Origin of the sequence: Micromonospora sp. MA102 (assembly GCF_025460765.1) — a bacterium.
Lineage (GTDB): Bacteria > Actinomycetota > Actinomycetes > Mycobacteriales > Micromonosporaceae > Micromonospora > Micromonospora halotolerans.
Map to the genome: position 1 here is coordinate 1 of NZ_JAMWEG010000007.1, position 365,988 is coordinate 365,988.

Genomic DNA, 365,988 nt, shown 5'->3' on the forward strand with positions numbered 1-365,988 from the left:
CCCCGCGGCCGGGTTCAGTTGACGGTCACCGAGACGGTCCGCGGCGGCTGCTGGAGCTGCCCGTACGTGTCGACACCCCGGATCGAGACCGTGTAGGTGCCCGCCGGGATCGCCGGCGAGGTGTACGCGAAGTTCGACCCCGGGGAGCCCGGGCTGGTGAGGAAGGACGCGATCCACGGGAAGTTGCCCGGGGTGCCCGGCGTGCTGAACGTGCCGGCCGAGTTCATCCCCTGACCCGCGCTGTTGGAGATCTGGATCTCGACACGGAGCATCCCGACGTCGTCGACCGCCCGCCCGCTGACCACGATCCGGCCGCCGGTGTAGGCCTGGCCCTCCGCCGGGGTGACGCTCGGCTCCAGCCGCGGATCGAGATCTCCCGGGTAGACCAGGTACCGCGCCGTGGCGCCGGAGGTCGAGCCGTCCTGCTGGCCCGCCGTGTCGACGGCCCACGCCTCGACGCTGTACTCGCCCTTGGTCGGCAGGTCGATCGACAGGGTGAACGCGGTGCTCGTCGCGCCCGGCGCGGCCAGCGTGGCGTTCACCGTGGCGAAGGCGGCGGCCATGGTGCCGTTCGGCTGGACGTACCGGCCGGTGTCCAGGTCACGTAGCGCCACCCGGACGCTCTGCACGCCCTTGTCGTCGGTCGCCGTGCCGGCCAGGTTGAGGTGCAACTGGTCGACGTTCTGGTCGACACCGGTGAAGCTGAGCCGGCCGTCCGGGAACGCGTCGCCGGGCACCTGCGCCGTGACGGTGAGCCGGCCCATGCTGGTGCCGGACGTGGTCAGGCCCAGGCTGTCGGTGGCCCGTACCCGGAAGTCGTAGACGCCCGGTGTGAGCGGCACGGTGGTGTACGACCAGGCGTACGACGCGGCGTTGAGGTTGGTCGGGGAGATCCGGTAGTAGGCCGCCACCGAGTCGGCGCCCCACGTGCCGTCGGCGGCCAGCGCCTCCCGCGTGGTGTTGTTGCGCAGGTAGATCTCAACCGACTTCAGGGCGCTGTCGTCCTGGGCGGTGCCGGCGAAGGTGACGGTGGCGCCCGGTCCGACGGTGACCGGTGCGGCCGCGGTCGGTGGGGTCATCGGCACGGGCGCCGTGATGGCCACCGTCGGCGGGACACCGGTCGACGAGACGGTCCAGTCCCGGGTGTCGCCGCGCAGGTCGCTCTGGCCGGCGGTGTCGACCGCGGTGGCGGTCATCCTCCACTGGCCCTCGATCGGCAGGGCCACCTCGAACTGCCAGGTGGTCGACAGCGCGCCGATCACGTCCGGCTCGCCGCGGAAGGTGTTGTAGACCGCGGCCACCGTCCCGTCGTCCTGGAGGTACCGGTTGTCGGCGGTCCGGAACGAGTAGGTCAGCGCGCTGACGCCCTTGTCGTCGGTGGCGACGCCGGTGGCGACGAAGCTCTTCGCGGCGACCAGGCCGCCGGGCGGCGAGTCGATCCGCGTCGACGGCGGCAGGTCGTCGAAGCGGAACGTCTCGATCTTCTTGACCGCCTTCGTGGGGTCGCTGGTGCTGTTGCGGCCGAAGGTCTTCGCCTGGATCTGGTAGGCGCCGGAGGGCAGCGACACCGGCAACGTCCACGTGGTCGAGGTGGCGTTCACCGCCGCGACCGTGGAGTTGATGGTGTTGGCGGCGCCCCAGGTCGTCAGGTCGTCCTGGAGGTACTTCTTGGTGTTCCGGTTCTGGATCTCGATCTGGACCCGGGTGACGCCGGCCGGGGCGAGCGCCTGGCCACCGAGCGTGAACGACTCGTTGGCCGGCTTCACCGCGCCCTCGATGGGCGTGACGATGGTGGTGTCGACCGCCGCCGGCGCCGGCACCGTGTTCAGGTCGAAGAAGCCGACCCGGCCGACGGTCTTGCCGCCCTTGGTGTTGCCGTCGCCGCCCACGAGGAGACCGCGCGCGGTGGCCAGCATGGCCTTCTCGCCCTCGTACGAGCTGGAGCCGGGGTTCCACTCCAGCGCGGTGCCGGTGGCCGGGTCGAGCGCGCCGAGGTGATCGCGGCGGACCACCTGGTCGCCGAGGCCGTAGCCGCTCAGGCCCTGGCCGGTGCCGTAGCCGACGTTGTCCAGGCCCGGCCAGGGGACGTTCGACGTCGGCGACTCCTGCCAGCTGAAGTGGCCGCCGACGTACACGGCGGTGGCGGTGATGGCGACCGAGTAGACGCTGTCGAAGTGCCGCGACACCCAGAGCGGCTGGACGTTGTCGGCGCCGGTGAGCGGGTACGCGATGGCGGTGTCGTTGATCGGCGGGCGGTCGCCGCCCGAGCCGCTGGTGACGACGAAGTAGGAGTCGTCCGGCGCGATGTCGCCCGCGAACACCCGCTGGATGCCCCCGACGAAGGAGAGGTTGTCCTCCCAGAGCCGCGTACGCCACGGCAGCAGGGCCTTGGTGGCGGTGTTGATCAGCGCGACGCCGTAGCGGTCCTGGCCGGCGATCTGCCGGCCGGTGTGGACGACGAGGAGCTTGCTCCGGTCGTGGGTCAGCTTGAGCTGCTGCACGGTGAGCATGCCGCCGACGCCGATGCCCCCGGTGAGCGGCAGGTTGAAGCCGGTGTCGACCGCCCCGGTGGTCGGGTTGAGCGCGACCAGGCCGGGACGGCTCACCCCGTTGACCGTGGTGAACTGGCCGCCCACGTAGACGGCCGTGCTGCTCACGGCCAGCGCGGTCGCGCGGGCGTTCGCGGTCGCGGTGAACGCCGCGACCGGCGCGCCGGTGGTCGGGTTGAGCTTCACGATCTTCCGCTTGGTGACGCCGCCGACGGTGTTGAAGGATCCCGCGACGTAGAGCGCCGACCCGTCCGGCGAGGCCTCGACGGCCTCGACGGACCCGTCGAACGTCGGCTTGAAGCCGGTGTCGACCTTCCCGGTGTCCAGGTTGTACGAGGCCAGCGACTTCTGCGCGATGGTCGTCCCGCCGACGTTGGCGATCGAGGTGAAGGTGCCGGCAATGAACACCCGGTTGCCGATCACCTCCAGGTCGTTGATCTCGCCGTTGGTGATCCGCGGCGTGTCGGTGCGCGGCGCCGTCGGCACCAGCCGGGTGTCCCCCGGCACCACCTGCGCCGCGGTGGCGACCGTGCGCGCCGCGCCGAGCGCGGCGCCGCCGCTCGTCGCCGCCGCGCCGGTCTGCGCGGTGGTTCCGGCGCCCGTGGCGGTGAGCTTGGTCGCCACGGTGCCCGCGACCGCCGGTACGCCCATCACCACGACGGCCCCGGCGACCAGACCCGCGACGGTGCGACTCCAGACCTGCATCCAGTCAACTCCCTGTGAACGCCCGAGACGGCACCGCCGGGTCGGTCCCCGGCAACGTCCACCCGCCCGCGTGCCGGACGTCACCGTAGAAGGCAAGGTCCTCTCGCGGTACCGCGCCGCACCCGGATTCCACCGCTCGGCCTCAATTCCGGCCACACCGGCGGGCCACCCCACCTTCCGATACCGACCCGCTCCCCCGATCGGATGGCGGGGCCCTGCTCACCGGAGCCCTCGCCGCCTTATCGGCGGATCAACCGGCGGGATCGACGTGGTCGCGCCAGGAGTGCCGCGGCTCGTAGCCCAGCACCCGGCGGGCCTTGTCGATGCTCAGCAGCGTCTCGTGTTCGCCGAGTGCCCCCCGGATCTCGACGTCCGGGTAGACCTCGGCCATCAGGGCGGCACTGGACCTGGTCATCACGGTGTCGGAGTTGGCGATGATGAAGACGTCGGCGCCGGGGCGGTCGTGGGCAAGAGCCCGCTCGACCGCCTGGGCGCCGTCGCGGGCGTCGATGTAGCCCCAGAGGTTCCAGCGGCGCAACCGCGGGTCGGCCTGGAAGGCGGGGAATCCCGCGTAGTCCTCGACATCCATCACGTTGGAGAACCGCAGGCCGACCATGACCAGCTCGGGGTCCCAACGGCAGAAGTGCCGCGCCATCTCCTCCTCGAGGGCCTTGTTCAGCGAGTAGGTCGACTCCGGGCGCGGCGGGTACTCCTCGTCCACCGGCGCGTACGGCGGCGGGGTGTCGAACGGCAGGCCCAGCACGGTCTCACTCGACGCCCACACGACCCGCTTGATCCCGGCCGCCCGGGCGGCGGCGAAGACGTTGTACGTCGCGGCCGAGTTGTTCGCGAAGGTGACCGCGTTGGGCAGCAGCCCGGGTGCCGGGACCGCCGCCAGGTGCACCACCGCCCCCACACCGCCGGCGTGCTCGTCGGCGCCGCCGGTGAACGCCTCCAGCACCTGCCCGTAGTCGGTGAGGTCGACCTGGAGGAACTCGCCGTCGACGGCACGCGGGTCGCGCCCGCCGACGCGGTCGACCGCGAGCACGTCGACGCCTGCCGCGCGCAGGTGCGCGACCACGGCGCGACCGAGCTTTCCGGCCGCGCCGGTGACGACGACACGCCGGGGAACCACTGCTTCGAGACCATCCATGGTCACATCCTCCCCCGCGTCGAGGACCGGTCGGGCGCTGCCTCCCACGACCATGTGACGGCGCCTCCGTGCCTCGCCCGCCACTGCCTCAATTCATCACCGAACTGCCGGAAGTACTCATTGCGAGCCCGTGCCGTGAAATCGCCCTCGGCCGCCCCGTTCACCGCAACCGGAGCCTGCCTCAAGTCGACATAGGAGAGGAACAGCCGCATAGAGTGGATATGGCCGGGTGCATCCGACCAAAATGCGCCGACAGGACACCCGCGACCCGGAGTCGGATTGTCAACAGTGGCGCCCGCAAGCCGCGACAGGGCCGGTGGCACCACCCTCCGAGCCGGCCCAGGGAGGTCAAATCCCCTGGTGCGGGGCGGTGCGGCGGCGTCGCGGAGGCGACGTCCGCAGGCCCGTGCAGTCGCCTAGGTTACCCGCGCCGAAAAAATAGACGAACGTGCAAGGCCGTCGGCCGAACGCATCGACGGCCGTCCGATCCGGGGATCCCGCCGATGATCACAGCTGCCGATGATGTGGACAGGAAATTCCTATCGAGGGATCTACACCTGTCTTATGAAAACACTGATCACAAGGGTCGAGGCCGGCAATTTTCTGGCCGATGCGACCCCTGCTCCGGCCTCCGCCGCGCAACGCCAGATGTGGCAGCTGAGCCGCCTCGACCCGGGGACGACCACCTACCTCGTGCCGCTGGCGTACCGGCTGCACGGCCCGCTGGACGTGCCGGCCCTGTCCGCCACACTCGACGACCTGGTCGCCCGGCACGCCGCCCTGCGCACCACCCTCGCCCCGACCGCGGACGGTGCGCCCGGCGACGACGACGCGACGGTACGCCTGGCCCAGGTGGTCCACGAGGCGCGCCCGGGGCTCCTGCGGGTGCACGACCTGAGCGGGCTGCCCACCTGGCAACGCGACCAGGAGCTGCGGGCCCGGACGCACACCGAGGCGCACACCCCGATGGACCTGGAACGCGGCCCCGTGGTGCGCGCCCTCCTGCTGCGCTGCGCCCCGCAGGAGCACGTCCTGCTGCTGACGTTCCACCACGTCGCGGTCGACGAGTGGTCGCTCGGCATCCTCCACGACGAGTGGGAGCGGCTCTACGCCGCGCACCGCGCGGGACGGCCGGCGCACCTCGACCCGGTCGACACCGACTGCCGCGACCACGCGGCCCGGCAACGGGACTGGCTGGACGGTCCGGAGGCGGCCGCCCAGCTCGACCACTGGCGCGAGCAGCTCACCGGCGCACCGGCCGTGCTGGAGCTGCCCACCCGCGGGCCGCGCCCCGCCGTGCCGTCCAGCGCGGGCGCCACCCTGTCCGTCCCGCTGGACCTCCCCGGCGAGACGCTCGCGGCGCTCTGCCGGCGGATGCGGGTCTCCCCGTACATGGTCATGCTGGCCGCGCTGCACGTGCTGCTGGCCCGCTGGACAGGGCAGCGCGACATCGTGGTGGGCACGCCCGTGGCCAACCGGCGGCGGTCCGACACGCAACGGCTCGTCGGCCTGCTGCTGAACACCGTGGCCGTCCGGGCCCGGCTGGACGACAACCCGTCGTTCGAGACGCTGCTCGGGCGCGTGCGCACCGCCGCCCTGGACGGCCTGAGCCGGGAGGAGCTGCCCTTCGGGACCGTGCTGGAGGCACTGCGCCCGCCCCGCCGGCCCGGCTTCACCCCGCTGTTCCAGGTGATGTTCGTCTACGGCCGCGAGGCGGCGCCCCCGCGCCTGGACGACCTCGAGGTCACCCCGGTCGAGGTGCCGATCGACACCGCCAAGTTCGACCTCACCGTCTCGGTCCGGGAGAACGCCGACGGCCTGCGCACGGCGCTGGAGTACCGCACCGAGCTGTTCGACCGCGACGCCATGGCCCGCCTCGCCGGGCACTTCCAGACACTGCTGCGGTCGCTGCTGGCCGACCCGGGAGCGCCGGTCGGCGCGGCCACCATGCTCACCCCCGACGAGCACCGGCAGCTCGTCGGCGAGTGGAACCGCACCGCCACCCCCGGCGAGCCCGACGAGCTGGTCCACCTGCTGATCGAGCGGCAGGCGCGGGAGACCCCGACCGCCGTGGCGGTGACCGACGGCGACGCCGCGCTGAGCTACCAGGAGCTGCACGCCCGGGCCGAGGCGCTGGCGGAGACGTTGCGCGGGCGGGGCGTCGGCATCGGCAGCCTGGTGGGGGTGCTCCTGCCCCGCGCCGTCCCGTTCGCGGTGGCGGTCCTCGCCGTGCTGCGGACCGGCGCGGCCTACGTACCCATGGACCCGGCCAACCCGCCGGCCCGGCTGCGGCACCTCATCGCGGACGCCGCCGCCCCGGTCGTGCTCACCTGCGCCGAGCTGGCGCACCTGGTGCCCGACGGCACGGCGCTGCCGGTGCCGGGTCCCGACACGCCGGTCCCGGCCACCGAACCGGCTCGGGGTGCCGGCCCGCGGCGGCGTGCCCGCCGCCCGCGGCAGCCGTCGGCCGACGACCTGGCGTACGTCATCCACACCTCCGGCTCCACCGGCCGCCCCAAGGGCGTCATGGTCACCCACCGCGGCGTCGGCAACTACGTGCGCTGGGCGGCCCAGGCCTACCGGCTGCGGCCCGGCGACGTGGTCCCGCTGCACTCGTCGATCGGGTTCGACCTGACCGTGACGAGCCTGCTGGTCCCGCTGGTCAGCGGGGCCACCGTGCGGATGATCGGCGAGCACCTCGGCCCCGAGGCGCTGGGCGAGGCGCTGCGCGAGCAGCGGACACCGTTCGGGCTTGTCAAGATCACTCCGGCGCAGCTCGACCTGGTCCGTCACCAGCTCCGCCCCGCCGAGCTGGCCGGCCGCACCCGGTGCTTCGTGATCGGCGGCGAGAACCTGCGCGCCGACCAGGTGGCGCCCTGGCGGGCCCACGCGCCCGGCACCGCGCTGGTCAACGAGTACGGGCCGACGGAGACCGTGGTCGGCTGCGCCGCGTACGAGGTCGACCCGACCTCGCCGGACGACGGCTCGGTCCCCATCGGCCGGCCGATCGCCAACACGCAGTTGTACGTGCTCGACGGGTGGCAGAACCCGGTCCCGGCGGGCGCGGTCGGCGAGCTGTACGTCGGCGGGACCGGCGTGGCCCGGGGGTACCTGCACCAGCCGGGGTTGACGGCCGAGCGGTTCGTCCCGGACCCGTTCTCCGGCGTTCCCGGCGCGCGGCTGTACCGCACCGGCGACCTCGTCCGCCTGCGCCCCGACGGGCACCTCGAATACCGCGGCCGCACCGACCGCCAGGTCAAGCTGCGCGGCTACCGGATCGAGTGCGGCGAGGTCGAGGCGGCCGTCCGGCGCTTCCGGCCGGACCTCGACGTGACGGTGCAGCTGCGCCGGGACGACCCCGACGACCCGCGGCTCGTCGCGTACCTCGCGGGCGCGGCGGAGGCCGACCTCGCGGACCTCCGGGCGGCGCTCGCCGCCGACCTGCCGTCCTACCTGGTGCCCTCCGCGTTCGTCCGGCTCGACGCGTTGCCGCTGACCGGCAACGGCAAGGTGGACGTCGACGCGCTGCCCGCGCCCGGCCGCCCGGCGGACGTGCCCCGGCCGCGGACCGCGCCCGAGCCCGTGGCCCCGGAACCGCCGGCGTCGGCGTCCGCGCCCGGTCCGGTCCGGTGGGACGCGACCCGGGTACGCCTGGAGCGGCTGGTCGTGGACGTGTGGCGCGACGTCCTCGGCGTCGACCGGGTCGGGCCGCGGGACAACTTCTTCGACCTCGGCGGCCACTCGATGCGGCTGCTGGCCGTCCTCGAACGGCTGCGTGACCGGCTCGGCGACGTCGTCACGGTCACCGACCTGTTCCGGCATTCCACGGTCGACGACCTGGCCGCGTTCCTCACCACCGCCACCACCGGGACGACCGCGCCGGCCGTCGCGCCGGCCCGGACCGTCCGGCCCCGCGCCGGCGCGACCGGGGACACCGGGCAGCCGACCGGCCTGATCGCGGTCGTCGGCATGGCCTGCCGCTTCCCCGGCGCCCGGACCGTCGACGAGTACTGGCACAACATCCGCACCGGGGTGGAGTCGGTCCGGGAGTTCACCGTCGAGGAGATGCTCGCCGACGGGGCCGACCCCGACCGGCTGGACGACCCGGCGTACGTGCGGGCCGGGAGCTGGCTGCCCGGGATCGACGAGTTCGACGCGGCCTTCTTCGGGATCACGCCCCGGGAGGCGCAGACCCTGGACCCGCAGCACCGGCTGCTGCTGGAGTGCGCCTGGCACGCGCTGGAGCACGCCGGTCACGACCCGGCCGGCCATCCGGGCCGGATCGGCCTCTTCGCCGGGTCGGGCCGCAGCAGCTACCTGCTCGACCACCTGAGCAGCCATCCCGAGCTGGCCGGCGCCATCGGCGAGCACCAGCTCTCCATCGGCAACGACAAGGACTTCCTGCTCAGCCGGGTCGCCTACAAGCTCGACCTCACCGGCCCGGCCGTCACGGTCGCCACCGCCTGCTCGACCTCGCTGGTGGCCGTGCACCTCGGCCGGCAGAGCCTGCTGACCGGGGAGTCCGACCTGGTCCTGGCCGGCGGGGTCAGCATCTTCCCGGCGCAGCGCCGGGGCTACCTCTACCACGACGGCGGGATCTACTCCCCCGACGGGCACTGCCGCCCGTTCAGCGCCGACGCCCGCGGCAGCATCGAGTCCAGCGGGGTCGGCATCGTCGCGCTGAAGCGGCTGGAGGACGCGGTCGCGGACGGCGACACGGTCTACGCGGTGATCCGCGGTTCCGCGATCAACAACGACGGGGCGCGCCGCACCGGCTACACGGCGCCGGGCGTGGCGGGCCAGGTCGAGGTGGTCAGCAGCGCGCTGGCCACGGCCGGCGTGGATCCCCGCTCGGTGAGCTACGTCGAGGCACACGGGACGGGCACCAGCCTCGGCGACCCCATCGAGGTGGCCGCGCTCACCGAGGCGTTCCGGCGCGGCACCGAGGAGCGCGCCTTCTGCGCCCTCGGCTCGGTCAAGGCCAACATCGGGCACACCGACGCCGCCGCCGGGGTGGCCGGTCTCATCAAGACGGTCATGGCCCTGTGGAGCCGTACGCTGCCGCCGACGATCAACGTGAGCCGGCCCAACCCGGCGATCGACTTCGCGGGCAGCCCGTTCTACCTCACCGACAGCGCCCGCCCCTGGGTCGCCGACGGCCCGCGCCGGGCCGGGGTCAGCTCGTTCGGCATGGGCGGCACCAACGCGCACGTGGTGCTGGAGGAGCCGCCGGCCACACCGGTGCGGGCGACGGCCGGGGCGGCCGCGGGGCCGCACCTGCTGGTCGTGTCGGCGCGTACCGGCGAGGCGCTGGACCGGCAGGCCCGCCAGCTCCGCGACTGGCTCGCCGGGCGTCCCGACGTGGACCTCGCCGACGTCGCGGCCAACCTGGGCCGTCGCCAGTCGATGACCCACCGGCGGTTCCTCGTCGCGGCGGACCGCGCCGACGCGCTGGCCGCCCTCGACGCGCCGGAGCGCCAGTTCAGCGGCGTCCACCCCGGCGGCCGGCGCCCGCTGGTGTTCGCGTTCCCCGGGCACGGCGCGCAGCACGTGGCGATGGGCGCGGGCCTCCACCGCGCCGAGCCGACCTACCGGGCCGTGGTGGACGAGTGCGCCGAGCTGGTCCGCGACGACCTGGGGCTGGACCTGCGTACGCTGCTCTGCCCGGCGCCGGACGGCCACGCGGAGGCCGAGCGGCTGCTCGCCCGGCCCCGGCTCGTCCAGCCCGCGCTGTTCGTGAGCGAGTACGCGCTCGCCCGGTCGCTGCTCGCCCGGGGCGTGACCCCGGACCTCATGGTGGGGCACAGCCTCGGCGAGTACGTCGCCGCCTGCCTGGCCGGCGTCTTCTCGCTGCCCGACGCCCTGCGCCTGGTCTGCGCCCGCGGCGCGCTGGTCGAGCGGACCCCGGCCGGGGCGATGCTCGCCGTGAGCCTGCCCGAGGCCGCGGTGGCCGAACTGCTGGACGACCGGGTGTCGCTGGCCGCCGTCAACGCCCCGGAGCTGTGCGTGCTCTCCGGCGACCCCGAGGCCGTCGGGGCGCTGCGGGAGCGGCTGACCGGCGAGGGGGTCGACTGCCGGCCGCTCCGGGTCGCCCGCGGCTACCACTCCGCCCTGCTCGACCCGGTGCTTGACGAGTTCGCCGAGCACGCCGGCCGGGTCACCCTCCACGAGCCCGAGCGCCCCTACCTGAGCAACCTGACCGGCGCCCCGGTCAGCCCGGGGCAGGTCACCGACCCGGCGTACTGGGTGCGGCACATGCGCGAGCCGGTGCGGTTCGCCGAGTCGGCCGCGCTCCTCGCCGAGCAGGACGTGGTCCTCGCGGAGCTGGGCCCCGGGCACGCCCTCGGCGGCCTGGCCCGGCTGGCCGGCCTGCGACCGGGCCAGGCCGTCGCGGCGATGCGGCATCCACGCTCCGACGCCGACGACCTCAGCACGCTGCTCGACGCCGTGGGCCGGCTGTGGCTGGCCGGCGCGCCGGTCGACTGGGCCCGCTTCCACGGGAACGGACGCCGCCGGCTGGCCCTGCCCGGCTACCCGTTCGAGCGGCAGCGGTACTGGGTGGACGCCGCCCCGCGCACCGGCGCGGTGGCCCTCTCCGCTGCCGCCGCACCGGAGGCGCCGGCCGCGTCCGAGCCCGTCGACGCCGGGAACCGGCCGGTCCTGAGCACCGCCTACGTGGCGCCGGGCACGCCGACGCAGGAGCGCGTGGCGGAGATCTGGTCCGAGCTGCTCGGCATCCGGCCGATCGGGGCGCACGACAACTTCTTCGAGCTGGGCGGGCACTCGCTGCTCGCCACCCAGGTGGTGGTGCGGCTGCGGTCCCGGCTCGGCGTGACGCTGCCGCTGGAGACGGTCTTCGCGCAGCCGACCGTCGCCGGGATCGCGGCGGCGCTGCCGGCGACCGTCGACGCACCAGCCGCACCGGCCGCGCCGGCCGTGGTCGAGCCGGCCCCCGCGGCGCCGGCCGAGCCGACCATCCCCCGCGCCGACCCCGGCGCCGGCCCGGCACCGCTCTCCTCCGGGCAGCACCGGCTCTGGTTCCTCGACCAGGCGTACGCGCAGAACGCCTACACCGTCAGCACGGCGCTGCTGCTCGACGGCGACCTCGACCTCGACGCGCTGCGCGGGGCGCTGGCCGGCCTGGTCCGGCGGCACGAGTCGCTGCGTACCGTCTTCCCGGTCGGCCCCGACGGCGACCCGGTCCAGGAGGTACGGCCGGCCGGGCCGGTCGACCTGCCGGTGGTGACCGCGCCCGACGACGCGGACGACGCGGCACCCCGCAGCATCGTGGAGCCGGCGGTCGCCGACGCGGTGCCCGGATGGGTGCACGCGGCCCTCGCCGCCGACGTCCGGCGCCCGTTCGACCTGGCCGGCGGGCCACTGTTCCGGGCCGTGCTGCTGCGGGTCGCCGCCGACCGGCACGTGCTCTCGCTGACCATGCACCACAACGTCTCCGACGGCTGGTCGCTCGGCATCATCGCCGGTGAGCTCGCCACGCTCTACGACGCCGCCCGCGCGGGCCGCCCCGCGCCGCTGCCCGACCTGGCCGTCCAGTACGGCGACTACGCGCGCTGGCAGCGCGGCCGGCTGGCCGACCCCGACAGCGACGACCTGCGCTGGTGGCGCCGGCAACTCGACGGGGTGGCGAACGTGCTGGAGGTGCCCACCGACCGGCCCCGGCCGCCGGTGCAGACCTTCGACGGCGGGGTCAGCACCCGGGTCCTGCCGCCGGACGCCGCCGACGAGCTGCGCCGGTTCAGCCAGGCCCGGGGCGCCACCCTGGCCATGACCGTGCTGGCCGCGCTGAAGGCCCTGCTCTGGCGCTACACCGGCCAGCGGGACATCTGCGTCGGTACGCCGGTCGCCGGCCGGGTCCGCGCCGAGCTCGAACCGATGGTCGGCTTCTTCGTCAACATGCTGCCGCTGCGCACGGTGCTCGACGGTGACTGGACCTTCGCGGAACTGCTCGGCGAGGTGCGGCGCACCGCCCTGGGCGCGTACGACCACCAGGAGGTGCCGTTCGAGCGGCTCGTGGACCTCGTCGATGCGCCCCGCGACCTCAGCCGGAACCCGCTGTTCCAGGTGATGTTCAACCTGCTCAACGTGCCCGAACAGCGGGACCTGGGCACGGCCGGCCTGCGGATGGTGCCGTTCGCCGTCGAGCCAGGCATCGCCCAGCAGGACCTGGCGCTGTACGCGTACGAGGTGGACGAGGGGCTGCGGTTCCGGCTGGAGTACAACACCGCGCTGTACGACGCCGAGACCGCCGAACGGATGATGGGGCACCTGGAGACGCTGCTCGCCGCGGCCGTCGCCGACCCCGGTGTCCGGCTGGCGGACCTGGCCGTGCTCACCCCCGCCGAGCGGGACCGGGTCGCCGCGTGGAACGACACCGCCACCGAGCCGGGCTGGGCCGTACCGGGCCGGCCGACCCTGGTCGAGCTGATCGCCCACCAGGTCGCGACGCGGCCCGACCGGCCCGCCGTCACCTTCGGGTCCACCACGCTCCGCTACGCCGAGCTGAACGCCCGGGCCAACCGGCTCGCGCACCGGCTCCGCCGGGCCGGCGTCGGCCCGGACGTGACGGTGGCCATCTGCCTGCACCGCTCGGCCGACCTGCCGGTCACCCTGCTCGGCGTGCTCAAGGCCGGCGGCGCGTACGTCCCGGTGGACCCGGACTACCCGGTCGAGCGGCAGCGGTACGTGCTGGCCCACAGCGACGCCCGGGTGCTGGTCACCGAGGCGGGCCTGGCCGACCGGTTCGCCGGCTTCGCGGGCGAGGTGGTGTGCGGCGGCGCGGCGCTGGACGCCGAGCCGGACACCGACCCCGAGCCGTCGGCCGGGCCGGACGACCTCGCGTACGTCATCTACACGTCCGGCTCGACGGGCCGCCCCAAGGGTGTCCGGGTGAGCCACGCCGCCGTGGTGAACACCCTGGCCACCATGCGTGAACGGCCGGGCCTGACCGCCGACGGCACCATGCTCGCGATGGCGAGCTTCGCCTTCGACATGTCGGTGCCGGAGCTGTTCCTGCCCCTCGTGGTCGGCGCCCGGATGCTGCTGGTGGGCCGCGACGTCGCCTACGACGCGCCGCGGCTGGCCGAGCTGCTGCGGGCGGAGCGGGTCACCCTGGCCCAGGGCACGCCGGCGACCTGGCGGCTGCTCGTCGAGTCCGGCTGGACGGGCACCCCCGGCCTGACCGCCGTGTGCGGCGGCGAGGCGGTGTCCGCGCCGCTGGCCCGGCAGCTCGCCGAGCGGGTGGACGCGTTGTGGAACCTCTACGGCCCGACCGAGGCCGCCGTCTGGTGCGCCATGGACCGGATCGAGCCGGGCTTCACGCACCTGACCGTCGGCCGGCCGATCGGCAACATGCGCGTCCACGTGCTCGACGCGCGACTCTCCCCCACCCCGGTGGGCGTGCTCGGTGAGCTGTACCTCGGCGGCGCCGGGCTGGCCCGCGACTACCACGGCGACCCGGCGCTGACCGCGCAGCGGTTCGTGCCGGACCCGGGCGGCGGCGGCCGGCTCTACCGCACGGGCGACCTCGGCCGGCGCCTGCCCGACGGCCGCATCGAGTTCGCCGGCCGCAGCGACTCGCAGGTGAAGGTGCGCGGGTTCCGCATCGAGCTGGGCGAGATCGAGGCGGTGCTGCGCCGCCACGAGTCGGTCCGCGACACCGCCGTGGTGGTCCGCGAGGACGGCGCCGAGAAGTCGATCGTGGCGTACCTGACGCTGGCCGGGCCCGGCGGGGACGCCGACCCGGAGCAGGCGGAGGTCACCGCCGACTTCGACGTCGACCCGGCGCCGTGGCGGGCCTTCGCCCGCACCTACCTGCCGGACTACATGGTGCCGTCGGCGTTCGTGGTGCTCGACCGGATGCCGCTCAACGCCAACCGCAAGGTCGACCGGGCCGCGCTGCCCGCACCCCGCCGCGGCGGCGGCGCCGTCGGCGCCACCCCGCCGGACACCCCGCTGCGCAAGGCGCTGGCGCAGCGGTGGGCGGCGGTGCTCGGGTACGACAGCGTCGGCATCGACGACGACTTCTTCGACCTCGGCGGCGACTCCTTCAAGGCCATCAAGGCCCTGGCCGGCAGCGACCCGGCGATCAGCGTCCTCGACCTGTTCCGCCACCCCACGATCCGCGGCCTGACCGAGCACCTGGAGGCGACCGGAGGCTCCGTCGGCCGCCTGCTGCACGAGCTGACCCCGGCGCGGCCGGGCACGCCGACGACGCTGACGCTGGTCTGCGTACCGTTCGGCGGCGGCAGCGCCATCACCTTCCAGCCCCTCGCCGACGCACTCCCGCCGGGCGTCGCGCTGTACGCGCTGGAACGCCCCGGCCACGATGTGAACCGCCCGGACGAGCCCCTGCTCGACCTGAACGAACTGGTGGACGGCTGCGTGGCCGAGGTCGTCGAGGGGATCACCGGCCCGGTGGCCGTGTACGGGCACTGCGTGGGCGGCGCCGAGGCGGTCGAGCTGGCCCGCCGGCTGGAGGCGGCCGGCGTCGAGGTGACCGGCGTGGTGATCGGCGCCCACTTCCCCGCCCCTCGGCTGCCCGGCCGGCTGTTCGGCTGGCTGCGGCGGTGGTTCCCGGTGGAGCGCTGGACGTCGAAGCGGCGCACGCTGGAGTCGCTGCGCGCCATGGGCTTCTTCACCGAGGTCTTCGACGAGAACGAGAAGGACTTCGTGATGCGCGTGGTCCTGGCCGACTCGGCGCGGGGCGAGGACTACTACACCGACGTCTACGCCGAGGGCCTGCCCCGGAAGCTGTCCGCGCCGCTGGTCAGCGTCGTGGGCGGCGGCGACCGCGCCACGGAGTTGTACCAGGAGCGGTACCTGGAGTGGGGGTTCTTCGCCGACCGGGTGTCGCTGGAGGTCATCGAGGGCGCCGGGCACTACTTCGCCAAGCACCAGCCCGCCGAGCTGGCCGACCTCATCCTGGCGCACTGCGCCGCGCCTCCCGCGGAGCCGGCGACCGAGCGCGAGCGCGAGCCCGCGCCGCCCCGCGAGGAGCCGGCGGCCCCGCGCCGCGCCATGCCCAGCCTGGCGGTGTTCTACCTGATCGCGATCGGGCAGCTCGTCTCGCTCGTCGGCAGCGGGCTGACCGGCTTCGGCATGAGTCTCTGGGTCTACCAGCGGACCGGTTCGGTGTCGCTGTTCGCCACGGCCACCGTGCTGGCGCTGCTGCCCGCCGTGGTCCTCTCCCCCGTCGCCGGCGCGCTCGCCGACCGGTGGGACCGAAGACGGATCATGATCCTCGCGGACTGCCTGGCCGCCACCGGCACGGTGAGTCTCGCGCTGCTGCTCTGGCTGGGGCAGCTCCAGCTCTGGCACGTGTTCACGGCGATCACCGTCACGGCGGTGGCCACCGCCTTCCAGCAACCCGCCTACCTGGCGGCCGTCACACAACTGGTGCCCAAGCGGTACTACGGGCGGGCCAACGGCATCGTCTCCCTCGCCACGGCGACCAGCACGGTGCTCGCGCCGCTGGTCGGTGGCGCGCTGGTGATCGCGGTCGGGCTGCGGGGGATCGTCGTCATCGACCTGCTCACCTTCGCCGTCGCGGTGCTCGTCACCCTGTCGGTCCGCTTCCCGGACACGCTGTTCGTCAAGCGGGAGGAGCCGTTCCGGCGGGAGGTCCTGGGCGGCTGGCGGTTCATCGTCCGCCGGCACGGCCTGGTCGCCCTGGTCGTGCTGGTCGCGTCGCTGAACTACTTCTTCGCCATGGTCGAGGTCCTGGTCACCCCGCTGACCCTGTCCTTCGGCGACCCGGCGGTCCTCGGCCGGGTGCTCGCCGCCAGCGGCGTGGGCATGCTGGTCGGCTCGGTGCTCATGGGCGTGTGGGGCGGCACGGCCCGGCGGACCACCGGCATCCTGGCCAGCGTCGTGCTGCTGGGCGCCTCGCTGCTCACGGTCGGCCTGCGCCCCAGCCCGCTGTTCCCGGCGGTCGGCCTGTTCGGGATGGGCCTGGCCACGGCGCTCGTGAACACGCACTGGCTGGCCATCGTGCAGGCCAAGGTGGGGCTCGAACTCCAGGGCCGGGTGCTGTCCATGGGACAGATGCTGTCCTGGCTGATGGTGCCGGCCGGCTTCCTGAGCGCCGGCCCGCTCGCCGAGCACGTCTTCGCCCCGATGGTCTCCCCCGGCGGGCCGCTGTCCGGCCTCGTGGGCACCGGACCGGGGCGGGGCATGGCCCTCGCGGCGATCGTGGCCGGGCTCTGCGCCCTCGGCCTGGCCGCCGCCGGCATCGCGTACCGGCCGATCCGCGACGTGGAGGACGAGCTGCCCGACAACGACCCCGGCACGATCATCCTCGCCGACAAGGACCGGCTCCAGGAGGAGGCCGACCGGCGGCTCGCGCTGCTTCGCAGCGGGGGGTCGCGCCGGTGAGCGCCCCCACCCGACCCGGCCCGACCCGCCGGAGCGCCGGCCGGCGCGCGGCCGGCGGCCCGACCACCGTCGACTGTCTGCACCGGATGGTGGCCGCGCAGGCCGCCCGCACCCCGGACGCCGAGGCGGTCCGGCACGGCGACCAGGCGCTGTCCTACCGGGATCTGGACGAGGCGGCCAACCGGCTGGCCCGGGTGCTGCTGCGGCGCGGGGTGAACCGGGAGGACCGGGTCGGCGTCTGCCTGCCGCGCACCCCCGAGCTGGTGGTCGCCCTGCTGGCCGTGCTCAAGGCCGGCGCCGCCTACGTGCCGCTGGACCCGGCGTACCCGCCGGCCCGGGTGGCGTTCATGACCGCCGACTCCGGGGTGCGGCTGGTGCTTACCCGCGCCGACCTCGCCGGCCGGTTCCCCGACACGGCGGTCCCGGTCGACCGGCTCGACCCGGTGGCGGACGGCACCGACCCGGTGGTGCCGGCCACGCCGGCGGACCTGGCCTACGTCATCTACACCTCCGGCTCGACCGGGCGCCCCAAGGGCGTGGCCATCGAGCACCGTTCCGCCTCGGTGCTCATGCACTGGGTCCGGCAGACCTTCGACGACACCGAACTGGGCGGCCTGCTCGCCGCCACCTCGGTCTGCTTCGACCTGTCCGTCTTCGAGATCTTCGGTCCGCTCTGCTGGGGCGGCCGGGTGCTGCTGGTCGACGACGTGTTGGCGCTCGCCGCCCCCGGCGCGGACCGGCTGCCGGTGACCCTGGTCAACACCGTGCCCTCCGCGATGGGAGAACTGCTCACCGCGTCGGCCCTGCCGGCGAGCGTGCGCACCGTCTGCCTGGCCGGCGAGCCGCTGACCGCCGCGCTGGCCGCCCGGGTCTGGGCCCGGCCGCACGTCCGCCGCCTCTGCAACCTCTACGGCCCGTCGGAGGACACCACCTACTCGACCTGGGCGGAGGTGCCACCGGACAGCGGGGACCCGCCGATCGGCCGGCCGCTGCCGCAGACCCGCGCCTACGTCCTCGACCCGGACGGCCGGCCGGTCCCGCCGGGCGAGCCGGGCGAGCTGCACCTGGCCGGGGCGGGCCTGGCCCGGGGTTATCTCGATCGGCCCGAGGAGACCTCCGCCCGATTCCGGCCCGACCCGTTCCGGCCCGGCGAGCGGATGTACCGCACCGGCGACCGGGTCCGGTTGCGGCCGGACGGGCAGCTCGCGTACCTGGGCCGGCTCGACGACCAGGTGAAGCTGCGGGGCTACCGGATCGAGCTGGGCGAGGTGGCGGGCCGCCTCGCCGCCCTGCCCGGCGTACGCGAGGCGACCGCCGCCGTGCGCCCCGGGCCGAGCGGGGACCCGCTGCTGGTCGGCTACCTGGTGGGCGAGCGGCGCGACGACGTCCGGGCCCGGCTCGCCGAGGCGCTGCCCGCCCCGCTGGTCCCCAGGACCGTGGTCTGGCTGGACCGGCTGCCCACGCTGCCCAACGGCAAGGTGGATCGCGCGTCCCTCCCCGCGCCCGTCCTGGGCGGCGGCACCGGAGCGCACGCCACGCTCGACGGCACGGCCGGGACGGTCGCCGGGGTCTGGCGCGAGCTGCTCGGGGTGCCGGTGACCGGCGCCGACGCCGACTTCCTCGCCCTCGGCGGCGACTCCCTGCTCGCGGTCCGCTGCGCCACCCGACTGGCCGCCGCCACCGGGCGGCCGGTCCGGCCGGGTGACCTCTTCGCCCACCCGACCGTGGCCGCGCTGGCCGCCCACCTCGACGGGCTGACCCCCGACCCGGCCCCTGTCCACCTCGACGGGCCGGCTCCCGACGCCGAACCGGCCGGTCCCGCCCCGCTCTCCGCCGCGCAGGCCCGACTCTGGTTCCTGCACCGGCTCGACCCGGCCGACACCTCGTACCTGCTGGCGTTCGCGGTCCGGTTCGCCACGCCGCTGGACCCGGACCGGCTGGCCCGGGCGCTACGCCGCGTTGTGGACCGGCACCCGGCCCTGCGCACGGTCTTCCCGTCCGGCCCCGACGGGCCGGTGCAGCACGCCGGCGCCGCAGCCGATGGCACGCCGGTCGTCGCGCCGGCCGATCCGGGCACACCGCTCGACGCCCGGCTGCGCCGGCTCGCCGCCGAGGCCACCCGGGCGCCCATGGACCTGGCCGCCGGCCCGCTGCTCCGCACCCACCTGGTGCCGGACGGCACCGGCCGCGCGCTGGCGCTGCTGCTGGTCGTGCACCACATCGTCTGCGACGACTGGTCGTTCGGCGTGCTGGTGCGGGACCTCGCACGGGCGTACGACACCGAGGGCGACCCGTCGGCGGCGCCCGCACCGCCGGCGGCCGGCCCGGCGACGTTCGCCCTGGCCCAGCGGGACTGGCTGGCCGGGCCGGCGGGGCGGCGGGCGGTCACCGAGGTGCTGGACGAGCTGCGCGGCGCCCCGGACCTGCTCGACCTGCCCGCCGCCCCACCCCCGCGCGGCTGGACCGCTCCGGCCCGGCCGGGCCCGCCGCCCGGTGACGGCCGGCCCTCCGGCGCCGCGCTGCGGACCACCGTGGACGCCGCCACCGCCGAAGCGGCACGCGAGCTGGCCCGGGCCGGGCGGGCCAGCCTGCACATGGTCGGGCTGGCCGCGTTCGCCACCCTGCTCGGGGCCGCCACCGGCCGGCGTGACCTGCTCGTCGGCGTCGCGTTCGCCGGCCGGACCAGCGTGGCCGCCGAGCAGAGCGTCGGCTGCCACGTCAACACGCTGCCGCTGCGGCTGCGGCCGGCGCCCGACCGCGGCTTCGCCGACCTGCTCGCCGAGACCCGCCGGGTCACCCTGTTCGCCGCCGCCCACCAGGACGTCCCCTTCGACCTGCTGGTGGAACGGCTGCGGCCCACCCGCCGGCCGCGCCGCAACCCGCTGGTCCAGGTCGCCTTCGGGGTGCAGAACGCCCCGCCGGCCCGGCACCGCGGCGCGGCCGGCGTCGAGTTCACCGGCATGGAACTCACCCCGGACAGCGCCCGGCTCGACCTGACCCTCTGGCTCGACGAGCGGCGGGACGGGCTGGCGGCGCTCTGGACCTACCGCACCGACCTGTTCGACCACGACGGCGTGGTCGCGTGGCACCGCCGGTTCGGCGCGGTGCTGCGTACCGCCGCCGCCGACCCCCGGCGCAGTCTCGCCGACTGCGCCGACACCGCTGGAGAGTGAGAGATGACTGAGCAGAACCGGGTCGCGCGGACCATCCCCCGCCGCGGCCGCGAGCGGAACCTGGTGGACGTGCGCCCCGACTGGCCCGGCGGGCCGCTGCCGGCGCTGGTGCGCGCCAACGTGCCCGACGTCGACCTGACCGGCTGGCTGGCCGGCCACCGCGACGAGGTCGACGAGCTGGCCCGGCGCGCCGGGGCGGTGCTGTTCCGCGGCTTCGCCGTGGCCGGCGCCGACGACTTCCGCGCCGTCATGGGGGCCCTGTCCGGCGACGTGCTCTCCTACGGCGAACGTTCCTCACCGCGCAGCCAGGTCACCGAGGGGGTGTACACCTCCACCGAGCACCCGGCCGACCAGCCGATCGTGCTGCACAACGAGCAGTCGTACACGGTGAACTGGCCACTGCGGATCGTCTTCCACTGCGAGGTCGAGCCGGCCGCCGGCGGGCGCACCCCCCTCGCGGACAGCCGCCGGGTGCTGGCCCGCCTCCAGCCGGAGACGGTCGCCGGGTTCGAGCGGCGCGGGGTGCTCTACCGGCGCAACTACCTGCCCGGCATCAGCCTCTCCTGGCAGACCGCGTTCCAGACCGAACGGCGCGAGGAGGTCGAGGCGTACTGCGCCCGGGCGCTCATCGACGTGGAGTGGGTGGGCGACCGGCAGCTGCGGACCCGGCAGGTCCGCCCGGCGGTGCGCCGCCACCCGGTCACCGGGGAGCGGACCTGGTTCAACCACGCCCTGTTCTTCCACGTCACCTCGCTGCCCGACGACGTCAGCGCCGGCCTGCGGGCCGCCCTCGGCGAGGAGGACCTGCCCTACCAGACCGCGTACGGGGACGGCACTCCCATCCCCGACGACGTGCTGGCGGAGCTGCGCGCCGCGTACGCCGCGGAGACCCGCTCCTTCGCCTGGCAGCGCGGTGACGTGCTGCTGGTGGAGAACATGCTGGCCGCACACGCCCGGGAGCCGTTCACCCCGCCCCGGCGCATCCTCACCGCGATGTCCGACCCGGTCGCCGCGCCCGAGCTGACCGAGACGCTGCGGGCGGGCGCCGTGGCGACCGCGACGGGAGGCCGGGCGTGAGCGCGAGGAGTGAGCCGGGCCTGCGAGCCCCGCAGTCGCGAACGAAGGACGGCGCAGCGAGCGGGCCGGCGCCCCGGCGGCGCGCCACCGGCACGGTCACCGCACCGGTGGCCCGGCGGGTGCTCGTGGACGAGGAGTTCGTGCTGCTCGTCGAGGCCGCCGTGCCCGACCTCGACCTGGCCGGCTGGCTCGCCGGCCGCCGCGACGAACTGCTGGCCGACCTGGACCGCCACGGCGCGGTGTTCTTCCGCGGCTTCGAGGTGCGCACCCCCGACGACTTCAGCCTGGCCGCCCGGGCGGTCAGCCCGGACCTGCTCGGCTACCTGGAGCGGGCCGCACCCCGGCACGAGGTCGCCGACCGGGTGTTCACCTCCACCGAGTTCAACGCCGAGCAGTGGATCCCGCTGCACCACGAGATGTCGTACTCGCACAACTGGCCGACGCACCTCTACTTCTGGTGCGCGCAGCCGGCCACCGGCAGCGGCGGGGCCACCCCGCTGGCCAGCGAGCGGGTCATCACGCCGCTGATCCCGGCCGACGTGCGGAAGCGGTTCCTCCGCGCCGGTGTCAGCTACGTGCGCAACTACGGCCCGCACCTGGACCTGCCCTGGCAGGAGGCGTTCCAGACCAGCGACCGGGCGGAGGTGGAGGCGTACTGCGCCGCCTCGGCGACCGAGTTCACCTGGCTGGGCGGGGACGGGCTGCGGACCCGCGCCCGCCGGCAGGCGGTGGCCACGCACCCGCGGACCGGGGAGACGGTCTGGTTCAACCACGCCCACCTGTTCCACGTCTCCAACATGCCGGCCGAGGTGTCCGGCGCGCTGCTGCGCGAGTACGGCCCGGACGGGCTGCCGCGCAACGCCTACTACGGCGACGGTGAGCCGATCCCCGACGAGGTGGTCACCGGCATCCGCGAGCTGTACCGGCAGCACGCCGTCTCCGTGCCCTGGCAGCGCGGCGACGTGCTGGTGGTGGACAACTTCCTGGCCACCCACGGCCGGGAACCCTTCAGCGGCGACCGGCAGATCCTGGTCGCCATGTCCGACCTCTACGTGAACCGGAGTGTGGTGTGAACGGATACCGTCTGTCGCCGATGCAGCGCCTGGCCTGGGCCGGCAAGCAGGACCTGGTCCGGGCGCGGGTCGGGCTCGACCGGCCGCTGGACCGGGCCCGGTTGCAGGCCGCCGTCGACACGGTGGTGGCCCGGCACGAGGCGCTGCGGCTCGCGCTGGTGCACCACCCCGGGTTGCGGGTGCCGCTGCAGGACGTGGACGACGCCCGCACCGTGACGGTCGGGGCGCAGGGCGACCTGTCGGTCGCGCTGACCGACGACGCGCTGGAGGTGGCCGCCACCCCGCTGATCGCCGATCCGGCCAGCCTGCGGCTGCTCCTCGCCGACCTGGCCAGGGCGTACGCCGGCGAGGCGCGGCCGGAGGAACCGGAGGCGTTGCAGTTCCTCGACGTGGCCGAGTGGCAACTGGAGGAGCGGGAGCAGGCCCCGGCCGCCGAGCCGGCCGCACCGGCGGCGCGGCTGGTCACCCCGCACGGCGACGACCCGAGCGCGGTCGTCACCGCCACGGTGCCCGCCGCCGCGCTGGCCGACGCCGCGCGGGACGCGGGCGTCGGGCCCGGCACCGTGCTGCTGGCCGCCTGGGCCGTCGCCGTGTCCCGCCGGGCCGAGGCGCCGGACGGCGCCGACGAGGCGGACCTGGTGCTGGCCCGGTGGAGCGACGGCCGGCAGGCCGACGGCACCGCCGGGGTGGTGGGTCCGCTGGGGGGTTACGGGCCGCTCCGGCTGCCCCTGCCGCTACCGGCCTCCGCCGCCGACCTGCTGACGCTGGTCGGCGCCGCCGAGGCCACCGCCGACGAGACGTTCCACCTGGTCGATCCGGTGGACGAGCAGTCCGGTGCGGTCGCCGGCTTCGCGCTGCGCCCGGCCGTGGACCCGTCCACGGTGGCCGGTCTCGGCGGGACCACGGTGACGGTCGTCGACCCGGCGCCGGCCACCGGCCCGCAGCTCACCGCGCTGACCGACGGCGACCTCGTCACCCTGCGGGTGGTCGGCGGGCAGTGGCTGCTCGACGCGCTGCTGGCGGTCCTGCGCACCCTGCCCGCCGCGCTCGCCGGGGACGCGCCGCTGTCCCTGTTCGGCGACGCGGAGGCCGGCTGGCTGGCCGACGCTGCCGGGACCGCGTCCGGGGCGACCGGCCGTACCCTCGTGGAACTGCTGGACGCGGGCCTGGCCGGGATGGCCGGGGACGCCCCGGCGCTGGTCGCCGCCGACGGCGCGTACACCGCCGGTGAGCTGCGCGACCGGGCCGCCCGGGTGGCCGGCGCCCTCGCGGCGCGCGGTCTGGCCGGCGCACCGGTCGGGGTGCTGGCCGCCCGCTCCCGGGACACCGTGGTGGCCTTCCTCGGCGTGCTGCGGGCCGGGGCGGTGTTCGTGCCGCTGGACCCGGACGCCCCGCCGGCGCGCCTCGCCGCCCAGCTCCGGGCGGTCGGCGCGGAGGTCGTGGTCGGCGCCGGCGGCCCGGGGACCGTGAGCGTCGCGGACCTGGTCGCGGCCGGCGGCCCGCCGCCCGCCGCGGCGCCGGTCCCGGCCGACCCGGCGTACGTGATCTTCACGTCCGGCTCCACGGGAACGCCCCGCCCGGTGCGGGTGTCGCACGGCGCCGCGGCGCACCTCGCCGGCGCGCTGGAACAGACGGTGTACGCGGGCAGCAGCCCCGGCCTGCGGGTGGCCGTGAACGCCCCGCTCACCTTCGACGCCTCGGTCAAGCAGCTCGTGCAGCTCGGCCACGGGCGCGGCCTCTACCTGGTGCCCGAGGAGGTCCGCCGGGACGGTGCTGCGCTGGCCGCCGCACTGGCCGACCAGCACGTCGACGTGCTCGACCTGACCCCCGCCCAGCTGCGCATCCTGCTCGCCGGCGCCGGCGACACCCCGCTGCCCGGCCTGCTGCTGCTCGGCGGCGAGGCGGTCCCGCCGGACCTGTGGGAGACGGTGGCGGCGCTGCCCGGCGTCCGCGCGGTCAACCTGTACGGCCCGACCGAGTGCACGGTGGACACCAGCGTCGCGGAGATCCGCGCCGGGGACGCCCCGAGCATCGGCCGGCCGCTGCCCGGCGTCGCGGTCTGGGTGCTGGACGAGCGGCTGCGGCCGGTGCCGCCGGGCGTGGCCGGGGAGCTCTGCGTCAGCGGCCCGCAGCTCGCCGACGGGTACCTCGGCGATCCGGAGACCACGGCCCGGCGGTTCGTGGAGGTGGCCCTGCCGTCCGGGCGCACCGCGCGGGTGTACCGGACCGGCGACCGGGTCCGCTTCGACGCCGACCGGCGGCTGCGCTACCTGGGCCGCCTGGACGACCAGGTGAAGATCCACGGGTTCCGGGTGGAGCCGGGCGAGGTGGCGGCCGTCCTGCGCGGGCACCCCGAGGTCGCCGACGCCGCCGTGGTGGCCCGCGACGACGACGGGTACGGCGACCGCCTCGTCGCCTATGTCCGGCCCGGCACCGGCCCGGCCCCGACCGTGGACGTCGACCGGATCGCCGGGGTCAACCCGCACGAGACCCGCTACCTGTACGACGAGATCTTCGTCCAGCAGGTCTACCTGCGCGACGGCATCGTGCTGCGGCCCGGAGCGATTGTGCTCGACGTGGGCGCGAACATCGGCATGTTCTCGCTGTTCGTCCACACCGTCTGTCCGGACGCGACGATCCACGCGTTCGAGCCGGTGCCGTCGGTGGTCGACGTGCTGCGGCGCAACGTCGCCGAGTTCGGGGTGCCGGCCACGGTGCACGGGTTCGGGCTGTCCCAGGCGGCCGGGGAGGTCTCCTTCACCTACTACCCGGGCTACTCGATGATGTCCGGCCACGCCGCCTACGCCGACCCGGACGCCGAGGTGGCGGTGATCAAGCGGTACCTGACCAACGAGCGGGACGCGGGCGCGGGCGAGCGGGACGTCCTGCTCGGCCGGGTCGACGAGCTGCTCGCCGAGCGCTTCGCCGGCCGGCGGCTCACCGTGCCGGTCCGGCCGCTCTCGGCCGTCCTGGACGAACTCGCCCCGGAGCGGATCGACCTGCTGAAGATCGACGTGCAGCGGGCCGAGGCGGACGTGCTGGCCGGCATCGAGGACCGGCACTGGCCGCTGATCGCACAGGTCGCCATGGAGGTGCACGACGCTCCCGGCACCGACACCGGTGGCCGGCTGGCCGAGCTGGTCGCGATCTTCGAGGCGCGCGGCTTCACCGTGGTCACCCGGCAGGACGACCTGCTGGCCGGCACCGACCGGCACACCCTGCACGCGGTGCGCCCCGAGTACGCCGCCGACCCGCGCCCGGCCGTGGTCACGCCGGCCGCGCCGGCGGCCGGACCGCTGTCCGAGCGGCTGCCCGGCTGGCTGGCCGACCGGCTCCCCGCCCACCTGCTCCCGGCCGCCGTGGTGCTCCTCGACGAGCTGCCGCTGACCCGCAACGGCAAGCTCGACCGGGCGGCGTTGCCCGCGCCCCGCCTCGGCCGGCCCGGCGCCGGCGGGGGCGTCCCGCCCGCCAACCGGGCCGAGGAGATCCTGGTCGAGGCGTGGCGCGAGGTGCTCGGGGTGGCGGACTTCGGGGTGACCGACAGCTTCTTCGCCCTCGGCGGTGACTCGATCCGCAGCATCCAGATGCAGGTGGCGGCGCAGAAGCGCGGGCTGTCCTTCCAGCTCAACGACATCTTCACCCACCAGACGATCCGGGAGCTGGTCGCGCACGGGCAGCTCACCCTCGGCGGCGTCGAGACCGCGCCCGGCGGGGCGGAGACCGGGCGCTTCGCCCTGGTGGCCGCCGCCGACCGGGAGCGGCTGCCGGACGGGCTCGCGGACGCGTACCCGATGACCGCCCTCCAGCAGGGCATGGTCTACCACGGCGAGCTGACCGGCGACCCGGCCATGTACCACAACGTCACGGCGCACCGGGTCGCCGCGCCGCTGGACGCGGCGGCGCTGCGCCGCGCGCTGGCCGGGCTGGTGGCCGCCCACCCGGTGCTGCGGACCGGGTTCGCGCTGGGCGCGTACTCGGAGCCGTTGCAGCTCGTGCACGCGGACGTGCCGGTCGAGGTGCCGGTGACCGACCTGGCCGCCGCCGACCCGCAGGCCCGCCGGGAGCGGATCGACGACCTGATGGCCGAGGAGCGGGTACGCCCCTTCGACTGGGCCCGCCCACCGCTGCTGCGGCTGCACGCCGTGCGGGAGGACGCCGACGCGTTCACCCTGGTCGTCGCCGAGTACCACGGCATCCTCGACGGCTGGAGCCTGCACCGGTTCCTCACCGACCTGCTGGCCGCGTACGACGCCGAACGGGCCGGCCGGGCGCGCCCGGCCGACCCCGGCCTGCCGTTCCGGGAGTACGTGGCGGCCGAGCGGCGCGCCCTGGCCGACCCGGTCACCCGCCGGTTCTGGCTGGACGGCGCCGGCGCGGCGCGGCCGCTGCTGCTCGGCGGGGCGCAGCCCCGGACCACCACCACCCAGCGGGTGCCGCTGAGGGCGGGCAGCACCGAGGTCGTCGCCGAGGCGGCCCGGGCCGCCGGGGTGCCGGTCAAGTCCTGGCTGCTCGCCGCTCACCTGCGACTGATCGGCGAGCTGGCCGGCCGGGACGACGTGGTCAGCGGCCTGGTGGTCGGTGGCCGGCCGGAGGGCGAGGGCAGCGACGCCACCCTCGGGCTGTTCCTCAACACCCTGCCGGTGAGCGTGACGCTGGGCACCCGGTCGCCGGCCGAACTGGCCGCCGAGGTGTGGCGCGCCGAGCGGGAGCTGATGGGGTACCACCGCTTCCCGCTGGCCGAGATCGTCCGCGCCGGCGGGGGCGGCCCCCGCTTCGACCACTTCTTCAACTGGACCCACTTCCCGCCCGGTCCGGCCGGCGGCGGGAGCCGCGTCGTGGACAGCCGGGGCATCACCGTCGACGTGGCGTTCAGCCTCGCCGTCGACGCCGAACTGGACGCCGGGACCCGCCGACTGGCCCTCACCGTCCAGTACGACCACCGGCACGTGCCCGCGGAGCGGGTGGACGCGCTCGCCGACGGCTTCCGCCGGCTGCTCGCCGCCGACCCGGCCGCGCCGCTGCCGCCCGTCGCCGCCGCCGGGCCGGCGGCCGGCGACGGGCGCGGCGAGTGGGCCGCCCGGGTGGCGGGGGCCTGGCAGGAGGTGCTCGGGACCGCGCCGCGCGACCCGGCCACGGACTTCCTGGCCGCCGGTGGGGACTCGCTGCGCGCCCTGCGGCTGGTCACCGTGCTGCGGCAGCGCCACGGCAGCGACCTCACGCTGCCCGAGTTCACGGCGCTCGGCAGCTACGGCGCGCTGGTGGACCGGGTGGCGCGCTCGTGACCGGTTTCAGCACGGCCGCCGTGCACGGCGACGACGGTCTGGTCCCCGGTGGGGCGGTGGCGCCGCCGATCGTGCAGAGCGCGACGTTCAGCGCCGAATCCGACGAGCGGTTCACCGAGATCGCCACCGAGGCCCGGGGCAGCGCCTTCTACACCCGCTACGGCAACCCCAACCACGCGCAGGTGGCCGCCGTGGTGGCCGAGCTGGAGGGGGCGGAGACGGGGCTGGTCACCGCCTCCGGCATGGGCGCGATCAGCACGGTCGCCCTGGCCCTGCTCTCGGCCGGCGACCACGTGGTGGTGCAGCGCAGCGCGTACGGGGGCACCACCTCGCTCGCCACCGGCCTGCTGGCGCGCTTCGGCGTGTCCTGCACCCAGGTCGACCAGACCGACAGCGGGGCCTTCGACCGGGCGCTGCGCCCGGAAACCCGCCTGGTGCTCGTCGAGACGCCGAGCAATCCGCTGCTGGAGCTGACCGACCTGGCGGCCGTGGTCGCCTCGGCCCACGCCGCCGGCGCGCTGGTGGTGGTCGACAACACCTTCGCCACGCCGGTCAACCAGCGCCCGCTGGGCGCCGGGGCGGACCTGGTCTGGCACAGCGGCACCAAGTTCCTCGGCGGTCACTCGGACGTGTCCGCCGGGGTGGTCGTCGGCCCGGCCGGGCTGGTCGAGCGGGTGTGGCGGACGGCGATCGTCACGGGCAGCACGCTCGGCCCGGTGGACGCCTGGCTGCTGCTGCGCGGCATCCGTACGCTGCCGCTGCGGGTGCAGCGGCACAACGACAACGCCCTCGCCCTGGCCCGGGCCCTGGAGGGGCATCCGGCGGTCGCCCGGGTCCGCTATCCGGGGCTGCCGTCGCACCCCCAGCACGATCTCGCGCGCCGGCAGATGACCGGCTTCGGCGGGGTGCTCGGCGTCGACCTGGCGGCGGGCCGGGCGGGGGCGGCCGCCCTGCTGGGCGGGCTGGGGCTGGCGAAGCGCGCGGCCAGCCTGGGCAGCGTCAGCACGCTCGTGGTGCACCCCCGGTCGATGTGGGCGGGGATCGTGGACGCCGCACAGCTCGCGGCCACCGGCATCGGCGAGGGGCTGGTCCGCGTCTCCACCGGCATCGAGGACACGGCCGACGTCGTGGCCGACTTCCTGGCGGCGCTGGACGGGGTGCCGACCTGACGCGGGGCGGACGTCGGCGCATGGTCCGGGCCGCAACGGGAATCGGAGTGCCGCCAGCAGCACCGACGGACGCCAGGAGCCACGCCATGACGGACCTCTCGCCCACCGGGTCGCCGCCGCGGGCCGGCGACGGCGGCTTCGCCGTCGTGGAGATGTTCACCTCGCAGGGCTGCGAGAGCTGCCCACCCGCCGAGGAGGTGCTCACCGAGATCGAGCAGGACGCCCGCAAGCGGGGCGAGCCGGTCTTCGCCCTGGGATTCCACGTCGACTACTGGGACCATCTGGGCTGGCCGGACCCGTACGCCGCCGCGGCGTACACCGCCCGGCAGGAGGCGTACGCCCGGGCCTTCGGCACCGGACACCTCTACACCCCGCAGATGGTCGTCAACGGCACGGCCGAGTTCGTCGGCTCCGACCGGCGGCGGGCCGCCGAGGCCATCACGTCCGCGCTGTCGGCGGCGGCCATCACGCCGCTCGCCCTGTCGGTCGGGGACGCGGGCGGCGGGCACGTGGTGGTGGACTACCGGGCCGAGCGGCCGCCGGCGCGGGGCATGCTGCACGTGGCGGTCGTCGAGCGGGGCCTGGAGAACGACGTCCCCCGGGGCGAGAACGCCGGCCGCCGGCTGCGGCAGGACAACGTCGTACGGGCCTTCACCTCGGTCGGCCTCGGCGCCGAGGAGGGCCGGGTGGACCTGGCGGTGCCACCGGATCTCGACCCCGCGCAGGCGTCGGTGGTCGGTTACGTGCAGCAGGAGGGTGAGCGGGCCGTCGTCGGCGCCGCGGCCGTCGACGTGTCCACCTGAGCCCGCCCGCGCGCCGCTCACCCGAGGAGCACGCCCGATGAGCATCGCCCAGCAGCAGAAGCGCCTCACGCCGAACGTCACCCTGGTCCTGCTCGCCTCGATCATCGTGTCGTTCGTCGCCGCGTCGACGGCCCCGAGCCCGCTGTACGGGATCTACCAGGCGCGCTGGCACTTCTCGCCGATCACCACCACCGTGGTGTTCGCCGTCTACGCGGTCGCGGTGCTGGCCTCGCTGCTCACCGTCGGCAAGCTCTCCGACCATGTCGGGCGGCGCCCCGTCCTGCTCGCCGCGATCGCGGTCCAGATCATCTCGCTGGTCATCTTCGCCCTCGCCGGCGGCGTACCGGCGCTGGTGGCCGCCCGCGTCGTGCAGGGCCTGGCGGCCGGCACCGCCACCGGCGCGGCGGCCGCCGCCATGCTCGACATCGACCGTGCCCGCGGCACGCTCGCCAACTCGATCGCCCCGGGCATCGGGACCGGGGTCGGTGCCCTGCTCTCCGCGCTGCTCGTCCAGTACCTGCCCGCGCCGACCCGCCTGGTGTACGTCGTCCTGCTCGTGGTCCTGATCATCCAGGGCGTCGGGGTCGTGCTGATGCCGGAGACGGTCACGCCCATGTCGGGGGCGCTGCGGAGCCTGCGGCCGGAGATCCGGCTGCCCCGCGCGGTACGCGGGCCGCTGCTGGTCGTCGCGCCGGTCGCCTTCGCCGTCTGGGCCCTCGCGGGGTTCTTCGCCGCGCTCGGCCCGGCGCTCGTGCGCGCGCTCATGAACTCCTCGATCGTGGCCGGGGGCCTGAGCATCTTCGTCTTCGCCGTCTTCGGGTCGGCCGCCATCCTCGTGCTGCGCGACCGGCCCGCGCGGACCGTCATGCTCACCGGCATCACCGCGCTCGTGATCGGCATGATCATCACGCTGGTGTCGGTCTCCGCCGACTCGATCGCCGGCTTCTTCGTCGGCCTCGCGTTCGGGGGCGTCGGCTTCGGGGGCGGCTTCCAGGGCAGCCTCAAGACCGTCACGCCGCTGGTCGAGGCGCACGAGCGCGCCAGCGTGCTCTCCCTGCTCTACATCGTGTCCTACGTCGGTTTCGGCCTGCCCACGGTGATCGCCGGCTTCCTGGTGGTCCACGGCGGCGGCCTGCGCCGGACCGCCGAGGAGTACGCCGTCGCCGTCGTCGTGCTCGCCGCGGTCGCCCTGCTCGGGCTGCGCGGGACGACCCGGACGGCACCGCGATAGCGTCGAGGGCGATGCTCAACCCGTCCGGACCAGCCGCCCTGACCACGGCCGAACGCGCCATCGACACCCGCTCGCGGGCGATCCTCGCCCGGCTGCCCCGGCACGGGCCGGCGGGCTGGCTCACCGAGTTCGCGGTCTTCGGGCTCAAACAGGCCTGGGCCTGCGTGTTCGGTGGGGCGCTGCTGGCGGTGATCTTCGCGGCGCATCTCTGGTATCCGGGGGATGCGGCGTTCGCCCGCAACGACTTCCTGACGCTCGCGGCGGTCGCCATCCAGGTCGCGATGGTGGCCGGCCGCCTGGAGACCCTGCGCGAGCTGCGGGTGGTGGTGCTGTTCCACCTCGTCGGCACGGCCATGGAGCTGTTCAAAACCGAGGTCGGCTCCTGGTCCTACGCGTCCGACGGCCTACTGAGGGTCGGCGCGGTGCCCCTGTTCAGCGGCTTCATGTACGCCGCGGTCGGCTCCTACCTCGTCCGGGTGAACCGGCTGTTCGACCTGCGTTTCACCCGCTACCCGAGGCGCTGGGTGACGGCGGTGCTGGCCGCGGCGATCTACGCCAACTTCTTCACCAACCACTACGTCGTCGACGTGCGGTGGCTGCTCATCGCCGCCGTCGCGCTCGTGTTCGGCCGCTGCGTCATGCAGTTCCGGATCTTCCGGTTCCGGTGGCGCATGCCGCTGCTGCTGGCCTTCCTCCTCGTCGCCTTCTTCATCTGGCTCGCCGAGAACATCGCCACCTGGTCGAACGCCTGGCTCTACCCCAGCCAGCTGGGCGGTTGGCACCTGGTCTCGCCGGCGAAGCTCGCCTCGTGGTTCCTCCTCATGATCATCTCGGTGGTGCTGGTCACCTGGATCTCACCGCCCCAGCCGCCCGACCCGCCGCGGCCGCCCGACGACCCGGGGCCGGACACGGCGGCGGACCCCGACGCGGCCGGCGTGCCGGGCGGGACGCCTCCGGCCACCGTCACGCGACGGACGCCGGCGCGCTGAGCCCGCCCTCGTTGCCGCTGCGGTCCAGCCCGGAGACGCAGTAGGTGAGGGTTCCGCCGGCCGGGGCGGCCGGGTCCACCCAGTCCCGACCACGGGTGGTGCCGACGAGCCGGGCCGTGCCGCCGTCCACCCGGTAGACGGCGAAGCCCACGGCGTCGTCGCCGCGCCAGGTCAGCGCCACACCGCCGGTGTCCTGACGCCGCGCGCCGGTGAGGGCGGGCGCGGGCGGCGGCGCCGCCGGCAGCTGGGCCATCGTCGGCAGCAGCGCGGGGGCGGCGTAGTGCGCCCGGCTGTACCGGCTGACCGCCCCGAGCCGGTCCGCGCGCACCTGGCGGGCGCTGAAGTGCACGCTCCCGCTCACCCCGTGCCGCCGGTTCAACGCGAGCTGCCGGTCCAGCTCGGCCGGATCCCGCCAGGCGCCGCGCTCGCCGACCCGGTAGTCGGCCTGGCCGATGTAGAGCTGCACCCGGGTGCCGCGCACCGTGGCCGCCCACCAGGGCAGCAGCTTGGCGTAGTCGGCCTTGCCGAATCCGATGTTCCAGTAGAGCTGCGGCACGACGTAGTCCAGCCACTGCCGCCGTACCCAGAGCCGGGTGTCGGCGTAGATGTCGTCGTAGCTCTGCAGGCCGGCGGTGGGCGAGCCGGCCGGGTCGGTGCGCTTGTTGCGCCAGATGCCGAACGGGCTGATGCCGAACTTCACCCACGGCTTGATCGCCTTGATCCGCTCGCTCATCTCCCGGACCAGGGTGTTCACGTTGTCCCGGCGCCAGGCGTGCCGGTCGCCGAACCGCCCGCCGTAGCGGGCGAACGCCGCGTCGTCCGGGAAGTCCTGCCCGGCCTCGGGATAGGGGTAGAAGAAGTCGTCGAAGTGCACCCCGTCGACGTCGTACCGCTGGACCGCCTCCAGCATCGCGTCCTCGACGAACCGGCGCGCCTCGGGAATGCCGGGGTTGAAGTAGAGGCGGCTGCCGGGCTTGTCGGCGCTGGGATAGGTCACCACCCAGTCGCGGTGCCGCCGCAGCGGGTGGGTCGGCGCGAGCTGGTCCAGGTGAGGGCCCGGTCCCCCCACGGTGGCCGGTTGGCCGCCGCGGTAGGGGTTGAACCAGGCGTGGAACTCCAGGTTGCGGGCGTGCGCTTCGGCGACCATGAACTCAATCGGGTCCCAGCCCGGGTCGCGGCCGTCGCGGCGCCCGGTCAGCCACTCCGACCAGGGCGCGTAGTCCGACGGCCAGAGCGCGTCCCCGCTCGGCCGCACGTGCACGAAGACCGCGTTGTGGTTGCGCCGCACCGCCAGGTCCAGCCAGCCGCGGAACTCGGCCCGGGCGGCGTCGGCCGGCAGCCCCCGCCGGCTCGGCCAGTCGATGTTGTTCACCGTCGTGATCCACATGCCGCGCAGCTCGCGGGTCGCCCGGGCCGGCCGGCCCGCGCAGTCCCGGCCACCCCCCGCCGGGCCGGCGGTGGTGGCCACGCCACCCGGATCCGCCGCGCCACCGTCGCCGGCGACCCGGTCGCGCAGCGACCAGGCGCCGACCCCGCCCACCACGGCGAGCGCGACGACCACCGCGACGAGCGCCCGGGTGTGGCGGCGGGGTACGGGCGACGGGGGCGTCTCGGCGGAGGGCATCGCCCCAGTCTGCCAGCGCCGCCCGCCGGGTGAACCGGCCGGAACCGCTTCTTGACGGCCAGCCAAAGGCGCCGGCGTGGGCCGGTCCGGGATGGACCGGCCCACGCTGTTCGGTTCCGCGGTACGCCGGCCGTCGCCGGCGTCGGAACCTCAGCCCTGGATGAGCGAGGCGCCGTAGTAGGTGAGCGACCCGATCTGGGCGTCACCCACCGGCCGCAGCAGCGGGGCGTACCAGACGGTCCGGGAGCCGTTGGGGCTCACGCCGGGGCAGGTCGCCGTGCCGAGCACGCCGGCGGAGACGGTGCCGCGCGCGTCGACCCGGCCGTCCGACCGGTACGAGTACACCGGCCCGCCGCTGTCGCCCGGCGCCGCGGCGCAGCCCCCGGCGACGATGTGGTTGGCCTGCGTGACCGGCCCGATCACGTACCCGATGTTGACGAACTGGCTGACCACGTCGACCCGCAGGCTGCAGTGCTCACCGCTGGACGACCCGCCGGTGCAGACGTAGTTGCCGACGTAGTCGGAGGCGGCGCCGCCGACCCCGACGCTGGTGGCCGCGTTGTACGGCCCGGTGTAGATCCGGCCCCCGGCCGCGACCCTGATCATCAAAGTGTCCCGCGGGTTCCAGTCGTTGATGATCGGGCCCATGGTGTTGGTGGGGCCACCACCGTCGTACGCGACCTGACCGTTGATGCCGCAGTGCCCGGCGCTGAGGATCTGCCGGGCGTCGTTCCAGTACACCCCGAAGCCGGTGCTGCAGCCGCCGCCGGCGTAGTAGCGCGCCCCACCCCAGTAGGGGGCGAAGTCGTTCTGGCGGTTGAGCGGCGTGGCGCTCGGCGTGGTGCTCACGCTGAGCGGCAGCTTCGCGGTACGCAGGACGTCCCGCTTGCCCGACGCCAGCGCCCTGCCGGAGACGGTCACCGCGAGCCCGCTGCCGTCGACCTTGGCGGCCACCGAGACGGCCCGCGGGTCGGCGGCGAGCCGCTGCGCCTCGGCGACCATCTCGCGCTGGTGGAACCGGGCCGGCTTGAACTTGACCGGCACGGAGAGCCGCCGGGCCAGGTCACGGACCGACCCGGGAACCCGACCCTTCCAGTAGACGGTGAGCCTGCGGGCCTCGGGCGCGGCGACCACGCCGGCGAAGCCCTCGCCGCGGGCGGCCGTGATCTCACCGGCCGCCGCGTTGAGCCGGTCCTGCTCGGCGAACAGCGCACGCCAACTGGCGAACCCACCCGGCACGGCCTCGGCCGGCTGGGTCGACGGTGTGACGGGTTTGCCGTCGGCCATGGCCGGCGTCCCGAGGGCGCCGGTGGCGACGATCGCGGCGGCCAACGCGAAAAGGGCACGGCGCATGACCGTTCCCCCGCGTCCGCCCGATGTCATTGGACTCATGCGGTGTTACCTCCTGAAGATGAGAGCCGCCGGGGCGACAATTCCCCCGGTCGCTCTCGAATTCTGCGGCGATGAATTTCATTCACCAGGCTCCTGCTGCCATACGGACTCAGCCATTTACCCGGACGGTGTCGGCGTGCGACCATTGCCGGTTCCCGCCAGAACATGGGCCTGAGCAGGGCAGATGTGTTCCCGTTGCCGCTGTTCGGCAATTCCGGACACTGTCGGAAAAGCGCTTCAAGAAGGCACCCCGGCTCACCTTCACCGGGTGCCGTCGCACGCCTGTCACCGACTTTTCACAAAGCTCTTTCCTGCCCTTTTTTCGAGCCGGGTTCGCCATGTCGTGAGGCCGACGTCGGACCCTGACCCCGACACTTCCACCGGGGGTCGGCCGGTTCGATTTCTGCCCTGGGGCGATTTCGTTGTGGAGCGCGGCCCCGGTCGTGTCGGGTGGCCACATGCCCCCGGACACCGCGCCGCCCCGCTTTCCGCGATCCTCGCCCTACTGGCCGGTGGTGAGTCATCCGCTGCTGCGCCGGGTCCTGCCCGGGCTGGCGGTGTCCGCCCTGGGTGACGGCATGGCCCTGGTCGCGGTTACCTGGCTGGCGTTGCAGCTCGCGCCCCAGGGCCAGCGGGGCACGTGGACGGCCGTCGCGGTGGCGGCGTACACCCTGCCCAGCGCCGCCGGCACCCTCGTCTTCGGCCGGCTCCTGGCCGGCCGGAGCGGGGCGCAGCTCGCCGGCTGGGACGCCGTCCTGCGCGCCGGCGCCCTCGCCGCCATCCCCGCCGCCCACCTCGCCGGGGCGCTCACCATCGGCGTGTACGTGGCCCTGCTCGCCGCCTCCTCGCTGCTGCACTCGTGGGGTTCCGCCGGACGCTTCACGCTGATCGCCGAGCTCCTGCCCGAACGGGATCACCTGCCGGCCAACGCGGTGCTCGCCATCATGGGCCAGGCCGCCACCATCGCCGGCCCGCCGCTGGCGGGCATCCTCATCGGCGCGGCCGGGCCGGTGTGGGTCCTCGCGCTCGACGCGCTCAGCTTCGCCGTGCTGGCCCTCACCTACCGCCTCGCCGTTCCCGTCGGCAGGCGCGCGGCGCCGACGGAGGCGACCCCGTCGCGCACGGCCGGCTTCGGCGTCATCCGCGACCACCGGGCCCTGCGCGGCCTGCTGGCCGTGACCTTCGGGTTCTTCCTGCTCTTCGGCCCGTTCTACGTGGCCATGCCCGTCCTGGTCACCGAGGAACTGGGCGGCTCCGCGACGACCCTCGGGCTGTACTACACGGCGTTCGGCGCCGGTAGCCTCCTCGGCGGCCTCGCCACCGGCCACCTGCGCCGCTGGCCGCTGTGGCCCACCGTCATCGGCATCGTGGTCGGGTTCGGCGCCGCCATGCTGCCGCTCGGCCTGGGCGTGCCCGTCGGCCTCTCGCTGCCGGCCTTCGCCCTGGCCGGCCTCCTCTGGGCCCCCTACACGTCCACGTCGATGGCGCTGTTCCAGCGCAGCGTCACCGGCGCGAGGCTCCCGCAGGCCCTGGCCGCTCACGGCGCGGTGGTCGTGCTGGCGGTGCCACTCGGCACCATGCTCGGCGGCCCCCTGACGGCCGCGCTCGGCGCCCGGCACACCCTGCTGCTGTGCGCCGCGTTGACGATCGCCCTCGGCACGGTCGCCGCCGGGCTCGCCCGCCCGCGCCGCCGACCGCTCCCGACCGGCGACGAGCCGGCCGGGTCCGGCCCGGCGCCCGAGCGGCGGCTCCGCCCGGACGACGCCGTAGGCTCGGGCACCCCCTGAGCCCAGCGCCCCACCGGGGTGTGGGGGTGGGGCTATGGTCGGGCGGTGGATGAGCTGTTCGAGCCGGCAGGGACGCTGCGCTCGGCGTATCGCGAGGTGGACTGGGCGTCCACGTCACTGGGCCCGGTACGCGACTGGAGTCCGACGTTGCGTGCGGCCGTCGACCTCACCCTGCACTCCCGGTTCCCGGTGACGTTGTTCTGGGGCCCGGAGTTCGTCATGGTCTACAACCAGGCCTACGTCGAGTTGATCGGGCAGAAGCATCCGGCCGCGCTCGGCGCCCCCGCGGCGCGGGTGTTCGCCGAGATCTGGGACGTCATCGGGCCGATGCTCCGCTCGGTATGGTCGACCGGGCGCGCGACCTGGACGCGGGACATGCGGCTGCTCATGGACCGGCACGGCTTTCCCGAGGAGTGCTTCTTCACGTTCTCCTACTCCGCGGTCCGCGACCCGGACGGCCGGGCCGAGGGCGTGATCGACATCGCGACGGAGACCACCACGCAGGTGCTGTCCCAGCGGCGGCTGATCATGCTGGTCGGGCTCAGCGACGCCCTCAGCGGCCTCGAGGACCCGGCGGAGATCCTCGACCGGGCGCTGCGGGTGCTGCGCACCGATCCGCAGGACCTGCCGGACGTCGACATGCTCGTCCCGGACGCCGCCGGCGACGCCGGGCGGCCACCGCTGCCCGCGCTGCCGTCGACGATCCTCCGCGACGGGGACTTCGCGCTGGAGACGACGGCCGACGTCCCCGTGATGCGGATGCGCCTGCCGGGCCTGGCACCGTCCGCGGAGACGGTCCTGGTGGCACGGCTGAGCCAGCACCTGCCCCTCGACGACGGCTACGTGGGGTTCGTGCGGCTGCTGGGCGCGACGGTGGCGCAGGCGCTGCAGCGGGCCCAGGCGCGCCAGGCCGAGCGGCGGGTCGCGATCCTGGAACGGGACCTGTCCGAGCGGCTGCAGCGCAGCCTGCTGACCCCACCCGCCCAGCCGCCCGGGACCGAGGTGGCGGTCCGCTACCAGCCGGCGGCGGAACGCGCGCGGATCGGCGGCGACTGGTACGACGCGTTCCTGCTGCCCGACGGCGCCCTCACCCTGGTGATCGGGGACGTGGCGGGCCACGACCAGCAGGCCGCCGCGGCCATGGCGCAGATCCGCAACGTGCTCCGCGGGGTCGCGTACACGGCGGGGAAGCCGCCGGGCGGGGTGCTGGAGGGCCTGGAGGCGACGACGCGGGGCCTGGGCGTGAACGCGTTGGCGACCGCGGTCCTGGCCCGGCTGGAGCAGGACGAGGAGCAGGCCCGCACCGGCGTACACACCCTGTCGTGGTCCAACGCCGGGCACCCGCCGCCGGTCCTGGTCACCCCCGACGGGACCGCGACCCTGCTGCGCACGCCGCCGGAGATGCTGCTCGGCGTCCAGGCCGGTGTCGCGCGCGGCGACCACCGGGTCACCCTCGCGCCCGGTAGTGCCGTCGTCCTGTACACCGACGGCCTGGTCGACCGGCGCGACGCGATCATCGACGACGGGTTGGCGGAGCTGGTGCGGAGCCTCACCGGCCGGCAGGGGTCGACCGCCGAGCAGCTCTGCGACGAGTTGCTGGCCCGCTTCGCCGCCAGCAGCGACGACGACATCGCCCTGCTCGTGCTGCGGATTCCGCCGGCGCCCGCCGGCCCACCGGGGTAGGCCGGGGCGACGCTGGCGGATAATCGGAATGCAGGTAGCCTCTTTTCCCATGGGCGGTTCCGGACCGCCGGCCGACATCAATTCCACGGGGGCCGGGCACGCGCGACGTGAGACGTCGTCGCTGCTCTCCCGGGCCTTCACCGCGGCCAGCATCACCGAGCTGCGGCATGCCGTCGCCGCGGCCGTCGCGGCGGCGGGGCTGACCGGGGAGCCCGCCGAGGACTTCGTCCTGGCGGTCCACGAGCTGGCCACCAACGCCGTACGCCACGGCGGCGGCACGGGCCACCTGCACCTGCGGCGGCAGGGCGACCTCCTGCTCTGCGACGTCGTCGATCACGGCCCGGGCATCGGCGCGCCGCCGATCCGGCAGGTCCCCGGGGACGCGGCGGGCGGCCGGGGCCTCTGGCTGGCGGACCACCTGGCCGACTCGCTGAGTCTTCGCCGCCGCGTCGACGGCCTGACCGCCACCGTCACCATCACGCTGCGCTGACCGGACCGGCACCCTCAGTCGACGTCGACCCAGTCGAGGGTGCGGCCGACCGCCTTCTTCCACCGGGCGTAGCCGGTCTCGCGCTGCTCCGGCGACCAGGTCGGCTGCCAGCGCCGGCTCTCGTTCCAGTTCTCGCGCAGTTCGTCGGTGCTCTTCCAGAACCCGACGGCGAGCCCGGCCGCGTAGGCGGCGCCCAGGGCGGTGGTCTCGGCGACCACCGGGCGGCTGACCGGCACACCGAGGATGTCCGCCTGGAGCTGCATGCAGAGGTCGTTGACGGTGACGCCACCGTCGACCTTCAGGCACTCCAGGGGCACCCCGCAGTCCTGCTCCATGGCCTCGGCCACGTCGCGGCTCTGGTAGCAGATCGACTCCAGGGTGGCCCGGGCGATGTGCGCGTCGGTGTTGAACCGGGACAGGCCGACGATCGCGCCGCGGGCGTCGGAGCGCCAGTACGGGGCGAACAGCCCGGAGAACGCCGGCACGAAGTACACGCCGCCGTTGTCCTCGACCTGGCGGGCCAGGATCTCGCTCTGGGCGGCGCTGCTAATGATCTTGAGCTGGTCGCGCAGCCACTGCACGGCCGAGCCGGTGACCGCGATCGAGCCCTCCAGCGCGTAGACCGGCGCCTCGTCGCCGAACTGGTAGCAGACCGTGGTGAGCAGCCCCGCCGTGGACCGCACGATGTCGGTGCCGGTGTTGAGCAGCATGAAGTTGCCCGTGCCGTACGTGTTCTTCGCCTCGCCCGGCGCGAAGCAGACCTGCCCGACCGTGGCGGCCTGCTGGTCGCCCAGGTCGCCGGTGATCCGGACGGGGCTGCTGAACGGCCCGTGCGGAACCGTGCTGCCGTACGCGCGCGGGTCGGAGGACGGCCGGATCTCAGGCAGCATGGCCCGCGGGATGCCGAAGAACGACAGCAGCTCGTCGTCCCAGTCGAGCGTCTCCAGGTTCATGAGCATCGTGCGGCTGGCGTTGGTGGGGTCGGTGACGTGCACGCCGCCCTCGGTGCCGCCGGTCAGGTTCCACAGCAGCCAGGTGTCGGTGTTGCCGAAGACGGCCTCGCCGCGCTCGGCCGCCTCCCGGACCCCGTCGACGTTCTCCAGGATCCACTGGATCTTCCCGCCGGAGAAGTACGTCGCCGGCGGCAGCCCCGCCCGGCGCCGGATGACGTCGCCCCGGCCCTCGCGTTCCAGCGCCGAGGCGATCCGGTCGGTGCGGGTGTCCTGCCAGACGATCGCGTTGTAGTAGGGCCGGCCGGTCCGGCGGTTCCACACCATCGTGGTCTCGCGCTGGTTGGTGATGCCGAGCGCGGCGAGGTCGGAGCCGGCCAGGCCGTGCTCGTTCATCGCGGTCTGGACCACCGTCTGGGTCCGTTCCCAGATCTCCAGGGGATTGTGCTCGACCCAGCCCGCGCGCGGCAGGATCTGCTGGTGTTCGAGCTGGTGGCGGCCGACCTCGTTGCCGCCGTGGTCGAAGATCATGAAACGGGTGCTGGTGGTGCCCTGGTCCACGGCGCCGACGAAGTCAGCCATGCGGGGGTCTCCTCACTGCGGGCGGCGCGGGCGTCATCGTGAACCGTAGGAAACGTCCCGAGGCCGGGTCAACGAGAGTCGGCCGGCAGGAGTGGGCGCATGAAGGTGCGTTCGTAGCGCAGGACGCAGCCCGACTCGTCGCGGATCCGGTCGGCCGCCACGAACTCCGGGTCGTCGCCGAACCGTGCGCGGTAGCGCTCGTACGCCGCCAGGCTCTCGAAGCTGAACAAGGCCTCGGCCCGGTCGCTGGCTCCCTCGGCGGGCAGGAAGTAGCCGTGGTGCACGCCACCGTGCTTGGCCACCAGCCGCATCCACTCGCGGGCGAAGCGTTCGAACGCCTCGATCTGCGCGGGGTCGACGGTGTAGTGCACGACGCAGGTGATCACGACATCCACCCTACGGGCGGGGGGGGGGGGGCGGCCCCCCCCCCACGGCCGGGACAGGGAGTGTCAGTCGCAGCCCAACGCCTGATCGTAGCCGCGCGGCACGTCCCCGGCGGCGACCTTGTCCGCGGTCTCCCAGAACACCTCCGGCCAGTCGCCCTCGTCGTTCATCTGGTGCAGAACCTGCCAGTTGTGGCTGCTGCGCAGCGCGTCGGCGGCCCGCCGGAGGGCGGCGTCGTCGCCGGCTCGTTTCGCCCGCTGCCATTCGGCGATCCAGGCGCAGCCGATCCGGGACGTCACCTGGGCGCCGAACTGGTAGGCGTCGTTGGTCCCGAGGCCGGCCAGCGCGGCCTTGTCGAAGTCCGGCGGCAGGGGAATGTCGGCGAGCACGACGGTGGCCCGCTCGTCCACCCGCGCCGGCGTGACGATCTCCGGCGGGAGCGCGGCCAGCCAGGTCCGCACGTCGACGCGGACGACGTGGGTGAGGGTCCGGTCGAACTCCGTCCGGTTCGCGCCGCTGGCGCGGAGTTCGACGAAGACGCCGTCGCGGGGGCGGAGCATGACGGCGAAGTCGTCCGAGCGGTAGCGGAACAGGTCACCGGACCACCCGTCGACCTTCACCGCCTCCGGTGCGCTGACCTGGCGCCGGTCCGCGTGGTAGCCGGCGTACTGGTCGGCCGGGTACCAGTTCATGTCGAGCTGCCGTCCGCCCTTGCGGAACGCGATGGTGCCCTGCTTCTCGGCGAACCCGTAGACGGTTGTCACCTTCCACCCGGGCTCGTCGATGAGCAACCGCGGGTTCCGCTCGGCGGCCTGCAACGCCACCGGCGAGAAGGCGACCGAGGTGGTCGGTCCGGCGGTGGTGGGGCCGACCGTGTCCGTGGGAGCCGCCTGGCGGTCGTCCGGAGGCTGGCCGTGGACGGTGACCACGGCGAGCACGCCGACGAGCGCGGCGGCGGCGGTCAGCGGGCCGGCGAGGCGGCGGACCAGGCCGCGACGCGGCCGGGAGCGGGGCTGCGGTGCTTCGGCGACGCGGTCGGGCGTCGGCTCGGACATGATTTCCTCCAGGAGGGCCTGCTTCGCCCCGTCGAGGCCTCCGATGAAACCGGGCCGGTAGGGGTCGGCGTCGCGGACCAGCCGGTCGACGTGCTCCTCGGTCATCTGCCCTCCTTCGGGGCGGGTGCGGTCAGGACGTCGAGTACATGTCCGGGTGGGCCGAGGTCGTCACCGACGAGTTCACGGAGCCTGGCCCGCGCCCGCGAGAGGCGGGTACGCACGGCGGCCGGGCTCACCCCGAGGACCTCGGCCGCCTCGCGCGGTTCGAGTCCCTCCCAGACGGTGAGCAGCAGCACCTCCCGGTCCAGCTCCCCCAGCCGGTCCAGCGCGGCGCGGACGGCGAGCCGTTCCGGCACCTCGCTGCCCGGGTCGCCGACGAGCACCGCGGTGATCCGCTGGCGTAGCCGCTCCCCCAGCCGCTGCCGGCGTAGGCCGCCGCGGTGGTGGTTGGCGAGCACGCGGCGGGCGACGCCGTAGAGCCAGAGCCGGGCCTCGCCGTCGGCCGGCAGGTCCCGTCTTCGGCGCCAGGCGACCAGGAAGGTCTCGGCGACGACGTCGGCCGCGTCCTCGGGCTGCGCGACGCGGCGCAGGGCGTACGCCAGCAGCGGCCCGAAGTCGGCCGCGTAGACGCGTCGGAAGCGTTCCTCGTGCTCGGTCCCGGAGCTCACGTCCGTCCCATGTCCGGTCGGGCCCCCATCGTGACAGGGAATCCGTCAACCGGGACGGAGGTGGGTGCGCCGGGTCTTGCGTCCCGCCTCGTACGCCGCCCGGGCGGCCCGCCCCTCCACGGTGGTCGAGACCTCGGCGACCGGCACGTCCCACCAGGCGCCGCCGTCCGGTCCGGCCTCGAACCGGTCGGTCCGCACGTGCACCACGGTGGTCCGGGTGGCCGCGGTCGCCGTCGCCAGCGCCGCGCGGAGCTGCGCCATGGTGGACACCCGGATCAGGTCGGCGCCGAGGCTCGCCGCGTTGGCGCCGAGGTCGATCGGCAGCGGCTCCCCGGCCCGGTCGGCGTAGGCGGTGCCGAGGCGATGCGCGCCGACGCTCTCCGACAGCCGGCCGATCGACGCGAAGCCGGAGTTGTCGACCAGCACCACGACCAGCTTGACGCCCTCGGCGACCGCGGTGGCCAGCTCGCTGGGCAGCATGAGGTAGGACCCGTCGCCGACCAGCACGTACACCTCGCGCTCCGGCGCGGCCAGCTTCACCCCGATCCCGCCGGCGATCTCGTAGCCCATGCAGGAGTAGCCGTACTCGACGTGGTAGCTCTTGGGGTCCTCGCTGCGCCACAGCCGGTGCAGGTCGCCGGGCATCGACCCGGCGGCGCACACCACCACGCCGCGCGGGCCGGCGGCGTCGTTGACCGCGCCGATCACCGCGGTCTGGGTGGGCGGACCGTCCGGGTCGGCGTGCCGGGCGCGGTCCGCGACGGCCGCCCACCGCTCGCGCAGCCGGGTTACCGACTCCCGGTACGCCGGCTCGGTGGCCCAGCCGGCGCAGGCCTCGCCGAGGGCCGTGAGGCTCTCCCGCGCGTCGCCGGCGACCTGCGTGCCGGACAGTTTCGCGGCGTCGAAGCGGGTGACGTTGAGGTTGACGAACCGCGCGCCGTCGCCGAACAGGGTGCCGGAGGCGGTGGTGAAGTCGCTGTAGCGGGTGCCCACCCCGATGACCACGTCCGCGCCGGCCGCGATCTCGTTGGCGGCGCTGGTGCCGGTGACGCCGACGGCGCCGAGGGCGAGCGGGTGGTCGTGCCGCAGCGCGCCGGTGCCGGCCTGGGACTCGGCGACCGGCACGCCGTGCTCCTCGGCGAACCGGCGCAGCGCCTCCGTCGCCCCGCTGTAGATCACCCCACCGCCGGCCACCAGCAGCGGCCGGCGTGCCGCCCGCACGATCCCGGCCGCGTGGGCCAGCGCCGCCTCGTCGGCGCGGGGTCGCGGCACGTGCCAGACCCGTTCGGCGAACAGCTCGTCCGGCCAGTCGTACGCCTCGGCCTGCACATCCTGCGGCAGGGCGAGGGTGACCGCGCCGGTCTCCGCCGGGTCGGTGAGCACCCGCATGGCGGCGAGCAGCGCCGCGGGCAGCTGCTCGGGCCGGTTGATCCGGTCCCAGTAGCGGGAGACCGGCCGCAGCGCGTCGGTGACGCTCACGTCGTAGGAGCGCGGGTCCTCCAGTTCCTGGAGCACGGGGTTGGCGACCCGGGTGGCGAAGATGTCGCCGGGCAGGAGCAGCACCGGCAGCCGGTTGATGGTGGCGCCGGCGGCGCCGGTGACCAGGTTCGTCGCGCCGGGCCCGATCGAGGTGGTGCAGGCCAGGGTGCTGAGCCGGTCGGTCATCCGGGCGTACGCGGCGGCCGTGTGCACCATGCCCTGCTCGGTGCGGCAGAGGTGGTACGGCAGGTCGGCGCCGGCGGTGGCCAGGGCCTCGCCGAGCCCGGCGACGTTGCCGTGGCCGAAGATGCCGAAGCAGGCCGGGATGAGCCGCTGCCGCCGCCCGTCGCGCTCGGAGAACTGCCGTGCCAGGAACGTCACGACCGCCTGCGCCACCGTCAACCTGGGCATCACGCCTCCTTCGTCGCGGGCCGGGTCAGCGGCAGCCGCGGGTCCACCGGCTGGCCGGCCCAGCTGCCCCGGATCCACCCGTGCCGGGGATCGTCCACACAGGCCATGGTCCGGGCGGCCCCGGGTCCGGCCAGCACGTTCAGGTAGTAGAGGTCGTAGCCCGGGGCGGCCATCGACGGCCCGTGGTAGCCGTACGGGACGAGCACCACGTCGCCGGTGCGCACCTCGGTCAGCACGTCGACGGGCCGGTCGGCGTGGCCGTAGACCCGCTGGTAGCCCACCGGACCCTCGCCGGGCGCGCCGCCGGCCACCTCGAAGTAGTAGACCTCCTCCAGCGCGGCCTCGACCCGCCCGTCGTCGTACGCCCGGTCCTGCTCGTGCTTGTGCGGCGGGTACGACGACCAGTTGCCGCCGGGCGTGAGCACCTCCACGGCGACCAGCCGGTCGCAGTCGAAGGCGTCCGGGGCGCAGAAGTTGTTGACCTGCCGGCTGGCCGGGCCGGCGCCGCGCAGTTCGACCGGCACGTCCCGGGCCGCGCCGTAGCGGGGCGACAGCCGGCGGGTGGCCCGGGCCGACGGCAGCGCGAAGCGTCCCGCGCCGCGGATCGTCACGTCGGCGTCGCGGGGCAGGTAGGCGAAGTCGGTGACCGCGGCGAACACCGACGTCCGGCCGGTCAGGGCGATTCGCAACCCGTCGCAGTGCACGGTGGCGGCGCCGGCCAGCGGCAGGACCAGCATCTCCTCGTCGCCGGTGGTGAAGCTGACCTCGCCGCCGGAGGGCAGCGTGAGCACCCGCAGCCCGGCGTAGGTCCAGCCGGCCCGTTCGGGGGTGACCTCCAGCGCCCACGGCGTGCGGGCGGTGCCGCCCCAGGGCAGGTGGGCGTCGGGGGTCCTCACGCGTCCTGCCCGGTGGGCAGCAGCGACCCGGCCAGGTCCACGGCGGCGGCCACGTCGTCGTCGGGCGGGTAGAGCAGCGCCCGGCCGACCACCAGGCCGCGCACGCCGGGTAGCCGCAACGCCCGCGACCACCGCGCGTACACGACGTCCGGCGCCTCCACCGGGTCGCCGCCGAGGAGCAGGACCGGCAGCGTGGTCGCGGCCATCACCCGCTCCATCTCGTCGACGGCCGGCAGCTTCAACCAGGTGTACGCGCTGGTCGCGCCGAGCGCCTGCCCGACGCTGACGCCCTTGATGACCGCCTCCGGGCGCAGGTCGGCGCTGACCCGGCCGCCGTCGCGGGCCACCCAGAGCGGTTCGACGAGGGCCACGGTGCGGTGCGCGGCGAGGGCGGTGACCGCCTGGGCGCAGGCCTGGAGGGTGGAGGCGGTGGCCGGGTCGTCCGGGTCGATCCGGCAGAGCATCTTGCCGCCGTCGTAGCGCATCGCGGCGATGCTGTCGGCGTCGTAGGCGGTGAACCGGTCGTCGAGTTCGAAGGTGGCGCCGGAGAGGCCGCCGCGGTTCATCGAGCCGATGGCCAGGCGGTTCTCCAGCGCCCCGAGGAGCAGCAGGTCCTCCAGGATGTCCGGGGTGCCGAGCACGCCGTCGACGCCGGGCCGGGACAGCGCCACGCGCAGCCGGTCGAGCAGGTCCACCCGCCCGGCCATGGCCATCGGCCGGTCGCGTACGCCGAGGGCGCCGCGGGCCGGGTGGTCGGCGGCGATGACGAACAGCGGCCGGCCGGGTTCGGGCCAGGGCCGGCGGGTACGGCGGGCGGCGGCTTCGGCGATCGCCTGCGGCCGGTGCGCGCGGGTGCGGGTCAGCGCGTCGTACTCGGTGCTCACCGGTCTTCTCCTGTCAGGGCGGCGGTCGACGGCGCCGGACGCGACGCGGCGTCCCCGGCCAGCGCCGCCGTCTCGGCGTAGTCGGGCATGGCGGCGGAGCAGGCCAGTCGGGAGGCGACGATCGCGCCGGCGGCGTTGGCGAAGCGCATGGTCCGCTCCAGCGGCCAGTCGCGCAGCAGCCCCAGGCAGAGCGCGCCGCCGAAGGCGTCGCCGGCGCCCAGCCCGTTGACCACGTCCACCGGCACCGGCGGCACCCGTACGCTCTGCCCGGCGGTGCGGGCCAGCACGCCCTCCGGGCCGAGCTTGACCACGGCGAGCCGGGGCCCGCGTTCGAGCAGCAGCTCGGCGGCCCGGTCCGGGTCGCGGGTGCCGACCGCGATCTCCACCTCGTCGAGGTTGCCGACGGCGACGGTGACCCGGGGCAGCGCCTCGGCGACGGCCGCGGTCGCGGCCGCCGGGTCGGGCCAGAACATCGGCCGGTAGTCGAGGTCCAGCACGGTGTGCGGGCGGCCGGCCCGGGCGGCGAGCGCGGCGGTGTGCGCGTCCCGGCTCGGCTGCTGGCACAGGCCGGTGCCGGTGAGCCAGAAGACGCGGGCCGCGGTGACGGCGTCGAGGTCCAGCTCCTCGGGCCGGATCTGCAGGTCGGGGGCCGTGGGCGTGCGGTAGAACCACAGCGGGAAGTGGTCCGGCGGGAAGATCTCGCAGAAGGTGATGGGGGTGGGCAGCCCGTCGACCGGGCGGACCTGGCTGTCGTCCACACCGAACTCGCGCAGCGCCCGGTGCACGTAGCCGGCGAAGGCGTCGGCGCCGGTGCGGGTGATCAGGCCGGCGCGCAGGCCCTGCCGGCTGGCCGCGACCGCCACGTTGGTGGGGCTGCCGCCGAGGAACCTGCCGAACGTCTCGACCTCGGCCAGCGGCGTGGCGACCTGCAACGGATAGATGTCCACCCCGACCCGGCCGATGGTGAGCACATCGAGCATGCGGCGCCCTCCGTCCCGGCCGGCGTCGGCGTGTCCGCCAGCTCGATTCCGTCCCTGATTGGTAACAGTGCCTACGAGTTGTGTCAATGTGTTGTCATGACAACCGTGCTCTGCGCTCCGTGATCACTTCGGTACAGTGGCGCGCATCAGCACTCCCCGATCCCGCGCAGCCGCAGCGAGGAGGATTCCGTGACCGGCCCCGAGATCGCGGTCGACCGCAGCAGCCCGGTCCCGCTCTACTTCCAGGTCGCGCAGCAGTTCGCCGCGGCGATCCAGCGCGGTGAGCTGGCCCCGGGTGACCGCCTGGACAGTGAGTTGCAGCTGGCCGACCGGCTGGGGCTGTCCCGGCCCACCGTGCGGCAGGCCATCCAGCACCTGGTCGACAAGGGACTGATCGTCCGCCGGCGGGGCGTGGGCACCCAGGTGGTGCGGGGCGAGGTCCGCCGTGCCGTCGAGCTGACCAGCCTGCACGACGACCTGGTCCGCGCCGGCCAGCGGCCGTCCACCTCGGTGCTGGAGCTGGCCACCGTGGCCTGCCCGCCGGCGGTCGCCGCCGCCCTCGGCGTGCCACCCGGCGGCGAGGTGCAGCACCTGCGCCGGCTGCGGTTCTCCGACGGGGAACCGCTCGCGCTCATGGAGAACTGGCTCCCGGTCGACCAGCCGCGGCTCACCATGGCGGCCCTGCAGGCCGACGGCCTCTACGCGATCCTGCGTGCCGGCGGGCGGCGGGTCCGCGGCGCCCAGCAGCGGATCGGGGCGCGGGCCGCCACCGCCGCCGAGGCGCAGATGCTGGGCGAGCGGCGCGGCGCGCCCGTGCTCACCATGACCCGCACCGCCTACGACGACCAGGGCCGATACGTCGAGCACGGCGCGCACATCTACCGGGCCAGCCGCTACTCCCTCGAGGTGACCGTCGCGGAGCGGTGACGGTGGATGTTTCGCGCTCATTTCAGTGACAGGTATTTACGTCGTCAGGCTGTCATGACATTGTGGCCGCAAGCACCGCCGGCGGCGGACGTGCGGCCGGCGGGGCGACCCCACGAGTCTCTTCGAAGTTCCTCCTTGCGAAGGGAAACAGCCCATGTCAGCCAATCCGAGACGCGCCGCCGGCGTGCTCGCCGCCTTCACCGCCGTCGCCCTCGCCGCCACGGCCTGCGGCGGCTCGGACGAGCCCGCCGGTAAGGACGCCAAGAACATCACCCTCACGATCTCCGCCAACTCCATCGTCGGCGGCAAGAACTCCGCCGGCGCGGAGTGGATCGAGAAGTGGGTCATCCCCAAGTTCGTCGAGGCGCAGAAGGCCAAGGGCGTCACCGCCAAGGTGACGTTCGTGCCCAGCGGCGTCGACGACGAGGTGTACAAGACCAAGCTGGCCCTGGACCTGCGCTCCAAGGGCGGCGCCGACGTGATCGCCGTGGACGGCATCTGGGTCGGCGAGTTCGCCCAGGCCGGCTACCTCAAGCCGCTGTCCGAGGTGGCCGGGAACCAGGTCGACTCCTGGGAGGGCTGGTCCCAGATCCCGGAGACCGTGCAGGGCCTCGGCTCGTTCGAGGACAAGCGCTACGGCATCCCGCTGGGCACCGACGGCCGGGTCCTCTACTACAACAAGAAGCTCTTCGCCCGGGCCGGCCTGCCCGCCGACTGGCAGCCGAAGAGCTGGCAGGAGATCCTCGACGCCGGCGCCAAGCTCAAGGCGCTGCCCGGGGTGACCCCGATCCAGATCAACGCCGGCACCGCGATGGGCGAGGCCACCTCCATGCAGGGCGCGCTGCCGCTGCTGGTCGGCGCGGGCGGCGAGATCTACAAGGACGGCAAGTGGGCCGGGGCCACCCAACCGGTCAAGGACATGCTCGACTTCTACACCAAGGTCTACGGTGGCGGCCTGGGCGACCCCAAGCTCCAGCAGGAGGCCAAGGGGCGCGACAAGTCGTTCGCCGAGTTCGCCGCCGGCAAGATCGGCATCCTCGGCGAGGGTGACTACTTCTGGCGCAGCGTCATCAACCCGAAGGACGGCATCGCCAAGATGGCCGACCGGGACACCACCGTCGGCTTCGCGATGATCCCCGCCAAGCAGCCCGGCGCGGGCATCCGCGGCCAGGACTTCGTCAGCATGTCCGGTGGTGGCGTCCGGGTGCTCAACCCCAACTCCAAGTTCCCCTCGCAGGCGTGGGAACTGCTGTCCTTCATGCACTCGGCGGAGGGCGTCAAGGCCGAACTCGCGGGCGAGAAGCGGATCACCGCGCGCAGCGACGTCAACAAGGAGGTCCTCGCGGGCGACCCGATGCTCAGCTTCATCACCGAGAAGGTGCTGCCGGTGACCGCGTACCGGCCGCCGCTGGCGGTGTACCCGCAGGTGTCGGTCGCGCTCCAGGAGGCGACCGCCGCGGCCGCCTCGGGCAAGAGCGCCGACGAGGCGGCCACCGCGTACCAGAAGAAGGTCGAAGGGATTGTCGGTGGCCCAGGTAACGTCACCTCCTGACCAGGTGGTGGAGGGGAGGCGCCCGGACACGGGCGCCTCCCCGGCCCCCGACGCCGCCGGCCTCGGCCGGGCCCGGGCCACCGGGTTCCTCGTCCCGGCCATGGTCCTCATCCTGGTCTTCCTTGTGGTACCGGCCGCCTGGACGATCTACCTGGGCGTGACGAACTACCGGCTGACCGGCCTGGCCGCCGCCCATCCCGAGGTCGTCGGCCTGGACAACTACACCCAGGCCCTGGGCGACGAGCGGTTCACCAACTCGCTGCTGCTCACCCTGCAGTTCGTCCTCGGCTCGGCGGTCATCGGCCAGGCCGGGCTCGGGTTCGCCATCGCGTTCGCGCTGCGCGACCGCCGCGGCCCGCTGCGCCGGGTGGTCGAGGGGTTCGTCCTGCTCTCCTGGATCCTGCCCAGCTCGGTGGTCGCCTTCCTCTGGATCGCCCTGCTCGACCGGGACGCCGGCACGCTCAACGCGCTGCTCGGCATCCCCGGGACGGCCTGGCTGCTGGACCACCCGATGCTGTCGATCATCCTTTTCAACACCTGGCGCGGCACCGCGTTCTCGATGATGCTCTACGCCGCCGCGCTGGAGAACGTCCCCCGCTCGCACCTGGAGACCGCCCGGCTGGCCGGCGCCTCGACCTGGCAGCAGCTGCGCGACGTGGTCTTCCCCCGCATCCGCGGGCACGTGCTGACCAACCTGCTGCTGATCAGCCTCTGGACGTTCAACGACTTCGCGCCGTTCCTGATCACCGCCGGCGGCCCCGAGCAGCGCTCGGAGATCCTGCCGGTCTACGTCTACAAGGTGGCGCTGTCCGGCGGCGAACTCGGCTTCGGCGCCGCCATCTCGTTCATCATGCTGCTGATCAACCTGGTCATCGCGCTGGTCTACCTGCGCATGCTGGGCCGGCGGAAGGAGGCGGCGTGACCACCGACACGGCGACCGCGCCCACCACCGGGTCGACCCGGCCCACGGTCGCGGTACGCCACCTGCTCGCCCAGGTCGGCCGCTACACGTTCCTCTGCGCCGTGCTGGGCTTCTTCGCACTGCCGCTGCTGTGGCTGGCCACCGCCCCGTTCGACGACACTCCGACGGTCACCGCCTCGCTGCCGCGGTTCACCCTGGACAACTTCCGCGCCCTGCTGGACAACCCGTACGCGCTGAGCTCGCTGCTCAACTCGGTCTACCTGGCCGCCGGCACCGCGGCGCTGGTGGTGATCTTCGCGGCCCTCGCCGCGTACGCGCTGAGCCGCGTGCGGGTGCCCGGCCGCGACGCGCTGCTGTACGGGTTGCTGCTGCTGTCCTCGATCGTCACCGGCACCGCCACCATGGTGCCGCTGTTCGAGCTGGCCTTCCGCCTCAACCTGATCGACTCCCGGCTCGGCGTCATCCTGATCCTCAGCGGCGGGCTGCTGCCGGCGGCCATCTTCATCCTCAAGGACTTCATGGACTCCACCCCGACGTCCTACGAGGAGTCGGCCCGGGTCTTCGGCGCCAGCCCGTTGCAGATCATGCGGCACATCGTGGTGCCGCTGGTCCGTCCCGGCCTGGCCACCGTCGGGGTCTGGGCGGTGGCCAACGTCTGGGGCAACTTCCTGGTGCCGTTCCTGCTGCTGCGCGGGCCGGACAAGGCGCCCGCCGCGGTGATCATGTACACCCTCTACACCGAGGGCGGGCAGGCCGACCTGCGGCTGCTCTCCACCTTCTCGCTGCTCTACTCGCTGCCGGTGGCGCTCATGTTCGTCTTCGTCAGCAGCCGATACGGGTTCCGCTTCCACGGAGGGATCAAGCGCTGATGTCCGCCATCACCATGCGCGAGCTGACCAAGGTCTACCCCGGCGGGGTACGTGCCCTGGACGCCCTCGACCTGGAGATCGCCGACGGGGAGTTCTTCGCCCTGCTCGGCCCGTCCGGCTGCGGCAAGACCACCCTGCTGCGCACGATCGCCGGCCTGGAGGTCGCATCCGGCGGCAGCGTGCGGATCGGCGAGCGGGACGTCACGAACCTGCCGCCGGGCAAGCGCGACGTGGCCATGGTCTTCCAGGACTACGCCCTGTTCCCGCACATGACCGTGCGGGACAACATCGCCTACCCGCTGCGGATCAAGAAGGTCGACCGGCGCAGCCGGGCCGGCAAGGCCGCCGACACCGCCGACGAACTCGGCCTGTCCGGGCTGCTGGAACGCCGCCCGGGGCAGCTCTCCGGCGGCCAGCAGCAACGCGTCGCCCTGGCCCGGGCGATGGCCTGCCACCCGCAGGTGTTCCTGCTCGACGAGCCGCTGTCCAACCTCGACGCCCGGCTGCGGCTGGAGGCCCGGACCTTCCTCAAGCGCCTGCAGCGGGAGCTGGGCGTCACCACCGTCTTCGTCACCCACGACCAGGCCGAGGCGCTCGCGCTGGCCGACCGGATCGCGGTGATGGAGGGCGGCCGGATCCGCCAGGTCGGCACCCCCACCGAGGTGTTCCGCCGCCCCGCCAACACCTTCGTCGCCGGCTTCATCGGCTCCACCCCCATGAACCTGATCGACGCGCGGGTGCGGGGCGACGAGCTGGCCGTGGCCCGGGCCCGGCTGCCGCTGCCCGACGACGCCCGCGACCGGGTCTCCGACGGCGAGCGGCTGGTCTACGGCATCCGCCCCGAATACCTCGACTACTCCCCCACGGCGGTCCCCTGCGCGCTGACCGGCGAGGTCGTCGTCGTGGAGAATCTCGGCAGCGTCTCCCTGGTCTCGCTGGACGTACCCACCGACGACGCCGAGGCGGGCGACGGGGCCGGCGACCCGGGCCGGACCAGTGTGCAGGTCGTGGTGCCCGAGGGCGGCGAACCGGAACCGGGCGACACCGGCTGGGCGGTGCCCCGCCCCGGCCGGTCACTGCTCTACCGGGACGGGAACCTGGTCACCGCCGCCGCCGGCGTACCGGCTCCCCGGGCCGACGCGGCCGTCCGGAGCTGACCGTGGTCGTGCACCGCGGCAGGTGGACCCTGCAGGACCGGGCCGACGACGTGCTGCGCGCCCTGCCGGTCACCGTCGCACCCGGCACCGCCGCGCTCACCGTCCGGCTGGACTACCCCCGCGAGGCCGGGGTGCTCGACCTGGGCTGCGTCGGTCCGGACGGCTTCCGCGGCTGGTCCGGCGGCGCCCGCGACGGCTACACCGTGGCCGCCGACTGGGCCACCCCCGGCTACCTGCCGGGTGAGCTGGAACCCGGCGAGTGGCAGGTGCTGCTGCGGTTGCACCGCATCCCACCGGATGGGCTGGACTACGAGGTCACCGCCACCACCAGCGGCACGCCGCCGCCCGCGCCACCCGCACCGGCGGCGCCACCCCGCCCCGACCGCCCGCCCCGCCGCGACCTGCCCACCGTCGACGGCTGGCGGTGGCTCGCCGGTGACCTGCACGCGCACACCGTGCACAGCGACGGCAGCTCGACCATCGACGAGCTGGCCGCGCTCGCCGCCGGCCGCGGCCTGGACTTCCTCGCCGTCACCGACCACAACACCGTCAGCCACCACCCGTGGCTGCCGGCCGCCTCCGCCCGCTACGGCATCACGCTGCTCCCCGGCCAGGAGGTGACCACCGACCGGGGGCACGCCAACGTGTTCGGGCCGGTGGGCTGGGTCGACTTCCGCCGCCCGCCGGACGAGTGGCTCGCCGCCGCCCGGCGCGACGGCGGGCTCATGTCGGTCAACCACCCCCTGGGCGGCGACTGCGCCTGGCGACAGCCGCTGGCCGACCGCACCCAGCTGGTCGAGGTGTGGCACTCCGGCTGGTGGGACCGCACCTGGGGCGCCCCCCTCGCCTGGGCGCGGGCCTGGCGGCCGGACGTCGTGGCGGTGGGCGGCAGCGACTTCCACCGCCCCGGCGACGACGCGCCGCCCGGCTCCCCCACCACCTGGGTGCTCGCCGACCCCGACCGCGCACCCGGCGACGCCGTGCTGGACGCGCTGCGCGGCGGCCGTACCGCCGTCTCCGCCGACCCCGGCGGGCCGCTGCTGCTGCGCGTCGGTGACGAGCTGCTGGCGCTCGACGCCGACGGCGCGCTGCTGGCCGACCCGGACGGGCGGCACCGGGTGGTCCGCGGCGACCGGTGCCTGCTGCCGGCCGGCGACGGGCTGCACGTCCTGGAGTCCCACCGCATGGAGGTGATCGCACTGTGCAGCTGACCGCACGCACGCGGGTGGCCGGCGCCCCCGTCAACTACGGCATCTACCAGCCCACCGGCGCGCCCGTCGGCCCCGAGGACCTGCTCGCGGCACTGGCCCGCGACGGCTACACCGGGGTGGACTCCGGTCCGATCGGCTACCTCGGCACCGGCGAGACCCTGGCGCGCCGGCTGGCCGCGGCCGGCATCGGCCTGGCCGGCGGCTGGGTCGACCTGCGGTTCGCCGACCCGGCCGGCTTCGCCGAGGATCTGACCCAGCTCGACGCCGCGCTCGACGTGTTCACCGCCGCGCCGGTCGACGACCCCCGGTTCGCGCCCCGGCCGACCCTGGCCTGCCCCGGCAACCCCGGCCGGATGGCCCGTCCGGGCGTCCCGACCGACCTGGCGTCGGCGCTGCCCGCCGCCGCCTGGCCGGACTTCGCCGCGCGGGTGCAGCAGGCCGCCGACCGGTGCCGTGATCGCGGCCTGGAGCCGGTGTTCCACTACCACCTCGGCACCGACGTGGAGACCGAGGCGGAGGCCGACCGGCTGCTCGAACTGACCGACATCGCCATCTGCCTGGACACCGGGCACCTGGCGCTGGCCGGCGGCGACCCGGTGGCCGCCGCGCGCCGGTGGGCCGGCCGGATCGGCCAGGTGCACCTGAAGGACGCGGACCTCGCCGCCCACGCCCGGACCCGGGCGGCCGGCGGCGGCCTGATGGACATGGTCGCGGCCGGCGGCTTCTGCGCCCTGGGCCGCGGCGACGTCGACCTCGCCGGGGTGTTCGCCGCGCTCGACGACACCGGCTACACCGGCTGGCTGGTGATCGAGCAGGACGCCCCCGAGGGCGGAGACCTCGACCGGATCCGCGCCGACCAGCACGCCAACCGGCGGTGGCTCGAGGAGGCGCTGCGATGACCGAGCCCGGCAAGCGGATCCGGATCGCGGTGGCCGGGCTGGGCATCATCGCCCGCACGGTGCACCTGCCGCTGCTGCAACGCCGCGCCGACCTGTTCGAGATCGTCGCGCTGGCCGACCTGTCCCCGTCCCGGCTGACCGAGCTGGGTGAGCGGTACGGCGTCGAGCCCGCCCGCCGCTACACCGACGCCGCCCGGATGGTCACCGACGGCGGCTGCGACGCCGTCCTGCTGGCCACCTCCGGCTCGCACGGCGACCTGGCCGCGCTGGCGCTGCGCGCCGGCCTGCCCGTGCTGTGCGAGAAGCCGCTGGCCTACACCCTCGCCGAGACGGCCCGGCTGGCCGAGCTGGGCGCCGGCAGCCCCGCGCTGATGGTCGGTTACATGAAGCAGTACGACCCGGCGGTGGCCGAGGCCGCGCGGCTGCTGGCGGACCTCGGCGGCGCGGAGCGGGTGCACGCCGTGGAGGTGACCGTGCTGCACGCCGGCGGCGACCGGCAGCTGCGCTTCGCCAACCTGCCGCCGGCCGCCGACGACGTGCCGGCCGAGGAGGTGGCCCGGCTGTCCGCCGCCGACCGGGCGCTGCTCGACACCGCCGTCGGCGCCGACCCGGGCGCCCGCTTCCTCTACCAGATCCTGATCAACAGCATCTCGCACGACCTGTCCCTGCTGCGGCTGTTCACCGGGGCGCCGGCCACGGTGGAGCAGGTCGCCACCTGGCCGCTGCGCCCCGACGGCCCGGCGGAGCCGTCGGTGGAGATCAGCGGGCGGCTGCCGGGCGGGGCGCGCTACGGCATCCGGTGGCTCAACCTGCCGGACTACCCCGCCTACCGGGAGACGGTCACCCTGCACCACGCCCGCGGCTCGCTGGAGCTGGTGTTCCCCTCGCCGTACCTGCTCAACGCGCCGACCACGCTCACGGTGGTGGACGAGCACGGCGGCGGCGAGCGGCGGGCCGCGTACCGGTCGGTGACCGAGGCGTTCGAGCAGGAACTGGTCGCGTTCCACGCGATGGTCACGGCGGGTGCCGCGCCGCTGACCGGCATCGCCGAGGGCGCGGCCGACGTACGGACCAGCCAGCAGGTGGTACGCCGCTACGGGGAGCTGACCGGGGCGGCGATCGGCGGAGAGGCGGCGAGCTGATGACGCGACCGACCGAGATCATCGTGGTCCCGCACACCCACTGGGACCGGGAGTGGTACGAGCCGTTCCAGCGGTTCCGGCTGCGGCTGGTGGCGCTGCTGGACGACGTGTTCGACCGGATGGAGCGCGACCCGCGGCAGCGGTTCACCCTCGACGGGCAGCTCGCCGCGGTCGACGACTACCTGGAGGTCCGCCCCGAGCGGCGGGAGCAGGTGATCGACCTGGTCCGGGCCGGCCGGCTGTCGGTGGGCCCCTGGCAGATCCTGCTGGACGAGTTCCTCTGCTCCGGGGAGAACATCGTCCGCAACCTGGACCGCGGGTTGGCGCGCAGCGCCGACCTGGGCGGCGCCATGCCGGTCGGCTACCTGCCCGACATGTTCGGCCACATCGCCCAGATGCCGCAGATCCTGGCCGGCGCCGGACTGGCCCACGCCTGCGTGTTCCGGGGCGTGCCCGAGCGGGTGCACACTCACGCGTTCGCCTGGCAGGCGCCCGACGGCACCACCGTCCGCACCCAGTACCTGCCCGGCGGCTACGGCAACGCGGCGGGCCTCATGGACGACGCCGCGCAGGTCACCCGCCGGGCCGGCGACCTGGCCGACCGGCTCGCCGGGTGGCGCCCGGCCGGTGACGACACCCCGGTGCTGGGCATGTACGGCACCGACCACGCGGCGCCGGCGCCGGACGCCCCCGACCTGCTGGCCACCGCCGACGTCGCGGGCACCCGGCTGCGGCTGGGCACCCTCGCCGAGTACTTCGCCACCCAACCGGCCACTGTCGACGGCCTGCCCGTGGTGCGTGGCGAGCTGCGCTCGCACGCCCGGGCCAACATCCTGCCCGGCGTGATCTCCGTGCGGGCGCACCTGAAGCAGGCGATGAACCGGGCCGAGCGGCGCGTCGAACGGTACGCCGAACCGCTCGCCGCGCTCACCCACGACGGATCCGTGCAGCGCTTCCTCGACATGGCCTGGACCCGGCTGATCGACGCGAGCTGCCACGACTCGGTGACCGGCTGCGGCTGCGACGAGACCGCCGAGCAGGTCGCCGCCCGGCTCGCCGAGGCCGACCAGCTCGGCCGGGCGGTCTGCGACCTGGTCGGCACGCGGCTGTCGACCGCCGTGCCCCGGGACGGCTACCTGCTGTTCAATCCCACCCCGGCGGCGCGTACCGCGCTGGTGTGCCTGGACGTGGAGACGCCGGCCGACGGCGCCGTGGCGCTCACCGACGCCGCCGGCCGCCGCGTGGCCACCCAGGTCCTCGACCGCAGCCGCACGCTGCTCGCCGACGACGTCGTGCCGGCGGCCGACCTGCCGGCCGTGCTCACCCGGGTGCACGGCCGGGAGCTGTACGGCCAGGAGGTCACCGCCTGGTCGGTGTCACCCGACGACGCCACCGTCACCTTCCAGGTGGCCCGCCACGGCGACCCGGCCTTCGACGTGGAGGACGTCCGCCTGGCGCTCGCCGCCGCCGCACAGGCCGACCAGTGGCGGGTACGCATCCTCGCCGCTCCCCGGGCCACCGTGGCCGCCCTGGTGGACGTGCCCCCGCTGGGACGCGCCGCGGTCCGGCCGGCACCGCTCCCGGCGACCGCGACGCCCACGTCCGACCCGGTCACGGTGACCGGCCGCAGCCTCGACAACGGCCTGCTCCGGGTCGACGTCGCCGAGGACGGCACCCTGGCGCTGTCCACCCCGGACGGGGTGACCGTGGACGGGGTCGGCCGGATCGTCGACGGCGGCGACGTGGGCGACAGCTACAACTACGCCCCGCCGGCCGCCGACGAACTGGTCGACAAGCCGCGGGCGGTGCGGACCGTCGTGCGCCACGACGGCCCGCTGGTGGCCGTCCTCGACGTGGTACGCGAGTACCGCTGGCCGGTGGCCGCGGACGTCGACGCCGGCTCCCGCGCCGTGGACCGGGAACCCGTCACCGTGACCACCCGGGTCGAGCTGCGCCGCGGCGAGGGCTTCGTCCGGCTGCGCGTCGAGTTCGACAACCGCTGCGACGACCATCGGGTGCGGCTGCACCTGCCGCTGCCGTCGCCGGCCGACACCTCGTACGCCGAGGGTCAGTTCGCCGTCGTGGCGCGCGGCCTGACGGCCGAGGGCGGTGGCGGCGAGGTGCCGCTGCCCACCTTCCCGGCCAACGGGTTCGTCGCGGCCGGCGGGCCGGACGGCGCGCTCGCCGTGCTGCTGACCCAGCCCACCGAGTACGAGCTGACCGACGCCGGCCGCGAGCTGGCGGTCACCGTGCTGCGGTCGATCGGGATGCTGTCGCGCAACCGGCACGCGCTGCGCGACGAGCCCGCCGGTCCGCAGCTGCCCACGCCCCAGGCGCAGTGCCGGGGTACCCGCACGGTCGAGCTGGCGGTGCTGCCGTACCGGGGCGCGTGGCACGAGGCGGGGGTGCTGGCGGCGGCCGAGGCGTACCGGCACGAGGTGCTGGCGTTCCCGGGCACCGCCGACCCGGCCACCGCGCTCCCCGCGCCGACGGTCGGGCTCTCCGTCGACGGCCCGGGCGTCGTGGTGACCAGCGTCCGGGACCGGGCGGGCCGCACCGAGGTGCGGCTGGTGGCGCAGACCCCGGTGGACACCACGGCCGTGCTCGGCGGCGCGACGGTTCGCGGGGCGTGGCGGGCCGACCTGCTCGGCCGGGCCGGCGAGCCGCTCGACGTCGTTGACGGGCTGGTCCGGCTGCCGCTGCGCGCCTGGGAGATCGCCACGGTACAGCTCGATCTGACCTGACGGGCGTGGCCGAGCCCGGCTCAGGGCCGGCGGGGCGGCGGCACGGCGTTGTCGACGTCGAGCAGCCCGGCGGCGACCACGGCCCGGCTCAGCGGCCGGGTCAGCTCGGCGAGGCGGGCGCACCCGTCGGCGCCGAGCACGGCGTACGCGGGCGTGGCGAGCCGGTCGGTGGCCGCCTCGATCCACGCGCGCTGCGCCCGCCCGCTGTCGGTCAGCGCGGGCTCGTCGCCCTCGACCAGCCCGCGCCCGCGCAGCCGGTCGATGGCGTCCGCCCACTGCTCGCCGGTCCAGCCCCGCGTGCGGCGCAGGAAGCGGACCGACACCTCGCCGGAGGCGGCGTGCAGCACCAGCGCCTCCAGCCCGGTCAGGCCGGCGAGCACCAGGGCGGCCACGTGCCCGTCGCCACGGAACTCCCGCAGGAGCGTCTGGGCCTGCCAGAGGATCAGGTGCGGCTGGTCCGGCCAGGGCAGCGCGGCGTGGGCGGCGAACAGCGGCCGCCCCTCGGGGTGGGCGGTGGCAGATTCGGCGGCGCGCCGGGCCAGCTCGGCGGCCTCGACCAGTTCCGGGGACCGCACGGCGTCGCCGAGCGCCCGGGTCAGGGCCGCGTCGGCGGCGTCCCGCCGGGCGGCCAGCACGGCGGCCGGTGCCGCCCGCTCCCAGGCGGCCGGCAGCACCCGGGCCACGAGGTCCGGGTTGAAGTTGAAGAAGCTGGCCACCACCGGGCCGGGCCCGACCGGCCCCAGGGCGGCCGCGCGGGAGGCGAAGTAGCCGGCCGGCGCGGGCAGGCCGAGGGCGGCGTACCGCTCGTGCGCCTCCGGCACGAAGTAGATCATCGCGTGCAGGGGCTCGGTCACCCGCCAGGCGCGGCGCACGGCGGCCGGATCGAGGGCCGCCGGCTGCTGCCCGCCCGGGTCCGCCAACGATGTCAGGTCCGCCATGTCACTGCCTTCCGCCGGGAACGTTACCGACCGGTAGGCTCCCATGCCGGCGGCGGCCTGTCACCCGCCGGGTGCGCGGGCGGCCCGATCGGGCCTTTTGCTCAGGTCAGCGGCGTGTTCTCATACCGGAACGGCGCCGACTTGCTGGCGGCCCGCGTCCGTCCATCCAGGTCGGTGACATCATCCCGGCGAAAGGTGCAACGATGCACAGAAGACCAACCTTCCAACTGGCGGTCCTGACCGCCACCGCGGCGACGTTCCTGGGGGCCGGCGGAGCATCCGCGGCGGCGGTCACGGCGGCACCCGCGACCGCCTCCGCCGGCGTGGCGGCGTGCGCGCCGGGCGCCGAGGGGCACGGCGCGGCGCGCGTGGCCGAGGGCGCCACCGCCCAGGAACCCGAGCTGTATTCCAAGAACGAGGCGAACGCCTACGGCGTGATCAAGGATTCGCCGCGCCTGCCCAACGGCAGCGTGACCGTGCCCACGGTCTTCCACATGGTCTCCGACCACGCCCTCAGCGCGGCCGAGACCACCCGGTGGAAGACCCTGATCGCGGCGCAGATGACCGTGCTCAACGACTCGTACGCCGGCCGCACCGCGGCGGACGCCTCCGACACCCCGTTCCGGTTCTCGCTGGTCGGGACGACGTGGACGGTGAACAGCGACTGGTACACGGTCGTGCCCGGCAAGAACGAGCGGGACATGAAGAAGGCGCTGTACACGGGCGACGCCCGCACGTTGAACGTGTACGCGGCGAACATCGGCGGCGGCCTGCTCGGCTGGGCGTACTTCCCCAAGGGCTACAACAACGGCCGGGACTACATCGACGGCGTGGTGATGCTCGACGAGTCGATGCCGGGCGGAACGGCCGGCAAGTACGCCCTGGGTGACACGCTGACGCACGAGGTGGGGCACTGGCTGATGCTGGAGCACACCTTCGCGCACGGATGCTCGGCCTCGGGCGACTTCGTGGCCGACACCCCGCGGGAGGCGGCGCCGCAGTTCAACTGCCCGGTCGGCGCGGACACCTGCACCGCACCCGGGCTGGACCCGATCCACAACTTCATGGACTACACGCAGGACTCCTGCATGAACATGTTCACCGCCGGACAGGCGGACCGGATGAGTGACGCCTGGGTGGCGTTCCGGTCCGGCGGCGTCAAGTAACACCAGGTATCCCCGGGGGGGTCGGCGGTCCGCGACCGGCGGTCCGCCGACCCCTTCCTGGTACGAACGCCGCGAATTGCCGCCCGGCGTACGTGCCCCGGCGGGGTCGGTGCCGGATGCTGGGACCGTGCCAGCACCCGCCCGGAGGCCGGGAGGCTCGTCACCGTTCGGCATCGAGCGGGATCCTTCCCGGGTCGTCGCGTTCACCGACGCGGTCATCGCCATCGCCGTCACCCTGCTCGTCCTGGAGATCCGCCCGCCGCAGGACAGCCGGCACCTGCTGTCCGGCCTCGTCACGCTCTGGCCGTCCTACCTGGCCTACGCCGTGACGTTCATGTTGATCGGGCAGGTGTGGGCCAATCACCACGTCATGTTCGACCAGATCCGCACCGCCGACCGGACGGTGCTGTTCCTCAACACCGTGCTGCTGATGGACATCGCTTTCCTGCCCTTCGCCGCCTCGGTGCTGGCCCAGGCGTTCCGCGAGGGGCACGGTGAGCGGGTCGCCGTCGTCCTCCACGGCCTCACGTTCGAACTGGCAGCGGTCCTGTTCAACGCCATCTGGGCGTACGCGCGCCGCCGTCCCCAGCTGCTCGTGGCCACCCTCGACGCCGCCGGCGCCAGGGCCATCGGCCGGCGCTTCCGGCTCGCCCTCACCTGGATCGCCGCCGGCACCCTGCTGGGCGCCCTGGTTCCCGCCCTCGGCGTCACGGTGATCGCCGCGTTCATTCCCTTCTACTGGCTGCCGATCCGGGGCGAGACCCGCCCGGCGGGGCCCCGCCGTGGCCGGACCGATCCGGTGTGACCGTGGGAGTCGGACCGGCAACCGGACGGACTCACCCGGGCGGTGGCGAAGTTCCCGAAACGTCCCGATCGGCCGGTCTGACGCCCCCATCATGACAACGAGACAGAATGCGAGAGCGCCAGGAGGCAAGGACATGAAGCGTCGACGGAGCAGGCGGCGGTCACTGCTGCAGGCAGCGATGATCACGGCGACGGCGGTGGTGGCGGCGGCCGCGGTGGTCCGCGCCGGGCGCCGGCGCGCAGCGGAAGACAACCCGGCGGGCATCCTTCCCGTCCGCGGTGGTGACGGCACGGAAGCGAAGATCCCCGCGGCGCCGCTGGGCGCGTCGCCGCTCCTCACCCGCTCAGCGGACTGAGGGCGCCGCTACTTCACCTTGCGGGTCGAGCGGGCCACGATGTCGTCGTACTCGGGGTGCTTCTCCAGCCAGCCGGCCAGGAAGGGGCAGATGGGCACCACGGTCCGCCCGTTGGCCCGCGCGTCGTCCATGACCGCCCGGGCCAGGAGCGAGCCGACGCCGTGCCCCTCGAACTCGGGGGCGACCTCGGTGTGAGTGTAGGCGATGATGTTGCCGGTCAGCTGGTAGGTGACCAACCCCGCCGTCGTGCCCGTCTCGTCCCGCGCCTCGAACCGGTCCCGCTCGGGCACGTCCGTCACCGTGAAACCCATCCCGCCATCCAACCACGGTGTGCCGGGATCCACCGCCGGAAGTGACCGCCACGACACAGCGGTCCTGGACAGTTACAGTTAACAAACCTAATAATTGTGCATCCGTCGATGTCTCAGACGGCCCACCCCGTACCGGGAGGACCGGATGCACCGCACCGCCCGTACCCCCTTCCTGGCCGCTCTCGCGGCGCTCGCCACCGCCGCCGCGACCGTGGTGCTCGCCGCCCCGGCGCTGGCCGCCGGGCCCACCGCCGCCTTCGCCAAGACCTCCGACTGGGGCACCGGTTGGGAGGGCAGGTACACGATCACCAACGGCGGCGCCAGCACCATCACCGGCTGGCAGGTCGCCTTCACCCTGCCGGCGGGCACCACCCTCGGCTCGTACTGGGACGCCACGGTCAGCAGCGTCGGCCAGCGGCACACGTTCACGAACCGGTCCTGGAACGGCACGATCGCCCCCGGCGCCTCGGTGTCGTTCGGCTTCCTCGCCACCGGATCCGGCTCGCCCACCGACTGCACCCTCAACGGCGCCCCGTGCGGCGGCGGCACCCCGACCAGCCCGCCGACGACCACCGCGCCGCCGACGACCAGCCCGCCGCCCACCACGACTCCGCCGACCACCACGCCACCGACCACCACACCACCGCCGACGAGCCCCCCGCCGGCCGGCGGGCTGCCGAAGCACGCGTTGATCGGCTACCTGCACGCCAGCTTCGCCAACGGCTCCGGCTACCTGCGGATGGCCGACGTCCCCGCCGACTGGGACATCGTGAACCTGGCCTTCGGCGAGCCCACCTCGGTGACCTCCGGCGACATCCGCTTTGAGCTCTGCCCCGTCGCCGAGTGCCCCAGTGTCGAGACCGAGGCGGAGTTCACCGCCGCCGTCCGGGCCAAGCAGCAGCAGGGCAAGAAGGTGCTGCTGTCCATCGGCGGCCAGAACGGGCAGGTCCAGCTCACCACGCCCGCCGCCCGGGACACCTTCGTCCGGTCGGTGTCCGCGATCATCGACCGGTACGGCCTCGACGGCCTGGACATCGACTTCGAGGGCCACTCCCTCTACCTGAACCCGGGCGACACCGACTTCCGCAACCCCACCACGCCCGTGGTCGTGAACCTGATCGCGGCGATCCGGGCCCTGAAGCAGCGCTACGGCGCCGGGTTCGTCCTCACGATGGCTCCGGAGACGTTCTTCGTCCAGCTCGGCTACCAGTTCTACGGACCGGGCCCGTGGGGCGGTCAGGACCCCCGCGCCGGCTCGTACCTGCCCGTGATCCACGCCCTGCGCGACATCCTCACGGTGCTGCACGTGCAGGACTACAACTCCGGCCCGATCGTCGGGCTGGACAACCAGTACCACACGATGGGCGGAGCGGACTTCCACATCGCGATGACCGACATGCTGCTCGCCGGCTTCCCGGTCGCCGGGAACGCCAGCGCCGTCTTCCCGGCGCTACGGGAGGACCAGGTGGCCTTCGGCGCGCCGTCGTCGACCAGCGCCGGCAACGGCTACGTCGCCCCGGCGGGCGTGCAGCAGGCGGTCACCTGCCTGGTCAAGGGCCAGAGCTGCGGCGGCTACACGCCGCGCAGCGGTACCAACCCGGGCTTCCGCGGCCTGATGACGTGGTCGATCAACTGGGACCGGTACTACGGCTGGGAATTCCGGCTCCAGCACGGCCCGTTCCTGAAGGCGCTGCCCTGACCCCGCGCCGGCGCCCCGGGTCGCCCCAACCGGGCCCGGGGCGTCCGGCCGGCGGTCGTCCGTGGACAGGAAAAAAGGGAGCATCCGCTCCCTGCCACCTCCAACGTATATCGCACCGGGGGGCTTGCGGCAAGACCCCGGTGGTGCCGCAGAATCACCGGCCGAAGCCAGCTACCTGCGGAAACGGGGTGGCGGAACGGCGCCGGCGACCGGCGGCGCCGCCGCGGCCCCAGATCGGAAACGGTGCGTTGAATCCCCGAACCAGCAGCGTGTTCGACCTTCCCGACCGTCTCTCACCCAAGGCCGACCCGGCCCTGATCGCCCGCGACGAGGAGCACTTCGCGGCCATGGCGGAGAGCCTCGAGCGGCTGTCCGCCGACCTGTCCGACCGCCTCGACGCCGCCCGCCGGGCGCCCGGCGGCAAGGGCCGGCAGGCGTCGGACCGGGACGAGGAGGTCCGCCGCCTGACCGCCCGGCTGCGCACCCTGCACCGGTACGGCGTGGACCTGTGCCTCGGCCGCATGGTCGGCGCCGACGGCAGCGAGCCCGTGTACGTCGGTCGGCGTGGCCTCACGGACAGCGCGGGCTGCCGGCTGCTGCTCGACTGGCGCTCCCCCGCGGCCGAGCCGTTCTTCGGCGCGACCCACGCCAACCCCATGGGCCTGGCGAGCCGCCGCCGGTACCGCTGGACGCAGGGCCGGATCACCGACTACTGGGACGAGGTGTTCACCTCCGACGGCTGGGACGGGCACGCCGCGCTCGACGACCAGTCCGCCTTCATCGCCAGCCTGGGCGGCAGCCGGTCGAACCGGATGCGGGACGTGCTCGGCACCATCCAGGCCGACCAGGACGCCATCATCCGGGCGGGATCGCGCGGCGCTCTCGTCGTGGACGGCGGTCCGGGCACCGGGAAGACCGTCGTGGCCCTGCACCGCACCGCGTACCTCCTCTACGCCGACCCGCACCTCGGTCACCGCCGGGGCGGCGTGCTGTTCGTCGGTCCGCACCAGCCCTACCTCGCATACGTGGGCGACGTCCTTCCCAGCCTCGGCGAGGAGGAGGTGCAGACCTGCACCCTGCGCGACCTCGTCCCCGAGGGCGCCACGGCGACGGTCGAGGCCGACCCGGACGTGGCGCTGCTGAAGTCGTCCGCGCGGCTCGTCACGGCGATCGACGCGGCCGTCCGGTTCTACGAGGAGCCGCCGGTCAGGGGGATGACGGTCACGACAGACGAGTCCGAGATCCGGCTGAGCGCCGACGACTGGGCCGCCGCGTTCGACGCGCCGGATCCCGGCACCCCGCACAACGAGGCACGCGACCAGGTCTGGGAGGAGCTGCTCACGATCCTCACCGACAAGCACGACGGCGAGGAGCCGGCCGACCAGCTCCGCCGGTCCCTGCTGCGCAACCGGGAGCTGCGGACGGCCTTCCACCGCGCGTGGCCGCTGCTCGAAGCGACCGACCTCGTCGGGGACCTGTGGTCGGTCCCCGCCTACCTGCGCAGGTGCGCCCCCTGGCTCACACCCGACGAGGTCCGGCGGTTGCAGCGTGTCGACGCCCGGGCCTGGACGGTGTCCGACCTGCCGCTCCTGGACGCGGCACGGCAGCGGCTCGGCGACCCCGAGGCGTCCGGACGCCGGAGCCGGCACGACGCCACGGTGGCGGCCGAACGCGCGCGCATGGCCACGGTCGTCGACGAACTGATCGAGGCCCACGCCTATGACGACGGTGAGGGTGTGCTGTCGAGCCTGCGTCAACTCGATCTCCAGGACGCCCTGGTCGACGAGGCCGGCCTGCCCGGCGCCGACCCGGATCTGCTCGCCGGCCCGTTCGCGCACATCGTCGTGGACGAGGCCCAGGAACTGACCGACGCGGAGTGGCAGATGCTCCTGCTCCGCTGCCCGTCCCGGAGCTTCACCATCGTCGGGGACCGCGCCCAGGCCCGGCACGGGTTCACCGAGTCGTGGCAGGAACGGCTCGAACGGATCGGACTCGACAAGATCCGCCTGGCCACTCTGAGCATCAACTACCGGACGCCGAAGGAGGTCATGGCGGAAGCCGAGCCGGTCATCCGGGCCGTGCTCCCGGACGCCAACGTGCCGACCTCCATCCGCGGCGGCGGCGTTCCCGTCGTACACGGATCCGCTTCCGATCTCGGCTCGATCCTCGACACCTGGCTCACCGCGCACGCCGAGGGGGTCGCCTGCGTCATCGGCGACCCCACGTTCCGGGAGACGCCCCGGGTCCGGTCGCTGACCCCGGAGCTGTCGAAGGGGCTCGAGTTCGACCTGGTCGTCCTCGTCGACCCCGAGGCGTTCGGCGACGGCATCGAGGGCGCGGTGGACCACTACGTCGCGATGACCCGGGCGACCCAGCAGCTCGTCATCCTCACCAGCACCGGACCGGCGGTCGCCACACGCCGATCCTGAGCGCCGCGGAAGATGTCACCGCGCGGCCCGCTCGCCGGTCGTACCGGGTGAGTGATGACACGGGAGGGGACGATGTGGACCCACAGCAACAGATCAGACAGGTGTACGCCACCTCGGCGGCCCGCCTCGTCGCGCAGGCGTACGCCATGACGGGCGACTACGCCGAGGCGCAGGACGTGGTGCAGGAGGCGTTCGTCCGGGCGCTGGCCCGGCCGGGGCGGTTCCGCGAGGTGACCAACCCGGAGGCCTGGTTGCGGACGGTGGCGTTGAACGTCGCCCGGTCCCGGCACCGCCGCCGGGTGCTGCTGCACGGGCTGGTCCGCTCCGGTCGCCTCGACCCGGCGCGGCCCAGCGCGCCGGCGCTGTCCCCGGATCACGTCGCGCTGGTGGCGGCGTTGCAGAAGCTGCCGCGGACGGCCCGGGAGACCGTCGTGCTGCATCACCTCGCGGACCTGCCCGTCACCGAGGTGGCGTCCGCCATGGGCTGCTCGGTGGAGGCGGTGAAGACCCGGCTGGTCCGGGCTCGCCGCGCGCTGGCCGAGCATCTCGGCGACGACGACCCGGTCCCGTCGGCGCCGACCGCCGCCACAGCTGTCCGGAGCCGCGCCGACCGGGAGGCCCGCCATGCCTGAGCTGAACTTCGCCGGCCTCAACGCCGCCGCCCAGGCCGGGTTCAAGCCGCACTTCGAGCAGGTCGTCGCCGCGGCGCGCCGCCGCCGTCGCCAGCGCCGGATCCTGACCGTCGCCACCGCCGCCGTGCTGCTCGCCGGCTCGGGGGTCGCCGTGGCGGCCGGGTCCGGCGAGGACGTCCCGCCGGCGACCCGGTTCGGCACCGACCGTACGCCGGACTTCATCCCCACCCCGGGTGGCACGCCCACCCCGGGCACCGGCCCGCGGGCCAGCACGGGGCGACCCGCGGCCGGCGACCTGACCCACGTCTACCTGCGCTGGACCGAGTGTCGCGGCTGTCCCCCGCGGTGGGCCGGCACCGACGACGGCGGCCGGCACTGGCGCACCGGTCCGCTACCCGTGCCGGCCGACGCCATGGTGGACCTGCGGGCGGCCGGACCGCGCACCGTGGTGGCCCACTACATCCCCCGGTCGGCCCCGGACAGCAGGTCCGGCCGATGGATCGCCAGCGCCGACGGCGGGACCACCTGGCGCGAGGTGACCGTGCGGCCCGTGGCCGCCCTGCCGGCCGGCTGGCGGGTCCTCGGCCGCCAGCCCGGCCCCACGCAGGACCCGATCATCGCCGCCGACCCGGCCACCGGCGACCTGGCGCAGCTCACCCGGCCGTCGGCGCTGCGCAATGCGGTGGTGGTCGAGACCGTGCCCGCCGGGGCCGGGCTGTGGGTCAGCGGGTTCACCGGTGAGCGCATCGCGCGCGACAGCCGGATCATCGGCACCGGCGGTGCCGTGGAGGTGAGCCGCGACGGCGGTCGGACCTGGTCCCGGCACGAGTTCCCGGACGACCTCGCCGCCTCCGACGACGTCGGCGGCCCGGCGGTCGCCACGCGGGACGGCCGCACCGTCTACGCGCTCGGCCGGGTGCGCGGCGCCCTGGTGGTGTGGCGCAGCACGGACGGTGGTGCCACCTGGGCGCGGACCGCCGCGACGGCCCGGGTCGGCGACCGCACCATCCGCACGGCGGTGCGGCCCGACGGGGTGCTGGTGGTGCAGGCCGGCGTCTCCGCCCGGGAGAACCCGCTGATGTTCGCCAGCTCCGACGCCGGCGCGACGCTGCGCCCGGCGCCGCTGGGGCCCGGCGCCGACGCCCGCCCGGTGCCGGACGGGTACGTGCAGACCGGCTGGCCGGACAGCCCGGGCGCCTGGCTCTCCACCGACGGCGTCGCCTGGACGTGGCTCGACCCGCCCGAGCTGCCCTGAGCGGAGCGGGGTGCTCCCGGCGGTCCGGCCGCCGGGAGCATCCGCCGGGTGTACGCCGGCACAGAACGGGTAATCCCGGGCGCTCAACCGCCGTGTCGATGCGCCAGGGGGACTTGTGTTCGCCAATCCCGAGGAACTGCTGCGCTACCTCGCCAACGAGGACGTGAAGTTCGTCGACGTTCGTTTCTGTGACCTGCCCGGCGTGATGCAGCACTTCAACCTGCCGGTGGAGTCCGTCGACGACAGCCTGTTCACCGACGGCCTCGCCTTCGACGGCTCGTCCATCCGCGGCTTTCAGACGATCCATGAGTCGGACATGCTGCTGCTGCCCGACGTCGCGACCGCGTTCATCGACCCGTTCCGGGCGCAGAAGACGTTGGCGTTGAACTTCTTCATCCACGACCCGTTCACCCGCGAGGCCTACTCCCGGGACCCGCGCAACGTGGCGAAGAAGGCCGAGGCGTTCCTCGCCGCCAGCGGCATCGCCGACACCGCCTACTTCGGCGCCGAGGCCGAGTTCTACATCTTCGACTCCATCCGCCACGAAACCTCGGCCCACCAGTCGTTCTACTACATCGACTCGATCGAGGGCGCCTGGAACTCCGGCCGCGACGAGCCCGGCGGCAACCGGGGTTACAAGACCGCCTACAAGGGCGGCTACTTCCCCGTCCCACCGGTGGACCACTACGCCGACCTGCGCGACAGCATCGTGCGCCGCCTGGTCGACACCGGCTTCACCGTCGAACGCTCACACCACGAGGTCGGCACCGCCGGCCAATCGGAGATCAACTACAAGTTCTCCACCCTGCTGCACTCCGCCGACCAACTGCAACTGTTCAAGTACATCGTCAAGAACGAGACCTGGGCCAACGGCAAAACCGCCACGTTCATGCCCAAACCCCTGTTCGGCGACAACGGCTCCGGCATGCACACCCACCAGAGCCTGTGGCTCAACGGCGAGCCTCTGTTCTACGACGAAACCGGCTACGCCGGCCTCTCCGACACCGCCCGCTGGTACATCGGTGGCCTGCTGCACCACGCCCCGTCGCTGCTGGCCTTCACCAACCCGACGGTCAACTCCTACCGCCGGCTCGTGCCCGGCTTCGAAGCGCCGGTCAACCTGGTGTACTCGCAGCGCAACCGCTCCGCCTGCACCCGCATCCCCGTCACCGGCGCCAACCCCAAGGCCAAGCGGGTCGAGTTCCGCGTCCCCGACCCGTCCAGCAACCCCTACCTGGCGTTCTCCGCGATGATGATGGCCGGCCTCGACGGCATCAAGAACAAGACCGAACCCCCCGCGCCGATCGACAAGGACCTCTACGACCTGCCGCCGGAGGAATGGGGCGACGTCAAGCAGGTCCCCGGCTCCCTGCCGGAAGTCCTCGACGCCCTCGAAGCCGACCACGACTACCTCCTCGACGGCGGCGTGTTCACCCCCGACCTCATCTCCACCTGGGTGTCCTGGAAACGGGCCAACGAGGTCGACCCCGTGCGCCTGCGCCCCACCCCGCACGAGTTCGCCATGTACTTCGACTGCTGACGGCGCCCCGGCCGGGGTCAACGGACGCCGTGGGACTGGAGCCAGAGCTCCAGCAGGCCGAGCTGCCAGAGCTTGTTGCTGCCGGCGGCGGCCTGCGCCCGGTCCGGCTCGGCGAGCAGTTCGGCGACGTATTCCGGGCGGAACAGGCCGCGCTCACGCGCAGCCGGCGCGGCGAGGGCCTCCGTGACGAGGTGCCGCACCGGGCCGTCGACGTTGCGCAGGGCGGGCACCGGAAAGTAGCCCTTCGGCCGGTCGATCACCTCCGCGGGCAGCGTCTCCCGGGCCACCTCCTTGAGGACCCCCTTGCCGCCCTGCGCCACCTTGTGCTCCGGCGGGCAGGCGGCCGCGAGGGCGACGAGGTCCTGGTCCAGGAACGGGGTACGCACCTCCAGCCCCCACGCCATGCTCATGCTGTCCACCCGCTTCACCGGGTCGTCCGGCAGCATCAGGTGGGTGTCCAGGCGCAGCACCGCGTCGAGCGCGGTGTGCGCCCCGGGCGCGGCCAGGTGCGCGGCGAGCAGCTCGCGGCTGGCGTCGTGGTCGCAGGCGTACGCCGGGTCGACCACCAGGTCCAGCTCCGCGTGGCTCCGGTCGAAGAAGGCATCGGCGAACGCCTCGGCGGCGCCCTCCCGGGGCACCTCCGTGAGCGGCTGGTGGTAGCCGTAGCCGGCGAACACCTCGTCGGCGCCCTGGCCGGACTGCGCCACCTTGACGTGCCGGGCCACCTGCTCGGAGAGCAGGTGGAAGGCGACGACGTCGTGGCTGCCCATCGGCTCGGTCATCGCCACGATGGTCCGCCGGACCGCGGGCTCCAGGTCGTCGTCGCTGAGCTGGATGCGGTGGTGGTCGGTGCCGAAGGTGCGCGCGACCAGGTCCGAGTAGTGGAACTCGTCGCCGCTCTCGCCGCCCCGGCTGTCGAAGCCGATGCTGAACGTCTGCAGGTGGTGCTGCCCGGCCTCGGCGAGCAGGGCCACGATCATGCTGGAGTCGAGCCCGCCGGAGAGCAGCACTCCGACCGGCACGTCGGCCACCAGCCGCCGCCGCACCGCCGTGCGCAGCGCGTCGCCGATCGCGGCCCGCCAGTCCCGCGCCGCCATGCCGGCGTGTGCCGGGTCCCGCCGGTATTCGGGCCGCCAGTAGACACGCTCGCGGCTGCGCCCGTCGGCTTCCACCACCCGCACGGTGGCCGGCGGCAGCTTGCGTATCCCCCGCAGGACGGTCCGGGGCGCGGGCACGATCGAGTGCCAGGACAGGTAGTGGTGCAGGGCCACCGGGTCGACGGCCGTGTCGACGTCGCCGGCCGCCAGCAGCGCCGGCAGGGTGGAGGCGAACCGCAACCGCCCCGGGGACTCGGCGAGGTAGAGGGGCTTGATGCCGAGCCGGTCCCGTACGAGCACCAGCCGGCGCCGCTGCTGGTCGACCAGCACGACCGCGAACATCCCGACGAGGTGGTGGACGAAGTCCTCCCCCCACTGGGCGTACGCCACGAGGATGACCTCGGTGTCGCTGGTCGAGCGGAAGGTGTGCCCGGCCTGCCGCAGCTCGTCGCGCAGCTGCGGGTAGTTGTAGACGCAACCGTTGAACACCAGCGCCAGACCCAGGTCCTCCCGGACCATCGGCTGCGCTCCGGCGTCGGAGAGGTCGATGATGGTCAGCCGCCGGTGGCCGAGGGTGATCCATCCGTCGTTCCACAGGCCCTCCCCGTCGGGGCCCCGGGACCGCATCGCCTCGCTCATCCGGGTCACCGCGCGGCCGTCCGGCACGGATCCGTCGAACCGGGCCTCCCCGCTGATCCCGCACATGCTCGGGGCACCTCCTCTGGCCTGCCGGTAGACACGAACATCGTTTGCCCGTCACCGCCGGACCGGTGGCACGGCCCATGAGAGGCCGCGACTACCCGTTGCGCGGGTGGCGAAACCGGCCGACCGGCCTGACCGATTCCGCAGGCGGGATATCATCGCCCGGTGGCGATCGATTCCTGTGCGGCATCAGCCCCCGCCGTGGCGCTGTTCCGCTCCCTCGGTGACCCGACCCGGTTGGCCATCCTGCGCCGGATCGCGACCGGCGAGGCGCGCGTGGTGGACCTGACCGGCGAGTTGGGCCTGGCGCAGTCGAGCGTGTCGAAGCACCTGGCCTGCCTCCGGGACTGCGGCCTCGTCGACTACCGGGTCGACGGCCGCCAGTCGTTCTACTTCCTGACCCGGCCGGAGCTGCTCGACCTGCTGCGTTCCGCCGAGCAGCTCCTGGCCGCCACGGGCGAGGCCGTGGCGCTGTGCCCGGTCTACGGGTCGGCCGCCGACTCGCGGGCGGCGGTGACGCGGTGAGCGTGTCACTGCTGCCCCCGGAACGCCGGACGGCGCTGTCCCGGCGCAGCCTGTGGCTGGCCTACGCCACCGCCACGGCGGGAACTGCCCCCGATGCCCGCCCCGTCAGCGGGCACGGCGGTGCCGGCGCTGGAGAGGGCCGACGACGCGCGGAACTGGTTCGTGGCCCACCATTTCACGCTGCTCGCGGCGGTCCGCCTGGCCGAGGGGCACGGTCTCGCCACGGTGGCCTGGCAGCTCGCCTGGGTCCTGACCGCGTTCCTGTCCCGCGGTGGCCACTGGGCCGACCAGCTCACCGTCCACCGGCTCGCCCTGCGGGCCGCCACGGCGGGGGCCGACCTCCTCGGCATGTCCTACGCCTACCGGGGCCTGAGCCGCGCGTACCTGCGGCTCGGCCGGCCGGACGCGGCGGAGGCCGCGTTGCGCCGCGCCCTGCGCCTCGCCGCCGAACTCGGCGACCAGAGCGGCCGCGCCCGAGCCCACCACGGGCTGTCCGTGGCCGCCGAGAAGCGCGGGGACCTGCGCGCCGCCCTCGACCGCAGCCGGCGTTCCGCCGCGATCTTCCGCGCCGTGGGCAACACCAGCGCCCGCGCGGAGGTGTTGAACGGCGCGGGCTGGCTCAACCTGCTGGCCGGGCACGTACCCCGGGCCGTGCGGCAGATCCGGACGGCGCTCGTGCTGTTGCGGCGCTTCGGGGAGCGGCACGGCGAGGCGAGCGCCTGGGACAGTCTCGGGTGCGCCTACGCCGAACTCGGCCACCGGGAGGCCGCCGACCGCTGCTTCCGGCACGCGCTCGCCCTCTTCGTCGACCTCGGCGACCGCTACTTCCAGGCCGAGGCGCTGGTGCACCGGGGCGACAACCGGTGGGACATGGGCGACTGGGCCGCCGCCCGGAAGCACTGGCAGCGGGCGACCCGGATCATGACCGAGCTGCACCACCCGGAGACGGCGCGGGTCCGGCACCGGCTCGCCCGCACCGACGGCGACCGGCCCGCCCGGCCGGGCGGCACCCCGGGAGTGCTGGCGGACCCCGGCGCCCGCCGCCGGCGGCGCGCGGTCGCGCCCCGGCGGCCCCACGGCTACGTGCGCAAACCGCAGTTCTCGCAGGTGGTGGGACCTTAGGCGGCAATCGGGCGGGGGCGGGCCGCGCTGCCACCGCGCCCGCCTCAGGTGTCGCCGGGATTTCGGCGGTACCGACGCCGGTCGCGGTAGGTTGCTCAGTCATGGCCACGACCGCCGACGTCCGCCACGATCTCGCCGGCCTCGCCGACCCGCGGCGGGTGGCGGCACTGAGCCGGTTACTCCAGATCACCCCGGGTGGGTACGGCGAGGGCGACCGGGCCATCGGCGTGCCGGTGCCGGAGCAGCGCAGGGTGGCCGCCCGGTACTGGCGCGACCTCTCCCTGGCCGAGACGGCGGACCTGCTGGCCAGTGGCGTGCACGAGGAGCGGCTGACGTCGCTGTTCATCCTGGTGCGCAAGTTCGCCAGGGGGGACGAGGAGGAACGGGACCGGATCTTCCGTCTCGTCCTGGCCAACACGGCCCGCATCAACAACTGGGACCTCGTGGACTCGTGCGCTCCGTACATCGTCGGCCCCTGGTTGGTGGACAAGGACCGCAGCGTCCTGGACCGGCTGGCCGGGTCGAGCCTGGTGTGGGACCGGCGCATCGCCGTGATGGCGACCTTCGCGTTCATCCGGGCCGGCGACTTCCACTGGACCCTCCGGCTCAGCGATCGGCTCCTGGCCGACCCGCATGATCTGGTGCAGAAGGCGGTGGGCTGGATGCTGCGCGAGGTGGGCAACCGGGACCGGGCGGCGGAGGAGGAGTTCCTCGCCGGACGGTACCGGGTCATGCCCCGGGTCATGCTGCGGTACGCGATCGAGAAATTCGAACCGCAGCGACGCCGGGAGTACCTGTCCGGCAGGGCCTGACCTTCCACGGGCGCCGTGGGGTGGCCGTCAGCGGCACCGCCTCACCCCGGTTGCCCGGCCCGGATCGCCGGGTCGGGCCAGACCCAGGTCGGCGACCAGACCTCGGTGTCGGGTGTCTCCGCCCGCCTGGCGCCCAGGTGATCGCGAAGTGTGGTGAGCGCGGGATGTCGGTTGTCGTCGCGCCAGATCAGTGACATCGGGTATACCGGTGCGGGGTGCCGCACCGGTATACGCCGCAGGTCATAGCTGTCCGGCCACAGGTATCGCGTGCGTTCCCCGGCCAGCGTCGCCAGTTCCGGGGAGTCGGCGATCTCGGCCAGCAGCGCCTCGTTTCCGAAGACCGGCCCGGCCCGGTCGATGGTGAGGCCGAACGCGGCGGCGAGCTCGTCGTAGTAGTCGGCCCATTCGGTACCGGCGGCCATCCCCGGCATCCAGATGCGGTGTTCGGCGAGCTGTGCGGGCGTGACGGCGCGAGCGTCGGCGAGGGCGTGGCGTGGCCCGACGAGAAGCTCGTGGTGCTCGTCGATCACGCGGGCGGCCCTGATCGCGCCCGGGAGGTGGCGCGCGGGGACGGTGACGGCGTGGAAGGTGGCGTCGACCGTCCCCGCCTCGACCGCGGCGATCGCGGCGTGGACGTCGGCGTCGAGGGTCACGACATCCAGCTCGATCCGCGGATGCGTGCGATGGAAGTCCTGGAGCAGCACCGCCGGCGCGGTCCGCCGGCTGTGGACGTCGACGCGGAGGGCGCGCCGGCCGGGACGCACCGCCGCGTCGGCCCGGTCCGCCACCCGGAGGAGCTCCCGGGCGTGCGGCAGGAACGCCTGGCCGTCGACCGTGAGCCGCACCCCCCGGGGCGTACGGGTCAACAGGCGCACGGCCAGGTCCCGCTCCAACGCGGCGACCCGCTTGGAGACGGCCTGCTGGGTGATCGACAGCGCGGTGGCCGCCACCTGGAACTGGCCGGCGTCGGCGGCGGCGACGAAGGTGCGCACGGCGTCGAGATCCACCCGCCGACCCTAGTCGCACAACCAAGCGTTGTGGCTCGCCGCCGGCTCGGTTGTTTGATCCCGCCTCGCCGACCCTGCTGTGATCATGGCCGTCGACGGCACGGGGCCGAGGCGGGAGGTGCGCAGCGTGGTGGTCAGACGACCCCTCGGCCGGCAGTTCGGATGGCTCTGGGGGGCCTACGCCGTGAGCGCGTACGGCTCGGCGCTGGGTTTCGGTGCGATGCCGCTGATCGCCCTGCTGGTGCTGCACGCCAGCCCCGCCCAGGTGTCCGCGCTGTCCGCGGTGGGGCCGGCCGTCGGCGCCCTGATCGCCGTGCCGCTCGGACCCTGGGTGGAGTTCCGCCGCAAGCGACCCGTGATGATCGGGATGGACCTGGCCCGCTTCGCGGTCCTCATGACGATCCCGGTCGCCTACGCCGCCGGCCGGCTCAGTTTCGTCCAGTTGCTGATCGTCTCGGCCGTGGTCGCCGCCGCCAGGATCACCTTTCAGGCGGCCGGCGGCGCCTGCCTCAAGGCCCTCGTCCGGCCGGACGACCTGCTCGTGGCCAACGCGAGGTTCGAGTCGACCACGTGGAGCGCCATCGCCGTCGGGCCGCCGCTGGGCGGCGCGGCCGTCGGCCTCTTCGGGCCGGTGACCACCGTGGTGGCCGACGCGCTCAGCTACCTGTTGTCCGCGCTGGGCATCACGGCGATCCGCGGCCGGGAGGAACCCCCGCGGCGAGCCGACCGGCAGCCGGTCCGGGCCGGCGAGCTGCTCGACGGCTGGCGCCACCTCCTGACCCATCCGGGCCTGCGCGCGCTCTACCTCAACCAGCTGCTCGTCGGCGGGCTGATCATGGCCACCGAACCGCTGCTGGCCGTCCTCCTGCTCGGCCAGCTCGGGTTCCCGCCCTGGCAGTACGGCCTCGCCTTCGCCGCACCCTGCGTCGGCGGCCTCATCGGCTCACGCCTCGCTCGCCGGGTCGTGGCGCGGTACGGCCAGCACCGGGTGATCCGGACGGTCGGCACGCTGCGCGCCGTCTGGCTGATCGGCCTCGCGTTCGTCCAGCCCGGCATCGCCGGCCTCGCGACCGTGATCGCCGTCGAGCTGGCGATCATCATCAGCATGAGCCTGTACAACCCGGTGCTCGCCACCTACCGGCTCGACCACACACCCGGCGACCGCGTCGCCCGCACCCTGTCGGCCTGGTCGATCGGCAGCAGCGCCTCCATCGCCATCCTCAGCGCGCTCGGCGGGCTGCTCGCCGACGCCACCAGCCCCCGCGCGGCGATCGCGATCGCGGGCCTGCTGATCCTCGCCAGCCCGCTGCTGCTGCCCCGCCGCCAGGACCCCCCCGGTCGTGGCCGACCGTGAGCGGGGGACGGCCCACGCCGGATCATCGGCGGCGCCTTCGCGCGAGGCCGACTCCCCCGGTGCCCTCAGGCCAGGAGCGTCTCCCGCATCGTCGCCCCCGGGTTGATCCGGCCGACGACCCGCGGGCCGTCCGGGTCGTACACGTCCAGGATGTTGTTTCGGCGCATCAGCTCGCGAACGGCGGGTGGCAGCCGGGGCGGGTCGTCCATGGCCGCGAGGACCTGCCCGGCGGTCGAGATGAGTCGAGCGGCCAGGGCGGCGGAGTCGGCGTCGATCCGCACCCGGCCGTACTCCCAGCCGGCGGTGGTGAGGTCGAGCAGCTCGAACACGCGGGTCACGACCGGGGTCGGGTCGGTCACCCGGTCGAGCCGGGTCGCCCCGCCGCCGACCACCGCGACGGCGGCGGCCACCTGGGTGTACGGGTGGAAGCCGCACGGGAGTGCGAACAGCGGCCACCGCAACGCCCGGCCGGCCTCCTTCCACAGCGGCCGGTAGTTCCGGCGGTGCACCAGGAGCCGCCGGCCCGTCCGGCGGTGGACGTCGTGTGCCTGGGCCCGCAGGTCGTCGTGGGCCTCGTCGGCGACCTCGCTCACGATCCGGGCCGCCACCACGAGGCCGTCGTCACCGTCCAGCATCCGGGTGACGGCGTCCACCTGGTCGGCGAACCGGGTCCGCGCGTGTGCGCCGTACCGGTGCCGGACCTCGGCCAGCAGCGTCTGCTGCCGCTCCGGATCGAGCTGGACCCGCCCGCCACCCAGCAACCGCCGGAGCCACCGCATTTCGCCTCGTTTCAGCAGAGCCGTCCCGGACCGCGGCAATGCTATGCGTCGGACCGCCCTCGTATGGTGATGGGGTGGCAGACAGATCCCTGACCTTGATGGCGGTGCACGCGCACCCCGACGACGAGGCGACGAGCACCGGCGGCATCCTCGCGCGCTACGCGGCCGAGGGGGTCACGACGGTTCTCGTGACCTGTACCGACGGGGGGTGCGGCGACGGCCCCGGTGGCAGCAAGCCGGGTGACCCGGGGCACGACCCGGAGGCCGTGGCGGCGATGCGCCGGGCCGAGCTGGAGGCCAGCTGCGAGGCGTTGAAGGTCACGCACCTGGAGACGCTCGGCTACGCCGACTCCGGGATGATGGGCTGGGCGACCAACGACCTGCCCGGCGCGTTCTGGAACACGCCGGTGCCGGAGGCGGCCGACCGGCTGGCCGAGTTGATTCGGCGCTACCGGCCCGACGTCGTGGTCACCTACGACGAGAACGGCTTCTACGGCCACCCAGACCACATCCAGGCGCACCGCATCACCATGGCCGCCGTCGAGCGGACGGGCATCCCCGCGAAGGTCTACTGGACCACCGTGCCGCGCAGCGCCTTCCAGGAGTTCGGCCGCGTGATGAAGGAGATCGGCGTCGAGTTCCCCGAGCCGGACGGGCCGGCGGAGGAGATGCCGCAGCTCGGCCTGCCCGACGACGAGATCACCACGTGGGTGGACACGAGCGCCTACGGCGCGCAGAAGTTCGCGTCGTTGGCCGCGCACGCCAGCCAGGCCGAGAACATCTTCTTCCTGCAACTGGGGCAGGACCGGTTCACCGAGCTGATGGGCGTGGAGACGTTCGTCCGGGTTCACGACACCACCGGCGCGCCGGCACGCGAGGACGACCTGTTCGCCGGGCTGCGCTGAGCACCCTGGCGGACCTGACCGGTCGCAGCGGTGGCTCTCGCGGTGTCACAGTTCGCCGCGGGCCAGCCGGATCAGCCGGTCGAGGACCCGGCCGCCGCTGACCCGCAGACCGTCGTGCTCGTACTCGTTGGTGACCCAGGTGCGCAAGCCGGGCACCGCGCGGGCGGTGGCGACCGAGTCGTCGGCATCGACGTACATGTCGTCGTGGTAGACGGCCGCGGCCACCGGGACCTCGTTGCGCGCCAGTTGCCCGGGGTCGTAGAGGTCGGGCCAGTCCTCCCGCTGGGCGAGCAGGTCCGCCACCTCGTCCAGCGGGGCCAGCGCCGGGTCGGTGGCGAACATCCAGGGGTAGATCATCTCGCCGGTGAGCAGCACCGGGACGCCGTCGGCCAGGGCCCGGTCGACGTCGAACCGCGGGAACTCCGCGCGTACCGACTGGGCGGCCCACCCGGTGCCACCGGGGGACACCGAGCGCTGTCCGTAGATCGACTCGTGCAGGACGGCGTAGAGCGGCCGGCCGGCGAACGACAGGTGGCCCTCGACCTGGGCGAGGAACGAATCGGAGAGCCGGCGATCGAGTGGGACGGCGTCCTCGAGCAGGTAGTGCAGCGTGTGTGAGCCGCTGCCGGTGCCCAGCATGATGCCGAGCGCCTGGAACGCCTCCGCGGTCAGCAGCCCGCCACCGGGCAGCCGTACCTCCTGCTCCCGCAGGTGCCGCACGAGGGCGCGGACGGTTTCGGCGTCCTCCGGGTAGCGGGCGTAGTGCGCCTCGACCTTGCGCTGCACCCGGGGGTAGGCGGCCCGGTAGACGGCCTCGGGCGCGCTGCGCAGGCCCGGGAGACCTCCGGTCACGAAGGCCTCGCGGACGCCCTCCGGCGCGTACGACAGGTAGGTGAGGGTGCAGAAGCCGCCGTAGCTCTGGCCCAGCAGGCTCCACCGCCCGGCCTCGCCGAGGAGTTCCCGGCGGATCAGTTCGCAGTCCCGGACGATCGAGTCGGCCCGGAAGTGCGCCAGGTACCGGGCCTGGGCGGCCACGTCACCCCGCAGCGGAAGCGTGTGCCGGTCGGCGGGCGTCGAGCGGCCGGTGCCGCGCTGGTCCAGCAGCAGCACCCGGTAGTCGTCCAACGCCCGGTCCAGCCAGCTGTCGCGGCCGACCGGGCGCGGTGACCGGCCACCCGGCCCGCCCTGCAGGAACAGCAGCCAGGGCAGTGACTCCCGTTCCCGGCCGGCGGCGACGACCTCGCGGGCGTACACCTCGATCCGCTCGCCGGCCGGGTCCGCGTGGTCGAGCGGTACCCGGAAGGTGTGGTCGGTGATGACGGTGCCCGGCTGGCGGTAGGTCGGCACGCGGTTCTCCCTCCCCACGCCGGGCGGCGCACTCGTCGACCCTAGCGGCGGGACGTGCGTCGACGCGGTCCGAGTACGTCAGGAAGGGCCCCCTCAGCCCACGAGGGGTGGGGAGGGGGCCCTTCCTTCGCCCGAGACCTAGCGGCGCCGCATCTCCCCGGCGGCCTGCCGCGTCTCCTCCTGCATCTGGTGTGCGGCCGACCGGCCCTGGTCACGGACGGCCGACGCACCCTGCGCGGCGGTGGACCGCACGGACTGTGCCGCCTGCTGCGCGGGCTCGCGCAGGTCGTCCCGGAGCTGGTTACCGACCTGGCTCGCCTGCTGGCGCAGCCCGGCGGAGTGCTCCCCGACCATGCCCCGGGCCTGTCCGGCCCACTGCCGCTCGGGGCGGCTGGGCGGGATCAGGGAGGAGACCAGCAGCCCGGCGCCGAAGGCGATCAGGCCGGCCGCGAGCGGGTTGCCCTGCGTCTGCGCCCGGGACTGCTGCCCGAGCGACCGCGCCTCACCCCGCACCGAACCGGCGGCCTGCGACATCCGCTGGCCGGCGCCGTGCCCGTCCATCTCCGCGCCCATCACCTTCTCCTTGACTCGGGTCAGCGCGCCGCGAGCCTGCCCGACACGCTCACCGGCGATCCGACGCGGGTTCATCCTGTCGGTCAGAGCATCCACGTCGCTGCTCAACTCGCTCCGGGTGCTCTCGATCTCTGATCGGATCCGATCCGGATCGGTGGACATGATCCGCTCCCCTCCTGGCTCGGTCACCGGCCTCGCATGGCCTGCGGCATCTCCCGCGCGGTCTGTTTCGTCCGCGGCAGGACCGCACGGAGCTGCCGCACCTTGGTCCGGGCGTTGGCGAGCAGGATGGCAGCGACGACCGCCCAGACGACCGCCACGATCAGTGCGGCCCATCCCTCGTCCATCACGTTCGACAGGCCCCACCACACCGCGTACGACACGAACAGCACGGCCAGGAAACCGGCCAGCGCCGCCCCGCCGAACATGCCGCCGGCCTTTCCGGCCTGGCTCGCCTCCTCGCGCAGCTCGGCCTTGGCCAGCTCGACCTCCTTGCGGACCAGCGTGGAGAGATCCCGGGTCACGTCGCCCAGCAGCTCACCGACGGAGGCCTGCGTCCGCTCCTTCTCGGGGGCGCTCACGGTGCCACCCCGCCCGGGATGTCCGGCTCCGGCCGACCGGCCGGCGACACGTTCTGCACCCGGGCCATCCCGGTGTAGGGCTGCTCCCCGGTGTGCGGCGCCCCGACCGCCCGCTCGGACGACGGCGCCGCCGGCGCCACCGGCTGTGCGGGCTGGGCCGGCGCGGTGCCGGAGCCCGACCCGTCGGAGGCGGTCAGGTTCCGGGTGAGCCGGCCGACGAGCAGGCCCGCCACCACGGCACCGGCGAGGAACGTCCCGGGATGCTGCCGGGCGTACCCTCGCACCTCGTCCAGGACGTCGCCCGGCTCCCGCTGGTCGAGCCACCCGGCGGCGCGCTGCGCCGCGTCGGCCGCCCGGCGGACCGCCTCGCCGGCCATCCCCGACTCCCCGCTCTGCTCGGCCATCGAGCCGAGCCCACGGCCGAGGTCGCGCAGCCCTTCGGCGGCCCTGTGCTGCTGCGTCCGAGCCTGGTCCCGTAGTTGCGTGGTGGCCTGGCCGGTCAGGTTCCGTGCCTGCTGCATCGCCTCCGCGGCCACGTGCCCGCCCTGCTCGGTCGCGGCGTGCGCGACCTGTCCACCCGTCTGCTTGGCGTGTTGCCCGACGCGGGACGCCTCCTGCCGCGCCTGCTCCCCGGTACCGCCCGGGGGCCGGCTCTGGTTGGTTGCCGTCATGGCCCTACTTCCTCCCTCGCGACGTGCCGGCGAAGCTTCTGCTCCACCCGCCCGGTCACAGCAGATCGGCCGCCATTGCGGGAGCGCCATCCGGATGAACCGCGAGACCAGCTGCCTTTCGTCGAGACGCAGTGCGGCCGTGGATTACTGCACGCTTCGGCCTCTCCCGTATCCGACCGGTGAGTGCCCGCCGGACCTGCCGTTATGCCCGCCCGCTCGGTCGCGGATCCGGAGACGGCGAACGGCCGGGACGACTTCGGTCAGGCCCGCTGGGACGCCTCGAACGCGTCGACGCGGGACCGGCCGCGCACCCGCGGCGACGAGGGTCACCGGACCACCTCGTAGTGGAGGTGGGTCACGCCGGGGGCCGGGACGGCCTCGACGAGGCGGAGCCGCACGTGCTCGGGAAGCGACTGGAAGTAGGGCCGGCCGCCGCCGAGCAGGACCGGCACCTGGTGCAGGATCACCTCGTCGACCAGTCCCGCGGCGAGGGCCGCCGTCGCGACGCCGCCGCCCATGAGGGCGACGTCCTTGTCGCCGGCGGCGTCCCGCGCGGCCGCGACCGCGTCCTCGATGCCGGTGGTCACCAGCGTCTGACGGTCGTCGCTCATACCCGGCACCGGCCGGTGGCTGAGCACGATCAGCGGCGCCGTCGGGTGCGGCGTCCCGCCGTGGACCCACCCGGAGTAGTCGTACGTGTTGCGGCCGGCCAGGCTCGCGCCGACGCGCCCGGCCGCGGCGTCGAGCACCCGGGCACTGGGCTCACTCAGGTGGAACCCGTCGAACACCTGGCTGGGGGTGTCACCGTCGAACAACCAGTCGAACAGCACCGTTCCGTCACCCAGCCCCCGCCCGGCGCCGGGGTCGCGACCGGCGATGTATCCGTCGACCGAGACCGACAGCGCGATGAACACCTTGCTCATGCCGTAAACCCTCCTCAGTTCCTTCAAGAGACTCTGCGACCGTAACAGCTCAAGTTCCTTAAGGGAACCCAACTTGCTACACTGGGGTCATGCAGCGCACGAACTTCGGCGAGATGGCCTGCTCGATCGCCCGCACGCTCGACGTGATCGGCGAGCCCTGGTCACCGCTGGTCCTGCGTGACGTGTACGCCGGGTTCACCCGGTTCGAGCAGATCCAGGCGGACCTCGGCATCTCGCGCAAGGTCCTGACCGAGCGGCTGAACCACCTCGTCGACCAGGGGGTGCTCGAGCGCCGGCCCTACGACCAGCGACCCCGGTTCGAGTACGTCCTGACCGAGAAGGGCACCGAGCTGGTCGACCTGCTGATGGTCATGGTCCGCTGGGGCGACAAGTGGCTCGCCGGTCCGGCCGGCCCGCCGGTCCTGTACCGCCATCACGCCTGCGGCGAGGTCAGCAGCGTCGACCTGCGCTGCGCGCACTGCGGCGAGCCGATGCACGCCGGTGACGTCGACCTGCTTCCCGGCCCCGGTGCGGCGATCTGACGCGGTCCCGGTCACCGCCCCGCGTCACCGACCGGCGTACCGCGGGCCGCTCAGCGCCCCGGCACCGGGGCCGGTCGAGGCGCTGACGGCGCGCCGGCCGTGGCCCGCCACCAGCGCCGCGAGGCCAGCGCGGCCAGCCCGGCGCCGGCGGCGTTGAGCAGCACGTCGTCGACGGAGGACACCCGGTCCAGCCGCAGCACGTACTGCGCCGTCTCGACCAGGACCGAGCAGCCCGCCGCGAGCGCCAGGATCCGCGGCACCGACGCCAGCGCCGCGAACCGCAGCGGGGCGAGGAACCCGAGCGCCGCGAACACCAGCAGGTTGCCGACGATCTGGACCGTCATGGTCAGCGGCCCGCTCCCGAGGATCGTGAGCAGGTCCCGCAACGGCACGAGGCTCACCCGACCGGAAACGGCGCCGGCCCGGCCATTCGGCAACATGATCATCCATACCCACGGCACCGTCCCGTAGACGATGCCGACCTCGGCCAGCGACCTGCGCCACGCCGCCGCCGGCGCGGTGCCGGTGACAGTCCGGCGGCGTGCCAGAACCCACACCGCCAGCGCGGCCAACGGCAGTGCGGCAACCGTGATGAGTACGACGCCGTTGAACGTACCGATCCAGCCGTGCCAGCCCTTGACCATGCCACCTCAGCTCTCGTCCGACCGCCGAATCTACCGGGCCCGGGCCGGGCAGGAGGTGCGCGGATTCGCAGGTCGTCGCCCGTACCGTGGCCCGGGCGGCGGATCGACACCCGCCGGCTGTCCGGGCGGCGGATCGACACCCGCCGGCTGTCCGGCGCGTGCATCCAGGAGGGACCCCCGGGGGCGAACAAGGGGTCGTGACGACAGTCACCGCTTGGATCCCACCGACGAAGGGCTCACCAATGAGGCCAACTCCGCCGCGTCGCAGGGCGAGCGGCCGCCGGTGGCGGTGATCGACCGGCGACCGTCGCGGACCCGGGCCCACGGGCCACCGAACACGGGGCCGCGACCCGGGCACTAACCCGCGCCGGTGCGGCGCGTCGTGCTGAATCGGCGCTGGTAGGCGGCGGGGCTGATCGACAGTTTCCGGGCGAAGACCCGTCGCATGCTCTCGTAGCTGGGGAACCCGGCGAGGGTCGCGGCCTGCGTCGCGCTGTGCCCCTGGTCGAGCAGTGCCCTGGCCATGTCGAACCGGATGTTCTCCACGTAGCGGGCCGGTGTCGTGGACAGCTCGTCGTGGAAGAGCCGGGTGAGGTGCCGGGTGCTCACGTTGAGGTGTTTCGCGAGTTCACCGAGCGAGTGGTCCCCGCGCGGGTTCGCCGTCACCAGGTCGGTGATCGTGCGGAGAGCCGGCGACCGGGGCGGCGGTCCCTGCAGCGGTGCCGAGAACTGGGACTGGCCGCCCGCACGCTGCATGTACACGACCAGGGCGCGGGCGACGTCGCGCGCCACGTCGGGCCCGTGATCATCCTCGACGAGAGCGAGCGCCAGATCAATTCCGGCCGTGACCCCGGCCGAGGTGTACGTCGTGCCGTCGCGAACGTAGATCGCGTCGGGCTCGACGCGGGACGTCGGGTGCCGGGCGGCGAGTTCGTGCGCGACCTTCCAGTGCGTGGTCGCGCGCTTGCCGTCGAGGAGGCCGGCGGCGGCGAGGACGAACGCCCCGGTGCAGATCGACGCGACCCGACCGGCCGCGGCGGCCGGTGTCCGTACGGCGTCCGCCAGGTCGGCGGGAACACGGGCGCGCGGAAAGCGGTCGGACCCGGCCACCAGGAACGTGTCGAAGGCCGGCTCCGACGAGATGGCGCCGTCGACCGCGATCCGGACTCCGAGGTTCGTCGTGACGTCCGCACCGGTGGGCGACAGCAACACGATGCGGTAGTCGGCGCCGAACCGGTTCGCCTCCTTGAACACCTCCGCGGGGCCGGCGACGTCCAGCAACGTCACCCCGTCGTAGACGAGGATCGCGACGCGGTGGGTGCCGGCACTCACCGCCGCGGTCCCTTCGGAGCCGGATCCGCGTCGGGGCGGCCGGACGCCGGCGGTACCGACCGCCGTCGGGTCGGCGCAGCGGGAGGCTCGGACACCGGTCATTGGTAGCACGCCGCCACCGCAGGCGGCGGGCTCTTCGTGGTCAAGATCGCTCAAGGTACGACGTCCAGGTGACCGGGCTCTCCGTGATCCTGGGCCGAGCGCGCCCTGTCCGGATATGAGGGATTCCTGGCCGGACGAAGGCGGCGCCGTACGACGATCGGTGGGCAGCATGGGGGCCGGAGACAGCGAACGCGAACATTTCCGGGAAGGTCAAGGATCATGCCAGAGGTCATCGCGGGGTTGGAGATTCCGGAGACAGCGGCCGTCGCCGAGGCGACCAGGCGCATCCAGGAGACGACCAGCCCGCTCATCTACCACCACTCCCGGCGGGTCTTCTTCTTCGGCCTGATCCACGCGGAGCGGCTCGGCGTGAAACCGGACCCGGAGTTGCTCTACCTGGCGGCCATGTTCCACGACACCGGCCTCCTGACCCCCTTCTCCGACGTCGAGCAGCGCTTCGAGGTCGACGGGGCCGACCACGCGCGCACGTTCCTCCTGGAGCGGGGTTTCCCGGCGGCCGCCGCGGAGACCGTCTGGACGGCGATCGCGCTGCACACCACGCCGGGCATCCCCGACCGGATGGCCCCGGAGATCGCCACCATGTACCTCGGTGTCCTGACCGACGTCCTCGGCCTCGGCCTGGACGGACTGGACCGCGATCAGCTGGACGAGATCCTCGCCGTCCACCCGCGAGGCGACTTCAAGAACGAGTTCCTGCGGACCTACGTCGAGGGACTGAAGAACCGGCCCGAGACCACGAACGGCACCGTGAACTCCGACGTGCTCGAACACTTCATCCCCGGCTTCCGCCGGGTGACGACTGTCGAACGCATGCTCGGTTCGCCCTGGCCGAGCTGATCGGGCCCACGACAAACCCAACCGACGAACGCCCTGGAGAGGATTCGAGCATGCGAGCGATCACCGTACGCGACCGTGAGGCGGGTGTCGGCGGGCTCACCCTGACCGACATGCCCTACCCGCACGCCGCCGAGAACGACGTCATCGTGCGCGTACACGCCGCGGGCTTCACCCCCGGCGAGCTCGACTGGCCGGCGACGTGGACCGATCGCGCCGGTCGCGACCGGACACCCAGCATCCCCGGGCACGAACTGTCCGGAGTGGTGGTCGAACTCGGCTACGGGACCACCGGCCTCACCGTCGGCCAGCGGGTGTTCGGGCTGACCGACTGGGCCCGCGACGGATCCCTCGCCGAATACACCGCGGTGGAGGCTCGCAACCTCGCTCCCCTCGCGGCCGACATCGACCACACCGTGGCCGCCGCATTGCCCATCTCGGGGCTGACCGCGTGGCAGGGACTGTTCGACCACGGCCACCTCACGACCGGCCAGACCGTCCTCATCCACGGCGCCGCCGGCGGGGTCGGCTCGCTCGCCGTCCAGCTCGCGCGGGAGGTGGGCGCCCGCGTGATCGGGACCGGCCGGGCCGGCGACCGCGATGTTGCGCTCGGCCTCGGCGCGCACATCTTCCTCGACCTGGACGCCGACGAGCTGCAGCACGCCGGCGAGGTGGACCTGGTGCTCGACGTCATCGGCGGCGACATCCTCGCGCGATCGACCGAACTGGTACGGCCGGGCGGCACCGTCGTCACCATCGCCGTGCCGCCCACCGTGCAGCCGAAGGGCGGGCGAGCGGTCTTCTTCGTCGTCGAGCCTGATCGCGTCCGGCTGGCAGATCTCGCCCACCGGGTGCGGACCGGGCGGCTCAACCCCATCGTCGGCGCCGTGCGGCCGTTCTCCGAGGCGACCTCCGCGTTCGCCCGCGACCGCCGCACGCCGGGCAAGACGATCATCCAGGTCGCGGACGAGCAGGGAACGCCGCAGTCGTGATCGGTGGGCGGATGCCAGCGGCTTGCCGATCGCCGGCACGGCATTCCGGCGCGCCCGCCGTTCAGCAGGCGATTCAACCTCCGCGCAAGGTTTGTCCACACCTCCACCGGAAGCCTCTGACGCAGATGCCCCGGACGCACCGGGGCGACTCGCACAGGAGGTTCCCATGCAGTTTCGGCGAATCGCGACGGTGGGCGCCGTCGCCACCGGTGGGGTGCTGACGTTCGTCGCGCCGGCCTCGGCCGCCGCGCCGTCGATGCAGGCGGCGGCGAGCCCGCCGTCCGCCTGCTACGGCGACTACTCGTACGACGGCGGCGCGTTCGCCTGCTTCGCTCCCTACGGGGAGCACCTCTGGGTCTGCGACACGGGCTCGAACCACCACCCGGTGGTGAACTACGCGATCAACGGTGGCTCGTGGAGCGGCAACAAGCACTACTACCCCGGCTACGGCAACTGCGTCGACATCGACCTCGACATCGCCGAGACCGGCTACATCAGGTTCACCGTCGCGAACTACGAAGGGTCCACGTTCGTCAGCGGCAGCCGGCTCTTCGAGGTCTCCGCCGACGGCTGACGCCGCCTGCTCGGTGCTGCCACCACGGTCCCGAGCACCACACCACACGTCATGTCCGTGTCAGCGGGCCCCGCGATTCCTCGGAGTCGCGGGGCCTGTTTCGGTGTCCGTCCCAGAACGTAGGCGCGGGACCCGTGCTATTCGAGTCCGTGAATGTCTCCGAGTAGACTGGAGTGGTTTCTTGAGCAAATCTTGAATCGCCTGGTCAAGCCGGGAATGGACGACAGCGGGGGACGGTGTCGGTGGAGTTCAGGCTGCTGGGCGAGGTCGGGGCGGAGATCGACGGCGTCTGGGTCGACCTGGGTCACGCGCGGCAGCGCAGCGTCCTGGCTGTCCTGCTCATCGAGGCGAACCGCGTCGTCCACGTCGACCAGCTCCTCGACCGGGTCTGGGCCGACCATCGTCCGCAGCGCGCCGTGAACTCGCTGTACAGCTACCTGTCCCGGCTGCGGTCCTGCCTCGCCGGAGCCGAGGGCGTCGGGATCTCCCGCCGGTCGGGCGGCTATCTGCTCACCGTGGACCCGGCCGCGGTGGACCTGCACCGGTTCCGCGGGCTGGTCGCCGGGACCGGCGCTGTGAACGACGACGAGGCGGCACTGCGGCGCTTCGACGAGGCCCTCGGCCTCTGGCGGGGCGAGCCCTTCGCGCGGCTGGACACCCCGTGGCTCAACGAGACGCGGGAGGCCCTCACGCGGGAGAGGCGGGCCGCCGAGCGGGACCGGACGGATGTCGCGCTGCGGCTGGGCCTGCACGCGTCACTGCTGCCGGACCTGCTGCGGGAGGCACCGGCCCACCCGCTGGACGAGCGTCTCGCCGGGCAACTCATGCGTGCCCTCTACCGCTGCGGCCGGCAGGCCGAGGCGCTCGACCACTACGACCGGCTCCGGCGCGTCCTGGCCGACGAGACCGGCGTCGACCCCGGCCCCGATCTGCAGGCGCTGCACCTGGGCATCCTCAACGGCGAGCCGGCACTCGCCGCGCCGGCCGCCGCGACGACGGCGCCCCACCCGACGCCCCGCCAACTGCCGGCGCCACCGCCTCTGTTCACCGGCCGCGTCCGCGAACTGGCCACGCTGTCCAACCTTCTGGAGGGTCAGGCCGGTGACGCGGAGGCCGTCGCCGTCGCGGTGATCGGTGGGATCGGCGGCATCGGCAAGACGTGGCTGGCCCTGCGCTGGGCGTACGACAATCTGGACCGCTTCCCCGACGGTCAGCTCTACGTGAACCTCCGTGGCTTCGACCCCTCCGCCGACCCGGTACCCCCAGCGGTCGCGCTGCGCGGCTTCCTCGACGCCCTCGCCGTGGCACCCAGGGCGATCCCGACCGGCCTGGACGCACAGGCGGCCCTCTACCGCAGCCTGATCGCCGGGCGGCGGATGCTGATCGTGCTGGACAACGCCCAGGACACGGCGCAGGTCGTCCCGCTCCTGCCCGGCAGTCCCACCTGCACGGTGCTGGTGACCAGCCGCCGCCGTCTCGGCGGACTCGTCGCGCAGGGCGCGCAGGGATTCACTTTGAACGTCCTGACCGACGACGAGGCCCACCACCTGCTGTCCCGCCGGTTCGGGGCGCGCCGCGTCGCGGAGGAACCCGACAGCGTCGCGGCGCTGCTGGACCGGTGCCGTGGTCTGCCGCTGGCCCTGAGCATCGTCGCGGCCCGCGCGGCGATGCAGCGTGACCTCCCGCTCCGGGTGCTCGTCGAGGAGTTGTCCGAGGAGGCAACGCGGCTGGACGCCCTGACCACCGGCGAGTTGACCGCCGACCTGCGCGCGGTCTTCGCCGCCTCGACCCGGGCGTTGCAGCCCCGGGCGGCAGGGGTGTTCCGGCTGCTCGGGCTCACCCCGGGCCCCGACGTCAGCCTGGGAGCCGTGGCGAGTTTGAACGGCCTGCCCGCGCAGCAGACGCGCACGCTGCTGCACGAACTGCACGAGGCCCACCTGGTCCACCAGCAGACGCCGACGCGCTACCGCCTGCACGACCTGGTGCGCCTGTACGCGGCGGAGCAGGTCGAGCGCGACCTCCCCGAGACCGGGCGGGCCGCCCTGCGTCGCATGCTCGACCACTACCTGCACACCGCACACGCGGCGGCCTGCCTGCTCGACCCGCTCCGCGAGCCGATCACCCTGCCGCCCGCGGAGCACCAGCTCACCCTCGATCCGGTCGCCGACCAGGCTAAGGCGCTGGCCTGGTTCCACACCGAGCACGCCGTCCTGCTCAGCATCCTGGACCGGGCGGTCCGGGACGGCCTCGACGCGTACGTCTGGCGGTTGGCCTGGACGCTGGAGAGCTACCTCGACGAGCAGGGTCACTGGCGCGACTGGACGACGACCCAGCTCGCGGCGCTGCGTGCCGCCCGCCGCCTGGGCGACCGGCGCTGGCAGGCCTGCTCCCACCGCAGCCTGGGGGTGGCCCACACCCAGCTCGGGGAGCTCGACGAGGCCCACCGGCACCACGGGACGGCGCTCACGCTCTTCGAGGACCTGGGCGACCTGGTGAGCCAGGCACACACCCACCGGGGGATCGGCTGGGTCTACAACCAGCAGGACCGATGGTCCGACGCCCTCCACCACAACGAACTGGCCCTCGACCTCTATCGGCAGGCCGGGCACCGGCCCGGGCAGGCACGGGCCGTCAACAACGCCGGGTGGCTGCACGCGCAACTGGGCGACCATCATGCGGCGCTGGCGTACTGCGAGCGGGCCGTCGAGCTCAACCAGGAGCTCGGCGACCGGCACGCGGAGGCAGGCGCCTGGGACAGCCTGGGTTACACGTACCACCACCTGGGTCGCCACGCGGAGGCCAACGCCTGCTACCAGCGGGCCCTCGACCTGGTCCGCGGCTTCCGGGACCGGTACAACGAGGCGGAGATCCTGACGCATCTGGGGGCGAGCCACCGTGCCGCCGGCGAGGTGGATCTCGCGCGGGACTTCCTCCGGCAGGCGGTCACCATTCTCCGCGAACTCGACCATCCGCACGCCGACGAGGTGGCCGGCACGCTGCGCGAACTCGACCGCGCCGCCGCACGTTGAATTGCTCCAGCCATACCGGCCACATTCCTGCCGGATCCGTTCAAGACACGTTCAAGAATCGCCCAAGCACGCGCACCGAAGCTTTCTGACGACCCCATCAGTCAGAAATCGGAGGAGCAATGAAAAGCATCCGGATGGCGCTCGTCGCCGCGGTCGCGATCGCGGCGTCGGCCTTCGGCGTGGCCAGCCCCGCGTACGCCGCGGGCGACACCCAGCTCGGCATCGACGTCGGCAACATCGCCTGGGAGCAGTACACGTCCACCAATTCCGACGTCCAGGCACGGCTGTCCGAGACGTCGACCGAGGACTGCAACTTCTACAGCGGTTTCTGGGCCGACCCGGCCAACGACCGCTACGACGGCACCGCCTCCACGTACGCCAAGTGCGGCAAGACCACCGACGGCTACATGTACCGCGACGGCACCAAGTCCTGGGGCCCGGTGGCGTGGCGCAAGCGGCCCTGGTGCGCCGACTTCGCGAAGTTCGCCTTCTACTGGGGCGGCGCGAAGTACACCGGTCTCACCGCGGCCGCCGGCAGCTTCCGGACGTACGGCATCAACAACGGCACCTGGCACGGGCGAGGCAGCGGCTACGTCCCGCGCAAGGGTGACGCGGCGGTCTACGACTGGGACGGCAACGGCACCTACGACCACGTTGCCATCGTCACGTCGTACTACGACACCAGCACGGACGGCAACCACTACGTGGTCGGCGGCAACCAGTCGGACGGCGTGACCCACCCGCAGTACAGCAACTGGGCCTCGTCCATCGTCGGCTACGCCTCGCCGGCACCGAAGTAGGCCGCGCCCACCCACTGGAGACACGACACCGGCTCTGCGCCTGCGGCCAGGGCCGGTGTCGCGTCTCGTGCCCGTCGTCGGCCCGCGCCTCGCGGGCCGACGCGGCGGTCGCCGACGTTTCACGCTGTCTTGTGCCCATCGGTGCCCCGCCGTCACCGGGCATCTCCGTGCCGGCCTCCTCGTGGGCCGGGCAGGAAGGTGCCGCCCAGGGCCGCAGCGAGATAGGCGTTGCGACGTGCGATGAGTCGTTGCAGGTACGGCCGCAGGATGAGGCTGGCCACGAGGCCGCCGACGGGTCCCATCGGCGCGGTGAAGTCGATGACATCGCGCATGACGGTCGCCGACGAGTTGGCCGGGTTCGGCGTAAAGGTGTGCTCGTGGTGCCATCGGCCGAACGGGCCGCTGATCTGCTCATCCGTGAAGCCGTGCGGCCGCCGGTAGTCGGTGATCCGAACGGTCATCCGCCAGGGGAGGCCGAAATGTCTGGCTTCCCACGTGACGGCATCGCCGGCCTTCAGCTGGCCGGCCGTCACGCCGCCGACCGCCCGTTCGGCGCTGGTTCCCATCGACTCGGTGTGCACACCGACGTCGAGGCAGGCATCGAAGACGGCCTCCGGGGCCGCCTGGACGTCCGTGGTCAGCTCGATGCGTGGCATCCAGCCACCGTAGGCGCCTCGGCTGGATCCACATCCACCGCGCCGGACAAGTCCTGGCGGAAGCGGTTGCACCTCCAGGCCGTGGTGCTCTGGCACGCAACCCGCAAGTCAAGCTTTGGTCGGCCGGAGGCGCACCCACCGCGGGCGCCTGTCCAACGCCATTTCGATGTGTACGCCTCATCGCCCAGGGCCCGGTCAGGCCTCGTCCTCAGACGGCCAGCCGCACAGGCGGAACGCGGAATGCGGTCAGGGCCGAGATGAGCTGCGGACCGTCACTGCGCTCCCCCGACGGAGCGCTTCCCACGATAGATAAGTTAGCAGTGATCTTGCCTGCGCGGTATCCGACGGACGACCGACTGCGCAGGTCAGCGGGCATGGCTAGATTCGCCCGATGCCCATCAACATGATCACTGCCGGGTCCGCAGGCACCTGGACGCTCGGCGACCTGACCGTCAACCGGATCGGGTTCGGCGCGATGCGCCTGACGCACAACGGCTACGCGGCAAGCGACCGCGAGAGGGTCATCGGCGTGCTGCGCCGGGCGGTCGAGCTCGGCGTCAACCACATCGACACGGCGGCGTTCTACTTCTCGCCGCTCCGGTCGGCGAACGAACTGATCAACACGGCGTTGTCGCCGTACGCCGACGACCTGGTCATCACCACGAAGGTCGGGCCGGGCCGCGACCCCTCAGGGGAGTGGCTGCCGCTGGCCCGACCGGACCAACTGCGCGGGCAGGTCGAGGAAAACCTGCGCCAACTCGGCCGCGACCACCTCGACGTCGTGAACCTGCGCCAGCACGGGCTGGACTCGGTCGCGGAGCACTTCGGCGCGCTGGCCGATCTGCGCGACGCCGGGCTCATCCGGCATCTCGGCCTGTCGAACATCCGCCCGCACCACCTCGCGCAGGCACAGGCGATCGCCCCGGTGGTGTGCGTGCAGAACCCGTACGGCGTCGACACCCGACGCATGCACGACCAGTTCGTGCGCACCTGCGGCGAGCAGGGTGTCGCCTTCGTGCCGTTCTACGCGATCGCCGGCGACAAACGTGAGGCCGGCGGCGTGGCCACCAACGAGGCGGTGGAGGTGATCGCCCGCGCACACGGCGCGACACCGGCGCAGGTACGGATCGCGTGGACCCTCAGCCGCGGGCCACACCTACTGGCCATCCCCGGCACCGGCAACCCCAATCACCTGGTCGAGAACCTCGCCGCCGGGGCGCTGCGCCTGTCTCCCGAAGAGTTGGCCAGCCTCGAGTAACGGCGCCCGGCAGGGCCCAGCTCTGCCACAAGTCTACCATCGTCGACGAGAGGCCCCGTCACTTTGCCGGCAGCGACAACGTCCATTCCCATCCCGCCACCGAACAGCTCATGGCTCGTTGCCCGAGGACTCGTCCCCGCTCACGGCCCTCGGCGCGTCCTCGCCATCGCGACCTTCGTCAACATGCTCGGAAGTGCCAGGGATGGCTTCGACGGCATCCCCCAGTGCGATACGACCAGGGCGTTCGACTGTGGCCCACACGCCAAGGGTCATGTCGTGATGATCGGCGACAGTTCGCAGGAGATGCCCGTGCTCCGGGGCGTCCTCCTGAGCGAGGTCGATCATGACGCATCGAGTAAGCCGCTGGCGTGGTCTCAAGACGACCTCGGAACCGATGCGAACAGCTCTTCCGAGCCATCCGTCTTCAGGGAAGTCGCTTCCCGGCACATCGACAAGCAGGTTGGCGCGGAACCGCAACGGCTCGACGGGCTCCCCCAGGAGATCATGGAGTCGTCGCAGGGCGGCGGTACTGATCAGGCTTACCGGTCCCTCGTCGTGGTGCATGACCTCAGCCTGACGCTCGATCGTGACGCGACGGGCGAGCACCTTGCTGACAGCCTCATGCCCTGCTGCTGTATCGGCGGCGAACCGGCGTCCGTCGGGCAGCTCGACGAGCGGCACCGGATCACCGAAATGCCCGCGGAGCGTGAACAGGCCCGGCATCCGTCGGAAGCGACGGGTGTTCTTCCCGCTGCCCAGCTTCCCGTCTGCGTCCCGCACGGCCCACAAACGGTCACCAACCAGTCCCCGCTGGTCGACCTCGACGGCGGCCAGCTGCTCGCCGAGTAGCGACTTGATCGGATACCGGCGGATCTCGGCTAGCTCCATCGGCGTCACTGTAGATGGCCGGACGAAGCAAGGTCATCTAGCCGCCCCGTGTCACGCGGGTCCTGGGACCGATGCGTTCACGCAGGTCCTGAGACCCGACATCGCCGGCGGCCGGTTGTCGCACTCCGCTTGATGCGTTACACGGTGACTTCAGTTGATGGGTTACACGGGCCGTTGAGCGTTCCGCATACGGACCGTGGGATCAGACCGATGTGGCGACGGTTTACCCGATCTCCTGACCCCCGCTGGACAGCGACCAGAGGCCGTTGTCCGTGCGTTGGATGAGCAGCAGCATGACGGGCGCGTGCGGCTCGTCCCGGGGAAATCGCCGCCATGGTCCAGGTCGCCGTTGCCGGCGCCCGACTTGTCTACCTATCCGCCCCGCGATCGATGGGCGGAGACGACACCTGACAGTGCTGAGCGCGATCGGCGTGCCCTTTGCTGTAGGTGGGGAGACGCTGTTGGCGATTTCCGGCATGCTGTGGGCATGACCGAGGAACCGAGAGATCGTTCCGCCCTGTCCGGCGACACGGTGCTCGCCGCATCGCCAGTGATCTCTGTGATGTTGATCGTCTCCGATGCAGACGCCGCAGTCGCCTGGTACAGGACTGCGCTGGGCGCGACGGAGCTGTGGAACCTCGGTGGCGTGGCCGGCCTTGAGATCGGCGGCGCCCCCTTCTTCCTCCACCAGGTCAATCCCGAGAACCCCACAGAGACCAGCCCCGGCCAGGTGGGGGCCACGAGCACCCGCATCGAGGTGTTCATCGATGACCCTGACACCTTCATCGAGCGCGCCGTCGCGGCCGGCGCAGTCGCCGGAGCGGCAATCGAGGATCACCGCATGCCCTGGGGGACGCACCGTCAAGGTGGCTTCACGGACCCGTTCGGTCACAACTGGTCCGTGGGCGACAAGTCACCCCTGGGCTCGTTCCCACGCTGATCGGGCCCGGACTTCAAATGCAGGATTGCGTATCGCCTCATGACGCCGGGTCTGGCCCGGCTCGGACGCGAAATGTCACTGTCGTAGCTCGAGTCGACGCTGCGTCGTCCGGGTGGCCGGACACTAATCGGCGTCGGACAGGTAGCCGACCTGCGGTGACCCAGCCGCCGAGCGGACGTCGTACCCCCAGCGCCGCAACGCCTGCATGATCTTCTCAGCGCCGGCGGGATTCGCCGAGTGGACGTACACCACGCCGATGGTGAACGGGCGCTCCTCAAAGGCGGCCCGCTCCAACACCTCGACGACCGGCCAGATCGTGTCATCCCCGCCGAGGTCGTGATCCAGCCACAGCTCGTCCAACCGCGCTCCGCGGTGTCGCTCCAGCGCCTCAATGCCTGCCCCGCTGGTGCGCGCCACTTGTGCCACCCGGCCGTCAACGAACGAGCGCAGGTCGTCAACCAGCACGATCCTCGACAGCTTCTCCTTAACCACGCCACCATCCTTGGACCAGCACCCCGCCATCGCCAGCGCTATTGCGGCCTACATATGGCATCGGACTACGGCGGGTTGACGTGTCGGTACCCGGTGCTACTCTGACGCTCGTCGAGCACGCCAGCGCGGCCTTCCCGCCGGATCGCTGGACTCGACGTCGGAGATGTCGAGCGGCCTTCCTGCCGCTGATGCGGGCCACGTCTTGCCGGCTCTCGATCGCACCGGCCACCATGCCGGGTTTCCGAATCCCCTGAGCGGCCCAGCACGGTCTCTCCTGCGGTATCCACGATGGCCCGGACTCGTAGACCTTCCACCGGGGGGGGGATCAGCCTGCGGCAACCCGCCGGATGCCGACATCCCAGGCTCCCCACCCGTGCCCGGTCCATTCATCAGGTCCGTTGAAGTCAGCCACGGCTGTCAAGCCAGGTCCCTCAGGTCCCCGAAAACGGTCCCGGGCCTCCTGGTTGGCTGCCGGCCCAACCGATGCCCCCAGGCGGTTGCTTCCACTCGCCAGCACGCCTCTTCGACAGGCCAGGCCATCGCTTACGCGCGGCCTGCCGACTGGCGCCTACCGCTGCGCCAAGCTCGGGATAGCCGGCACCGTGCTCCACCGCTTCCTCGGCACTGGCGGACACGAGGTCAGCGAGAAGGCGACGCATCTGCTCACCTGCCGCCATCCGCGCGAGGTGAGCCCGCATCCGCTCCGCGGAGCTCGGCTCCTGGCCAGCGCCGCCCCGGTCACCCACATCGGAGTTGTGCAGCCGCTGCGCCCAGTCAGCGGCAACAGCGCAAAGTTCCCGCCGTAGTTCCACTCGCTCGTCCGACGTCAGCTCCCGCATGATCGGCTCCCTCATCATCGGCCTCCGACTTCAGAGTCCGCCCGACAACCGGGGTTGTCAATCGTTGCGCGTTTGTCAGGAATCCGCGCGCGGTGGCGAGGGGTGAGGACGGTGTCGCCGCTGCCTCGCTGCTGCCCGACGCCTCGAGTACAAGCTCTGCGGGTTGGCGTGAGGCGCCACGGCCCCCTGGCGGATGAAGCGGTCGCCCAAGGCCAGAGTGTGCAGCGCTGCATTCTCGCCGTCCTCCATGCAGCCCGATCCGGTGATCGCCCGGGGTTTCCCCTGCATGATCCGGTCGAGTGGGAACGCTGAACGGGTGGAGCAGCGATCGGGACGACGGGCGCTGGGACGCCTGCTGTCCGTCGGGCGCGCCCTGTGGTCGACAGCCGTCGGTGTTGTCGCCGGGTTGGCCACCGCGCTGGTCGGGGCGCCGGAGTTGACGCCGCTGGTGATCTGGACGTTCGCGGCGGGCACGATCCTCGTCTGGGTGTGGCGGGCTTGCTGGTCGGCGAGCCCGGAGCGCACCGAGGAGCTTGCCGAGGCGGAGCGGCACTCCCGTTCCACCGACTCGGCGATCCTGATCGCGTCCGTGATCAGCCTCGCCGCCGTGGCCGAGGCGCTTGTTCGCGCCTCGAACCAGCACGACATGGTGGCTGTCACGCTCGTGATCCTCAGCGTCGTCGCGGTGGTTCTGGCGTGGGCGCTGGTGAACACCGTCTTCGCGTTCAAGTACGCCCGGCTGTACTACCGCGAGGACGACGGCGGCTTTGACTTCAAGTGGGAAGAGCCACCCGCGTACGCCGACTTCGCGTACGTCGCCTTCACGGTTGGCATGTCCTTCTCCCCGGGCGAGAGCGAACCGAGCAGCAACCGCATGCGCCGGATCGCGCTCGGGCACGCGCTGCTCTCGTACGCCTTCGGAACCGGCGTCCTGGCCGTCGCCGTCAACCTGGTCACCAACCTGGGTCAGTCGTGACCCCCATCGAGCGTTAGATGCGCCCAATGGCGGAACGGATTCGCAAGGGCGAGAAGGAGCTTCATCATCACCCACACGACGAGCGCTAGGCGACGCCCCGTACGGCTACAACATCTTCGAGGAACATGCAGGACGACTGCGTAGAGGTGGTACTGAAGCCGTAGCTGCGGCGGATGGAAGCGCCGGTCGCACCCGGGAGGGACCGATGGCTCCGCGCGGATCGCCACGCCGACCGTCCCGGAGGCGCCACGTGGCTGCGAGCGGGACGTACGGGAGTGCAGGATGACGGCCGCCGCGGGCAGAGAGGTCCGTTGATGAGCACGAGAGTGATCGTGGTGGTCGCGGTGGGCGTGGCTATCGCGGCAGGCCTCCTGGCCGGCGTCTTGGTCGAGCGTCGGGCAGGTGGTCATCGCTATCGCTGGCTGCTCGCGCCGCTGTACCGCGCATCCCGGATCCCCGCCGTCGCGGTGCTGCTCCTCGTGGCGCTGTACGTGGGAATCCGCGCGTACCCCGGCGTCCGGCGAGTCGTCGTAGTGCTGTTGATCGCGAGCGTGGCATGGCTGGTGCTTCGCGCCCTGCACGTCGCCGAGAGGGTCGCGTTCAGCCGACTGCCCGGCGAGACGCGGGCCGATCGCCGGGTCCGGCGCGCCCGCACCCAGATCCGACCGGTACGGCGCCTCACCTCGGTCGTGGTGACGGTCGCGGCGATCGGCCTGATCCTCACCACGTTCCCTGCCCTGCGCACCATCGGGCTGTCCGTACTCACCTCGGCGGGTGTCGTCGGCGCGCTGCTCGGCCTGTCCGCGCGCACCGCGCTCAGCAACGCCTTCGCCGGCATCCAGGTCGCCTTCGCCGATGGCCTCCACGTGGGGGACGTCATCGTCGTCGACGGGCAGTGGGGACGCGTCGAGGAGGTGAAGCTGACCAACGTGGTCATCCGGCTCTGGGACGACCGGATGCTCATTCTGCCCACCACCTGGTTCACCGAACACCCCTTCCAGAACTGGACCCGCCACGAGACGCGGGTGATCGGCCAGATCCGGGTCCACGTCGATCACACCGCCGACCTGGACGACCTCCGTGCCGAGACGAGGCGGCTCGTCGAATCGTCACCGCTGTGGGATCGGCACCAGTGGGTGCTACAGATGGTCGACGCTACTCCCCAGACCGTCGTCGTCCAGGTCCAGGCATCGGCAGCCGACGGTCCGAGTGCGTGGGACCTACGCTGCGACTTACGCGAGGGCCTGGTCCGGTACCTGCGCGACCACCACCCCGAGTGGATGCCCCGCACCCGCAGCGAGTACCACCCGTGAGCCCGCATGACCGCCGGCCCTCTCCTCTTCCCGATGGTCGGTCAACGCGGCGCCGGTCAGCCGCCCGCCGTGCTGCCGTGCTGCCGCAGATGGACATCGTCGGCGGGATCATGCTCGCCGACGGCGCCGAGGCCCAGGTGGTCACCGGGGTGGATGACCATTCCCGCCACTGCGTCATCGCCCAGGTCGTCGGGCGGGCCACCGGCCGGGCCGTCTGCCTGGCCTTCGCCCGCGGGGTCGTCATGGCCAACAGGGCATTCGCCCGTTGCAACTCGGCGCGGGAATCCGCGAGTAATGCCCTATGGCGGTGAGCGCATGGTGGCGAACGACGGGATCAACCGCAGTCAGGTCGAACAACCAGAAGTAGTCGCCCCGCGGCTCCGCAACACAACAACAGACTGCCACCTGAGGCGGAGTGCGCATCCATCAGTTCTAGGGGCCGTGTCGAAGTGGCTGACCGGCCTGCGACGGTCCCGGAACACCCATCTGCGATGATGCTCCGCTATGGAACTATTCGGGCCGTTTCGCCGCGAGGCGATTGAGCGGGGCATTCCGGCGGATCAGGTTGACAGGTTCGCCGAGCAGTTGCGATTCGCGATCTGGGTAGGTGGCGGTGACCGCGGCGAGGATGTTGTCGGGCAGAGCGGCGGGCTGCCCCGTTTACCTGCCGGCACGGAGTGGCCGTCCGAGCGCGGGATTCCGTTGCCGTTCGTCGCGTCCCTCGACTGCGCGGCCCTTCCGAAGGTCGAGAAGCTTCCCCTGCCGGTGGACGGCTCGCTGCTCTTCTTCCTGGATCCTGAGCAAGCCTTTGACGCGTGTAGTCGCGGCTACGACGCGTACGCGCGGGTCCTGTACGTCCCCGCAGGCACTGAGACAGCGGTCCGGCAGCTGCCGTCCGACGGTGAGGTCCCGCGCCCTTACGCCGAGTACAGGCTTTATGCCGAGGTCGTGCCGGAGCTGCCACCCGGGCTCGAGCCCGACGACGAGGACATGGACGACCCCCTCATGTTCGCGTCGGACACCGTGAAGCAGCTGGTTGGTGAGCTGACGCACACCGATGAACTCATCGCACTGGTCCAGGATCTCTGGCCGACGGAGACGGGCCTGTCATCCCTACGCATCGGTGGATACACGAAAAGAATCGGAGGCTCGTACTCTCCGGAGGAACAGATGGCGCGTGCGAGCCTCCGGGCCCGACTGGAGACCGAACCTGACCTTCCGCGGTCCGAGAGGATCCGCTGGCGCCGCGAAGAGGAATCCCGACTGATTCGCGAATGGGTGCCGCTCGCCCAGTTCCCCACCGAATACTCTTTCCACTTCGGACGCTTTTTGATCAGATTCGACGATCTGGCCGCCGGCCGCTTCGACAATATGCGCTCATTCCCAGCGTTCACCGAGTAGGCCGAGAAGAGCTACCTCACCGGATTTCGATGCAGGCCCTGGTCGGACGTGTCACCCACGTCCCGAGACTGATCCGTCACGCAGGTCCTGAGACCCGGCAGCCGGCAGCCGGTCGGCTGCAGAGTCGTAGAGGAAGAGGCACCCGGACCGGCAAGATGGGGCCACCAGTCGTTCAGGTTCTTGAGGAGGTTCCGGTACCAGCAGCCTTGACCAGACGCGCTCGAAGCTTCGTCCACGCCCATGGGCACCGCGTGTACACCGAGATGAGCAGTGACATCCCGGGACCAGCTTGAGCCGTTCGCCGAAGTCGCTGGCCTTTCGGACACATGGTGGCGAGGTGGGGACACGGTGGTTGCCGTGTACCAGGGCGAAGCTCGCCTTGCCGCTGGTCCTCGTCACCGGCCTCCGTAAGGGCGAAGCCCTCGGACTCACCTGGGAGGACGTAGACCTCGACGCCGTAGAGCTGACCATCGGCCGCCAGCTCCATCGGGTGACCATGGAGATCTACACGCAGATCGAAGGCGACGCGGGAAGGACTCAAGCGCCTCGGCGATTCTCTCGGCCACTGACCGCTGCTGTATCGAAGCAAAGGCCACCTCCCAGAGCCGGGAAGTGGCCTTTGACCTGCGTGGGCGATACTGGGATCGAACCAGTGACCTCTTCGGTGTGAACGAAGCGCTCTCCCGCTGAGCTAATCGCCCTCAGCGCCGATGACTCTACCTGATCGAGACCCCGGACCAAAAACGGGGTCTCAGTGCGTCGCGAGGTAGTGCAGGGTCCTCGCCACGAGGTCGATCCCCAGGCTGTACTTGAGCGACAGCCACAGCACGACCGACACGAACACCAGCCCGGCGGCGCCCAGGGCGCACCGCACCGGCAGTGACCGGCTGGTCGCCCACCGCGTCCAGGCGTTGACGTGGCGGCGGGTGAAGGCGAGCAGCCGCCGCGCCCAGTGGAACTCGACGGCCCAGACGCCGAGGCCGGCGATCACCAGCAGCCAGCCGGGTCCGGGCAGCGGGATGAGAGCGATGCCGATGGTGACCACGATGGCGCCGAGCAGGCCGATGAAGATCTTGAGGGCGACCCGTCCGGTGGGGTTGGCCCGGATCAGTTCGAGGGTGGTGTGCAGGCGGGCGCGCCATCCGGTGTGGCGCCGCTCGGCGAGAGCGGTCCTCGGACCCCCTTCGACAGGCACCTCGTACCCCCGCCTTTTGGCTGCTCGGGCCGCACCTTTCGGTGGGCCGGCCGTGGTCCTCGCTTCCACCGAGGAACCCCTCGTGACCATTTCCACCCCCAGTGTCGCCCGGGACCGTCACCCCTGCTGAGGACTGGACGTTACCGGAGTAAGTCGACGACTGAACCACCCGTTGCCGGGCGGGATGACGGATCGGGCGGAAGCGGAAATCCTACAAGAACTTTCATGTTCTCGAAGGCTTTCCGACCCCCTTCCCACCACTGGGTGAAGTCAGCGTATGGCGGAGCGTAGCCAGGAGCAGCACCTGAGTATGGGAAAAGCGGGACACGCGCGTTCCGCAGCGGTGCCGGGGGGAGAACGTCCATGAGTGTCATCCGACCGACGACCGTAGAGGTCGAGACGTCGCTAAGGCTCGTCGCGCCTGACGCCACCGCCTTGCCGGTGCGTGCCAGTCTGCGTTACGACCCTGCTGACCCGTATGCGGTCCATGTCCTGTTCCACGCCGAATCCGCCGGCGGCGAGGCGGTGAGCTGGTCGTTCGCGCGCGAACTGCTGGTCACCGGTCTCGACGAGCCGGCCGGCATCGGCGATGTCCGGGTCTGGCCGTGGGCCACCCCGCGCGGCGACTTCGTCGCGCTCGCGCTGTCGTCGCCGGACGGCAACGCCCTCTTCGAGGTCCCGCGCAGCGTGCTCGTGCGCTTCCTGCGCCGGACCTACGTCGTCGTCCCGCGCGGCCGCGAGGCCGAGCACCTGGACGTCGACACGGCGGTGAACCGGCTGCTCGCCGGTCGCTGACACGGCACACCCGGGGCCGCGCGGATCTGCCGAGTCCGCGCGGCCCCGGGCCGTCGGTGCCGGGGTACGCCAGGAGCAGCTCAGCCGTGCGTGGTGATCCCACCGTCGACCGGGATCACCGCCCCGGTCAGGTACGCGCCGGCGCGCGACGACAGGTAGATCGCCGTGCCCGCCATGTCGTCGGGGCGGCCGATGCGGCCCAGCGGCACCTGCTGCTCGATGGCGGCCCGGGAGGCCGGGTCGTCCAGCGCGAAGGCCATCATCTTGCTCTCGAACGGCCCGGGCGCGATGGCGTTGACGGTGATCTGCTCGCCGGCGAGCTGGTGGGCGAGGCTGCGGGTGAGCATGTGCACGGCCGCCTTGGTCGCCGAGTAGGCGTACACCTCCATCCAGGGCACCCGGATGCCGTCGATCGAGCCGATGTTGATCACGCGGGCCGGGTCGTCGGGGGTCGCCGCGGCGCGCAGCGCGGGCAGCAGCGCGGTGGTGAGCCGGAAGACGGCCTTGACGTTGACCGCCCACAGCTTGTCGAACGCGGCCTCGGGGTAGGACTCCAGGGGCGCGCCCCAGGTGGCGCCGGCGTTGTTGACCAGCACGTCGAGCCGGTCGGTGCGGTCCCGCACGGCCTGTGCCAGCCCGAGCGCGCCGTCGTCGTGGCCGAGGTCGGCGGGGATGGCCTCGCAGTGCCCCTCGGCGGAGAGCTCCTTGGCCACGGTCTCGCAGACGTCGGCCTTGCGCGAGGAGATGATGACCTTGGCGCCGGCCCGTACGAAACCCCGGGCGATCATCAGGCCGATCCCCCGTGAGCCGCCGGTGACCAGCACCGTCTTGCCTTCGACCGAGAACAGATCCGTCATGCCCATCCCATCGCCGGTGTACGGGGCCGCGGGTCGGTCGGGCGACCCCGGCGCTACCGATCGGTAACCTAACCGTCGCCGGTCAGTGCCGACAAGACCGGCCGAAACCGTCGAGATGCAACGTGCGCGCCGGGCGGTTACCGTCGGGACGATGGTCACTACCGGTCAGCCCTCCCCGGCAATCCGCACCGACCTGTCCGCTCCCGTCGACGCCGACGAGATCGTCACCGGTGCGCTCGCCGACCTGGCGCCCGCGTCCGGCTGGTCCCGGCCGGTCCTGCTCGACGCCGACCTGCTGATCCTGGTCACCCATGGGCACGGCACCGCCGAGCTGGACTTCCGTGCGCTGCCCTGCCGCCCGGGCACGCTGCTGCGGGCCCGGCCCGGTCAGGTGCTGCGCTGCCTCGGCCCGCAGCTCGACGCGACGGTGGTGCGGTGGGGTCCGGCGACGCTGCGCGGCCTGGACGTCGATCCCGACGCGGTGCCGGCCTACCGGCAGCTCGCCGGCGAGGACGAGGACGCGGTGATCAGCGAGGTGACCCAGCTGGCGGTGGACGCCGACCGGCACGCCGGCGTCCCGGCCGCGGTGGCGCTGCTGCGCCACCAGCTCGCCGTGCTGCTGCTGCGGTTGAGCCTGCTGCCCGGCACCGGGGAGCGCGCGACGCCGCGGGCCGAGACGGAGACCTTCCGCCGGCTGTGCCGGGAGGTGGAGCGCGGCTACCGGCACACCCGGCGGGTGGAGGACTACGCCGCCCAGCTTGGCTGCTCGGTGCGTACCCTCACCCGGGCCTGCCTGGCGGTGACCGGCCGCAGCGCCAAGCAGGTGATCGACGAGCGGGTGGCGTTGCAGGCCAGCCGGCTGCTCGCCGCCACCGACGAGCCGATCGCCCGGATCGGCCGGCGGCTCGGCTTCCCCGAGCCGACCAACTTCGGTCGGTTCTTCACGCGGGAGATAGGGGTGAGCCCGGGCGGCTTCCGGGCCGCCCGGGAGCAACCACTGCCCGTCCGCATGGTGCGCCCTCGCCCGCCCGCCGACTCCCCCGCCCCCGCCGGGCGGGCATGATGGCAGGGTGCAGATCTCCGCGCGCGGCGACTACGCGGTCCGGGCCGCTCTGAGCCTGGCCACCGCGTACCCCACCCTGGTGTCCACCCAGGCCATCGCGGCCGAGCAGGACATGCCCCGCAAGTTCCTCGAGGCGGTCCTGGCCGACCTGCGCCGGGCCGGCATCGTCCGGGCCCAGCGCGGCGCCGAGGGCGGCTACACCCTGGCCCGCCCGCCGCGCGACATCACCATCGGGCAGATCCTGCGCGCCGTCGACGGTCCCCTCGCCGGGGTACGCGGGCTGCGTCCCGAGGAGACGCGGTACGAGGGCGCGGCGGAGAACCTGCCCCGGCTCTGGGTGGCCGTCCGGGCCGCCGTTCGGCAGGTGGTCGACGAGGTGAGCCTGGCCGAGATGGCCAGCGGGAAGCTCCCGGGCCACGTCCGCAAGCTGATCGCCCGCCCCGACGCCTGGGAGCCCCGCTGACGCCTCAGAGGGTGCTGGCCACCTCGGCGTAGTCGAGCCGGGGCAGCCGCTCCCGCCAGGCGGCCGGCGCCGGCCGGCCGATGTTCATGAGCAGCAGCACCCGCAGCGGCTGGGCGTTCATCGCGGTCGGGCCGTTGCGGACCAAGGTCGGTGACCGGTGTGCTCACCACGACTCCGGCCGGGCGGCGAGGGTGGTGGTGTACCCGCCGCGGTGGTGCACGAGCGGGTCGCCGTCCTCGCCGGCGCCGATTGCCAGGGGCTCGGCGAGCACGAGGGTGTGGTCGCCGGCCTCGACGCGGCGGACCACCCGGCAGAGCAGCACGGCCAGGGCGTCGCCGATCAGCGGCACCCCGAACGGTCCGGCCTCCCAGCCGGGGTGGGCGGCGAACCGGTCGATCCCGCTGGTGGCGAAGATCTTCGCGACCTCCTGCTGGCCGGAGGCGAGCAGGTGCACGGCCACGTGCTCGGCGTGGGCCACAGTCGGCCAGCTCGACGACTCGCGGCCGAGGCAGAACGAGAGCAGCGGCGGGTCCAGCGACACCGAGGTGAACGCGGTGGCCGTGAAGCCGGCCGGCGGCAGCGGCGGCAGGCGCCGGCCGGTGTGCAGGCCGGGGGTGGTCACCACGGTGACCGTGGACGCCTGCCGCCGCAGCAGGCCGCGGATCGTGTCGTTGTCGACCGGACGCAGCTCGACGGTGCGCGCCCCGGGCCGGTCCACGGTGGTCACGCGGTCACCAGCTCTCGGTCGGCGTAGGTGCTGGCCGGGCGGGACAGGCCGTAGTGCTCGCGCAGGGTGCGGCCGGTGTACTCGTGCCGGAACAGGCCGCGCCGGCGCAGCAGCGGTACGACGTGGTCCACGTAGGCCTCCAGTCCGTGTGGCAGCAGGGGTGGCAGGACGTTGAAGCCGTCGGCGGCGCGCTGGGTGCACCAGAGCTCGATCTGGTCGGCGGTCTGCTCGGAGGTGCCGGCGACGACGCGGTGCCCGCGACCGCCGCCGAGCCGGCCGATGAGCTGCCGGATGGTGAGCTTCTCCCGCCGGGCCAGGTCGACGACGAGCTGGTTGCGGCTCTGGTGCGACTGCACGGCGCTGACGTCGGGCAGGTCGGGCAGCGGCCCGTCCGGCGGCAGGCCGGTGAGATCGAGACCGGTCATGCCGGAGAGCTGGGCGAGGGCGTGCTCGGGCACGATCAGCGCCTCCAGTTCGTCGGCGAGGGCACGGGCCTCGACCTCGGTACCGCCGATCACCGGCGCGATGCCGGGGCCGCAGCCCGCGGCGGCGGTGAGGGCGAGCAGGGTGACGGCGGCGGCGAGGGTACGCCGCGGCGACTGACGGGTCGAGGGCATGGAGAGGTCTCCTGATCTGTCCACGATGCGGTGGCGAGGGCCCGCGAGGGGCGCGAGAGCACGGCGCTGCCGGCCGGGCCACGATGCGTCGGCGACGGGAGCGGAAGGGCGGAGGAGATGCGACGACCGAGAGCGGTCAGCTCAACAGAGCGCGCTCGCGTGCCGGACGAGGTCGACGTGCACGCGAGCGGTGAGGAGAAGCTCGTCCCGCTGCGACATGACCTCATGCTGCCGACCGTTCTCCGCGCCGGTCAATGCCCTTCCACAGATTGAGACTTGCGTCGCTGGCATTGTTACCACCCGTCACGACCAGCATTTACCGCCCCCTAACACCTACCCGTTGGATAGAGATTGTGGCGGGCCGGACAGGCACCGTCCAGACCGGAGCGAACGGGTTTCGCGAACCGTCGTTTCGGGCATGTTCGATCCCGCAGACGCAGGGAGACAAAGGAGGACCCCATGGGCATCCAGTTCCGCAAGCGCAAGAAGTACGGTCCGGTGATCCTCCACTTCACGGAGAACGGCTTCTCGTCCTGGAGCCTCAAGATCGGCCGGTGGTCGTGGAACTCCAACACCCGCGCCCACCGCGTGGACCTGCCGGGGCCGCTCTCCTGGAAGCAGGACAAGACCCGGGCGTGACGTCCCGAGGTCGCGCGGGGTGCCGGTGGTCCACCGGCACCCCGCTCGGCGTCGGGCGGGCTTCCCCGTTCCGCCGACGGGAACCCCGCCACGGCGGAGAATCGCGGAGTGGCGGACCAGTCCTTCCGGCGGGAGCGGCGGCGGGCCGCAGCGGCCGTCGCGCTGCTGCTGCTCGCCTACTTCGTGGTCCCGGTCGAGCCGGACCCGAACGGCCTGCGCCTCGCCCTGCGTTCCGCCGGCACCCTGACCCTCGTGCTCGTGGTCGCGTTCCTGGTCACCGGCCAGGTACGCCGCCAGCTCGCCGCCGCACCGCCGACGGGTGACGCGGAGATCCGGGCGCTGATCCGGCTCACCGTCGCCCTGATCGCCGGGCTGCTGGTCTTCGCCCTGGCCGACTACGTGGTGGCGAACAGCCGACCGGCCGAGTTCAGCGGCTTGCGCACCCGGATCGACGCGCTCTACTTCGCGCTCGCCACGCTCACCACCGTCGGCTACGGCGACGTCAACGCCGAGGGGCAGATCGCCCGGGTGGTGGTCTGCGCGCAGATGGTGTTCAGCATCGGGGTGATCGCCACCGGTGCGTCCATGGTGGTCAGGCAGATGACCCAGCGGCCGCGCCCGACACGGCGCTGATCAGCACGTCCCCGCCGAGCCGGCCGTGTTCGGGGTCGCGGGACACCGCGCCGGCGGTGAGCAGCGAGGCGAGCGCCCGGTTGGCGTCGGCGGCCCGGTAGACCGTCGAGGTGGCGGCGAAGCGGCGCAGCTCGGTCACCGTACGCGGGCCGGAGCGGGCGAGTTCGGCCAGCAGTTCGCGGCGCAGCGGGCCGGGTTCCGGGTCGAGGCTGATGTCGAGCAGCCGCCCCGCCGGGTCGGCCGGGTCGCGGTAGCGCACCCCCGCGTACTCGTCGACCGCCCAGAGCGCGTCCTTGACCGCCTCCAGACCCCGGTCGGAGCCGGTCGCGTAGCCGAACAGCCGGGCCGGCCCGCCGTCGGCCGGCACCAGCTCGACCTCGGTGACCAGCGGGAAGCCGGCCCCGGTCAGCGCCGCGCGCAGCGACCGGCCGGGCGCGGTGACCAGCAGCACCTCGGCCGGGCGGCCGGACGCGGCGGCGGCCAGCAGGGCCGGGTCGGGCTCGCCGCCGTCGACCACGGTGAACAGCGGGGCTCCCGCCGCGCCGGCCGCCTTGAGCGCCACCGGCAGCCGGTCCGGCCGGCCCGGCACCACGTGCACGGCGACGTCCGCCGGCAGGGCGGCCTCGGCCGCGCCCAGCCGGGCCGGCAGCTCCGCCCCGCCGTCGGCGACCACGAGCACGGTCAGCCGCCGGCCGCGCAGCCGGTCGGCGAACTCGGCCACCACCCGCAGCGCGGCCTCCGCGCCAGCGACGTCGCTCCCGGCGTACGCGAGAGCGAGGGTGGCCCGCCGCGAACGGTGCAGCGCGGCGGGCAACCAGTGGTCGAGTTGCCGGACGAGCAGCTCGCGCAGGACGGCGTCGGTCGACATGCTGCCGTTCTACCGCATGGACGGTCAGGCGGGAACGGAGATCCCCACGCCGCCGCGGGTCTGACCGCCGTAGCGCTGCCGCTCGCGGTCCAGGTCGAGCCGGCCGATCCGCTTGCGGGCGGCGAGGGCCGCGTCGTCGAGCAGGGCGGCCGGCACGATCCAGACGATCTCGAACTCCAGCCCGTCGGGGTCGCGGCCGTAGAGGCTCTTGGTGGTCCCGTGGTCCGAGGTGCCCACCAGGGCGCCGGCGGCGGCCAGCCGCTCGGCGGTGGCGGCCAGCTCATCCAGGGTGTCCAGCTCCCAGGCGAGGTGGTAGAGGCCGACGGTGGCCCGGCCGGCCGGGGAGGGTCCGGCGGCCGCGCCGATCTCGAACAACCCGAGGTCGTGGTCGTTGGTGGAGTCGGGCGCCTGGAGGAACGCGGCGCCCCGGAAGCCGTCCGGCGTCATCGGCACCGGCCGGAAGCCGAGCACGTCGCGGTAGAAGGCGACGCTGCGGTCGAGGTCACGGACGTAGAGGACGGCGTGGTTGAGGCGGTGGATTCCCATGACACCGACCGTAGCGCGGTTTTGTTGAGCGTTCAACAACTTGCGGTATGATGGCCGTCATGACCCGGTGGCTGGACCCCGACGAGCAGCGGACCTGGCGGGCGTTCCTCACCGCCTCCCGCGCGCTGATGGACACCCTCGACCGCGAGCTGCAACGCGACGCCGGGATGCCGCACGCCTACTACGAGATCCTGGTCCGGCTCTCCGAGGCCCCCGACCGGCGGCTGCGGATGAGCGACCTGGCCGACGCCACCGGCTCCTCGCGCAGCCGCCTCTCGCACGCCGCCGCCCGGCTGGAGGCCGCCGGGTGGATCCGCCGGGAGGAGTGCGCCACGGACCGGCGCGGCCAGCTCGCCGTCCTCACCGACGCCGGCTTCGCCACCCTGGCCGCCGCCGCACCCGGCCACGTCGCCGGGGTACGCCGGCACCTGTTCGACGCGCTCAGCCCGGCCCAGGTGGACCAGCTCCGGCGGATCAGCGAGACCCTCGCCGACCACCTGACCGGATCGCGACCAAACTGATCCACAGCGGGGGTTGTACTTACCGTCGTCGGATGAGCACGATGGGGCGTGTCCTCCGGCTTCGCTGACCTGACTGTCCAGGCGCACCACCTGGTGTCCGAAGGCGACCTCACCGGTGCCCAGCAACTGCTCGCCGACGCCCTGAGCGACGCCGACCCCCGCCCCGCCAACGCCTCCGCCGAGCTGGCCGAGGCCGCCGGCCTACAGGCCCGGGTGCTCGTGGCGCTCGGCGAACCGCACTCCGCACGCGGCTGGGCCGCGTTCGCGTACGCGGCCACCACCCGGCTGTTCGGGCGCTCCGACGAGCGCACGGTCACCGCCGCCGCGACCCTGGCCGCGGTGCTGCACAGGGTCGGCAGCGACGCCCGCGCCGCACGGCTCTACTCCGACGTCATCATCGAGCTGACCGCCCGCGACGGGCCGGAGTCGCAGCGGGTGCTGGCCGCGCACGCCGACCTGGCCACGGTGGAATACGCCCGCGGCCAGTGCGACCTGGCCCGCGACCGGCTGCAGGACGCCTGGGAGCTGCACCGCGAGGTCTACGGCGACGGCCATCCCAGCGGCATCAAGATGCTGGCCAAGCTCGGTGCCATGGAACGCGACTGCGGCCGCTACCCCGAGTCCCACGAGCACCTGACCCTCGCCGAGGAGCTGTGCCGGGAGCACCTGGCCGCCGACGACCCGCTGGCCACCCAGGTCGCCGGGCTGGTCCGGGCCGCCGCCGACCCGGACCATGTCTGCGCGGCGGAACCACCGGCCCGGGAGACCCCCGTGGTGCCGGCCGCCCGCGTCCCCCCGCCCGCCGAGGGGCCGCCCGACCTGCCGCCCTACCGGCCGCCGACGCTCGACGACCCGGTCGAGACGCCGCTCTACCGCCCGCCCGACCGGGCCGAGGCCCCGCACGTGCCGACGCCCCGCACCCCGCCCGAGGCGGACGACGAGGCGTTCGCCGACTACCCCTGGCCGCCGGACGAGCCGGCCGACGAGCCCTGGCGGCCCGGGGAGAGCGCGCTGCCGCCGACCGTGGTCGGCCTGACCGACGCCGAGCCGGCGGGCGTACGCCGGGTGCCCCCGGCCGCCGAGCCCGAGGCGCCGTCGCGCCACCTGCCCGTGCACGTGCCCCGGCCGGCCGCCGCCGAGCGCCGGAACACGCCGTGGCTGCCGCTGGTGGTGGCCGGGGTGGTGGTGGCGCTGCTGCTCGGCACCATCGCCGTGATCGCCGGGGTGTCCCGGGTGGACCGCGGGCGGGACACCCCGGCGCCCGCGCCGACCGGGCGGGCGTCCTCGGCCGGTCCCACCGCCGGCACGCCGACCGCCGCGCCGGCCGCCTCACCCGGCACGCCGCCCGGGCAGCTCACCCTGACCGACCGGCGGGACAGCATCCTGCTGAGCTGGACCTACCCGGCCGGGGCCGAGGGGCCCGTGGTGGTCGCCGGTGGCCGCTCCGGGCAGCCGCAGCGCACCTTCCTGACCCTGCCCGCCGGCTCCGCCGACTACATCGCCTACGGCCTCGACCGCACCACCGACTACTGCTTCACGGTCGCGCTGGTCTGGTCGACCGACAGCGTCGCGCGGACCGGCCCGGTCTGCACGAAACGGCGCCGCTGACCGTCGGTCCCCCGCGGGTTGTGCCGTATCGGCGGTGGGCGCGCCGTGGGTCTGTGACCCTGTCGTCGTGGACACCGCACCGGGGGGCGACACCGTCGAGCTGAGGGTGCACGGGGTGTCCGGCGGGACCGCGGAGAAGATCCTCGACCATCCGATCGTCGACCGGGTCGCCGGGGACGGCCACGCCGGGTTCTACCGGCCCCGGCCCGGGGCCGGTCCGGCGGGCGGGGCCACCGCCGGGATCGCCGTCGAGGCGTACCGCTGGGGTGCGCTGACGGCCGGCACCGCGGTGCGGACGGCCTCCATGCTGCTGCTCCTGCCGTTCATGCTGAGCAACCTCGCGATCCGGTTGCGCCCGGCATCGACCGACCGGTCCGCCCTGTTCGCGGTGCTGTGCCGGCTGCTGGCCGGAACCCTCACGGCCGCGTTCGTGCTCTCCGCCGTCGGGGTGACGCTGGACCTCGTCGGCTGGCAGTGCGTGCCCTACCACCGGTGCCGCGACGGCCGCCCCTACCTGTCCTGGCTGCACGCCCTGCCGATGGGCCCCCGGCTGGCCCTGCTCGCGCTCGTCCCGCTGTTCGGGCTGCGCGTCATCTGGCGCCTGGGCGCCCGCTCGGCGCGGGCGTTCGAGGGGTTCGGCGCGCCACCGTCCCGCCCCCAGCCCTTCCGCGTGAACGAGAGCCTCAGCCTGCCGGGATTCTGGGACGACGAGCGGACGCCGGCGTGGCTGCGGCGGATCCACGTGACGATCGGCGCCGGCACGCTGGATGTCAGCCTGCTCGCCGGGATCTCCTCCGCGGAGGGCGTGGCCGGCCGGATCCTGTTCGTCGCCGCCCTCGGCCTGCTCGCCTGCGGCGGGGTGCTGCTCTGCCTGCCCGTGCCGGCCACCCCGCGGACCGTCCGCCGCGTGCTGCGCCCGTTGTCGGGAGCGACCGCCGCGGTGACCCTCCTGAGCCTCGGGTACGCCGCCCTGGCCCGCGACATCCGTCTGCTGCCCGGGCAGTTGCCCGGCTACGAGGGGACGGTCGGTGGCCTGATCGCGGCGCAGGGCCTTCTCGTGATGGTGCTCGCCCTCGTCACGGTGGCGCCCCGGGCGGCCGGCACCCGGCCCTTCCTGGCCGGGCTCGGCATGCCGGTCGTGGCGGCGGCCTCGGTCACAGTCGCCGGCGCCCTCGCCGCCGCCCTGGTCTTCCGGGTCGCCGACTTCCTCGACCGTGGCTCCGTCCCCGGCCCGATCCGGCCGGACCCGTCGGACACCGCTCCCCTGGACCCGCCGGTCGCCTACTGGTGGGCCGCGCTGGCCGGCCTGGCCGCACTGGTGATCGCCACCGCCGCGGCCTCCCTCACGCTCCTGGTCACCCGCCGCAGGAGGCGGCGCCGCGCCGCGCGGATCGTGGAGCGGGACTACCCGGACGTCCCGGCCCGGGAGACGAACCGGCGCGAGGAGGTCCGGGAGGCCATCGCCAGATCCCGGGTGGCCGAGGAGCTGGGGCCCATCCTCATCACGTTCCTCGTGATGTCCTCGCTGGGCTTGGCCACCATCGCATTCGACGTGATCGGCATCGGGCCCACCCAGCTCGTCGGCAGGCTCACCGCGGAACCCGAGCACGCGACCCTGCTGACCGCGTACGTCACCGACGGCGGGGTCTGGCTCATCAGCCTGCTCGTCATCGGCCTCATGATCCTCGCCTTCCGCTCGTACCGGTCGGCGCAGACGCGGCGCACCGTGGCCGCCCTGTGGGACCTCGGCGACTTCTGGCCCCGTACCGTCCACCCCTTCGCGCCGCCCTGCTACGCCGCCCGGGCCGTGCCCGAACTCGCCAAGCGGGTCTCCGCGCTCGGCGCGCGCGGCAAGGTCGTCATCTCGGGACACAGCCACGGCTCCGTCCTGGCCGCGGCCACGATCCTGCAACTGCCGCCGGACGTCCTGCGCCGCGTGGCGCTGCTGACCCACGGGTCCCCGTTGAGCCGCCTCTACACGCGCCTCTACCCCGCCTACCTCGGCCCGCGGACGCTGTGCGACCTGGGCGACCGGCTCGACTGGCGGTGGCGCAACCTGTGGCGCGACACGGACCCGGTCGGCGGGCCCATCTTCGACCCGTCGGAGGGCGGGAACGTGGCCTGCGGGGCGCCGGAGACGCGGTCCGTCGACGTCCGGCTCCGCGATCCGAGCAGCCTCACCATCGATCCGGCGGACACCGTGCCACCACCGCTCGAACGGCACTGGCCGTACCACACGCGTACGGCGTACCAGACCGCCGTGCGTGACCTCGCCGCCCGGATCGGCTGACGCCGGGGAGTTCAGTCCACCTCCGGGTCGGCCAGCGCCGGCAGCCGTACCGTCACACGCAGCCCCGGGGTGGCCGCCGCCGGCTCGGCGTCGGCCAGCTCGACGGCGCCGCCGGCCCGGCGGACCAGCTCCCGCACGATGGCCAGGCCGAGGCCGGCGCCGCCGGCGTCACGCGCCCGGGCGTCGTCCAGGCGGGTGAAGCGGGCGAAGACCCGCTCCCGGTCCGCCGCCGGGATGCCCGGCCCGTCGTCGGTCACCGTGACCAGGTGGTACGCCGAACCGCCCCGCTGCCGGGGCACCGGCGGGTCGGTGTGCGGGCCGGTGACCGCGAGCCGCACCTCGCCGTGCGCGTGCCGCAGCGCGTTCTCCACGAGGTTGACCAGCACTCGGCGCAGTTCCCCCGGGTCCCCCTCGGTCCAGAGCGGCCCGGCCGGTGGGGTGTGGCGCAGCGGCGGGGACGGATAGCGATCCGCCACCCCGCGGAGCAGCTCCCCCAGCTCCACCGGGCCGACCGCGTGCGGCGCGGGACGGTCCGGCCGGGCGGCCTGTTCGTCGAGGCGGGCCAGCAGCAGCAGGTCGTCGACGAGCCGGCTGAGCCGCTCGGTGTCGGCGAGCAGGTTCTCCGCGACCGCCGGCCAGTCCGGGTCGCCCAGCCGCCGGGCCACCTCCAGCTCGGTGCGCATGTTCGTTAGGGGGCTGCGCAGCTCGTGCGCGGCGTCGGCGACGAACGCCCGCTGCCGGTCCCGGGACGCGGCCAGCCGGTCCAGCATGTCGTTGAGGGTGACCGCCAGCCGCTGGATCTCGTCCCGCCCGGCCGGCACGGGCAGCCGCTCCGCCCCGGCCCGGCCGGTGATCTCGGCGGCCCCGCTGCGCAGCGCCTCCACCGGGCGCAGGGTCGCCCCCACCACCCGCCAGGCCACCACGGCCAGCCCGGCCACCAGCAGCGGGAAACCGACCAGCAGCAGGTTCCGGACCACGTGCAGGCTGTGCCGGACGTCGGACATCGACTTCGCCACCAGCACGGTGCGCGGCTCGTCCGGGGTGCCCGCCGGCACGGTCACCACCCGCACCGGCCCGGTCAGGCCGACCCGCCGCCCGTCCACCACCAGCCGCTGGCGCTCCCCGGCGCGCAGCTGGTCGGCGCCGAGCATGGGCACCAGCCGGTCGGCGTCGATGGAGGCGGCCCGGATCCGGCCCTGGCCGTCGATCACCTGGACGCGGAGCTGCCCGCCGGCCACCGGCAGCGGATCGGGCAGCGCGTCCTCGGCGGTCAGCAGCGCGACGGCGTCCGCGGTGCGGAGCGCCTCGGCGTCGACGGAGCGCTGCAACGTCCAGCCGAGCGCGCCGAGCAGCAGCGCCCCGCCGAGCGCGAACCCGAGGACCAGCCCGAGCACCCCGAGCGCGAGCAGCCGGGACCGCAGCCCGAGGTCCGGCAGGAGCGCGCTGAGCCGGCGCCTCATGTGGCGAGCCGGTAGCCGGCGCCGCGGACCGTCTCCAGCCGGTCCCGGCCGATCTTCCGGCGCAGGTAGCCGACGTAGACCTCGACCGCGTTCGGCGCGGTCTCCACCGAGGCGTCCCAGACGTGGTCCAGCAGCTCGGTCTTGGAGACCACCTCGCCGGGGCGGCGCATCAGGTAGGCGAGCAGGGCGTACTCGCGGGCGGTCAGGGCCACCTCGGCGTCGGACCGGGTCACCCGCCGCCGCGCCGGATCCAACCGCAGGTCACCGACCGCGAGCACGGCGGGGCGCTCCGGGGCGCCGCGGCGCAGCAGCGCCCGCAGCCGGGCCAGCAGCACCACGTACGAGAACGGCTTGGTGAGGTAGTCGTCGGCCCCGCAGTCCAGACCGTCGGCCTGGTCGTACTCGCCGTCCTTGGCCGAGAGCATCAGCACCGGCAGCCAGCGCTCCTCGGCGCGCAGCCGGCGCACCACCTCGTAGCCGGACAGCCCGGGAAGCATCACGTCGAGGATCATCGCGTCGTAGTCGCCGTGCCGGGCGGCGTCCAGCCCGCCGGGCCCGGTGGGCTCGACGTCGACCACGAAGCCCTCCGCCTGCAGACCCCGCCGCAGCGACGCGGCCAGCCGCGTCTCGTCCTCCACCACCAGCAACCGCACGGGTCAAGGGTGCCACCAGGTGACACCCCCTAGGGAATCTCCTCAGCGCTCTCACAGCGGCCCTGGTGCACCATCTACCGTCAGGAGGTGCACATCATGTCCGTACTGAAGAACCGCGCCGTGCTGCGCTGGCTGGTCCCGGTGACCGCGGGGGTCGCCGTGATCGGGGGCGGCGCCGCCGTCGGCACGTTCGCGGCCGGCGCCGACCCGGCGCTGCCGCCGCGCACCGCCGCCCAGCTCCTGGAGGACCTGCGGACGTCCCGCCTCGACGGGCTCTCCGGCACCGTCGTGCAGCGCGCCGACCTCGGGCTGCCTCCGATCGCCGGGCTGGTCGGGCAGGCCGCCGGGAACGAACTGGCCAGCCTGGTCAGCGGCACGCACACGCTGCGGGTCTGGTACGCCGGCCCGGAGCGGCAGCGGCTCGCCCTGGTCGACACGCTGGGCGAGCGGGACGTGCTGCGCGACGGGCGCGACGTCTGGACCTGGGACAGCCGGGCCAACACGGCGTCCCACCGGAAGCTGCCGGCGGACGCCAAGGACCTCGAGTCGGCACCGGCCACCCCGGCCGACGCCGCCGACCGGGCGCTCGAGGCGATCGACCCGAGCACCGCGGTCACCGTCGGCCGCTCCGCCACCGTCGCCGGGCGCAGCGTGTACGAGCTGGTGCTGACCCCGCGCGACCGGGACTCGCTGGTGCACCAGGTGCGGGTCGCGCTGGACGCGAAGGAGCACGTGCCGCTGCGCTTCGAGGTGCTCGCCGACGGCGTGGACGAGCCGGCGTTCGAGGTGGCCTTCACGCAGGTCGACTTCCGCACGCCGGACGCCGACCAGTTCCGGTTCAACCCGCCGCCTGGTGTGACGGTCAAGGAGGAGCCGGCGGGTGACGAGCGCGGGCCGGCCGGCCGGCAGCACCGGGAGCGGGGCGAGGCCGACCCGGACGTGCGTACCGTGGGGACCGGCTGGACCACCGTGCTGGTGGCGAAGCTCGACGCGGCCGGCGCCGCGGGAGCGGCGGGCGGGAAGCCGGGCGCGAAGCCGGGCGAGGCGGCCGGACCGGACGCCGACATGATGGCGAAGGTGCTCGGCGGGCTGCAGCGGGTGAGCGGCGACTGGGGCAGCGGCCGGCTGCTCACCGGCAAGCTGTTCAGCGTGCTGCTCACCGACGACGGCCGCGTGCTGGCCGGTCTCGTGCGGCCCGAGCGGCTGTACCAGGCGGCGAAGGGCTGAGATCCCCGCAAGCGGACTCCTCGGGGTCCGGTCGGCGTGTGCCGGCCGGGCCCCGCTTTCGTGTGCGAGCCTGCGGTGTGGCGTGGTCGTGGACGCCGGCGAGGCTTGGTCCGGCGGCCCACCGCGCGGTATCTTTCTCAGTTCAAACACAAAAAGGAATGGCTTCAGAAAGCCATTCCTGCCGCAATTCTAGGCGATGAGGAGCCGGCTTGTCAACGCACTCCGCCGTGTCGGGTGAGCTGCACCAGAACGACGAGATCGGTCGCGAGCAGAAGTACGTCTCGATGCTCTACGACCGGCTGGACGGGCTGCGGGACCAGGCCGCCCGCCGGCTCACCGAGGAGCTGCGCGCCACCGGCGGCACGCAGCAGGCCCGGTCGCAGCGCGACTTCACCGTGCGGATGTACGCCGAACAGGTCGAGCAGTACGCCGCCGTGGAGGCCGGCCTCTGCTTCGGCCGCCTCGACGGCGACGACGACTCGTGCCACTACATCGGCCGGATCGGCATCTTCGACACGTCCGGCGACTACGACCCGCTGTTGATCGACTGGCGCGCCCCCGCCGCCCGTGCCTTCTACCTGGCGACCGCCGCCAACCCGCAGGGGGTCCGCCGGCGGCGGCACCTGCGCACCCGGGAGCGGAAGGTCACCGGGCTCAACGACGAGGTGCTGGACATCGCCGCCGCCTCCCCCACCGCCCACGAGGAGGTGACGGGCGAGGCGTCGCTGCTCGCCGCGCTGAACGCCGGGCGTACCGGGCGGATGCGCGACATCGTCGAGACCATCCAGGCCGAGCAGGACCGGATCATCCGGGCCGACCTGCCGGGCGTCATGGTGGTGCAGGGCGGGCCGGGCACCGGCAAGACCGCGGTGGCGCTGCACCGGGCCGCGTACCTGCTCTACACCCACCGCCAGCAGCTCTCCACCCGGGGTGTGCTGCTGGTCGGCCCGAACCCCACCTTCCTGCGCTACATCTCCCAGGTGCTGCCGGCGCTGGCCGAGACGGGCGTGCTGCTGCGTACCCAGGCCGACCTCTTCCCCGGCGTGCACGCTCGGCGCACCGAGCCGGCGGCCACCGCGGCGCTGAAGGGCCGTGCCGTGCTGGCCGAGGTGCTGGCCAACGCGGTGCGGGACCGGCAGTGGGTGCCGGACGAGCCGCTGGAGATCGAACTGCCCCAGCGGGAGATCCTCACCCTCGACCCGGAGACCGTGCGCCAGGCTCGGGAGCGGGTCCGCCGCACCGAGCGCCCGCACAACCTGGCCCGGGCGCTGTTCGACATCGAGATCGTGCACGCGCTCGCCGACCAGGTGGCCGAGCGGATCGGCGCCGACCCGCTCGGCGGGGAGAACCTGCTCTCCGAGGCCGACCGGGCGGAGATCCGCCGGGAGCTGCGCGACGAGCCGGGGATCCGGGCCGCGCTGGACGAGCTGTGGCCGGTGCTCACCCCGCAGCGGCTGCTCGCCGACCTGTTCGAGTCGCCGGAGCGGATCGCCGCCGCCGCGCCGATGCTCACCGACGCGGAGCGGGCCGCGCTGCACCGGGAGCCGGGCGGCTGGACGCCGGCCGACGTGCCGCTGCTGGACGAGGCGGCGGAACTGCTCGGCGAGGACGAGCGCGCCGCCGCCGCCCGCCGGGAGCGGATCCGCGCCCTGGAACGCGAGTACGCCGAGGGCGTGCTGGAGATCTGGCGGGGTTCGCGCTCGATCGACGTGGAGGACGAGGCGGACGGCGGCGAGATCCTCGGCGTCACCGACCTGATCGACGCCGACCGGCTCTCCGAGCGGCAGGAGGAGGCCGACCGGCTCACCACCGCGCAGCGTGCCGCCGCCGACCGTACGTGGGCGTTCGGACACGTGATCGTCGACGAGGCGCAGGAGCTGTCGCCGATGGCCTGGCGCCTGCTCATGCGCCGGTGCCCGAGCCGGTCGATGACGATCGTGGGCGACGTGGCACAGACCGGCGCGCTCGCCGGCACGCCGTCGTGGCAGGAGGCGCTGGCGCCGTACGTGGCGGACCGGTGGCGGCTGGAGGAGCTGACCGTCAGCTACCGCACCCCGGCCGAGATCATGGCGGTCGCCGCCGAGGTGCTGGCCGAAATCGACCCGGCGTTGCGCCCACCCCGCTCCGTACGCGCCAGCGGCGTGCCGCCGTGGGACCGTACGGTGCCGGCGGACCGGCTCGCCGCCGAGCTGGTCGAGGCGACCGCCCGGGAGGCGGCCGGGCTGGCCGACGGCCGGCTCGGGGTGATCGTGCCGGCCGGCCGGGTGGACGAGCTGGGGGCGGCGGTCGTCGCCGCGCTGCCCGAGGCGACCGTCGGCGAGCAGCCGGAGCTGGCGAACCGGGTGGTGGTCCTCACCACCGAGCAGGCCAAGGGCCTGGAGTTCGACTCGGTGCTGGTGGTGGACCCGGACCGGATCGTCGCCGAGTCCCCACGCGGCCACAGCGACCTCTACGTGGCCCTGACCCGAGCCACCCAACGCCTGGGCATCCTCCGCACCCCCTGACCACCCCCCGGGCCCACGCCCTACACCCCGTTGATCATGAGGTTGGCGGCGGAAATGGAGATCAACACCGCCGTCAACCTCATGATCGACGCGGGTGGGGAGGGGTGAGGCGGGAGCGGGAGGGGTCCGGCCCCAGGCGCGGGCGGAGGGGGCGGCCTTGGCCGCCCCCTCCGCCCTTTGTGCCCGGGTGTCAGCCGGGGTTGGCCTGGTCGTTGGTGAAGTTGCCGACCTGGCTGCCGCTCGACGAGGCGTCGCTGGTGGAGCCGCCGGCCGGGGTGCTCAGGCCGCCGGTGGTGGCGTCGCCCGTGGTGGTCGGGGCCACCCTGCCCCGGTGCTGCTCCGGCTGGCGGGCCACCCGGCGGACGCTGGCCGGACCGGCGGTGCCGCCGGTCGTGGTGACCGCGCCCTGGCCCCGGGTCGGGCCGCCGTCGCGCAACACGTTCGGGTCGACCGGGGCGTGCGCCGGGTCGTCCGGATCCTCCTCCTGGATGACCCGCAGCACGTCGGTCTGCGGCACGGTGACCTCGTCGAGCGCGCCCTCGCCGTAGACGCCGCCGGCGATCCGCTCCTCGGCCCGCCGGGCGGCCTGCTGCCGCATGTCGTCCTCACGCACGTGAACCACCTCGCAGATTTCTCGGGATCTTCCTTGCGTGCCCGACGACCGGAGGCTGAAACCGGCCGGCCCGTGCGGCCCCGGCTGCGCCCACTACCCGCCCGGATGTCCGTTTCCCGGCATCGTCCCGGGGTCCTGGCCGCCGGCGCTCCTATTCGGCCGCGAGGTGGCGTTACCTCACCGGGGCCAGGGGTAGACCGAGGGTGCCCCCGCCACAGAGCGCGAACCGCGCCGTGGCCGACCTGCGGCAGCGGGGCGGGTGGTGTGCAGAGAACGACTCATCAAATCCTGAGGAGGACCAGATGAGCACGCAGGCTGCATCCGCCAGGCCGATGAACCGGCCGGCACAGGACATGTCCAACCGGGCCGCCATGCAGGAGACGCCGACCCGCCCCATGCCGATGATGCACGACGGGCATCGGGAGCAGGCGATCCAGTCGCCCGGTACGGAGACCAAGCCGTCGTTCGCGACGACCGAATTCTGGGTCTACGTCGCGTCGGTCGCGGCCGTGCTGGTGGCGTCCTTCCTGGTCGGCAAGAACTCGGTCGGGGTGGACATCTTCCGCGCCCCGCAGGCCTGGTTCTTCATCACGCTGCTGACCATCGGTTACCTGGGTAGCCGCGGCCTGGCCAAGGCCGGAAGCAACTTCCGCAGCGGTGAGGAGCGCAAGGCCCGGCACTGACCGGAGCCGCTCCTGAGACGACGAGCCCCCGGGGAGTCCCCCCGGGGGCATCGTCGCGTGTGGTCACTCCCCGCCGAAGTCGCCGAAATCGCCCTCGAAGGCGTCCTCGATCAGCTCACCGGCGACCAGGCCGCCCGCTACACCCAGCGCGGCGCCGGCCACCATGCCGCCCATGCCCGCGCCGCGGTGCCCGTGGTGCCCGTGCGGCGCGCCGAAGCCGTGCGCGCGCAGGTTGCCGTAGCGCGAGGTGGTCTCCCGCAGCCAGCCGTCGACCACCTGGACCCAGTCGGTGCGGCCCGCGTCGCTGTGCGGGACGGCGTAGCGACCGAAGGCGTCGTGCCCGGGGGTGAGGAAGCCGCCGCGCTTGTCGCACTCCAGGATCACCTCGACGCCGTGCTGGCTGGTGACGAAGGTCAGCTCGACCTCGTTGGTCACCCGGGCGTACTGGGGCGCGGCGAAGAACTCGATCTCCTGGTAGAAGGGGAGCGTCTGCTGCACCCCACGGATGTGGCCGCGCTCCAGGTCGGCGTGCTTGAACCGGAAGCCGAGCGCCTGGAAGGCGTCGAGGATGCGCTCGTGGATCGGCAGCGGGTGCACCGCCACCTGGTCCAGGTCGGACTTGTCCACGGCCCGGGCGATCGCCAGCTCGGTGCGCAGGCCCATGGTCATGCCGTGCAGCCGCTGGCCGTACACGTCGGTGACCGGGGTCTCCCATGGCACCGGGAGCTGGAACGGGATGGACAGCTGCTGCTTCGGGGCCAGCTCCAGCGGCCCGCTCACCGGCATCCGGTGGAACTCCATGACGCCGGCGTACTCGGTGTCGCCGCTCTCGATCTCGACCCGGGTGACCAGGCCGACGGTGATCTGCTCGATGCTCGCCGGTGCGTCGCCGCCGACCAGGTTGACGTGCCCGTCCAGGGTCAGGCCCGGCCGGGTGTTGGGGTTGGTCAGCACGGTGTCGACGCTCGGGCCGCCCACGCCGAACGCGCTCAACATCTTCTTGAAGACCATCGCCACTCCGCTTCCACCGTGGGCGCGCTCCACCCTGGAGCGCACGGGGCCACGAAGGGGACCCTAACCTGGGCGCCTGTGAAGTGCCTGAAAGCCGGGCCGGTCAGTCGACGTCGACCACAATGAGCTCACCGACCTGCTCGCCGATCTGCTGGCGGCCCTCCGGGGGCAGCCCGCCGTCGGTGACGAGCACGTCGGCCGCTTCCAGCGGGGCGATGGTGGCGATGCCGATGGTCTCCCACTTGGTATGGTCGGCGAGCACCACGAGCCGCCGGGCCGCGCCGATCAGCCGCCGGTTGACGGCCGCCTCCAGCAGGTTCGGGGTGGTGAACCCGGTGCGCGGGCTCATCCCGTGCACGCCGAGGAAGAGCAGGTCGACGTTGAGCGCCGCGATGGCCGCCTCGGCCACCGGCCCGGTCAGCGCGTCCGAGGGGGTACGGATGCCGCCGGTGAGCACGACGGTCTGGTCGGCCCGCGGGTTCTGGTAGAGGGCGTCGGCGACCGGGATCGAGTTGGTGACGACGGTCAACCCCCGGACGTCGGCCAGCCGGGCGGCCAGGGCGGCGGTGGTGGTGCCGGCGGAGAGCGCGATGGCCATGCCGGGCTCGACCAGGCCGGCGGCCCGCTCGACGATGGCCCGCTTCTCGGCCTGCTGCCGGATCGACTTGGCCGCGAAGCCCGGCTCCTCGGCGGAGCCGGGGCCGGCCAGTGTCGCTCCCCCGTGGACCTTGTCGACCAGGCCCCGTTCGGCGAGCACCTCCAGGTCCCGCCGGATGGTCATGTCCGACACCCCGAAGCGGCTGACCAGGTGGCTGACCCGGACGCCGCCGCGCTGGCGGATCAGCTCCAGGATGGCGGTCTGCCGTTGCTGGGCGAGCATCGAACTCCCTTCGGGCGGCACGAGACGTCAGACCGCGTCGGTCATTCGTCGCACCGCGGGCGCGCCGGCGTCCGGCGGTCCGGACGGCAGGGCCCGGTCGCCTGCGCCGCCGGACGTCTCGCGGACGACGGCCACCTCCCCCGCCGGGACGACCAACTCGCCGTCGCACCAGACACCGGAGAGCAGTTCGGCGCCGGTGACCGACAACCGGGCCTCGGCGTCGGTGTGGTTGATGACGAACAGCCAGCTCCGGTCGGCCGTGCGACGACGGACCACCTCGACGCCCTCCGGCACGGTCGCCGCAGGGCGGACGCCCGCCTCGACGAGCAGCCGGGCCACCAGCCCGTCGGTGGCAGCCCCGTCGAGCCGGGTGCCGAGGTACCAGGCCGCGCCCGCGCCGACCGCGTGCCGGGTCAGCGCCGGCACGCCCGGCAACGGCCCGTCGGCGTACGCGGCGAGCACCTCGGCGCCCTCGGCGTGCAGCCATTCGGTCCACACGTCGGCGGTCGTGCCGTCGTCGAGGCGGACCGACTCACCGGCCCGGAGTGGGAAGAACTCTTCGGTGCGGACACCGAGCAGCTCGCGGAACGCGCCCGGGTAGCCGCCGAGCCGGATGTGGTCGTGCTCGTCGACGATGCCGCTGAAGTAGGTGACCAGCGCGGTCCCGCCGGCCTCGACGTACCGGCGCAGCGCGTCGGCGTCGGCGTCGCGGACCAGGTAGAGGGTGGGCGCCAGGACCAGCCGGTAGCGGGACAGGTCGGTGGACGGGTGCACCACGTCGGCGGTGACCCCGGCCCGCCAGAGCGCGTCGTGCAGCGCGGTGAGCCGGTCGACGTAGGTGACGTCGACGCTGGGGTGGGAGTCGAGTTCGGCACCCCACCAGGCCTCGTAGTCGAAAAGGATGGCCACGTCGGCGTCGACCCGGCTGCCGCGCAGCTCGGCCAGGGCCCGCAGGTCCGCGCCGAGCCGGCAGACCTCGCGGAACACCTTGGTCTCCGGACCGGCGTGCGGGACCAGCGCGGAGTGGAACTTCTCCGCGCCGGCCCGGGAGGCCCGCCACTGGAAGAACAGCACCCCGTCGGCGCCGCGCGCCACGTGGGCGAGGCTGTTGCGGCGCAACTGGCCGGGGGTCTTGGCGATGTTGCGCGGCTGCCAGTTCACCGCGCTGGTGGAGTGCTCCATGAGCAGCCACGGGTCGCCGCCGGCGACACCCCGGGTGTGGTCGGCGGCCAGCGCGAGGCCGACGTGCGGCTGCGGGTCGGCGGCGGTGAGGTAGTGGTCGTTGGCGACCAGGTCCACGTCGGCGGCCCAGGAGTGGTAGTCGAGGTACTTGATGCCGGTGCCGATCATGAAGTTCGTGGTGACCGGCTGGGTGGTGAGCCGGGTCAGCAGCTCCCGCTCGGCGCGCAGCTGGGCGCGCTGCTCGTCGGAGGAGAAGCGCAGGAAGTCCAGCTGCTGGGTGGGGTTGGCGAAGGTCGGGGCGGTCCGCGGCGGGTTGACCTCGGCCCAGTCGTGGTAGCGCTGGCTCCAGAACGCGGTGCCCCAGGCGGCGTTGAGCGCGTCGAGGTCGCCGTAGCGCCCGCGCAGCCAGGCGCGGAACGCCTCGGCGCTGACGTCGCAGTAGCAGTGCACGTTGTGGCAGCCCAGCTCGTTGGAGACGTGCCACATGACGACGGCCGGATGGTCGGCGTACCGGCCCGCGACGGCCTCGACCAGGGCGAGCGAGCGCTCGCGGAACACCGGCGAGCTGGGGCAGTACGCCTGCCGCCCGCCCGGCCAGAGGATCGTGCCGTCGGCGCGGCGGGGCAGCGTCTCCGGGTGCCTGTGGGCCAGCCAGGGCGGCGGGCTGGCCGTGGCGGTGGCGAGGTCGACGCTGATCCCGCCGTCGTGCAGCAGGTCGAGCGCCCGGTCCAGCCAGCCGAACTCGAAGCGGCCGGGAGCGGGTTCCAGCAGGGCCCAGGAGAAGATCCCGACCGAGACGAGGTTGACCCCGGCGCGGCGCATCAGCTCGACGTCCTCGGCCCAGGTCTCCTCGGGCCACTGCTCCGGGTTGTAGTCCGCGCCGTACCAGATCTGCTCGCCGTGCCAGTTCCGCATGACAGCAGAGCGTGCCGCCGAACGCCACCCAAGTCAACACTTTCCAACATCGACAGAAATTCCAACGTTTACCTTGTCTCGCCGTTGTCACAACTGGGTTATCGCTGTCCTTCTGCCCTCTTGACAGCGCCGAAGCAAGGGGTAGCTTCAACCGCCACCGGCTGTTTGTGTTCGGACGTGTGGATTCTCGGTGGATCTACGGCGGCCGGCATGAACACCTATCCCCGTCACCGATCACGGCCCTTGGGCGCAGCGCACCTCTTCCACGCAGGAGGCACAATGTCCCGTCCCCGCACCGAAGCCGAGTACCTCGCTCGACTCGTACCCCCGTCCGTCGCCGGCCTGAACCGCCGCTCGCTGCTCGCCGGCGCGGCCGGCACGGGCGCGCTGCTCGGCACGGGACTGCTCGCCGGCTGCGGCTCCGACTCCGACTCCGGCGCCGACTCGAAGACCGTGTCGGTCGGCTCGAACGCCTCGGACCCCACGCCGAAGGACGTCCTCGCCAAGATGGCGGCCGGCTTCCAGACCAAGTCCGGGGTCACCGCCAACATCAACACGGTCGACCACAACACGTTCCAGGAGAACATCAACAACTACCTGCAGGGCAAGCCGGACGACGTGTTCACCTGGTTCGCCGGCTACCGGATGCGGTTCTTCGCCGCCAAGGGCCTGGCCGGCGACGTCAGCGACGTCTGGGGCAAGCTCTCCGGATTCTCCGACGCGTTCAAGAAGGCGTCGACCGGGGACGACGGCAAGCAGTACTTCGTGCCGGCGTCCTACTACCCGTGGGCGGTCTTCTACCGCAAGTCGGTGTGGCAGCAGCGCGGCTACCAGGTGCCGAAGACGCTCGACGACTTCACCGCGCTCGGCACGCAGATGAAGAAGGACGGCTTGAACCCGATCGCCTTCGCCGACAAGGACGGCTGGCCGGCGATGGGCACCTTCGACATCCTCAACCTGCGCATCAACGGCTACCAGTTCCACGTCGACCTGATGGCCGGCAAGGAGGCGTGGACCTCCGACAAGGTCAAGAAGGTCTTCGACACCTGGGCGGGGCTGCTGCCGCTGCACCAGCCGGACGCCCTGGGCCGGACCTGGCAGGAGGCGGCCCAGTCGCTGCAGCAGAAGAAGAGCGGCATGTACCTGCTCGGCCTCTTCGTCGCCCAGCAGTTCAACGAGAACGAGCAGGACGACATCGACTTCTTCACCTTCCCGGAGATCGACTCCACCATCGGGGCCAAGGCCCTGGACGCGCCGATCGACGGCTACATGATGGCCCGCAAGCCGAAGTCCGAGGCCAACGCCAAGAAGCTGCTGGAGTACATCGGCGGCGTCGACGCCGCGAACATCATGGTGAAGGGCGACCCCGGCACTCTGGTCGCCAACACCGGCGGGGACACCAGCGGCTACACCGCGCTGAAGAAGAAGGCCGCCGAGCTGGTCGGCTCCGCCACCGAGATCGCCCAGTTCCTCGACCGGGACACCCGGCCGGACTTCGCCTCGACCGTGATGATCCCGGCGTTGCAGCAGTTCATCAAGGACCCGAAGGACATCAGCGGGCTGCTCACGAGCATCGAGAACCAGAAGAAGTCGATCTTCACCAGCTGAAGACGGAAGGGGGAGGACAGCCATGTCCGACCTGCCCCTGATCCAAGCGGATCGCGCCGTGCCGCCGCCGGCCGCGACCACCACCACGCGTGGTCGCGGCCGCCGGCTACGGCTCCTGTCCGGCACCGACCGCGTGGTGATCACGCTGATGGTGCTGGTGCCCCTGCTGCTCGTCGTCGGCCTGGTCTGGCTGCCGGCGGGAGCGACCGTGCTGCTCTCCGGCACCAACTGGGACGGCATCGGCCCGCTGGGTGAGATCGATTGGGTCGGTCTGAAGAACTACGACGACGTGGTGAACATCTACCCGCCGTTCGTGCCGGCCGTGCAGAACAACCTGCTCTGGCTGGCCGCGCTGTTCGTGGTGGCCACCCCGTTCGGGATGTTCCTCGCCGTGCTGCTGGACAAGGAGATCCGCGGCAGCCGGTTCTACCAGACCGCGCTCTACCTGCCGGTGGTGCTCTCGCTGGCGCTGATCGGCTTCGTCTGGCAGCTCATCTACAGCCGCGACCAGGGCCTGCTCAACGCGCTGCTCGGCACCCAGACCGACTGGTACGGCGACCCGAACGTCAACATCTGGGCGGTGCTCCTCGCCGCCGGCTGGCGGCACGTCGGCTACATCATGCTGCTCTACCTGGCCGGCCTGAAGGGCGTCGACCCGTCGTTGCGCGAGGCCGCCGCCGTGGACGGCTCCTCCGAGGCCAGCACGTTCTTCCGGGTCGTCTTCCCGGTGATGCGACCCATCAACATCATCGTGCTGGTGGTGACGGTGATCGAGTCGCTGCGCGCCTTCGACCTGGTCTGGGTCATCAACAAGGGCCGCAACGGCCTGGAGCTGATCTCCGCCTTGGTCACCCAGAACGTGGTGGGCGAGGCGAGCCGGATCGGCTTCGGCTCGGCGCTGGCGACCATCATGCTGGTCGTCTCCCTGGTCTTCATCACCCTCTACCTGTTCACCGTGATGCGGGAGGACCGGCGATGAGCAGCGCGACCCTGACCCGTGCGCCCGACGCCGCGCCACCGCCCGCCCGCCGCCGGCCACTGCGGCCGGCCCGCGTGGTCCTGCACGTCTTCCTCGCCGCGGTGGCGGTCGGCTGGCTCTTCCCGATCCTCTGGGCGGTGCTGACCTCGCTGCGCTCGTACGAGTACACCGCCACCCACGGCTACGTCTCGCTCGGCGGCTGGACCCTCGACAACTACCTCACCGCGTGGCGGACCGCCGAGTTCGGCAAGCACTTCCTGAACTCGGTCTACATCACGGTCCCGGCGGTGCTGCTGACCCTCTTCCTCGCCTCGTGCGTGGCGTTCGTGATCGCCCGGTTCAGCTGGAAGCTCAACATCGCGCTGCTCGGCCTCTTCACCGCGGCGAACCTCCTGCCACAGCAGGCCCTGCTCATCCCGCTGTTCCGGATGTTCACCGAGATCCCGCTGCCGGCCTGGATGAGTGACTCGGAGCTGCTCTACGACAGCTACTGGGGGCTGATCCTGGTCAACGTCGCCTTCCAGTGCGGCTTCTGCGTCTTCGTGCTGAGCAACTACATGAAGGCCCTGCCGCACGAGCTGTACGAGGCGGCCATGGTGGACGGGGCGAGCGTCTGGCGGCAGTACTGGCAGGTGACCATGCCGCTGTGCCGGCCGGCCCTGGCCGCGCTGGCGACGCTGGAGGTGACCTGGATCTACAACGAGTTCTTCTGGGCCACCGTGCTCATGCGTACCGGCGACAAGTTCCCGGTGACCAGCTCGCTGAACAACCTGCGCGGCGAGTTCTTCACCGACAACAACCTCGTCTCGGCCGGCTCGGTGCTGGTCGCCATCCCCACCCTGGTCATCTTCTTCCTGTTGCAGAAGCAGTTCGTCCGGGGCCTCACCCTGGGAGCCAGCAAGGGATGACCATCGTCCACCTGCGCCGCGCGCGGACCAGCCTGGTGCTCGACGCGCGCGGCCCCGGCCTGCCCCGGGTCGTGCACTGGGGCGCCGACCTCGGGCCGCTGCCGGCCGCCGACCTGCCCGCGCTGGTCGACGCCACCGTCCCGCCGGTGGTGCCGAGCAGCTTCGACGCGCCGACCGTGCTGTCGCTGCTGCCCGAACCGAGCGCCGGCTGGAGCGGCCGCCCCGGCCTGGCCGGGCACCGGGACGGCCGGGACTGGTCGACGGCCTTCCGGCTCACCGGGCTGGACGTCGCCGACGACGGCGACCTGCCCGGCGACCCGGAACCGAGCCGCGTGGCGGCGGGCGGGGACGCGGTGCGCGTATCCGGACCGGAGCGGGACCACGACGCGGCCGGGTCCGCACGGGTGACCGTGCGGGCCGCGGACCCGGGCGCCGGGCTGTCGCTGACCGTCGAGATCACCCTGACCACCGCGGGGCTGCTGACCGTGCGACACCGGCTGCGCAACGACGGCGACCGGCCCTACGAGGTACGCGAGCTGACGCCGGTGCTGCCGGTGCCGGCGGTCGCCACCGAACTGCTCGACCTGACGGGGCGCTGGTGCCGGGAGCGCGCGCCGCAGCGGCACCCGTGGTCGATGGGCGCCTGGGTACGCGAGGGACGGCACGGCCGGACCGGGCACGACGCCACCCTGCTGCTGGTCGCCGGCACGGCCGGGTTCGGCTTCGGGCACGGCGAGGTGTGGGCGGTGCACACCGCGTGGAGCGGCGACCACGTCACGGTCGCCGAGCGCCGGCCGACCGGGGAGGCCACCCTCGGCGGCGGTGAGCTGCTCGCGCCCGGGGAGATCCTGCTCGGGCCGGGCGAGGAGTACGCCACTCCCCTGCTCTACGCGGTGCACTCCGCCGACGGGCTGGACGGGCTCAGCGACGTGCTGCACACCCACCTGCGCGCCCGCCCGGAGCACCCGCGCGGCCCCCGCCCGGTGACCTTGAACGTCTGGGAGGCGGTCTACTTCGACCACGACCTGGATCGACTCCGGGGTCTCGCGGACCGGGCCGCCGAGGTGGGCGTGGAACGCTTCGTGCTGGACGACGGCTGGTTCCGCGGCCGGCGGCACGACCGGGCCGGCCTCGGCGACTGGTGGGTGGACGACGAGGTGTGGCCGGGCGGGCTGCAACCGCTCATCGACCACGTCCGGAAGCACGGCATGCAGTTCGGGCTCTGGGTCGAGCCGGAGATGGTCAACCCGGACTCGGACCTGTTCCGCGCCCACCCGGACTGGGTTCTCCAGGCCCCCGGCCGGCTCCCGCCGGAATGGCGGCACCAGCAGGTGCTCGACCTCGCGCACCCGGACGCGTACGCCCACCTGCTCGGCCGGCTGGACGCGGTGCTGAGCGAGCACGACGGGATCGCGTACCTGAAGTGGGACCACAACCGGGACCTCACCGAGGCCGGGCACGGCGGGCGGCCCGGCGTGCACGCGCAGACCGTGGCCGTCTACCGGCTCCTCGACGACCTGCGCGCCCGGCACCCCGGCCTGGAGATCGAGAGCTGCTCCTCCGGGGGCGCCCGGGTGGACCTGGAGATCCTGCGCCGCACCGACCGGGTCTGGGCCAGCGACTGCAACGACGCCCTGGAGCGGCTGTCCATCCAGCGCTGGACCGGCCTGCTGCTGCCGCCCGAGCTGATCGGCACCCACATCGGACCGGAGCGCTCGCACACCACCCACCGCGTGCACGACCTGGGCTTCCGGGCGGCCACCGCGCTCTTCGGCCACCACGGCATCGAGTGGGACATCAGCGGGATCGGCGCGGCCGAGCGGGCCGAACTCGCCGCCTGGGTGGCGCTGCACAAGCGGCTCCGCCCGCTGCTGCACGGCGGCCGGGTGGTCCGGGTCGACCACCCGGACCCGGCCGTCCAGGCCCACGGCGTGGTCGCCCACGACGGCTCCCACGCGGTGTACGCGGTCTCCCGGCTGGCCACGTCGGCGGCGCAGGTGCCCGGCATGGTGCGGCTGCCGGGCCTGGACCCGGCCCGGCGCTACCGGGTCCGGCCGCCCGCCGGAGTGCCGGAGCCGGCACTGCTGGAACTGGCGCCGCCGGCCTGGCTGGCCACGGACGGCGGGGTGACGCTGAGCGGGTCGGCGCTGGGTTCCGTGGGACTCCAGCTGCCCGCCCTGCACCCGGAGCAGGCGCTGCTGCTGGAGGTCGGCTCGGCCGAGTGAGGATCGGGTGCGGGTGTCGCCGCCGGGGGACGACCCCCCGCACCCGGAGCCCATCGTCAGGCGGGCGGGCGATCGGTCCACTCGGTGGTGAGGGTGAACATCCTGCCCTCCGGGGCCGAGATCCGGGCCCCGTCGGCCGTGACGAAGAAGTTGGTCCTGCGGATGCGGGCGGTGGCCGGGTCGACCACCAGCCGGGCCGCCCAGTCCGCGTCCAGGCGGATCAGCAGGCCCTCCCCGCCCTCGGTCGCCCCGGTGCTGGTCACCTCGGGGTACCCGCCGAAGGCCTGGAAGGCGGCGGCGCGGACCTTGGGAGGCGCGGGCAACTGCGCGATCAGGGACAGCAGTCCGTCGAAGACCATCTGCTCCCGCATGGCCGCGTCCGGCCGGCCGGCGCTCGTCCGGATGTCGCTGTCGCGCACGAGCTCGCCGATCCGCTCCTTCAGCGCCGCCGGCTCGGTCGGTAGCCGCTGAAGTTCGTCGAAGCTGACCTGGGGGCCACCCAGGCGGAACGGTACGGGTCCGGCCAGTTGGAGAACCTTGCCGCCGGTCTTGCCGCCGCGTACCCAGGTCCGGCCGTCACGCCGGGTCCAGCTCTCCGACCGCCAGTCGGCGGCCTCGGTCCGCAGGTACCAGTAGGCACCGGAACCGGCCGGGGTCCTTCCCGCCGTGGTGGCGGCGGCGAGCAGGATCTGGTGGCCGGCCGGGCCCGTCGCGACCGGGGCGGAACGGCCACCGGCGATCGGGGCCGCAGCCTCGGGGCCGGCGGCGCCGATCACCACGACGGCGGCGGTCGCCGCGGCCGCCGCCGTCAGCGCCGACGCCAGGATCAGCCGGCGCCGCGGTCGCTGCCGCGGAACCTGCTCAGCCGGGGATCGGTGCGGGTGTACCTGTGTCATCACGAACTCCTGGATCAACCGGTGGCGGTCGCCCGGGAGGTCCCGCTCCGCCGGGGCCGGCAGCAGGCCGGCCAGTTCGTTGCGTACGTCTCTCGCGTCGGCGTTCATCGGGCTCTCTCCTGAGCGAACCGGACCGCGATCGTGCGGTCGACCGGTATCTGTCCACCGCGCACGGGCGGTTCCCCGATCTCCCCGGCCGGCGGGAGCTTCCCGGCGTTCACGAGCTTCTGCAGCTTGCCGCGGGCCCGGGACAGCCGGGACCGCACCGTCCCGACCGGCACGCCGAGCGCGGCCGCCGCCTCGGCGTAGTCCAGCCCGGACCAGACGCAGAGCGCCAGCACCTCGCGTTCCGGCTGGCGCAGGGCGGCCAGAGCGGTACGGACCCGGGCGAGCCGTTCCCGGTCCCGAAGACGGCCGACCACCTCCTCGGCGAAGTCCGGCACCACCTCGGGCGGAGGCAGCCGGGCCAGCGCCCCGGCGTGCCGGCGGGCGGCGCGGCGCACGTTGCGCGCGACGTTGGTGGCGATGCCGAGCAGCCAGGGCCGCAGCGAACCGGCCTCGGCGTCGACGTCCACCCGCTCCCGCAGCCGCCAGGCCTCCAGGAAGGTCAACGACACCACGTCCTCGGCCGCCGACCAGGCCCCGGTCAACCGGAAACCGTGGTTGTAGACCGACCGGGCGTGGTCGTCGAACAGCTCCCGGAACGCCTCGGGGTCGCCGGCGCGGATCCGGGCGCGCACACTCATCTCCACGTGTCACACCTGTCCGCTCGGCCACCCGAGTTCCCGACCGGATCCGGTCGTCCGGCGGGCGATCGGAACAGGCTCGAAACTTCCGGGCTGAGGCTCCGGTTCGAGCCCGGGTCGGCCAACGCCTGTCGCGGCTCGGACGGCGCGTGGGACTTCCGGAAATTCTTGACTCCGCATCGGCGGCGGGCCAATACTTGCGCCGCCCGCCGGACCTCGACGGCTGTCGATGCGAGGGCCGGCAACCCGCCACCACGAGGAGGGCCCAGCCGCATGTGGAGCAGAACACCGTCGAAGCGATCCCTGGCCGCGGGAGTCGCCGCGGCCGCGCTGGTCGCGGCGAGCAGCCTGGCCGTCACGCTCACCGTGGCGGCCGCCCCGGCCCGGGCTGCCGCCTGCAACGGGTACGTCGGGCTCACGTTCGACGACGGCCCGTCCAACGACCACACCCCCGCCCTGCTCAACGCGCTGCGGCAGAACGGGCTGCGGGCCACGATGTTCAACGAGGGCCAGTACGCGGCCGCCTACCCCGCCCAGGTGCGGGCGCAGGTCAGCGCCGGCATGTGGGTCGGTAACCACAGCTACACGCATCCGCACCTGATCCAGCAGAGCCAGTCGCAGATCGACTCCGAGGTCTCCCGGACCCAGCAGGCCATCGCCAACGCCGGCGGCGGCACACCCCGGCTGTTCCGTCCACCGTACGGCGAGACCAACTCCACCCTGCAGTCGGTCCTGGCGAGGTACGGCTTGACGCAGATCATCTGGGATGTCGACTCGCAGGACTGGAACGGGGCGAGCGTCGACGCGATCGTGCAGGCCAACGCCCGGCTCACCAACGGCCAGATCATCCTCATGCACGAGTGGTCCGCCAACACGCTCGCGGCGATCCCCCGTATCGCGCAGGGGCTGGCCAGCCGTGGCCTGTGCGCCGGCATGATCTCCCCGCAGACCGGCCGCGCCGTGGCGCCCGACGGCGGCGGTGGCGGTGGCGGCGGTGGCGGTGGGGGCAGTTGCACCGCGACGCTCTCGGACGGGCAGCAGTGGAGCGACCGCTACAACCTCAACGTCTCGGTGTCCGGCTCCAACACCTGGACGGTCACCATGAACATCCCCACCCCCGCGAAGGTCATCGCCACCTGGAACGTCAACGCCACCTGGCCCAACGCCCAGACGATGGTCGGCCGGCCGAACGGCAGCGGCAACACCTTCGGGGTCACCATCCAGCACAACGGCAACCGGACCTGGCCGACCGTCTCCTGCGCGGCCGGCTGACGCCGGAAATTTCTTCCGGACGGATGTCGAGGAGCGGGGTGGCAGCTTCTACCGGAGGGTGGAAGCACCGACAATCGGTGCTCGGGCGTGAGGAGCCAACCGTGAAGTACATGCTGCTGATGCAGTTCAGCGCCGCCGGGACCGACTTCCCCTCGATCGACACGTGGACGCCGGAGGAGATCCGGGCGCACATCGGGTTCATGGGCGACGTCAACGCGAAGCTCGTCGCCGACGGGGAGTTCGTGCAGGCCGAGGGGTTGGGCGGGCCGCAGCAGGCGCGGATCGTCCGGGCCGGCGAGAACGGCGCGCCGGTGGTCACCGAGGGACCGTTCGCCGAGACCAAGGAGTTCCTGGCCGGCTGGTGGATCGTGGACTGCGAGACGCCGCAGCGGGCCGTGGAGATCGCCGCGCACATCTCCACCGCGCCCGGACCGGGCGGCCGTCCCCTCGGCATGCCCATCGAGGTGCACCCCGTCATGTCGGCGCCAACGCAGGAGCTGTGACCTCTGGGCGTCCCGGACCACACCGTCGAGGACCTGCTGCGCGAGCTGGCGCCGCAGGTCCTCGGCGTGCTCGCCCGCCGGTTCGGTGACTTCGCGACGGCCGAGGACGCCGTGCAGGAGGCGCTGCTGGCCGCGGCCACGCAGTGGCCCGTCGAGGGGCTGCCCGACCATCCGCGCGGCTGGCTGGTGCAGGTCGCGTACCGCCGGATGATCGAGCTGGTCCGTGGTGAGTCGGCCCGCCGGGACCGGGAGGACCGGGCCGCCCGGCGCGGCGGTGACGACCGGCGGACCGCGCCGGCCGCCGACGAGCCGCTGACCGGGGACCGGGACGACACCCTGGTGCTGCTCTTCCTCTGCTGCCACCCGACGCTCTCCACGGCGTCGGCCATCGCGCTGACCCTGCGCGCCGTCGGCGGGCTCAGCACCGCCGAGATCGCCCGCGCGTTCCTCGTCCCCGAGGCCACGATGGCGCAGCGGATCAGCCGGGCCAAGCAGCGCATCAGATCCTCCGGGCTGCCGTTCCGGATGCCGGCGGAGGAGGAGCGGCAGGCCCGACTCGCCGCCGTGCTGCACGTGCTCTACCTGATCTTCACCGAGGGGCACACCGCGAGCCTCGGCGACGACCTGCGCCGGGTCGACCTCTCCGAGGAGGCGATCCGGCTGACCCGGGCCATGCACGCGCTGCTGCCCGACGACAGCGAGGTGGCCGGGCTGCTCGCCCTGATGCTGCTCACCGAGGCCCGGGCCGCCGCCCGCACCGGCCCGTCCGGTGAGCTGATCTCCCTGGCCGAGCAGGACCGGTCCCGGTGGGACGCCGCGGCGATCGCCGAGGGGACCGCGCTGGTCACCCGCGCCATGGCCCGGGGACCGGTCGGGCCGTACCAGATCCAGGCCGCCATCGCGGCCCTGCACGACGAGGCGCCGACCGCCGAGCGGACCGACTGGCCGCAGATCCTCGCCCTCTACCAGGTGCTGGAAGGGCTGGCGGAGAGCCCGGTGGTGTCGCTCAACCGGGCGGTGGCGACCGCCATGGTGCACGGCCCGGCCGCCGGGCTGGCGGCCCTCGCCGCGCTGGCCGGCGATCCCCGGCTCACCGAGCACCACCGGCTCGACGCGGCCCGGGCCCACCTGCACGAGATGGCCGGGGACCGGGACGCGGCAGTCGCGCACTACCGGGCCGCCGCCGGCCGCACCACCAGCCGCCCCGAGCAGGAGTACCTCCGGATGCGGGCCGCCCGGCTGGCCACGAGCCGTCCATGTGGCGGCGAGCAGTCCGGCCCACTCCAGGACTCGACGTCACACCAGGGGGATTCGGGTACGACGAACGGTCCCTCTGGTGCAGAAGGACCGTAGGACGATGTGATCGGGCCGGCGTCCGCTTGCCGTTACCGCTGGTTGTTCCGGTTCTGCCGGAGGGCTTCTTCGAGCTGGTCCTCGAGAATGATGATCCGGCAGGCGGCTTCCAGGGCGGTGCCCTGGTCGACCAGCTCCCGGGCCCGCGCGGCAAGGCGGAGCTGGTAACGGGAGTATCGGCGATGGCCACCGGCCGACCGGACCGGGGTGATCAACTTTGCCTCGTCGAGGCGACGCAGAAAGTCCTGCGATGCGCCGGTGATTTCCGCGGCGCGACCCATCGTGTACGCGGGGTAGTCGTCGTCACCGAACATGTCGTCGGGTTGGGCCATACACGTACCTCTCCATGACGAGGGCCCCGGCGCTTTTCAGCGCCGGGGCCCGGGTTACGGGTCAAAACACCATCTACCGGCAAAATCGTCGGGTTTTCGTATCCGCACCTACCGCCGTCGGCGGCTCGGGGTGCGAGGATCGCATAAGCGTGACCGGAGACCACCTCTCGTTCGATGGAAACTGCGGTGTCCGGCCCCAGAGTTGAACTGCCTTCTGGAGACGGGCGATCCAACGGTGTTCGGGCCCTCCCTTTCCTCTGCTTCCGATTTCTGTGGTGCTTGTCGTGCTGCCCGCCGGCGCCGGAGCCCCACTCGACTTCATGGCCCCGTGCGCGTGCGGCGGACCGTCCTACCAGGCGAGCCCTGAACCAGCATCGGCCCACCTGTCCGCCCTGACCTGGAATGACGTCAGGGTCTTCACCGCTTCGTCCGCGTCTTCAACGATCTCTGCTGTCTACGACAGGAACACTAGCCCGGTGCGGCGAGAATGTCTAGCGCTTCGGACCTAGATTTGCTGGACCGCCGCGCCTGCTTTCGATGGATGGCACGACAGGCCGGTGGCCGGGTCCGCGCGGACCCGGCCACCGGTGGTGCCTCAGCTCGCGGCGCAGGTCACCGCGGGGATCGGGTTGCTGCCGTTCCAGCTGCCGATGAAGCCGAACGAGGTGCTGGCGCCGGCGCCGAGCCGGCCGTTCCAGTCCACGTTGCGGGCGGTGTACGCCGAGCCGCTGCCGCTGACCGTGGCGTTCCACGACTGGCTGACGGTCTGGCCGTTGGCGAACGTCCACTTCGCCGTCCAGCCGGTGATCGCCGCCGCGCCCGCGGTCACCTTGACCTCACCCTGGAAGCCGCCCTGCCAGGAGTTGACGATCGTGTAGCTGGCGGTGCAGCCACCGGGCGGCGGCGCGGTCGTCGGGCTGGTGGTCGGGCTCGGGCTGGTAGTCGGGCTCGTCGTGGGGCTCGTGGTCGGGCTCGGCGAGGTGCCCGCGTAGACCGAGGCCTCCCGGGCGGTGGCCCTGATGCCGTTCGCCCCGTTGAAGATCCGCTGGCCCCAGGTGGTGAGCTGGTTCGGGTCGAAGTTGGTGACCATGTCGAGGTACTCGACGCCGCCGCCGTTGCCGCTCCACGACCAGCCGAGGTAGCCGATCCCGTGGGCCTGGCTGTAGGCCAGGATGGTGTCCTCGTCGGGGTTGCCGTCGGAGTGGTTGAAGCCGAACTCGCCGACCACGACCGGCAGGCCGGCGGTGCGGAAGCGGCCCAGGTAGTCGGTGATCTCGGCGGCGGTGTCGAAGACGCCGTACATGTGGATCGAGAAGACGGTGTTCTTCTGCGGGTCGGCCGCGAAGACCGACGCGGCGTTGTCGCGCATGGTGAAGGACCAGTCCTGGCCCCAGTTCGGGGCGTCCACCATGATCGTGTGGGTCAGGCCGCCGGCCCGCAGCCGCTTCACGGCGTTGGCCGTGTCGGTGGCCCAGGTGGCGTAGCCCTGGTTGCCGTACGGCTCGTTGCCGATGTTGACGATGACGTACTTCTCCTGGCCCTGGAGTGCGCTCGCGATGCTGAGCCAGTAGTCCACCGCCCGGTCCAGGGTGATGGCGCCGCTCTGCTCGCCGTACCCGGTGGTGTCGTGCACCTCCAGGACGCAGATGAGCCGGTTGGCCTTGCAGAGCGAGATGACGTTGGTGACGTCGGCGGCGCTGTTCTTCGGCCAGCGGTCGCCACTGGCCAGCACCACCCGCACGGTGTTCGCGCCGAGCGCCTTGATGTTGGCGAAGGCGGTGGTCTGCTGCGGGTACCAGGTGTGCGCGTGGTTGACCCCGCGCATGACGAACTCGGTGCCGTTGGCGTCGTAGAGCCGGCCGTTCGCGACGGAGAAGCCGGCGGCGGCGTGGGCCGGCTGCCCGAAGGCGAAGACGGCGGCCAGGACCGTCAGCAGGGCGGCGCCCGCGACGGAAAGCAACTTCTTCATGGCTGTCCTCAGGGAGGTCTCCCCCGTGCCCAGGTGGGGGTGCGGTGATGGTGACGAGGGCGTGGCGGCTGAGCCCGGCAGCCGCCGCCCGACTCCGGCGGACGCACGCATCAGCGTAGGGCGATGGAACGGGGAAGGCAACCGGTTAAGCAGATCGGCCGTGCGGCCCACAAGCCTGCGGCGGCCCATGTCGCCACGGGCCGCCGCAGGGGCGGTCATCCCCACCACAGGATGTTGCGCCACCGGAGTCTGAACCGGTTAAGCCGGACTGTAGGCAGCATCCCCACCGGCGTCAAGACGCCCGGCCGCCGAAGTGGACACCAGGGTTGACCGTCGCCGCGCGGGGTATCCGGTGACGATCCGCCCGGAAGGAGAGGTGTCATGGTCAACGTCGGCTACACCCTCATGTGCGAGCAGGCCGGCCCCAAGCAGCTGGTCGACCACGCCGTACGCGCCGAGGCCGCCGGCTTCGACCACCTCGTCATGTCCGACCACTACTCCCCCTGGCTCGACTCGCAGGGCCACTCCCCGTACGCCTGGTCGGTCCTCGGCGCGGTCGCCCACGCCACCAGCCGGGCCGAGCTGCTCTCCTTCGTGACCTGCCCGATCCGGCGCTACCACCCGGCGGTGGTGGCGCAGAAGGCCAGCACGATCGGGGTCCTCTCCGACGGGCGGTTCACCCTCGGCCTCGGAGCCGGGGAGAACCTCAACGAGCACGTGGTCGGCGGGTGGCCGCACGTGCAGCAGCGGCACGAGATGTTCGAGGAGGCGCTGCAGATCATCCGGCCGCTGCTCAACGGCGAGACGCTGACCTTTTCCGGCAACCACTTCGACGTGCCCGACGCCTACGTCTGGGACCGGCCGGAACGGCCCGTGCCGATGGCCGTGGCCGCCTCGGGCCGGCAGTCCGCCACCCTCGCCGCCGACTACGCCGACGCCATGATCGCCACCGACCCGCTGCCGCACCTGGTCGAGATGTACGAGGAGGCCGGCGGCGCCGGCCGCCCCCGGTACGGGCAGGTGGCCATCTGCTACGGCCCGGACGAGGCCGAGTGCCGCAAGATCGTGCACGACCAGTTCCGCTGGTTCGGCATGGGGTGGAAGGTCAACGCCGACCTGCCCGGCCCGGACGCCTTCGCCGCGGCCACCCAGTTCGTCCGCGAGGAGGACGTGGCCGAGGGCATCTCCTGCGGGCCGGACGTGGACCGGCACGTCGAGGCGTTCAAGAAGTTCGTCGACGCGGGGTTCACCCACGTGGCGCTGGTCCAGGTCGGCGGGGACAGCCAGCCGATGTTCCTGGACTGGGCGCAGGAGGAGCTGCTGCCCCGGCTCCACGAGCTGTGACCGGTCCCGGGGTCCGGCTCACGCCGGCGGGACGCTTCGGGCCGGCGGAACTGCGGCTGGCCCTGGCGGCGCCCCAGCCGGCCGCGGGCCTGACGAGCGAGTTCCGGCTGGTCGACGGCCTGCGTACGCACACCCGCCGGTCGGCCGACCCGGGCGGCGACGGGCCGCCCGTCGTGCTGGTCCACGGCCTGGCCGTCTCGCACCGCTACCTCACCCCGCTGGCGGTGGCCCTGTCGGCCACCCATCCGGTGTACGTGCCGGACCTGCCCGGCTTCGGGCTGACCGAGCGCACCGGCACGGCGTACGACGTGCCCCGGCACGCCGCGTTCCTGGCGGACTGGCTGGCCGCGTACCGGCTGGGGCCGGTCTGCCTGCTCGGCCACTCGTTCGGCGCGGAGGTGGCCGCGGCGCTCGCCGCCCGCCGCCCCGACCTGGTGAGCGCGCTGGTGCTGGCCGGCCCGACCAGCGACCCGGCCGCCCGGTCCCGGCGCGGTCAGGTCGGGCGGTGGCTGCTCGACACCCTGCGGGAGGCGAAGTGGCAGGCCCCGATCCTGCTGCGCGACGTCCTCGACGCCCGCCCGTGGCGGGTGTTCGCCACCCTGTCCCACTCGGTGCGCAACTCCATCGAGGCCGACCTGGTGCGGGTCACCGCGCCGACCCTGGTGCTGACCGGCAGCCGGGACCCGGTCGTCCCGGCCGGCTGGCGCGTGGAGGCGGCCCGCCTGGTCCCGGGCGGCCGGACGGCGGCCGTGCCGGGAGCCGCGCACAACGTCGCCACCACCGCCCCCGGCCAGGTCGCCGACGCGATCCGCGACCTGCTGGCGCCCGTCCTGCGAAGGTGAGTCCATGCGCATCGGAAACACGGAGATCCGGCCCCTCGGCGGGGGTCTCGGCTGCCTGCTGATGATCCTCTTCTCGATCGTCGCCTCGATCGTGCTGACGGTGCTGCTGAACCTGCTCGTCTGAACCCGCCCGCACCGCGACGGCCCTGCACCGCCGGTCAGCCGGGCGCCAGGGCCAGGTCGGCGACGACCGGGTAGTGGTCGGAGGCGCGGTCCGCGTCGCCGCCGAGGACCACCCGGACCGCGCGCGCCGTCGCGGCCAGTGCCGGGGTGGCGAGCAGGTAGTCCAGCCGCATCCCGGCGAACTCGGCCCCGCCGTGCCGGGTCGGCACGGTCAGCCCGGCCGGCTCGCCGCCGCCGCTGTGCGGCCAGAGGTCGACCAGGCCCGCGTCGAGCAGCCGGGCCACCGCGCGGGTGTCGACGGTACGCCCGTCGCGGCGCAGGTGACGCCGCCGGTGCAGGGGATCCAGGCCGGCGAGCCGGGCGCTGTGGTCGGCGGCCGGCTCCAGGGTGTTCAGGTCACCGGCGAGCAGGGTCAGGGCTCCCCCGGCCCGCCGCACGGCCGCCGCCAGCCAGTCGGCCTCCATGCGCCGCCGCCCACCCGAGTACGGGTCCAGATGGACGCTGAACACGGTCAGCGGGCCGTCCGCCGTGGCCACCTCGACCCGGGCGGCGGCGTGGTGGAAGGGGCGGCGTACCCGGCCCGCTCGGAGCACCCGCAGCGGCGGGCGGACCAGCACCGCCACCGGCTGCCCGAAGCAGGACCGGGCGAGGTGCGGCACCATGCCCATCCGCTGCGCCAGCCCGGCCAGCCCGCCGTCGGAGTCCAGGCCGCGCAGCTCCTGGAGGGCCAGCAGGTCGGGGCGCTGGTCGGCGACCACGGCGACGATCCGGTCCCGGCGGTCGGTGCCGTCGCGGTCCCGCCCGCCGGTCCGGATGTTCCAGGTCATCGCCCGCAGCATCGGCGCCCGATCAGTCCTCCCGGCCGGCCTTGGCCAGCTCGTCGTCCAGCTCGTGCACCTGTTCGGACTCGATAGCCGGCCGGTTGCCCGCGCGCACGTCCGCGTTGGGGCGCACCACCCAGTACAGCAGCGAGAGCCAGAGCGCGCTGAGCAGGATCGCGCCCATGAAGTCGGTCGGGTGGTGCATGCCCCGGTACATCCGGGAGGTGGCCACCCCGACCGGCATGATCACGGCCAGCGCCACGAAAAGCCAGCGCCACCAGCGGTCGGTGCGCGGCAGCACGATGATCGCCATGGCGGTCCAGAGGCAGATGGTCGCCGCGATGTGCCCGGACGGGAACGACGAGGTGGGCATCTGCCCGTCCAGGTTCTCCACGGGCGGGCGGGGCCGCTCCACCACCCGGGCGCTGGCCAGGAAGAGGCTCAGCTCGCCGAACATCGCCAGCACCACGAACAGCACCGGCCGCCACCGCCGCCAGATCGCCAGCACGATCGGGCAGAACACCAGGGAGACCAGCAGGATGGCGTGGGTGTCGCCGAACTTGCTCCACCACCAGCTCAGGTCGGTGAGCCCGTCGGTGCGCCGGTCGGCGAACCAGCGCGGGACCTCGGTGTCGAGCGTGTCGAAGATCGTGCCCTTGGCGTGGTAGCTCACGTACATGCCGAAGGCGTAGAGCGCGCCGAAGACGAGCACCCAGCCGACCAGCAGCTCGGCCACCGACGAGCGGGGGTGCTCCAGCACGTGCTCCTCGGCCGGGGCGGGCGTGATCTCCTCCCCCGCCTCCGGCTCCAGGCCCTCGGTGATCGGGGGCACCGGCCGGCCGCGCTCGCGCCGCCACAGCCGGAAGGCGTACGCGGTGACGCCCAGCCAGGCCGCGCCGAGCAGCCAGCCGCCCAGCACGTCCGAGACGAAGTGCACGCCCAGCGCGATCCGGGTCAGCCCGACCAGGAAGACGAGCACGGCGGCGACCGCGATGGCCGGCTTGCGCCAGCGCGGGGCCACGGCCGGCAGGAACACCAGCAGCAGGGCCCCGTACGCGACGAACGAGCCGAGCGCGTGGCCGCTCGGGAAGCTGTTGCCGGGTGCGCTGGCCACCGGCACGTCCACCACCGGGCGCAGCCGCCCGACCAGCGCCTTCAGCGACGGGTCGAGGATCAGCCCGCCCACGCCCGTGATGATCAGGTAGACCGCGAGGCGGGACTGGCGGCGGATCAGCAGGCCGACCACCGCGATGGTGATCAGCCAGATGAGCACCGGCCGGCCACCCAGGTCGGTGACCGCCTGGAGCACGGTGACCAACGGGTGGTGCGGCGCCACCAGGCCGTTGAACCACTCCGCCGCCTCGTGGTCGGCGTGGTAGAGCGGCCCCCAGTGGAACCGGACGAGCATGAGCAGCACGCCGAACCCGACGCCCGCGCCGGCCACAACGAGCAGGCCCGCCAGGCTCCGCTCGGCGAAGTGGCCGAGCGGACGGCGTGTCGCCTCCTTGACCGCGGTCACCCCGCACCTCCCTTGTCCTCTGCGAGGCGCGCTGTACCCGATTCGCGCCCCGCGTACACGCCCGAGGGGTCGGCGCGGCGTCAGAGGGCGGTCATGTCCCCGGTGTCGACGAGCTCCTCGCGCTCGGCCTCCGGCTCCCAGAGGTCGGGCTGGGCGGGCTCCTCCACGCCGATCCGCATCGCCTCCAGCTGGGCGGCAAAGGCCAGCCCGCCGAAGAGCGCCACCCCGGTCAGGTTGGCCCAGAGCAGCAGGGCCATCATCCCGGTCAGCGCGCCGTAGGTCTGCCCGAACCCGCCGCTGTACTTCACGTAGGCGGCGAGCAGCAGGCTGGCCAGCCACCAGAGCGCGGTGGCGATGCCGGCGCCGAAGAAGAGCCAGGACAGGCCGGGCTGGTTGCGCCGGGGCGCGTGCCGGAACAGCACCGCCACGGCGAGCACGGTCAGGCCGAGGCTGAGCGGCCAGCGGACCACGTCCCAGGCCGCGTGGGCGAAGTCGCCCCACTCGTAGTGCCGGCGTACCGACTCGCCCATGGCCCGGCCGCCGACCAGGATCAGGAACCCGGCCAGCGCGGGCACGCCGGCGACCAGCGCGAGGACCGCGGCGCGCAGGTACTTGAACAACGCGGGGCGGTCCCGCTCGACGCCGTAGATCCGGTTCGCGCCCCGCTCGATCTGCGCCATGGTGGTGGTGAGCGCGACCAGGCCGGTCAGCAGGCCCAGGGTCAGCGCCAGCTCGCCGGCGTCCTCGGTGCGCTCGGTGTCGGCCAGCAGCTCCTGCACCATCGACTCGCTCTGGCCCGGGGTGATCGCCAGGACCGTGTCGGCGACGACCTTGCCGCCCTCGTCGACGCCCAGATCGGTGATCAGACCGGTGAGCGCGATGAGGAACGGCACCACGGCCAGGCAGAGCTGCAACGCGAAGGCCCGGGAGTGGCTGAAGCCGTCGCCGTAGCGGAACCGGATGAAGGCGTCCCGGAGCAGGCACCAGCCGCCGTGGCGGCGCAGCGTGTGCCAGGCGTCGTCGGCGGAGAGTTCCTCCTTCGCCATGAGCCGGGTCTCGGGGACGAGCTTGGTGCTACTCATGGCTGGCCTCCTCGACCAGCCGTTCGCCCCGCTGGGCGGCGGCGTCGGCGTCGACCGACAGGTCTGGGTGGCCCGCCGGCCGCGGCACGCAGAGCCAGAGCGCACCGGGCCGGATCTCGGCCTTGAGCGACCGGCCGGGCTCGATGAGGTCGCCGTCGAGCTGCCGCGGCTGGGCCCGGTTGCTGGCGATCTCGACCGTGCGGGCCCGGAACACCTCCATCCGGGGCACGCTGCCCCGCCGCCGCAGCACCGCCCAGCCGAGGGCGAGCCAGTGGCCGAGGGTCCGCGGGGTCAGCACCGCCACGTCGAGCCAGCCGTCGTCCGGCTCGGCGTCGGTGAGCAGGCGTACCCCGCCCTGGAGCCGGCCGACGTTGCCGATCAGGACCGAGCGGGCCCGCCGGCGCAGCGGCGGCCCGCCGTCGATCCGGATGGAGACGCGCATGGGCCGGTCCCGCAGGTGCTTGGCCGCCCCCACCACGTAGGCCGGCCAGCCGAACCGCTTCTTGGTCGTCTCGGAGGTGGAGTCGAGCATCTGCGCGTCGAAGCCCATCCCGGCCATCACGGCGAAGCACCGGTCGCCGACCGCGCCCACGTCGAGCCGGCGCACGCCCCGCTCGACGGCGACCTCCAGCCCGGCGGCGAGGTCGCCGGAGAGGCCGAGGTTGGCGGCCAGCAGGTTGCCGGTGCCCTGGGGCAGCACGGCGAGCGCCACGTCGGTGCCGGCCAGCGCGGTCACGCAGGCCATCACGGTGCCGTCCCCGCCGCAGGCGAAGACCACCTCGGCGCCGGCCTCGACGGCCGCCTCGGTCTGGCCCCGGCCCGGGTCCTCCACCGTCGTCTCGTACCAGGCGGGCTCGGGCCAGCCGGCGGCGGCGAGGGCGCCGTCCACCGTCCGGCGGAACTCGTCGAGATCGGTCACCTTGACCGGATTGACCACCACGGCTGAGCGTGGTGCCTGGTTGTCCGCGGTCAACGGGCGCTTCTCGTCTCCACCGTCCACGGCGCAAGTGTGCAGCAAGCGGGGCGGCTGGGCGACCCGACGGGGCCGGACGTCGCGAGGACCGCAATCAGGTTTGAACCCGGCCGGCCCCGTGACGGCGGCCGGCCGGCGCCGGTCAGGCCGCCGTGCGCAGCGCCGCCGCCACCCGCCGGCGCAGGTCGTCGAGGTCCGCACCGGCCTCGGTGAGCACCAGCGCGGCCAGCCCGTTGCCCTCCCGGAGTAGGCCGAGCAGGATGTGCTCGGTGCCGATGTGGTGGTGGCGCAGCCTCACCGCTTCCCGCAGGGACAGCTCCAGCACCTTCTTGGCCCGGGGCGAGAACCGGCCGTCGTCGGGGCGGCGGCCCCACCACCGGCGCGGGGCGGGGGCCGCCTCGCGCAGCGCGTCCGGGCCGAAGGACTCCTCGATCCGGGCGACGATCGCGGCGAGGTCGATGCCGATCTCGCGCAGCGCCGCCGCGTCCGCCTCGCCGAGGCCGTCGACGCCGTGCGCGGTGTGCCGGGCCACGGCGGCGCGCAGGTCCTCGGCCCGGATGCCGCCGGCCGAGAGGACCCGGACGGCCAGGTTGTCGCCGTCGGCGAGCACGCCGAGCAGCAGGTGCTCGGTGCCGACCGGGCGCCGGCCCTCGGTGCGCGCCTCGTCGACCGCGTGGTGCACCACCGCGCGGGCCCGGTCGGTGAATCGTTCGAACATCACGCCTCCCAGCTTCCGGGGACCGCCGGTCGCCCGGCGTGCTTCTTGTGGACCGCCTGCCGGCTGACCTCGAGGGCGTCGGCGATCTCCTGCCAGGACCAGCCCTGCCGTCGGGCGTTGTCCACCTGGACCACCTCCAGCCGTTCGAGCAGCCGGCGCAGGGCGAGCACCGCCCGCAGCCCGACCTTCGGGTCGGTGCTGCCGGCCGCCGCCGCGAGTTCCGTTGCCTGACTCATGCTGTCAACTTAGGTTGACGGGGCCCGTCTTGTCAACCCCGGTTGACAGGCCGACACGTCGCCGCGACCTGCCGATCCGCGGCCCGGACCGGTGCTACGGTCCGCAGGTGTTCCGCCGCCGCCCGCTGGACCAGCCGGTCCAGGCCACCCGCCGGCTGACCGTCGGCCGGCTCACCCTGGAGATCGCCGGGGGCAGCGTGGTCGGGCACCGCTACGCCGAGAACTTCGACGTGCTGCACGTCGACCCGGAGCTACCGCTGGCCGCGGTCGCCGACGGCATGGGCGACGGCGAGGGCAGCCGGGTCGCCGGCACCACCGCCATGACCACCTTCGTGGCGCAGGTCCGCTCCGGCTGGCCGGCCGTCGACGCCACCCGGCTGCGCGCCGCGACGGCCGAGGCCCAGCTCCGGGTACGCCGGGCCGGCGCGGGACTCGCCGGGCTGACCGGCTGCACACTCACCGCCCTGATCGCCGAACCCGACGGCGGGCAGGGCTGGCTGGTCCAGCTCGGCGACTCGCGGGCGTACCGGCTGCGCGACGGCCTGCTGGAACTGGTGACCGTCGACCACACCATGGCCTGGCTCGGCCTGCTGCACGGGTGGTGGCCGCCCGACTCGCCGGAGGCGGCCCGGGCCCGCTACCAGCTGCTGCGCTACGTCGGCCACCCGGACAAGCCCGAGCCGGACCTGCTCGCCGTGCCGCTGCGCAGCGGGGACACCTGGCTGCTCTGCACCGACGGGGTGAGCGACCAGCTCGGCTACCACCGGCTGCGCGACCTGCTGGCCGCGCGCCGCGACCCGGCCCGGACCGCGCAGGCCCTGCTCGCCGCCAGCCTGACCGAGGGCGGCGAGGACAACGCCACCGCCGTGATCGTCCGCGTGCATCCCGCCCTGCCCGGTCCCCGCTGACCGTTCCCGTCGGCGCCAGTTCCGCCGACCCGGTCCGGGCCGGCACCCGCACGACTACCGTGGGTGAGGAGATCGCGGTCGGGAGGTGAGCCGGGATGCCCGCACCCACCCACGGCGCGGTGGTGGTCGGCGTGGGCAACTCGGCGGAGGACCTCCAGCTGGTCCGTACGGCCGCCGGGGAGGCCGCCGCGCACGACCGGCCGCTGCACCTGCTGCACGCCTTCAACTGGGCGGCGGCCCTGGAGTCGTTCTCGGTGAGCGGCCCGCGCGCCGCCGCCGAGGAACTGCTGGAGCGGGCCGCGCGGGTCGCCGCCGAGGCCGCGCCGGCGGTGCCGGTGACCGACGAGATCGTCGAGGGCGACCCGGTCGAGGCGCTGGTCCGGGCCTCCGACTCGGCGTTCCTGCTGGCGGTCGGTGACGGCGGCGTGGCCGGCTGCCCGTCCTGCGTACCGGCCAACGCGCCGTCCGTGCAGCTCGCCGCCCGGGCCGGTTGCCCGGTGCTGGTCGGCCGGGCCGAGCCGCCCCCGCAGGGGCCGCTGCTCGTCGGTTTCGACGGGTCGGAGAGCTCCCACGCCACCCTGGCGTACGCCCTCGACTGCGCCGAGGGCCGGGCCGCCCGGCTGCTCGCCATCCGGGTGCTGGAGCCCGACGAGCACTCCGACGGCGACGACGGCCTGCTCGACGAGGCCGTCGCCCGGTACGGCAGCCGGCATCCCCGGGTGGCCGTCGAGTGCCACACGATCCGCGGCGACCCCGGCGACGTCCTCGTCGAACAGTCCCGCTCGGCGCAGGTGACGCTCGTCGGGGCGCGTGGCGACGAGCCGCTGCGGGGCATGCTGGGCGCGGTCAGCCAGACGCTGCTCTACCACTCACCGGCCCCGGTGATCGTCGTCCGTGGACTCGACCCGGACGAGGAGGACGGGTCATGACGCCCGCCCGGCCCGGGACCTACGGCCCTGCTCGACCCGCCGGCCCATGGACGAGGCTGGACGTGCCGGGGGCGGCCGATCCGCTCCCGGGTGGCAGAAGACCCCGAGCCGCGAGAGGCTAACGCAGCATGGACACCGCGCTGGACGTGCACAGCCCACTGACCGAGGACGAGCTGCGCCGACTCGACGCCTACTGGCGGGCGGCGAACTACCTCACCGTCGGGCAGATCTACCTGCTCGACAACCCGCTGCTGCGTGAGCCGCTGAAGCCCGAGCACATCAAGCCACGGCTGCTGGGGCACTGGGGCACGAGCCCCGGCCTCAACCTCCTCTACACGCACCTCAACCGGATCATCGTCGGCCGTGACCTGTCCGCCATCTTCATCACCGGCCCGGGCCACGGCGGCCCCGCCCTGGTGGCCAACACCTGGCTGGAGGGCACCTACAGCGAGCTCTACCACCACATCGCCCGCGACGAGACCGGCATGCAGCGGCTGTTCCGCCAGTTCTCCTTCCCCGGCGGCATCCCCAGCCACGTGGCGCCCGAGGTGCCGGGTTCGATCCACGAGGGCGGCGAGCTGGGATACTCGCTGAGCCACGCGTACGGTGCCGCGTTCGACAATCCGGACCTGCTGGTCGCCTGTGTCATCGGCGACGGCGAGGCGGAGACCGGGCCGCTGGCCGGGAGCTGGCTGTCCAACGTCTTCCTCAACCCGGCCCGGGACGGGGCGGTGCTGCCGATCCTGCACCTGAACGGCTACAAGATCGCCAACCCGACGGTGCTCGACCGGATCCCCGCCGAGGACCTGCTCGACCAGATGCGCGGCTTCGGCTACCAGCCGTACGTCGTCGAGGGCGACGACCCGGCCCGGGTGCACCAGGCCCTCGCCGCCACCCTGGACCGGGCGGTCGACGAGATCACCGAGATCCAGCGCCGGGCCCGCTCCGGCGGCGCGATCGAGCGCCCCCGCTGGCCCATGATCATCCTCCGTACGCCGAAGGGCTGGACCGGGCCGGCGGACGTCGACGGCAAGCAGGTCGAGGGCACGTTCCGCGCCCACCAGGTGCCGATCGACGGGGTTCGCGACAATCCGGCGCACCTGGCCGAGCTGGAGCGGTGGCTGCGCAGCTACCGGCCGGAGGAGCTGTTCGACGCCACCGGCGCGCCGGTCGCCGAGCTGGTCGACCTGCCGCCGCGGGGCGACCGGCGGATGAGCGCCAACCCGGTGGCCAACGGCGGGCTCCTGCTGCGCGACCTGGAGCTGCCGGACTTCCGCGACTACGCGGTCGACGTCAAGGAGCCGGGCTCGCCGATGGCCGGCGCCACCGGCACGCTGGGCCCGTGGATCCGGGACGTGATCACCCGCAACCCGCAGACCTTCCGCCTGTTCGGCCCCGACGAGGTCGCCTCGAACCGGCTGGGCGCCGCCTTCGAGGTCACCGACCGCGCGTTCGCCGGCAGCCGGCTCCCCGGCGACGACCACCTCTCCCCCGACGGCCGGGTCATGGAGGTGCTCTCCGAGCACCTGTGCCAGGGCTGGCTGGAGGGCTACCTGCTGACCGGGCGGCACGGCATCTTCACCAGCTACGAGGCGTTCATCCACATCGTCGACTCGATGGTCAACCAGCACGCCAAGTGGCTCAAGGTGACCCGGCAGATCCCGTGGCGGGCCCCGGTCGCCTCGCTGAACTACCTGCTCTCCAGCCACGTGTGGCGGCAGGACCACAACGGCTTCTCCCACCAGGACCCGGGCTTCATCGACCACGTGGTCAACAAGAAGGCCGAGGTGGTGCGGGTCTACCTGCCGGCGGACGGCAACACCCTGCTCTCCACCATGGACCACTGCCTGCGCAGCCGGCAGTACATCAACGTGGTGGTGGCCGGGAAGCAGCCCGCGCCCAACTGGCTGACCATGGAAGAGGCGATCCAGCACACCCGCCGCGGGCTGGGCATCTGGGACTGGGCCAGCACCGACGACGGCAGCGAGCCCGACGTGGTGCTCGCGTGCGCCGGCGACGTGCCGACCCTGGAGACCCTGGCCGCGGCCGACCTGCTGCGCCAGCACCTGCCCGACCTGAAGGTCCGAGTGGTCAACGTGGTCGACCTGATGCGTCTGCAGCCGCCCTCGGAACACCCGCACGGCCTGCCGGACAGCGAGTTCGACACGATCTTCACCCGCGACAAGCCGGTCATCTTCGCCTACCACGGCTACCCGTGGCTGATCCACCGGCTCACCTACCGCCGCACCAACCACGACAACCTGCACGTCCGCGGCTACAAGGAGGAGGGCACCACCACCACGCCGTTCGACATGGTGATGCTCAACGACCTGGACCGCTTCCACCTGGTCATCGACGTCATCGACCGGCTGCCCGGGCTGCGCTCACGCGCCGCCCACCTGCGCCAGGAGATGGTGGACGTCCGCCAGTCCTGCCGCGACTACACCCGGCAGCACGGCGAGGACGACCCCCGGGTCGCCGAGTGGCGCTGGATCCGCGAGACCGACCCGGGCGTGCGGGGTGGACAGTGAACGGCGACGAGATCCTGGTCGGCTACGACGGCTCCGCCGACGCGTCGGTGGCAATGGACTGGGCGCTGGACGAGGCGGGCCGCTCGGGCCGGCCGGTGCGGCTCGCGTACGTCTTCGAATGGTTGACGGTGGCCGGCTGGATCGGTCCCGGGGTGGCCCCCGGCGTCTGGCCCGACGAGACCGCCCGGCGGCAGGTCGAGGAACTGGTCCGGTCGGCGGCGGCGGACGCCGCCGCCCACCGGCCCGGGCTGACCGTGCGGGGCGAGGTCTTCGACGGCCCGCCCGCGCTGGTCCTCCAGGAGCGGTCCGCGGAGGCGGCCATGCTGGTGCTCGGCAGCCGGGGCCACGGCGGGTTCGGCGGGCTGCTCGCCGGCTCCACCGCCGTGTCCGTCAGCGCACACGCGCACTGCCCGGTCATCGTGGTCCGGGACGGCCGTCCCGTCACCTCCGGGCCCGTGGTGGTCGGCGCGGACGGCTCGCCGTCCTCGGTGCAGGCGCTCGGCTTCGCGGTCGAACGGGCCGCGCAGCGGGACGTGCCCGTGCGGGCGCTGCGGGTGTGGGAGCCACCCGCCGAGGGGCGGGTGCCGCCGGGCTTCGACCCGGAGGAGGCCGCCGCCACCGAACGGGCGGCCGTCGAGGCCGACCTGGCCCCCTGGCGGGAGTCCTTCCCGGACGTGCCGGTCGAGGTGCTGGCGAACCCGGGCAACCCGGCCGCGCTGCTGGTCGAGGAGAGCCGGACGGCGCAGCTCGTGGTGGTCGGCAGCCGGGGCCGGGGCGGGCTGCGCGGGATGCTGCTCGGCTCGGTCAGCCAGCAGCTCATCCACCACGCCGAGTGCCCGGTCGCCGTGGTCCGCGAACGCTGACCCGCCCGGCGGTCGGCGGCGCGTCAGCGGGTCGCGGGGCCGTCCTCGGTGGAGCTGAGCGAGAAGTAGTCCTCCTCTTCCTGCGCCAGGTGCAGGCGGAGCACGGCGTCCAGGCCGTAGAGCGCGGCGAGCAGGTCGGGCACCTCGTCGGGCCGCAGCCGGTCGTCCGGCCGGGCGGCCAGGTGACCGCCGATCCGGTCCACCAGCCGGCTGATCTCCACGTGCGCCCGGCTCATCGTGGCGGTGGCCTCCTCGCTGCCCAGCGGGCCGGCGAGGGCCGGGTAGAGCTGCCGCTCCTCGGCCGCCTCGTGCGGGAGCACCTCGTCGACCAGCCGGCGGTGCACCTCCCGCAACGCCGGCACGCACTCGGGAGCGGCAGGGCGGGTGGCCACCAGGTCGGCGGTGTCCCGCAGCCGGGCCAGGACGTCGCGAACCCGGCCGTGCTGGCCGGCGTACCGGTCGAGGAGTTCGCGGGTGTGTGGCGGCACGTCCTGGCGGCGCAGGCCGCCACCGAGGGCGCGCAGCGCGTTGAGGATCACCAGCACGTCGATGCCCTCCTGGAGGAAGGCCCCGGCGACCGGGGGCAGCTTTCCGGCGGCGGCGACCACCATGGCCACCACGGCCAGCGCCATCCCCACGGTGGCGCTCTGCACGGCGATGCGGCGGGCGTACCGGGCGATCTCGACGGCGTCGGCGAGCCGGTCCAGCCGGTCCACGGTGAGCACCGCGTCGGCCACGTCCGCGGAGGCGGTCGCGCCGGTGGCGCCCATGGCCACCCCGACGTGCGCCGCGGCCAGCGCCGGGGCGTCGTTCACCCCGTCGCCGACCATCACGGTCACCGCCCGGTCGGACTCCGCCCGCACGCGGGCGACCTTCTCCCCGGGCGAGCACTGCGCGATCACGTCGTCCACGCCGACGATCTGCGCGACCTGGTGAGCGGTGCGCGGCCGGTCGCCGGTCACCATGACGAGCCGGTCCAGGCCGGCTTCGCGCAGCCGCCGGACGGTGCGCCGCGCGTCCGGCCGGACCGGGTCCTCCAGGAGGATCGCGCCGAGCGGCCCGCGCTCGTCGCTGACCCACACCGTGGAGCGCCCGGCCAGCTCGGCCCGCTCCCGGACCCGGTGCGCCCACTCGGGCGGCTCACCGGCGAGCTGGCCCACCCGGACCAGCCGCCCGTCGACCCGGCCGGTCACCCCGCGTCCCGGCTCCTCGGTGACGCCGGTCGGCTCGGCCAGCCGCAGCCCCTGCTCGCGGGCCTGCCGGACGAGCGCGGCGGCCAGCACGTGCGGGGAGAGCTGCTCGACGGAGGCGGCCAGCCGCAGCAGCTCGTCCCGGTCACCGCCGGGGGCGACCACCGTCTCGGCCGCGCGCGGGCGGCCCGCGGTGAGCGTGCCGGTCTTGTCCAGCAGCAGGGTACGCGCGCGGCCGAGCAGCTCCAGCGACCCGCCGTCGCGGACCAGCACGCCCCGGCGGGCCACCCGGGACAGCCCGGACACGATGGCGATCGGGGTGGCCAGCAGCAGCGGGCACGGGGTGGCCACCACGAGCACCGCCACCGCCCGCGCGAACTGGCCGGACAGCAGCCAGGCCAGCCCGGCCAGGAGCAGGGTGAACGGCACGAACGCGGCGGCGTACCGGTCGGCCAGCCGGACCATCGGGGCCTTGTGCGCGGTGGCCTCCTCGGCCAGCCGGACGATCCCGGCGTAGGTGCTCTCCGCGGCGCCCTTCCCGGCGCGCAGCCCGAAGCCCGCGCCGGCGTTCACCACGCCGCTGGCCACCTGCTCGCCGGCCGCGCGGGTGACCAGCTGCGACTCGCCGGTGACCACCGACTCGTCCAGCGTGGCGGGCTCCTCGACGGTCCCGTCGACCGGCACGACGTCGCCGGGGCCGACCACCAGCCGGTCGCCGGCCGCGACCCGGTCCAGCGGCACCACCTCGATCCGGCCGTCCGGCGTGCGCCGCCGGGCCTGCCGGGGCGCCCGTTCGAGCAGCGCCCGCAGGTCGCGGCTGGCCCGGCGCTGGGCGTACTCCTCCAGTGCCCGGCCGGTGGCGACCATCACGGCGATCACCGCGCCGGCCAGGTACTCGCCGACCAGCAGCGCGCCGGCCAGGGCCAGCACCGCGATCACGTCCACCCCGAACTGCCGCCGCCAGAGCTGCCGCAGCGTGGTCCAGACGGCCGGCCCCAGCGCCACCACGGTCACCGCCGCCCAGGCCAGGTCGGCCGCGCCGCGCCGCCCGGCGAACCACAGCCCGGCGCCGGCGAGCACGGCCAGGGTGAGCAGGATCAGCGGGGCCCACTCCCGCGGGTCCACCCGGCGTCGCCGCACCGGCCGCTCCGGTACGCACTCCCGCGGTTCCCCTGCCACGTGCGGATCGTCTCAGCGCCGGCGCGGTCCGGGTAGGGCGAACGCGGGTAATGAGACGGGTCGAAAGGCCCGGGACCGCGGGACGTGCGACGCGTGCGACCACCGCGGACATGGCCGAGGATGGAGCGGGCAAGCCCACCCGGACGACCCGGGCGTGGGGCACGATGGGGGAAACAGGAAAGGTCGTGACGATGAGCCACGAGACGCCGGCTTCGGACCGTCCGCTGACCACCGCGCTCGCGGAGGCCGCCGGGATGGCCGGCCACGCTCCCTCGGTGCACAACACGCAGCCGTGGCACTGGACGGTGCTGCCCGACGCGCTGGAGCTGCGCGTGGTCCGGGAGCGTCACCTCAGCGCCCTGGACCCGGAGGGCCGGCTGCTGGTGTTGAGCTGCGGCGTCGCCCTGCATCACGCCCGGGTGGCGCTGGCCGCGGAGGGCTGGACGCCGGTGGTGGAGCGCCTGCCCGACCCCGGCCAGCCCGACCTGCTCGCCCGGCTGACCGGGTTCAAGCCCACCGGCGCCGATCCGGACGCCATGCGCACCGTCCAGTGCATGCAGGTCCGCCGCACCGACCGCCGGCCGGTCAGCGACGAGCCGATCCCGACGGCCGTGCTGAGCGAGATCGACCAGGCGGCCACCCGGGAGGGCGCCAACCTGCAGGTGCTGGACAACGACCAGAAGATCGAGCTGGCCGCGGCCGCCCAGCACGCGGCGGAGGTCGAGAAGGGCAGCCCGGACCTGCAGGAGGAGCTGGCCTACTGGACCAGCCGGGCCGCCGCCGGCACCGGGGTCCCGGCGGAGGTGCTGCCGGAACGCGCCCCCGAGACCACCGTTCCGGCCCGGGACTTCGGCCCCGGCACCCTGCCCGTGGGCGAGGGGCACGACCGGGCCGCCGTCTACGGGATCCTCTGGGGCGCCGAGGACGAGCCGGACAGCTGGCTGCGTGCCGGCGAGGCGCTCTCCGCCGCCTGGCTCACCGCCACCCGGCACGGCGTGTCCCTGGTGCCGCTGTCCGGCGTGGTGGAGGTCGAGAGCACCCGCCAGACGCTCCGGCAGATGCTCTCCGGCCTGGGCTTCCCGTACATCTCGATGCGCCTCGGCCTGGCCGACCCGACGCACGCGGGCCCCCCGCACACCCCGCGGTTGGAGATCGCGCAGACCGTCGACACGTCGGCGGTACGCGACCAGCTCTCCTGACGGATCTCGGCCCGGCGGCCACCGGGCGATAGCATCGCCCGGTGGCCAGCGCACCGAACCCCCGCAACGAGCACGGCACCCCGTCGCTGGGGCTGACCCCGCTGTCGCGGGTGCGGCTCGACGAGCTGCTCCAGGAGATGCTGGACCGGGTCGGCGAGGTGGTCACCAACCGGGAACGGCTCCGCGCCCTGCTCGACGCGGTGGTCGGCATCGGTTCCGACCTCGACCTGCGCAGCACCCTCCAGCGGATCGTGGCGTCGGCCTGCGAGCTGGTCGGCGCCCGCTACGGCGCGCTCGGCGTGATCGGCGCCGACCGGCTGCTGCACGACTTCATCGTCCACGGCATCAGCGCCGAGCTGCACGCCGAGATCGGTGACCTGCCGCACGGGCGGGGCGTGCTCGGCCTGCTCATCGACGACCCCCGCCCGCTGCGGATGCCGGACATCACCCGCCACCCGCAGTCCTACGGCTTCCCGCCGAACCACCCGCCGATGCACAGCTTCCTGGGCGTTCCGGTGCGCATCCGCGACCACGTCTTCGGCAACCTCTACCTCGCCGAGAAGCAGGGCGCCGCCGAGTTCACCGAGGACGACGAGGAGATCGTGGTCGCGCTCGCCGCGGCGGCCGGCGTGGCCATCGAGAACGCCCGGCTCTACGCCCTGGCCCACCGGCGGGAACGCTGGCTCGCCGCGACCGCCGAGATCACCTCGGTGCTGCTCGGCGAGGTACGCCGCACCGACGCGCTGACCCTGGTCGCCCGGCGGGCCCGGGAGGTCGCCGGGGCCGAGCTGGCCCTCGTGCTGCTCTACGACGAGGACGAGCGCCAGTTCACCGTCGAGGTGGTCGACGGCGCCGACGACGGCGTCGCCCGGAAGCTGGTCGGCGCGGTGCTCCCGGCCGACGACACCACCTTCGTCGGCTCGGTCACCGAACGCCGCCACGAGCTGCTGGAGAACCTCGCCGAGGCGGCCCCCTGGGCACACCCGGTCGTCGCCGGGCCGGCGGTGGTCTCCCCCCTCGCCGCGGCGGACACCCTGCACGGCGTGCTGGTCATCGCGCACGGACCCGACCACGGACCCGCGGCCGAGGACGACGTGGCCCTGCTGGGCAGCTTCGCCGGCCAGGCCGCGCTGGCCATGGAACGGGCCCGGGGCCAGGAGGAACGGGAGCTGCTCGTGGTCCTGGAGGACCGCGAACGGATCGCCCGCGACCTGCACGACGTGGTGATCCAGCGGCTGTTCGCCACCGGCCTGCAGTTGCAGAGCGGGGCCATGAACGCCCGCCCCGAGGTGGCCAAGCGGATCAACCAGGCGGTCGACGACCTGGACGCCACCATCCGCGACATCCGCCGCACCATCTTCGAGCTGCGCACGCCGATGAGCGCCGCGCTGCGCACGGAGATCCGCGAGGCGATCGAGGTGGCCGCCGAGTCGCTGGGTCACCGGCCCGACCTGGAGCTGGTCGGCCCGATCGACAGCGCCGTCCCCGATCAGCTCCGCCCCGAACTCACCGCCGTGCTCCGCGAGGCGCTGTCCAACGCGGTGCGCCACGCGCACGCCGACCGGGTGTCGGTGCTGGTGCGGGTCGACGGCGGCTCGGTGAGCGTCACGGTCACCGACGACGGGGTGGGCTGCGACCCGGAGCAGGCCCGCAGCGGCCTGGTGAACCTGCGCGAGCGGGCCGAACGGCTGGGCGGCGACTTCCAGCTCGGCCGGGTCACGCCGCACGGCACCGAGCTGCGCTGGAGCGTCCCGCTGCGCGACTGAGCGGGCCCGGTCGGCCCCCGCCTCAGTGGCTCTTGCCGAGCAGCCGGGTGGCCAGCACCGCGGCCTGCGTACGCCGTTCCAGGCCGAGCTTGGCCAGCACGCTGGAGACGTAGTTCTTCACCGTCTTCTCGGCGAGGAACATCTTGCCGGCGATCTCCCGGTTGGTGAGCCCCTCCGCCACGTACTCCAGGATCCGCCGTTCCTGCTCGGTCAGGGACTTCAGCTCGCGCGGCTGCTCGACGCCGCTGCGGATCCGCTCCAGCACCCGGGTGGTGATCGCCGGGTCGAGCAGGGACTGCCCGGCCGCCACCCGCCGGACCGCGTCCACCAGGTCGGTGCCGCGGATCTGCTTGAGCACGTAGCCGGCGGCGCCGGCCATGATCGCCGCGAAGAGCGCCTCGTCGTCCTCGTACGAGGTGAGGATCAACCCCTTGATCGACGAGTCCACGGCACGGATGTCCCGGCACACGTCGATGCCGTTGCCGTCGGGCAGCCGCGCGTCGAGGATCGCCACGTCGGGGCGGAGCGCCGGGATACGGCGCGACGCCTCCTGCGCGGAGCCGGACTCGCCGACCACCTCGATGTCGCCGCTGCTCTGCAGCAGGTCGGCCAAGCCACGACGGACGACCTCGTGGTCGTCGAGCAGGAACACCCGGATCATCCGTCCTTTCTACCCTCCCGCCCCGAGGTCCCGCACGGGCCGAAGGTCCCGACCGTCACGCGCCGGCGGCGGGCAGACGGACCCGCCCAGGTGGGGACCTCCGGCCCTGCTCACCGCCCCGCCCGCTGACGGACCGTGGGGGTGGACCGGCCGGCCGGGCGGCCCGCACGGAGGGAGCAACGCCATGACCACGGGCTACACCGTCGACCAGCTGCGGGCCGCCGCCTCGGACGCGGTACGCGCGCCGTCGCTGCACAACACCCAGCCGTGGCGGTTCCGGCTCGTCGACGGCGGGATCGAACTCGCCGTCGACCCGCTGCGCCGGCTGCCGGCCACCGACCCGAGCGGGTGGGGCGCCCGCATCGCCTGCGGGGCCGCCCTGTTCAACCTGCGGCTGGCCCTCGCCGTGGCGGGCACGCCCGCCACGGTCCGGCTCCGCCCGTACCCCGGTGACCCGGACGTGGTGGCCCGGCTCGTCCCCGACGTGCCGCGCCGCCCCACCCCGACCGAGCAGGGCCTGCACGGCGCCATCGCCCGCCGGTTCAGCAACCGGGCGCCCTTCTGGCCCGACCCGGTGCCCGCCGACGCGCGCTGGCGTCTCGGCGAGGCCGCGCGCGCCGAGCAGTGCTGGCTGGAGCTGGTCATCGGCACCACCGCGGTCAACGCCTTCGCCGAGATCGCCCGCAGCGCCCACCGGGTGCTGGAGCGCGACCCCGCGTACGTCACCGAGCGCACCCGCTGGATCCGCTCCGAGCCGTCCCCCGACGGCGTGCCGACCGCCGCCGGCGGGCCGCAGAGCGAACCGCAGGACCTGCTGCCGCAGCGCGGCTTCGGCGGCCGCGACCGCGCCCCCGGCCGCGACTTCGAACCCGAACCGCTGGTCGCCGTGCTCGGCTCGACCGGTAACACCGCCACCGACCAGGTCGTCGCCGGGCAGGCCCTGCAACGGGTGCTGCTCACCGCCACCGACGCCGGGCTGGCCGTGTCGCTGCTCTCCCAGCCGATCGAGGTGCCCGGGGCGCGGGAGGCCCTGCGGCTGTCCCTGGGCCGGTTCGGCACCCCGCAGATGGTGATGCGGATCGGGTTCGGCCAGCCCGGCCGCACCACCCCGCGCCGTTCCGTCGACGAGGTGCTCGACCTGCCGGTGGTGCACTGACGGCCGGCGGTCGCGCCGGCGGTCAGGCCGGCAGGGCGGCCAGGAGGGCGGCCTCCCGCTCGGGGGCCAGGCCGACCGGCGCCCGCGCGGGGCGTCCCGCCCGGGCCGGCACCCGGCCGACTTCGCGCAGCCAGCGCCAGGTGTCCGCGACCGTCTCGGCCGCCGGCCGGCAGGCCAGGCCCGCCGCGTGGGCGCGCTCGACGTCCCGCTCCTGCAACCAGCGGTACTCGTGCCCGAGCGGGACCCAGATCGGCAGGTCGTTCCACGGCTCGACGCCGGCCGCGAGGAGCGCGTCCGGCTCCGTCCAGCGCAGCGTCGCGTCCGCGCCGGTCACCGCCACGGCCGCGTCGAGCAGCTCGCCCATCGTCGTGTGCCCGGTCCGACTGACCACGTTGTACGCCCCACCGGCGCCCTCGACCCCCCGGTCCAGCAGCCAGATCGCCAGGTCCCGTGCGTCGACGTACTGCACCGGCAGGTCACGCGGGCCGGGCGCGAGCACCTCCCCGCCCCGGGCGACCCGGTGCAGCCACCAGGGCAGCCGCCCGATGTCCTCGCCCGGCCCGAGGATCAGCCCGGCCCGCACCAGCAGCGCCCGGTCGCCGAACACCTCCACGGCGGCCCGCTCACCGCCCGCCTTGTTCTGCGGGTAGTCCCCGTCGCCCGCGTCCGCCTCGGCCGCGACGACCGGCGCGTCCTCGCCCGTGCCCAGCCCGACCGGCGGCGCGTAGACCGAGCCGCTGGAGACGTAGACGTAGTGCGGCACGGCCCCGGTGAGGGCGCGCGCCGCGTCCCGGACCGCCCGGGGCGCGCCGTCCCAGGTGTCCACCACCAGGTCCCACTCGCCGCCCGCGAGGGCCGCCAGCCCGCCCGGCGCGGTGCGGTCACCCCGCAACCGGTGTACGCCCTCCGGCACGTCGCCGTGCAGCCCCCGGTTGAACACCGTCACCGACCAGCCGCGGCGGACCGCCTCGGACACCACGGCCCCGCCGACGAATCCGGTACCACCGAGCATCAGAAGTCTCATGCGTCCCACCCTGCCGCCTGACATCCGCTCCGGTGAACGCTGTTCACGGTGAGCGGATCTGCCCAGGGCAGAAGCGCGCCCGCCTGCCCCCTGACCTGCGGCGGATCTGGGCTGAATGTCCGGTTGCGGCGCCTGGCTGGCGCCGTGAGTGGAACGCTATGGGTGTCTCCGGAGCCGGGATGCACCCATGACGTTCCACCGACCGTTCCGGCATGGGCGTGGTGTCCGGTTCGCGGGGTGACCGGCGGCATCCCGGCGGCGGAATGGCCGGTGGGTGGGGGTCGTTATACCCGGTGAACGACCGAGGACCACGCCCCGCCTGGCGGGGTGACCGGCCCACCTACCCGCCCGTCGAGGCAGTGCCCAGCCGCCGGGAATGATGGTGGCCGGCCGGTCGTTGTACATGGTCCCGGCGCGACGAAGAGGCCCCCGCCCCGTCCGCCTGGATGATCCCCCCAAGACTTTCTTGAGCGCCTGACGGTGCTTGCGCACACCCCCTTTGCCGGCCCCCGTCGGTGCGTGTGCGCCAACCCCCGAATGGAGCTACCCCTGATGAACACGATGCTGCATAAGAGCGTGCTGGGTATTGCTGGTCTGGCCTTCACCGGTGGCGTCTTCGCCGGTCCCGTCGCCGCTCACGCCGACGCCCGTCCCGTCGAGGGCAAGCCGGCCGCGGTGGCGACCGTGCAGGGCGCCCAGTCGAAGATTGACCTGAACGACGAGCAGACCGCGAACGCGAAGGCGATCATCGCGGCGACGAAGAAGGCCGGCCTGCCCGAGCGGGCCGCGGTCATCTCCATCGCCACGAGCCTGCAGGAGTCGAAGCTGGAGAACCTGGGCCACCTGGGTGACCAGAACGACCATGACTCGCTGGGCCTGTTCCAGCAGCGCCCGTCCAGTGGTTGGGGTACGCCGGAGCAGATCACCAACCCCGAGTACGCGACCCTGGCGTTCGAGAAGGGCCTCAAGCAGGTCGACGGCTGGGAGACCATGCCGCTGACCGAGGCCGCGCAGACCGTGCAGGTGTCGGCCTACCCGGACGCCTACGCCCAGTGGGAGCAGCAGGCCACCGACATCGTCCACCAGCACTGGAACAGCTGACACCCAGCAAACGAACGCTGGCCGGCACCCCCGAACACGGGGTGCCGGCCAGCGGCGTATCCGGGTCAGGCCGGGCGCAGGACGAACGTCCAGGTCGTGGTCGTCGTGCTGGCCGCCGCGCCCACCGCGGCCAGGCCGCCGTAGGTGCCGGCCGGCACGCTGCTGCCCGAGTCGGCGAGGAGGCCGGTCACCCGTCCGCCGCCGGTCTGGGAGCTGTTGCTGCGCACCTCCACGCCGGCCGGCGGGGTCAGCGCCGTGGACGCCCCGTCGCCGTGCAGCCAGTACGACACGGCCCAGCTCTGCTCGGCGGTCACCGGTGCGTACGGGGTGATGCGGGTGGCGGTGCTGGCCGGGTCGGTGGCCCGGGCGAAGACCGGCGCGCTCGGGGCGGCGCCCCGGTACGCGGCGACCACCAGGTTGCCCTTGGCCTGGCTGTCGAGGGCGACGCGTACCGCCGTTCCGGCGTCCCCGGCGGCGGCGACCTTCCACCAGGCGGTGGTGGTGGCGAAGCCTCCGTCGAGCCGGTCGAGGCGGGTCCAGCCGGTGACGCCGGTGGGCTCGCCGGTGCCGGTGTGGGTGTTCTGGCTGAGCAGGAGCAGCAGGGTGTCGCCCGGCTGGACGGTCGGCGGCACGGTCACCGTGTGGCTGGTCCAGTTGGTGTTCGCGGTGGCCTGGCCGACGAAGGCGATCCGCTCGGGCACCGGCGCGACGGTGACGTCGACGGTCGCCGTGCCGGTGGCGCCCCGGTCGTCGGTGACCGTGAGGGTGACCGGGTAGGTGCCGGCCGCCGCGTACGTGTGCGAGGTGGTCGGGACGGAGACCGTGTCGGTGGTGGCCCCGTCGCCGAAGGCCCAGCGGTGGTCCTGGATCGCGCCGTCGGCGTCGGTGGAGCCGGCGGCGGAGAAGGTGCAGACCAGCCCGGAGCAGTTCGGGACGAGCCGCGCCACCGGCGGCTGGTTGGCGGTGCCGCCCGAGCCCTTGAGGATCTTCACGTAGTCGATGTCACCGGCGAAGTAGTCGCAGGTGACCTTCACGCCGTCGCACGCGCTCTTGCCGCCGATGGAGAGCTGCCAGTTGTTCGCGATGGTGCCGGTCGGCCCGGTCAGCCGGCTGGTCCGCACCCCGTCGACGTACATCTCGACATAGGTGGAGGTGCGGTTGCAGGTGACGGTGTGCCACTGGCCGTCGGCGATGGACACGTTGGTGTAGCCGGTCCGGGAGGCGCCGTCGCCGCCGCGGAACAGGCACTTCGGCGTGCCGGCCGGGGCCTCGAACTTCCAGTAGCCGCCGGCGGTCGAGCCCTGTCCCTTCTGGAGAATGTTGCCGAAGGAGCGGGTGGTCCGGTAGCGGATGGTGAACGAGAAGTCCCCGGCGTCGGGGTTGAAGTCGGTGCTGTGCGGCACCAGGCTCACGTGGTCCGGGACGTACTCCTGGTCGGGGGGCAGGTGGGTGGCGAACCGATGCCCGGTCGCGCCGGCGTAGAGGGCCCCGGTGACGACCTCCGCGCCGATGGTGCCGTTGCGGCCGTTGCCGCTGCTGTCCTTGAGCACGGTCGCCCCGGCGGGTTCGTCCATGCTCCAGAACGCGACGGTCCGGGTGGCGGTCGCCTGCGCGGGCGAGGCGCCCAGCGCCACCCCGGTGGCCACGAACAGGGCGGCCACGCCCAGCCGGGCGGCTGTGCGCCGCCACCGTCCCTGCCTGACTGACCGCATACGATCGCCTCCCAGCTCCACGGGCCACCACCCTGTCACGCTGCGGGCCAGCGGTTCCATAACCCGTTGGGCGGATCCGTACCAGTTCCTCCGTGTGGCGGGGCGACCGATGTGGCCAGTGGCCGGCGTCCCGGCGGACCGCGGGCGGCGGCGACCGGCGGCACGATCCGCCCGATGTCGGCGGTCGATGGCACGATGGCCACCACCGCCCGTACCCCTCGGAGCCGCTGTGATCCTCGTTCGACGTCCCGGTGCAGCGCCGGCCGCCGCGCGGGCGGCCGGAGCGTGACCGGGGATCCGGCCCGCCGCGCGGCCCTCGACCACGTGCTCGCCCTGGTCGCCGCCGCCCCCTGCGCGGACGAGCTGGTGCTGCGGGGCAGCATGGCGATGCTCGCGTGGGCCCCCGGGCAGGCCCGCGAGCCGGGCGACCTCGACTTCGTGGTCACTCCCTCGGCGGTCGTCGCCGACGAGCCGGCCTACCCCTACCTCGACCGCCTCGACCCGGTGCAGACCTGGGCGGAGGCCGTGCACGGCGCGGCGCGCAACGAGATGTGGACGTTCGAGGAGTTCGACACCGGCGGGCGGCGGCCGAGGCTGCCGCCGGAGGGATTGCGCTGGCTGCGCCCCGAGGAGGCCGAGCCGACGTCCCGCCCGCACCGGCTCGTCACCGACCTGGCCCGCGCCGACCCGGTGGCGGCCGGGGGTGTCACCCTGCTGCCCGACGCGGCCACCCAGGACACCGCCTGGGGATACGCCTACGACGCGGTGGACGGGGCGCGCCTGCACCTGCCCTGGCGGGCGGCCGACGGCCGCACCGGCTCCGTCCAGCTCGACTTCGCCTACGACGAGCCGCTGCCGGACCCGCCCTGCGCGGCGGCGGTGCCCCGACAGGACGGCGGCCCGCCGTCGGCGGTGTGGGCGGCCTCGCCCCGGCTGTCGCTGCTGTGGAAGCTCCAGTGGCTCTGCACCGACCTGCACGCCGACGGCGCGGGCCGGGGCAAGGACCTGGTGGACGCGGTGCTGCTGGCCGAGCGGGACGACGGGCGGCTGGCCGGCCGGTTGGCGGCGGAGCTGCGGCACCGGCTGCCCGAGCCCGGCCTGCTGCGTCCCGACTCGGTCTGCGGCTGGCGGGTGGACTGGTCCGCCGGCCCGGACCGCGCCCGCGCCGGCTGGCGGGAGCGGCTCGCGGTCGCGCTGGGCGGGATGCCGGAGCTGCTCACCCGGCTCGGCTGACCGGCGCCGATCAGAGCCAGCCGTCGTCCAGGGGCAGGCAGCTGTCGTGCACCACGTACTCGGCCTCGACCGAGGCGATCTCGTGGTGGGCGGCGCGCAGGTCGGCGACGAGCCGATCCAGGTGACCCGCCGCCCGCGACCGCCCGACCCGGTGGCAGCGCTGCGTGACGAAGCGTTCCTGTCGCCCGTCGGGTCGGCGGCGGCGGGCGTTGTGCGACAGCCGGGCGCCGTGCCGGGCGGCCACCTCGGCGACGGCGGCCAGCCGGGGCCCGGTCGCGTCGGGCAGCAGCAGCTTGACGTGGTGCTCGAAGTACCGCTCCGGCGCCTCGGCGGCGTCCGCGTCGTCCTCGGGCACGCCGGCGTTCCACGGCGCGGCTTCCACCTTGACCCGGGTGACCGCTGTGGACTCCGCGGCCAGCCGCCGCCCCCAGTGCCCGGCCACGGCCAGCGCCTCGGCCGCCGTCCCCCGGGTCCGCAGCGACAGCATCGGCTGCACGGGCTGCCGGCCCCGGTCCAGCACGATGTCGACGAACCCCAGCCGGTGCCGCGCGGCGAAGGCGGCGACCCGGTCCGCGTCGGCCGCGGCCACCGTCAGATGGATCTCGAAGTCCCCGGCGATCTCGGCCACGCGCCCACCCTGCCAGGACAGGCCCCGGCGGCCCACCCCCGGTGCGGAACGGAAAAGGCCCGCCACCGCGTGCGGTGACGAGCCTTCGTGCTGTTCGGACAGCTGGTGGGCGATACTGGGTTTGAACCAGTGACCTCTTCCGTGTCAAGGAAGCGCGCTCCCACTGCGCCAATCGCCCGGGCACCCGCCGGATCACCGGCGACGGTCGGCCCGCGAGGGGGCGGATCGCGAGCGGACGACGGGATTCGAACCCGCGACCCTCACCTTGGCAAGGTGATGCGCTACCAGCTGCGCTACGTCCGCGTTGTCACCGGCTCGCGCCGGCGACGGCTGCAACTGTACCCGATGGCAAGATCGCCGCGCGGCAGGGCCCCGGCGCGCCCCGGGCGGCGGTCGGGTGACCGCCGTCACTGCCTGGTGGTTGCGCCGCTCGTCGCGGGGGTACTGACTGCTGCGACAGCACAACGATCCCCTGAAGGAGGCTGTCGTGGGTATCGGAACGAGCATCTTCCTGATCGCGGTCGGCGCGATCCTCACGTTCGCGCTGAACGCCAGCGTCGGCGGCGTCGACCTGGACGTCGTCGGCTGGATCCTCATGGCGGCCGGCGTCCTGGGTCTGATCATGACGTCCCTGGTGTGGGGCCGCCGCCGCCGCGAGGTGGTCACCACGGCCGAGCCGGTCGAGTACCGCCGGGTCGAGGAGCGCCGGGACGTCGCCCCGCCGCTGTGACCCGCCGGGGCCGCCGGAGCTGATCGGTCCCTGATCGGGTGTGACGGGGGCGCCGCCGGGCGCCCCCGTTCCGCGTACCCGGTCAGCGCATCAGCTCGTTCAGCGTGCCGTAGTCGAGCGCGTCGGCCAGCGCGCCGTACGTCCCGGCGGTGAACGCCTCCTCGGCGGCCCGCCGGGCCACCGCGTACGCGGCCTCGGCGACCGCCGAGCCGAGGCTGACCCGGGCCACCCCGAGCTTCGCCAGCGCCGCCACCGGCGGGGCGCCCGGCCCGGCCAGCACGTTCAGCGGCGCCGGGATGGCGGCGACCAGGGCGGCAACCGTGTCCGGGTCGACCACCCCGGGCACGAAGATCCCGTCCGCGCCGGCGGCCAGGTACGCCCCGGCCCGCGCCACGGTCTCCTCGATCCCGCCGGCCCCGCGGAGGAAGGTGTCGATGCGGGCGTTGACGTACAGCGGGATGCCGGCCCGGTCGGCGGCGGACCGGACGGCGGCCAGCCGGGCGGACTGCTCCTCTACCGGGCGCAGTGGCGCGCCGCCGTCGTGGCGGGCGTCCTCGACGTTCACGCCGACGGCGCCGGCCGCCAGCACCGCGGTCACCGTGTCGGCGACCTCGTCGGCGCTGTCGCCGTACCCGGATTCGATGTCGGCGGTGACCGGCAGCGGCACCGCGGCGGCGACGCGGCGGACGACGTCGACGGCGGTCTCGCGGCCGAGGGCGTCGCCGTCGGGTACGCCGCGGCTCCAGGCGACGCCCGCGCTCGTGGTGGCCACGGCGCGGGCACCGGCCGCGGCGACGATCCGGGCGCTCGCCGCGTCCCAGGCGTTGACCAGGACCAGCGGCTCGCCGGGGACGTGCAGGGATCGGAGGTGCAGGGCTCGGGTGTGCTGTTCGTTCACCCGCCCAGTCTCGGGCGGCGGCGCCGGCCGTCGTAATGTTTCAGTCCTGGCTGAAACGACGGGGGGCGGCGTGGTCGCGATCGGGCTGTCGGCGGGTGGCGTGGCCCGGGTCCGCTTCGCGCTCTCCTGCCTCTGGGAGGTGATGGCCGGCGTCCGCGTGCTCCGCGACCCGGGCCGGCACGCGCTCCACCTGCCCTGGGCCAACCGGGTCCGGCCGCGGCTGGCCGAGGCGGGGCTGCTCGACCCGGGCACCGGCCTGCTCGGGCACCTGGTCCCGCCCGCGCCGGGTTATCTGCCCGACTTCCTCACCCCGCCGCCGGCCGGCCTCACGCCGGACCTGGATCAGGAGCTGGCCGTGCTCCGCGCCACCCCGCCGGACACGGTCCGCGCCCAGCTCGACCTCTGTCCCGGGCCGCGGCCCGCGGCGGTGGCCGCCCTGTACGCCGACCCGGAGGCGGGGCTGCGCCGGCTCGCCGACGAGATCGCGGCGTACTGGCGGGTGGCCGTGGCCCGCGACTGGCCCCGGATCCGGGCGGTCCTCGACGCCGAGGTGTTCCACCGGGCCCGCCGGCTGGCCGAGGACGGCGCGGCGGGGCTCCTCAACGACCTGCACGAACGGGTCCGCTGGGAGGGCGACGCGCTGCTGATCAGCCAGCGGCACTGCGACGCGCCGGACGTGCCGGACGGCCGCGGGCTGGTGCTGGTGCCCTCGGTGTTCGTCTGGCCGTCGGTGCTCAGCATCGCGGCCGGCGACGTCCCGCAGCTGGCCTACCCGGCGCGGGGGATCGGCGGGCTGTGGGAGTGCCCGGCGGAGGCGCCGGACGCGCTGGGCGCGGTGCTCGGGCGGGGCCGGGCGCGGCTGCTGGCCGCGCTGGACGCGCCGCGGTCGACCACGGACCTGGCCCGGCGCACCGGGCTGTCCCCGGCCGGGGTGTCGCAGCATCTCACCGCGTTGCGGGCGGCGGGCCTGGTGGTGACGCACCGGCAGGGGCGGTCGCTGCTGAGCCGCCGGACGGCCGTGGCCGAGGCGCTGCTGGGCGCGTCGGCGTGACCGAGAAACAGGAAAGGTCGTGTCGAATTGATCGACACGACCTTTTCCGCTGGTGGGCGATACTGGGTTTGAACCAGTGACCTCTTCCGTGTCAAGGAAGCGCGCTCCCACTGCGCCAATCGCCCTCGTCAACTGCCGAGGTGGAGACGGGATTTGAACCCGTGTACACGGCTTTGCAGGCCGTTGCCTCGCCTCTCGGCCACTCCACCGAGGTTGCCCCCGACATGCGTGGCGGCAGCTCCGAGCGGACGACGGGATTCGAACCCGCGACCCTCACCTTGGCAAGGTGATGCGCTACCAGCTGCGCTACGTCCGCGTGCCCCCGGTGTTATCCGGTGACGGATGAGAACTTTAGCCGAGCCCGGGAACGGTTGCCAAATCGGGTCCCGTTTCCGGGCGCGTCCGGGTGACGGGGTTCCCGTCGCACAAAGCTTCCTAGGAGCCTGGGCGGAAGGCGATCAAGGGCGCCGCAGGGCGAAGACCTGCGGATTGTCGCCCCGGACGCACTGTCCGGAAGCCGACTCTCGTGCGCTCGACCAGCCGCCTCGGTAACTCCTCGTGGTCACTCGGATGGGCTACGGTAACGGCGTGACGAGACGTGCCGCCGAGATCCGCCTGGACGCGCTGCTGCGCACGGCCTGTGAGGTGATCGCGGAACGGGGACTCGCCAACACCCGCACGGCCGACGTGGCCGAGGCCGCCGGGGTCAGCCAGGCCCTGGTCTTCTACCACTTCGCCACGAAGGACCGGCTGCTCGCGCAGGCGTTCGCCTACGCCGTCGAGCAGGATCTCCACCGGCTCGACACGGTGATCCGCTCCAGCGCACCGCCGCTGGCCAAGCTGCGCCGGATGCTCCGCCTCTACGCCCCGACCGGCCGGTCGACCTCCTGGTCCATGTGGATCGACGGGTGGGCCGAGTCGCTGCGCACGCCCGAGCTGGAGAAGCTGTCCCGCCGGCTGGACCTGCGGTGGCGGCGAGACCTGGCCGGGGTCATCGCCGACGGGGTGGCCGACGGCACCTTCGACTGCCCCGACCCGGCCGGCGCGGCGTGGCGGATCAGCGCCGTGATGGACGGCCTCGCCGTGCAGCTCGCGGTGCACGAGCGGGTGATCACCCGCCGGCAGATCGCCGAGTGGGTCCGTCTCGTCGCGGCGCGGGAGCTGGGCCTGGAGCCGGCTCAACTCGACTGAACGGGCCGGGCGCGGGCGGCACCGCGCCGCCGCAGCCGGTCCCGGGCCGGCGGGTGCACGTTGGCCAGCTCCAGGTCACCGCCGTAGTGGGCGAGCACCCGGTGGTCCATGACCCGCCGCCAGACCGGCGACAGCAGCGCGGCGACCACCATGGTGGCGTAGCCGGCCGGCAGCTGCGGGGAGGCGTCGAAGCTGCGCAGCGTCTGGTAGCGGCGCAGCGGGTTGGCGTGGTGGTCGCTGTGCCGCTGGAGCTGGAAGAGGAAGACGTTGGTGACCGTCCGGTCGCTGTTCCAGCTGTGCCGCGGGTCGACCTTCTCGTAGCGGCCGGCGGCGGTGCGCTGCCGGGCCAGCCCGTAGTGCTCCAGGTAGTTGACCACCTCCAGCAGCGAGAAGCCGACCACCGCCTGGAGCGCGAGGAAGACCAGCACCCCGGGGCCGAATGCGACCGCGAGCACGGCGTAGAGCAGCACGGTCATGGCCCAGGCGTTGAGGATGTCGTTGCGGTGCGTCCAGGGGTTGCGGCCCCGCAGCCGGAAGCGGCTGGTCTCCAGGCGCCAGGCCGAGCGCAGGCTGCCGACGACGGTACGCGGCCAGAACGCCCAGAAGCTCTCCCCCAGCCGGGAGCTGGCCGGGTCCTCCGGGGTGGCGACCCGGGTGTGGTGACCCCGGTTGTGCTCGACGTAGAAGTGCCCGTAGCCGGTGGGCGCCAGGGCGATCTTGGAGAGCCAGCGTTCCGCCGCCTCCCGCTTGTGACCCAGCTCGTGGGCCGTGTTGATGGCGATGCCGTCGACCACCCCGATGGTGGCGACCAGGCCGGCGGCGGCCGCCCAGGAGAGCCCGCCGTGGGTCCACACGGCACAGCAGAGCACGAGGGCCGCGTACTGGGCCGGCAGGTAGAGGTAGGTGAGCCAGCGGTAGTAGCCGTCGGCCTGGAGCGCCGGCACCAGCTCCTCCGGCGGGTTCTCCCGGTCGTCGCCGATGAGCAGGTCGACCACGGGGATGACGCCGAAGACGACGGCCGGGGTGAGCCACCAGGCCCAGCCGGCGCCGGTCGCGTGCCAGAGCCACCAGCCGAGGAAGGGCAGCGCGGGGACGAGCAGGGCGAGCGGCCAGAGCGGCTTGCGGGTGTCCCGCCAGGGGACGGTGTCGGTACCCATCGTCAACCTCCGATCCGATACTCCTGCCCAGACTGTGGCAGGCGGCACGGCGGTTTACAAGAGGCTAATTTTTGTAAAGTGCCGTCACCAGCGCGCCCGGACCGGCCGCCGGGCGAACGCCGCGGCCGGATCCTCGGGCACCTCGCGGGCGGGGCGCAGCAGGCGCCGCATCCGCAGCAGCAGGCCCGCGCCGAGGAAGACCAGCAGCCCGCCGAGGAGGAAGGCGACCTGGACCACGCCGAAGCCGCCGGAGGTGGACACCGGGCGGCCCGCCGCGCCGGGCGGCGGGGGCTCGACCACCGCCGCCTCGCTCGACGGCTCGTCGGCCACCGGCTCGTCGGTGGCCGGCTCGGTCGGCTCGGCACCGCGCTCCGTGGGCTCCGGCGTCGCCTCGGTCGGGGCGGTCGTCGCCTCCTCCCCCACCACCCGGCGGTCGGCGGTCCGCCGGGCCAGCAGGCGCAACCCCGGGTCGTACGCCTCGGCGGCGAAGCTCACCCGCCCCCGGCCCACGTCCTCGGCGAACGCCACCCGGTAGCGGGCCGTGACGGTGCGGCCCGGACAGAGCACACCCGGATCCAGGTCACGGTCGGTCAGCCGGGCCGTGTCCCCCTCGGTCCGGATCTCCAGCGGAAAGGAGCCGCTGTCCTCCACCCGGTCCACCTTGACCTGGTCCAGCCGCAGGCCCTGCACCCGCAGCAGCATCGACCAGCGCACCTTGACGCAGCCGCCCCCGTCGGTGCGGGACACCACGGCGGACAGCGTCTCCGCCCGGTCCCCGGCGGTGAACTCGTCCGGCAGCCCGCTCAGCTCGGTCGAGAAGGCCGCCGCCGCTCCGGCCGGCACGGCCGCGCCGAACCCGGCCCCCGCCAGGCAGCCCAGCACGACCCCGATCCGCAGCGCGTACCGCCACCCGCTCACCACCGTCTCCTCCCGTCGGCCGCGTCCACCCCGAAACGCTAGGAGCGCCACGAGCGGCCGGGTAGACGGGCGTGTTCGCACGGACCGGCAACACCGGGCCCCCTTCTCACCGAGCGTGGTGAACCGGTCACGCACCCGCGGCGACACGCCCGGGATCGCCCGCCGGCCGTCTCCGGGCGTACGACAGAATCACCCGGTGTCCGACCTGTCCGCGGCCTTCGTCCGGCTGCACGCCCGGCTCGCCCCGGTCGCCTTCGTCCCGGAGGTGCGGCTGCACCAGGCCGACGAGCCGATCGGTCTCTGGGAGCTGACCGAGGGCCAGTTCCACAGCGCCCAACCGCCACCGTTCTGGGCGTTCGCCTGGGCCGGCGGCCAGGCCCTCGCCCGCTACGTCACCGACCACCCCGACCTGGTCGCCGGCCGGCGGGTGCTCGACCTCGCCTCCGGCTCCGGCCTGGTGGCCATCGCCGCCGCCCGGTGCGGCGCGGCCGCCGTCCGGGCCGTCGAGGTGGACGAGCGGGCCGTCGCGGCCGTCGCGCTCAACGCCGAGGCCAACGGGGTACGCGTCGACGCCGAACTCGGGGACATCCTGGACGGCGACGCCGGGGGCGCCGACGTGGTGCTGGCCGGCGACGTGTTCTACAGCGAGGCGATGGCCCGGCGGGTGCTGCGCTTCCTGCTCCGGGCGGCCCGGTCCGGGGCCCGGGTGCTGGTCGGCGACCCCGGCCGCGCGTTCCTGCCCCGCGAGCGCTTCCACGAGCTGGCCGCCTACGAGGTGCCGGTGCCGGAGGCGCTGGAGAGCGTACGGGTGAAGCACACCACCGTGTGGGAGCTGGACCCGGCTCCGCCGGGAGCCGCCCGCTAGCGTGGCGCCGTGCTGTTCCGGGGCTGGGGCGAGTCCGTCGACGGACCGTGGCCCGACGCGGCCACCGTGGTCGACCACGTCGGCGTGCCGCACCTCGTGGTGACCCGGCACGCCCTGGTCCGGCGGCTGCTCACCGACCCGGCGACGTTCCGGCCGGACAACGCCCTCGACGCGGTGACCCCGATCCCGGTGGCCGCGCTGCGGGTGCTCGCCGGGCACCGGTTCCGGCTGCCCCCGACGCTCGCGAACAACGCGGCGGCCAGCCACCCGGAGATCCGCGCGATCGTCGCCGATGCGCTGCACCCGGACCGGGTGGCCGCCCAGCGGCCCTGGCTGACCGGCCTGGTGCGGGAGCGGGTCACCCGGCTGGCGGCCGCCCTCGCCGCGGGCGAGCCGGTCGACCTGTACGCGGAACTCGCCGCCGACCTGCCGCTGCTGGTGCTGGCCCGGCTGGTCGAGCTGCCGGACGCCCCGGTGGGCGCGGTCAAGGACTTCGCCCGGGCCGCCCTGGAGCTGTTCTGGGCGCCGCTCGACCCCGCGCGCCAGCTCGCCCTCGCCGCCGAGGTGGGCCGGTTCCACACCGTGCTCCGCGCGTTCGCCACCACCGGAGGCGGGCTGGCCGCCCGACTGCGCGACGCCGGCCACTCCCCCGACGTGGTGGTCGGCGCCCTCTTCTTCCTGCTGGTCGCCGGCCAGGAGACCACCTCCCAGTTCCTCACCCTGCTGCTGCACCGGCTGGCCGGCGAACCGGCGGTGCGGGCCGGCCTCCGCGCGGGCGAGATCGCGGTGGCCGACGTGGTCGAGGAGGGGCTACGGCTGGAACCGCCGATCGTCACCTGGCGGCGGGTGGCCGCGGTGGACACCACCCTGGGCGAGGTCGCCGTGCCGGCCGGCACCAGCATCGTGGCCTGGCTGGCCCGGGCCGGCCGGGACCCGGCCGTGGTGGCCGCCCCCGGCGAGTTCCGGCCCGGGCAGCGGGGCTCCCGCCGGCACCTGGCCTTCGGGGCCGGCCCGCACCGGTGCGTCGGGGCGCAGCTGGCCCGGATGGAGGCGGCCGTGGTGGTGGCCGAGGCGGCGCCGCTGCTCGACGGGGTGACCGTGGTCCGGCCGCCGTGGTGCCCGGACAACCTCACCTTCCGGATGCCCGACGCGTTCGTGGTCCGCCGAACCTGACGAAAGTCAGGGTGGGCCGGTGCCGTTCGGTGGCGGTGCGGCACCCCCTCCGCTGCCTACCGTCGGCGCATGATCACACTTCGTGCGTTGACGAAACGGTTCGGCGCGGCCACCGCGGTCGACGACCTGACCGTCGAGATAGGACCGGGGCAGGTGACCGGCTTCCTCGGCCCGAACGGCGCGGGCAAGTCCACCACCATGCGGATGGTGCTCGGGCTGGACCGGCCGACCGCCGGGCAGGCCCTGGTTAACGGCCGGCCCTACCGGCAGTTGCGCTACCCGCTGCACGAGGTCGGCGCGCTGCTCGACGCGACCGGCGTGCACCCGGCCCGCTCCGGGCGGGCGCACCTGCGGGCGATGGCCCGCAGCAACGGCATCCCGGCCCGCCGGGTCGACGAGGTGCTCGACCTGGTCGGGCTGGACGAGCGGGCCGCCGACAAGCCGGGACGCGCCCTGTCGCTGGGCATGGGCCAGCGGCTCGGCATCGCCGGGGCGCTGCTCGGCGACCCGCCGGTGCTGCTGCTCGACGAGCCGGTGAACGGACTCGACCCGGACGGGGTGCGGTGGATCCGCCGGTTCACCCGTGGCCTCGCCGACGAGGGGCGGACCGTGCTCATCTCCAGCCACCTCATGAGCGAGATGCAGCAGACCGCCGACCGGGTGGTGGTGCTCGGCCGGGGCCGGCTCGTCGCCGACGCGCCGCTCGCCGACCTGATCGCCGCCCGCCCGGCCAGCTCGGTCCGGGTACGCGGACCCGAGCCGGCCGGCCTGGCGACGCTCGGGGCGCGGCTCGCCGCCGAGGGTGCGACGGTCACCCCGGACGAGGGCGGGTTGACCGTCACCGGCGTCACGGCCGACCGCGTCGGTGACCTCGCGTACGAGCTGAGGGTGCGGCTGCACGAGCTGACCCCGGTGGCCGCCTCCCTGGAGGAGGCGTTCCTGGAACTGACCGCCGGCAGCGTGGAGTACGCGGCCGGCCCGACCGGAGGCGAGACCCGATGACCGCCCTGTCCACCGTCACCCCGACCCGGCCGTCGTCCCGGCCCGCCCCGACCAGCGGCCCGTTCACCGGGGCGGTGGCCGCCGAGTGGACCAAGCTCTGGTCGGTCCGCTCCACCTGGTGGACGCTGCTGGCCGCCGTGCTCACCATGGCGGCCACCGCCGGCCAGCTCGCCATCTACGCGGTGAACGCGAACACCGACGACGACCCGACCGTGAACCCCGGGATCGTCGAGGTCGGCGAGATCGTCACCGGCGCGCTGGAACTCACCCAGTACGTCGTGCTGGCCCTCGGCCTCTTCGCGATCACCAGCGAGTACGCCACCGGCACCATCCGGACGACGCTGCGCTGCACCCCGTCCCGGGGACGGGTGCTGGCGGCCAAGGCGGTCGTGGTCGGCGCCGTGACGTTCCTGACCGGGCTGCTCGTCGGCGCGGTCGGCGCCGCGGTCGCCTGGCCGGTGCTCGGCGACTGGGGCCGGGCCCCGCTGGGCGGCACCGTGGCCGACGTGGTCGCCTCGGCCGCGTACCTGGCGCTGCTGGGGGTGCTGGCGCTGGGCCTGGCGGCGGCGCTGCGCGGCGCGGTGCTCAGCCTGACCGTGCTGTTCGCGCTGCTGATGATCGTGCCGCTGTCGCTCCAGGAGCCGGGCATCACCGTGCTCACCCGCATCGCCGACGCGTTCCCCGGTGTGGCCGGCAACCACTTCCTCGCCGGTGACACCGAGCCGTACCCGGCGGCGGTCGGGCTGCTGGTGCTCGCCGGCTGGGCCGTCGCCGCGCTGGCGCTGGGCCGCTGGTCGCTGCGCCGCCGCGACGCCTGAGCGGGGCGGGGCGGGGCTGGTCAGCCGGCGGGCGGGACCAGCCCCGCCTCGTACGCGAGGATCGCCGCCTGCACCCGGTTGCGCACGTCCAGCCGGGTGAAGATGCTGGTCAGGTAGCTCTTCACGGTGCCCTCGACGAGGTGCAGCCGGCGGGCGATCTCGGCGTTGGACAGCCCCGCCCCGACCAGGGCGAGCACCTCCCGCTCCCGGTCGGTGAGCCCGGCCAGCCGGTCCCGCGCGTACGGGCCGCGGGCCAGCCGGCCGCCGCTGAGCGCGATGACCCGGCGTGCCACCCGCGGCGACAGGTACGCGCCGCCGTCGGCCACCGCCCGCAGGCCGGCGAGCAGTTCCCGCGGATCGCCGGACTTGAGCAGGAATCCGCTCGCACCGTGACCGAGCGCCCGGGCGATCAGGTCGTCGTCGCCGAACGTGGTGAGCATGACCGTGGCGGTCTCCGGCACCAGCCGCCGGATCTCCGCCGCCGCGGCCAGTCCGTCCTGCCGGGGCATCCGGATGTCCAGCAGCGCCACCCGGGGCCGGTGCGCCCGGACCAGTTCCACGGCCGCGTGGCCGTCCCCCGCCTCGCCGACCACCTCGATGCCCGGGTCGGCGGCCAGGATGGCCCGCACCCCGGCGCGCACCATCGCCTCGTCGTCGGCGAGCACCACCCGCAGGGGGCGCCCGTGGTCGTCGCTCACTGCGCGATCCGCTCCTTGCTGACCAGCCGGCCGTCGGTGAAGCAGAGCCGCCAGGTCGGCTCCGCGAACGGGAAGTTCCCGTCGGTGTAGTACTCGCAGCCCGCGGTCGCGCCCTCGGCCGGCGGGTCGGCCTGCCGGCGGGGCAGCCCGAGGGCGTCCCGCTCCTCGCCGAGGCGCAGCCGCTCGTAGCCGGACCGGTCGAGGACCGCGCCCGCCGTGGCGAGCGGGTAGTAGACGAGCGCGAGCACCAGGGCGAGGCCGGCCGGGGCGCCGAACGCCACCAGCAGGCTGCGGCGGGCCCGCCGCCGGGCCTCCCGCAGCCGCCGCGCCGCCTCCCCGGGCCGGCCGTCCGCGGTCCCGCCGGGCCGGGGACCGCCCGCGCCGCCGTCCTCGGGCCCGTCGGACCATGCCCCGCTCTGGGCCGGGTGATCCGCCGGCTCGTCCCCGAAAGGCATCCGGCTCGGCTCGTGATCGGCCGTGGCCCGGACCGGCTCGTTCCCGGCCGTCGCCCGGGTCGGCTCGTGATCGACCGGCGCCCGGCCCGGCTCGTTCCCGGCCGGCGCCGGCTCCGTGGTGACCGGCAGGCGTGCCGTGACGGCGAACCCGGCGTCCCGGGGGCCGGCGTCGAGCACGCCCCCGGCCAGGCGGACCCGCTCCCGCAGGGCGAGCAGCCCCGAGCCGTGCGACGCCGGCCCCGGCAATGGTCCGGCCGGCGGCCGCCCGTTGACGACCGACACCGCCACCTCCCCGCCGGCCCGGTCGACGGTGACGATCAGCGGGGCGCCCGGGGCGTAGCGGGCGGCGTTGGTCAGCGCCTCGCGGACCACCCGGTGCACGGCGTGCGCGACCAGCGGCGGCAGGTCCCCGCCGTCCGGGTCGGCGCGCAACTCCACCGCCATTCCGGCGTCGCGGGCACCGTCGACCAGCTCCGCCACCGTCTCACCGGCCGGCCGCAGCGACCCGGACCGCTCCTCCCGCAGCACACCGATGATGTCGTGCAGCCGTTCGGTGGCGGCGGACACGCTGGCCCGCAGCTCCCCGGCCGCGCTCCGGTGGGCGGGCGGCAGGTCGGCGGCCAGCTCCAGCGCGGCGGCGCGCAGCGCGATGAGGCTCAGGTCGTGACCCAGCGAGTCGTGCATGTCCTGCGCGATCCGGGCCCGCTCCCGCAGCCGTACCCGCTCCACGGCGGCCCACCGCTCCCGCTCCTCGGCCTCGGCGTGCCGCTCCCCGGCCTCGGCGAGCGCCCGCTGCTGCCGGCGCAGCCGCCCGAGCAGCCAGGGGAAGACCCCGGCGAACAGCAGCACCGAGGCGAGCAGGAACCAGGTGCCCGGGTTGGTGCCGAACAGCCCGAGGTTGAGCGCCGTGCCGGCCACCGCGATGGCGCCGAAGACGGCGGCCACCCGGCCGGCGCCGGCGCTGCGCCGGCCGGCCAGGTAGCTGAACACCGGGATGCCGAAGACGAAGTTGCCGTCGACCAGCGAGCCGAGCACCACGGCCAGCAGCGCCGCGAGGGGCCAGCGGCGGCCGAACGCCACCGCGAGGCCGAGCAGCGCCAGCGAGGCGGCCAGCAGCGGCGCGGCATGGCGTGGCCAGGGCGGGGTCAGCCCGGCGTACGCCACCGGGGCGGCGAGCACGGCCCAGAGCAGCAGGTCACCGGCCCGGCGCCGGCCGGGCGGCGGGGTTCGCGGCGCTTCCACGGCGGCCAGGCTACCCACGGCCGGCCGGACGGCACACCGACGAAAGTCAGGTGCTCAGCTGATCTCCTCGGCCCAGGCGCGCCAGTCGTCGAGCACGCCGTAGAGGGCCGGGGTGAGCCAGCCCGGCGCGGACCGGCGGAACACCCCCGGATCCATCCCGCCGGCGCCCATCGGCACCGCGCCCAGCAGGTTCGGCACCAGGTCGGACAGGTTGAGCCAGTGCACCAGCTCCGGTTCGCCCGGCCAGGCGCCGATCACCACGCCGGCCGGGACGGCCCGCCGTTCCAGCGCCTCCAGGGTGAGCGCCGTGTGGTTGAGGGTGCCCAACCCGGCGCGGACCACCACCACGGCCGGGGCGCCCAGCGACACCGCCAGGTCGGCCACCGTCCAGGGCTCGCCCGACGGGCGCAGCCCCATGGGTACGAGCAGCCCGCCGGCCCCCTCGACGAGCACCAGGTCGTGCTTGTCGGTCTCCTCGCGGATGGCGTCGACCGCGGCGTAGAGCTCCAGCGGCTCCAGCTCGGCGACCCGGGCCGCGGCGAGCGGGGCCAGCGGGTCCGGGTAGCTGGCCAGGGTGCGGCCGGTGAGCGGGGCGGCCAGCCGGGTCACCGAGTCGACGTCGCCGGGCTCGCCGGTGGCCGTACCCGTCTGGCCGGGCTTGACCACCGCGACCCGCAGCCCGGCGGCCTGCGCGGCGGCGGCGATCGCCGCGGTCACCACGGTCTTGCCCACCTCGGTGTCCGTGCCGGTCACCAGCACCGGCCCGGTCCAGCCGTTGCCGTTCGTCATGGTGCACACTCCACGATCACGTCCAGCGCCCGTTCGAAGTCGGCCCGGTCGACCCCCGCGCTGATGGTCAGCCGGAGCCGGGACCGGCTGTCCGGGGTGGACGGCGGCCGGAAGCAGCCCACCGCGACGCCCCGGTCCCGGCAGTCGGCCGCCCAGGCGGTCGCCGCCTCCGGGCCGGGGGCGGTCACCGAGACCACCGCCCCGTCGGGCGCGGAAACGTCCAGGCCCGCCCCGCCCAGCCGGCGCACCGCGAGGGCGGCCCGCTCGGCCAGCTCGGCGCGCAGGCCGTCGCCGGAGCGGGCCAGCCGCACCGCGGCGCGTACCCCGGCCACCACGGCGGGCGGCGGCGCGGTGTCGAAGATGAAGGTGCGACCGGTCTCCACCAGGTGCCGGACGAACTCGGCCGGCCCGGCCACCACCCCGCCGGCGCCGCCGAGCGCCTTGGACAGGGTGGCCGTCACCACCACGTCCGGCTCGCCGGCCAGCCCCGCCGCGGCCACCCCGCCGGCCCCGGCCGGCCCGGTGACGCCGAGCGCGTGCGCGTCGTCGACCAGCAGCAGCGCGCCGTGCCGGCGGGCCACGGCGTGCAGCGCGGCCAGCGGGGCGAGGTCGCCGTCGACGGAGAACACCGACTCGGTCACCACCACCGCCGGGCGGCCCGGAGCGGCGGCCAGCGCGGCGGCCACCGCCTCGACGTCGGCGTGCGGGGTGACGATCGTCTCGGCGCCGGAGATCCGGCAGCCGTCGATCAGCGAGGCGTGGTTGTGGGCGTCGGAGACGAGCAGCGTGCGGGGCTGCACCAGGCCTCGGACGGCGGCGAGGTTGGCCAGGTAGCCGGAGGAGAAGACCAGCGCCCGGTCGACGCCGAGCCAGCCGGCCAGGTCGTCCTCGAGGGCGTGGTGCAGGTCCGTCGAGCCGCGCACCAGCCGCGACCCGGTGGCGCCCAGCCCGTACGCCGACAGCGCCCGCCCGGCGGCGGCCGTGACCTCCGGGTGGGTGGCCAGGCCGAGGTAGTCGTTGCCGGCCAGGTCGACCACGGCGTCGGCGGCGGCGCGCGGGCGCAGGGTGCGGGTGAGCCCCGCCTTGGCCCGCAGCTCGGCGCGGCGGTCCAGGGCCGCCAGCCAGTCCGCCACCGTCACGTTCCTTCCCCAGACCCGCCGCCCGTCCGGGCGCTTCCGCGGGGCGAAGTTACCACCCGGCCGGAGAGCCCCGGCGTGGCGCTGTCCGGCTCGCCGGGCCTGCTGGCGGGGGCCCGACGCGGCCGTTTCCCGGGCTCCGGGCGGCCTTGTAGGGTACGAGCCATGCCAGAGATCCTCGACCAGGCCCGGACCCAGGTGCTGGAGAACGGCGTCGGCCTCGACGAGGCCGGTGTCCTCGCCGTGCTGAACCTGCCCGACGAGCACCTGCCCGCCGCCCTCCAGCTCGCCCACGAGGTGCGGATGCGCTGGTGCGGCCCGGAGGTCGAGGTCGAGGGCATCGTCTCGCTGAAGACCGGCGGCTGCCCGGAGGACTGCCACTTCTGCTCGCAGTCCGGCCTGTTCACCTCGCCGGTCCGCTCGGTCTGGCTGGACATCCCCGCGCTGGTCGAGGCGGCGAAGCAGACCGCGGCGACCGGGGCGACCGAGTTCTGCATCGTGGCCGCCGTGCGCGGCCCGGACGCGCGGCTCATGAAGCAGATGCGCGAGGGTGTCGCCGCCATCAGGGCGGAGGTCGACATCCAGGTCGCCGCCTCGCTCGGCATGCTCACCCAGGAGCAGGTCGACGAGCTGGTCGAGATGGGTGTGCACCGCTACAACCACAACCTGGAGACCTGCCGCTCCTACTTCCCGAACGTGGTCACCACGCACTCCTGGGAGGAGCGCTGGGGGACGTTGAAGATGGTCCGCGAGTCCGGCATGGAGGTCTGCTGCGGCGGCATCCTCGGCCTGGGCGAGACGGTGGAGCAGCGCGCCGAGTTCGCCGCGCAGCTCGCCGAGCTGGACCCGCACGAGGTGCCGCTGAACTTCTTGAACCCCCGCCCGGGCACCCCGCTCGCCGACCGCCCCGTGGTGGAGGGCAAGGACGCGCTGCGCGCCATCGCCGCGTTCCGGCTGGCCATGCCGCGCACCATCCTCCGCTACGCGGGCGGCCGGGAGCTGACCCTCGGCGACCTGGGCACCCGCGACGGTCTGCTCGGCGGCATCAACGCGGTGATCGTCGGCAACTACCTGACCACGCTGGGCCGGCCGGCGACCGCCGACCTGCAGCTGCTGGACGACCTGAAGATGCCGGTGAAGGCGCTCTCCGCCACCCTGTGAGGACGACGTGACCGAGCTTGTCGAGCCCGCCGCCGGCCCGCTTCGCCCCCGCGGTGGGGGACATGCGGACGACCAGCGCGAGCCCGCCGCGGCGCCACGCTGGTGCGACCGCTGCGGCGAGTCCGTGGCGGCGGGCCCGCACGAGGCGTGCGCGGCGGCCCGGGCGCTGGAGCCGCCGCGCTGGTGCGCGCACTGCCGGCGGCGGATGAAGGTGCAGGTCGTGCCGACCGGCTGGTCGGCGGTCTGCGTCGAGCACGGCGAGATCCGGGGTTGACCGTGCTGCGGGGGCGGGCGGTGACCTTGCGGCCGGCGACCGACACCGACGTGCCGGCCCTCGCGGCGATCCGCGCCGCCCCGGAGGTGCGCCACTGGTGGCGGGGCGGGGACGACCTGGCCGAGGCGGTGCGCGCCGACCTGGCCGACGGGGACCTCACCACCTACGTTATCGAGCACGACGGCCGGCTGATCGGCGCCATCCAGTGGTACGCGGAGACCGACCCCGACTACCGCCACGCCAGCCTCGACATCTTCCTCGACCCGGCGGCCCGCGGCGCCGGGCTCGGCGGGGACGCCATCCGCACCCTGGTCCGGCACCTCGTCGACGAGTACGGCCACCACCGGTTCACCATCGACCCGGCGGCGGCGAACACCGCGGCGATCCGGGCGTACGCGAAGGTGGGGTTCCGGCCGGTCGGCATCATGCGCCGCTACGAGCGGGGCGCGGACGGCCGCTGGCACGACGCCCTGCTCATGGACCTGCTCGCCGACGAACTGGCCGACTGAGCCGCCCGGACCGGCCCGCTCAGCGAGTCCCGATCCAGTAGCGCCGGAGCCGGCCCAGCTCGGTGTCCCGCACGTCCTCCAGCACGCCGCCGTGCCGTTCGATCGTGCGCGCCGAGGCGGTGTTGTCGACGTCGCAGGTGACCAGCACACGGTCGATGCCCTGTCGGGCTGCCTCGGCGAGCGCCTCCCCGAGCGCGAAGATCGCCAGCCCGCGCCGGCGGGCCGCCGGCCGCACCCCGTAGCCGATGTGGCCGCCGGCCTGGAGCAGGAAGTCGTTGAGGCGCAGCCGCAGGCTGACGGCGCCCAGCACCTCGTCACCCTCGACGATCCACCAGTAGAGCGCCGGGACCAGCCCTTCCGGCAGCCGGGACTCGTCCGCGGCGTCGTTGAGCTGGCGGACCCAGGTCGCGAAGCCCTCCGGCGAGTCGACGTCGTCGCTCGGCTTCAGCCCGCTGCCGTCCTGGTGGACGCCTCGCCCCCAGTCGTCCCGGGCGGCCAGCCAGGACCGGTGCAGACGGGCGGTCGGGGTGATCAGCTCCGGCATGCGGGCATGCTAGCGGCGTGATCCGTGGCTCGGCCACCGAGTTCCGGGCGGTCAGCCGTTCCAGAGCAGGTGGCCGTCGGGGAGGCGGCGGGCGCCCTCGGCGGGGCGGTGCGGGCTGAGCCGGCCGCCGGGCATGAGGTGCGCGACGGGCACCCCGCGACCGAGCACCGCCACGTCGGCGACGAGCCGCCGGTGGCAGCGCCACCAGACGCTCTCGCTGCACATCACGGCGGTGGTCCGGCGTTCCGCGTCGGCGAGCACCTCGTCCAGGGCCGCGTCGAACTCCGGCGTGCGGGTGTGGGCGGCGTACGCCCGGAACGCCGGCACGGTCCACCAGGTGTCCGGCTCCGGTTCCCCGGCCGGCACGTGCCGGCGGCCGCCGAGCCGGGGCTCCCACCGGTAGTCGATGCCCCGCTCCGGCAGCCAGCGTTCGAGCTCCTCCCGCCGCACGTCGGGGTTGGTCCGGCTGGCCGGGTAGCGCCGCACGTCCACGACGAGAGCCACCCCGGCGCCCGCCAGCAGGTCCCCCAACCGCTCCCGGTCGGCGGCCCCGTGCCCCACCGTCACCAACACACCCCCAGGATCCCCCGAATCCTGGACAGTTGCCGTTCACATCGAACGGCAACTGTCCAAGATCTGGAAGGGTCAGGAGGCGGTGCAGGGGGAGCCGTTGAGGGTGAAGGTGGTGGGTCGCGGGTTGGTGCCGGTGTGGGTGCCGTTGAACCCGAAGCTGGTCGACGCGCCCGGTGCCAGCGTCCCGTTGTAGGAGACGTTCGTCGCGGTCACCGCCGTCCCGCTCTGGGTGAAGGTGGCCGACCAGCCCTGGCCCACCTTCTGCCCGCTGCTCGGGAACGTGAAGGCGAGGCTCCACCCGTTGATGGTGCTGGTCCCGGTGTTGGTGATCGTGATGTTCGCGGTGAACCCGGTGTCCCAGCCGCTGGTCGTCCAGGTCACCGCGCAGCCACCCGTGGCCGGCGGGTCGGCGGTGGTGACGGTGAGCGACGGCGAGGCCGCCGAGACGTTGCCGGCCGCGTCCACCGCGACCACGGTGAAGGTGTACGCGGTGGCGGCGGTCAGCCCGGTGACGGCCAGCGTGGTCCCGGTGGCCGACGCGACGAGGACGTTCCCCGACCGGTAGACCCGGTAGCCGGTGACGCCCACGTTGTCGGTGGCCGGCCCCCAGGCGAGGGTGAGCCCGGTCGGGCCGACGGCCGACGCGGTGGGCGTGCCCGGGGCGGTGGGCGGGGTGGTGTCCGGCGCGGGTGCGGCCGGGGTGGTGACGGTCAGGGCCGGCGACGCCGCCGACCGGTTGCCGGCGCCGTCGCGGGCGCGCACCGTGAACTGGTACGTCCGCTCGGGCAGCAGCCCGGTCACCGCGAGGGTGTTGGTGGTGGCCTCGGTCAGCACGAGCGCGTCGCTGCCGGCCTGCGCCCGGGTGACCTCGTAGCCGGCCAGGCCGCTGCCGCCGGTGTCGGTGGAGGCGGGCCAGGTCAGGGTGAGGCCGGTGGCGGTGACGGTCGAGGCGACGGGGGTGCCGGGCACGGTCGGCGCCGTGGTGTCCGGGGTGGCCGGTCCGGGCTCCTCGCCCCAGACCCGCGTTCCGCCGGAGTAGAGCGGCACCTTCCGGTTCGGGCCGGCGGCGGCCTGGTACGACGGGTCGTTGGTCGGGTCCCAGGTGCCGCCCTCCGGCACGCCGACCTTGAACTGCACCTCCATCCGGTGCTGCGACTGGCCGGCGGGCGCGATCGTGTGTCCGGTGCAGTCGACCTCGACGTACCAGATGTCGGCGGAGAACTGCCTGGCCGTGGTGGGTGACGGGCAGCCCTGGGTGTAGCCGGGGGTCACCTGCACCGGGCCGGTGCCGTCGGGGCGGAAGTAGTAGCGGAACTTCCCGGTGGTCAGTGCCCGGGCCGGGAAGGCGGACTTGTTGTAGATGATCGCCTTGAGCCCGGTGGCCCGGGGCTCGGCCTGCATCACCGTGGTCTCGACGGTCAGCTCGTCGAGGTCGGGCTGCTCGGCGGTCGGGAAGCCGGCGAGGGGGCTGCCGCCGTATTCGCCGGTCAGCCGGGCGAGGGCGGAGGTGAAGCCGGCGTTGTAGTCGGTGGCGACCTCGTTCATGACGTAGTCGGAGCGGCTGTCGGTGTACGCGTCGTTGGCCGAGGACGGGCCGCCGACCAGCGCGCCGTAGAGCACGTGCCGGGTCTCGGTGGGCACGGTCTGGCTGTCCCACCAGGAGCCGTGGGCGGTGCGGTGGTGTGGGTTGCGCGGGGAGTTGGCCCCGAAGCCGATCAGGTAGCTGGAGTTGCGCGGGTTGTCACCGAGCGCGTAGTTGATCTGCCGGACGGCGAAGTCGTGGTACCGCGCCTTGCGGGTGCTGTCGCCGGTCCGGTCGCTGTAGACCAGCGCGGCGAAGGCGGTGTTGGCGGCGTAGCGCAGGGAGCCCCAGGAGTCGAGGACGGCCTCGCCGCCGGGCGAGTAGTTGACCCGGGAGCCGTTGACGCCGACGGTCCACCAGTCGAGCCAGCGGTTGGCGTCGTCGACGTACTTCTGCTTGCCGGTCAGGTTGGCCAGCAGCACGTACGCGCCGAACTGCTTGTTGTCCCAGGCGATGGTCCACTTGTAGGAGCGGGTGGTGGACTGCGGCTCGGTGCCGAGCTTGTCGTACTCGCTCTCGGCCTTGGCAAGGTAGGTGGCGTCGCCGGTGGCCCGGTAGAGCCAGATCGCCCCCCAGACCAGCTCGTCCTGGTAGCCGCTCCATGACTTGTAGAAGCTGGTCGCGTCGGTGATGCACTCGTGGTAGCTCTTCCGCACGGTGTCGGCGAAGGTGTAGAGCTGCTTCGCGTGGCCGAGCAGCTTGTCGGCGTAGGCGGCGTCGGTGGGGCGGAACACCATCGACGAGGCGGCCATGGCGGCCGCCGTCTCCCCCGCCAGGTCCGCCCCGCCACAGCTCGCATCGATCTTGTACGCGGGCCGCGCCATCGGCAGCACCTCAGCCGGTCCCCACCACTTGTGGTCGTCGTCGCCCTTGCCGACCTGTCCGTAGAGGACGTTCGGCGCGGGGTGCGCCTTCACGAAGTAGTCGTTCACCCAGCGCAGGTTGTTCAGCAGGTGCGGGAGCTGCCCGGAGGCGGCGTAGCCGTCGCGGTACTCGACCGCGCCCCAGGCCAGCATGGTGGCGCTGAACGCCATCGGGAAGCCGAACTTCACGTGGTCGCCGGCGTCGTACCAGCCGCCGGTGAGGTCGAGGCCGACGTCGGCGCCGTCGGTGAGCGCCGAGTCGCCCCGCCAGGAGACCCGGTTCCAGGCCGGCTTCTTCCCGGACTGCTGGGCCTCGTAGAAGAACAGCGACTTCTGCAACGCCTCCGCGTAGTTGAAGGCGGGGGCGGCGGTGGCGGGCGCGGGCGACGGGACGGTGACGGCCGTGGCCAGGCCGGCGGCCAGCGCGACGCCGGCCGCGAGCAGCCTGCGGAGCCGGGACGGGCCACGGGGCGGTGGGGTCGGAGGGGGCATGGCAAGCTCCTGCGGGTGGCGGTGGTGGGGAGAGCCGCGGAAGGAGCGCGGGAGCGCTCCCATGGATAGTCGACAATGTAATGCCGGCCTCGCCGGTTGTGAAGACGGCGCCCCACGCCGAGAACGACGCAGCGTCGAACGACCCTTGCGCGTTACGCCGACACGCCTGTGAAGTGGCTCCGATTCCGACGGACTGTAGCCATGTCTTCCCAGCTCAGGCCGTTCGTCCGATGTCGCCGGAAGGGTGCCGGCATGCGATCATGTGCCGTCCCCTCTCCCGAACTCGGAGGATTCCTCATGCCACAGCGTCGGCACGTGGCGCGCGCTGTCGTCACCGCGTCCGCGGCCGCGACCTGCCTCGCTCTCGCCACCCCGGCTTGGGCGTCGGCCGCCGTCACCAATCCCACCCTCCGTCAGGCCAACCAGCACATCCTGGCGAACGACAACGGCTTCAACGAGGGCTTCGGCAAGTGCGCCGGCGCGGACCAGCAGGCCGGCCAGGACATCTGGGTCTTCATCTGGCCTGGTAACAAGGTCGAGAGCGTCGACGCCGTGAAGATCGGCTGGGACACCGACAACAACGGCACGGCGGACACCTTCAAGACGCTCGCCGACGGCCACTTCACGACCGACAACGGCGCCAAGAAGGTCTGGTTCGCGACGCCGACGGGCTGGAAGCTGGAGAGCGGCGAGTCGACCATCCACGGGCAGGTACCGCAGGACCGCTTCAACCTGACCCACACCTGCGCCGGCACCTCGACGTCGACCGGGTCCCCGTCCCCGTCCGCGTCGTCGACCGGCAGCCCGACGCCGACCCCGACGACCCCGGGTGAGGAGACGCCGACCCCGACGCCGGGCGGCTCGGAGAACCCGTCCGAGAACCCGTCGGGCACCCCGGCGCCCGGCACCTCGGTCGGCGGCGGCCAGGGCGGCGGCAGCGGCACCGAGGGCGGCCTGCCGCTCACCGGCGTGGCCGCGACCAGCATCTCGCTCACCGGCCTCGCCCTGATCGGCGGCGGTGTCCTCCTGATGGTGCTGCGGCGCCGCCGGGACCGGATCACCTTCACGAGCTGAGCCGGCTCGGGAACCGGCCGTCGGACCCCGGTCCGGCGGCCGGTTCCGCCGTTCGGGACCACGGCGGCAACCCCGCGCCGATATGATCTTGGGGTGGACGCTCTCGACCCGACCCGCACCGCCGTCGTCCTGATCGACCTCCAGCGTCGCATCGTGGACCTGCCGACCGCCCCGCACACCGGCCCGGAGGTGGTCGCGCGCTGCCTCGCCCTCGCCGAGGCGGCCCGCGCCGCCGGCGCCACCGTGGTGGTGGTCCGCGTCGACCGGCCCGGCCCCGATCCGCAGCCGCCGGGCAGCGAACTGCTGCCCGAGGTGGCGCCCCGCGAGGGCGACGTGGCGGTGGTCAAGCACACCTGGGGCGCCTTCCACGACACCGGGCTGGACGCCGCGCTGCGGGCCCGCGGGGTGGACACCCTGGTGATCGGCGGGATCGCCACCAACTTCGGCGTGGAGCAGACCGCCCGCATCGGCGACGAGATCGGCTACCGGGTGGTGCTGCCGCACGACGCGATGTCCGGGTTGGACGCGTACGCCCACGAGTTCGCCGTCGACTACGTCTTCCGGCGGCTCGGCACGGTGTGCACGACCGCGGAGGCGATCGCGGCGCTGGGCGGTTGAACCGGTCGGGGCACCGATCCGTACTGACGGGTAACCCGGTCGACGCCGCCCGGAGCTGGATCACATAATCGACGGTCTTCTATATTCTTCCCGCGTACCCCCAGGTCACGCCGCCGGTGGTCGGGCCGCGACGCGTCGCGGTGACCGGCCGGGCGTCCTGGCATACGAGCGTACGGTTGCCCGCCGGCTCGGCCGCGCGGGACAGTACGCGACACCAGCGGTGCCATCGACGCCGCCGCTCCCCCGGACAACCCTGAGGAGAACGCGATGGCTCTCAGACTCGCCGACGGCACCTCCTGGTCCGACATCCTCGCCCGCGCGGTGGCCGCCACGCCGGAAGCCTTCGGCACCGCGCCCGACGGCACCGCCACCCTGCACAACCTGGTCGAGGGCGGGTGGCGGGCGGTCGGCGCGCCGACCCCGGTGCGCACCCCCGTCGACAACACCGTGCTGGTCAACCTGGCCCGCCTCGACGCCGAGGCGGCGCGCGCCGCGGTCGCACACGCCGCCGCCGCGCACCGCGAGTGGGCGCAGACCCCGCTGGTCGAGCGCAAGGCCCGGGTCGACGACGCCCTGGACGCGCTCACCGCCCACCGCGACCTGCTCGCCCTGCTGCTGGTGTGGGAGATCGGCAAGCCGTGGCGGCTGGCCTGCGCCGACGTCGACCGCGCGCTCGACGGCGTCCGCTGGTACGTGCAGGAGATCGACCGGATGCTCGCCGACGGCCGCGAGCCGCTGCCCGGCCCGGTCAGCAACATCGCCTCCTGGAACTACCCCATGAGCGTGCTCGTGCATGCCGAACTGGTGCAGTTGCTCGCCGGCAACGCGGTGATCGCCAAGACCCCGTCCCAGGGCGGGGCGGTCTGCCTCACCGTGGCGCACGCGCTGATGCGCCGCGCCGGGCTGCCCGCCACCCTGCTCTCCGGCAGCGGCGAGGAACTCTCCGAGGTGCTGGTCCGGGCCCCGGAGATCGGCGCGGTGGCATTCGTCGGCGGCCGCTCCAACGGCGGCAAGGTGGCCGCGGCGCTGCTCGACTCCGACAAGCGGCACTTCATCGAGCAGGAGGGCCTCAACGCCTGGGGCATCTGGAACTTCTCCCGGTGGGACCTGCTCGCCGCGCACCTCAAGAAGGGCTTCGAGTACGGCAAGCAGCGCTGCACGGCGTACCCGCGGTTCGTGGTCCAGCGCGACCTGGTCGACGAGTTCCTCGACATGTACCTGCCGGTGGTGCGCTCCGTCCGGTTCGGACACCCGCTCGCCGTGGGTGACGACTGGTCGGCCGGCGACCCGCTGCCCGAGCTGGACTTCGGTCCGCTCATCAGCGCGGCCAAGGCCGAGGAGCTGCGCCGCAAGGTCGACGAGGCGGTCCGCGGCGGCGCGGTGCCCCTGCACCGGGGCAAGCTGGACGGCGCGCCGTTCCTCGACGGGCAGGACACCTCGGCGTACGTGGCGCCGGCGGTGCTGCTCGCCCCGCCCGGCCGGTCCCGGCTCATGCACGCCGAGCCGTTCGGCCCGGTGGACACCATCGTCGTGGTGGACACCACCGACGAGCTGCTGGCCCAGATGAACGCGTCCAACGGCGCGCTGGTCGCCTCCCTGGCCTGCGACGACGAGGAGCTGGCCGGCAAGCTCGCGGTCGACCTCCAGGCGTTCAAGGTGGGCATCAACAAGCCCCGCTCCCGTGGCGACCGGGACGAGCCGTTCGGCGGCCGGGGCGCGTCCTGGAAGGGCGCGTTCGTCGGCGGCGACCTGCTGGTGCAGGCGGTCACCGTGGGCGGCGACGGCCGGCTCTACGGCAACTTCCCCGACTACAGCAGCTACCCGGCGACCTGACCGGGCCGGGAGCGGACACGGGCAGGGCCCCCTCACCGGGGGCCCTGCCGTGTCACCGTCCCCCGCATCGGAGGTCGGCCCGGTGGCGCCGGTGACCCGGCGCCGGTGCGCGGTCGCCCGCCGGCCCGCGTCCCGTACCGCGCCGTTGGGGCCCGGGACGCGTCGCGGCGCGCGACCGTGGAGTCAGGACGACCGGCGCGACCGCGCGACCGCGCCGGCCTGCCGGGGCGGCACGGCCGGGCGGGGCGCCAGCGGCACCGTCACGGTCACCACGGCGCCGTCCCGCTCGACCGTCGTGGGCCGGTCCAGGAGGCGTACGGCGCGCAGCATCGGGGTGTTCTCGGCCTGCACGTGCAGCAGCACGGCCGCGTACCCGGCCCGGTCGGCGTGCCCGAGCAGGCGCCGCAGCAGGGCCGAGCCGAGGCCCCGGCGCTGCCAGTCGTCCCGCACCAGCAGCGCCGCCTCCGCCTCGTCCCCCTCGCCGAGCAGGTTGGCCATGGCGACCACGGGCGCTTCGGCCCCACCGGCCGCGGCGACCAGGGTCAGCCCCCGGGCCGGTTCGAGGAGCCGCCGCAGCCGGGCCGGCGCCGGCTGCGCCCCGCTCAGGTAGCGCCGGCGGCGGCTCCGGTCCGAGCACCCCGCGTGCAGCTCCAGCACGCCCGGCAGGTCGTCGGCGGTGGCCGGCCGCACCGGCACCTCGGCCGTGTCCGGCAGCACGAGGGTGACCCGGTCGGCGTCCCGGCGGGCCACCGTGGCGGCCAGCTCGACCAGGGCCTGGGCGCGGGCGTACTCGGCCGGGGTGAAGGTGGGCTCCCGCCGGCGCAGCTCGTACGAGCCGCCGGCCGGGTCGGCCAGCAGCATCGTGGTGTCGTCCACCCCGCCCGGTGGGGCGGCCGCCGTCGGCCGCCAGGTCACCGCGTCCGCGCCGAGCAGGACGCGCAGTGTCTCGCCGGCCGCGTCCGGGTCCCGGACCAGCCGGCCGGCCAGGCCGAGCACCCGGGTCGGCTGGTCGGCCAGACCGCGCGCCTCGCTGCGCGCGACCCAGCAGTCCCGCCCGCGCCCCCGTTCGACGGCCGCCCGCAGGTCGGCCTCGGTGAGCCGGTCGGGCGCGTCGACCAGGAAGTCGTCGACCGCCCCCAGCTCGGTGGTGTGGACCTGCACGGTGAGGATGTTGACCCCACGCAACGCGAGGCTCGCCGTGAGCACCGACAGGTAGCCCGGCCGGTCGTCCACGGTGGCACGGATCCGCCACAGCGCCATGGTTCGCTCCCTTCCTCACCACCGACCCTGCCGGGTGCCTGTTGCGCCCCCGTTGCCCACCGGTGAAACGGTGGGACCGGTCAGGTGACGGTGGTCACGGGCGGGACGCCGACCAGGTCGAGCCGGTCACCGAGGATCACCGCGCCGGCCCGGACCAGCTGGGCGAGCCGGTCCACCTCGGTCGAGTGGAACCCGGCCGCGGCGAGCGGTTCGCTGCGCTCGCGGGCCACCACCAGCACCAGGCCGGCCCGGCCGAACGGCGCGACCGCGTAGTGGTGCCCGTCCGGCGTGGTCATGGCGCGGGCGCGCAGCGGGGTCACCTCGGGCAGCCGGGGCGGGACCGGGGCCCGCCAGCTCGCGTGCCCGACCGTCGCCCCGCCGGTGCCGCCGCCGCGCGCGGCCCAGTCCAGCGGGACCACCGCGGCCACCGCCCAGTCCGCGGCGAGCAGCCCGGGCACCGCGTCGACCAGGGTGGCCACGCCGTCGGTCGGGTTCGCCGCGACCTGGGCGAGCAGTTCGGCGTCCTGGCCCGTGGTGGTCGGCGCGCCGATCGCCCGCCACACCCCGTCCACGCGTACGCCGGGGATCGCGGCCAGGCCGGCGAGCAGGCGCTCCACCCGTGCCGCGCCGGGCCAGACCACGGTGAAGTCGTCGACCGCCCGGCCACCGAGCCGCTCCAGCACCACCACCTGGACGATGTCGGCGCCGGAGACGCCGAGCGTCCGGGCCACCTGGCCGAGGGTGCCCGGTCGGTCCGGCAGCGTCACCCGAACTCTCAGCAGCATGTCTGGTCCCTCCGCTCGGCGGGCCGGCCGTCACGGCCGGCAGGCTGGGCCCCAGCCTGCCGGTTGACCATTTCGCCCCCGTTGCAGCGGCATGTCCCGCCGGGAACATCCCACCTTGACAACAAAGCTGAGCTGCCATCAACTAACCGGATGACCGATCCGGCCGTCGACGCACCGCAGACCCCGTCCGGTTCGGCCCCGCGCGGGCTCGACCTCGACCGGCTCGCCGGTTACCTGGCCGCGCACCGGCCCGAGTTGGCCGGGCCGCTGTCGGCATGGTTGATCGCCGGGGGCAAGTCCAACCTGACCTACCTGCTGCGCGCCGGCGACCGCGAGGTGGTGCTGCGCCGGCCGCCGCTCGGGCACGTGCTGGCCACCGCCCACGACATGGCCCGCGAGTACCGGGTGATCTCCGCGCTCGCCCCCACCGCGGTGCCGGTCCCCGAGGCGCTGCTGCTCTGCCCCGACCCGGACGTGATCGGCGCGCCGTTCTACCTCATGGAGCGGGTCGACGGCGAGGTCTACCGGCGGCGGGAACAGACCGACGCGCTCACCGCCGGCCAGCGGCGCGACCTGGCCATGGCGATGATGGACACCCTCGCCGAGCTGCACATGGTCGAGCCGGCCGCGGTCGGGCTCGCCGACTTCGGCCGTCCTGAGGGCTACCTGGCCCGGCAGGTCCGCCGCTGGGCCGGTCAGCTCGACCGCTCCCGCAGCCGCCCGCTGCCCGGCATCGACGAGCTGCGCGACGCGCTCGCCGGCAGCGTGCCGGAGGGCGCGAACGCCGGGCGGATCGTGCACGGCGACTACCGGCTGGACAACCTGCTCGCCACGGTGGAGCCGGTGGCGGTGCGGGCGGTGCTCGACTGGGAGATGGCCACCCTCGGCGACCCGCTCGCCGACCTGGGGCTGCTGCTGACCTACTGGGACGTGCTGGGCGACAGCGACAGCGCCGAGGGCAACCCGGTCGCCGACGGCATCGGCCCGCGGGCCGGCTTCCCCACCGGCGCCGAGCTGATCGACCGGTACGCCGGCCGCAGCGACGTCGACGTGGGCCCGCTGCACTGGCACGTGGCGCTCGGCTGCTTCAAGCTCGCGGTGATCTGCGAGGGCATCCACTACCGGCACACCCTCGGGCAGACGCTCGGCGGGGGCTTCGACCGGATCGGCGACATGGTGGCGCCGCTGGTCGCGCACGGTCTGCACGCGGTGAGGGAGAAGTAGTGGACTTCGCGTACGACGCCCGGACGGTCGAGCTGCGCGAGCGGGTCGAGGCGTTCCTCACCGAGTGCGTCTACCCGGCCGAGCCGGTGCACCACGAGCAGGTGCTCGCGGCCGGCGACCCGTGGGCCCGCCCGCCGGTGCTGGACGAGCTGAAGGCCGAGGCCCGCGCCCGCGGCCTGTGGAACCTGTTCCTGCCCGACCCGCGTTACGGCGCCGGGCTGACCAACCTCCAGTACGCCCCGCTGGCCGAGCTGACCGGGCGCAGCCCGCACCTGGCCCCGGAGGCGCTGAACTGCGCCGCCCCGGACACCGGCAACATGGAGCTGCTGGCCGAGTTCGGCTCCGCCGCGCAGCGGGAGCGCTGGCTGGAGCCGCTGCTGGCCGGGGAGATCCGGTCGGCGTTCTGCATGACCGAGCCCGAGGTGGCCTCCTCCGACGCCACGAACATCGGCACCCGGATCGCGCGGGACGGCGACGCGTACGTGGTGAACGGCCGCAAGTGGTGGTCGTCCGGGGCCATGGACCCGCGCTGCGAGATCTTCATCGTGATGGGCAAGACCGACCCGGACGCCGACCGGCACCGCCAGCAGAGCATGATCCTGGTCCCCCGGGACACCCCGGGCGTGACGGTGCGCCGGGGGATGACGGTCTTCGGCTACAGCGACGCCCCGCACGGCGGGCACGCCGAGATCGACTTCACCGACGTACGGGTGCCGGCGGAGAACCTGGTCGGCGCCGAGGGGGCCGGCTTCGCCATCGCCCAGGCCCGGCTCGGCCCGGGGCGGATCCACCACTGCATGCGGCTGATCGGCATGGCCGAACGGGCCCTGGAGCTGCTCTGCCGGCGGGCCGCCAGCCGGGTGGCGTTCGGCCGCCCGCTGGCCGAGCAGGGCGTGATCCGGGAGTGGATCGCCGAGTCCCGGGTGCGCATCGAGCAGGCCCGGCTGCTGGTGCTCAAGACCGCCTGGCTCATGGACACGGTCGGCAACAAGGGCGCCCACACCGAGATCCAGGCCATCAAGATCGCCACACCGGCGATGGCCGAGTGGGTGATCGACAAGGCCATCCAGGGCCACGGCGCGGCCGGCGTCAGCCAGGACACCCCGCTCGCGGCCCTGTGGGCGCAGGCCCGCACCCTGCGTCTGGCCGACGGCCCCGACGAGGTGCACCGGGCGTCCCTGGCGAAGCGGGAACTGCGCCGCTGGGCCTGAGCGCGCCTCAGGCGGAGGCGCGGTGGATGAGCTTGGTGTCCAGCAGCACGTGCGGGCTGGGCAGCTCCTCGCCGCGGATCCGGGAGACCAGCAGCCGGGCCATCTGGCGGCCCATCTCCTCGACCGGCTGGAAGACCGTGGTCAGCGGCGGCTCGGCCTGCCGGGCGATGGGGGCGTCGTCGAAGCCGACCACCGCCACGTCCTCGGGCACCCGGCGGCCGGCCTCGCGCAGCGCGCGCAGGGCGCCGAAGGCCATCAGGTCGGAGGCCACGAAGACGGCGTCCAGCTCCGGGCAGACCTCCAGCAGCCGGCGCATGCAGGCCGTGCCGCTGCCCTCGCTGAAGTCCCCGTACGCGATGAGGTCCGGGTTGAGGTCGCCGCCCGCGGCCCGGACCGCCTCCTTGTAGCCGGACAACCGGGCCAGGCCGGCGCCCATGTCCTGGGTGCCGGCGATGGTCGCGACCCGCCGCCGGCCGCGGGCGAAGAGGTGCTCCACCGCCTGCCGGGCGCCGCCGACGTTGTCCACGTCGACGAACCAGGCCGGCTGGGCGTTCGGGTGCAGCATCCGCGCCGGCCGGCCGCCGAGCACGGTGGGCAGGCCGCGCTCCTCCAGCAGGGTGGGCAGCGGGTCCGCGTCGTGCAGCGAGAGCAGCAGCACGCCGTCCACGTGCTGGTTGGTCAGGTGGTGCTCGACCCGTTCCCGCTCGATCTGCGACTGCGCCATGGCCAGCCAGAGCTGCATGGGGGTCTCCAGCAGCGCGGAGCTGACGCCCCGCACGATCCCGGCGAAGAACGGCTCGGTGAACACCCGCTCCCCCGACTCGGAGACCACCAGCGCCACCGAGTCGGTCCGCTGGGTGACCAGCGCCCGGGCCGCTCGGTTGGGCACGTAGCCCAGCTCGGCGATGGCCGCCTGGACGGCGGCGCGGGCCTCGGGGCTGACCTGCGGCGAACCGTTGACCACGCGGGAGACCGTGCCGCGCCCCACGCCGGCGCGGGCCGCGACCGCGTCGAGGGTCGGGCGCCCGAGCGACCGTGTGCGCTGCGTTGTCATCGTCTGTGCTCCTCCGACATCGGGCGGGCCCGGCACCTGTTGAGGCGCCGGCGCCGGGCCGCCCGTCACTGGCTGGCTCAGCCTATTGTGCGGCCAGGCCGTTGCGTCGGATCACATCGGCGTACCACCTGGCGCTGGACTTCGGGATCCGGGCCTGGCTGTCGTAGTCGACGTAGACCATGCCGAAGCGCTTCGTGTAGCCCCACGCCCACTCGAAGTTGTCCATGAGCGACCAGGCGAAGTATCCCTTCAGGGGCACCCCGGCGCTGATCGCGGCGTGCGCGGCGCGCAGGTGCGCGTCGAAGTACGCCAGCCGGTCCGGGTCGTCGACCCGGCCGTCGACCACCGCGTCGACGAACGCGGAGCCGTTCTCGGTCACGTAGAGCGGCAGGTCGGTGTACTCCTTGTGCACCCGCTCCAGCGTCTCCACCAGGCCGGGGGCGTCGATCTCCCAGCCCATGTCGGTCACCGGGACACCGCGGGTGACGAACCGGACGTCCTCGCTGCCCGGCCAGCACGACGGGGCCCGCCAGTACGCCTCCCGCTCGACGCCCTCGACCGGCGCGGCGACCACGTGCCGGCTGTAGTAGTTGACGCCCACCATGTCCAGCGGGGTCGAGATGACCGCCAGGTCACCGTCCCGGACGTGCCCGAAGTCGGTGACCTTCCGCAGGTCGGCGGTCAGGTCCGCCGGGTACGCCCCGCGCAGCACCGGGTCGAGGAAGAACCGGTTGGCCAGCCCGTCGATGCGGCGGGCGGCGTCGGCGTCCTCGGGCGAGTCGGTGGCCGGGGTGACCGGGTAGAGGTTGACCGTGATGCCGAGTTGCGCCTCCGGCCGGGCGGCCCGCAGCGCCTGCACGGCCAGCCCGTGCCCGAGCATGAGGTGGTGTCCGGCCCGGACCGCGTCCGCCCCGTCGGAGCGGCCCGGCGCGTGCGCGCCGGAGCCGTAGCCGAGGAAGGCCGAGCACCACGGCTCGTTGAACGTGGTGAAGTACTTCACCCGGTCCCCGAGGGCGTCGGCGACCAGCTGGGCGTAGTCGGCGAACCGGCCGGCGGTGTCCCGGGCCGGCCACCCGCCCGCGTCCTCCAGCGGCTGCGGCAGATCCCAGTGGTAGAGGGTCAGCCAGGGCTCGATGCCGTGACCCAGCAGCTCGTCCACCAGGCGGCGGTAGAAGTCCATCCCCTCGGGGTTGACCGCCCCGGCGCCGCCGGGCTGCACGCGCGGCCAGGAGACGGAGAAGCGGTACGACTTCAGCCCCAGGTCGGCCATCAGCCGCACGTCGTCGGGCATGCGGTGGTAGTGGTCGCAGGCCACGTCGCCGGTGTGCCCGGCCACCGTCCGCCCCTCGGTGTGGCTGAAGGTGTCCCAGATCGACGGCGTGCGGCCGCCCTCGGTCGCCGCGCCCTCGATCTGGTACGCGGCGGTCGCCGCGCCCCAGAGGAAGCCGGGCGGGAAGGTGGCTGCCGCACCCTCGTCGAGGACGCCGACGGCGGGCGGGCTGGCTGGGTTGCTCACGACTTGACGGCGCCTTCCATGATGCCGCCGATGATCTGGCGGCCGAAGATGATGAACACGATCAACAGTGGCAGGGTCGCCAGCGCGGTACCAGCGAAGAGCGCCACGTAATCCGTCTGGTACAGCCCGGACGAGAGGATCTTCAGGGAGTACTGCACCGTCGGGGTGTCCGGGGTGAGCACGATGAACGGCCAGAGGAACTCGTTCCAGGTCTGCATGAAGGTCAGCAGGCCGAGCACCGCCGCCGCCGGCCGCAGCGCGGGCAGCACGACGTTCCAGTAGATCCGCCAGGTGGAGCAGCCGTCGAGCCGGGCCGCCTCGATCAGCTCGTCGCTGATCGCGGACATCGCGTACTGGCGCATCATGAACACGCCGAAGCCCTGCACCAGGAACGGCACGATGACCGCCTGCAGGGTGCCCGTCCAGCCGAGTTCCACCATCATCAGGTAGAGCGGGATGACACCGAGTTGGGTCGGCACCATCATGGTCATGATGATGATCAGCAGCAGCGCGTTGCTGCCCCGGAACTTGAGCTTGGCGAAGGCGAAGCCGGCCAGGCTGGAGAAGAAGATCACCGAGACGGTGACGACGGTCGACACGACGGCCGAGTTGACCAGGCCGTAGACGAACGCGGCGTCCTCGTTGGCGAGCATCCGGTTGACGTTGGTGAACAGCTGGTCGCCGGGCGTCGGCGGCATCTCGTAGACGGCGCTGTTGTCCCGCGAGGCGATGATGAACGACCAGATGATCGGGAAGATCGACAGTACGCCGCCGAGGATCAGCGCGAGGTAGGTCAGCGGGCTGGCCTGCCAGAGCTGGCCGCCGGGCAGCCGACCGCGGCGGCGGGACGGCACCGGAGGCGGGGTGACCGAGCGGGGCAGGGTCTGCGTGGTGGTCACTTCTTGTCCCCCTTCACCGACCGGCGTACCAGCGCGAAGTTGATCAGCGCGAAAATGATGATCATCATGAACAGCAACCAGGACATCGCGGAGCCGTACCCGTACTCGGAGTTCCCGGTGAAGGTCTTCTCGTAGATGTACATGGCCAGCGTCTGGAACTGGTGGTCCACCCCACCGCGGACCAGCCCGTTCCCGTACATCAGGGGCTCGGTGAAGATCTGGAAGCCACCGATGGTGGAGATGATGATCGTGAAGAGGATCGTCGGCCGGATCAGCGGCACGGTGATCGTCCAGAACTGCCGCCAGGTCGAGGCGCCGTCCAGCGACGCCGACTCGTACAGGTCTTTGGGGATGGCCTGCATGGCGCCGAGATAGATCAGCGCGTTGTAGCCGGTCCAGCGCCAGTCGACCATGAAGGCGATGGCGAACCAGGAGGCAAAGCGGTTGTCCCGCCAGGCGATGGGGTCGAATCCCACCGTGCCCAGCAACCAGTTGATGAGGCCGTACCGGTCCGCGAAGATCAGCGCGAAGATGATGCCGACCGCGGCCACCGAGGTGATGTTGGGGATGACCACACCCATCCGCAGCAGCGTGCGGGCCTTCATCTGCCGGTTCAGCAGGTTGGCGAGCATCAGCGCCACGATGAGCTGCGGCACGGTGCTGAGCAGGAAGATGCCGAGGGTGTTGTAGGCCGCGTTCCAGAACTGGGCGTCCTGCATCAGGAGGCGGTAGTTCTCCAGCCCCGCGAACTCCTTGGTTCCGCTCAGCAGCTCGTAGTCGAAGAGCGAGACGTAGACCGTGTAGAGGACCGGGAAGAGGCCGAAGACCCCGAAGAGGACGAAGAACGGGGCCACATACAGGTACGGGGAGTACTTGAGGTCCCAGCGGCCGAGCCGGTACGACCGGCGGCGGTGCAGCGGGGCGGACGGGGGCGGCGAAGCGGCGGGCGATGATGGCCTCGCGCCGACAGTAGAACTCATTGCAGGTCCTTCCGGGAGGTGGGACGGCGGCGACCTCGCCGCGGCGCCCACACCCTCGGGCGGGTGTGGGCGCCGCCGCCGAGCCCACGGGCAGCGGATCCCCGTGGGCTCGGCCGGTCACCGGCGACTCAGCTGGTCGCCTTCTTGGCCTCGTCCACCGCCTTCTTCCAGGCGGCATCCGAACTGACCCGGCCACGCTCGGCCGCCTGCATCTGCGGCTCGAAGATGGTCTCCCAGACCTGCTGGTGCTTGGCGCCCAGGAAGACGGGCTTCATGTTCTTGACGCTCTCACCGAAGATCTTGCCGGTGGGCGCGCCGCTGAAGTACTCGCTCGTCTTGTCCTTGAACGCCGGGTCGTCGAGGGCGGCGATGTCGGACGGCATCGCCCCCGCCTCCTTGAACGCCGCCAGGTGGCCCTCCTTGCTGGTCAGGTACTTGGCCAGCTCGTAGGCCTCCTTCGGGTGCTTGCTCTGCGCCGGGACGGCCAGGTAGGAACCACCCCAGTTGCCGCCGCCGCCGGGAACGTTGGCGATGTCCCACTTGCCGGAGTTCCCCGGGCCGGACTTCGGGGCGATGACACCCTCGGTCATCCAGGCCGGGCAGGGGAGAGTCGCGAACGCGGAGTTCTTGAAAGCCCCGTCCCAGTCGGCGCTCCACCGCTGCGTCTTGGCGGTCAGCCCGTCCTTGGCCATCTGCAGGCCCATGTCCCAGGTCTGCTTGATGACCGGGTTGGTGTCGCCGATGAACTTGTTGTCCTTGTCGAAGAAGAAGGTCTCCGAGTTCTGCATGACGTACGGCTGCATCAGGCTGGTCGCGCTGTCCAGCCAGGCGGCCTTGACCTTGCCGCTGGCCTTGAACTCTTTGCCCAGCGCGATGTAGTCCTGCCAGGTGCTCATCCGCTTCGAGACCTCGTCCCGGTCGGTGGGCAGACCGGCCTGCTGGAACAGGTCCTTGCGGTAGCACATGGCCAGGCCACCGACGTCGGTGCCGAGCCCGATCAGCTTCTTGCCGTCCGGGGTCATGGCGTTGTTCCACTTCCACTCGGGGAAGTTGGCCTTCACCTCACCGGCGCCCAGGTCGAGCAGGTTGGCGAACTTGTCGGGGTTCTGGACGTACCCGAGCAGGACGCCCTCCTCCAGACCGACCACGTCGCCGGCACCGCTGCCGGCGGCGAGCCACTGCACCAGCTTCGGCTGGAAGTCGCGCAGCTCGCCCATCTTCTGGTGCTCGACCTTGATGTTCGGGTGCGCCGCTTCGAAGTCCTTGATGGCCTGGTCGTAGCCGAAGTTCTGGAAGGTCTGCAGGACCAGCTTGACCTGGCCGCCCTCGCCGGTCGACCCCTCGTCGTCCTTCTTGCTGCACGCCGCGCTGCCGAGAGCAACGCCCGCGGCGAGCACGACGGCCGCAGCAGTGCGGAGCCGGCGCCTCATGACGCTCATCCCTGACCCCTCTCAGGTGGGTGATTCGTGTGGTGGTTTCTGACCGCGCCCGCCCGTCGGCCGGGCAGGTCACGTGGTGAGGCTTTGGTTCTGGGGCGCCGCCGCGACGAGCGATGTGGCTTGAGACACACGTCCGGGAGCGCTCCCATGAGATTGCCGGCACGTGTCAGGGGTGTCAATAGACCAGTGGGAGCGTTCCCAGATCGTTACCGCGCCGACCCCCGGGGCTGCCCCGAGGGCGCGGTCAGCAGAAGCGACGCAGCAGGGTGGTGGCCCGGTCGGCGGCGAAGAAGTCCGGCTCGAAGCCCGCGCCGGCCCATTCCCGCATCATCCGGTGCTCGGCGTGCCCGGGGTCGGCCAGCGCGGCCAGCAGGACCGCGTACCCGGCCGGGCCGCCCACGTCCTCCGGCGGGCAGGCACGCTCCCCCTCGACACAGGCCGGGTAGCGCTCGTCCGGGTCGGCCGTGCACACGTCCTCGACCACCAGGTCGTGCTCCCACCAGTCGCCGAAGTCGTAGGTGTAGCCGAACCGGTCGCCCTTGCCCACCACCGCGTCCAAACGGACGTCCAGCTCGTCGCGGAGCGCCAGCTCGCCGTCCGGATCCGGTTCACCGTACTGGCGGCCGTCGATGTCGAACGAGTGCAGGTGGCAGTCCCGCCAGCCCATCGCGTGCTGGACCACCCGGTGCAGCCGGTCGAGGGTGTAGCCGCCAGGCACCAGCACCCGCCGCCACACCGGCGGGCGGACCCCGGCGAGGGAGACCTTCAGCTGGAAGATCTGACGCGGCATGCTGTCCCATCCTTCCTCGGCATAGGCTGCCCACATGATCTGCCGAGCCTGCCGGGAGCGGCGGCACGACGAGTGTCCAGGCCGGAAGTGGTGCGACTGCCAGCACCGTACCCCCGAACCGACCCCGCCGGTCACCGGTCCGGCCGGCGAATGAGCGTCGGAATCCCGATCGAACGGGTCTGGCCGACGCCCGTCACCGGGCCGCTGACCGACCCGGAGCTGACCGCGCTCTACGGCCGCGCGCACCGTCCCCACCTGCGGGTGAACTTCGTGGCCAGCGCCGACGGCGCGGTCACCGTGGACGGCTACTCCGCCGGGCTCTCCGGCGAGCCGGACAAGCGGGTCTTCGGCCTGTTGCGGATGCTCTGCGACGGGCTCGTGGTGGCCGCCGGCACGCTGCGCCACGAGGGCTACCGGGCGGTCCGGCTCGGCGAGGCGCGCCGGGCCTGGCGCCGCGAGCAGGGCCTGGCCGAATACCCGACCCTCGTGGTGGTCTCCGGCTCGCTGGACCTCGACCCGGCCCAGGCGTGCTTCGCCGACGCGCCGGTCCGGCCGCTGGTGCTCACCCACGCGGCCGCCGAGCCGCCACCCGGGCTCACCGAGGTGGCCGACCTCGTCCGCTGCGGCGCGGAGCGGGTCGACCTGGCGGCCGGCCTGGCCGAGCTGCGCCGCCGCGGGCTGGGCCAGCTCCTCTGCGAGGGCGGGCCGCACCTGTTCGGCGCGCTCACCGCCGCCGACCTGGTGGACGAGCTCTGCCTGACCGTCGCGCCGCTGCTCGCCGGGGCCGGCCCCGGCCGGATCACCGCCGGGGACGGCAGCCCGCCGCGGCACCTGCCGCTGCGCCATGTGCTGGCCGCCGCCGACGGGGTGCTGATGCTGCGCTACGCCCGCGACGCGGGCGGGCCGCCGCCCGCGGGCGCCGCACCGGCCGCCTGACCGGAGGCCGCTGCGCCCGGTCCACGACCGGAGGGGTACGCGGACAGCCTGCGCCGGCCACGGCGGAGCGGACGGGCCCGCGCCGTGGCTCGACCGGCTCGGCCCGCACCGCGTCGCGGGCAGGGGTCAGCGGGCCGGTGGCAGGGAGTCCGGCAGCCCGAACGCCGCGAACGGCGCCGCGCCCAGGAACGAGGTGATGCCGGCGATCCGGCCACCCCGCAGCGTCAGCACGTCGACCGACCACGGCAGGTAGGGGCCGGTCCCGCCCCGGCGCAGGTAGCCGGCGACCGCCGGTTGGCCGTTCGCGCCGGTCGTCAGGTGCCGCCAGCTGCCGCAGGGGCCGAGCGGCGCCGACCGGGCGAAGTCCAGCACCGCCGCGAGGCCCCGGTACCAGTGCGGCATCGGCGGCATGGACCAGGTGACGTCCTCGGTGAGCAGGGCGACCAGGGCGTCGGCGTCGCCGTTCTCCAGCGCGGTGGCGTAGCCGGTGACCACCTCCCGCAGCCGGACGTCGTCCAGCATCCGCAGGGTCCGCTGCTGGGTGGCGGCGGGCGCCCGCTCCGCGAGCGACCGGCGGGCCCGCGCGAGCGCCGAGTTCACCGACGTGGTCGAGGTGCCCAGCATGGCCCCGATCTCCGCGGCGGAGTAACCGAGGACGTCGAAGAGCAGCAGCGCGGCCCGCTGGTTGCCCGGCAGGTGCTGCACCGCGGCCACGAAGGCCAGCTCGACCGCCTCGCGCTGCTCGTACCGCGCGCCCGGGGCGACGGGACCGGCCGCCAGGCCGGTGTCCGGGTAGGGGCCGAGCCAGGCGACGTCGTGGTCCGGGCGGCTGTCCGGCACGGCGCGGTCGCTGGCCGGTCCGAGGTCGACCGGCAGGGCCCGCCGGGCGCGGCCGGCGATGGCATCGAGGCAGACGCGGGTCATCACGGTGTAGAGCCACGAGCGCAGCGAGCCGTGCCCGGCGAAGGCCGGCAGCCCGCGCCACGCCCGCAGCAGTGCGTCCTGGAGGGCGTCGTCGGCGTCGTGGACCGAGCCGAGCATCCGGTAGCAGTGGGCGTGCAGCTCCCGGCGCAGCGGCGCGACGAGCGCGGTGAAGGCGGCCTCGTCGACCGGGACCGGGTCGGGAGACCCGGCGGCGGTCGGGGAACTGACGCTCACGACCGACGATTCTGCCGCAGCGCCGGAGTCAGGAAGGTGAACGGCTCGCCCGTCACGACCCTGGAGGACCCGATGAGCAGCATGTCCACCGCGCCCGTCACCACCGGCACCCTGGCGGTGCCCGACGGGCGGCTGTACTACGAGGTGCGCGGCCGAGGCCCGCTCGTGGCCCTGGTCGCCGCCCCCATGGACGCCGACGCCTTCGCGCCGCTGGCCGACCTGCTGGCCGCGGAGCACACCGTGCTGACCACCGACCCGCGCGGAATCCGCCGCAGCGTCCTGCACGACCCGCACCAGGACTCGACCCCCGAACTGCGCGCCGACGACGTCGCCCGGCTCCTCGCCCACGTCGACGCGGGTCCGGCCGCCGTGCTCGGTTCCAGCGGCGGCGCGGTGACCGTCCTGGCCCTGGCCCAGGCGGGTCCCGCGCTGGTGCACACGGTCGTCGCGCACGAACCGCCGCTGCTCGGCCTGCTGCCGGACCGGGAGGAACTGTTCGCCCGCGAGGCCGACATGATCGCCACCTACCGCGCCGGTGACCGGCTCGGCGCCGGGCGCAAGTTCCTCGCCAACGCGAACATCCACCTGCCCGAGGAGGTGGTCCTGGGTATGTTCGGCGGCGAGCCCGACCCGCAGGCGGCCGCCGACGAGCATTTCCAGTACCTGCACATGATCCGCGGGACGACCGGGTTCCGGCCCGACGTGGCCGCCCTGCGCGACGGCCCGACCCGGGTCGTCGTCGGCCTCGGGGAGCGGTCGACCGGTGAGGTCTGCGACCGCACCTCCCGGGCGCTCGCCGCGGCGCTGGGCACGTCGCCGACGATGTTCCCGGGCGGGCACATCGGCTTCGTCGAGGACCCGCCGGCCTTCACCGCCCGGCTGCGCGAGGTGCTCGCCGGCTGACCCTGCCGACACGGCGGCGGGCGCGGGACGCCGGAGTGGCGTGCCCGCGCCCGCCGTGGCAGGCCGCGGCCGATCGGCGCCGACGGGGAGGATTCCGCCGACGCCGGGCGGGTGGATCAGTTGACGCTGACGGCCGACCAGGCGGCGGCCACCGCGTTGTACTCAGCGCTGCCGCTGCCGTACAGGTCGGCGGCGGCCGACAGGCTGGCGGTGCGGGCGCCGGCGTAGTTGGTCCGCGAGGTCATGTAGCGGGTGAGCGCGCGGTACCAGATGGCGCCGGCCTTGGCGTTGCCGATGCCGGTCACGGTGCTGCCGTTGCAGGTCGGGCTGTTGCCGTACGCGGACGAGCCGCTGCCCACGGCGAGCAGGTAGAAGAAGTGGTTCGCCACGCCGGAGGAGTAGTGCACGTCCAGCCGGCCCACGGAGCTGCTCCAGCAGTCGGCGGAGGAGCCGTCCTTGGAGGGCTTGTCCATGTAGCGCAGCGGGACGCCGCTGCTGCGCAGCTTCTCGCCGATCAGGTAGTCGCCCGGGTCCTTGCTGTTGGCGGCCGAGAACTCGACGAGGGTGCCGAAGATGTCGCTGGTGGCCTCGTTGAGACCGCCCGACTCACCGCTGTAGCGCAGGCCGGCGGTGTTGCTGGTGACGCCGTGGGTCATCTCGTGACCGGCCACGTCCAGCGAGGTCAGCGGGTACCAGCCGGAGCCGCCGTCACCGTAGGTCATGCAGAAGCAGGAGTCGCTCCAGAACGCGTTGGCGTAGTTGCTGCTGTAGTGCACCCGGCTGTACGCGCCGACCCCGTCGTTGCGGATGCCGTTGCGGCCGTGCACGGTCTTGTAGTAGTCCCAGGTCTTCTGGGCGCCGTACGCGGCGTCGGCCGCGGCGGTCTGCCGGTTGGCCAGGGTGCCGTCACCGAACACGTTCGAGGCGCTGGTGACCAGCGCGCCGGTGCCGCTCGTGCCGCCGTTGAGGTCGTAGGTCCGGTGGCCGCCCCGGGTGGCGTCGGCGAGTTGGTACGTGCCGCCCGAGAGGGTGCTGCCCACGGTGACCGTGCCGGAGTGGAAGGTGTTGCCGGTGCCGTCGCGCTGCACACCCTCCCAGGAGTCGCGCACCCTGCCCGTCGTGGCGTCCACGAGGACGTGCAGCTCGCTGGGGGTGCCGTCGGCGTACGCGCCGCCCACGACGACCTCGTAGGCCAGCGTGGTGCCGGCGGCGTCCGCGTCGTGGACGAGCTGGCTGCCGTCGACGCGGCGGGTGGCGGCGGTGGAGGCCGCGAGCGCGACGCGGCCGGCGGTCGCGGCGCTGACCCGGGCCTTGGCGCCCCGGGTCGGCGCGGCCGCGAGGCTCTGGCTGGCGCCCTTCCAGGTGTTGCCCCTGCCCAGGTGGACGACGGTGTCGCCGCCGAGCACGGGCAGGCCGTCGACGTAGCGGTTGAGCCGGACGTGCTCGGTGCCGTCGGCGTCGGTCTGCACGTTCCTGAGCGTGAAGCTCTGGCCGTCGGCGACCAGCGCGCTGCCCGAGTGGGCCTTGAGCTGGGCGACCGCCCGGGTGAACGCGTCGGTGGAGACGGGGGCGGCGGAGGCCGTCGCGGGCAGCGTGCCGGCGGCGGCGAGCAGCGCCGCCGTGGCCAGCCCGCCGAGGAGAGTGGTACGACGCATGAAGTTCCTACCTTCACTAGGACTGCCGGTCGGGGGGGTACCGACCGACGGGTGACCCGCCGTGGGAGGGCACGCCGGATCAGCCGCGTTCGTGCAGGTCACACGGTGCGGCGACGCAACCAGGTATCGACGGATGAAAGATCCTCGATGCGCTGTTGCACATTCTTGCCGTAGGCGGCCCATGTCTGTCACGACCTTCGGCCAAGATTTTTTCCACGATTTTTCGCGTCCCGTTCACCACCCGGAGTTGCCGAGCGGCACCCCCGCCGGACCCGCGCCCGCCGGGTCCGGCTGCGCCGTCTCCCGAACCCGCCCGCGACCAGCGCCGTAACCTCGGGGAATGCGTTCACCGCAGGCGATGGGGACGGCGCCGGACCAGGCCGACCGTCCGGTGCTCGCCGGTGGGCTGCTGGTGGCCACCGGCCTGGCCGACGTGCTGTCCGCCTACGGCACGCTGCGGTCGGGGCCGTTCATGGTGCTGATCGGGGGCGGCCTCTACCCGGTCGACGTTGCCCCCTGGGCCTGGCTGCACCTGGCGATCGGGGCCGCGGTGGCGCTCGCCGGACTGGCGGCGGTGACCGGCCGGCGGGGCGCGGCCACCGTGGCGATCGGCTGCGCCGTGCTGGCGCTCGCCGTCGACCTGCTCATGCTGCCGTACGCCCCGATCCGGGTGGTCCTGGTGGCCGCCGTCGACGCGGCGGCGATCCGGCTGCTGCTCCGGCACCGCCGGGCGACCGGCCGGGCGCGGTGAGGCGACCGGTCAGCGGGGCTCGCAGATCCGGCCGGTCAACGCGGGATCGCCCTCCCGGTCGGCCGACCACACGGGGTTGAGGGCCAGCGGGAGCGGTGGCGCCTGCCAGGCGGCGCCCAGCCGCTGGAACAGCCGGTACTCCCGGCGCGGCTCGTCCACTTGGTCACCGGCCAGGAAGTCGACCACCCGCTCCTGGGCCTGCCGCTCGCCGATCAGGCCGCCGTGCAGGGCCGGCATCTGGAACACCGGGACCCTGCTGTACTCGCCGGGCGGCGCCTCCGCCGCGCTGACCGTGGGCAGGAAGGCGATCATGCGGACCCCGGCCACCGGGCAGAGCGTGCGGTTGCGGTAGAAGGGCGCGTTGACCAGCACCGAGCGGACGAAGGGCTCGTCCGGCGTGCTCTTCACGCCGCGGCCGAGGTTGGCCAGCCAGAAGATCCCCCGCAGCTCCCAGCCGGCGGCCACGCCCCACCCGCTGTAGCCCGGGGGCGGATAGTAGGCCCGGCCGGGCTGGATGAGCGGGCTGAACAGCAGCACCGCCTCCACGGGCAGGGGCTGCGCCCACTTGTCCAGGTAGGTCCGCGCCACCATGGCGCCCTCGCTGAACCCGAGCAGGCCGATCGGCCGGCCGGTCCGGCGGTGCAACTCGGCGATCTGCGCGGCGAGCAGGACCGCGCTGGAGTCGAGGGACTGGTGGGTCGCCTCCGGCCCGTACGGCAGCGCCCGGCCCTGCCGGTCGAGGCCGGCGTAGGAGAAGCGCTCCACCCGGGGGTCCTCCGGTTGGCGACCGTCCCACCGCGAGTCGTGCCCGGCGATGGCGATCACCGCGTGCGGCACCCGGTCGGGCAGCCGCTCGGCGATCACCGGGGGCCGCCACTCCGCCGGCGGACCCGTCGCCAGGCCGACGATCGACTGCGAGCCGACCGCGGCGGCCATGGTGAGGACGATCGCCACCGGCGCGACCGGGACCCGGGCCAGGCGGATCCGGGCCGGCAGCACGGCCGCCGCCACGGTGCGCCGCCAGAGCAGGCCGTTGGCCAGGCCGGCCAGCGCGGCCACCGGGACGCCCCCCCAGCCGGACACGCTGGAGATGACCGCGCCCGCGACGGTGAGCACGATGAAGTTGAGCACCGACCAGCCGAGCAGCTCGATCGTGGGCAGGCCCCGCCACCAGCGCCGGACCACCCCGGCGCGCTGGAGGAACGGGGCGAGCACCAGCATGGGGGCCAGCGAGGCGAACAGGTAGAGGGAGAGCGCGACCGCCGAGAAGGCGACCGAGATGGCGGCCCACGGCGAGATGATCACCAGCGCGAGGGCGGCCACCTCCAGGTTGCGAAGCACCAGCCAGCCGAACGGCGGGCGGGCCGCCCGCGCGGGCCAGGCCAGTGCGGTCAGCCCGGCGGTGAGCAGCCCGCGGAACACGGTGAGCACCACCAGCCCGAGCAGGAAGTTCCACCAGGAGTCGTGGAACACGAGCAGCCACCGCAGGTCGTGGAACGAGTCGTACGGCCAGACCGCGGTCACCTGCGGCGCCAGCCCGCGGGCGCCGTGGAAGCCGATGCCCACCAGCACCGCCTCCTGCACCACCGGCGGCAGCACGGCGAGCAGCAGCAGCATTGCCGTCCGGTTACGGACTGCCTCCACCGCCGCTCCTCGCGCCTCGCGTCCTCGGGCCCCTTGCAGGATCTCCTGCGAGCCAGCCCGGCGGTGCCGGAATGGCCGACCAGGGCGTACGGAGAGTCAGCGGGTGGCCCCGCTGCGCAGGGTCGGCGGACCCGCGGGGTGGCGTCCGCCGCGTCGCGTGGCAACCTGTCGCATCCCTCGGGCAGGATGCACGACGTGCGCCGCGAACGGGACGACCAGCCGACCGGAGACCGCCGATGACCGACGACCTGCTCGACGGCCCCGGCGACGGGGTCGGCCGGGTGCTCGGCACCGCCGACGCCACCCCGCTCACCTTCTGGACGGCGGTCGCCCCCGGCAGCTACCTCCAGCTCGACGACGTCGTGGTGACCCGCCGCGAGCTGCCCGACCGGGAGCCGGTCACCATCGCCGGGGTGGTCACCCAGGTCCGCGCCCGCCACGAGGGCGCGCAGTTCGACTCCGACGTGTTCGCCATCGCCGACGGCACCCTGCCGGCCCAGGTGCAGGAGGCCGCCGAGATCACCACCACCCGCGTCGACCCCGAGTTCTACGTGCCGCCCACCCCGGGCGCCGTGGTGCACCGGGCCGAGGGCGACGCCCGGGCCCGGGCGCTGCACTTCGACCGGATGGAGCGGCGCATCCCGATGGGCATGGGTCGCGACGGGGTGCCGGTCTACCTCAACGCCGACTTCCTCGACGGCACCCGGGGCGCGCACGTGTCCATCTCCGGCATCTCCGGCGTGGCCACCAAGACCAGCTTCGCCACCTTCCTGCTCTACTCGGTCTTCCGCTCCGGGGTGCTCGGCGGCGACGCGGTCAACGCCAAGGCGTTGATCTTCAACGTCAAGGGCGAGGACCTGCTCTTCCTCGACCACCCCAACACCCGGCTCGACGACGCCACCCGGGCCGGCTACGCGAAGCTCGGGCTCGACGCGGGCGCCTTTCCCGACGTCCGGGTCTACGCGCCGCCCCGGGTCGGCGACTCCTCCGGCACCCCGGACGTGAGCAGCCGGCTCACCGGTGTGGACAGCTTCTACTGGACGCTGAGCGAGTTCTGCGCCGACCGCCTGCTGCCCTACGTCTTCGCCGACGCCGACGACGAGCGCCAGCAGTACACGATGGTCGTGCACTCGGTCGCCGCCCACCTGGCCCGATACGCCCAGCCCGCCGACGGCGGGGTGAGCATCGACGGGGTCCGGCTGGGGTCCTACGCCGACCTGGTCGACCACATCGTCGGGCAGCTCAACGACGACGAGACCCGCAGCGAGTGGGCGGGCAGCGCGGTCGGCCTCGGCACGGTCAACGCGTTCGCGCGCCGGCTGATCGGCAGCAAGAAGGACCTCGCCCGGCTCATCCGGGGCGACCTCGCCACCCGCCGCCCGCACTCGATCAACACGGCCGAGTCCGCCCAGGTCACCGTGGTCGACCTGCACAACCTGCCGGACCGGGCGCAGCGCTTCGTGGTCGGCGTGACGCTCAAGAGCGAGTTCGAGCGCAAGGAGAAGGCGGGCACCGCGAAGCCGCTGCTCTTCGTGGTCCTCGACGAGCTCAACAAGTACGCGCCCCGGGAGGGCTCCTCCCCGATCAAGGAGGTGCTGCTCGACATCGCCGAGCGGGGCCGCTCGCTCGGGGTGATCCTGGTCGGCGCCCAGCAGACCGCCAGCGAGGTGGAGCGGCGGATCGTCACCAACTCGGCGGTCCGGGTGGTCGGGCGGCTGGACCCGGCCGAGGCGTCCCGCCCGGAATACGGCTTCCTCCCGCCCGCCCAGCGCCAGCGGGCCCTGCTGGCCAAGCCGGGCACCATGTTCGTCAACCAGCCCGACATCCCGGTCCCGCTCTGCCTGGAGTTCCCCTTCCCCGCCTGGGCGACCCGGGTCTCCGAGGCCGGCCGGGCGCCCTCGGAGACGCTGCGCTCGATCACCCAGGCGGCCGACCCGTTCGCGGTGGTCGGCTCGGGCACCGCCGACGACGACATCCCGTTCTAGAGGGCGGACCATGAAGATCCTGCACACCTCCGACTGGCACGTCGGCAAGGTTCTCAAGGGGCAGTCCCGGGCCGAGGAGCACAAGCAGGTGCTCGCCCAGGTGATCGAGATCGCCCGGGTCGAGCGTCCCGACCTGGTGATCGTGGCCGGCGACCTCTACGACACGGCGGCGCCCACCCCGGAGGCGACCCGGCTGGTCACCCGGGCGCTGACCGCGCTGCGCCGCACCGGGGCGGACGTGGTGGCGATCGGCGGCAACCACGACAACGGCGCGGCGCTCGACGCGCTGCGCCCCTGGGCCGAGGCCGCCGGGATCACGCTGCGGGGCAGCGTCCGGGAAAATCCGGCGGAGCACGTCATCGACGGCACCACCCGCGACGGCGAGCGCTGGCAGGTCGCCGCGCTGCCCTTCCTCTCCCAGCGCTACGCCGTGCGCGCGGTGGAGATGTACGACCTGACCCCCGCCGAGGCCAACCAGACCTACGCCGACCACCTCGGGCGGGTGCTCGCCCGGCTGGCCGAGGGGTTCACCGAGCCGGACCGGGTGCACCTGGTCACCGCCCACCTCACCGTGGTCGGTGCGAGCACCGGCGGCGGCGAGCGGGACGCGCACACCGTGCTCGGCTACGCGGTGCCGGCGACCGTGTTCCCGGGCAACGCGCACTACGTGGCGCTGGGCCACCTGCACCGCTCGCAGCGGGTGATCGGCCCCTGCCCGGTCCGCTACAGCGGCAGCCCGCTCGCCGTCGACTTCGGCGAGCAGGAGAACGTCGGGTCGGTGACGATCGTCGAGGTGACCGCGACGACCGCCGCGCAGATCCGGGAGGTGCCGGTGCCCGGCGCCGTCCCGCTGCGCACGGTCCGCGGCACCCTGGCCCAGCTCGCCGAGATCGACGCGCCCGACGGCTGGCTGCGGGTCTTCGTCCGCGAGCAGCCCCGCGCCGGGCTGCGGGAGGAGGTGCAGGAGCTGCTCCCCCGGGCGCTGGAGATCCGGATCGACCCGGAGCTGGTGCCCGCACCGGGCAGCGGCACCCGCACCGCCCAGCGGGCCGGGCGCTCGCCGCGCGAGCTGTTCGCCGACTACCTGGGCAGCCGGGGCCACGCCGACGAGGACGTCCGGCACCTCTTCGACGAGCTGCTCGAGGAGGTGGACCACTGATGCGGCCGATGCGGCTGGACATGGCGGGCTTCACCGTCTTCCGCGAGGAGACCACCGTCGACTTCACCGACGCGGACTTCTTCGCGCTGGTCGGGCCGACCGGCTCGGGCAAGTCGACCGTGCTCGACGCGATCTGCTTCGCCCTCTACGGCACGGTCCCCCGCTGGGGCGGCACGCGCGGCCTGGCCAACGCCCTCGCACCGTCCGCCACCGAGGCGCGGGTGCGGCTGGTCTTCGAGTCCGCCGGCGACCGGTATGTGGCCACCCGGGTGGTCCGCCGGGACGGGCGGGGCACGGTGAAGACGGCCAACGCCGGGCTCCAGCTCATGCCGCCCGGGTTCGACGTCACCAAGCTCGACACCGGGCTCAGCCCGGAGGATCTCGGCGAGGTGGTGGCCGGCACCCCGGCCGAGATGGAGCAGGCGGTGCTGGACGCGGTCGGGCTGCCGTACGAGCAGTTCACCAGTTGCGTGGTGCTGCCGCAGGGGCAGTTCGCCGACTTCCTGCACGCCAAGCCGGCCACCCGGCAGCAGATCCTCGTCAACCTCCTGGGGCTGGGCATCTACGAGGAGGTGCAGAAGAAGGCCACCGAGCGCGCCGGCCAGGCCGAGGCGAAGCTGGAGGCGGTCGACAAGGTGCTCGGCGGGCTCGCCGACGTCGACGACGACAGCCTGGCCGCCGCCCGGGAGCGGGTGGACCGGATGCGGGAGCTGGCCGGGGCGGTCGCGGCGGCCGTACCGGAGCTGGAGCGGGCGCGGGCGACGGCGCGCGAGCAGACGGCGGCGCTCGCGGCGCTCGACGCCGAGCTGACCGTGCTGGCCGGGGTCCGGCCGCCGGACGGGATCGCCGAGCTGGCCCGGGCGGTGGACGCGGCGCAGGCCGAGCACGACGCGGCGGCCGGGGCGCTCGCCTCGGCCCGGGCCGAGGCCGAGCGGGCCGAGGCGCAGCTGGAGGCGGCGTTCCGGGCGCACGAGGAGGCGAAAGCCGTCGATCAGGCGGTGGCGCTGCGGGCGCACCTGGTCGACGGCGCGCCCTGCCCGGTCTGTGAGCAGCCGGTCCCCCGGGTGCCGGCCGTGCCGAAGGGGTCGGCGGTGACCCGCGCGCTCGCGGCCGGCAAGGCGGCCCGGGCGGCCGCCGAGGCCGCCAAGCGGGTGGTGCAGGAGCGCGACGCGGCCGCCCGCGAGCTGGACCGGGTGCTGCTGCGCGCCCGGGCCGAGCACGACCAGCTCGGGACCCGGCTGGCCGAGCTGGACGGCCAGCTCGCCGACGCCGCCACCCCGGCGGCGCTGCGCGGCGCCCTGGCCGAGCACGCCCGGCTGCGCCGGGCGCTGGAGGAGGCGGCGGGTGCGGTCCGCGCCGGCCGCGACGCCGCGCGCCGGGCCCGCAGTTCGCTCGACGGGGCACAGGAGCGGCTGCGCCGGGCCTGGCGCGACTTCGACACGGTCCGCGACGGGCTGGCCCGGTTCGGGCCCCCGGCGGCGGACCGCGACGACGTGGCCGCCGCCTGGGCGGTCCTCGCGGAGTGGGCCGGCGAGCAGGCCGGGCGGCGGCGCGCCGACCGGGACGGGCTGGCCGCCGCCGTCGACGCCGCCGAGGCTGCGGCGGGCGAGGTCGCGGAGCGGATCGGCGGGCTGTTCGACGCCGCCGGGCTGCCCGCCCCGCGGGACGCGCAGCGCGACGCCGCGGTGGCGGTGGAGCGGGCCGAGGCGGAGCTGCGCCGGCTGGAGGAGCGCCGCGAGCAGGCCGCCGAGCTGCGCGAGCAGCGGGCCGGCCACGAGCGGGAGGCCCGGGTGGCCCGCGCCCTCGCCGGGCACCTGCGGGCCAACAACTTCGAGCGTTGGCTGCTGGCCGAGGCGCTGGACCTGCTGGTCGACGGCGCCTCGCGGATCCTGCGCGAGCTCTCCGGCGGCCAGTACGACCTGGTGCACGACAAGGGCGAGTTCTTCGTGGTCGACCACCACGACGCCGGGCTGCGGCGCGGGGTGCGCACGCTCTCCGGCGGGGAGACGTTCCAGGCGTCGCTGGCGCTGGCGCTGGCGCTCTCCGAGCAGCTCGCCGGGATGTCCACGAGCGCGGCCAGCCTCGAGTCGATCGTCCTCGACGAGGGTTTCGGCACGCTGGACGCGGCCACCCTCGACACGGTGGCGGCCACCTTGGAGAACCTGGCCGCCCGGGGCGACCGGATGGTCGGCGTGGTCACCCACGTGCCGGCGCTCGCCGAGCGGATCCCGGTCCGCTTCGAGGTCCGCAAGGACGCCCGCACGGCCCGCGTCGAACGCACCGGCCTGTGAGCGCGGGAAGGGCGGCCCGGTGACGAGGTTCTTCGTCGACGCGTGGGATCCGGCCTACGGTGCGTCGTTCGAGGCGGGTGGGGGCGGGCCGGCGGCGCCGAGCAGCGCCCAGGTCGACTCCGACGTCGAGCTGCCCGCCACCGACTGGCGGGCCATCGACGTGCGGCGCGACGTCGCCGCCCCGGACGTGGTGCTGCTGGTCGACGGGGTACGCCGGATCGACGCCAGCGTCTGGACGGCGGAGGACGACGGCGGCTCGTTCCCGGGCATCGCCGCCTCCTACGCGGCCGGGGTGGTCCGCTGCGACCTGGAGCGCGGCGCGGCGGAGCTGGCCGGGTCGCGGGTGGGCCGGGGCCTGTTCACGGCCAGCCCGTCGGCGCAGGACGTGGTGGCCGGCGCGATCCGCTACCCGGTGCACCGGGTGGGCGGCACGGGCGAGCTGAGCAAGCTCCCCGCCGCCGTGCAGGGCCCGCTGACCGCCCTGGAGGTGGCGGTCTCCGACGCCGTGCGGGCCGACGGCGACCTGCTGGTGGTGGACGGGCCGCTGCGCAGCCGGCGGAACCTGCCCCGCACCCTCGGCTACATCAAGACCCAGCACAGCCAGTACCTGGACGGGCGGCTCACCGCCGTGGTCACCGGGCTGGCGCCGGGGCAGCGCTGCCCGGTGTTCCGGCTGGGCACCGCGTGGGGCGGCTACTCGTGGTATCTGCGGCTGCCGGTGGCCGGCGGCGCCCCGTGGGCCGGCATCGTGCGGGTCGAGTGCTCCGCCGAGCTGACCGAGACCGAGGCCATCGGGCTGGCCGACCTGTCGCTGGTCACGCTGCCCCGGTTCGCCTCCACCCCGTACAAGGATCCGCGCGCCCCGCAGAACCTCATCCCCATCGCCGGCCTGGAACGGCGACTGCGCGGGATGCTCGGCGACGCCCGCCTGCTGCACCGGGTACTCACCGCGGCGGCCCGGGGGATCCGGCGCTGATGGGCCGCCGACGCGGCGCGGACCGGGCGGTCACGCAGGTCGACACCGGACAGGCCGAGCTGGTGCCGGACCCGGACCGGCCGGGCTCCTGGACGCTGCTGCTCGACGGCGCCCCGCAGTCCCACGTGGACCTCACCGACCCCACCCACCTGGAGTTCGAGTACGTCCGGCGGCTGGCCGCCGCCATCGACCTGGTCGCGCCGGCCGGCGCGCCGCTGCGGGTGCTGCACCTGGGCGGCGGCGCGCTCACCCTGCCCCGCTACGTCCAGGCCACCCGTCCCGGCTCCACGCAGCGGGTGTCCGAATTGGACGGCGCGCTGGTGGAGCTGGTGCGGCGGGAGCTGCCCTGGCCGGCCGACCCCCGACTGCGGGTCCGGGTCGCCGACGCCCGGGCCACCCTGGCGTCGAGCCGGGACGGCAGCTACGACGTGGTGGTCGCGGACGTCTTCGCCGGTGCCCGCACCCCCGCCCATCTGACGTCGGTCGAGTACGCCGCCGAGGTGGCCCGGGTGCTCCGGCCCGACGGCTCCTACCTGGCGAACATCGCCGACGGCCCGCCGCTTCGGCACGCCCGCGGGCAGGTCGCCACGGTGCGCACCGTGCTGCCCCGCGCCTGCCTGGTCGGCGACGCGGCGGTGCTGCGCGGCCGGCGCTACGGCAACCTCGTGCTCGTCGCGTCCCGTGTGGAGCCGCCGGTGCCGGAGCTGACCCGGCGGGCCGCCGGCGACTGGTTTCCCGGCCGGGTGCTGTCCGGCGCCGAACTGGACCGCTTCGCCGGGGGCGCCCCGGTGGTCCACGACGCCGACGCCACCGACTCCACACCGCCCCCGCCCGGAATTTTTTCCGTCCGGCGTTGATCCGCTCGGCGGGCCGTTCCGTATCACCGGGCGGCCATGCCCGTGGGGGGTCGGCTGAGTCATTGGACACCGGAGGTCTTGCATGCACGCGGTGGCGGCCGGCTGGCACGGCGAGGTGGCGAGGCCCGAGTGGATGTTCGCCCGGGCACAGCCCCGGTCGCGCGCGTCGAGGTCGGGTCGGGGGGTCGACGCCTGTCCCTCGGATCGCCAGAATGACCCGGTGACGCCGCGACCGGCGCCCGGACGCCACCAGGCGACGTCCACCGAGGCGAGCCACTCCGACCAGCTGATCCGGCTGCTCTACGCCGAGCATGCCGGGCCGCTGCTGATGTTCGTGATGCGGCTGACCGGCGGGGACCGGCAGCGCGCCGAGGACATCGTGCAGGAGACGCTGCTGCGGGCCTGGCGCAACGCGCACCGGCTGGGCACCCATGGTCAGGGCTCGCTGCGCCCCTGGCTCGTCACGGTGGCCCGGCGCATCGCGATCGACGAGCACCGCAGCGAACAGGCCCGCCCCGCGGAGACGTACGACCGGGACCTGACCGCGTTCGCCGAGGCGGACAGCACCGACCGGGTGCTGCGCACGATGACCGTGGCGGACGCGCTGCGTACGCTGAGCCAGTCGCACCGGGAGATCCTGGTGGCGACGTACTTCCGGGGGCGTACCGTGCCCGAGGCGGCCGAGGAGCTGGGCCTTCCGCTCGGCACCGCGAAGTCGCGGGTCTACTACGCGCTGCGCGCGCTGCGCACGGCCCTGCAGGAGAGGGGGGTGACGGAATGAGCCGCGCGGACCACATGGACGTCGCCGCGTACGCGCTCGGCGTGCTGGACCCGCAGGACGCGGAGCGGTTCGAGGAGCACCTCGCCACCTGCTGGGCGTGCGCGGCGGAGCTGGAGACGATGGTCCCGGTGGTGGGGATGCTGTCCGGCATCGACGGCGAGGCGATGGCCGCGCTGGAGCAGACGCACACCGACCCCGCCCTGCTGGACCGCACCCTGGTGGCGGTCCGCCGGGACCGGCGGCGCACCCGGATGCGGCAGGTCTTCGCCGCCGCGGCGGCGGTCGTGGTGTTCGGCGGCCTGAGCGGCGTCGGCATGGCCGGGGTGTTCGGCGGCGGCGGCGACAAGCCCGTCCCGCAGGCCGAGCCGACCCTCACGGCGCCCGTCACGGCCCCGCCGGCCAGCGAGCCGTCGGACCCCAACGACCCGAACGTCGGCGGCAACGAGCAGGAGGGCGACCAGCACAACGCCGTCGACCCGGGCACCGGCGTGAAGACCACCATGTGGGTGGCGTCGAAGGAGTACGGCACGCAGATCGACCTCCAGCTCACCCGCCTGCCCGGGCCGCGCACCTGCCGGCTCGTCGTGGTCCGGAAGAACGCCACCAGCGAGGTGATCGGCACCTGGTCGGTGCCGGGCGGCGGCTACGGCACGAACACCAACCAGCTGCCGCTGGAACTGAGCGCGTCCACCTCGGCGCCGCTCAAGGACATCGAGAAGATCCAGGTGCAGTCGGTCGACGTCAACGGCATCGCCAGCCCGCTGGTGACGGTGAACGACCTCTGATCCCGCCGGACCGCCGGCGCCGGGCAGCGACACCGCCCGGCGCCGTTCCGTCGTGCCCGGGCACGACGACCCCGACGTGCTCCCCCACGCGCCGCCGGCCGGATCGGTTCAACGGATCCACTGTGAAATGGAGCACCCTTTTCTCTTCAACCTTGACAGCTCGCCGCCCGTACTACTCGGCGAACTGCCAAGAACGAGGAGGGCACGTGGCACACCTGAAGCGGACGACCGTCATCGTCGCGAGCGCGATGGTCGCACTAACGGCCTGCGCCCCCGCGGGCTACGACGGGGCGAACTCGAGCGCGGCCGAGCCGGTCGCCGTCGCCGCGGCCGAACCCACCGCGTCGGCCGAACCGGAAGCCTCCGCGTCTCCGGACGCGCCGGCCGACAAGGCTCCCCCGTCCGACGTGCAACTCACCGACGAACTGGTCGGCAAGAAGCTGCCCCGGATGGGCAAGGTCGTCACCGACCAGGACGGCTGGGTGCTGTACCGGTTCGACAAGGACTCGGCCGACCCGCCGCAGTCCAACTGCGTGGACAAGTGCGCCCAGGTCTGGCCGCCCGCGCTGACCGACGGCAACCCGCAGCTCCAGGGCGTCTCCGACGACAAGGTCGGCACGGTCACCCGGCAGGACGGTACCCGGCAGATCACCATCGGGGGCTGGCCGGTCTACCGCTACATCGGGGACAAGAAGCCCGGTCAGTGGAAGGGCCAGGGCGTCGGCGGCACCTGGTTCGTCGTCGACCCGAACGGCAAGAAGAACCTCACCTGCCTGCCCTCCGGCACCCCGAAGGCGGTCGCCCCGCCGGCGTCGGGCGACTCGGGCGGCGACTCGGGCTACTCGTACTGACGGACCCCGGACACGGTGGCCGGTCGCAGCCGGGGAGGGCGCGGCCGGCCACCGTCGTGGTTCCGGGACGACGGCTATCCGGCAGCCCCCCGTCCCGGCGCGGCGCCGGCCCGATGCGGGCCGGCGCCGCATTCGCCTCGCAGCGGTGTCCGTGGTCACAGGGGACGCGCGTGGCAGAGTGAGCGGGTGACCTCCCCCGCCGCCCGCCGGACGCTGCGCCCTCCGGCCGGCTACCGGCTGGCCGCCTCGGTCCGCGCGCTCACCTTCAGCCCCTACGACCCGTGCGCCCGGATCGCCGCCGGCAGCTTCTGGTGGGCCACCCGCACCCCGGCCGGACCGGCCACCCTCGCGCTGCGCCCCGAGGCGGGCGACCTGGTCGCCGAGGGCTACGGCCCGGGGGCGGACTGGGTGGTCGAGCGGGCCGACGCGGTGGCCGGGCTCCGCGACGACCTGACCGGGTTCGCCGCGCTGGCCGGCGCGCACCCGCTGGTGGCCCGGCTGGCCCGCGCGCACCACGGGCTGCGGATGCCCGCCACCGGCCAGGTCTTCCCCCGGCTGCTGCGCGCGGTCTTCGAGCAGAAGGTCACCGGCAAGGAGGCGTACCGGGCGTACTCCGCGACGGTGCGGCACTTCCGGGAGCCGGCGCCGGGGCCGCTGCAGCCGCTGCTGCTGCCGCCCGAGGCCGCCGCTGTGGCGGCCACGCCGTACTGGGTCTTCCACCCGTTCGGGGTGGAGCAGCGGCGGGCCGACACGCTGCGCCGCGCGGCCGCCGTCGCGGACCGGCTCGAACGCTGCGCCGACGCCGCCGAGGCCACCCGCCGGCTCACCGCGATCGCCGGCATCGGGCCGTGGACGGCCGCCGAGGTGGTCCGGATCGCCTACGGGGACCCGGACGCGGTGAGCGTCGGCGACTACCACGTCCCGAACACGGTGGCCTGGGCGCTGGCCGGGGAACCGCGCGGCGACGACGCCCGGATGCTGGCCCTGCTGGAACCGTTCCGGGGCCACCGCGGCCGGGTCTGCGTGCTGCTGGAGGCCGCCGGCATCCAGGCGCCGAAGTACGGGCCGCGTGCCCCGATCCGCTCCTTCGCCGGCTACTGACCCCGGGCGGTCGCCTGATGGCCGGCGCAGAGCCGGCGCAGGGTCCGGCCGAGCCACCAGGCGTACGCCCGCTGGACGGCCCGGGTGAGCGGCCCGGCGGCGCGCACGTACCAGCGGGCCGGCCGGCTGAACGCGGTCACCTCGAACCAGACCCCGTCGGCGGTCCGGGTGACCAGGAACGCCTCCTCGCCGATCTCCGGGTGCCCGGGCAGGGTGCCGTAGCCGAACCCGGCCCGGTCCGGCTCGTCGACCGTCCAGACCACCTCGGTCGGGCCCCAGACCCGCAGCGGGCCGACGCCCAGCCCCGGGGTGACCCGCACGCCGGCGGCGGCGCGCGGCGCGTCGGTGCGCATGACGACACCGGCGGTCCGGTGCAGCCGCCAGCCGAGCACCGCGTCCGCCGCGGTGGGGAAGCCGCCGTCGGGCAGCCGGACCCGGTGGCGCAGGTGGTCGTAGCCGGCCGGCAGGCGCCCGTCGCGGGTCGCGCCCACCTCGGGGTACGTCAGCTCCGGCACGTCGGCCTCCTCCTCGCGGAACGCCGCCAGCGTACGGCCGGGCGGGGTGGCCCGCCCGGTGCCGGTCCGGCGGGCTGTGGTGGGCTTGTCGGGTGACCGACCAGCTGACCGTCGCCCCGGCCGGTGTCGCGGACGCCGGCGAGATCCTCACCGTGCAGCGCGCCGCGTACCTGGTGGAGGCGCAGCGCTACCGCGACCTGTTCCTGCCGCCGCTGACCGAGACCCTGGACGAGGTGCGCGCCGCCCTGGCCGGACCCACCGTGGTCCTGGCCGCCCGGCTCGGGCCCCGCCTCGTCGGCTCGGTACGCGCCCGCGTCGACGGCGACACCGCCCACGTCGGCCGGCTCTCGGTGGCCCCGGACCAGCAGGGGCGGGGCATCGGTGGCCGGCTGCTGACCGCGGTGGAGGCCGCGTGCGCCGGCCGGGTGGCCCGGTTCGCCCTGTTCACCGGCGCGGAGAGCGCCGAGAACCTGGGCCTGTACGCGCGGCGCGGCTACCGGGTCGTGACGCACCGGCCGGACGAGAACGGCAACCGCCTGGCGGTGCTGGAGAAGGTCGTCGCGGGCGCGCCCGGCGGGGTCAGCCCCGCTCGCAGCGGCGCCTGAGCCCGTCGGCCTCCTGCCGCAGGTAGCGGCGGATGGTCCGGCCGGCGAGCAGCCCGACGAGCCCGGCCAGCGGGCCGGTCTGGACCATCACCAGCTCGGCGCGGACCCGCCCGTCGGCCAGCGGGACGAGGCGGTGCTCGCCGCGGCTGTGCACGCCCGGGCTGTCGGACTCCCAGACGAAGAGGTGCGGCGGGTCGAACTCGGTGACCCGCCAGACCGCCGGGCGTAGCCGGGGCTGCGCCAGCCGGGCCGTCGCCCCGAGGGTGAGCGGGCCGGGCTCCTGCCGCCGGGCGGAGGTCACCGAGGGCGTCCACTCCGGCCAGCGCTCCACGTCGGTCTGCACCGCCCAGACCCGGTCGACGTCGGCGGCGATCTCGACGGACTCGGCGAACCGCATGCCGCTCCCCTCCCTGGCGTGATCAGGGTCAGGCTACGCCGGGGATCGACCGCGGGTGATCCCGGTCAGGCCGCCTCGCGGAGGTCGGCCAGGCCGACCGGGGCGTACCGGCGGAGCAGCAGCTCCAGCTCGGCCACGGAGGCCACCTCGCCGACGACGTTCGCGCCGCCGCCGTGCTCGGCCGGGTAGCGGTGCACGAGCCGGTAGCGGTAGCGCCCGCGGATCAGTTCCACGCTGACCCGCCAGCGACCGCAGCATCCGCAGCTCCACTCCGGCACGCCGCGACCGTAGCGCTGACCTGCGGTTTCACCATCTGGTCGCGGGTGACGAACGGGCCCGGGACGGGACACGCCGCCCGGCGGCGCCGGTGATCCGGCTCACCACCGTCGGTGGGGTCTGATTGACTGGTCGCCGTGGACCTGCCGATCAATCCGCCGGTCGAGCCGATGCTGGCGAAGAGCGTGCCCCAACTGCCCACCGATTCCGGCCTGACCTACGAACCCAAGTGGGACGGCTTCCGCTGCATCATCTTCCGCGACGGCGACGAGGTCGAGCTGGCCAGCCGCGGCGGCAAGACGATGACCCGCTACTTCCCGGAGGTGGTCGAGCAGGCGCGCCGCCAGCTCCCGGAGCGGTGCGCGGTCGACGGCGAGCTGATCGTGATCCGCCGGGACGGCCCCGGCGGCCAGCCCCGGCTCGACTTCGAGCTGCTCGCCCAGCGGATCCACCCGGCCGCCTCCCGGGTGAAGCTGCTCGCCGAGACCACCCCGGCCGACTTCGTCGCCTTCGACCTGCTCGCCCTCGACGACGAGCTGCTGACCGACCGGCCCTACCCGGAGCGGCGGGGCCGCCTGGAGAAGGCGCTGGCCAAGGTCCGCCCGCCGGTGCACGTCACGCAGGTGACCACCGACCCGGAGACGGCCCGGCGCTGGTTCGACGTGTTCGAGGGGGCGGGGCTGGACGGGCTCATCGTCAAGCCGGCCGACCTGCCCTACGAGCCGGGCAAGCGGCTGATGTTCAAGGTCAAGCACGCGCGCACCGCCGACGCCGTGGTGGCCGGCTTCCGCTGGCACAAGTCCGGCCCGGTGGTCGGCTCGCTGCTGCTCGGCCTCTACGACGACGCCGGGGTGCTGCACCACATCGGGGTCAGCTCCTCGTTCACCGCGGCCCGCCGCAAGGAGCTGCTGGACGAGCTGGAGCCCTACCGGGAGGTCGGCGGCGACCACCCGTGGGTGCACGGCGACCACGAGCGGGGGCAGCGCATCCCGGGCGGGGTGAGCCGGTGGACCGGCGGCAAGAACCTGGAGTGGGAGCCGCTGCGCCCGGAGCTGGTGGCCGAGGTGGGCTACGACGCCATGGAGGGCGACCGGCTGCGGCACACCGCCCAGTTCGTCCGCTGGCGTCCCGACCGCGATCCCCGCTCCTGCACCTATGAGCAGCTGGAGCGCCCGATCCGCTACGACGTCGACGAGGTGCTCCGGGGCGACCCGGCGGCGACCGCCGGCGAGGGGACGGGCCGGGCGTAGCCTGGCCGTCCACACGATCATGGAGGGCTCCCACGTGACCCGCTTCTCCGACCGGATCCGCCGCCGGCCCACCCTGGCCGGGTTCCTCGCGGCGCTGGTGCTCACGGCCGGTTGCACGCTGCCGGCGTTCGCCCCGCGGGCCGAGAGCCAGGGCGAGGCGGCCGCGCCGGGCACCGCGCCGACCTGGCGACCCTGCCCGGAGGTGCCGGACGAGCTGGTCGGGCGGGGCGCGACGGGCATGCGCTACGACTGCGCCCGGATCGCCGTACCCCGCGACTGGGGCACCGGGGCGACGACCGGCGCGACGGCCGGGCCGGGCGCCGGGGAGACCTTCGAGATCGCCTTGATCCGCATCCGGTCGGAGAAGCAGCGCGACCGGATCGGCTCGCTGGTGGTCAATCCGGGCGGGCCGGGCGCGTCCGGCGTGGACACGGCGGTCTACCTGTCCTACGGGCCGGGGTTCGGCGGGCTGCCGGCCGAGGTGACCGACCGGTTCGACATCGTCGGCTTCGACCCGCGCGGGGTGGCCCGGTCCAGCCCGGTGAAGTGCCTCTCCGACGCCGACCTGGACGCCAGCTTCGGCTACGACCCCGACCCGGAGAGCCAGGCGTCCTTCGACGGCTTCGTCGACCTCAACCGGCGGATCGGCCAGCGGTGCGGCGCGAAGTACGGCGCCCAGCTCCCGCTCTACGGCACCGAGCAGGCCGCGCGGGACATGGACGCGGTACGCGCGGCCGTCGGCGACGAGAAGCTGACCTACCTCGGCTACTCCTACGGCACGCTGCTCGGCGCGACCTACGCCCAGCTCTACCCGCAGCGGGTGCGCGCGCTGGTGCTCGACGGGGCGGTGGACCCGCGGCAGAAGCTCATGGCCGGTTCGGAGAGCCAGGCGAAGGGCTTCGAGCGGGCGTTCGACAACTTCGCCCGCTGGTGCGCGGCGAACGCCGGTCGCTGCCCGATCGCGCCCGACGCGCGGGCCGCCGTGACCACGGCCATCGACAAGGCGAGGGTCTCGCCGGTGCGCGGCCGGGACGGGCGGGAGGCGACCGCCGGCTGGGTGTTCTACGCGGTCATCTCCTCCCTCTACACCGAGCAGGGCTGGCAGGAGCTGGCCCGTTCGGTCGACGCGTTGCAGGGCGGTGACCCGAGCGGCGTGTTCAAGCTGGCCGACGCGTACGCGGGCCGCGAGGACGACGGGCACTACTCCAACATGTTCGACGCGAACATGGCGGTGAACTGCGCCGACGAGACCGAGAAGCCGACCCGGGAGCGGATCCGGTCGGTCCAGTCGCAGTGGCGGCAGAAGTACCCGCTGTTCGGCCCGGCGTTGGCGGTCGGGATGCTCGGCTGCGTGGAGTGGCCCGGCGGGCGGGACCCGTACCCGACCGGGAAGGCGGCCGGCGCCCCGCCGATCCTGGTGGTCGGCACCACCGGCGACCCGGCCACGCCCTACGAGCAGACCGCCGCGCTGGCCTCGATGCTGGGCGTCGGCCGGGTGCTCACCTGGGAGGGCGAGGGGCACACGGCCTACCCGCAGACCGCCTGCGTGACGAGGGCCGTCGACGCCTACCTGGTCTCGCTCACCGTCCCCCGGGAGGGGCTGCGCTGCCCCGCCCGGTGACGGTGCGCGGGCCGGTCAGCCGGCCGCCGGGGGCGTCCAGTCCAGCGGCAGGTGCCCGATGCGGACCCGCTGCGGGTGGTCGCCGACCGGCACGCTGGCCACCTTCTGCCCGGTGGCGAAGCTGATCGCGGTGACCCGGTCCGCGCCGGACTCGGAGATGACGCAGTCCCGGCCGTCCCCGCTGACCGTGGCCCAGTACGGCTTGCTGGCCGGCACCAGGGTCCCCTCGCGCAGGGTGGCCCGGTCCACGACGGTGGCGTAGTCGTCCATGGTGCCGGCGACGCAGAGCCGGGCGCCGTCCGGGCTGACCGACAGGCCGTGGTGCCGGGAGTCGTTCACCCAGGTGGTGCGGTCCGCGCTGGTGGCGAGGTTCTTCGGCAGGGTGGCGACCCGGGTGACGCGATCCGTGGCGACGTCGTACTCGACCAGGCCGTTGAAGAACGAGACCTGGAAGTAGAGCCGGCTCCCGTCCGGGGTGAAGACCGCCGGGCGGACCGCGTCGGAGAGGTCCCGGCGACCGGCGGCGTCCAGCCGCGACCGCATGTCGATCACCTTCACCACGCCGAAGGTGGTGGTGTCGGCGACGGTGATCCGCCGGTCGCCCTTGGTCCAGTCCAGCCAGGGGGCGTCCAGGTCGGTGTTCACCTCGCCGATGGACATGTTCCACAGCAGCCGGCCGCCGTCGGTGAAGATGTTCTCGTGCGGCTTGTCCCCGGTGGGGAAGGAGCCGAGCTGCTGGCCGGTGCGGATGTCGAGTACGTGCACCGTGTTGCCGGTGGAGGCCGAGACGGCCACCCGGCTGCCGTCCGGTGACACGGCCATGTGGTCGGCGCGGTAGCCGGAGACCGCGAAGCGCCAGCGGATCTGGCCGGTGGCCAGGTCGACGGAGACCACGTCGGCGAAGCTGGGCCGGGACACCACCAGGGCGGTGCCGTCCGGGGTGGTGTACATGTCGTCGACGAGCTGGTCGTGGACCTCCCCCGGGCCCTGCCGGATGCCGAGGAAGAACGCCAGCCGGATCGGGTTCAGGTAGATCTCGCGCAGCCGCTCGGTCCGGTCCGGGACCACGTTGATCCGGTCGAGCCGCGCGTAGTCGCCGCGGGACCGGATGACGTCGGCCGTGCCCTCCCAGTTGTTGCCGACGAACATCACCTCCTGCAGGCCGGCGGCGGCCGCGGCGGGGCGAGGGGCCGCCGCCATCGGGGCCGGCACGGCCAGGGCGAGGGCGGCCAGCGCCGCGAGGGCGGCGCGGCGGCCGCGGGGACGGGGCGGGCGGGTCGGGGCGGGGGTCATGGACGCCTCCTGGTGGCCGGTTGCGACATCAACGTTTCTCTCTGCGCCGGGCGGTGTTACCTTGCGGTAACAATCAGGAGAGCAACCCGCCGGCCGCACCGGATAGGGACCGGACGCCAACACCCGGCCGGCCCGGTTGTGCCGCGACGACAACGGGAGGCGGCGGAAGCCGATGACCCGGACCGGGAGCGCACCCTCCTTCGGGGCGCTGCTGCGCGACCTGGCCGCCGACCCGGTCGCCGTCGGCGAGGTGGTCGGGGCGGCCCGCGCGCACTCCCCCGAGGTGGCCCGGCTCCCGCCCGCGGAGGTCCACCGCCAGGTCGTCCTGCTGCTCACCAGCGGGCTCGGCGCGCTGGAGCGGCGGGAGGACCCGGGTGAGCGCGACTTCACCGAGGCGCGGCGGCTGGGCGCCGACCGGGCCGCGCAGGGCGTCTCCGTGGCCGGGCTGCTGTGCGGCGTGCAGGGCGGTCGGGACCGGGCCGTGGAGCTGGTCGTCCGGCACGGGCGGGCGGCGGGGATCCCCGACGAGGTGCTCCTGGAGGGGCTGCTGACCATCGGCCGGTACGCCGCGGCCGTGGAACGCGCCGTGGTCGACGGTCACCGGGCGGCCGAGCGCGAGCTGGCCGCCACCGGCGGGCCGGCCCGCGCCCGGCTGCTGCGCCGGCTGCTGCTCGGCGGGCCGGCGGGCGTGCCGCCGGCCGAGCTGGCCCGGTTCGGGCTACGCCCGGACGGGCGCTACCACTGCCTCGTCGCCGAGCAGCCCGACCCGGTCCGGGCGCACTCGCTGCACCGGCAGTTCGCCGAATGCGGCGGGGTGCTCGGCACGGTCGAGGACCGGCTGGCCGGCCTCACCCCCCGGCTGCCGTCCGCCGGCCCGGTCGACCTGCTGGTGGTGGTCGCCCCGGTCCGGCCGCTGGACCGGACCCCGGCCATGTACGCGCTCTGCCTGGCCGCCCTGCGCACGGCGGCGCACCGGCGGCTGCGCGGCCTGCACCTGGTGACGGACCTCGCCGTCCCGACCGCGCTGGCCGCCCAGCCGGCCCTCGCCGAGCTGCTCCGGAGCGCGCTGCTCGGCGGCCTCGACCCGGCCGACGAGTTCCACCGGGAGCTGGCCGCGACCGCGCTGGCCTGGCTGGACCACGGCCAGCGGCTGGACCAGACCGCCGCCGCCCTGCACGTCCACCCGAACACCGTGCGCTACCGGCTGCGCCGGCTGCGCGAACTCACCGGCGGGCCGCCGGTCGAGGAGGGCGCGCGGTGCCCGGTGCCGGAGACGGTCCGCTGGTGGTGGGCCCTGCGTACCTGGCTCGACCGGCCCTGACGGCCGGCCGTGGTCACCGGGTCCGGCGGCGTCGGCGCCGCCGTTCCCACGGCGGGGTCGGGCTGGCCGGTTCGGGGCGCGCCAGGTCGGGCACCTCGATGCCCTGCCGGGCGGCCATCTCCTCCACCAGCGCCCGCAGGCGCCGCACGTCCGCCTTCAGCTCCTCCTGCTCGGCGTGCTCGAAGGCGTCGTCGTCCACGATCAGCCGGCTGGCGAAGTGTGCGGTGATCAGCGGGATGACCAGCAGCACCATGGTGGAGATGAGCAGCGCGGCGAGGAAGCGCCCGGCGAACGAGGTCGGGGAGATGTCGCCGTAGCCGACGGTGGAGGCGGTCACCACGGCCCACCAGATCGAGTCCGCCGCGTTCTTGTGCTCGGCCTGGCTGTACAGCACGCCGGCCACCACGATCATGAGCAGATACGAGATGATCAACGTGCGCGGCGAGTTGGCGAACCAGACCAGACCCCGGTAGATCCAGCGGAACGGCAACAGCAGGACGTCCATGGCGCACATGCTGCCCGGTGCCGGCAACCGAGGCGACCGCATCGTCGGGCGTGACTGTGCGAGGCTGCCCCGCATGACCGACGTGATCTTCCGGGAGGCCGTCCGGGCCGACCTGCCCGCCGTCATCGCCCTGCTCGCCGACGACGTGCTCGGCAAGGCCCGCGACTTCACCGCGGTGGACGAGGCGTACGAGCGGGCGTTCGCCGCCATCGACGCCGACCCGCGCAACCACCTGGTCGTCGCGGAGACCGGCGGCGAACTGGTCGGCTGCATGCAGATCACCTACATCCCGGGGCTGGGCCGGCACGGCGCCGAGCGGTCCCTCATCGAGTCGGTCCGGGTCCGCTCCGACCTGCGCGGCCGGGGGCTGGGCCGGGAGATGATGGTGTGGGCGATCGACCGGGCCCGGGAGCGGGGCTGCGCGCTGGTGCAGCTCACCACCGACAAGAGCCGCGCCGACGCGCACCGCTTCTACCGCAACCTCGGCTTCGTGGCCAGCCACGAGGGCATGAAGCTGGCCCTGTGACCCCGGCCGCCGCCGGCTGACGGCCCCTCCCCGCGGCCGCCGCCGGCTGACGGCCCCTTCCCCGGCCGCCGCCGGTTGACGACCCTCCCCCGGCCGGGGGAGCGTATTCCCCGGTCGCGGGGAGGCCGCGCACCGGACCGGTCGGCAGGCTGGAGCCAGTTCCAGCTCCGGGGAGGCCCCATGACCACCGACACCGTTTCCGGCACCGTCCACCTCCGTGCCGTCCGTCCCGCGCCGGCCTGGACGGTGCGCGTCGCCCACCTGATCCCGCTGCTCGTGCTGCCATCCGGGCTGTGGCGGGTCGCCCTGGTCGCCGGCCTGCCGATCGGCACTCCGGTGGACCCGGGCCCCGGCGAGAGCGTCTACATCGTCTCGCTGAGCCTGGTCTCCGAGGGGCTGGCGCTGCTCGCCCTGGGCCTGGTCCGGCCGTGGGGCGAGGTGTTCCCGGGGTGGCTGCCGCTGGTCGGCGGCCGGCGGGTGCCGCCGCGGTTCGCCGTCACCGCCGCCACCGCCGGCGCCGTCGCCCTCACCCTGATCTGGGGGTACGCCGCGTGGGGCGTCCCCGCCAACGGCAACGACCTCGGCTTCACCCCGACCGGCTTCACCCTCCTGGTGGCCTGCTACGCCCCCCTCCTGCTCTGGGGCCCCCTCCTTCTGGCCCTCACCTGGTCCTACCACCACCGCCACTCCCCCCGGTGATCATGAAGTTGTCACCGGCCGGTGCGGCGTGTCACGACAACAACTTCATGATCACCAGGTCGGGGACGTGGGGGGTGGGTCAGTCGGTCACCAGGCGGCCGTCGCGGAGGGTCAGGGTGCGGTCGGCCATGTCGATCAGGGCCGGGTCGTGGGTGGCGACCAGGGCGGTCATGCCGCGGGCGTGCACCACGGCCCGGAGCAGGTCCATGATCGACCGGCCGGTCTCCGAGTCGAGCTGGCCGGTCGGCTCGTCGGCGATGAGCAGGTCCGGCTCGTTGGCCAGCGCCCGGGCCACCGCCACCCGCTGCTGCTGGCCACCGGACAGCTCGTACGGGCGCTGCGCGGCGTGCCCGCCCAGGCCGACCAGCTCCAGCAGCACGGCCACCCGCTGCTCCCGCTCGGCGGCCGGCAGCTTGGCCAGCCGCAGCGGCACCCCGACGTTCTCCGCCGCCGACAGGATCGGCACCAGGCCGAAGGTCTGGAAGATGAACCCGACAGTGCCCCGGCGCAGCGCCAGCAGCTCCCGCTCGCTCGCGGTCGTGACCTCGTGGCCGGCCACCCGCACCCGCCCGCTGTCCGGCCGGTCCAGCCCGCCGACCAGGTTCAGCAGGGTGGTCTTGCCGGCGCCGGAGCGGCCTCGGACCGCGACCAGCTCACCCCGGCCGGCCACGAAGGAGACGTCCCGTACGGCGTGGACGGCGTGCTCGCCCCTGCCGAAGGTGCGGCTCACCCCCTCGACCCGGACCACCTCGTCGACGGCGACGCGGGCCGGCGCCACGGTCAGCTGCTCGGTCATCACTCACTCTCCTCGTCGTGCGCCCGGTCGCCCGGCCGCACCTGGACGTGGTCGGGTTCCAGGTTGAGCCGGACCCGGTCGCGCAGGGACAGGCTGTCCACGAAGGACGCCGGCAGCTGCATGCGGCCGGTCCGGTCGAGCACCGCGTACTCCTCGCTGACCAGCTCGGTGCTGCCGTCGGCGGCGACCCGGGCGGTGCGGCGTACCTCGGAGGCGGTCCGGCCGTCGCGGATGGCGACCGTGCGGCGGACCTGACCGGCCACGGCCTGGTCGTGGGTGACCACCACGATGGTGACGCCCAGCTCGGCGTTGATGGTGCGTAGCGCGGCGAAGACCTCGGCGCCGGTGGCCTCGTCCAGCTCACCGGTCGGCTCGTCGGCGAAGAGCACCTCCGGGTCGTTGGCGACCGCCACGGCGACCGCGCAGCGCTGCTGCTCGCCGCCGCTCAGCTGGCCCGGCCGGCGGTCCGCGCAGTAGCCGACCCCGACCATGTCGAGCAGCTGGCGGGCCCGCTCCCGCCGGGCCCGCCGGGAACGGCCACCGGCCAGCTTCATCGGCAGCTCGACGTTCTCCAGCGCGGTCAGGTACGGCAGCAGGTTCCGGCCGGTCTGCTGCCAGACGAAGCCGACCATCTGGCGGCGGTAGGCGAGCCGGCGCCGGTTCGACAGGGCGAGCAGGTCGTACTCGGCGACCCGGGCGATGCCGGCGGTCGGGGTGTCCAGCCCGGAGAGGATGTTCAGCAGGGTGGACTTGCCGGACCCGGACGCGCCGACGATCGCCACCAGCTCACCCCGGTCGATGACCAGGTCGAGGCCCTGGAGGGCGACGACCTCCACCCCCTCGGTCTTGAAGATGCGGACCAGCCCGTCGCAGACGATGTGCCCGCGCAGCCGGTCCCGGCCGCCGGCCCGTTCGGCGGCGCGCTCCGCAGCGCGCCGCTGAAGGGCGGCCAGGTCCGGTACGGCCGACGCCTCGGCGATCGCGGTCATCTCAGCTCTCCTCTCCGAGCCGGAGCACCTCGCCGAGGCGCATCCGACGGTTGTTCAGGGTCTCGACGGCGACGGCGAAGGCGAGGGCCACCACGGCGAGGCCCAGCACCCCGGCCACCAGGCCGGGTTCGAAACGTGCCCGCACGGCCATCCCGCCGGTGAAGGCGGGCAGGCCGAGCACGGGGGTGAGCAGCACCGGCAGCAGCGCGCCGACCACCGCGCCGGTGAGCACGGAGACCAGCACGAGCGGGGTCAGCTCCACCAGCAGCAGACCGCGCCACTGCCGGCGGGACAGGCCCATGGTGCGCAGCCGGGACAGCACCTGCCCGCGGCCGCGCGCCCCGGCCAGCACGGCGAAGGCCAGCGCGAGCAGGCCCAGCACGGCCCCGCCGGCCGCGCCGATGGTGAAGCCGAAGACCAGCAGCCCGTTCACCCCGCTGCCGCCCAGCTCGGCGCGGACCGCCGACCGGGTGGTGACGGTGGGCTGGGTGGGTCGCTCCCCGCCGGCCACCACCCCGGTGCGCTGGTAGCGCTCCTGCCCCTCAGCGGCCACCCGGGCCACCGCGGCCGGGTCGACCCGGTCGCCGGCCAGCAGGAAGCCGGTGGGCGCGAGCGGGTGCAGGGCGCCCGCAGGCAGCGCCGGCCAGGGCAGCACCACGAACCGGGTCACGCTCCGGTCGACCAGCGCGAACTCGTCGACGGTCGCGGCGGTGCGCACGGGGAACCGGTTGCCCTGCACGTCCAGCCAGGCGGGGCGCCGGCCGGCCGGGTCGGCCAGCCCGGCCTCGGTCAACTCGTCGGCGAGCACCGGGGAGACCAGCGCCGGCAGCGGGGTGGTGCCGTCGCCGGTGGCACGCAGCGGGTCGGGGACGGTCACCGGGACGCCCGCGCGGCGGGCCACCTCGGCGAACCGGGCGCCGTCGACGAGCAGCACCCGGGTGTCCCCCACCCCGGCGAACCGGCCGGCCTCGTCGGCGTACGGGCGCTGGCCGGCCTCCACCAGCAGCGGGGTGACCGCGCGGACGCCGGGCAGCGCGGCGAGCGCGTCGGTGGTGTCCGGGGCGAACCGGTCCCCGTCGACCCGGACGTCCCCGGGCACGGCGGCCGCGGCGGCGCGGTCCCGGCCGTTCTCGATGCCGGTGGCGACCACCCCGCAGAACGCGGCGGTCGCCACGGACAGCACCACCACGACCAGCGGGCCGGTGGTGGCGGCCCGGCCGGCGCGGGCCGTGCCGAGGAACGCGACGCTCCCCCGGGCCCGGGCGGCGGCCCGGCTGAGCAGCCGCAACGGCCACGGGTAGGCGCGCAGGGCGACCAGCGCCGCGGCGACGGCCAGCAGCACCGGCACCGAGACGAGCAGCGGGTCCACCGTCCCGTCGAGGGTGAGGCCCCGCCGGCGCACCAGGAACGCGCCGAGCGCGGCGACCACCAGCACGGTCGCCTCGACGGTGAGCCGCACGGCCGGGGACCGGGCGCCGCCCAGGTCGCTCCGGCCGCCACCGCCGCGGCCGGCGGTGAGCGCGGCGAGCGGCGGGACCAGGGTGGCCAGCAGCGTGGCGAGCAGCACCCAGCGCAGCTCGGCGCCGCCACCGGGGAGCAGCCCGCCGAGCAGCCAGCCCACGCCGGCGGCGAGGGGCAGCACCAGCAGCGACTCGGCGAGGCCGCGGCCCAGCACCGCGGTCGTCGCGCCGCCCCGGGCGCGCAGCAGCGCGTACTCGTTCTGGCGGCGGCGGGCGGCGAGGCGGGCGGCGAGCAGGATCAGGCCGGCCAGGGTGGCGAGCAGCCCGGCCGCGATGACGGCGAGCAGCGTACGGGCGGCGGCGAGCGACTCGGCGAAGCGGCGCAGCGGGATGTCGACGCCCTGGGTCAGGGTGAGCCCGGCGGGCCGGGTGCGCTCCATCGCGGCGAGCCCGGCCACGGCGGCGGAGAGCTGCCCCGGGTTGAACCGGTCGGGTGCCACCCGATAGCGCCAGCTGAAGCTGACCGGCCAGCCGGAGGTGGCGGCCGCGTCGAAGCCGGCCTCGGAGGTGTACGCGACGGACAGGAACGGCTTCCCGTCGCCGGTGGGCGCGGCGAGCCGCAGCATCGACGGCAGCGCGTCCCAGATCCCGCCGTGCGGGTCGGTGGGCCGGAACACGCCGACCAGGGCCACCCTGATGCTCCGCACCGGCTTGCCGCGCTCGTCGAGGATGGACAGCGCGAAGGTGCTGCCGGCGCGGATCCCGAGCGGCCCGGCCACGGTGTCGGCGAGGGCCATCTCGACGCCGGCGCCGGCGCCACCGGCCGGCCAGCGCCCCTCGACCAGGGTGGCCGCCTCGGGCAGGCCCGTCACGGTGCGCAGGCTCACGTCGATCAGGCCCTTGTCAGCGCTCAGGGTCGGCCCGGTCAGCCGGGTGAACCCGGTCTCCGCGGCGTACCACCGCTCGCCGATGACCTGCCGCACGGCCTCGGGCATCCGCGCCTCGACGGCGTCCAGCTCGGCGGCGCGGGTGGCGGCGATCCGGGAGGCGGTCCGGGGCAGGATCGTCTGCTCGGTGCTGTACGTCAGGTCGCGCCGGGCCACCGGCTGGGCGGCCACGTGCTCCCGCAGCCCCTGCCCGGTGAGCCGGTCGACGACCCGGGGCAGGGCGGTGATCAGCAGCGCGGTGATCAGGGTCAGGACGGCGAGCAGCAGGAAGTGCCCCCCGTACGCCCGGACCCGCCGCGGCGCACCTGACGGACTCATCGTTCTCCCCCGATCCGGAGCTGTGCGGCGGCCACCCGGCGGCGGATGCCGGTGGTGATGAGGGCGGCGAAGGCCAGCGCGGCCAGCAGCAGCCCGACGGCGGTCAGCCCGACGGGCGACCACGGCACCGTGAACACCGCCTCGGGCACCGGCCGGCCGGCGGCCGGGGTGAGGATCACCAACGGCACCATGGTGGCCGCGACGCCGGCCCCGACCAGCAGCCCGACGCCGACGCCGATGCCGGCCAGGAACGCCTGTTCGGCGAGGAGCGCGCGGGCCAGCAGCCGGGCGTTCGCGCCGAGCGTGTGCAGCACCGCGAACTCGGCGAGCCGGTGCCGGGTGGTGGCCCAGACGTCGACGGCCAGGCCGACCAGGGCGAGCAGCACGGAGCCGAGCGCGGCGGCGAGCAGCCCGGTGCGGGCGCCCCGCCAGTAGGGGTCGTGGGCCGCCTCCGCGGCGACCTGCCGCCGGTCGAGCAGCGTGGTGCCGGGGAACCCGGCCAGCTGCTCCGCCGCGGCGGCGTGCCCGCCGGCGTCGGTACGCAGCCACCACTCGGCCACCGGCCGGACCGTGCCCTGCTGGCGGAGCAGCAGGTTGGTGGCGGCGGGCAGGTCGAGCAGCACGCCGTCGCCGGCGGTGCCGGGCACGGCGGTCACCTGGCCGACCACCTTCACCGGCAGCGACACCCCGGACAGCTGCAGGGGCACGGTGTCGCCGGCGCGGATGTTCAGCGCCGCTGCGACGCCGGGGGTGACCAGGGCGGGCACCGGCGGGTCGTCCGCGGCGGGCACCACGGCGAACCGGGAGGACGGCTGGCGCGCGAACTCCAGGGCCCCGTCCGGCAGGTCGATCTTGTGGGTGGCGTCGACGGTGGTCGGTGCGACCCGGGCCTGGTCGTGCGGTCCCTGCGCGGTGTCGGTGACCCGCCAGTCCCCGTCGAGCGGCAGCGGCAGCGCCGCACCGGCAGCGTCGGTGAGCCGGAGCCCGTCGATCTTCAGCCGGTAGGTGAAGCCGACCGCCTCCCCGCCGTCGGCCTCGAACCCGGCCAGCCGCAGCGGTGCGCCCCCGGTCTCCGGCAGTGGCACCGCGAAACGCACCGGGCGGCCGTCGCCTCCGGCGACGCCGAGCGGCACCCGCCAGGCGGCGCCGGCATCGGTGGTGAGCAGCGCGGACACGGTCAGTTGCGGGTTCGCGAACGGGGTGTCGACCGGGGCGCGGACGGTGCCGGCGAGGGTGTGCGCGCCGGCCGGCAGGACCGCCCCGGCGGGCGCGGCCCGCCCCTTGACCAGCCGGTCCAGCAGCGCGGCGGTGGACGCCCCGCCGGCCGCGTCGTCGAGGGTGAGCATCCCGGTCGCGGCGGCGGCGTCGAGGCTCACCACGCTGGCCGGCCGGTCGTCGCGGCCGAGCCGGACATCGTCCCGCCAGGCCGGCAGCACCCGGTCCAGCCCGGCCGTGGCCGCCAACCGGCCGGCCCGGTCGGTGGGCGCGGCGCCGTTGCGCTCGACCAGCCGCAGGTCCGCGCCGACGGTGTGCCGCGCCTGGTCGCTCTGCGACCGTTCCCAGGAGGCGACCAGCGACCAGGCCAGCGTGCTGCCGCCGACGGCGAGGGCCAGCAGCAGCACCGGGCCGGCGTGCGGCCGGCGGCCGGCCTGCCACATGCCGAACATGGTGGCCGTCCACGGCCGCCGGTCGACGAAGCGTTCGGCGACCCGGGTGGCCGGGGGCAGCAGCCGCAGCGCGATCACCGCGCCGGCCAGCACGCCGATGATCGGCGCGGCGGCGAGCAGCGGGTCGATGCCGAGCCGCCCGCCCGCCCCGGCCAGCGGCGACGAGTACTGCCGCAACTGGGTCCAGGCGAGCACGGCCAACGCGACCAGGGCCACGTCGACGCTGGCCCGCTGCACCGCCGCTCCCCGGGTGGGACGGGAGCGGGCCGCCATGTCCGCGACGTAGGTGCCGGCCCGGCGCAGCGCCGGCAGCACCATGGCGAGCAGGCAGCCGATCGCGGCGGCCACGGCGACCAGCCAGATCCGGGCCACCCCGCCGTCGGCCAGCCGCAGGTCACCGCCGAGCCGGTGCACGGCCTGCCCGGTCAGCGCCGGGGCGAGCAGCACGGCCGGGGCCACCACCAGGGTGGCCTCGCGGACGGCGAGTCCGGCGAGCTGGCCGCGGGCGGCGCCACGGGCGCGCAGCAGCGCGGTCTGCCCGCGGCGGTCCTCGTTGAGCAGCGCGGCGACGAGCACCAGCGCGTACCCGCCGAGCACCACGATCAGCAGCAGTGGGGTGAGCAGGGCGGACCGGCCCACCAGGTCCGCCCGGCCGAGCCGGTCGACCAGCCGGTCCAGGTGGCTCACGGTCTGCGTGGAGGAGCCGAGGCCGGTGGCGTCGGGGATCTCCTCGACGACGGTGGCGAGGGCCGCCGTCACCCCGGTCAGCCGGCTCGGCTCGACCTTGGCGAGGTCGGGGGCGACCAGCCAGGCGCCCGAGGTCGAACCCGGAAAGGTGCGCGCGAAGTCGGCCGGGTCCAGCGTGAACGGCCCGTACGATTCGCTCGCCGCGTCGCCCTGGCTGTCGCCCACACCCGGGGCGAGACGCCAGTACGCGTCGCCCGGATCGCGGGGCCGCCAGGTGCCGGCCAGCACCACGGCCCCGGCCCGCTCGGCGCTGCGGTCGTAGAGCGGCACCCGCTCACCGACCCGCAGGCCGAGCTGGCCGGCGATCTTCTCGGGGAGGGTGACCTGCAACGGCGACGCGCCGGGGGCCGGCCACGACCCGCCGGTCAGCTCGGCGTGCGCCGGCAGGTCGGCCAGCGTGGCGAGGTTGGCGAACATCGGGTCGTCGTCGGTGCGGGCCGGCCCGAGGTCGCCGGTCAGCTCCCGACCGGTGCCGTAGCGGGCCGCGGCCACCGAGACCGGTACGCCGCCGAGGCCGTGGGCGAACTGGGCACGGACCGCCCGGTCCCGGTCGGCGTACGCGGCGGCGTCCTGCCCGCCGGAGCCGCTGACCAGCAGGCTGCGCTCCTCGGCGGGCGCGGCGTCCAGCACCGCCCGCGCGCCGGCGTCCACCGCCCGGCGGTTGTAGTCGGAGAGCCCGGTGACCAACGCGACCGCGACCAGGGCCGCGACAGCGGCGGCGAGCAGCAGTCCACGAGCCTCGACTGCCCGCCTCCACACCAGCTTCATCCGACGTCCTCTCCTGGCCCTGGCGGGCCGACGACCAGGTAGACCAGTCGGGGGGCGGGAAAGGTTCGCGCGCGTTACGTGATCGTTATCCGCGCCGTTCGCGCCGATCTGCTTCGCTGATCGTCATGGTGATCGAGATCCTGCTCGTCGCGGTCCTGCTGCTGCTCGCCGGGCAGCTCGCCGCGGGCCGTCGGCCCGGCCCGGAGGAATACCGGCTGGCGGAGATCGAGCGGCGGCTGGACCTGGTGATGAGGCATCTGGGCGTGACCGACCCCGGCCGCCAGCTGCCCGAGGTGCACGCGCACCTGGGCCGGGGCGAGAAGATCAAGGCGATCGCGGCGTACCGCCGGGCGACCGGCGCGGACCTGCGCACCGCCAAGGCGGCGGTGGAGGCGCTCGCCGGCCGCTGACCGCTCAGGCGCGCGGCCGGTCCCGGTCCTTGGAGGGCTGCACCCGCTTCGGCTCGCCGGGCATCTTCGGATATTCCGGCGGGTAGGGCATGTCGCCCTGGCCGGCGGCGGCGTCCCGCTCGGCCCACTCCAGCAGCGGGGTGATGTCCCACGGGGCGTCGTCGATGCCGGTGTGCGGGTCGCCGCGCTCGGCGTAGCGGGCCGGCACGCTGCCCAGGTGGAGGTCGTCCGGGTCGACGTCGGGCAGCTCGGCCCACTCGACGGGGGTGGAGACGGTGGCCCGCCCGTTGGCCCGCAGCGAGTACGCGCAGGCGATGGTGCGGTCGCGGGCCATCTGGTTGAAGTCCACGAAGACCCGGGTGCCCCGCTCCTCCTTCCACCAGGCGGTGGTCACCAGCTCGGGGCGGCGCCGTTCCAGCTCGCGGGCCAGCGCGATGGTGGCGCGGCGCACCTCGACGAACGTCCAGCGCGGCTGGATGCGCAGGTAGACGTGCACGCCCCGGCCGCCGGAGGTCTTCGGCCAGCCGGTCACGCCCAGCTCGTCGAGCAGCCCGCGCAGCTCACCGGCGGCGGTGGCCGCGTGGGTGAAGTCGGTGCCGGGCTGGGGGTCCAGGTCGATGCGCAACTCGTCGGGACGGTCGACGTCGGCGGCGCGCACCGGCCACGGGTGGAACACCACGGTGCCCATCTGCGCGGCCCAGGCCACGTGCGCCAGGTCGGCCGGGCACAGCTCGGCGGCCTTCCGGCCGCTCGGGAAGCTGATCTCCGCGGTGGACACCCACGGGGGTACGCCCCGGGCCGGCACCCGCTTCTGGAAGAACGCCTCGCCCTCGATGCCCTCCGGAAAGCGCTGCAGGGTGGTGGGCCGGTCGCGCAGGGCCCGCATGATCCCCTCGCCGACCGACAGGTAGTAGTGGAAGACGTCCGCCTTGGTGAAGCCGCGCTGCGGGAAGATCACCCGGTCGGGGCTGCTCAGCCGTACGGTGTGCCCGGCGACCTCGATCTCCTCGACTGCGGCCTTGCTGCCAGCCATCTGGCGACCCTATGCGATGCCACCGACGGCCGACGTACCGTTGACGGGTGAGTCTTTCCGACAATGAACTGCCCCGCACCGAGGACGAGTGGCGGGTCCGGCTGAGCCCCGAGGAGTTCCGGGTGCTCCGCGAGGCCGGCACCGAACGCCCCTGGACCGGCGAGTACGTCGACACGAAGACCCCCGGCGTCTACCACTGCCGGGCCTGCGGGGCCGAGCTGTTCCGCAGTGAGGACAAGTTCGACTCGCACTGCGGCTGGCCGAGCTTCGACGACGCCATCCCCGGCGCGGTCAAGGAGATCCCCGACAACACCCTCGGCATGCGGCGGGTCGAGATCCGCTGCGCCCGCTGCGACAGCCACCTGGGGCACGTCTTCGAGGGCGAGGGCTTCACCCCGAAGGACACCCGGCACTGCGTGAACTCGGTCTCGGTCCGGCTGGAGCCGAAGGACTCCTGAGCCGGCCGCTTTGCCCGGCCACGCTACTGATGTGGTCATGCCCCACCTCGACGTACGGCGGCTCGCCGCCGTGGACATGTACGGCTCGGCCGGCTCGCCAGTCCGGCGCCGGGTGATCCTGGTGGAGTTCGTCGTCGGCGTGGTGGGCTGCGTCGCGCTCGGACTCTGCGCGGCGCGCGAGGGCGGTCCGGTCCGGACCGCCCTCGGCGTCTACCTGGCGCTGGTCGGGCTGAACTACGTGCCGCTGGCGCTGCACGCGGCGACCCTGAGCCGCCGGGGCGCCCTGGAGCGGGAACTGGCCGGCGTCGACGTCCCCGCCGAGCTGCGCCACTACACGCCGCGCCAGCTGTGGATCTTCGTCCCGCTGCTGCCGCTCGTGCTCGCGGTCCGGCAGGCCCGCGGCCGCTGACCGCTGGTCAGAGCCGGAGGGTGCCGCCCCGGTCGTCGACCTGGTCGGCGGACTCGTCGTCCAGCCAGACGCCGCCGGTGGCCAGGTAGCGGAAGCGGTACTCCCCCGGGCCGAGCCGGACCGTCACCGTGCGGGTGCCGTCCCGGCGGGCGACCAGCTCGTGCCGGCCGGGCTGCCAGTCGTTGAAGCAGCCCACGACGCTGACCGTGCCGGGCGGGGTGTCCCGGGGGAGGCAGAAGGTGACCCGGGTCTGGTTGCCGAAGAGCTTGTTGCGCTTGATCAAGGGGGTTCCTCCGAGGTTCGAGGCGGTCACCAGGTCTAACGCGCGACACGCCGGGGGCGACTCGCCGTCGAGCCGGATCAGGTTCGCCGGTTTCGGTTGCCGTGAGGTGTCCGCTCGTCGACCCTGGGATGACGGGTCCGTTTTCGGGGGGTTTCGTATGGCTACCTGTGAGGTTTGCGGCAACGACTACTGGATGGCGTTCGAGGTGCGCACGGTCAACGGGGCCACGCACACCTTCGACTCCTTCGAGTGCGCCATCCACAAGATGGCGCCCATCTGCGAGCACTGCCAGATCAAGATCGTCGGGCACGGCGTCGAGGTCTCCGGCCGCTTCTTCTGCTGCGCCCACTGCGCGCGGGCGGTCGAGGGCGACCAGGGCGCCGAGGTCCGCGACGCGGTCGGCGCCCGCCCCGCGTAAGCGCTCCGGGGGCGGGCCTACCATCGCGGGATGCCTACCGAGTCCCACCTGGCCGCCCTCGCCGAACTGGACGCGCGCACCTTCCACGACCTGCTGCGGCTGCGCATCGACGTGTTCGTGGTGGAGCAGTCCTGCCCGTACCCGGAGCTCGACGGCCGGGACGTCGAACCCGGCACCCGGCACCTGTGGCTGACCCGGGACGGCGACGTGGTGGCGTACCTGCGGATCCTGGCCGACCCGGGCGGGGTGGCGCGGATCGGCCGGGTGGTGGTGGCGCCGGCGGCCCGCGGCGCGGGCCTGGCCGGCGCGCTCATGGCCGAGGCCCTGGCGGTGGTGGGCGACGGCCCGTGCGTGCTGGAGGCGCAGACCCACCTTGTCGGCTTCTACGCCGGCCACGGCTTCGCGGTCAGCGGCCCCGGCTACGTCGAGGACGGGATCCCGCACACGCCGATGCGGCGGGAGGGTCGCGCCGCCGCCTGAGCGGACATTGACGGATACCGCTTTCCTGTGGCAGCGTGCCAGGCGGAGCCGCCACGCGAGCCGCGGGAGGGGGCAACTCCCGCACCGTCCGGGCGTCGTGCAACCGACATCCCCACCCCGGAGGCTCACCATGTCCACTCCGCACCGCCGCCGCGTCCCGATCGTGGCGGCGATCCTGAGCGTCTGCGCGGTCGTCGCGGCGCTGCTCACCACCGCCCTGTCCGGCCCGGCCTCGGCGCACGGGTCGGTGGTCGACCCGGCGTCGCGCAACTACGGCTGCTGGCAGCGCTGGGGCAGTGACTTCCAGAACCCCGCGATGGCCACCCAGGACCCGATGTGCTGGCAGGCCTGGCAGGCCGACCCGAACGCCATGTGGAACTGGAACGGCCTGTTCCGGGAGGGCGTCGCCGGCAACCACCAGGCGGCCATCCCGGACGGCCAGCTGTGCAGCGGCGGGCGCACCGCCAGCGGGCGCTACAACGCCCTCGACACCGTCGGCGCCTGGAAGACCTCGCCGGTGACCACCAACTTCCGGATCAAGCTGTACGACCAGGCCAGCCACGGCGCCGACTACATCCGGGTGTACGTGACGAAGCAGGGCTACAACGCGCTCACCACGCCGCTGCGCTGGAGCGACCTGGAGCTGGTCGGCCAGATCGGCAACACCCCGGCCAGCCAGTGGACGCCGGAGAGCCAGGGCGTGTCGATCCAGGTGCCGGCGAACGCGCCGGGCCGGACCGGCCGGCACGTCGTCTACACCATCTGGCAGGCCAGCCACCTGGACCAGTCGTACTACCTGTGCAGCGACGTGGACTTCGGCGGCGGCTCGACCACCCCGCCGACGACGCCGCCCCCGACCACGACCCCGCCGACGACCACCCCGCCCACGACGCCGAACCCGGCCGGCGCCTGCACGGCGACCTACCGGATCACCGGCCAGTGGAGCGGCGGCTTCCAGGCCGAGGTGCAGGTGACCAACGGCGGGTCACCGGTCCGGGGCTGGTCGGTGAGCTGGACCTACGCCAACGGCCAGCAGGTCAGCTCGGCGTGGAACGCCACGGTGAGCACCAGCGGGACGCTGGTCACCGCCCGTAACGTCGCCTACAACGGCGCCCTCGCCGCGGGGGCGAGCACGTCGTTCGGCTTCGTCGGCTCGTCGGGTGCGAGCAACCCGGTGCCGGGGAACGTCTCCTGCACCACGGTCGCCTGACCGCAGTCCGGCCGGGGTCGCGGCTCGCGGCCCCGGCCGGGCACGGTCAGACCAGGCAGGTCACGAAGTCGGCGATCGAGCGGCGGCGACCCGTGTAGAAGGGGATCTCCTCGCGCACGTGCCGGCGGGCCCCGGAGGCGCGCAGGTCGCGCATCAGGTCGACGATCCGGTGCAGCTCGTCGGCCTCGAAGGCGAGCATCCACTCGTAGTCGCCCAGGGCGAACGAGGCGACCGTGTTGGCCCGCACGTCCGGGTAGCCGCGCGCCATCTTGCCGTGCTCGGCCAGCAGCTCACGCCGCTCGGCGTCCGGCAGCAGGTACCACTCGTACGACCGGACGAACGGGTAGACGCAGAGGTAGGCGCGGGGCTCCTCGTCGGCCAGGAACGCCGGGATGTGGCTCTTGTTGAACTCGGCCGGCCGGTGCAGCGCCATCTGCGACCAGACGGGGGTCAGCGCCCGGCCCAGCGTCGTGCGCCGGAACCGCAGGTAGGCGTCCTGGAGGGCGTCGCTGGAGGACGAGTGCCACCAGATCATCAGGTCTGCGTCGGCCCGCAGGCCGGCCACGTCGTACGTGCCGCGGATGGTCACGTCCTTGCCGGCCAGCTCCTCGAAGAGCGACTCGACCTCGGCCACGACGTTCTCGCGCAGCGACGGGAGAGGGCTGGTGGCCCGGTAGACCGACCACATGGTGTAGCGGATGGTGTCGTTGAGCTCCCGCAGCCGGGCCGCGTTGGTCTGCTCCGTCATGCTGCCGATCCTCCCAGTACAGTGATGATCTCTTCGGCCGCCGTCTCGCCGGAGCGGACGCAGACCGGGATGCCGACGCCGTCGTAGCCGGCCCCGGCCAGGGCCAGCGTCGGCTGGGCGGCCCGCAGGGCCGCCCGGACCGCCGCCACCCGGCCGAGGTGGCCGGGGGTGTACTGCGGCAGGGCGCCGCCCCACCGCTGGACGTGCTGGGCCACCGGCGCGGGCAGCGGCGTGCCGAGCACCTTCGACAGCTCCCGGTGCACGGTGGCGACCAGGTCCTCGTCGGTGAGCTGAAGCGAGGCCTCCTCGCCGTACCGGCCCACCGAGGCGCGGACCAGGGCGAGCCCGTCCGGCCGGCGCAGGTGCCCCCACTTCGTGGTGAAGAAGGTGGACGCCTTGATGAGCAGCCCCTCGGTGGCGGGCACCAGGAAGCCGGACAGCTCGGGCAGCTCCGGCTCGGGCAGGGCCATGGTGACCAGCGCGACGCTGGCGTAGTCCAGCCCGCCGACGGTCGCCGCGACCTCCGGGGCCGGGCCGGCGAGCAGCCGGGCGGCGGGCCGGGCCGGCACGGCCAGCAGCACGGCGTCGGCCTCGACGAACTCAGGGTCCCGGGTCGGGCCGACGGTGAGGCGCCAGCCGGTCGGGGTGCGGTGCAGCTCGCGCACGGCCGCGTCCCGGCGGATCGTCGCCCCGCTCTCCCGCGCCGCCGCGTCGACAAGCGTGCTCAGCCCGCCCGCCAGGGTGCCGAAGACCGGGGCGCCGGGGGCGCGGGGCGCGGCCGCCTGCGCGGCGCGGACCGCGCCCACCAGGGTGTGCTCGACCCGGGCCGCGCGGGCCAGCGCCGGCATGGTGGTGACCAGCGACAGGTCGTCGGCCCGGCCCGCGTAGACACCGCCGAGCATGGGGTCGACCAGCCGGTCCACCACCTCGTCGCCGAACCGGTCGCGCACCAGCGCGCCGACCGACACGTCGGCGTCCGGCGGGAGCAGCGGCGCGCCGCCGTCCCGATCGGCCGCCGCGGCCGGTCGCGCCACCGCCGCCACCCGGTGCAGATCCCCGGGTACGCCCACCAGGGTGCCGCCCGGGACCGGGCGCAGCCCGCCGTCGACCAGCAGAGCCGCCTGCCCGACGGTGGGGTGCACGATCGCGTCGGCCAGGCCGAGCCGGCGGACCAGGGTCACCACGGCCGACTCCCCGCCGGCCGGGTCGCGCATCAGGAACGACTCGGCGCCGAACTCGACCGGCCCACCGGCCAGCTCACCGGTGCGCAGCTTGCCGCCGAGGCGGCCGGACTGCTCGAACACGGTGATCTCGGTGCCGGCGGGGGCGCGGTCACGCAACCGGACGGCGGCGGCCAGCCCGGTGATCCCGCCACCGACGATCGCCACCCGCCACGGTCGCGCCATGGTCGTCCCTCCCTTACGCGTCCGGTCGCGCGGACAGCTCGTGCACCAGCGCGACCACCCGGGTCAGCACGTCGGGGTCGGTCTCCGGCAGCACGCCGTGACCGAGGTTGAACACGTGGCCGGGGGCGGCCCGCCCCTCGTCGAGGATCCGGCGCACCTCGGCCTCCACCACCGGCCACGGTGCGAGCAGCACGGCCGGGTCGAGGTTGCCCTGCACGGCCCGGTCCGGGCCGATCCGTCGGGTCGCCACGTCCAGCGGCGTACGCCAGTCCACGCCGACCACGTCGGCGCCGGCCTCGCCCATCGCGCCGAGCAGCTCCGCCGTGCCCACCCCGAAGTGGATGCGGGGCACCCCCGCGTCGGCCAGGCCGGCGAGCACGTACGCCGAGTGCGGCAACACGTAGCGGCGGTAGTCCGCCTCGGAGAGCGCCCCGGCCCAGGAGTCGAAGAGCTGCACCGCGGAGACCCCGGCGTCGACCTGCACCCGCAGGAACGCCAGCGTCACCTCGGCGAGCCGGTCGCAGAGCGCGTGCCACAGCTCCGGGTCGCCGTACATCAGGGCCTTGGTCTTCGCGTGGGTCCGCGACGGCCCGCCCTCGACCAGGTAGCTGGCCAGGGTGAACGGCGCGCCCGCGAAGCCGATCAGCGGGGTGTCGCCCAGCTCGGCGACGAGCAGCCGCACGGCCTCGTCCACGTAGGACACCTCGTCGCGGCCGATCGGGTTGATCCGCTCGACGTCGGCGGCGGTGCGGACCGGTTCGGCCACCACCGGGCCGGTGCCGGGCACGATGTCCAGGTCGACCCCGGCGGCGGCCACCGGCACCACGATGTCGCTGAACAGGATGGCCGCGTCGACACCGTGCCGGCGGACCGGCTGGAGGGTGATCTCCCGGACCAGCTCGGGGCGGCGGCACGAGTCCAGCATCGGCACGTTGGCCCGGATGTCGCGGTACTCCGGCAGCGACCGGCCGGCCTGGCGCATGAACCAGACCGGGGTGTGCGGGCCCGGCTCGCGCCGGCAGGCGCGGACGAAGGGCGAGTCGGCCGGCCCGCCGCGGCGGGATTCTCCGTCTCGGGCGGCAGTGCCCGTGGTGTCGGTGGTCATCGCGGCAATCGTGCCACGCGCCCGGACACCCCCCGCCACCACCGCCGCCTTTTGTGACGTGAAAGGAAGGACCCCTCGTTGACGCCCGCGGCAGCGACGTGTCCCCTTCCCACGCGATCCCGTCCGCAAGATCGGGATGACCGCCCGGCGTGCCGTCACACGGGGCGGAGCGGGGCGGCATAGGCTGCCGTCATGGCCCCCCCGATCGCGCTTCCAGAAGTCTTCGCCCGCGCGGTCGAGGGGCTGCGATCGGTGACATGCCGCCCGGAGATCGTGCTCGAGGAGGTCGGCGCCCCGCAGCGCCTGGCCCCCTACGCGTTCGCGCTCTCGGCCGGCGTGCTGCGCGACGGCGACGAGGTGGCCACCGGACGGCTCATCCTGCTGCACGACCCGGCCGGGCACGAGGCGTGGCAGGGCACCCTGCGGCTGGTCACCTACGTGACCGCCGAGCTGGAGGTCGACCTGGCCAGCGACCCGCTGCTGCCCGGCGTGGGCTGGACCTGGTTGACCGACGCCCTCGACGCCCAGGAGGCCCGTTACCGGGCCATCGGCGGCACCGTCACCCAGACGCTCTCCACCCGGTTCGGCGAGCTGGCCGGGCCGCCCGCCGCGGGCGACATCGAGATCCGCGCCTCCTGGACGCCGCTCGGCGCCGACCTGGCCCCGCACCTGCTCGGCTGGTGCACCCTGCTCGCCTCGACGGCCGGCCTCCCCCCACCCGGCGTCACGGCGCTGCACACCCGCCGCCCCGCCGGCGCCGCCTGACCCCACGCCCGATCGTCGTGCCCCGGCACGACGAGGGCCGCCCCGACCGGTCGGAGCGGCCCGTCGTGAACCCCGGGTCAGAGGTAGTTCTCGGCCTCGTCGCAGATCTTGTCCAACCCCTTGTTGGCGGCGTCGAAGGCCGCCTTGTCGCCCCGGGACGCCGCCGCGATGGCCGCGGTCAGCTTGTCCAGGCAGTTCCCGATGACCTTCTTCTGGCGGGCCTGCTCGTCCCGGTCGTTCTTGGTGCCGGTCAGGTCCTGCTCGGTGTCGGCGAGCCGGTCGCGGACCGTCTGGAGGTCACCCTTGAGCTTGTCGATCTCCTGCCGGTTCGCGGTGATCGTGCCGTCCCGCTGGCTGACCTGCTGCTCGGCCTTGTGCAGCTTGCCGTTGGTGGTGACGTAGAGACCGGTCATCACGCCGCCGAGGACCAGGAGCAGCCCGGCCACGATGCCCAGGATCAGGGCGGCCCGCCCCTTGCCGCCACCCGCCGCGGGCGCCCCGTAGGGCGGCGCCGAGCCGGGCGGGGCCGACATGGGGTGGCCCGGCGGGGCGGACATGGGCTGCGGGTAGCCCGGCGGGGCCGACATCGGCTGCGGGTAGCCCGGCGGGGCCGACATCGGCTGCGGGTAGCCGGGCGCCGAGGCGGCGCCGGAGACCGGCGGGACGGAGATCGGCGGGGCGGACATGGGCTGCGGGTAGCCGGGCGCGGCGCCCGCGCCGGAGGTCGGCGGGGCCGACATGGGCTGCGGGTAGCCCGGCGCGGAGTACGGGGCGCCCGGCGGCCGGACCGGGGCGGCGCCCGGCGCGTACTGCCCGGGCACCGGGGCGGTGGGCTGCGGCAGGGTCGGTTCGGGCTGGGCCGCCCCGTGCTGCGGGGGCTCCGGCTGCGCCCCGTACGGGCTGCCGTAGACGGTGCCCCCCGGCGGCTGGGGCGGGTAGTCGCCCGCTCCGGTCGGTGGCTGGGACATGGTTCTTCCTCCAGGTTTGCTGGTCCCCCGCGGGGTGGCCCGTAGGGCCGGGGTCTGCGGTCGGCGGGGTCGGGGCCCACGCCTCGACGGTGCGGTACGCGGTCAAGCCGCCGGCGGCGCGCCGGTCAGCAGAGCTTGAACCGGTCGCACGCGGTCTTGATCGGCACCGCCAGGCCGATGCCCTCGGCGTCCCGGGCCTTGGCCGTGGCGATCCCCACGACCTCCTTCGAGCCGTTGATCACCGGCCCGCCGGAATTGCCCGGGTTGATCGGAGCATCGAACTGGATCACCGGACCGGAGCCGCCCTCGTCCTTGCGGAACGCGCTCACCACGCCGGTGGTGACACTGTCCTGGAGGCCGAGCGGCGCGCCGACCACCACGATCTGCTGCCCGGACTTGACCGGGGTACGCGCCGCCACCAGGCCGGTGAACTTCGCGGTGGTGCGCAGGTGGGCGAGGTCCTTGTCCTTGTCGACCTCGACGATGGTCGCCTCGAACCGCTGGTCGGTGCGCTCCAGGAAGACCTTGCGGTCGCCCGCGGTGAACACGGCCTCCACCACGTGGAAGTTGGTGAGCAGCGTGGTGCCGCCGCCGGACGGGGCCTTGCCGATGGCGAAGGCCGTGCCGGTGAACTGGCCGGCGCGGACCCGGAAGACACTGGGCAGCACCGCGCTCGCCACGGCCTCCGGGTTGAACGCCGCCCCGGCCTGCTTCTCCAGGACGCCCGCCCGCTCCTCCAGGCCGTCGAGCCGGCCGGCGGTCGCGCCCTGCGCCTCGGCCAGCCGCCGGTCGGTGGCGGCGAGCCGGTCGTCCAGCCGGTGGATCTGGTACGCCTGCAGGCCCGCCACCAGCGCCAGGATCCCGGCCAGGACGAGCGCCACCACCGGCAGCCGCCGCCCCCGCCCGGACCGCTCGGGGTGCCCGGCGGGCGGCACCGGCAGCGTCCCGCCGGCAGCCTGCCCGGGGTACGCCGGACCGGACGTGGGCTGACCGGGGTACGCCGGGCCGGACGCCGGGGCCGGTTGCGCGGCGACGCCGGGCTGGCCGGCGAACTGCCCCGGAACGGCGCCCGGCTGTGCGGGCGGCCAGCCGCCGGGGGTGCGCGGAGTCGGTGCGGTCGGGCCACCCCACTGACCGCTGTTCGGTGCCGCCGACCACGTGACCCCGGCACCCGGCTGGCTGGCGCCCGGCGCACCGGGCGCCGCGCCGAAGCCGCCGGGCACGGAACCGGAGGCGGCGGGCGCCGCGCCGAAGGCGGCGGGCGCGGAGCCGAAGCCCGCGCCGGGGGTGGCGGTTGGGGAGCCGTAGGCCGCTCCAGGCCCGGTCGTGGCGCCGGCCGGCGGGAAGCCGTCGGCGGGCGCGCCCGGGAGGCCCGGGGTCGGCGCGGCGGGGTGGCCGGCCGGCTGGCCGGGAACGGTGGCGTGGCCGGTGGGTGGGACGATGCGCGGCGGCAGCGGTCCCGGCCGGTCGGTCCCCGGGGCGGCGGTCTCGTCGCCGCCCCGCCCCGGCACGCCGTCCCCGGCCCCGTAGACGCCCGTCATGATCGCCCTGTCCTCCCCCGTGACCGCACCGTGCCCGGCATCCCCTCGCGGCCCGCGGCTCGATGGACCGTACCTGCGTGAACGGGGTTTGTCTCCCCCGGTGTCCGACCCTGCCACCCCGGCGCAACCCGACCCGGTCACGACACCTGTGGGACATCCGGCCGACACGCGCCCGACCGGCTGCGCACACCGGATCGCCCGGCGCACTAGGGTTGTCAGGTGACCGACGAACCACCCCTGCGCCGTCGGGCTGCCGAAAGCCGTACGGAAGAGGCGTCGCCGCATCCGTCCTCGGCCACGCCGGAGCCGGCGGACGCGGGGACCGAACCCACCGCCGGCGGGCCCGTCCCGCTGATCGCCCCGCGCGAGGGCACGCCCGCGCCGGTGGCCACCCCGAGCGAGCTCGACGAGGTCGTGGCCCGCTTCGCGGCCGGCACCGGCCCGGTGGCCCTGGATGCCGAGCGTGCCTCCGGCTACCGCTACAGCCAGCGCGCCTACCTGGTGCAGCTGCGCCGGGCGGGCTCCGGCACGGCGCTGATCGACCCGCTGCCGCTGCCCGACCTGACCGCCCTCGACGGTGTGATCGCCGGGGCGGAGTGGGTGCTGCACGCCGCCAGTCAGGATCTCGCCTGCCTCGCCGAGCTGGGCCTGCGCCCGCGCCGGCTGTTCGACACCGAGCTGGCCGCCCGGCTGGCCGGCTTCGAGCGGGTGGGTCTGGCCGCGCTGACCGAGCAGGTGCTCGGCTACAGCCTGGAGAAGCACCACTCCGCGGCGGACTGGTCGAGCCGGCCGCTGCCGGAGTCCTGGCTGACGTACGCGGCGCTGGACGTGGAGCTGCTGGTCGACCTGCGCGACGCGCTCGACGAGGAGTTGGCCAAGCAGGGCAAGTCGGCGTGGGCGGCGGAGGAGTTCGCCGCGCTGGTGCTCAACGGCGCCCGCCCGCCCCGGGTGCGGGCCGAGCCGTGGCGCCGCACCTCGGGAATCCACCGGGTGCGCGGCGCGCGGGCCCAGGCCCGGGTGCGCTCGCTGTGGTACGCGCGGGACCAGATCGCCGCGCGGCGGGACGCCGCACCGGGCCGGGTGCTGCCGGACTCGGCCATCGTGGCGGCCGCGGAGCTGGACCCGAAGGACGAGAAGACCCTGCTGACCCTGCCCGGTTTCGGTGGCCGTTCGGTGCGCCGGCTGGCGCGTACCTGGCTGGCGGCCCTGGACGACGCGCGCCAGCTGCCGGACGACGCCCTGCCGGTGAACCCGGTGGTGGAGGGTCCGCCGCCGCCACACCGGTGGGCGGAGCGGGATCCGGTGGCGGCCGGCCGGCTGGCCCGGTGCCGCGAGGTGGTGGTCGGCACGGCCGGCGCCCACCACCTGCCGCCGGAGAACCTGATCGCCCCGGACTTCATCCGCCGCCTGGCCTGGCAGCCCCCCGAGGAGATCACCGACGACACGGTCGCGGAAACCCTCCGCACCTTCGGCGCGAGGGAGTGGCAGATCACCCTCCTCCTCCCCGCCCTGACGGAGGCCCTGAACCTCCCGACCTCCTGACCCCAACCCCGACCCGGACCTCGACCCCGGCGTCGATCATGAAGTTGACGGCAGTTTCGGAGATCGACATCGCCGCCAACTTCATGATCGACCGGGCGACGGCGCTCGCGGGGTGTGTGGGGTTGGCCACACGGGGGGTGGTGTCGGCGGTGGTTACTGGCGAGTAGCATCCGGGGAAACGCCAGTGCCGGCTAGGAGGCTCCAAGTGCCCCGTGAAGTTCGCGATGTCGTCTTCGTCGACGGCGTCCGCACCCCGTTCGGCAAGGCGGGTGGCATGTACGCCAACACCCGCGCCGACGACCTGGTGATCCGCTGCATCCGCGAGCTGATGCGGCGCAACCCGCAGCTCCCGCCGGAGAAGGTGGAGGAGGTCGCCATCGCGGCCACCACCCAGATCGGCGACCAGGGCCTGACCATCGGCCGCACCGCCGCCCTGCTGGCCGGCCTGCCCAAGACGGTGCCCGGCTTCGCCATCGACCGGATGTGCGCCGGCGCGATGACCGCCGTCACCACCGTCGCCAGCGGCATCGCCGTGGGCGCGTACGACGTGGCCATCGCCGGCGGTGTCGAGCACATGGGCCGGCACCCGATGGGCGAGGGCGTCGACCCCAACCCGCGGATCATCGCGGAGAAGCTGGTCGACCCGTCCGCGCTGGTCATGGGCGCCACCGCGGAGAACCTGCACGACCGGGTCCCGCACATCACCAAGGAGCGCACCGACGCGTTCGCGCTCGCCTCGCAGCAGAAGACCGCCAAGGCGTACGCCAACGGCAAGCTCCAGGGCGACCTGGTGCCGGTGGCGATCCGCGACCCCGAGGCCGGCTGGGGCCTGGCCACGACCGACGAGGCTCCCCGGGAGACCTCGCTGGAGAAGCTCGCCACCCTCAAGACCCCGTTCCGCCCGCACGGCAAGGTCACCGCGGGCAACGCGGCCGGCCTGAACGACGGCGCCACCGCGGCCCTGCTCGTCGCCGAGGAGACCGCCCGCGAGCTGGGCCTGCCGATCGGCATGCGGCTGGTGTCGTACGGCTTCGTCGGCGTCGAGCCCGAGGTGATGGGCGTCGGCCCGATCCCGTCGACCGAGAAGGCGCTGCGCATCGCCGGCCTGAGCATCGACGACATCGGCCTGTTCGAGCTGAACGAGGCCTTTGCGGTGCAGGTGCTCGCCTTCCTCGACCACTTCGGCATCGCCGACGACGACCCGCGGGTCAACCAGTGGGGCGGTGCGATCGCCATCGGTCACCCGCTCGCCTCCTCCGGCGTCCGGCTGATGACCCAGCTCGCCCGGCAGTTCGCCGAGCACCCCGAGGTCCGCTACGGCCTCACCGCCATGTGCATCGGCATCGGCATGGGCGGCACCGTCATCTGGGAGAACCCGCACTGGGAGGGTGGAGACAAGTGAGCCTCGCCGCACCGAACGAGGTCGTCACCAAGGCGCTGCTGCGCCAGGTGAACGTACCGGGGCTGGACCGTCCCGCCGCCCTCATCACCCTGGACAACGGCTTCGACCACACCAAGCCGAACAGCTTCGGCCCGGGCGGCCTGACCAGCCTGGACGAGGCGATCACCGCCGCCCTGGCGGCGGAGCCGGCGTTCATCGCGGTCACCGGCAAGCCGTACATCTTCTGCGTGGGCGCGGACATCACCAGCCTCCCGCAGCTGGAGAACCGCGAGCAGGCGCTGGAGATCGGCCGGCTCGGCCACCGGGTCTTCGCCCGGCTCAAGGACAGCACCGTCCCGACCTTCGCCTTCGTGAACGGCGCGGCGATGGGCGGCGGCCTGGAGCTGGCCCTGCACTGCCACTACCGGAGCCTGTCGGCGGGCGCGGCGGCCCTGGCGCTGCCCGAGGTCTCGCTCGGTTTGGTCCCCGGCTGGGGCGGCACCCAGCTGCTGCCGAACCTGATCGGCATCCCGGCCGCGACGCAGGTGATCCTGCAGAACCCGCTCATGCAGAACAAGATGCTCAAGCCGAAGCAGGCGGCGGAGATGGGCATCGCCGACGTGCTGCTGGAGCCGGCCGACTTCCTGGAGCGGTCGCTGGAGTGGGCCGCCGGCGTCGTCCGGGGCGAGGTCACCGTGACCCGCCCCGAGGTCGACAAGGACATGTGGGCGGGCGTGCTCTACTTCGCCCGGCAGACCCTGGACCAGCGGCTCCACGGCGCGGTCCCGGCCGCGTACAAGGCGCTGGACCTGCTGGAGACCGCGAAGGACGCCGACTTCGCGGCCGGCACCGCGGCCGAGGACGAGGCGCTGGCCGACCTGGTCTTCTCCGAGGAGCTGCGCAGCGGCCTGTACGCCTTCGACCTGGTGCAGCGGCGGGCCAAGCGGCCGGCCGGCGCGCCGGACAAGGGCCTGGCCCGCCCGGTCACCAAGGTGGGCATCGTGGGCGCCGGCCTGATGGCCAGCCAGCTCGCCCTGCTCTTCGCCCGCCGCCTCCAGGTGCCGGTCGTCATGACCGACCTGGACCAGTCCCGGGTGGACAAGGGCGTCGGCTACGTGCACACCCAGATCGAGAAGGCCGTCAGCAAGGGCCGGATGGACAAGGGCACCGCGGCCAAGCTGTACGGGCTGGTCAGCGGCTCGGTCGACAAGTCCGTCTTCGCCGACGCCGACTTCGTCATCGAGGCGGTGTTCGAGGACCTCGGCGTCAAGAAGCAGGTCTGGGCCGAGCTGGAGAAGATCGTCAAGCCGGAGGCGGTGCTCGCCACCAACACCTCCAGCCTGTCGATCACGGAGATGGCCGCCGACCTGGAGCACCCCGAGCGGGTGGTCGGCTTCCACTTCTTCAACCCGGTCGCCGTGCTGCCGCTGCTGGAGATCGTCCGCGGCGAGCGGACCGACGACGCCACCCTCGCGACCGCGTTCGCGGTCGGCAAGCAGCTGAAGAAGTCCAGCGTGCTGGTCAAGGACGCCCCGGCGTTCGTGGTCAACCGGCTGCTGACCCGCTTCCTCGGCACCGTCTTCGCCGCCGTCGACCAGGGCACCCCGCTGGACGTGGCGAACAGCGCGCTGGACCCGCTGGGCCTGCCGATGCGCCCGCTCGCCCTGCTCCAGCTGGTCGGCCCGGCCGTGGCCTACCACGTGGGCGGCACCCTGCACACCGCGTTCCCGGGCCGTTTCGGCGTTAGCGAGAACCTCAAGCGGATCGCCGACTTGGGCCAGCCGATCGTGGTCGACGACCAGGTCAACGAGGAGGTCGCCAAGCTGCTCGTGGTCGGCGACCAGCCGCTCACCGCCGAGCAGGTCCGGCAGAACGCGCTGGACGCGCTGGCCGAGGAGATCCGGCTGATGCTCGACGAGGGCGTCGTCGCCGAGGCGCAGGACATCGACCTGTGCATGATCCTCGGCGCCGGCTGGCCGTTCCACCTGGGCGGCGTCACGCCGTACCTGGACCGGACCGGCACCGCCGAGCGGGTCACCGGCCGGCGGTTCCTTCCGCGCGGGGTCGCCAGCCTGCGCGGCTGATCCCACCGCCGCTCCCCCACGATCGCGGTGGCCGGCCGTCCCCCTGGGACGGTCCGGCCACCGCGATCGGTCGTTTCCGGGTCGGAGATCGGCTACCGTCCGGACACCTCGCGGACACACCGGGCGGCCGGCGCGGTCACAACCCGATTCCGGTTTCGTCACGTCGTCGGTGGCCGGACAGTGCGCTGTCGGTGCGGCTGGCTACGATCACCCGTCCGCACTTCTCAGCAGGAGCTGCCAAAACATGTCCCAGCCGCCGTCCAATCCCTACCCCGGTTCCTACCCCCCGCCCCCGCAGCAGCCCGGCGGCTACCAGCCGCCGCAGCAGCAGCAGCCCCAGTACGGCGGCGGTTACCCGCCGGCTCCCCAGCAGCAGCCGCAGTACGGCGGCGGCTACCCGGGGAGCGGCCAGCCCGGCCAGCAGTACGGCGGCTACCCGGAGAGCGGCCAGCCCGGCCAGCAGTACGGCGGCTACCCGGAGGCCGGCCAGCCCGGCTACGGCGCCCCGGCCCCGCTGCCGCCGAAGAAGAAGTCCAGCGTCGGCAAGATCCTGCTCATCGTGCTGGCCGTCGTGCTGGTGCTCTGCGTGGGCGGTGGCATCGCCACCTGGTTCGCCGCCAAGGACGAGGTCGGTGAGGTCGTCCAGGCGACCAAGACCCGCCTGGTCGAGCCCCCCACGCTGGCCGGTCGGGCCAAGGTGAGCGACCCGTCTCTCCAGACGGCCGCCACCCAGATGAAGTCCGAGATCGCCAAGGACGTCCCGAACGCCACCAGCACGGCCGGCGCGTTCTACGGCGATCCGGCGAAGAAGGACCTGGTCATGATCGCCGGCGCGTCCGGTGTCATCGCCGACCCCCAGAAGGAGATGGCGGACGCCATCACGGCGATCACGCCCCAGCTGGGCACCAAGGAGTTCAAGACGGTCGACGCCGGCCCGTTGGGCGGCGAGGCCAAGTGTGGCGACGGCAAGGCCGAGGACGTCCCGGTGGCCGTGTGCCTCTGGGTCGACAAGGGCAGCCTGGGCATGGTGGTGGTCTACTTCAAGTCCGCGACCGAGATCCAGCAGGAGTTCGTGACCATGCGCGGCGAGATCGAGAAGCGGGACTAGTCCCCGCCGACCCGGTGCACCGGGCCCCCGCCGGCAGGCGGGGGCCCGGTTCCGTTTCACCGGTCAGGCCGACGCGGCCCGCTCGGCGGGGCTGCGGCAGACGCAGAACTCGTTGCCCTCGGGGTCGGCCAGGACCACCCAGCCGGTGCCGTCCGGCCGGCGCCGGTCGTCCACCAGGGTGGCCCCGAGGTCGCGCAGCCGCGCCACCTCCTCGTCCCGGGTCCCCTCGGCCGCGTGCACGTCGAGGTGGAACGCGCCCTTGCCGTGCCGCTCGCCCACGGAGACGAAGAGCAGGTCGGGGCCGTGGCCGTCGGGGGCGGCGAGGACCGCCTCCGGGTCGCCGGGGTGGTCGTCGTCGTGCAGCTTCCGGTCGAGCGCCCGGGCCCACCAGCTGGCCAGGACGTACGGGTCGTCGCTCTCGACGGTGACGCAGTGGATCTGTGCACTCACGGTGCTTCCTCCTGGATCGGAGTGCGCCCCGCCGGAGTGCGGACGGTCAGCGGGGACTGCGGGGCGCGGGACTGTTCATGGTGGACATCGACCGCACCCCCTTCCACACCTCGGGCTGACGCCGCTGATCATGTCATCAGCCGGCGGCGGGGACAAGGCCGGCCCGGCCCCGCGTGGCGGGACCGGGCCGGATGGGAGGCCAGGAGGTCACGGGCCGACGAAGACCGCCATCGCCCGCCAGTCGACGCCGTCCACGGCCGGACCGCTGCGCACGGTGAACGCCGCGGCCGGCGCACCGCCCGCCCAGTCGGTTGCCGACAGCTCGCCGGTGCCGCGGTTGACCTTGTAGAGGGTGCCGCCGGCCAGGAAGACCGAGCCGGCGTCGGCGAAGCCGCTCGCCCCGGCGACGGTGAACTTCTCCGCGCCCACCACGCCGCTGTCCGGGGTGAACCAGCGCCAGAACAGGCCGCCCTGCCCGGCGAGGGTGTAGTAGAGCCGGCCGCCGCTGTAGAACATGCCGGTGACGTTGGGGATCTCGGGATAGAAGTTGCTGGTCACCCCGACGTACGTCTGGCCGGCCGGGCCGGAGTCCGTCTCCACGGCGTCCCAGTAGGCGTCGTGGTACGGGTCGACGGCCGACGCGGCGCCGAAGGTGGACCCGTCGAAGGTGCGCCGCCACAGCGACCCGTCCATGCCGTAGAAGAGCGTGCCGCCGACCCAGAACGCGCCCCGCGCGGTGGACCAGGCGGTGCCGTCCGGCACGGCCACCGGGGCGGCCGCGCCGACCGTGGTGACCCCGTCGTACGACCGGACCTGCACCTCGTTGCCGGTGCCGGCGGGCGGGGCGCCGGTCTTGACGATCTCGATGCCGTCGACGAGTGGGTTCTCCACCACGTGCCGGAAGTCGACGCCGATCGAGCCGTCGCTGACCACGGTGAACGCCCGCATGGTGCCCACGTTGTGGCCCACGGCGGCGGACAGGTCGAGGTCGTCCAGGACGGTCGTGCCCTCCACGGCGACGTCGAAGACCCGGGAGCCGGGGGCGGCCGTGCCGTCGTACCGGTTGGCCAGGTAGAGCCGGACCTGCACCTCGGTGCCTGTGGGCACCGGGAACTGCCAGCTCATCTCCGCGTCGCCGGCCGGGTCCCAGCGTTCGTCGCTGTAGAGCGCGGCGGGGGTGCCGGCCGGCACGGTGGCGTCGACGCCGCCGACCGGGGCGAAGCCGGCGGTGCTGCTGCCGGCGTTGTGGTACGGGCTGGGGTTGCCACCGTCGTCGGCCGCCCAGTCCGGTCCGGTGTCCGTCGAGGCGACGAGGGGACCACCCGCGTTGATCCGGTACAGCACGTTCGTCGGCGCGGGGACCCCGGCCTGGTACACGTTCCCGGGGAGGGTGGCCGTGGTGGTCGGGTGCGGCGCCGCGCCGCCGGTCAGCGGGAAGAACGCGATCCGCTCCCGCCGGTACTGGAAGTTGCCGATCCACGAGGTGTCCGAGCCGACCCAGAGGCCGGCCGCGGTGACCAGCATCTCGGAGGCGCCGACGCCGCGCGGGTGCCGGCCGGGGTTCCAGGACAGCGGCAGGCCCGTGCGCGGGTCGAGGGCCGCGATGCTGGCCCGGCCGACGGCACCGGCCTGCGCGGAGTCCCCGCCGAAGCTGTTGTTCAACCAGCGGAAGTGGCCGCCGACGTAGACCGCCTGCTCGCTGATGCCGACGGAGAGGTAGGTGTCGCCGCCGGTGTAGTCGACCCAGGTGGGCTGGAGGTCCGTGCCGGTGGCGCCGGCCTCCCAGCGGGCGGCGGCGTCGCAGAGCGTGCCGCCGTTGGGCGCGCCGGTGGTCACCACCACGAAGTAGCTGCCGTCCGGGGCGAACGCGATGTCCCGCATGTACGAGTCGAACGCCCACCAGGCGCAGCGCGGGGTGTACCGGTTGGTGTTCCAGTCGGCCACGGTGGCCGCGGTGGCGCCGAGGTCCAGCTTGACGATCTGGTCGTGCAGCACCCCGTCGGCCTTCTTGAAGTTGCCGATCACCACGAGCTTCGTTCCGTCCGGTGAGACGGCCAGCTTCTCGGCCCCGACGCCGCCGTTCGCGCCGCTGACCCCGTCGTAGTTGTGGTGCTCGGTGAGCGCCGTGGTGAGGTAGCCGTCCAGCGCGCCGGTGCCCGCGTTGAGCGAGGCGAGGCCGCCGCGCGGGTTGGCGTTGCCGGCCGTGGTGAAGATGCCGCCGACCAGCAGCCGCCCGCCGACCAGGGCGACGTCGTTGACCAGTCCGTTGAACGCCGGGCCGGCGAAGCTGGTGACCAGAGCCCCGGTGGCGACGTTGACCAGAGCCACCTTGCGCCGGGTCACCCCGTTGACGGTGTTGAACTTGCCGGCCACGAAGACCGTCCCGGCGGTGGGTCCGGCGACCACCGCGTACACCTCGTTGTCGACGGTCGGCGCGAAGGCGGTGTCCACCGTGCCGGTGGCCTTGTCGAAGGCCAGCAGGTAGTTGCGGGTGATGTCGACGTCGGTCCCGCGGTTCTGCACCCGGGTGAACGAGCCGGCCACGATGATCTTGGAGCCGGCGTCGTGGATCGCGTCGACCGTGCCGTCCATGATGTCCGGCGAGGCGGTGGAGGGCACCGCTTTGACCACCGTGGTGTGGCCGGGCGCGGCGGCGGCGGGACCGGCCGGGGCCAGTCCGGCGGCGGCGAGCGCGACGGCGGTGAGGGCCACGAGGACACGGCGCGTGAGGGCCGAGGGTGGGGTCACTGGCAGCTCCGGAGACTGGTGTGGACAGGCGTGAGGCAGCCTTCACCCTGGGCCACCCGGCACGCGCCGTCCAGCACCGGCCGCGCTTTCTGCCCGACCACCGCGCCGCTCCCGGCCGACCACCCGGCGCGACCGGCCGGGACAGCCGGGCCGCCCGCACGAACAGGTGGCCGCGGATGGTGGTTCGGCGGGCGGCGGCCGTCAGGTCGGCGGTCCGGCGCGTACCGTCGGTCGGCCGCGCGGACGCCGATCGGCTCCTAGGTGGCCGCCGGCGCGTCGGCCGACGGCAGGGTGACCGTCACCTCCAGGCCGCCGCCCGGCTGGGCGACGGCCTTCACCGTGCCGCCGTGCGCGTCGCAGACGGCGCGCACGATGGACAGTCCGAGGCCGGAGCCGCGGGCGCCGGTGCGCTCCTGCCCGCCGCGCCGGAACGGCTCGAACAGCCCCGGCACGTCGGCGGGGGCCACCTCGAAGCCGGTGTTACCGACCACGAGCCAGGACCGCTGTCCGTCGGTGCCGGTGCGCACCCAGAGCCGGCCGTGCAGGTGGTTGTAGCGGACCGCGTTCTCCACGAGGTTGCCGGCGAGCCGGTCGAGCAGGCCCGGGTCGCCGACCACCGGCGCGGCCCGCAGCGAGGTGTGCACCTTGAGGCCGATCCGCTCCACCTCGCGGGCCATCGCGGAGAGCGCGTTGGCGGTGCCCACGGCGAGGTCGAACTCGGTGCGCCGGGCCAGCCGGCCGCCCGTCTGCGCCTCGCTGCGGGCCAGCACCAGCAGCGCGTCGACCAGCCCGTTGGCGCGTTCCGAGGCGTCCCGCACCACGCTGGCCATCCGGCGGTACTCGGCGAGGTCCGCCTCGTCGTCGCTGAGCGTCACGTCGATTTCCGTGCGCATCACCGCGAGCGGGGTCCGCAGCTCGTGCGAGGCGTTGGCGACGAACCGCTTCTGCGCCTCGAACGCGGCGCCGATCCGGTCCAGCATGGCGTCGAAGGTCTCGGCCAGCTCGGCCACCTCGTCGTTCGCGCCGGACCAGCCGATCCGCTCGTCGAGGGTGGTCTCGCCGAGCCGGCGCGCGGTGGCGGTGACCTGGTGCAGCGGGCGCAGCGCGCGGCCGGCCACCGCGTACGCGCCGGCGATCCCGACCATGCCGATCGCCACCAGTGCCACCAGGGCCTTGACCAGCAGCTCGCGGGAGGCGGCGTCGACCAGTTCCCGCTGCCAGTGCCCGGCGTCGAGAGTGCGGCCGTCGGCGAGCACCACCGTGGTGCCGGGCAGCAGCTCGTCGGTGGGGCGCAGCGCGTCCCGGACCAGCAGCCAGGCCAGCAGCACCAGGACCGCACCGGCCCCGACCAGCAGCACCCCGTTGAGCAGGGTGAGCCGCAGCCGCAGGGTGGGCCGCGGCCGGGACCGGGCGGTCATGCGGCGGCCTCGCCGATCCGGTAGCCCGCGCCGACCACCGTGTCGATCAGTGGCGGGTCGCCGAGCTTCTTGCGCAGTGTCATCACGGTGACCCGGACGATGGTGGTGAACGGGTCGGTGTTCGCGTCCCAGACCCGCTCCAGCAGTTCCTCGCTGGAGACCACCGCGCCGCGCGCCTTGAGCAGCTCGGCCAGCACGCCGAACTCCTTGTTGGTCAGGTCGACCGGCTCGCCGCCGCGGGTGACCACCCGGCGGGCCGGGTCGAGCACCAGGTCGGCCACCTCCAGCACCGGCGGGGCGGCCGGGGTGGCCCGCCGCCCCAGCGCCTGCACCCGGGCGACCAGCTCGTCGAAGGCGAACGGCTTGGGCAGGTAGTCGTCGGCGCCGAGCCGCAACCCCTCCACCCGGTCGGCGACCGTGACGCTCGCGGTCAGCATCAGCACCCGGGTCAGCGCGCCGGAGGCGGCCATGTCGGCGCAGATCCGGTCGCCGTGCACGCCGGGCAGGTCCCGGTCCAGGATCACCACGTCGTAGCGGGTCACGAAGGCGGCCTCGTGCCCGGCGTCGCCGTCGTAGGCGACGTCCACGGCCATCCCGCGCTTGCGCAGCCCGCGCGCGATCGCGTCGGCGAGGTTCCGCTCGTCCTCGACCACCAGTACCCGCATCCCGGCCTCCCACGTCGTGACCTCCCACAACCTAGTGCGGGCCGCCAAGCGTCCCTCGCGCGCCGTCGTTGCAAAAAATCTTCAGGTACGCGATGCTGCCCGGCAGCGAGCGACAAGCGCCCCGGCCACCGGGCCCGGGCCCGAGCCCGACGGGAGCCCGCATGACCGCTGTCGACCCCGGCCGGGACGTGACGTACCACCGCTTCCGCTTCCCGGCAGACCTGCGCCTCGGCACCGCCGACGGGGTGGCCGCCGGTCCGGACGGGCTGGTGCTGGCGACGCCGGCCGACCGCCTGGACCACACCGATCCGCACTCCGGCGACACGGCCGGGTACGACGCGGCGACCTGGACCTCCCCCGTGGTGCCGGTCGGCTTCGCCGTCGCCGAGCTGGTGCCCTCCTGGACCGCCGACGCCCCGTCCGGCTGCTGGCTGCGGGTGGAGCTGCGCGGCTTCGCCGGGGACACCGCCACCACCGGCTGGTACGAGCTGGGCCGGTGGGCCGCCGACGACACGGCCATCCACCGCTCCTCCGTGCCGGGCCAGGCGGACGACGCGGCCTCGGTCGCGGCCGACACCCTGCGCGTGACGGGCGCGACCGTCACCGGCTGGCAGGTCCGGGTCACCCTGCTCCGGCGCCCCGACGCCCCGGCGGGCCCGGTGCTGCGCACCGTCGGCGTGGTCGCCTCGACGGGCGCCAGCACCGGAACGCCGGCCACCCGCGCGGGTGGTGCACCGGACGGCGGGCCGGTCCCGACGCCGGCCCCGGTCGCCACGGCAACCGGCGCGGCGCGGGGCCGGGTGCTCGACGTGCCCCGCTACGCGCAGCGGCTGCACGCCGGCGGGGAGACCCGCTGGGGCGGCGGCGGGGATTCCTGGTGCAGCCCCACCTGCGTCTCGATGGTGCTCGACTTCTGGGGCGCCGGCCCCACCCCGGACCGGTACGCCTGGGTCGCCCCGCCCGGCCCCCGACCGGTGGTGGTGCACGCCGCCCGGCACTGCTACGACCACGCGTACGTGGGGGCCGGGAACTGGGCGTTCAACACCGCGTACGCGGGGCTGCACGGGGTGGACGCGTTCGTCACGCGGCTGCGCTCGCTGGCCGAGGCGGAACGGTTCGTGGCCGCCGGCATCCCGCTGATCGTCTCGGCGGCCTTCACCCGGGGGCAGGTGCCCGGGCTGGACTACGACACCCGGGGGCACCTCATCGTGCTGGTCGGCTTCACGGCCGACGGCGACCCGGTGCTCAACGACCCGTACGCCCCCGACGACGAGGGGGTGCGCCGGACCGTGCCCCGGTCGGCGTTCGAGGCGGCCTGGCAGGGCGGCAGCGGCGGCGTCGTCTACGTGGTGCGACCCGAGTCGGTGCCGCTGCCGCCGGCGCCCGCGCAGGCCAACTGGTAGGTCAGGGCCCCACCGGCCAGATCATCAGCCCGCCGGACGGGCGCAGGCAGACCAGCGCGGCGCCGGAGTCGGCGCACTCGTTCCACGAGCCGGGCAGCACGGCCCGGGTCCGGACCTCGCCGGCCGCGACGTCCAGCGCGCCGACCAGCGTCCGGTCGCCGGGCATCCGGCGCAGCCCGAGCAGCCGGGCCGGATCGCTCCCGAAGCCTGTGGGCCGCCAACGCCCGAGCCGGGCGACGGGGCGGCCGGTGGCCGGGTCGAGCACCGACATCTCCTCCGGCCCGACGCCGAGCAGCCGGCCGCCGATCGGTGCCAGACCGAGCCAGTTGTCGTCCATCCAGCTCAGCCGGCCGGTGGCCGGGTCGAGGGCGCGAACCCCGCCGACCTGGTCGCGGACGCACACCATCCCGGCACACTCGACGAACCAGACCCCGCCGGGCGGCTCCACCGGCATGCTCCAGCGCCGGTCCAGCCGGTCCAGCCCGTACGCCGTGACCGTGCCCGGCGCGCCGTCGACAAGCAGCAGGTCGGCCACCACCTGGGTGAACCGGTAGGAGACCCGGTCCGCGGCCGGCGGCACCCGGCCGGCGTGGACCAGCGCGCCGGAGTCCGCGTCGTGCACCTCCACCCGGCCGTCCGGGGCGACCAGCACGATCTGCGTCGGCCCTCGGCCGTCCGTCCGGTACGACACCCCGTTGTTGGGCAGCGGCAGCGACCAGCGCACCGCGCCGGAGGCCGGGTCGACGGCCACGACCGTGCCCGTCCCGGAGGCCCGCGGGGTCTCGAAGAGAACCCCGCCGGACGCGGTCGACACCGAATAGCCGGTCTGCCGCCAGCGCACCACGCCGGTCGCCGGGTCCAGCAGGGTCGACACGGTGTCGCCGGCCCCGGCCGGGCTGCTGGTCACCAGCAGCCCCCCGGCCAGCGCGCCCAGCCCCAGCACGTGGTCGCCGGCCGGCAGGGTGAACCGCCACGACGGCTCGCCGCCGGGCAGCCGGTGCCCGGTGACCACCCGGCCGCCCCGGCCGACCGCGCCCGGGCCGTCGGCCACCACGAGCCGCCCCGCCAGGACCAGGAAGACCGCGCCCGGCGGGGCGGCTACCAGGACACCCGCGGGCGGCCGGACCGGCGGCGTCGCGCCGGCCAGGGCGAGCAGCGCGACGCAGCAGATCGCCACCACCCGGGCGAGCCGGCCCGGTGGGCGGACCGGCGCCCGGGCCGGCTCGGCGGACTCCTCGCCGTGCCGCATCTCCCCCAGCTCGATGACCGGGCTCACGGCAGCCGCCACAGCCCGAACCCGCCGTCCGCGCGGCGGCAGACGAGCAGTTCCGCGCCCATCCGGCAGTCGCCGACGGCGCCGACCAGCACCTCCCGCACCTCGGGGCTGCCGCGGGCCGGGTCCAGCTCGGCGAGGAGCAGGCGGCCGCCCTCGGTCCGCCGGATGCCGAACAGCCGCCCGTCGAACTCGTCCTGCGGGACCATCTCCCACACGCCGAGGTCAGCGACCAGCCGGCCGGTGGCCTCCTCGACCAGCGCCAGGGCACTTCCGCCGGCCGCGTCCGCCGCGACCAGGAGCCGGCCGCCGGTGGCCGTCAGCGTCCCCGTCCACCGGTCGTCGGTCCACCGCACGGCGCCGGTCGCGGGGTCGAGCGCCCACATGCCGCCGGTCAGCCGGACGGCGCAGAGCAGGCTGCCGCACCGCTCGGCGAAGCCGACCAGCGGGAGCACCGCCGTCCAACGCCGCTGCAGGGTGTCCAGGTCGTAGGCGGTGACGCTGCCGCCGTCGTCCTTGATGACCAGCAGCATCCCGGCGCCGAGCAGGGTCCACCGCCGGGTGGGCCGGTCACCGGGAGCCAGGTCGCGGGCGGCCAGCCGGGTGCCGTCGGCCGCGTCGTACACGACGGTCTCGCCGGCGGGCGGCAGGTGCACCAGCCGGTCCACCCCGGACGGGCCGAAGCTGAGCTCGACGTTGTCCGGCGTGCCCGGGACCGACCAGAGGGTCCGGCCGTCGCTCACCGCCACCCGGCGGACCGCCTCCCGGCCGGCCATCTCGGGCACCTGCAGGAGCAGCGCCCCGCCGGCCGGGAAGCCCACTCCCGGCTGGCGCCAGCTCATCCGGCCGGTGCGGGCGTCGAAGCCGATCGTCTCCCACGCGGAGTCGCCGGCGGTCCGTCCGACGAGCAGCACCATGCCGTCCTGTTCCCACACCGTGGTGGCGACGCCCGCCCCGGGCACCGGTGTCCGCCAGAGTGTCCGGGGTGGACCGCCGGCGACCCGGTACGCGACGAGGTGCCGGCCGGCGCCGCGCTGCGGGTCGGGCGGCTGCACCACGTACACCCGGTCGCCGGAGATGAACGCGGCGGCCGCGGGGCCGCCCGGCAGGGTGCGCGCGGCGGACCGCGACGGCGGGGCGGCGGCGGCGAGCGTGACCAGCGCCACCAGGAGCACGACGACGCTCCGGAACGGACGGCCGACGGCCTGCGGCCGCCGTGCGGGCGGGCCGGGCGCGGTGTCGTCGCGCAGCTCACCCAGATCGATGACGGCCACGACCACCCCCTCTCCACGCCGCCGCAACGGCGGCCCGGCCGTGACCGGCGCGACGGCGTGCCGCCTGTACGATGGCCCGTCGTGGCTGTGCCGGTGGTGGACCCCTCGCTGAACTCCTCGCCCGTCGAGGCCGAGGCCGTCGTGGCGGACCCGCCGCGTCGGCCCCGACGCCGGCCGGCCCGCGCCGACGTGCTGGCCATCGGAGCCTATGCGCTGCTCGGTGTTCTCGTCTGCCTCAACTATTGGGGCGACGTGCAACACCGGGTCTCCTCGCACCTGCCGACCGACCACAGCTGGTTCGAGTGGCTCTTCGCGCACGGCGCGTACTCGGTGCGGCACCTGGAGAACCCGCTCTTCACCGCCCGGCAGAACGCGCCGGACGGGGTGAACATGATGGCGAACACCTCGCTGCTCGGGGTCACCCTGCCGCTGGCGCCGCTCACCCTGCTGCTCGGCCCGCAGGTGATGTACGCGCTCTACCTCGGCGCGGCGCTCTCGGCGACCGCGGCGACGTCCTACTGGGTGCTGTCCCGGCACCTGGTGCGCTCGCGCGGGGCGGCCTTCGTCGGCGGGGCCTTCCTCGGCTTCGCCCCGGGCATCGTGCACCACGCCAACGGGCAGCCGAACTTCGTCTCCAACTTCCTGCTCCCGCTGATCGTGGCCCGGGTGCTGCGCCTCGGCGAGCCGGGTCGCTGGCGGCGCAACGGGATCGCGCTGGGCCTGCTGGTGGCGTACCAGATCTTCATCAACGAGGAGATGCTGCTGCTCACCGCGCTGGCCTGCCTGGTGGTCGTGGTGGCCTGGGTGGTGCAGCGGCCGCGCGCGGCGCGCGAGCGGGCCGGCGCGTTCCTCGCCGCCGCCGGGGTGGGCGGCGGGCTGGCCCTGCTGCTGGCCGCGTACCCGATCTGGTTCCAGTTCAACGGGCCGCAGTCCTACCGGGGCCTCCAGGGCGGGGTCTTCCACAACTGGGGCGAGGACCTGATGGCCTTCGTCACCTTCGCCCGGGACACCGTCGCCGGGAACGAGGCGGTGGAGCAGACCATCGGGCTGACCGAGCAGAACACCTGGTTCGGCTGGCCGCTGGTGCTCGTCGCGCTGGTCGCCCTGGTGCTGCTGGTACGCCGCTCGCTGCCGGCCCGGATCCTGGCCGTGCTCGTGGTGGTCTTCTCGGTGGCCGCGATCGGCCCGAAGGTGCGGTTCGACGGGGTGGAGACCACCGTCGACGGCCCCTGGGCGTACGTGCCGGACGACCTGCCGCTGGTCGAGATGATGATGCCGACCCGGCTCAGCCTGGTGGTGGCCGCCGCGGTCGGCGTGCTGCTCGCGCTGGCCTGGGACGCCCTGTCCGGCCGCGGCCGCCCGCCGGTGCCCGCCCAGCGCACCGGCTCCGCCGCTCCCGGGTCGCGCCCACGCTGGCTGCGTCCCGTCGGGTACGCGGCCATCGTGGCCGCCCTGCTCCCGCTGTTTCCCCGCCCGCTGCCGGCCCAGCGGATCGACCCGCCGCCGCACTTCATCACGGCGGGCGGTTGGCGGCCCTACGTGCCGGACGGCCGCACCCTCGTGCCGGTGCCGATCCCGAGCAACGTGCACGGCCTGCCCACGCTGCGCTGGAGCGCGCTCACCGAGCAGGCGTTCCCCATCCCCGGCGGCTACTTCATCGGACCGAACGAGGTGGGCGAGGGGGTCTTCGGCGCGCCAAACCGGCCGACCAGCACCCTCATCTACTCCACGATGGACGCGAACAAGGTCCCGCCGCTCACCGCGGAGAACCGCCGCCAGGCCCTGGACGACCTGCGCTTCTGGAAGGCGTCGGTGGTGGTGCTCGGCGCGAATCCCCGCGAGGCGGTCCTCCGCGAGCTGATGACCCAGCTGCTCGGCGAGCCGCGGCGCGTCGACGACGTCTGGCTCTGGGACGTCCGCGACCGCGTCTGACAGCGGGCCGGCCGGACCCGGTCAGCCGGTCAGGGGGCGGACGTCCCACAGGTGGGCCCCGGGGACGTCCCGGCCGGGGCCGACCAGGGCGTCCACCGTGGCGCGGACCGGGTCGCCCGGCGTCGAGTCGGCCTGCACCAGCACAGCCGCCCGCCAGTGCCGCAGGTCCGCGACGGCCTGACGGCGGTCCGCGTCGCCGATCGGCGGCACCTGGCCGGTCTCGGCGGCCCGCCGCAGCAGCAGCGAGGTGGGCCGGTCCGGCGCACCCCAGTGCGCGGTGGGGTTGTCGGCGGAGCGGGGCCCGATGAAGTAGCCGCCCGGCGCGTCGAAGGCCAGCCCGGCGCGCGCCGACCAGAACATGGCCGGGCTGACCCCGGACCCGGTGACCGGCGGCACCGGCACGAGCGTCCGCCCCGGCGGCACGTACGCCCGCCAGTCGCCGTCGGTCACGAAGGCCGGCACCGGCATGGCCGGCACCGTGCGGATCGGGGTCGGGGCGAGCGGCAGCAGCGCGGCCGCGACCGCGCCCGCCCACGGCGCCCAGGTCCGGGCCGCGCCGCGCCGGACCCGGTCCAGGGCGAGGGCCAGCAGCACCCCGAGCACCGGTACGCACACCAGCGCGAACCGAGCCGGCACCACGAGGTCGAGCAGCGGCACCCCGGCGACCAGCCGGTACGGCCCGGGCAGCCCGGTGTCGTGCCGGTTCACCACGACCGTGGTGCCGAGCGAGAGCAGCACGAAGAGCAGCCCGCAGGCCGCGAGGGCCCGGACCAGGGGCCGCCGCCACAGCCGGACCACGATGAGCACGGCCAGCAGCGGCAGGAACGGCCCGAAGAAGGAGTTCTCCTCGGTGGGGTTCGGCGAGAGCAGCCCGGCGTGGTAGCCGTCCCCGGCGACGGTCTGCCGGGCGGCGCCCGCGTAGGAGGCCAGGTCCAGCCGGTAGCCCCGCGTGTAGAAGGGCATCCCGCGGTAGTGCCCGGCGCCGTGGAACTGCACCCACAGCGGGTACGCCAGCAGCACCCCGGCGACCAGCGCGCCGACGCCGAGCCGGCGCGCCACCACGGGCGCCAGCCGGCGCGCGCCGGCCCGGTCCGCGAGCGCGTACGCCCCGGCGAACACCCCGGCCGCGAGAGCCAGGAAGACCAGCACCTCCTCGCCGAGGAAGACCTGGTACGCGACGGCCAGCCCGAGCAGGATCCCGTCCCGGCGGACCCGGTCGGCGGCCGGCCGGAACACCAGCCCGAGGATCACCGGGACCAGGAACTGGGCCGCCATGTGCAGGTGCGCCCCGGCCTGCGACACCAGGCCCGGGGCGAAGCCGCAGAACAGCCCGCCCACCGCCGCGGCGGCCCGGGAGCGGACCAGCCGGCGGGCGAGCAGCGCGTACCAGGCGGTGGCGGTGCCGGCGAGGCAGACCACGACGGCGACGAGGAAGGCCACCTGCGAGCCGAACAGCGCGGTGACCGGGGTGAGCGGCACGCCCAGCCCGAGCACCGACGTGTTGGCCATCAGGTTGACGCCGTCCGGCACGTTCAACGCGGTGCTGTGCAGCGGGTTCTCCCCGCCGGTCACCGCCCGGGCGGCGCGGGCCAGCATCCACTCGAAGAGCATCTGGTCGCCGGCCTGGTGGAACAGCCGGTCGGGCCGGCCCCACTGGCCGGCGGTGAGCAGCACGGCCAGGCCCAGGTAGCCGGCGACCACGAGCGCGTCGACCGGGCGCGGCCGCCACCGGTGCCGGGGCGCGGGGTCGGGGCGCTCCGGGCCGGTCAGGCGGACTGGCTGGTCAGTGTCCGGACGTCCCACAACCACACGTCCAGCTCCTGCCGGGCGGGCCCGACCAGCTGCTCCACGGTGCGGCGCAGCGGTTCGGCGTTCTGCTCGTTCAGCGGCAGCACCACGATGGCGGCGCGCCAGTGCCGCAGCTCGTCGAGGAAGCGGCGGCGCTGCCGGTCGTCGAGCTTCGGCGTACGCCCGGTGGCCTCGACCTCGGCGAGCAGCTCGCCGATGCCGCTGGGCCGGCCGCCGAAGCGGCCCGGGTCGCCGGTGACCCCGTTGCGGGGGGCCAGGAAGTAGCCCCCTGGGATCTTGAAGGCCAGGTCGGTGCTGGCCGCCCAGCGCATCGGGTCGGTGTTGCCCATGGCTGGCACCGGCACGGAGACCAGCGTCTGGTCCGGGCCGACGTACTGCCGCCACCGGTCGGCCGTGATGAACGTCGGCACGGCCGGGCGGGTGGTGACCCGCAACGGCATGGGCGCGATGGGCAGCAGCGCGAACACCAGGCCGGCGGCGGTCACGGTACGCATGGTGCGCCGCTCCACGATCCCCAGCGCGGCGGCCCGCTGGACGGCCAAGGCCAGCAGCACCCCGACGACCACGGTGGTGATGAGGCCGAACCGGGTGGGCACCACGGCGTCCAGCAGCGGCAACTTGACCAGCAGCTCCCACGGGCCGGTGACCAGGTCCCGGTCCCACCAGGAGATCCGCTCGCCGAGGGAGAGCACGGCGAAGAACAGCCCGGTCGCGGCGAGCGCCCGGACCACCACCTCCCGGCGCAGCCAGACCACGATGCCGACGGCCAGCAGCGACAGGCTCCAGCCGAAGAAGGCGTTCTCCTCCGAGTAGTTCGGGGCCAGGTTCACGTTGGCCCGCTCGTTGCCGCCGAGGGTGGGCGAGCCGGGGGTGAAGAACGCCGCGATGTCGTTGCCGTAGTCGCGGACCGTGTCGCTGAGCCCGTGGTACGCCATCGGCCCGGCGAACTGCACCCACAGCGGGTACGCCAGCAGCGCCCCGGCGAGCACCGCGCAGACGGCCAGCCCGACGCCGAGCGGCCGCCGGGCGGCGGCCCACCGCTCGCGCTGCTGCACCACGACGGCGAACAGGAACACCCCGCAGGCCAGCGCCGTGAAGAGCAGGATCTCCTCGTTGACGAACGCCTGTGCGGTGACCAGCAGGGCGAGCAGCGCGCCGTCGCGCACCGGCCGGGTGGAGCGGGTCAGCACCAGCACCCGCCACACGACGAACGGCAGCAGGAACTGGCTGATGATGTTCGGGTGCCAGTTGGCGTGCGACAGCATGGCCGGCGAGAACCCGCAGAACCAGCCGCCCACGGCGGCGGCCAGCCGGTGACGCACCAGGTGCCGGGAGAGCACCCGGTACCAGGCGGCGGCCGTGCCGGCGAGGCCCAGCGTGACGAGGGTGACGAAGGAGACCGCCGGTCCGAACAGGAGGGTCACCGGCACCATGGGGATGCCGAGGGCCAGGATGGCGGTGTTCGCCATCAGGTTGACCCCGTCCGGATAGTTGAACTGGTCGGTGTAGAACGGGTACTCGCCGTGCAGCACGACCCGCACCGAGTGGGCCAGGAAGAACTGCACCTGCGCCGGATCGCTGCTGTAGAGCGCGGCCACCCGGCCGGCCGGGTCGGCCCAGATTCCGCTGGTCACCCAGAGCGCCGCGAGCAGGAACACCCCGTACACGGCCAGATCCAGCCGGCGCCGCGTCCACCGCCACCGCCGCCGGGCGGCCGGCGCGGCCGGTTCCGGGTCGTGGGCGGTGACCGTACGTTCGTCCACCATGACGGAGAGCGGTCCGCCCGAGGCGTCGGCGTCCGGCGTCGAGTCGCCACGGGGCTCGGCAGGCGTCACAGTCGGCGGAGTCTACCGGAGCAGGAGAATGGCGTACGAATCGCACGTCCCACCGTCCTCAATGGTCATCGACCGAAAGGGTGAGCCGGGCGCGGCCGGGTGACGGGTCGTCTCGTACCATGTGGGCTTCCGGAGACGACCACGATGGGATAACAGGGGGCGTACAGGGTGGCTTCAGCCCTCCGACGCGGCACGACGGCCACCGTGCTGCTGGCCCTGCTGCTGACCGGCTGCGGCCCGGTCGCCGGGCGGCAGCCCGCGGCCCTACCGGCCGGCTACGACAGCCTGGACGGCGCCCTGAAGGTGTGGCCGGCGCGGGGCAGCCTGACCCGCGACGCCGCCGCGACCGCCGGGATCACCGCCGCCGTCCGCGACTGGCGCTCCCCCGTCGACGACCGCGCCCACCTGTCCTCCTCCGGCATCCTCTACTCGGGGGAGGTCGCCGGGTCGCCGCTCGCCCTGGTCGCCGCCGACGTGCCCGGCGACGCCGCCTCCTGGCTGCTGCAACTCGACCGCGACGGGCGGCGCTGGCGGGTGGCCCACGCCACCGAGTACACCGACCCCGGCTACCTGGTCTACTCCGACGTGCTGCCGGTCCAGCAGCCCACCGGCCGCCGCTACCTGACCTCCGCGCGGGTGGAGCGGCTGCTCGGCCCCGACGGCACGGCGCTCCCCGCGGCCGACGGCATCACCGAGCCGGTCGCCGTGCCCGCCTGCCAGGCCGTGGCGGTGACCGCGACGCTGCGGCCCACCCGCTCGCTGCCGCGCGGCCGGGCCGCCGACCGCGTCCTCGACCTGGGTACGGCCACCCCGGCGCCCCGGTATCCCCTGGTGCGGGACGAGACGGGCTCCGGGAAGCGGGCGCTGACCGGGCTGGACACGTGCGTGCTGGGCGGGGAACGGGGACCGTTCGGGAGCGTGCCGCGGCGGATCGGGGACCGGCAGGCGCCGCGGTCGGCGCCGGAGTCGTGGCCGATGGCGAAGATCGCCGTGCGGTCGCTGGGGTCGATGACGCTGGGTGGCGGCGAGCCGGGCGAGCTGGAACAGCTCACCTGGGAGAGCGCCACCGGAACGATGACGGCGGTGGTCTACCGGCCGGCGGGTGGCGGTGCTCCCGTGGCCTCCCCCGCCGACCGGTCCACGACGCTGCAGGCCTACCACCTGCCGGTGCCGGGGCAGCCGCTCGCGGTGCTGAGCTGGCGGACGCGGGACGCCTCGTTCGCGGCGCCGCCGGGGACGACCCGGCTGGTGGACCGGCCGGGACTCGTGGTCGTGGCGCAGCCGGACCGGAAGCAGACGTTCAGCCTGGCGGGCACCGAGAAGACCTGGTACCGGTCCGTGGGCGGGCGCTGAGCCGCCGGCCCGGCCCTCGTGCCGGCGTCTCCCGCCAGCCGAAGGGCCGACCCGCCGCCGTACGCGCACCGTATTGACACCCTCACCCACCGGGAGAAGATTCCGGGGTGCACCCGGCCGGTCACGGCCGGGGCGTCCCGGAAGGACGGTCGCCATGCACCGGATCAGGTCCACCGGTAAGGCTCGAATCGCCTCGGCGGTGGCGCTGCTCGCGCCGTCGCTCGTGCTCGTGGCCGGGCCGGCGCCCGCGCACGCCGCGGACACCACCACCCGGATCCTCCGGGCCCCGTTGGACCTCTCCGTCGTCCTGCCCTGCGCCAACGGCGGCCTCGGCGAGGTCGTCGACTTCGACGGCACGATCAGCGAGGTCTACCACGTGACCGTCGACGGGACCGGCGGGTTCCACGTGCACAGCATCGAGACCCAGTCGAACGTGCACGGCACCGGCGCGACGACCGGCGACCGGTACGTCAGCACCCGGGTCAACCTCTTCGTCTACAACCAGGGCTCCGGCGGGCTGCCGATCACCTCCACACAGGAGTTGGTGTTCAAGATCGTGGGGCCCGGGCCGGGCAACGACGCCGTGCTCAGGATCACGAACCACACGACCCTCAACGCCGACGGCACCGTGACGGTCGCCTTCGACACCTTCACGGCGGACTGCGAGCCCACCGCACCCTGACGCCCCGTCGTCTGTTGCGGTTTTCGATCCCAGGGCGATCTTGGTAGGAAAGTGCCCCTACCGGGGCGCTTTCCTACCAAGATCCTCACGGTCGTACTTCATCCCACGGACGTCACTAGCTTTTCCGCAATGCCCCAACCCACCGAGGGGGCAGCCACGACGGCGAACGGGCGGCCCTGCATGAAGCAGGACCGCCCGTTCGGCGTCGCAGAGATCAGTTCTTCGCGGTGGCCTCGTCGGCGGCCGGCTCGACGGACTCCGCGTCCAGCCCCGAGATCCACCCGGTGACGTTCCGCGCCACGTCCTGAGCCGTCAGCCCCAGGTCGGCGAGGATCTGCGCCCGTGTCCCGTGCGGGTGCCAGTCCGCCGGCACACCGAGATCCTTCACGGGCACCCGGACGTCCGCGTCCCGCATGGCCTGAGCGAGGGCGGAACCCACGCCCCCCACCCGGACGCCGTCCTCGACGGTCACCACGAGCCGGTGCCCGGCGGCCAGCTCGACAAGCTCGGCCGGCACGGGTCGCACCCAGCGCGGGTCGACCACGGTCACGCCGTACCCCTGCTCGGCGACCCGGGTGGCGACCTCCATGCCGAGGCCGGCGAAGGAGCCGACCGCGACGAGCAGCACGTCGGTACGCGCCGACTCGGCCAGCACGTCGACCGGGCCGACCCGGCGGACGGCCGGCACGTCGGCGGCCACCGTGCCGGTCGGGAAGCGCAGGATGGTCGGGCCGTCGTCGACGGCGATCGCCTCGCGCAGCTCCTCGCGGAGGGTGGCCGAGTCGCGGGGCGCGGCGATCCGCAGGCCGGGTACCACGCCGAACACCGACATGTCCCAGACGCCGTAGTGGCTGGGCCCGTCGGGGCCGGTGATGCCGGCGCGGTCCAGCACGAAGGTGACCGGCAGCTTGTGCATGGCCACGTCGAGCAGGACCTGGTCGAAGGCGCGGTTGAGGAAGGTGGCGTAGACGGCGACGACCGGGTGCAGGCCGCCCATGGCGAGGCCGGCCGCCGAGGTGGCGGCGTGCTGCTCGGCGATGCCCACGTCGTACACCCGGTTGGGGTACTTGCGGGCCAGGGTGGCGATGCCGGTGGGCTCGGCCATGGCGGCGGTGATGCCCACCACGTCGGGACGCTCGTCGGCGATGGTGACCAGCTCGTCGGCGAAGACGTGGGTCCACTTCACCGACGGCGCGGCGAGCAGCTTGCCGGTCTCGATGTCGAACGCGCCGCCCGGCCCGTGCAGGCGGTCGGCCTCGTCCTCCTCGGCAGCGCGGTAGCCGTAGCCCTTGCGGGTGACCGCGTGCACTATCACCGGGCCGCCGAAGTTCTTCGCGGCGCGCAGCGCCGACTCGATCGCGGTGACGTCGTGGCCGTCGACCGGGCCGACGTACTTGATGCCGAGGTCCTCGAACATGGCCTGCGGGGCGACCGCGTCCTTGATGCCCTTCTTGACCGCGTGCAGCACCTCGTACATCGGCTTGCCGACCAGCGGGGTCGAGCCGAGGGCGTCCTTGACGGTGTCGAGCACCTTCTCGTAGCCGGGGTTGAGCCGCAGCGACGACAGGTGGTCGGCGAGGCCGCCGATGGTCGGCGAGTAGGACCGGCCGTTGTCGTTGACCACGATCACGAGCGGGTTGCCGGCGGTGGCGATGTTGTTCAACGCCTCCCAGCACATGCCGCCGGTGAGCGCGCCGTCGCCGACCACGGCCACCACGGCGCGCTTCTCGCCGCGCAGCGCGTACGCCTTGGCGAGGCCGTCGGCGTACGACAGGGCGGTCGAGGCGTGCGAGTTCTCGATGAGGTCGTGCTCGCTCTCCGCCTGGCTCGGGTAGCCGGAGAGGCCACCGCGCTGGCGGAGCTTGTCGAAGCCCTCCTGCCGCCCGGTGACGATCTTGTGTACGTAGGCCTGGTGGCCGGTGTCGAACAGAAGCCGGTCGCGCGGCGAGTCGAAGACCCGGTGCATGGCCAGGGTCAGCTCGACCACGCCCAGGTTGGGGCCGACGTGCCCGCCGGTGCGGGAGACCTTGGCGATCAGGAAGTCCCGGATCTCGGCGGCGAGGATGTCCAGCTGCTCGGCCGTCATCCGCTTCACGTCCTGCGGGCCGCGGACGGTGCCCAGCAGCCGACCGTGGTTGGCCGTGCCCTCTTCAACACTCATGACCGAAGAGTCTATCGGCCACCCGACAGCCCGCAGCGCGGCCGTGGATCTTCCCAGGTCAACCCACCGATCAGGGGGTGACGACCAGCCGGCGGGGCGCCGGGGCCGGGGTGGCGGCGAACGGAGGGCCGGCGGGGGTCCAGGAGCCCAGCACGGCGGCCCGGGACGCCCCGGTGACCGAGGGCAGGGCCCCCGGCAGCCCGTGCCAGGAGAGCCACCCCAGCAGGGCGAACGCGTACGCCTCCTTGGCCTGGGCCGGCACCCCCAGCTCGTCGGTCGTGCGCAGCCGCCAGCGCCCCGCCCCGAGCGCGGCGAGCCGGGCCCGCAGTGTGGGGTTGCGCACTCCCCCGCCGGCGGCGATGACCTCGGTCACCCCGTGCCGGTCGCAGGCGTCGGCGACCGTCCGGGCGGTCAGCTCGGTGAGCGTGGCGAGCACGTCGTCGGCGGCCACCGGCGCGCCCAGGGCGGCCAGCCGGTCGTCCAGGTAGCCGGCGTGGAACAGCTCCTTGCCGGTCGACTTGGGCGGGGACGCGGCGTAGTAGGGCTCCGCGAGCAGCAGCGCCAGCAGCCCCTCGTGCACCCGGCCGGCCGCCGCCCGGGCCCCGTCGGTGTCGCAGGGGCGGTCCAGGAAGCGCCGGGCCGCGGCGTCCAGGAGGGCGTTCGCCGGGCCCACGTCGTACCCGAGGACCGGCGCCCCGGGGGCGACCACGGTGAGGTTGGCGATCCCACCCAGGTTGAGCGCCGCCCGCGGCCCGGCGGCCGCGTCGAGCAGCAGGGCGTCGAACGCCGGGACCAGCGGGGCACCCTGGCCGCCGGCCGCCACGTCCGCCGACCGCAGGTCGTGCAACACGGGTACGCCCACCCGGGCGGCCACCCGGGCCGGCGCGCCGAGCTGGAGGGTGCCCCGCACCCGGCCCGCCTCGACCCAGTGGAAGACCGTCTGCCCGGGCGAGACCACCGCGTCGACCACGCCCCCGGCCAGCTCGACGCCGGCCGCCGCCGCCTCGGCGAAGACCTCGCCGAGGCGGTTGTCCAGCCGGCAGACCGCCTCGATGGTGGTGGCCGCCGGGGGCAGCAGCGCGCCGATCTCGGCCCGCAGGTCGTCGGGGTAGTCCAGGCTCCGGTGCCCGAGGGGCCGCAGGGTCAGCGTCTCCCCGTCCCGGCCGAACTCGGCCGCCACCACGTCCACCCCGTCGTACGAGGTCCCCGACATCAGCCCGACGATCTTCACCGGGCCAGGCTAGTCAGTCCCGACGGCTCCAGGTCGCGGCGCGGTGTCAGACGCGCCGAGCTGGAGTCGTCGAAGGTGGCAGGAACAGGCCGACCAGCTCGACGTGCTGGGTCATCGGGAACAGGTCGAAGCCGCGCAGGGCGGCGAGCCGCCAGCCGGCCCCGGTGAACGTGCGCACGTCCCGGGCGAAGGCCGCCGGGTCGCACGCCACGTACGCGACCGCGCGCGGCCGGGCCGCGACGATGTCCCGCACCACCGGGGCGCCCGCGCCGGAGCGCGGCGGGTCGAGCACCACGAGGTCGACCGGCCCGGTGACCCGGCGGCGGGCCAGCGCGGTCTCCACGCGGGCGGCGACGACCTCGACCCGGGGCAGGTCGGCCAGGTTGGCACGGGCCGCGTCCACCCCGCTCTGGCTCGACTCGACAAGGGTGACCCGGGCGTCGCCGACCCGGCCGGCGAGGGCCGCGGCGAACAGCCCGGCGCCGCCGTAGAGGTCCCAGGCCGTCTCGCCGGGGCGCGGGTCGAGCAGGTCGAGCACCGCGCCGACCAGGGCGTCCGCGGCGGCCGGGTGCACCTGCCAGAAGCCGGACGCGGGCAGCGTCCAGTCCCGGCCGGCGGCCACCTCGCGGACCTCGGCCGGGCCGCTCACCGGGGTGGGTACCCCCTCGGCGTACGCGACGACGCTGACGTCGCCGCCCGTGGAGGCGACCGTCTCGACGGCGTCGGCGTCCGGCCAGCGGGCCCCGCTGGATGCCAGCACCGGCAGCTCCTGGAGGGCCGGGTGGGCGATCAGGCAGCGATCGATCGGCACCACCTCGTGCGAGCGGTGCTTGAGCAGCCCGGCCCGGCCGGCGGCGTCGACCGCGTAGCGGACCCGGGAGCGCCAGCCGAGCGGGCCGCCGGGCAGCGCCTCGACCCGGACGCCCAGCGCGTCGACCTGGTCGTCGGTGAGCCCGCCCAGGCGGGTGAGCTGCTCGCGCACCACGGCGAGCTTCCAGTCGAGCTGGGCGGCCGGGGTGACGTGCTGGAGGTCGCAGCCGCCGCACCGGCCCGGCTTCGCGTACGGGCAGGGTTGCTCGACCCGGTCCGGTGAGGGGGTGAGGATCTCCACGGCGTCGGCGCGGGCGAAGCCCCGGTGCAGCTCGGTCACCTCGGCCACCACCCGCTCACCGGGGAGCGCGTGCCGGACGAAGACCACCTGACCGTCGACGCGGGCCACGCAGTGCCCGCCCGGGGCGACCGCGTCCACGGTCAGCTCGACCCGCTGCGCCTCCTCCAGCCCGCTGCGGGCGGGCGCGGTCACGGGCGCTCCCCCGCACCGGTCTCGCCGGGCGGCGCGGACACCACCGGCGGGACGGTGGGCGGCAGGGTGCTGCGCGGGGCGACCCGGGGGCCGCGCGCCGGGCCACGGGTGAGCGTGGCGTCCAGCCGGTCCAGGTTCTTGCTGGCGGTCGAGGCGAGCTGCCAGGGCACGCTGGTGACCATCACGCCCGGTTCGAAGAGCAGGCGGCCCTTGAGCCGCAGCGCGCTCTGGTTGTGCAGCAGGTTCTCCCACCAGCGGCCCACCACGTACTCCGGGATGAAGACGGTGACCACGTCGCGGGGCGACTCCCGGCGGGTCGACGCGACGAAGTTGAGGATCGGCCGGGTGATCTCCCGGTACGGGGAGTCGATCACGGTCAGCGGGACCGGCAGCTCCCGCCGCTCCCAGTCGGCCTGGAGGTCCCGGGTGTCCTTGTCGTCCACGTTCACCGTCACGGCGGTGAGCGTGTCCGGCCGGGTGGCCCGCGCGTACGCGATGGCCCGCAGGGTGGGCTGGTGCAGCTTGCTGACCAGCACGATGGCGTGGTTGCGGGCGGGCAGCACGGCGCGCTGCTCGGTGGGCTCCAGCTCGGCGGCGATCCGGTCGTAGTGCCGGCGGATGGCCAGCATGAGCAGGTAGATCATGGCCATGGCGGCGATGGCGATCCAGGCGCCGAGCAGGAACTTGGTGAGCAGCACGATGACCAGCACGACGCCGGTCATCGCCATGCCGAACGCGTTGATGGCGCGGGAGCGGACCATCCGCCGCCGCGCCTCCGGGTCGCGCTCGGTGCGCAGGTGCCGGTTCCAGTGCCGGATCATGCCGGCCTGGGACAGGGTGAACGAGACGAACACCCCGACGATGTAGAGCTGGATGAGCCGGGTCACCTCGGCCTGGAAGCCGATGATCAGCACCACGGCGGCGACGGCCAGGAAGACGATCCCGTTGGAGAAGGCCAGCCGGTCGCCACGGGTGTGCAGCTGGCGGGGCAGGTAGCGGTCCTGCGCCAGGATCGAGCCGAGCACCGGGAAGCCGTTGAAGGCGGTGTTCGCGGCCAGGAACAGGATCAGCGCGGTCATGCCGGCCACCACGTAGAGCAGCACCGAGCCGTCGCCGAAGACGGTCTGGCCGAGCTGGGTGGTGACGGTCTTCTGCACGTAGCCGTCCGGCCCGGAGACGATCTGCGCCGGGTCCTCGACGAACTGGAGGCGGGTCAGCTTGGCCAGCCAGATGATGCCGACCAGCATGCTGACCGCGATGGTGCCGAGCAGCAGGAGGGTGGTCGCCGCGTTCTTCGACTTGGGGGTCTTGAACGCGGGCACGCCGTTGGAGATCGCCTCGACACCGGTGAGCGCCGCGCAGCCGGAGGAGAAGGTGCGCAACAACAGGAAGATCAACGCGAAGCCGGTCACGCTGTGCTCGGCGTGGATCTCCAGGCCGGCGCTCGGTGCCCGCAGGTCCTGTCCGAGGATGAAGATCCGGACCAGCCCGGTCAGCAACATGCCGCCGATGACGATCACGAAGCCGTAGGTGGGGATGGCGAAGGCGGTGCCCGACTCGCGCAGGCCGCGCAGGTTCATGGCGGTCAGCAGCACCACGGCGCTGACCGCGATGAGCACCTTGTGGGTGGCGACGAACGGCACCACCGAGCCGAGGTTCGCGACGCCCGAGGAGACCGACACCGCCACGGTCAGCACGTAGTCGACCAGCAGCGCGCTGGCCACCGCGAGCCCGGCCCGCGGCCCCAGGTTGACCGTCGCCACCTCGTAGTCACCGCCGCCGGAGGGGTAGGCGTGCACGTTCTGCCGGTAGCTGGCCACCACGGTGAGCATCACCACGACGACCGCGAGCGCGATCCACGGCGAGAAGAAGAACGCCGACGCGCCCGCGATGGACAGCGTCAGCAGGATCTCGTCGGGGGCGTAGGCGACGCTGGAGAGCGCGTCGGAGGCGAAGACCGGCAGCGCGATGCGCTTCGGCAGGAGGGTGTGCTGGAGACGGTCGGACCGGAACGGTCGACCGAGGAGGAGTCGCTTCAGCAGCGAGGTGGGTCTGGCCACAAGCGCCAAGAGTACGACCACGCCCGGTCGGGCGGTGGGGGTGCCTGATCGCCCCGCGCGGGCCAGCGCGGTACGGTCGGTCCCCCGCCGGGCGCGGGGACGTGGCAGGCTCGCAATTGACGGGCCAGCGTGCGGCACCGTGGGAGGAGCGGACACCGTGCATGTCGTGATCATGGGCTGCGGCCGGGTCGGGTCGACCCTGGCGCAAAGCCTGGAGTCCCGGGGGCACTCGGTGGCGGTGATCGACCAGGACGCGGACGCGTTCCGCCGCCTCGGGCCGGACTTCGCCGGCATCACGGTCACCGGCGCCGGCTTCGACGGCGAGGTGCTGCGGCAGGCCGGCATCGAGCGCGCCGACGCGTTCGCCGCGGTCTCCAGCGGCGACAACTCCAACATCATCTCGGCCCGGCTGGCCCGGGAGACCTTCGGCGTGTCCCGGGTGGCCGCGCGCATCTACGACCAGCGCCGCGCCCAGGTCTACGAGCGCCTCGGCATCCCCACCGTGGCCACCGTGCGGTGGACGGCCGAGCGGATGCTGCGCCACCTGGTCCCCGAGGGCAACGTCGAGATGTTCCGCGACCCCACCAGCACCGTGTCGATCATCGAGGTGCCGGTGCACAAGGACTGGATCGGCCGGTCGCTGCGGCAGCTCGAGGAGGCCACCGGAGCCCGGGTGGCCTACCTGATCCGGTTCGGGATCGGCACGCTGCCCACCGCCTCCACCGTAGTGCAGGAGGGCGACCAGGTCTTCATGCTGGTGACCGACGACATCGCCGCCTCGGTCACCTCGGTGGCGGCGGCGCCGCCCGAAGGGGGGCAGTGAGCATGCGCATCGCCATCGCCGGCGCCGGCAACGTGGGCCGGTCGATCGCCCAGGAGCTGATCGACAACGGCCACCAGGTGATGCTGATCGAGCGGCAGCCCAAGATGCTCCGCCCCGACCGGGTGCCGGCCGCCGACTGGGTGCTCGCCGACGCCTGCGAGCTGGCCAGCCTGGAGGAGGCCAACCTGGCCGGCTGCGAGGTGGTCGTGGCCGCCACGGGCGACGACAAGGTCAACCTCGTGGTGTCCCTCCTGGCCAAGACCGAGTTCGCGGTGCCCCGCGTGGTGGCCCGGGTCAACCGGGCCGAGAACGAGTGGCTCTTCACCGAGCAGTGGGGCGTCGACGTCGCGGTGAGCAAGCCGCGGGTGATGGCCGCGCTGGTCGAGGAGGCGGTCACCGTCGGCGACCTGGTCCGGCTCATGACCTTCCGGCAGGGCGAGGCGAACCTGGTCGAGATCACCCTGCCGCCCACGGCGCCCTACGTCGGGCAGCCCATCCACGCGGTGCCGATCCCCCGGGACGCGGCGCTGGTGGCGATCCTGCGCGGCAAGCGGGTGCTGGTGCCCAGCCCGGACGACCCCATCGAGGCCGGCGACGAGCTGATCTTCGTGTGCACGGCCGCCGTGGAGAACGAGGTCCGGGCGGTGATCCTCGGCCCGGACAGCGTCGACCGCAAGCGGGAGCGGCCCTGACCGACGGGAGCCGGGGGCTCAGGCCCCCGGCAGCGGTTCCGGCGCGGGCTCCCGGGTCACCCGGCGCACCACCCAGACGGTGATCAGCAGCAGCAGGGCGTACGGCGGGTAGCCCAGGGCGAGCCGGGCCACGCCCAGCGCGGTGTCCTGGTGGGCCAGGTAGAGCCCGGCCTGCACGCCCACCTTGGCCAGCCACACCACCCCCCACAGCACGGTGAGCTGGGTGAAGGTGCGCACCAGCCGCGGGTCGTCCCGCCACTCGGAGCGGCCCTTGGCCACCAGCACCGACCAGATCCAGCCGACCAGCGGCTGCCGGATGGCCGCCGAGAGCAGCAGGGCCAGGCCGTAGCCGATGCCGTAGAGGATGCCGGGCAGGTAGAAGTCGCGCTCGTCGCCGGTGCGCCAGGCGATGGCCGCGCCGATGGCGATGCCGAACAGTCCGTTGACCGCGTGCCGCACCGGCCGGCGCTGGGCCAGCCGCAGCCCGGCGATCAGCAGGGCCACGGCCACCGAGGCGATCACCGCGGGGCGCAGGTCGCCCACCACGTTGGCGATCACGAAGACCACCACGGGGATGCTCGACTCGACCAGACCCCGCCAGCCGCCGAGCTGGTCGGCCATCTGCTCGGCCATGCTGGGCAGCGGCGCGTCCTCCGGGCCGAGTTCCGGCTCGGTGTGCTGTCCGGTCGTCACTTCGGCGACTCCAGCTCGTAGTACGGGTTGTAGATCACCTTGCGGTCGTCCCGTACGGCCACCCGGCCGCGGGCGGTCAGGTGGCGGCCCGGCTCGATCCCGGCGATGTGCCGCCGGCCCAGCCAGACCAGGGTGACCACGTCGCTGCCGTCGTAGAGGTCGGCCTCCAGGGTGGGCAGGTTGGTCCGGGGCGTGTAGACCACCGTGCGCAGCCGCCCGGCCACCGAGACCACCTGGCCACGCATGCACTGGTGGGCCGGCATGCCGCCGGACTGGGCGCTCTCCCGGCGCAGCTCCTGCGCCTCGATCTCGGCCTCGCTCGCGGTGAGCCGTTGCAGGAGCCGCCGCAGCGACACCCGGCTCTCGTCGGTCGTCATGACCTCCGCGTCACCTCTCCACCTCGGCCGGCCCGCGCCGGCGCCCTGGATCGGCCGGCCGCGCCGGCGCGGCCCCGCAGGTGGCGGAACCGTCCCGCCAGCGTACGCCGATCCGGCCCGCCGGCGGGACCGGCGTCGGGGCGTACCGCTGCCGGGTCCGGACACACGACGGGCCCGGCGTCGCCGGCGTCACGCCGACTCGACCGGGCCCGGATCGCGGTGCTCAGACCTCGCGCTGGGGCGCGCCCTCCTGCCCGGCCTGCTGCTCGGCCACCTCGCGGGGCAGCCGCAGCGGCAGCGGCTCACGGACCGGCTTGGCCTCCTGGCCGCGGTCGACGACCAGGCCGTCCAGGCAGGCGGTGAGAGGACCGGCGGCGTCGGGGTTGGTGGCGGCGGCACCCTGGAAGACCCCGCGCACCATCCAGCGCGGCCCGTCGATGCCGACGAAGCGCAGGTCGGTGATGCCGTCCGGGGTGCGGACCCGGGCGCGCAGCTCGGTGCCGTACTCCCCCTCGACCTCCTGGGCGGCGGCGCCGTCGTTGAACAGCGACTGCCGGATCTCCTCGCGCACCTCGTCCCAGATGCCCTCGGAGCGGGGCGCCGCGAAGACGCCGAGCTGGAGGGCGTTCTCGCCGTGCACCAGCACCACCTGCTGGACGACGCCCTGCGGGTCGGCCTGCACCCGCACCTCGACCTCGGGCACCGCCGGGATCTGCAAGCTGCCCAGGTCGAGCCGGGGCGCGTCGGGCGCCTCGGCCAGGTCGTAGGGGCCGCGAGCCGGCGCCTGCGGGGTGTCCTCGGCGTCGAGGACGCCGTTGTCCCGCTCGTCACGCGCGTGCCGCGCGCCCTCGGCCCGCTTACGGGAGAAGATCACTGCGCCCACCCTCCGCTGTTCGCACTCACCCTGCCACCTCTTCCGTCCGCCCGCCCGCCGGAGCCGGGACCAGCCCGGCGTGCCCGCCGGTGGAACCGTGCCCGCCGGTCCCGCGCCGGGACGCGGGCAGCTCGACCACCGGCTGGAACTCGGCCCGGGCGACCCGCTGGACCACGAGCTGCGCGATCCGGTCGCCCCGGCTGATCTTCGCCGGCGTCTCCCGATCATGATTGATCAGGTTGACCAGGATCTCACCCCGGTAGCCGGCGTCGACCGTACCGGGCGCGTTGAGCACCGTCACGCCGAGCCTCGCCGCCAGCCCCGATCGGGGATGCACCAGGCCGACGTACCCCTCGGGCAGCGCGATGGCCACGCCGGTCGGCACCAGGGCCCGCCCGCCGGGCGGCAGCTCCACGTCCGCGGCGGCCACCAGGTCCGCGCCCGCGTCGCCGGGATGGGCGTACGCCGGAAGCGGCAGTTCCGGGTCGAGTTGCCGCACGGGCACGGGTACGACGTCTGTCACGGTCATCCTCTTCCGTCCGGTCCTTGCGGGGTGACCCTGCCATCCTGCCGGTTCCGCGGCCGTCCGCGCGCCGTACCCTCTGCACTGTGCGTCAGTCGTCATCCCCGGCCGCCCCGGTGACCGCCGCTCCGGACTACTCGGAGCGCCTCGGCCTGCCCTGGTGGGCCTGGCCAATCGGCCTGGCCCTCGCCGGGCTGCTCGCCGCCGAGCTGTGGATGGGCGCGACCGGTGTCCGGGCCTGGCTGCCGTTCGTGCTGCTGATCCCGGCGGCGGCGGCCACGCTCTGGTGGCTGGGCCGGATCCGGGTCACGGTGCGGGCCGGGGAGCTGCGGGTCGACGACGCGCACCTGCCGGTGCGGTACGTCGCGGACGCGGTGCCGCTGGACGCGGCCGGCCGGCGCGAGGTGCTCGGCGTCGGCCTGGACCCGCTCGCCTTCGTGGTGCAGCGCCCCTGGGTGGGCGGCGCCGTGCAGGTGGTGCTCGACGACCCCGACGACCCCACCCCGTTCTGGGTGGTCAGCTCCCGGCACCCGGTCGAGCTGGCCGCGGCCCTGGTCGCCGCCCGCGACGCCGCCTGACCCGCCCCGCCGTTCCCCGGTCAGGGGTGCGTGCCGGGCAGGGCGCGGGCCTGGTGGCGGAGGTCCTTGCGGAGCTGGTCGCCGAGGGTGCGGGTGGCCCGCCGGTTGAGGTAGCCGGCCACGGCGGCGCCGGTCAGCAACGGGCCCAGCGTGGTGAGGTTGCGGCCGAAGCGGCGCAGCAGGCTGTCGCGCAGCTCGCGGCGGGCGGCGGTGCCCAGCACCGCGCTGACCCCGACGCCCGGCATCATCGGGTTGACCCCGCGCTGGGTGGCCCAGGACTGCACCAGCGACACGGCCCGCTGGGCGCCGCCGGCCGGCAGCGGCAACCGGTGCACCTCGTGCAGCTCGCCGATCAGCTTCAGCTCGATCGCCACGACGGCGACGGTCTCGGCGGCCAGCAGCACCGGGGCGGAGAGCAGGGTCGGGGTGACGGCCCACTCGACCGCGGCGACGCCGCCGCCGGCCGCGCCGACTCCGGCGGTGGCCCGGGACGCGTTGCGGATCAGCCGGTCGGCGAGGGCCTCGTCGTCCAGGCCGGGGAAGTGCTTCCGGAGCGTGGCCAGGTCGCGGATCGGCACGCGCGGGGCGATCTCGGCGACGGTGTCGGCCATCCAGCGGACCGCGGCCTTCGGCTTGTACAGGTCGGTGATGCCGCGGGCGCGGGCCTGGCCGACCAGCCGGGTGAGCAGCTGCCGGCGGCGGGCCACGGGCAGGTCGTCGGCGGTCAGCGCGGCGACGGTCGCGCCGAGCTGGTCGGCGTCCGCGCCGGGCGGCGTGGACTCGGCGGCGGCGCCCGAGGGGGCCGTCGTGTCGGTCGGCCGGTCGGCGCCGCTGTCGTCGGCGCCCGGCCCGTCAGCCCGCTCGCTGCGCTCGCTCACCCGTCCGCCCTCCTGCTCCGCGCGGCGTCACCCCCGCCGGTACGAGTCAAGCAGCTTCCGGCCACCACCGCACGGCGGCTCGATAAGCGGCGGCCCCGTCGAGGAGGCCGCCGCCGGTGTCTCGGGTCGGGGTCAGACGCACTCGCGGCAGATCAGCTCGCCGTTGCGCTCGACCGCCAGCTGGCTGCGGTGGTGGACCAGGAAGCAGCGGGCGCACCGGAACTCGTCCTGCTGCATCGGTAGCACCTTGACCGTGAGCTCCTCGTCGGCCAGGTCGGCGCCGGGCAGCTCGAAGCTCTCGGCCACCTCGGCCTCGTCGACGTCCACGGCGCCCGACTGTGTGTCGACGCGCCGGGCCTTGAGCTCTTCCAGGCTGTCCTCGCCGAGGTCGACCTCGTCGCGACGCGGGGCGTCGTAGTCGGTGGCCATCGGTTTCACTCTCCCATATCGATATGGTCGCTTCCGGTTGTAACGCCGGACGACGCTGTTTCGGTTCCGCTGGCCAGCCACCAAAAGTGTCGGGCACCCGACCCGACCGTCGTTGGGCCGGGACCGCCAGGAAGGAACTCCCCCAGCGAGCGCGGAACCTTACCCCCCCTTTGGGCGAGGCATGTATACCGCCCTCGTGGCAGAGATGTACGCCCCGGCGCCCGAAGTTGTTCCCAATGTGACTCAGGCGACACGAAGATAGGGGTAGTAGTACCCGTTCCCCCGGTGGCGCGCCGGCATGTCGGACTGTTTCCACGCGACGGCCGGACAAGCGTTAACCTCAGCGGCGTACTCGACGGCCGGCGGGGCGGACCGACCGCCGGCGGTCGCCGCCACCCAATCACGTCCGGGGAGCGCCCAGAATGAGTTTTGCGCGAGTGCGGGCACTCGTTGTCGTCGGACTGCTGGCGGCCATCGCCCTGGTCTTCGTCGTCGTCGCGCTGGTCCGCGACACGCAGAGCAAGGCCGGCACCGCCGCGGACTGCCCCGAGGGCTGGCCGATCGCCGACGTCCGGCTGCGCGAGCAGAAGGACGTCAAGATCAACGTCTACAACGGCACCGACGAGGCCGGGCTGGCCGGCAGCGTCGCGGACGACTTCCGCAACCGCAAGTTCCAGGTCAAGAAGGAGGCCAACGCCCCCAAGGCCGTGGACGGCGTGGCGGTGCTGCGTTACGGCCCCAAGGGTGTCGGCTCCGCGCACCTGCTGCGGGCCTACTTCCTGAACGAGGCCAAGCTGGATCCCGACCTGAAGCGCAAGGACGACACGGTCGACGTGATCCTCGGCAACGGTTTCCAGCAGTTGGCCACCACCACCGAGGTCAACCAGTCCCTGGGCGACCTCGGCTCGCCGCAGGCGCCGACCGGCACCTGCCCGGGCCCGGTGAAGTAGCCGGCCGTTCGGTCGACCCGTCAGCGCGAAAGAGTGGCCTCCCCCGGCGGGGCGGCCACTCTTTCCGTACGAGCGGGCGGGACCGGTCACGGGCCGCCGGAGGCGTCCAGGGCGGCGAGCCGGGTGTGCAGCGGCTCGTAGAGCGCCGGTGGCGCGGCGAGCACCAGGTCCGGACCGGGCGGCCGGCCCGACAGCCCGGTCACCAGCAGCCCGGCCTCCCGCGCGACCAGCCCGCCCGCGGCGAGGTCCCAGGCGGCCAGCCCCTTCTCGTAGTAGGCGTCCACCCGGCCCTCGGCGGCCAGACAGAGGTCGAGCGCGGCGGCGCCCATCCGGCGGATGTCCCGCACCTGCGGGATCAGCTCGGCGACCACCCGGGCCTGGTGCGCCCGGCGGCCGGCGTCGTACCCGAACCCGGTCGCGATCAGCGCCTGCCCGAGGTCGGTCTCGGCGGAGCAGCTCAGCCGCTGCCCGTCCCGCCACGCGCCGCCGCCAGCGGTGGCCGTCCACTCCTCGCCGGTGGCCACGTTGCGCACCACCCCGGCGACGACCTCGCCGGCCACCTCCGCGGCCAGGGACACCGCGCAGTACGGCAGCCCGTAGAGGTAGTTGACGGTCCCGTCGATCGGGTCGACGATCCAGCGCACCCCGTCCTCGGCGGCCGGGCCGGTCTCGCCCGCGCCGTACTCCTCGCCCAGCACGGCGTCGCCGGGGCGCCGCGCCCGCAGCGCCTCCAGCACCTGGCGCTCCACGGCCCGGTCGGCGGCGGTGACCACGTCGGTGACCGTGCTCTTGGTCGCGGCGACCGAGACCCCCTCGGCCCGCATCCGGTGCGCGGTGGCCGCGGCGTCCCGCGCCACCTCGACGGCGATCGTGAGCAATTCCTGCGGCGTGGGTGCCGAGGCGATCATGTTCGTCCCCTTCCGGCACGACGCGGACCTGCCGCTTCGTGCGCGGGTATCATCCTTACAAAGTCCACAACTGCGCCTGATCGGTGGTCCGTACGGCCGGTCCGCCGTGCGGCGCAGGATGATCGCGGCAGACGGCGTTACAATTCACCCTGCCCACGCGCCACGGACCGCCACCGACCGGCCGGCCCGGGACACGGGGGTCCCTCAACGACATCGCCCGACACCGCGTTCCTTGCGTGCCGGACGACCCGGCCGTGCTCGCTCTTCGCCTCCGGAAGGTCATTCGTGACAGAACCCCGCCAGCCCGGCGCCGACGTTCGCTCGCTCACCGACACCCTGATCGCCCACGCGCAGAGCGCCGGCGGCCAGCTCACGTCGGCCCAGCTCGCGCGCACCGTCGAGTCCGCTGAGGTGACCCCGGCTCAGGCCAAGAAGATCCTCCGTGCGCTCTCCGAGGCGGGCGTGACGGTGGTCGTGGACGGCTCCGCGAGCACCCGCCGCCGGGTGGCCGCCGCCCGGTCCGCCACGCCGGCCTCCCGGGCCACCACCGCCAAGACCACCAAGAAGGCCGCCGCGCCCGCCCCGAAGCAGGCCCCGGCCGCCGAGGAGTCCCCGGCCCCGGCCCCGCGGAAGGCGACGGCCCGCAAGGCCGCCGGCGCCACCGCCGCCGGCACCACCGCCGAGGTGGCCGCCAAGGCCGCCGCCCCGGCGAAGGCCACCAAGAGCACCCGCGCCACCAAGGCCACCGTGGCCGCCAAGAGCGCGGCGGCGAAGCCGGCCAAGGACGGCGCGAAGGGCGAGGGCGCCGACGGCGAGATCTCCCCGGAGGAACTGGCCGCCGAGATCGAGGATGTGGTGGTCGAGGAGCCGGCCGAGCTGGCCCAGGCCGCCGAGGCCGACGCGGCCAGCTCCGCCACCGACAATGACTTCGAGTGGGACGACGAGGAGTCCGAGGCGCTGAAGCAGGCGCGCCGGGACGCCGAGCTGACCGCCTCCGCCGACTCCGTGCGGGCGTACCTGAAGCAGATCGGCAAGGTGCCGCTGCTCAACGCCGAGCAGGAGGTCGAGCTCGCCAAGCGGATCGAGGCCGGCCTCTACGCCGCCGAGCGGCTGCGCGCCGCCGACGAGGGCGAGGAGAAGCTCACCCGCGACATGCAGCGCGACCTGATGTGGATCTCCCGGGACGGCGAGCGGGCCAAGAACCACCTGCTGGAGGCCAACCTCCGGCTGGTCGTCTCGCTGGCCAAGCGCTACACGGGTCGCGGGATGGCCTTCCTCGACCTCATCCAGGAGGGCAACCTCGGCCTGATCCGGGCGGTCGAGAAGTTCGACTACACCAAGGGCTACAAGTTCTCCACCTACGCCACCTGGTGGATCCGCCAGGCCATCACCCGCGCCATGGCCGACCAGGCCCGCACCATCCGCATCCCGGTGCACATGGTCGAGGTGATCAACAAGCTTGGTCGGATCCAGCGCGAGCTGCTCCAGGACCTGGGCCGCGAGCCCACCCCGGAGGAGCTGGCGAAGGAGATGGACATCACACCGGAGAAGGTGCTGGAGATCCAGCAGTACGCCCGGGAGCCCATCTCGCTCGACCAGACCATCGGTGACGAGGGTGACAGCCAGCTCGGCGACTTCATCGAGGACTCCGAGGCGGTCGTCGCGGTCGACGCGGTGTCGTTCTCGCTGCTGCAGGACCAGCTCCAGCAGGTCCTCCAGACGCTGTCCGAGCGCGAGGCGGGCGTGGTACGCCTGCGCTTCGGCCTCACCGACGGCCAGCCGCGCACCCTGGACGAGATCGGCCAGGTGTACGGCGTGACCCGGGAGCGCATCCGGCAGATCGAATCCAAGACGATGTCCAAGTTGCGGCACCCCTCGCGTTCCCAGGTGCTCCGCGACTACCTGGACTGACCGGCACGCGTCAACCAGACGTGTCGGTTTGATCACCAGCCGTAGAACACTCTCCGGTGACCTGACGGTTGCCTGTTTGTGATCGTTGGCGTGGCACCCTTGGTGCACGGCACACTGTCTCCCACGCCAGGTGTGACCTCCGTCCCCGACGGGCACACAGGGAAGGCAGGGCCCGAGAAGGGTGTTGCACGATAGGTGAGCAACCGAAGAGAGTGTTCATCGGTGACGACCAGAGGAGGAAGGCGATGACCCCGACCCTCACGCCGCCGCCCGAGACGGTGAGCCCCCCGGCCGCCGATGAACGGTGCGACCGCTGCAATGCTGCCGGCAAGCTCCGGATCACTCTGGCGGGTGGGAGTGAGCTGGTGTTCTGTGGGCACCACGCGAACAAGTACGCGGAGGATCTCGTGAAGATCACCGTGCGCTACGCGTCGGACCCCGAGTTCAGCTGGCGTGGCGCCGATCTGATGGCGAACTGAGTAACGAGGAATCCGCACGACATAAAGCCGGCCGGAGGTCCCCAGGGACCTCCGGCCGGCTTTTGCGTACCCCCGTCCCCACCCACCCGTAACCCCGTTGATCATGAGGTTTGCGGCAGTTTCGGCGATCCACTTCGCCGCTAACCTCATGATCACCCGGACGGGGTGAGGGGCAGGGCAGTCAGAGGGTTTGGACTGTCGCTATGCGCTCTTCCAGTTGCTCGATCGTCGCCTGGGCGCTGGGTGGGCCGCCGCACAGGCGGCGGAGTTCGGCGTGGATCTTGCCGTGCGGCTGGCCGGTGCGGTGGTGGCGGGCGGCCACCAGGGCGTTCAGCTGCCGCCGGAGGGCCACCCGACGCTGGGCGGCACTCATGGGAGGCGGGGCCGCCGACGGGGCCGCAGCGGCCGGCTCAGCGGTCCGCTGGGTGGCCCGGCGGCGCTGCGCGGCGAGCTGCTCGGCCTGCCGCTTGGTGAGCAGCATCGAGACCTGGTCGGCGGTGAGCAGCCCGGGCAGGCCGAGGTATTCCTCCTCCTCCGGGGTGCCGGCCTGGGCGGCCGTGCCGAACGAGGCGCCGTCGAAGATCACCTGGTCCAGCTCGGCGGTCGCGGACAGCGCGGCGAACCGCTTCTCCAGCTCCCCGCTGGCCTGGTCGTCCCGCTGGGCACGCTCCAGCAGGTCGTCGTCGAGGCCGTCGGAGTCCTTCGGCTTGCCCAGCACGTGGTCCCGCTCGGCCTCCATCTCGCTGGCCAGACCGAGCAGGTGCGGCACGCTGGGCAGGAAGACCGAGGCGGTCTCGCCGGGGCGGCGGGCCCGGACGAACCGGCCGATCGCCTGCGCGAAGTACAGCGGGGTGCTGGCGCTGGTCGCGTAGACGCCGACGGCCAGCCGGGGGATGTCGACGCCCTCGGACACCATCCGCACCGCGACCAGCCAGCGCTGTTCGGAGGCCGCGAACGTCGCGATCCGCGCGGACGCGCCCTGGTCGTCGGAGAGCACCACGGCGGCCTTCTCACCGGTCACCTGCTCCAGCAGCTTGGCGTACGAGCGGGCCACCTGCTGGTCGCTGGCGATCACCAGACCGCCGGCGTCGGGCATGCCGTTGTTGCGCAGCACGGTCAGCCGGGCGTCGGCGGCGCGCAACACCTGCGGCATCCAGTCGCCGGCCGGGTCCAGCGCGGTCCGCCACGCCTGCGCGACGAGGTCCTGGGTCATCGGCTCGCCGAGCCGTGCGGCCAGCTCCTCGCCGGCGTTGGTGCGCCACCGGGTCTCCCCCGAGTACGCCAGGAAGAGCACCGGCCGGACCACGCCCTCGCGCAGCGCGTCGGAGTAGCCGTAGACCGAGTCGGCGCGGGAGCGGAGCAGCCCGTCCCCGCCCCGCTCGTAGCTGACGAACGGGATCGGGTTGTCGTCGGAGCGGAACGGCGTGCCGGTGAGCATGAGCCGACGTACGGCGGGCTCGAAGGCCGCCTTGACGCCGTCGCCCCAGGTCCGCGAGTCACCGGCGTGGTGGATCTCGTCGAGGATCACCAGGGTGCGGCGGGTCATGGTGCGCCGCCGGTGCACCTGCGGGGCCATGCCGACCTGGGCGTACGTGACGACCGCGCCGTGGAAGTCGGCCGCGGAGTGCAGGTCGGCGTTGCGGAAGGCGGCGTCGAGCTGGATGCCCACCCGGGCGGCGGACTCGGCCCACTGGGTCTTCAGGTGCTCGGTCGGCGCGACCACGGTGACCGCCTCGACGGTGCCGTCGTTCAGCAGCTCGGCGGCGATCCGCAGGGCGAACGTGGTCTTGCCGGCACCGGGGGTGGCGACCGCCGTGAAGTCGTCGGTGCGGCGGCGCAGGTACTCCACCATCGCCTTGCGTTGCCAGGCACGCAGGGGTGGGAATGTGTCGAGCGCCGGCAACCGCGGTGCCACGCGTAGCTCCTCTCCGACCGCACGACGGCGGACCCCGGCCGAGGGCCACGGGTGCGGCCGCCCATGAAAAGGCCCTCGCGCATCGGGTGCCGCGAAGGCCGACTCAGCATAACCAGCGGGGGCCGTCCGCCCCACTCGACGCCACGCTGGTCACATCCGCCCACCCCGGGGCGCGGGCCTCAGACCTGTGGCCCCCGGGCGCCGGTACGCGGCGGCCGCAGCGCCGGCACCGGGGCGGACCAGCGCCGCCGCAGTGACACCAGGCGCAGCGCGAAGACGAAGACGGCCGCGGCGGTCAGCGGTGCCGCGGTCGCCGCGCCGTAGGTCGACAGCAGCGCCACCGCGATCGACCCGGCGAGCGCGGCCACGGCGTAGATCTCCCGGCGCAGCACCACGGGGATCTCACCGGTGAGCAGGTCTCGGCCCAGCCCGCCGCCGATGGCCGTGAGCATGCCGATCATGCAGGCTCCGACGGCCGGCACGTGGGCGTCGAGGGCCTTGAGCGTGCCGGTGACGGTGAACAGGGCGAGACCGGCCGCGTCGAGCACCAGCACGGTGGTGCGCAGCCGGGCGAACTGGGGATGCAGCCAGAAGATGGCGGCGGCGGTGACCGCCGCCGTGACCGCGTACCGCCAGTCGGCGAAGGCCAGCGGCGGCACCTCGTCGATGACCAGGTCGCGGAAGATCCCGCCGCCGAGGGCGGCGACGACGCCGACGAAGACCACCCCGAAGAGGTCGAGCCGTTTGGCCACCGCCGCGGAGGCGCCGGAGGCCGCGAAGACCGCCACGCCGGTGAGGTCGGCGAAGAGTAGCGGGGTGGAGGTGGTCACCGCCGCAGGTTACGCGGGCGGCCGGACGGGCCGCCCGGGATCACGCGGCGTACGAGTCGTAGATCTCCTTGCACTTCGGGCAGACCGGGGAACCGGGCTTGGCGGCCTTGGTCACCGGGAAGGTCTCGCCGCAGAGCGCCACCACGTAGGTGCCCATGACGGCACTTTCCGCGATCTTCTCCTTGCGGACGTAGTGGAACATCTCCGGGCCGGTGTCGGCGTCCTTCAGCTCGGGACGCTCGAGAACCTCTGTACTCACGACTACACCTCCAACGGTCCAGTTTTGCAGGTCGATCCCGCCCGGTCCACCTGGGCCCGCGCCGGAGGCGGCCCGTACCGTAGCCGAAGTGACCAACTTTCACATCAGTCTCGGCACCGAGGTGGCCGACGCCCTGCGCGACGGGCGTCCGGTCGTCGCCCTGGAGAGCACCATCGTCTCCCACGGCCTGCCCCGACCGGACAATCTTCGCGTCGCGCGTCAGATCGAGCAGGCGGTCCGGGACGCGGGAGCGGTTCCGGCCACCATCGGCATGGTCGCCGGTGAGCTGATCGTGGGCCTGGACGACACCCAGCTCACCCGGCTCGCCACGGTCGACGGGGTGAGCAAGCTCTCGGTGCGCGACCTGGCCGTGGCGGCGGCCACCGGCGCGGACGGCGCCACCACCGTGGCGGCGACCAGCGCGGTGGCCGCGGCGGCCGGGATCGGGGTCTTCGCCACCGGCGGCCTCGGCGGGGTGCACCGGGAGGCCGCGCAGACCTTCGACGAGTCCGCCGACCTGGTCACCCTGGCCCGGACCCCGATCGCGGTGGTCTGCGCCGGGGTGAAGTCGATCCTCGACGTGGGCGCCACCCTGGAGCGGCTGGAGACCCTCGGGGTCAGCGTCGTCGGCTACCGCACCCGCCGCTTCCCCGGCTTCTACCTCACCGACGCCGGCTTCGACCTGGACTGGTCGGTGGAGTCGCCGGAGCAGGCGGCCGACGTGCTGGCCGCACGCCGGGAGCAGGGCGTGCACTCCGGTGGGCTGATCGTGGCGAACCCGCTGCCGGTGGACGAGCAGCTCGACCCGGCGCTGCACGACCGCACCCTGGCCACCGGGCTGGCCATGCTGGCCCGCGACGGGGTGACCGGCAAGGCGGTGACCCCGTTCCTGCTGGCCCACTTCCATTCCGCCACCGAGGGCGCCAGCCTGGCGGTGAACGTGCGGATCATCCTGCGCAACGCCGACCTGGCGGCACGGATCGCGGTCGCCGCGGCGGCCCGCCACACCGCCGCCGCGGCATGAGCCCCGCACCTCGCATCGTCGTCGTCGGCGACGTCATCACCGACGTCCTCGCGGTGCTCTCCGGTCCCCTCGCCACCGGCTCGGACACCGCGGCCGGAATCCGGTTCAGCGGCGGCGGCCAGGCGGCCAACACCGCGGCCTGGCTCGCCGGGCAGGGGGCGGCCGTCACGCTGGTCGCCGCCGTGGGCGACGACGAGACGGGCCGGGAGCGGGTCGCCGAGCTGGAGCGGGTCGGGGTGACCTGTGCCGTGGAGCGGCACGAGGGCTACCCCACCGGCACGGTCATCGTGCTCACCCACGACGGGGAGCGGACCATGGTCAGCCAGCGGGGGGCGAACCTGCGGCTGACCACGGAGCACGTCGACCGGACCGTCGCCGCGGCGCCCGACGCGGGGCACCTGCACCTGTCCGCGTACACCCTGCTGGACGTCGGGTCGCGCGGCGCGGGCCTGCGCGCGCTGGCCGCCGCCCGCGAGCGCGGGCTCACCACCAGCGTCGACGCGGCCTCCGCGGCCCCGCTGCGGCGGGTCGGCACGGCCTTCCTGACCTGGGTACGCGACGTCGACCTGCTGCTGGTCAACACGGACGAGGCGACGGTGCTGGCCGGCGGGCTGGACCCGGCGGCGCAGGCCCGGGCGCTGACCTCGGTCGCCCACCGGGTGGTGGTGAAGCGGGGTGCGGCCGGCGCGGTCTGGGTGGACCGGACCGGGCTGGTCGAGACGGCCCCGGCGCCCGGGGTGGCCGTGGTGGACGTGACCGGGGCGGGCGACGCCTTCGCCGCCGGCCTGCTCACCGCGTGGCTGGCCGGCGCGGACCCGCGCGCGGCGCTGTCCCGGGCCGGCGATCTCGGCGCGCTGGCGGTCACCACCGTCGGCGCGCGGCCCCAGCCCTGACGGGCGGACCGGTCCGGGCGGCTGCCGCCCGGGCCGGTCAGGGCTCGGCGTCGATGACCTTGTGCGGGCGCTCCTCGGCGGCGAGCGCCATGGGCGGCGTCTCGTCCAGGTGGCGGGGCTGGAACTTCCCGGCCAGCCGGTGCTGCTCCTTGGGCGGACGATCGTTGGCCAGCAGCACGGCCAGCCAGGGGATCAGCACCATCCCGAGGGCGCAGAGCGGCAGCCACAGCCAGAGCAGTGGTGCCTTGACGCCGACCAGGACCGCACCGAGCACCAGGCACGCGACCCGGATTCCCATCATCAGCACGTAGCGCTTCTGCCGGCTGGTGAGCTGGTCGTCCTGGCTGCGCGAGGCGTCGGTGATCAGGATCGGCTGGTACGCCTGACGCTTCACCACGGACCTCCTCGAGGGATTACGACTCATCCTGTCACCCTCGACGGTTGATCGGCGAAAATCGTGACAAGGGCGGCGCGTGTTACGTGCGTGGTACGCTCCGTTCGTGGGCAACCGGTTCAGCTTCACCGACGAGGCGTTGGCCAACCTGCGGGTCTACGACGTCACGCCCGGGGAAGTCTGGGAAGCCCTGCACAGCAGCCGGCGGGTCATCCGGCACCTCGGGGACGACGTCATGGTGGTCTACGCGACCGACCACCGGGGTCGACGCCTCGCGGTGCTGCTGGCCGAGGCCGACGGCAGCGACAACGACTGGGACATCCTCTCCGCCCGCGAGCTGAGCGACGTCGAGGCCAAGCGCTACGACGACGCGGTGCGGAGGTCACGCCGACGAGGAGGCGGTCACGATGCACCGTAACGAGGCGACCAAGCGGTTCCACGACGCCGGCGACGCGCTCGCCGACCTGATCGACGAGACCCAGCCCGCGGAGCTGCCCACCCCCGACACCGACGTGCCGATGGTCAGCCGCTCGGTGCGCCTGCCGCTGGAGACGTACGACCGGGTCCGGGCGGCCGCCGAGGCGCGCGGCATCGGGGTGACCACGCTCATGCGGCAGTGGATCGAGGCCGGCCTGGCCGATCTCGACGAGTCCGCCACGGTCTCCCTGGCCGACGTGCGCCGGGCCCTGGCCGCGCTGTCCCGCCCCACCGCCGCCTGAGGGTCAGGCCTCCGGGCCGCTGCTCTCCGGCCCCGTCCGGCCGAACGGCGAGGCCGACATCTCCGGCGGGCGCCCCCGGCTGCGCCACGCGTCCAGCAGCGCCACCACGGCCAGGACGGCGGCCACCAGGGCCAGGGCCAGCACGGCGGGACCGTGCGCCAGCAGCGGCACGAGCAGGAGCAGCACGCCCGCGCCGAGGATCCGGGTCAGCGAGACCCGGCCGAAGATCTCGTACTCGAAGCGGGCCCGGGCGGCCAGGAAGAGCAGCGGCCCGCCCACCACGAACAGCAGCAGCGCCTCGTCGGACCGGTGGAACGGCTCGGCGATGACCACCTCGTAGCCGACCGCCGCGGTGAGCACGCCCAGCACGATGACCAGGTGGGTGATCGTGGCCGACGTGCCCAGCCGGCCCGGCACGGGCGCCAGCCGCAGCGCCTCGGCCAGCAGGTGCCCGGCCCGGTGGAAGTAGATCCGCCAGAGCAGCGCGGTGGTCACGAAGGCGAGCCCGAAGGCGCCCGCGCCCTCGCCGGAGAACTTCTCGCCGCTGTAGGTCACCCCGATGACCAGGATCGACTCGCCCAGCGCGATGAGGAAGATCTGCTGGTAGCGCTCGGCCAGGTGCTCGCCGGCGATCCGCCACCCGCCGGTCGGCGCGGACCCGATCCGGGGCAGCGGCCAGCCGGTGAAGAGGGCCGCGTAGTCCACGGTCAGCGCGAGGGCCCAGAGCGGCAGGCGCACGCCCTCGGGGCCGAGTGCCCCCGCCAGCCACAGCGGCGCGGTCAACCCCGCCCAGGCGGCCAGCCGGAGCGGGACCAGCCGCCGTGGATGGCCGTGCAGCGCGGCGGCGACGACCAGCGGCCGCCCGAGCATCACCGCCAGGTACGCGAGGGCGAACGGCAGCGCCCGCTCCTCCAGGGCCCGCGGCAGCGCCACCCCCATCACCAGGCTGGCGAACATCGTGCCGACCACGACGGCCTGGATGACGGTCTGCTCCGGCTCGTAGCGGCTGGTCACCCAGACGGTGATCGTCCAGACCACCCACAGCACCAGGAAGAGCAGCACCGTACGGCCGACCGCGGCGGCCAGCGTCCACCCGGTGGCGGGCAGGCTGTTGATCAGCCGCTGGGAGACCCGGGTCAGCGCGAAGACGAAGACCAGGTCGAAGAAGAGTTCCAGGAAGGTGGCACGGGCGGCGCTTTCCGGCGGGCGCAGCAGCGCGGCACCGCGTTCCGCCACCGTGCCACCCCCGTCCGCCGCCCTGGCTCCCAACGACCGGGCCGCCGTACCGGTTGCGTGTCAGCGGTTCGGCGGCTCACCTCGGCGAGGCGGGTGTTCCGGCGGGCGCGGGTGGCGTCAGCCCTTGGCGGCCTTCGCCTCCGCCTTCATCCGCTGCTTGAACTCCCGGACCCGGCGCAGCGACTCGGGGTCGGTCACGTCGGCCACCGACCGGTACGCGTCCGCGTCGCCGTAGCCGCCGGCCGCCTCGCGCCAGCCGTCCGGGGTGATGCCGAACCGCTTGCCGAGCAGGGCCACGAAGATCTGCGCCTTCTGCCGGCCGAAGCCGGGCAGCTCGCCGACCCGGCGCAGCAGGTCCCCGCCGTCGGCCGCCTCCGACCAGAGCCGGGCCGGGTCGCCGTCGTAGCGCTCGACCAGGGCCCGGCAGACCTCCTGCACCCGGGCCGCCATGGCCTTCGGGAAGCGGTGCAGGGCCGGCGGCGTGGCGAACAGCTCGACCAGGGCCTCCGGGGAGTAGCCGGCCAGTTCCCGGGCGTCCGGCTCGTGGCCGAGCCGCTGCGCCAGCACGTACGGGGAGGAGAACGCCTTCTCCATCGGCACCTGCTGGTCCAGCACCATGCCGAGGAGCAGGGCCAGCGGGCTGCGCGCCAGCAGCTCGTTGGCCTGCGGGTCGATGGGCAGCGAGAGCGTCATGCCCCCATCCTGCCCCGCCGGCCGCCGCCCGCCACGCCGACTCCCCGCGGCACGCGCGGCACGGCCCGGTGGACAGGGGTGGGGTCCACCGGGCCGTGTGGCCGCGCGACGCGTCAGTTGACGACGAAGAGCAGCCGGTTCGGCGAGCCGGAGCCGGGGTTCGTCACCTTGCCGGTGGTGGCGTTGGTGGTCAGGTAGCTGGTCACCTGCGCCGGGGTGTACGACGGGTTGGCGCCGAGCACCAGCGCCGCCGCGCCGGCCACGTGCGGCGACGCCATCGAGGTGCCGCTCAGCGTGCTGCTGGCGGTGTCGCTGGTCCGGTACGCGGAGACGATGCTCGACCCGGGGGCGAAGATGTCCACGCAGGAGCCGTAGTTGGAGAAGGACGAGCGCGCGTCGCTGCTGGTGGTGGAGCCGACGGTGATCGCGGCGGCGGCCCGCGCCGGCGAGGAGTTGCAGGCGTTGGCGCTGGAGTTGCCGGCCGCGACCGCGTAGGTGACGCCGGAGTTGACCGAGCTGGTCACCGCGTTGTCGATCGAGCTGCTGGCGCCGCCGCCGAGGCTCATGTTGGCCACGGCCGGCTTCACGGCGTTCGAGGTGACCCAGTTGATGCCGCTCACCACGCCGGTGGTGCTGCCGCTGCCGGAGCAGTTGAGCACCTTCACCGCGATGAGGCGGACGCCCTTGGCCACGCCGTACCGGGTGCCGCCGACGGTGCCGGCCACGTGGGTGCCGTGGCCGTTGCAGTCGGTGTTGTTGCTGTCGACGGTGTTGGTGCCCCAGGTGGCCCGGCCACCGAAGTCGGTGTGGGTGGTCCGGATGCCGGTGTCGATGATGTACGCCCGGACGTTCGAGGCCGTGTTCGGGTAGGTGTAGCTGGAGTTCAACGGCAGGTTGCGCTGGTCGATCCGGTCCAGGCCCCAGGACGGCGGGTTGGTCTGGGTGGCCTGGGTGGTGACCACGCGGTCCTGCTCGACGTACGCGACGGCCGGGTCGGCGGCCAGCCGTCGGGCCTGCGCGGGGCTCATCTTCGCGCTGTAGCCGGTGAGGGCGGCGCTCCACACCGTGCCGACGCTGCCGCCGTAACGCTTGGCCAGGCCGGCGGCCCGGTCGGGCACGGCGGTGCGGGCGGTGCGGCTGTTCGCGGCGCCGACCGCGTCGCCCTTCAGCACCACGAGGTAGCTGCCGCTGATGGCGTCGGGGGCGGAGGCGTAGCGGACGTCGCCGGTCGGTGCGGCGAGGGCGGGGGTGGAGGCGGCGGCGGTGAGGGCCGCGGCGGCGGCCGTGACGGCGAGCGCGCGCAACGCGCGTCGCCGGGGAACGGACACGTCGGACATCGTCTGGCTCCCTACCGGGCGCGCCCGGGCTCTCGGACACCGGGGACGCCCATCGGCGGATGTTGGGGCAGATGGTAGCCATGCATCGATGAACATGAAAGAGATAACGGCCGATACCCTGAGCTGGTGATATGGATCCGGCGGGTGCCGGCCGGGAGAGCGGCCGGGGAGGGCAGGATGACGACGTGGACCGTCACGACATGCTGCTCTCCCCCGCCGGCGTCGACGCGCTGCGCACCGCGCTGACCCGGGCGGGCTTCACCGCCAACGGCATCGCCGGCCGGCTCGGCCCGCAGGCCACCGGCGCGGTGGCCCGCAACGACTTCCGCGCCGCGCTGCGCGCCACCGAGGACCGCGACCCGCTCGCGACGCTGATCCGGGTCTTCATCTGCGACCAGACCGAGCCGGAGCCGGCCGTGGCCGCCGCGCTCGCCCCGTTGACCGTCGAGGAGGCGCTGGCCGGGGGCCTGGTCGAGCGGCACGGCGACGGCCTGCGCGCCGGGGTCGACCTGGAGCCGTACGGGGACGACTGGTTCGTGCTCGCCGACGTGCCGGCCAGCGCCCGCCCCGGCCGCCCGCTGCACGCCCAGCACGTGCTGGGCATCGGCGGGGCCACCCAGACGCTGATCGGCGCGACCGTCCGCCGGCCGGTGGAGACCGCGCTGGACCTGGGCACCGGCTCGGGCGTCCAGGCCCTGCACCTGTCCACCCACGCCCGCCGGATCACCGTCACCGACGTCTCCGAACGGGCGTTGCGCTTCGCCGCCACCACCGCCGCCCTCAACGGGCAGGACTGGGAGCTGCTCCGCGGCGACCTCGTCGCCCCGGTGGCCGGCCGCCGGTTCGACCTGGTGGTCAGCAACCCGCCGTTCGTGGTCGGGCCCGGCACCACCACGCACGTCTACCGCGACTCCGGCCGGGTCGGCGACGCGATCGGGGCCGAGCTGGCCGCCGCCGCCCCGCACCTGCTCACCGAGGGCGGGACGATGCAGTACCTGGCCAACTGGGTGCACGTCACCGGCGAGGACTGGGCCGAGCGGGTGACCGGCTGGTTCGCCGGCACCGGGCTGGACGCCTGGGTGATCCAGCGCGAGGTGGCCGACCCGATGGCGTACGTCAACCTGTGGCTCACCGACGTCGGCGAGACGGCCGACCCCCAGCGGATGGCGGCCTGGCTGGACTGGTTCGACGCGCACAAGGTGGAGGCGATCGGGTTCGGCATCGTCTCGCTGCGCCGGACCGGGCACGACGAGCCGGTCGTCCGGGTGGAGGACCTGCGCCAGCGGGTGGAGCCGCCGCTCGGCGACCGGGTGGGCGAGTGGTTCGACCGGCAGGACTGGCTGCGTGCCCGGAGCACCGACGGTCTGCTCGCCGCCCGCTACCGGGCCGCCGACGGGCTCCAGCTGCGCCAGGAGGCCACCATGGGCGCCGACGGCTGGGCCGTGGACCGGCAGGTCCTCGCCATGCCGCACGGGCTGCGCTGGTCCGAGGAGATCGACCCGCTGGTGCTCGCCCTGGTCGGCGGCGCGGACGGTCGGCTGCCGCTGCGCGACCAGCTCGCCCTGCTCGCCGCCGCGCACGACGTCGCGCCGGACGAGCTGGCCGAGGCGGCCGGGCCGATCGTGGCGCACCTGGTCGAGCGCGGCCTGATCGAGCCGGTGGCGGACTGATGCGGGCGGTGGTGCAGACGGTGGGTCGGGCCGCCGTGACGGTCGACGGCGAGGTGGTCGGCGCGATCACCGACGGGCTGCTGGTGCTGCTCGGCGTCACCCACACCGACACCCCGCAGGTGGCGGCCACCATGGCCCGCAAGGTCCACGAGCTGCGCATCCTGGACGACGAGCGCAGCGCCGCCGACACCGGCGCGCCGATCCTGGTGGTCAGCCAGTTCACCCTCTACGGCGACGCCCGCAAGGGCCGGCGCCCGAGCTGGACCGCCGCCGCGCCGGCGGAACTGGCGGAGCCCCTGGTGGAAGCGGTGGTGCGGGAGCTGCGCCAGCGCGGCGCCAAGGTCGAGACCGGCCGCTTCCGCACCCACATGCTGGTGGACAGCGTCAACGTGGGCCCCCGCACCCTCCTCCTGGACCTGTGATCGCCGGGGACGGCCGGTGATCCCCGCGGTGGTCAGAAGAAGAGGCCGCGGCGGGACATGGACTGGCGCAGCCAGCCGTCGAGCTGGGCGGCCCAGTCGGTGCGGTCCGCCGTCGCGTGGTCGACCGTGAAGCGGCCGAACGCGTCGTGGCCCTCGGTGAACAGGCCGCCGCGCTTGTCCAGCTCCAGCACCACCTGCACCTGCTGCGGGTCGGTGACGAAGGTCAGTTCGAGCTGGTTCATGGCGCGCGCGTACTGCGGCGCCGGGTGGAACTCGATCTCCTGGTAGAACGGCAGGCTCTGCCGTACGCCGTAGAGGTGGCCGCGCTCGACGTCGGCCCGGGCGAACCGGAAGCCCAGCCGCAGCAACGCCTCCAGCAGCCGCTCCTGAGCGGGCAGCGGGTGCACCGCCACGGCGTCCAGGTCGCCCTTGTCGACCGCCCGGGCCACCTCCAGCTCGGTCCGCAGCCCCATGGTCATGCCGTGCAGGTGCTGGCCGTACAGGTCGGTGAGCGGGGTCTCCCAGGGCACCTGGAAGCGGAACGGCACCTCGTACCGCTGCCCCGGGTCCAGCCGGAACGCGCCGGTCACCTGCGCGCGGCCGAACTCCTGCGTGGTGTCGTACTCCGAGTCGCCGCTCTCCACCTCGACCCTGGTGACCAGGCCGAGCGCGACGTAGCTCACCTCCACCGGGTGGTCCCCGCCGACCACCTGGACCCGGCCCTCCACCTGCCCGCCGGGGCGGCAGTTCGGGTTGGCCAGCACCGTCTCCACCGACGGTCCACCCACACCCATCGCCTGCATGAGCCGCTTGAAGACCACCACGTCCTCCGATCGCCTGTGCGTCGCCGGGCCTCGCTGGCCGGCCGCTGGCACGGTAACCGGGCCCGGCAAGGCACAGCCGACGTTCCGCCCGGATTGCTGTCGGGTCCCCGATCGCCTCACTCCCGTTTCACGCCCCGCCCGCCAAGCTGTTCCTCACCGGCACCACCGCGCCGGCGGACGGCACGGAACCGGTACGGCACGACGGACACGGGGAGAGACCGAGATGGCCCAGCAGATGATCGAGCACCAGGACATGGACGTCACCATGACCGATCTGGACGCCACCGACGAGCGTGGCGTCTCCACGGACCTGGTCCGGGCGTACCTGAACGGCATCGGCCGCACCAAGCTGCTCACCGCGGCGCAGGAGGTCGAGCTGAGCAAGCGGATCGAGGCCGGCCTGTTCGCCGAGGAGAAGCTCTCCACCTGCACCCCGGTCTCCGGCGAGCTGCGCGCCGACCTGGAGCTGATCGCGGCCGAGGGCCGCGCCGCCAAGGACCACCTGCTGGAGGCCAACCTGCGGCTGGTGGTGAGCATCGCCAAGCGCTACACCGGCCGCGGGATGGCCTTCCTCGACCTCATCCAGGAGGGCAACCTCGGCCTGATCCGCGCGGTCGAGAAGTTCGACTACACCAAGGGCTACAAGTTCTCCACCTACGCCACCTGGTGGATCCGCCAGGCCATCACCCGCGCCATGGCCGACCAGGCCCGCACCATCCGCATCCCGGTGCACATGGTCGAGCAGGTCAACCGGATGGTCCGGGTCCGCCGCGAGCTGTCGGTCACGCTGGGCCGGGAGCCCACCGTCGCCGAGGTGGCCACCGCGCTGGAGATCCCGGAGTACCAGGTGATCGAGCTGATCTCGTACGACCGGGAGCCGGTGAGCCTGGACCAGACGGTCGGCGAGGACGGCGAGAGCGCGCTGGGCGACTTCGTGGCCGCCGTCGACCCCAACGCGGAGCCGGGTGAGGCCGCCGGCGACGGCGAGCTGCGCAACGAGGTACGCATCGTGCTCGCCACCCTCTCCCAGCGGGAGCAGGCGGTGATCCGGCTCCGGTTCGGCCTGGACGACGGCCGGCAGCGCACCCTCGACGAGGTGGGCCGCGAGTTCGGGCTGTCCCGGGAGCGGATCCGGCAGATCGAGAAGGTGACGCTGCTGAAGCTGCGCGCCCCGGAGCGGGCCAACCGGCTGGAGGCGTACGCCTGCTGAGCTGACCGACGCGACAGGCCCCGGCGGCGCGCCGGGGCCTGTCGCGCTTGAAGCGGTGGCCGTGAACGACCACTCTGGGGCGATGAACTGGACACTGGAAGTAGTCGTCGTGCCGGTCTCCGATCTGGACCGGGCCAAGAGCTTCTACGCCGAGCGGCTCGGCTTCGCCGTCGACCACGACACCGACCTGGGGGTCCTCGGGCGGATCGTCCAGCTCACGCCCCCGGGCTCCGGCTGCTCGATCGTCCTCGGCCGGGGCGTCGTGCCCGAGATGCCGCCGGGCTCGCTCAAGGGGCTGCAACTGGTCGTGCCCGACCTGGAGAAGGCCCACGCGGAGCTGGTCGAGCGGGGCGTGGCGGTCAGCGAGATCCAGGTGGTCGGGCCGAACCCGAGCCCGGTGCAGCACCCGCTGGACAACGTCGGCTTCGTCTTCTTCACCGACCCGGACGGCAACGCCTGGGCCGTGCAGCAGATCTCCAGCCGGGCCTGAGCCTCACAACCGGCGCGGGCCGGTGTCCGGGCGGGACGCCTCGGCGCCGGTGCGGACGGTGGCGTGCAGCACCGAGATGCCGTCCGGCCGGGCCAGCACCGGGTTGAGGGTGAGCGACCGGACCCGGGGCTGCTCGTCGGCGAGCCGACCGACCCGCAGCAGCAGGTCGACCAGGGCGGCCCGGTCCACCGGCGCGGCGCCCCGGTGGCCGCGCAGCAGCGGCGCGGCCCGCGGCTCGTCGACCAGCTCGGCGGCGTCCCGGTCGGTCAGCGGCACCGCCCGCCACGCGCGATCGCCGAGCAGTTCGGTGGCCACGCCACCCAGGCCGAAACCGACCACCGGCCCGAACGCCGGGTCCTCCACCAGCTCCACCACGCAGGCCACCCCGGGCGGGACCATCGGCTGGACCAGCACGTCCGCGCCGAAGACCGGCGCCATCTCGTCGTACGCGCGGCCCAGCGCGGCGGCGTCGGGCAGGTCGAGCCGGACCGCGCCCAGGTCGAGGCGGTGCCGCAGCCCGGGGGCGGCCGCCTTGAGCGCGACGGGCCAGCCGAGCCGTTCCGCCGCCGCCACCGCCTCCCCGGCCGAGTGCGCCGGCGCCGACTCCACCACGTCGATGCCGTACGCCCGCAGAAGCGCCGCCGGGTCGGCGCCGTCCGGACGAAGCGCGGCCTGACCGGCCGTCCGGTCCACCCGGTCCAGCTCGGGCAGCACGCCGGGCGGGCGGCGCAGCCAGTCGGCGTACGTGGTGACCCGGGCCAGGGCCCGGACGGCCTCCTCCACGCTCGGATAGGCGGGCACCCCGGCGGGCACCCGGCCGGCGAGGAAGGTGGCCACCACCGGCTTGCCGGCGGTCCGCGCGTCGGGCAGCGCGGCGGTGAAGTCGGCCTCCGGGTCGGTGAGCTGGCCGGGCAGCGGCGGGGCGAACACCGCCACCACGGCGTCCACCCGCTCGTCGGCCGCGGACGCGGCGAGCGCGGCGGCGTACTCGGCGGCGCTGGCCCGGGGGCCCACGTCGTGCGGGTAGCCGTCGGCCACCGTGAGGCCCTGGGCCGCGCAGGCGGTGGCGGCCAGCCCGGTCAGCGCCGAGGAGTTGCCGACCACGGCGACCCGGCGGCCGGCCGGCAGCGGCTGGTGGGCCAGGAGCACGCCGACGTCGAGCAGCTCGGCGACGGTGTCCACCCGGACCACCCCGGACTGGGCGAAGAGCGCGCTCACCGCGGCGGCGTCCAGGGCCGGCGCGTCGCCGACCCCCGGCGGGCGGGCCAGCGAGGCGAGCGCCACCACCGGCTTGCTCCGGCCGATCCGCCGGGCCAGCCGGGCGAACTTGCGCGGGTTGCCGAACGTCTCCAGGTAGAGCGTGATGACGTCGGTGCCCGGGTCGTCCTGCCAGTACTGCAACAGGTCGTTGCCGGAGACGTCAGCGCGGTTGCCGGCGGAGACGAAGCTGGACAGGCCGAGCCCCCGCCGGGACGCCTCGGCGAGCAGGGCCACCCCGAACGCGCCGGACTGGCTGAAGACGCCGACCCGGCCCGGGGCGGGCAGCACCGGGGCCAGGGTGGCGTTGAGGCGTACCGCCTGGTCGGTGTTGGCGACGCCCAGGCAGTTCGGGCCGACCACCCGCATCCCGGCCAGGTGGGCGGCGCGGACCAGGGCGCGCTGGGCCGCCGCCCCCGCCGGGCCGGACTCGGCGAACCCGGCGGAGATCACCACCAGGCCGTGCGCGCCGGCCCGCGCGGCGTCGGCGACCACCTCGGTCACCGCCTCGGGGGCGACGGCCACCACGGCCAGGTCGACGTCCTCGCCGGCGTCGACCGCCGACGGGTACGCGGGCAGCCCGGCCACCGTCGCCGCGGTCGGGTGCACGGGGACGATCGCGCCGGTGAACCCGCCGTCGCGCAGGTGCCCGAGCAGGGCCGCGCCGACGCCCTGGCCGGTGGTGCTGGCGCCGTAGACGGCGATGCCGCGCGGGGCGAGCAGCCGGGCGATCGAGCGGGACTCGGTGCGGTGCTCCCGGCCGCGCTGCACCTCCAGCGTCGCCTCGGTGGGTGCGATCGGGAAGTTCAGGTGCACGACCCCGTCGGCGTACTGGCGCTGGACCTGGTAGCCGAAGTCGGAGAAGACCCGCAGCATCGTCCCGTTGGCCGGCAGCACCTCGGCGACGAAGTGCACGATGCCGTAGCGCCGGGCCGCGTCCGCCAGGTGCTCCAGCAGCACCGACCCGATGCCCCGGCCCTGGTACGCGTCCTCCACCACGAAGGCCACCTCGGCCTCCGGCGAGCCGGGGCCGAGCCGCTCGTAGCGGCCGACGGCGACGATCCGGTCGCCGGCCAGCACCACGAACGCCTCCCGGTCGCGGTGGTCGACGGTGACGAACCGCTGCAGGTCCCGCTCGGGGATGCGCGGGTACGGCGAGAAGTAGCGCAGGTAGCGGGTGCGCTCGGAGAAGCGCGAGTGCATGGCCACGACGGCCGCGGCGTCGTCCGGGCGGATCTGCCGCAGCTGGACGGTCGTGCCGTCGCTCAGCAGCACGTCCACCGGTTGCTCGACAGTGGTCACCGGTCGGTCCTCCCCCACCGCCGGATCAGTCGCGCGGGTCGTGCGGGTCGAGCCCGTGCAGCGGGAAGACCGCCTTGCGGGTCGCCGCGATGGCGCGGTCCACGGCGGTCGGCTCGCCGCTGGGCTGCCACGGCTGGTACGACGGGTCGACGTCGTCGGTCATCCGCAGCGGCACCTCCTGCCCGGGCCGCCGGCGCGCCGCCAGCTCACGCCAGCCCGGCGGGGTGAGGGTGGCCGGGTCGAGCGGCTCCCCGGTGGCCACCGCGAGCAGGTGCGTCCAGGCCCGCGGCACCACCTCGACCAGCGCGTACCCGCCGCCGCCGAGGGCCACCCAGCGGCCGTCGCAGAGCTCGTCGGCGAGCGCCCGCAGCGCCCGGTAGGTGGCCCGCTGCCCGTCGACGGACAGGTGCAGGTCGGCCAGGGGGTCGAGCCGGTGCCCGTCCGCACCGCACTGGGTGACCAGCACCTGCGGCCGGAACGCCCGCAGCACCGCCGGCACGATCGCGTGGAACGCGCGCTGCCAGCCCGGGTCGCCGACCCCCGGCGGCAGCGGCACGTTGACCGCCGACCCCTCCGCGCCCGGGCCGCCGGTCTCATCGGGGAACCCGGTGCCGGGGAAGAGCGCGAGCGGGGTCTCGTGCAGGCTGACCGTGAGCACCCGCGGGTCCCGGTAGAAGATCTCCTGCACCCCGTCGCCGTGGTGCACGTCCACGTCCACGTACGCGATGCGCTCCGCGCCCAGGTCGAGCAGGCGGGCGATGGCCACCGCCGGGTCGTTGTAGACGCAGAAGCCGGAAGCCCGGGCCGGCATGGCGTGGTGCAGCCCGCCGGCCACGTTGACCGCCCGCCGGGCGTCCCCGCGCCAGACCGCCTCGGCGGCGGCCACGCTCGCCCCGGCGATCAGCGCGCTCGACTCGTGCATGCCGTCGAAGACCGGGTTGTCGGAGGTGCCGAGGCCGAAGCCGGCGAAGAGCGGGTCGCGGGGCGCGGCCCGGACCGCCTCCAGGTAGCGCGGGTCGTGCACCCGGGTGAGCAGGGCGTCGTCGGCCGGCTCCGGCTTCACGAGCCGGACGCCGGGCCGGTCCAGCACCCCCAGGTTGCGGGCGAGTGCCATGGTCAACTCGACCCGCACCGGGTCGAGGGGATGGTCGCCCATGTCGTACCCGAGCAGGGCCTCGTCCCACATCACCACCGTGTCGTCGGCCATGGGGCCATCGTCGCACGCGGGCCGGGGCCGGCCCACCACACGCGCGCCCCGCGGCCCGGGTGTCTACCCGGTGGCGACCGGACGGTCCGGGTCGGCCACCCAGTTGCTCCACGACCCGACGTACAGGGCGGCGTCCGGGCGGCCGGCCAGGTGCAGTGCCAGGACCGCCTGCGCGGCGGTCACCCCCGATCCGCAGTACGCGCCGACCGGCGCGTCCGGGGCCACCCCGGCGGCGGCGAACCGCTCGCGCAGCGCCTCGGCGGCGGGGAAGCGCCCCTCGGTGACGTACTCCGGGGCGGGCAGGTTGACCGCGCCCGGGACGTGCCCGGCGACCGGGTCGACCGGCTCGATCTCGCCCCGGTAGCGGGGGGCGGCCCGCACGTCGAGCAGCACCCCGGCGTCGGCGGCGGCCAGCCGGGCGGCCTCCCCCGCGTCCAGCACCGGCAGCTCGCCCGGGCGGACCGTGACGTCGCCGGGCGCGGGCGCCGGCGCGTCGGTGGAGACGGGTCCGCCGGCCGCGACCCAGGCCGGGAAGCCGCCGTGCAGCACCCGGACCGCCCGGTGGCCGGCCCAGCGCAGGGTCCACCAGGCGCGGGCGGCCGACATGCCGTCGCCGCCGTCGTACACCACGACGGGGTGCCCGGCGCGGACGCCGGCGGCCCGCAGCGCGGCCTGGAGCGCGGCCGGGTCGGGCAGCGGGTGCCGGCCGGCGGCGCCCGGCCGGCCGCACAGCTCGGTGTCCAGGTCGACGAAGACCGCGCCCCGCAGGTGACCGGCCGCGTAGTCCTCCCGGCCGGGCGGCCCGGCGAGCCGCCAGCGGACGTCCAGGAGGGTGGGCGGATCGGCGCGGTCGAGCTCGGTGGCGAGCCGGTCGGGCTCGACGAGCAGGTCTTCGGTTCCGGACATGCGGTCCAGTCAACACCATCCGGGCAGCGACCTCCCGGTTCGGCGTCGGTGGATCGTCGGGGGTCCGGGGTAGCATCGAACGCCGGAGGGACGCTGACGTGAAGCATGACCTGGTCGACACGACCGAGATGTACCTGCGCACCATCCTCGAGCTGGAAGAGGAGGGGGTGCCGCCGCTGCGTGCGCGGATCGCGGAGCGGTTGAAGCAGAGCGGTCCCACCGTCAGCCAGACCGTCGCCCGGATGGAGCGGGACGGCCTGCTCACCGTCGAGGGTGACCGCCACCTGATGCTCACCGCGCTGGGCCGCACCTCCGCCGTTTCGGTCATGCGCAAGCACCGGCTCGCCGAGCTGCTGCTCGTGAACGTGATCGGGATGCCCTACGAGGAGGCCCACGAGGAGGCCTGCCGGTGGGAGCACGTGATGAGCGACGCGGTGGAGAAGCGGGTCTACGACCTGCTCAACCGGCCGACCCGCTCCCCCTACGGCAACCCGATCCCGGGCCTGGAGGAGCTGGGCGACCCGGGCCTGCGCGAGGCCGAGACCGCCGAGGGCGAGCGCAACCTGGCCTTCCCGGGCCTGTCCGGGCCGGTCGTGGTGCGGCGGATCTGCGAGAGCGTGCAGACCGACGCCGACGTCCTCCGGCAGCTGCACGCGGCGGGCGTCGACCCCGGTGCCACGGTGACCGTGGCCCAGGAACGCGACGGCGTCTCCATCGACCGCTCCGGTGACCGGGTCCGGCTGCCCCGCGAGGTGGCCTCCCGGGTGTTCGTCGCGGCCCGCTGACCCGCCCGGCCCCGCCGCACCCGGCGGTCAGAGCTGCCGGGTGTCGATCACCTTGGCGAGGTTGACCAGCTTGCCGGCCGCCTTGTCGGCCTCGGCCGTGGCGGTGCCGCGCGGGCTGGTCCAGCGCAGCGTGGCCAGCCGCCCCTCGCCGGCAAGCCAGCCCACCTCCGCCGCCGGGCCGCTCTTCGCGGTCTTCGGCAGCGTGTGCCGGTAGGCGATCTTCCCGAGCTTGGTCACCTTCTTGGCGCCCCGGGGCAGCACGTCGAGGGTGAAGGTCGACGTGTCGATCGACGTGTCGGTCACCGTCAGGGTCAGCTCCGGCAGCACGGCCCGCTCGGCCCGGACCACGCAGGTGTGCGTGTCGCCCTTGTCGATGGCGGCGGCCACGTCGAACCTGCCGCCCGTGTGCTTGGCGATCACCGCGAAGTCGAGCAGCCGGCACGCCCCGCCGGACGAGGCGGCGGACACCTCGACCGCCCTCGGCTCCCCCGCCGGCACCTCGACCGGTGTGTCCTCGGCGGCGCAGCCGGCGGTCAGCAGTACGGCCGAAGCGGCCAGCCAGGTCCGGGCGCGCACGTGGAGACCTCCGCAGTCGTCGGCGGGGGCCGCCCGCCGGATGTCCGTCGGCCACCGTACGGGCTGCCCGCCGGGGACGGAAGTCCTCAATCGTCCACGTACGGACAGTGCCGGCATCCTCGCCCGCAGCACGTGCCGCGGCGGGCCAGGAAACCGGCGCTGAGCACGAAGAGCCCGCTCTCCGGGTCCAGGTAGCCGGCCTCACCGGCGGCCAGGGCGGCGGCGTGCGCGGCCAGGATCCGCGCCCGGTCCGGGTGGTCGGGCGACAGCCGCGACGGGTGCGGCTCGGTCAACGGCCGGTCCGCCAGCGGTCGTCGCTCTCCGGTCACCGCGCGAGTCTACGGAGGCCGCCCCGAGGCTGGCGTTCAGCCGGCACCCGGCGGTGATCGCCGTGCTGGCCGCGCGCCGGCTCAGCCGTGCCGGTCGAACGCCGCGGCGACCGCCGCCCGGTCCGCGCCGGCGGCCAGCAGCAGCCGGAGCAGCACCTTGGCCTTGTATGGGTCGAGCAGCCCACCGCGGATCAGCCCGCGCCGCCGCAGGTCGGCCTCCGAACCGACCGCGCCGTAGGTGTTCCGCAGCACCGACCCGGCCCCCGTCCGGGAGGCGAGCACCACCGGCATCCGCGCGGCCAGCTCGCCCAGCGCCGGGGCGAAGTCGGGCGGCACGTGCCCCACCCCGAAGCCGGCCACCACCAGGCCGTCCAGGCCCGGGGCGAGCGCGTCGAGCAGCGCCGGGTCGTCGTCGAGGGTGACCGTGTGCAGCGCCACCCGGGTGGCGGCCAGCCGGTCGCGGTCCACCGGCGGCAGCGGGGCGTGCCGGGGCGGGCGGGTGAGCAGCCGCACCTCCCCCTCGATGACGTGCCCGAGCGGACCCGCGTTCGGTGCCGCGAAGGTGGCCGTGCTGGTGCTGTGGGTCTTGCGGACGAAGCGGGCCGCGTGGATCTCGTCGTTGAACGCCACCAGCACCCCGAGGTCCCGCGCGGCCGGCGCGGCGGCGACCCGGGCGGCGGCGAGCAGGTTGGCCGGCCCGTCCGGCCCGGCCAGGGTGGGGTTGCGCATCGCGCCGGTGAACACCAGCGGCGCCGGGTGCGGCCAGACCAGGTCGGCCAGGAAGGCGGTCTCCTCCAGGGTGTCGGTGCCCTGGGTCACCACCACACCGGCCGCCCCGTCGGCGACCGCCGCGCCGGCCGCGTCCACCAGGTCCAGGATCTGCCGGTACGCCAGGGCGGCGCTGGGCACCGCCTCGACGTCCCGCACGTCGAGCGGGATGTCGGCGAGCCCCGGTACGGCGGCCGTGAGGTCGGCGCCGGTGAGCCGGCTGACCACGCCCTGCGCTCTGGTGCCCGCCATGGCGATCGTGCCGCCCAGGGTGAAGAGCGCGACGGTCACCGGTCGGCCTTCCTGGCGAGCAGGAACGCCTGCGGTCCCCGGTCGAGTTCCTCCGCCTCGCGGACCAGCGTGGCGTGCACCGCGAATCCGGCCGCGGTGAGCTGCTCGGCGAGCCGTTCCGGCGGCAGCCAGTACACGTCGTACGAGACGGTGTGGCCGTACGCCTGTTCCAGCCGGATCCGCTGGTCGCCGGCCTTGACCGCGACCAGCAGGTGACCGCCCGGGGCGAGCACCCGGTGGAACTCGGCGAACACCCCGGACAGCAGGTCCGGCGGCAGGTGGATGATCGAGTACCAGGCCACGAGGCCGGCCAGCGCCGCGTCGGGGATGTCCAGCGCGGTCATCGAGCCGACCTCGAAGCGCAGTTCCGGGTAGTTCCGGCGGGCCACCTCGAGCATGCCCGGGGAGAGGTCGACCCCGGAGATGTCGAGCCCGAGACTGCGCAGGTGGGCGGTGATCCGGCCGGTCCCGCAGCCCGCCTCCAGCACCGGCCGGCCGGACCCCACCAGCTCCGCGAACGCGGCCAGCATCCCCCGGTCGAGCGGGCCCTCCAGCACGTCGGGAATCAGCCGGGCGTAGTCCACGGCCACCGTGTCGTAGGCGGCGCGCGTCTCGGTGAGCCAGTTCGGTTCGATCATGAAAGACGACCCTAGTCGCCGGCCGGCCCCGCGTCCGCCCGCACCCGGCCCGGCCCGGCCCGGCGACGACCGTCTCCGGCCCGGGGGAAATGCCGCGACCGGCGGCGGCCCGGCGGGATACCGTGCCCGGTCGCACACCCGCAACCTCGATGGACAGGCCCGAACGGTGACCCAGCAGCTGACGCCCCCGACCACCGGAACCCACACCTCGCTGTGGCGCAGCCGGGACTTCCTGCTGCTGTGGAGCGGCCAGACGGTCAGCGAGGTCGGCACCCGGGTCTCCGGGGTGGCCGTGCCGCTGCTCGCCGCGGGCGTGCTCGACGCCACCGTCTTCCAGGTCTCGCTGCTCACCGTCCTGGCCTGGCTGCCGTACCTGATCTTCTCGCTGCCGGCCGGGATGCTGGCCGACCGGGTCGACCAGCGGCGGCTGATGATCGGGTGCGACCTGGGCCGCGCGGCGCTGCTGCTGTCGGTCCCGGTGGTCGCCCTGGCCGGCCACCTCACGCTGGCCTTCCTGTACGCGGTGGTCGGGCTCTGCGGCGTGCTGACCGTGGCGTTCACGGTGGCCTACCGGAGCCTGCTGCCCGCCCTCGTCCCGCCGGAGCGGTTGACCTCGGCCAACGCGCGCCTGGAGGTGAGCGAGAACCTGGCCCAGCTGGCCGGGCCGAGCGCGGGCGGGGTGCTCGTCGGCCTGCTCGGGGCGGCCCGCACCTTCGTGGCCGACGCCGCCAGCTTCCTGGCCAGCGCGGTCACGCTGCTGCTGGTCCGGCACCGCCCGGCGCCGCGCGCCGAGGCTCGGGTGCCGCTCCGGGCGGCGCTGACCGAGTGGCTCGGTTTCATCCGCCGGCAGCGGATCCTCGCCCTGGTGCTCGCCTGCACCGCCACCTCGAACTTCTTCGTCATGGCCGCCCACGCCATCGAGGTGCCGTACCTGCTGCGCGTGCTGCATGCCGGCCCGGCCACCATCGGTCTCCTGTTCAGCCTGGGTTCGGTCGGCGGGCTGCTGGCCGGCGTGCTGGCCGGCCGGGTGAGCGCGCTGCTCGGCGGCGCCCGGACCATCTGGGTGTCGATGGCCGCGCCCGGCCCGCTCTACCTGCTCATGCCGCTGGCCCGGCCCGGCTGGGGCGCCCTGCTCTACGCGGTCGGGACGGCGGCGTTCGCGGCCAACGCGGTGCTGTTCAACGTGGCGGCCATGTCCTACCGGCAGCGGGTCACCCCGGCCCGGCTGCTCGGCCGCGTCAACGCCGCGTTCCTTTGGATCTGCTACGGCGTGATCCCGCTGGGCGCCCTGCTCGGCGGCACCCTCGGCACCCGGCTCGGGCTGCGCCCGGCGCTGCTGGTCTGCGTGCTCGGCATGTGGAGCGCGGCGCTGTTCGTGGTTTTTTCGCCGCTGCGGCGGATGCGGGACTTCGCGGCGTCCTGAAAAGAGGCAGGATTTTTCCCCGGACCGCTGTCGAATCCGGCCGCGACCGTCCGTCGGTGAGACGGAAGAGGGAAACGACAACCCCAAGGAGAGACCGATGGCCCAGTACGCAGTCCTCGTCTACTCGCCCGCGCCGGCCGACCCGATGGACCTGACCCCCGACTACGTGGCCCTGCTGGAGCGCTACGGCGACCAGGTCGCCGAGCTGGGCGGGCAGATCCTCACCGGGTTCGCGCTCCAGCCGAGCACCACGGCCACGGCGATCCGCGGCGACGTGGTGACCGACGGCCCGTTCATCGAGGCCAAGGAGGTCGTCGCCGGGTTCTTCATCCTGGAGGCGCCCGACCTGGACGTGGCCCTGAAGATCGCCAAGCTGAACCCGGCCACCATCGACGGCGGCGTCGAGGTCCGGCCGCTCTTCCAGCCGCCGGCCGAGTGAGCGACGCCGCCACGGTCGCCGCCGAACGGGCGGTGGTGGACGCGCACCGTCGCGAGTGGGCCTTCGTGCTCGCCGCGACGGCGCGCGTCGCCGGCGACCTCGACGTGGCCGAGGAGTGCGTGCAGGACGCCTACCTGGCCGCGCTGGCCGCGTGGGCGCGCGACGGCGTACCCGACAAGCCGGGTGCCTGGTTGACCGCCACGGCGAAGCGCAAGGCGCTCGACGTGCTGCGCCGGGAGAAGGTGTTCCGGTCGAAGATGCCCCTGCTCGTCGAGCCGGCGGAGGCCGAGATGGTGGAGGAGCCCGGCGGGGACGCGGTCCCCGACGACCGGCTGCGGCTGGTGTTCACCTGCTGCCACCCGGCGCTGGCCCGGGAGGCGCAGGTGGCGCTGACCCTGCGCCTGGTCTGCGGGGTGGCCACCGGCGACATCGCCCGGGCGTTCCTGGTCACCGAGACGACCATGGCGGCCCGGGTGACCCGGGCCAAGAAGAAGATCGCCGCCGCCCGGATCCCCTACCGGGTGCCGGAGGCCGCCGAGCTGCCCGAACGGCTCGACACGGTGCTCACCGTGATCCACCTGCTCTTCACCGCCGGGCACACCGCGCCGACCGGCGCCGACCTGGTCCGCGCCGACCTGGTCGACCGGGCCGTGCACCTGACCCGGATGCTGCTCGCCCTGATGCCCGACGAGCCGGAGGTACGCGGGCTGCTCGCCCTGCTGCTGCTCACCGACGCCCGCCGGGCCACCCGCACCGACGCCGCCGGGCGGCTGCTGGTGCTGGAGGAACAGGACCGGTCCCGCTGGGACCGGGCCGCCACGGCCGAGGGGAACCAGCTGGTCCTGGGCGCGTTCCGCACCGGCCGGGTCGGCCGGTACGCCCTCCAGGCCGCGATCGCCTCGCTGCACGCGGTCGCCCCCAGCTACGCCGCCACCGACTGGCCGCAGGTCGTCCGCCTCTACGACGAGCTGCTCAAGCGCTGGCCGTCCCCGGTGGTGGCGCTGAACCGGGCGGTCGCCGTGTCCATGGTCGACGGACCGGCCGCGGCCCTCGCGGAGGTCGACGCGCTGGCGGCCGACCCCCACCTGGCCGGCTACCACTACCTCCCGGCCATCCGCGCCGACCTGCTGCGCCGCCTCGACCGGCCGGCCGAAGCCGCGGACGCCTACCGCGCGGCGCTCGACCTGGTCGACAACGAGGCGGAACGGGCCTTCCTCACCGGTCGCCTCACCGAGGTCACCACGCCTGGTTGATCATGAAGTTGTCGCCCCCGCTCCGGCGGGTCGGGACGACAACTTCATGGTCAACACGGTGTCACCGCCGGTGGGCCCCGCGTACCGTGCGGCGGGCGTCCCGCCAGGCGATCAGGGCCGTGCGGAGCCGGGGGGAGGTGACCGGCTCTCCCCTGCGCCGAGCCGCGAGTTGGTCGATCAGCCAGGCCGGGGCGTGGGCCGCCTCGACCGCCGCGGTCTTGGTGAGCAGGTCGCCGTGGCGCAGCGCGTGCCGGCCGCGAGCCATCGAGGTGAGACCGAGGTCGGCGAGGGCGGGCTCCAGCCACAACCACGGACGCCGGGCCGCCCAGGCCCAGTAGCCGGTGAGTTCGGCGCGGGCGGCGGCTCGCACGTCGTCGTCGCCCACCGGCGGGAACACCTCGCCGGGCGGACGGCCGAGGACGGCGTACCCGTGGCGGACGAGCTCCGCCCGGGTGATGCCGGACAGGATGCGCTGGACGAGCTGCCCGTGCGTCCACGTCGGATGCTTCCGGTGGACGTCCGCGACGGTGGCGCTGTCGACGTAGACGCAGCCCAGGTGCAGCCCGGCGGCGCCGTCGGCGTCGAGGCGGCGGTGCACGGCGACGAGCGCGGCCTCCCGCGCGTCGACGACCGGCCCGTCGGTCAGCGCCACCAGGTCGAGGTCGCTCACGCCGGGCCGGTAGTCGCCGGTCGCCAGTGACCCGGCCACCAGCAGGTCGGTGACCCAACCGAGCGCCGCGAGTTCACCGGCGAATTCGTCGACGACCGGGAGCCTCACCACGATCCCATTCTCGTCTCCGCGGTGAATCCTGGACACCCACCGTTCGCCACGAACGGCACGTGTCCAAGATCCGGCCGGGTCCGACCACCCTCAGCCGAACCAGGTGAGGGACTGGCCGTGGCCCCGGGTCCAGGCCAGCGGCCTTCCGTCGAGGGCCAGCACGTTGTGGAAGCCGCCGGGCGGTTGTTCGGGCAGCGCGGGGTAGCGCAGCACGTCGGGATCCTCGTTGGCGATCCAGTGCCCGGGCAGCCCGCCGACGACCTCGGCGAACGCGTCCCGCCGGGGTGGCGGCACCTGGTACAGCACCGAGGTGTGGAAGACCACCAGGGTCGCGTCCCGCGGCGCCCGCGCGGCCAGCGCGGGCAGGTCGTCCACCAGGTCGCCCCGCACCAGCAGCGGGGGCTCGGCCGCCGCCACGGCCGCCGCGGCCCGCAGCCGCTCGCGGCGGTGCCCGTGCTCCGGCCAGATGAGCGCGTCCAGCCACGCCACGTCGGCCGGGTCGGTCAGGTCCAGCGGATTGAGGTCCAGGCCGGCCCGCCACACCACCTCGGGCCTGCGGACCGGCGGCGCAGTCCCGCTGATCGCGCAGTCGAGGACCGGCTCACCGGCGCCGAGCCGGCGGTCGCCGTAGCGGTAGGCGTACCGGTCGGGGTAGAGGTTCAGGCCCGCGGAGGCGCCGACCTCCAGCAGGGCGAGCGGCTGGGGCAACGACGCCAGCACCGGCAGGAGCACGGCACACCGGCCCGGCTCGTTCGTCTGCGTGGCCCGGACCCGCATCTCCGCCTCGACGGCCGGCCAGTTCGCCAGCGCGTACCCGCGGAAGGCGGCCGGATCGGTGACCGGGCCGCCGAGCAGCCGCACCACACCGAAGAGCAGGTTCGGCTGGCGCTTGGCCGGCGGGAGGGTGTCGAGCCGGGCCAGCAGCTCGTCGTCGCGGGCAACCGCCTCCGACAGCCGCTCGTAGGCCGGCGACACCCCACGCACCTCGCGCCTGAAGGCGGTGTAACGGTCCGCAGTGGTCATGGCCCGAGCATCCCAGCCGGCCGCCGCGACCGGGTTGCGCCGGCGGCGTGAGTTCCGTCGCTCCAGCGGGTCGCCGTCGAACCCGTCCATCGGCGAAAGGCCGCGAGCGCGGCAGGGAAGATCCCCTGCCGCGCTCGCGAGCGGTCGTGCGTCAGCTGCAGCCGCTGGTGGAGCCGCAGCCCTCACAGACGTAGCAACTGCCGGCCGGCCGCATCTTCGTGCCGCAGGTGAAGCAGAGCGGCGCGTCCGCGGCCTTGCCGATCACGGCCTCCAGCAGTTCGGTGCTGGAGCCCACCGACGGCGCCGGCTTGGCGGCGGCCACGTCGGCCACCTCCTGCTTCGGCTGGACGACCGCCTTCGGCTCGGGCGCCTCGACCGGGGCGGAGGCGGCCATCGCGGTGAGGTCCGCACCGCTCGCCTCCGCCTCCGCCTCGGCCGCGAGCTGGGCGGCCCGCTCCTTGGCCGTGAAGATGCCCAGCTCAGCGCGGCGCTCGTACGGCAGGAAGTCCAGGGCCAGGCGACGGAAGATGTAGTCCATCACCGAGGCCGCCATCCGCACGTCCGGGTCGTCGGTCATACCGGCCGGCTCGAAGCGCATGTTGGTGAACTTGCTGACGTACGTCTCCAGCGGGACGCCGTACTGGAGACCGATGGAGATGGCCACCGAGAAGGCGTCCATCACGCCGGCCAGGGTCGAGCCCTGCTTCGACATCTTGAGGAAGACCTCGCCGAGGCCGTCGTCCGGGTACGACGAGGCGGTGAGGTAACCCTCGGCGCCGCCGACCGAGAACGAGATGGTCTCCGACGGGCGCTTCTTCGGCAGCCGCTTGCGGACCGGCCGGTATTCCACGACCTTCTCCACGACCTTCTCGACCTCGGCGGCCGGGGCCTGGGTCTCGGCGGCGGTCTTGTTGGACTTGGCCACCGAGAGCGGCTGGCCGACCTTGCAGTTGTCCCGGTAGATCGCCAGCGCCTTGAGGCCGAGCTTCCAGCCCTCGAAGTAGATCTTCTCGACGTCCTCGACGGTGGCCTGCTCGGGCATGTTGACCGTCTTGGAGATGGCGCCGGAGACGAACGGCTGGATCGCCGCCATCATCCGCACGTGGCCCATCGGGGCGATCGACCGCTCACCCATGGCGCAGTCGAAGACCGGGTAGTGCTCCGGCTTGAGGCCCGGGGCGTCCACCACGTGGCCGTGGTCGGCGATGTGCTCGACGATCGCCTCGACCTGCTCCTCGGGGTAGCCGAGGCTGCGCAGGGCGCGCGGCACGGTCTGGTTGACGATCTGCATGGAGCCGCCGCCGACCAGCTTCTTGAACTTGACGAGCGCCAGGTCCGGCTCCACGCCGGTCGTGTCGCAGTCCATCATGAAGCCGATGGTGCCGGTCGGCGCGAGGACGCTGGCCTGCGAGTTGCGCCAGCCGTTCTTGTCACCGATCTTGTTGCCCAGCGTCCACTGCTTGGTTGCCTCGCGGACGATCGCGGTGGCCACCGTGCCGGCCGGCTTGATCTCGTCGTTGGCGGCGGCGTGCTTGCGCATGACCCGCTTGTGCGGCTCCGCGTTGCGGGCGTAGCCGTCGTACGGGCCGACGACGCCGGCCAGCTCGGCGGAGCGGCGGTAGGCGGTGCCGGTCATCAGCGAGGTGATCGCCGCGGCGACCTCCCGGCCCTGCTCCGAGTCGTACGGCAGGCCGGAGGCCATCAGCAGCGCGCCGAGGTTGGCGTAGCCGATGCCGAGCTGCCGGTAGGCGCGGCTGGTCTCACCGATCTTCTCGGTCGGGAAGTCGGCGAAGCAGATCGAGATGTCCATCGCGGTGATGACGAACTCGACCGACTTGACGAACTTCTCCACCTCGAAGCCGCCGTCGGCGCGCATGAACTTCATGAGGTTCAGCGAGGCCAGGTTGCACGAGGAGTTGTCCAGGTGCAGGTACTCCGAGCACGGGTTCGACGCGGTGATCCGCCCGGTCTCCGGGCAGGTGTGCCAGTCGTTGATGGTGTCGTCGTACTGGAGGCCGGGGTCGGCGCACTCCCAGGCGGCCTGGGAGATGCCGCGGAACAGCTTCTTGGCGTCGATCGTCTCGATGACCTGGCCGTCGAGCCGGCCGCGCAGGTCGAAGCCGCCACCGTTCTCCACCGCGGTCATGAACTCGTCGGAGACCCGGACCGAGTTGTTGGCGTTCTGGTACTGCACGCTGACGATGTCGGCGCCGCCCAGGTCCATGTCGAAGCCGGCGTCCCGCAGCGCGCGGATCTTGTCCTCCTCGCGCGCCTTGGTGACCACGAACTCCTGGATGTCCGGGTGGTCCACGTCGAGGATGACCATCTTGGCCGCCCGCCGGGTGGCGCCGCCGGACTTGATGGTGCCGGCGGAGGCGTCCGCGCCGCGCATGAAGCTGACCGGGCCGGAGGCGTTGCCGCCGGAGGACAGCAGCTCGCGGGAGGAGCGGATCCGGGACAGGTTGACGCCGGAGCCGGAGCCGCCCTTGAAGATCAGCCCCTCCTCCTTGTACCAGTCGAGGATGGAGTCCATCGAGTCGTCGACGGCCAGGATGAAGCAGGCGCTGACCTGCTGCGGCGACGGCGTGCCGACGTTGAACCAGACCGGCGAGTTGAAGCTGAACACCTGGTTCAGCAGCATCCAGGTCAGCTCGTGCGCGAACACCTCGGCGTCCGCCTGGGTGGCGAAGTAGCCGTACTCCTCACCGGCGGTGCGGTAGGTGCCGACCACCCGGTCGATCAGCTGCTTGAGCGACCACTCCCGCTCCGGGGTCCCCACCGCGCCCCGGAAGTACTTGGTGGTCACGATGTTGGCCGCGTTGACCGACCAGGACTCGGGGAACTCCACCCCGCGCTGCTCGAAGTTGATCGAACCGTCCCGCCAGTTCGTCATCACGACGTCGCGGCGCTCCCAGGTGACCTCGTCGTAGGGATGCACCCCCTCGGTCGTCCAGACGCGCTCGATCTTCAGCCCTGCCCCGGCCTTGTTCCGTGACTTGCTGGTCGTCACGCCCTCGCCCCCCTCGTCAGCGCGGTCACCCACCGCGCGTCGTCAAACTGTCAGAAATCCGTGAAACTCAACTGGTCGCGCCGGCGGCCTCGACGGCCCCGGCACCCTCCCGGGCCCGCGCGGCGGCCCGCAGCGTCTCGATCTCGCGCTCGAAGTCGGCAAGCGAGTCGAAGGAGCGGTAGACGCTGGCGAACCGCAGGTACGCCACCTCGTCGAGGTCGCGCAGCGGCCCGAGGATGGCCAACCCGACCTCGTGGCTGGGAATCTCGGCGGCCCCCTTGGCCCGGACGGTCTCCTCGACCTTCTGCGCGAGCAGCGCGATGGAGTCGTCGTCGACCGGCCGGCCCTGGCACGCCTTGCGCACCCCGCCGATGATCTTGGTGCGGCTGAACGGCTCGGTCACCCCGCTGCGCTTGACCACCGCGAGCACCGCCTCCTCGACGGTGGTGAACCGCTTGCCGCACTCCGGGCAGGACCGCCGCCGCCGGATGAGCTGGCCGTCGTCGGCCTCCCGCGAGTCGACCACCCGGGAGTCGGCGTACCGGCAGTACGGACACCGCATCGCCTTACCTCCTTCATCGACCGCGGCCCGCCGCCCGCCTCCGGGCACGCGTCACCACGGCGGCACCATCTCTCGATGGCCGCCGCCGGGTCGGCGGTGCGGGAGTGCGGTCGGTAACCGGACCCAACCTGTAGGCGACTTACGCCCATGTAACCACAACATCTAGGGGTCGACCGTATGCCGTCGTACTAGCGAGGTCAAGTTGAACCGCGTGTCCGGCGCGTCATCAGAATCACGCACCCGTGCCACCCCGTCCCCGGCGTTCCGAGGGGCCCAACGGCCGGCGGCCGCCGGGGTCACGGGACGCCGGGATGGAACATTCGTTCGAGAGCGACGTACCATTTATCAGAACAGGCGTTCGGAAATCCAGGATTTTGGCGCGACACGCCGACAACAGGTCGTACAGATGTTTGAAAATGGCCGATCTCACCTATACGGTCAACAACGACCGGGCGCGGCGGATCACGGCGGGCCGGTCGACAGCACCACCTGAGCACGCACCACGAGCCGACGAGGCACCCAGCGCCGACCAGGGAGGACGGACGTGACCGAGGACCGGGCCAGCCGGCAGAAGAACCCGCAGCCGATCGACGGGGCGGGTCCGCCGGCGACCCGCCGACCCCGCACCGCGCGCACCCGGGCCGCCCAGTCCGCCGTGCGTCCGGTCACCCCGGTGGTCAGCAGCTTCCCCGATCCGGCGACGGTCGACCTCACCGCCCGGCAGCGCCGGATCCTGGAGTTCATCCGCACCTGGGTGGAGCGCCACGGCTACCCGCCGAGCGTGCGCGAGATCGGCGAGGCCGTCGGCCTGGTCTCCCCGTCGAGCGTCGCCTACCAGCTCAAGGAGCTGGAGAAGAAGGGCTTCCTGCGCCGCGACCCCAACCGGCCCCGCGCCGTGGACGTCCGGGCGCCCAGCGACATCGACGACGAGGCGGCCCGCGCCCAGCGCCCCACCCCGGCCTACGTGCCGATGCTGGGTCGGATCGCCGCCGGTGGTCCGATCCTCGCCGAGCAGGCGGTGGAGGACATCTTCCCCCTCCCCCGCGAGCTGGTCGGTGAGGGCGAGGTCTTCATGCTCCAGGTCAAGGGCGACTCGATGCTCGACGCTGCCATCTGCGACGGCGACTGGGTGGTGGTCCGGCAGCAGCCGACCGCCGAGGTGGGTGACATCGTGGCGGCCATGCTCGACGGCGAGGCGACCGTGAAGACCTACCGGCGGCGCGACGGGCACGTCTGGCTGATGCCGCAGAACCCGGCCTTCGACCCGATCCCCGGCGACGACGCCACGATCATGGGCCGCGTGGTCGCCGTGCTCCGCCGCATCTGAGACCACGAAAACGGGGGGTGACCGTTGGTCACCCCCCGTTTTCCTGCGCTCAGTAGCGGTCGCCCCGGAACTCCCGGCCGCCACCGGGGACCTGGCCGTACTGCTGGCCCCCGCCGCCGTAGCGGCCGTCACGCGGGTCCCGGCGGTCGGGCTCGCGACGCGGCGGTTCGGCCCCACCCGGGCCGTAACCTCCACCCCCACCGGGCCGGCCGCCGCCGTAGCCGCCACCACCCGGGGAGCCGCCGTAGACCCCACCACCCGGCGGACGTCCACCGCCCTGGGGACCACCACCGTAGACGGCGCCACCGCGGCCACCGCCCTGCGGACGGCCACCGCCGTAGACGCCGCCACCCGGCCGCCCACCGTTCGCCGGGGCGCCGCCGTAGACCCCGCCCGGGCTGCCACCGCCGCCGTAGACCCCGCCGCGCGGCGGGGCGTCGGGCCGGCTGCCCGGCGGGTAGCCGGAGTTGCCCGGGAAATCGTCACCGCGCTCGTCGGTCGGCTCGGCGGGCGGCGCCGGCTTCCGGCGGGCCCGCAGGATGCCGAAGATGCCCGCGCCGACCATGAGCAAGCCGACCACGCCGACCGCCGCGATCAGGTACGTGATCTCGTCGAGGCTGAGCCCTTCGATCCAGGACTTCTGCGCGGCCGGCTTGGTGTCGGTCTTGCCGGCGTTGGGCAGCGCCTCGACCCCGGTGGTGGCCGGGGTGTAGCTGAGGACGTCGATCGGGTCCGTGGCGTCGAGCAGGCCGCCGTCGGAGACGGTGAGGAAAGACTTGCCGTCCGGCGTGTAGGAGATGGCCTCGCCGAACGGGTCGGCGAGGGGGGTGACCCGGGGCTTGCCGGTGGTCAGCGCGCCGACGACGTTGCCGCCCGTCACGTCGAACTCGAAGGCGTCGGCGTAGGTGCGCAGCACCACCCTGGCGCCGTCGGGCGAGCGGGCCGCGCCGGTGATCAGCAACCGGCCGGGGCCGCCGAGCTTGTTCTCGGTGTTGGTCTTGGGCAGGGTGACCTCGCCGACCTTCTTCATCGGAATGGCCTCGAGGTCAGCGCTGCTCTTCAGCTTGACCGTCGGCGTGAAGATCTCCGACTTGCCGGACAGGTCCTTCGTGATGACCAGCGGCAGGCCGTCGTCGCCGACGAGCAGCGCCTCGGCGTCGTGCGGCTCCTTGCCCGGGTAGGCCAGCCGGTGCAGCACCGGCTGCTTCGACCCGCTCAGCGGCATGGTCCAGACCGCGACCCGCTCCCGCCGGGTCTTGGCCTCGACGTTGTCACCCGTGTCGGCGATGAAGAGCGTCTTCTTGTCCGGCCCAACGGCCAGGTCCTCGGTGTCGTAGGGACCGGAGCCCGTGTATCGGACCGGGTTGGCGATCTCGCACTTCGTGTCGAGGAAGAAGACCCGTTTGCGGCTCTCGTCGTCGGTGCTGTCGTTGATCACGACGTAGCCGGTGCTGGTGGCCACGAGGCCGGACAGCTCCCGGAGCCGCTTGTCGTCGACCGTGCACTTCTTCTTGGGAGCCGCAGCCAGCACGGGGGCCGCGGCGGGAGCCGCCAGGGCGAGCCCGGCCGGTGCCACGACCGCGCCGACGAGGCTCAGCGCGATCGTGACCGAGGAGACAGCGTGCCGCATGGCGCCAAGTGTCGCACGGCCCGCGTTTCCGGCGGGTGACGCCGGATGGCTCACCGCCCGGCGGCCACCGGCTCGTCGCTGGTGAGCCGGTCTCCGGCCCGGTACGGCACGAGCTCGGCGGCCAGCGCCTCGCCCACCCGGACGTGCAGCAGCGTGCCCTCGGGCAGGTGCGCGGTGCTGAGCACCTCACCCTGCCGGTGCACCCGGGCCACCAGGTCGCCCCGGTCGTACGGGAGCACCGCCCGGACCTCCACGGCCGGCCGCGGGAGCCGCTGCTCGATGGCCTCGCGCAGCCCGTCGACCCCGCGCCCGGTGTGCGCGGAGACCAGGACCGCCTCCGGCCAGAGCCGCTTGAGCCGCAGCAGCGTCTCCTCATCGGCGGCGTCGACCTTGTTGACCACCAGCAGCTCGGGCAGCCGGTCGGCGCCCACCTCGGCGAGCACCTCGCGGACCGCCCGGACCTGCTCCTCCGGGTCCGGGTGGGCGCCGTCGACCACGTGCACCACCAGGTCGGCGTCGGCGACCTCCTCCAGCGTCGAGCGGAACGCCTCGACGATCTGGTGCGGCAGGTGCCGGACGAACCCGACCGTGTCGGAGAGGGTGTAGAGCCGGCCGTCGGAGGCGGTGGCCCGGCGGGTCGTCGGGTCCAGGGTGGCGAACAGCGCGTTCTCCACCAGCACGCCCGCCCCGGTGAGGCGGTTGAGCAGGCTGGACTTGCCGGCGTTGGTGTAGCCGGCGATGGCCACGGCGGGCACCGCGTTGCGGGAGCGGCGGGCGCGCTTGGTCTGGCGTACCGTCGCCATGCTCTTGATCTCGCGACGCAGCCGCGAGATGCGGTGCCGGATTCGCCGCCGGTCGGTCTCCAGCTTGGTCTCACCCGGACCACGCACGCCCACGCCGCCGCCGGCGCCGCCGCCGCGGCCGCTACCACCGGTCTGGCGGGAGAGGGTCTCACCCCAACCGCGCAGTCGCGGCAGCAGGTATTCGAGCTGAGCCAGCTCGACCTGCGCCCGACCCTCGCGGCTCTTGGCGTGCTGGGCGAAGATGTCGAGGATCAGGGCGGTGCGGTCGACCACCTTGACCTTGGTGCGCTGCTCCAGGTTGCGCAGCTGCGACGGCGACAGTTCACCGTCGCAGATGACCGTGTCGGCGCCGGTGGCGAGCACCACCGCGCTCAGGTCGTCGACCTTGCCCCGACCGATGTAGGTCGCCGGGTCCGGCCGGTTGCGCCGCTGGATCAGCCCCTCGAGCACCTGGGAGCCGGCCGTCTCGGCCAGCGCCGCCAGCTCGGTGAGGCTGTTGTCGGCGTCGTCCTGGGTCCCCTCGGTCCAGACACCCACGAGGACGACCCGCTCCAGCCGCAGCTGGCGGTATTCGACCTCGGTGATGTCGCTGAGCTCGGTGGAGAGGCCGGGGACCCGCCGCAGCGCCTGCCGCTCCGACAGCTCGAACTCGCCGGTGGTGGCGTCGAGCTCGTCGTTCTCGTAGGGAAGGGAGGTCTCCTGCTCTCGCAAACCGCAACTCCTGTCCGTTATGTCGTTGACCGGGGCATTTCCCGTTCGCATGAGCATCCTGACACGTACCAACGCCGGACGCACCCGCTATATGCCCGTGGCGTTACTAACCGGTAGCGGGGTCGGATGCCGGCCGACCTGGGCGGGCGAGTAGAAATGCCAGGCGAGCCGCTCAGCGTCGACGGAGGAGTAATTCGTGGCCATCACCCGACTGCCGAGTGCCGGATTCTCGATCACGATCCGGATCGCGGTCCCCGCGGACGCCTCCTCCATCGGGCGGCTGACCACCGCGGCGGGCGAGGCGGGCGCCATCGTCACCGCACTGGACGTGGTCGACTCCGACCCGGCCCACGTGATCGTCGACCTCACCTGCGACACCGCCGACGCCGGCCACGCCGACCAGGTGGTCGACGCGCTGACCGCGCTCGACGGGGTGGACGTCCGCAAGGTCTCCGACCGGACGTTTCTGCTCCACCTGGGCGGCAAGATCGAGGTCAACTCGAAGGTCGCGCTGCGCAACCGGGACGAGCTGTCCCGCGCGTACACGCCGGGGGTGGCCCGGGTCTGCATGGCGATCGCCGAGAACCCGGCCGACGCCCGCCGGCTCACCATCAAGCGCAACACCGTCGCCGTGGTCAGCGACGGCTCCGCCGTGCTCGGCCTGGGCAACCTCGGCCCGGCCGCCTCGCTGCCCGTGATGGAGGGCAAGGCGGCGCTGTTCAAGCGCTTCGGCGGGGTGGACGCCTGGCCGGTGGTGCTGGACACCCAGGACACCGACGAGATCGTGCAGATCGTGAAGGCGATCGCGCCCGCGTACGGGGGCATCAACCTGGAGGACATCGCCGCGCCGCGCTGCTTCGAGATCGAGGCCCGGCTGCGCGAGGCGCTGGACATCCCGGTCTTCCACGACGACCAGCACGGCACCGCGATCTGCGTCCTGGCCGCGCTGACCAACGCGCTGCGGGTGGTGGGCAAGAACCTCTCGGACGTCCGCGTCGTCGTCTCCGGCGCCGGCGCGGCCGGCACCGCGATCATGAAGCTGCTGCTGCGGCAGGGCGTGGGCGACATCATCGCGTACGACCGGCAGGGCGCCCTGCACCGCGACCTGCCCGACCTCAACCCGGCCTGGCGGTGGCTGGCCGAGAACACCAACCGGGAGAGCTACGCCGGCGACCTGCCCGGCGCGGTCCGGGGCGCGGACGTCTTCATCGGGGTGAGCGCGCCGAACCTGCTCACCGGCGACGACATCGCCACCATGGCGAAGGACGCGATCGTCTTCGCGCTGGCCAACCCCGACCCGGAGGTGGACCCGCGGGAGGCCCGCAAGCACGCCGCCGTGGTCGCCACCGGCCGGTCCGACCAGCCGAACCAGATCAACAACGTGCTCGCCTTCCCGGGCGTCTTCCGCGGCATGCTCGACGCGCACGCCGAGGAGTTCACCGAGGAGATGGCTATCGCGGCGGCCAGGGCCATCGCGGACGTGGTCGGCGAAGACAAGATCAACCCGACGGTGATCGTGCCGAGCGTCTTCGACTCGCGGGTCGCCCCGGCCGTCGCCGCCGCCGTACGCGCCGCCGCCCAGAACCCGGCCGCGACGCCCCCGCCGGCCGCCGACCCGGGCCCGGCCGACCTCCCGGAGATCGCCGCCAACGCCAGCGCCACCCCCTGACCACCCCTCCGGGTGCACCTGTTGCCGCCAGGGCGACAACAACCGCACCCAAACCCGACGCCCCACCGCGTGATCATGAAGTTGGCCGCCCCGAACCTGGACGGAACGGCCAGCCAACTTCATGATCACCGGAGCAGGGCGCAGTGGGGTGCAGTGGGCCGCAGCCCGGAGGTGGTTACGCCCCTGGGGCCGGGAGGGTGACCTCGCCGGTGGCGACCAGGACGGCGGGGCCGGAGAGCCAGCAGGTGTCCTCGGTGATCGTGATGGTGAGGCGGCCGCCGGGCACGTCGACGGTCATGGTGCCGGTCTCCCGGCCGGCGTCGCGCAGCGCCACGGCGGCCACCGCGCAGGCGCCGGTGCCGCAGGAGAGCGTCTCGGCCGAACCCCGCTCGTAGACCCGCATGAGCACGTGCCCGTCGGTACCCTCGACCGGCTCGCCCGGGCTGGTGAACTCGACGTTCACCCCGGCCGGGAAGACGGACGGGTCGACGTCGGGCGCGCGGGTGAGGTCCAGGCCGCCCAGGTCCAGGCTGGCGGGCAGCGCGCAGACCAGGTGCGGGTTGCCCACGTCCACGGCCGCGCCGGTCAGGGTGAGCCCGGCCAGGGTGGCGGTGGCCGTGTCGTACAGCCGGGGGCGGCGCATCTCGACGGCGACGTCGGCCCCCTCGACCCGGGCGCGGACCAGGCCGGCCCGGGTGGCCAGCGGAACGGTCCCGCCGGACGGGGTGGCCAGGCCGGTCTCCAGCAGGTAGCGGACGAAGACCCGGGCGCCGTTGCCGCACATCTCGGCGAACGAGCCGTCGGAGTTCCAGTAGTCCATGAACCACTCGGCGTCGCCGGCCAGCGCGGCGCCGTCCGGGTGCTTGGCGGCGCGTACCACGCGCAGCACACCGTCGCCGCCCAGGCCGCGCCGCCGGTCGCAGAGCGCGGCGACCAGGCCGGACGTCAGGTCGAGCGCCCCGTCCGGGTCGGGCAGGATGACGAAGTCGTTGCCGGTGCCGTGGCCCTTGGTGAACTGCACGCCCCAATCATTCCCGATGCTCGGCGACCACCCGCAGCGCAGTGTCGAGAAACTCCGGGGCGGCCGAGTCCAGCCAGTGGATCCGCGGGTCGCGGCGGAACCAGGAGCGCTGCCGGCGGACGAACCGACGGGTGGCCCGGACGGTCTCCTCGTGCGCCTGCGCCTCGGTCAGCTCGCCGGCCAGGAAGCGCAGCACCTGCTGGTAGCCGAGCGCCCGGCTGGCCGTCCGCCCCTCGGGCAGGCCCTGGCCGACCAGCGTCCGCGTCTCGTCGACCAGGCCGTCGGCCCACATGCGGTCCACCCGCCGCGCGATCCGCTCGTCCAGCAGCGCGGTGTCCAGGTCGACGCCGAGCTGCACCGACGGGTAGTACGGCGTCGGCGCGGGCAGCGACGCGGTGAACGGCGCGCCGGTCAGCTCGACGACCTCCAGGGCCCGAACGATGCGCCGGCCGTTGCTCGGCAGGATGCCCGCGGCGGCCACCGGGTCGGCCTCGGCCAGCCGGGCGTGCAGCGGGGCCGGGCCGACCTCGGCCAGCTCCGCCTCCAGCCGCTCCCGCACCGCCGGGTCGGTGCCGGGGAACTCGAACTGCTCCAGCACCGCCCGTACGTACAGCCCGGAGCCGCCCACCAGCAGCGGCACCCGACCCCGGGCCAGGATGTCGTCCACCGCCGCGCGGGCCAGCTTCTGGTATTCGGCGACGCTGGCCGGCTCGGTGACCGGCCAGATGTCGAGCAGGTGGTGCGGCACGCCCTCCCGCTCGGCCGGGGTCAGCTTGGCGGTGCCGATGTCCATGCCCCGGTAGAGCTGCATGGAGTCGGCGTTGACCACCTCGCCGTCGAGGGCGTGCGCCAGGGCGATGCTCAGCGCCGACTTGCCCGCCGCGGTCGGCCCGACCACGGCGACGACGGTCATGCCTTCTCCCAGTTGGCCACGAAGTAGGCAACGCCGTAGGGGGCCCGGTGGTAGCTCACGTCGCCCCGCCAGTCGCCGCCCGCCGCGCGGGCGGCCCCGGCCAGCACCTGCCACGGCGCCCGCCCGGCCGCCTTCAGCTCCGCCGACAGCGAAGGGTCCAGGCCGAGCAGGGCCGCGGCGTCCGCGTCGGCCAGGGCCGCGGCGACCCCCTCGTCGTACGCGGGCGCGCGCGGGTCGTCGTAGCCGGGCGCCTTGACGCCCCGGCAGGCCGAGCCGTCCCCGAGCACCAGCAGCGCGATCCGCTCGCCGGCCGCGGCGGCCAGCTCGGCGCCGAGGGCCGCGCACTCGGCCGGGGACGCGTCGGCGGCGACCGCCCGGGCCAGCCGGGGCAGCTCGGTGCCGGACCGGTTCACCAGCCAGGCGCCGATGGTCAGGCTGAGCGGCAGCACCTCGGCTCCGGAGCAGGCGATCTTCCACAACCGCACCGGCCGGTCGAGTCCGTAACCGCGCAGCGAGCCGGAGTCGGCCGCACCAAAGATCCTGCTTTCCCCACCGGCGCCCAGCAGCAGGATCACCTCGGGGTCGGCGGCGAGCAGCCGGGCCACGGCCGCGTCGGCGGCGGCCCGGAGGTCGTCCAGCTCGGGCGCGGCGGCGCCGGCCAGCTCCGGCACGATCAGGGGCGGGTGGGGGCAGACGGCGGCGGCGACCAGGGGCACCGGTCCAACCTATCCGCATCCCCCGGTGCGTCCCCGCGCCGATCCGGTCATCGAGGCCCTACGACACCGTATGGTCACGGTCGACGACAGGCGCTCGACACGGACCGGGTCGGACCTGTGACAATGCCGGGAGAACTTTGCTGCGCCGTGGCGGCGATCGCGGGAGGTGTCCCGTCGACGCCGGGAGAACGAGGATGGGCACATGAGCGACTGGACTGCCTTCGGACGGGTGGACGAGGACGGCACCGTCTACGTCAAGACCGCCGAGGGCGAGCGGGTGGTCGGATCCTGGCAGGCGGGGGCACCGGAGGAAGGGCTCGCCCATTTCGCCCGGCGCTTCGCCGACCTGGTGACGGAGGTCGACCTGACCGAGGCCCGACTCAACTCGGGCGCGGCGGACGCCGGCCACTCGCTGACCACGATCCGGCGGATCCGCGCGTCGCTGGCCGAGGCGCACGTCGTCGGTGACATCGACGCTCTGGCCGCCCGCCTGGACAAGCTCGCCACGGTGGCCGAGGAGAAGGCCGGCGAGGCCCGCGCCGCCCGCGACGCCGCCCGCGGCGAGGCACTCGCGCGCAAGACCGCCCTGGTCGAGGAGGCGGAGAAGCTGGCCGCCGAGTCGACCGGCTGGAAGACCGCCGGCGACCGGCTCAAGGAGATCCTCGACGAGTGGAAGACCATCCGCGGGGTCGACAAGAAGGCCGACGGTGAGCTGTGGAAGCGGTTCGCCGCCGCGCGGGACGGCTTCACCCGCCGCCGGGGCGCCCACTTCGCCTCCCTGGACCAGCAGCGCAAGCAGGCGCAGGGGGTCAAGGAGGAGCTGGTCGCCGAGGCCGAGAAGCTCAAGGAGTCGACCGACTGGGGTGCCACGGCCAACCAGCTCAAGGACCTGATGGCCCAGTGGAAGGCCGCGCCGCGCGCCTCCAAGGAGGCCGAGCAGAAGCTCTGGGATCGGTTCCGGGCGGCGCAGGACGAGTTCTTCACCCGGCGCAGCGAGGTCTTCTCGGCGCGGGACAACGAGCAGCGGGCCAACCTGGAGCGCAAGCAGGCCCTGCTCGCCGAGGCCGAGGCGCTCGACGTCGACGGCGACCCGAAGGGCGCCCAGGCGAAGCTGCGGGAGATCCAGGCCCAGTGGCACGAGGCCGGCCGGGTGCCGCGCGAGGCGGCCGCCGGGCTGGAGCGCCGGCTGCGGGCCGTCGACGACAAGGTCCGCGAGGTCATGGACTCGGCGTGGCGGCGGACCTCCAAGGAGGACAACCCGCTCCTGGCCCAGATGCGGGCGCAGGTCGCCGAGGCCGAGGACCGGCTGGCCCGGGCCAAGGCGGCCGGCGACGCCCGCCGGATCAAGGAGGCCGAGCAGGCGCTCGCCTCGAAGCGGCAGTTCCTCCAGCTCGCCGAGCAGGCCGGCTGACCTGACACGTCCCGGAAGCCCCCGGTCCCGCCTCGGACCGGGGGCTTTCCGTGTCCGACGTCGGCCAGGGCCGGAAAGCGTCTTCCCGGCCCGACCCTCCGGTCGCGTGTTGACGCATCGAGGCAGCCTGATCAAAATGGGCGGCAGAGCCAGGTTCCGCACCGGCGCGAGGGCACGACGGCACGACCCGCCGTCGGGATTCGCCGGTGCCTTCCTCCGCGGGTGGCCGTCCACGTGACACGGCCCGGCGCGCGCTGTCCGCGTACTCGATGACGAGCGGGCCGTCTCCCCCTGGTTTTCCGCCCGCGGCGCTCGCGCGGCGCGGGCATCCGAAGTGGAGCTCGCCATGCACCGACCCACCGCCCTCGGCGGCGCCCTCGCGGCGCTCGCCACCGCCGCGGCCGGCGTCCTCGTCGCCGCCGCCGTCAGCACCACACCGGCCGCCGCCGCCACCGCCGGGACCGGCACCGGCTACCTGCACACCAGCGGCAACAAGATCGTCGACAGCACGGGGGCCACGGTCCGGCTCACCGGCATCAACTGGTTCGGCATGGAGACCGACAACAAGACCTTCCACGGTCTGTGGTCGAGCAACCCGTGGCGTGGCCAGCTCGACACCATGGCCCGGCTGGGCTACAACACGCTGCGCATCCCCTACTCGAACGACGCCCTGAAGCCGGGCGCGACGGCCACCGGCATCAACGACTTCGTCAACCCGGACCTGGTCGGCCTCTCCCCCCTGCAGATTCTCGACAAGGTCATCGACTACGCGGGCAGCAAGGGGATGCGGGTCATCCTGGACCGGCACCGGCCCACCTCGGCTGGGCAGTCGCCGCTCTGGTACACCTCGACGGTCTCGGAGGCGACCTGGATCGCCGACTGGAAGATGCTCGCCCAGCGGTACGCGAACAACACCACGGTGATCGGCGCGGACCTGCACAACGAGCCGCACGCCGAGGGCACCAACCCGGCCGCCACCGGCGCCTGCTGGGGCTGCGGCGACACCGCCCGGGACTGGCGGCTCGCCGCCGAGCGGGCCGGCAACGCGATCCTCGGGGTGCAGCCGAACTGGCTGATCTTCGTGGAGGGGGTGAGCTGCCCGAGCGGCGGCCTGTCGAACGTCTGGGACAACGACCCGAGCAACGACGAGGACTGCGGCTGGTGGGGCGGCAACCTGTCGAAGGCCGGGCAGTTCCCGGTGCGGCTGAACGTGGCCAACCGGCTGGTCTACTCCCCGCACGAGTACGCCACCTCGGTCTACCACCAGGCCTGGTTCGACGACCCCAGCTACCCGGCCAACATGCCGGCCATCTGGGACAAGTACTGGGGCTACCTCTACAAGCAGAACCTCGCGCCGATCATGATGGGCGAGTTCGGCACCACGCTCCAGGACCCGAAGGACAAGGTCTGGCTGCAGAACCTGATGGCGTACACCGGGACCGGGGTGACCGGGATGTCCTTCACCTACTGGTCGTGGAACCCGAACTCGGGTGACACCGGCGGCATCGCCAACGACGACTGGACCACGATCAACCAGGCCAAGCAGGACATCCTCCAGCCCTACCTGATCCCGCCGGGCGGGGGCACCACCAGCCCGTCGCCGACGGGCACCCCGAACACGTCGCCGAGCCCGACCACGCCGGCGCCGACCGGGGGCTGCACGGCCACGTACAAGCAGGTCAACGCGTGGCAGGGCGGCTTCCAGGGCGAGCTGACCGTGAAGAACACCGGCACCGCGGCGGTCAACCCGTGGTCGGCGACCTGGACCTGGCCGTCCGGGGTGACGCTGGCCAGCGGCTGGAACGCCACCGTCACCCAGTCCGGCACCACGGTCACCGCGGCCGCGCCGACCTGGGCCGCGTCGCTCGCGCCGGGCGCGTCGGTGACCGTCGGCTTCACGGCCAACGGCACGGCCGCCGCGCCGGGCGCCGTGAAGCTCAACGGCACCGCCTGCTGAACGGGCGACGGCCGGGGCCGCCACGGGGCGGTCCCGGCCGTCGGTGGTCGCTCAGCGCGCGGCGCAGCCGCCGGTGGGGGCGGGCGCCGCGGCCGGCGCGCCGATCGTCGGCAGCCCGAGCAGCACCCCGGGGGTACGCGGGGCGCGCCCCGCCTCGGCCGCGTCGCCGGCCCGGGTGCGCCGGTGCGACAGCGGCTCCCCGTCGGCGTTGAGGTGGTGCGGGGCGGCGTAGGTGACCGTGGTGTGCACGATGTCGCCCGGGCGGATCAGCCCGGCCAGCGACCCGGCGTCGAAGTGCACGAGGCGGCCGTCCCGGGCCCGGCCGGACAGCCGGCCGGTGCGCTCGTCCTTGCGCCCCTCGCCGACCGCGACCAGCACCTCGACGGTCTCGCCGACCAGCCTGCGGTTCTCCGCCCAGGTGATCTCCTCGACCGTGGCGATCAACCGCTCGTACCGCTCCTGCACGACCTGCTTGGGCAGCTGGCCGTCCATGGTCGCGGCCGGGGTGCCGGGGCGCTTCGAGTACTGGAACGTGAACGCCGACGAGAAGCGGGCCTCGCGGACCACGTCGAGGGTCTTCTCGAAGTCGGCGTCGGTCTCGCCGGGGAAGCCGACGATGATGTCCGTGGTGATCGCCGCGTCCGGCATCGCGGCGCGGACCTTCTCGATGATCCCCAGGTACTTCTCCGACCGGTACGACCGGCGCATGGCCCGCAGCACGTCGTCGGAGCCGGACTGCAGCGGCATGTGCAGCGAGTGGCAGACGTTCGGCGTCTCGGCCATCGCGGCGATCACGTCGTCGGTGAAGTCCTTCGGGTGCGGGCTGGTGAACCGGACCCGCTCCAGGCCGTCGATGTCGCCGCAGGCGCGCAGCAGCTTGCCGAAGGCGTAGCGGTCGCCGAACTCCACGCCGTAGGAGTTGACGTTCTGCCCGAGCAGGGTCACCTCCAGCACGCCCTCGTCGACCAGGGCGCGCACCTCGGAGAGGATGTCGCCGGGGCGGCGGTCCTTCTCCTTGCCGCGCAGGGACGGCACGATGCAGAACGTGCAGGTGTTGTTGCAGCCCACCGAGATCGACACCCAGCCGGCGTACGTCGACTCGCGCCGGGTCGGCAGCGTGGACGGGAAGACGTCGAGGGATTCGAGGATCTCCACCTCGGCGGCGGTGTTGTGCCGCGCGCGCTCCAGCAGCACCGGCAGCGAGCCGATGTTGTGCGTGCCGAAGACCACGTCCACCCAGGGCGCCTTGCGGACGATCTCGCCGCGGTCCTTCTGGGCCAGGCAGCCGCCGACCGCGATCTGCATCCCGGGGTGCCTGTCCTTCACGGGGCGCAGATGACCCAGGTTGCCGTAGAGCCGGTTGTCGGCGTTCTCCCGGACGGCGCAGGTGTTGAACACCACCACGTCGGGCTGCTCGTCGGCCTCGGCGGCACGCACGTAGCCGGCCTGTTCGAGCAGGCCGGAGATGCGCTCGGAGTCGTGCACGTTCATCTGGCAGCCGTACGTGCGCACCTGGTAGGTGCGCGGGCTGCCCGCGGCTGCGGTAGTCATGACCGGGACAGCGTATCCGGGTGGAGCCGGTCGGACCGAACGAGGAGGAGCTGTCAGCCGGAGCATCAGGACCCTGCGTGAGCCGTAGCTCGTGGTCCGTGCCCCGCAGCCGGCGGCCCGGGCCTGAGCCTCCGGGTCCCGGTCCGTTCTCGCCGCCGGTGACGCGGCGGATGCCGGGCCGGCGCCGGGGCCACCCCCTCCGCCGGTCAGGCGGCGGCGCGGGCCGGGGCGACCGAGTCGGGGGCCCACCGGGAGCGGTGGCACTGCGACCAGCCCCGGCAGCGGGGGTCCGCCACGGTGCAGAGCCGCTGGCCGCTGAGGACCTCGCCGTCGTCGGTCTCGACCACGTCGAAGTGCACCGGTCGGATCGTGCCGTCCGGGGCGACCAGCAGGTGCCGCCCGGCGTCGAGGGTGTCGTCGCGCATCAGGCAGTTGCGGTCCAGCAGCCGGGCCAGCGCCGCGATGCTGGGCAGCTCGGGCAGGCGCTCGGGCACCCCGTAGCAGTCGACCACGGTTCCGTACGCCCCGGGCGCCTCCCAGACGTCGCACACCACCGCGTACGCGGGGAGTCGGGCCGGGTCGGCGACGGCGAGGGGCATCACCACCCGGCCGAGCGCCTCGGCCAGCGCCGGGTAGACCTCCACCGGCGCCGCGCCGTCGATTCTCCAGTTCCACAGCTCGGTCATGCCGCCTCCTCGCTGCGCTCGTCCCATTGGCCTCCGGATCGGGCCTTACTCACGATGGTGGAGTGCATTTGACCTCAGCCGGGCGCAAGTTACCGGTCTGTGACCATTCTGGGCAAAATTTCCTTGGGCCACCTTGCCCAGAGTAGCGGGAAGGTGACAGTTTATCGGGTATGGTGCCGCGTCCGCGACGCGAACCACCGGGGGTGGTGACGGATTCGCGGCTGCGGGCGGCGGCTCTCAGCGCACCCGGACCAGGTGTTCGCTCGGCGGCAGCAGCTCACCGACCACCGTGCCGCCCGGCACCTCGCCCGCCACCAGCAGCCCACCCGAGGTCTGCGCGTCGGCCAGCAGCAGCCGCTCCCCCTCGCCGGCCGCGCCGAAGTCGGTCCACGGGCTCACCCAGTCCAGGTTGCGCCGGGTGCCGCCGCTGACGAACCCGTCGCGCAACGCCTCCCGGGCGCCGGGCAGGTAGGGCACCGCGGCCGCGTCGATCGCCACGGTGAGCCGGCTGGCCCGGGCCAGCTTCGAGGCGTGCCCGAGCAGCCCGAACCCGGTCACGTCGGTGCCGCAGCGGATCCCGGCCGCGACGGCCGCCCGGGCCGCGTCCCGGTTCAGCCGGGCCATCGAGGCGACCGCCTCCGGGAACCGCTCCCCGGTGCGCTTGTGCCGGGTGTTCAACACTCCCACGCCGAGCGGCTTGGTCAGCGACAGCGGCAGGCCGGCCCGACCGGCGTCCAGGGTGATCAGCTCCTCGGGCCGGACCACCCCGGTGACGGCCAGGCCGTACTTCGGGCCGTCGTCGTCCACGCTGTGCCCGCCGGCCAGGTGGCAACCGGCCTCCCGGGCCACGTCCTGACCGCCGCGCAGCACCTCCCGGGCCAGCTCCAGCGGCAGCACCTCCCGGGGCCAGCAGAGCAGGTTCAGCGCGACCAGCGGGGTGCCGCCCATGGCGTACACGTCGGAGAGGGCGTTGGCGGCGGCGATGCGCCCCCAGTCGTAGGCGTCGTCCACCACCGGAGTGAAGAAGTCGGCGGTGCTGACCAGGCCGGTGCGTTCGTCCAGCCGGACCACCGCGGCGTCGTCGCCGTGCTCCAGACCGACCAGCAGCTCGGCGGCGCCGACGGCCGGGGCCAGCCCGGCCACCATCGTCTCCAGCTCGCCCGGCGGGATCTTGCAGGCGCACCCGCCGCCGCGGGCGTAATCGGTCAGCCGGAGGACGTCTGTCATCCCCACATGATCGCCGTTGACGCGCGCGGCCGCTACCGGGACGCCCCGCTCGGTGACGGAATTCGGACGCACGGGTACGGCGGTGACCGGTGTTACCGCTCCGTGACCATTCGAGTTGCGTTCTGCCACATCACGCCGCCTACAGTGGCCCAACCAGGGGTCTCGCGACCCCGCTTTTCCGTACGGACGACAGGGACGGTGAACGACGTGACGACGGGCGAACCGCTGATCGTGCTGGACGGGGTGAACAAGTGGTTCGGCCCGCTGCACGTGCTGGACGACGTCTCGCTCTCCGTCGGCAGGGGCGAGGTGGTCGTGGTCATCGGCCCGTCCGGCTCCGGCAAGTCGACGCTCTGCCGGGCGATCAACCGGCTGGAGCCGATCAACTCGGGCACCATCACCTTCGACGGCACCCCGCTGCCGGCCGAGGGCAAGGCGCTGGCCAAGCTGCGCAGCGAGGTCGGCATGGTGTTCCAGTCGTTCAACCTCTTCGCGCACAAGACCATCCTGGAGAACGTCACCCTCGGCCCGCTGAAGGTGCGCCGCGAGAAGCCGGCCGCCGCCCGCGAGCGCGGCCTGGCCCTGCTCGACCGGGTGGGCATCGCCAACCAGGCGGACAAGTACCCGGCGCAGCTCTCCGGCGGCCAGCAGCAGCGGGCGGCCATCGCCCGCGCGCTGGCCATGCAGCCCAAGGCGATGCTCTTCGACGAGCCCACCAGCGCGCTCGACCCGGAGATGGTCGGCGAGGTGCTGGAGGTGATGACCTCGCTGGCCAGCGACGGCATGACCATGGTCGTGGTCACCCACGAGATGGGCTTCGCCCGGCACGCGGCCAACCGGGTCATCTTCATGGCCGACGGCAAGCTCGTCGAGGACGCGCCGCCGGCGGAGTTCTTCGCCAACCCGCGCAGCGAGCGGGCCAAGGACTTCCTCTCCAAGATCCTCACGCACTGAGCGTCCGTAGTGGAGCGCGCCGTCCCCCGGCGGCTCTTTCGAAGAAGGAGATGAGTATGCGTATGAAGCGCGTGGCGGCGGTCGCCGCGGCGGCGACCCTGGCGCTCGGCATGAGCGCCTGCGGCGGCGACGGGGACGGCGGCTCCGGCAGCAGCGGGGCCAAGGGCATCATCGGCAAGGCGCAGAACCAGAAGAAGCTGGTCATCGGCGTGAAGGCCGACCAGCCGGGCCTGGGCCTGCAGACCGGCAGCCAGTACGAGGGCTTCGACATCGAGATCGGCAAGATCGTGGCCAAGGGCCTCGGCGTCAACGCGAACAACATCGAGTGGAAGACCACCGTGTCGTCCAACCGCGAGCCCTTCATCCAGCAGGGCACCGTCGACCTGGTGGTGGCGACCTACACGATCAACGACGAGCGCAAGCAGAAGGTCAACTTCGCCGGGCCGTACTTCATCGCCGGTCAGGACCTGCTGGTCAAGGCCGACTCCACCCTCACCGGGCCGGAGGCGCTGGACGGGAAGACGGTCTGCTCGGTGACCGGCTCCACTCCGGCCAAGCGGATCCAGACGGACCACCCGAAGGCGAAGCTCCAGCAGTTCGACTCGTACTCCAAGTGCCTGCCGCTGCTGGAGAACGGCCAGGTCGACGCGGTGACCACCGACGACATCATCCTCGCCGGCTACGCCGCGCAGTCCCAGTACGCCGGCAAGTTCAAGGTGGTCGGCAAGCCCTTCTCCACCGAGCCCTACGGCATCGGCCTGAAGAAGGACGACAAGGACGGCTGCGAGAAGGTCAACGAGATCCTCAAGTCCGCCGCCGCGGACGGCAGCTACAAGGCCGCCTGGGACGCCACCCTGGGCAAGAGCGGCAAGGCCGCGCCCGAGCTGGACACCACCAAGCTGACCAACTGCGGCAGCGTCTGACCGGTTCCGGGGCCGGCATCCGTGAGGGTGCCGGCCCCGGCCTGTCGCGACGCCGACGACGTGCCCCGGGAGTCGACGCATGCACGTATTCGATGATCCGACCAACTTCGACGCGTACGTGTCGGGTTTTCTCTGGATTCTCAAGCTCACCGGCGCCTCGGCCGTGTTCTCGCTGGTGCTCGGCGTGTTGCTCGCCGCGTTCCGGGTGTCACCGGTGCCGGTGCTGCGCGGCCTCGGCGCGGCGTGGGTCAACATCTTCCGCAACACGCCGCTCACGCTGATCATCTTCTTCTGCTACTTCGGCCTCTTCTCCACGCTCGGTCTGCGGCTGTCGGACGACCTGGACCTGAACAACTACTGGCTCGGGGTGATCGGCCTGTCGGTCTACACCGCCGCGTTCGTCTGCGAGGCGGTCCGCTCCGGCGTCAACACCGTCCCGGCCGGTCAGGCGGAGGCGGCCCGCGCGATCGGACTGACCTTCTTCCAGACCCTGCGCATCGTGATCCTGCCGCAGGCCGGGCGGGCCGTGGTGGCCCCGCTGGGCAGCGTGCTCATCGCGCTCTGCAAGAACGCCACGATCGTCGGCACCATCGGGCTGATGGAGTCGTCCAGCGTCATGAAGGATCTGATCAACAGCAACGGCGACGCCGTCATCCCGATCTTCCTGGTCTTCGCGGGCACGTTCGCCGTGATCCTGATCCCGACCGGCTACCTGTTCGGCTGGCTGGCCAACCGACTGGCGGTGAAGCGCTGATGAGCACCAGCTCCATTCTCTACGACCACCCGGGGCCGCGCGCCCGCCTCCGCAACCGGGTGCTCAGCATCGTCTTCGGCGTCGCCCTGCTTGCGCTGCTGTGGTGGCTCTACAGCAAGTTCGACCAGGCCGGCCAGTGGGAGGGCCGGCTGTGGAAGCCCTTCACCGAGCCGAAGACCTGGACCGAGTTCATCGGGCCGGCGCTGCTGCAGACGCTGTATGCCGCGGCCACCGGCATGGTGCTCTCGCTGGCCTTCGGCATCGTCTTCGCGGTCGGCCGGCTCTCCGACCACTGGTGGCTTCGGATCCCGGCCGGCGTGGTGGTGGAGTTCTTCCGGGCCGTGCCGTTGCTGCTGATGATCTTCTTCATCTTCTACGGCGTGCCGTTCCTCATCCAGGGGCCGGTCTCGGCGTTCTGGGCGGTGGTCGTGGGCCTCACCCTCTACAACGGGTCGGTGCTGGCCGAGGCGTTCCGCGCCGGCATCCGCTCCATCCCGGGTGGCCAGTCCGAGGCCGGCTACGCCGTGGGCATGCGCAAGGGCCAGGTCATGCGGCTGATCCTGGTGCCGCAGGCCGCCCGGGCCATGCTGCCGGTGATCGTCAGCCAGCTCGTCGTGCTGCTCAAGGACACCGCGCTGGGCTACATCGTGGCCTTCCCCGAGCTGCTGCAGCGGGGCGTCAACGACCTCTCGGCCAACTACGGCAACGTCGTCGCCGCCGCGATGGTGGCGGCCACCATCTACATCCTCATCAACTCACTGCTCACCGCGCTGGCCGGCTGGCTGGACCGGCGTACCCGGCGGCGGGGCTTCCGGATCCCGAGGCAGACCGCGGCGCCGGACTCGACCCCGGCCGGCGGCGCCACCGTGGCGGAGCCGCAGGGCTGACCGCCCTCCCGTCCACACGTCGAAGCCCTGCCACCTCGCGGAGGTGGCAGGGCTTCGTCGTGACGCCGGACCCGGTCAGCGGGCGATCTCAGTCACCCGGGACTCGCGGACCACGGTCACCCGGATCTGACCGGGATAGGTCAGCTCCTCCTCGATCTGCTTGGCCACGTCCCGGGCCAGGACGGCCGCGCCGATGTCGTCGACGTCCTCGGGCTTGACCATCACCCGGATCTCCCGGCCGGCCTGCATGGCGAAGACCTTGTCGACGCCGAGCTTGCCGGCCGCGATCTCCTCGATCCGCTCCAGCCGCTTGACGTACGCCTCCAGGCTCTCCCGCCGCGCTCCCGGCCGCCCGCCCGAGCACGCGTCCGAGGCCTGGGTGAGCACCGCCTCGATGGTCTGCGGGGGCACCTCGTTGTGGTGCGCCTCGATGGCGTGCACCACGTCCTCGCTCTCCCCGTACTTGCGGGCCAGGTCGGCGCCGATGATGGCGTGGCTGCCCTCCACCTCGTGGGTGAGCGCCTTGCCGATGTCGTGCAGGAACGCGCAGCGCTTGATGGTCGGCACGTCCAGCCGCAGCTCGGCGGCCATGATCCCGGCGATGTGCGCGGTCTCGACGAGGTGCTTGAGCACGTTCTGCCCGTACGACGTCCGGTAGCGCAGCCGGCCGAGCAGGGTGACCAGCTCCGGGTGGATCTCGGTGATGCCGACCTCGACCAGGGCGTCCTCGGCGGCCCGGTGGCAGAGTTCCTCCACCTCGTGCCGGGCCAGGTCGTAGACCTCCTCGATCCGGTGGGGGTGGATCCGGCCGTCGAGCACCAGCTTCTCCAGCGTGAGCCGGCCGACCTCCCGGCGTACCGGATCGAAGCAGGAGAGCAGGACCGCCTCGGGGGTGTCGTCGATGATCAGGTTGACCCCGGTGACCGACTCGAAGGCGCGGATGTTGCGCCCCTCCCGGCCGATGATCCGGCCCTTCATCTCGTCCCCGGGCAGGTGCAGGACGCTGACCACGCTCTCGGCGGTCTGCTCGCTGGCCACCCGCTGGATGGCGTCGACCACGATGTGCCGGGCCCGCTGCTCGGCGGTGCCGCGCGCGTCGGCCTCGATCTCGCGGACCAGCAGCGCGGCCTCCCGCTTGGCCTGCCCCTCGATCGACTCGACCAGCTCGGCCCGGGCCGCGTCGGCGGTCAGGCCGGCCACCCGCTCCAGCTCGCGGCGGCGCTGCTCCTCGGCCTCGGTGAGCGCCTGCTCGCGCTCCACCAGGGCGGCCTCCCGTGCGGCGAGCGCGGCGCTGGCGGCGGTGAGCTGCCGCTCCCGCTCGGCGAGCCGCTCCACCTCCTCGGTGTGCAGCCGTTCCCGCTCGTCCATCCGGGCGGCCCGCCGCTCGACCTCCGCGGCCTGTTCCCGGGTGGTCGCGGCGAGCACCGCCACCTCCCGTTCGCCGCTGCGGCGGGCGGCGGCGCGGAGCTGGTCGGCGTCCGCCTCGGCCTGCTTGTGCGCCCGCTCCAGCACGGTGTCGGCCTCGGCCCGGGCGTCGTCGAGCACCCGCCGGGCCTCGGCGCGGGCCGCCTTCGCCTCGGCCTTGGCGGCGGCCGCCTCGGTGCGGGCCGCGGCGGCGGCCGACTTGGCCACGTCGATGGTGCTGTTCGCCTCGTCGGCGGCGTTGCGCAGGGCCGCCAGAGACTGCTCCTGGCGGTCCTTCTCGGCGATGAAGGCCGGATCCTCGGGGGCGGGCGCGAGACTGAGCCGGCGCATGGTGCGCACGCCGAACAGGACGGCGCCGACCACCACCACGACGAGCAGCAGCACCACCGCCAGGATGACGACGTCGAAGGCGCTCATGCGGCCGCTCCGAGCGGGCGGACGCCCGCTCCGAACCGGACCGGGCAGCCGCCCGGCGAGGAGCGGCCGGTCGCGTCCGGAAGACCGCCGGTGAACCTGTGCCGCCCCGCCATGGCCGCCTCCCCTGAACGTCGGCACCGCAGGCGGCGTGCGGACGGCACGCACCTGCGGCTCTGGACGCCCGACCGGAGCGGCTGGCTGTGGATAGCTTTCCGTCGGCGGTGTCCCCTTCGGGGCATCGCCGGCGGCCGGTTGCAGTTGTCGGTCGGCCCCGGACCGAACCGTCCGGAGCTGCCGTCAAGGGCCGGTGAAGCTGGCCAAAGTGATGCTGTTCTGTTACGCGATCTATGTTGTGCGCTTAGCCTGCGCTGGTCGGGCAAAGTGAGCCTGTATGGCGAGGCTAGGTCTCCAGGGGCCGTTCGGTCAAGAACTCATGATCAAACCACCCGGACGGAGAGAAGTTGGCGCGTCACTCAGCGCTGTCCAGATGCCGGACACGGCCGGACAAACCTCGCCCGTCGCGACCGCCCCGGTGGCGTTCCCGGCCTGCTCAGGGCCGCCACCCGGCCCCTCTCGTGGCGCCGCGCGAGGTGACCTGTCACCAGCTCCGGCGCGCCACAACTTCGCGCAGGAGTGACTCGCGTTTCACAGCCCGGCTCGGCGCCGGCGCCGGGCTCAGGTCGCGCCGAGGGTGCGGGCCGCCGTCACCAACGCCAGGTTGTCGGGTGCCACGCCGCCGTCCGGCAGGACCAGGGTGTCCTCCAGGCCGATCCGGGTGTCCAGGCCACGGCGGACGGCCACGGCGAACACGGGCCAGGTCGCCGGCCCCTCGCCGTGCAGCAGCACGGGCGGGCGGTCGGCGGGCAGCGCGGCCAGGATGGCGTCGGCGTCGGCGAGGGCCACGTCGACCGGTTCGGCCAGGCACTCGACGAGGACCCGCCCGGTCGGCGCCGGCCAGCGACGCCACGCGTCGACCGCCGCCACCGTCCAGAGGCCGGCCTCGACCATCACACCCCGCTCATGAAGGGCGGCCGCGACGGCCGCCGCGCCCGGTTCGTGGGCGTTGACGGAGGCGAAGTCGGGCAGCACCGTCCAGGCGCGTACGGCGGCGACCCGGTCGGCCGGCTCGGGGACGATCCAGGCGCCGGTGCTCACCCCGACGGGCAGGCCGGGCCGGGCGGCCCGGATCGCGGTGACCGCCGCCGCGATCACGGCCGGGTCGAGCGACTCGGCGCCGTCGGCGCCGCGCGGGTGCACGTGCACGGCCGCGGCTCCCGCCGCCGCGCACCTGACCGCGTCGGCCGCCAGCTCGTCGGGCGTCACCGGCACCGCCGGATGCTCCGGCCGCCGGCGCCCGCCGTTCAGACACGCCTTCAACACGCCGCGCACCTTCCTCAGGAGTGGATCCGGACGTCGTCCCGGCCGGGGTCAGTCGAGGGGGCGGGAGGCGGGGTCAAGGTCGTGCTCGGCGTCGGCCAGGGCGTCGGCGTCGATGTGCTCGGCGAACTCGGCCGCCTCGGCGCTCTGCGCGGCCAGCGCGTCCTTGACCGCCCGGATGGCCACGCCGGCCGGGTAGCCCTTGCGGGCCAGCATGCCGACCAGGCGGCGGAACACCGCGTCGGGCTCACCCCGGGTCGCGCGCAGCTTCCGGTCCACCAGGGCGCGGGCGGTCTCCGCCTCGGTCTCCTCGTCCAGCTCGTCGAGGGCCTCGCTGGCCACCTCGCCGTCGACGCCGCGCTGGCGCAGCTCGTTGGCGAGCGCCCGGCGGGCCAGCCCGCGGCCGTTGTGGCGGCTGCTCACCCAGGCGCGGGCGAAGGCAGCGTCGTCGACGATGCCGACCTCGTCGTAGCGGTCGAGGACCTGGTCGGCGACCTCCTCGGAGATGCCCCGCTTCGCCAGGGCGCCGGCCAGCTCGGCACGGGTGCGCGGCCGGACCGCGAGCTGCCGGAGGCAGATCTCCCGGGCCACCTCGGCCTCGTCGCGGGGCGGCGCGGGGGTCGCCTCGGCATCGGGCTCCTCGGCCCGGCCCCGGCGGCCACGGCGCGGCCGGGGTGGAGTGGTGGCGTCACCCGTGCGGGGCGGGCTGGCGTCCCAGCCCCGCCCCGTACGGGCGCGTCGTCCTGCCACGGGTCAGCCGGGGATCAGAAGTCGACCGGCGGCAGCTCCGGGCCGCCGGCGGCGTCGCCCGCGCCGGTGCCGACACCGAGCTTCTCCAGGATCTTCTTCTCGATCTCGGCCGCCACGTCCGGGTTCTCCCGGAGGAACTCGCGGGCCTTCTCCTTGCCCTGGCCGAGCTGGTCGCCGTCGTACGTGTACCAGGCGCCGGACTTGCGGATGATCGCCTGCTCCACGCCGACGTCGATCAGCGAGCCCTCGCGGGAGATGCCCTTGCCGTACATGATGTCGAACTCGGCCTGCTTGAACGGCGCGGCGACCTTGTTCTTCACGACCTTGACGCGGGTGCGGTTGCCGACCACGTCGGTGCCGTCCTTGAGGCTCTCGATGCGGCGCACGTCGAGCCGGACCGAGGCGTAGAACTTCAGCGCGCGGCCACCGGTCGTGGTCTCCGGGCTGCCGAACATCACGCCGATCTTCTCGCGGAGCTGGTTGATGAAGATCGCCGTGGTGCCGGTGTTGTTGAGCACACCCGTGATCTTCCGCAGCGCCTGGCTCATCAGCCGGGCCTGCAGACCCACGTGGCTGTCGCCCATCTCGCCCTCGATCTCGGCGCGCGGCACCAGGGCGGCCACCGAGTCGATCACGACGATGTCGATCGCGCCGGAGCGGACCAGCATGTCGGTGATCTCCAGCGCCTGCTCGCCGGTGTCCGGCTGGGAGACCAGCAGGGCGTCGGTGTCGACGCCGAGGGCCTTCGCGTAGTCCGGGTCGAGCGCGTGCTCGGCGTCGATGAAGGCGGCGATGCCGCCGGCCCGCTGGGCGTTGGCCACCGCGTGCAGGGCGACCGTGGTCTTACCGCTGGACTCGGGACCGTAGATCTCGACGACCCGGCCGCGGGGCAGACCGCCCACGCCGAGCGCCACGTCGAGCGCGATCGAGCCGGTGGGGATCACCGAGGTCTGGATGACCGGCCGCTCCCCCAGCCGCATCACCGAACCCTTGCCGAACTGCTTGTCGATCTGAGCGAGAGCAAGGTCGAGTGCCTTCTCCCGGTCGGGCCCTGCCGCCATCGTTGCCACCCCTGCCTTCGCCGGCGTCTTTCCTGAGCTTCGCGTCACGCGGACACGCTAGGCGCTGGGTCCGACAGAAAACCAGCCGACGGGCCGCGAGCTGTGGACGAGCACCCCGCTGTGGACAATAGCCGAACAGGTGTACGACTCGACAAGCGACACGCGGAACCGGCGAAAAGACTGCTCAGCGTAGTCGCGCGGGTACCCGGTCGGGATACGCGGCGACGACCGCGCGCCACACCACGTGCGTCTCCATCCCCGCCGCCAGGGCCTGCTCGATGGTCCGCCCGCCGAGCTGGGACAGCACCTGGTCGCTGGCGATGCTGGCCGCGTAGCCCGGCCCGAACGCCTCCGCCAGTCGCGCCCAGAAGTCGGTCAGCCGCACGTGTCACTCCTCCTTGTCGGGCACCTCGTCCGAAGGACGCCCGAGTTCGTCCGCCGCCCCGACGGGCGCCGGACGCAACGCTAGCGCCACCAGCGGCACCACCGCGATCGCCGCCAGCAGGGTCAGGGTCGGATAACCCACGGCCCGCATGACAAACCCGCTCGCCGCCGCCGCACCCGCCCCGGCCAGCCCCATGACCAGGTCGGACAGCCCCTGCACGCCCGGCCGGTCGGCGGTGGGCACCGACTCCGACAACAGGGTCGAGCCGGCCACCATGGTGCCCGACCAGCCCAGCCCGAGCAGGGCCAGACCCACCGAGAGCAACGGGGTGTGGTGCCCGGCGGTGCCGGCGACCGCGCAGGCGGCCAGCAACAGGGCCACCCCGCCGAGGATCACCGGGCGCCGGCCCAGCCGGTCGGTGAGCCAGCCGACCAGCGGGGAGAACGCGTACATGCCGGCGATGTGCAGGCTGAGCACGATGCCGACCACCCGGAGCACGTCCGCGTCGGAGTGCGACTCGCCGAGGCGTACCGGGGTCATCGACATCACGGCGACCATCACGAGGTGGCCCACGGCCACGGCGGCGATGCCGAGGCGGGCGGCGGGCCGCCCGCGTACCGTGCGCCAGGCCCCGACCATGCCCGCGGGGCGCCGGGCGGTCCCACCCGGCGCGGCGACCGGGTCGGCCGGGGCTCCGGCCGCCGCCAGCCGGCGCGCGGTGAGCAGCGGGTCCGGCCGGAGCAGCACGGCCAGTACGACGGCGGCCAGCACGAACGCGGCGGCGCTGAAGGCGAACGGGCCGGCCAGCGCCGGCAGGCCCCAGCCGCGGGTGGTGGCGTCGGCGAGCGCGGCGAAGTTCGGCGCGGCCACCGCGCCGATGGTGGTGGCCCAGACGACCAGCGAGAGCTGGCGCCCCCGGCGGGCCGGCTCGGCCAGGTCCACGGCCGTGTAGCGGGCCTGGAGGTTGGCCGCGGTCCCGCCGCCGAAGAGCAGCATGCCGACGAAGAGCAGCGGCACCAGGTGCACCACGGTGGAGACCACCACGAGCACACCACCGACCGCCCCGACCAGGTACGCGGTGACCAGCCCCGGCCGGCGCCCCCGGGCCGCCATGATCCGGGTGACCGGCACGGCGAGCAGTGCGGCACCGACCACCCCGGCGCTCTGCGCCACCCCGGCCAGGGCGGTGCCGGCGACCCGGGCGGCGAGCAGCGCACCGACCGAGATGCCGATGGTGACGCCGATGCCGCCGATGATCTGGGTGAGGAAGAGCAGCCGGACGGTGCGCCGCTGGATCGGGGCGACGTCGAGCCGGCTCGGTGCCGGCGCGGTCAGGTCGGTGGCCATGGCGGATGCTCCTGGGGTAAGGGGTGACCATCCTCCCGCACCCGACCCGGTCGGGGGCACCCGGTTTCGCTACAGGCCGAGCCCTCGACCGATGATCTCCTTCATGATCTCGGTGGTGCCGCCGTAGATGGTCTGCACCCGGCTGTCCAGCCAGGCCTTCGCCACCGGGTACTCCGCCATGAAGCCGTAGCCGCCGTGCAGCTGCACGCAGCGGTCGGCCACCCGGTTCTGCAGCTCGGTGGTCCACCATTTGGCCTTCGCCGCGTCGGTCACCGAGAGCCGACCGGCGTTGTACTCGGCCACGCAGTGGTTGACGAACGTCCGCGCGATGGTGACCTCGGTGTCCAGCTCGGCCAGGAGGAACCGGTTGTGCTGGAACCGCCCGATCGGCCGGCCGAACGCCTCCCGGGAGCGGGCGTAGTCGAGGGTGAGCGCGAGCAGCTTCTCCGCGGCGGCCACCGCGGCGACCGCGATGCTCAGCCGCTCCCGGGGCAGGTTGGCCATCAGGTGGTAGAAGCCGTGGTTCTCGGTGCCGACCAGGTTCTCCGCCGGCACCCGGCAGTCGTCGAAGAACAGCTCGGCCGTGTCGTTGGCCTTCAGGCCGACCTTGGCCAGCCGCCGGCCCCGGGCGAAGCCGGGCGTGCCGGTCTCCACCACGATCAGGCTCACCCCGTGCGCGCCCTGGTCGGGGGCGGTCTTGGCGACCACCACCACGAGGTCGGCCAGCTCGCCGTTGGTGATGAACGTCTTCTGCCCGTTGAGCACCCAGCTGTCGCCGTCGCGGACCGCGCTCGTGCGGATGCCGGCCAGGTCGCTGCCCGCACCCGGCTCGCTCATCGCGATGGCGGTGACCAGGTCGCCGGAGCAGAAGCCCGGGAGCCAGCGCTTGCGCTGGTCGTCGGTGGTCAGCTCGGTCAGGTACGGGGCCACCACGTCGTTGTGCAGCCCGAAGCCCAGGCCGCTGCAGCCGGACGCCACGATCTCCTCGTCGAGCACCGCGTTGAACCGGAAGTCGCGCTGCCCGCCGCCACCGTGCTCGGGGTCCACGTCCATGCCGAGCAGCCCGGCCGCGCCCGCCCTGCGCCACACCTCGCGGTCGACGATCCCGTCGGCCTCCCAGCGCTCGTGGTGCGGGACGGCCTCGCGGGCGAGGAACTGCCGGCACAGGTCCCGGAACTCCTGGTGGACGGGCTCGTAGAGATGCTGCTCCATGGCGGCCAGTCTGGCACCGCCCGCCCCCGCTGCCCAGAGGTGATCCGCGCTCAGCCCCACCAGGTGGCGTCGGTGACCGGGACGAAGCCGAGCGAGTCGTAGAGCGGACGGCCGGCGCGGGCCGCCGTGAGCGTCATCGGCACGTCGCCGAGCCGGCCGAGGACGCCGCGCAGCAGGGCCCGCCCCACGCCCCGGGAGCGGTGCTCCGGCAGGCTGGTCATCCAGTAGAGGCCGACGCCCTCGTCTTGGACGGTCAGGCAGGCGCCGGCGGGCGCGCCGCCTGCGTGGACCAGGAAGAACCGCACCTCGGGGCGGGCCAGCAGGCCGGCCGGGAACGCCTCGCCGGGGCGGCGCGGCCGGAAGTGGTCCAGGGGGAAGCCGCGCACCACCACGTCCTCGGCGGTGTCGAGCTGGTCGGGGCGCTCGACCGGGGTCACCGGCAGGGACGGGTCGGGCAGCGCCGCCGGGCGGCGGACCATCACCGGCATGCTGCGCGGGGTGAGGCCGAGGTCGGTGAGGTCCACCGAGGCGTACTGGTCCTCGACGGTGACCGGGCCGGTGCGCCGGCGGACCAGGTCGGCCAGCGCGGCCCGGTCGTCCGGGGCCGGGTCCGGGTCGCGCAGCAGGATCCGCAGCCCAGCGCGGTCGTCGCCGAGCACCGCGAGGAAGCCGGGCCGGTGCAGCAGCGTGTGTCCCCGCGCGTCGGCCAGGGCCGTCCAGAGGGCGGCGGCGTTGCGCACGGACAGGTCGAGGTCGGCGGTGGTGGCGGTCATGCCGCCGACGCTACGGCCCGCGCCGCCCGCCGCGCAGGTCCATTCCGCCGCCGTGGTGCTGGTCCACAACCCCGGAGTAAGCGAGCATGGCGGGATGAGCACGCTGACCGGAGCGCAGATCGCCGACGCCGCCCTGGACGGGTGGACCTACCTGCTCGGTGCGCTGCACACCCGCATCCGCACGCCGGACTTCGCCGCCGGACTGTCGCTCGTGGACGCCATCGGCGCCGAGGCCGAGCGGCGGGACCACCATCCCGACCTGGACCTGCGTTACACCCATGTGGACGTGCGGCTCTGGTCGCACGACGTGGGCGGGGTCAGCGACCGCGACATCCGGCTGGCCCGGGCCATCTCCGCGCTCGCCGCCGAGGCCGGCCTGGCGCCGGCGTACACCGGCGTGGCCCGGCTCGAACTCGCCCTGGACAGCCCGGATTCCGCCGCCGTGCTGCCGTTCTGGCAGGCGGTGCTGGCGGTGGCGCACCGGGATGGTCCGGGGGCGGGTGACGAGGTGCGCGATCCGGCCGGCGCGCTGCCCACGGTGTGGTTCCAGGAGTCCGGACGCGAGGAGCCCCGCCAGCGCTGGCACCCGGACGTGTGGGTGGACCCGGCGGAGGTGCGGCCGCGCATCGAGGCCGCGCTCGCCGCCGGGGGGACGCTGGTGAGCGACGAGGCGGCGCCGCACTTCTGGGTGCTCGCCGACCCCGACGGCAACCGCGTCTGCCTCTGCACGTCACAGGGCCGCGACTGAGCCGCCGCCCGAGGTGCGCGAAGGGAGCCGGGGCCCGTCAGGAAGGGCCCCTCCCGTCACCGCAGCGCGCGGGCGGCGACCTTGAGGTCCGCGACGAGCCCGTCGTACGCGACGTCGTGGTTGTCGGCGCGCAGCACCGCGGAGGGGTGGATGGTGGCCAGCAGCCGGGTCTCCGGTGCGTCGGCGACGGCACCGGCGCTGTCCACCGGGACCCGGGTGAAGTCCTCGGGGTGCTGGGCGGCGGCCGGCCAGGGCAGCAGTTCGCCGCGTTGCTTCGTGACCCGGAAGGTTGGGCCGAGGAGGGCCTTGGCGGCGGTGGCGCCGAGCACCACCACGATCTCCGGGTGCAGCCGGGCGAACTCGGCGACCAGCCACGGCCGGCAGGCGGTGATGTGCACCCGGTCGGGCGTCTGGTGAATGCGCCGCTTGCCGCGCAGTTCGAAGCGGAAGTGCTTGACGGCGTTGGTGAGGTAGATGTGGCCGGGGTCGATGCCGGCGTCGTCCACGGCCTTGCGCAGCAGCCGGCCGGCCGGGCCGACGAACGGTAGGCCCTTCTGGTCCTCCATGTCGCCGGGCTGCTCGCCGACGAGCACCACCCGGGCGCTCTCGTCGCCGCGGCCGAACACGGTCTGCGAGGCGTTCCGGTAGAGCTCGCAGCCCCGGCAGCCGGTCGCGGCGGCCCGCAGCTCGTCGATGGTGTCCGCCTGCGGCGGGATGAACTCCTGCGCACCGGGGGCGTTCTCGGTCTCGGCCATGCCAGCTTTATATACCGGTTTCGGCATCGACGCCCGGTCGCGCCCGCGTCAGTACCCGGAGCCGCCGCCACCGCCGCGCGAGGCCAGCGCGATCGCGATGATCACCAGAATGATCACCACCACCGCCACGCCGATCCAGAGTCCGGTCCGGGACCTGTTCGAAGCCATGACATCCACCTCCCGGCCGCGGTTACCCGCGGGAGGCCCGGCCATGCCGCGGCTCAGGCGGTGAAGCCGGTGGCCGCCGGCCGGACGGCCCGGGCCACCGCGTCGGCGAGCGGGCCGAGATCGGCCTCGTCGAGCCGGCTGACGGTGATCCGCACGCCGGGGGCGGCGGCGATCCGGTTCAGCGCGCCGGGGGCCACCGACCAGCCGGCGTCCCGCAGGGCGGTGACCGCGACGGTCTCGTCCGGCACCGGCACCCACACGTTGATGCCGGTCCGCCCGTGGGCGGCGAGCCCGCGCGCCGCGAGGGCGTCGACCAGTCCGTCGCGCCGCCGGTCGTAGCTCTCCGCCGCGCGGCCCACCAGGTCGGCGGTGGCCGGGTCGCGCCACAGCGCCAGGACCAGGCGCTGCAGCACGGTGGAGACCCAGCCGGCGCCGACCCGGGCCCGGCCGGCGACCCGCGCCACCGTGGCGTCGTCGCCGGCCAGCACCGCGAGCCGCAGGTCGGGGCCGTAGGGCTTGCTCACCGACCGGACGAAGGCCCACGTCGGGGTCGCCCCGGCGAGGGGGTGCAGGGGTACGCGGGCCAGCTCGGCGGCGTGGTCGTCCTCGATCAGCAGCAGGTCGGTGCGGCCGGCGAGGAGCGTCCGCAGCTCGGCGGCCCGGCCGGCGGAGACGGCGGCGCCGGTGGGGTTCTGGGCGCGGCTGGTGACGATCAGCGCGCGGGCGCCGGCGGCCAGCGCGGCCGCGACCCCCGGCGCGGTGGGGCCGTCGTCGTCCACCGGCACCCCGATGGCGCGCAGCCCGAGCGCGGCGAGCAGGTCGAGCAGGTTGGCCCAGCCCGGGTCCTCGACGGCGACCGCGTCGCCGGGGCGCAGGTGGGCGGCGAGCAGGCGTTCGATGCCGTCGAGCGCGCCGCCGGTGACGGTGAGGTCGTCGGCCGGCACCCCGTCGGCGGCGAGCCGGTCCCGGGCGGCGGCGCCCAGCTCGGGCAGGACGGCGGCCGCCGCGTACCCGTTGGGGATCCCGAGCTCGGCGGCGAGCGCGGCCAGGTGCGGGCCGAGCGGCGGCAGCAGCCGGCTGTCGGGCTCGCCGGCGGAGAGGTTGCGGCCGCCGGGCAGCGGCGGGGGCATCAGCGCCGAGCGGCGGCTGGCCACCGGCGGGCGGGGGCGGACCCGGGTGCCGTGCCGGCCGGCGGTGACGACCAGGCCGCGCTGCCGCAGCTCCTGGTACGCCTTCGCCACGGTGGCCGGACTGACGCCCAGCTCGAGGGCGAGGGCGCGGACGGCGGGCAGGGCGTCGCCCGGGGCGAGGTCACCGGCCCGGATGCCGGTTTCCACGCTCGCCGAAATCGCCGCCGAGGACGAGCCGCTGATCTGATAACGTGCTGCCACAGTTCGGAGATTGTACTAGCACGAAGGTGGGATGTCGCATGTACCCCCCGACCGGACGCACCACGGCCAGCCGCTATCGGGACCGGATGCACTACGACCGGGAGACCGTCCACGCCCTCATCGACGAGGCCTACCACTGCGCGCTCGGGTTCACCGTGAACGGCGAGCCGCGCGTCCTGCCCACCCTTGTCGTGCGGGTCGACGACACCCTCTACGTGCACGGCTCCACCGGCAGCCGGCCACTGCTCGCCGCCCGCGACGGGGACGGGCTCCCGGTCTGCGTCGCGGTCACCCACCTCGACGGGCTGGTCTTCGGCCGCTCCCAGTTCCACCACAGCGCCAACTACCGGTCCGTGGTGGCGCACGGCACCGCCCGGCTGGTCACCGACGAGCAGGAGAAGGTCCGGGTGCTCACCGCGCTGGTGGAGAAGCTCGGCGCGGGCCGCAGCGCCGACAGCCGGCCGCCGACCCGCCGGGAGCTGGCCGAGACGGCCGTGCTGGCGCTGCCGCTGCGCGAGGTGTCGGTCCGGATCCGGGCCGCCGGGGTGAGCGACGAGCCCGCCGACTACGACCTGCCGTACTGGGCCGGCGTGGTGCCGCTGCGGGTCACCCGGGGCCTGCCCGAGCCGGACGCCGGGGTGACCGCGCCGGTGCCGGCGTACCTGCGGCCGGCGCCCTCGCCCTGGCTGGAGCCGGTGGTGCTGCGCGGCGAGCACGTGGTGCTGGAGCCGCTCGACGAGTCCCACGCCGAGGAGCTGTACGCCGCCCTCGACGACGAGGAGGTCTGGCGGTACGTCGGCAGCCCGCGCCCGGGCGGCGTCGAGGAGATGGCGGCCTACGTCCGGTCCGGGCTGGACGCCCACCGGCGCGGGGTGCGCATGCCCTGGGTGCAGCGCTGCGCGGTGACCGGCGCGGTGGTCGGCACCACCTCCTACTACCAGCCCGACGAGGAGCTGCGGACCGTGGAGATCGGCTACACCCAGCTCGGCCGGCCCTGGTGGCGCACCGGGATCAACACCGAGGCCAAGCTGCTGCTGCTCACCCGTGCCTTCGACGAGCTGGACGCCGTCCGGGTGACCTGGCAGACCAGCTCGCTCAACGAGCGCTCGCAGCGGGCCATCGAACGGCTCGGCGCCGTCCGGGAGGGGACGCTGCGGTCCAACCGGCGGCGCGCCGACGGCACCTGGCGGGAGTCCGCGCTCTACTCGATGCTCGACTCGGAGTGGCCGAACGCACAGGCCACGCTGCGGGAACGGCTTCGCCGGGCGGCACCCGTGGCGTCATGATGACCGGCGTGCTGGGGATCACCGACATCGGGACGTACGTGCTGGGCACCGTGGCGATCGTGCTGCTGCCCGGGCCGAACTCGCTCTTCGTGCTGTCCACGGCGGCGCGACGCGGGGTGGCGGCCGGCTACCGGGCCGCCGGGGGCGTGTTCGTCGGCGACTCGGTGCTGATGATCCTCTCCGCCGCCGGGGTGGCGTCGCTGCTCCGGGCGTACCCGGCGCTCTTCCTCGTGGTCAAGTACGCCGGCGCCGCGTACCTCGGGTGGTTGGGGTTGACCATGCTGCGCGGCGCCTGGCGGCGCTGGCGCGACCGCAACGACCCCACCGCGCCGCGGCTCATCGACGCGGCGGAGCCGGCGGCGGTGCGTGACCCGTTCCGGCGGGCGCTGGTGATCAGCCTGCTCAACCCGAAGGCGATCCTCTTCTTCATCTCGTTCTTCATCCAGTTCGTCGACCCGGGCTACGCCTGGCCGGCGCTGTCGTTCCTACTGCTCGGGCTGATCGCGCAGGTGACCAGCGCGCTCTACCTGACCGCGCTGATCCTCACCGGCACCTTCCTGGCCGCCCAGTTCCACCGCCGGCGGCGGCTCGCGGCGACCGGCACCACGGCCATCGCCGTGCTCTTCCTCGGCTTCAGCCTGAAGCTCGCCACCGCCTCGGTCTGAGGCGAAGGCCCCGGCTGCCGTCGCGGATCGGGGCCGGACGCGCGGCCGCGGTCAGGTGCCGTCGCCGGCTCCGCCGCCGCCGACGCCCGCGCCGCCGGCCGTGCCGCCCAGGCCGTAGCCGGGGGCGACGGGCTCGTCGGGCCGGCGGCTCACGTGCGCGGACTCGCGGACCGTGGCGGACCAGCCGGCGGGGGCGGCGGCCGCCGCGTGCCGGTCGATGGCGCGCCGCAGCCACCCGTCGACGGTGGCCACCCAGTCCCGCCGGTCGGCGCCCGCGTGCCAGATCCGGAACCGGCTGATGCTCTGGTGGGTCACCCCGGCCAGGGACAGCCGGCGGTCCATCCAGAGCAGCACCTCCAGCCCCGCCGCGTTGGTCACGAAGATCACCTCCAGTTCGGTGATCGGCCCGGCGTAGAGCGGGGCCACCCAGAACCCCAGCCGCTCGTGCAGCGGCAGCGTCTGGTCCACCCCGGGCAGCCGCCCGTGCTGGAGGCCGGCCTGCCGCATGACGAAGCCGAGGGTGTCCAGCGCGGCGAGGATGTGCTGCTGGGTGGGAAGCGGATAGACGAGGACCGGCACCATGGCGCCCTGGTCCAGGTCCGGGTCGACGGACACCTCGGTACGCAGCCCGGTGCGCAGGCTCATCAGCGGCACCCCGCCGAACATGGTCACCGGGGTCTCCCAGGGCAGCGGCATCGCGAAGTCGACCGCCCGCCGCCGCCCGGCCGGCACCACGAACCGGCCGGCGATCGGCACCTGGTGGTACTGGAGGAGCCGGCGGGGCGCCTCCGGGTCCTCCGGCTCGACCTGCGCGATCAGCCCCAGCCGGATGTGCCGGACGGCGACGTCGGCGCCGCCGGCGGTCAGCATCACCCGGCCGGGCAGGCGCAGGCCGGGGCGGGTGCTCGGGTTGGGCAGCGTGGTGGTCACCGACAGCCCGGTCCACACGGACTCCGACGACACCCCGGTCAGCCGCATGCCGCCGGTTTCCCGCTGCCCGCTCCCCCATGCGCCCGCCGCGCCGATCCGGGTGCGCCCGCTGTCGCCGGAGCGACGACGGGCGCACCCGAGGAAACCGCGTGTCAGCGCATCCGGCGGCCGCGCGGCACCGGGTCGGTCTCGTCGTCGAACTCGCCGATGACCTCCTCGAGAAGGTCCTCCAGCGCGACGAAGCCGATCGGCCGGGTCGGTCCGCCGCCGTTGCGGACCAGCGCCAGCTGGGCCTGCCGGCCCCGCATGGCCGCCACCGCCTCGGTGACCGACGCCTCGCCGGGCAGGGTGAACGCCGGGGTCATCAGCTCCTCGGCGGTCGCCGACCGGCCGGTGGTGACCGCCCGGACCGCCTCGCGGACGTGGACCAGGCCGCAGACCTCGCCGCCGGTGTCGACCACGGCGAGCCGGGACCTGCCGCTGTCGCGGGAGACCTGCTCGATCCGCTCGGCGGCGTCGTCCCGGCGGACCGTGACGATCCGGTCGAACGGCTCCATCACCTGCGCCACGGTGGTGCCCTGCAACTCCAGCATGCTGGTCAGCATCTGGTGCTGCTCGGCGCCGAGCAGCCCGTGCTCGCGGGACTGCTCCAGCAGGATGCGCAGCTCGTCCGGGCCGTGCACCATGGCGAGCTGGTCCTGCTGCCGGACGCCGACGAGCCGCAGCACGGCGTTGGCCAGCGCGTTGAGCGCGGACAGCACCGGGCGGGCGACCCGGGCGAAGGCCCGGAACGGCAGCGCCAGCAGCATGGCCGAACGCTCCGCGTCGGTGATCGCCCAGGACTTCGGGGCCATCTCGCCCACCACCAGGTGCAGGAACGTCACCAGGGCCAGGGCGAACAGCAGCCCGACCAGGTGACCGACCGCGTCCGGCAGCCCGACCGCGTGCAGCAGCGGGCTGAGCAGGTGCTCGATGGCCGGCTCGGCCAGCGCGCCGAGACCCAGGGTGCACAGGGTGATGCCGAGCTGGGCGCCGGCCAGCATGAGGCTCAGCTCGCGGACGCCGTCCAGCGCCGCGCGGGCCGCCCGGCCGCCGCCGGCCGCCGACTGCTCCAGCCGGTACCGCTTGGCCGCGACCAGCGCGAACTCGGCCGCCACGAAGAAGCCGTTGAGCGCCAGCAGCACCACCGAGAAGAAGAGCGCGAACCCGGGGCTCATGCGGCCTCCTCCCCGTGCGCGCCCGCGGTGGTCCGCAGCCGGACGGAGTCGGCCACGTGCCGGTCCACGGCGAGCACCTCGACCAGGGCGCGGGGCTCGGTGTCCGGCTCGTCGCCGTCGACGGCGAGCGCGATCTCCAACCGGTCGCCGACCTCGGGCACCCGGCCCAGCTCGCGCATGACCAGGCCGGAGAGCGTGTCGTACTCGGGCGCCTCGGGCAGCGCGATGCCGGTGCTGTCGGCCACCTCGTCGATCCGCCAGCGGGCCGGCACCACCCAGGAGCCGTCCTCCTGCCGGGCGGGAGCCCGCTCCGGCGGGTCGTCCTCGTCGCGGATCGGCCCGACCAGCTCCTCGGCGATGTCCTCCAGCGTGATCACACCCGCGAAGCCGCCGTACTCGTCGACCACGCAGGCGAGCTGGCGGTGCCCGACCCGGAGCCGGTCCAGCACCGTCGGCAGCGGGAGCGTCTCCGGCACCAGCAACGGGGGTACGGCCACCGTGGCCACCCGGGTGCTCGCCCGCTCGGCCGGCGGCACCCCGAGGACGTCGGCGATGCCGATCACGCCGATCAGGTCGTCGACGCCCTCGGCGCCGCGCACCGGGAACCGGGAGTGGCCGGTGTCGAGCAGCTCGACGACCCGGCTGACCGGCTCGTCGGCCCGTACGGTGTGCACGTCGACCCGGGGGACCATGGCCTCCCCGGCGGTGAGCTCCCGGAAGTCGAGCCCTCGGTCGAGCAGGTCGGACATCTCGGCGTCGAGGTGCCCCTCCTCGCGGGACTCGGCGATGATCTGCTCCAGGTCCTCCGGGGTGGCGCCGCTGGGCAGCTCCTCGATCGGCTCGATGCCGACGCGGCGGAGCAGCCGCACGGCGGCGCGGTCGAAGAGGGTGATCACCGGTCCGGCGATCCGCAGGTACATGAGGGTGGACCGGGAAAGTGCCCGGGCGAGCGGCACGGCACGGGCGATCGCCAGGTTCTTGGGGGCCAGCTCACCGAGGACCATCTGCACGACGGTGGCGATGAGCAGGGCGAGCGCCACCGACAGCGGCAGCGCCACGGCGTCGGAGACGCCGGCCAGGCCGAGCAGGTCGGCCAGCCCGGCGCCCAGGTACGGCTGGGCGGCGTAACCGACCAGCAGGGCGGTCACGGTGATGCCGAGCTGGGCGCCGGAGAGCATGAACGAGAGCCGGCCGGTCACCTCCAGGGCCCGGGCGGCGGCGGCGTCGCCACCGTCGGCGAGCTGCTTGAGCTTGCCCCGGTCCACGGCGACGTAACCGAACTCCTGGGCCACGAAGTAACCGGTGGCGGCGGTGAGCACGATGATGAGGACGAGTCCGACGAGGATCAGCACGGGAGGGTCAGGGCTCCCGGGGCCGTCGGGTCCAGAGGTTGCCGGGCACGACCCGGCTGGCTACTGCTGCCCTCCTGGGCAGAGGAGTCGATCATGCCGCCATTTTATCGACGGCGGCTGGGCGTTCGCTGAGGGTGCCGGAAGCCTCCCCGCTGTCCGGTTCACCGGCCGGACAGCTCGTCGACGTCCAGCAGTTCCCGGTCGATCCGCCCCGAACGGTAGGCCGCCCGCCCGATCATCTGCGCGGCGACCGGCGCCGTGGCCAGCTGGAAGACCGCCACCAGCGCGATCATGCCGAGGTCCGACGGCGTACGCAGGCGCAGGGCGAGGCCGATGAGGAGCAGCAGCACGCCGAGCACCTGCGGCTTGGTGGCGGCGTGCATCCGGGCCAGCACGTCCGGGAAGCGCAGCACCCCGATCCCGGCGACCAGGCTGAGCAGCGCCCCGGCCAGCAGGCAGAAGCCGCCGAGCCAGTCGGCGATCAGCATCACACCTCCTCCCGGACCGCGAACCGCACCAGGGACACCGACCCGACGAAGCCGAGCAGGGACAGCACCACGAGCACGGGCAGCGTGGTGGCGTGCCCGTTCACCGCCGCCTCCGCGCCGACCGCGCCGAGCATGGTGGAGAGCAGCAGGTCGGCGGCCACGACCCGGTCGAGCAGGGACGGGCCCCGGTAGATCCGGGCCAGGGCGAGCAGCGCGGTGACCGAGAGCAGCACGGTCAGCGCGAGGGCGAGGAGCGCGGTCACGGGTGGTCCCTCCGATCGACGGGTTCGAGATCGAGCTGGCGTACCTCGGCGGGGGAGCCCACGGCGCGGACGATGCGCCGTTCGACGGCGAGGGTGCGCTCCCGGCCGGCGGTCAGGTCCTCCGGGCCGCGGACGTCGAGCACGTGCACGTAGAGCACCCCGCGGTCGCGGTCCACCTCGAGGATCAGGGTCCCCGGCACCAGCGAGATCACCTCGGCGGTGAGCGCCAGGTTGAGGTCGGTGCGGACCCGCAGCGGCACCGCGATGACCGCTCCGCGCGGGCGGTAGCCGGGACGCACCGCCACGGCGGCGACGTGGAGGCTCGCGGTGACCAGTTCGCCGGCGAAGGTCACCGCGAGGACCAGCAGGGCGCCGGGACGCAGCCGCCCGCCGAAGGTGACCGGCGGGAGCGGGAAGAAGAGCAGCACGGCGACGCCGAGCACCAGGCCGGCGAGCACGTTGCCCCAGGACAGGTCGCCCCAGAGCAGCACCCAGATGGTGACCAGCCAGCCGAGCGCGATGGCCTGGTCGCGCCGCCGCCCGCCCCGGCCCACGGCGCGCGCGGGGGCGTCGGGCGCCGATCCGCCCGGTGGCGCGCCGCCGGGCGGTTCCCCGCCGTCGGTCGGCCGGCCCGGGGGCAGGCTGTCGGTCACGGCACGTCCACCGGCAGGACGGCCCGGACGTACGGGGTGCGCTGGCGCAGGTCGGTGGCCGCGTCCGAGGTGACCCGGAACAGCGGCCCGGCGGCCACGGTGAGCACCAGCCCGAGCACCACCAGGGCCGCGGTGGCCCCGACCATCAGCCCGGGCAGCCGGACGGGCGGGCCGGCGGTGGCCAGCCGGGGCGCCCGCCAGAACGCGATGTTCCACACCCGGGAGGCGGCGTAGAGGGTGAGCAGGCTGGTCAGGGTGCCGGCCCCGACGAGCACGGCGGGCAGCGTCCCACCGGCCGCCACGCCGGCCTGGAGCAGGCCGAGCTTGCCGAGGAAGCCCGAGAACGGCGGGATGCCGGCCAGGTTCATGGCCGGGACGAAGAAGAGGACGGCGAGCAGCGGGGCGAGGCGGGCCAGCCCGCCGAGCCGGCGCAGGTCGGTGCTGCCGGCGCGCTCCTCGACCAGGCCGGCGACCAGGAAGAGGGTGGTCTGGATGGTGATGTGGTGCACCACGTAGAAGATCGCCCCGGCCAGGCCCGCGACGCTGCTCAACGCCACCCCGAAGATCATGTAGCCGATGTGGCTGACCAGCGTGAAGGAGAAGAGGCGCTTCAGGTCGGACTGGGCCGCCGCGCCCAGGATGCCGACCACCATGGTCAGCCCGGCCACCACCATGAGCAGGCCGGAGACCTGGCCGCCGGGGAAGAGCAGGGTCTCGGTGCGGATGATCGCGTACACGCCGACCTTGGTGAGCAGGCCGGCGAAGACCGCGGTGACCGGGGCGGGCGCGGTCGGGTAGCTGTCCGGCAGCCAGGCCGAGACCGGGAAGACCGCCGCCTTGATGGCGAAGGCGAGCAGCAGGGTGAGCTGCAACGCCAGGCGTACGCCGGGCGGCAGGGCGTCCAACCGGCCGGCGAGCTGCGCCATGTTGAGGGTGCCGGTGGCCGCGTACACGAGCCCCAACGCGGCCAGGAAGATCATCGACGACAGGACGCTGACCACCACGTACGTCGAGCCGGTGCGGATCCGCACCTCCGTGCCGCCGAGGGTGATCAGCACGAAGCTCGCGGCCAGCAGGATCTCGAAGCCGACGAACAGGTTGAACAGGTCCCCGGCGAGGAAGGCGTTCGTCACGCCGGCGATCAGGACCAGGTAGGTGGGGTGGTAGATGCTCACCGGCGCGGACTCGCCGGACTCCCCCCGCCCCTGGCCGATCGAGTAGAGCAGCACGCAGAGGGTGACCGCCGAGGAGACCACCACCATCAGCGCGGCCAACTGGTCGGCGACCAGCACGATGCCGACCGGAGGCGGCCAGCCGCCCACCCGGACCACCACCGGACCGTGCCGGTACGCCTCGACCAGCAGCACCACCGCCACCGCCAGGGTCGTGGTCAGCCCGATCACGCTGACCGACCGCTGCAACCGCGGCCGGTTGGTGAGGATCAGGGTGAGCGCGGCGCCGAGCAACGGCACCACCACCGGCAGCGGCACGAGAGCGGTCATCCCTCCTCCCTCCGCTGGCGCAGGCGGCGCAGCGCCGGCTCCGGGTCCACCTGCTCCGGGTCGTTGTCCGGCCCCTCGCCGCCGAGGTCCGCGGTGGGCACCTCGTTGCGCCGGGCGAGCCGGACGATCTGCCGGTCCTCCAGGTCGTCCTGCACCTCGTCGTCGCCGGACAGGTACCAGCTCCGGTAGGCGACGGCGAGCAGGAACGCGGTCAGCCCGAAGGTGATCACCACGGCGGTGAGCACCATGGCCTGCGGCAGCGCGTCGCTCATGGCCGGCGCCGGCGCCGTGCCCACCAGCGGCGAGGCCCCGGACCGGCCGCCGAGCAGGATCAGCAGGTTCACCCCGTTGCCGAGCAGGATGACGCCGAGCAGGATCCGGGTCAGGCTCCGCTCCAGCAGCAGCGTGACCCCGGTGGCCACGAGCACGCCGACGGCGATCACCAGCACCAGGGTCGGCCCGGCCGCGCCCCGGGTCAAAGCGGCGCCCCAGGCCGGGACCGCGGCGCTCGCGGCGGCGCGCTCACGACGCCTCCCCCTCGCGCTGCACGGCGAGCCCGCGGGCCGGCTCGCCGGCCGCCTCGACGTGCCGGTCCACCTCCGCGCCGAGGCTGCGCAGGATGTCCAGCACGAGCCCGACCACGACCAGGTAGACGCCGATGTCGAAGAAGAGCGACGTGACCAGGTAGAAGTCGCCGATCAGCGGCAGCCAGAGGTTGACCTTCACGCTTTCCAGCACCCGGCCGCTGAGGAGCAGCCCGAGCACGCCGCTCCCGACCGAGACGGCCAGGCCCGCGCCGAGCACGGTGCCTGCGCCGACCGGCGCCGCCTCGGCCAGCTCGTACCGGCCGCCGGCCAGGTAGCGGACGGTCAGCGCGAGGCCGGCGACCAGGCCGCCGGAGAAGCCGCCGCCCGGGGAGTTGTGCCCGGAGAAGAGCAGGAACAGCGAGAAGAGCAGCACCGTGTGGAAGATCAGCCGGGTGACCACCTCGAAGACGATCGAGCGGCGGCGCGCGTGCAGGGTCGCCCCGCCGCGCAGCCAGACCGTCCGCCGGTCCCGGCCGGACCGGACCGGTGCGGGCCGGGACCCGCGGCCGGGGCCCGGTGCGGGACCGCTCGAAGATCAGGCTGGCCACCCCGGTCGCGGTCACCACCAGCACGGCCATCTCGCCCATGGTGTCCCAGGCCCGGATGTCGACCAGGGTCACGTTGACCACGTTGCGGCCGTACCCCTGCGCCACGGCCAGGTCGGGGAACGCCGCCGAGATCGAGGGGGCCCGCCGCGCACCGGCCGCGGCCAGCGCCAGGCCGGCCATGACCAGGCCGGCGGCCACCCCGATGCCCCGCCGGACCCAGCGGCTGCGGCGCAGCGGGCGGGCCGAGAAGCGGTCCGGGAGCCGGCGCAGCACCAGCACGAAGACGGCGATGGTGGCGGTCTCCACGAGGAACTGGGTGAGCGCCACGTCGGGCGCGCCGTAGAGGACGAACATCATGGCGGTGCCGTAGCCGGTGACGCCCACCAGCAGCATGGCGGTGAGCCGGCGCCGGGCGCCCACCGCGAGCAGCGCGGCCACCGCGATCACCACGCAGACCACGAGCTGGGTCGGGTTGTCCCAGACCGCGAGCTCCGTGCGCCAGGGCCGGGTGGCCAGCATGGCGCCGCCCGGCACCAGCACCAGGCAGACGAGCACGGTGCCCAGGTACTGCGGCAGGGCGCCGCGCTGGGTCGCGCCGGTGACCTCGATGGCGAACCGGTCGAACCGGTGGGTGATCCACTCGTACCCCTGGTTGCCGCCGACCGGCGCCCGCAGCCGGGTCAGCACCGGGGTGAGCGGGCCGCGGACCAGGTGCAGCGTGTATCCGCCGGCCAGCACGACGGCGGAGAGGCCGAGCGCCGCGGTCGGTCCGTGCCAGAGCGCCAGTTTCTCCTCGACCGGGCCGAACAGCTCCGCGTACGGGCGGAGCAGGCCGCCCAACCAGCCGGCGGCCGGGCCGGCGGCGAAGCCGGCGACGGCGAGCAGGGCCGGAGGGACGAGCATCGCGGCGGGCGGCCGCCCCACATCGGTGACCGGCACGCCCGGCCGCGACGCGAACGCGCCCCAGAGGAACCGGATGCTGTACGCGACGGTCAGCGCGCTTCCGGCCACCAGCCCGGCGAGCACCACGGGTCGTTCGGTGAACGCCCCGAGCACCGCCTCCTTCGCCACGAACCCGAGCAGCGGCGGGACGCCGGCCATCGAGGCGGCGGCCAGCGTGGCGACCGTGGCGAGCACCGGGGCGCTCCGTCCCACGCCGGACAGGTCGCGCAGGTCCCGGCTGCCGGCGCTGTGGTCGAGGATGCCGACGACGAGGAAGAGCGCCGCCTTGAACAGCGCGTGCGCCAGCAGCATGGCGACGCCGGCGAGGGCCGCCTTCGGGGTGCCCGCGCCGAGCACCACGGTGAGCAGGCCGAGCTGGCTGACCGTCCCGTACGCCAGCAGCAGCTTGAGGTCGGTCTGCCGCAGCGCCGCCCAGCCCCCGGCGACCAGGGTGACCAGCCCGGCGACCACGGTGACCGGACGCCACGGCCCGGCCGGCGCGAGCGCCGGGCCGAGCAGCCCGATGAGGAACACCCCGGCCTTCACCATGGCCGCCGCGTGCAGGTAGGCGCTGACCGGGGTGGGCGCCGCCATCGCCACCGGCAGCCACGAGGTGAACGGGAACACCGCGGACTTCGCGAGCGCGCCGGCGAGGACGAGCAGCACGGCGACCACCAGGTAACCGCCGCCGGGCAGGGGCGCGGCCGTGACGACGGACCAGCGGTAGCTGCCGACGTGGTGGCCGAGCAGCAGGAAGCCGACCAGCATGGCCAGGCCGCCCAGGGTGGTGACGGTCAGGGCCTGGGCCGCGGCCCAGCGGCTGGACCGCCGCTCGGTGCTGTGCCCGATGAGCAGGTAGGAGAAGACCGTGGTCAGCTCCCAGAAGACGTAGAGGAGCAGCAGGTCGTCGGAGACGACCAGGCCGAGCATCGCCCCCGCGAAGGCGACCATGACGGCCGCGAACCGGGCCAGGCCCGCGGAGCCGGCGTGGAAGTAGCGGGCGGAGTAGACCAGCACCAGCGCGCCGACACCACCGACCAGCAGCAGCATCAGCCAGGACAGGGTGGTGACCCGCAGGGCCACGTCGAGCTGGAGCTCCGCGACCCAGGGGTACGTCTCGACCACCGCCTCGCCCGCGCGGACCGCCCCGGTGTGCGCCACCGCCCACGCGAAGGTGGCGGCCGGGGCGAGCGCGAGCAGCAGGCAGGCGCGGGGGCCCCACCGGCGGACCAGCAGCGGGGCGGACAGGGCCGCCACCAGGTGCAGGATCAGCAGGACGAGCACGCGCACTCCCGGTCGAGGTGACAGCGCACCGAGGCACGCTGCGGCCACGACCGATCAGACGCCACATTCCCGCCCGACCGGGCGGTTTTCGGGAAACCGGCCCGGCGCCCGGCGCCCCCGGTCAGCGCAGGGCGGGGTCGGGGGCGGAGCGGTCCCGGCGGGGCACCTCGACGAGCAGGTCGGTGCGGCCGAGCTGGCGGACCGCCTTGTTGACGACCCGCTGGGCTGCGGCCAGGGAGCGCACCGGCAGCAGCTTGCCGCGGCTCTCCCGGCGCAGCACGAAGTAGTGCACGGCGGCGCGGACGAGGCCCCGGTCGGCGGCGCTGGAGTGGGCGGTGGCGACGACCAGCTCGCGCAGGCAGCGGGCCAGTTCCTCGGCCAGCTCCAGCTCGGGGCCGTGCAGGCCGGTGCGCAGTGTGGCGAGGTGACTGTCGACCTTGCGGATGAGCACGTCGGTGCCGGACCCGGACCCTCGCCCCTGCACGGTCATCCAAGCCCCTCCACCCCACGCTGCGTTGCGAGTGAAGTTACTTTATGTTGCGCGGTGCAAGCAAGCAGTTAAGTAAGACTTAACGCATACAAGGCCGCATCCGTCGCTTAAAGCACCGTCCCGGACAGATCAGCGTCGCGCGAGGACTGGTTGTCACACGGGCGAGGCAGGATGGAGGGCGTGGCGGACGAGGTGACCCGGGGCGCGGCCCTGGCGGGGTTCGGCGCGGCGACCCGGGAGTGGTTCACCGCGGCCTTCGCGGCGCCCACCGCCGCCCAGGAAGGCGCCTGGCGGTCGGTCGCCGCCGGCCGCAACGCGCTGGTCGTCGCCCCGACCGGCTCCGGCAAGACCCTCGCGGCGTTCCTCTGGTCGCTCGACCGGCTGGCCAAGGAGCCACCGCCCGCCGAGGCGCGGCAGCGCTGCCGGGTCCTCTACGTCAGCCCGCTCAAGGCGCTCGCCGTCGACGTCGAGCGGAATCTGCGCGCCCCGCTCACCGGCATCCGGCAGGCCGCCACCCGGCTCGGCCTCACCCCGCCCGACATCACCGTGGGCATGCGCACCGGCGACACCCCCGCCGACGAGCGGCGGGCCTTCGCCCGGACCCCGCCGGACATCCTCATCACCACGCCCGAGTCGCTGTTCCTGCTGCTCACCTCCGCCGCCCGCGACTCGCTGCGCGGGGTCCGCACGGTGATCGTCGACGAGGTGCACGCGGTCGCCGGCACGAAGCGCGGCGCCCACCTGGCGCTCTCCCTGGAACGCCTCGACGCGCTGCTGGAGACCCCGGCGCAGCGGATCGGGCTCTCCGCCACCGTCCGGCCGATCGACGTCTGCGCCCGGTTCCTCGGCGGCGCCCGCCCGGTCGACGTGGTGCAGCCGCCCACCAGCAAGACCATCGAGGTCAGCGTCCAGGTCCCGGTCGAGGACATGACCCGCCTCGACGAGCAGGAGCCGCCGGAGGACGCGCTGGGCGGAGTCGGGCCGCGGCGGGCATCGATCTGGCCCGCCGTCGAGGAGCGGGTCTTCGCGTTGATCCGGTCGCACCGGTCGACCATCGTGTTCACCAACTCGAGGCGCAGCGCCGAGCGGCTCTGCGCCCGGCTCAACGAGCTGGCCGCCGAGGAGCTGGAGGCGGCGACCGCCCCGGACGGCGGTCCCGTGGCCCGGGGCGGGGAGCCGGTGCGCGTATCCGAGCTGCTGCCCGGGGGCGGCGGCCGGGCGGACGACGGTCCTGGGGACGGTCCCGGCCCGGCGGCCGGCGCTGTCGGTCCGGAGGGTGGCGTCGGCCCGGCGCGGCGGCGCGGCGCCGAGGCGTTCGGCGGGCCGGTCGGGCCGCTGCGCGCGCCCCGGCAACCGGCCGAGGTGATGGCGCAGTCCGGGGCGGCGGCCGGGGCGCCACCGGTGATCGCCCGCGCCCACCACGGCAGCGTCTCCCGGGAGGAGCGCAAGCACATCGAGGAGGCGCTCAAGTCCGGGCAGCTCCCGGCCGTGGTCGCCACCTCCAGCCTGGAGCTGGGCATCGACATGGGCGCGGTCGACCTGGTCGTGCAGATCGAGGCCCCGCCGAGCGTCGCGGCCGGCCTGCAGCGCGTCGGCCGGGCCGGGCACCAGGTCGGCGCGGTCTCCCGGGGCGTGGTCTTCCCGAAGCACCGCGGCGACCTGCTCTCCTGCACGGTGGTCGCCGAGCGGATGGGCGCGGGCGCGATCGAGGAGCTGCACTACCCGCGCAACCCGCTCGACGTGCTGGCCCAGCAGATCGTGGCGATGGTGGCCCTGGAGCCGTGGCGCCTGGGCGACCTGGCCGTGCTGGTCCGCCGGGCCGCGCCCTTCGCCGAGCTGCCCGACTCGGCGCTGCACGCGGTGCTCGACATGCTGTCCGGGCGCTACCCGTCGACGGCCTTCGCCGAGTTGCGCCCCCGACTGGTCTGGGACCGGGCCGCCGACGTGCTCACCGGCCGGCCCGGCGCTCAGCGGCTCGCCGTCACCAGCGGCGGCACCATCCCCGACCGGGGGCTGTTCGGGGTCTTCCTGGCCGGCGCCGAGCGGGCCGCCCGCGTGGGCGAGCTGGACGAGGAGATGGTCTACGAGTCCCGGGTCGGCGACGTGTTCCTGCTCGGCTCGTCGTCCTGGCGGATCGAGGACATCACCCCCGACCGGGTGCTGGTCTCACCCGCGCCCGGGCAGGCCGCCCGGATGCCGTTCTGGAAGGGCGACCAGCTCGGCCGCCCGGTCGAGCTGGGCCGGGCCATCGGCGCGCGGGTCCGGGCGCTGCTGCGGCAGTCCGACACCGACGCGGTGGCCGCGCTGCGTGCCGGCGGGCTGGACGACTGGGCCGCCGGCAACCTGCTGGCCTACCTGCGCGAGCAGAAGGAGGCCACCCGGTCGTTGCCGGACGACCGCACGGTCGTGGTCGAGCGGTTCCGCGACGAGCTGGGCGACTGGCGGCTCGCCGTGCACTCGGTGCTCGGCGCCCGGGTCAACGGCCCGTGGGCGCTGGCCATCGGCCGCCGGCTGGCCGAGCGCTACGGGGTGGACGCCCAGGTGATGCCCTCCGACGACGGGATCGTGGTCCGCCTGCCGGACACGGCCGAGGAGCCGCCCGGCGCCGACGTGGTGGTGTTCGACCCCGAGGAGATCGCCCAGCTGGTCGAGGAGTCCGTCGGCACGTCGGCGCTGTTCGCCTCCCGGTTCCGCGAGTGCGCGGCCCGGGCCCTGCTGCTGCCCCGCCGCGACCCGCGCCGCCGGCAGCCGCTCTGGCAGCAGCGCCAGCGCGCCGCCCAGCTGCTCGACGTGGCGCGCGAGTACGCCGACTTCCCGGTCACCCTCGAGGCCGCCCGGGAGTGCCTCCAGGACGTCTTCGACCAGCCGGCGCTGGCCCAGCTGATGCGCGACCTGGGCGCCCGCAAGGTCCGGCTCGTCGAGGTGGAGTCCGAGCGCCCGTCGCCGTTCGCCCGCTCCCTGCTCTTCGGCTACGTGGGCGCGTTCCTCTACGAGGGCGACGCGCCGCTGGCCGAGCGGCGGGCCGCCGCCCTGGCCCTCGACTCCGGGCTCCTCGGCGAGCTGCTCGGCCGGGTCGACCTGCGGGAGCTGCTCGACCCGGCGGTGCTGGCCGAGACCGAGCGGCAACTGCGCTGGCGCACCGAGCAGCGCCGCGCCCGCGACGCCGAGGACGTGGTCGAGCTGCTCCGGGTGGTCGGCGACCTGAGCGAGGCCGAGCTGGCCGAGCGGGGCGTACCGGCGGGGTGGCTGGGCGAGCTGGAGGCGGCCCGCCGGGTGCTGCGCGTCCGGATCGCGGGCGAGGACCGCTGGGTGGTCGTCGAGGACGCCGCCCGCCTGCGGGACGCTCTCGGCGTGGCGCTGCCCGTCGGGGTGGCCGAGGCGTACCTGGAGCCGGTGGCCGACCCGCTCGGTGACCTGGTCGCCCGCTACGCCCGCACCCACGGCCCGTTCGCGGCGGCCACCTGTGCCGCCCGCTTCGGGCTCGGGGTGTTCGTCGTCGAGCAGGCGCTGCGCCGGCTCGCCGCCACCGGGCGGGTGGTCTCCGGCGAGTTCGCCCCGGACAGCGTCGGCACCCAGTGGTGCGACGCCGAGGTGCTGCGGCTGCTGCGCCGCCGGTCGCTCGCCGCGCTGCGCCGGGAGATCGAGCCGGTGCCGCCCCGGGCGCTCGCCGCGTTCCTGCCCCGCTGGCAGCAGGTCGGCTCCTCGGCCCGGGGCGTCGAGGCGGTCGCCGCCACCGTCGAGCAGTTGCAGGGCGCGGCCGTGCCGGCGTCCGCGCTGGAACGTCTCGTGCTGCCCGCCCGCATCGCCGACTACTCCCCCGCCCAGCTCGACGAGCTCTGCGCCAGCGGGGAGGTGGTCTGGGCCGGGTCCGGGGCGATCTCCGGCGGCGACGGCTGGGTCACCCTCGCGTACGCGGACGTCGCGCCGCTGCTGCTGCCCCCGCCGGACGAGGCGCTGGCCGTCACCCCGCTGCACGAGGCCGTGCTCGACGCGCTCGCCGACGGGCAGGCGCTGTTCTTCCGCTCCCTGTCCGACCGGATCGGCGCCACCGACGACACCGCCCTGGCGGCCGCGGTGTGGGACCTGGTCTGGGCCGGTCACCTCACCAACGACACCCTGGCCCCGCTCCGGGCGGCGCTCGGCGGCGGCGGGGCGCACCGCAGCCGGCCGGCCGCCCCGCGCACCCGCTACCGCCGCCCCGGCCGGGTGGCGCTGCCCAGCCGTGGCGGCCCGCCCACCGTGGCCGGCCGCTGGTCCCGGCTGCCCGAGCGCGACCTCGACCCCACCCGGCGGGCCGCGGCCCTCGCCGACCTGCTGCTCGAACGGCACGGCGTGGTCACCCGGGGCGCGGTCATGGCCGAGCAGGTGACCGGCGGGTTCGCGGCGGTCTACCCGGTGCTCTCCGCGCTGGAGGAACGCGGGGCGGCCCGGCGCGGCTACTTCGTCGAGGGGCTGGGCGCGGCCCAGTTCGCCGTGCCCGGTGCGGTCGACCGGATCCGCGCCCTCGCCGACCCGGCCGACGACCGCCGGGGCCGGGGCGGCCCCACCGTGGTGCTCGCCGCCACCGACCCGGCCAACCCCTACGGCGCGGCCCTGCCCTGGCCCGACCGGGTGGTCGACTCCGGCGACGGCGCGACCCCGGCCACCGGGCACCGGGCCGGGCGGAAGGCCGGCGCGCTGGTCGTGCTGGTCGGCGGCGACCTGGTGCTCTACGTCGAGCGGGGCGGGCGCACCATCCTCTCCTTCACCGACGACACCGACGCGCTGGCCGCGGCCGGCAAGGCCCTCGCCGACGCGGTGCACTCCGGGGCGCTCGGCGCCATCTCGGTGGAACGCGCCGACGGCGAGGCCGTGCACTCCTCGCCGCTGCGCGACGCGCTCACCGCGGCCGGCTTCCGCGCCACCCCCCGCGGCCTCCGCCTCCGCGGCTGACCGCTCCCCTGGGCGAACGCCGAAACGGGTCAGAGATCTTGGACGGAAACGGCCGCCATGAGGGCCGTCTGGTACCAAGATCTTGTCGGCGCTCCGGCGGCTCGCTCGCTAGGGTGTGCTCCGCACACGCCGAGGGGGACGACATGACCTCGATCCAGGTACGACCCGCCGGGCCGGGCGACCACGCCGACCTCGCGGCCCTGCACGAGCGGGAGTGGGGCGGCCCGCACGTGGTGGTCCACGACACCCGCTACGACCTGCGGGAACTACCCGCCCTGGTGGCCGTGGACGGCGCGGGCGGGTTCGCCGGGGCGCTGGTGCACCGGCTCGCCGGCGGCGGGCTGGAGGTGGTCAGCCTCGCCGCGACGACCCTCGGCAACGGCGCCGGCAGCGCCCTCCTGGCCGCCGCCGAGGCGGTCGCCACGGCCGCCGGTGCGGACCGGCTCTGGCTGGTCACCACCAACGACAACCTCCGGGCGCTGCGCTTCTACCAGCGCCGGGGGCTGCGGATCGTGGCGGTGGACGCGGGCGCGGTGGACCGGGCCCGGGCCGTCAAGCCGACGATCCCGTACCTGGGCGAGGACGACATCCCGCTCCACGACGAGCTGCGGCTGGAACGGCGGCTCCCGGCGCCGGCGGCCGGGTCGTGACGGGCCGCGACGGAGGGCCCGCCGGCGGCCCCTGGATCTCGCTGACCACCGACTACGGGCTGGCCGACGGCTTCGTGGCGGCCTGCCACGGGGTGCTCGCCCGGCTCGCCCCGGCCGCCCGGGTGATCGACGTGACCCACCTGGTGCCGCCGGCCGACGTACGCCGGGGCGCGGCCGTGCTCGCCCAGGCCGTGCCGTACCTGCCGGTGGGGGTGCACGTGGCGGTGGTCGACCCGGGCGTGGGCACGGCACGGCGCGGTGTCGCCCTGGCCACTCCGGGCGGGCTGCTGGTCGGTCCGGACAACGGGCTGCTGCTGGATGCCGCCGAGGCCCTCGGCGGGATCACCGGTGCGGTCGAGCTGACCAGTCCGGCCTGGCTCGCCCCGACGGTCTCCCGCACCTTCCACGGGCGGGACGTGTTCGCGCCGGTCGCCGCGCGGCTGGCGCTCGGCGCCCCGCTGGCGGAGGCGGGCCCGGCCGTGGACCCGGCGACACTGGTCCGGCTGCCGGCGCCGCTGGTCCGCGCCGACGACGCGGGCTTCACCGCCGAGGTGCTGACCGTCGACCACTTCGGCAACGTCCAGCTCGCCGCCCCCGGCGCGCTGCTGGCCGGGCTGCCGGAGCGGGTGCGGGTGGCCGGGCGGGTGGCGGTGCGCGGGCGCACCTTCGGCGACGCCCCGGCCGGCGGGCTGGTCGCGTACGTGGACTCGGCCGGGCTGGTGGCGCTGGCGGTCAACACCGGCCGCGCGGTCGACCTGCTCGGCGTGCGCCCCGGCGAGGTGGTGACGGTCACCGGCGACGTGGTGCCGGTCACCGGCGACTGACCCGGCCCACCCTGCGGATCCGGCCGGGCGAGGGAGGATGGAGGGGTGCCCGAAGGCGACACCGTCTGGAACACCGCCCGCGTCCTCCAGCGCGCCCTGGCCGGCGCCCGGCTCACCGGCTCGGACTTCCGCGTGCCGCAGCTCGCCGCGACCGACCTGACCGGCTGGACCGTGCGCGAGTCGGCCAGCCGGGGCAAGCACCTGCTGCTCCGCCTCACCGCACCGCCCGCCGCCGCCGCGCGGGCCACCGCCACCCCGTCCGACGCCGGCACCCCGACCGACGCCGGCACCCCCGCGCCGACCAGCGGCGCCGGCGACGGGGGCGGGCGGGACTGGACCCTGCACTCGCACCTGCGGATGGACGGCGCCTGGCGGGCGTACGCGCCGGGCGAGCGGTGGGCGGCCCGCCCGGCGCACCTGATCCGGGTGGTGCTCCGCTCCCCCGGCGCGGTCGCGGTCGGCTACCACCTGCACGAGCTGGCCCTGATCCCGACCGCCGAGGAGGAGACGCTGGTCGGCCACCTCGGCCCGGACCTGCTCGGCCCCGACTGGGATCCGGAGGAGGCGGTGCGCCGGCTGTCCGCCCACCCGGACGAGACGATCGGCGAGGCGCTGCTGGACCAGCGCAACCTGGCCGGGGTGGGCAACCTCTACAAGTGCGAGGTGCTGTTCCTGCGCGGGGTCAACCCGTGGACGCCGGTCCGCGCGGTGCCCGACCTGCCGGGCACGGTCACGCTCGCGCAGCGGCTGCTCGCCGCCAACCGGGGCCGCTGGGCGCAGAGCACCACCGGGTCGCTGCACCGCGGCCAGACCAGCTACGTCTACGGCCGGCGGGCCCAGCCGTGCCGGCGCTGCGGCACCGCCATCCGCAAGGAGGAGTTGGGCGAGCGGGTCACGTACTGGTGCCCGGCCTGCCAACCGGACCGATGAGCGGGACGGCGCGTGGAACTTCCACGAACCACCCAAGATCGCCCGAGATAGGGACGATTGGGTAGTTCCCCGCCGCACCTTCGGCGTCGCATGCTGCGGTGGAGTGCTCACCGATCGTCAGCAGCGCGTACGCCCGCCACGTCGGGGTGACGGCAGGCGCGCCCCGACCCCGGGGAGAGCCATGGTGCTGTTCCGCAGACTCCGGCCGGGATGGACGGACCGCTTCGCCCGGACCGCCGAGGACCACGCGCCGACGGTGCCCGCCGCCCGCGCCGCCGAGGAGGAGACCGGCCCCACGCCGGCCAGCCTCGATCCGGCCGCCGTGCCGCGCCTGTTCGGCCCGGTGCCGAACTTCGCCGCCAGCCCGCTGCCCGTGCTCGACCGGGACGGCCGGCCGCTGCCCGGCACCGGCATCCGCAAGTTCGTCGACCCGCTGCCGGTGCCCGGCCCGCTGGCCACCGCCGGGCTCGGCGCCCGCCTGCCCGTCGCGGTCCCCGACACGATCACGTGGCCGGGCTGCGACTACTACGAGATCGGCCTCCAGGAGTACGCGCAGCGCCTGCACCGTGACCTGCCGGCCACCCGGCTGCGCGGCTACCGCCAGCTCAACCTGGGTACCGACGCGGCCGGCCACAACACGGTGGTCCCGCCCGACCGGCCGTGGCACCTCGGCCCGATGATCGTCGCCCGGCGTGGCCGGCCGGTGCGGATCAAGTTCATCAACCAGCTGCCCACCGGCCGGGCCGGCGAACTGTTCCTGCCGGTCGACGAGACGGTCGACGGGGCCGGGACCGGCCCGCTGGACGGCCCCGCGCCGTACCCGCAGAACCGGGCGGTGCCGCACCTGGCCGGGGCGCAGACGGCGTGGATCAGCGCCGGCAACCCGTGGCAGTGGGTCACCCCGGCCGGCGAGATCACCCCGTACCCGACCGGGGTGGGGGTGACCCCGGTGCCGGACATGCCGCCGCCCGGCGCGGGCGCCACCACGCTCTACTTCCCCAACGAGCAGAGCGGCCGGCTCATGTGGCTGCACGACAACACCCTCGGCCTGTCCCGGCTCACCGTCTACTCGGGGCAGCTCGCGCTCTACCTGCTGACCGACCCGGCCGAGGAGCGGCTGGTCGACGACGGGGTGCTTCCCGCCGACCAGCTGCCCCTGGTGATCGAGGACAAGACCTTCGTGCCGGACGACGCCCAGCTCGCCGCCCAGGATCCGACGTGGGACCGGGACCGCTGGGGCGCGAAGGGCAGCCTCTGGCACCCGCACGTCTACCAGCCGCGGCAGAACCCGTACCGGAGCAGCGGCGGGAACCCGACCGGCCGCTGGGACTACGGCCCGTGGACGCACGACCCGGACGGCGGGGCCAGCCCCTGGGTCGCCCCGGTGCCGAACCCGCACCACGACCCGGTCGCCGAGCCGGACGAGCCGCCCCTCGCGCCGGGCGTGCCGCACCCGTCCGCGGTGCCCGAGGCGTACGGGGACACCCCCCTGGTCAACGGGGTCGCCTACCCGTACCTGGAAGTCGCGCCGCGGGCGTACCGGTTCCGGATCCTCAACGCCTGCCCGGACCGCACGCTCAACCTCCAGCTCTACCGGGCCCGCTCGGACCAGCCGATGTGGACCGAGGCCGGCGCGCCGGGCGACCCGCGCGCCGGCGAGGTGCCGATGGTCGACGCGGTCCGGGCGGCCGGGCGGCCGGCGCACTGGCCGCTCGACGGGCGCGAGGGCGGGGTGCCCGATCCGGCCGCCGCCGGCCCGGAGCTGATCCAGGTCGGCAACGAGGGTGGCCTGCTGCCCGCCCCCGTGGTGCTGGCCCACCGCCCGATCGGCTACCGGTACGACCGCCAGGACCCCACCGCGCTCAACGTGGACGGGCACACCCTGCTGCTCGCCCCCGGCGAGCGGGCCGATGTGGTGGTCGACTTCGCGACCGTACCGCCGGGCACCACCCTGATCCTCTACAACGACTGCCCGGCGCCGCTGCCCCGGTTCGACCCGCGCTACGACCACCACGCCGGCGCGCCGGACCGCACCGCCGCCGGTGGCCTGCCCGCGGCCCGCCCCGGCTACGGCCCGAACACCCGCACCCTGCTCCAGATCCGGGTGACCGGCACTCCGGCCGAGCCGTACGACCGGGACCGGCTGGCCGCCCGGCTGCCCGGCGCGTACGCGGAGAGCCAGCGACCGCCGATCGTGCCGCAGCCGGCCTACGACGCGGCCTTCGGCACCCGCACGCCCGGCGCCACGCTGGTGCCCGTGCGTGCCACCTCGGTGACCTTCACCCCGGCCGGCGCGGCCGCCCCGGTCACGCTGCCGCTGGCCGTGAAGTCGGTCGGGCAGGTCTTCGAGCCCCGGCACGGGCGGGCCGTGGGGCGGCTCGGGGTCGCCCACCCGAACGCCGGGCACCGTACCCCGGCCACCCTGCCGCTCGGCCCGGCCGACCCGGCCACCGAGGTGCTGTACGCGACCGACCCGACCGTGCCGGTGGGCGGGCCGGCCGACGGCACCCAGCTGTGGCGGATCGTCGGCGACGCGCCCCGCACCCACCCGGTGCACGTCGAGGGCTGCGACGTGCAGCTGGTCAACCGGGTCGGCTGGGACGGCACGGTCCGCCCGCCGGACGCCAACGAGCTGGGTTGGAAGGACACCGTGCGGGTCAACCCGCGCGAGGACGTCATCGTGGCCCTGCGCCCGGGGGGGGGGGCG

The 365,988-nt window shown here is 74.1% G+C and carries 314 protein-coding genes, 6 tRNA genes and 4 pseudogenes; 158 read left to right on the forward strand and 166 right to left on the reverse strand.

Going from position 1 to position 365,988, the window contains the following annotated elements; all coding sequences use genetic code 11:
- Nucleotides 1-14: 14 nt before the first annotated feature.
- Together NFX44_RS15700 and NFX44_RS15705 are read right to left on the reverse strand one after the other, a co-directional pair.
- A complete protein-coding gene (locus NFX44_RS15700; protein WP_262284297.1) occupies nucleotides 15-3,254 on the reverse strand; it encodes a delta-60 repeat domain-containing protein in 3,240 nt (1,079 codons plus the stop codon).
- Nucleotides 3,255-3,504: 250 nt separating this feature from the next.
- Nucleotides 3,505-4,407, reverse strand: a complete 903-nt coding sequence (locus NFX44_RS15705) for an NAD(P)-dependent oxidoreductase (protein ID WP_262284298.1) — start codon at nucleotides 4,405-4,407, stop codon at nucleotides 3,505-3,507.
- 564 nt (nucleotides 4,408-4,971) lie between these two features.
- Here NFX44_RS15705 and NFX44_RS15710 point away from each other — a divergent pair.
- From NFX44_RS15710 to NFX44_RS15750, 9 genes are all read left to right on the forward strand, one after another.
- The gene (locus NFX44_RS15710; protein WP_262284299.1) at nucleotides 4,972-16,800 is read left to right on the forward strand and encodes a non-ribosomal peptide synthetase/type I polyketide synthase; all 11,829 of its coding nucleotides are present in this window, start codon (nucleotides 4,972-4,974) and stop codon (nucleotides 16,798-16,800) included.
- On the forward strand, nucleotides 16,797-19,973 hold the full coding sequence (locus NFX44_RS15715) for an amino acid adenylation domain-containing protein (protein ID WP_262284300.1): 3,177 nt from the start codon (nucleotides 16,797-16,799) through the stop codon (nucleotides 19,971-19,973). The genes NFX44_RS15710 and NFX44_RS15715 overlap by 4 nt, the downstream gene beginning before the upstream one ends.
- A gap of 3 nt (nucleotides 19,974-19,976) precedes the next feature.
- Nucleotides 19,977-21,050: a TauD/TfdA family dioxygenase gene (locus NFX44_RS15720; RefSeq protein ID WP_262284301.1), complete on the forward strand. Its 1,074-nt coding sequence runs from the start codon at nucleotides 19,977-19,979 to the stop codon at nucleotides 21,048-21,050.
- On the forward strand, nucleotides 21,047-22,123 hold the full coding sequence (locus NFX44_RS15725; protein ID WP_262284302.1) for a TauD/TfdA family dioxygenase: 1,077 nt from the start codon (nucleotides 21,047-21,049) through the stop codon (nucleotides 22,121-22,123). Before NFX44_RS15720 ends, NFX44_RS15725 begins: the two co-directional genes overlap by 4 nt.
- Nucleotides 22,124-22,143: 20 nt before the next feature.
- Nucleotides 22,144-27,405: a non-ribosomal peptide synthetase gene (locus NFX44_RS15730; protein ID WP_262284303.1), complete on the forward strand. Its 5,262-nt coding sequence runs from the start codon at nucleotides 22,144-22,146 to the stop codon at nucleotides 27,403-27,405.
- Nucleotides 27,402-28,574, forward strand: coding sequence for a PLP-dependent aspartate aminotransferase family protein (locus tag NFX44_RS15735; RefSeq protein WP_262284304.1), 1,173 nt, complete (start codon nucleotides 27,402-27,404; stop codon nucleotides 28,572-28,574). The genes NFX44_RS15730 and NFX44_RS15735 overlap by 4 nt, the downstream gene beginning before the upstream one ends.
- Nucleotides 28,575-28,660: 86 nt before the next feature.
- The gene (locus tag NFX44_RS15740) at nucleotides 28,661-29,377 is read left to right on the forward strand and encodes a thioredoxin family protein (protein ID WP_262284305.1); all 717 of its coding nucleotides are present in this window, start codon (nucleotides 28,661-28,663) and stop codon (nucleotides 29,375-29,377) included.
- Between the two features lie 37 nt (nucleotides 29,378-29,414).
- The gene (locus NFX44_RS15745; RefSeq protein ID WP_262284306.1) at nucleotides 29,415-30,608 is read left to right on the forward strand and encodes an MFS transporter; all 1,194 of its coding nucleotides are present in this window, start codon (nucleotides 29,415-29,417) and stop codon (nucleotides 30,606-30,608) included.
- Between the two features lie 11 nt (nucleotides 30,609-30,619).
- Nucleotides 30,620-31,597: a DUF817 domain-containing protein gene (locus NFX44_RS15750; protein WP_315974597.1), complete on the forward strand. Its 978-nt coding sequence runs from the start codon at nucleotides 30,620-30,622 to the stop codon at nucleotides 31,595-31,597.
- Here the strand turns inward: NFX44_RS15750 and NFX44_RS15755 are convergent.
- Together NFX44_RS15755 and NFX44_RS15760 are read right to left on the reverse strand one after the other, a co-directional pair.
- The gene (locus NFX44_RS15755; protein WP_262284307.1) at nucleotides 31,572-33,221 is read right to left on the reverse strand and encodes a glycoside hydrolase family 10 protein; all 1,650 of its coding nucleotides are present in this window, start codon (nucleotides 33,219-33,221) and stop codon (nucleotides 31,572-31,574) included. The genes NFX44_RS15750 and NFX44_RS15755 overlap by 26 nt on opposite strands.
- Nucleotides 33,222-33,371: 150 nt before the next feature.
- The gene (locus NFX44_RS15760) at nucleotides 33,372-34,574 is read right to left on the reverse strand and encodes a S1 family peptidase (protein ID WP_262284308.1); all 1,203 of its coding nucleotides are present in this window, start codon (nucleotides 34,572-34,574) and stop codon (nucleotides 33,372-33,374) included.
- 497 nt (nucleotides 34,575-35,071) lie between these two features.
- Here NFX44_RS15760 and NFX44_RS15765 point away from each other — a divergent pair, with 497 nt between their 5' ends.
- From NFX44_RS15765 to NFX44_RS15775, 3 genes are read left to right on the forward strand one after another with little or no spacing between them, the layout of a single operon-like run.
- Nucleotides 35,072-36,400: an MFS transporter gene (locus tag NFX44_RS15765; protein ID WP_262284309.1), complete on the forward strand. Its 1,329-nt coding sequence runs from the start codon at nucleotides 35,072-35,074 to the stop codon at nucleotides 36,398-36,400.
- Between the two features lie 45 nt (nucleotides 36,401-36,445).
- Nucleotides 36,446-38,083 carry a SpoIIE family protein phosphatase gene (locus NFX44_RS15770; protein WP_262284310.1) on the forward strand — a complete coding sequence of 546 codons (1,638 nt, stop codon included), beginning with the start codon at nucleotides 36,446-36,448 and terminating at the stop codon, nucleotides 38,081-38,083.
- A 49-nt stretch (nucleotides 38,084-38,132) separates the two neighbouring features.
- On the forward strand, nucleotides 38,133-38,573 hold the full coding sequence (locus NFX44_RS15775; RefSeq protein WP_262284311.1) for an ATP-binding protein: 441 nt from the start codon (nucleotides 38,133-38,135) through the stop codon (nucleotides 38,571-38,573).
- A gap of 14 nt (nucleotides 38,574-38,587) precedes the next feature.
- Here NFX44_RS15775 and glpK read toward each other — a convergent pair whose 3' ends face one another.
- The 8 genes from glpK to iolC all read right to left on the reverse strand — a co-directional run bounded on the left by glpK (nucleotide 38,588) and on the right by iolC (nucleotide 46,862).
- Nucleotides 38,588-40,105, reverse strand: a complete 1,518-nt coding sequence (gene glpK, locus NFX44_RS15780) for a glycerol kinase GlpK (RefSeq protein ID WP_262284312.1) — start codon at nucleotides 40,103-40,105, stop codon at nucleotides 38,588-38,590.
- Between the two features lie 68 nt (nucleotides 40,106-40,173).
- Nucleotides 40,174-40,491 (reverse strand): NIPSNAP family protein, encoded by a 318-nt coding sequence (locus tag NFX44_RS15785; RefSeq protein WP_262284313.1) that lies wholly within the window; start codon nucleotides 40,489-40,491, stop codon nucleotides 40,174-40,176.
- A gap of 63 nt (nucleotides 40,492-40,554) precedes the next feature.
- The gene (locus NFX44_RS15790; protein WP_262284314.1) at nucleotides 40,555-41,649 is read right to left on the reverse strand and encodes a hypothetical protein; all 1,095 of its coding nucleotides are present in this window, start codon (nucleotides 41,647-41,649) and stop codon (nucleotides 40,555-40,557) included.
- Complete coding sequence (locus NFX44_RS15795) at nucleotides 41,646-42,212, reverse strand: RNA polymerase sigma factor (RefSeq protein ID WP_262284315.1); 567 nt, start codon at nucleotides 42,210-42,212, stop codon at nucleotides 41,646-41,648. The genes NFX44_RS15790 and NFX44_RS15795 overlap by 4 nt, the downstream gene beginning before the upstream one ends.
- 45 nt (nucleotides 42,213-42,257) lie before the next feature.
- On the reverse strand, nucleotides 42,258-44,102 hold the full coding sequence (gene iolD / locus NFX44_RS15800) for a 3D-(3,5/4)-trihydroxycyclohexane-1,2-dione acylhydrolase (decyclizing) (protein ID WP_262284316.1): 1,845 nt from the start codon (nucleotides 44,100-44,102) through the stop codon (nucleotides 42,258-42,260).
- Nucleotides 44,102-44,998, reverse strand: a complete 897-nt coding sequence (iolB, locus tag NFX44_RS15805) for a 5-deoxy-glucuronate isomerase (protein ID WP_262284317.1) — start codon at nucleotides 44,996-44,998, stop codon at nucleotides 44,102-44,104. Before iolB ends, iolD begins: the two co-directional genes overlap by 1 nt.
- Nucleotides 44,995-45,882, reverse strand: coding sequence for an aldolase (locus NFX44_RS15810; protein WP_262284318.1), 888 nt, complete (start codon nucleotides 45,880-45,882; stop codon nucleotides 44,995-44,997). The genes iolB and NFX44_RS15810 overlap by 4 nt, the downstream gene beginning before the upstream one ends.
- Nucleotides 45,879-46,862, reverse strand: coding sequence for a 5-dehydro-2-deoxygluconokinase (iolC, locus tag NFX44_RS15815; RefSeq protein ID WP_262284319.1), 984 nt, complete (start codon nucleotides 46,860-46,862; stop codon nucleotides 45,879-45,881). Before iolC ends, NFX44_RS15810 begins: the two co-directional genes overlap by 4 nt.
- Nucleotides 46,863-47,051: 189 nt before the next feature.
- On the opposite strand from iolC, the gene NFX44_RS15820 reads away from it, so the two are divergent.
- The 9 genes from NFX44_RS15820 to NFX44_RS15860 all read left to right on the forward strand — a co-directional run bounded on the left by NFX44_RS15820 (nucleotide 47,052) and on the right by NFX44_RS15860 (nucleotide 58,285).
- Complete coding sequence (locus NFX44_RS15820; protein ID WP_262284320.1) at nucleotides 47,052-47,789, forward strand: GntR family transcriptional regulator; 738 nt, start codon at nucleotides 47,052-47,054, stop codon at nucleotides 47,787-47,789.
- A gap of 154 nt (nucleotides 47,790-47,943) precedes the next feature.
- Entirely contained in the window at nucleotides 47,944-49,341 is a 1,398-nt protein-coding gene (locus NFX44_RS15825; protein WP_262284321.1) for an extracellular solute-binding protein, read from the forward strand.
- A 4-nt stretch (nucleotides 49,342-49,345) separates the two neighbouring features.
- Nucleotides 49,346-50,263, forward strand: coding sequence for a carbohydrate ABC transporter permease (locus NFX44_RS15830; protein WP_262284322.1), 918 nt, complete (start codon nucleotides 49,346-49,348; stop codon nucleotides 50,261-50,263).
- Nucleotides 50,260-51,132, forward strand: coding sequence for a carbohydrate ABC transporter permease (locus NFX44_RS15835; protein ID WP_262284323.1), 873 nt, complete (start codon nucleotides 50,260-50,262; stop codon nucleotides 51,130-51,132). The genes NFX44_RS15830 and NFX44_RS15835 overlap by 4 nt, the downstream gene beginning before the upstream one ends.
- A complete protein-coding gene (locus tag NFX44_RS15840) occupies nucleotides 51,132-52,289 on the forward strand; it encodes an ABC transporter ATP-binding protein (RefSeq protein ID WP_262284324.1) in 1,158 nt (385 codons plus the stop codon). The genes NFX44_RS15835 and NFX44_RS15840 overlap by 1 nt, the downstream gene beginning before the upstream one ends.
- A gap of 2 nt (nucleotides 52,290-52,291) precedes the next feature.
- Nucleotides 52,292-53,500, forward strand: a complete 1,209-nt coding sequence (locus NFX44_RS15845) for a CehA/McbA family metallohydrolase (RefSeq protein ID WP_262284325.1) — start codon at nucleotides 52,292-52,294, stop codon at nucleotides 53,498-53,500.
- Entirely contained in the window at nucleotides 53,491-54,399 is a 909-nt protein-coding gene (locus NFX44_RS15850; RefSeq protein WP_262284326.1) for a sugar phosphate isomerase/epimerase, read from the forward strand. The genes NFX44_RS15845 and NFX44_RS15850 overlap by 10 nt, the downstream gene beginning before the upstream one ends.
- Nucleotides 54,396-55,541, forward strand: coding sequence for a Gfo/Idh/MocA family protein (locus NFX44_RS15855; RefSeq protein ID WP_262284327.1), 1,146 nt, complete (start codon nucleotides 54,396-54,398; stop codon nucleotides 55,539-55,541). Before NFX44_RS15850 ends, NFX44_RS15855 begins: the two co-directional genes overlap by 4 nt.
- A complete protein-coding gene (locus NFX44_RS15860) occupies nucleotides 55,541-58,285 on the forward strand; it encodes a glycoside hydrolase family 38 C-terminal domain-containing protein (protein WP_262284328.1) in 2,745 nt (914 codons plus the stop codon). Before NFX44_RS15855 ends, NFX44_RS15860 begins: the two co-directional genes overlap by 1 nt.
- Nucleotides 58,286-58,305: 20 nt before the next feature.
- Here the strand turns inward: NFX44_RS15860 and NFX44_RS15865 are convergent, their stop codons facing one another.
- Complete coding sequence (locus NFX44_RS15865) at nucleotides 58,306-59,223, reverse strand: hypothetical protein (protein WP_262284329.1); 918 nt, start codon at nucleotides 59,221-59,223, stop codon at nucleotides 58,306-58,308.
- 203 nt (nucleotides 59,224-59,426) lie between these two features.
- Between NFX44_RS15865 and NFX44_RS15870 the strand changes: the two genes are divergently transcribed.
- The 3 genes from NFX44_RS15870 to NFX44_RS15880 all read left to right on the forward strand — a co-directional run bounded on the left by NFX44_RS15870 (nucleotide 59,427) and on the right by NFX44_RS15880 (nucleotide 61,549).
- Nucleotides 59,427-60,389, forward strand: a complete 963-nt coding sequence (locus tag NFX44_RS15870) for a zinc metalloprotease (protein ID WP_262284330.1) — start codon at nucleotides 59,427-59,429, stop codon at nucleotides 60,387-60,389.
- Between the two features lie 127 nt (nucleotides 60,390-60,516).
- A complete protein-coding gene (locus NFX44_RS15875; RefSeq protein ID WP_262284331.1) occupies nucleotides 60,517-61,194 on the forward strand; it encodes a TMEM175 family protein in 678 nt (225 codons plus the stop codon).
- Between the two features lie 178 nt (nucleotides 61,195-61,372).
- On the forward strand, nucleotides 61,373-61,549 hold the full coding sequence (locus tag NFX44_RS15880) for a hypothetical protein (RefSeq protein ID WP_262284332.1): 177 nt from the start codon (nucleotides 61,373-61,375) through the stop codon (nucleotides 61,547-61,549).
- An 8-nt stretch (nucleotides 61,550-61,557) separates the two neighbouring features.
- Here the strand turns inward: NFX44_RS15880 and NFX44_RS15885 are convergent, their stop codons facing one another.
- A complete protein-coding gene (locus NFX44_RS15885; RefSeq protein WP_262284333.1) occupies nucleotides 61,558-61,860 on the reverse strand; it encodes a GNAT family N-acetyltransferase in 303 nt (100 codons plus the stop codon).
- A gap of 145 nt (nucleotides 61,861-62,005) precedes the next feature.
- Between NFX44_RS15885 and NFX44_RS15890 the strand changes: the two genes are divergently transcribed.
- The 5 genes from NFX44_RS15890 to glnA all read left to right on the forward strand — a co-directional run bounded on the left by NFX44_RS15890 (nucleotide 62,006) and on the right by glnA (nucleotide 69,415).
- On the forward strand, nucleotides 62,006-63,559 hold the full coding sequence (locus tag NFX44_RS15890; RefSeq protein ID WP_262284334.1) for a chitinase: 1,554 nt from the start codon (nucleotides 62,006-62,008) through the stop codon (nucleotides 63,557-63,559).
- A gap of 269 nt (nucleotides 63,560-63,828) precedes the next feature.
- Nucleotides 63,829-65,988 (forward strand): RNA polymerase recycling motor ATPase HelR, encoded by a 2,160-nt coding sequence (helR, locus tag NFX44_RS15895; RefSeq protein WP_262284335.1) that lies wholly within the window; start codon nucleotides 63,829-63,831, stop codon nucleotides 65,986-65,988.
- A 74-nt stretch (nucleotides 65,989-66,062) separates the two neighbouring features.
- Nucleotides 66,063-66,620 carry an RNA polymerase sigma factor gene (locus NFX44_RS15900; protein WP_262284336.1) on the forward strand — a complete coding sequence of 186 codons (558 nt, stop codon included), beginning with the start codon at nucleotides 66,063-66,065 and terminating at the stop codon, nucleotides 66,618-66,620.
- Nucleotides 66,613-67,875 (forward strand): exo-alpha-sialidase, encoded by a 1,263-nt coding sequence (locus NFX44_RS15905; RefSeq protein ID WP_262284337.1) that lies wholly within the window; start codon nucleotides 66,613-66,615, stop codon nucleotides 67,873-67,875. The genes NFX44_RS15900 and NFX44_RS15905 overlap by 8 nt, the downstream gene beginning before the upstream one ends.
- A 115-nt stretch (nucleotides 67,876-67,990) precedes the next feature.
- Nucleotides 67,991-69,415, forward strand: a complete 1,425-nt coding sequence (glnA, locus tag NFX44_RS15910) for a type I glutamate--ammonia ligase (RefSeq protein ID WP_262284338.1) — start codon at nucleotides 67,991-67,993, stop codon at nucleotides 69,413-69,415.
- Between the two features lie 17 nt (nucleotides 69,416-69,432).
- Here the strand turns inward: glnA and NFX44_RS15915 are convergent, their stop codons facing one another.
- The gene (locus tag NFX44_RS15915) at nucleotides 69,433-71,217 is read right to left on the reverse strand and encodes an N-acetylglutaminylglutamine amidotransferase (RefSeq protein ID WP_262284339.1); all 1,785 of its coding nucleotides are present in this window, start codon (nucleotides 71,215-71,217) and stop codon (nucleotides 69,433-69,435) included.
- Nucleotides 71,218-71,379: 162 nt separating this feature from the next.
- Between NFX44_RS15915 and NFX44_RS15920 the strand changes: the two genes are divergently transcribed.
- From NFX44_RS15920 to NFX44_RS15930, 3 genes are all read left to right on the forward strand, one after another.
- Nucleotides 71,380-71,739 (forward strand): helix-turn-helix transcriptional regulator, encoded by a 360-nt coding sequence (locus NFX44_RS15920; protein WP_262284340.1) that lies wholly within the window; start codon nucleotides 71,380-71,382, stop codon nucleotides 71,737-71,739.
- 93 nt (nucleotides 71,740-71,832) lie between these two features.
- Nucleotides 71,833-72,861, forward strand: a complete 1,029-nt coding sequence (locus tag NFX44_RS15925; protein ID WP_262284341.1) for a tetratricopeptide repeat protein — start codon at nucleotides 71,833-71,835, stop codon at nucleotides 72,859-72,861.
- Between the two features lie 101 nt (nucleotides 72,862-72,962).
- Nucleotides 72,963-73,673 carry a DNA alkylation repair protein gene (locus tag NFX44_RS15930; protein WP_262284342.1) on the forward strand — a complete coding sequence of 237 codons (711 nt, stop codon included), beginning with the start codon at nucleotides 72,963-72,965 and terminating at the stop codon, nucleotides 73,671-73,673.
- A 41-nt stretch (nucleotides 73,674-73,714) separates the two neighbouring features.
- Here NFX44_RS15930 and NFX44_RS15935 read toward each other — a convergent pair whose 3' ends face one another.
- Nucleotides 73,715-74,680: a LysR family transcriptional regulator gene (locus tag NFX44_RS15935; protein ID WP_262284343.1), complete on the reverse strand. Its 966-nt coding sequence runs from the start codon at nucleotides 74,678-74,680 to the stop codon at nucleotides 73,715-73,717.
- 127 nt (nucleotides 74,681-74,807) lie between these two features.
- On the opposite strand from NFX44_RS15935, the gene NFX44_RS15940 reads away from it, so the two are divergent.
- Entirely contained in the window at nucleotides 74,808-76,034 is a 1,227-nt protein-coding gene (locus NFX44_RS15940) for an MFS transporter (RefSeq protein WP_262284344.1), read from the forward strand.
- Between the two features lie 65 nt (nucleotides 76,035-76,099).
- Here NFX44_RS15940 and NFX44_RS15945 read toward each other — a convergent pair whose 3' ends face one another.
- Nucleotides 76,100-76,813 (reverse strand): hypothetical protein, encoded by a 714-nt coding sequence (locus tag NFX44_RS15945; protein WP_262284345.1) that lies wholly within the window; start codon nucleotides 76,811-76,813, stop codon nucleotides 76,100-76,102.
- Between the two features lie 74 nt (nucleotides 76,814-76,887).
- On the opposite strand from NFX44_RS15945, the gene NFX44_RS15950 reads away from it, so the two are divergent.
- On the forward strand, nucleotides 76,888-77,718 hold the full coding sequence (locus tag NFX44_RS15950; RefSeq protein WP_262284346.1) for a PIG-L family deacetylase: 831 nt from the start codon (nucleotides 76,888-76,890) through the stop codon (nucleotides 77,716-77,718).
- Nucleotides 77,719-77,763: 45 nt separating this feature from the next.
- Here NFX44_RS15950 and NFX44_RS15955 read toward each other — a convergent pair whose 3' ends face one another.
- From NFX44_RS15955 to NFX44_RS15975, 5 genes are all read right to left on the reverse strand, one after another.
- A complete protein-coding gene (locus NFX44_RS15955) occupies nucleotides 77,764-79,065 on the reverse strand; it encodes an alpha/beta hydrolase (protein ID WP_262284347.1) in 1,302 nt (433 codons plus the stop codon).
- Between the two features lie 138 nt (nucleotides 79,066-79,203).
- A complete protein-coding gene (locus NFX44_RS15960; protein ID WP_262284348.1) occupies nucleotides 79,204-79,800 on the reverse strand; it encodes a DUF3618 domain-containing protein in 597 nt (198 codons plus the stop codon).
- Nucleotides 79,801-79,823: 23 nt separating this feature from the next.
- The gene (locus tag NFX44_RS15965) at nucleotides 79,824-80,219 is read right to left on the reverse strand and encodes a phage holin family protein (RefSeq protein WP_262284349.1); all 396 of its coding nucleotides are present in this window, start codon (nucleotides 80,217-80,219) and stop codon (nucleotides 79,824-79,826) included.
- Nucleotides 80,216-80,890 (reverse strand): hypothetical protein, encoded by a 675-nt coding sequence (locus NFX44_RS15970; RefSeq protein ID WP_262284350.1) that lies wholly within the window; start codon nucleotides 80,888-80,890, stop codon nucleotides 80,216-80,218. The genes NFX44_RS15965 and NFX44_RS15970 overlap by 4 nt, the downstream gene beginning before the upstream one ends.
- A 326-nt stretch (nucleotides 80,891-81,216) precedes the next feature.
- On the reverse strand, nucleotides 81,217-81,813 hold the full coding sequence (locus NFX44_RS15975) for a dihydrofolate reductase family protein (protein WP_262284351.1): 597 nt from the start codon (nucleotides 81,811-81,813) through the stop codon (nucleotides 81,217-81,219).
- Nucleotides 81,814-81,902: 89 nt separating this feature from the next.
- On the opposite strand from NFX44_RS15975, the gene NFX44_RS15980 reads away from it, so the two are divergent.
- Complete coding sequence (locus tag NFX44_RS15980; protein ID WP_262284352.1) at nucleotides 81,903-82,355, forward strand: helix-turn-helix domain-containing protein; 453 nt, start codon at nucleotides 81,903-81,905, stop codon at nucleotides 82,353-82,355.
- Between the two features lie 50 nt (nucleotides 82,356-82,405).
- Here the strand turns inward: NFX44_RS15980 and NFX44_RS15985 are convergent, their stop codons facing one another.
- On the reverse strand, nucleotides 82,406-82,999 hold the full coding sequence (locus NFX44_RS15985) for a VanZ family protein (RefSeq protein WP_262284353.1): 594 nt from the start codon (nucleotides 82,997-82,999) through the stop codon (nucleotides 82,406-82,408).
- 357 nt (nucleotides 83,000-83,356) lie between these two features.
- Entirely contained in the window at nucleotides 83,357-84,331 is a 975-nt protein-coding gene (locus NFX44_RS15990; protein WP_262284354.1) for a GlxA family transcriptional regulator, read from the reverse strand.
- 321 nt (nucleotides 84,332-84,652) lie between these two features.
- Between NFX44_RS15990 and NFX44_RS15995 the strand changes: the two genes are divergently transcribed.
- From NFX44_RS15995 to NFX44_RS16015, 5 genes are all read left to right on the forward strand, one after another.
- Entirely contained in the window at nucleotides 84,653-85,291 is a 639-nt protein-coding gene (locus tag NFX44_RS15995) for an HD domain-containing protein (RefSeq protein ID WP_262284355.1), read from the forward strand.
- A gap of 50 nt (nucleotides 85,292-85,341) precedes the next feature.
- Complete coding sequence (locus NFX44_RS16000; protein WP_262284356.1) at nucleotides 85,342-86,280, forward strand: NADP-dependent oxidoreductase; 939 nt, start codon at nucleotides 85,342-85,344, stop codon at nucleotides 86,278-86,280.
- Nucleotides 86,281-86,446: 166 nt separating this feature from the next.
- Nucleotides 86,447-86,854: a hypothetical protein gene (locus NFX44_RS16005; protein ID WP_262284357.1), complete on the forward strand. Its 408-nt coding sequence runs from the start codon at nucleotides 86,447-86,449 to the stop codon at nucleotides 86,852-86,854.
- Between the two features lie 242 nt (nucleotides 86,855-87,096).
- Entirely contained in the window at nucleotides 87,097-89,883 is a 2,787-nt protein-coding gene (locus NFX44_RS16010; RefSeq protein ID WP_262284358.1) for an AfsR/SARP family transcriptional regulator, read from the forward strand.
- Nucleotides 89,884-90,002: 119 nt separating this feature from the next.
- Nucleotides 90,003-90,683 carry a CHAP domain-containing protein gene (locus NFX44_RS16015; protein ID WP_262284359.1) on the forward strand — a complete coding sequence of 227 codons (681 nt, stop codon included), beginning with the start codon at nucleotides 90,003-90,005 and terminating at the stop codon, nucleotides 90,681-90,683.
- Between the two features lie 152 nt (nucleotides 90,684-90,835).
- Here NFX44_RS16015 and NFX44_RS16020 read toward each other — a convergent pair whose 3' ends face one another.
- Nucleotides 90,836-91,339 (reverse strand): SRPBCC family protein, encoded by a 504-nt coding sequence (locus NFX44_RS16020; RefSeq protein ID WP_262284360.1) that lies wholly within the window; start codon nucleotides 91,337-91,339, stop codon nucleotides 90,836-90,838.
- Between the two features lie 391 nt (nucleotides 91,340-91,730).
- Here NFX44_RS16020 and NFX44_RS16025 point away from each other — a divergent pair, with 391 nt between their 5' ends.
- The gene (locus NFX44_RS16025; protein WP_262284361.1) at nucleotides 91,731-92,597 is read left to right on the forward strand and encodes an aldo/keto reductase; all 867 of its coding nucleotides are present in this window, start codon (nucleotides 91,731-91,733) and stop codon (nucleotides 92,595-92,597) included.
- Between the two features lie 108 nt (nucleotides 92,598-92,705).
- Here the strand turns inward: NFX44_RS16025 and NFX44_RS16030 are convergent, their stop codons facing one another.
- Nucleotides 92,706-93,485, reverse strand: coding sequence for an MOSC domain-containing protein (locus tag NFX44_RS16030; RefSeq protein ID WP_262284362.1), 780 nt, complete (start codon nucleotides 93,483-93,485; stop codon nucleotides 92,706-92,708).
- Between the two features lie 487 nt (nucleotides 93,486-93,972).
- On the opposite strand from NFX44_RS16030, the gene NFX44_RS16035 reads away from it, so the two are divergent.
- Nucleotides 93,973-94,425, forward strand: a complete 453-nt coding sequence (locus NFX44_RS16035) for a VOC family protein (RefSeq protein WP_262284363.1) — start codon at nucleotides 93,973-93,975, stop codon at nucleotides 94,423-94,425.
- Nucleotides 94,426-94,548: 123 nt separating this feature from the next.
- On the opposite strand, the gene NFX44_RS16040 is transcribed toward NFX44_RS16035, so the two are convergent.
- The gene (locus NFX44_RS16040; protein ID WP_262284364.1) at nucleotides 94,549-94,917 is read right to left on the reverse strand and encodes a cyclic-phosphate processing receiver domain-containing protein; all 369 of its coding nucleotides are present in this window, start codon (nucleotides 94,915-94,917) and stop codon (nucleotides 94,549-94,551) included.
- Between the two features lie 1,155 nt (nucleotides 94,918-96,072).
- Between NFX44_RS16040 and NFX44_RS16045 the strand changes: the two genes are divergently transcribed.
- From NFX44_RS16045 to NFX44_RS16065, 5 genes and pseudogenes are all read left to right on the forward strand, one after another.
- Entirely contained in the window at nucleotides 96,073-96,732 is a 660-nt protein-coding gene (locus NFX44_RS16045) for a DUF1345 domain-containing protein (RefSeq protein ID WP_262284365.1), read from the forward strand.
- Nucleotides 96,733-97,058: 326 nt separating this feature from the next.
- Nucleotides 97,059-98,045, forward strand: coding sequence for a mechanosensitive ion channel family protein (locus NFX44_RS16050; RefSeq protein ID WP_262284366.1), 987 nt, complete (start codon nucleotides 97,059-97,061; stop codon nucleotides 98,043-98,045).
- 77 nt (nucleotides 98,046-98,122) lie between these two features.
- Nucleotides 98,123-98,356, forward strand: coding sequence for a hypothetical protein (locus NFX44_RS16055; protein ID WP_262284597.1), 234 nt, complete (start codon nucleotides 98,123-98,125; stop codon nucleotides 98,354-98,356).
- Between the two features lie 193 nt (nucleotides 98,357-98,549).
- Nucleotides 98,550-99,446: a YwqG family protein gene (locus NFX44_RS16060; protein WP_262284367.1), complete on the forward strand. Its 897-nt coding sequence runs from the start codon at nucleotides 98,550-98,552 to the stop codon at nucleotides 99,444-99,446.
- Between the two features lie 385 nt (nucleotides 99,447-99,831).
- Nucleotides 99,832-99,974: pseudogene (locus NFX44_RS16065) on the forward strand (site-specific integrase); the annotation flags it as partial.
- A gap of 101 nt (nucleotides 99,975-100,075) precedes the next feature.
- Here NFX44_RS16065 and NFX44_RS16070 read toward each other — a convergent pair.
- Nucleotides 100,076-100,147, reverse strand: a tRNA-Val gene (locus tag NFX44_RS16070).
- Between the two features lie 50 nt (nucleotides 100,148-100,197).
- Nucleotides 100,198-100,731 (reverse strand): TIGR02611 family protein, encoded by a 534-nt coding sequence (locus NFX44_RS16075; RefSeq protein ID WP_262284368.1) that lies wholly within the window; start codon nucleotides 100,729-100,731, stop codon nucleotides 100,198-100,200.
- A 273-nt stretch (nucleotides 100,732-101,004) separates the two neighbouring features.
- Between NFX44_RS16075 and NFX44_RS16080 the strand changes: the two genes are divergently transcribed.
- The gene (locus tag NFX44_RS16080) at nucleotides 101,005-101,436 is read left to right on the forward strand and encodes an SsgA family sporulation/cell division regulator (RefSeq protein ID WP_007457244.1); all 432 of its coding nucleotides are present in this window, start codon (nucleotides 101,005-101,007) and stop codon (nucleotides 101,434-101,436) included.
- A gap of 80 nt (nucleotides 101,437-101,516) precedes the next feature.
- Here the strand turns inward: NFX44_RS16080 and NFX44_RS16085 are convergent, their stop codons facing one another.
- Nucleotides 101,517-102,293 (reverse strand): SDR family oxidoreductase, encoded by a 777-nt coding sequence (locus NFX44_RS16085; protein WP_262284369.1) that lies wholly within the window; start codon nucleotides 102,291-102,293, stop codon nucleotides 101,517-101,519.
- Between the two features lie 151 nt (nucleotides 102,294-102,444).
- On the opposite strand from NFX44_RS16085, the gene NFX44_RS16090 reads away from it, so the two are divergent.
- Complete coding sequence (locus tag NFX44_RS16090) at nucleotides 102,445-103,356, forward strand: helix-turn-helix transcriptional regulator (RefSeq protein WP_262284370.1); 912 nt, start codon at nucleotides 102,445-102,447, stop codon at nucleotides 103,354-103,356.
- A gap of 7 nt (nucleotides 103,357-103,363) precedes the next feature.
- Nucleotides 103,364-103,819: an Rrf2 family transcriptional regulator gene (locus NFX44_RS16095; RefSeq protein WP_262284371.1), complete on the forward strand. Its 456-nt coding sequence runs from the start codon at nucleotides 103,364-103,366 to the stop codon at nucleotides 103,817-103,819.
- Between the two features lie 163 nt (nucleotides 103,820-103,982).
- On the opposite strand, the gene NFX44_RS16100 is transcribed toward NFX44_RS16095, so the two are convergent.
- From NFX44_RS16100 to NFX44_RS33345, 3 genes are all read right to left on the reverse strand, one after another.
- The gene (locus NFX44_RS16100) at nucleotides 103,983-104,546 is read right to left on the reverse strand and encodes a flavin reductase family protein (RefSeq protein ID WP_262284372.1); all 564 of its coding nucleotides are present in this window, start codon (nucleotides 104,544-104,546) and stop codon (nucleotides 103,983-103,985) included.
- Nucleotides 104,543-105,163 carry a hypothetical protein gene (locus NFX44_RS16105; RefSeq protein ID WP_262284373.1) on the reverse strand — a complete coding sequence of 207 codons (621 nt, stop codon included), beginning with the start codon at nucleotides 105,161-105,163 and terminating at the stop codon, nucleotides 104,543-104,545. The genes NFX44_RS16100 and NFX44_RS16105 overlap by 4 nt, the downstream gene beginning before the upstream one ends.
- Before the next feature lie 141 nt (nucleotides 105,164-105,304).
- Complete coding sequence (locus NFX44_RS33345; protein WP_369015318.1) at nucleotides 105,305-105,454, reverse strand: putative leader peptide; 150 nt, start codon at nucleotides 105,452-105,454, stop codon at nucleotides 105,305-105,307.
- A gap of 168 nt (nucleotides 105,455-105,622) precedes the next feature.
- Between NFX44_RS33345 and NFX44_RS16110 the strand changes: the two genes are divergently transcribed.
- Together NFX44_RS16110 and NFX44_RS16115 are read left to right on the forward strand one after the other, a co-directional pair.
- Nucleotides 105,623-105,802, forward strand: coding sequence for a DUF4236 domain-containing protein (locus NFX44_RS16110; protein ID WP_262284374.1), 180 nt, complete (start codon nucleotides 105,623-105,625; stop codon nucleotides 105,800-105,802).
- A 108-nt stretch (nucleotides 105,803-105,910) separates the two neighbouring features.
- The gene (locus tag NFX44_RS16115) at nucleotides 105,911-106,435 is read left to right on the forward strand and encodes a potassium channel family protein (RefSeq protein WP_262284375.1); all 525 of its coding nucleotides are present in this window, start codon (nucleotides 105,911-105,913) and stop codon (nucleotides 106,433-106,435) included.
- Here the strand turns inward: NFX44_RS16115 and NFX44_RS16120 are convergent.
- The gene (locus tag NFX44_RS16120; protein WP_262284376.1) at nucleotides 106,395-107,303 is read right to left on the reverse strand and encodes a hypothetical protein; all 909 of its coding nucleotides are present in this window, start codon (nucleotides 107,301-107,303) and stop codon (nucleotides 106,395-106,397) included. The genes NFX44_RS16115 and NFX44_RS16120 overlap by 41 nt on opposite strands.
- A 24-nt stretch (nucleotides 107,304-107,327) precedes the next feature.
- Nucleotides 107,328-107,849 (reverse strand): VOC family protein, encoded by a 522-nt coding sequence (locus tag NFX44_RS16125; RefSeq protein WP_262284377.1) that lies wholly within the window; start codon nucleotides 107,847-107,849, stop codon nucleotides 107,328-107,330.
- A gap of 50 nt (nucleotides 107,850-107,899) precedes the next feature.
- Here NFX44_RS16125 and NFX44_RS16130 point away from each other — a divergent pair, with 50 nt between their 5' ends.
- The 3 genes from NFX44_RS16130 (at nucleotide 107,900) to NFX44_RS16140 (ending at nucleotide 112,268) form a co-directional block, all read left to right on the forward strand.
- Nucleotides 107,900-108,370, forward strand: a complete 471-nt coding sequence (locus NFX44_RS16130) for a MarR family winged helix-turn-helix transcriptional regulator (RefSeq protein ID WP_151462027.1) — start codon at nucleotides 107,900-107,902, stop codon at nucleotides 108,368-108,370.
- A gap of 48 nt (nucleotides 108,371-108,418) precedes the next feature.
- Complete coding sequence (locus tag NFX44_RS16135; RefSeq protein ID WP_262284378.1) at nucleotides 108,419-109,978, forward strand: tetratricopeptide repeat protein; 1,560 nt, start codon at nucleotides 108,419-108,421, stop codon at nucleotides 109,976-109,978.
- A 67-nt stretch (nucleotides 109,979-110,045) separates the two neighbouring features.
- On the forward strand, nucleotides 110,046-112,268 hold the full coding sequence (locus NFX44_RS16140) for a hypothetical protein (RefSeq protein ID WP_262284379.1): 2,223 nt from the start codon (nucleotides 110,046-110,048) through the stop codon (nucleotides 112,266-112,268).
- Between the two features lie 11 nt (nucleotides 112,269-112,279).
- Here NFX44_RS16140 and NFX44_RS16145 read toward each other — a convergent pair whose 3' ends face one another.
- Nucleotides 112,280-113,728 carry a cell wall metabolism sensor histidine kinase WalK gene (locus NFX44_RS16145; protein WP_262284380.1) on the reverse strand — a complete coding sequence of 483 codons (1,449 nt, stop codon included), beginning with the start codon at nucleotides 113,726-113,728 and terminating at the stop codon, nucleotides 112,280-112,282.
- Nucleotides 113,725-114,381, reverse strand: coding sequence for a response regulator transcription factor (locus tag NFX44_RS16150; protein WP_262284381.1), 657 nt, complete (start codon nucleotides 114,379-114,381; stop codon nucleotides 113,725-113,727). Before NFX44_RS16150 ends, NFX44_RS16145 begins: the two co-directional genes overlap by 4 nt.
- 96 nt (nucleotides 114,382-114,477) lie before the next feature.
- Here NFX44_RS16150 and NFX44_RS16155 point away from each other — a divergent pair, with 96 nt between their 5' ends.
- Both NFX44_RS16155 and NFX44_RS16160 read left to right on the forward strand, forming a co-directional pair.
- Nucleotides 114,478-115,608, forward strand: a complete 1,131-nt coding sequence (locus NFX44_RS16155; RefSeq protein WP_262284382.1) for a sigma-E factor regulatory protein RseB domain-containing protein — start codon at nucleotides 114,478-114,480, stop codon at nucleotides 115,606-115,608.
- A gap of 284 nt (nucleotides 115,609-115,892) precedes the next feature.
- The gene (locus NFX44_RS16160) at nucleotides 115,893-118,112 is read left to right on the forward strand and encodes an AAA family ATPase (protein WP_262284576.1); all 2,220 of its coding nucleotides are present in this window, start codon (nucleotides 115,893-115,895) and stop codon (nucleotides 118,110-118,112) included.
- Nucleotides 118,113-118,302: 190 nt separating this feature from the next.
- Here NFX44_RS16160 and NFX44_RS16165 read toward each other — a convergent pair whose 3' ends face one another.
- Entirely contained in the window at nucleotides 118,303-118,725 is a 423-nt protein-coding gene (locus NFX44_RS16165; RefSeq protein WP_262284383.1) for a hypothetical protein, read from the reverse strand.
- Nucleotides 118,726-119,027: 302 nt separating this feature from the next.
- Here NFX44_RS16165 and NFX44_RS16170 point away from each other — a divergent pair, with 302 nt between their 5' ends.
- The gene (locus NFX44_RS16170; protein ID WP_262284384.1) at nucleotides 119,028-119,408 is read left to right on the forward strand and encodes a hypothetical protein; all 381 of its coding nucleotides are present in this window, start codon (nucleotides 119,028-119,030) and stop codon (nucleotides 119,406-119,408) included.
- A 63-nt stretch (nucleotides 119,409-119,471) separates the two neighbouring features.
- Here NFX44_RS16170 and NFX44_RS16175 read toward each other — a convergent pair whose 3' ends face one another.
- The 3 genes from NFX44_RS16175 to NFX44_RS16185 form a co-directional block, all read right to left on the reverse strand.
- Nucleotides 119,472-120,419 (reverse strand): sporulation protein, encoded by a 948-nt coding sequence (locus NFX44_RS16175; protein ID WP_262284385.1) that lies wholly within the window; start codon nucleotides 120,417-120,419, stop codon nucleotides 119,472-119,474.
- Nucleotides 120,420-120,522: 103 nt separating this feature from the next.
- Nucleotides 120,523-121,299 carry a DeoR/GlpR family DNA-binding transcription regulator gene (locus NFX44_RS16180; RefSeq protein WP_262284386.1) on the reverse strand — a complete coding sequence of 259 codons (777 nt, stop codon included), beginning with the start codon at nucleotides 121,297-121,299 and terminating at the stop codon, nucleotides 120,523-120,525.
- Nucleotides 121,300-121,326: 27 nt separating this feature from the next.
- Nucleotides 121,327-123,396, reverse strand: coding sequence for a beta-galactosidase (locus NFX44_RS16185; RefSeq protein WP_262284387.1), 2,070 nt, complete (start codon nucleotides 123,394-123,396; stop codon nucleotides 121,327-121,329).
- A 279-nt stretch (nucleotides 123,397-123,675) separates the two neighbouring features.
- Here NFX44_RS16185 and NFX44_RS16190 point away from each other — a divergent pair, with 279 nt between their 5' ends.
- From NFX44_RS16190 to NFX44_RS16205, 4 genes are read left to right on the forward strand one after another with little or no spacing between them, the layout of a single operon-like run.
- Nucleotides 123,676-125,004, forward strand: a complete 1,329-nt coding sequence (locus tag NFX44_RS16190) for an ABC transporter substrate-binding protein (RefSeq protein ID WP_262284388.1) — start codon at nucleotides 123,676-123,678, stop codon at nucleotides 125,002-125,004.
- A 22-nt stretch (nucleotides 125,005-125,026) separates the two neighbouring features.
- Nucleotides 125,027-125,983 (forward strand): carbohydrate ABC transporter permease, encoded by a 957-nt coding sequence (locus NFX44_RS16195; RefSeq protein WP_262284389.1) that lies wholly within the window; start codon nucleotides 125,027-125,029, stop codon nucleotides 125,981-125,983.
- On the forward strand, nucleotides 125,980-126,891 hold the full coding sequence (locus tag NFX44_RS16200; protein WP_262284390.1) for a carbohydrate ABC transporter permease: 912 nt from the start codon (nucleotides 125,980-125,982) through the stop codon (nucleotides 126,889-126,891). The genes NFX44_RS16195 and NFX44_RS16200 overlap by 4 nt, the downstream gene beginning before the upstream one ends.
- The gene (locus NFX44_RS16205) at nucleotides 126,888-129,116 is read left to right on the forward strand and encodes an alpha-galactosidase (RefSeq protein WP_262284391.1); all 2,229 of its coding nucleotides are present in this window, start codon (nucleotides 126,888-126,890) and stop codon (nucleotides 129,114-129,116) included. Before NFX44_RS16200 ends, NFX44_RS16205 begins: the two co-directional genes overlap by 4 nt.
- A 56-nt stretch (nucleotides 129,117-129,172) precedes the next feature.
- On the opposite strand, the gene NFX44_RS16210 is transcribed toward NFX44_RS16205, so the two are convergent.
- Together NFX44_RS16210 and NFX44_RS16215 are read right to left on the reverse strand one after the other, a co-directional pair.
- Nucleotides 129,173-130,120, reverse strand: coding sequence for a CU044_5270 family protein (locus tag NFX44_RS16210; RefSeq protein ID WP_262284392.1), 948 nt, complete (start codon nucleotides 130,118-130,120; stop codon nucleotides 129,173-129,175).
- On the reverse strand, nucleotides 130,117-130,758 hold the full coding sequence (locus NFX44_RS16215; RefSeq protein WP_262284577.1) for an RNA polymerase sigma factor: 642 nt from the start codon (nucleotides 130,756-130,758) through the stop codon (nucleotides 130,117-130,119). Before NFX44_RS16215 ends, NFX44_RS16210 begins: the two co-directional genes overlap by 4 nt.
- Before the next feature lie 273 nt (nucleotides 130,759-131,031).
- On the opposite strand from NFX44_RS16215, the gene NFX44_RS16220 reads away from it, so the two are divergent.
- The 3 genes from NFX44_RS16220 (at nucleotide 131,032) to NFX44_RS16230 (ending at nucleotide 133,886) form a co-directional block, all read left to right on the forward strand.
- Nucleotides 131,032-132,030, forward strand: coding sequence for a polysaccharide deacetylase family protein (locus NFX44_RS16220; RefSeq protein ID WP_262284393.1), 999 nt, complete (start codon nucleotides 131,032-131,034; stop codon nucleotides 132,028-132,030).
- A gap of 110 nt (nucleotides 132,031-132,140) precedes the next feature.
- Nucleotides 132,141-132,533: a YciI family protein gene (locus NFX44_RS16225; protein WP_262284578.1), complete on the forward strand. Its 393-nt coding sequence runs from the start codon at nucleotides 132,141-132,143 to the stop codon at nucleotides 132,531-132,533.
- Nucleotides 132,534-132,536: 3 nt separating this feature from the next.
- Nucleotides 132,537-133,886, forward strand: coding sequence for an RNA polymerase sigma factor (locus tag NFX44_RS16230; protein WP_262284579.1), 1,350 nt, complete (start codon nucleotides 132,537-132,539; stop codon nucleotides 133,884-133,886).
- A 32-nt stretch (nucleotides 133,887-133,918) separates the two neighbouring features.
- On the opposite strand, the gene NFX44_RS16235 is transcribed toward NFX44_RS16230, so the two are convergent.
- Both NFX44_RS16235 and NFX44_RS16240 read right to left on the reverse strand, forming a co-directional pair.
- Entirely contained in the window at nucleotides 133,919-134,218 is a 300-nt protein-coding gene (locus NFX44_RS16235; protein WP_262284394.1) for a helix-turn-helix domain-containing protein, read from the reverse strand.
- A 595-nt stretch (nucleotides 134,219-134,813) separates the two neighbouring features.
- Nucleotides 134,814-136,187, reverse strand: coding sequence for a cellulase family glycosylhydrolase (locus tag NFX44_RS16240; protein ID WP_262284395.1), 1,374 nt, complete (start codon nucleotides 136,185-136,187; stop codon nucleotides 134,814-134,816).
- A gap of 381 nt (nucleotides 136,188-136,568) precedes the next feature.
- On the opposite strand from NFX44_RS16240, the gene NFX44_RS16245 reads away from it, so the two are divergent.
- On the forward strand, nucleotides 136,569-137,531 hold the full coding sequence (locus NFX44_RS16245; RefSeq protein WP_262284396.1) for a TIGR03557 family F420-dependent LLM class oxidoreductase: 963 nt from the start codon (nucleotides 136,569-136,571) through the stop codon (nucleotides 137,529-137,531).
- Nucleotides 137,528-138,373, forward strand: coding sequence for an alpha/beta fold hydrolase (locus NFX44_RS16250; protein WP_262284397.1), 846 nt, complete (start codon nucleotides 137,528-137,530; stop codon nucleotides 138,371-138,373). The genes NFX44_RS16245 and NFX44_RS16250 overlap by 4 nt, the downstream gene beginning before the upstream one ends.
- Before the next feature lie 158 nt (nucleotides 138,374-138,531).
- Here the strand turns inward: NFX44_RS16250 and NFX44_RS16255 are convergent, their stop codons facing one another.
- From NFX44_RS16255 to NFX44_RS16285, 7 genes and pseudogenes are all read right to left on the reverse strand, one after another.
- Complete coding sequence (locus tag NFX44_RS16255; protein WP_262284398.1) at nucleotides 138,532-139,335, reverse strand: endonuclease/exonuclease/phosphatase family protein; 804 nt, start codon at nucleotides 139,333-139,335, stop codon at nucleotides 138,532-138,534.
- A gap of 10 nt (nucleotides 139,336-139,345) precedes the next feature.
- Nucleotides 139,346-140,836 (reverse strand): phosphatase PAP2 family protein, encoded by a 1,491-nt coding sequence (locus NFX44_RS16260; RefSeq protein WP_262284399.1) that lies wholly within the window; start codon nucleotides 140,834-140,836, stop codon nucleotides 139,346-139,348.
- A gap of 80 nt (nucleotides 140,837-140,916) precedes the next feature.
- The gene (locus NFX44_RS16265; RefSeq protein WP_262284400.1) at nucleotides 140,917-141,918 is read right to left on the reverse strand and encodes a YihY/virulence factor BrkB family protein; all 1,002 of its coding nucleotides are present in this window, start codon (nucleotides 141,916-141,918) and stop codon (nucleotides 140,917-140,919) included.
- Complete coding sequence (locus NFX44_RS16270; RefSeq protein WP_262284401.1) at nucleotides 141,911-142,918, reverse strand: diacylglycerol kinase family protein; 1,008 nt, start codon at nucleotides 142,916-142,918, stop codon at nucleotides 141,911-141,913. Before NFX44_RS16270 ends, NFX44_RS16265 begins: the two co-directional genes overlap by 8 nt.
- A gap of 142 nt (nucleotides 142,919-143,060) precedes the next feature.
- A pseudogene (locus NFX44_RS16275) lies at nucleotides 143,061-143,237 on the reverse strand (Clp protease N-terminal domain-containing protein); the annotation flags it as partial.
- A 189-nt stretch (nucleotides 143,238-143,426) separates the two neighbouring features.
- A pseudogene (locus NFX44_RS16280) lies at nucleotides 143,427-143,609 on the reverse strand (Clp protease N-terminal domain-containing protein); the annotation flags it as partial.
- Nucleotides 143,609-143,845 carry an HTH domain-containing protein gene (locus tag NFX44_RS16285; protein WP_073836364.1) on the reverse strand — a complete coding sequence of 79 codons (237 nt, stop codon included), beginning with the start codon at nucleotides 143,843-143,845 and terminating at the stop codon, nucleotides 143,609-143,611. The gene NFX44_RS16285 and the pseudogene NFX44_RS16280, both read right to left, overlap by 1 nt.
- Before the next feature lie 107 nt (nucleotides 143,846-143,952).
- Here NFX44_RS16285 and NFX44_RS16290 point away from each other — a divergent pair, with 107 nt between their 5' ends.
- The 4 genes from NFX44_RS16290 to NFX44_RS16305 all read left to right on the forward strand — a co-directional run bounded on the left by NFX44_RS16290 (nucleotide 143,953) and on the right by NFX44_RS16305 (nucleotide 149,076).
- A complete protein-coding gene (locus NFX44_RS16290) occupies nucleotides 143,953-144,753 on the forward strand; it encodes a PP2C family serine/threonine-protein phosphatase (RefSeq protein WP_262284402.1) in 801 nt (266 codons plus the stop codon).
- 95 nt (nucleotides 144,754-144,848) lie between these two features.
- The gene (locus tag NFX44_RS16295) at nucleotides 144,849-145,682 is read left to right on the forward strand and encodes a universal stress protein (RefSeq protein WP_262284403.1); all 834 of its coding nucleotides are present in this window, start codon (nucleotides 144,849-144,851) and stop codon (nucleotides 145,680-145,682) included.
- Nucleotides 145,683-145,810: 128 nt separating this feature from the next.
- Nucleotides 145,811-148,213, forward strand: a complete 2,403-nt coding sequence (locus NFX44_RS16300) for a phosphoketolase (protein WP_262284404.1) — start codon at nucleotides 145,811-145,813, stop codon at nucleotides 148,211-148,213.
- Nucleotides 148,210-149,076, forward strand: coding sequence for a universal stress protein (locus NFX44_RS16305; RefSeq protein WP_262284405.1), 867 nt, complete (start codon nucleotides 148,210-148,212; stop codon nucleotides 149,074-149,076). The genes NFX44_RS16300 and NFX44_RS16305 overlap by 4 nt, the downstream gene beginning before the upstream one ends.
- A 23-nt stretch (nucleotides 149,077-149,099) precedes the next feature.
- Here NFX44_RS16305 and NFX44_RS16315 read toward each other — a convergent pair whose 3' ends face one another.
- Nucleotides 149,100-151,406, reverse strand: a complete 2,307-nt coding sequence (locus NFX44_RS16315) for a heavy metal translocating P-type ATPase (RefSeq protein WP_315974602.1) — start codon at nucleotides 151,404-151,406, stop codon at nucleotides 149,100-149,102.
- 203 nt (nucleotides 151,407-151,609) lie between these two features.
- On the opposite strand from NFX44_RS16315, the gene NFX44_RS16320 reads away from it, so the two are divergent.
- Both NFX44_RS16320 and NFX44_RS16325 read left to right on the forward strand, forming a co-directional pair.
- A complete protein-coding gene (locus NFX44_RS16320) occupies nucleotides 151,610-152,644 on the forward strand; it encodes a nitroreductase family protein (RefSeq protein ID WP_262284581.1) in 1,035 nt (344 codons plus the stop codon).
- Nucleotides 152,645-152,736: 92 nt separating this feature from the next.
- Nucleotides 152,737-154,410 (forward strand): GAF domain-containing sensor histidine kinase, encoded by a 1,674-nt coding sequence (locus NFX44_RS16325; protein ID WP_262284582.1) that lies wholly within the window; start codon nucleotides 152,737-152,739, stop codon nucleotides 154,408-154,410.
- A gap of 22 nt (nucleotides 154,411-154,432) precedes the next feature.
- Here the strand turns inward: NFX44_RS16325 and NFX44_RS16330 are convergent, their stop codons facing one another.
- Complete coding sequence (locus NFX44_RS16330; protein ID WP_262284406.1) at nucleotides 154,433-155,071, reverse strand: response regulator transcription factor; 639 nt, start codon at nucleotides 155,069-155,071, stop codon at nucleotides 154,433-154,435.
- 184 nt (nucleotides 155,072-155,255) lie between these two features.
- Between NFX44_RS16330 and NFX44_RS16335 the strand changes: the two genes are divergently transcribed.
- Nucleotides 155,256-156,227, forward strand: coding sequence for a nitroreductase (locus NFX44_RS16335; RefSeq protein WP_262284407.1), 972 nt, complete (start codon nucleotides 155,256-155,258; stop codon nucleotides 156,225-156,227).
- 22 nt (nucleotides 156,228-156,249) lie between these two features.
- Here NFX44_RS16335 and NFX44_RS16340 read toward each other — a convergent pair whose 3' ends face one another.
- Complete coding sequence (locus NFX44_RS16340) at nucleotides 156,250-157,251, reverse strand: NAD-dependent epimerase/dehydratase family protein (RefSeq protein ID WP_262284408.1); 1,002 nt, start codon at nucleotides 157,249-157,251, stop codon at nucleotides 156,250-156,252.
- Between the two features lie 552 nt (nucleotides 157,252-157,803).
- Here NFX44_RS16340 and NFX44_RS16345 point away from each other — a divergent pair.
- Nucleotides 157,804-158,352, forward strand: coding sequence for a hypothetical protein (locus NFX44_RS16345; RefSeq protein WP_262284409.1), 549 nt, complete (start codon nucleotides 157,804-157,806; stop codon nucleotides 158,350-158,352).
- A 65-nt stretch (nucleotides 158,353-158,417) separates the two neighbouring features.
- Here NFX44_RS16345 and NFX44_RS16350 read toward each other — a convergent pair whose 3' ends face one another.
- Entirely contained in the window at nucleotides 158,418-160,064 is a 1,647-nt protein-coding gene (locus NFX44_RS16350) for a PKD domain-containing protein (protein ID WP_262284410.1), read from the reverse strand.
- 285 nt (nucleotides 160,065-160,349) lie between these two features.
- Between NFX44_RS16350 and NFX44_RS16355 the strand changes: the two genes are divergently transcribed.
- On the forward strand, nucleotides 160,350-161,297 hold the full coding sequence (locus NFX44_RS16355; protein ID WP_262284411.1) for a nucleotidyl transferase AbiEii/AbiGii toxin family protein: 948 nt from the start codon (nucleotides 160,350-160,352) through the stop codon (nucleotides 161,295-161,297).
- Nucleotides 161,298-161,307: 10 nt separating this feature from the next.
- Here NFX44_RS16355 and NFX44_RS16360 read toward each other — a convergent pair whose 3' ends face one another.
- The 3 genes from NFX44_RS16360 to NFX44_RS16370 form a co-directional block, all read right to left on the reverse strand.
- Nucleotides 161,308-161,925 (reverse strand): hypothetical protein, encoded by a 618-nt coding sequence (locus NFX44_RS16360; RefSeq protein WP_262284412.1) that lies wholly within the window; start codon nucleotides 161,923-161,925, stop codon nucleotides 161,308-161,310.
- 103 nt (nucleotides 161,926-162,028) lie between these two features.
- Nucleotides 162,029-162,103, reverse strand: a tRNA-Val gene (locus tag NFX44_RS16365).
- 52 nt (nucleotides 162,104-162,155) lie between these two features.
- Nucleotides 162,156-162,228 (reverse strand) — tRNA-Gly (locus NFX44_RS16370).
- 184 nt (nucleotides 162,229-162,412) lie between these two features.
- Between NFX44_RS16370 and NFX44_RS16375 the strand changes: the two genes are divergently transcribed.
- Nucleotides 162,413-162,655, forward strand: a complete 243-nt coding sequence (locus NFX44_RS16375) for a DUF6458 family protein (protein WP_262284413.1) — start codon at nucleotides 162,413-162,415, stop codon at nucleotides 162,653-162,655.
- 82 nt (nucleotides 162,656-162,737) lie between these two features.
- On the opposite strand, the gene NFX44_RS16380 is transcribed toward NFX44_RS16375, so the two are convergent.
- Entirely contained in the window at nucleotides 162,738-163,553 is an 816-nt protein-coding gene (locus NFX44_RS16380; protein ID WP_262284414.1) for an isocitrate lyase/phosphoenolpyruvate mutase family protein, read from the reverse strand.
- A gap of 70 nt (nucleotides 163,554-163,623) precedes the next feature.
- On the opposite strand from NFX44_RS16380, the gene NFX44_RS16385 reads away from it, so the two are divergent.
- The gene (locus NFX44_RS16385; RefSeq protein ID WP_262284415.1) at nucleotides 163,624-164,604 is read left to right on the forward strand and encodes a winged helix-turn-helix domain-containing protein; all 981 of its coding nucleotides are present in this window, start codon (nucleotides 163,624-163,626) and stop codon (nucleotides 164,602-164,604) included.
- 50 nt (nucleotides 164,605-164,654) lie between these two features.
- Here NFX44_RS16385 and NFX44_RS16390 read toward each other — a convergent pair.
- The 3 genes from NFX44_RS16390 to NFX44_RS16400 form a co-directional block, all read right to left on the reverse strand.
- Nucleotides 164,655-164,729, reverse strand: a tRNA-Val gene (locus NFX44_RS16390).
- A 13-nt stretch (nucleotides 164,730-164,742) separates the two neighbouring features.
- Nucleotides 164,743-164,813: transfer RNA gene (locus NFX44_RS16395), tRNA-Cys, on the reverse strand.
- A 34-nt stretch (nucleotides 164,814-164,847) separates the two neighbouring features.
- Nucleotides 164,848-164,920, reverse strand: a tRNA-Gly gene (locus tag NFX44_RS16400).
- Nucleotides 164,921-165,192: 272 nt separating this feature from the next.
- Between NFX44_RS16400 and NFX44_RS16405 the strand changes: the two genes are divergently transcribed.
- On the forward strand, nucleotides 165,193-165,795 hold the full coding sequence (locus tag NFX44_RS16405) for a TetR/AcrR family transcriptional regulator (RefSeq protein WP_262284416.1): 603 nt from the start codon (nucleotides 165,193-165,195) through the stop codon (nucleotides 165,793-165,795).
- On the opposite strand, the gene NFX44_RS16410 is transcribed toward NFX44_RS16405, so the two are convergent.
- Both NFX44_RS16410 and NFX44_RS16415 read right to left on the reverse strand, forming a co-directional pair.
- A complete protein-coding gene (locus NFX44_RS16410; RefSeq protein WP_262284417.1) occupies nucleotides 165,783-166,952 on the reverse strand; it encodes an alkane 1-monooxygenase in 1,170 nt (389 codons plus the stop codon). The genes NFX44_RS16405 and NFX44_RS16410 overlap by 13 nt on opposite strands.
- Nucleotides 166,953-167,036: 84 nt before the next feature.
- A complete protein-coding gene (locus NFX44_RS16415; RefSeq protein ID WP_262284418.1) occupies nucleotides 167,037-167,870 on the reverse strand; it encodes a hypothetical protein in 834 nt (277 codons plus the stop codon).
- Between the two features lie 196 nt (nucleotides 167,871-168,066).
- Between NFX44_RS16415 and NFX44_RS16420 the strand changes: the two genes are divergently transcribed.
- The 4 genes from NFX44_RS16420 (at nucleotide 168,067) to NFX44_RS16435 (ending at nucleotide 171,728) form a co-directional block, all read left to right on the forward strand.
- The gene (locus NFX44_RS16420; RefSeq protein ID WP_262284419.1) at nucleotides 168,067-168,735 is read left to right on the forward strand and encodes a methyltransferase; all 669 of its coding nucleotides are present in this window, start codon (nucleotides 168,067-168,069) and stop codon (nucleotides 168,733-168,735) included.
- Between the two features lie 66 nt (nucleotides 168,736-168,801).
- On the forward strand, nucleotides 168,802-169,908 hold the full coding sequence (locus NFX44_RS16425; RefSeq protein ID WP_262284583.1) for a cytochrome P450: 1,107 nt from the start codon (nucleotides 168,802-168,804) through the stop codon (nucleotides 169,906-169,908).
- A 69-nt stretch (nucleotides 169,909-169,977) separates the two neighbouring features.
- Entirely contained in the window at nucleotides 169,978-170,910 is a 933-nt protein-coding gene (locus tag NFX44_RS16430) for an ABC transporter ATP-binding protein (protein ID WP_262284420.1), read from the forward strand.
- Nucleotides 170,907-171,728: an ABC transporter permease subunit gene (locus tag NFX44_RS16435; RefSeq protein ID WP_262284421.1), complete on the forward strand. Its 822-nt coding sequence runs from the start codon at nucleotides 170,907-170,909 to the stop codon at nucleotides 171,726-171,728. The genes NFX44_RS16430 and NFX44_RS16435 overlap by 4 nt, the downstream gene beginning before the upstream one ends.
- A gap of 20 nt (nucleotides 171,729-171,748) precedes the next feature.
- Here NFX44_RS16435 and NFX44_RS16440 read toward each other — a convergent pair whose 3' ends face one another.
- From NFX44_RS16440 to NFX44_RS16455, 4 genes are read right to left on the reverse strand one after another with little or no spacing between them, the layout of a single operon-like run.
- A complete protein-coding gene (locus NFX44_RS16440) occupies nucleotides 171,749-172,426 on the reverse strand; it encodes a response regulator transcription factor (protein WP_262284422.1) in 678 nt (225 codons plus the stop codon).
- Nucleotides 172,423-174,123: a sensor histidine kinase gene (locus NFX44_RS16445; RefSeq protein WP_262284423.1), complete on the reverse strand. Its 1,701-nt coding sequence runs from the start codon at nucleotides 174,121-174,123 to the stop codon at nucleotides 172,423-172,425. Before NFX44_RS16445 ends, NFX44_RS16440 begins: the two co-directional genes overlap by 4 nt.
- Nucleotides 174,124-174,177: 54 nt before the next feature.
- A complete protein-coding gene (bioD, locus tag NFX44_RS16450; RefSeq protein ID WP_262284424.1) occupies nucleotides 174,178-174,912 on the reverse strand; it encodes a dethiobiotin synthase in 735 nt (244 codons plus the stop codon).
- Nucleotides 174,909-176,045 carry an 8-amino-7-oxononanoate synthase gene (locus tag NFX44_RS16455; protein WP_262284425.1) on the reverse strand — a complete coding sequence of 379 codons (1,137 nt, stop codon included), beginning with the start codon at nucleotides 176,043-176,045 and terminating at the stop codon, nucleotides 174,909-174,911. Before NFX44_RS16455 ends, bioD begins: the two co-directional genes overlap by 4 nt.
- 168 nt (nucleotides 176,046-176,213) lie before the next feature.
- Between NFX44_RS16455 and bioB the strand changes: the two genes are divergently transcribed.
- The 3 genes from bioB to NFX44_RS16470 are packed head-to-tail and all read left to right on the forward strand — an operon-like array spanning nucleotide 176,214 to nucleotide 177,992.
- Nucleotides 176,214-177,209, forward strand: coding sequence for a biotin synthase BioB (gene bioB / locus NFX44_RS16460; protein ID WP_262284426.1), 996 nt, complete (start codon nucleotides 176,214-176,216; stop codon nucleotides 177,207-177,209).
- A 7-nt stretch (nucleotides 177,210-177,216) separates the two neighbouring features.
- Entirely contained in the window at nucleotides 177,217-177,483 is a 267-nt protein-coding gene (locus NFX44_RS16465; protein WP_262284598.1) for a hypothetical protein, read from the forward strand.
- 2 nt (nucleotides 177,484-177,485) lie between these two features.
- On the forward strand, nucleotides 177,486-177,992 hold the full coding sequence (locus NFX44_RS16470; protein ID WP_262284584.1) for a GNAT family N-acetyltransferase: 507 nt from the start codon (nucleotides 177,486-177,488) through the stop codon (nucleotides 177,990-177,992).
- Between the two features lie 19 nt (nucleotides 177,993-178,011).
- On the opposite strand, the gene NFX44_RS16475 is transcribed toward NFX44_RS16470, so the two are convergent.
- The 3 genes from NFX44_RS16475 to NFX44_RS16485 all read right to left on the reverse strand — a co-directional run bounded on the left by NFX44_RS16475 (nucleotide 178,012) and on the right by NFX44_RS16485 (nucleotide 182,046).
- Nucleotides 178,012-178,536 (reverse strand): GNAT family N-acetyltransferase, encoded by a 525-nt coding sequence (locus NFX44_RS16475; RefSeq protein WP_262284427.1) that lies wholly within the window; start codon nucleotides 178,534-178,536, stop codon nucleotides 178,012-178,014.
- Nucleotides 178,537-178,587: 51 nt separating this feature from the next.
- Nucleotides 178,588-179,109, reverse strand: a complete 522-nt coding sequence (locus NFX44_RS16480; RefSeq protein ID WP_262284428.1) for a DUF488 family protein — start codon at nucleotides 179,107-179,109, stop codon at nucleotides 178,588-178,590.
- A gap of 72 nt (nucleotides 179,110-179,181) precedes the next feature.
- Entirely contained in the window at nucleotides 179,182-182,046 is a 2,865-nt protein-coding gene (locus NFX44_RS16485; protein WP_262284429.1) for a glycoside hydrolase family 9 protein, read from the reverse strand.
- Between the two features lie 297 nt (nucleotides 182,047-182,343).
- Here NFX44_RS16485 and NFX44_RS16490 point away from each other — a divergent pair, with 297 nt between their 5' ends.
- The 3 genes from NFX44_RS16490 (at nucleotide 182,344) to NFX44_RS16500 (ending at nucleotide 185,571) form a co-directional block, all read left to right on the forward strand.
- Nucleotides 182,344-183,120 (forward strand): LPXTG cell wall anchor domain-containing protein, encoded by a 777-nt coding sequence (locus NFX44_RS16490; RefSeq protein ID WP_262284430.1) that lies wholly within the window; start codon nucleotides 182,344-182,346, stop codon nucleotides 183,118-183,120.
- Nucleotides 183,121-183,213: 93 nt separating this feature from the next.
- The gene (locus NFX44_RS16495) at nucleotides 183,214-183,738 is read left to right on the forward strand and encodes an isochorismatase family protein (RefSeq protein ID WP_262284431.1); all 525 of its coding nucleotides are present in this window, start codon (nucleotides 183,214-183,216) and stop codon (nucleotides 183,736-183,738) included.
- A 267-nt stretch (nucleotides 183,739-184,005) separates the two neighbouring features.
- Nucleotides 184,006-185,571, forward strand: a complete 1,566-nt coding sequence (locus tag NFX44_RS16500) for an aldehyde dehydrogenase family protein (RefSeq protein WP_262284432.1) — start codon at nucleotides 184,006-184,008, stop codon at nucleotides 185,569-185,571.
- 183 nt (nucleotides 185,572-185,754) lie between these two features.
- On the opposite strand, the gene NFX44_RS16505 is transcribed toward NFX44_RS16500, so the two are convergent.
- Nucleotides 185,755-186,831, reverse strand: coding sequence for a GNAT family N-acetyltransferase (locus tag NFX44_RS16505; protein ID WP_262284433.1), 1,077 nt, complete (start codon nucleotides 186,829-186,831; stop codon nucleotides 185,755-185,757).
- 80 nt (nucleotides 186,832-186,911) lie between these two features.
- Nucleotides 186,912-187,616, reverse strand: a complete 705-nt coding sequence (locus NFX44_RS16510; protein ID WP_262284434.1) for an amino acid-binding protein — start codon at nucleotides 187,614-187,616, stop codon at nucleotides 186,912-186,914.
- 150 nt (nucleotides 187,617-187,766) lie between these two features.
- On the opposite strand from NFX44_RS16510, the gene NFX44_RS16515 reads away from it, so the two are divergent.
- Complete coding sequence (locus NFX44_RS16515) at nucleotides 187,767-188,840, forward strand: phosphotransferase family protein (protein WP_262284435.1); 1,074 nt, start codon at nucleotides 187,767-187,769, stop codon at nucleotides 188,838-188,840.
- Entirely contained in the window at nucleotides 188,840-190,051 is a 1,212-nt protein-coding gene (locus tag NFX44_RS16520; RefSeq protein ID WP_262284436.1) for an acyl-CoA dehydrogenase family protein, read from the forward strand. Before NFX44_RS16515 ends, NFX44_RS16520 begins: the two co-directional genes overlap by 1 nt.
- 7 nt (nucleotides 190,052-190,058) lie before the next feature.
- On the opposite strand, the gene NFX44_RS16525 is transcribed toward NFX44_RS16520, so the two are convergent.
- From NFX44_RS16525 to NFX44_RS16550, 6 genes are all read right to left on the reverse strand, one after another.
- Nucleotides 190,059-191,105 carry a LacI family DNA-binding transcriptional regulator gene (locus NFX44_RS16525; protein WP_262284437.1) on the reverse strand — a complete coding sequence of 349 codons (1,047 nt, stop codon included), beginning with the start codon at nucleotides 191,103-191,105 and terminating at the stop codon, nucleotides 190,059-190,061.
- Nucleotides 191,106-191,187: 82 nt separating this feature from the next.
- Nucleotides 191,188-192,621 (reverse strand): GH1 family beta-glucosidase, encoded by a 1,434-nt coding sequence (locus tag NFX44_RS16530; RefSeq protein WP_262284438.1) that lies wholly within the window; start codon nucleotides 192,619-192,621, stop codon nucleotides 191,188-191,190.
- Nucleotides 192,618-193,451 (reverse strand): carbohydrate ABC transporter permease, encoded by an 834-nt coding sequence (locus NFX44_RS16535; protein ID WP_262284585.1) that lies wholly within the window; start codon nucleotides 193,449-193,451, stop codon nucleotides 192,618-192,620. The genes NFX44_RS16530 and NFX44_RS16535 overlap by 4 nt, the downstream gene beginning before the upstream one ends.
- Before the next feature lie 65 nt (nucleotides 193,452-193,516).
- Entirely contained in the window at nucleotides 193,517-194,500 is a 984-nt protein-coding gene (locus NFX44_RS16540; protein ID WP_262284439.1) for a carbohydrate ABC transporter permease, read from the reverse strand.
- 128 nt (nucleotides 194,501-194,628) lie between these two features.
- The gene (locus tag NFX44_RS16545; RefSeq protein WP_262284440.1) at nucleotides 194,629-195,939 is read right to left on the reverse strand and encodes an extracellular solute-binding protein; all 1,311 of its coding nucleotides are present in this window, start codon (nucleotides 195,937-195,939) and stop codon (nucleotides 194,629-194,631) included.
- Between the two features lie 244 nt (nucleotides 195,940-196,183).
- Complete coding sequence (locus tag NFX44_RS16550) at nucleotides 196,184-196,729, reverse strand: plasmid pRiA4b ORF-3 family protein (RefSeq protein ID WP_262284441.1); 546 nt, start codon at nucleotides 196,727-196,729, stop codon at nucleotides 196,184-196,186.
- 150 nt (nucleotides 196,730-196,879) lie between these two features.
- On the opposite strand from NFX44_RS16550, the gene NFX44_RS16555 reads away from it, so the two are divergent.
- On the forward strand, nucleotides 196,880-197,665 hold the full coding sequence (locus NFX44_RS16555; protein ID WP_262284442.1) for a pyrimidine reductase family protein: 786 nt from the start codon (nucleotides 196,880-196,882) through the stop codon (nucleotides 197,663-197,665).
- A 126-nt stretch (nucleotides 197,666-197,791) separates the two neighbouring features.
- Here the strand turns inward: NFX44_RS16555 and NFX44_RS16560 are convergent, their stop codons facing one another.
- Nucleotides 197,792-198,823 carry a sigma-70 family RNA polymerase sigma factor gene (locus tag NFX44_RS16560; RefSeq protein WP_262284443.1) on the reverse strand — a complete coding sequence of 344 codons (1,032 nt, stop codon included), beginning with the start codon at nucleotides 198,821-198,823 and terminating at the stop codon, nucleotides 197,792-197,794.
- Nucleotides 198,824-198,895: 72 nt separating this feature from the next.
- Here NFX44_RS16560 and NFX44_RS16565 point away from each other — a divergent pair, with 72 nt between their 5' ends.
- Nucleotides 198,896-199,726 carry an alpha/beta fold hydrolase gene (locus NFX44_RS16565; RefSeq protein WP_262284444.1) on the forward strand — a complete coding sequence of 277 codons (831 nt, stop codon included), beginning with the start codon at nucleotides 198,896-198,898 and terminating at the stop codon, nucleotides 199,724-199,726.
- Nucleotides 199,727-199,842: 116 nt separating this feature from the next.
- Here the strand turns inward: NFX44_RS16565 and NFX44_RS16570 are convergent, their stop codons facing one another.
- Nucleotides 199,843-201,381 (reverse strand): M4 family metallopeptidase, encoded by a 1,539-nt coding sequence (locus tag NFX44_RS16570; RefSeq protein WP_262284445.1) that lies wholly within the window; start codon nucleotides 201,379-201,381, stop codon nucleotides 199,843-199,845.
- Between the two features lie 340 nt (nucleotides 201,382-201,721).
- On the opposite strand from NFX44_RS16570, the gene NFX44_RS16575 reads away from it, so the two are divergent.
- On the forward strand, nucleotides 201,722-202,132 hold the full coding sequence (locus NFX44_RS16575; RefSeq protein WP_262284446.1) for a hypothetical protein: 411 nt from the start codon (nucleotides 201,722-201,724) through the stop codon (nucleotides 202,130-202,132).
- A gap of 9 nt (nucleotides 202,133-202,141) precedes the next feature.
- Here NFX44_RS16575 and NFX44_RS16580 read toward each other — a convergent pair whose 3' ends face one another.
- The gene (locus NFX44_RS16580) at nucleotides 202,142-203,749 is read right to left on the reverse strand and encodes a hypothetical protein (protein WP_315974603.1); all 1,608 of its coding nucleotides are present in this window, start codon (nucleotides 203,747-203,749) and stop codon (nucleotides 202,142-202,144) included.
- Nucleotides 203,750-204,012: 263 nt separating this feature from the next.
- Between NFX44_RS16580 and NFX44_RS16585 the strand changes: the two genes are divergently transcribed.
- The 9 genes from NFX44_RS16585 (at nucleotide 204,013) to NFX44_RS16625 (ending at nucleotide 214,562) form a co-directional block, all read left to right on the forward strand.
- Nucleotides 204,013-205,761, forward strand: coding sequence for an ATP-binding protein (locus NFX44_RS16585; RefSeq protein ID WP_262284448.1), 1,749 nt, complete (start codon nucleotides 204,013-204,015; stop codon nucleotides 205,759-205,761).
- A 10-nt stretch (nucleotides 205,762-205,771) separates the two neighbouring features.
- A complete protein-coding gene (locus NFX44_RS16590; protein WP_262284449.1) occupies nucleotides 205,772-206,920 on the forward strand; it encodes an exonuclease SbcCD subunit D in 1,149 nt (382 codons plus the stop codon).
- Nucleotides 206,920-209,211: an SMC family ATPase gene (locus NFX44_RS16595; protein ID WP_262284450.1), complete on the forward strand. Its 2,292-nt coding sequence runs from the start codon at nucleotides 206,920-206,922 to the stop codon at nucleotides 209,209-209,211. The genes NFX44_RS16590 and NFX44_RS16595 overlap by 1 nt, the downstream gene beginning before the upstream one ends.
- Before the next feature lie 19 nt (nucleotides 209,212-209,230).
- On the forward strand, nucleotides 209,231-210,187 hold the full coding sequence (locus NFX44_RS16600) for a hypothetical protein (RefSeq protein ID WP_262284451.1): 957 nt from the start codon (nucleotides 209,231-209,233) through the stop codon (nucleotides 210,185-210,187).
- Nucleotides 210,187-211,044 carry a spermidine synthase gene (locus tag NFX44_RS16605; RefSeq protein WP_262284452.1) on the forward strand — a complete coding sequence of 286 codons (858 nt, stop codon included), beginning with the start codon at nucleotides 210,187-210,189 and terminating at the stop codon, nucleotides 211,042-211,044. The genes NFX44_RS16600 and NFX44_RS16605 overlap by 1 nt, the downstream gene beginning before the upstream one ends.
- A gap of 82 nt (nucleotides 211,045-211,126) precedes the next feature.
- Nucleotides 211,127-211,825, forward strand: a complete 699-nt coding sequence (locus NFX44_RS16610) for a sigma-70 family RNA polymerase sigma factor (protein ID WP_151465193.1) — start codon at nucleotides 211,127-211,129, stop codon at nucleotides 211,823-211,825.
- Nucleotides 211,822-212,610 carry an anti-sigma factor gene (locus tag NFX44_RS16615; RefSeq protein WP_262284453.1) on the forward strand — a complete coding sequence of 263 codons (789 nt, stop codon included), beginning with the start codon at nucleotides 211,822-211,824 and terminating at the stop codon, nucleotides 212,608-212,610. Before NFX44_RS16610 ends, NFX44_RS16615 begins: the two co-directional genes overlap by 4 nt.
- A gap of 206 nt (nucleotides 212,611-212,816) precedes the next feature.
- A complete protein-coding gene (locus NFX44_RS16620) occupies nucleotides 212,817-213,461 on the forward strand; it encodes a hypothetical protein (RefSeq protein WP_262284454.1) in 645 nt (214 codons plus the stop codon).
- 186 nt (nucleotides 213,462-213,647) lie between these two features.
- Nucleotides 213,648-214,562 carry a DNA-3-methyladenine glycosylase gene (locus NFX44_RS16625; RefSeq protein WP_262284455.1) on the forward strand — a complete coding sequence of 305 codons (915 nt, stop codon included), beginning with the start codon at nucleotides 213,648-213,650 and terminating at the stop codon, nucleotides 214,560-214,562.
- Here the strand turns inward: NFX44_RS16625 and NFX44_RS16630 are convergent.
- Entirely contained in the window at nucleotides 214,556-215,077 is a 522-nt protein-coding gene (locus NFX44_RS16630; protein WP_262284456.1) for a DUF1990 family protein, read from the reverse strand. The two genes, NFX44_RS16625 and NFX44_RS16630, sit on opposite strands and share 7 nt — an antisense overlap.
- A gap of 92 nt (nucleotides 215,078-215,169) precedes the next feature.
- On the opposite strand from NFX44_RS16630, the gene NFX44_RS16635 reads away from it, so the two are divergent.
- Nucleotides 215,170-215,682: a GNAT family N-acetyltransferase gene (locus tag NFX44_RS16635; protein WP_262284457.1), complete on the forward strand. Its 513-nt coding sequence runs from the start codon at nucleotides 215,170-215,172 to the stop codon at nucleotides 215,680-215,682.
- On the opposite strand, the gene NFX44_RS16640 is transcribed toward NFX44_RS16635, so the two are convergent.
- Nucleotides 215,657-216,079: an SRPBCC family protein gene (locus NFX44_RS16640; RefSeq protein WP_262284458.1), complete on the reverse strand. Its 423-nt coding sequence runs from the start codon at nucleotides 216,077-216,079 to the stop codon at nucleotides 215,657-215,659. The two genes, NFX44_RS16635 and NFX44_RS16640, sit on opposite strands and share 26 nt — an antisense overlap.
- Before the next feature lie 65 nt (nucleotides 216,080-216,144).
- Nucleotides 216,145-216,357: a hypothetical protein gene (locus tag NFX44_RS16645; RefSeq protein ID WP_091311643.1), complete on the reverse strand. Its 213-nt coding sequence runs from the start codon at nucleotides 216,355-216,357 to the stop codon at nucleotides 216,145-216,147.
- A 135-nt stretch (nucleotides 216,358-216,492) separates the two neighbouring features.
- Here NFX44_RS16645 and NFX44_RS16650 point away from each other — a divergent pair, with 135 nt between their 5' ends.
- Nucleotides 216,493-217,605 (forward strand): ATP-dependent DNA ligase, encoded by a 1,113-nt coding sequence (locus NFX44_RS16650; RefSeq protein ID WP_262284459.1) that lies wholly within the window; start codon nucleotides 216,493-216,495, stop codon nucleotides 217,603-217,605.
- Nucleotides 217,606-217,639: 34 nt separating this feature from the next.
- Nucleotides 217,640-219,226, forward strand: coding sequence for an alpha/beta hydrolase (locus tag NFX44_RS16655; RefSeq protein ID WP_262284460.1), 1,587 nt, complete (start codon nucleotides 217,640-217,642; stop codon nucleotides 219,224-219,226).
- A gap of 15 nt (nucleotides 219,227-219,241) precedes the next feature.
- Here NFX44_RS16655 and NFX44_RS16660 read toward each other — a convergent pair whose 3' ends face one another.
- Nucleotides 219,242-220,519 carry a YncE family protein gene (locus NFX44_RS16660; RefSeq protein ID WP_262284461.1) on the reverse strand — a complete coding sequence of 426 codons (1,278 nt, stop codon included), beginning with the start codon at nucleotides 220,517-220,519 and terminating at the stop codon, nucleotides 219,242-219,244.
- 172 nt (nucleotides 220,520-220,691) lie between these two features.
- On the opposite strand from NFX44_RS16660, the gene NFX44_RS16665 reads away from it, so the two are divergent.
- Nucleotides 220,692-221,840 carry a helix-turn-helix domain-containing protein gene (locus tag NFX44_RS16665; protein ID WP_262284462.1) on the forward strand — a complete coding sequence of 383 codons (1,149 nt, stop codon included), beginning with the start codon at nucleotides 220,692-220,694 and terminating at the stop codon, nucleotides 221,838-221,840.
- Nucleotides 221,841-221,853: 13 nt separating this feature from the next.
- On the opposite strand, the gene NFX44_RS16670 is transcribed toward NFX44_RS16665, so the two are convergent.
- On the reverse strand, nucleotides 221,854-222,345 hold the full coding sequence (locus NFX44_RS16670) for an ion channel (RefSeq protein ID WP_262284463.1): 492 nt from the start codon (nucleotides 222,343-222,345) through the stop codon (nucleotides 221,854-221,856).
- A 73-nt stretch (nucleotides 222,346-222,418) separates the two neighbouring features.
- On the opposite strand from NFX44_RS16670, the gene NFX44_RS16675 reads away from it, so the two are divergent.
- A complete protein-coding gene (locus tag NFX44_RS16675) occupies nucleotides 222,419-222,871 on the forward strand; it encodes a GNAT family N-acetyltransferase (protein WP_262284464.1) in 453 nt (150 codons plus the stop codon).
- A 180-nt stretch (nucleotides 222,872-223,051) separates the two neighbouring features.
- Nucleotides 223,052-223,570: a hypothetical protein gene (locus tag NFX44_RS16680; RefSeq protein WP_262284465.1), complete on the forward strand. Its 519-nt coding sequence runs from the start codon at nucleotides 223,052-223,054 to the stop codon at nucleotides 223,568-223,570.
- A gap of 79 nt (nucleotides 223,571-223,649) precedes the next feature.
- Here the strand turns inward: NFX44_RS16680 and NFX44_RS16685 are convergent, their stop codons facing one another.
- Genes NFX44_RS16685 through NFX44_RS16700 form a run of 4 tightly spaced genes read right to left on the reverse strand, consistent with a single transcriptional unit; the run spans nucleotide 223,650 to nucleotide 231,262 of the window.
- Nucleotides 223,650-224,366 carry an ABC transporter ATP-binding protein gene (locus tag NFX44_RS16685; protein ID WP_262284466.1) on the reverse strand — a complete coding sequence of 239 codons (717 nt, stop codon included), beginning with the start codon at nucleotides 224,364-224,366 and terminating at the stop codon, nucleotides 223,650-223,652.
- On the reverse strand, nucleotides 224,366-225,355 hold the full coding sequence (locus NFX44_RS16690; protein WP_262284467.1) for an ABC transporter ATP-binding protein: 990 nt from the start codon (nucleotides 225,353-225,355) through the stop codon (nucleotides 224,366-224,368). The genes NFX44_RS16685 and NFX44_RS16690 overlap by 1 nt, the downstream gene beginning before the upstream one ends.
- Before the next feature lies 1 nt (nucleotide 225,356).
- Entirely contained in the window at nucleotides 225,357-228,080 is a 2,724-nt protein-coding gene (locus NFX44_RS16695) for an FtsX-like permease family protein (protein WP_262284468.1), read from the reverse strand.
- Entirely contained in the window at nucleotides 228,077-231,262 is a 3,186-nt protein-coding gene (locus NFX44_RS16700; RefSeq protein WP_262284469.1) for an FtsX-like permease family protein, read from the reverse strand. Before NFX44_RS16700 ends, NFX44_RS16695 begins: the two co-directional genes overlap by 4 nt.
- Before the next feature lie 125 nt (nucleotides 231,263-231,387).
- Between NFX44_RS16700 and NFX44_RS16705 the strand changes: the two genes are divergently transcribed.
- On the forward strand, nucleotides 231,388-231,672 hold the full coding sequence (locus tag NFX44_RS16705; protein ID WP_262284470.1) for a hypothetical protein: 285 nt from the start codon (nucleotides 231,388-231,390) through the stop codon (nucleotides 231,670-231,672).
- Nucleotides 231,673-231,676: 4 nt separating this feature from the next.
- On the opposite strand, the gene ligD is transcribed toward NFX44_RS16705, so the two are convergent.
- Nucleotides 231,677-232,705, reverse strand: coding sequence for a non-homologous end-joining DNA ligase (gene ligD, locus NFX44_RS16710; RefSeq protein ID WP_262284471.1), 1,029 nt, complete (start codon nucleotides 232,703-232,705; stop codon nucleotides 231,677-231,679).
- 47 nt (nucleotides 232,706-232,752) lie between these two features.
- On the opposite strand from ligD, the gene msrB reads away from it, so the two are divergent.
- Both msrB and NFX44_RS16720 read left to right on the forward strand, forming a co-directional pair.
- Nucleotides 232,753-233,163 (forward strand): peptide-methionine (R)-S-oxide reductase MsrB, encoded by a 411-nt coding sequence (msrB, locus tag NFX44_RS16715; RefSeq protein ID WP_262284472.1) that lies wholly within the window; start codon nucleotides 232,753-232,755, stop codon nucleotides 233,161-233,163.
- Nucleotides 233,164-233,200: 37 nt separating this feature from the next.
- Nucleotides 233,201-233,572 carry a hypothetical protein gene (locus NFX44_RS16720; RefSeq protein WP_262284473.1) on the forward strand — a complete coding sequence of 124 codons (372 nt, stop codon included), beginning with the start codon at nucleotides 233,201-233,203 and terminating at the stop codon, nucleotides 233,570-233,572.
- 7 nt (nucleotides 233,573-233,579) lie between these two features.
- On the opposite strand, the gene NFX44_RS16725 is transcribed toward NFX44_RS16720, so the two are convergent.
- Nucleotides 233,580-233,855: an isoamylase early set domain-containing protein gene (locus NFX44_RS16725; RefSeq protein WP_262284474.1), complete on the reverse strand. Its 276-nt coding sequence runs from the start codon at nucleotides 233,853-233,855 to the stop codon at nucleotides 233,580-233,582.
- A gap of 157 nt (nucleotides 233,856-234,012) precedes the next feature.
- Here NFX44_RS16725 and NFX44_RS16730 point away from each other — a divergent pair, with 157 nt between their 5' ends.
- From NFX44_RS16730 to NFX44_RS16740, 3 genes are all read left to right on the forward strand, one after another.
- A complete protein-coding gene (locus NFX44_RS16730; RefSeq protein ID WP_107078416.1) occupies nucleotides 234,013-234,273 on the forward strand; it encodes a Prokaryotic metallothionein in 261 nt (86 codons plus the stop codon).
- A 30-nt stretch (nucleotides 234,274-234,303) separates the two neighbouring features.
- On the forward strand, nucleotides 234,304-234,753 hold the full coding sequence (locus tag NFX44_RS16735; protein WP_262284475.1) for a GNAT family N-acetyltransferase: 450 nt from the start codon (nucleotides 234,304-234,306) through the stop codon (nucleotides 234,751-234,753).
- A gap of 130 nt (nucleotides 234,754-234,883) precedes the next feature.
- Nucleotides 234,884-235,963 carry a lytic polysaccharide monooxygenase gene (locus tag NFX44_RS16740; protein WP_262284476.1) on the forward strand — a complete coding sequence of 360 codons (1,080 nt, stop codon included), beginning with the start codon at nucleotides 234,884-234,886 and terminating at the stop codon, nucleotides 235,961-235,963.
- Between the two features lie 46 nt (nucleotides 235,964-236,009).
- Here NFX44_RS16740 and hemQ read toward each other — a convergent pair whose 3' ends face one another.
- Genes hemQ through hemE form a run of 3 tightly spaced genes read right to left on the reverse strand, consistent with a single transcriptional unit; the run spans nucleotide 236,010 to nucleotide 239,222 of the window.
- Nucleotides 236,010-236,711, reverse strand: coding sequence for a hydrogen peroxide-dependent heme synthase (hemQ, locus tag NFX44_RS16745; RefSeq protein WP_262284477.1), 702 nt, complete (start codon nucleotides 236,709-236,711; stop codon nucleotides 236,010-236,012).
- On the reverse strand, nucleotides 236,708-238,117 hold the full coding sequence (gene hemG / locus NFX44_RS16750) for a protoporphyrinogen oxidase (RefSeq protein ID WP_262284478.1): 1,410 nt from the start codon (nucleotides 238,115-238,117) through the stop codon (nucleotides 236,708-236,710). Before hemG ends, hemQ begins: the two co-directional genes overlap by 4 nt.
- A gap of 13 nt (nucleotides 238,118-238,130) precedes the next feature.
- Nucleotides 238,131-239,222, reverse strand: coding sequence for a uroporphyrinogen decarboxylase (gene hemE, locus NFX44_RS16755; RefSeq protein WP_262284479.1), 1,092 nt, complete (start codon nucleotides 239,220-239,222; stop codon nucleotides 238,131-238,133).
- Between the two features lie 192 nt (nucleotides 239,223-239,414).
- Between hemE and NFX44_RS16760 the strand changes: the two genes are divergently transcribed.
- Complete coding sequence (locus NFX44_RS16760; RefSeq protein ID WP_262284480.1) at nucleotides 239,415-239,987, forward strand: DUF3000 domain-containing protein; 573 nt, start codon at nucleotides 239,415-239,417, stop codon at nucleotides 239,985-239,987.
- Between the two features lie 77 nt (nucleotides 239,988-240,064).
- On the opposite strand, the gene NFX44_RS16765 is transcribed toward NFX44_RS16760, so the two are convergent.
- On the reverse strand, nucleotides 240,065-240,955 hold the full coding sequence (locus tag NFX44_RS16765; RefSeq protein WP_262284481.1) for a hypothetical protein: 891 nt from the start codon (nucleotides 240,953-240,955) through the stop codon (nucleotides 240,065-240,067).
- 125 nt (nucleotides 240,956-241,080) lie between these two features.
- On the reverse strand, nucleotides 241,081-242,496 hold the full coding sequence (locus NFX44_RS16770; RefSeq protein ID WP_262284482.1) for a trypsin-like peptidase domain-containing protein: 1,416 nt from the start codon (nucleotides 242,494-242,496) through the stop codon (nucleotides 241,081-241,083).
- 219 nt (nucleotides 242,497-242,715) lie between these two features.
- On the opposite strand from NFX44_RS16770, the gene NFX44_RS16775 reads away from it, so the two are divergent.
- The 4 genes from NFX44_RS16775 to NFX44_RS16790 all read left to right on the forward strand — a co-directional run bounded on the left by NFX44_RS16775 (nucleotide 242,716) and on the right by NFX44_RS16790 (nucleotide 248,611).
- Nucleotides 242,716-244,038, forward strand: a complete 1,323-nt coding sequence (locus tag NFX44_RS16775) for a ribonuclease D (protein WP_262284483.1) — start codon at nucleotides 242,716-242,718, stop codon at nucleotides 244,036-244,038.
- 205 nt (nucleotides 244,039-244,243) lie between these two features.
- Nucleotides 244,244-245,440: a thiolase family protein gene (locus NFX44_RS16780; RefSeq protein WP_262284484.1), complete on the forward strand. Its 1,197-nt coding sequence runs from the start codon at nucleotides 244,244-244,246 to the stop codon at nucleotides 245,438-245,440.
- A complete protein-coding gene (locus NFX44_RS16785; protein WP_262284485.1) occupies nucleotides 245,437-247,503 on the forward strand; it encodes a 3-hydroxyacyl-CoA dehydrogenase NAD-binding domain-containing protein in 2,067 nt (688 codons plus the stop codon). The genes NFX44_RS16780 and NFX44_RS16785 overlap by 4 nt, the downstream gene beginning before the upstream one ends.
- Before the next feature lie 244 nt (nucleotides 247,504-247,747).
- Complete coding sequence (locus NFX44_RS16790; protein WP_262284486.1) at nucleotides 247,748-248,611, forward strand: hypothetical protein; 864 nt, start codon at nucleotides 247,748-247,750, stop codon at nucleotides 248,609-248,611.
- 63 nt (nucleotides 248,612-248,674) lie between these two features.
- Here NFX44_RS16790 and NFX44_RS16795 read toward each other — a convergent pair whose 3' ends face one another.
- From NFX44_RS16795 to NFX44_RS16810, 4 genes are all read right to left on the reverse strand, one after another.
- Nucleotides 248,675-249,061, reverse strand: a complete 387-nt coding sequence (locus tag NFX44_RS16795; protein WP_262284487.1) for a VOC family protein — start codon at nucleotides 249,059-249,061, stop codon at nucleotides 248,675-248,677.
- A gap of 207 nt (nucleotides 249,062-249,268) precedes the next feature.
- Nucleotides 249,269-251,773 (reverse strand): malectin, encoded by a 2,505-nt coding sequence (locus NFX44_RS16800; protein WP_262284488.1) that lies wholly within the window; start codon nucleotides 251,771-251,773, stop codon nucleotides 249,269-249,271.
- 293 nt (nucleotides 251,774-252,066) lie between these two features.
- Nucleotides 252,067-253,227: a cell wall metabolism sensor histidine kinase WalK gene (locus NFX44_RS16805; protein WP_262284489.1), complete on the reverse strand. Its 1,161-nt coding sequence runs from the start codon at nucleotides 253,225-253,227 to the stop codon at nucleotides 252,067-252,069.
- Complete coding sequence (locus tag NFX44_RS16810) at nucleotides 253,224-253,892, reverse strand: response regulator transcription factor (protein WP_262284490.1); 669 nt, start codon at nucleotides 253,890-253,892, stop codon at nucleotides 253,224-253,226. The genes NFX44_RS16805 and NFX44_RS16810 overlap by 4 nt, the downstream gene beginning before the upstream one ends.
- A gap of 161 nt (nucleotides 253,893-254,053) precedes the next feature.
- Between NFX44_RS16810 and NFX44_RS16815 the strand changes: the two genes are divergently transcribed.
- Complete coding sequence (locus NFX44_RS16815) at nucleotides 254,054-255,295, forward strand: peptidase C39 family protein (protein WP_262284491.1); 1,242 nt, start codon at nucleotides 254,054-254,056, stop codon at nucleotides 255,293-255,295.
- A gap of 1 nt (nucleotide 255,296) precedes the next feature.
- On the opposite strand, the gene NFX44_RS16820 is transcribed toward NFX44_RS16815, so the two are convergent.
- Nucleotides 255,297-256,583 carry a PQQ-like beta-propeller repeat protein gene (locus tag NFX44_RS16820; protein WP_262284492.1) on the reverse strand — a complete coding sequence of 429 codons (1,287 nt, stop codon included), beginning with the start codon at nucleotides 256,581-256,583 and terminating at the stop codon, nucleotides 255,297-255,299.
- A complete protein-coding gene (locus NFX44_RS16825) occupies nucleotides 256,568-257,842 on the reverse strand; it encodes a PQQ-like beta-propeller repeat protein (RefSeq protein WP_262284493.1) in 1,275 nt (424 codons plus the stop codon). Before NFX44_RS16825 ends, NFX44_RS16820 begins: the two co-directional genes overlap by 16 nt.
- A 141-nt stretch (nucleotides 257,843-257,983) precedes the next feature.
- Between NFX44_RS16825 and NFX44_RS16830 the strand changes: the two genes are divergently transcribed.
- Nucleotides 257,984-259,774, forward strand: a complete 1,791-nt coding sequence (locus NFX44_RS16830) for a hypothetical protein (protein WP_262284586.1) — start codon at nucleotides 257,984-257,986, stop codon at nucleotides 259,772-259,774.
- Nucleotides 259,775-259,795: 21 nt separating this feature from the next.
- On the opposite strand, the gene NFX44_RS16835 is transcribed toward NFX44_RS16830, so the two are convergent.
- Nucleotides 259,796-261,583, reverse strand: coding sequence for a hypothetical protein (locus tag NFX44_RS16835; protein ID WP_262284494.1), 1,788 nt, complete (start codon nucleotides 261,581-261,583; stop codon nucleotides 259,796-259,798).
- Nucleotides 261,541-263,349 carry a hypothetical protein gene (locus tag NFX44_RS16840; protein WP_262284587.1) on the reverse strand — a complete coding sequence of 603 codons (1,809 nt, stop codon included), beginning with the start codon at nucleotides 263,347-263,349 and terminating at the stop codon, nucleotides 261,541-261,543. Before NFX44_RS16840 ends, NFX44_RS16835 begins: the two co-directional genes overlap by 43 nt.
- A gap of 237 nt (nucleotides 263,350-263,586) precedes the next feature.
- On the opposite strand from NFX44_RS16840, the gene NFX44_RS16845 reads away from it, so the two are divergent.
- Together NFX44_RS16845 and NFX44_RS16850 are read left to right on the forward strand one after the other, a co-directional pair.
- Nucleotides 263,587-264,771 carry a hypothetical protein gene (locus NFX44_RS16845; protein WP_262284495.1) on the forward strand — a complete coding sequence of 395 codons (1,185 nt, stop codon included), beginning with the start codon at nucleotides 263,587-263,589 and terminating at the stop codon, nucleotides 264,769-264,771.
- A 154-nt stretch (nucleotides 264,772-264,925) separates the two neighbouring features.
- The gene (locus NFX44_RS16850; protein ID WP_262284496.1) at nucleotides 264,926-265,453 is read left to right on the forward strand and encodes a hypothetical protein; all 528 of its coding nucleotides are present in this window, start codon (nucleotides 264,926-264,928) and stop codon (nucleotides 265,451-265,453) included.
- A gap of 214 nt (nucleotides 265,454-265,667) precedes the next feature.
- On the opposite strand, the gene dxs is transcribed toward NFX44_RS16850, so the two are convergent.
- The 4 genes from dxs to NFX44_RS16870 form a co-directional block, all read right to left on the reverse strand.
- The gene (dxs, locus tag NFX44_RS16855; protein WP_262284497.1) at nucleotides 265,668-267,614 is read right to left on the reverse strand and encodes a 1-deoxy-D-xylulose-5-phosphate synthase; all 1,947 of its coding nucleotides are present in this window, start codon (nucleotides 267,612-267,614) and stop codon (nucleotides 265,668-265,670) included.
- 70 nt (nucleotides 267,615-267,684) lie between these two features.
- On the reverse strand, nucleotides 267,685-268,845 hold the full coding sequence (locus NFX44_RS16860) for an anhydro-N-acetylmuramic acid kinase (protein ID WP_262284498.1): 1,161 nt from the start codon (nucleotides 268,843-268,845) through the stop codon (nucleotides 267,685-267,687).
- Nucleotides 268,846-268,891: 46 nt separating this feature from the next.
- A complete protein-coding gene (locus NFX44_RS16865) occupies nucleotides 268,892-270,148 on the reverse strand; it encodes a class I SAM-dependent RNA methyltransferase (RefSeq protein WP_262284499.1) in 1,257 nt (418 codons plus the stop codon).
- Complete coding sequence (locus NFX44_RS16870) at nucleotides 270,145-272,208, reverse strand: APC family permease (protein WP_262284500.1); 2,064 nt, start codon at nucleotides 272,206-272,208, stop codon at nucleotides 270,145-270,147. Before NFX44_RS16870 ends, NFX44_RS16865 begins: the two co-directional genes overlap by 4 nt.
- Nucleotides 272,209-272,365: 157 nt before the next feature.
- Here NFX44_RS16870 and NFX44_RS16875 point away from each other — a divergent pair, with 157 nt between their 5' ends.
- Both NFX44_RS16875 and NFX44_RS16880 read left to right on the forward strand, forming a co-directional pair.
- A complete protein-coding gene (locus NFX44_RS16875) occupies nucleotides 272,366-273,031 on the forward strand; it encodes a TrkA family potassium uptake protein (protein ID WP_262284501.1) in 666 nt (221 codons plus the stop codon).
- A gap of 2 nt (nucleotides 273,032-273,033) precedes the next feature.
- Nucleotides 273,034-273,723: a TrkA family potassium uptake protein gene (locus NFX44_RS16880; protein WP_262284588.1), complete on the forward strand. Its 690-nt coding sequence runs from the start codon at nucleotides 273,034-273,036 to the stop codon at nucleotides 273,721-273,723.
- Between the two features lie 18 nt (nucleotides 273,724-273,741).
- Here NFX44_RS16880 and NFX44_RS16885 read toward each other — a convergent pair whose 3' ends face one another.
- The 4 genes from NFX44_RS16885 to dut form a co-directional block, all read right to left on the reverse strand.
- On the reverse strand, nucleotides 273,742-274,356 hold the full coding sequence (locus NFX44_RS16885) for a DUF3159 domain-containing protein (protein ID WP_262284589.1): 615 nt from the start codon (nucleotides 274,354-274,356) through the stop codon (nucleotides 273,742-273,744).
- A 56-nt stretch (nucleotides 274,357-274,412) separates the two neighbouring features.
- On the reverse strand, nucleotides 274,413-274,793 hold the full coding sequence (locus NFX44_RS16890) for an OB-fold nucleic acid binding domain-containing protein (RefSeq protein ID WP_262284502.1): 381 nt from the start codon (nucleotides 274,791-274,793) through the stop codon (nucleotides 274,413-274,415).
- A gap of 223 nt (nucleotides 274,794-275,016) precedes the next feature.
- Nucleotides 275,017-275,667 (reverse strand): DUF3710 domain-containing protein, encoded by a 651-nt coding sequence (locus NFX44_RS16895; RefSeq protein ID WP_262284503.1) that lies wholly within the window; start codon nucleotides 275,665-275,667, stop codon nucleotides 275,017-275,019.
- Between the two features lie 25 nt (nucleotides 275,668-275,692).
- On the reverse strand, nucleotides 275,693-276,190 hold the full coding sequence (dut, locus tag NFX44_RS16900; protein ID WP_208602929.1) for a dUTP diphosphatase: 498 nt from the start codon (nucleotides 276,188-276,190) through the stop codon (nucleotides 275,693-275,695).
- A gap of 86 nt (nucleotides 276,191-276,276) precedes the next feature.
- Here dut and NFX44_RS16905 point away from each other — a divergent pair, with 86 nt between their 5' ends.
- Nucleotides 276,277-276,768 (forward strand): DUF3093 domain-containing protein, encoded by a 492-nt coding sequence (locus NFX44_RS16905; RefSeq protein WP_262284504.1) that lies wholly within the window; start codon nucleotides 276,277-276,279, stop codon nucleotides 276,766-276,768.
- A gap of 20 nt (nucleotides 276,769-276,788) precedes the next feature.
- Here the strand turns inward: NFX44_RS16905 and NFX44_RS16910 are convergent, their stop codons facing one another.
- A complete protein-coding gene (locus NFX44_RS16910; RefSeq protein ID WP_262284505.1) occupies nucleotides 276,789-277,646 on the reverse strand; it encodes a hypothetical protein in 858 nt (285 codons plus the stop codon).
- Nucleotides 277,647-277,778: 132 nt separating this feature from the next.
- Nucleotides 277,779-278,075 carry a DUF4193 domain-containing protein gene (locus tag NFX44_RS16915; RefSeq protein WP_091269374.1) on the reverse strand — a complete coding sequence of 99 codons (297 nt, stop codon included), beginning with the start codon at nucleotides 278,073-278,075 and terminating at the stop codon, nucleotides 277,779-277,781.
- A gap of 437 nt (nucleotides 278,076-278,512) precedes the next feature.
- Between NFX44_RS16915 and NFX44_RS16920 the strand changes: the two genes are divergently transcribed.
- On the forward strand, nucleotides 278,513-279,025 hold the full coding sequence (locus NFX44_RS16920; protein ID WP_262284590.1) for a LytR C-terminal domain-containing protein: 513 nt from the start codon (nucleotides 278,513-278,515) through the stop codon (nucleotides 279,023-279,025).
- An 86-nt stretch (nucleotides 279,026-279,111) separates the two neighbouring features.
- Here the strand turns inward: NFX44_RS16920 and NFX44_RS16925 are convergent, their stop codons facing one another.
- Nucleotides 279,112-279,933 carry an inositol monophosphatase family protein gene (locus NFX44_RS16925; protein WP_262284506.1) on the reverse strand — a complete coding sequence of 274 codons (822 nt, stop codon included), beginning with the start codon at nucleotides 279,931-279,933 and terminating at the stop codon, nucleotides 279,112-279,114.
- A gap of 285 nt (nucleotides 279,934-280,218) precedes the next feature.
- Between NFX44_RS16925 and NFX44_RS16930 the strand changes: the two genes are divergently transcribed.
- Nucleotides 280,219-281,844, forward strand: a complete 1,626-nt coding sequence (locus NFX44_RS16930) for an RNA polymerase sigma factor (protein ID WP_262284507.1) — start codon at nucleotides 280,219-280,221, stop codon at nucleotides 281,842-281,844.
- A 245-nt stretch (nucleotides 281,845-282,089) separates the two neighbouring features.
- The gene (locus NFX44_RS16935) at nucleotides 282,090-282,323 is read left to right on the forward strand and encodes a hypothetical protein (protein WP_013284786.1); all 234 of its coding nucleotides are present in this window, start codon (nucleotides 282,090-282,092) and stop codon (nucleotides 282,321-282,323) included.
- Nucleotides 282,324-282,504: 181 nt separating this feature from the next.
- On the opposite strand, the gene NFX44_RS16940 is transcribed toward NFX44_RS16935, so the two are convergent.
- From NFX44_RS16940 to NFX44_RS16950, 3 genes are all read right to left on the reverse strand, one after another.
- Nucleotides 282,505-284,238: a DEAD/DEAH box helicase gene (locus NFX44_RS16940; RefSeq protein WP_262284508.1), complete on the reverse strand. Its 1,734-nt coding sequence runs from the start codon at nucleotides 284,236-284,238 to the stop codon at nucleotides 282,505-282,507.
- A gap of 179 nt (nucleotides 284,239-284,417) precedes the next feature.
- Entirely contained in the window at nucleotides 284,418-285,068 is a 651-nt protein-coding gene (locus tag NFX44_RS16945; RefSeq protein WP_262284509.1) for a trimeric intracellular cation channel family protein, read from the reverse strand.
- A 40-nt stretch (nucleotides 285,069-285,108) separates the two neighbouring features.
- Nucleotides 285,109-285,327: a DUF3039 domain-containing protein gene (locus NFX44_RS16950; protein WP_262284510.1), complete on the reverse strand. Its 219-nt coding sequence runs from the start codon at nucleotides 285,325-285,327 to the stop codon at nucleotides 285,109-285,111.
- A gap of 88 nt (nucleotides 285,328-285,415) precedes the next feature.
- Here NFX44_RS16950 and NFX44_RS16955 point away from each other — a divergent pair, with 88 nt between their 5' ends.
- Together NFX44_RS16955 and NFX44_RS16960 are read left to right on the forward strand one after the other, a co-directional pair.
- Entirely contained in the window at nucleotides 285,416-286,351 is a 936-nt protein-coding gene (locus NFX44_RS16955; RefSeq protein WP_262284511.1) for a pseudouridine-5'-phosphate glycosidase, read from the forward strand.
- Nucleotides 286,348-287,244, forward strand: coding sequence for a carbohydrate kinase family protein (locus NFX44_RS16960; protein ID WP_262284512.1), 897 nt, complete (start codon nucleotides 286,348-286,350; stop codon nucleotides 287,242-287,244). The genes NFX44_RS16955 and NFX44_RS16960 overlap by 4 nt, the downstream gene beginning before the upstream one ends.
- A gap of 37 nt (nucleotides 287,245-287,281) precedes the next feature.
- Here NFX44_RS16960 and NFX44_RS16965 read toward each other — a convergent pair whose 3' ends face one another.
- Entirely contained in the window at nucleotides 287,282-287,638 is a 357-nt protein-coding gene (locus NFX44_RS16965; protein WP_262284591.1) for a DUF3099 domain-containing protein, read from the reverse strand.
- A 106-nt stretch (nucleotides 287,639-287,744) separates the two neighbouring features.
- Here NFX44_RS16965 and NFX44_RS16970 point away from each other — a divergent pair, with 106 nt between their 5' ends.
- Nucleotides 287,745-288,056, forward strand: coding sequence for a hypothetical protein (locus NFX44_RS16970; protein ID WP_262284513.1), 312 nt, complete (start codon nucleotides 287,745-287,747; stop codon nucleotides 288,054-288,056).
- Nucleotides 288,046-288,357 carry a BrnA antitoxin family protein gene (locus tag NFX44_RS16975; protein ID WP_262284514.1) on the forward strand — a complete coding sequence of 104 codons (312 nt, stop codon included), beginning with the start codon at nucleotides 288,046-288,048 and terminating at the stop codon, nucleotides 288,355-288,357. Before NFX44_RS16970 ends, NFX44_RS16975 begins: the two co-directional genes overlap by 11 nt.
- A gap of 3 nt (nucleotides 288,358-288,360) precedes the next feature.
- Here the strand turns inward: NFX44_RS16975 and NFX44_RS16980 are convergent, their stop codons facing one another.
- The 3 genes from NFX44_RS16980 to NFX44_RS16990 all read right to left on the reverse strand — a co-directional run bounded on the left by NFX44_RS16980 (nucleotide 288,361) and on the right by NFX44_RS16990 (nucleotide 291,623).
- A complete protein-coding gene (locus NFX44_RS16980; RefSeq protein WP_262284515.1) occupies nucleotides 288,361-289,593 on the reverse strand; it encodes a low temperature requirement protein A in 1,233 nt (410 codons plus the stop codon).
- Nucleotides 289,594-289,710: 117 nt separating this feature from the next.
- A complete protein-coding gene (locus NFX44_RS16985; protein ID WP_262284516.1) occupies nucleotides 289,711-290,286 on the reverse strand; it encodes an HhH-GPD-type base excision DNA repair protein in 576 nt (191 codons plus the stop codon).
- Between the two features lie 113 nt (nucleotides 290,287-290,399).
- On the reverse strand, nucleotides 290,400-291,623 hold the full coding sequence (locus tag NFX44_RS16990) for a S8 family peptidase (protein WP_262284517.1): 1,224 nt from the start codon (nucleotides 291,621-291,623) through the stop codon (nucleotides 290,400-290,402).
- A gap of 185 nt (nucleotides 291,624-291,808) precedes the next feature.
- On the opposite strand from NFX44_RS16990, the gene NFX44_RS16995 reads away from it, so the two are divergent.
- A complete protein-coding gene (locus NFX44_RS16995) occupies nucleotides 291,809-293,293 on the forward strand; it encodes a methyltransferase (RefSeq protein ID WP_262284518.1) in 1,485 nt (494 codons plus the stop codon).
- A complete protein-coding gene (gene dtd / locus NFX44_RS17000) occupies nucleotides 293,293-293,715 on the forward strand; it encodes a D-aminoacyl-tRNA deacylase (protein ID WP_262284519.1) in 423 nt (140 codons plus the stop codon). Before NFX44_RS16995 ends, dtd begins: the two co-directional genes overlap by 1 nt.
- 32 nt (nucleotides 293,716-293,747) lie before the next feature.
- On the opposite strand, the gene NFX44_RS17005 is transcribed toward dtd, so the two are convergent.
- On the reverse strand, nucleotides 293,748-294,536 hold the full coding sequence (locus NFX44_RS17005) for a sporulation protein (RefSeq protein ID WP_262284592.1): 789 nt from the start codon (nucleotides 294,534-294,536) through the stop codon (nucleotides 293,748-293,750).
- A gap of 226 nt (nucleotides 294,537-294,762) precedes the next feature.
- Between NFX44_RS17005 and sigB the strand changes: the two genes are divergently transcribed.
- Both sigB and NFX44_RS17015 read left to right on the forward strand, forming a co-directional pair.
- Nucleotides 294,763-295,749: an RNA polymerase sigma factor SigB gene (gene sigB / locus NFX44_RS17010; protein ID WP_262284520.1), complete on the forward strand. Its 987-nt coding sequence runs from the start codon at nucleotides 294,763-294,765 to the stop codon at nucleotides 295,747-295,749.
- An 82-nt stretch (nucleotides 295,750-295,831) separates the two neighbouring features.
- Complete coding sequence (locus tag NFX44_RS17015; RefSeq protein WP_262284521.1) at nucleotides 295,832-296,239, forward strand: VOC family protein; 408 nt, start codon at nucleotides 295,832-295,834, stop codon at nucleotides 296,237-296,239.
- Between the two features lie 3 nt (nucleotides 296,240-296,242).
- On the opposite strand, the gene NFX44_RS17020 is transcribed toward NFX44_RS17015, so the two are convergent.
- The 3 genes from NFX44_RS17020 to NFX44_RS17030 form a co-directional block, all read right to left on the reverse strand.
- Nucleotides 296,243-298,798, reverse strand: a complete 2,556-nt coding sequence (locus NFX44_RS17020; RefSeq protein WP_262284522.1) for a bifunctional GNAT family N-acetyltransferase/acetate--CoA ligase family protein — start codon at nucleotides 298,796-298,798, stop codon at nucleotides 296,243-296,245.
- A 25-nt stretch (nucleotides 298,799-298,823) separates the two neighbouring features.
- Nucleotides 298,824-300,005, reverse strand: a complete 1,182-nt coding sequence (locus NFX44_RS17025; RefSeq protein WP_262284523.1) for an acetoin utilization protein AcuC — start codon at nucleotides 300,003-300,005, stop codon at nucleotides 298,824-298,826.
- A 63-nt stretch (nucleotides 300,006-300,068) separates the two neighbouring features.
- On the reverse strand, nucleotides 300,069-300,911 hold the full coding sequence (locus NFX44_RS17030) for a sulfurtransferase (RefSeq protein ID WP_262284524.1): 843 nt from the start codon (nucleotides 300,909-300,911) through the stop codon (nucleotides 300,069-300,071).
- 98 nt (nucleotides 300,912-301,009) lie between these two features.
- Between NFX44_RS17030 and NFX44_RS17035 the strand changes: the two genes are divergently transcribed.
- A complete protein-coding gene (locus NFX44_RS17035; protein WP_262284525.1) occupies nucleotides 301,010-301,696 on the forward strand; it encodes a metal-dependent transcriptional regulator in 687 nt (228 codons plus the stop codon).
- 27 nt (nucleotides 301,697-301,723) lie between these two features.
- On the opposite strand, the gene NFX44_RS17040 is transcribed toward NFX44_RS17035, so the two are convergent.
- The 4 genes from NFX44_RS17040 to NFX44_RS17055 all read right to left on the reverse strand — a co-directional run bounded on the left by NFX44_RS17040 (nucleotide 301,724) and on the right by NFX44_RS17055 (nucleotide 304,298).
- On the reverse strand, nucleotides 301,724-302,272 hold the full coding sequence (locus NFX44_RS17040) for a hypothetical protein (protein ID WP_262284526.1): 549 nt from the start codon (nucleotides 302,270-302,272) through the stop codon (nucleotides 301,724-301,726).
- Between the two features lie 86 nt (nucleotides 302,273-302,358).
- Entirely contained in the window at nucleotides 302,359-302,601 is a 243-nt protein-coding gene (locus tag NFX44_RS17045) for a DUF5522 domain-containing protein (RefSeq protein WP_262284527.1), read from the reverse strand.
- 81 nt (nucleotides 302,602-302,682) lie between these two features.
- Nucleotides 302,683-303,660 (reverse strand): asparaginase, encoded by a 978-nt coding sequence (locus NFX44_RS17050; protein ID WP_262284528.1) that lies wholly within the window; start codon nucleotides 303,658-303,660, stop codon nucleotides 302,683-302,685.
- Complete coding sequence (locus NFX44_RS17055; protein ID WP_262284529.1) at nucleotides 303,657-304,298, reverse strand: class I SAM-dependent methyltransferase; 642 nt, start codon at nucleotides 304,296-304,298, stop codon at nucleotides 303,657-303,659. The genes NFX44_RS17050 and NFX44_RS17055 overlap by 4 nt, the downstream gene beginning before the upstream one ends.
- A 166-nt stretch (nucleotides 304,299-304,464) precedes the next feature.
- On the opposite strand from NFX44_RS17055, the gene NFX44_RS17060 reads away from it, so the two are divergent.
- The 3 genes from NFX44_RS17060 (at nucleotide 304,465) to NFX44_RS17070 (ending at nucleotide 307,413) form a co-directional block, all read left to right on the forward strand.
- Nucleotides 304,465-305,721 (forward strand): MFS transporter, encoded by a 1,257-nt coding sequence (locus NFX44_RS17060; RefSeq protein ID WP_262284530.1) that lies wholly within the window; start codon nucleotides 304,465-304,467, stop codon nucleotides 305,719-305,721.
- 97 nt (nucleotides 305,722-305,818) lie between these two features.
- Nucleotides 305,819-306,160 (forward strand): YciI family protein, encoded by a 342-nt coding sequence (locus NFX44_RS17065; RefSeq protein ID WP_262284531.1) that lies wholly within the window; start codon nucleotides 305,819-305,821, stop codon nucleotides 306,158-306,160.
- Between the two features lie 65 nt (nucleotides 306,161-306,225).
- Nucleotides 306,226-307,413, forward strand: coding sequence for an RNA polymerase sigma factor (locus tag NFX44_RS17070; RefSeq protein ID WP_262284593.1), 1,188 nt, complete (start codon nucleotides 306,226-306,228; stop codon nucleotides 307,411-307,413).
- 61 nt (nucleotides 307,414-307,474) lie between these two features.
- Here the strand turns inward: NFX44_RS17070 and NFX44_RS17075 are convergent, their stop codons facing one another.
- The 4 genes from NFX44_RS17075 to nrdR form a co-directional block, all read right to left on the reverse strand.
- Nucleotides 307,475-308,194, reverse strand: coding sequence for a nucleotidyltransferase domain-containing protein (locus tag NFX44_RS17075; RefSeq protein WP_262284532.1), 720 nt, complete (start codon nucleotides 308,192-308,194; stop codon nucleotides 307,475-307,477).
- A 90-nt stretch (nucleotides 308,195-308,284) separates the two neighbouring features.
- The gene (locus NFX44_RS17080) at nucleotides 308,285-309,217 is read right to left on the reverse strand and encodes a DUF2332 domain-containing protein (protein WP_262284533.1); all 933 of its coding nucleotides are present in this window, start codon (nucleotides 309,215-309,217) and stop codon (nucleotides 308,285-308,287) included.
- A gap of 151 nt (nucleotides 309,218-309,368) precedes the next feature.
- The gene (locus NFX44_RS17085) at nucleotides 309,369-312,260 is read right to left on the reverse strand and encodes a vitamin B12-dependent ribonucleotide reductase (protein WP_262284534.1); all 2,892 of its coding nucleotides are present in this window, start codon (nucleotides 312,258-312,260) and stop codon (nucleotides 309,369-309,371) included.
- A 34-nt stretch (nucleotides 312,261-312,294) separates the two neighbouring features.
- The gene (gene nrdR / locus NFX44_RS17090) at nucleotides 312,295-312,789 is read right to left on the reverse strand and encodes a transcriptional regulator NrdR (RefSeq protein WP_262284535.1); all 495 of its coding nucleotides are present in this window, start codon (nucleotides 312,787-312,789) and stop codon (nucleotides 312,295-312,297) included.
- Nucleotides 312,790-313,333: 544 nt separating this feature from the next.
- Between nrdR and lexA the strand changes: the two genes are divergently transcribed.
- Nucleotides 313,334-314,116 (forward strand): transcriptional repressor LexA, encoded by a 783-nt coding sequence (gene lexA / locus NFX44_RS17095; protein WP_262284536.1) that lies wholly within the window; start codon nucleotides 313,334-313,336, stop codon nucleotides 314,114-314,116.
- Between the two features lie 49 nt (nucleotides 314,117-314,165).
- On the opposite strand, the gene NFX44_RS17100 is transcribed toward lexA, so the two are convergent.
- Entirely contained in the window at nucleotides 314,166-315,746 is a 1,581-nt protein-coding gene (locus NFX44_RS17100; RefSeq protein ID WP_262284537.1) for a hypothetical protein, read from the reverse strand.
- A gap of 50 nt (nucleotides 315,747-315,796) precedes the next feature.
- Nucleotides 315,797-317,260 (reverse strand): GTPase HflX, encoded by a 1,464-nt coding sequence (gene hflX / locus NFX44_RS17105; RefSeq protein ID WP_262284538.1) that lies wholly within the window; start codon nucleotides 317,258-317,260, stop codon nucleotides 315,797-315,799.
- Nucleotides 317,261-317,456: 196 nt separating this feature from the next.
- Between hflX and NFX44_RS17110 the strand changes: the two genes are divergently transcribed.
- Nucleotides 317,457-318,929, forward strand: a complete 1,473-nt coding sequence (locus NFX44_RS17110; protein ID WP_262284539.1) for an NAD-dependent malic enzyme — start codon at nucleotides 317,457-317,459, stop codon at nucleotides 318,927-318,929.
- Between the two features lie 175 nt (nucleotides 318,930-319,104).
- On the opposite strand, the gene dapF is transcribed toward NFX44_RS17110, so the two are convergent.
- Genes dapF through NFX44_RS17125 form a run of 3 tightly spaced genes read right to left on the reverse strand, consistent with a single transcriptional unit; the run spans nucleotide 319,105 to nucleotide 321,579 of the window.
- Nucleotides 319,105-319,950 (reverse strand): diaminopimelate epimerase, encoded by an 846-nt coding sequence (dapF, locus tag NFX44_RS17115; protein WP_262284540.1) that lies wholly within the window; start codon nucleotides 319,948-319,950, stop codon nucleotides 319,105-319,107.
- A 7-nt stretch (nucleotides 319,951-319,957) separates the two neighbouring features.
- Nucleotides 319,958-320,863 (reverse strand): tRNA (adenosine(37)-N6)-dimethylallyltransferase MiaA, encoded by a 906-nt coding sequence (gene miaA, locus NFX44_RS17120; protein ID WP_262284541.1) that lies wholly within the window; start codon nucleotides 320,861-320,863, stop codon nucleotides 319,958-319,960.
- Entirely contained in the window at nucleotides 320,860-321,579 is a 720-nt protein-coding gene (locus NFX44_RS17125) for a hypothetical protein (protein ID WP_262284542.1), read from the reverse strand. The genes miaA and NFX44_RS17125 overlap by 4 nt, the downstream gene beginning before the upstream one ends.
- A 202-nt stretch (nucleotides 321,580-321,781) precedes the next feature.
- Between NFX44_RS17125 and NFX44_RS17130 the strand changes: the two genes are divergently transcribed.
- Both NFX44_RS17130 and NFX44_RS17135 read left to right on the forward strand, forming a co-directional pair.
- Nucleotides 321,782-322,990, forward strand: a complete 1,209-nt coding sequence (locus NFX44_RS17130) for a DUF349 domain-containing protein (RefSeq protein WP_262284543.1) — start codon at nucleotides 321,782-321,784, stop codon at nucleotides 322,988-322,990.
- Nucleotides 322,991-323,336: 346 nt separating this feature from the next.
- Nucleotides 323,337-324,947 carry a cellulase family glycosylhydrolase gene (locus NFX44_RS17135; RefSeq protein WP_262284544.1) on the forward strand — a complete coding sequence of 537 codons (1,611 nt, stop codon included), beginning with the start codon at nucleotides 323,337-323,339 and terminating at the stop codon, nucleotides 324,945-324,947.
- Between the two features lie 51 nt (nucleotides 324,948-324,998).
- Here the strand turns inward: NFX44_RS17135 and miaB are convergent, their stop codons facing one another.
- From miaB to selD, 3 genes are all read right to left on the reverse strand, one after another.
- The gene (gene miaB / locus NFX44_RS17140; RefSeq protein WP_262284545.1) at nucleotides 324,999-326,498 is read right to left on the reverse strand and encodes a tRNA (N6-isopentenyl adenosine(37)-C2)-methylthiotransferase MiaB; all 1,500 of its coding nucleotides are present in this window, start codon (nucleotides 326,496-326,498) and stop codon (nucleotides 324,999-325,001) included.
- A gap of 206 nt (nucleotides 326,499-326,704) precedes the next feature.
- Nucleotides 326,705-327,184, reverse strand: coding sequence for a hypothetical protein (locus NFX44_RS17145; protein WP_262284546.1), 480 nt, complete (start codon nucleotides 327,182-327,184; stop codon nucleotides 326,705-326,707).
- Between the two features lie 237 nt (nucleotides 327,185-327,421).
- Nucleotides 327,422-328,411, reverse strand: a complete 990-nt coding sequence (gene selD / locus NFX44_RS17150; RefSeq protein WP_262284547.1) for a selenide, water dikinase SelD — start codon at nucleotides 328,409-328,411, stop codon at nucleotides 327,422-327,424.
- A gap of 198 nt (nucleotides 328,412-328,609) precedes the next feature.
- Between selD and NFX44_RS17155 the strand changes: the two genes are divergently transcribed.
- From NFX44_RS17155 to NFX44_RS17170, 4 genes are all read left to right on the forward strand, one after another.
- On the forward strand, nucleotides 328,610-329,365 hold the full coding sequence (locus tag NFX44_RS17155; protein WP_315974601.1) for an amino acid ABC transporter ATP-binding protein: 756 nt from the start codon (nucleotides 328,610-328,612) through the stop codon (nucleotides 329,363-329,365).
- Between the two features lie 56 nt (nucleotides 329,366-329,421).
- The gene (locus NFX44_RS17160) at nucleotides 329,422-330,288 is read left to right on the forward strand and encodes a glutamate ABC transporter substrate-binding protein (RefSeq protein ID WP_262284548.1); all 867 of its coding nucleotides are present in this window, start codon (nucleotides 329,422-329,424) and stop codon (nucleotides 330,286-330,288) included.
- A 79-nt stretch (nucleotides 330,289-330,367) separates the two neighbouring features.
- Nucleotides 330,368-331,042, forward strand: coding sequence for an amino acid ABC transporter permease (locus NFX44_RS17165; RefSeq protein ID WP_262284549.1), 675 nt, complete (start codon nucleotides 330,368-330,370; stop codon nucleotides 331,040-331,042).
- On the forward strand, nucleotides 331,042-331,929 hold the full coding sequence (locus NFX44_RS17170) for an amino acid ABC transporter permease (protein ID WP_262284550.1): 888 nt from the start codon (nucleotides 331,042-331,044) through the stop codon (nucleotides 331,927-331,929). The genes NFX44_RS17165 and NFX44_RS17170 overlap by 1 nt, the downstream gene beginning before the upstream one ends.
- A 75-nt stretch (nucleotides 331,930-332,004) precedes the next feature.
- Here the strand turns inward: NFX44_RS17170 and rny are convergent, their stop codons facing one another.
- From rny to NFX44_RS17210, 8 genes are all read right to left on the reverse strand, one after another.
- Nucleotides 332,005-333,771: a ribonuclease Y gene (gene rny / locus NFX44_RS17175; protein ID WP_262284551.1), complete on the reverse strand. Its 1,767-nt coding sequence runs from the start codon at nucleotides 333,769-333,771 to the stop codon at nucleotides 332,005-332,007.
- Nucleotides 333,772-334,446: 675 nt separating this feature from the next.
- A complete protein-coding gene (locus NFX44_RS17180) occupies nucleotides 334,447-335,151 on the reverse strand; it encodes a 3-keto-5-aminohexanoate cleavage protein (RefSeq protein ID WP_262284552.1) in 705 nt (234 codons plus the stop codon).
- Between the two features lie 48 nt (nucleotides 335,152-335,199).
- Nucleotides 335,200-335,898 carry a regulatory protein RecX gene (locus NFX44_RS17185; RefSeq protein WP_262284553.1) on the reverse strand — a complete coding sequence of 233 codons (699 nt, stop codon included), beginning with the start codon at nucleotides 335,896-335,898 and terminating at the stop codon, nucleotides 335,200-335,202.
- Between the two features lie 14 nt (nucleotides 335,899-335,912).
- Nucleotides 335,913-336,959, reverse strand: coding sequence for a recombinase RecA (gene recA, locus NFX44_RS17190; protein WP_262284554.1), 1,047 nt, complete (start codon nucleotides 336,957-336,959; stop codon nucleotides 335,913-335,915).
- A gap of 184 nt (nucleotides 336,960-337,143) precedes the next feature.
- On the reverse strand, nucleotides 337,144-337,344 hold the full coding sequence (locus NFX44_RS17195; protein WP_262284555.1) for a DUF3046 domain-containing protein: 201 nt from the start codon (nucleotides 337,342-337,344) through the stop codon (nucleotides 337,144-337,146).
- A 3-nt stretch (nucleotides 337,345-337,347) separates the two neighbouring features.
- Complete coding sequence (locus NFX44_RS17200) at nucleotides 337,348-338,691, reverse strand: MFS transporter (RefSeq protein ID WP_262284556.1); 1,344 nt, start codon at nucleotides 338,689-338,691, stop codon at nucleotides 337,348-337,350.
- A gap of 69 nt (nucleotides 338,692-338,760) precedes the next feature.
- Nucleotides 338,761-339,903 (reverse strand): acyl-CoA dehydrogenase family protein, encoded by a 1,143-nt coding sequence (locus NFX44_RS17205; protein WP_262284557.1) that lies wholly within the window; start codon nucleotides 339,901-339,903, stop codon nucleotides 338,761-338,763.
- Between the two features lie 50 nt (nucleotides 339,904-339,953).
- Nucleotides 339,954-340,676, reverse strand: coding sequence for a GNAT family N-acetyltransferase (locus NFX44_RS17210; RefSeq protein ID WP_262284558.1), 723 nt, complete (start codon nucleotides 340,674-340,676; stop codon nucleotides 339,954-339,956).
- A gap of 94 nt (nucleotides 340,677-340,770) precedes the next feature.
- Here NFX44_RS17210 and NFX44_RS17215 point away from each other — a divergent pair, with 94 nt between their 5' ends.
- The gene (locus NFX44_RS17215) at nucleotides 340,771-341,424 is read left to right on the forward strand and encodes a 4a-hydroxytetrahydrobiopterin dehydratase (RefSeq protein WP_262284559.1); all 654 of its coding nucleotides are present in this window, start codon (nucleotides 340,771-340,773) and stop codon (nucleotides 341,422-341,424) included.
- 56 nt (nucleotides 341,425-341,480) lie between these two features.
- Here the strand turns inward: NFX44_RS17215 and NFX44_RS17220 are convergent, their stop codons facing one another.
- Nucleotides 341,481-342,179: a UdgX family uracil-DNA binding protein gene (locus NFX44_RS17220; RefSeq protein WP_262284560.1), complete on the reverse strand. Its 699-nt coding sequence runs from the start codon at nucleotides 342,177-342,179 to the stop codon at nucleotides 341,481-341,483.
- Nucleotides 342,180-342,400: 221 nt separating this feature from the next.
- Nucleotides 342,401-343,738 carry an aminotransferase class I/II-fold pyridoxal phosphate-dependent enzyme gene (locus NFX44_RS17225; protein WP_262284561.1) on the reverse strand — a complete coding sequence of 446 codons (1,338 nt, stop codon included), beginning with the start codon at nucleotides 343,736-343,738 and terminating at the stop codon, nucleotides 342,401-342,403.
- 38 nt (nucleotides 343,739-343,776) lie between these two features.
- Between NFX44_RS17225 and NFX44_RS17230 the strand changes: the two genes are divergently transcribed.
- Both NFX44_RS17230 and leuE read left to right on the forward strand, forming a co-directional pair.
- The gene (locus NFX44_RS17230) at nucleotides 343,777-345,024 is read left to right on the forward strand and encodes a bifunctional pyridoxamine 5'-phosphate oxidase family protein/GNAT family N-acetyltransferase (protein WP_262284562.1); all 1,248 of its coding nucleotides are present in this window, start codon (nucleotides 343,777-343,779) and stop codon (nucleotides 345,022-345,024) included.
- Nucleotides 345,021-345,689: a leucine efflux protein LeuE gene (gene leuE / locus NFX44_RS17235; protein ID WP_262284563.1), complete on the forward strand. Its 669-nt coding sequence runs from the start codon at nucleotides 345,021-345,023 to the stop codon at nucleotides 345,687-345,689. The genes NFX44_RS17230 and leuE overlap by 4 nt, the downstream gene beginning before the upstream one ends.
- A 51-nt stretch (nucleotides 345,690-345,740) precedes the next feature.
- Here the strand turns inward: leuE and NFX44_RS17240 are convergent, their stop codons facing one another.
- From NFX44_RS17240 to NFX44_RS17290, 11 genes and pseudogenes are all read right to left on the reverse strand, one after another.
- Entirely contained in the window at nucleotides 345,741-346,667 is a 927-nt protein-coding gene (locus NFX44_RS17240; RefSeq protein ID WP_262284564.1) for a sporulation protein, read from the reverse strand.
- 104 nt (nucleotides 346,668-346,771) lie between these two features.
- On the reverse strand, nucleotides 346,772-347,836 hold the full coding sequence (locus tag NFX44_RS17245) for a hemolysin family protein (protein ID WP_262284565.1): 1,065 nt from the start codon (nucleotides 347,834-347,836) through the stop codon (nucleotides 346,772-346,774).
- Nucleotides 347,833-349,188, reverse strand: a complete 1,356-nt coding sequence (locus NFX44_RS17250; protein WP_262284566.1) for a hemolysin family protein — start codon at nucleotides 349,186-349,188, stop codon at nucleotides 347,833-347,835. The genes NFX44_RS17245 and NFX44_RS17250 overlap by 4 nt, the downstream gene beginning before the upstream one ends.
- Before the next feature lie 161 nt (nucleotides 349,189-349,349).
- Nucleotides 349,350-349,676: a monovalent cation/H(+) antiporter subunit G gene (mnhG, locus tag NFX44_RS17255; protein WP_262284567.1), complete on the reverse strand. Its 327-nt coding sequence runs from the start codon at nucleotides 349,674-349,676 to the stop codon at nucleotides 349,350-349,352.
- Nucleotides 349,676-349,939 carry a monovalent cation/H+ antiporter complex subunit F gene (locus NFX44_RS17260; RefSeq protein ID WP_151462720.1) on the reverse strand — a complete coding sequence of 88 codons (264 nt, stop codon included), beginning with the start codon at nucleotides 349,937-349,939 and terminating at the stop codon, nucleotides 349,676-349,678. Before NFX44_RS17260 ends, mnhG begins: the two co-directional genes overlap by 1 nt.
- A complete protein-coding gene (locus tag NFX44_RS17265; RefSeq protein ID WP_262284595.1) occupies nucleotides 349,936-350,493 on the reverse strand; it encodes a Na+/H+ antiporter subunit E in 558 nt (185 codons plus the stop codon). The genes NFX44_RS17260 and NFX44_RS17265 overlap by 4 nt, the downstream gene beginning before the upstream one ends.
- A gap of 95 nt (nucleotides 350,494-350,588) precedes the next feature.
- Nucleotides 350,589-352,094 (reverse strand): Na+/H+ antiporter subunit D, encoded by a 1,506-nt coding sequence (locus NFX44_RS17270; RefSeq protein ID WP_262284568.1) that lies wholly within the window; start codon nucleotides 352,092-352,094, stop codon nucleotides 350,589-350,591.
- Nucleotides 352,091-352,573 carry a Na(+)/H(+) antiporter subunit C gene (locus tag NFX44_RS17275; RefSeq protein ID WP_262284569.1) on the reverse strand — a complete coding sequence of 161 codons (483 nt, stop codon included), beginning with the start codon at nucleotides 352,571-352,573 and terminating at the stop codon, nucleotides 352,091-352,093. The genes NFX44_RS17270 and NFX44_RS17275 overlap by 4 nt, the downstream gene beginning before the upstream one ends.
- A 43-nt stretch (nucleotides 352,574-352,616) precedes the next feature.
- Nucleotides 352,617-353,081 carry an MnhB domain-containing protein gene (locus tag NFX44_RS17280; RefSeq protein ID WP_315974604.1) on the reverse strand — a complete coding sequence of 155 codons (465 nt, stop codon included), beginning with the start codon at nucleotides 353,079-353,081 and terminating at the stop codon, nucleotides 352,617-352,619.
- A 151-nt stretch (nucleotides 353,082-353,232) separates the two neighbouring features.
- A pseudogene (locus NFX44_RS17285) lies at nucleotides 353,233-355,503 on the reverse strand (Na+/H+ antiporter subunit A); the annotation flags it as partial.
- A 73-nt stretch (nucleotides 355,504-355,576) separates the two neighbouring features.
- Nucleotides 355,577-355,945: a hypothetical protein gene (locus NFX44_RS17290; protein WP_262284570.1), complete on the reverse strand. Its 369-nt coding sequence runs from the start codon at nucleotides 355,943-355,945 to the stop codon at nucleotides 355,577-355,579.
- Between the two features lie 180 nt (nucleotides 355,946-356,125).
- On the opposite strand from NFX44_RS17290, the gene NFX44_RS17295 reads away from it, so the two are divergent.
- From NFX44_RS17295 to NFX44_RS17315, 5 genes are all read left to right on the forward strand, one after another.
- Nucleotides 356,126-360,877 carry a DEAD/DEAH box helicase gene (locus NFX44_RS17295; protein ID WP_262284571.1) on the forward strand — a complete coding sequence of 1,584 codons (4,752 nt, stop codon included), beginning with the start codon at nucleotides 356,126-356,128 and terminating at the stop codon, nucleotides 360,875-360,877.
- 143 nt (nucleotides 360,878-361,020) lie between these two features.
- The gene (locus NFX44_RS17300) at nucleotides 361,021-361,527 is read left to right on the forward strand and encodes a GNAT family N-acetyltransferase (RefSeq protein WP_262284572.1); all 507 of its coding nucleotides are present in this window, start codon (nucleotides 361,021-361,023) and stop codon (nucleotides 361,525-361,527) included.
- Nucleotides 361,524-362,351 carry an S-adenosyl-l-methionine hydroxide adenosyltransferase family protein gene (locus tag NFX44_RS17305; RefSeq protein ID WP_262284573.1) on the forward strand — a complete coding sequence of 276 codons (828 nt, stop codon included), beginning with the start codon at nucleotides 361,524-361,526 and terminating at the stop codon, nucleotides 362,349-362,351. The genes NFX44_RS17300 and NFX44_RS17305 overlap by 4 nt, the downstream gene beginning before the upstream one ends.
- Before the next feature lie 45 nt (nucleotides 362,352-362,396).
- Complete coding sequence (locus NFX44_RS17310) at nucleotides 362,397-363,281, forward strand: zinc finger domain-containing protein (protein WP_262284574.1); 885 nt, start codon at nucleotides 362,397-362,399, stop codon at nucleotides 363,279-363,281.
- A 181-nt stretch (nucleotides 363,282-363,462) separates the two neighbouring features.
- Nucleotides 363,463-365,988 (forward strand): multicopper oxidase domain-containing protein (locus tag NFX44_RS17315; protein WP_262284575.1); only part of this gene is annotated, 2,526 nt, incomplete at its 3' end.

Coding starts and splice junctions, on each gene's coding strand:
- NFX44_RS16130 (WP_151462027.1), top strand. CDS start 107,900: ATGGCCGTCATGACCCGGTGGCTGGACCCCGACGAGCAGCGGACCTGG.
- NFX44_RS16510 (WP_262284434.1), bottom strand. CDS start 187,616: ATGCTGCTGAGAGTTCGGGTGACGCTGCCGGACCGACCGGGCACCCTC.
- NFX44_RS16555 (WP_262284442.1), top strand. CDS start 196,880: ATGAGCGTCGGAATCCCGATCGAACGGGTCTGGCCGACGCCCGTCACC.
- NFX44_RS16265 (WP_262284400.1), bottom strand. CDS start 141,918: ATGAGTAGCACCAAGCTCGTCCCCGAGACCCGGCTCATGGCGAAGGAG.
- NFX44_RS16705 (WP_262284470.1), top strand. CDS start 231,388: ATGGTGATCGAGATCCTGCTCGTCGCGGTCCTGCTGCTGCTCGCCGGG.
- NFX44_RS16345 (WP_262284409.1), top strand. CDS start 157,804: ATGAACACGATGCTGCATAAGAGCGTGCTGGGTATTGCTGGTCTGGCC.
- NFX44_RS16125 (WP_262284377.1), bottom strand. CDS start 107,849: ATGGGAATCCACCGCCTCAACCACGCCGTCCTCTACGTCCGTGACCTC.
- NFX44_RS17210 (WP_262284558.1), bottom strand. CDS start 340,676: ATGACCGCCACCACCGCCGACCTCGACCTGTCCGTGCGCAACGCCGCC.
- hemG (WP_262284478.1), bottom strand. CDS start 238,117: ATGGCGCGACCGTGGCGGGTGGCGATCGTCGGTGGCGGGATCACCGGG.
- NFX44_RS16080 (WP_007457244.1), top strand. CDS start 101,005: ATGAGTGTCATCCGACCGACGACCGTAGAGGTCGAGACGTCGCTAAGG.
- dtd (WP_262284519.1), top strand. CDS start 293,293: ATGCGGGCGGTGGTGCAGACGGTGGGTCGGGCCGCCGTGACGGTCGAC.
- NFX44_RS15730 (WP_262284303.1), top strand. CDS start 22,144: ATGCAGCGCCTGGCCTGGGCCGGCAAGCAGGACCTGGTCCGGGCGCGG.
- NFX44_RS16295 (WP_262284403.1), top strand. CDS start 144,849: ATGCCCGCACCCACCCACGGCGCGGTGGTGGTCGGCGTGGGCAACTCG.
- NFX44_RS15745 (WP_262284306.1), top strand. CDS start 29,415: ATGAGCATCGCCCAGCAGCAGAAGCGCCTCACGCCGAACGTCACCCTG.
- NFX44_RS16320 (WP_262284581.1), top strand. CDS start 151,610: ATGGGGGAAACAGGAAAGGTCGTGACGATGAGCCACGAGACGCCGGCT.
- NFX44_RS16025 (WP_262284361.1), top strand. CDS start 91,731: ATGCCCATCAACATGATCACTGCCGGGTCCGCAGGCACCTGGACGCTC.
- iolC (WP_262284319.1), bottom strand. CDS start 46,862: ATGCTCGATGTGCTCACCATCGGCCGGGTCGGGGTGGACATCTATCCG.
- NFX44_RS15980 (WP_262284352.1), top strand. CDS start 81,903: ATGCAGCGCACGAACTTCGGCGAGATGGCCTGCTCGATCGCCCGCACG.
- nrdR (WP_262284535.1), bottom strand. CDS start 312,789: ATGCGGTGTCCGTACTGCCGGTACGCCGACTCCCGGGTGGTCGACTCG.
- rny (WP_262284551.1), bottom strand. CDS start 333,771: ATGAGCGCCTTCGACGTCGTCATCCTGGCGGTGGTGCTGCTGCTCGTC.
- NFX44_RS15855 (WP_262284327.1), top strand. CDS start 54,396: ATGACCGAGCCCGGCAAGCGGATCCGGATCGCGGTGGCCGGGCTGGGC.
- NFX44_RS16585 (WP_262284448.1), top strand. CDS start 204,013: ATGACCGACGACCTGCTCGACGGCCCCGGCGACGGGGTCGGCCGGGTG.
- NFX44_RS16565 (WP_262284444.1), top strand. CDS start 198,896: ATGAGCAGCATGTCCACCGCGCCCGTCACCACCGGCACCCTGGCGGTG.
- bioB (WP_262284426.1), top strand. CDS start 176,214: ATGCCAGAGATCCTCGACCAGGCCCGGACCCAGGTGCTGGAGAACGGC.
- NFX44_RS15760 (WP_262284308.1), bottom strand. CDS start 34,574: ATGCGCCGTGCCCTTTTCGCGTTGGCCGCCGCGATCGTCGCCACCGGC.
- NFX44_RS15915 (WP_262284339.1), bottom strand. CDS start 71,217: ATGTGCGGGATCAGCGGGGAGGCCCGGTTCGACGGATCCGTGCCGGAC.
- NFX44_RS16350 (WP_262284410.1), bottom strand. CDS start 160,064: ATGCGGTCAGTCAGGCAGGGACGGTGGCGGCGCACAGCCGCCCGGCTG.
- NFX44_RS16850 (WP_262284496.1), top strand. CDS start 264,926: ATGCACCGGATCAGGTCCACCGGTAAGGCTCGAATCGCCTCGGCGGTG.
- NFX44_RS16245 (WP_262284396.1), top strand. CDS start 136,569: ATGGTCAACGTCGGCTACACCCTCATGTGCGAGCAGGCCGGCCCCAAG.
- NFX44_RS16685 (WP_262284466.1), bottom strand. CDS start 224,366: ATGACCGAGCAGCTGACCGTGGCGCCGGCCCGCGTCGCCGTCGACGAG.
- NFX44_RS16240 (WP_262284395.1), bottom strand. CDS start 136,187: ATGAAGAAGTTGCTTTCCGTCGCGGGCGCCGCCCTGCTGACGGTCCTG.
- NFX44_RS16580 (WP_315974603.1), bottom strand. CDS start 203,749: ATGCTGCTGCTGCTCGCCGTGCTGCCGCCGGTGGTGCAGGAGGCGGTG.
- NFX44_RS15750 (WP_315974597.1), top strand. CDS start 30,620: ATGCTCAACCCGTCCGGACCAGCCGCCCTGACCACGGCCGAACGCGCC.
- NFX44_RS17245 (WP_262284565.1), bottom strand. CDS start 347,836: ATGAGCCCCGGGTTCGCGCTCTTCTTCTCGGTGGTGCTGCTGGCGCTC.
- NFX44_RS16660 (WP_262284461.1), bottom strand. CDS start 220,519: ATGACCCCCGCCCCGACCCGCCCGCCCCGTCCCCGCGGCCGCCGCGCC.
- NFX44_RS16515 (WP_262284435.1), top strand. CDS start 187,767: ATGACCGATCCGGCCGTCGACGCACCGCAGACCCCGTCCGGTTCGGCC.
- iolD (WP_262284316.1), bottom strand. CDS start 44,102: ATGCCCAGGTTGACGGTGGCGCAGGCGGTCGTGACGTTCCTGGCACGG.
- NFX44_RS16925 (WP_262284506.1), bottom strand. CDS start 279,933: ATGATCGCCTCGGCACCCACGCCGCAGGAATTGCTCACGATCGCCGTC.
- NFX44_RS16790 (WP_262284486.1), top strand. CDS start 247,748: ATGTCCCAGCCGCCGTCCAATCCCTACCCCGGTTCCTACCCCCCGCCC.
- NFX44_RS16200 (WP_262284390.1), top strand. CDS start 125,980: ATGAGCAGCGCGACCCTGACCCGTGCGCCCGACGCCGCGCCACCGCCC.
- NFX44_RS16410 (WP_262284417.1), bottom strand. CDS start 166,952: ATGGGTACCGACACCGTCCCCTGGCGGGACACCCGCAAGCCGCTCTGG.
- NFX44_RS16195 (WP_262284389.1), top strand. CDS start 125,027: ATGTCCGACCTGCCCCTGATCCAAGCGGATCGCGCCGTGCCGCCGCCG.
- NFX44_RS16015 (WP_262284359.1), top strand. CDS start 90,003: ATGAAAAGCATCCGGATGGCGCTCGTCGCCGCGGTCGCGATCGCGGCG.
- NFX44_RS16030 (WP_262284362.1), bottom strand. CDS start 93,485: ATGGAGCTAGCCGAGATCCGCCGGTATCCGATCAAGTCGCTACTCGGC.
- NFX44_RS17170 (WP_262284550.1), top strand. CDS start 331,042: ATGAGCACCAGCTCCATTCTCTACGACCACCCGGGGCCGCGCGCCCGC.
- ligD (WP_262284471.1), bottom strand. CDS start 232,705: ATGGCTGGCAGCAAGGCCGCAGTCGAGGAGATCGAGGTCGCCGGGCAC.
- NFX44_RS16735 (WP_262284475.1), top strand. CDS start 234,304: ATGCCTACCGAGTCCCACCTGGCCGCCCTCGCCGAACTGGACGCGCGC.
- NFX44_RS15905 (WP_262284337.1), top strand. CDS start 66,613: ATGCCTGAGCTGAACTTCGCCGGCCTCAACGCCGCCGCCCAGGCCGGG.
- NFX44_RS16695 (WP_262284468.1), bottom strand. CDS start 228,080: ATGAGTCCGTCAGGTGCGCCGCGGCGGGTCCGGGCGTACGGGGGGCAC.
- NFX44_RS17200 (WP_262284556.1), bottom strand. CDS start 338,691: ATGGCCACCGACCTGACCGCGCCGGCACCGAGCCGGCTCGACGTCGCC.
- NFX44_RS16340 (WP_262284408.1), bottom strand. CDS start 157,251: ATGAGACTTCTGATGCTCGGTGGTACCGGATTCGTCGGCGGGGCCGTG.
- NFX44_RS17215 (WP_262284559.1), top strand. CDS start 340,771: ATGAGCACGCTGACCGGAGCGCAGATCGCCGACGCCGCCCTGGACGGG.
- NFX44_RS16595 (WP_262284450.1), top strand. CDS start 206,920: ATGCGGCCGATGCGGCTGGACATGGCGGGCTTCACCGTCTTCCGCGAG.
- NFX44_RS17270 (WP_262284568.1), bottom strand. CDS start 352,094: ATGACCGCTCTCGTGCCGCTGCCGGTGGTGGTGCCGTTGCTCGGCGCC.
- miaB (WP_262284545.1), bottom strand. CDS start 326,498: ATGACTACCGCAGCCGCGGGCAGCCCGCGCACCTACCAGGTGCGCACG.
- NFX44_RS16935 (WP_013284786.1), top strand. CDS start 282,090: ATGACCCCGACCCTCACGCCGCCGCCCGAGACGGTGAGCCCCCCGGCC.
- NFX44_RS16760 (WP_262284480.1), top strand. CDS start 239,415: ATGGCCCCCCCGATCGCGCTTCCAGAAGTCTTCGCCCGCGCGGTCGAG.
- NFX44_RS16255 (WP_262284398.1), bottom strand. CDS start 139,335: ATGCTGCGGGCGATGACCTGGAACATCCGGACCGGCGGGCGGGACCGC.
- NFX44_RS15775 (WP_262284311.1), top strand. CDS start 38,133: ATGGGCGGTTCCGGACCGCCGGCCGACATCAATTCCACGGGGGCCGGG.
- NFX44_RS16090 (WP_262284370.1), top strand. CDS start 102,445: ATGGTCACTACCGGTCAGCCCTCCCCGGCAATCCGCACCGACCTGTCC.
- NFX44_RS15790 (WP_262284314.1), bottom strand. CDS start 41,649: ATGACCGAGGAGCACGTCGACCGGCTGGTCCGCGACGCCGACCCCTAC.
- NFX44_RS16075 (WP_262284368.1), bottom strand. CDS start 100,731: ATGGTCACGAGGGGTTCCTCGGTGGAAGCGAGGACCACGGCCGGCCCA.
- NFX44_RS16000 (WP_262284356.1), top strand. CDS start 85,342: ATGCGAGCGATCACCGTACGCGACCGTGAGGCGGGTGTCGGCGGGCTC.
- NFX44_RS16175 (WP_262284385.1), bottom strand. CDS start 120,419: ATGGTCTTCAAGAAGATGTTGAGCGCGTTCGGCGTGGGCGGCCCGAGC.
- NFX44_RS15960 (WP_262284348.1), bottom strand. CDS start 79,800: ATGTCCACCGATCCGGATCGGATCCGATCAGAGATCGAGAGCACCCGG.
- NFX44_RS16550 (WP_262284441.1), bottom strand. CDS start 196,729: ATGCCGCGTCAGATCTTCCAGCTGAAGGTCTCCCTCGCCGGGGTCCGC.
- NFX44_RS17230 (WP_262284562.1), top strand. CDS start 343,777: ATGTACCCCCCGACCGGACGCACCACGGCCAGCCGCTATCGGGACCGG.
- NFX44_RS16665 (WP_262284462.1), top strand. CDS start 220,692: ATGACCCGGACCGGGAGCGCACCCTCCTTCGGGGCGCTGCTGCGCGAC.
- NFX44_RS15865 (WP_262284329.1), bottom strand. CDS start 59,223: ATGGCGGACCTGACATCGTTGGCGGACCCGGGCGGGCAGCAGCCGGCG.
- NFX44_RS16220 (WP_262284393.1), top strand. CDS start 131,032: ATGTGGAGCAGAACACCGTCGAAGCGATCCCTGGCCGCGGGAGTCGCC.
- NFX44_RS16680 (WP_262284465.1), top strand. CDS start 223,052: ATGACCACCGACACCGTTTCCGGCACCGTCCACCTCCGTGCCGTCCGT.
- NFX44_RS16720 (WP_262284473.1), top strand. CDS start 233,201: ATGCCCCACCTCGACGTACGGCGGCTCGCCGCCGTGGACATGTACGGC.
- NFX44_RS16120 (WP_262284376.1), bottom strand. CDS start 107,303: ATGTCGACCGACGCCGTCCTGCGCGAGCTGCTCGTCCGGCAACTCGAC.
- NFX44_RS16840 (WP_262284587.1), bottom strand. CDS start 263,349: ATGGTGGACGAACGTACGGTCACCGCCCACGACCCGGAACCGGCCGCG.
- NFX44_RS16490 (WP_262284430.1), top strand. CDS start 182,344: ATGCCACAGCGTCGGCACGTGGCGCGCGCTGTCGTCACCGCGTCCGCG.
- NFX44_RS16740 (WP_262284476.1), top strand. CDS start 234,884: ATGTCCACTCCGCACCGCCGCCGCGTCCCGATCGTGGCGGCGATCCTG.
- NFX44_RS16210 (WP_262284392.1), bottom strand. CDS start 130,120: ATGAACGCCGACGCGAGAGACGTACGCAACGAACTGGCCGGCCTGCTG.
- glpK (WP_262284312.1), bottom strand. CDS start 40,105: ATGGCTGACTTCGTCGGCGCCGTGGACCAGGGCACCACCAGCACCCGT.
- NFX44_RS15945 (WP_262284345.1), bottom strand. CDS start 76,813: ATGCGGTGGCTCCGGCGGTTGCTGGGTGGCGGGCGGGTCCAGCTCGAT.
- NFX44_RS15925 (WP_262284341.1), top strand. CDS start 71,833: ATGCCCGCCCCGTCAGCGGGCACGGCGGTGCCGGCGCTGGAGAGGGCC.
- leuE (WP_262284563.1), top strand. CDS start 345,021: ATGATGACCGGCGTGCTGGGGATCACCGACATCGGGACGTACGTGCTG.
- NFX44_RS15720 (WP_262284301.1), top strand. CDS start 19,977: ATGACTGAGCAGAACCGGGTCGCGCGGACCATCCCCCGCCGCGGCCGC.
- NFX44_RS16500 (WP_262284432.1), top strand. CDS start 184,006: ATGGCTCTCAGACTCGCCGACGGCACCTCCTGGTCCGACATCCTCGCC.
- NFX44_RS16810 (WP_262284490.1), bottom strand. CDS start 253,892: ATGCGGGTACTGGTGGTCGAGGACGAGCGGAACCTCGCCGACGCGATC.
- NFX44_RS15930 (WP_262284342.1), top strand. CDS start 72,963: ATGGCCACGACCGCCGACGTCCGCCACGATCTCGCCGGCCTCGCCGAC.
- NFX44_RS16190 (WP_262284388.1), top strand. CDS start 123,676: ATGTCCCGTCCCCGCACCGAAGCCGAGTACCTCGCTCGACTCGTACCC.
- NFX44_RS15870 (WP_262284330.1), top strand. CDS start 59,427: ATGCACAGAAGACCAACCTTCCAACTGGCGGTCCTGACCGCCACCGCG.
- NFX44_RS17205 (WP_262284557.1), bottom strand. CDS start 339,903: ATGGAGCAGCATCTCTACGAGCCCGTCCACCAGGAGTTCCGGGACCTG.
- NFX44_RS16060 (WP_262284367.1), top strand. CDS start 98,550: ATGGAACTATTCGGGCCGTTTCGCCGCGAGGCGATTGAGCGGGGCATT.
- dxs (WP_262284497.1), bottom strand. CDS start 267,614: ATGAGTGTTGAAGAGGGCACGGCCAACCACGGTCGGCTGCTGGGCACC.
- NFX44_RS15710 (WP_262284299.1), top strand. CDS start 4,972: ATGAAAACACTGATCACAAGGGTCGAGGCCGGCAATTTTCTGGCCGAT.
- NFX44_RS17145 (WP_262284546.1), bottom strand. CDS start 327,184: ATGACCGAGCTGTGGAACTGGAGAATCGACGGCGCGGCGCCGGTGGAG.
- hemE (WP_262284479.1), bottom strand. CDS start 239,222: ATGACCACCGACACCACGGGCACTGCCGCCCGAGACGGAGAATCCCGC.
- NFX44_RS17300 (WP_262284572.1), top strand. CDS start 361,021: ATGACCTCGATCCAGGTACGACCCGCCGGGCCGGGCGACCACGCCGAC.
- NFX44_RS16335 (WP_262284407.1), top strand. CDS start 155,256: ATGACCACGGGCTACACCGTCGACCAGCTGCGGGCCGCCGCCTCGGAC.
- NFX44_RS16960 (WP_262284512.1), top strand. CDS start 286,348: ATGAGCCCCGCACCTCGCATCGTCGTCGTCGGCGACGTCATCACCGAC.
- NFX44_RS16590 (WP_262284449.1), top strand. CDS start 205,772: ATGAAGATCCTGCACACCTCCGACTGGCACGTCGGCAAGGTTCTCAAG.
- NFX44_RS15840 (WP_262284324.1), top strand. CDS start 51,132: ATGTCCGCCATCACCATGCGCGAGCTGACCAAGGTCTACCCCGGCGGG.
- NFX44_RS15860 (WP_262284328.1), top strand. CDS start 55,541: ATGACGCGACCGACCGAGATCATCGTGGTCCCGCACACCCACTGGGAC.
- NFX44_RS16435 (WP_262284421.1), top strand. CDS start 170,907: ATGACCGCCCTGTCCACCGTCACCCCGACCCGGCCGTCGTCCCGGCCC.
- NFX44_RS16485 (WP_262284429.1), bottom strand. CDS start 182,046: ATGCCCCCTCCGACCCCACCGCCCCGTGGCCCGTCCCGGCTCCGCAGG.
- recA (WP_262284554.1), bottom strand. CDS start 336,959: ATGGCGGCAGGGCCCGACCGGGAGAAGGCACTCGACCTTGCTCTCGCT.
- NFX44_RS16505 (WP_262284433.1), bottom strand. CDS start 186,831: ATGGCGCTGTGGCGGATCCGTGCCACCGTGGACGACCGGCCGGGCTAC.
- NFX44_RS16570 (WP_262284445.1), bottom strand. CDS start 201,381: ATGCGTCGTACCACTCTCCTCGGCGGGCTGGCCACGGCGGCGCTGCTC.
- NFX44_RS15885 (WP_262284333.1), bottom strand. CDS start 61,860: ATGGGTTTCACGGTGACGGACGTGCCCGAGCGGGACCGGTTCGAGGCG.
- NFX44_RS15700 (WP_262284297.1), bottom strand. CDS start 3,254: ATGCAGGTCTGGAGTCGCACCGTCGCGGGTCTGGTCGCCGGGGCCGTC.
- NFX44_RS16770 (WP_262284482.1), bottom strand. CDS start 242,496: ATGACGGGCGTCTACGGGGCCGGGGACGGCGTGCCGGGGCGGGGCGGC.
- NFX44_RS17065 (WP_262284531.1), top strand. CDS start 305,819: ATGGCCCAGTACGCAGTCCTCGTCTACTCGCCCGCGCCGGCCGACCCG.
- NFX44_RS16430 (WP_262284420.1), top strand. CDS start 169,978: ATGATCACACTTCGTGCGTTGACGAAACGGTTCGGCGCGGCCACCGCG.
- NFX44_RS16700 (WP_262284469.1), bottom strand. CDS start 231,262: ATGAAGCTGGTGTGGAGGCGGGCAGTCGAGGCTCGTGGACTGCTGCTC.
- NFX44_RS33345 (WP_369015318.1), bottom strand. CDS start 105,454: ATGCCAGCGACGCAAGTCTCAATCTGTGGAAGGGCATTGACCGGCGCG.
- NFX44_RS16085 (WP_262284369.1), bottom strand. CDS start 102,293: ATGACGGATCTGTTCTCGGTCGAAGGCAAGACGGTGCTGGTCACCGGC.
- NFX44_RS17160 (WP_262284548.1), top strand. CDS start 329,422: ATGCGTATGAAGCGCGTGGCGGCGGTCGCCGCGGCGGCGACCCTGGCG.
- NFX44_RS15705 (WP_262284298.1), bottom strand. CDS start 4,407: ATGGATGGTCTCGAAGCAGTGGTTCCCCGGCGTGTCGTCGTCACCGGC.
- sigB (WP_262284520.1), top strand. CDS start 294,763: ATGGCCCAGCAGATGATCGAGCACCAGGACATGGACGTCACCATGACC.
- mnhG (WP_262284567.1), bottom strand. CDS start 349,676: ATGCTGATCGCCGACTGGCTCGGCGGCTTCTGCCTGCTGGCCGGGGCG.
- bioD (WP_262284424.1), bottom strand. CDS start 174,912: ATGACGAACGGCAACGGCTGGACCGGGCCGGTGCTGGTGACCGGCACG.
- NFX44_RS16300 (WP_262284404.1), top strand. CDS start 145,811: ATGGACACCGCGCTGGACGTGCACAGCCCACTGACCGAGGACGAGCTG.
- NFX44_RS16765 (WP_262284481.1), bottom strand. CDS start 240,955: ATGTCCCAGCCACCGACCGGAGCGGGCGACTACCCGCCCCAGCCGCCG.
- NFX44_RS16890 (WP_262284502.1), bottom strand. CDS start 274,793: ATGACGACCGACGAGAGCCGGGTGTCGCTGCGGCGGCTCCTGCAACGG.
- NFX44_RS16035 (WP_262284363.1), top strand. CDS start 93,973: ATGACCGAGGAACCGAGAGATCGTTCCGCCCTGTCCGGCGACACGGTG.
- NFX44_RS16525 (WP_262284437.1), bottom strand. CDS start 191,105: ATGACAACGCAGCGCACACGGTCGCTCGGGCGCCCGACCCTCGACGCG.
- NFX44_RS16815 (WP_262284491.1), top strand. CDS start 254,054: ATGACCGCTGTCGACCCCGGCCGGGACGTGACGTACCACCGCTTCCGC.
- NFX44_RS16610 (WP_151465193.1), top strand. CDS start 211,127: ATGCACGCGGTGGCGGCCGGCTGGCACGGCGAGGTGGCGAGGCCCGAG.
- NFX44_RS17220 (WP_262284560.1), bottom strand. CDS start 342,179: ATGGCCGAGACCGAGAACGCCCCCGGTGCGCAGGAGTTCATCCCGCCG.
- NFX44_RS17015 (WP_262284521.1), top strand. CDS start 295,832: ATGAACTGGACACTGGAAGTAGTCGTCGTGCCGGTCTCCGATCTGGAC.
- NFX44_RS16235 (WP_262284394.1), bottom strand. CDS start 134,218: ATGGCCCAACCCGACGACATGTTCGGTGACGACGACTACCCCGCGTAC.
- NFX44_RS16005 (WP_262284357.1), top strand. CDS start 86,447: ATGCAGTTTCGGCGAATCGCGACGGTGGGCGCCGTCGCCACCGGTGGG.
- NFX44_RS16885 (WP_262284589.1), bottom strand. CDS start 274,356: ATGGCCGAGCAGATGGCCGACCAGCTCGGCGGCTGGCGGGGTCTGGTC.
- NFX44_RS17030 (WP_262284524.1), bottom strand. CDS start 300,911: ATGTCCGGAACCGAAGACCTGCTCGTCGAGCCCGACCGGCTCGCCACC.
- NFX44_RS16145 (WP_262284380.1), bottom strand. CDS start 113,728: ATGAGGCGCCGGCTCAGCGCGCTCCTGCCGGACCTCGGGCTGCGGTCC.
- NFX44_RS16155 (WP_262284382.1), top strand. CDS start 114,478: ATGTCCGTACTGAAGAACCGCGCCGTGCTGCGCTGGCTGGTCCCGGTG.
- NFX44_RS16670 (WP_262284463.1), bottom strand. CDS start 222,345: ATGGACGTCCTGCTGTTGCCGTTCCGCTGGATCTACCGGGGTCTGGTC.
- NFX44_RS17130 (WP_262284543.1), top strand. CDS start 321,782: ATGAGCGACTGGACTGCCTTCGGACGGGTGGACGAGGACGGCACCGTC.
- NFX44_RS15880 (WP_262284332.1), top strand. CDS start 61,373: ATGATCACGGCGACGGCGGTGGTGGCGGCGGCCGCGGTGGTCCGCGCC.
- NFX44_RS15825 (WP_262284321.1), top strand. CDS start 47,944: ATGTCAGCCAATCCGAGACGCGCCGCCGGCGTGCTCGCCGCCTTCACC.
- NFX44_RS16225 (WP_262284578.1), top strand. CDS start 132,141: ATGCTGCTGATGCAGTTCAGCGCCGCCGGGACCGACTTCCCCTCGATC.
- NFX44_RS16215 (WP_262284577.1), bottom strand. CDS start 130,758: ATGAGTGTGCGCGCCCGGATCCGCGCCGGCGACCCCGAGGCGTTCCGG.
- NFX44_RS15740 (WP_262284305.1), top strand. CDS start 28,661: ATGACGGACCTCTCGCCCACCGGGTCGCCGCCGCGGGCCGGCGACGGC.
- hemQ (WP_262284477.1), bottom strand. CDS start 236,711: ATGACGGAGCAGACCAACGCGGCCCGGCTGCGGGAGCTCAACGACACC.
- selD (WP_262284547.1), bottom strand. CDS start 328,411: ATGACAGACGTCCTCCGGCTGACCGATTACGCCCGCGGCGGCGGGTGC.
- NFX44_RS17055 (WP_262284529.1), bottom strand. CDS start 304,298: ATGATCGAACCGAACTGGCTCACCGAGACGCGCGCCGCCTACGACACG.
- NFX44_RS16285 (WP_073836364.1), bottom strand. CDS start 143,845: ATGAGTCAGGCAACGGAACTCGCGGCGGCGGCCGGCAGCACCGACCCG.
- NFX44_RS16975 (WP_262284514.1), top strand. CDS start 288,046: ATGCACCGTAACGAGGCGACCAAGCGGTTCCACGACGCCGGCGACGCG.
- NFX44_RS16805 (WP_262284489.1), bottom strand. CDS start 253,227: ATGACCGCCCGGTCCCGGCCGCGGCCCACCCTGCGGCTGCGGCTCACC.
- NFX44_RS16185 (WP_262284387.1), bottom strand. CDS start 123,396: ATGCGGAACTGGCACGGCGAGCAGATCTGGTACGGCGCGGACTACAAC.
- NFX44_RS16985 (WP_262284516.1), bottom strand. CDS start 290,286: ATGACGCTCTCGCTGCCCATCGACCCGCAGGCCAACGAGCTGCTGGCG.
- NFX44_RS16110 (WP_262284374.1), top strand. CDS start 105,623: ATGGGCATCCAGTTCCGCAAGCGCAAGAAGTACGGTCCGGTGATCCTC.
- NFX44_RS17135 (WP_262284544.1), top strand. CDS start 323,337: ATGCACCGACCCACCGCCCTCGGCGGCGCCCTCGCGGCGCTCGCCACC.
- NFX44_RS16160 (WP_262284576.1), top strand. CDS start 115,893: ATGCTCTACGACCGGCTGGACGGGCTGCGGGACCAGGCCGCCCGCCGG.
- NFX44_RS15985 (WP_262284353.1), bottom strand. CDS start 82,999: ATGGTCAAGGGCTGGCACGGCTGGATCGGTACGTTCAACGGCGTCGTA.
- NFX44_RS16105 (WP_262284373.1), bottom strand. CDS start 105,163: ATGCCCTCGACCCGTCAGTCGCCGCGGCGTACCCTCGCCGCCGCCGTC.
- NFX44_RS15975 (WP_262284351.1), bottom strand. CDS start 81,813: ATGAGCAAGGTGTTCATCGCGCTGTCGGTCTCGGTCGACGGATACATC.
- NFX44_RS17025 (WP_262284523.1), bottom strand. CDS start 300,005: ATGGCCGACGACACGGTGGTGATGTGGGACGAGGCCCTGCTCGGGTAC.
- NFX44_RS17240 (WP_262284564.1), bottom strand. CDS start 346,667: ATGCGGCTGACCGGGGTGTCGTCGGAGTCCGTGTGGACCGGGCTGTCG.
- NFX44_RS16640 (WP_262284458.1), bottom strand. CDS start 216,079: ATGCGGTTCGCCGAGTCCGTCGAGATCGCCGCCGACGTCGACCGGGTC.
- NFX44_RS15755 (WP_262284307.1), bottom strand. CDS start 33,221: ATGCCCTCCGCCGAGACGCCCCCGTCGCCCGTACCCCGCCGCCACACC.
- NFX44_RS16180 (WP_262284386.1), bottom strand. CDS start 121,299: ATGCTCGCCCAGCAACGGCAGACCGCCATCCTGGAGCTGATCCGCCAG.
- NFX44_RS15890 (WP_262284334.1), top strand. CDS start 62,006: ATGCACCGCACCGCCCGTACCCCCTTCCTGGCCGCTCTCGCGGCGCTC.
- NFX44_RS16880 (WP_262284588.1), top strand. CDS start 273,034: ATGCGCATCGCCATCGCCGGCGCCGGCAACGTGGGCCGGTCGATCGCC.
- NFX44_RS16475 (WP_262284427.1), bottom strand. CDS start 178,536: ATGCCGGAGCTGATCACCCCGACCGCCCGTCTGCACCGGTCCTGGCTG.
- NFX44_RS16545 (WP_262284440.1), bottom strand. CDS start 195,939: ATGAGCGTCATGAGGCGCCGGCTCCGCACTGCTGCGGCCGTCGTGCTC.
- NFX44_RS16690 (WP_262284467.1), bottom strand. CDS start 225,355: ATGACCGCGATCGCCGAGGCGTCGGCCGTACCGGACCTGGCCGCCCTT.
- miaA (WP_262284541.1), bottom strand. CDS start 320,863: ATGACCGTCGTCGCCGTGGTCGGGCCGACCGCGGCGGGCAAGTCGGCG.
- NFX44_RS16730 (WP_107078416.1), top strand. CDS start 234,013: ATGGCTACCTGTGAGGTTTGCGGCAACGACTACTGGATGGCGTTCGAG.
- NFX44_RS15995 (WP_262284355.1), top strand. CDS start 84,653: ATGCCAGAGGTCATCGCGGGGTTGGAGATTCCGGAGACAGCGGCCGTC.
- NFX44_RS16170 (WP_262284384.1), top strand. CDS start 119,028: ATGAGCACGCAGGCTGCATCCGCCAGGCCGATGAACCGGCCGGCACAG.
- NFX44_RS17100 (WP_262284537.1), bottom strand. CDS start 315,746: ATGCGGCACGCTGTCTCCTCGGTCACGATCGCGCTGAGCCTCGTCGGC.
- NFX44_RS15765 (WP_262284309.1), top strand. CDS start 35,072: ATGCCCCCGGACACCGCGCCGCCCCGCTTTCCGCGATCCTCGCCCTAC.
- NFX44_RS16615 (WP_262284453.1), top strand. CDS start 211,822: ATGAGCCGCGCGGACCACATGGACGTCGCCGCGTACGCGCTCGGCGTG.
- NFX44_RS16540 (WP_262284439.1), bottom strand. CDS start 194,500: ATGAGTTCTACTGTCGGCGCGAGGCCATCATCGCCCGCCGCTTCGCCG.
- NFX44_RS17290 (WP_262284570.1), bottom strand. CDS start 355,945: ATGACCGTGCAGGGGCGAGGGTCCGGGTCCGGCACCGACGTGCTCATC.
- NFX44_RS16330 (WP_262284406.1), bottom strand. CDS start 155,071: ATGATCCGGGTGTTCCTGCTCGACGACCACGAGGTCGTCCGTCGTGGC.
- NFX44_RS16020 (WP_262284360.1), bottom strand. CDS start 91,339: ATGCCACGCATCGAGCTGACCACGGACGTCCAGGCGGCCCCGGAGGCC.
- NFX44_RS16675 (WP_262284464.1), top strand. CDS start 222,419: ATGACCGACGTGATCTTCCGGGAGGCCGTCCGGGCCGACCTGCCCGCC.
- NFX44_RS16575 (WP_262284446.1), top strand. CDS start 201,722: ATGCGTTCACCGCAGGCGATGGGGACGGCGCCGGACCAGGCCGACCGT.
- NFX44_RS17080 (WP_262284533.1), bottom strand. CDS start 309,217: ATGACCACTGCGGACCGTTACACCGCCTTCAGGCGCGAGGTGCGTGGG.
- NFX44_RS16605 (WP_262284452.1), top strand. CDS start 210,187: ATGGGCCGCCGACGCGGCGCGGACCGGGCGGTCACGCAGGTCGACACC.
- NFX44_RS17165 (WP_262284549.1), top strand. CDS start 330,368: ATGCACGTATTCGATGATCCGACCAACTTCGACGCGTACGTGTCGGGT.
- NFX44_RS16915 (WP_091269374.1), bottom strand. CDS start 278,075: ATGGCCACCGACTACGACGCCCCGCGTCGCGACGAGGTCGACCTCGGC.
- NFX44_RS15970 (WP_262284350.1), bottom strand. CDS start 80,890: ATGACGGCAACCAACCAGAGCCGGCCCCCGGGCGGTACCGGGGAGCAG.
- NFX44_RS16990 (WP_262284517.1), bottom strand. CDS start 291,623: ATGTCCGACGTGTCCGTTCCCCGGCGACGCGCGTTGCGCGCGCTCGCC.
- NFX44_RS16205 (WP_262284391.1), top strand. CDS start 126,888: ATGACCATCGTCCACCTGCGCCGCGCGCGGACCAGCCTGGTGCTCGAC.